Here is a 368,297-nt window from a genome sequence, read left to right on the forward strand (position 1 = left end):
TGACCCGGGCAGGGCAGCTGATCGCCGCCTCGACGTTCCAGAACACCACCGTCTACACCATGGTGGCGCTGATGTACCTGGCGCTCAGCCTGCCGCTGATCTTCGGCGTCAACCGCCTGGAGCGTTTCTTCGCCAAGTCGCGACAGGGAGCCGACCAATGATCGCCATCGACCATATCCACAAGGCCTTCGGCGCGACCCAGGTGCTCAAGGGCGTCAGCCTCGACGTCGCCGCCGGCGAAGTGGTCTGTCTCATCGGCCCTTCCGGCTCGGGCAAGTCCACCGTGCTGCGCTGCATCAACGGTCTGGAGAGTTACGACAGCGGCGCGATCACCATCCATGGCCAGACGGTGGATGTCCGGCGCAGCGATATCCATCGCCTGCGCACCCGGGTCGGCATGGTGTTTCAGCGCTTCAACCTCTTTCCCCACCGCACGGTGCTCGAGAACGTGATGGAGGGCCCCATCTTCGTCAAGGGCGAGCCCCGGACCGATGCGCGACGACACGCCCAGGAGCTGCTGGAGAAAGTCGGCCTGGCCGAGAAGCAAGCGGCCTATCCGACCCAGCTCTCGGGTGGCCAGCAGCAACGGGTGGCGATCGCCCGGGCGCTGGCCATGCGCCCGGAGGCGATTCTGTTCGACGAGCCCACCTCCGCGCTCGACCCGGAACTGGTAGGCGACGTCCTGACCGTGATGCGGGACCTGGCGACGGAGGGCATGACCATGGTCGTGGTCACCCACGAGATGAGCTTCGCCAAGGAGGTGGCCGACCGGGTCTGCTTCCTCTACGGCGGCCAGATCGTCGAGGAGGGGCCGGCGTCGCGCGTCCTCAGCGAGCCGCAGAATGCACGCACGCAGGATTTCCTGCGCCGCGTGCTCAACCACTGAAGAGGAGGCGCGCCGATGCCAACCCCACCGCCGATGCTGCGTTCTCTCTGGGCCGATAGCCATCCCCCCGCAGCGCCGCTACCTGCACTCGAAGGTGCGTGCCGCAGCGATGTCCTGATCGTCGGTGGCGGTTTCACCGGGGTCGCCGCGGCGCTGGCGCTGGCCGAACGCGGCATCTCGACCCGCCTGCTGGAAGCCAGCACGATCGGCTGGGGCGCCTCGGGACGCAACGGCGGCCAGGTCATCCCGGGACTCAAGTACGACCCCGATCAGCTGATCGAACGCTATGGCCAGGAGCGCGGGCAGCGCCTGATCGACACCAGCAGCCGCAATGCCGACGTGGTCTTCGATCTCATCCAGCGCCACGCCATCGAGTGTGACAGCCAGCGTCAGGGCTGGCTGCAGCCCGCGGCCACCCGCGCCGGAGTCCAGCGGATCGAGAAGCGCGCCGCACAGTGGTCGGCGCGCGGCGTCGAGGTCGAGTGGCTGGCGCGGGAGGCCTGCGCCGAGCGCCTCGGTACCACGGCGTATCTGGCCGGCTGGCGCGACCCGCGCGCGGGCAGCCTCAATCCGCTGGCCTTCGTGCGCGGCCTGGCCCGGGCGGCGATCGCCGCGGGGGCGCAACTCCACGAGGGCTCGGCGGTGACCGGGCTGACCCGTCACGCCGAGGGCTGGCGGGCGACCACCGCCCATGGAGAGGTGGTGGCCGAGAGAGTCCTGCTGTGCACCAATGGCTATACCGACGCCTTGCAGCCGGGCCTGGCACGCAGCGTGATCGCCGCCAACAGTTTTCAGATCGCGACCCGGCCGCTGAGCCCGGCAGAGGGCGCCGCCATTCTGCCCCGGGGAGAGGTCGCCTCGGACGCGCGCAAGCTGCTGTTCTATTTTCGCCGCGACACCGCCGGTCGACTGCTGTTCGGCGGGCGTGGACCCTTTCATGATCCCCGTGACCCCACCGATTTCCGTCACCTGATCAGCGGCATGACCAAGCTCTATCCGGCGCTGAAAGGCGTCGAGATCGACTATGCCTGGGGCGGGCGGGTGGCATTGACCCAGGATTCCATGCCGCACGTGCACGAACCCGCCCCCGGCTTGAGCGTGGCACTGGGCTACAACGGCCGTGGCGTGGGGATGGGCACGCATCTGGGCAGCCTGATCGGCCGCCATCTCGGTACCCGGGCGCTCGCCGACGCCCTGCCGTTACCGGTTACCTCCATCGCGCCGATCCCGCTGCACGGCCTTCAGCAGCTCTACGTCGCGGCGGTGATCCAGTACTATCGGACCCAGGATTGGCTGGAGCGATGACAGGAGACCCGATGGCCGACTCAACAAGCGCCGGTGCCCGCTCGGCGCTGTTCAACCAGTCCATCGAGAAGGCGTTCGTGGTGCTGGGTCTGTTCGATGCCCACCACAGCGAACTCAGCCTGTCGGAGATCGCTCGGCTCACCGACATGAGCATGGGCTCGGTACAGCGGATCACCCATACCCTGGAGCAGCTGGGCTATCTGGTACGCGTGGCGCAGAGCCGCAAGTACCGGATCGGCATCGGGGTGCTCGGCGTGGGCGCGCACTATCTCGAGGCCAATCTGCTGATCGATTGCGCCAATCCGTATCTGTCGGATCTCAGCAATCGCTGCCTGGAAACGGTCTCGCTGACCGAACCCTGTGGGCTCGATATGGTCTACGTGGCACGCTTCACCAGCCGCCACTACATCCCGATCCACATGCCGATCGGCAGCCGTGTGCCGATGTTCTGCACCGCCTCCGGGCGCGCCTATCTCTCGGCGCTCGATGACGCCGCCCTGCGCGATCATCTCGAACGCAGCGAGCGCATCGCCCATACCGCCAACACCGTGACCGAGATCGAGGCGCTGGTGGAGATCGTGCAGCAGTGCCGCCAGCGCGGCTTGGCCTGGAACAATGCCGAATACTTCCGGGGCGACATCAATATCGCCGCGCCCGTGATCAACGCCTCGGGCCATCCGGTGGCGGCGGTCCACGTCACCGCCCCTGCCAGCCGCTGGCAGCTGGAGAACGCCATCGACACCCTCGGGCCACCGCTGCTGGAGTGTGCGCGGGCGATCACTCAGGCGGCGCGCACCCGGCGCTAGATGTTGTACGAAAACTGCCTAGGCTCGGCGACTTTTCGTACACAACCGGGGCTCCCCCCGCTTAGCCCTCCAGCGGCGGCAGGCGCCGACGGCGCAGATTGAGTGTCACCAGCGAGACGCCGACGATCACCACCAGCGCGCCGATCACCTGATTGAGGGTGATCGGCGCGCCGAGCATCAGATAGCCGAGCCCCATGGTCACCACCGGCAGCAGGTTGAGCGAGGTCGCGGTGTGGCTGGGGCCGACCAGCAGCAGCGCCCGGTTGTAACAGATTAATGCGATCAGCGAGGGGCCGATCCCCAGGTAGAGAATCGCGGCGAGGGCGTGACCGTCGAGCTGCCAGGCGTCGGCGAAGAACACATTCTCCACCACCATCAGCGGCGTGAGGAACAGCACCGCGATGCCGGTCATCGGCACCAGCGAGGCGTAGAACGGCACCCTGCCCAGCCAGTGGCGCGCCGCCACCGAATAGACCACCCAGGCCAGCACCGCCGCCGCCACCAGCGCATCCCCGGTCTGCAGCCGCGCCAACGTACGCACCAGAGCACCATCCGAGACCACCCAGGCCGCGCCACCGGCGGAGAGCAGGATACCCAACCAGCGTATCCGACCCAGCCGCTCGCGGAAGAAAAGCGCCATCAGCATGGCGGTGGCCGCCGGGGTAAGGCTCTCCAGCACCGCCACCGTGGTCGCATCGCTGACCCGCAGCGCCGAATAGAGCAGCGCGGAGAACATTGCCATGCCGTTGATCGACATGATCGCCAGCGCCTTGATCTCGCGCCCCAGCACCTGGCGCTGACGCCAGGCGGCGGTGCCGAAGATGAGCGTCACCGCCAGGAACACCACCAGCATGCGCGACCACGCCAGCGTCAGCGGCGGCAGGCTCGCGGTGGCGAACTTGCCGACCACCAGATTGCCGGAGAAGAGCAGCACGACGACCGCGAGATAGAGGGGAGCGATGAGAGGCACACAGCACCTGTCGATGAATAGAGAGAGGATCGAGGCATCGCGTTGACGGCCAGCCGCCGACGCCGGAGCACGATAGCAGCGCCGGCGCCTCGAGGACATGCGGCTTCGGTGCAAGAGATCGCCGGCGGCGCGCATGGCGAGGCGACAAGTCGAGGATGTTGGCTACACTCCATTCGAACGCGCTAATTCTTATCCCCGAGCGCCTCGCTGGCCGTCGCAAAAGGACCTTGCCATGAGCACCACTGCCGAATCGCCCCGCATCCGCGTGGTCCGTCGCGGAGTCAATCCGCTGCACGGACTGCTGCTGGCGGGCACCTTCCCGCTCTATCTGACCGCTGCCCTCAGCGATTACGCCTACGCCACCAGCTATCACATCCAGTGGTCGACCTTCGCCTCCTGGTCGATCGCCGGCGGCCTGGTGTTCAACGGCCTCGCCTGGCTGTTCGCCCTGGGCGGTATCGTGATGGCCAGCGGCCAGCGCGGACGCGCCGCACTGGAGTGCCTGCTGCTGCTGGTCACCTTCGTGCTCGGCTTCGTCAATGCGCTGGTGCATGCCCGCGACGCCTGGGCGATGATGCCCACCGGCTTCGTGCTCTCGATCGTGATCGCGCTGCTCTCCCTGGTGGCGGCCCTGATCGGGCTCTCGCGCAACCGCGCCATTGCGCAAGAGATGGCGGGAGGCCGCAGCTGATGACCACTCGCCAGCACCACACCGCCCCGCTTGCCCGCCTGACCCTGCTGCCGCTACTGCTGGTCGCCACCGGCGCCCTCGCCGCCGAGGCCCAGTATGGCGCAGACCCTCAATTGCCCGAACCGCAGCGGGGCCTGCTCCCCAACATGGGTGTACCCGAGCAGACGCCCTGGGACGAGCGCAAGCCCGAGGTCCCGGAGGGCTACACCATCACCGCCATCGCCACCGATCTCCAGGTGCCGCGGCAGACCCTGGTGCTGCCCAACGGCGATATTCTGGTCGCCGAGGGCAAGGGCGGCGGCAACGCGCCCAAGGTCCGGCCCAAGGACTTCATTGCCGGGCTGATCCAGTCCCAGGGCACCACCGCGGTCAAGAGCGGTGATCGTCTCACCCTGCTGCGGGACGCCGATGGCGATGGCAGCTACGAGCAGCAGACGGTGTTCGCCGACGGCCTCAACGCGCCCTACGGCCTGGCGCTGGTGGGCAACGACCTCTACGTCGCCAATCAGGATGCGCTGGTGCGCTTCGACTATCAGCCGGGCCAGACCGCCGCCCGCGGCGCCCCCGAGACGCTGACCCCGCTACCGGCACAGATCAACCACCACTGGACCAAGGCGCTGACCGCGAGCCCCGATGGCCAGTACCTCTACGTGGGGATCGGTTCCAACAGCAACATCACCGAGCGCGGCATGGCGGCGGAGGTCGACCGCGCCGAGATCTGGCAGATCGATACCGCAAGCGGCGCCCATCGCACCTATGCCAGCGGTCTGCGCAATCCCACCGCGCTGACCTTCCAGCCGGGTACCGATACGCTATGGACGGTGGTCAACGAACGTGACGAGCTGGGCCCCGACCTGGTGCCGGACTACCTCACCAGCGTGCAGGAAGGCGGCTTCTACGGCTGGCCCTACAGCTACTGGGGCCAGCACGTCGACCCGCGGGTTCGCCCGCAGGACCCGGCCAAGGTCGCATCCGCCATCGCCCCCGACTACAGCCTCGGCTCCCACCGCGCGCCACTCGGCGTCGCCTTCTCCAACCCCGCGGTCGGCGGCGAGTTCAGCGACGGGGTCTTCGTCAGCGAGCACGGCAGCTGGAACCGCGCCGATCCGGTCGGCTACAAGGTCGTGTTCATTCCGTTCGAGAATGGGAAGCCCGCCGGTGACCCGGTCGATTTCGTCTCCGGCTTCCTGGCCAGCGACGACACCACCCGCGGCCGTCCGGTGGGGGTCAGCGTGGCACCCGACGGTGCGGTGATCATCGCCGACGACCTCACCAACGCGGTCTGGCGGGTGACCCGCGACGCCTCTGCCGCCGCCGAGGCCCCCAGCGATATGGGTGCCGGTAGCAGCGACAGGACTAGCGACGACACCGCCGGTGAAACGGAAAAGGCACCTACCCCAGAGACCGAACCGGCCGGTAGCGGAAGCGACACCAATAACGCCTGACACCCCGTCGACAGCCCACGAACGCCCCGGTGGCACGAGCCATCGGGGCGTCTTTGTGTTCGGTGCCGGCTATGGGCAGTGGGTGGGTGATGACAAAGCTTGCCGATCAGGCCGGGCCCGAACGATGGCCGTTCGCCGCCAAGCCCGGGCGGGTCATTGAGCGATCTCGTCGGCCTCGCCCGAGGCGTGCCCTCGGGCGATGTCGCGATGGCTGATCACGACCACATCCCTGGGCCACCACTCGGGGTGCTCGTCGCGAATGAACGCCAGCAGTTTTTCCCGGACGCTCACCTCTGCGTTCCACCCGGAGAGCGGATCGACCGTCATGAGGTAGCAGGTCACGGTCTGCGCCGGCCCGGCCTGGTCGGTCACGCAGCAGAGCAGCTTGTGATGCTCGATCACGTTCTCCTCGGCCTCGGCGAACTCGAGGAATTTTTCACGCAGGATCGCGATATCGGCGCTCAGGTGCAGCGTCAGCACAATGCTGCGGTACTCCTTGGTACTCTTGGAGGAGAGGTTCTCGAACGCCTTCGAGGCGAAATAGGTCACCGGCACGATCAGGCGCCGCTCGTTCCATAGCCGCAGCCTGATATGCGTATAGAAGATCCCCTCGACATAGGCCCACTGCCCCTCGAACATCACCAGATCGCCGACCCGTATCGGCTTGGCCAGCGACAGCTGAAACGATGACAGGATATTGCCGAGCACCGCCTGCCCCGCCACCCCCACCAGCACCGCCAGCACGCTCGCCGAGGCCAGAATCGACAACCCCAGGGTTTCGAAGAGCCGAACCTGCCCCAGCACATAGATCGTCACCGCCGTCACCAGAATGAGAATGATGATGCGTCGAACCGCATAGAGCGTGGTGAGCAGCTTGCGATCGTCCTGGGGCTTGGAGTCATCGATCTGGCCCGCGAGGCGACGCGTCATCTTCAGCATCATGGTATCGACGAGCCGCAACCCGACGGCCCCGATCCCCCAGGCCAGGATGGCGATCAGCACCACCCGCAGGGTGATCGTCGCCACCGCCGAGAAGGAGACGACGTAATCGAGCAGCGCCTGGGTCAGCAGCGACATCACGATGAGCGCCACCGGGCCGCGAATCTGCTTGGCGAAGATGCTCGGCGAACCGGAGGGCAGCCAGCGCGTCATCACCTCGATCAAGCGATAGACACCCTTGCCGATCAGCGCGACCGCCAGCAGCACCAGCGGGATCGCGATCCACTCCCAGATCCTGAGCGGCCCGAAGGCGCTCTTGAGACTCTCGGGAATGTGGCGCTCGAACGCCGCCGGGCCATACTCGCGATAGAGCGCGGGGATCGCCGCCACGCTCTCCGGCGTGATCAGCCAGACCGGCTCCTCGTTGGCCAGCCGATAGCGCCCCAGCCGGATGTCGTAGGTGTCGCCATCGGCCTCGAGCGTGGCTAGCTCGATATCTCGACGTGGCTCGCCGGCGTGGGGGCTCTTGCCCGTGGGGTCCTCGATGGCAGCGTCCTGACGTCCGGAGAGGCCGGAAAGACGGATCGACTTGCCACGCTGGAAGATGGCGGCGAGCTGTCGCGCCAGCTCGGCACCCTGCTTGCGCTGCGCCGCCGGAGAGAGATCGGCAAGGTTGAGGATATGGGCCGCTGCTGCGAACTCATTGTGTGCCGCCAGATCGCGGAAGGTGCGCATCGCCTCCCGCGGGGTTCTGAGCTTGACCGCGTCCGGTGCCTTCCCCAGGCCACTATTGAGCGAATCGATGGCGTACCACTCCTGGACGCCGTCGGCTTCCTGGGTCTGTGCCAGGCACAGGCCGGAGACCAGACATATCGCTGCCGCCAACAACCACCGCTGCCATGCGCTTGATCGTGTCATCCCTGAGTCACCGCTTTCCTGAATCGTTCGCAGGATCATCCTGCCTTGCATGGGGCGCGTCCATCACGTGGGTCAAGCCCGCGCCCGGGAGCGCCTCGAGGATCGACCCCATCGCTGGGCGAGCACTGGCAGCGCCAGGCACTGCCTGACAGGCACACCGCCCCGCGGATTCTCTCCCGCGAGGCGGTGTCGTGACTCTCCGACGTGATGACCGGGTGTGGCTAACTGATATGACGACCTGATATGACGACCTGTCGGGACGACTTCTCGTGAAGACCTGTCATGCCCCCAGGGCGACTTGCCGGGTTCAGAACTTGGCGGCTTCCGGCGGCGCCACCGCCGGGCCCTGCTCCCGCGCCAACGACTTCGCGACCGATTCCAGATGGCTGGCATTGATATCGGCAGGCGAGTGGGCACCGATCAGCGTCATGGTCACACGCAGGTCCGCGGCGATCAGTTCCAGCAGATGCGAGACGCCTCGCTCGCCATCCGCCGCCAGCGCATAGGCATAGGCCCGGCCGAGCAGCACGCCCTTCGCCCCCAGCGCCAGCATCCTGACCACATCCAGCCCGGAGCGAACGCCGGAGTCCGCCAGCACCGTCAGCTCGTCACCGACAGCATCGGCGATGTGCGGCAACGCCTGTGCGGTGGGGATCGCGCCGTCGAGCTGCCGTCCGCCATGATTGGAGACGATGATGCCGTCGGCCCCCATGCGCACCGCATCCCGGGCATCTTCCTTGTCCAGCAACCCCTTGATGATCAGATTGCCCTTCCAGCTTTCGCGGATCCACTCCAGCTCGCTCCAGCTGATGGAGGGATCGAAGTTCTTGGCCAGAAACCCCATGTAGTCGTCCATGCTCATCTGGCGGCCGGTATAGGCTTCGATATTGCCGAACGATAAAGGCTTGCCCTTGAGCGCGACGTCGAACGCCCACCAGGGGTGGGTCAGCGCCTGAACGGTCTGGCGCAGCTTGGCGTGGGGGCCGGACATGCCGGAGTGGCGATCGCGGTAACGCGAGCCCGGCAGCGGCATGTCGACGGTGAAGACCAGCGTCTTCATACCCGCGGCCCAGGCGCGATCCAACGCGTTCTGCATGAAGCCGCGATCCTTCAGCACATAGAGCTGAGACCACAGTTCCCCGTTGGCGCCCGCCGCCACCTCCTCGATGGAGCAGACCGACACCGTCGACAGCGTGTAGGGAATGCCGGCCTTGTCGGCGGCCCTGGCGGCCTGCACCTCGCCGCGGCGCGCATACATGCCGGTCGCCCCGACCGGCGCCAGCGCCACCGGCAGCTTCCAGCGGCTGCCGAGCACCTCGGTCTCCAGCAGCGGATCACCGCCCCCCTGGAGCACCCGCTGGCGCAGCGGAATGGCCTGCAGGGCCTCGACGTTGCCCCGCAACGTGCTTTCGGTCACCGCCCCGCCATCGAGATAATCGAACAGAAAGCGAGGAATACGCCGCTTGGCAGCTCGGCGGTAATCGGTAGGGCCTGAGATGATCATGGATTCGCCTTAACGCTCGGTACGGAAGCCGTGGAAAGAAAAACTCGCCGCACACGGCGAGGGAAGAGAGAAGCTGCGGCTAGCGTACCAAGTCCCCTCGCAGAAAAGCGGTCTCGGGAATCAGGACTTTAGTCGCAGATCCCGCGCCCTGGCACGTCTATCCTCTCATCCTGCCGGACCGAAGGTCTCGAAGTCGATCTGATTCGCCGCAACACCACGCGACTCCAGCCCGGCGCTGATGGCGGCGAGAAACCCGGCGGGCCCACAGAGCAGATAATGGGCTTCGTCTCCAGCACCCAGCGCCAGCAGTTCCGCGGCAGTGAGGCGGCCTTCAGTGTCGTAGTCCCTGCCGCGGATATCACTGGCCTGCGGCGCGCTGTAGAAGATGCGGCGCTCGATCTGGCGACCGGCAGCACGTGAGCCGGCCTGGATCGCGGCTTCGACCTCCGCCCTGAAGGCATGGGCCGGGCCGTTGCGGGTGGCATGAACGAACCAGATCGGGCGCACGCTGCCGCGCTCCGCATCGGCCACCGCCGCATGCAGCATCGCCAGCATCGGTGTGATGCCCACCCCGGCGCTGATCAGCACCAGCGGACCTTGCCCGGCGGGCAGCACGAAGTCGCCGGCAGGGGCGTGGGCAGCAAGGCGATCGCCGACCGCGACCCGGTCATGCAGAAAGCGCGACGCGATCCCGTGCGTCTCACGCTTGACGCTGATGCGGTAGGTGGCGTCGGCGGGCGATCCCGAGAGCGAATAGCTACGCCGGACCCGCCCCGACTGCCCCGATACCGCAAGTTCGATCGGCAGATGCTGCCCGGCCCGGAAAGGCGGCAGCGCGCTACCATCGGCACTGACCAGCAGGAAGGACGTGATCCGATCGCTCTCGCGGCGCTTCTCGACCACCGCGAGCCGCAGCGCCGGCGTCTCTCGCTGCCACCGCAGCGCCAGCACCGCAGGGCGATCCACCACCCGCTCGATGCTGACCTCGATCCAGCGCCGGGCGTTCGGATCCTCGTCCGGCCGCGGCTCCCACTCGAGGCGGGTACGTCCGGTGATCTGCAGCATGCCGCCGCTCTCGAAATCGACGAACAGCAGCCCCACGCGGGGGTCCTGGAGCAGGTTGCCGAGGGTGTTGAAGAAGTTGTTGCCAGGGTAGTCCGGGAATCGAAGCGTGCCCGCCCCGGTGACCTGGACGAACCCCGGCTCTCCGCCGCGATGGGAGGCGTCGTAACCGCGGTTCGTGCTGGTCTCCCCGCCTGAATCATGGGCCGAATCGGGATCGGCGACGGAGCCGGAAACGGAGCCGATAAAGAAGGTATCCGCCACGGCGATTCGCGCGCGCTGCCCGGCATCGAGCCGCTCGGACACGCTGGCGCCGGGCTCGGGAACGGGCTCGACGCGCCGCCACACCCGCTCGCGGATGTACTGTGGGCAGTTGCCGAAGCTCTGCTTCACCTCGACGACCAGCCCCGCCTGGGCCGACCTAACCACCCCGTTGAGCCGGTTGCGGCGCCGAGTCTCCAGCTCGATCCCCAGCAGGCCAACCTCGTCGCCGGCCTGCAGCGCCGTGGCCAACGGGTCCTCACGCGCCAACGTCGCCGCCATGGCCAGGGTTCGCGCATCCGGCGTGGCGGTGAACCCCGGCTCGCCTTCCAGCAGGGTGACCCAGGGCTGGCCCTGCGCGTCGCCAGCGGCCAGGACGATGAATGGCAACTGGGCGAAGAACTCGCGATGCTGCTCGGGCATATGATCGCGGATGAAGCGACCGGATGGCGCTACGCCGGCGCGGCGCTGCGCCTCTAACTCTCCCGCATGGAAGGGTGTGGTATCGCGTGTCATGACCGACCTCCGTTCGCACGTCTACTATTCAGGCCAGTCGCGGCGATGTCGCCATGGCGACGAAGTGCTGCAGCGCTTCGATTCGCGCCAGCCAGGCGCGCACCTGCGGATAGGGGGCGAGGCTCACACCGCCCTCCGGGGCGTGGGCGATATAGCTGTAGCCGGCGATGTCGGCCAGCGTCGGATGATCGCTCGCCAGCCACTCACGGCCGTCGAGATGAGCTTCCATCATCCCCAGCAGGGTGTGCGAACGCGCCTTGGCGGCATCGTGGTCGAGGGGCGCATCGAAGACCGTGACCAGCCTCGCCGCGCAAGGGCCGTGGGCGATCTCGCCGGCGGCGATGGAGAGCCAGCGCTGCACTTGGGCCTTCTCCAGCGGTTCGCTGCCGGTCCAGCGGGCAGTCTCCCCATAGCGCTCGACCAGATAGATGAGGATGGCGTTGGAGTCCGCCAGAGTGACGCCGTTGTCATCGATCGCCGGCACCTGCCCCAGCGGGCTGATCGCCAGATAGGCGGGCTCGCGGTGGGCACCGTTGGCCATATCCAGATCGATGGTCGTATAGGGCACCTCCAGCAGCGCCAGCATCAGTTCGACACGATGACAGTGGCCCGACTTGGGGTTGCGATAGAGCGTTACGGGAGCATCGGTAAGGGCATTGGCATTCGACATGATCGGGCTCCTTCAGTAGTGACATGAATCATGAGACGAGCCGAACCGCGATCCAGGGCCACTCACCAGACGCGATCGCCGCAGGGCTCGTGCTAGTGGCCACTCTATTCGCTATCGTTAGCTGGAAGAATGAGCCCATTCTGAAAGGAACTGTTTTGGTTTCTGAAATACTGCTGTGATTTCTTAAACCTCACCCTGAATTCTGAAACGCCATCGACGCAGGGAGCCATTCCATCGCCATGGATCGTCTACAGGCACTGACGGTTTTCGTCGCCGTCGCCGAGGCGGAAAGCTTCGCCCAGGGGGCACGCCTCAGCGGGCTCAGCGCGCCCTCTGCGACCCGAGCCATCAACACCCTGGAAAGCCACCTGGGCGCCCGTCTGTTCACCCGCTCGACCCGCCGTGTGCGCCTGACCGAAGCGGGTCGAACCTATCTCGGGGAGGTACGCGATATCCTCGCCCAGCTACAGGCCGCCGACGACGCGGCCTCGGGCGCGGCCAACACCCCGGTGGGCCGGCTGCGAATCACCTGCCCGCAGGAGTTCGGCCGCCTGCATGTCACGCCGCTGCTCACGGATTTTCTCGATCACTATCCCCAGGTCGAAGCGGAACTGATGATGCTCGATCGCATCGTCAATCTGGTCGAGGAGGGCTTCGATATCGCCGTGCGCATCGGCCATCTGCCCGACTCCGAGCTCACGGCCGTGCGCATCGGCCAGGTACGCCGTGTCATCTGCGGCTCACCGGACTATCTCGACCGCTGGGGGCCTCCCCGCACACCGGGAGAGCTTGCCCGGCATCGCCTCGTCACGCTGGCGGCCGGAGTGCCGGCGCGGGAGTGGCACCTCGGCGCGGATGCATCGCGCGGTGTCAGCGTGGCATCGCGGCTCACGGTGAGCAGCGTGGCGGCGGCCATCGATATCGCCCGGCGGGGCTGGGGGCTGTGCCGCGTGCTGTCGTACCAGGTGGGCCCGGATCTCGACGCCGGTGCCCTGCAGACCGTGCTGGAAGAGCACGAGCCCGCCCCACTGCCGGTACATCTGGTCCACGTCGAGGGCCGCCGGGCGGCGGCCAAGGTGCGGGCTTTCATCGACTTCGCAATGCCACGGCTACGGGCGCTGGAGGTCTTGCGGAGCGAAGGCGACGCCGAGCGGGGCGAGTAGAGCGGCTAGCGGGCAGGCCATGTCACCGGCCCAGACCGCTCATCAACACATACTTCACGTCGACGTACTCCTCGATGCCGTAGTAGCTCCCCTCGCGCCCGTAGCCGGACTGCTTGATACCGCCGAACGGCACCGACGCCGTTCCCACCGAACCGCTATTGAGAATGACCATGCCCGCCTCCAGCGCTCGCGACAGGCGGAACCCGCGCCCCAGGTCGCGGGTGTAGGCGTAGGCCACCAGACCATACTCGGTGGCGTTGGCACGTTCGATGACCTCGTCTTCCGTCTCGAAACGATAGATCGGGAACACCGGACCGAAGATTTCGGTCTGCGCCATCTCGGCATCGTCATCGAGGTCGGTCACGATGGTCGGCTCATAGAACAGCCCACCCAATGCGTGGGGCTTGCCACCGAGCACGACGCGGGCGCCATCTCGACGGGCGGCGTCCACCAGCGACGCTACCTTGTCGAAGCCGGCCCGATTGATCATGGGCCCGACAGCGGCATCGTCACGCATGCCATCGCCCACCGCCACGCGCGACACCCGCTCGGCGAGTCGCTCGACGAAGGCATCGTGAATCGAGGCGTGCACATAGAAGCGATTGGGCGAGATACAGACCTGGCCTGAGTTGCGCAGCTTGGCACCGACGGCGCCATCGAGCGCCGCCTGCAGATCGGCATCGTCGAAGACGATGAAGGGCGCATTGCCCCCCAGCTCCAGCGTCATGCGGGTCAACGTCTGCCCGCTGGCACTGGCGAGCAGGCGCCCCACCGCGGTCGATCCGGTGAACGAGAGCTTGCGGATACGGGTATCACTGGTGAAACGCGCGCCGATCGCTTTCGGGTCCCCGGTGACCATCTCGAACACGCCCTCCGGAATACCGACTTCCCGCGCGGCTTCCAACAGTTTGTAGGCAGTCAGCGGCGTCTCCTCGGCGGGTTTGATGATCATCGTGCAGCCCGCCGCCAGGGCGGTAGCGATCTTGCGCGTGATCATCATGAACGGGAAGTTCCAGGGCGTGATGGCCGCCGTCGGGCCGACCGGTTCCTTGACGACCGTGATGGCCGAATCCGCGGCATGGCTGGGGATGGTATCGCCGTAGACGCGCTTGGCCTCCTCAGCGTACCACTCGATGAAACCGAGACCGTAGTCGACCTCGGCGTACGCCTCGGAGAGGCACTTGCCGTTCTCCTTGACGATGAGTTCGGCAAAGGCCGCCTTGTCGTCGCGGATGCGCTCGAACCAGCGGCGCAGCCGTTCACTGCGCGCCTTCGCCAGCTCGCGCGACCAGGCGGGAAAGGCCGCACAGGTACGATCGATCGCAGCGTTCACTTCACTCACGGACATGGCCGGTGCGTCGCCGACTTTCTGACCATTGGCAGGATTCAGGACTTCGATCACAGGAGTACTCCTCACAGGCCGGTGGTGTGCAAAACCCGATGCACAGGACGGCTTGCATGATAGAAATGCCTCCACTGACCAACGATGGCTCCCGCTCTCACATCATTGCCTAAAGCTCTTTCCAGCCCGCTCGATCCGACCAAAACATGCCAGACTCTAGCGGCCGCCACATCGAGCAGCGCATCCTGACCGTCCGTCGACAAAGGCTGCCATCATGCCCCCAGCAAACCAGCGATATCGCACCGAGCCGAACGCCCAGCAGCAGGAGATCATCGCCCTGCTGGAAAAGCTCGCACCTGAGGAAGGGTACAACCTGACCGCCCTGCCGGACGTGAGGTTCCTGCGCTCGAACCGCCCGCTCACATCCACGCCGGTGCTCTACGATCCCGGCATCGTGATCGTCTGCCAGGGCCGCAAGCGGGGCTTCTTCGGTGGGCAGGTCTATCGCTACGACGCCCAGCACTACCTGGCCGTCTCCGTGCCAGTCCCCTTCACCATGGAAACCGACGCCAGTGCGGCAGCGCCGCTGCTGGCGATCTACATGCACCTGGACTTCGAGCTCGCCGCCGCGGTGATGCTGCAGATCGAGACCATCGGCGATCTGCCCCCAGCCACCCCACGCGGCATGGTCTCGACGCCCATGGACGAACGTCTGCAAGCGTCGGTGCTGCGTTTCCTGGATGCCATGAGCCGACCGCTCGACGCCGCGGTACTCGGCCCGGCGCTGGTGCGCGAGATCTATTTTCACGTCCTGACGGGCGATCAGGGCCCCTCGATACGGGCGGCGCTGGCGATGCAGGGCCAGTTCGGCAAGGTGGCGCGGGCGCTGCGCTGCATTCACGCCGCTTATCAGGAGGATCTCGACGTTGGCCAGCTCGCGCGGCACGCCGGCATGAGCATCGCGACCTTCCACGCACACTTCAAGGCGGTGACGCTCACCACGCCGATGCAGTATCTGAAATCCACGCGCCTGCATCAGGCCCGACTGCTGATGGTGAGAAACGGCATGACCGCCGCCGCGGCCAGCGCCCGAGTCGGCTATGAAAGCCCTGCGCAATTCAGCCGCGAGTTCAAGCGCCTGTTCGGCCGCACACCGACCGCGGAAGTCAGGCGGATGAAGGCGGAGTTCGCGATTCCCCCCGCCCAAGCGGCGAGCGAGTTCGTATCGTCACATTGAGGTCTCGACCCGGCGGCCAGCGCGTCACCTGCAGGCACTCGGTCTTCAGACAGCAGCCCACCCATAGCGAACGTGGTCATCAAAGTGCCGCTTTGGGACAGGTGATCTCGCGTTCTCAAGCCCAGATCCGCGCGAGCAAGAGCGCGGATATATAGAGACCGCCACCGAAGATCACATGGGTCGCCAGACTGCGTAGCGCGCTTTTCAGCGGGGTCGGCGTGCGCGACCCTGCGATGCCGGCCCCCATGGCGGGCTGCATCACGAACAGCGGAAACACGAGCGTCGCTACCCCACCCCCCAAGGCGGCTCGCCAAGAGGGGTCATGCAGCCAATCGGCACCGCAACAGATCACCAGCAGTGCGGCGAACGCGATACCTACCGCGTAGTGAACGGCCCAGCCCAATAGCCTCTCACCCTGGATCGGCGCGGCCTTGCCAATACTGGCGTGGACCAGTTGGCCTCCGCGCAGGTGGCCGATCAAGCGGCCGACGAGCGCGTAATTCAGCGTGGGTACACCCAAGGCTTTGAGAAACGCCGTCCACAGATCCATGATCCAGGTTGCCCCGATACCCACCAGCACCACCCGCACTGCCACTTCCACCGTTGTCATGCCGACTCCTTGCCGTTGCTGAAAGCTCGATTCGCAGGCAGCATAAAAGTTGAAGTCAACTTCAAGTCAAGGGGCGTCATGGACATCTCGGAAGTGGCCCGACGCACGGGCGTGCCGGCCTCCACACTGCGGTTTTACGAGAAAAAAGGATTGATCTCGGCGACCCGAAGTGCCGGTCAACGGCGGCAGTTTGCGCCGAGTGTTCTCGACCAACTGGGGTTGATCGCGCTGGGGCAGGCAGGCGGCCTGTCACTGGATGAGATCGGCACCATGCTATCTCCCTCCAGTGCGCCCCAGGTCGATAGAGAGCTGCTCATCGCCAAAGCGAATGAGATCGATGCAACCATCAAGCGCCTGAGGGCCATGAGTGAAGGGCTGCGTCATGCCGCGGAATGCCCCGCCCCCAGCCATGCGCAGTGCCCCACGTTTCAGCGGCTGATCAAGGTCGCCGCGGCGGCCAGATGGAAACAAGGGCGAATGGCAGATCCCGCTACCGGCACGCAGAAATCAAACGCTATGCGCCGTCGATGAAGTGCTCCAGGTCGTGCCCCGCGACGTCGCGAACACCTCGACGGCCGTATCGATAAAGGCCTGCACACCGGGGGCCGGGGTGTCGCTGGTGGACAGTTCCAGCCCGAGACGACGCGGGCAGGGAGTCTCCAGCGCCAGCGCACGCCAGCCCTGGCGTTGCCGGGGTAGATGCAGCGACGGTACCAAGGCAACTCCGAGTCCCTCACCGACCAGCGTCAGGGCGCTGTTCCAGTCGCGCACCTCGAGCTGCAGATCCTGCAACGCAAGCCCTGCCGAGTCGAATAGCGTGCGGGCATTGCTGGAGCAGCCGCCGGTGGCGAGCACGAACGGCTCCTTGGCCACCGCCGCCAGCGCGACTTGAGAGAGGCCCTGACGGACCCAGCGATGAGGCGAAGGAACCACCGCGAGCCATTCATCGTGGCACAGGGTCACGCCGCCACGCAGCGGCGAAGGGTCACAGATCACGCCGATATCCACCCGCCCCGCCGCTAGCCACGCCGCCACTTCATCGTCGGTGCCCTCCATCGCGACGACCCGAATCCCCGGATGCTGCTGGGCGAATACCCTCAGCAGCCCCGGCAGCAGCGTGGCCGAGAACGACGGCAAGCAGCCCAGGCGCAGGCGGCCATGGGCGCAGCCCCGCGCCGCGTTGGCCAGATGACGTATCGAGGTCAGCCCGTCGACCACCTGATGCGCCTGTTCGAGCACCTGCTGACCCAGCCGGGTCAGCACGATGCCGCGCCGCTGCCGTGTGGCCAGACGCACACCGAGATCGGTCTCCAGTGCGGTCAGCGCCTGGCTGGCACCGGACTGGGTCATGCCCAGTCGCTCAGCGGCCCGCGACAAACTACCGGTCTCGCCCAGGGCGACCAGCAGGCGAATCTGATTCAGGTTCATGACATAAGTCCGGCTGATATCTCACTTCTATCCCAGTAACGAGACTTATCTTCACGCCGTGCCACAGACTGGGGCAAGCCCTGACCGAGCGGTGCCGGTGTGGTCCCACGGGACTGGCCGCCCCGTGTTCTTCTGGACAAGGAGATACCCCATGTCGCGCAACGTCTCCCCTCACCTATCCAAGCACACATCTCAGCCCCCATCCCCTCAACAGACCGCTCACTCGAGTGAGGCGAATCCGCACGCCATGCCACCCAGCGCGCCGTGGACACGCGCCGCACCCGTGTTGTTCCTGCTGCTCTGGTCGCTGGGATTTCCGGTCGCCAAGATCGGCATCGAAGCGGTCGATCCGCTGCTGTTCCTGGCCCTGCGCTTTGCGCTGGTGCTGATAGTGCTCCTGCCGGTGGCGCTGTGGCTGCGCCCACCGCTGCCGACCCGGGGCAGCGATTGGGGCCACCAGATCATGGTGGGCGCCCTGATCCAGACACTCTACTTCGGGCTCTGCTATACCGGCTTCGCCCTGGGAGCCTCGGCGGCCACGGTGGCACTGATCATCTCGCTGCAGCCGATCCTGGTCGCGCTGCTGGCACCCCGCCTGCTCGGCGAGCACATCGATGCCCGTCACTGGCTGGGGTTGGCGCTGGGTCTGGCGGGTGCCGCGCTGGTGATCCTGTCAGGCGAGGCGCACGGCGGTGGCTCGCTGGCCGGACTGGTCTGTGCCCTGGGCGCCCTGCTCGGCATCAGCGCGGCCACGCTCTACGAGAAGCGCTTCGGCAGCACCCTGCATCCGGTCACCGCCAATGCCATCCAGTACGCCACCGGGCTGATCACCACGCTGCCGCTGGTACTGCTGTTCGGCCAGTATCGGCTGGTCTGGTCCGTGGAGATGGTAGCCTCGCTGGGCTATCTGGTGATTGGCAACTCGCTGATCGCGCTGACGCTGCTGCTGGCGATGATCCGCCGCGGCGCGGCCTCACAGGTCTCCGCGCTGTTCTATCTGATTCCGCCGACGGCGGCGCTGATGGCGTGGCTGCTGATCGACGAACCCCTGCCCGCCATGGGCTGGGTCGGCATGGCAGTCGCGGCGCTGGGCGTGGTCCTGGCGAGCCGCGGCAAAACCACTCGCTGAGAGACGTGCATCCTGCGCTCAGGTCTACGGCGTCTGCCGCCCGGCCCGGCGGCAGCGTTCGGAGCAGTAGACAACGCTGTCCCAGTCGCGGGCCCACTTCTTGCGCCAGGTGAAGGGGCGCTGGCACACCGGGCAGGTCTTGGTCGGCAGGTGGGGTTTGCGATGCGCCATCGGGGCGGCTCCATTCGCGGCAGGCAAGATGCGTCGAGGTCCTCCATGCTGAGCATAGCAAGTCATCCATAACCTCGACCGCCATGCCGATCAGGATGCCAAGAAGGCGGCGACGAAAGCATCAGGTCAGGCTTCGTTCCTCACTCTCCTCACCACTGCCTTCATCTCGCTGTTCATCGCAGACCACTACCCGATTCCTGCCTTCGCGCTTGCCGACATAAAGCGCCCGATCCGCGCGCGTGATCAGGGCCTGCAGATCGACATCATCGCCATGCGCTACCGCAATACCGATGGTGACGCTCACCTGCAGCTCGCGCATCCTCTCCTCGAAGGGCAGTGCGGCGACGCGTGTCCTCAAGCGCTCCGCCACCATCAGTGCATCGTCCAAGCCGCTGTCGGGCAGCGCTGCCACGAACTCTTCCCCTCCGAAACGACCGATCACGTCCGTAGACCGCATCGACTGCGCACAGACTTCCGCGATCTTGATCAGGACAAGATCCCCCTGACTATGCCCCCAGGTATCGTTGATACTCTTGAAGTGATCCACGTCGATCATGAACAGGCTAAAAGGCATCTTTCCCTGTCGTGAACCCTGCCACAGAACCTCGGCACGTTTCATGAAATGACTGCGACTGTCCAGCCCTGTCAGGGCATCCCGCTCGACGACCCGGCGCAGTTGTTCTTCCAGTAACTCCCGGTGCGCTATCTCATCGAGTAGCTGGCGATTCCGATCACGCTCTTCAAGGAGCAGGGAAAATTGGCCGCGCCGCAATTTCTCCAGACGCAACAAGGCAAAGAAGCCCACGCCATTGGCCATGATCAACAACAGTGCGACACGTATCACCATCCAAGGGGAGGCACCCGCGAACAGGACCGCCAACACCAAAAAACCGATGCCCAAATAGAGACTCGCAGAAGTCACTATCGTCAGTAGATTGGGGATCATCAAATAGAAGGCAAGGGTGGCCACGAGCGTTCCCGTCACCTGTGCATTGATGCTCTCGGGACGCATGGGAATGATCAGGAGAATGCCCGTTGCCAGTATCCATAACGGCATGGCATGCAGCCATGTTTCATAAACATGTCGGCGCCTGCTCACGATGATGACTGCCAGGGTGATGCAGAGACAGACCACCACCGCCCGGGTGATGACCATCAGATAGAACTTTCGGTTCGGGCCCATGATCTGGTAGTCGGCAATCATGAAAATGCCGTAGATCAGCGCCGCGACGACCACGGCAAGCGCTGTCTCCAGACGCACCTGCGAACTGATCGATCGACGATACTCTGCCTCCTGATCAGCGTTACGGAACTGGCCCGTCAGCCAGTGGACGCTGCGTTTCTCGTGTAGTGATGACAAAAGCCCCTAGCCCCTGTTCAAGATCGCGCGCCCGTTTTTCAGGTGAAGCGCCTATACGGCCCAGCGCTCCTTCTTATAAATCAAATTCTTATTCAAGAAACAATTGACAAAAAAAATCTAAATAAGCAAAGATCTCTTAACGAAGATATCCTGTCGGGAGGCAGTCAGAAAAATCGCCGTTCAGGCCGCGTCTTGCTCGAAGGATAATTCAGTTTTTCCACCGATCTCATCGGCAGATGACGGCCTTTCTTGAGTCCCTCCTCGCCGCCGCGTCGTGTCTACGCGGCTTCTCTCCTCCCGCAACGCCTCGGTCGTCGTCAGCCTCACTGCATCGCCATGCTGCCCATCCAGACGTCTTCAGCCCCCGCAGACGCATGAAGGTGAGACAGGGACCGCCACCGGGATATCTTCAGGACAAGCATCGGGCGCGCCGATAGGCAATCTCCCGCGCGCTTGTATCCATGCCAGGCGCCTGGTGAAGCGCTTGCGGTGACGCCATCGATCCGATAGGCCGGCGGAAGCGCCAACACCGAGCTCCCTTCAGCATGCAACCCGCGCCCAAGTCGTCCATGCTGAATGAATCGATGCCCACCGGGCTCCTGCGTGGACGAGACAGGAAGGAAACCATGTCGAAGACTGAGAAACGCACACGCCAGGCCCTCTACGCCGAGGCCCAGCAACGCGGTATCGAGGGTCGCTCCACAATGAGCAAGGCGGAACTGGCGCAGGCGCTGGCTCAGCACGGCGACGCCGCCGCGGAGGCGCCCCAGGTCGCCACCCGCTACGCCACCTTCAAGCGCCTGGCGGAAGCGGTCGCGGCGGGTGAGTTCGTGCTGCGCCCGCGTGCGCTCGGTGGCCACGAGCGGCGCCGCCATGTGCGCCAGACGCTGCGCGAGGATCATCAGACCCGTATCGCCGATGGCTCCGAAGAGGCCGGTGCCAAGTTCGACCAGCTCGCCGACTCCTTCTTCTCGTTCTTCCGCGGAACCGCCCTGCTGTTCTACCGCGACATGGCCGGTGACGACGCCTGGATGCCCACAGTGCTCGCCCTGGGTGACGTCCACCCGGGCAACTTCGGCGTCATGCCCAATGCCGATAACGTGCCTATCTTCTCGGTCAACGACTTCGACGAGGCCTACTACGCCCCCTTCACCTGGGATCTCAAGCGCGGCGCGGTGGGCTTTCTGATCGCCGCCGAGGCCGAGGGCGATCTCAAGCGCAAGCAGGGGCTCAAGGTCGTGCGCCACTTCGTCGAGGGCTATATCGAGGCGATGCAGCGGCTGGCGCGGGAGGGCACCGAACAGGATGAGGAGATGCGCCACGACAATGCACCCAAGCTGATCCGTCAGCTGTTCGAGGACGCCGACGAGCCACGCGACGAGTGGCTGGCCGACGACTATCTCGACGAGAGCCGCCGCGGCTTCCGTCCGACCAAGAAGCTGGTGCCGATCTCCTCCCGGCGCGACGAGTTCCAGACGATCATGGATCGCCTGATCGCCGACAACGACATCGAGATACCGGCCCGAGCCCGCGCGCGTAATGGTCACGGCGTGCGCGTGAAAGATGTCGCGATCCGGCTCGGTCAGGGCACCGCCTCGCTGGGTCTGAACCGCTACTACGTGCTGATCGAGGGCCCCGGCGGCGAGGGCAAGGACGACCTGATCGTCGAACTCAAGCAGGCCCGGCGCTCCGCCCTTTCCGGCCTGGTGCCGCCCTCTGCCTACACCCTGGACAGCCGTGCCGAGCGTGTCAGCCATGCCCAGGCGGTGCACCTGGTACGCGGCGACATCTTCTACGGCCATGTCGAGTTCGAAGGCCACAGCTACCTCTCCCGCGAGCGTGCCCCCTTCCGCGACGACATCGATCTCGACGACCTCTCCAAGAGCGAGTGGAAGACCTATGCCCGCCTCTGCGGTCAGGTGCTCGCCGGCGTGCACGCCCTCTCCGACGACTCCGGCCGGATCGACTACGACATCGAACCCGCGATCGTGAAAGCCGTGGCGCCCGCTGAGCTGTTCACCCGTGACATGGTGGAGTTCGCCGCCGAGGCCGCCGACCGTCTGCGCCGCGATCATGAGATGTTCCGCGAGGACCACGCCCATGGCGCCTTCGAGCATCTCGACTGGGTGCACCGGTGAGCGGATGCATCGGCACCGCTTCGGTCGAAAGACAGCTCAGGAGTCAGACAATGGATCATGGAGGCGGGGCCGTCTTCACGCTGGGCCTCGCTTCGACCGGTTGTCCTCCGCATCGCGCGCCTCCCGAACGGCAGGTCTCGCGCCGATCCGCTCACGGTAACGGCTCAGGGCCGGCCAGCGAGCGAGGTCGATGGCAAAGAACCGGCACCAGTTCATCACCGTATAGAGATAGGCATCCGCGACGCCGAAGCGCTCCCCCATCAAATAATCCTGCCTTTCGAGCACGCCCTCGAGGTAGTCAAAACGCTTGTGGATCTTGGCGCGGAAGCGCTCGCCGGCCGCCGCAGGCAGTGACGCATCGAACAGAGGTGCCAGACCGGCATGAATTTCGCTGTTGAGAAACGCCAGCCACTCCAGCAGCCGGTAGCGCTCCCCACTCCCCATGATTGGCGCGAGTTCCGCCCGGGGATGAAGGTCGGCGAGATACAGCAGAATCGCCGGGCCTTCCGTCAATATCGTGCCGTCGTCGAGTTCCAGCGCTGCGACATACCCTTTGGGGTTGATGGCCATGAAATCACGACCGTCTTCCGTCGTTTTCTTGCGGTTATCGACGAGAACCAGGTCGAATGACAGGCCCAGCTCACGCAGAACGATATGTGGCGAGAGCGAGCAGGTTTCAGGGGCGTAATAGAGCTTCATCGAAAGGTCTCCCAAGGTAGCGACATGCCGTCAATGGCCATCGAGCCACCCAGGGTGCGCCCTGCCCTGGAAGCCGTAAAATTGATATCCGATCATGTAGCTATTAGCTAAGCTACTACCATGATGAATCTGTCCCATTGGCGTTTGATCGTTGCCGTGGCGGACACCGGCACGGTGTCGCAAGGTGCCGCACGCGTCGGCATGACTCAGTCCGCCGCCAGTCAGGCGATCGCCCAAGTGGAGAAAACGCTGGGGTCGCCACTGTTCACGCGCCTGCACCGCGAGGTCATCCTGACTGCCTTTGGCGAGTCGGTGGTCGACCACGCACGTGACATGCTCACGAGTCTGAAAGCCATTCGCGCTCTGGCCGATACGCGCCAGGGTATCGGCAGCGGCCGACTGCGGCTGGGCAGCTTCCCCTCGATCATCTCGCGTTGGCTTCCCACCCTGCTATCGACCTTCCGCCAGCGCCACCCGGGGGTCGAGATCGTGCTGCTGGAAGGCAGCGATGAGGAAGTCGAAACCTGGTTGGCCGACCGTACCATCGATCTTGGCGTGGTATTGAATCCCACACCGGATCGTCGCCCTCTGATACTCGGCCGCGATGCCTGGGTCGCCTTGCTACCCCATTCACATCCGCTTGCCCGGCGCGCCAGTGTGCAGGGGGTCGAGCTGAGTGAACTCGTCACACAGCCATACATCCATGCCAGCGGTGGTTGCCGCGTCAACGGTCAGAGTCTGGCCGAAGCCAGAGGTCTGACGTTCGAGGATGTCCGCGTGAACGTACGAGACTGGGCCAGCGCTTGCGCCCTGGTGCGTGAAGATATGGGTATCGCCATCGTGCCTGAGTCGGTGCTGCCGGAAGACAGGAAGGGCCTGCGCATACAGCCTTTACAGCCCAGGATGGAGCGCTGTTTCGGATTGGTCGCAGCGACCACCGTGGAAAGTGCTCCTGCGCTACATACGTTCTGGCAACACGTGGAAAAGGCGAAAAGTCCGACCTGAGCAGCGTTTCTGCGGCTCGCTGACCCCAATGGGCCCGGTGCACCGGTGAACCCGGCAGCGGCGCGTCGGCGCTGGCGCCGGCTGGAGAGCCAAGCGGGTCAGGCACGCACCGGCGGGATGAGCGGGGCGTACTGCGCCATGAGCTCGACGATCCAGTCGATGAAGACCCGCAGCTTCGCGCTGACATGCCGGTTCGGCGGATAGGCCAGATATAGCGGTAGCGGATCGAGCCGCCACGCCTCGAACAGCGCGACCAGCTCACCCGAGGCGAGAGGTTCCTTGGCCATGTAGTCCGGCAGCCACAGAATGCCGAGACCGGCGATCCCCGCTGCCAGATAGCTGTTGCCGTCGTCCGTCGACAGCACGTAGCGGCCTTGCACGGTGAGGCACTCGCCATGGCGCTGCATCGCGACAGGCTCGCCGAGGCGGGAGTTCAGAAACCCCACGATGCGGTGGTGGCTATTGTCCAACTCGCGGGGATGCGCGGGTACCCCGGCGCGCGCCAGATAGCTGGGCGAGGCATAGACGCCAAGCGGCAGGTCACCGACACGCCGCGCCATCAGCAATTGATCGGTCAGCTCGCCACCGCGCACGACGCAATCCACCCGCTCGTCGATGATATCCACCATGCGGTCGCTGACACCCAGGTCCAGTTGGATCTCCGGATAGCGGGCATGGAAGCCCCCTAGCGCCGGGATGAGTATCAGCCGAGCCAGCGGGCTGGGCACATCTACTCGCAAGCGGCCCCGTGGCTCGGTCGCAGCGCCGGAAAGACTCGTCTCGGCATCGTCCAGGTCAGCCAGCAATCTGATGACACGCACATAGAAGGCAGCACCGTCGGCGGTCACATTGACCTTGCGCGTGGTGCGGTTGAGCAAGCGAACGCGCAAGCGCGCCTCCAATTGCTGCACCAGCTGGGTGACGCTGGTTCTGCTCAGCTGCAGGGTCTCGGCGGCACGAGTGAAGCTCCCCGTCTCCACCACTCGCGCAAACACCCGCATTGCCTCGAAACGATCCATGACTCTCCCGCCAGCAGCTCAGAACAACGCCGGAGCGACGTCATGGGCATCGTGTGATTGTTCGCTCTCCACGAACAGTGATGACCAGACCCGCCCGTTTATCCGCTTCATCACGACGCCTAGATTGTCACCCCTATTCACGGTGGGCGCCACGACCCACCCCAAGAGAGACGGAGATAGCCCATGAACCAACGTGACGTCGTGTTTCCCGCCGGGCGCCAGGCACTCTATGAGCGTAATCACTATTCGCCGGCGGTTAGATCCCAGGACTTCCTGTTCGTGTCGGGCCAGGTGGGCAGCCGAGAAGATGGCTCCCCCGAGCCGGAGCTGGAGGCGCAAGCCAGGCTCGCCTTCGTCAATCTGAACGCGATCCTGACGGCCGCGGGATGCACCTTCGACGACGTGGTCGATGTCACCCTCTTCATCGTCGACCCCGAGTCGACCCTCGACACCCTGTGGAAAGTGCTGCCCGAGTTCTGGGGTGAAGCGCCCCACCCGACGCTGACCGGCATCGGCGTCACCTGGCTCTACGGTTTCCACTTCGAGATCAAGGTCATCGCCAAGTTACCGGCATCACCCGGCAAGTGAAACGGAGCGGTCAGCGCGCCGGCAAGGCGGCCCGCTTGACCGCTTGACTACCCCTGGCAAGGGAGGCCATGGGCCGCCGGTCGCTGCGGCTAAGTCGCTTCGCCCGCCACCCAACGGGCGAAGGCATCGGCCTGGGGCTCCCCTTCGCGCACCGCATAGACCACCAGGCGCAGATGGCGGCTCTCGTCGACGATCAGGCTGGTGTGCTCGAAATCGATCTCGCCGAGATCGGGAAGATCGAGAGCGCGTACGCCCTGGCACGGGGCATCCACCTCATGCCGGCGCCACCACTGGCGAAACTCAGGTGAGTGCGCGGTGAGTTCGCTGACCAGTTGGCCGATGGCGGGGTCGTCGCCCGCCCGCGCATGATCGCGGCGAAAGCTGGAAAGCATGCGCGGTGCCTGGGTCGACCAGTCGGCGATCACCCGGCGCAGGGCGTCGTCGGTGAACAGCATCCAGAGGAGATTGCGATACTCGGCCGGCTGGCGCTCGAAGCCGAATACCCGCGCTGCCGCCGGGTTCCAGGCGAGCACGTCCCAGCGCAGATTCATCACGTAGCTCGGCCGCGTGGTCAGGTCATTCATCAGCCGCGCGACCAGCGGCGGCAGCTGGCACCAGGTGCGCCCGGGCTCGACCGGCGGGCGCTGATGGGTGAGCAGAAACAGATGGCGCCGCTCCGCGGCATCCAACTGCAGCGCCCGTGCCAGGCTGTCGAGAAAGGCTGACGACACCCCGATCTCGCGCCCCTGCTCCAACCAGGTGTACCAGGTCACGCCGACCCCGGCGAGCGCGGCCACCTCCTCGCGCCGCAGCCCCGGCGTACGCCGGCGCGTCCCTGCCGGCAAGCCCACCGTCTCGGGGGCGATGCGCTCACGCCGGGTACGCAGGAATTCCGACAGCGCCGGGCGCGTGCGCGCGAGCTTGCGGGTCTGCGCCATACCTGCTCCCTCTCCGTGATCGGCGCGCCGGCGCCATTGCCTTTAGTAATAGCATAAACGCTTAAATTGTAACCCCTTAAATGGCGCCCCACACTCCGCGAACCCTCTGTACACCCACCGAGCGTTCCTGGAGACAACACATGGCATCCCCCTCCCACAGCACCACCTCTCTGGTGGCCATCGGCGCTTTCGCCCTGGGCATGGCATCCTATGTCACCGCCGGGCTGATCCCGCTGATCCAGACCGACTTCGCGGTCTCGGTATCGGTCGCCGCTCAACTGGTCACCGCCTTCACCCTGGCCTATGGGCTGGGCTCCCCGCTGTGTGTCGCGCTGCTGCCCTCGAGGCACCAGCGTGGCGGGCTGTTCGCGATGCTGGGCCTGTTCGTGATCGCCAACGCCGCCAGCGCGCTGGCCACGAGTCTCACCCTGCTGATGCTCTGGCGGGTCGTGGCAGGACTGGCGGCGGGCACTTATCTGGCCATCGGCATTGCCGCGGCGGTGGGTGTGGCCCCGGCAGGTGCCCGCGGCAAGACCATTTCGATCATCATGGGCGGCATGGCGAGCGGCACCGTGCTGGGCGTGCCGCTGGGCCTGGCGCTGGCCGAGCGCTGGGGCTGGCAGGCGGCACTGTGGACGATCGCCTTGATCGGCCTGGTGGCGCTGGTCGGCCTCGTACTGCGGCTCCCCAAGCTGCCCGAGGCTCGGGCCGTGCCACTGCGTCGGAAACTCTCCATCCTGAACGATCGGCAGGTGCTAGGCCTGCTCGGCATCTCCCTGCTCGCCGCTATCGCCAGTCTGGGGCTCTACACCTATATCGCACCGCTGATCGACGCCCATGGTGAGCACTCGGTGGCGATCTATCTGTGGGTGTGGGGTGTCGGCGGCGTGCTCGGCAGCTTTGTGATCGGCACGCTGGTCGACCGCTTTTCCGGCCCGCGGCTCACCGCTGCGATCATGCTGCTGCTGAGCCTGGCGCTGATCGCGCTGCCACTCTTGCTCGCCGTCTCCCCCTGGCTGGCGCTGCTCCCCATCGCGCTGTGGGGTGCCGTCGGCTGGGCGCTGCAGGTTCCGCAGAACAGCGGGCTGATGAAAGCCCGTGAGGCCCAGGGCGATGGCAATCTGGCCGTGGCCTTGAACGAGTCCGCGCTCTATCTCGGCAGTGCGCTCGGCGCCTCGATCGGCGGATTCGCCCTGGCCCTGCACATGCCCGTCGACGCGCTCTCCTTCGCCGCCGGTCTGGTTGCCCTGCTGGGTCTGGGACTCAGCCTGTGGCGTCAACGACGAGGCCAGGCCCACGCCATCGTGTGACCCGCACCCCACGCCAGCGAACGGAAGCCGCCCGCTTCTGTTCGTTGGCGCCGTCGGGCAGCGCAATGGTCTTATTGACAAGAAAGACCAGGATATTTATGTGAACGCCGAGGCGTTACGACCAACGTCGTATTGAAAAGCGCCCTACCAACATACTGAAAGAAAACTGATTGCGCCGGTAAGAATTATTCGCTTTAGCCATGCCAACAACTGCCTTTAACTGCGCTGACGCCGACCACGCATTCAAGGGCAAAACCATGAGACTTAAAACAATTGCCATCGCTGCTGCCTTCCTGATATCGGGCGGCATGGCCTCCACCGCACTGGCGGACTATCCGGAAAAACGCATCGACATGATCGTCGGCTTTGCCGCAGGCGGCGGCACCGATGTCATGGCCCGCACCATCGCCCCCTATCTGGAAAAATACCTGGGTAATGACGTCTCGGTGGTGGTCAAGAACATGCCGGGGGCCAGTGGCCAGATCGGCGTGACCGCCGTCGCCGAGGCGGATCCCGACGGCTATACCCTGGGCACTTATAATCTGCCCGGCGCGATGGCGAGGACACTCGACCGACATGCCGATTACAACGCCGATAGCTTCACTTATCTCGCCAATATCGTTAACGATCCCAATGTGATCGTGACACCCAAGAACAGCGACATCGACTCCATGGACAAACTGGTCGAGGCGGCCAAGGCACGCGCTGGCGCGGTGACCGTGGCGATGTCCAGCCTGGGCGGTGACGATCATTTCTTCCTGCAGAAGCTGTCCGATGTCACCGATGCCGATTATACCGTGGTGCCCTTCTCGGGCTCTGCACCGGCTCGCAGCGCCCTGATGGGTGGCCATGTCACCATGGGCATCATCAACGTTTCCGAGGTGGTCGCCTTCAGAGACGAGCTGAACGTGCTGGGCATTGCTTCCGAGAAGCGCTCGCCCATGGCCGAGGACATCCCCACCTTCAAGGAGCAGGGGTTCGACCTGGTCAACGGCGCACTGCGCGGCTTCGTTGCCCCCGCCGGGCTACCGGATGATGTCGAGTCGAAACTGCTCGCGGCGTTTCAGAAGACCTACGACGATTCCGATTTCCAGAAGGCAATGCAGCGCTCCGGCAACCCGACCGAGCTGGCTCTGGGTGAGCAATTCAAGGCACTCAATGCCGAGCAGCTGGAACTCGCCAAGCGCATCTGGGAAACCCACCCCTGGAAGTGATGTTCGCCTTCCCACGCTGAAGTCGTCGTCATGACCCGCGGCGTGAGAGACAAACCACCGCGATGACCTCACCGGCATCGCGGTGCACCGAGTGTCACGCCAGGCCATCGCATCTTCCTCGCTACGCCCTGCCAAGAGACATCGCATGAACAACGCGTCTTCTTCCACCCCTCTCGGCGCCGCCCGTGGCATCGACCCGGACTTGATCGCCGGCATCATCATCGTGCTGGGGGCCGGTGCACTGCTGACCCGAACCTCCGACATGCCGGGCATGACCGCGCTGCTGCCGGTCACCATGCTCTCGGCGCTGATCGTGCTGGGCCTGCTGATGATCGGGCGCTGTCTGTTACGCCGTCGACGTCGCGGCGACCCGGAGGCCACTGCGCCGGCACCGCTGAAGGTGTTCGACAACGCACGGCGCTTCTTCGGCATCGTCGTCGCCATTGCCGCTTATGTCGCCGGTGTGGCGCTGCTCGGCTTCTACACCACCACGGCGGTGATGATTCCGGTGGTGGCCTGGTGTTTCGGCTACCGCAGTCTCAAGGGCGTGCTGCTCGCGGACCTGATCTTTACCGGTGGCATCGCGATCATCTTCGTCGTGCTGATGGGGCAAGAGCTGCCCACTGAATTCTTCCTGCGCTAACGAGGACACACCATGTACGGCAACCTCATCGACGCGCTACCGGCAGTGCTCTCCCTGGGCAACCTGGCGGCGGTCGTCATCGGCGTCATTGCCGGTATCTGCGTCGGCGCCCTGCCGGGCCTGAGCGCGACCATGGCGATTTCAGTGCTGATTCCGTTCACCTTCGGGATGGACCCGCTGGTCGCACTGGGCATGATGGCGGGCATCTACAACGGCGCCATGTACGGCGGTTCGATCCCGGCCGTCCTGCTGCGGATTCCGGGCACCCCGGCCGCGGTCGCGACCAGTTTCGACGGCTACCCGATGGCCCAGCAGGGCCGTGGGGGCTACGCCCTGCAGGTCGCCGTGGTCTCCTCGGCGATCGGCGGCATCGTCTCGGCGCTGGTGCTGATGCTGCTGGCACCGCCGCTGGCCAAGGTGACACTGCTGTTCGGCCCCACCGAGATCTTCTGGGTCGCGGTGTTCGGCATGTCGGCGATCGTGTTCCTGCTCGGCGGAGACGTGCTCAAGGGTTTGATCAGTGCCGCCTTCGGGGTCTTCGTGTCGCTGGTCGGTGCCGATACCATCACCGGTGCCGAGCGCTACACCTTCGGCCATCTGGAACTGCTCGACGGCATCAATATCGTGGTTCTGCTGGTGGGTCTCTACGCCCTGCCGCCCGCCATCGGGCTGCTCGAGGAAGTGCGCGATTTCGATACCCAGAACACCGGGCGTCTGAATACCATCAGCATCTGGAAAGCGATACCCGGTATGCTGAAATACTGGAAGACCTGGGTACGCTCTTCGGTGATCGGCGTCTTCGTGGGGATTCTGCCGGGTGCCGGTGGCTCGATGGCCGCCTTCCTCAGCTACAACGAGGCGCGCCGCGCTTCCAAGAACCCGGAGGAGTGGGGCAAGGGCGAGCCGGAGGGCGTCGCCGCCTCGGAAACCTCCAACAATGCCGACACCGCCGCCGCGCTGATCCCGGCGCTGACCCTGGGTATCCCCGGCACGGCCGTGGCCGCGGTCATGCTCGGCGGGCTGCTGATCCACGGGCTGCAGCCGGGGCCGATGCTGTTCCGCGACAATCCGGGAATCGTGTTCGGGTTCATGTGGCAGTTCCTGTTCGCGGCGGTCCTGCTGATCTTCCTCGGCGGTGCCCTGGCGACCAACAGCTTTGCCCAGGTTCTGCGTCTCCCGCGGCCGCTGCTCGGCGCGATCATCATTGCCCTGGTGTTCATCGGCGTCTACTCGATCAACGGACGCATGTTCGACGTCTATCTGATGCTCGGCTTCGGCTTGATCGGCTACTTCATGGACAAGTTGAAGTTCCCGCTACCGCCGGTGGTACTGGGCCTGATACTGGGTGGTTTCGCCGAACAGAACCTGCGTCTGGCGCTGCGTATCGGCGGCGGCGACTGGAGCATTCTCGCCGCCAGCCCGACCGCCAAGATCCTGATCGCGATGATTCTGCTGGTGGTGCTGGCACCACTGTTCTCGCGCTGGCTGCGCGCCCGCAAGACACACCGGGCCAACGCCTGATGACGCCCCACGCGCCGATCCGGGAAGCGTGGCTGGCACTGGCCGATGAGCCGGTGCTGGACCCAGCGCAGCCGATTCTCGACGCCCATCACCACCTGTGGGATCGCGACGAGAGCCGCTACCGCAGCGCCGAGTTCGTCGCCGATGTCGGCACGGGGCACGACGTGCGCGCCAGCCTCTATGTCCAGTGCCGCACCGGCTATCGCCGTTCCGGCCCCGAGTCGCTGCGCCCGCTGGGCGAGGTCGAGACGATCCTCGACTGGAGCGCGCAGACACCGCACTACCCGGCCGGCATCGTCGCCTTTGCCGACCTGATGAGGGGAAGTGAAGTCCGCGACACGCTCGAGGCACTGCTCGCACTGGCACCCGGCCGGGTTCGCGGCATTCGCAATACCACTGCCTTTCATCCCGACCCCGCGGTGCGCTCCAACCCAAACCCGGCGCCGGATGGCCTGCTGCGCTCGGAAGCCTTTCGCCGAGGGGCCGCCGAGGTCGCCCGGGCGGGCCTGGTGCTCGACGTCTGGGCCTATCAGACCCAGCTCCATGAGGTCGAGTCCCTGGCACGCGCCTTACCCGATCTGACAGTGGTGATCGATCACTGCGGCGGCCCCCTTGGCGTCGGCCCGTTCAGCGCCAGAACGCCCGCCGATGTCACGGCCTGGCGCCGGGGGGTGAATGCGCTGGCCCGCCTGCCCAACACCCGCATCAAGATCGGCGGCTTCGGCCTTGCCGTCTTCGGCAACACCTATCACCAGCGGCCGCTGCCACCGCACTCCCGCCAGCTCGCCGCGGACTGGGCGCCCTGGGTCGAGAGTTGCCTGGAAGCCTTCGGGCCGCAGCGTGCGATGTTCGAGAGCAACTTCCCCGTGGACAAGGGGATGTTCTCCTATGTCGCGCTATGGAATGCCTTCAAGCGTCTCACCCGCGGCGCGAGCCAGGCAGAGAGGGACCAGCTGTTCTGGCGCACTGCCGCCGAGACCTACGGCCTGCACTTCCCGGCGTGCCGGGCAGGGACGAGCGACGCCTGAAGCGCCGAACACGCTGCGAGAACCGACGAGAACCGACGAGAAAAACAACGATCACCGCGACACGAGGAGTCACGCCATGTTGAAAACCTTAGATGCCGTCCGCGACGTCAGCACCCAGGCGACCCGGGCCCTGGCCGCCATCGCCCTGTCGACCCTGGCGCTGGCCGCTTCCAGCCTGCCGGCCTTCGCGGCCTACCCCGACAAGCCGATCGAGGTGATCGTCGGCTACTCCGCCGGCGGCGGCACCGACGTCCTCGCCCGGGTGGTGGGCAAGTATCTGGAGCGGGAGCTGGGCGAGGATGCCAGCGTCGTGGTCAAGAACCAGCCCGGCGCCGGCGGCCAGATCGGCTTCACCCGTGTCGCCACCGCCAAGGCCGACGGCTACACCCTGGGCACCTTCAATCTGCCGGCGGCGATGGCCATGACCTACGACCGCAAGGCAGCTTACGACGTCGATAGCTTCGACTATCTCGCCAACGTGGTGCACGACCCCAATACCCTGGTGGTCAGCAAGCAGTCGCCCTATCACACCCTGGATGACCTGATTCAGGCCGCACGGGCCGAGCCGGGCAGCCTCAGCGTGGCACTCTCCGCCCTCGGCGGCAACGACCACTTCAGCGCCCTACTGCTGGCCGCCGCCACCGACACCCAATTCAATCTGATTCCGTTCAACGGCGCCTCGATGGCACGTACCGCCCTGCTCGGCGGCCACGTGGCGGTGGGCACCATGGCCTTGAGCCAGACCATCGGTTTCGACGACGAGCTCCGCGTGCTCGCCGTGCTCGACGACAAACGCTCTCCCTTCGCCCCCGACGTGCCCACCGCCAAGGAGCAGGGTTACGCCATCGAGATGGGCTCCTATCGCGGCTTCGTCGCACCGAAAGGCCTGCCCGACGAGGTCAAGACCCGGCTCAGGGCGGCATTCGCGGCGCTGGCCGACAACACGGCGCTGCGCGACGAACTCGCCGCCCAGGGCAATGCCCTGGATATCCGTGTGGGCGATGACTATCGCGCGCTGGCCAAGGCCCAGTCGGAAACCGCCAAAGCGCTCTGGCAGCAGCATCCGTGGAAATGAGAGCGATCACACCGCCGCCCGCCATGGGGCCATCACAGGAATACGCCGAACTCGCCGGACAGTTCGGCCAGCTTGTTGTGCATCGCTACCAGCAGCTCGGCCTTGGCCGAATTGGCCCGCTGCACGGTGCCGATCTGGCGGTAAACCTGGGGTCGGCCGAATGGCAGCTTGAGCATGTCGCGGCCGTTTTCACGCACCGCGATATCGGGCACCACAGCGGCGCCCAGCCCCGCTGCCACGCACTCGACGATGGCCGGAATGGTGTCGATCTCGGCGATGTGGGTGACCTTGATGCTCTGGTGGGTCAACTCGTTGTTGATCAGCGCCGCCAGCGGCACGTCGCTGGCGAAGTGCACGAACGGCAAGCGCTCCAGCAGCTCGCGCACCGGCAGCGCTGGCGTTCCCGGTGGCGCGATGACCACCAGCGGCTCGCGCAGGAAAGGAGCCCAGGTCAGATTGCGCGACACCCCGGCGTGCTCGGCGACCACGGCCAGATCCAGGCGACCGGCGTTGACGTCGCTCAGAAGCCCCGACGACATGCCCACGCGCAGATCGACGTGGAGCGCAGGAAACTCCTCGCGCAGCGCCACGATGGCACGCGGCAACAGGCCGATGGTGCTGGTGCGCACGGAACCGATGCTGAGCGTGCTGGAGACGCTGCTGCCCTTGATCGAGGCCCGGGTCTCCTCGACCAGCCCGAGGACCTTGCGCGCGGTTTCGAGCAGCTGGAGGCCATGCAGATTGAGGCTGGGGGGGCGCGTCTCACGATTGAAAAGCTGGGTGTCGAGCTCCTGCTCGAGCGCCAGGATCTGCTGGCTGACGGCCGAAGGCGTCAGGCTCACCTCGCGCGCGGCGCCGGCAAAGGTACCGTGCTCGGCAATGGCGATCAGCGTGCGTAACTGGCGAGTGTCCACGGGCACCTCCACGGGTCGGGGTTGAGACGGTGTGGCGCAGTCGGCGTGCGCCCCTATCGTTAAGATTCGCTTCACTTATTGCCAAATATTAATCGCTTTAATACAGCAAAACTAGCTGTATTCTGAGCAAAACATCCACACCGATCAGCACCATCGCTACGACGCGATCACCGCTGCAACGACATCTGGGAGAGACCCGCGTTGGCCAAGCAATCCGCCATACTCGTGACCGGCCCCTATCTCGCGGAAGAGGCCCGACAGCACGCCGAAGCCGCAGGCTACGCCGTATTCCACACCCCGCCCTATCCGACACCCGAGGTGCTCATCGAGCATATCGAGCGCCACGACCCCCAGGGGGTCGTCGCCCGCATGGGCCAGTTCGGAGCCGAGGCGATCGCCGCCGGGCGTTCGCTGCGGGTGATCTCCAAGCACGGTGCCGGGGTCGATAACATCGACGTCGCCGCAGCCACGCGTCATGGAGTACAGGTGATCCGCGCGGCCGGCGGCAACGCCGTCTCCGTGGCGGAACACGCCGTCGCCCTGATGTTCGCCACGGTCAAACGCCTGCTGCCGCTGGACAGCGGCATGCGCGCCGGCCGCTGGGAGAAAGCCGAATTTCTCGGCCGCGAGCTGTGCGGCCTGCGTCTGGGCCTGGTGGGTGGCGGTGCCATCGCCGCCGCGGTGGTCAAGATCGTGCAGGGCTTAGGGCTGGAGGTCGCCATCTACGACCCTTACGCCTCGGACGCCTCGATCGCGGCACTCGGCGCTCAACGTCGCGAGACGCTGGAAGCACTGCTGTCACGCTCCGACATCGTCAGCCTGCACTGCCCGCTGACCGAGACCAACGCCCATCTCCTCAACGCCGAAACGCTGGCCCTCATGCCGGCGAACAGCTATGTCATCAACACCTCGCGCGGCGGGCTGATCGATGAAAAGGCGCTGCTGGCCGCGCTCGACAGCGGTCATATCGCCGGCGCCGGTCTGGACACCTTCGAGCGCGAACCCCCGGAAGGCATCAATCCGCTGGCCGCTTGCGACCGGGTCATTCTCACCCCCCATGTCGCTGGCGTGACCGCCGAGGCCGGCACGCGGGTCGGCGTCCTGGCGGTCAGCGGCATCGTCGACTTTCTCGCCGACAAGTCGCTGCCGCCAGCACGTCTGGTCAACGACATCGCCACCGCGGCCTGCCCCTGAGCCGCGCCTATCCATCACGTCGGCCAGATAGCGCCGGCGCCTCTAGCAGGAGTCCTGTCATGCCCATCGGCAACCGAATTCTCCAACGTCAGCGTCGTATCGATGACGCCTTGATCCAGGCTTTCGCTGCGCTGCCCGTGGCGGTGGTCAGCGACAGCATGTCCCGGGTGTTCGCCGGCGGCGCCGATCTACGTCCGATGCACCGGGAAGGTTCGCTGGCCGGTGTCGCCCTCACCGTGCGCACCCGCCCCGGCGACAACCTGATGCTGCACAAGGCGATCGACATGGCCGAACCCGGCGATGTCATCGTCTGCGATGCCGGCGGCGATACCACCAATGCGCTGATGGGCGAGCTGATGCTGGCCTATGCCGTCAAGAAGGGGGTGGCCGGCTTCGTGCTCAACGGGGCGCTGCGCGACCTGGATGGCTTCCGCGATACCAACCTGCCCACCTTCGCCGCCGGCGTGACCCATCGCGGCCCCTACAAGAATGGCCCCGGTGAGATCAACACGCCGATCAACATCGGCGGCATGGTCATCGAACCCGGTGACCTGATCCTCGGCGATAACGACGGCCTGCTCTGTGTACCGTTCGAGGCGGCCCCTGCGGTACTCGAAGCGGCACAAGCGAAGCAGGCAGCGGAAGAGAAGCAGATGGCCGCGATCCATGCCGGCGACAATGACCGTAGCTGGGTCGACAACGCACTCAAGGCGGCAGGCTGCACGTTCGAATAACGGGATAGCGTTGGCGAAGGCCATTCGGCAGGAGATCATTTGAGAAAAGACTCTCTGACTCTCTGACAAAATAGCATCAGACCAAAGCGCCCACTTCTTTGCATAAACGCTTGACCCGGCCTCCATGGGGCCGGGCCTTTTCGCGTTTTTATCACTCGGGAAATCAGCTTGATTTTCCCAAAAACGATACCCGATTTATCGATCCATTTAGACCAAAGTCCAATGAATAAAAATCACCATAGAACTTAAAATAACCCACGCCATTTTCACTTAATTCTCAGCGTTTCATCTCCAAGACGAGGTGAACCTTTGCCTCACCGGGAGAGCATCGATGTCATCGCTGCGACACCACCTTCTCTGGATACTCGTCGCGCTGCTGCTGGCGGTCTCGACATCGGCCTGGTCGGCCGACTATCCCGCCCGCCCGATCACGCTGGTGGTGCCTTACGGCGCCGGCGGCACCACCGATATCTCGGCACGCCAACTGGCCAAGCTGGCAGAGCCGTTACTGGGTCAGCCGGTGGTGGTCGAGAATCGCCCCGGCGGCGGCGGCGTCAACGCCATGCGTGCGGTTTCCCGGGCCGACGCGGACGGCTATACCCTGATCGCCACCACCTCTTCGCCCACCTTCGTCACGCCCGCACTGCGCCGGGTCGGCTATGATCCGCTGCAGGATTTCCTGCCGCTGCTGAACTACTCCGGGCCTTACCATGGGGTGCTGGTGAGTGCAGACAGCCCCTATCACAGCCTCGATGCACTACTGGCCGCCACTCAGGATGGCAAGCGGCTCAGCTACGCCACCGCCGGCGCCCTGAGTGGTGCGCGCCTGGCGTTCACCCAGCTCGCCCGCGAGACCGGTGCCCAGCTCCAGCACGTCCCGTTCAACGGCGCTTCCGGCGCGACGGCGGCCCTGCTGGGCCAGCATGTCGATATCGCCCTGGTGCCCGCCTATCGCGATCTGGTCAAGGATGGGCGGCTACGCCTGCTGGCGGTACTCGACGACCAACCCGATCCCGACTTCCCTGAGGTGCCGACGCTCGAGCAGGCGGGCTACGACATTCAATTTCCGTCGATCGTGGCCTTGATGCTGCCGCGTGGGGTGGCGGAGGAGCGCGTCGAGACACTACGCAGGGCCTTCACCGAGGCAGCGGCCTCGCCCGCCTTCGCCAAGGTGATGAAGAAGCTCAATCAGCCGGTACGGGTGCTGCCTGGTCCGGCGCTCGCGGCGGTGATCGAGAAGAATCTGCACGCTTACCAACAACTGGCCGAGGCATTGAAACGATGAGTGTCGAGCCCCCCTCTCCCACTGCCCACGGTACCTCTCGCCACGGTCTCCAGACCCTGATCTGCAGCGCCATTCTGGGCCTCGCCGCCTGCGGGCTGCTGACGCTCCAGGCGCAGGTCACGGTCTTCGATTTCGGCGACCCCGGCCCCGATGCCCGCTTCTTTCCACGCCTGGTGCTGTGGCTGCTGATCCTGGTCGCAGCGCTGCGCTTATGGCGGCATCGCCGCACGCCCGACAGCGCGCTCGGCGCCGCCGCCGGCTGGGCCCGGGCGCTGGCCGCCATGCTGCTGGTGGCCGCGGCGATCGCGGCGATGAATCCCCTCGGTTTCATCGTCAGCGTGGCCGCGGTCGGCATCGTGCTGGCCTGGCTACTGGGCGAGCGGCGCCTGCGCTTCAGCGTACTCCTGCCACTGGTGGTGGCGCTGGCGATCGCCTGGGTCGCCCGCCACGGGCTGCACCTGCCGCTGCCCTGAAGGGCGCGGCAAGACATCTCTACAGCCCCTGACCGGCAAGCCAACGACCTTTACCCATAGACCCTTTCGAGAGACCCGGCCCATGCTGCTCGACGCTTTCCACGCGCTGCTCGATGTCTGGGTGCTGATCGCCGCCCTGTGTGGCGTCGCCATCGGCATCGTGATCGGGGCCATCCCCGGCCTCGGCCCTACCCTCGCCATCGCGCTGCTGATTCCGGTGACGTTCACCCTGTCGCCCATCCCCGCCATCATCCTGCTGCTGGGCGTCTATCAGGGCGCGATCTTCGGTGGCTCGATCTCGGCGATCCTGCTCAACGTGCCCGGGACCCCGTCCTCCGCCGCCACCGCACTGGATGGCCACCCCATGGCGCGTCAGGGGCGCGCCGGCGAGGCCCTGCGCATCGCCCTCTACGCCAGCGTGTTCGGCAACGTCTTCAGCTGTCTGGTGTTGATTCTGCTGGCCCAGCCGCTGGCGTCGCTGGCGCTGGATTTCGGCCCCGCGCAGATGACCGCACTGATGACCTTCGCCCTCGCCATCATCGTGCTGTTCGGCGGCGGCTCGATTCTCGATGCGGCGCTGATGACGCTGGTCGGCGTCGCCGCCGGTATCGTCGGGCTGGATCCGATCGAGGGCCTGCCGCGCTTCACCTTCGGCAGCTTCGCCGCCGAGGATGGCCTGGCCTTGATTCCGGTCCTGATCGGCCTGTTCGCGATGTCCGAGGTCCTGCTGCAGGCCTTCGCCGGCAGGCAACAGGGCCCGGCCGAGCGCGGGATCGATGCCGTCTCGAGCCAGACCTCATCGCCGCGCGCGGTGGGCTGGCTGAGCCTGTGGAAAATGCGCGTCACCCTGCTGATCTCGTCGGCGATCGGCACCTTCGTCGGCATTCTGCCGGGGATCGGCTCCACCGTGCCGGCCTTTGTCAGCTACGGTTTCGCCCGTTCGCGCTCGCGTCACGGGGCGCGTTTCGGCCACGGCGAACCCGAGGGCGTCGCCGCGCCCGAAGCCGCCAACAACGCCGTGACCGGCGGCGCCCTGGTGCCCATGCTGGCACTCGGCATACCCGGCGACGCAGTGACCGCAGTGATTCTGGGCGCTTTCATGCTGCAGGGCCTGACACCCGGCCCGTTTCTGTTTCAGCAGCATGGCGTCGAGGTCTACGCGATCTTCGAAGCGCTGATCCTGCTGTCGATTCCCTGCATTCTGCTGGGTCTGGCGATGTTCCGTGGCGCGGTCCACGTGATCCGCATTCAGCCGCGCCATCTGTTCCCGATCATTGCCATGCTGGCGATCTTCGGCGCCTTCTCGGTCAACAACAGCCTGTTCGATGTCGCTGTCATGCTCGGTGCCGGCGTCGTCGGCTTCGTGCTGCGCCGGGCCGGCTTCCCGCTGCCACCGCTGCTGATCGGGCTGATCCTGGGGCCACCGCTGGAGCAGAGCCTGCGCCAGGCGCTTTTGACCAGCAGTGGCAGTGCCACCATCTTCGTGCACTCGCCGATCGTCATGGGGCTGGTCGTCGTCACGCTACTGTGTGTGCTGGGGGCTGCGTACCAGCGGTATCGAGCCGCACGCCGGGAGAGAGCGGCATGAACCCACCCGTGAGGCAGGCTCCCTATTGCGATTGCCATATCCATGTCTTTGCTCGTGACGACGCGTCTCGCCACTCGTCTTCTTCCCAGAACGCCTATGCCAAGGCCGCCTATCAGCCGCCGCGCAAGGATATCGCCGACTTCGCCACCGAAGCCGCGGTCGGCGGGATCGGCCGCGCCGTACTCATCCAGGCCTCCATCGACGGCACCGACAACCGCTTCCTGCTCGAGACACTGAAGCGTGCGCGACTCGCGGATAACGGCCTCGCCGCCCCACTCGAGCTGCGCGGCGTGGTCATGATCGACGAGCGCAGCGAGGGACTGGCGGCGATGGCGGACGCTGGCGTGCGCGCCATTCGCGTGCAGGATCGCTCGCGCCTGGGCCACAACGACCTGGCACGCCTGCCGCGACTGGCCGAACGTGCGGCCACGCAGGATTGGCATGTCGAGCTCAACACCGAGCCCGAACGCTACGCCGCACTCGCCGCGCTGCTCCCCACCCTGCCCAGCGGGCAGGCGCTGGTGCTGGATCACCTGGGCCATGTGACGCCCGGTGCCAGCGATGAGCTGAGTGGCCTATATCGGTTGCTCGACACCGGGCGGGTATGGATCAAGCTGGCACCGACCCGGGTCAGCCGCCATGTCGGGCGCTACGACGATCTCGGCGAGCTGGTACGCCAGATCGCCGAGCGCTACCCGGAACGCTGCGTCTGGGGCAGCGACTGGCCCCATGTCATGACGCCGCCACCGCTCCCCGCTTCCCGCGACATGCTCGACTTTCTCGAGCGCGTTCTCACCCCCGCCCAGCGCGACGCCTGTCTCACGCACAACCCCGCCAAGCTCTATCGCTTTTGAGTGTCTGCCAGCGCGACGGCAGCGCGCTGGCCACGCTCCCTGTTGTCGCTACGACTACGGCTCTAGAGCTCATTTCCAAACCCTCTGATGATGGGCGCCAAGTAGTGAGCACCTGATAGACCAAAGCCGAATGGACACAGCGCTTTTTCCGGGAATTCAAGGTGAAGCTTTTCTGCATCTATTCATCAGAATTACACGCTTTAGCCAGCACTTATTTTCATGTTCACTTTCGCTACGAGCACGCGCCATTGATCAGCATAGACAGACCATAAAACCGTAAAAATTCCGACGAAAGTCGAAACCATTCAACACCTGTCAATGACATCACACGATCGATATCGAGCATGACGTGGCGATGAGTGGTGGGGCGATCAATGGCACTTTTTCTCCCGATGATTCACGAGGAACATGAGATGCCTTCTCTCAAGCATTACCTGCTTTCCGGCCTGATCATTCTCGGCAGCGCCGTCGCGGGCGGCGCGCAGGCCACCAACTGGACCGGATATACCTATTCGTCGGTCTCCACTACCGCGGCGGTGAAAGGCATGGAGCGGATTGCCGACCGGGTCGACAAGGAAACGGACGGCGATCTGTCGATCACCCTGCACCTGGGCAAGACGCTGCAGATCGCTTCCAGCGACATCACCCAGGCAACCGGCGATGGCATCGTCGACTTCGCTGCGGACCTCTATTTTTCCGGCAATGTCCCCATCGCGCGCATTCTCAACCTGCCACTGCTGATCAACAACGACGAGGAGTGGAACAAGGCCTACGCGGTCATGGAGCCCTATCTACAAAAGGGCTTCGACGCTCAGGGGGTCACCTACCTGGGTAGCTATCGCTATCCCCAGCAGGTCATCTTCACCACCTTCAAGATGGCTAGCCTGGACGACCTGGCGGATCACAAGATTCGCGTCACCTCGCCGGAACAGGGTGCGTTCGTCGAGGCCTTCGGCGGCTCGCCGATCACGCTCTCCGGCTCCGAAGTGCCCACCGCCTTGGAACGCGGGGTCATCGACGGCGTGCTGACCGCCAGCGCCGGTGGTGCCAAGAACTGGCACGAGTTCCTGCCATACAACTACCGCCTGCCGGTCAACTACGCCTACAGCGCCGTCATCGCCAATACCTCGGCCCATGCCGCGCTGGACGACGCCACCCGCCAGACGCTGGACCGCATCGTCAGCCAGGAGACGCAGCAGATCACGCAGGACTTCATCGTCGACGAGAAGACCCAGAAACAGCAGCAGGCGGATGCCGGCATGACGATCATCGAAGCCGATCCGGCCGATATCGAACGCGCCGAGAAAAAGATGGCGCCGTGGTGGCGCGAGTGGGCCAAGCAGGCGGGGCCGGAGCATGGAAAGGCGCTCGCCGCGGTCCTGCAGGCCCTTGGCAAATAATCCGGAGCCGATCATGAGCGCCATCCCCTCGCCCACCTCCACTGAACCGGCCTCGGCCGGTTCGCTGTTCGATGTCATCGCCACCGGCGTGCGCTGTCTCGCCGGGCTGGGCCTGGTCGCGCTGGTCATTCTGGTCAGCGCCGAGATCGTGTCGCGCTTCTTCTTCGCTTACTCGCTGCGCGTGGTCGAGGAGCTTGCGGGATATATCGTCGTCGGTCTGACGCTGTTCGGCGCCAGTCTGGCGGTGAGAAAGAACTCGCTATTCCAGGTAGGTTTTCTCTTCGATGCCCTGCCCCAGGGGGTGAAACGCCTCCTCAACCTGGTCTATCTGATGCTCTCTCTGGCGGTGTGCGGCGTCCTGATCTGGTACGCACTGCAGCTGGTCGAAAGCTCCTACACCCGCGGCAATGTCGCGCCGACCTTCCTGATGACACCGCTGTGGATGCCCCAACTGCTGATACCGCTGGGGCTGACCTTTATCGCTGTGTTCCTCGTCGAACGCATGATCCTCACGCTACGTCAGGGAGGTACGGCGTGATGGATGCCTTGATCGCATTCGGCGTACTGTTGCTGTTGATCGTCGGTGGGCTGTGGGTACAGTTCGCCGTGGGTGCCGCGGCCCTCGTCTACCTGTGGCTGATGAAGGGCCTCGCCGGCTGGAAGGCACTGGGGCTGGTGAGCTGGGGCGCAGCCAATAGCTTCACACTGGCGGCGATTCCCCTGTTCATCCTGATGGCCGAGATTCTGCTGGCGAGTGGGCTCAGTGCGCGGCTCTACAACGGCATCGCGCCCTTCATGCGCCGCCTGCCCGGCGGCCTGCTGCACACCAATATCGTCGGTAGCGGCGTCTTCGCGGCGGTGGCCGGCGGCAGTGCACCCACCGCCGCGGCAATGTCCACCGTGGCGTTACCGGCGCTCTCGGCGCGCGGCTACAACCGCCGTTTCGTGGCGGGTTCTCTGGCGGCCGGCGGCACCCTGGGCATCCTGATTCCGCCCTCGATCACCATGATCATCTACGCCACCTTCACCGAAACCTCCATCGCCCAGCTATTTGCCGCCGGCCTGGTGCCCGGCATCCTGCTCGGCGCCTGCTACAGCCTGTTCATCATCGCGCGGGCGCTGGCCAAGCCTTCGCTGGTGCCCAAGGATACCCAGCGCCGCACCCTCTCCGATTACTTGCACGCCGCCGCGGATGTGCTGCCCTTCACGATCTTGATCGTCTTCATTCTGGGCAGCATCTACGCCGGCATCGCCACGCCGACCGAAGCCGGTGCGTTGGGCGTCGTCGGCGCCGTACTGATCTCGGCGCTGTATCGCCGACTCAATCTATCGATGCTCAAGACGGCGCTGTCGCGCACCCTGACCATGAGCGGCAACGTGCTGTTCATCGTCTTCATTTCGATGATCTTCGCCTACGCCACTGCGCTCTCCGGCATCGGCCAATCGCTGGTCGATCGCGTCGCCGACGCCGGCCTGTCGCAAGTCTCGCTACTGCTGATCCTGATGGTGGTGTTCGCCATTCTCGGCTGTTTCATGGAAGGGCTCGGCATGATCGCGATCATCGTTCCGGTGATCTTCCCGACCCTGATGGCGATGGGCGTCGATCCGGTCTGGTTCGGCGTCTTCGTGGTCATCCTGGTCGAGCTCGGCCAGTTGACCCCGCCGCTCGGGGTGATCCTGTTCGTGGTCGCCAGTTCCGATGCGCAGACCAAGGTCGAGGACGTGATCCTGGGCGTGCTGCCGTTCTTCGCCATCATCCTGGCATTTCTCGTGCTGCTGATCGCGCTGCCCGACATCGCGCTGTGGCTTCCCCATCTGACCGCCGGAGGTTGACCCGTGGCCTTTCCTCATCCCGACCCCGTGCTGATCGAGGCACAGGTCTTCACCACCCTGCCAGCGTCACTGCGGCGTACCGGAGAGCCCTCGGACTGGGCGACCAAGAACCGCCGCGGCGCCGCCGTCGACAGTTTCATCGAAGGCCCCTCCTTCGATCGGGCAGGCAATCTGTGGTTCGTCGACATCCCCTTCGGGCGCATTCTGCGCGCCTCGCCCGCGGGAGAGGTGGAACAGATCGTCGCCTATGATGGCCAGCCCAACGGGCTCAAGATCGATGCCCAGGGACGTATCTTCATCGCCGATTTCAAGAACGGCATCATGCAGCTCGACCCGGACACGGGCCGCATCAGCACGGCCCTGGGCGACGCCGACTCGGAAAGCTTCAAGGGCTGCAACGATCTGCATATCGGCCCCGACGGGGCGATCTACTTCACCGATCAGGGGCAGACCGGACTGCACGACCCCAGCGGGCGCGTCTACCGATGGACACCCACTGAGCAGCGTCTGGAGTGCCTGATCGACAACGTGCCCAGCCCCAACGGGCTGGTGCTGGACAGCAGCGGCCACACCCTCTATCTCGCGGTGACACGCGCCAATGCGGTGTGGCGGCTGCCGCTGTCGCCGAGCCAGCGGGTGGTCAAGGCGGGGCTCTTCCTGCAGTTCTCCGGCGGCCGCGCCGGCCCGGATGGTCTGGCCCTGACACGCGACAATGGGGTCGTGGTCTGCCAGACCGGCATGGGGCTGGTGTGGGTCCACGACGCGCTCGGCGTGCCCATCGCCGTGGTCAAGTCGCCGACCGGGCTGGGGACCACCAACTGCGCCTTCGGGGGCCCGGAGGGCCGCACCCTCTATATCACCGAATCGGATTCCGGCTCGATCCTGCGCGCGGAGCTACCGGTGGCCGGACACCCGATGGCCTCGGGCTGGGGAGAGTAGGATGAGAGTGGATCATCCCAGCAGCAGATCGCCCTCGATGGGAATGAACTCGCTCGACGCGTTGATGAGCGAGTGCGCGGTCAGCTTGGGCACGCCGTAGACCTCGACCCGCTTGCCGTGGACCTCGCGAATCTTGCGCGCCAGCAGGTCGAAGTCACCGTCGCCGGAGACCAGCACCACCACGTCCGCCAGCGCCGCGAATTCGATGGCATCGAGGGTGATGCCCACATCCCAGTCGCCCTTGGCGGAGCCATCCGCGCGCTGGATGAACGGCTTCAACTTCACTTCGAAGCCGATGGTTCGCAGCGTATTTTGGAAGCCGCGCTGCTTGGCGTCGCCTTTGTCGGTGGCGTAGCAGCGCGCGGTCAGCACCTCCCGGCCCACCGTCGCTTTCGCCCAGAACCGGCGATAGTCGAACTGCTTGGCGTAGGCATCGCGCACGGTGTAGTAGACGTTCTGCGTGTCGACGAAGATGGCAACGGTGGTCATGGCAAGTTATCCCGGCAGGCAGTGAGGCGCCGTCTCGGCAGGCGGGCGTCGGCTTACGTGCATGGTACCGTGCCGGGCGCCTGATGCGATCAGAAGGAGAGGCTGACGTGCAACGCTTCACCCCCGGATTGGCGAGAGGAGCGAGGGTCACTGGCGAACGCACCCCGTCCCATGGGACCTGCGCAGCCAGACACGCGGATACCGATCCGCCAACGCAAGGAGACGACGCCTGATCTTGAGGCTCCGTGGATCGCGCCACCATCCCGCGACGCGCTCGAGCCGTGGTGTCGTCAGACACCGTATGAGCAAGCTGGCTTCATGGACCCGCGCTCCACCGCACCGATCTCAGTCGCCAGGCACGTCGATCACGATCTTGCCAAACGGCCTGCGCTCCAGATGATCCAGCGCCTGAGGCAGCTCGGCGAAGGTATAGCGCGCCTCGATGACCGGCTCGAGCCGGGCCTGATCCACCGCCCGCACGAAGCGCTCGAGCGCTCGCCGGCTACCGGTGCCGATACCGTGGATCGTGACGTCCTTGAGCATCAGCGGCATGGCTGGGGAGGCGATATCGAATCCTGCCAACGCCCCGATCTGGCATACGTGCCCACCCACGGCAGCCAGTTGGACGGAGACGCCGAGATTCTCGCCACCCACCACGTCGAGCACATGATCCACGCCCTCGTCATCGGTCAGCGCGTATACCGCTTCCCTCCAGTCATCGCGGGAACGATCCACCCAGTGATCGGCTCCCAGCGCCAACGCCCGTTCACCTTTCTCCGGTTGGGTGGCAACGATCACCTCTGCCCCGCTCATCTTCGCGATGAGCAGACCGAATAGCGCCACGCCGCCGGTACCCGGAATCAGCACCCGATCGCCAGCCTTGACGCCGGCTCTCTCGACGAGCGCAAACCAGGCCGTCAGCCCGGCGCAGGGCAAGGTACTGGCCTGGGCATCATCCAGAGTGCGCGGCGCATGAACCAGCCAGGCGGCAGGCATGGCCACGTATTCGCTCAGAACGCCGGGGTAGAAACCGCCCAAAGTACGATAGGCCGGTGTTCGCGCATTGCCCGGTCGACGCCCATCGATCCAGTCGGGCGTGAACACGGAGATGACCCGATCTCCCTCGGCAAACCCCTTCACTTGCTCCCCCCGTTCGACGATGGTGCCAGCCATGTCGGAACCGGGTGTGAAGGGGTAAGCCAGCGAGAGTCCCCGGCCACTCTCGATCACCATCTTGTCGCGGTGGTTGAGCGAGACGCCCCCCACCCTGACCAGCACCTCATCCGCCGCGGGGCGTGGCTTCTCACGGGTGGCCAGTGTCAGTCTTTCACGACCGATCGCGTCCATCTCCCAACGCCGTATCGCTCTCATCATGTTGGCTCCATCGAAGGGTGCCGACGGTCGTCGACAGCGTGGCGAGACTATCCCACGACGGCGAGCGCACTATAATACGCATCAATCGACACGCAGTGATGAATGAGAGACAGCAATATGCGCCGAAACAGGATATGAGCGGAAACAGGATATGAACGGGAAGGAGATCGCCGAACTCATCGCGTTCATGGAGGTTGCCAGATCGCAGAGTTTCCGCCGTGCCGCGTCACGCTTGGGAATGTCACCCTCGGCGGTGAGTCACACCATTCGCTCACTGGAGACGCGGCTGGGCGTCAGAGTCTTGAGTCGCACCACCCGCAGCGTATCGCTCACCCAGGCAGGCGAACGGCTACTACAGCGTGTGGAACCGGCGATCAGCGACATCCGGCAAGCCGTGCGTGAATCGGCAGCGTTTCAGACGTCACCGCAGGGCACGATCAAGATCAACTTGCCGCGCATCGCGGCCCAGCTGGTGCTGATACCGCGACTTCAAGCCTTCCTGGAGCGCTACCCTCATATCGAGGTGGATCTCGTCATCGACGACACGCTGACCGATATCGTCTCGCAGGGCTTCGATGCGGGCATTCGCTCGGGCGAGCGCTTGCAGCAGGAGATGGTCGCCAGACAATTGACGCCGGCACTGAACATGGCCGTGGTGGGCGCACCAAGCTACTTTGCTCGACGCTCGCCACCGGGGGTCCCGGCAGATCTTCACGAGCACATCTGCATCAACTACCGTTGGAGCGACTCGAACGCCTTGTACGCCTGGACGTTTCAGGAGGGCGATAGACGTTTCGATCTACAGGTTCGCCACGCCTTGACCCTCAATGACACCAGCCTGATCGTCTCGGCGGTTCTGGAAGGCACCGGACTCGCCTATCTGCCAGAGAATCATCTGCAAACCCATCTCGACAGCGGTGAGCTGGTGCGAGTCCTCTCCTCATGGACGCCGTCGATCCCGGGGTTCTACCTCTACTATCCGCACCGCGAACACATGCCCAGCGCGTTGAGAGCCTTCGTCGATTTCATGACCGAGCCGCCAATCAAAGACTCTCACCGCTAAAATAACAGAAGCGCGAGCGTGGATTATGGCGGAAATACCTGTGGGAACGTGCCCTTCCAACTTCCCTGCTCAGAGAATGAATCCTGGAGAATTTCATGTCTGTGACAATCAGCTCGCTCATTGATCGCCCGGACTTTATCGATGCTTGCGCGGCCTGGACCTACGGCCAGTGGGGTGTCGGTTCGACGCGCACACTCGAAAGCACCTTGGAGCGCTTCAGGCGATCGGCCCATGACCAAACAATCCCGCTCACTTTCGTGGCACACATCGCTGACAGGCCAATCGGTATGGCGAGCCTGTTCGAAGACGACTGCGAGCTTCGACCTGACCTCAGGCCCTGGCTTGCCGCCGTCTTCGTTCATCCCGATCATCGCGGCAATGGCGTCGCCGGTCTCTTGATCCAGGCGGTGGAACACGCGGCACTGCAATTAGGCGAACACACGCTCTATTTGACGACGAAAGACAGCCAAAACCTCTACACCAGACACGGATGGCAGCACACTGGCATCGTTCAGTATCCGAACGACGATCTTTACCTCATGCACAAGCCGCTGATCTGACCATCGGGGCGATCATGCTTCGCCCAATGCTGGGCCACAAGCGATGATCGAGGGCATCCCATCGGCACGTTATCCGAGTCACAGGCCGAATTCGCCGTCGCCGCACAGGGCGCAGCTATCGAGCCAGAAGCTCTTGCCGGACGATCTCTGCACCAGCGCTCAACGCCTTCAGCTTGCCCTGCGCCACCTCACGGGACAACGGCGTCATGCCGCAGTTGGTGCAGGGGTAGAGCTTATCGGCATCGACGAACTGCAACGCCTTGCGCAGCGTCTCGGCGACCTCTTCCGGTGTCTCGATGGTATTGGTGGCCACGTCGATGGCCCCGACCATCACCTTCTTGCCGCGGATCAGTTCGATCAGCTCCATCGGCACATGGGAGTTCTGGCACTCCAGCGAGACGATATCGATGTTCGACGCCTGCAGCTTGGGGAAGATCTCTTCGTACTGGCGCCACTCCGACCCCAGGGTCTTCTTCCAGTCGGTGTTGGCCTTGATGCCGTAGCCGTAGCAGATATGCACCGCGGTCTCGCACTCGACCCCTTCGATGGCTTTTTCCAGGGCGGCGATGCCCCAGTCGTTCACCTCGTCGAAGAAGACGTTGAAGGCGGGCTCGTCGAACTGAATGATGTCCACACCCGCAGCGGCCAGGTCGCGGGCTTCCTGGTTGAGGATCTTGGCGAACTCCCAGGCCAGCTTTTCACGGCTCTTGTAGTGGCCGTCGAAGAGCGTGTCGACCATGGTCATGGGGCCCGGTAGCGCCCACTTGATCGGCTGGTCGGTCTGCTGGCGCAGGAACTTGGCATCCTCCACGAAGACCGGCTTATTACGCGCCACCGGGCCGACCACCGAGGGCACACTGGCATCGTAGCGGTCGCGGATCTTGACGATCTCGCGCTGCTCGAAATCGACGCCGCTCAAGTGCTCGATGAAGGTGGTGACGAAGTGCTGACGAGTCTGCTCGCCGTCGCTGACGATATCGATCCCGGCCCGCTGCTGATCGTGGAGCGACACCCGTAGTGCATCCTGCTTGCCTTGGGCCAGCTCATCGCCCTGCAGTTTCCAGGGAGACCATAGCGTCTCGGGCTCGGCCAGCCAGGCGGGCTTGGGCAGGCTACCGGCCGTCGACGTGGGTAACAGAGTCTTCATGCAAAAGTGACCTTCATAACGGATTGATCAAAGAATGTCGTTGGAACGGGCTGATCCAAAAGCGTCGTTGGAACGGATCGATCAAAGGGAATAGTTGGCCGACCACTGCTCGAGCACATGGCGGTAGGGCCTGATGAAGTGCCGCTCGGTGAACTTGCCCTGCTCGACGGCCAGCTGGCTGCGCTCTGCGCGGTCGTAGACGATGCGCGTCAGCGAGTAATCTTCATGCTTCAGGCTGGGCTGGTAGATCTTGCCCGCCACCGAGTTGGCGTTGTAGATCTCGGGGCGATAGATCTTCTGGAACGTCTCCATGGTGCTGATGGCGCTGATCAGTTCGAGATCGCTGTAGTCGGAGAGCAGATCGCCGGAGAAGTAGAACGCCAGCGGCGCGACGCCCTGGGGCGGCATGAAGTAGCGCACCTGCAGGCCCATCTTGCCGAAGTAGAAATCCGTCAGCGATGACTCGTCGTTTTCGTACTCCACGCCCAGCACCGGGTGGCGATTGTCGGTCTGGCGATAGACCTTGCTGCTGGAGACGCTGAGGCAGATCACCGGCGCCTTGCCGAAGGAGGCCCGGTAGGCGTCGGACTCGACGAAGCGCTTGAACAGCTTGCCGTGCAGATCGCCAAAGCCCTCGGGGATGCCGAATTCGGCGCGGTCCCGGTTGTGCTCCGACAGCCACACGCTGAAATCGTAGTCGCGCACGTAGGAGGAGAAGTTGTTCCCCACCATGCCCGGAATGCGCTTGCCGGTGTGCTTGTCGATGATCGTCGTCTTCAGCATCTCGATCGCGGGGAAGGTGTCATCCTCGTCCTCGGCACCCACGCTCAGCTCACCGGTGATGATGTCGAGCTCGACGGCATAGCGATCCGCCCTGGGGTTATCCCAATGCGCCAGGGCATTGAAGCGGTTGTCGATCATCGTCAGGGCATTGCGCAGGTTCTCCTCGCGACACTCCCCTCTTGCCAGGTTGGCGAAGTTGGTCGTGGTGCGCGTGTTCTCGGCCGGGCGATAGTTTTCGTCGAACCGAACGCTCTTGATATCGAATGTGAAGTCGTGATTCATCGCGAACAAGCACCCTGTTTGTCGAGAGAGGCGCCGGGCCGTCGGCAGGCCCAGCGTCCGTCAATGCCATATTGGTCAGTACGTGTTTGCCAACGTGTTGACCAGTACCGTGTCTGACGTATCGATCGACAGGCGCCAGGGCGGCTGTCGTCGAAGCGGATGCGCTATTTATGCCAGAGCGGCTGGATGCATGAAAAGCGATAAGATTTCAGCCCAAGATGAATCACACTCATGATGCGCCAAAACCCTTGCCGGGAGCCCCAAGCCGATCGACCAAGCGAACCCGCCATCAATCGGTCAGGCAGAACTGGTCGGTAAAGAGATGGGCGACGAGGAAATCGACCACGACACGCACCTTGGGTGATAGGTGGCGGTTGGATGGCCAGATCAAGTTGAACTGCCCGGGGGCATCGAGATGATCCATCAGCAGTGGCACCAGCCGTTGCTGGCCGAGTGCCTCGGCGGCCAAAAAATCCGGCAGGCAGCCAATCCCTAGCCCACGCAGCACGGCGCCCTGCAGCGCCTCCATATTGTTACAGGTCAGGCTATGGCGGACGTGCAGATCCGGCTCGTCCGGTGGCACCACGAGCGGCCAGGCCTGGAGTCGGCCGCTGTTGGGGTAGCGAAAGCCGATACCGACATGCTCGATGAGGTCACGTGGACAGCGTGGTACGCCATGGCGCTCAAGATAGGCTGGCGACGCGCATAGCAGCAGTTGGAAAGGGCGCAGTCTGCGCATTTTCAGGCGACTATCCGGCAACTCGCCGCTGCGAATGGCGATATCCACCCCTTCGTCGATCAAGTTGACGATGCGATCGGTGAAGTCCAGATCGAGCTCGAGCTCGGGATAGCGCGCTAGCAGTGCCGGCAAAATCGGCAGCAGCAAATGGTAGGCGATGACAGGAGCACTCAACCGTACCCGCCCGCGTGGCGTCTCACGCGTCTTCAGCAGGGCGTCGCGGGCGTCGTCGAGTTCATCGAGGATACTGCGGCAACGCTCGTAAAACACGCGCCCTTCCTCGGTCAGCCGCAGGCTGCGGGTCGAGCGCTGCAGCAGACGCACGCCCAGTTCGTTCTCCAGCCGCGTGACGGCCTTGCCGACCGCAGAGGGTGAAATACCCAAGCGAGGTGCGGCAGCGACGAAGCTGCCCAGGTCAGCGGTGCGCACAAAGGCCAGCAGGCCGGGCAGGTTGTTCATAGGCCTTCCTATTCGAGCGTTTTATTCCGGAAAATATGGAATTAAAGCCAGATTATCGCTCACTCTGGAAAAAATATACTGACGGTCTCTCGCATGGGCTCTCCCATGTGCCATCACTGTCAGGAGCGCTCACCATGTCCGAACCCACCGCCTTGCGTACTTCTCACAGGCGGCGCGCCTTGATCGCCGTCTGCCTTACGGCGGCCGCCATGCCACTGACCTTTACCGGTACCGCGATGATCCTGCCCGTCATTGGGCGCGAGCTGGGAGCCAGCGCGATCGAGATCGCCTGGGTCACCAACGCCTTCATGCTCACCTTCGGTTCGACGCTCATGGCGATGGGCGCCATCGCCGATGGCAGTGGTCGCAGGCGCCTGTTTCTGATCGGCAGCGTGGCCTTTGCGCTCGTCTCGCTGATGCTGATGTTTACGTCCGATATGGTCATCTTCGATTGGCTGCGTGCTGCCCAAGGGCTGGCGGCAGCGGCCACGCTTTCCGGCGGTATGGCGGCACTGGCGCAACTGTTCGACGGGCCGGCGCGTCTGCGTGCTTTCAGCTTGATCGGTACCAGTTTCGGTGCCGGACTGTCGCTCGGCCCGATGATCTCCGGAGTGATGGCCGAGGCCTTCGGCTGGCATAGCGTCTTTATGCCGGTGGTGGCGCTCGCGGGTATGGCCTGGCTGATCGGCGCCCATGCGATGGGCGAGAGTCGTAACCCCAAGGCGGCCGGGCTCGACTGGCCAGGCGCACTCAGTTTTACAGCCGCGCTGGCGCTTTTTACCTACGCGATATTGAGCGTCCCCGAGCATGGCTGGAGCAGTGCCACGGCCGTCATGCCGCTACTCGCCGCCGCCCTACTGGGTGCGGGGTTCGTCTGGATCGAACACAGCGTCCGCCAGCCGATACTCGACCTGTCGCTGTTTCGCTACCCGCGCTTTGTCGGCGTCCAGCTGCTCGCGGCAGCGCCAGCTTATGGCTTCGTGGTGCTGCTGATCCTGCTACCGATGCGCTTCGTGGGTATCGAGCGTATGCCGGAGGTCACCACCGGTCTGATGATGATGGCGCTTTCGGCACCACTGCTGATACTGCCCGTGCTATCCGGACAGCTGACACGCTGGTGGCCGCCGGCGACACTCTGCGCGAGTGGGCTTGGCCTCACCGCGGTGGGCCTGGCCGGGCTGGCGATGCTGCCGCTGAACGCTCCCGCCTGGGCCACAGCGCTGACCATGCTGGTGATTGGCACGGGCATCAGCCTGCCCTGGGGGCTCATGGACGGTTTGGCAGTCAGCGTGGTACCGCGTGAACGGGCCGGCATGGCCGCAGGGATCTTCTCGACCATGCGTGTCGCCGGTGAAGGTGTCGCGCTGGCGGTGGTCGGTGCCATGCTGTCGACGCTGATCGTCGTCTCGATGCCCGATAGCGAAGGGGTGACCACGGCGGCAAACCTGCTCGCCGTAGGCAACCTCGAGGCAGCGCGGAGCGCCCTGCCGGACGTCGATACGGCGGAACTGGTGGCTCACTATGGCTACGCTTTTTCCAGGCTGCTGTGGATACTCGCAGCCATCACGCTGACCACCGCCGTGGTGCTTTTGCTAACCCTCGGCCGCGGAGAATCCGGTGAGTCTCTTGACCGAGCTTGACACGTGATTGCAAGCATCCGCCGCTGGCTAGCCGCGCGACTACACGCATGCGGCCTCGAAGCGATCCAGCAGCATTCGCCGACGCGATCAACTCGCCATGTCGAGCACCACCCGCCCTTCGATCTGACCGGCGATCATGCGGTCGAAGATGGCGTTGATGTTCTCCAGCTTGTCAGCATGCACGGTGGCCTTCACCTTGCCCTCGCCGGCGAAGTCCAGCGCTTCCTGCAGATCGAGCCGAGTGCCCACGATCGATCCGCGTACCGTGGTGCCGTTGAGCACCATATCGAAGATCGACAGCGGGAAGTCCCCCGGGGGCAGGCCGTTGAGCGCCACCGTGCCGCCGCGGCGCACCATGCCCAGCGCCTGCTCGAAGGCCTTGGGCGAGACCGCGGTGACCAGCGCACCGTGGGCGCCCCCGATCGCCTGCTTGAGATAGGTGGCTGGGTCATGCTGCTTGGCGTTGACGGTGACCGTGGCGCCGAGGCGCTCGGCCAGGGCCAGCTTGGTATCGTCGATATCCACCGCGGCCACGTTGAGCCCCATCGCCTTGGCGTACTGCACCGCCATATGGCCAAGACCGCCGATACCCGAGATCGCCACCCACTGCCCCGGGCGGGTATCGGTCATCTTGAGCCCCTTGTAGACCGTCACGCCAGCGCACAGCACCGGGGCGATCTCGAGGAAATCGACGTTGTCGGGAATGCGGCCGACATAATCGGCCTGGGCCAGGGTGTAACCGGCGAAACCGCCATTGACCGAGTAGCCGGTATTCTGCTGCGACTCGCACAGCGTCTCCCAGCCGCCCAGGCAGTGCTCGCAGTGGCCACAGGCGGAGTAGAGCCAGGGAATACCGACCCGGTCCCCCTCCTTGACGTGCTTGACCCCAGCGCCCACCGCCACCACATGGCCGACGCCTTCGTGGCCGGGGATGAACGGCGGCTCAGGCTTCACCGGCCAGTCGCCGTGGGCGGCGTGCAGATCGGTATGGCAGACACCGGAGGCGGCGATCTTGACCAGCAGTTCACCGGGGCCCGGACGCGGCACCGGCGCTTCTTCGATGACCAGGGGTTCGCCGAAGGCGCGAACCACCGCGGCCTGCATCGTGGAATCCATACATGCTCCTTTGCTTTTCTTATTGAAGAGCGGCGCCGGCTAGAGCCCGGCGCCGCGCCAGAGGTGAGCGGATCGCGGCAGGCGGCCTAGAAGAAGCCCATCGGATTGATGTCGTAGCTCACCAGCAGGTTCTTGGTCTGTTGGTAGTGCTCCAGCGCCATCTTGTGGGTCTCGCGGCCGATACCGGACTTCTTGTAGCCACCGAAGGCGGCATGCGCCGGATACTGGTGGTAGCAGTTGGTCCACACGCGCCCGGCCTGAATGCCACGCCCCATGCGGAAGGCCACGTTCATGTCGCGGGTCCACACCCCAGCGCCGAGACCGAACTCGGTGTCGTTGGCGATCGCCAGCGCCTCGGCCTCGTCCTTGAAGGTGGTCACGCCGACCACCGGGCCGAAGATCTCCTCCTGGAAGACGCGCATCTTGTTGTTGCCCTTGAGCAGGGTCGGCTGGATGTAGAACCCCTTGCCGAAGTCCCCCTCCAGGCTCTCCTTGCCGCCGCCGGTGAGGAACTCGGCGCCATCCTCGCGGGCCACATCCATGTAGGAGAGGATCTTGTCGTACTGCTCCTCGCTGGCCTGGGCGCCCACCTGGACGTCGGTATCCAGCGGATTGCCGCGCTTGATCGCCTTGGTGCGCTCGATCACCTTGGCCATGAAGGCGTCGTACATCGACTCCTGGATCAGCGCCCGCGAGGGGCAGGTGCAGACTTCGCCCTGGTTGAGGAAGGCCAGCACCAGGCCCTCGACCGCCTTGTCGATGAATTCCGGCTCGGCGTTCATGATGTCGGCGAAGTAGACGTTGGGCGACTTGCCACCGAGTTCGACGGTGGAGGGGATGATGTTCTCGGCGGCGCACTTGAGGATGTGCGAGCCGACCGGGGTCGAGCCGGTGAAGGCGATCTTGGCGATGCGCTTGCTGGTCGCCAGCGCCTGGCCGACCTCCTCGCCGTAACCGTTGACGATGTTGACCACGCCGGGCGGCAGCAGGTCACCGATCAGCTCCATCACCTTGAGGATCGAGGCCGGGGTCTGCTCGGCGGGCTTGAGCACCACGCAGTTGCCCGCCGCCAGCGCCGGCGCGAGCTTCCAGGTGGCCATCAGGATGGGGAAGTTCCAGGGGATGATCTGCCCCACCACGCCCAGTGGCTCGTGGAAGTGATAGGCCACGGTGTTGGCGTCGATATCGGCGGCGGTGCCCTCCTGGGCGCGAATGCAGCCGGCGAAGTAGCGGAAGTGATCCACCGCCAGCGGCAGGTCGGCGTTGAGCGTCTCGCGCACCGCCTTGCCGTTGTCCCAGGTCTCGGCGACGGCGAGCATTTCCAGATTCTGCTCGATACGGTCGGCGATCTTGAGCAGCAGATTGCTGCGCTCGGCGGCGGAGGTCTTGCCCCAGTCCGGGGCGGCCGCGTGGGCGGCATCCAGCGCCTTCTCGATGTCTTCCGCCGTGGAGCGCGGGATCTCGCAGAACACCTTGCCGTTGACGGGGCTGACATTGTCGAAGTATTGGCCCTTCACCGGTGCGACGAATTCGCCGCCGATGTAGTTGCCGTAGCGTTTGTCGAAGCTGACGAGGGCGCCGTCGCTTCCGGGGTTGGCGTAAATCATGGCTGTGCTCCTGACGTTATCGTTATGCATCACACAGATCGATTCTTGGTCACGAAGCCCGGCTGCGACATACTCCCCAAGCAGGAAATCGTCTCCTCCCTTGGGAGGAGACGCCACCCCGGAGCCGACACCATGTACACCTTGCTGGTCGCCGACGATCACCCGATGTTCCGTGAGGCCATGGTCGGCGCGATCGCCGCCGCCCTCCCCGACAGCCGCGTACTCGAGGCCGCGAGCCTCGCCGAGGCGATCATTCAGGCCGAAGCGCAGGAGGAGCTCGATCTGCTGCTGCTCGACCTGGCACTGCCCGACAGCGAGGGCCTGGCCGGCCTGCGCCGGCTGCGCGAGACGCTGCCCTGGCTGCCGGTGGCGATCCTCTCCGCCGAGCAGAGCCGCGATATCGTGCTCGAAGCCCTGGGCCTGGGCGCGGTGGGCTATCTGCCCAAGTCGACGCCGCGCGACGACCTGCTGGCGGCGCTGCGCCAGATTCTCGAAGGCCAGGTCTACCTGCCGGCGGATATCCTGCGCCGCCCCACCGCCCGCCACGCCGCCACGGGCGCCTTGGCCTCTTCGGCCGCATCCACGACCTCCCCATCGGCATATACGACCTCGCCCACACACACGGCGACCCACGGCGACGCCCTCGCGGACGGTATCTCGCAGCTCACCGCCAAGCAGTTGCAGGTGCTGGCGTGTCTCAGCCGTGGGGAGTCCAACAAGGCGATCGCCCGCGACCTGGCGATCGCCGAGACCACGGTCAAGAGCCATGTCTCGGCGATCCTGCGTAAGCTGGGCGTGAACAGTCGGGTGCAGGCGATTCTCACCGCCCAGACGCTGGATCTCGACGACCATCCGCCACGCTAATTGGAAAGGCTAAGAAGCGAGACCAATAACATCTTCAAGCGCAGCGGTTTGACCGGCTTCAACAGATAGGCGTAGCCGCGCTCGCGAATCCGCGCCTTGAGCACCGCATCATGGTTGGCAGTGACCATCAGCACCGGCAGGTCGGGGTGCTCGCGCCGGAGCTGCTCGGCGACCGCCAGCCCATCGTCGTCCACCGCCTCGAGGTGGTAATCGATCACCAGCACGTCGGCGCTGGGCAGATCAGCGGCGGCCTCGCGCAGTGCCGCCAGCGACAGCCCGCCCGCGATACGGCAGCCCCAACCGGTGAGCAGCGCGCGCATGCCATCGAGCACCGCCGGGTCGTCGTCGATGATCCACACCTTCGCCCCCGCGAGCTGGTCGTTGCCCGGCATGACCTCCGCCGGCGCCACGGGCAGCGGTGCGCAGCGCCCGTAGGGCACACGGACCGAGAAGGCCGAGCCCTGCCCCGGCCGCGAGTGCAGCGTGACCGGATGGCCCAGCATTGCGGCGATGCGATCGACGATCGCCAGGCCCAGCCCCAGGCCACGCTGCTCGCGGTCGTAACCGGCCGCCGCACGCCGGAACTCGAGGAAGATCGCCTCGCGCTGATCGGCGGCGATCCCTGGCCCGGTATCGCCGACCACGATCTCCAATCCGTCGTGGCGCCGCCGGCAGCCCAGCAGCACATGCCCGGTGGAGGTATAGCGAATGGCATTGGTGAGAAAGTTGCGCACCACCCGCGCCAGCAGTTGCAGGTCGGAGTCGACCACCGCCGTGCTGCGCACATAGTGCAGGGTCAGCCCCTGGGCGTGGGCCACCTGCTGGTACTCCTCGGCCAGGGTATCGAGCAGCTCATCGGCCCCGAAGGCGGCAATATCCGGCTTGAGCACACCGGCATCGAGTCGCGAGATATCCACCAGCGTGCCCAGCAGCGCCTCGACATCCTTGAGCGAGCGGCCGATCTGGCCGACCAGCGGCTTGGACGCCGCCGGCACCTCGTGCTCATCGAGCGCGCTGGTGAACAGCCGCGCCGCATTCAGCGGCTGCAGCAGGTCGTGGCTGACCGCCGCCAGAAAGCGGGTCTTCGACAGGTTGGCCGCCTCGGCCTCGCGCTTGGCCTCGCGCAGGCGCTCCTCGGCGGCCACGCGGGTGGCGATCTCGTCGCGCAGCTGGTCGTTGACCTGACCCAGCTCGTCGAGGGTGCGGTGCAGCGCCTCGGTGCGCTCGCGTACCTGCTCGGCCAGCAGCACGGCGTGTTCGAAGGCGGCATAGGGCGCCCCGCCGGCGACCCCGCTCGACTCCACGCGCTCGATGAGCGCCGCGCAGGTGCGGCGCAGCCGAGCGTTCTCCTCGACGAGGGTGCGCTCCCGCTCGCTCGCCGGTTCCGCCGTCTCGGCCGTCGGGGCATCCAGTAGCCACCCCGGTGAGGGTCCGGTTGATGTGCCTCCCATGGTGCTGCTCTCCCTAGTCTGCTCAACGGAAGTGTCGGCTGTGCTCGATCAGGGCGCGTAGCTTGGGCGTGACCGAGCGACGGCTGGGATAGTAGAGAAAGAAGCCGGAGAAAGGCGGCAGCCACTCATCGAGCAGCGAGACCAGCTCGCCACGGTCGAGATAGGGCTTGAAGGTCTCTTCCATGCCGAAGGTGATGCCGCCACCCGCCAGTGCGGTGCGCAGCATCAGCTGCATGTCGTTGGTGGTGATCTGCGGTTCGACCGCGACGTCGAACGCCTGCCCGTCGCGTTCGAACTCCCAGCGATACGCTGCGGTCTCCGGCAGTGGCCGCCAGCCGATGCAGCGATGGCGGGTCAGCTCCCGCGGGTGTTGCGGCGTGCCGTGGCGGGCCAGATAGCCAGGTGTGGCCACCGCCAACTGGCGCTGATCACCGGTCAGCGCCACCGCGACCATATCCTTTTCGATCACTTCCCCCAGCCGCACGCCCGCATCGAAGCCGGCAGCGACGATATCGAACTCCTCGTCGCTCACCGTCACGTCCAGGGTGATGTCCGGATAGGCCTCGGCGAAGCGGGCGATCAGCGGGCCGGAGAGAAAGCGCTCGGCGATCGAGGTCGCGGTGATACGCAGCTGGCCGCGGGGCGACGCTTCCCGGTCGCGTGCCGATTCGATGGCCGCGCCGAGCTCGTCGAACGGCGCCGAGATCGCTGCCAGGAACTGCTCGCCCTCCTGGGTCAGGCGCACGCTGCGCGTGGTGCGCTGGAACAGCGGCCGGCCCAGGTGGCGTTCGAGCCGCTGCACACCTTGGCTCACCGCCGAGCGGGTCACCCCCAGACGGTCGGCGGCGGCACGGAAGTTACCCGTCTGGGCGACGGTGACGAAGAGCGTCAAGAGATTGAGGTCCATGCCTATTGATAAATCATGCTAACCACCAGGTCCAGTCCGGAGCCAGTTCTCTTGGACGATGCCGCCGCTTACCGTAGGCAGCATGCAAGAAGCACTGGGCTTCTTCTTCATCCCCGGAGCACACATCATGCAAACCCTCGACAAGGTCGTCCTCATCACCGGCGCGAGTGGCGGTATCGGCGAGAGTATCGCCCGCGAGCTGGCCGCCGCCGGCGCCAAAGTCATGCTCGGTGCGCGCCGTCTCGACGCGCTGGAACGTATCGCCACCGAGATCCGTGCCGACGGTGGCAGCGTCGAGATTCACGCCCTGGACGTCACCGACCGCGACGCCATGGCTACCTTCGCCCAGGCCGCGCTGACGCGCTGGGGGCGTATCGACGTGCTGGTGAACAATGCCGGCATCATGCCGCTTTCCCCGCTCGCCGCCTGCAAGCTGGACGAGTGGGAGCGCATGGTAGACGTCAACATCAAGGGCGTGCTGTGGGGCATCGGCGCGGTACTGCCGACCATGGAGCGCCAACAGGCTGGGCAGATCATCAATATCGCCTCCATCGGCGCCCTGCAGGTGGTGCCCACCTCGGCGGTCTACTCCGCCACCAAGTTCGCGGTGCGCGCGATTTCCGACGGGCTGCGCCAGGAGAGCGCCCACCTGCGGGTGACCTGCGTCAACCCTGGCGTGGTCGAGAGCGATCTGGCCTCGACCATCACCCACGAAGACACCGCTGATCTCATTGCCCACTATCGTGAAGTCGCACTCAAGCCTGTCGATATCGCACGCGCAGTGCGCCAGGTGATCGAGGCCCCGGAGAGCGTCGATACCACGGAGATCACCATCCGCCCGACCGCCTCGGCCAACTGAGCCCATCCCGGAGCGAACCCGCCGTGACGCGCTGGGAACCCGGCGAGAATGACGCCATATCGATTCGGCGAGTGGGCGCTCACGCTCGCTCGCCGGTCCCGCCGTCTCGGCCCTCGGGGCGCCCAATCGCCACCCCGGTGAAGGTCTGGTTGATGTGCATCCCATGGTGTTGCTCCCCATAGGTGTTGAAGCCGACCGTTCGATGACGCCGCAATAACCCTTCCGCCGCCGTGACCGTCTCCAGCGCCTCGATCTCCAGCCGGCGCAGGAAGCAGTCGCAGCCGATCACCAGCGCCGGCGACCCCAGCCGCGCTTCCAGCCCTGCAAACACCGACTCGAGATCGTCGAGTATCGGTGCTGGGGTCATCGCGGTGAGCACGATGCCGTTCTCCACTGCGCAGTAGAACGTCAGGCTGCCATCGGGATTGACGCGCTGGATCGAACGCACGTAGTGCGCCTCGCCGATGCGCACCGCCAGCGGATGGCGGGCGAAGTCGGTCTCGTCGAGCGCGTCGACCGGGCGCCCCACCAGCCGCGCATACTCCTCGGCGGCGGGGGCGGCATTGAGCTCGAACACGGTCCGCCGCTGGCGATCGGCGGCAGTGACCACCAGCTTCTCGCGCCGGGGCCGCAGATGGTGGGTGCTGAACACCTCGAACGGCAGCGGCGTATTGACCATCACCACCACCGCCGCCTGATCGTGAAAGCGCCCCTGATGGAAGACGTGGGTATGCGCCAGGCGGTTATCGTCACCGGCGGAGCCGCCGAAGCTGGGGATGCTGCCCAGCGCCGCATCCAGCGTGGCCAGCACCTGCTCCTCACTGCTCGACAAGCCATCGAGCAGGGTCAGCGCGAAGCTGTGCCCAGCCACCGGCGCCACCGCCTGATGGCGGCACTCGTTGAGCAAGGTATCGGTGAGGCGCTGGGCGCGAATCAAATCGAAGTGCGCCAGATCGTCGATCAGTGCGGTCGACACGGCAAAATGCGCCCGGGGGAAACCAATCGCCACGATGCCGCCGCGGGCGTAACCGTTCGGCGTGATCTCCCCGGCGGTGGTGCAGCCGCTGACCGGCACGCCCTCAAAAGCGGCGGTCAACGCCTCGCCGAGGGCCGCCAGCGGGTACTCGGCGCTACAGAAGAACAGCACCGCCCCCAGCCGCGGCCCGGCCAGCGGCTCAGCCAACACCAGCGCCAGTTCACGCGCGGCGCGCGTAGGATCGGGATCATGGCTACAGGCGGTGGGCAGCACCGCGGCGGGCGAGGAGTCGCCTACCGGATGGGCCACCGAGGGCGGCGTCGGCGCATCGAGCATGACAGCGGACCTGCGCAGGGAGTGGTCTCGGCAGTGTAGGCCGCACCAGCGAGGGCCCACAATGGGGCTACACCACTCCCTCGAAAGCCCTTGCGCTCGGCGATGTGCCGGAATGCTCTTCAGCCCACGAACGGCGGAGAGCCTTCTTGCCAAGGAGGACATCATCGATTAACGTAACGACGTTACATCGAATATTGGAATGTCACATGACGTCCTGCAACCATGAGCCTGCATCGTCCACTTCCCCCACGCTGCCCTCCGCCGATCAGCTGACGCGCAGTGCGGCGCTGTTCAAGGCGCTGGGAGATCCCGCCAGGCTGGATCTGCTCTACCGCTTGAAGGATGGCGAGCGGTGCGTCGGCGAGCTGGTGGGCGAAGATGCCAAGCTCTCGACGGTTTCCGCCCGGTTGCAGACACTGCTGAACGCTCAACTGGTCAAGCGGCGCCGAGATGCTCGGCACCTCTACTACAGCCTGGCCGACCAGCATGTCGTTCAACTGATGGACAACGCGCTCGCGCATGCCGACGAGGACGCCCAGTCGTCATAGACACGGGGATGCCTCGCCCAGGCCGAAGCGCCACCCACTGCCCTTCTCATACAAGCGTTCTCACGCAGAAACAGGAGTCGACGATGAGCTGCAACACGCACGACAACCACCCCCACGAGCACGGCCCGAACTGCGGTCACACCCAGATCGAGCACAACGGTCATGTGGACTATCTCCACGATGGTCATCTGCATCATCCGCACGGTGATCATGTCGACGAGCACGTGATCGAGGTCTCCGATCAGAACCCGGACGCCTGCACCCCGAATCATCAGTGCGGCGACCATGCTGCCGATCACGTGCACGGCCCGGACTGCGGCCATGAAGCCGTGCCGCATGGCGACCATGTCGACTATCTGGTCAATGGCCACCTGCACCATCCGCATGGCGACCACTGCGACGACCACGGCCCGGTCAGCGTCGTTCGCTGATCTTGCCCGGCATCGCTCATGATGCAAAACGGCCAGGCATCGATATGCCTGGCCGTTTTCGTTGATACGTCTTGCCCCTGACCCTAAGCAGCGCCCACTCAGAGGTGATCCCTGAGTCTTCGCATGGCCCTGGCATCAGGGCACCGCTCACCCCGCCAGATGGCGATCGAAGAAGTCGAGCAGTCGGGTGTGGTGGGTATTTTCCGCCTCACTGCGCGGTATATGGTCTTCGCCTTCGTAGTAGTGAACCTCCGGGGACCGGCCATGGGCCTGCAAGCGGGCTTCGAGCCGGCGAGTCATCGCCACCGACCAGACGCGATCCGCCGTGCCGTGGCTGAGGAGCAGCGGGCCGGCATAGCGCTCGATCTCGATGGGTTGGGTGGGCAGCAACGCTTCGGACGAACCGCGCCAGTTCCAGGCGCGGTTGGCGCCATCCCACGCCTGCCAGCCGGGGTCACCCACATCGCGGAAGGTGCGCCCATCGAACGCGCCGCAGATACAGTCCGGCGGGCTGTGCGCAGCCACGGCATCAGCGATGCCCGGTACGCCGTCTCGCGCCATCAACGACGTCAGCAGCAGGGCGTGCTCCGCCCCGCGGGAAACGCCGTAGAGCCCAACGCGGCCGGAAGAAATATCGAAGCCACGCAAGGCTTCCAGCGCGGCGGCGCTCCGGTCCAACGACACCTCATGAATGCTGCCAGCATTCCAGACGTTGCCACCCTGGGAGTAACCGAAGGGAAAGGCCAGGAAGCCGTGCGCGGCGAGGAGCACCGCATTGCGGTGGCTCCAGCCCGACCAGGCGCCCTCCGAACCATGCAGGATCATCACGGTAGGAAAAGGGCCGTCACCCGGCGGGCCATAGGTCGTGCCCCACTCGGGGAGCAAACGGCGGACGATCTTGAGTGGCACGGCTACGCTCTCGTGTGGCTTCCAAGTCTGAAGAACTTACCCGAGTCGACGCATGCTAACCATGATGGATCAAGGCCGGGCTGCTGAGCAGTGGTATTGCCCAGAGTCATCAACATGCTTAGTCGAGATAGGGCTTCAGCACCTCTTCGATCCAACTCATGAAGGCGCGGACACGGCGGGACAGATTTCGTCGATGGGCCACGACCAGGGAAACATCCAGTGGTTCGGGGCGAAAATCCGGTAGAACCTCTACCAGCGCTCCACTCTCCAGGTGGCGGCCTATTCCCGTTAGCGCAGCCTGGATCAGGCCGATGCCGGCCAGGCCAGCCGCTTCGTAGGCCTGGACGCTGTTCACTTGCAGAGCGCCGGGCAGCGGCAGCGTGGCGTAGTCGTCGCCGTCCGGATATTCCCAGCCATAGGGCCGGGCGCCGAGCGCCCGGCTGTAGTGGATCGTGCGATGGCCTTGGCGGTGCAGATCCTCCAACGCCCTGGGTGTGCCGTGCCGCGCGAGATAGACCGGGCTGGCGGCATTCACCATACGTAGCCGGCCCAGAGGGCGGGCGATCAGCGTTTCGTCACCGACCGGCCCCAGCCGCAGAACGCAGTCGAAGCCCTCCTCGACCAGATCCACCTGCCGATCCGTGCTCGATACCTGCAACTCCAGATCGGGATAGGCTGCCATGAAATCCGGCAGCGCCGGTACGAGCGTCGTGCGCGCCAGTTCGGTCGGTAGATCGACCCGGAGGCGCCCCTGCAGCGCGACGCTCTCCTTGGCAAACATCGACTGTAGCTCATCGAAATCGGTCAGCAGTTCCCGCGCGCGCTCCTGAAAGCGCCGCCCGTCCTCGGTCAATTGCACGCTGCGCGTCGTCCGATGCAACAGCCTGGTACCCATGCCCTCCTCCAGTTGTCGCACGACGGTCGAGGCGCGGCCCTTCTGGATACCCATGCTTTCCGCCGCGCGGCTGAAGCTGCGCATCTCGGCGACCCGAATGAAGATGTGGAGATGTTCGAGGTTGTGCATCCACAGGCCCTCATCTGTTCTCCCTCAAGAGAACAATCCGTTCTATTTAGCATACTCAATGAGAACAGAATTGCAGGATACAGTGCGTCTGGAAAGCCACTCCATATGGGAAACATCATGGCGAAGCGCGCAAAACCAGACCGCCTGTCCTGGATCGGACGTTCAGCAAGTGCCTTGGTCATCGCGGCGCTGCTCATGGATGCAGCGGTGCAATTCTTCGTCCCGAGCCTGGCCTCGGGCATGCTGCGGGAAATGGGATTCGCACCGGCCATTGCCCCGGTACTGGGCACGATCATGGCCATCTGCGCCCTCCTCTATGCCATTCCGGCCACCGCCTTTCTCGGCGCGATCCTCGTCACGGGATTTCTCGGCGGAGCGATCTGCGCGCATGTGAGGCTCGGCGAGATCGGATCGCCACCGGAACTCCTCTCGCTGCTACTCGGCCTGCTGGCCTGGGGCGGCCTGTACCTGCGCGACCGGCGCCTTCACTCCCTGCTGCCGATCCGCCAGTAAGCCGACCGGGCGGGCATCCCATGGCTGCGCGCCAACTCGCTCCAAGCCAACCTCGAACATCAGGACACCGACATGACCCAGAAAGCCATCACCACCGCCGTCGTCTACCACTCGGGCTATGGCCACACCCAGCGCGTCGCCGAGGCGGTCGCGGACGGGGCATCGGGAACGCTCATCGCCATCGACGCCGAAGGCGGCATCCCAGAGAGCGCGTGGCAAACGCTCCACGCCGCGGATGCCATCGTCTTCGGCTCGCCAACCTACATGGGCGGCCCGAGCTGGCAGTTCAAGAAGTTTGCCGACGACAGCTCGAAGCCCTGGTTCGCCGAGCAGTGGAAGGACAAGATCTTCGGCGGCTTCACCAACAGCGCCACGCTCAACGGCGACAAGCTCAACACGCTGCAATACTTTGTCCTGCTCGCCGGGCAGCATGGCGGTATCTGGGTGAGCCTCGCGATCAAGCCATCGAACGTGAAGGCCTCGAAGCGCGACGATCCCAACCGGATCGGCTCCTATATCGGCTCCATGGCGCAGTCGGACGCCGACGCCGCCCCCGAGGAGATGTCGCTGGGCGATCTTGAAACCGCCCGGCGCTATGGCGCGCGCATCGCAGAAGTCGCCGGCCGTTTCGCCGCGACGCGCACTGTCTGACCCGCGTCACTGCAAAGCACACTCGGCGCCATCCCGAGCAAGCCAGTCTCGGGATCGCCCACTTCACGGCCACCGACGAACTACTCGTCCAGATGATGGATGGTGAAACGACGGCGGTGGATATGAATCCGCTCCGCGCTGATCGTTTCTGAAAGTAAAACAACACGAAAACGGGCGCCTCAAGGGCGCCCGCTTTGCGCAGATTCACGTACAGATTGAAATTGGCTTAGAGGTACTCCCCCCCTGATCCTTGGCGCCCTTCGTCGCAGTAAAGCGCTCAACAAGATGTTACGGTGGCAAGCGAAGTAACGCGTTACGACACCTTTGGCTTATCCTACTTTAGGTCAGCTAACGGCCAAAAGCGGACGTTCAGCCAAAAGTAGATATAACGCCGCGCTCTGCGGCAAATTTGGAGCGTAGCGGAAAATTTGTCCGACAGCAGCGCCTTGTTAGTGCTAACCTAGAGAGCGAAATATAATTCATACTTGAGTGGCTGCACGATAGCTAGATGAAGCTTTAATCATATTGATAGTTATATGTATTCAGCATGTTAGAGGTTTCATAAGGCTTTCCACCTTGAGTTCTACGGCCATACTCAGCAAATAAGAACAACCTCTCTTTTGCTCTTGAAGCTATTACATAAAGCATTTTTGACTCAGCATCTCTTCCTACCTGAGCAGGTTGATTAATTATGTCATTCCAATGGGGGATATAACCTTTCAATAAACCGAATGCTATTACAGCCTTATACTCCTCTCCCTTTATCCCATGACATGAGTTTACAACCACCCCAGAAGACTCCTTAAAGAAACTCTTAAGGGCAACTACCGTATCTTCATATTGATCGTTGTTGTTTTCTATATTTGAAGCGGCCTTCTCAAAGAACAGTTCAAATTGTTCTTTAAGCAACAAATCATGTGATAAATCTATATTCAATTCATCCAGCAAAAACTCAAAGCACTCTTTAAGATACTCAGTACCTAAAACAGTATCGCTGTGAAAAGAATTAATTACTTTAAGCAGTTTTTTTGCGGTTAAATCACGGGCTTGATGATGACTTTCTACAAGTCTACTTAACAACTGATTTGCCCATCTAACGCGAGCACTTAGCAATCTTCCTGACGGCTCAGTCAATACTAATTTGGAAACTATCAACCAAAAATTATCTTGTTGGCCGTAAAATGGTGACAAAGCTGGTGCGTCAAACTTCACCTGCGGTAGTAAAGTTATGAGCTTCTTTGTCATTGACCTTATCGGTGCCCACTGAGGAGCAATAACACATATATCATTTTCATTTGTGCCTTTATTGAGCTCATCTTGGATTAACCCTGATATAGTTCCGGCCAAATAATCTTTGCCCACTGATTGATTAAAAAAGCTTATGGTTCCTTGCTCATTTCTATGCGCTGCTTTTGATAGCCCTCCTTGAACACCTCTAAAGACAGAGAAGTAGTCAACTAGTCTTTGCGTAGAGCGGTAATTGTCACTAAACGTAAATTGAGTGATGTTACTGCCCATAAACTCTGCGTTTAATTCTGCCAAGGAAAGAGATTTTCCGCCAATGCCTCCATAAATCGCTTGATTCTCGTCTCCCACAATAAACAAAGAAGGCTTTTTATGTGACTCATTAAATATCTTAGCTAGAATCGCATACTGTAGATCTTGAGTATCTTGAACTTCATCAACGCATATGTGAGCAAATACATTACTTAACGTTTGGGCAATTTCTGGTAGCATTTCCATTAACTGAAACGCAAAATAGAGCGACTGGTCAAAATCGATTTTCTTTCTTAAAGATAATATCTGACGGTATTCTTGCTCTACTTCCTTTGCTCGGACATTAAGATTCTCAACCACACCCTGCCTATTAAAGGCTGTATTTACGTCATCGAAAATCCTTAAACCTTTATCGACTTTTAATTTGTTAAGAATTTTTCTTGTTTCGAAATCATCCGCAATAGAGCAACCAGAATTAAGCATTTCAGAGTATGAGGCATAAGGCTTTATTAACCACTCAAGTACAAATGAATGAATCGTCCCAGCCCAAACTCGGCCACTTTCGATGGTGTAATTTTCTTCTAGTCTTGTCTTTATTTCATCGGCAGCTCTATTTGTAAAAGTTACAGCTAGCACTTTATTGTTTTTATGTGTTAACTCCTCAACACATTTTGCTATACGTGCCGTAAGAGCTCTAGTTTTTCCACTTCCTGGGCAGGCTGTAACGTACGCATTTCCGTTGCAATATACAGCGGCGTGCTGTTCAACACTTAATTTCATACATATCTATCCAGAAGTCGAATCAGGTAAGACAAGTCATCATCAGGACATTGTTTTTCAAACTCATCAATACAGGCATTAATATCCATATGGTTGTCAGTGAAAAACTGTATTGGTTTATATTTATCTTCCAATACTGGCATGGGGTTAGAAAGCCTATAACAGCACATTTTGTAAATAATTTTAGGCGCAAGTTTATGGCCACATGAAAATGCAATTGCATCTAGTATGTAATTGGGGACGTAAGTTAGAGAAGTTACTTTTTCAGAAGTCAGTAGAGACAGCCATCCTTTACCAACCTTGTCGGCAAGACGAAGTATTTCTTTTCCGTAGATTCTAACTTCGCGATCTTTAAGCAAGCCTATTGATTTATCTATACTGCCTTGCTGTTGGTAAATAGAGGGGAGCACTTCTTTTAGTTCAAATGAATTATCAGCACTCACGAAGTCAACTTCAAAAGTATGGTTGGCGTAAAAAACGCTGATATAATCATTATCCTTAGCATGTTCGTCTAGCTTGCCCTTTCTAATCACCCCTGATTTTTGAGAATTTCGACATGACTTTTGATACTTGTTGTCATCAGCCTCATCATCTGGAAGGGGTTCGATGGATGCATCTAAATCAGTAATAATTGCACAGTGTTTTCGTATTCTGTCCGGGTGAAATAAGTTTGAAACGTGCTCAAAAAAAGCGCTGTCCATACTTACTAGGCTAATACCAAGCTCGTCCAGTGATACACCAAGAACCTTTTTAACTAAAGCAGGAATTAAAATAAGCTCCGCGTCGCCCTCAACTAATATTACTCCTTTAGCAAAAAGGAGTGTTGAGCGGGTGGCGTTCAGGTATCTTTCTATGCGGCCACATTCTGTGGAATTTAGATTGTTTGAAGGTTGGAAAACATCAACGATATTTTCATTTAACCCAAGTATGTTCACCTCGGAAATTTTTGCTACAGATGAAATTTGAGTTGAGTGCGTTGACAGGAACACTTGAGTCTTATTGACAGCGTGGTTTTCAAATAATGTTTTTTGAATATGAGTATGAATGTGAGCTTCTGGTTCTTCTATGACTAAAAACTGTGCCGCTTTATCGGCCTCCTGTTTTCGCTCATATTCTAGTAGTTTTAGCGCGACATAAATTAAATTAGCCCCACCAAGACTAAGCTCATTAAGGTCACCGCTATAACCGTCAACATAGTTGTCACCAACAGTTAGCGAAAGTTTTTGTAACAGTTTATCTAATTCACTAGGTAAAGACGACTCAATATCAATGATTGGAGAAAACGTATAGCCAACCGTTTTATGCAGCGTATCTTGAATTCCGCTGGAAACTTGCCTGATTTCATCCAACTCTGAAATTGCATTGTTTATATCAGAAACGAGGGTGGTTATTTTTTCGGAATTTTTGTCGGATATGTCTGATTCCAGTCCCTTCAATAAAGCTATTAATGGACTGTTTCTGTAGCTCTTTAAGTCTGAGACTACATCTCTCAATGCTTTCACAAATGTAAAGGATACTTCTTCATGCAGCGGTGAAAGCTTTACTCCATAAGCCTTAAAATCTTTGTTATCCGGATCTGGAAACACGAAGTTTTGAAAGTCACCGACTAGATCTCGATATGTATCATCGCATAAGAAATCAGCGTTTGCTCTACCAGAAAACACGGGCTCATAGTCTTCTATACTAATTTCATCAACTATTTGCTGGGCTAATGCTGCGTTACCATTTGCTTCAAATAGAGCTTGTCTTACTTTGAGGCAGGGTCTGAAATAATAGGTTAGAGTGCCTTTTTCGCTGCCGTCCATATGACCTGCATTGTGTTTTAGCATCTGGCAGCCTTCATGAGGTGACAGCTCATCAAAGTCTATAGAAATCACAATCCAGTGGCCTTTCCAGGCTCCGAGGTTACGGCAGAAGTCGCTATCTCGTAAATTTATTATGTTTCTAGGTAATGACTCGTCAAGAAGAAGTCTTAATGCGAAAAGCGCATTGGTTTTGCCTGAACCATTTTCACCGAGAATAGTGTTAACGCCTTTTTTAAATTCGAAGTTTGCGCTTAAGAAATTTCTGAAATTTCGTATTCTTAATGAGTTTATATACATCACTTATCCTTAAGTTCTTTAAGACTCCCACAAGAGCACTAACGCTTGGCTTTGCGGCGCACCGGAGCGCCAGCCCAGGTGCGTCCGAAAACAGCCATTTGTTAGAGCCTTAAGGGTTCAGCCATTCCTTATCAGGTGCACATATGATGCGAGCATCGATATATGCCATTTCCATTGTTAGGACAGTTCTGACCATATACTTCCTTCTACCGGCATCTCTCTCAACAACAAGAGCAACATCAGCAGACTGGTCGTCAGTAATAGAGAGAGGCAGTAGAAGCTGAACTTTTCCGTTGTACCAATGAGGAACTGCGAGCTTGTAGTTCCTTCTCAGCCTAGCTCTCAACTGCGCAATAGCGCCTTCAATCGCATTACGGGCAAGCTGCGGATTACCCTGTAAAACATCAGGTAAGCGATCCTCATTGTCATTGATGATGTGCTCGTACTGCACTTCAAAGTCATACCGGTGATCATAAATAAGGTCAGCGGGGTCATCGGTGAAAGTGGCAATATCAGGTAGTGGCTCAAAATCCCTAACTTTATCAGAGTAAGCATCAAAGTAGCCAAACAATGTCCAGTCAGGCTGTTGCTTTTGCTCGGCTTGGCCGTTTCGATAGAAAGTTGCGAAAACATCCTTGCCTTCTGGTGTCTGAAGCCCTGTGTTTAAGCAGGCTCGACTACCATCATCGGAATATCGAATCTTATCCTGTTCCTGAAGCCGCAAGAATGTGTAGTTCAAGAAGTTCTTGAGTATTGGGTAATACTCATTTTGCTTTTTGAACTCCAGTCTTTGAAAGTCCCACTGCTCAGGCCGTGCCTTTTCCGCTAGCTTTTTCATGGGAGTCTCCCAATTTTCCCCGGCGTCTCCGCGGTATGGAAAATGGGCGAATACAGTTCGAGGATTTTGGTCCCGATAGCGCTTCATCAAACTTTCGTATGGCAAACTTTCTCTCCTATTCTCTTCTCTAACAGGTATTAGACAGCGCGCTCGTTTATTGACTTGAAGGCGCACGCAAGTTCAACAATATTATGCTGCGCACTGTTTTCTCCATAACATACTGAAACATCGACATATTAAATATAGCTTGGCCACATAACACCAATCATAGTGCCAGCTGCATAACACCGATGAGCGTGCAGGCAGCCTTTCCACCATGGCTCCTTTGGGTCGAAAGCAGGCATCATAGTTTCAATCTATTTCCGTTTGCTAACTATCGACTTTTCTAGCGTCGTTAATTCCGTGAATCCAGCCATCCTACCGCCCGGAGATGACATCATTCCCCTGCGACTCCCTGCAATTCTCTTCACCAGCCCTACTATCGGCTACAGTTTCTGAACGTTTATCTAAAATTAACCTCGCCTTGGTATAGTTTTGCAACAAAAAAGCCTGCCGGTAAAGGCAGGCTTTCGTATGAGGCTGGTGATGCGGTGGGACTAGACGGCTCTCGCCTGACCTAGTTAGGGCTCACTCCCACTCGATCGTCGCGGGCGGCTTGCTGCTGACGTCGTAAGTCACGCGGGAGACGCCGCTGATCTCGTTGATGATGCGGTTAGAAACCTTTTCGAGCAACTCGTACGGCAGGTGGGCCCAGCGGGCGGTCATGAAGTCGATGGTTTCCACGGCGCGCAGGGCGATGACCCATTCATAGCGGCGGCCGTCGCCGACCACGCCGACCGATTTCACCGGCAGGAAGACGGCAAAGGCCTGGCTGGTCTTGTGGTACCAGTCGGCGTTGTGCAGCTCTTCGATGAAGATGGCGTCGGCTTCACGCAGGATGTCGGCGTACTCTTTTTTGACTTCGCCGAGAATCCGCACGCCCAGACCCGGCCCCGGGAAGGGGTGACGGTAGACCATATCGTAGGGCAGGCCGAGTTCGAGGCCGAGCTTGCGCACTTCGTCCTTGAACAGTTCACGCAGCGGTTCGACCAGTTTGAGCTTCATGGTCTCGGGCAGGCCGCCGACGTTGTGGTGCGACTTGATCACGTGGGCCTTGCCGGTCTTGCTGGCGGCGGATTCGATCACGTCCGGGTAGATGGTGCCCTGGGCGAGGAAGTCGACACCGTCGATCTTGGCCGCTTCGCGGTCGAACACGTCGATGAAGGTGTTGCCGATGATCTTACGCTTGGCTTCAGGGTCGTTTTCACCGCCGAGCTTGGTCAGGAACTCGTCTTCGGCGTCGACCCGGATCACCTTGACCCCCATGTGCTGGGAGAAGGTCTCCATCACCTGGTCACCTTCTTGCTTGCGCAGCAGGCCGTTGTCGACGAACACACAGGTGAGCTGATCGCCGATCGCCTTGTGCAGGAGTGCGGCGACCACGGAGGAGTCGACCCCGCCGGAGAGGCCGAGCAGTACGTGGCGGTCGCCGACCTGGGCGCGGACGCGCTCGGTCAGATCTTCGATGATCTGGGCCGGGGTCCACAGCCGCTCGGCCTGGCAGATCTCGAGCACGAAGCGTTCGAGGATGCGCTGGCCCTGCAGGGTGTGGGTCACTTCCGGGTGGAACTGTACGCCGTAGAAGCGCTTTTCCGCCCAGCTCATGGCGGCGATCGGGCAGCTCTGCGTCGAGGCGGTGACGGTGAACTCAGCCGGGGCGCGGGCGACCTTGTCGCCGTGGCTCATCCAGACATCGAGCAACGCGCCGCCGTCGTGGCCGACGTGATCCTTGATGCCGCCGAGCAGGTCGTCTTCGCTGGAGACGTTGATCTGGGCGTAGCCGAACTCACGCTTGTCGGAGCCTTCGGTGGCGCCGCCGAGCTGTTCCGCCATGGTCTGCATGCCGTAGCAGATGCCGAACACCGGCAGGCCCAGTTCGAACACGCACTCGGGGGCACGCGGGGAGCCCAGCTCGGAGACCGACTCCGGCCCGCCGGAGAGGATGATGCCGTTGGGGTTGTATTCGCGGATCTCTTCTTCGGTGATATCGAAGGCGCGGATCTCCGAGTAGACCCCGATCTCGCGCACGCGGCGGGCGATCAGCTGGGTGTACTGGGAGCCGAAGTCGAGAATCAGGATCTTGTGCGAATGGATGTCGGTCATCGAATGAGCCCTGGGTGTGAGTCTTAAACGAGCAGCGGCGCTGTTAGGCGCCGCTGACAAAGCCGGAAATGGCTGGAAACTGTGTCGATGGCCGAGTCCCTGGTGGGGGCACTCGGCCATGACGGGAAACCTTTCGAGCGATGCTCAAGGGGTTCCAGAATCACTAACGATCAGGCGCCGCGATAGTTCGGCGCTTCCTTGGTGATCTGCACGTCGTGCACATGGGACTCGACCACGCCGGCGCCGGTGATCTTGACGAATTCCGGCAGCGTGCGCATCTCGTCGATGTTGTGGCAGCCGGTGTAGCCCATGGAGGCGCGCAGGCCGCCCATCATCTGGTGCACGATGGCGCTCATCTGGCCCTTGTAGGCGACTCGGCCTTCGATCCCTTCCGGCACCAGCTTCTCGACGCCCTCTTCCTTGCTCTGGAAGTAGCGGTCGGAGGAGCCCTGGCTCTGGGACATCGCGCCCATCGAGCCCATGCCACGGTAGGCCTTGTAGGTACGGCCCTGGAACAGCTCGACCTCGCCCGGGGACTCTTCGGTACCGGCGAGCATGCTGCCCAGCATCACGGTGCTGGCACCGGCGACGATCGCCTTGGCGATATCGCCGGAGTAGCGGATGCCGCCATCGGCGATCAGCGGGATGTCGTAGGGGGCAAGCGCCTCGGCGACGTTGGACACCGCGGTGATCTGCAGCACGCCGACACCGGTAACCACGCGGGTGGTACAGATAGAGCCGGGGCCGATGCCCACCTTGACCGCGTCTGCGCCGGCTTCGGCCAGCGCCACGGCGGCGTCACCGGTGGCGATGTTGCCGCCGATCACCTGCAGCTCCGGGTAGTGCTCCTTGACCCAGCGCACGCGGTCGATCACGCCCTTGGAGTGACCATGGGCAGTGTCGACCACCAGCGCGTCGACGCCGGCTTCGACCAGCGCCGCGACCCGCTCCGGGGTCTCCGGGCCGGTGCCCACGGCGGCACCCACCAGCAGGCGGCCGTCGGAGTCCTTGGCGGCGTTGGGATAGGTGCGCGCCTTTTCGATATCACGCACGGTGACCAGGCCGCGCAGGTGGAAGTCCTTGTCGACGACCAGGATCTTCTCGATGCGGTTTTCCTGCAGCTTCGACTTGATGGTGTCGAGATCGGTGCCTTCGAGCACGGTGACCAGCTTGTCGCGCGGGGTCATGATCGCTTCGACGGTGTCGCTGTGGTCCGGCTGGAAGCGCATGTCACGCCCGGTGACGATGCCCACCAGCGTCTCGCCCTCGACCACCGGGAAGCCCGAGTAGCCGTACTCGTCGGCCATCGAGAGCAGGTCCTGAAGCTTGGCGTTCGGACCCACGGTGACCGGGTCCTTGACGATGACGCTCTCGTGCTTCTTGACCTTGCGCACTTCCGACGCCTGCTGGGCGATGGTCATGTTCTTGTGGATGATGCCGATGCCACCTTCCTGGGCCATGGCGATGGCCAGGCGCGCTTCGGTGACGGTGTCCATGGCGGAAGAGAGCAGCGGGATGTTGAGGGTCAGCTTGCGGGTCAGGCGGGATCTGAGGTCGACGTCTCTGGGCAGGACATCCGAGTAGCGGGGTACGAGTAATACGTCATCGAACGTAAGAGCTTCTTGCGCCATACGTAGCATAGTCGGAAACCCAATTTGGCAGGTGGTGGGGGCCGGTGGCAACGCCCGTCCGGCGCCGGGTCTGGGGACTGACGACTCGGCGGGTGCTGCGAAAAGTTAATCGCGCATTATAGTCATTTGGTCGATGACGCTCAATGCCGATAGAGAAGTCACACGCGGCCGAAGTGGCCCGACGGGTCGCGCTGCCGCCCATGGCGGCCTTCGTGTTACGCTGCCGGGCCACCCCCGAGCGCTGGAAACCCGCATGCCCGCCCCGACGCCCCAGGCCCTTTCTGTCAGCGATCTCAACCGCCAGGCGCGCCAGATGCTGGAGCGCGGCTTCGGCGACTGCTGGGTCGAGGGCGAGATATCGGGGCTGGCGCGCCCCGCTTCCGGGCATATCTACTTCAGCCTGAAAGACGCTAAGGCCCAGCTCAAGTGCGCGTTCTTCCGCAACCGGGCAAGCCTGTCGCGCACGCCGCTGAAGGATGGCGACCGCATCAAGGTTCGCGGCCGGGTGTCGATCTTCGAGCCGCGCGGCGACTATCAGTTGATCGTCGATGCCGTGCAGCCGAGCGGCGAAGGCGAACTGATGGCGGCCTACGAGCGGCTCAAGCGCCAGCTGGAGGCCGAGGGCGTGTTCGCCAATGCGCGCCCCCTGCCCTATCCGCCGCGTCATCTGGCGCTGATCACCTCCCCCAGCGGCGCGGCGATCCGCGATGTGCTGGCGGTGCTCGCGGCGCGCTGGCCGTTGACCAAGGTGAGCCTGTTCCCGACGCCGGTACAGGGGCGCGAGGCGCCGCCGGCGCTGATCCGTGCGCTCGCGCTGATCAACCGCCAGGCACGGCGAGACGCCGAGATGCCGGTCGCGGAGCGGGCACCGGGCGCCCCTGAGCCGTTCGATGCCGTGCTGATCACCCGCGGCGGCGGTAGCCTGGAAGATCTGTGGGCATTCAATGACGAACATCTGGCGCGGGCGATCTTTCATTCGCGCCTGCCGGTACTGGCCGCCATCGGCCACGAGGTGGATTTCACCCTGGCCGAGTTCGCCGCCGATCTGCGCGCGCCGACCCCCTCGGCGGCGGCGGAGCGGCTGGCGCCGGACCGCCGCGAGCTGAGCGCCGGGCTGGCCCAGCAGCGCGGTCGGCTGGTGCGCGCCTGGCAGCAGCGTGCGGATGCCGAGGCGCAGCGCCTGGATCATCTGCGCGCGCGCCTGCGCCACCCCGGCGAGCGTCTGGCCCAGCAGCGCCAGCACCTGAATGGGCTGGAACGGCGTCTGCGTCTGGCGATGCGCCAGCGCCTGCAGCAGGAGCGCCAGCGTTACGATGCCACCCAGCGCCGCTTTGCCCTGCTCGACCCCAGCCGCACCCTGGGCCAGGCCCGCGAGCGGGTCGAGCGCCTGGGCACGCGCCTCGAGGCCGCCCAGCAGATGCGGCTGCGCCAGGAGCGCCAGCGGCTCGAAGGGGTGGCGCGGGGGCTCAATGCGGTCAGCCCGCTGGCGGTACTCGGACGCGGCTACGCCATCCTGCAGGATGACAGCGGCCAGGTGATCCGCGCCGCCAGCCAGACCCAGCCGGGGCAGACGCTCACCGCCCGCCTCGGCGAGGGGCGTCTGAAGCTGGAAGTGAAGCGCCGCCTGAAGGGCTAAAAACCACAGCGGTGATACAACCCTCAGGGACCCGTTTCAGCGTTGATGCGCTTCAGCTCTGCCCCACCCTTCGCGCCGGACGCTGCTCCGGGTCACCCGGCTGCACGAGATGAATCCGCGTACCACCCTCACCCTTCCCTAGCCCCGGCTTGAGCCGCTGCTCGCCGTCGTAATGGCCGCCGTTCTGGCGCCGATAGGCGATCGGCGTATCGTTGAACAGCCCCGCCAGGCGCTGCTCGAGATCCGCCGCGACCTGCTGCCAGCCGGCTTCGTCCAGGCGGTCGCTCGAATAGACCGGAAACGGCGGCATGACCGTCAGCCCCGGATAGAACAGCGTGCCGTGATGAATCGGCCACAGAATCTCCTCCAGGCTGCCGTTGACGCCGCGCTCGCTGTAGTGCGGCGCGCGCCCGCCGATCGGCACCATCAGCATGGCGCGGCGCCCGGCCAGCATGCCTTCGCCGTAGCGGTCGCCCCAGCGCTCGCCGCCATGCTCCCCCACGCCATAGGCGAAGCCGAAGGCGAACACCCGGTCGACCCAGCCCTTGAGGATCGCCGGCATGCCGAACCACCACAGCGGAAAGCTGAACAGCACCGCATCGGCCCACAACAGCTTCTGCTGCTCGGCGGCGATATCCGCGGTCTGGGTATCGGCGGCGTAGGCGTGGCGGGACTCGGCGATATAGCGCAGCCGCTCGGCATCGAACGTCTCGGTGAAATCCTCGCGGTCGGCGAGTGTCTTCCAGCGCATGGCGTAGAGGTCGGAGACCTGCACCTCGTGCCCTTGCGCTTCAAGGGTGGCCACCGCCATATCTTTCAGCGCGCTGGTCAGCGACTGCGGTTCGGGGTGGGCGTGGACGATCAGGATATGGGACATGCCGGCTCCTTGTCGGTGGTCGTTCCGCGGGTGTGCGGGGTCGATCACGATCTTGCCGCCGGCTCTGGTATCTTTGAAATCGGATATTTTATTGCCAGGTATAAACTGAATGGATATCGAGCGGCTGGACCTCAATCTGCTGGTGACCCTCGACACCCTGCTGGCGGAGCGCAACGTCAGCCGTGCCGCCGAGCGCCTGCATCTCAGCCAGCCGGCGATCTCCACCCGCCTGACCCGGCTGCGTGAGCTGCTGGGTGACCCGCTGCTGCTGCCCGCCCAGCGCGGCATGATCCCGACCCAGCGCGCACTGGAGCTGCAGGCGCCGCTGCACGCGGCCCTCGAGAGCGTGCGCCAGGTGGTGGCGAGCACCAGCCCCTTCGACCCGGCCACCGCCAGTGCCACGGTGACCCTCGCCGCCAGCGATTACGTACAGTACGCGGTGCTGCTGCCACTGGCCCTGGCGCTGAGACGCGAGGCCCCGGGGCTGGCGATCGCCTGGCGCACGCTGGACCACGCCGCACTAGCGGCGCAGATGGCCCGGGGTGAGGTCGATCTGGCACTGACAATGCCGGAGATGGCGCCGGACACTCTGCGCATGCGCAGGCTCTACCACGAGCACTACGTGGCCATCGCCCGCGCCGGGCACCCCGAGGTGAGCGACCCGCTCGATCTGGATACTTTCTGCGCGCTGGAGCACGTCATCGTCTCACCCCAGGGCGGCGGCTTTCACGGGCCGGTGGACGACGCCCTGGCGGCGGTCGGCCGGCGCCGCCGTGTCGCGCTCTCGGCACCGGGGTTCCTGGTCGTGCCGGAGATCGTGGCGCGCAGCGAGCTGCTCGCCCTGGTGCCCTCACGGGTCGCCGCGGGGCGTGGCGAACGGCTACAGCGGCTGGTGCCGCCGCTGATCGTGCCCGGCTTCGATATGGCCCTGCTGTGGCACGAGCGCACCACCACCCATCCGCTGCAGCGCTGGCTACGTCAGCGCCTCGCGGATTTGGTTCAGGCTGGCTCGGGGCAGCCGGCAGCGTCGGCTGGGCCGGAGAGAGGTGTTTAGAGCGAGAGGCGTAGAGCGAGACATAGCGTGCATCAAGAGACCCCGACGGCTAACACCGCCGGCGCCGAATGCGCTCAGCTCGTGGTATCAGGCATCGCGGTGGGCTTGAAGGCGCCGGGATCGAGGTCGTGGCGGGCCAATAGCTTGTAGAAGTCGGTGCGGTTGCGCCCGGCGATACGCGCCGCCTGGGTGACGTTGCCCTCGGTGATCTTGAGGACCTTGATCAGGTAGCTGCGCTCGAAGCCGGCGCGCGCTTCGCTGAACGAGGGCAGCGCGTTCTCCTCCGCCGCCAGCGCCTGGGAGACCAGCGCTTCGGGGATCATCGGCGTGCTGGTCAGCGCCACGCACTGCTCGACCACGTTGACCAGCTGGCGCACGTTGCCGGGCCAGGCGCTGGAGGCGAGCAGGTTGAGCGCCTCCGGCGAGAAGCCTTTGACGAAGGGCTTATGCCGGGCGGCGACCTGGGCCACCATGTGCTTGGCCAGCAGCGGAATGTCCTCGGCGCGCTCCTTGAGCGGCGGCAGCTTGAGATTGACCACGTTGAGGCGGTAGTAGAGATCCTCGCGGAAGTCGCCTTCGTGCATGGCGCGGTCGAGGTCGCGGTGGGTCGCCGAGATGATGCGCACGTCGATCGGCACCGACTTGGTGCTCCCCAGCGGGCGGATCTGGCGCTCCTGCAGCGCGCGCAGCAGCTTGACCTGCAGGGTCAGCGGCATGTCGCCGATCTCGTCGAGGAACAGGGTGCCGCCGTCCGCGGCCAGGAACAGCCCCTCGTGCTGGCTGACCGCGCCGGTGAAGGCGCCGCGGGCGTGGCCGAACAGCTCGCTCTCCAGAAGCTGCTCCGGCAGCGCGCCGCAGTTGATCGCCACGAACGGCTTGTCCGCACGCGGGCTGGCCTGGTGCATGGCGTTGGCCAGCAGCTCCTTGCCGGTGCCGCTGGGGCCGGTCACCAGCACGCTGACATCGGAGGCAGCGACCATGTAGGCCTGCTCCAGAATGCGCTCCATCTGCGGGCTGCGGGTGATGATCTTGGAACGCCACATCTCGCCACCCTCGCCGCGGGTGGTCGGCGTCTGCGCCAGCGCTTCGTCGATGGCGGCGAACAGCTCGTCGCGGTCGACCGGCTTGGTCAGGAAGCTGAACACCCCCTGCTGGGTGGCACTCACCGCATCCGGGATCGAGCCGTGGGCGGTGAGAATGATCACCGGCATGCCGGGCACCCGGCGCTGCAGTTCGTGGAACAACGCCAGCCCATCCATCTCGTCCATGCGCAGATCGGAGAGCACCAGGTCCGGGGTGTCGTCGGCCAGGTGGCTGAGCGCGGCGCGGCCGCTCTCCGCGGTGGTGACACGAAAGCCACGGCTCTCCAGGCGCATGCCCAACAGCTTGAGCAGGCTGGGATCGTCGTCGACCAGCAGAATGTGCGCGGTGTTGGCCGAGCGCCCCGGCTGCATGGCGGGGGTGCGCGTCGGGCGGCGCTTGGTGACGTCGGTTTGCAAAGACATGAATGGACTCCTCCTGCCATCGCGCGGCCTGTCATCGGACAGACCGGTCACGTTCGGTGTGACAGGCTCGCGCAGGGCCAAAGCCGCCGCACGAGCCGATGGCTCAGTCGCGTGAGTTGATCGTTCTTTCGATGTCGGTGAGCGCGTCGAGCTTGTCCGACATCTCCTTGAGCTGCTGTTTCAGCGCCTGGTTCTCGCGCTTGAGCGCCTGATCACCGCCCTCGCCCGCGCTGCTGGCGCGCTGGGCATAGAGTTGGCGGCGCTTCTCCAGGCCATTGAGCCACTGCTGCAGAAGCGGCTGCAGGCGCGTCGGTGCGCTGTTGATACTCGCCTTGTAGAGCTCGGAGGCCCGACGCCAGTCCTGGGGGGCATCCCACCCCAGGACCACCGCGCGGGCGGCCTTCTGGTTCGGGCGCGAGCCGGCCAGCCGGTCGAGCATCATCTCGCGCCACTCCTTGTCGGCGCGCTGGGCGTCGAGCCCGAAGGCGACCCAGGAGTCGAGCAGACAGACGTTGTCGGCAAACGTCGGCACCTCGCCGCACCCCTGGGGCGATGCGGCCGTGCCGGTCAGCGACTGGCAGCCGCTGAGAAGCACCAGCGCGGTCAGCGCCAGCACGCCCTTCATTCGCGTGATCATGTCATCGTCCTTGCGTCATGGGTCAGCGTGCCCGTGGGGCCGCTGGCCTCGTTATCGTCGGCCGCCGCCGGCTCGACCCAGGGCAGGGTGAGACGGAAGCAGACCGGCAGTTCGGTATCCGCAGCCAGGGTCAGATCGCCCTGCTGCAGGCGCGCGCAGTCGGCGGCGATCGAGAGTCCGATCCCCGAGCCCTTGAGTGGCCCCTTGCGCCGTGCGCTGCCCTGGTAGAACGCCTTAAACAGATGCTCGCGGTCGGCCTCGGCGATCGGCTCGCCGCTGTTGGCCACATCCAGTGTCAGTTCGTCGCGCTGCTGGGCCAGACGGATGGTCAGACGGCCGCCATCCTCGCCATAGGCGATGGCGTTGGAGATCAGGTTGTCGAGAATGCGCGCGGTACGCTCGCGGTCGGCCTGCCAGATCATCGGATGGTGCGGGCTGGTCACCTGCATCCCCTTGCTGTCGAGCGCCAGGCGGTGCTTGGCCAGCACCTCCTGAATCACCGTGGCGAGGTCGAAGCGGGTCACCGTCACGCAGCGGCTGTTCTGCAGCAGGTTGTAGTCGAGCAGTTGCTCGATCAAGCGCTGCAGCTCCTGGCCGTTGTCGTCGATCAGCCCGACGATCTCGTCCTGGCGCTCGTTGAGCTCGCCGGCGACGCCATCGGAGAGCAGCGCGGTGCCTTCACGGATGCTCGCCAGCGGGGTCTTGAGTTCGTGGGACATGTGGCGCAGGAACTGCTGCTTCTGGGCCTCCAGCTCGGAGAGACGCTGCGCCAGCCAGGTCAGGCGATCGCCCAGCTGAACCAGCTCTGCCGGGCCCTGGATACGCACCGGCGTGGTCTCCGGTTCACCGCTGCCGAGCCCGAAGATGCGCTGCTCCAGCTGGCGGATGGGGCGCGTGATCAGCCAGGTGAAGAACAGCATCAACATGAGGCTGGCGGAGACCAGCGCCGCCGACTGCATCCACAGCCGCGCCTTCACCGCATTGGCCTGCTTGCGGATGTTGGCGATGCGCTCGTCGATCAGGGTATTGGTCGCCTCGCGCACGGCGTCGGACTCATTGGCGAAGCCGGAGAAGCGATCGAGGAAGGCGTCCATGTCATCGCTGGGCATCTGCGGCAGCACCGCGAGCTTGGCATAGCGCTTAGCCAGCGACTGGAAGTCGGGGTTGTCACCCATCAGCGTCCGGTGCTGGGCCAGCAGCTCGCCGAACTGACGCGACTTCTCGTTGTAGATGTCGCGCAGCCCCTCCTCTTCGATCACCGCGTACTGGCGCGCACTACGCTCCATCTGCAGCGCCAGCGAGCTGAGCATGCGCGCGCGGCGGGTCTCCTCCACTGCCTGGCGCGCGCTCTGGTCGGCCAGCGAGGAGAGCTGGGAGAGTGCCTGGCCGGCCTGGAACATGAGAATCGCGATCGGCAGCATGACGAAGAGGAACGCCAGCAGTACCAGTTGCATCAGTGAGCGCGGGCGCCAGCGCCGGGAGAGCTCGGAAGTCATAAGCGTGGCTCTGTGCAGGAGGCCCATTTGAGTCATGGATCGTTCCGCAAGGATAACATTTTTATTGAATGCCCATGCGCTGACACAGGCGCCCCGGCGCAGCTGCAGAAGCCGCAAAAAAAGAGGGCCGGCAGAGCCGGCCCAAGGTACGCAGGGAACTGAAGGGTTACTGGAACGCCCTTGAAAAACTGCCTGAATCAGCTGTTCGAAGGCGTACCGCGGGCCGCGAGGCCCCTGGAACCGCGATGACGACATCTGCCAATCAGGGGCTGTCGTAACACGTGGCGGCGAACCGCCTGTCCCAGTCCTGAACCGGTCGCCGCAGCGGCCGGTCATAAAATGGTCCCCTCGCAGGAGGGGGAAGGCATCCTTGCCGGGGCGTCCTTGCCCTAATGGTGCATCTCCTTGCCCGCAGGCCGCACCCGTCTCATCGCAACCTAAGTCACACATCGCGTGGAGCGGACGCTCTCGAGTTCACCGGGCCCGGCACAGGGTGATGATGGGCCGCGGCGAGACTCGATGAGACGAACTCGGAAGATTCGTCTCGTCGCTCTCGGAGAATGATAGTGCCAAGGGTGTGCCACTTTTTTATTTTTATTTTAAAAACAAAAGCTTATATATGGCAAAAACAGCGACGATCATCGACGGGAGGGAGACACGGTGGCAACGGAAGGAATTGGCGCGCCAAAGCGTCGGCAATGAGCGACGCTTTATCGGCGATTTTCAATAAATGCTTATTGATCAGAAGCTTGACGTGTATCCATAAAGAGACACCCCGACCCGAAACCCGGGCCAAAAGGTGTCGCTTCAGAGCGACTTCAACAGCACCTTGGAGCGCCGAGCCTGGTTGTAGGCCTCGCGCTTGAGCCCGGGCAGCGCCTCGGTACTGGACAGCTCGAAGCCACGCTCGAAGAACCAGTGCGTGGTGTGGGTGGTCAGGGCGAAGAGCTGGGCGAACCCCTGGCGCCGGGCGCGGCGCTCGACTTCGCTGAGCAGCGTATCGCCGCGGCTGCCACGGCGGTAATCGGTGTGCACGGCGAGACACGCCAGCTCCCCCATCGCCGCTTCGGGGAAACGGTGCAGCGCGGCACAGCCGATGATCATGCCGTCGCGCTCGATCACCACGTAGTCGTCGATCTCGTGCTCGAGACGCTCGCGGGTCCGCGCTACCAGCATGCCGCGCGCCTCCAGCGGCTTGAGCAGCGCCAGCAGACCGCCAACGTCGTCCAGCACCGCCTGGCGCAGCTGTTCGTAGCGGTTCTGGGTGATCATGGTGCCCACCCCGTCGCGGGTGAAGAGCTCACCCAGCAGGGCGTCGTGGTCGTGCCACGAGAGCAGGTGGGTACGCGCCACGCCGTGGCGGGCCGCCTCGCAGGCGGCGCCGAGATGGCGCCACAGCTCGCTGCCGGGGTCGGCCTGCTGACGCAGGCTCTCCCCCTGGGCCGGGCCGAGCTGGCGCTGCAGCTGGCCGTCGTCATCGTGCAGCCCCGCCGATTCACCGAGCAGAATCAGCTTGTCGGCCTTCAGCGCCACGGCGACATGCTGGGCGATATCGGCGGCGTCGAGGTCGAACACCTCGCCGGTGCGCGAGTAGCCCAGCGGCGGCAGGATCACCAGATTGCCGCCGGCGAGCAGGCTCTCGATCGCCTGACTGCGCACCCGGCGCACCTCGCCACTGTGATCGAAGTCGACCCCGCCACGCACGCCCAGCGGCTTGGCGGTGACCAGGTTACCCGAGACCGCGGTGAGTTCGATCCCGTGCAGCGGCGTGTTGGGCAGCCCCAGCGAGAGTTGCGCCTCGATATCCAGACGCTGGCGCGAGGCGATGCGCTCGACGTGATCCATGATCGCGCGGTGGGCTACCCAGCGCCCTTCGACCCGCTCCACTTCGATGCCCTCGGCCTCCAGCGCCGCGCTCACCTGCGGGCGAATGCCATAGACCAGCACCAGACGCACGCCGAGCGTGTGCAGCAGCGCCAGATCCTGCAGCAGCTGGTCCCAGCGCGACGACGCCATCGCCGCCCCTTCGATCAGGATGACGAATGTCTTGCCGCGGTGGGCATTGATATAGGGGGACGAGTTACGGAACCAGTCGACGAAGGGAAAACGCGAATCCAATGGAGGGATGCTCCGGCAAGTGGGTTGGCTCGGGGGGCGAGCCATCACTATACCAGAGCGCCCCGCCCGCGCGTCGGCGCGGGCAAGGCCAGTTTTCGTGCCAGCGCTAGCCGAACATGCCCTTGAACATGAAGAAGAACATGATCGACAGCAGCGCCCCGGCGGGCAGCGTGATCAGCCACGAAAGGACGATCGAGCCGAGCACGCGCAGGTTGAGTGCGGCCATGCCGCGGGCCAGGCCGACACCCAGCACCGCGCCGACCAGGGTATGGGTGGTCGAGATCGGCAGCCCGGTACCCGACGCCAGCACCACCGTGGAGGCGGCGGAGAGCGTGGCGGCGAAACCGCGGCTCGGGGTGAGTTCGGTGATCCCGGTGCCCACCGTGGCGATCACCTTGTGGCCATAGGTGACCAGGCCGACCACGATACCGCCGCCACCCAGCACCAGCACCCACCACGGCATCGCCGCCGAGCCACCGACGTTGCCGGCACTCTCGACCACGCTGATCACCGCAGCCAGCGGACCGACCGCGTTGGCGACGTCGTTGGAGCCGTGGGCGAAGGCCATGGCACAGGCGGTGAACATCATCAGCACGCCGAAGATGCGCTCGACGCTGGAAAAATCGTACTGCCCACGCGAACGACGTTCGCCGCGGTTGATGCGGTTCTCGAGCAGTACCCCGAAGAGCATGATCACCACGCCGAAGGCGGTCGCCAGCAGCAGGCTCTCGCCGAAGCTCAGCGCGAGCCCGACGTGGGAGAGCCCCTTGACCAGGGTCACCATCGAGACGATGAAGCCGACCAGAAAGATGTAGCCGGGGACGTAGCGCTTGGCCGCCGCGAAGGGATCGGGGTTGTCGAAGATCAGCACCTGCACCGAGCGGAACAGCACATAGGCGAAGACCCCGGCGATCAGCGGCGACGTGATCCAGCTCAGGGCGATGGTGCCGACCGCCCCCCAGTGCACCGAGTCCACGCCCAGCCCGGCGATGGCGAAGCCGACGATGGCGCCGACGATCGAGTGGGTAGTAGAGACCGGCCACCCCTTCAACGACGCGATCATCAGCCAGGCCCCGGCCGCCAGCAGCGAGGCGAGCATGCCGTAGACCAGCATCTGCGGGTCCTGCTGCAGCAGGCTGGCGTCGATGATGCCCTTGCGAATCGTCTCGGTGACCTGGCCCCCGGCAAGCCAGGCGCCCAGGAACTCGAAGATCACCGCAATGATGATGGCCTGCCGGATCGTGATCGCCTTGGAGCCGACCGATGTTCCCATGGCATTGGCGACATCGTTGGCACCGACCCCCCAAGCCATGAAGAAGCCGAAAACACAGGCGAGAATGATGAAGACATCACCGTATTGCGCAATGATGGACATAGGCTCAGTTCGCTATGAGTGGCGTGACGAAGGCGTAAACAGAAGGCCCGCGATCAGCGGGCCGTCAGAATTTGCAAGCGGCTACCCACACGCTCGGCGCGGTCGGACAGCTCGCCGATCCATTCGATGATCTTGTAGAGGAAGATGACGTCGACCGGCGGCAGCTCGGCTTCGAGCTGGAACAGCTGGCGACGGATCGCGATCTGCTGGTCGTCGGCCTGGTGCTCGAGTTCGTGCAGTTCGCGGATGAGGTTCTGCATCACGTCGGCGACGTTGCGGCCGAACCCGGATTCGAGCAGGTCTTCGAGCTCTTCCAGCGCCTTGCGCGCCTGATCCACCGTGGCCACCGCCGTGCGCAGGTAATCGCGCATCGGCTCGGCCAGCGGGTCGGGGATATTCATGTTGCGGCCGAGCATGATGCCGGTGATATCGCGAGCCTTGTTGGCGATCTTGTCCTGCACGCTGATCAGTTCCAGCAGGTCGGAACGCGACACCGGCAGAAACATGGTATTGGGCAGGTTGAGGCGCAGCTGGGTCTTGAGCTCGTCCGCCTCGTGTTCGAGCTGGGTGATCGCCTCGCGGTAACCGCGCGCTGCATCCCAATCACCGCTCAGCGCCGCATCGAAGAACGGCAGGAGCTGACCGGCGCACTCGCTGGTCTTGACGATGTGGGCCAACAGCGGCTGGAACGGCGAACGTCCAAACAGTGCCGAGAACGGATTGGTACTCACCATAGCGTGGCCTGGATGCGTTGGAAGTGGCGGCGCCAGTATAATGATTGCACCTCGGGGCGTCATGAAAAATTCATGAACGCGACACGAAGGCTTACAGTTTCCCATTCAAGCCAACGCGGGAGCGCACATGAGCGACGAAATCGAACTCAAACTGGCGCTCGCCGAGTCCGCGCCGGCACGGCTGGCCGAGCATCCCCTGCTGCAGGGGCTGAGCGCCGCCGTCCACTCGCTGGGCAATCTCTACTACGACACCCCGGACGGCGAGCTGGAAGCGGCGCGGGTCGCCCTGCGCGTGCGCCGGATCGGTGAGCAGCGCGTGCAGACGCTCAAGAGCGCCGCCGTCAGCCGCGGCGGCCTGTCGAGCCGCGGCGAGTGGGAGTGGTCGCTCGACGACCGCCCGTGCAATGCCGCCGGGCTCGACGAAGCCGGGCTGCGCGAACTCGACCATCCGGCCCTGGCCGGCATCGATCTGACCCGCCTGCGCCCAGCCTTCACCACCGACTTCGAACGCCACACCTGGCGCTACCGCGAGGGCGAAGACGAGATCGAGATCGCCCTGGATCAGGGCGAGATCCGCGCCGACGGCGCGACCCTGCCGATCCGCGAACTGGAGCTGGAGCTGAAGGCAGGGGCACCGGAAGCGCTGTGGCAGCTGGCAGCCAGGCTGTGCCAGCCGGCCGACGAGCACGAGAGCGTGCACGAGAATGCCAGCGCGGCGGCGTCCACGCGCGGGACGCCGCTGGCAGCGCGCCCGGCCAACCACAGCAAGGCAAGCCGCGCCGGCGCCCTGCGCCAAGGCTGGCCGCGGCCGCCGGCGCATGAGCCGGAGGCGACCCTGGATACGCTGATCGAGGCGCTGGACACCTGGCAGGACAGCGGCGACCCCGCCTGGCTGCGCTGCGCCCAGACACGCCTGGCGGCCCTGGCCACGCGGGACGCCCACCCGGCACTGGCGACCCTCTCGGCCCCCCTGAGCGGCGGTGAGATGCCGTGGGCGAGTACGGCGTGGCTGGCACTGCGTCGGCTCGGCTGAAGGCTGAAGCGTGGGAGTAGAGGCGTGGGAGTAGAGGCTTGAGAGTAGCGGCGTGGAACCCTAGCCGGCGGCATCGTTGGCCGACGCGCCGGCCGCCGCCAGCGGTAGCGGCAGCTCGAACTGCTTGATCAGTTGCGCCATCGGCATCGGCCGAGCGTAGAAGAAACCCTGGATCTCGCGCACCCCCCACTCGCGCAGCATCGTCACCGTCTCCCAGTCCTCGACCCCTTCGACCACCACGCCGTGCTCGAGGCGCTGGCACAGCGCGACCACCGCTGCCAGGACGTGCTGCTTGCGCGGCAAGGTGTCCACATCCAGCACCAGGCTTCGGTCGATCTTGACCGTGTCCAGCGGCAGCGAGGTGAGCTGCGCCAGCGACGAGTAGCCGCTGCCGAAGTCATCCATCGCCACCTGGATGCCCGCGGCACGCATGCGCTCGAGTATGCGTGAGGCACGCACCGGATCGCTCAGCACCGCACTCTCGGTCACTTCGACCTGCAGCCGCGACTGCGGCACCGCGTGGCGCTCGCAGGCCGCCAGCATCAGATCGAGCAGACGCGAATCCATCAGCTGACGCGACGACAGATTGACGCTGATCAGAAAGTCATCGCCGAAGCGTGCGAGCATGCCCGGGTCGTTGAGGACCGGCAGTGCCTGATCCATCAGCATCTCCCAGAGCGGGGAGATCAGGCCGGTGCGCTCAGCCACCTCGATGAAGGTGCCCGGATTGACCAGTCCCTCGTCCGGGTCCTCCAGGCGCATCAGCGCCTCGAAACCCCGCGCCGTGCCGCTGACGATATCGACGATCGGTTGCAGGAAACAGCGCACACCGGCGTTGGCCAGCGCAGCGCGGATCAACTGCTCCGCATGCCCCTGCTGCCGCTCCCACTGGCGCAGCGACTCGCTGTAGTAGCAACGTGTGCCGACATCCGACTGGCGCGCGCTGGCCAGGGCCAGACGCGACTGATGGCGCCACTCTTCGGCGCTGGTGGCCTCTTGGGGGTTGACGATCGCCACCCCACTGACATGCGACATCCACACCAGACGCCCGCCGATCGCCACCGGTTCGGCGAACAGCGCCTCGACCGGCTCGAGCAGACGGTCGAGCTCGGCCACGGCATCGAGCTCCAGCACCATGGCGAAGGTGTGCTCGGGCAGCGCCATCAACGCGACCCGGGCGGGCAGGCGCTGGCGCAGCTTCTGCAACAGCGTACGCAGCGCGGCAATGGCGTGTTCGACCGCGGCGCCATCGAACAGCTGGGCGACGTTGAGCAGCTGGAACTTGACCAGCGATAACGGCGAGCGCGGCACACTGGCCAGTTTTTCCTGCAGCAACAGGTCGAGATAGGCGCCGTTGGGCAGGCCGGTGAGTGGGTCACCCAGGCGCTGTTCGGTGGTATCGCGCAGGGTGCCGGCCATGCGCAGCGCGCGGCCATGCCCATCACGCTGGCACAGCCCGCGGCACAGCATCATGCGCCAGGCACCGCGCGCGTTGCGCACGCGGTATTCGATATCGACCGCGTCGCTGAGTCCATCGAGATGCTGGTAGAGCGCACGCTCCACCGCCGGACGATCCGCGGCATGAATCAGTGCCAGCCAGCTCTCCAGGGATTGGCGAGTCTCGGCGGCGTGCTGCCCCAACATGCTGGCCCAGCGCGGCGACAGGGTGACTTGGCCCGAATCGATCTCCCACTCCCAGATGCCATCGTTGGAGGCACTCAGAATCAGGTTGAGGCGCTGGCTGCGCTCCTCGACCCGCGCTTCGAGCTCACGCCGGGCCTGCTCCAACTCGCCGATGGTGCGCCGCGCCGCATCGAGGGTGACGTTGTTGAGCCGGGCCAGCTCCTGGATCGCGATTTCGTCGCTGTCGGTATGGACGTCAAAGTCGAAGGAGCCGTCGACGGCCTGGTACAGCTGGTCGCCGATGGCGCCGATCTGGGCGATCAGACGTTCGTCGCGCGCCTCGGACGCGGCTTTCGATGATCCACTCATCACTGCGGGTCCTCGCGGTGCCTCATGTCACGATGCCTCATATCACGGTAGCTCATGTTCCGGCGTCGCATGTCGCGGCGCACTGCCGCACCACCCGGCGTGGATTCGCGATGGTCGATCCATAGTCTTTGATTGAATCCCCTCATGACCAAGGCTGCCTGAAAGAAGGTACACGGTTACACTGATTCGAGCGTGGCGGGCACCGCGGTGGCTCGTATCCAGCACAACGCGGTTGCCCGCTTGCGCAAGCCGTGCTTTCTCGGATTATCGGCCACGGCCGGCAGACGTTTAACGCCATCCGGGGCGCACGCGCTGGTGCTACCCCTTTGTCTCACCGTTTCACATACAGGGCATGCCCATCATGCAGTCCGGGGAATCCAACTTTCGCAAGCAGCTGTTCCAGATCATCTTCGAATCGGATACCCGCGCGGGCAAAACTTTCGACATCGTGCTGATCACGCTGATTCTGCTCAGTGTGATGGTGGTCTTCGTCGACAGCGTGCCCCACCTGCATCAGCGCTACGGTGAGTGGTTTCTCCTGAGCGAGTGGGTATTCACGCTGATCTTCACGTTCGAACTGGCGCTCCGGCTCTACTGCCTGGAACGCCCGCTGCGCTATCTGAAGAGCTTCTATGGCGTGCTCGACCTGCTCGCCATCCTCCCCACCTGGCTCAGCCTGTTTCTGCCCGGCGCCCAGTCACTGCTGGTCCTGCGTGTCCTGCGCGTCCTGCGGGTGTTCCGGGTCCTGCGCCTGATGGAGTTCGTCGGCGAGGGCCGCCTGCTACTGCAGGCGCTGCGCCGCAGCCAGCGCAAGATCCTGCTGTTTCTGATCACGGTGCTGCTGATCATCACCATCTTCGGCGCGCTGATCTACATGATCGAACCGCCGGAAGCCGGCTTCACCAGCATGCCGCGCTCGATGTACTGGGCGATCGTCACCCTGACCACCGTGGGCTATGGCGACATCGCCCCGGTCACCCCGGTCGGCCAGTTCATCTCCGCCTTCATGATGATACTCGGCTACTCGATCCTGGCGGTCCCCACCGGCGTGTTTTCGGCCGAGGTGATCCGCTCGATCCGCGATGAGCGCTACTCCGACGAAGCCTGCCCCGGCTGCGGCCACGAGGGCCATGAACGCGACTCGCGCTACTGCCGCCTGTGCGGCACCTGGCTCGACGAAGAGAGCGAGGACCCCAACGCACCCGAGGAGTCCGTGGAACAGGACAAGGCACCCGGGGACGACTGAACTTCGCCAGCATTGTAACTGTTTGTCATCATATTGTGATACTCGCCGTACAGACTCCCGAAGGCATTGACGTCTGCCCCCAGGAGCCTGCCATGAAACCGTTTCGCCTGACCCTTCGCAGCGGGCTGATCGCCCTGCTCGCCATCTTCGCCGTGCTCATCGGGCTGATCGGTGGCGGCAGCTATATCGCCATGAAACAGGCGCAAGCCGCCTTCTCCTCCGTCTACCACCTCAACGTCGAACGCCTGGGTACGGCACGCGCCATCTACGCCGACCTGATGCAGACCCGGGTCCTGCTCGACAGCTACCAGACCGACTACAACCGACTCAAGGTCAAGGCCGCCAAGGTGACCTGGGCCAAGGCCGAAACCACCTTCGCCCGTGCCCGCGAGACCCTCGACACGCTCGCGCCGGGACACAACGACGTGGATCTCAAGGCACGCTTCCAGGCGCTGGTCGATGACGGTATCCAGCCCGGCTTCAAGGCGCTCAAGGCCTGGAACCTGTCGGCCTACCAGGAGAGCGTCAAGCACACCAACACGCTCACCGACGAACTCGACCAGGCGCTCGATGCGCTGAATCAGGCCGGCGCCACCAATGCCAGTCAAAGCCTCACGGCCATGCAGCGCAACGTCGATGCGCTGGAGCTGGGCCTGGGCGTGGCGGCAATCATCACCCTGGCGCTGCTCGCGCTGGCCTTCTACAGCGTCAATCGTCACCTGCTGCATCCGCTGAGCCGGGTGCGCTCGCACCTGACCGGCATCGCTGCCGGCGATCTGGCCCAGCGCCTGGCCACCAGCGGCATGCGCGAGATGAGCCAGCTCAAGCAGGGGGTGGCGAAGATGCAGGCCTCGCTGACGGCGCTGGTCGCTCAGCTACAGCAGGAGAGCCACGCGCTGAGCGCCGACGCCCGCCGCCTGTCCCAGGCCAGTCACGCGCTCAACGACGAGAGCCAGCAGCAGGCCCAGGCGCTGCAGGAGACCTCGTCGAGCATGGAGCAGATCACTGCCGCCATCGGGCACACCGCCGAGCACTCAGAGCGCGGCCGCAATCTGGCCGACGAGAGCCGCCGACATCTCGACCATAGCGGCCAGCAGATGGCCACCGCGGTGAACGAGATGGAAGCCGCCCAGGCACGTTCCCAGGCCTCCCTCGAAGTGATCGCCATGATCGACTCGCTCGCCTACCAGACCAGTATGCTGGCGCTCAATGCCTCGGTGGAGGCCGCCCGGGCCGGTAACCACGGCCGCGGCTTTGCGGTGGTCGCCGCCGAGGTGAAGAATCTCGCGTCGCGCTCCTCGGAAGCGGCAAAGACCATCCGCGAGCAGATCGAGGGCACCCATCAGCAGGTCCAGCAAGGCGCCGATGTCCTCACCCAGGCCGGCCAGTCGCTGCATACCGCGGTCGACTCCAGCCGTCAGCTGAGCGAGCTGCTCGACAGTATCACCACCGCCTGCCAGCAGCAGCACGAGGGCATTGCGCAGATCGACCAGGCCATCGCCTCGATCGATTCGGCGACCCAGCGCAACGTCGAGCTGGCGGCGCAGACCCTGGATGCCACCCGTGACCTCGAGGCCCGGGCCCAGCGTCAGCGCGACAGCGTCGAGGCATTCCGGCTCGGCGCCGGGGAGACGCCGGACGCCGGCCCCGAACGGGAGACCGCCGTGGAATTCGATGGCGAAGCCGAGATGTCGCAGCGGACACCGGCCAACGACCCCAGCGCCGACGCGCACGCTGCCCGGCCGGCGGCCCGCCAGGCGCACGAACACCATCTGGAAGCGCTCTCGGTATAGCACGCCAGCCTGTCAGGCCGGCCACCTCAGCCGGCCACCTCAGCCGGCCAATATGACCGGATAATATGAACAACAGCCGTGGCCGGAACAGCGCGGCACGCCGGAAAGCGCCGCATGGTGCGGTTTGAAGCGCCGCCGGCGCTTCTCTATGGTAGCCGGGTCGCCCGCGACACGCGGGCATCGCCAATGTCAGGAGAGAACAAGATGACAATCAACGCCCATCTCAGCCGCGGTGTCGCCAGCGCCCTGCTGCTCGGAGGCCTGCTGTTCGCCGCCAATGCCAGTGCCGAGACGTCGAATACCGCAAGCGCCAGCGAGTGTGCGCCCAAGGAGTACGCCATGGCGCTGCGCTACCAGCAGCAATCCGCGGAGATCCAGGCACTGCAGCGTCAGAACTACGCCCTGGCCACGATGCGCCTGGCGCAGAAGATCGCCGCCCACCCCGATGCCACCAATCTGGCGATCATGACCGATCTCGACGAGACGGTGATCGACAACAGCGCGCTGCTGGTGCGCGACATGCAGGCATGTCACGACTTCACCACCTGGGATACCTGGAAGGTGTGGGAGCGCGAGGGGCATCCGCGTCTGATCCCCGGGGCACGGGCCTTCCTCGACTACGCCAACGCTCACGGTGTGACGATCTTCTACGTCTCCGACCGCTATCAGCAGAACAAGGCCGCCACGCTGGCGACGCTGAAGGCGCTGCGACTGCCTCAGGTCAACGACGCCCAGGTGCGCCTGCTGGGGCCCTCCAAGGCCAAGCGCCGCGCCGCCATCGAGCGCGACTATCAGCTGGTGCTGCAGCTCGGCGACTCCCTGGCCGACTTCTCCGGCGACTTCCACCACGCTGACCTGGCAACCCAGAAGCGTCTGGTGGCCGAGCAGGCGGCGCACTTCGGCGACGACTGGATCATGTTCCCCAATGCCAGCTACGGCAGCTGGAGCGACGCGACGCTGGAGGGCTGGGCGGCTCCGCTCAAGACGGATTGATCACGATAGGGCGGCCACGCCGGCCGCCAGGCGGGATGATCAAAACGCAGCGCCCCCGCCGGNNCCGGCGGGGGCGCTGGCTTTACAGGCACCGACTGTCGCTCGTGAATTGCCGCAGTGACGTATCGCGGCACGCGCCTCAGCGGAACGGCGCGGGGTCGCCGCGGCCCTCGCGGACCAGCGTCGGCGGAATGTCGCGCAGATCGACCACCGTGGTCGGCTCCAGATGGCAGGCGCCGCCATCGATGATCAGATCGATGTGCGCTCCGTAACGCTCGCGGATCTCCTCGGCGTCGGTCATCGGCAGCTCCTCGTCGACCGGGATCAGGGTCACGCTCATCAGCGGTTCACCGAGGGCCTCGAGCAGCGCATGGGTGATGCGGTGGTCGGGTACGCGTACACCGATCGAGCGCCGCTTGGGGTGCAGCAGCAGACGCGGCACTTCAGTGGTGGCGTTGAGAATGAAGGTATAGGGCCCGGGGGTGTGCGACTTGAGCAGGCGGAAGACGCTGTTGTCGACCTTGGCGTAGGTGCCGATCTCGGAAAGATCGGAGCAGACCAGGGTGAAGTTGTGGCGGTCGTCGAGCTGGCGCAGCCACTTGATCTTCTCGATCGCCTTCTTCTCGCCCAGGCAGCAGCCCAGCGCATAGCCGGAGTCGGTCGGATAGGCGACCACGCCACCCTGGCGCAGGATACCGATCGCCTGATCGATCAGGCGCTTCTGCGGATTCTGCGCGTGGATCTGGAAAAACTGGGTCATGTCGTGCCCTCCTTGGGGTCGGATCCCGCCACGGCCGCCGCGCGCTGGCGGCGCACCGGAATGACGCAAGGCGCCGCGAGCGGCGCCATTCACCGTCAGCGTAACAGATGGCGCGCCTGGCGCCTGCCGCTAAGACTCAGGTTGAAGAGGGTTCCGCCAGAGACGGCTCGGTGGGAGACGGCTCGATAGGCGTGACGAAATCGGCCAGGGCGGGATGCGCCCACACCGGACGCACATGCGAGCGCGGCGCCGGGCTCAGGGTGCCTGGCGCCAGCGCACCGCCAGGGAAGTGAAAGTCGCTGCCGAGCGAGCCGTAGAGCTCATGGTGCGCGAGCTGGCGCGAGAGGTCGAAGGTGGTATCGCGATTCTGGTAACCACTCACTAACTCCGCAGCCTGCCCACCAGCGCCGATAAAGGCCTCGAACAGCAGGTCGCGCTTGCGCCGGGTCATGCCGTAGCGCAGCGGATGCGCGACCACGGCGACACCGCCAGCCTCGACGATCCAGCCGACCACCGTCTCGAGCGCCGGCCAGTGGGTCTTGACGTCACCGCGCTTGCCGGCCCCCAGGTAGCGCTTGAACGCCGCCTGGCGGTCCGCCGCCAGCCCGGCATCGACCAGCGCCTGGGCGAAATCGGGCCGCCCCAGTGGGCGCTCACTTCCGGCGATCGCCCGCGCCCGCGCCAGGGCGTCGTCGAGTCCCAGCTTCTCCAGCCGCCGGGCGATCTCCTCGGCACGCCGCACCCGCGCCTCGGCCAGCCCCACGAGGCTGACGTCGAATGCCGCACTCGGCCCCTGGGGCAGCAGCGCCACGACATGAATCGTCATGCCGCGCCACTGACACGACAGCTCGCTGGCGCAGAGCAGGCGCATGCCGTGGTGGGCGCAGCGCTCGCGCGCCTCCGCGACCCCGGCCAGGGTGTCGTGGTCGGTCAACGCGATATGCGAAAGCCCCTTGGCATGGCATAGATCCACCAGCTCGGTGGGCGTGAGCCGGCCATCGGAGGCGCTGGAGTGCAGGTGCAGATCGATGCCGCGAGCCTCGTCCAGCGAGGTGGCGGCGGTCAACGGCGCTCGTTCGGACGGCGCGGCAGTCTTCTCGGAATCGCTGGCAGCAACGGACATGGGCATGACGCCGGGGGGCGTCTTTGTCAGAATAGGCCGCACATGGTGAGGGCCGCCGCCGTCGCGGTCAATCCGCGCCCCGCCCTCTCGGAGCCCTGCGCATGAAACTGCTGTTCGACTTCCTACCCATCGCGATCTTCTTCGCCGTCTACCATCTGACCGGCGATATCATCACGGCCACCGCCATCCTGATCCCCGCCACCGTGATCCAGCTCGGCGTGGTGTGGTGGCGCCAGCGGCGCATCGAGAAGATGCTGCTGATCACCTCGATCATCGTGATCGCCTCCGCCGGGGCCACCATCGCCTTCCGCGATCCGGCGTTCATCCAGTGGAAGCCGACCGTGATCAACGCCCTGTTCGGCGTCGCCTTCCTGTTCTCGCCGCTGTTCGGCGGCCAGACCCTGGCGCAGCGCATGATGGGCAAGGCGGTGTCACTGCCGGCGGCGGTCTGGCGGCGTCTCAATCTCGCCTGGGTGCTGTTCTTCTTCGCCATGGCGATCCTCAACGTCTTCGTCTTCACCCACTACGACGAAGCGACCTGGGTCGACTTCAAGCTGTTCGGCATGCTCGGACTGACGCTGCTGTTCGTGGTCGGACAAGCGCTGTTCCTGGCACGTCACATGTCCCGTTCCACCCCTGAGGAGCCCTCCTGATGCGCTACGCCATCATCGGTCACGACAACGATTCGAGCCTTGCACAGCGCCGCGAAGCGCGCCCGGCGCACCTGGCGCGGCTGGAAGCGCTGCGCGACGACGGCCGCCTGATCCTGGCCGGCCCCTTCCCCGCCATCGACGGCGAGGACCCGGGCGAAGCCGGCTTCAGCGGCAGTCTGATCGTGGCCGAGTTCGAGTCGCTGGAAGCCGCCCGGGCCTGGGCCGACGCCGACCCCTACGTCGCCGCCGGCGTCTACGCCAAGGTCGAGGTCAAACCGTTCAAGCACGTGCTGCCCTGAACCGCCGAGCGTTATCCACAAGTCTTCGGTGAGGGCTTTTTCACAGCTGCTGTGGATAACGTTGTGAAGATCCCGCGGACGCCTTTCGCTGCCCCGGAAACGACGTCCGCTGGCGCGAGTCGATCATTTTTTGATCACCTCCGCGCAAAAACCCGGCCACTGCGAGACCTTCTCCCCCATGACCGACGATCGACTCGCCGTCTTCGGCGAGCGCCTGGAGCCAGCGGAACTCGACTGGCGCCAGGATGCCGCGCAGCAGGAAGCGCCCTTCTCGACCCGCTACGACGACGTCTACTTCTCCCGCGACAACGGCCGCGCGGAGACGCAGTTCGTGTTCCTCGACAACAACGAGCTGCCGCGCCGCTTCCGCACCTGGGACACCGCACGCCCCTTCGTGATCGGCGAGACCGGCTGCGGCACCGGGCTCAATCTGCTGTGCGCCTGGGCGTGCTTCGAACAGCACGCCCCTGCCGCGGCGCGGCTGCATCTGATCTCTACCGAGAAGCACCCGCTCTCGCGCGAGGCGTTGCAGCGGGTGTGGCAGAGCTGGCCGGACTTCGCCACCCGTGCCCAGGCCCTGATCGCGCAGTGGCCGCAGCCGGTACCGGGCGTCCACCGCCTGCGCCTCTCGCCGCGGGTGACCCTGGATCTGCACTTCGGCGATGCCGCCGCCTGCCTGGCGCGGCTCGACGGCCAGGTGGATGCCTGGTTCCTGGATGGCTTCGCCCCGGCCAAGAACCCCGACATGTGGCAGCCGGCGCTGTTCGCCGCGCTGGCCTCGGCCAGCCGTCCGGGCGCCACCTTCGCCACCTTCACCTGTGCCGGGCTGGTCCGACGCGGCCTCGCCGCCGAGGGCTTCCGCTGGCGCAAGGTGCCCGGGTTCGGCCGCAAGCGCGAGATGCTGCGCGGTGAATGGCAGCCCGATGGGCTGACAGCCCCGCACGCTTCACAGTGCCCGACACGGCGCTCCGAGCCGCGCGCGGCCACGCCCTGGTTCATCCCGCCGCCGCCGCGCCCCGCCCAGCATGTGGCAGTGATCGGCGCCGGTATCGCCGGCACCAGCGTGGCCGAGGCGCTGGCGCGCCGCGGTAGCCGGGTCAGCCTGATCGACCGCGGGGGTATCGCCAGCGGCGCCTCGGGCAATCCACAGGCGGCGCTCTACGTGAAACTGGCGGCGGAGACCAACCGGCAGAGCCGCTTCTACCTGGCTGCCCTGCTCTACGTGCAGCGCTGGCTGGCGACCCTCGACCCGGAACGCAGCCTGTGGCGCGATAGCGGCCTGCTGCAGCTCGCCATCGGCGAACGCGAGCAGCGCCGCCAGCAGCGCTTCCTGGACAACTACGTTCTACCCGAGACGCTGGTCAGCGGCTGCGATGCGGCCCGCGCCAGCGAGCTGGCAGGCACGCCGCTGGCGCATTCGGCGCTGGCCTACCCGCTGGCGGGCTGGGTCGACCCGGCGGCGCTGTGCCAGCGGCTGGCGGCGACACCGGGGGTCGAGTACCGCCGTGCGACGCTAGACTCGCTCGAAGCCATCGACGCGGGCTGGCAGCTCGCGCTTTCCGATGGCCAGCTGCAGGTGGATCAAGTGGTGTTCGCCAGCGGCCATGCCAGTGGTGCCTGGCTCGACGGCCTGCCGCTGCAGCAGGTACGCGGCCAGATCGCGAGCCTGCCGTGGACGGCACCGGACGCCCCGGCGCAGGTGCTGTGCGGCGAGGGCTATGTGCTGCCGCCCTACGCGGGCAGGCTCACCTTCGGCGCCACCTTCACCCCCAACGATGGCGATACGCGCCTGCGCGAGGCCGACCAGCAGCGCAACCTGGATGAGCTTTCGCGCACCGCCCCGGCGCTGCACGCCACGCTCTGCGCCGACGGCGAGGCGGCGGCCCTGGCCGCGCTCGACGGTCGCGCCAGCGTGCGCGCCGCCAGCCCCGACAAGACACCCTACGCCGGGCCGCTGCCAGACAGCGCCGGATGGCGGCAGGAGTACGCCGCGCTGGCCAAGGATGCGCGGCAGCGCTTCACCACCCCCGGTCGTCACCACCCGGGGCTCTGGGTCAGCACCGCCCACGGTTCCCGCGGGCTGGTCAGCGCACCGCTGTGCGCCGAGCTGATCGCCTCTCGCCTTCACGACGAGCCGCTGCCGCTGGAGCGCGAGCTGGTGGACCATCTGCACCCGGGGCGGCGGCTGATCGCCGAGCTGATCCGGCAGACGTGAGTGGCGGCCCGCCATCGCGGGCCCCGCTATCGGTCACCTGAAGCTGTCGGTCGCCTTGCGCCATCGATAGCCTGGGCCGGTCGAGGGGTCTTGAAAAGAAGTCGCTCAGGGGGCCGGCGTACCGCCCAGCCGCGCCAGCGTCTCGGCGTCGAGGCAGCGGTAGGTGAAGGAGGGGCGGCCGATATGGCCGTAGTGGAAGGACTCTTCGAGCACGCCCTGGTCCACCAGATGCTTGAGGTACTTGCGCACCGACACCCGCGACATCCCGGTATCCTCGCTCAGCGCCTCGGTGGTGAAGGTCGCTTCGTGGTGCTCGGCGGCGGCTCGCGCCACCTGTGACAGCGAATTGAGGGTGAGCCCCTTGGGCAGGTCGCCCGGGCGCTGGGGCGGCGCCGCGACGGCGCCATCGCGGCGGAACAGCGCGTCGACGTCGCGCTGGTGAGCGCGCGCCGGCAGTCCGGCCAGCCGCCGATGGGTATCCAGACAGTGGCTCAGCGCCTCCTGGAAGCGCTGGAACTCGAACGGCTTGACCAGGTAGTCGTCGACGCCCAGGTGCTTGGCCTCACGCACCGTCTCCATCTCCGAGGCCGCGGTGATCAGGATGATCTGGATATCACGGGCCTGGCGGCGCAGCTCGCGCACCAGTGCCAGGCCGTTGTGCTCACGCAGATAGACATCGAGCAGCAGCAGATCGACGGGCTCGCGTTGCAGCACGTCCCGCGCGGCGGGCAGATCCTCGCACTGGGCGACCAGGCTGGCCCCCTCGATACGATTGAGAAACTCGACGTTGAGCCGCATGACCATCGGGTCGTCTTCTACCACCAGTACACGCATGCTCATGTCACTCCGTCGGTAATCCAGGATGGGGCTACCGCGTAGGGTAATGTCACCTCGACCAGGGTGCCACGTCCGGGGGTGGAATAGATCGCCAGATGGCCGCCGCGGGAGTCGACGTGGGCCCGCACCATCGCCAGACCGTAGCCGCGCCCCTCGCCCTTGGTCGACACCCCCTGCTCCAGCACCTCGCCGCGCTGGGCCGCGTCCATGCCGCAACCGCTGTCGGCTACGTGCAGCGACAGCGCCCCGGCATCCAGCCCCAGGGTCAGGGTGACATGGCGCTCGTCGCGCCCGGCGACCGCTTCGAAGGCGTTCTCCAGCAGATTGCCGATGATCGTCACCAGCAGGTGGCACACCTCCTCCTCGGCCGCCGCCGGGATATCGCTCTCCAGCTCGACCTCAAGTTCGATGCGCCGCTCCCGCGCCTCGCTGCCCTTGGCCAGCAGAAAGCCCGCCAGCACCGGGTCCTTGACACCCGAAACGCGCGCCGCAGCGGGGGCGATCAGAGTATCGTCGAGTTCGTGCAGGTAGCGTTCGAGGCGCCCCAGGTCGCGCAGCTGGACCAGCCCCAGGATCACGTGCAGGCGGTTCTTGAACTCATGGGTGGAAGCCCGCAGCGCCTGGGCGTAGCGGCTGACTCCGGTCAGCTCCTCGGCCAGGCGGTTGACCTCGCTGCGATCGCGCAGGGTCACCACGCTGCCGCCGCCGCGGGTCTCGTCACCCTGCACCGCGCCGCGCTCGGTGGCCGCCTCACGCCCACGGCGGCGGGGGCGGGCCCCCTCACGGATCAGCACCCGGTTGACGATCAGCGCGCGCCCGTTGAGGGTCAGCCGCTGGTTGAGCGCCGGGGTGCCGTCGCCGAACAGCTGGGCCAGGGTGGTGGCGGGCACGTCGGCGGCGGGTGCCGCCCCTACCGGCGCCAGGAGCTCGCGGGCCGCCGGATTGATCAGGCTCAGTTCACCGCCGGCATCGATCGCCAGCACCCCCTCGTGGAGCGATGCCAGCAGCGCCTGGCGCTCCTGCACCCACTGCGAGATCTGATGCGGCTCGAAGCCGAGCAGGATGCGCTTGATGTAGCGCGCCAGCCACCAGGCGCCGAGACCGCCGACGAGCATCAGCAGCAGGGTGCCCAGCAGCACCACCTGGCGCTTCTCGGCCAGCAGCAGCCCGACCCGGGAGAGGGTGACACCGGTGGCCACCGCACCGATCACCCGGCCGTCGTCGGCACGCACCGGGGCGAAGCCGCGGATGCTCACCCCGAGCGTGCCCTCGGAGCGCGATACATAGGATTCGCCCGCCAGCGCCGGCCCCTCGTCACCGCCGCGGAAGTGGCGCCCCACCTCACGGGGATCGGGGTGGGTGAGACGCAGATGGTCGCGATCCATCACGGTGATGAAGTCGACCCCCAGGCGCTCGCGCAGACGTTCGATGTGCTGGCGCAGGGCCGAGTCGGCATCATGAACGACCGGCGTGGCTTCGAGCGCCCGGCGGATGTCGCTGCGGTCGGCGAGTACCGCCGCCAGCCCCATCACCCGCTCACCCTGGGCGCGCTCGAGGTTCGCCTTGAGCTGGTAGTCGAACAGCAGGAAAGCCACCCCCAGGGTCAGCACGATCATGCTGGCGACGAGGATGAAGATCTGGGCACTGAGACGCAGTCGTTTCACGATGGCTATCCGAGGGTGGCACGGGCAAATCGGGGGGTGTGATGTCGGATCACGGCTCGAGGCTGACGTTTTAGCCCCCTCGTTCTCGATGCCGTGGTTTTAGACCAAGGGGGTATTCCCCGGCCAGGCGCTTTGTGCCGGCACCGCGCCGCTCCCTTTCAATATTTTATTAAGGCTTAGTTAACTTCAGAAAGTTTGGCCGCCGCCGCCTCGCTTCTTATCCTGCTGCCTACCCGCCCGGCAGGGCGCGCAATTCTGGGAGTGAACCATGACCGCAACCGTGACGCAAAACGCTCACGCCGAGTCGGCCCGACCGCGCCACTGGCTGTCGACGCCGATCTTCGGCATTCCGCTACCGCTGTTCGCCATCGCCACGCTGGTGCTGATCGCCGCCATCGCCACGGATACGATTCCCACCGGCATGATCGGCGCGCTGCTGGTGATGATGATCTTCGGCGAGCTGCTCGGCTTCCTCGGCGACCGCCTGCCGATCATCAAGAGCTATCTCGGCGGTGGCGCGATTCTCGCCATCTTCGGTGCCGCGGCGCTGGCCTACGTCAACTGGCTGCCCACCGATGTCACCGACAACGTCACCCAGTTCATGAAGAGCGGCGGCTTTCTCAACTTCTACATCGCCGCGCTGATCACCGGCAGCATCCTGGGCATGGACTCCAAGGTGCTGGTCAAGGTCGGCTCGCGCTACGCCCTGCCGCTGACCTGCGCGGTGCTGTTCGCGGCGCTGTTCGCGGTGGCAGTGGGCTGGCTGCTGGGCTTCTCGCCGCAGGATGCGGTGGTGGTGATCACGTTGCCGATCATGGGCGGCGGCATGGGCGCCGGCGCGGTGCCGATGAGCCAGATCTACGAGCAGCTCCTGGGTCAGCCGGCGAGCTACTACATCTCGATCCTGGTCCCGGCACTGGCGCTGGGCAACGTCTTCGCCATCATCATTGCCGGCCTGCTCAACGGTCTGGGCAACCGGATGCCGAGCCTGACCGGCAACGGGCAGATGATGCCGGGGGTGGAGATCGAAGAGCGCGAGAGCAATCCCGACCTCTCCAAGCTGGGCATCGGCCTGGTCGCGGCGCTGACCTTCTTCGTCGCCGGCGAGATCCTGGGTGACTTCATTCCGCTGCACCCCTACGCGCTGATGATCGTGCTGGTTGCCGTGCTCAAGATCGTCAACGTGGTGCCGGAGTCGGTCAACGAAGCCGCGGCGCAGTGGTTCAAGTTCGTCGCCAAGAACTGGACCTTTGCCCTGCTGTTCGGTATCGGCATCGCCTACACCGATCTCGGCCAGGTCATCGACGCCATCTCGGTCACCTACGTCCTGATCGTCTTCGCGGTGGTCGCCGGTGCGGCCTTCGGCGCCGGGCTGGTGGGCAAGCTGGTCGGTTTCTATCCGATCGAATCGGCCATCACCGCCGGCCTGTGCATGGCCAACATGGGCGGCACCGGCGACGTCGCCGTGCTCTCCGCGGCCAAGCGCATGCAGCTGATGCCGTTCGCGCAGATCTCCTCACGCCTCGGCGGCGCCTTGATCCTGCTGATCTCGAGCATTGTGGTGCCGCTGTTCTTCACCTAGGTTCGTACGAAAACTGCCTGCGCTCGGCAATACGGCGTTAAAAATCGGCTCAAAATGCTCATTTACACCCCGTAAACTCCGCGTTTTCGCCGATTTCTGCCTTGTCTTGCCTTCGCTCGCCGACTTTTCGTACGAGCCCTAGACTTCGGGTGAATGCAGTGAAAAACGGCGCCTGCGGGCGCCGTTGTCATTTGTGGCGTTCATTCACGCGCCAGACGACCTAACAGTCGCCCTCCTCCTCGTCGTCGGCCACGGCGCGACCGAAGCTTTGCCACTGGGCCAGCGTCATCACTTCGGTCGACTCGGTCTGCAGATCGTGGACGATCAGCAGCTCGCCGCGTTCGAGCTGGCGCCGAAGCTCGCGCACCCAGTCGTGCATGTCGCTGGCGACGTCGGTGGTGTCGTATCCCTGACGGGTAACGAAGGTCTCGAGCAGCGCATCCAGCGTCTGTGCCGGCAGCATGCGGTGGGGGACTTCGACGAAACGGCTCATCTCAACCCTCCCACTCGGCCAGACGCTGGATGAAGGTGGCCTCGTCGATCACTTCGACCCCGAGCTGCATGGCCTTCTCCAGCTTGCTCCCCGCCGCTTCGCCGGCGACCACCGCGGAGGTCTTCTTGGAGACGGAGCCTGCAACCTTGGCCCCCAGCGCCTGCAGCCGCGCCTTGCCGTCATCGCGGGTCATGCTCTCCAGGCTGCCGGTGAGCACCCAGGTCTGGCCCGACAGCGGTTGCGGACGCTCGCCGGCCTCCTCCTCCTTCCAGGTAACGCCGACGGCGATTAGGTCGTCCAGCGTCTGCTGGTTATGGCTCTGGCGGAAGAAGGTGTGAACGTGGTGGGCGACCACCGGGCCGACGTCGGCGACCGCTTCCAGCGCCTCCAGCTCGGCGTGGCGCAGCGCCTCGAGGGTGCCGAAATGGCGCGCCAGATTGGCCGCGGTGGTCTCCCCCACCTCGCGGATGCCGATGGCATAAATGAAGCGCGCAAGCGTGGTGTGCTTGGCCGTCTCCAGGGCGTTGACCAGGTTGTTGGCGGACTTCTCCGCCAGCCGCGGCAGCTCGGCGAGGCGCGCAGCCTCGAGTCGGAACAGGTCGGCGGGGGTCTCGACCCACTCGCGCTCGACCAGCAGATCGATCAGCTTCTCGCCCAGGCCATCGATATCCAGCGCGCGGCGGCTGGCGAAGTGCTTGAGCGCCTCCTTGCGCTGCGCCGGGCAGTAGAGTCCGCCGGAGCAGCGCGCATCGACCTCGCCGTCGAGCTTCTCGACCCGCGAGCCGCATACCGGGCAGCTCTCCGGCAGCACGATCTCGCGGCCATCCGTCGGGCGCTGCTCGCGCACCACCTCGACCACCTTGGGGATCACGTCGCCGGCACGGTAGATTCTCACGCTGTCGCCGATGCGCAGATCCAGCCGCGCGATCTGATCCATGTTGTGCAGGGTGGCGTTGGAGACAGTGACCCCGGCCACCTGCACCGGTTCGAGCTTGGCCACAGGGGTCAGCTTGCCGGTCCGTCCGACCTGAAACTCGACGTCGAGCAGCTGCGTCACCTGCTCCTGGGCGGGATACTTGAAGGCGATCGCCCAGCGCGGCGCGCGTGAGACGAAGCCCAGCACGTTGTGATCGCTCAGCGCATCGAGCTTGATCACCGCACCATCGATGTCGTAGTCGAGCGACTCACGTTTCTCCCCCAGGCGGCGGCAGAAGTCGACCACACCGTCGATCCCCTCCACCACCGCCAGTTCGGGATTGGTCGGCAGGCCCCAGTCGCGCAGCAGGGCCATGCGCCCGGAGTGGGTGGCGGCCAGCTCGGCATCGCTCTCGATGCGCGCCACTTGATAGGCGCAGAACTCCAGCGGGCGCTGGTTGGTGATCGCGGGGTCGAGCTGGCGCAGGCTGCCGGCCGCGGCGTTGCGCGGGTTGGCGAAAACCTTGTCGCCGTTCTCCAGGGCGCGGGCATTGAGCGCCTCGAACCCGGAGTGACGCATGTAGACCTCGCCGCGCACCTCGAGCAGCGCCGGCCACTGATCGCCACGCAGCTTGAGCGGGATGGAGCGCAGGGTGCGCAGGTTGTTGGTGATCTCCTCGCCGGTGCGACCATCGCCGCGGGTCGCGCCATAGCGTAGATAGCCATTTTCGTAGACCAGCGATACCGCCAGGCCATCGAGCTTGGGCTCGCAGCAGAACACCAGCGCCGAGGCGTCGCGCTCCAGCCCCTTGGCCACCCGCTTGCCGAACGCCAGCAGCTCCTCTTCGTCGAGGGCGTTGTCGAGCGACAGCATCGGCACCACGTGCTCGATCTCGGGGAAGCCGCTATCGGGCTTGGCACCGACGCGCATGGTCGGCGAGTCCGGCGTCGCCAGCTCAGGGTACTCGGCTTCCAGCGCCTGCAGCTCGCGCAGGCGCTGATCGTACTCGGCATCGGTGAGCTGCGGCTCATCCTCGACGTAGTAGTGGTAGTTGGCGTTTTCGAGCTGCTGACGCAGGGTCGCGGCGCGTTCCTGCGCCGCTTGTGGGGTCTGGCTCATGGCGTCCGGTTCGATCGCTGACAGGGTGGGGGCATTGTAGCGGAAGGCGGCAGGCAGGCCGAACGCCATCGATGACACCACTGCCGGTACAGGCAGGGGCCATCACGCAGGCGGGAGCCATCGCGCAGGCGGGAGCCATCGCGCAGGCGGGAGCCATCGCGCAGGCTGGGCCCATCAACGACGACGGGGCCCGAAGGCCCCGTCATCAATACCGCTACCGCGTGTCGTATCGGGCTGTGTCAGTTGGCCTGATAGCGATGCAGCCGGTGGCGACGCTCGAACTCCTGCACCCGCTGGCGCGCGAACTCGATCGTCTGTGCGGTCATCACGCTGTGGTTCTCGTCCTTGAGCTCGCCACCCAGATGGCGCACCAGCACCATCGCAGTCTCGAGCATGGCTTCGAACGCCGCGGCGGTGTCATTGGCGCCGGGCAGCGGCATCAGGAAGGTGACCCCAGGGGTGACGATCTCATCCATCTTGTCCAGATCGAACACGCCCGGCTTGAGCACGTTGACCATCGAGAACTGCAGCTCGCTGTCGCTCGCCTCGGTCTCGTAGCGATGGAAGATACCCATTTCACTGAAGCGCAGGCCGCAGGCCAGCATCAGGTTGAGCAGCGTAGTGCCGTCGAAGCCCTCTTCCGTCCGCGCCAGCACGCTGATGACGATGACTTCCTCGGCATTCGACAGGGTTTCGCGGGCCCGCGCCGCACTGACGTGATGGCGCTTGGCGCGCTCCACCGCCGGATGCGTGGTGACCACGTCGCGCCGCGGCGCTTCCTCGTCCTGGGTCGCCCGATCGAAAGCTGCCTGATCGAAAGTCGTCGCATCGGCAGTTTCGCGTACCTCGACTGCCTCCGCGGCGGCCGCGGGCGTTTCACTCGCAGCCGGCATCTCGCCGGCCGGTGTCAGCGCGGTGATCTGCAGACGCGAGGCATCCAGGTGCGGTGTGTCAGCGCGCGCTTGCCGGCCATCACTCGCCTCGGCGGGTTCGGCGGTGGACAGACGCGGCTCTTCATGCAGCCGTTCCTGCGCGCGGGCGTGGGCAGCCTCGTCGCGCGCGGCCGCGGCCTCGTCGCGTTTCTGACCCAGGCGATGGGCGGAGTCGCTGACCCGCTTGGCCCCGGCCTTCATCGCGCTCCTGACATTCTCCTGCATGTCGGCGAACGAGGTGCGCGACTTGTAGCGGCCGAACACACCGCCCTTGATCTGATCGTCGGGAATCCGCTCCTGACGCTTGGGTTCGGCCGGGCGGATGGGTTCGGCGCCATCACTGCTGCGCTCGAACGTCGCCGGCCGGACGACACGTGCCCCTCCATTGGGCAATTCCCAGTTGATCTCGGCCGCACGGGCCTCCTCTTCCGGATCCACGTGGGATTCGGCGTCGCTTCCGCTGGATTCCATCGCCTGGTCAAGGCGCGGAACACGACGTTGGCGCTGTAGACGACGAAAGCCATCGATCACGATGGTCGCCACCAAAACCAGCCCCAGGATGATCAGCCACTCTCTTAGTTCCATGGGTCGTCTTGCCTGTTCGCGGTGCCACTATGCGGGTAGAGGACAACATGCTTGCGGCATGTGGGCTCTAGCATAGCGTGATTTTCCTAAAATGGGCGACTTTTTTTCGTTGTCAAGTAAAGTTTTTGCCCGCCAGCAACCGCCCTTCAATTTTCCCTAATGCTCGACATCCTATTACGCCGATAGCCGCTTTGGCTATTTCGGGCAAGCTCAGGACGCCTCCGCCATCGATGCCGCCTCGTCGACCCCGACCGCGACCAGGCGTGAGACGCCCGGCTCCTGCATGGTCACTCCCATCAATCGTTCGGCGGCTTCCATGGCAATCTTGTTGTGGGTGATGAAGATGAACTGCACGCTCTCGGACATCTCCTTCACCAGTTTCGCATAGCGCCCCACATTGGCATCGTCCAGCGGCGCGTCGACCTCGTCGAGCATGCAAAAAGGCGCCGGATTGAGCTGGAAGATGGCAAACACCAGCGACAGTGCGGTGAGTGCCTTTTCCCCCCCGGAGAGCAGATGAATGGTGCTGTTTTTCTTGCCCGGGGGGCGCGCCATGATGGCCACCCCGGTCTCCAGCAAATCCTCCCCGGTCAGGGTCAACCACGCGGCCCCGCCGCCGAAGACTCGGGGGAAAAGCGTCATCAGGCCCTGATTGACTTGCTCGAAAGTCTGCTTGAAACGGGTCCGGGTCTCTTGATCGATGCGGCGGATCGCACGCTCCAGGGTCTCGATCGCCTCGCTGAGCTCGGCGTGCTGGGCCTCGAGGTAGTCGCGGCGCTCGGCCTGCTGGTCGTACTCCTCGATCGCCGCCAGGTTGATCGCGCCCAGGCGACGGATGCGCTCACCGGTCTCCTCGAGCCGGGTCTGCCAAGCCGACTCGGTGGCGTTGGGATCGAGCGCGGCGCCCAGGGCCTCGGCGTCATGCTGCTGCTCGGCGAGCTGTTCGGCCTGGGCATCGGCCTTGAGCGCGAGCGCCTGGAGCTGCATGCGCCCCTCCTGCAGACGGGTGCGCAGCCCTTCCAGATCGCGCTCGTGCTGCTGGCGCTCGAGCTCGCTCTGGCGCAGCATCTCGCCGAGCTGGTTGGCGCGGTCGCGACATTGGTTGAGGGCGGTCTCCTGCTGGCTGCGCTGTTCGAGCAGCTCGGCCAGACGCGCCTGCTGGTCGTCATCGGGCTGGTTGAGGCGCTCGCGCTCGGCCGCCAGCCCGGCGCAGCGCTCTTCCAGCGCGGCCAGTTGGCTGCGGCTGCGCTGCGCCTGCTGCGCCAGCTCGCCGCGCTGGGTCTCGAGACGCTGGCGCTCCAGCGCCAGCTGCTGCTGGCGCTGCCCTGCCTGCTGCTGCTGGCGACGCAGCTCGGCCAGGCGCTCACGCGCCTGCTGGCGGGTGGCGTCCATGCCGGCGCGCTGGCTGGCCCCCGTCTCGACCTCGGCCAGCGCCTGCTGCCAGCGTTCGCGGGTCTCTTCCAGCGTCTCGCGGGTCTCTTCCAGGCGCCCCTGGCGCGCTTCACACTCGGCGGCGAGTTCGTCGGCGCGCGCGCTGCTGTGCTCGAGCCGGCTCTCCAGGGTGGCCAGCCGCGTGGCCTGCTGCTGGCGCTCGCGGGAGAGGTCGATCTCCGCCTGGCGCAGCGCTTCGAGTCCGCGCTCACTCTCTTCGATCGCCGCCTCGCCCGCGTCTAGGGTCTGCACCAGCGCTGCCAGGCGCTGGTCGATCTCCGCCACCTGCAGCACCAGTGACTCCCGCCGCTGACGCTGCAGCAGCACGCTGTCGCCCTGGGCATCCTGCTCGCCCAGCCGGCGCACCCAGCCGTGGCCGAGCCACAGCCCGTCGGCGGTGATCACGCTGTCACCGGGGGCGAGTTCGGGGTGTGCGGCCCAGGCGCTGGCGCGATCGTCGACACAGCGCACGGCCCCGAGCAGCGCACCCAACGCCGCGCTGCCGCGGGCCTTGGCGGCGAGCGAGTCGGCAGGCACCGGCGCTGTCGACGCCCCCGGGGCGACCAGCGGCAGTTCGCCACTCGCCAACTGCTCCAACGCCTCCCGTGCCGGGGCCAGGTCGGCGACCCGCGCCTTGAGCCAGGGCGCCAGCACCCAGCTCACGCAGCGCTCCCAGCCCGGCTCGACCTCGAGGCACTCGGCCAGCCGGGGGGCGGTGTCCAGTGAGTGCGCGGCCAGCTGCTCGGTCAGGGCGCTGTCGTCATCCGCCAGCGCGGCCTCGATCAGCGCCTCCAGCGAGGCGATCTCGCCCTGGGCGCGGTGGTGCGTCTCGCGCAGGGCATCGCGCTCGCGCTGGGCCGCAGCGAGCCCTTCGCGGGCCTGTTCGCGCTCCTCCTGACGCGCCTCGCGGCGGATCGTCAGGGTCTCCTGGCGCTCGTCGAGAATCGCCAGCGCCGCCTGCAGTTCGCTCCGCTCGGCCTCGAGTTCGCTGACGTCGGGAAGTGCCGCGCGCTGCTGCTGGCGGCGTTCGATCTCTGCCGCCAGCTCCTCGCTCTGGCGCTCCAGACGCTGGATCGCCTCCTGCTCACGCTCGGCCCGGTGGCGGCTGTCCCGCGTCTGCTGATCGATGCGCTCCCACTCCGCCTGGTGGGCATCGGCTTCGGCTTCGGCCTCCTCCAGGCTCTGCGCCAGCGTCAGCAGCGTCTCGTCGGCCAGCTCGGCCTCGGGCGCCAGCGCTTCGAGGCGTTCGGCCAGGGCTTCGCCGCGGGCGTCGTCCTCGCCGGCCAGCGCCGAGAGCGCGTCGCGCTCGCGGCGGGCGGCGTCGAGATCGGCGGCGAGCTGCTGGTCGCGCTGACGCACATGCTCGAGCGACTGTTCCAGCCGCGCGATATCGGCTCCGGTCTGGTAGAAAGCCGCCTGGTGCTGCTCCAGCTCGGCGGCGATCTCGTCATGCCGCTCGCGCCCCTCGGCCAGGCGGTTCTCGCACTGACGCAGACCGAGCACCTCGCGCTCGACCTGATTCTCGTACTCACCGACCCGCGCCGCCTCTTCACGCTGCTGGCTACGCAGCGCGCGCTCGCGCAGCAGCGCCAGCTCGCCGCGCAGGCGATGCTCTTCTTCTTTCAGGGTGCGGTAGCGGCGTGCGGCGTCGGCCTGGCGCTTGAGCCGTTCGAGCTGCTTGTCGAGCTCCTCGCGGATATCGTCGAGTCGTTCGATGTTCTCCTGGGTACGCCGCAGCCGGTTCTCGGTCTCGCGCCGGCGCTCCTTGTACTTGGAGATGCCGGCCGCCTCTTCGAGGGTGGTGCGCAACTCTTCCGGACGCGCCTCGACCAGGCGCGAGATCATGCCCTGGCCGATGATGGCGTAAGAGCGCGGCCCTAGACCGGTGCCCAGGAAGATGTCGGCGATATCGCGGCGGCGGCACTTCTGGCCGTTGAGGAAGTAGCTGGACTGGGCGTCGCGGGTGACCTGGCGCTTGACCGCGATCTCGGCGTAGCCGGCGTAGGCGCCACCGAGGCTGCCGTCGCGATTGTCGAAAAGCAGCTCGATGGAGGCCTGGCCCACCGGTGCGCGGCCGCTGGAGCCGTTGAAGATGACGTCGGTCATCGACTCGCCGCGCAGGGTCTTGGCCGAGGACTCCCCCATGACCCAGCGCACCGCATCGATGACATTGGACTTGCCGCAGCCGTTGGGGCCGACGATCGCGGTCATGTTGCCGTCGAACGGTACCGTGACCGGATCGACGAACGATTTGAAACCCGCCAGTTTGATCGACTTGAGGCGCATGCCGACTGCACGACTCCTTGAATAAGCGCACCGCGAAACGAATCGGCAGAGCCTAAGGCACCGCGGGGGCGATATCCAGCCCGCGCGCGCCGGCCGTCGTCGTCGGCGCGCCTTGCCGCCCACCGCCGGCTTGCTATGATGAAGCCGTTTCCTCGGGAGAAGACGATGACAAATTCCGCACCGAGCTTTCTGCAGCGCCAGCCCCACCTGCCCCTGATCGACGGCCACTGGGAGTCGGTGGACGCCACCGATCTGGTCGAGATCCCACTGCTGGGCCAGGTCGCCGCCGGCCTGCCGATGGAGGCGTGCCTGGACGATGCCACCGTCCACGTGCCCGCCCAGCTGGTGCGACGCAACACCTATGCCCTGCGCGTGCGCGGCGACTCGATGATCGACTGCAATATCTTCGATGGCGACATCATCATCATCGAGCGCTACGAATCCGCCGAGAACGGCGAGACCGCAGTGGTACTGATCAACAACCAGGAAGTGACCTTGAAGAAGCTGTTCATCGAGAAATCCGGCGTGCGCCTGCAGCCGGCCAACGACACCATGGCCCCGATCTTTCTCAAGAACGAGGACGTGCAGGTGCTCGGACTGGTGATGGGCGTCATGCGCAATCCGCCCCAGGCGGCCTGATGCGCTATGCGATTCCCGCACTGGCGCCGGGGGCGATCCACACCCACAGTCTCGAGATCGACAAGAGTCGCTTCGTCACCTGGGTCGCCCACGCCCCGGACGCCGCCGCCTTCGACCGCCTGCTGAGCGAGGCACGCGCCACCTACCCCGATGCCAGCCACCACTGCTCCGCCTTCATCGCCGGCGCCCCCGGCGAGCAAGTGGCGATCGGTTTCTCCGATGACGGCGAGCCCGGCGGAACCGCCGGCCGGCCGATGTTCCAGGCGCTGGAGGGCAGCGGCCTGGGCCAGATCGCGGTGGTCGTCACACGCTACTTCGGTGGCATCAAGCTGGGTACCGGCGGCCTGGTACGCGCCTATACCCAGGCGGTGACCCAGGCGCTGGAGAGCCTGCCACGGCGCGAATTCACCGAGCGCCGCGCGCGGCGGGTACGCGTCGGCTTCGCCCTCGAGGCCCAGGCGCGCCACTGGCTGCAGGCCAACGACGTGCCGGTGGAAGCCGCCGACTACGACGGCCAGGGCGTCGCCCTGACGCTGGCCTGGCCCGCGGATGACAGTCTCGATCTGGCGCTGCTGGAGCAGCGTCTGCGTGGCGAGCTGGAACGCCTCGACGAGTAGGCAACGCGCACCGGCTCACTGCAGGCGCCCCCTCACTCGCTGCAGGCGCTTTTGGCCACATCGTAGGAGAGCTGGATATGGGCGTGGATCAGCTCCCTCGCCGCAGCGATCCCCCGCGCCAGCGCCAGCTCCACCAGCTCGGCGTGCTGCACGTCGAGCTGGGCGCGAATATCCTGATGCGCCGGCGCCATGCGCCGGTAGCGATCGAACTGGTCGTGTAGCTGCTCGATGAAGCGCAAAAGCCACGCTGAGCCGCAGGGTTCGAGCAGGCGGCGGTGGAACTGCAGATGCATCTGCTCCCAGTGTTCGAGCGCATCGGGCTGCTCGTCGGCGCGCTTGAGCCGATGAAAGGCCGCCAGTAGCTCCGCCTCCCATTGCGCGTCACCCTGGCGCAGCGCCGCCTCCAGTGCCTGGACCTCGAACTGCTGGCGTAGCCCGGCGATATCGTCGAGCTCGCGCCGCTTCAGCGCCGGCACGCGAAAGCCGCGCTGGTTCTCCTGCGCCAGCAGCCCGTAGGCGGCGAGGCGGTTGAGCGCCTCGCGCAGCGGACTCAGGCCCACCGCGTAGGTCTCCTTGAGATGGTTGATCGCGAGCTTCTCGCCGGCGACGAAGCGCCCGCGAATCAGATCGCGCTTGAGCGCGGCGTAGACCTGACTCGCCGCCGTGGTGGCATCCAGCGCCGTCGCCGGCGCCTGTCTCACACTCATGCGTTACCTCGCCCTCTGTTCCATGGCGTGCGCCTCGATCTGGCTGTCTGTGTGATAGGCAGACCCAGCGCCATCCGCTTACGTATCCGCCGCCGTCCGCGCCCCGATTTCCCGCTGCCCGCAGGCAACATCCCCCCTCTCGGCCGGGTAGCGCTTGACCCTCGTGTAAAATCGACGTCATAGTAAAAAATCGATTTTTCTAGCATAACCGATCGTACCCTAGGGCGACCACGTCTTCGCCCGGCCCCAGGACACCGCACGGTGCCGCGGCCCGGAGTACGAATTTCAACAACAAGCGCACTCGGGATCGCCGCCATGAGCCTCGCCTTCGACCACAACAACCCCTACCCCTCGCGTCGCAGCGCGACCTATTCGCAGCGTGGCATGGTTGCCGCCTCTCAGCCCCAGGCCAGCCAGGCGGGGCGCGACATGCTGGCCCAGGGCGGCAACGCGGTCGACGCCGCGATCGCCACCGCCGCGGTGCTGAGCGTGGTCGAGCCCAGCGGCAACGGCATCGGCGGCGACGCCTTCGCCCTGGTGTGGATGGCCGAGGCGGATGGCCGCGGCCAGCTCCACGGCCTCAACGCCAGCGGCCATGCGCCGGCCGCGCTGACCCCGGAGGCGGTACGCGCGGCCGGCCACAGCGAGATGCCGCTGCACGGCTGGACGCCGGTGACGGTGCCGGGCACGCCGGCGGCCTGGGCCACCCTGTCGCAGCGCTTCGGCAAGCTCGACTTCGCCACCCTGCTGGCACCGGCGATCCGTATCGCGCGGGAGGGCTTTCCGGTGTCGCCGGTGATCAGCGCACTGTGGCAGCGCGCCGAGGGTGAGTTCCGTGCCCGCGCCGACGACCCCGCGGTGGCCCCGTGGCTCGACGCCTTCGCCCCCCTCGGCCGTGCGCCCAGGCCCGGTGAGCTGCACCGCAACGAGGCCCAGGCACGTACCCTGGAGGCGCTGGCCGAGAGCCGCTGCGAGAGCTTCTATCGCGGCGCGCTGGCGCAGACCATCGACGCCTTCTCGCGCCAGACCGGCGGCTATCTGCGCGCCGAGGATCTGGCCGGCTATACCCCGGAGTGGGTCGAGCCGATCGCCGCCGACTACCGCGGTTATCAGGTCTGGGAAATTCCGCCCAACGGCCAGGGCATGGTGGCGCTGATGGCGCTGCGGCTGATGGAGGGCTTCGACCCCAGCGTGCGCGACGACCCCGAGCTGCTGCATCGCCAGCTCGAGGCGATGAAACTCGCCTATACCGATGGCCACCACCACATCACCGACAGCGGCCATATGCGCACCAGCGTGGCGGCGCTGCTCAGCGACGCCTACGCCGACACCCGCCGGCGGCTGATCGGCGCCACTGCCATCGACCCCGAGCCGGGCAAGCCCCAGGCCGGCGGCACGGTCTACCTGGCCACCGCGGACGCCGACGGCAACATGGTCTCGTATATCCAGAGCAACTATCACGGCTTCGGCTCCGGTGTGGTGGTCCCCGACACCGGTATCTCGCTGCAGAACCGCGGCCACGGCTTCAGCCTCGATGCCGACCACGTCAACGTGCTCGCCCCCGGCAAGCGCACCTTCCACACCATCATCCCGGGCTTTCTCAGCCGTGACGGTATCGGCCTGGGGCCGTTCGGGGTGATGGGCGGCTTCATGCAGCCACAGGGACATATGCAGGTGGTGATGAATCTGATCGATTACGGGCTCAACCCGCAGGCAGCGCTGGACGCCCCGCGCTGGCAGTGGATGGGCGGGCGCCAGATCGGCATCGAGCCCGGCTATCCGCTGCATCTGGTACGCGACATGGCCGCGCGCGGCCATCAGGTCTCGCTGGCGATCGACAGCACCAGCTACGGCCGCGGCCAGATCATCCTGCGTCACCCTGACACCGGGGTCTACTGCGGCGGCACCGAGCCGCGCACCGACTCCAGCATCGCGGTGCTCTGACCATGCGGACCCAGGGTATGCGAACCCAGTGGCAACTGTTTCTCGCCTTCCTGCGCGTCGGCCTGCTCGGCTTCGGCGGTGGCCCCTCGATGATTCCGCTGGTGCGGGCCGAAGTGGTCACGCGCCATGGGTGGATGGATGACACCGAATTCGGCGATGTGCTCGCCATCGGCAATACCCTGCCGGGGCCGATCGCGACCAAGATGGCCGGCTATATCGGCTACCGGGTCGGCGGCCTCGGCGGCTGCCTGATCGCCGTACTGGCCCAGATCCTGCCCTGCATCGTGGCCATGGTGGCACTGCTGGGGCTGTTCACCCGCTACCGCGACCAGCGCTGGATCGAGGGCATGAGCCAGGGTGTGGTGCCGGTGGTGATGGTGATGATGGCGCAGCTGACCTGGGACTTCTGGCAGAAGTCCCGGGCTGCGCTGGGCTGGATCGCCAGCCTGATCATGGGTGTCGTGGCCGGCGGGCTGATCTACGGACTCGATATCCATCCGGGCCTGGTGATCGGCGCCATCCTGGTCGCGGCTCTGCTGCGGCCGGAGCGCAACCGGCGGCGCAAGGAGGCCAGCTCATGATCTATTGGGAGCTGTTCCTGGCGTTCTTCATTCCCAACATCGTCGGCTATGGCGGCGGCCCGGCCATCATCCCGCTGATCGAGAACGAGGTGGTCGGCCGCTACGGCTGGATGACCTCGCAGCAGTTCGCCGAGACCCTGGCGCTGGGCAACACCCTGCCCAGCCCGATCGCCACCAAGATGGCCGGCTACATCGGCTATGACGTGGCCGGCATCGGCGGCAGTGCGGTCGCCACCTTCGCCACCGTGGCGCCGTCGCTGCTGCTGATGCTGGTGGCACTGGGCACCCTCTATCGCTACCGCGACTCGATCAAGGTGAAGTCGATGAGCCAGTGGGTGCGCCCGGTGATCATGGTGCTGATGGCCTACCTGACCTGGTCGTTCGCCGCCGAGGGCGTGGACAACGCCGGCTGGCTACACGTGGCGATCATCGGCGCCGCGGCCACGCTGCTGCTGTGGCGCTTCAAGCTCCACCCGATCTGGGCAGTCCTGCTCGGACTCATCTATGGAGGGCTGCTGCTCGGCTGAGCTGGCCGATCCCCGGTGATCGCGGCAAGCATCCCGGGCCATAACGACAATCTGCGACAGACGACATCCGACGCCATATCCAATGCCAATAAAGGACGATTCGATGTTTCCTCGACTGATCAAGACCACCGGTGGCGCGCGCCGCCGACTCGGCGCCAGCGCCGCCATCGCCTCCCTCGCCACCGGCCTGGGTCTGGGCTCGCTGGGGCTGGGCGTGCTCGGCCTGAGCAGCGCCGCCCAGGCCGACGACTACCCCGACCACGCCATCGAGTTCATCGTGCCCTGGTCGCCGGGTGGCGGCAGCGACTCCCTGATGCGAGTGATCTCCAACGCCGCCGAGCAGTACCTCGGCCAGCCACTGCCGGTGATCAACATGCCCGGGGTCAGCGGCACCCTGGGCCTCAAGGCCCTCGCCCAGAAAGATCCCGACGGCTACACCCTGGGCCAGGTCCACGAGGGGCTGATGGCGGCCCACGCCACCGGTCTCACCCCGCTCGACTGGGATGATTTCCAGCCGATCGCCTCGCTGGCCTCGTCGCCGCAGTATCTGGTGGTCAACGCCGACAGCGGCTGGGAGACCTTCGCCGACTTCGCCGCCTACGCCAAGGCGAACCCCGGCAAGGTGCGCTTCGGTGCCACCCTCGGCGGGATTCCGCATGTCCACGGGGCAATGATCGAGGACGCCATCGGCGCCTCCTTCCGCTACGTCGGCTACGAGGGGACCGGCGCGCGCATTCGCGGTCTGGTGGGCGGGCACATCGACGCCGCGATCGGTGACATCTCCTCCTCGCTGGGCTTCGTCGACAACGGCGATCTGCGCTTCCTCGCCGTGGGCACCCCGCAGCGGCCGGCGCAGACCCCGGACGTGCCGACCTTCAAGGAGCTCGGCTACGACACCCTCAAGCTGAGCATCAACCGCGGCATCGTCGCGCCCAAGGGGATCGACCCGGCCAAGGTGCAGACGCTGGCAGCGGACTTCGAGGCGATGTCCAAGGACCCCGCCTTCGTCGACAAGATGCACGCGCTCGGCGCCGAGGTCGACTTCATGGGCCCCACGGCCTATGCCGACTATCTGGCCGAGGTCGACGCCACCGTCCAGCGCCTCTCCGGCAAGCTGGCCCGATGAGCGCCGACAGCGTCCCGGCCGCCGCCCCCACGGGGCCGGCGGCCGACGGCACCCGTGGTGCGGTGCTGGCCAACCTGCTGTTCAATCTCGCCCTGGGCGCCCTGTTCGCGGCGCTGTTCGTCGACGCCGGCGACCTGCCCTCCTCGATGTGGGAGCCGCTGGGCGCGGGCGCCTTTCCACGCCTGGTCCTGGGCACCCTGATCCTGTTCAACCTGGCACTCGCGCTGCAGGCGGCCATGTCGCTGGGCCAGGCCAGGCGCGGCGCAGGCACCCTCGCCTGGCTCTACCAGCGGCGGCTGGCCTTCGCCACCCTGGCGGCATTCTCGCTCTATGCGCTGGCGATGCCGTGGCTCGGTTTCCCGCTCGCCTCGCTGAGCTTCCTGCTGACGGTGCAGTGGCTGCTCGGCGCCCGCCGCGGGCGGCGTCTGCTGGTGGCGGCGATCGTCGCCGTGGCGTTCGGCCTGGGCCTCTATCTGCTGTTCGGCCAGGTATTCCAGATCCCGCTGCCCACAGGGCGGCTGTGGTAGCCCGACGACGAGGGACCTCTGCATGCCAATGACCGATGCTCTGCTGTCGAGCGTGGAACAGCTATTTTCGCTGGCGACCCTGATCAGCATGCTGATCGGCGTCGTCGCCGGGGTGATCGCCGCCGCCATCCCCGGCTTCACCGTGACCATGGCGATCGTGCTGACGCTGCCGGTGACCTTCAGCATGCCACCGCTGCAGGGCGTGGCGACGATGCTGGCGGTATATGTCGGCGGCGGCTCCGGCGGGCTGATCAGCGCCGCCCTGCTGGGTATCCCCGGCACCCCCTCGTCGGTGGCGACCACCTTCGACGCCTACCCCATGGCACGCGGCGGCGAGCCCGGGCGCGCCCTGGGCCTGGGCATCTGGGCTTCGTTCTTCGGCGCCCTGATCAGCGCGCTGGTGCTGATCGTGGCGGCGCCACCGCTGGCGCTGATCGCGGTCAAGCTGGGGCCGTGGGAGTACTTCTCGCTGATCCTGTTCGCCATCACCGTGGTCGCCAGTCTGGTCGGACACTCGATCCTCAAGGGGCTGATGATGAGCCTGCTGGGGCTGTTCGTGGCGACCGTGGGGCCCGACCCGATGATGGGCGTGGCACGCTTCACCTTCGATCTCGACCTGCTCGCCGCGGGCCTGCCGTTCCTGGTGGTGCTGATCGGGATCTTTGCGGTCAGCCAGCTCGCCGGCGAGGTGGAGAACCCCGACGAGCTGCGCCAGGGGCAGGCGCTGATCGAGGGCCGCATCGCCGTCCGCCCGCTGGCGGTGATGCGCGAGGTGCTCTCGCGCCCGCTCAACCTGCTACGTTCGTCGCTGGTGGGAGTGGTGATCGGCGCGGTACCCGGCGCCGGCGGCAGCATCGCCAATCTGATCGCCTACGATCAGGCCAAGCGCGCCTCGAAGACGCCGCAGCGCTTCGGCACCGGGATCGCCGATGGCGTGGTCGCCTCCGAGTCGGGCAACTCCGCCACCGCCGGCGGCGGGCTGATCCCGATGATCGCGCTGGGCATCCCCGGCAGCGCGGTGGACGCGGTGCTGATGGCGGCACTGATGGTACAGGGAATCAGCGTCGGGCCGCGGCTGATCATGGACAATCCCGACCTGGTCTACGGCATGTTCCTGGCGATGTTCCTCGCCGCCGGCATGGTGCTGGTGTTCTGCCTGCTCAGCCTGCGCTGGTTCCTGCGCATCACCGAGATTCCCAAGTCGATCATCGTGCCGGTGGTACTGGTGTGCTGCGCGGTGGGTGCACTGGCGCTCAACAACCGGGTGACCGACCTCTACCTGCTGATCGGGGTGGGGCTGGTCGGCTATCTGCTGGCCAAGCTCGACTATCCGCTGGCGCCACTGGTGCTGGGGGTGATCCTGGGGCCGATCGCCGAGACCAACCTGCGCCGCGCGCTGATGGCCGACGAGAGCTGGACGCTGTTCTTCACCCGTCCGATCTCGCTGGCGCTCTTGGTACTGGCAGCGCTGTCGGTCGCCTTCAGCATTCGGCGCCTGCTCAAGCAGCGCAGGCCAGGCTGATCGGGTCTCATCGGCGCGCCCCGCGCCGGTGAGACCGACGAAAGTGCACGCCAAGCGTTACGCGCAGGGACGGCTGTGCTAGCTTAGCGACCGAATTTTCCAGGCCGGATGATCCGTATCGCGATGGCACAGCCCTCTTCGCTCTTCCACCTCGAGCCCTCCCCCGTCGGCCGTCTCGGCCTGGCACCCATGGAGGGCGTGATCGACGCCGACACCCGGGCACTGCTCAGCGCCGATGGCGCGCTGGACTGGTGCGTCACCGAGTTCGTGCGCGTGGTCGATGCGCGCCTGCCGCCGCGGGTCTTCCTGCGCCACTGCCCGGAACTGGCCGAGGCCGGCACGGCAGGGCCGCTGACCCCGACCGCGACCCCGGTGACACTGCAGCTGCTCGGCTCCGACCCCGCGGCGCTGGCAGCCAATGCCGAGCAGGCGATCACCCTGGGCGCCACCCGGCTCGATCTCAACTTCGGCTGCCCTGCCAAGATGGTCAATCGCCACGATGGCGGCGCCTCGCTTTTGCGCACGCCGGTGCGGGTGGGGCGCGCAGTGGCGGCGGTCGCCGAGGTGGCCGCCGCCCGCGGCGCCACGGTGAGCGCCAAGCTGCGCCTGGGCTTCGACGACCGCCGGGTGGCGCTGGCCTGCGCGCTGGCCGCCGAGGCTGGCGGTGCCCACGAGCTGGTGGTGCACGCGCGCACCCGGCGCGAGGGTTACCGCCCGCCGGCGCACTGGGAGTGGGTCGCCAAGATTCGCGCCGCTGTCAGCGCGCCGGTGGTGGTCAACGGTGATATCTGGACGCTCGAAGCGTACTGGAAGGCGCGCACGCTCTCCGGCTGCGACGATGTCATGCTCGGCCGCGGCATGCTCGCCGACCCGTGGCTGGCGCGCCGCATCCGCCACTGGCAGGCGAGCGGCGGCGAGCGCCTGGCAGCGACACCGTGGTCTGCCCGCGCCGAGGTGCTGTGCCACTACGCCGCGCGCAAGCAGGCCGCAGGGATGGCGGAGAAGTTCATCGTCTCGCTGCTCAAGCAGTGGCTCAACATCATGCGCGGACGCGATGCCGAGGCCGCCGCACGTTTCACCGCGCTGCGCCGGGAGACCGCGCTGGCGCCGCTGCTGGCGGGGCTGGCGCATCCGGCCACGGAACCCGCGACCTCCCCGGCACCGACACCGGCCTGAGGCGCCAGCGGGCCGGCCAGGGCGCGACAGCCGGCCACCATGGCCATCACGCTCTGGCGCCACGCTCTCCTGAGCCCCTGCCCTGCCTGATCCGGTCGCGACGCGCTAGCGGACGCTGTCCGGCGTCCGGCAGTGCCCATACCGGCGCTGCGCCTCGACACCGCCTGCGCCCAAACGAAAACACCCGCATGCCGAAGCATGCGGGTGTCATCTGTATGGCGCGCCCGGGAGGATTCGAACCTCCGACCACCTGATTCGTAGTCAGGTACTCTATCCAGCTGAGCTACGGGCGCTAAAATCGGTCGAGACGCTAAGTCCCTGGTACTGCTGTGCGATGCTGCTTTCAGTGAGTGGCGCGCCCGGGAGGATTCGAACCTCCGACCACCTGATTCGTAGTCAGGTACTCTATCCAGCTGAGCTACGGGCGCTTGTCACTGATGCTTGTCGCGAGTCGCAGTCGACGTCTTGGCTGTCACTGCGGTTGTCGATCTGTGCCACGACTCGAAGGTCAAACCTCACGATCAATGGCGGAGAGGGAGGGATTCGAACCCTCGATGAGGCTATAAACCCCATACTCCCTTAGCAGGGGAGCGCCTTCAGCCACTCGGCCACCTCTCCCTGATCGACGGCGCGTAGATTACCCATTTCGCCGGGGCTTGTCCAGTCGAAGCCCAAAATTTTTTCAAAAAAACCTCAAAGGATGAATGGTTTACCGCGAGAGGCGAGGCAGGGCGTGGGATAGAGAGCGTAAGAGGAGGATTCCGAGACGAGCCCGAGCCGATAAAGGGGACGACTTCACCAGCCCAGACGGTTCCAGTATGCGCGCTGCGCTATACGCCGGGACCGCCATCTTCGTCTTCGGATTTCTCACGCTGGATGCGCTGATAGATCTCTTCGCGATGAACGGCCACATCCTTAGGCGCATTGACGCCGATGCGCACCTGATTCCCTTTCACTCCCAGGACGGTGACGGTGATGTCGTCGCCGATCATGAGAGTCTCTCCCACTCGACGGGTCAGGATGAGCATTGTCTGATCTCCTTCTCAGGGCCTTCTTCCATTCTCGGGTCACGCTCTCGGGCCGCTTGCGGCGGTCGCTCACCGCCCGAGGAGCGATTATGCGTCATAAGGCCAACCAGGCCAATGACGCCGTTCCATGACAACCCTCGGCTACGTTGAAGAAGCGCTCTCTTCCTTTCACTTCGTCCAACTCACCCTAAGCGTAGAACGCCTGAGACATTCTTGAAGGTTTATTCGGTTATTCGCTTTGGATGCTGTCTTTGTCGAGGCCGAAGGCGGTGTGGAGCGCGCGCACGGCGAGTTCCATCGTCTTCTCGTCGATGACCACGGAGATCTTGATTTCGGAGGTCGAGACCATGCGAATGTTGATGTTCTCTTCGGCCAGCACGCGGAACATCTTGGACGCCACACCGGCGTGCGAACGCATGCCCACGCCGACCAGAGAGACCTTGGCGATGTTGTCGTCGCCGCGCAGCTCACCGCCGCCGAGCGCCGGAATCACGTCATCCTGGAGGATGCGCATGGTCTGCTTGTAGTCGCCCTTGCCCACGGTGAAGGTGAAGTCGGTGTAGTCGCCGGTCGGCGCCACGTTCTGCACGATCATGTCGACTTCGATGTTGGCGTCGGCGATCGGGCCGAGAATGCGCGACGCGACCCCGGGAACGTCAGGGGTGTTGAGCAGCGTCAGCTTGGCTTCGTTGGCGGTGAAGGCGATACCGGAGATCAGCGGTTCTTCCATCGATTCGATTTCCTCGTCTGCCACGATCAGCGTGCCGGGCCCTTCCTCGAAGCTCGACAGCACGCGAAGCGGTACATTGTATTTGCCGGCGAACTCCACCGAGCGGATCTGCAGCACCTTGGAGCCGAGACTGGCCAGCTCGATCATCTCCTCGACGGTGATGCGCTCCAGGCGCTGCGCCTTGGAGCAGACCCGTGGGTCGGTGGTGTAGACCCCGTCCACGTCGGTGTAGATCTGGCACTCGTCGGCGCCCAGGGCCGCGGCCAGCGCCACGCCGGTGGTGTCGGAGCCGCCACGCCCGAGGGTGGTAATGTTGCCCTCTTCGTCCACCCCCTGGAAACCGGCGACCACCACGACCTGACCCTCGTCCAGATCGTCCTTGAGGTCATCGGTCTCGATACGCTGGATACGCGCCTTGGTGTGCGCGCTATCGGTACGAATACCCACCTGCGCCCCGGTGTAGGAAGTGGCCGGTACGCCCAGCTGATGCAGGGCCATGGCCAGCAGCGAGATGGTGACCTGCTCGCCGGTGGAGACCAGCATGTCCATTTCGCGCGGGGTGGGGTCCTCGTTGATCTGGCTGGCGAGGTCGATTAGACGATTGGTCTCGCCGCTCATCGCGGAGACCACGACCACGATCTGGTGACCGTTGTCGCGGAAGCGCTTGACCTTCTCCGCGACCGCCTTGATCCGCTCGACGGTTCCCACCGAGGTCCCACCAAACTTTTGTACGTATAGCGCCATGAGTCTGTTCGTCACTCCCTAGCGTTGTGGGCCGCCCTGGGGTGGCGGCCGCCGTGTATGTCGGTTCAGCCCAACTGATCGGCCACCCACGCATGCACGCTGTCGAGCGCCTGCGGCAGCTGGCTCGGGTCGCTGCCGCCGGCCTGCGCCATGTCGGCACGCCCGCCGCCCTTGCCACCGACCTGGGCTGCCACGTGGTTGACCAGTTCCCCCGCCTTCAGACGCCCGGTGAGGTCGTCGGTGACCCCGGCGATGAGGCTGACCTTGCCCTCCTGCGCCGCGCCGAGCACCAGCACGCCAGAGCCCAGTTTCTGCTTGAGCTGGTCGTGCAGGCCGCGCAGCTCCTTGCCCCCGACCCCTTCGATACGGGTGGCGAGCACGCGCACGCCGGCGACGTCGCGTACGGCGTCGAGCAGCTCGTTGCCGGCCGCGCTGGCCAGCTTGGCCTTGAGCCGCTCGAGCTCCTTCTCCAGCGTGCGCTGACGTTCGAGCACGCTGTCCAGCCGCTCGACCACCTGCTCCGGGCGCGCCTTGAGCCGCGCGCCCACGGCGTTCAGCTCGCGCTCCTGGGCGGCGAACCACGCCAGCGCCTGGTGCCCGGTGACCGCTTCGATACGGCGCACACCAGCGGCGGTGCCGGACTCCGCGACGATATGGAACGGCCCGATATCACCGGTACGCGCCACGTGGGTACCACCGCACAGCTCGATCGAGAAGTCGTCGCTGCCGATGGTCAGCACGCGCACGGAATCGGCGTACTTGGCTTCGAACAGCGCCTGCGCGCCCTTGGCCTTGGCCTGGTCGAGGGTCATCTGCTCGGTGTGGGTCGGCGCGTTGGCCAGGATCTCAGCGTTGACGATGCGGGTGATTTCCGCCAGTTGATTCGGCGTCACCGGCTCGAAGTGGCTGAAGTCGAAGCGCAGGCGCTCGGCGCTCACCAGCGACCCTTTCTGCTGGACATGATCGCCCAGGGTCCGCCGCAGCGCCTCGTGCAGCAGGTGGGTGGCGGAGTGATTGCGCATCGTGGCCTGGCGCAGCGAGGCGTCGACCTGCGGGGTCAGCGTCTGCCCCACGCTCAGCTCACCCTCGAGCAGCACGCCCTCGTGCAGGTGATGGCCCGACTGCTTGCGCGTGTCGGTGACCTGGAAGCGCGCGCCATCGCCGCGCAGATAGCCGGTGTCGCCGACCTGACCGCCGGACTCGGCGTAGAACGGCGTGCGGTCGAGCACCACCACCCCTTTCTGCCCCGCTTCGAGGGTCACGCGCTCGTTGCCTTCGGCGTCGACGATCGCAGTGACCCGGGAGTGATCCTCCAGCCGGTCGTAGCCTGTGAACTCGGTGCTGCCCTCGAGGTTCAACGCGGCCTCGTAGTCGCCACCGAACTGGCTGGCGGCGCGGGCACGCTGGCGCTGCGCTTCCAGTTCGCGCTCGAAGCCGGCCTCGTCGAGGGTCACGCCGCGCTCGCGGCAGACATCGGCGGTCAGGTCATAGGGGAAGCCGTAGGTGTCATAGAGCTTGAACACCGTCTCGCCCGACAGTACCTCACCGTCGAGGGAGGCGAGCGCCGCTTCGAGCAGCCCCATGCCGTGGTCGAGAGTCCGTGCGAACTGCTCCTCCTCCTTGAGCAGCACGCGTTCGATCTGCTCCCGCGCCTGGCGCAGTTCGGGATAGGCCTCACCCATCTCGGCGTCGAGCGCCGCCACCAGCTTGTGGAAGAAGGTGCCGCTGGCGCCGAGCTTGTGACCGTGGCGGATGGCGCGGCGGATGATCCGCCGCAGCACGTAGCCGCGCCCCTCGTTGGAGGGCAGCACGCCATCGACGATCAAGAAGGCGCAGGAGCGAATGTGGTCGGCGATCACGCGCAGTGACGGCGTGGTGGTATCGGCGTGACCGGTGAGCTCGGCGGCCGCCGCCAGCAGCGCCTGGAACAGATCGATCTCGTAGTTGGAGTGCACGCCCTGCATCACCGCCGCCATGCGCTCCAGGCCCATGCCGGTATCGATCGACGGCTTGGGCAGCGGGTGCAGCTCGCCGTTGGCATCCCGGTCGAACTGCATGAAGACCAGGTTCCACACCTCGATGTAGCGGTCGCCGTCCTCTTCCGGGCTTCCCGGCGGGCCACCCCACACCTCGGGGCCGTGGTCGTAGAAGATCTCAGAGCACGGGCCGCACGGGCCGGTGTCGCCCATCTGCCAGAAGTTGTCCTCGTCGAGCCGCGACACCCGCGCCGGATCGACGCCGATCTCGTCGACCCAGATGGTCGCCGCCTCTTCGTCGCTGTGGTGCACGGTGACCCACAGACGCTCCTTGGGCAGCCCCAGCACCTCGGTGATGAAGGTCCAGGCAAAGCGGATCGCATCGGGCTTGAAGTAGTCGCCGAAGCTGAAGTTGCCCATCATCTCGAAGAAGGTGTGGTGGCGCGCGGTGTAGCCGACATTATCGAGGTCGTTGTGCTTGCCGCCGGCGCGCACGCAGCGCTGGGCCGAGGTGGCGCGCACGTAAGGCCGTGGGTCGCGCCCCAGGAAGACATCCTTGAACGGCACCATGCCGGCGTTGGTGAAGAGTAGCGTCGGGTCGTTTTCCGGCACCAGAGAGGCAGAAGGCACGATGGTGTGTCCGCGCTCCTCGAAGTAGTTCAGGAAAGCCTGTCTGATAGCTGCGCTTTTCATAAACAATCCGTAGCGAGAGTCCGTGGCAGAGTCCATGGCGAGAGTCCGTGACAAGAGACCCCGGCGAAGGACCTTGGCGAAAGTCCGTGACGATAGGCGTGCCCACGGCGGCAAACGGACCACGTGGCGACGCGCAGACGGCCGTCTCAGCGGGCAAGGCGCTGCCCCCTGCGGCCATCGCAAGGCGCGTTAGTATAACGTGGTCGACTGTGAGTCTGTCGAGTGCGACACCCATGTCGCCGCCATTCGCCACTGCCGGGCGGGTCGGATCCCCCTCTCCGGCGTGCACCATGCCCCTGATGGGCAGGCGTCCTGTCACCCGTGAGGAGGAGAACGCAGACAGCGGCGCGCACAACAGCTGCGATGAAGGAGCGTGGCGCTGGGGGCGAGGTGAAGAGACTCTGCGAAAGGATCGCGGCGAGAGGGGCACGGTGCGAGGGTCGAGAAGAAACGATGCGAGAGCAGCGCACCAAGGGTGCGCTGCCAGGTGAGGCTGAGAATGAAGCGCCAAGGCAAGGCGCGTGAGACGAAGAGCGCACGCGCGGGGCAAGAAAGAGCGCGCAAGCCAGTGAAAGAGCGGCGCCACGCCAACCAGCCCGGAGGCTCAATCCTCCCAGGCGTGGCGCATGGCGTGGCGCACCTGATCGAAGCCGAATCCGCGACCGGCCAGGAAGCGTTCGCGCTTGGCCCGTTCCCGGGGCGTGCTACCGGGCCCCGTGAAGCGCTTGGCCAGGGCCTGACACGCCAGGTCCTGCCAGTCCGGCGCCTCCGCCTCGAACGCCAGCGCCGCCAGGGCGTCGTCGATCCCGCGCTGGGCCAGGTCACCGCGGATCCGCACCGGGCCGTGACCGAGCTGCACCCGGGAGCGCACGAAGATCTCGGCGAAGCGCGTGTCGGACTGCAACCCCTCCGCGGCCAGCGCATCCAGGGTGACGGCGATCTCATCACGCTCGACGCCCTTGGCCGCCAGACGCTGCTCGAGCTCGGCGCGGCTGTACTCGCGGCGCGCCAGCAGCGCGATCGCCCGCTCCCGGGGTGGGATGTCAGCAGCATCAGCCATGGCGTGCCGCCCTCCTCGGCGCCGACCTGAACACCAATCTTTCCCTCGACCCAACCTTCGCCGACTTCAATCCAACCTTCGCCTACATTTCGATCTACAGCAGCGAGTCGTTGGCGTCGTCGGCCGCAGCCTCGGCTTCCTTCTCTTTTTCCTTCTCCTTGGGCGCGGCGACAGCCAGCAGCTGGGCGCGAATCTGATCCTCGATCTCGGTCATGATCGCCGGATTCTCCTCCAGGTACTGGGCCGCGTTGGCCTTGCCCTGACCGATCTTGCTGCCCTTGTAGCTGTACCAGGCACCGGCCTTGTCGACCAGGCTGCACTGCACGCCCAGATCGATCACTTCGCCGGCATGGTAGATGCCCTTGCCGTAGAGAATCTGGAACTCGGACTGGCGGAACGGCGGCGCCACCTTGTTCTTGACCACCTTGACCCGGGTTTCGTTACCGGTGACCTCGTCACCCTGCTTGACCGAGCCGATGCGGCGAATGTCGAGACGCACGCTGGAGTAGAACTTCAGCGCGTTGCCGCCGGTGGTGGTCTCGGGGCTGCCGAACATCACGCCGATCTTCATGCGGATCTGGTTGATGAACACCACCATGCAGTTGGCGTTCTTGATGTTGCCGGTGATCTTGCGCAGTGCCTGCGACATCAGACGCGCCTGCAGGCCGACGTGGGAGTCGCCCATCTCGCCCTCGATCTCGGCGCGCGGGGTGAGCGCTGCCACCGAGTCGATGATGATGACGTCGACGCCGCCGGAGCGCACCAGCATGTCGCAGATCTCCAGCGCCTGCTCGCCGGTGTCCGGCTGCGACACCAGCAGCTGGTCGAGGTCGACCCCCAGCTTCTCGGCGTAGCTCGGATCGAGCGCGTGCTCGGCGTCGATGAAGGCGCAGGTCTTGCCCTGCTTCTGAGCCTGGGCGATCACCGACAGGGTCAGGGTGGTCTTGCCCGAGGATTCGGGGCCGAAGATCTCGACCACGCGGCCATAGGGCAGACCACCCACACCGAGAGCGATGTCCAGTCCCAGCGAACCGGTCGAAACCACCGGGATGGCGGTGCGTGGCGTGTCGCCCAGACGCATCACGGTGCCTTTGCCGAATTGGCGGTCGATCTGCGACAAAGCCGCGCTGAGTGCCTTGCTGCGGTTTTCGTCCTGTGCCATGAAAGTCTCCTGTGAGTGCGTCGAAGACGAGCCTTGGAAAGCTGGCGTCGTGGAGTGGCGGCCGGAAAAGTGAGCCCGCCGCCTCTGGACACTCCGTCAGCCGGCTCGGCTCGGGAATCCGCGGCGACGGGCGAGACGGCCAGGCCGCCCGATCACTGTATGATTAGCCAGTAGTATGGCGAAAAAAATCGCTCGCGCCTATATCCTCGCGTCGATTTTCCGCATGCGTCGCTGCATTTTCCGGGATCGCGCCCGGCGAGGCCAGCGCCAAGTGCCGCTCAGGCCTCGGCGACGAGGGATTCGAGCAACCCCGCCAGGGCGATCGCTACCGCCTGCGCGCGCACCGTGGCACGCTCCCCCGGCAGCCGGAAGCACGCCACCCGCTGGGCCTCGGCGTCGCCCCAGGCGAACCACACCGTGCCCACCGGCTTCTCGGCGCCGCCGCCGCCAGGGCCGGCCACACCGCTGATCGCCACACCGAGCTCGGCGCCGCTGTCGCGGCAGGCGCCGGCGACCATCTCGCGCACCGTGGCTGCGCTGACCGCGCCGTGCGCCGCGAGCGTCTGCTCGGACACCCCCAGCATGCGCTGCTTGGCGGCATTGGCGTAGGTGACGTAGCCGCTGGCGAAGTAGCCCGAACTGCCGGCGATCGCGGTGATCGCCTCGGCCACGCCGCCGCCGGTACACGACTCCGCCGTGGTGACGAAGCAGCCGGCGGCCAGGCACGCCTCACCCAGGCGTCGGGCAAGCACCTGCGGGTCCTGATCACTGCCGGGAGGCAGCGGATGGTCGGTGGGCAAGCTCATGGCGTCTCCTGCGGCTCGGGCGCTGCACCGGTCTCGTCTGCCGGGCAGGCGCGTCGTGTCATGCCAGTGATGGTATGCGAGTAATCTCAGGTGAGTAGTATGCGAGCTTTGCGCGCCGACGCAACGCGCTCAATCAACGAACGCACCCACGCGGGCGGCTATTCGGCGTCGCGCGGGTAGGTGGGCGGCAGCGGCTGCGCGTGCCCCCCGGCACACAGATCGGCGACCGCGATCTCGAGCAGGATGACCGCCAGTTCGCTGACGTTGACGTTGCGCCGGTTGGCCTCGATCGAGAGCAGCCTGAACGTGGAGTCACTGAGGTGATTGAGCACCAGACGGGCCATGAGGGGGTCCTCGATGCTGATTTCACCCACTGTAACGATTCGCTCGCCGCCAGCGAGACTGAAAACACTACACCTCGGGCATGAACCGGCGTCACCCCCGCCCGGCGATCGGCGATGCAGCGACGCTGACCCCCGTGATAACCTTCAGCCTTTCTCCATGCTTCGCCGGCGCCGCCGGCCCGGGCCCTGCCTCGCGCCTCGCCGCGGACCGGCCCGAGGCCGCGGCGCCCCCGGCGAGGCTCGTGCCCCATTGATGCCCCACGATACCGAGAGAGCCTCCTAAAGCCATGCAGGATACGGCCGCCAGCAAAGCCCAGCAGCACACGCCGATGATGGCGCAGTACCTCAAGATCAAGCGCGAGCACCCCGAGGTGCTGCTCTTCTACCGCATGGGCGATTTCTACGAACTGTTCTACGACGATGCCAAGCGTGCCGCCAAGCTGCTCGACATCACCCTGACCGCGCGCGGCCAGTCCGCCGGCTCCCCGATTCCCATGGCCGGCGTACCCTATCACAGCGCCGAATCCTACCTGGCACGGCTGGTGCGCTCGGGCGAGTCGGTGGCGATCTGCGAGCAGATCGGCGACCCCGCCACCAGCAAGGGCCCGGTCGAGCGCCGGGTGGTGCGTATCGTCACCCCCGGCACACTGCACGACGAGGCGCTGCTGGACGAGCGCCGCGACAATCTGCTGGTGGCCCTGCACCGCCACGGCGAGCGCTGGGGCATCGCCTGGCTGGAACTCTCCAGCGGCCGCTTCGCGGTGCTCGAGGTCGACGGCGAGGCCGACATGCAGGCCGAGATCCATCGCCTGCAGCCAGCCGAGCTGCTCGCCGCCGAAACCCAGGACCTGCCGCCGGCGCTGACCGAGCGCACCGGTCTGCGCCGTCAGAACGACTGGCACTTCGATCTGGAGACCGCCAACCGCCTGCTGTGCGACCAGTTCCAGGTGGCCGATCTGCGCGGCTTCGGCTGCACCCATCTGGAGGTCGCGCTGGTCGCCGCCGGGGTGCTGATCGACTACGCCCGCGACACCCAGCGTTCACGCCTGCCCCACGTCAATGCGCTGAACATCGAGAGCCGCGACGACGCGGTGGTGATCGACGCCGCCAGCCGCCGCAACCTGGAGATCGACATCAATCTCGGCGGCAGCGGCGACAACACCCTGGCCAGCGTGCTCGACACCACTACCACGCCGATGGGGTCGCGCCTGCTCAAGCGCTGGCTCAACCGGCCGCTGCGCGATCGCGCCCAGGTGAGCGCGCGCCAGGCGGCGGTGCAGCTGCTGCTGGAACAGGACGACCATCTGGCTCTGCGCGAGATCCTGAGCGAGGTCGGCGACGTCGAGCGCATCCTCGCCCGGGTCGCCCTGCGCAGCGCCCGCCCGCGGGATCTGGCCCGCCTGCGCGACGCACTCAATGCACTGCCCCAGCTGCAGAGCGCGCTGGGCGCGATCGAGGGCGACAGCGCTCTCGACGACCTGGCCCGGCACATTCGCCCCTACCCGGAGACGGCGGCGACCCTCAGCCAGGCGCTGATCGACAACCCGCCGGTGGTGATACGCGACGGCGGCGTGATCCGCGAAGGCTTCGACGCCGAGCTCGACGAGTACCGCGGCCTGGCCGAACACGCCGGCGACTACCTGGTGAAGCTCGAACTGCGCGAGCGCGAGCGCACCGGCCTGGCCGGGCTCAAGGTCGGCTACAACCGGGTCCACGGCTACTATATCGAGATCCCCCGGGCCCAGGCCCGCGAGGTGCCGGTGGACTATATCCGGCGGCAGACACTGAAGAACGCCGAGCGCTTCATCATTCCCGAACTCAAGGAGTTCGAGGACAAGGCGCTGTCGGCCAAGTCGCGGGCCCTGGCGCGCGAAAAGCTGCTCTACGAGGGGCTGATCGAGACCCTCAACGCCGAGCTCGACGCTCTACAGGCCACCGCCCGGGCGCTGGCCGCGCTGGATGTGCTCTGCACCTTCGCCGAGCGCGCACGGAGTCTCGACTTCGTCCGCCCGCAGCTCGGCGAGACGCCCGGCTTCGAGATCATCGGCGGCCGCCACCCGGTGGTCGAGCACGTCAGCCAGCACCCCTTCGTGCCCAACGACTTGGCGCTCGACGACGCCCGCCGCATGCTGGTGATCACCGGCCCCAACATGGGCGGCAAGTCGACCTACATGCGCCAGGCCGCGCTGATCGCCCTGCTCGCACATACCGGCAGCTTCGTGCCCGCCGAGCGCGCCGAGATCGGTCCGGTGGATCGCATCTTCACCCGTATCGGCTCCAGCGACGACCTCGCCGGCGGCCGCTCGACCTTCATGGTCGAGATGACCGAGACCGCCAGCATCCTCCATAACGCCACCGCCGAGAGCCTGGTACTGATGGACGAGATCGGCCGCGGCACCAGCACCTTCGATGGCCTCTCGCTGGCCTGGGCCAGCGCCGAGCATCTGGCCCGGGCGCGTGCCTTCACCCTGTTCGCCACCCACTACTTCGAGATGACCGCCCTGGCCGAGCAGCAGGAGACGGTGGCCAATGTCCACCTCACCGCCGCCGAGCACAAGGAGGGCATCGTCTTCATGCACCGGGTCGAGGAGGGGCCGGCGAGCCAGAGCTACGGTCTCCAGGTGGCCCAGCTGGCCGGCGTGCCACAGCCGGTGATCGCCCGCGCGCGGGAGAAGCTGGCCAGCCTCGAGCAGCCCCCGGTCGCCCCCGCCGAGCGCGGCGTGGCCGCCCACGCCGCCGCCCCGCAGCAGGCGGACCTGTTCGCGGCACCGCCGCATCCGCTGGTCGAGGCGCTGGAGTCCCTCGACGTCGATGCGCTCACCCCGCGTGCGGCGCTGGAACTGCTCTACGAGTGGAAGGCCCGACAGTAACCCCGCGGCGGGCCGGGCAGGCCCGCCGCGGTATAACACCATTCCCAGACGTTCCCAGCCTCAACTTGCCGCTTCCGGCAGGCGACGCCTAGAATATGGCGCCATTCGAACGTGGCATCCGCGTGCGCATGGCAGATACCCCGCTACGAACAGAACGGGGAGTCGTGAGCGGGTAGCAAGTGTAATAAAAGTGGCCGGTAGAGGCCGCGACCCAGGGACCGTGACCGAGAAAAAGCGGGGCCAGCCGCGTATCCGCCCCGGCAATAGGAGAGATCACCCATGACGTTCGTCGTCACCGAGAACTGCATCAAGTGCAAATACACCGACTGCGTCGAAGTCTGCCCGGTGGACTGCTTCTATGAGGGCCCGAACTTCCTCGTCATCCACCCCGACGAGTGCATCGACTGCGCCCTGTGCGAGCCGGAGTGCCCCGCCGAGGCGATCTTCTCGGAAGACGAGCTGCCGGCGGGTCAGGAGAAGTTCATCGAACTCAATGCGGAGCTTTCCGAAGTGTGGCCCAATATCACCGAGCAGAAGGCGCCGCCGGAAGATGCCAAGGAGTGGGATGGCAAGTCCAACAAGATCGAGCTGCTCGAACGCTGATTTGCTATTACGCAAATCGGACGCAATCGGACGCCCGCTGCCGAAGAACGCAAGAAGGCCGCTCATCGAGCGGCCTTCTTGCGTCGGGCGAACACAGCCCGATCGCCGGTGCTGCCGCAAGCCGGGCACCCTCTCAACAGTGCCCGACTCGACGATCCGTGACTGGCCCTTGCGTTACTGGCCCTTGATCGCCTTCAGCCCCGGGTAGGATACCTTGCCTTCGAGCTCCTGCTCGATCACCAGCAGGCGGTTGTACTTGGCCACGCGATCGGAGCGGCACAGCGAGCCGGTCTTGATCTGGCCGGCGGCGGTGCCCACGGCGAGGTCGGCGATGGTGGTGTCTTCGGTCTCGCCGGAGCGGTGCGAGATCACCGCGGTAAAGCCGGCGTCCTGGGCCATCTTGATCGCGTCCAGCGTTTCGGAGAGCGAGCCGATCTGGTTGAACTTGATCAGGATCGAGTTGCCGATCTGCTCGTCGATACCGCGCTTGAGGATGCGGGTATTGGTGACGAAGAGATCGTCGCCGACCAGCTGCACGCGATCACCGAGCTTCTCGGTGAGGGCCTTCCAGCCATCCCAGTCGGACTCGTCCATGCCATCCTCGACCGAGACGATCGGGTAGGCGTCGCAGAGTTCGGCAAGGTAGTCGGCGAAGCCGGCGGCGTCATAGGACTTGCCTTCGCCGGAGAGATCGTAGGTGCCGTCCTTGTAGAACTCGCTGGAAGCACAGTCGAGGGCCAGGGTGACGTCCTTGCCCAGGGTGTAACCGGCGTCGGAGACCGCCTGCTTGATCACCGCCAGCGCCTCGGCGTTGGAGGCCAGATTGGGAGCGAAGCCGCCCTCGTCACCCACCGAGGTGGAGAGCCCCTTGGCCGACAGCACTTTCTTCAGCGCGTGGAAGATCTCGGCCCCCATGCGCAGCGCCTCGCGGAAGTTGGGCGCGCCCACCGGCTGGACCATGAACTCCTGGATGTCGACGTTGTTGTCGGCATGCTCGCCGCCGTTGAGGATGTTCATCATCGGCACCGGCATCAGGTAGTGACCCGGCTGACCATAGAGCTCGGCGATATGGGCGTAGAGCGGCACGCCCTTGGCGATCGCCGCGGCCTTGGCCGCCGCCAGCGACACCGCGAGGATGGCGTTGGCGCCCAGGTTGGCCTTGTTGTCGCTGCCGTCGAGATCGAGCATGGCCTGGTCCAGCGCGCGCTGATCGCATGAATCCATCCCCACCAGGCGCTCGCGGATCTGACCGTTGACGGCCTCCACCGCCTTGAGCACGCCCTTGCCCAGGTAGCGGCTCTTGTCGCCGTCGCGCAGCTCGAGGGCTTCACGCGAGCCGGTGGAGGCGCCGCTCGGCGCACAGGCGCTGGCGCTGATGCCACCGCTCAGAACGACCTGAGCCTGAACGGTCGGGTTACCTCGGGAATCGAGCACTTCGAGGGCGCGGATATCAACGATCTCAGCCATGTTACGTCGTCCTGTCGGTTGAAAAACTCAAGCAGTGAGCGTGAAGCGTCCGGCACAGCCGCGCGCCGGATGCGGAAAAGCGGACTCATGTTACCAGCTTTCGGCGGTGCGACGAGACGCCGAGCGGAGTTTCGCGGCCATCTGTGCACACCGAGAAGCGCGCACGAATCCCGAAAAGGCAGTACGGGCCCGAAGAGAGTATGCCCCCCCACAAAGAGAGCGGGGGATGAATCGCTTCATCCCCCGCCGTGGTCACTCCTGGTGGCTCGCGCCCTGCTGCCGCTGGCGGTTCGCCTTGTGCTCCAGCGCCGCATTGACGAAGCCGGTGAACAGCGGGTGGCCGTCGCGCGGCGTGGAGGTGAACTCCGGGTGGAACTGGCACGCCACGTACCAGGGGTGATCGGGCAGCTCGATCATCTCCACCAGTGACTGATCGCCGCTCTTGCCGGAGATCACCAGACCGGCCTTCTCCAGCTCGCCGATGAACTGGTTGTTGACCTCGAAGCGGTGGCGATGGCGCTCGGTGATGGCATCCAGGCCGTAGATCGTGTGCGCCCGGGAGCCGGAGGTGAGCTGGCACTCCTGACCGCCCAGACGCATGGTGCCGCCCAGGTCGGAGGCTTCGTCACGCAGCTCGATCTGACCCTCTGCGTTGATCCACTCGGTGATCAGGCCGACCACCGGGTGCTGGGTGTCGCGGGTGAACTCGGTGGAGTTGGCATCGGCCCAGCCGGCCACATGGCGGGCGAACTCGATCACCGCCACCTGCATGCCGAGACAGATGCCCAGATACGGAATGCCGTTCTCGCGGGCGAAGCGGGCGGTGGCGATCTTGCCCTCGACACCACGCTCGCCGAAGCCGCCGGGCACCAGAATGGCATCCTTGCCGGCCAGGCGCTCGGTGCCGTGGCGCTCGATCAGCTCGGAGTCGATGTACTCGACGTTGACCTTCACCCGGGTCTGGATACCGGCATGGGTCAGCGCTTCGTTGAGCGACTTGTAGGCGTCGAGCAGCTCCATGTACTTGCCGACCATGGCGATATTGATCGACTTGAGCGGGTTGAGCTTGGCGTCGAGCACATGGACCCATTCGCCCAGGTCGGCGGCCGGCGCATCCAGGCGCAGCTTGTCGCAGACGATGTCGTCGAGGCCGTGCTCGTGCAGCATCAGCGGAATGCGATAGATGGTGTCGGCATCCTGCAGCGGGATGACCGCGCGCTCCTCGACGTTGGTGAACAGCGCGATCTTGCGCCGCTCGCTCTCCTCCAGCTCGACTTCGCTGCGGCAGATCAGGATGTCCGGCTGGATACCGATCGAGCGCAGCTCCTTGACGCTGTGCTGGGTCGGCTTGGTCTTGGTCTCACCGGCGGTCTTGATGTAGGGCACCAGGGTCAGGTGCATGAACAGCGCACGGCTGGCCCCGACTTCGCTGCGCAGCTGGCGGATCGACTCCAGGAACGGCAGCGACTCGATGTCCCCGACGGTGCCGCCGATCTCCACCAGCGCCACGTCGTACCCTTCTCCCCCTTTGATCACGCGGTGCTTGATCTCGTCGGTGATGTGCGGGATCACCTGCACCGTACCGCCGAGATAGTCACCCCGGCGCTCCTTGCGCAGCACGTGCTCGTAGACGCGGCCGGTGGTGAAGTTGTTGCTCTGGGTCATCTTGGTGCGGATGAAGCGCTCGTAGTGGCCCAGGTCGAGGTCGGTTTCCGCGCCATCCTCGGTGACGAACACCTCGCCATGCTGGAACGGACTCATGGTGCCCGGATCGACGTTGATGTACGGATCCAGTTTGAGAATGGTCACCTTGAGGCCGCGGGCCTCGAGAATGGCCGCCAGCGAGGCCGCAGCAATGCCCTTGCCCAAAGAGGACACAACGCCGCCGGTCACGAAGATATATCGTGTCATGGAAAACCTGTCGAATCGTGGTCGTAAAGCCGTGAGAAAGACCCGGGGGAGAAAGTCGGGCCAGGATGGGACGCCAGACTACCAGAGAGCGGCCGCCGGCTCAATTTGCGCAGCGCGAAAGCGCCGCTCAGCCGTGCACCGCCCGCTGCAGCCGCTCCAGGCGATGGTCGCGGATACCCAGAGCGTGGAGATCACTGACCGTGTTGTCGAGATACTCGCGGCACGAGCCGAGCACGCCGCGGCCGGTGCGCAGCAGCTGGATCACCGTCTCGTCGGACTGACGCCCGATGTAACGGTCATGGGCCGGATTGATCACGAAGGCGATGCCCCACAGAGTGCCGATATCGCTGGCCAGCCGCACCCAGCGCGGCTGATAGGCGCCGGTGAGCATCTCGCGGCGCCAGACCAGGGTCAGCTCACGCTCCAGGTTGGCCGCCGGCACCCGCAGCGCCACCCCACGGCACGAGCCCCCCGGCGCCAGCGCCAGCATCAGCCCCGGGGACTCGGGCGTACCACGGCCGTGCTCGAGCTTGAGGCAGAAGTCGCGATGATAGCCGTAGAGCCGGCAGGTGTGGCGCTCGGCGACCTCGACGCAGGGGTTCCAGATCAGCGAGCCGTAGGCGAACAGATAGACGCCATCGAGCCCGCGGGCGGGCTCGGGCACGCTCGCCAGCATCTCGCGGATGGAGGCGGTCAGCGCCGCCGGCGAGGTCAGCGGCACGTCGGGATAGGTGCGCTCGAAGTAACTGCGCAGGCGGTCCTGTTCGAGCACCTCGCGGGTCATCGCGAGCGACTGCTCGCCCGACTGCGGGTCACTGGCTTGGGAGTCTCTCATGCGGGTTACCCATGGCATTGATCGAGCGGCCGCCGATACGGCGACCTCGGCGGGCCGGCTTGGCGTACCTATTCTAGGACTGGGCGTCGGGCTGGCGTCTGCCCACGCCATAACGCAGCAGCGCATGCAGGCCAATGGCACCGAAGGTGGCGGTACCGATGCCATCCAGAGTAAAGCCCCCGAGGGCCAGCGAGAAGTTGCCCGCGCCCAGCACCAGCGTCACCGCCACCACGATCAGGTTGGTGGTGTCACCCAGATCGACCGCGTTCTGCACCCAGATGCGCGCGCCGGCCACCGCGATCAGCCCGAACACCACGATCGAAGCCCCCGCCAGCACCGGGCCGGGGATAGTCTGGATCAGCGCGCCGAAACGCGGCGAGAAGCCCAGCAGGATGGCGAAACCGGCGGCGGCAACGAAGATCAGCGTCGAATAGACCTTGGTCACCGCCATCACGCCGATGTTCTCGGCATAGGTGGTGACGCCGGTGCCGCCGGCACTGCCCGAGACCACGGTGGCCACGCCGTCGGCGAAGAAGGCGCGCCCGATGTAGGGGTCGAGATCGCGCCCGGTCATCGCGCCCACCGCCTTGATGTGCCCCAGGTTCTCGGCCACCAGGATCACCGCCACCGGGGCGATCAGGACCATGGCATGGGGATCGACATGCGGCGCACTGAAGGTAGGCATCCCCAGCCAGGGGGCGGCGCTGATCACCGAGAAGTCGATCGGCGTGCCCCAGCCGAAGCCGTTGGTGACCAGCGCGTAGATCGCATAGGCGGCAATCAGCCCGATCAGGATCAGCAGCCGCTGCAGCATGCCCCGGGTGAGTACCGCCGCCAGTCCGATGCAGAGCACGGTCACCAGCGCCATGAGCGAATCGAAGGTGGAGCCGGCGACATTAGCCACCGCCACCGGGGCCAGGTTGAGGCCGATGGTCATGACGATGGCGCCGGTCACCACCGGCGGGATCAGCACGTCGATCCAGCGCGTGCCCAGCGCCATCACCACCAGTCCGACCAGGGCGTAGAGCACCCCGCAGGCGATGATGCCGCCCAGTGCCACGCCGATATTGGGGTTGGCGCCGCTACCGGCATAGCCGGTGACCGCGATCACCACACCAATGAAGGCGAAGCTGGAGCCCAGATAGCTGGGCACCCGACCGCCGACGACGACAAAGAACAGCAGCGTACCGATCCCCGACATCAGGATCGCCAGATTGGGGTCGAAACCCATCAGCAGCGGCGCCAGCACGGTGGAGCCGAACATCGCCACGGCGTGCTGGATCCCCATCAATAGGGTCTGCGGGGCGGGGAGCGTCTCGTCGGGGGCGACCAGGGCGACACGCTTGGCGTCGACGCGGCGCCAGTGCGGAAACCAGGATGACATCGGGTGCGTTCTCCAGGGCGTCAGGCCGGCCAGCGCCGGCGCTCTGCCCCCGTCGGGGGCAATCGTTCGGACTCAGGCTTTGCACGAAAACTGCCTACGCTCGCCGGGTTTTCGTGCAAATCCTGGAAGGACAGGCGCGCGACGCCTGGCGCCGCGGACCGCCGCGCATTCTACCGCAGTCGTAGGCCGCTGCCTCTCCCCGTGGTTTCGCGCCACGTCGGCGCAGGGGTGAACTACGCTGAGGCTATCGGTGCCGTCACGCGGCCCGAACGCGAGTTCCCGGCGTCGCCATCGGGGAGGGATGGGGCGCCCGCCACCAGCCAACCAGGGAGTGGATATGCAACGCTATGACTATCTCATCGTCGGCGCCGGCATGGTCGCCGCCAACGCCGTCGACGGCATCCGCGAGCGCGACAGCGAGGGCAGCATCGGCATTCTGGGCGCCGAGTCCCGCGGGCCAGTGACCCGCCCGGCGCTCTCCAAGAAGCTCTGGACCGATCCCGATTTCGGCTACGACAAGATCTGGATGCAGCCGGAGCAGGACCCCGGCACCACGCTCCACGTCGACACCCGGGTCAGCGCCATCGACCGCCAGGCGCGAAAAGTCACCACCCGCACCGGCGAGACCTTCGGCTATGGCCAGCTGCTGCTCGCCACCGGCTGCGAACCGATCCGCCTGGATCTGGCCGAGAGCGAACGGGTGCGCTACTTCCGCAGCGTCGATGACTACGACCATCTGCGCCGGCTGGCGGGCGCAGGCCGCCATATCGCAGTGGTCGGCGGCAGCTATATCGGCAGCGAGCTGGCCGCGGCGCTGATCCAGAACGACTGCCGCGTCACCCTGATCTGCCCGGAACCGGTACTGGGCGGCGGCATGCTGCCGGCCGAGGTCGCCGACCGCCTGCACCAGACTTACCTCGACCGCGGCGTGGCACTGCTCAGCGGGCGCACGGTGAAGACGGGGCGCGAGGTCGACGGCACGGTCACGCTCGAACTCGACGACGGCAGCGAACTCGCCGCCGACGGCGTGATGTTGGGACTCGGGGTCGAGCCGTGCACCGAGCTGGCGCAGGCGGCCGGGCTCGAGGTCGACGGGGGCATCCTGGTCGACGAGCGGCTGCGCACCGCCGACGCCGCGATCTACGCCGCCGGCGACGTCGCCACCTACCCCGACCGCATCCTCGGGCGCTGGCACGCCGAACACGTCGACAACGCCAACTGCCAGGGCGCCGCGGTCGGGCGCATCATGGCCGGCAGCGACGAAGCCTACACCCACACGCCCTACTTCTACTCCAACGTCTTCGATATCGCCTGGAAGGCGCTGGGGCGGCTCGACGCCACGCTGGAGATCGTCGCCGACAGCGCCGACGACAAGGGAATCTACTACTACCTGGAGGCGGGCCGGGTGGTGGGGGTACTGCTGCTCGGCTTCGACGAGGCGCCGCTCGACGCCGCGCGTGAGGTGCTCGCCGAGCCCGGGCCGCAGGATGCCGCCACGCTCACCGGACGCATTCCGCTGGCGTGAGCGGCACGCGAGATGCGTCCGCCGGTTGCCGACGGCTCAGGCCGTCGGCAGGCGGGCGGCCATCACCCGGGAGCGACGCTCGATCTCTTCGAGCATGCCGGCACACTCGTCGGACATGCCACTGTCACGGGTCTTGCCCAGTGCCAGCAGCGCTTCCAGCTGGCGGCACACCGCGCTCGCCTGATCGGCGTCGGCGACATCGCTGTCGAGCACGTGATCTTCCAGCGTGCGCATCAGCGTATTGGCCTGGTCGAGAATATTGCGTTCGAGTCGGATCATGCGGTCACCTTTGGCGTTTGCGATGCAGGGAAAGCGCGCCACTCTAGCGATTCGGCGCCGCCGACACCACCCCGAGTGGCCATCTGCCGCGTCGCCGAGTCGCGCGCTCTCGCGATGATACCCTGAGCGCTCGCTGTCACGGCTTGAGCGCTCGTTGTCACACCTTGAGCTCTCGCTATCATACCTTGAGATAGTCAAGGATCCCCTCGGCGGCCTGACGCCCTTCGTAGATCGCCGTGACCACCAGGTCGGAGCCGCGCACCATGTCACCGCCGGCGAACACCTTTTCGTTGCTGGTCTGGTAGGCGAAGCGCTCCATCTGCGCCGGAATCTCCGGCGCCAGCACCCGGCCGCGATCGTCGACCTCGATCTGGTGAGTCTCGAACCACTCGATCTCGCTGGGCTGGAAACCGAAGGCGATGATCACCGCGTCGCAGGCCAGGATCTCCTCGGAGCCCGGCACCACCTCGGCGCTGCGGCGGCCGTTGGCGTCGGGTTCGCCCATGCGCGTGCGCACCAGCTTGACGCCCTCGACCTTGCCCTCGCCGACCACCGCCACCGGCTGGCGGTTAAACAGGAAGTCGACCCCCTCCTCGCGGGCGTTGGCTACCTCGCGCTTGGAGCCGGGCATGTTCTCCTCGTCGCGGCGATAGGCACAGGTGACGCTGGCCGCGCCCTGGCGGATCGAGGTGCGGTTGCAGTCCATGGCGGTATCGCCGCCACCCAGCACGACCACCCGCTTGCCGGCCATGGAGACGTGGTCCGCGGGGTCCTTCTCGAAGCCGAGGTAGTGGTTGGCGTTGGCGATCAGGAAGTCGAGCGCCTTGTAGACCCCTTCCATCTCCTCGCCGGGGAAGCCGCCGACCATGTACTTGTAGGTGCCCATGCCGAGGAACACCGCATCGTACTCGTCGTGCAGCTGCTCGAAGGTGACGTCGCGACCGATCTCGGTGCCGAGCCGGAACTCCACGCCCATCTCTTCGAACACCGCGCGACGGCGCTCCATCACGTGCTTCTCGAGCTTGAACTCGGGGATACCGAAGGTCAAAAGGCCACCGATCTCGGGGTAGCGGTCATAGACCACCGCCTTGACCCCGTTGCGCACCAGGATGTCGGCACAGCCGAGACCGGCCGGCCCGGCACCGACGATGGCGACACGCTTGTCGGTCCAGCTCACCTTGGACAGGTCCGGGCGCCAGCCCATGGCGAAGGCGGTATCGGTGATGTACTTCTCCACCGAGCCGATGGTGACCGCGCCGAAGCCGTCGTTGAGGGTACAGTCGCCCTCGCACAGCCGATCCTGGGGGCACACCCGACCGCACACCTCGGGCAGCGAGTTGGTGCGGTGGGAGAGCTCCGCCGCCTCCAGAATGTTGCCCTCGCTGACCAGCTTGAGCCAGTTGGGAATGTAGTTGTGGACCGGACACTTCCACTCGCAGTAAGGATTGCCGCAGTGCAGACAGCGGTGCGCCTGGCTGGCCGCTTCGCTGGGGCGGAACGGCTCGTAGATCTCCGCGAACTCCTTGGCGCGGCTGCGGGCGTCCTTCTTCTGCGGATCGCGTCGGCCGACGTCGATGAACTGAAAATCGTTGCTCAAACGGTTTGCCATGATCTCTCTCCTCACTCGCGCCGGCTCCGCCAGCGCTTTGCGCGGCGCTCGAGCCGCGACTTAATCCGGGTAGCCGATCGAGGCTGACTCGATCGGCGAGCAGGTCGAACCGGGGCGGTTCAGTGCCCCGAGGCGCCCGGCGCCCCGGGGCCACCGCCGATCGGGTCCTGGCGGGGCTCCGGGCACCATGCAACGCCGTGATTCGCCTACCCAAGCATTGATGCCGTGCGCTGCATCACTCGGGCTGACGCCGCTTCTTATTTATTCCGGCTGGCGCCTGGATTGGGCCAGCAGGCCGTTGAGGCTCGCAGCCTTGGGCTTGACCAGCCAGAAGTGGCGGATGAAGTCGGAGAAGTCCTCGAGGATCTCGCGCCCCCGTTGGGAACCGGTCTCCGCCACGTACTCGGTGATCACCTCGCGCAGATGGCGGCGGTAGGCCTCCATCGACTCGGTGTTGATGCGGTGGATCTCCACCAGCTCATGGTTGTAACGATCGACGAAGCCGCGATCCTCGTCGAGCACATAGGCGAAGCCACCGGTCATGCCCGCACCGAAGTTGATGCCGGTCTTGCCCAGCACGCAGACCAGGCCCCCGGTCATGTACTCGCAGCAGTGATCGCCCGCGCCCTCGATCACCGCGTGGGTGCCGGAGTTGCGCACACCGAAGCGCTCGCCGGCCATGCCCGCGGCGAACAGCTTGCCGCCGGTGGCGCCGTAGAGGCAGGTGTTGCCGATGATCGCCGTCTCGTGGCTCTTGAAGCGGCTGGCCCGCGGCGGCGTGATCACCACCTTGCCGCCGTTCATGCCCTTGCCGACGTAGTCGTTGGCGTCACCCTCCAGGTAGAGATACAGACCGCGGGCGTTCCACACCCCGAAGCTCTGCCCCGCCACCCCGGTGAAGCGCACCGTGATCGGCGCATCCTCGAGCCCCGCCTCGCCGTAGCGCTTGGCGATCTCGCCGGAGACCCGTGCCGCCACCGAGCGGTCGCAGTTGGTGATCTGGAAGGTGAACTCGCCGCCGGACTTGGCCTCGATCGCGCCGATCAGGGCGTCGTAGAGCTCCTGGTTCTTGGCGCCGGGGTCGTGCGGCACGTTGCGGCTGACCTGGCAGAACTGCGGCGCGTCCGCGGGGACGAAATCGTTGGCCAGCAGCGGGGTCAGGTCGAGCTTGCGCTGTGCCGGTGTCTCGCCCTCGAGACGTTCGAGCAGATCGGTGCGTCCGATCAGGTCGGTGAGCTTGCGCACTCCGAGCAGCGCCATCAGCTCGCGCACCTCTTCGGCGATGAAGCGGAAGTAGTGCTTGACCATATCGACGGTGCCGCGGAAGTGCTCGTCACGCAGCTCCTGGTGCTGGGTGGCGACACCGGTGGCGCAGTTGTTCAAATGGCAGATCTTGAGGTACTTGCAGCCCAGCGCGACCATTGGCGCGGTGCCGAAGCCGAAGCTCTCGGCGCCGAGGATCGCCGCCTTGACCACGTCGAGGCCCGTCTTGAGCCCACCGTCGGTCTGCAGCCGGATCTTGTCGCGCAGGCCATTGATGCGCAGCGCCTGGTGCACCTCGGGCAGGCCCAGCTCCCACGGGCTGCCGGCGTGGCGGATCGAGGTGATCGGGCTCGCCGCGGTGCCGCCGTCATAGCCGGAGACGGTGATCAGGTCGGCGTAGGCCTTGGCCACCCCGGTGGCGATGGTGCCGATGCCCGGCTCGGAGACCAGCTTGACCGAGACCTGGGCCGCCGGGTTGACCTGTTTGAGGTCGAAGATCAGCTGCGCCAGATCCTCGATCGAATAGATGTCGTGGTGCGGCGGCGGCGAGATCAGGGTCACGCCGGGCACCGCGTAGCGCAGCCGCGCGATCATCTCGTTGACCTTGCCACCGGGCAGCTGACCGCCCTCGCCGGGCTTGGCGCCCTGGGCGACCTTGATCTGCAGCACCTCGGCATTGACCAGATAGGCCGGGGTGACGCCGAAGCGCCCTGAGGCGATCTGCTTGATCTTGGAGGAGCGGATGGTGCCGTAGCGCGCCGGATCCTCGCCACCTTCACCCGAGTTGGAGCGCCCGCCGGTCTCGTTCATCGCCTGGGCCAGCGCCTCGTGGGCCTCCGGCGAGAGTGCCCCGAGCGACATGCCGGCGCTGTCGAAGCGCGGCAGCAGCGCCTCGACCGGCTCCACCTCGTCGAGGGGCAGCGGTTCAGGGGCCGGCTTGAGCGCGAGCAGATCGCGCACCGTAGCCACCGGGCGCTCGTTGACCAGCCGTGCAAACGCCTTCCACTGGGTGTAATCCCCCTGCTGCACCGCCTGCTGCAGCTTCATCACCACATCCGGGTTGTAGGCGTGGTACTCGTGACCATGCACGAACTTGACCAACCCACCCTGCTTGAGCCCCTTGCGCGGAATCCAGGCGTCGCGGGCGGAGAGCTCCTGCTGCATCTGCAGCTCGCTGAAGCCGGTGCCCTCGATCCGCGACATCATCCCGGCGAAGCAGGTCTGCATCACCTCGCTGCCCAGGCCCACCGCCTCGAACAGCTGCGAGCCGCGGTAGGAGGAGATCTGCGAAATGCCCATCTTCGACAGAATCTTGTAGAGCCCCTTCTGCATACCCTTGCGATAGTTCTCGCGGGCATCCGCCGGGTTGCCCACCAGCTCACCGGTGCGGTGCATGTCCGCCATCACCTGATAGGCCAGGTAGGGGTAGATCGCGGTGGCGCCGACACCGAAGAACACCGCCATCTGATGGGCATCACGGGCGTAGCCGGTCTCGACCACCAGATTGACCCGCGGACGCAGCGCCAGCCGGGCCAGATGGTGGTGCACCGCACCGGTGGCGAGCAGCGACTGAATCGGCAGCTTGCCCTGTTCCAGCTCGGCATCCGACAGCACCAGCAGCACCTTGCCATCGCGGGCGGCCTGCTCCGCACGCTGGCACAGCGTGTGCAGCGCCTGACGCAGCGTGGTGGTCTCGGGATCGTAGTGCAGCGGCAGACGCACCGGCGCGAACGCCGGGTCATCCTGCTCGACGAGCGCGGTGAACTTGCGCGGCGACAGGATCGGCGTGGTCAGGATCAGCCGGTTGGCGTGCTCCGGGGTCGCCTCGAAGACATTGAGCTCGGCCCCGCAGCAAGTCTCCAGCGACATCACGATCGCCTCGCGCAGCGGGTCGATCGGCGGATTGGTGACCTGGGCGAACTTCTGGCGGAAGAAGTCGGTGAGCAGGCGATTATGACGCGACAGCACCGCCATCGGCGTGTCGTCGCCCATCGACCCCACCGCCTCCTGGCCGCTTTCGGCCAGCGGACGCAGCAGCTGGTCGCGCTCCTCGTTGGTGACCGAGAACATCTTCTGATAGACGTTGAGCTCGTCGAGGGGCATCGGCTGGAAGCGCGCCAGCTCGGTCAGCGCCGACTCGAGATAGTGGGCGTGCTCCTTGAGCCAGCGCTTGTAGGGATAGGCCGACTTGAGCCGCTGGTCGATATCGTCGGTGTGCAGCACCTCACCGGTCTCGGTATCGACCGCCAGGATCTGCCCCGGGCCCACGCGCCCCTTGGCCACCACCGATTCGGGCGCGTAGTTCCATACCCCGATCTCGGAGGAAAGAGTGATATAGCCGTTGTCGGTGATCACCCAGCGCGCCGGACGCAGACCGTTGCGGTCGAGCATGCACACCGCATGGCGGCCCTCGGTCATGACGATGCCGGCAGGACCGTCCCACGCCTCCATGTGCATGGAGTTGTACTCGTAGAAGGCGCGCAGGTCGCCATCCATGGTCTCCACGTTCTGCCACGCCGGCGGCACCATCATGCGCACCGCGTTGTAGAGGTCCATGCCGCCGGTGAGCAGCACCTCGAGCATGTTGTCCATGCTCGACGAGTCGGAACCGGTGGTGTTGACGATCTCGTCGAGGCCCTCGATATCCGGCAACAGGGGGCTGACGAAGTTGGCCTTGCGCGCATTGGCCCAGCTGCGGTTGGCCTCGATGGTGTTGATCTCGCCGTTGTGCGCCATGAAGCGGAACGGCTGCGCCAGCGGCCAGCGCGGGGCGGTATTGGTGGAGAAGCGCTGGTGGAAGACGCAGATCGCCGTCTCCAGCCGCGGATCGCCCAGATCCTGGAAGAAGGTGGGCAGATCGGCGGGCATCATCAGGCCCTTGTAGGAGACCACCTTGGACGACAGCGAGCAGACGTAGAACTCCTCGTCGCCGCGCAGCGCCTGCTCGGCCAGACGCCGCGCCATGAACAGCTCGACGTTGAAGGCGGCATCCGACTGCGAAGGGTCGCCCTCGACGAACACCTGGCGGATGCGCGGCAGGCAGTCGAGTGCCATCGGACCGCACACGCTGGGATCGGTGGGCACGTCGCGCCAGCCCTTGACCGCCAGGCCGCGGGCCTCGAGTTCGCGCTCGAGCACCTGGCGTGCCTCGGCTTCGCGGGCATCGTCATCGGCGAAGAACACGCAACCGACGGCGAAGCGCTCGCCCAGCGCCACGCCCAGCGCCTCCTGCGCCACTTCGCGCATGAAGCCGACCGGCATCTTGAGCAACAGTCCGCAGCCGTCGCCGGTCTTGCCGTCGGCGGCGATACCGCCACGGTGGGTCATGCACGTCAACGACTCGATCGCCGTCTCGAGCAGATCGTGACTGGCCTGCCCCTCCATGTGCGCAATCAGTCCGAAGCCGCAGTTGTCGCGGAATTCGCCGGGCTGGTGAAGACCTCTCATCATGGGCGTGCCTCACAGAACAAGGGAACTTGCGTTCGGTAAAATACAGGGAGATAATATAAGGTTTGTTGTTATTTCCGACTGCTCTAACTGTCGGCTTTCAGCGCCACCTCGCTGCGACGCTGGCGCCGTGGAACGGCGTCAAAAGGCCGCCCAGAATAGCCACTCCCCCGCCGCAACGCAATCGCGCGCCGCCCCACCCTCTGCGATAAAACCATTGAAAATCGAGGACTTATATTTATAACTAAAAAAATTACCTGACAGCTCAACGGCTTAGAGAGGCATCTTCGACTAAAGTCTAAATACTAGCCTCGACACGCATCGACACACACGAATCACCCCCTCACCCCATGCCGATACGACATACTTCATGCCAATTGCATGCATGACCCCACCCTGAGACTGCCGTCGCGATGCTACCCACCAGATCGCGGGTACGCAGCAGGGCGAACACGCCCGTCAGGGAGAGGGCCGGTCAGCGCGGTGACAGCGATAAGGATAGCGCAGCGAAGAAGACAGCCTGGCGGAAGCGCGCGCCGGCGGGGCCACAGGCACACCCTGGGCGCGACGTCTTGGGAATGATGTCTTGGGAGCGACGCCGCGGCGTGAGGCGCGCCACGGCGTCGCTCTCCGGCACGGCAGATGGGCCTACGCCCGCCCCAGTCGGAAAGACGCCGATGGCACCGCCACGGCGGGCATGGCGACCACCGCACGGGCGGGATATTCGGCGGCGTGGCGCCCGCTCAGGCGCGGGGGAAACGCTCGATCAGGCGTTCGAGCATGGCCGGATCGGTGTCGTCATGGATCGCGGCGCGCCCCAGCGCCTCGAGCAGGATCAGCCGCAGGCGGCTGTCGAGATTCTTCTTGTCCAGACGCATGCGCTCGAGGAAGTCATCGACACCCATGGCGGCGGGCGCCACCCGCGGCAGCCCCGCCGCCGCCAGCACCGCTCCGATACGCTCGACCTCGGCGCCGGTGAGCCAGCCGCGCTCGGCCGACAGTGCCGCGGCCATGGCCATGCCGGCACCCACTGCCTCGCCATGCAGCCAGTTGCCGTAACCCTGGTGCGCCTCGATGGCGTGACCGAAGGTGTGGCCGAGATTGAGCAGCGCACGCACGCCCTGCTCGGTCTCGTCCTCGGCGACGATCTCCGCCTTGATCTCGCAGCTGCGGCGAATGGCGTGGCGGATCGCGGCGGCGTCCAGCGCGCGCAGGGCTGGCATTTCGCGCTCGAGCCAGTCGAGAAAGGCAGCATCCCAGATCAGGCCGTACTTGATCACCTCGGCCAGCCCCGCCGAAAGCTCGCGCTCGGGCAGCGTCGCCAGGGTCTGGGTATCGATCAGCACCGCACGCGGCTGCCAGAAGGCGCCGATCATGTTCTTGCCGCGCGGATGGTTGACCCCGGTCTTGCCCCCCACCGAGGAGTCGACCTGGGCCAGCAGCGTGGTCGGCACCTGGATGAAGGCGACCCCGCGCTGGTAGCTCGCCGCGGCGTAGCCGGCCATGTCGCCGATGACCCCACCGCCGAGGGCGACGAGGGTGCAGCGGCGGTTGAAGCCGGCCGCCAGCAGCGCATCCCAGATGCGCTCCACCGAGGCCAGGGTCTTGGTCGCCTCGCCGTCGGGCAGGATCACCTCGCACACCTCGAGATCGGCCCCGCTCAGGGTGTGACGAAGCCGGTCGAGATAGTGCGGGGCGACGGTCGCGTTGGTGACGATCATCACCTGGCGCCCGGCCAGATAGGGCAGCAGGCAGCCCGGATCGTCGAGCAGCCCGGCGCCGATATGGATGGGGTAGGTGCGCTCGCCGAGCGCGACACTCAGTGACTCCATGGCGGCGGAAGGAGACTGCGTCATGACGGGTGACCCTTGTACGAGTGAGCGAAGTGGCGCGCCTGCCGTGGTACGACTAGCGCGGCGGCGAGGCCCCGGCCTGAAGCGGCTGGTTGAGCCGCGTGACCCGACGCACGATATCCGCCACCACGCTTTTGGGGCTGCGGCGGTCGGTGCGCACGACGAGATCGGCGGTGGCACGATAGAGCGGATCGCGCAGCGCGAAAAGGTCGCGCAGCACCTGCTCGGGGTTGGCGCTGCGCAGCAGCGGGCGGTTGCGGTCGCGCGCGGTGCGCCGGATCTGCTGCTCGACCGTGGTCGCCAGATAGATCACGGTACCGCGCTCGCGCAGGTACTGGCGATTGAGCTCGCGCATCACCGCGCCGCCGCCGGTGGCCATCACCACCTCGCTGCGCTGGGTCAGCTCGTCGATCATCGCCGTCTCGCGGTCACGGAACCCCTGCTCGCCCTCGACATCGAAAATCCACGGGATATTCGCCCCGCATCGCGCCTCGATCTGATGGTCGCTATCCAGGAATTCGCGCTGCAATTCGGCCGCCAGAAGGCGGCCGATAGTGCTTTTGCCGGCCCCCATGGGGCCGATGAGAAAAAGATTGGGAAGCGACCGCATCAGCGAATGGCCAGTCTGTCCTCGATGATCTTGGGCGTAATGAAGATCAGCAATTCTACCTTTTCATTGCTCTCCTGGGTATAGCGGAACAGCTGCCCGAGCACCGGGATGTCACCAAGGAAGGGCGTCTTGAACAGCGTATGCAGCTGCTCCGAGGTGAGGATACCGCCAAGCACCACGGTTTCGCCGTTGTCGACCAGCACCTGGGTCTGGATCTCGTTGGTGTCGATCGCCGGCGCGCCATCGAAGCGGGTGTTCGAGATATTGTCGTTGTTGACCCGCAGATCCATGATGATGCGGTCATCCGGGGTGATCTGCGGGGTCACCTCCAGCGACAGCACCGCCTCCTTGAACTCGGTGGTGGTGGCGCCGCTGGAGGACGCCTCCTGGTAGGGCACCTCCTGCCCCTGCTTGATCACCGCGGTGCGCTGGTTGGCGGTGATCACCTTGGGCTGGGAGATGGTCTGGCTCTTGCCCTCGCTCTCCAGCGCGCGCAGCTCCAGATCGATCAGCACGTCACCGGAGAGATAGCCGAAGCTGAAGGCGCTGGCGGGTTGGGTGGCGTTGCCCAGATCGACCGCCAGGCCGCCGCCGTAGGACTGAGGATCATTGCTGGTGGAGGGCACGCTGGAGGGGTCGCCATCGGCGGCACCGCTCAGATTGAGGCGCCCCCCGGCCGGCGACGACATGCCCCAGTTGACGCCCAGCTCACGGGTGGCGCTGTCACGGGCGATGACGATACGCGCCTCGATCTGGACCTGACGCACAGGAATGTCGAGCTGATCGATGGTACGCCGGATCGCCTCCAGTTGATCGCGGGTGTCCTGCAGGATCAGAGTGTTGGTGCGCACATCGACGGTCACCCGGCCGCGATCCGACATCAGTCCCACGCCCTCGCCGCCGCGCAGCAGTCCGGCCAGGGTGTCCGCCTTGGCGTAGCGGATCGGCACGAACTCGGTGACCAGCGGCGCCAGCTGCTGCGACTGCTCACGGCTCTCCAGAGTCTGGCGCTGCAGGCTGGCCAGCTCGCCGGCCGGCGCCACCACCATCACGTCGCCGGTACGCCGCGCCGCCAGGCCGCGGCTCTGCAACACCAGGTCGAGCGCCTGATCCCAGGGCACGTCGACCAGATTGAGAGTGACGTTGCCCTGGACGCTATCGCTGGCGACGACATTGAGCCCGGAGACCTGGGCGATGATCGAGAGCACGTCGCGTACCGGGATGTCCTGGAAGTCGAGGGTCACCGGCTTGCCGCTGTAGCTCGGTGCCGCAGCGCCGGCACTGACGCTGGACGTACCGCCCCCCTCCTCCTTTTGCGGCGCGAGCTCCAGACGCAGCTCGCGCCCCTGCTGGGTCACCAGCGGCTCCATCGCCCGCGTCGCGCTGATCTCGAAGCGCACGCCGTCGGCATCGCGCCGCGGCACGATGCGCGTCACCGCGGTGCCGAAGTCGCTCACGTCCAGGGTCTGGTACTGGGCATCCGGCAGCACCACCCCGGGTAGCGTCAGGGTGATCCGGCGCCCACCCCCGGAGACCGAGGCTGCCACCCCGGGCCGGTCGAGGGTCACCAGCAGCTCACCGTGGTCGGTGTCGCTGCGGCGAAAGTCGAGCGCCGCCACCCGCGGCTGGCGGCTGGCGGCAGCGGCGGTGCGGCCCACGCCCGGTGCTTCGCGCCCGGCTTCGGCGACGAATCCCGGTGTCGCCGCCTCGGCGCTCGCCGCCGGCGCAGCCCCCAGATGCACCAGCAGACGACCCGACTGGCGCTCCAGTCGATAGTCGCTCGCCCCGTCGAGGGCGAACACCAGCCGCGTGCGCCCTTCGCCGGCCAGCACGCGCAGCGACTCGACCCCGCCACTGCCGACCGCGAAGCGACGCTTCGCCAGCGCGCTGGTGGTGTCGAGCAGATCCAGTGCCAGCCGCGGCGGCGCGGCGGTACGGTAGCCGCGCACCTCCGGCACCCCACCGGCGAAGCGTAGCTCGACGTCGAGACGTCCGGGGCCACGCTCGGTGAAGTTCACCGCCGTCAGGCTCGACCCCGCCCAGGCCGGCGCGGCCAGCCCCAGCAGCAGCCAGGCCAGCAGCCCGCTCACCCACCTGAATCGACATGCCATGCTCGTTCTCCTGCTGATCTGCTTGGGGCCATCGCCGCGGCGGTTGGCGCTGGTCGACTTTTCAGACAGCACCCGGGCCCTCATCCCGAATTCTGCGGCGAGGCGGCGGCCTGTTCGCTGGTCGCGGCCAGGCTCAATTGGCGAGTACGCTCGCGCCACGCCCCCTGGGTGTCGCGCACGCGCTCCACCAGGCTCAGGCTGCGCCGCGTGATCTTCACGATGTGCCCCTGATCGCGTCCCAGATAGTCGCCGACGAAGACCCGGTAGAGGCGCCCGTCCGGCGCCCGGATCAGGCCCGACGGGGTCACGCCGACGCTGAGCGTGCCCACCAGTGCGAGATTCTCCAGCGCAAACGCCTCGAGCGGCTGACGCTCGCGCTGCACCCGGGGCTCGGCCGGCGGCACCAGCGCCTCGAGAGTTTTCCCGGCGGGGGCGAAGGGGCTACGCATGGTGCTGCCGTGATAGGCCGCCACCGCATAGCGGGGCATCTCCGGCAGCGCCGCGATCTTGCCCTCCGGCTTGTGGCGCAGCGCCTGCAGCCGCTGCTCGAGCGTGTCCAGGTGGGCATCGCTGCAGCCGGCCAGCAGGGCAGCACAGGCCAGCGCCAGCCCCAGGCGTGCGTGTCCACGCCCCCGTCCACCCCACGTCATGAGCCGGCCCCCGTGTCGGTAGCGTCATCCGCCTCGCGATAGCGGTAGGTCTTGGCCAGCATCTTCAGGCGCAGCGTGGGTGAGTCCGCCACCGGGGCCAGCGTGAAGTCGTGCAGGGTGACGATACGCGGCATGCTGGCGACCTCGGCCAGGAAAGCGGCGATCTGGTGATAGCCGCCACGCACCTGAATATCGAACGGCTGCTCGAAGACGAACTCGCTCGCCACCGCCGGCTGGAGCTTGATGCTGTCGATGTTCAACTGCTGTTCGCGGGCGGCATCGCTGATCGCATCCAGCAGCGCAGGCACCTCGGCGTCACTCGGCAGCTGCTCGAGCACGCGCTGCATGCGCGCCTTCAGCTCGCTCATCTGCTGGCGCATCATCGGCAGATTGACCGCCTGGTAGGAGAGCGTCTCGAAGCGCGAGAGCGCCTGTGTCTCCTGCGCCACCAGACGCGCGTGCTGGGCCCGCGGCGATGACGCCAGCAGCCACTGCATGAGCAGCAAAGCCAGCGTGAATGCCGTCAGCGCGATCAGCGCCTGCAGGCTGGTGGGCCAGGTTCCCGCTTCCTTGAGGTCGAGCTCACGCCAGGGCAGCTCACGCAGCTGACGCGCCTGATCCTGCACCCAGCCCCGCAGACGCTCGCGGCACCGCCGAAGCGACCTCATGGCGTCGACTCCGCGGGTTCGCCGGAGGCATCCACCGCCGGCTGCTCCTCGACGCTCATCTGGAAGCGCCGCGGTGCATCGGCACCGTTGCCGGCGCTGACATCGGAGAGCAGCGGTACGCCCAGCGCCGGGCTCGCCGCGAGACGCCGCATCTGCTCGGAGACCTGGCGGTTGGAGGCGGCCACACCGTCGAGCTCGAGCGTATGGTCGTGGCGCACCAGCTGGGTGTAGTGGACGCCATCGACCAGGGTGGCGGTGAGCTGATCGAACACCTCGACGGTGAGCGGCCGGCTCGCCTGCAGCGTGCCGATCAGGTCGATCTGCTCGAGCATGCGCTCGCGCAGGTGGCGAAAGTCGCGCACCGACTCGATGTCCCGGGTCAACTGCTGGGTATGGCGCTCGATCATCCCCAGCCGAGCCTGCTCCGCACGCACCAGCGCCTGCTCGTGCAGGTCGATCAGCCAGCCGGCGAGCAGCCCCAGCAGCAGCGCCAGCAGCACGCCCCGCTGAAAGCGCCGGGTGCGCTGCTGGCGCTGGCGCTCACGCCATGGCAGCAGATTGATCTCGACACTCATGCACGCACCCGCATGGCCAGGCCGCAGGCGGTGAGCATTGCCGGCGCATCGGCGGCCAGGGCATCGACATCGAGGCGCGGATGCACGCGCATGCCGCCGAACGGGTTGGCCAGCGTCGCCTCCAGCCCGCTCTGGGCGCGCAGCCGATCGACGAAGCCCGGCAGCACGCAGGAACCGCCGGCGAGCACCAGTTGGCGGATCTCCTGCTGGCCGGCGGCGGTATAGTAGAGCTGCAGCGAACGCCCGATGTGCTGGATCAGGGTATCGATGAAGGGGGTCAGCACCTGCTGGCGATAGTCATCCGGAAGGCCCCCGCGCTTCTTGGCCCGCCCCGCCTCCTCGAAGCTGATGCGGTAGCGGCGACTGATGGCGTCGGTGAGTTGGCGCCCGCCGCACAGGTTGTCGCGGCTGTAGACGATGCGGCCGCCCTTGAGCACATGGAAGGCGCACAGGTTGGCGCCGATATCGACCAGCGCCACGGCGTCGGCGTCGGGCGTGTCGAACTGGCTCGCCATATCGCCCCACATGCGCTCCAGTGCGAACCCCTCGACATCCACCGCCACCGCTTCGAGACCCGCCTCGGACAAGGTCGCGGTGAGCAGTTCGATATCCTGCACCCGACAGGCCACCAGCATCACCTCCTGCTGGTCGTCGTAGCGCCGATGGCGTCCCAGTCGCTGGAAGTCGAAGGCGACCTCGTTGAGCGGAAAGGGGACGTACTTCTCCGACTCCATCTGGATGCGCGCCTCGATATCCTCGTCGCTGAGCGAGGCGGGCAGCGTCAGCTTGCGCGTGATCGCCGCCGAGTTGGGCACCGCCACCACCGCCCGGCGCGACTTGAGCCGGCCGTGCTCGACCGCCCGCTTGAGGGTATCGACGACCTCGCGCTGATCGCGGATACGCCGCTCCACCACCGCCCCCTCGCGTAGCGGGCGCACGGCATAGCTATCGATGCGCAGGCGCCCGGCGTGGCGTTCCAGCTCGAGCAGCTTGACCGTGGCGGAGGTGATATCGACCCCGACCAGACCTCTCTGGGATCGTTTCAGGCGTAACACTTCAGGGACCTTTTCGGGCGCAACACTGTCCTACCTCGCCATGAAACCCATTAGCGGGACGCGAAAATGGGGGACGCGATCATCCTAATCCCGTTTAACGGCGGGCCGGCGGCCGACTTGAGACATTTCGTTACACAGATTGCGCGCTGCTTGCAGGAACAGAGGGGGTGGAAACTGGCCCCGATTCGGTCGCGTCCATATAATGCCCGCTGGTTCGACATCCTCAAGGCCAGGGATGGCTGACGCGCGACCGGCCGCACCGACCTCCGTCAAGGAATTGCACTCTGCCCATGAAGCTCTTTACCCGCCTACTGTCCACGGCCTTCTGGCTGCTGCTCTCGCTCGGTGCCGGCGCCCTGCTGGCAGTGGTCGGTGCCGCGCTCTACTTCGCCCCGGGCCTGCCGGATGTCCACCAGCTGCAGAACTACGAACTGCAGACACCGCTGCGCATCTATACCGAGGATGGCAAGCTGATCGGCGAGTACGGCGAGGAGCGCCGTATGCCGGTGAGCTTCGACCAGATTCCCAAGCCGCTGATCGACGCCCTGCTGGCGGCCGAGGATGCCAGCTTCTTCACCCACCCCGGGGTCGATCCCAAGGGGCTGGCGCGCGCCGCCCTGGAGCTCGCCTCCAGCGGCGGCATCCAGTCCGGGGGCAGCACCATCACCATGCAGGTGGCGCGTAACTATCTGCTGACGCTCGATCAGACCTTCACCCGCAAGATTCGCGAGATCCTGCTGGCGCTGCAGATGGAGCAGATCCTGAGCAAGGACGATATCCTCGAGCTCTACGTCAACAAGATCTATCTGGGCAACCGCTCCTACGGCGTCGCCGCCGCCGCCAACACCTACTACGGCAAGCCTCTGAACGAGCTGACCCTGCCGCAGTACGCGATGATCGCCGGCCTGCCCAAGGCGCCCTCCAGCTTCAACCCGCTGGCCAACCCGGAGCGCGCGCTGATCCGCCGCAACTGGATCCTCTACCGCATGCGCGATCTCGGCTATATCGATCAGGCCGCCTACGACAAGGCGGTCAAGGCGCCGATCACCGCCAGCCGGCACATCGCCCAGACCGAGGTCGACGCCCCCTACGTCGCCGAGATGGCGCGCAGCTATGCGGTCGAGCGCTTTGGCGACAAGGCCTATACCGACAACATCCGCATCACCACCACCCTCGACAGCCGGCTGCAGACCGACGCCCGCGACGCCCTGGTACAAGGGCTGATCGACTACGACACCCGCCACGGCTGGCGCGGGCCGGAGGAGAAGGACGTCCCGCCGAGTCTGGTCGAGGCCCAGGACCGCACCGAACGCAAGGGCCTGGAGGAGGAGCTGTCGGAGTCCCCCGAGGTGATCCAGACCGCGCGCCAGGCGGCCCAGAGCAGCCAGGCCACGATCCAGGGCGTCGAGGGTGACGTCAGCAACTGGCTCAAGGTCCTCGAGCGCACGCCGGCCTATGGCCCGCTGCAGCCGGCCATCGTGGTCTCCACCGAAGGCAAGCAGATGCGCGTGCTCGATGCCGACGGCAAGGTGATCACCCTCGACTGGGATGGCCTCAAGTGGGCGCGGGAGTACCACAGTGCCAAGTGGCGCGGCGGCGTGCCGGCCAATGCCGCGGCGATCGCCAGCCGCGGGGATCTGGTGCGTATCCTGCGCGATGGCGATCACTGGCGTCTGGGCCAGCGCCCGGGCGCCGAGGGCGCGATCGTGGTGCTCGACCCCAAGACCGGCGCGATCGAGGCACTCCAGGGCGGTTTCAGCTTCTCCGCCAGCAAGTTCAACCGCGCCATCCAGGCCCAGCGCCAGGTCGGCTCCAACTTCAAGCCGTTCGTCTATCTGGCCGCGCTGGAAGAGGGCGGCATGACCGCGGCGACCATCATCAACGATGCCCCCATCGTGATGGAGCAGTTCGGCGCCGACGACTGGCGCCCAGAGAACGCCGAGCAGCGCTTCCTCGGCCCCACCCGGCTGCGCGTGGGCCTCTACACCTCGCGCAACCTGGTGACGATTCGCGTGCTGCAGTCGCTGGGGCTCGACAATGCGCTCAACTTCCTCGAGCGCTTCGGCTTCTCCCGCGACCGCCTGCCCCACGGCCTGTCGCTGGCGCTGGGTAGCGCCTCGCTGACGCCGCTGGAGATCGCCAACGCCTACGCGGTCCTGGCCAACGGCGGCTTCCAGGTGTCGCCCTGGTACATCGACAAGATCACCCAGGGCAGCCACAACACCGTGGTCGAGGAGGCCAACCCGCTGGTCGCCTGCCGCGACTGCGCCGCCGATGCCACCCAGACCGAGGTCGACGGCGAGCCGCGCCGCATCGCACCCCGGGTGGTCGAGCCGGATGCGCTCTATATCCTGCGCAGCATCCTGCGCGACGTGATCGAGAAAGGCACCGGACGCGGCGCCCTGTCACTCAACCGCGCCGACATCGTGGGCAAGACCGGCACCACCAACGATCAGCGTGACGCCTGGTTCTCCGGCTTCAACAACTCGCTGGTGACCACCGTCTGGGTGGGCAAGGATGACAACTCGACCACCGCCGAGTATGGCGCCCAGGCCGCGCTGCCGATCTGGAAAGCGTTCATGGGCCCGGCGCTCAAGGGCACGCCGCAGGTGATTCCCGAAGCACCGGCGGACATCGTCACCGTGCGCATCGACCCCGACACCGGCAAGCGCCTGCACGACGACCAGCCCGGCGGCATCAACGAGATCTTCCGCAAGCAGAACGTGCCCGACTACCAGCCCCGCGGCATCAAGCCGGAGCTGGAAGACCAGAGTGGCTCCCAGGGCACCGGCACCTATGAGGCGATCTTCTGAAGCGCCTCGGGCGGCGCTCCCGCCGCCCCGCCGTCTGCCCCGCCACGCTCGCCGTGGCGGCCCTCGGGCCGGGACCGGGGTTCCGTTCCGGCGCCATCGTTCGTCGCCCCCACGCGGAGAGAGATGCCATGCCCTTGCCCCGCTGCCGCTGGCTGCTGCTCGCCACCTGCCTGCTGGCCTCGAGCGCACCCGCCGATCTGTTCTACGCGCCGCCGGCACCCGACGACGACACGCCCAACTTCAGCGGTAGTGCGGAACTCGGCTATACCCGCCTGACCGGCAACAGCAACACCCAGACGCTGCTGGCCAAGGGGCGCCTGACCTGGCTGACCGGGCGTTTCACCCACACCTTCCGCGCCGAAACGCGCAGCGTGCAGGACAACGAGAACACCACCAGCGAGCAGTATCTGGTTGCCGGACGCGAGCGCTACGAGCTGAGCGACGACAACTATCTGTTCGGCTTCGCCCGCTGGGAACGCGACCGCTTCAGCGGCTACGACTGGCAGTTCACCACCATCGGCGGCTACGGACGTCAACTGCTCAACGGCCCCACCCACACCCTCTCCGCCGAAGTCGGCCCCGGCTATCGCCACGACGACTACGCCGACAAGAGCAAGGGCAGCGACGACCTGCCGCTGGCCTACTCGGCACTCGACTACACCTACAACTTCAGCGAGGACATCTCCTTCGATCAGGAGATGTCGGTGGAAGCGACCCATATCAGCGTGACCACGCGTTCGCTTTCGACCATCACCTCGCAGCTCAACTCGCACCTGGCGCTGCGTGTCGCTTACGACGTCAAGAGCAACACCCATCCACCGCCGGATGCCGACGCCCGCACCGACACCACCACCTCGGTCTCGCTGCTGTATAGCTGGTGAGTGTATGGCTGGTGAGCACGGCGGACGCCGCAACCACACCACGCTGACATACCCGGCGACCGCCGGTTCTCACGGATACCCCAAACGCAACTGCCGCCCCGAAGGGCGGCAGTCGTGTCATTCAGAACGCCACGGCGATCGCGCTCAATCGCTCAACCGTAGATCTCCTTGACGCTCTTCAGCGGATAGTGCGCCGGATAGGGCTTGCACGCCACGCCACTGTCGATGGCGGCCTGGGCCACGGCCGCCGGGATGCGCTCGAGCAGGCGCGAGTCCACCGGCGTGGGGATGATGTAGCCGCGACCGAAGGAGAGCGCATCGAGCTCGTAGGCGTCGAGCACCTCCTGGGTCACCGGCTCCCGTGCCAGATCCTTGAGCGCATGCACCGCGGCGATCTTCATCGCTTCGTTGATCGTGGTGGCGCGCACGTCGAGTGCGCCACGGAAGATGAACGGAAAGCCGAGGACGTTGTTGACCTGGTTGGGGTAGTCGGAGCGTCCCGTTCCCATGATCACGTCGCTGCGGGTCTGGCGAGCCAGATCCGGGTGGATCTCCGGGTCCGGGTTGGAGCAGGCGAACACCACCGGGTCGGCGGCCATCCGGCTGAGCTGCTCGGCACTGAACAGGTTGGGGCCGGAGAGGCCGACGAAGACATCCGCCCCTTCGATGGCGTCATCCAGGGTGCGGCACTCGGTCGGGGTGGCGAACTGCGCCTTGTATTCATTGAGGTCGTCACGCCCGGCATGGATCACGCCCTTGCGGTCGAGCATGTAGATGTTCTCGGCGCGGGCACCGCACTCCAGCAGCAGCTTCATGCAGGCGATCGCCGCGGACCCGGCGCCGAGACACACGATGCGCGCCGCATCCAGGGTCTTGCCGGCGATGTCGAGGGCGTTGAGCAGCCCCGCCGCCGTGACGATGGCGGTACCGTGCTGGTCGTCGTGAAATACCGGAATGTTGCAGCGCGCCTTGAGCGCGGCTTCGATCTCGAAGCACTCCGGGGCCTTGATGTCCTCGAGATTGATCCCGCCCCAGCTCAGCGCGATGTTGGCGACGGTATCGATGAACTCCTGCGGCGAATCCGCCTCGACCTCGATATCCACCGAGTTGATGCCGGCAAAGCGCTTGAACAGCACGCCCTTGCCCTCCATCACCGGCTTGCTCGCCAACGGCCCCAGATTGCCCAGCCCCAGAATGGCACTACCGTCGGACACCACGGCGACCAGGTTGCCCTTGCCGGTGTAGAGATAGGCATCCTCGGGGTTGGCGGCGATCTCGCGACACGGCTCGGCGACCCCCGGGCTGTAGGCCAGCGCCAGATGCTTGGCGGTCTGCGTCGGCTTGGTCAGCTCGACCGAGAGCTTCCCCGGAAAAGGCTTGGCGTGGTAGTCGAGCGCAGCCTGGCGCTTGTCGTCACTCATGGGCTTTTTCTCGTCTTCAGATCATTGGGTGGCGCCAGACTAACGGAAAACCCCGCCCCGGACAACGCGAACACGTTGATGGAGCTTGGCGACCATTGAATACTTTTTTGCCTCATATCGCAGCCATTTGCTGCAACTTATACCTGAGCGACCAACCATAGAGCATCCCTTATTACGACGTGTACACGCTATCCGCTTGCCATGCAGGAGAGTCGGCTCCGGGAAGGACGCGGTCCCAGCTGGGGGAAGAAAGATAAGAAACAGAAAGAAGATAAGAGGGAGAAGCGCGCGTGGCACCTGAAGAGACGCGGGCGCGATAGTGCAGTAGAAACGCTGATGACCGGCACCGTGACGCCAGGATCAGGATCGGCACGGCGGCAGCGGAGACGGCGAGCGGTCGGCTCAGAGCGGCCAGAGGGGTGAAGGCAGGGTTCGCAAGGGCCAGAACGACAATGCCCCGGCCAGGGCCGGGGCATTGTTTTCGGTCAGCGACGTTTTCGGTCAGCAACCGGGCCGAGCGCGAACGCCCGGCGGGACGTCGTTCAGCCGCGACGTACGGCAGCACCGAAGCGCTTGTTGAAGCGCTCGACGCGACCACCGGTGGTCGCCTGCTTCTGCTTGCCGGTGTAGAACGGGTGGCACTGGGAGCAGACGTCGATATGGAAATCTTCGCTCGCCGTGGTACCGACGCTATGGGTCGCACCGCAGGAACACGTCGCGGTGACCTTCTTGTATTCGGGGTGAATAGCCTGTTTCATCGTGAAGCCTCGCTGGCAGTGTACCGCCACCTGATCGTTTGCCAGGCACCGTACACGGATAGGGATTAGCGGTTGACTCCCGCGCGACCGGAACGCCTGGAATCCCGAAGTCTCGCGGCACCGGACTTGCCCGGCGGCGCCACCTCGGATAAAAGACGCACCCTACGTCGGAAGGCGCAGCATTCTAGCACTGTTCTGAATGGAGGCCAATTGGCAGATTTCAAGCCCGACGCCGCAGCGCCGGCCACGCAGGCGCGCGTGCTGCGGGTCGCCGTACCTACCCCGCTGCGACGACTGTTCGACTACCGCCCCGCTGGTGCCCCACCGGCCGGTGGCTGGCGCGCGGGCATCCGGGTCAAGGTCCCCTTCGGGCGCCGCGAGCTGGTGGGCATCGTCATCGCCTGCGCCGCCGAGAGCGACTTGCCACTGGCCCAGCTCAAGCCGATCGTCGCCTGCCTCGACGCCGAACCGCTGCCGGCGGACTGGCTGTGGCTGTGCGAGTTCACCGCGCGCTACTACCAGCATGCGCTGGGCGACACCCTGCACAACGCCCTGCCGGTACCGCTGCGCCAGGGTCGCCCGCTGGAAGCGCGCACCCGCGAACGCTGGCGTCTGGAGACCGCGGAGACGACGGCGCTGGAAAAGCTCGGCCGCGCGCCGCGCCAGCGCGAGCTGGTCACCCTGCTCGCCCAGCATCGCCACGGCCTGGTCACCAGCGCGGTCAGCGCCCAGGGCTTCACCCGGGCCCAGCTGCAGGGCCTCACCCGGCGCGGTCTGGTCAGCTGCCACGAAGAGCCACTGACCGCGGCGGCGGCACTGTCGGGGCCGCTGCTGGCGACCCCGGCGCTGACCCTCAACCGCGAGCAGGCAGCGGCGCTGGCGGCACTGCACGAAGGGCTCGATCGCTACCACCCCTGCCTGCTCCACGGCGTCACCGGCAGCGGCAAGACCGAGGTCTATCTGCAGTTGATCGAAGCCGTGCTCGGCCAGGGCAAGCAGGCGCTGGTGCTGGTACCGGAGATCGGTCTCACCCCGCAGACCCTGGCGCGCTTTCGCAAGCGCTTCCGGGTGCCGGTGGTGGCACTGCACTCCGGGCTCACCGACCTCGAGCGCCTGGACGCCTGGGAGGCCGCGCGCAGCGGCCGCGCGCCGGTGGTCATCGGCACCCGCTCGGCGATCTTCACGCCGCTGGCAAGGCCCGGGGCGATCATCGTCGACGAGGAGCACGACGGCTCGTTCAAGCAGCAGGATGGCCTGCGCTACCACGCCCGCGATCTCGCCATCGCCCGCGCCCACCGCGAGGGCATCCCGATCCTGCTGGGCAGCGCCACACCATCGCTGGAGAGCCTGGCCCAGGCGCGCAGCGGGCGCTACCGCCATCTGCGTCTGACCACCCGCGCCAGCCGCCACGCCTCGGCGCGGCTGGAGCTGACCGACCTGCGCGGGCGCGTGCGCCAGGGCGGGCTGATCCCGCCGGTGATCGAGGCGATCCGTCAGGCCCTCGCGGCGGAGGGGCAGGTGCTGGTGTTCATCAATCGGCGCGGCTTCTCACCCTCGCTGGCCTGCCATCAGTGCGGCTGGATCGCCGAGTGCCGTCACTGCGACTCGCGCCTCACCCTGCACCGCCAGCCGCCGCGCCTGGTGTGCCACCACTGCGAGCACCAGCAGCCGCAGCCGGACGCCTGCCCCAGCTGCGGCAGCGCCGATCTGCGCCCCCTCGGCGCCGGCACCGAGCGCACCGAGGAGACGCTGGCGACACTGTTTCCCCAGACCCCGATCTATCGCATCGATCGCGACAGCACCCGGCGCAAGGAGGCGCTCGACCAGGTGCTCGGCGAAATCCGCCGCGGCGAGCCGAGCCTGCTGGTCGGCACCCAGATGCTGGCCAAGGGCCACCATCTACCCCACGTCACGCTGGTGGTGGTGGTCAATGCCGACGCCGGGCTCTATGCCAGCGATTTCCGCGCTCTGGAGCAGAGCGCCCAGTTGCTGATCCAGGTCGCCGGGCGCGCCGGCCGCGCCGAGCGCCCCGGCCGCGTACTGGTGCAGACGCTGCACCCGGACGACCCCAACCTGCGCCTGCTGGCGGACAGCGGCTACGATGCCCTTGCCTACCAGCTACTGGAGGAGCGCCGCCTGGCCGCGCTGCCGCCCTACCGCCACCTGGCACTGGCGCGCTTCGAGGCGGTCAAGGAGGACGATGCCCAGGCCACGGCCGATGCCGCCGGCGAGGCGCTGCGCGAGTGGCTGGCCGCGCGCGGCTCGCCGGTGCACGCCCTGGGCCCGGTGCCGGCGCCCATGGAGCGGCGCCAGAACCGCTACCATGTGCAGCTGATGCTCAGCGCCGAGCGCCGCAGTGCGCTGCACGAGGCCGCCGCCTGGCTAGTCACGCGGCTGGAGCAGGAGAGCTCGCGCCGGGTGCGCTGGTCGCTGGACGTCGACCCGATGACGCTGAGTTGAGGGCGGACCGCGCCAGGGTTTAAAGCCTGTGCGCAATCATCGATAATGGCGGCCCTTTTTCCGCGTCGCGACGGCCAGGGAAACACGGCATGAATGCCTGCGCGAGCGAACCGCTCGCCGATTCATTCAGCGCTTCCCCAACGTCGCGGTGTATTCCGCAGCCGAATTCCCGCGCCAGCCCGGGTGACGATGCCCCGGGCGACAGGCCCCACGACTACGAAGCAGGCCATGAAAGAGACGATTATCCAACTGCTCGACGACGCCGTCGCGACACTCAAACAGCGCGGCGAGCTGCCGGCCGACGCCAATCCGGCGATCAAGGTCGACCCGGCCCGTGACAAGGCCCACGGTGACTACGCCACCAACCTCGCGCTGGTGCTGGCCAAGCCGGCCGGCCTCAAGCCGCGCGAGCTGGCCGACAAGCTGGTCGCGGCGCTGCCGGCGAGCGACGCCGTGCGTCAGGTGGAGATCGCCGGGCCCGGATTCATCAACTTCTTCGCCGCCACCGACGCCATCGCCGGTGTGGTCAGTGCCATCCTCGACGCCGGCGACACCTTCGGTCGCAGCCTCAAGGGTGCCGGCGAGAAGGTGCAGGTGGAGTTCGTCTCGGCCAACCCCACCGGCCCGCTGCACGTCGGCCACGGCCGCGGTGCGGCGATCGGCGACTGCTTGAGCCGCCTGCTCGAGGCCACCGGTTTTGATGTCACCTCGGAGTTCTACTACAACGACGCCGGGGCTCAGATCGACAACCTGATGCGCTCGGTCAAGGCGCGCGTCCACGGGTTCACCCCGGAGGATGCCGAGTGGCCGGAGGACGGCTACCGCGGTGACTATATCGCCGACGTCGCCACGGCCTACCTGGCCGGCGAGACGGTGACCGCCGACGACCGCGAGGTGACCGCTGCCGCCGACCCCGAGGACGAGGCGGCGATCCGCGCCTTTGCCGTGGCCTACCTGCGCCGCGAGCAGGATCTCGACCTCAAGGCGTTCGAGGTCGAGTTCGACGTCTACTTCCTCGAGTCCTCGCTCTACGCCGAGGGTCGCGTGGAGGAGACGGTCGAACAACTGATCGCCAACGGCCACACCTACGAGGCCGACGGCGCCCTGTGGCTGCGCACCACCGCTTTCGGTGACGACAAGGACCGGGTGATGCGCAAGTCCGACGGCAGCTACACCTACTTCGTGCCCGACGTCGCCTACCACCACAACAAGTGGCAGCGCGGCTTCACCCGGGTGATCGACGAACAGGGCGCCGATCACCACTCCACGGTGACCCGGGTGCGCGCCGGGCTACAGGCGCTCGAGGTCGGCATCCCCCAGGGCTGGCCCGACTACGTGCTGCACCAGATGGTGCTGGTGACGCGCTCCGGGGTCGAGGTCAAGCTCTCCAAGCGTGCCGGCAGCTATGTCACCCTGCGCGACCTGATCGACGAGGTCGGCCGTGATGCCACGCGCTATTTCCTCGCCGCACGCCGCGCCGATTCGCAGCTCACCTTCGATATCGACCTGGCCCGTTCGCAGACCAACGACAACCCGGTCTACTACATCCAGTATGCCCACGCCCGGGTGTGCAGCGTGCTGCGCAAGGCCGAGCGTGACGGCCAGGCGTTCGACCACGCCACGGCCATGGCCAACCTGGAGCGCCTCGACGCCGAGCAGGAGAAGGCGCTGATGAACCGCCTGGCACGCTACCCCGATACCGTGGAGCGCGCTGCCGAGGCCCGTGAGCCGCACCAGATCGCCCAGTATCTGATCGATCTGGCGAGCGATTTCCACACCTGCTACAACGCCCAGAAAGTCATGGTCGACGATGCCGGACTGCGCAACGCCCGTCTGGCTCTGGGTCTGGCCGCGCGCCAGGTGATCAGCAATGGATTGGCGCTGCTCGGTGTCAGCGCTCCCGAGGAGATGTAGAGGATGGCCAGACGCCCCGCGCAGAACTCACGTGCCGCGCCCAAGGGCGCGACCACCCGCGCCCGCGCGCGCAACGCCGGCAAAAGCCAGGGGGTCGGCGGTATCCCCGGCTGGCTGTGGGCGATCGCCGGTCTGATCGGCGGTTTCGCGCTGTCGCAGTATCTCGACCACAGCTCGCCGGAACCGGTGGCCGCAGTGGTGCCCAAGCCGGCCAGCCAGTCGAGCAGCAGCGCGGCCAACAGCGGCGCCAGCAGCAGCGAGGGCGGCAAGGCGGGTACCAGCAGCGCCCAGCCGGCCACGCCGACCTTCGAGTTCTACACGCTGCTGCCGGAAACCGAGGTGATCGCGCCGAACAGCAGCAATGGCAGCTCCCCCGAGGTCACCGCCAAGGCCAGCCAGGAGGCGGCCGCCGACGACGCCGCCAACCAGACCAAGCAGCCCGCCGCGACCGGCAGCTACATGCTGCAGGCAGCGTCGTTTCGCGATATCGCCGACGCCGAACGGCTCGCCAACCGGCTCAAGGATTTCGGCCTGCTGGCCAAGATCACCGACGTGCGCGCCAACGGCAACCAGATCTGGCACCGGGTCCAGGTCGGCCCCTATCGCGACACCCGTGAGCTCAATCGGGCCCAGGATCTGATGGTGACTCAGGGTATCGAGCCGCTGATGATCCGGCTGCAGAACTAAGAGGGTGTTTACAAACTGCCTGCGCTCGCCAATACGGCGTTAAAATCGGCCTCAAAATGCTCATTTACCCCGTGTAAACTCCGCTTTTTCGATCGATTTTGCCTTGTCTTGCCTTCGCTCGCCGAATTTGTAAACACCCTCTAAGCACTGCCTGAAAAACAGTGAGCTCGCCTGCCCGGATCGGTCACTCACACCGATCCGGGGTGGCGGGCTCGCTTTCGCCCACCCTTCACTGCGTTGCCCCGCGTTTCCTGCATAGCCGCGTGTTCCCTGCACTGCCTCGATCGACTGCCTGTCGCCTTCGATGGCCCGCTTCGCTTGATTTCCGCCCGCACCGCCCACACCTCTGCCAGCACGGCGCATCGCGATATTGCGATGCCGCGCGTCTTTTTCGGCGCCGTCGGGTGGTTGCCGGCCGCCCGGCCCCCAGCGGTCGCGGCGGATCGTTTCAGATCGGCTCCCGACGGCGCGCCACAAGGAGTAGCTTGATGACCACAATCGTATCCGTGCGCCGTGGCGACCAGGTCGCGCTGGCGGGAGATGGCCAGGTATCGCTGGGCAACACGGTGATGAAAGGCAACGCCAGCAAGGTCCGCCGGCTCTATCGTGGCCAGGTGCTGGCCGGTTTCGCCGGCGGCACCGCCGACGCCTTCACCCTGTTCGAGCGCTTCGAGGCCCAGCTCGAGAAGTACCAGGGCCACCTGACCAAGGCGGCGGTGGAGCTGGCCAAGGAGTGGCGTACCGACCGCGCCCTGCGCCGCCTCGAGGCGATGCTGGCGGTGGCCGACAAGAGCGCTTCACTGATCATCACCGGCAACGGCGACGTGGTCGAGCCGGAGCGCGGCATCATCGCCATCGGCTCCGGCGGGCACTTCGCCCAGGCCTCGGCCCGCGCGCTGCTCGAGAATACCGAGCTCAGCGCCCGCGACATCACCGAGAAGTCGCTCAACATCGCCGCCGACATCTGCGTCTTCACCAATCACCAGATCACGCTCGAAGAGCTGTGATGAGAGCGAATGCCATGACCCAGGATACTTCCAACGCCCAGGCCGCCCTGCCGGCGCCGACCCATACGCAGTCGGCCATGACCCCGCGTGAGATCGTCCATTCGCTGGACCAGTACATCATCGGCCAGCACGACGCCAAGCGCGCGGTGGCGATCGCCCTGCGCAACCGCTGGCGCCGTATGCATCTGGACGAAGACATGCGCGGCGAGATCGTGCCCAAGAACATTCTGATGATCGGCCCCACCGGGGTGGGCAAGACCGAGATCGCGCGGCGTCTGGCCAAGCTCTCCGGCGCGCCCTTCCTCAAGGTCGAGGCGACCAAGTTCACCGAGGTCGGCTATGTCGGCCGCGACGTCGAGTCGATCGTGCGCGATCTGATGGAGATGTCGATCAAGATGGTGCGCGAGCAGGCCAAGACCGAGGTGCGCAACAAGGCCGAGGACGCCGCCGAGGAGCGCATTCTCGACGCCCTGCTGCCGCGCCCCCGGGGCAGCGAGTACGACAGCGGCCGCGACGACTCCGGCACGCGTCAGGTATTCCGCAAGAAACTGCGCGAAGGCCAGCTCGACGACAAGGAGATCGATATCGAGGTCACCCCGGCGAGCCAGGGCATCGATATCATGACCCCGCCGGGCATGGAGGAGATGACCAACCAGCTGCAGAGCCTGTTCGCCAACATGGGCAAGCAGAAGACCGAGAGCCGTCGGGTCACGGTCAAGGAGGCGTGGAAGCTGTTGCAGGACGAGGAAGCCGCCAAGCTGGTCAACGAGGAGGAGATCAAGCAGCGCGCGCTGGAAGCGGTGGAGCAGAACGGCATCGTATTCCTCGACGAGATCGACAAGGTCGCCAAGCGCGGCGAGTCCGGCGGCAGCGGCGGCGACGTCTCCCGCGAGGGCGTGCAGCGCGACCTGCTGCCGCTGATCGAGGGCTCCACCGTCTCCACCAAGCACGGCATGGTGCGCACCGATCATATCCTGTTCATCGCCTCCGGCGCCTTCCACCTCTCCAAGCCCTCGGATCTGATCCCCGAGCTGCAGGGGCGCCTGCCGATCCGGGTCGAGCTCACCGCCCTGACCCCGGATGACTTCAAGCGCATCCTGACCGAGCCCTCGGCGGCGCTGACCAAGCAGTATCAGGCGCTGCTCGGCACCGAAGGGCTGGAGGTGCAGTTCACCGAAGACGGCATCGCCCGGATCGCCGAGATCGCCTGGCAGGTCAACGACGGCACCGAGAACATCGGCGCACGCCGCCTGCACACAGTGATGGAGCGGCTGCTCGAGGAGGCCTCCTATCAGGGCGGCGACTTCGACAGCCCCTTGGTGGTGGATGGCGCCTACGTCGACGCACAGCTCGGCGAGCTGGCGGTGGACGAAGATCTGTCGCGCTATATTCTGTAACCTCAAGCACCGCAGGCATGCCAATCGCGTGCCTGCGGCCATATCGCCACGGCGGCCTCGACGCCCGCAGGACTCGACACACCGAGGTCTTACTCATGGCCTGCAGGGGTCTCGGGGCCTGCGGGCGTCTTGCGTCGCCGCTCTCGTTGGCTTCACATGGGCGCCTGCACCGCACCAGGAGATTTCGCCATGTCCGCCCCAGTCCCTACCCGCGTGCACTACCACAAGCGCGACCGCGAACTCGAACTCGGCTATGCCGACGGCACCCACTACCGCCTGGCGATCGAGCTGCTGAGGGTCTACTCGCCCTCGGCCGAGGTCCAGGGGCACCACCCCAGCGAAGCGGTGCTGCAGACCGGCAAGCGCCACGTCGGACTGCTCGACGTCACCCAGGCCGGGCGCTATGCGCTCAAGCTGCACTTCGACGATGGCCACGACAGCGGCCTCTACACCTGGGACTACCTCCATGCGTTGGCGACCGAGCAGGAGGCGCGCTGGGCCGACTATCTGGCGAGGCTGGCGCGTGCCGGGGCCTCGCGGGAGCCGAGCACGATCCAGATCCATCAGGTGTGATGGCGGAGGAGACGCCGAGTCAGTGTCAGCGCGGACTCGGCGTTCGCCGCGAATCGCCGCGAATCGCCGCGTGACGCGACGCTTGCACGCTAGCCCGGCCGGTGCTCACCAGACTCCATCTCATGTGCCCTCTTGCGTGCGTCGGCAGCCTGTCCACCGAGCGCCCTTGTACCCCTTTTCGCTCATTGATCGACTCCGTAGCGCCGGGATCGAACCCGACAGTACAACCGAATTTGTAACAGTATGTTAAAGGATCAGACATTCTCCTCGCCGACAATGCCGCTTCAGCGTCGGGCTCGGATGATGCTCGAGCCCGCTCGACCTCGTCCCGACAGGAGAACCCAGCAATGGACAGTAGAGATTGTCACCCCTTTCACTGGCACTGGCTGATCACGCTGTCCTGGCTGATCATGTCGCTGTTGGTTACCGGTTGCAGCAGCAGCGATGACAACGAGACCGCCAGCGACGACACTTCTCGATCATCGATGAACACGTCCGAGCCACCCAAATCCGGCGTTTCGGAGAGCCGAAACGCTTTTACCCTCGCCGTCCTGCCGGACACCCAGAAATATGCGGAGAACTCGCCCGAGCGATACATGGCGCAGACACGCTGGATCGCCGATCACTACGCCGAGGAGAAGATCGCCTTCACAGTGCACTTGGGCGATGTGGTGGAGAACACCAGGTTCAACTGTGACGACCCTGCGGCCTGGACCCAGGAGTGGGAGCGCGCACGGGAAGCGATGGCCCTGCTAGAGGCCAACCCCGCAACGCCCTACAGCATTCTGGCCGGTAATCACGACGTGTGCGACCCACGACAGTGGGAGTCCGATCGCGACTTCTCTCGGGAGCCTTTCCTGCAGAACTTCTCGCCCCAGCGGCAAGCCGCCAACTTCGCTACCTACCAGGGGCAGGCGCAACTCGACAATGGCACACCGGCGCCTTGGGGCGGCTTCGACAGCTACCATATCTTTACCGTCAACGACTTCTGGGAAGACGGCTCTCCCCAGTCTTTCATCGTACTGGCGCTCGACTGGCGCCCCTCGGAGACCACCCTGCGGTGGGCGAGTCGCGTGCTCAAGGAGCATCCCGATCTACCCGCCATCTTGACCACCCACCAGTTGATGAATATCGGTGAAGACGGTGAGAGCGCGATCTTCAGCGAGGTCGGCCCCTATTTCTGGGACAACCTGGTAAGAGACAACGATCAGATTTTTCTCACCATCAATGGTCACCATCATGGCGAGGCCACGCTGGAAGCGCGCAACGCCTACGGACGCAAGGTGGTCATGGAGGTGGTCGACTACCAGTCAGGCTACTGGGGCGGCAACGGCATGCTGCAATTGATCACGTTCGACCCTGAGGGCCAGGCGCTACATTTTCGTTCCTTCTCTCCCTGGGTAGCGCAGATCCCCGAGGCCGAGCGCTCTTCGGTAGATGAGCTCGAACGCTGGAAATACAGCATCGATATGGATTTCCGCGAACGTTTTGCCAACTTCAACCAGAACAGTCTGGTGGAAAACGCACCCGGCAACGTCGAAGGCACGCTGGCGCACTGGATTTTCGATGACCGATATCGCATCACCTCGCCAGGCAGTGGCGCAGGTTTCATCGATGTGTCCGGCAACGGCAATTCTCTGAGTACCGCTACACTCGGCGACCCCGAAGCATCGCTTTTCGAGGTGCGAGATATCGATCCCCCTTATGGCTATGCCAAGGGCACCGCGACCTTCCGTGGCGACAACAGCAAAGGCGGTTTCTATCTCGAGACCACGGCACCCGGCCTGGCCTTCGAAAAGAGTGCTGCCGGCAAACAGGGTTACCTGCCGCAGTACACCATCGAGGCGGTGTTGCGGCTGCCAGCAGACTGGACACCCGGTGAGAACGCCTGGTCGGGTGTGCTGACACACCAACCTTCGGCCACCCAAGTCTGCCAGCTGCATCAGCTATCTTGCGCCAGCGGCGACCCCTCACTGGGCCTGGCCATCTCCAGCCTGAGAGAACTGCAGTGGCTCAGCGTGCCGCAAAACGGCAACACGCGGAGCAACTGGTCCTGGGAGATCGATCGCGACCGCTGGTATCACGTGGCCGTGGTCAACGACGGGAAGCGCACGCAGATGTATGTCAACGGCGCGCTGGTGATGCGTACGGGTTACGAGCAATCCGGCTTGCTGGTTCAGCCCGGCAGCGAGTGGCTAGTCGGTGCCAGCTCCTGGGAGGGCAAGCCGGACACCCCCTTCGCCGGCGATATCGCCGAGATTCGCATCAATAACCGCCCACTGGACAGCTCGGAGTGGCTCTACAGGCCTCAGGGCTTGTAAGCAAAACCGGTTAGCAACCAGGCAGGGCAAAAGCCGAACCGGGCTGGTGTACCCGTTCACAGGGGCTCGAGGCGCCTGTAAATAGGTACGCCAGCTCTTCAGACGTTCCTAACGTTGTCCAGTGAACCGGCTGTCAAGGCGGCATGGTCGGGCACACGCCAGCGATGGCGCTCCGGCCGTGCGCTCGTTTACGCTCCGGATGCGCCGGTATCAGACGCCCCCATGCCGATCGTCGGGAGCCCCCCCTCCACCAGACAGTGTGCAAAGACAAGGCCCAGGCCAGACGCTACAATGCACCATCGACAGAGTCAGCGAAGACTCGTCCCGCCTGCCCTCGCCGCGGCCGCCGTCGTTGGCGTTCGTGCGGCGATCTACAGCGTCTTTTCGGGGAGAAGCACATGGACAAGCGCACGACCGACTTCGGCTACGAGCAGGTCGCGGTCGAGGAGAAGGCCGCCCGGGTGGCGGACGTCTTCCACTCGGTGGCCGCGCGCTACGACGTGATGAACGACCTGATGTCGTTCGGTATCCATCGGCTGTGGAAACATCTCACCCTGGAGCGCAGCGGCGTCCGCGCCGGCCACCGGGTGCTCGATATCGCCGGCGGCACCGGCGACCTGACGCGGCAGTTCGCCAAGCGTGTCGGCCCCAGCGGCCGGGTGGTGCTGGCCGATATCAACGCCTCGATGCTGCGGGTCGGGCGTGACAAGCTGATCGACGGCGGCGTCGGCGACAACGTCGAGTACGTGCAGGCCAACGCCGAGAGCCTGCCGTTCCCCGACAACAGCTTCCACTGCATCACCATCGCCTTCGGCCTGCGCAACGTCACCGACAAGGACGCGGCGCTGCGCTCGATGACCCGCGTGCTCAAGCCCGGCGGGCGTCTGCTGGTGCTGGAGTTCTCCAAACCGGCCAATGGTCTGCTCTCCAAGGCCTACGACCAGTACTCGTTCCGGGTGCTGCCGCAGGTCGGGCGGCTGGTCGCCAACGACGCCGACAGCTACCGCTACCTGGCGGAGTCGATCCGCATGCATCCGGATCAGGAGACGCTCAAGGGCATGATGCAGGCCGCCGGACTCGAACGGGTCGAGTACACCAACATGACCGGGGGCATCGTCGCCCTGCACCGCGGCATCAAGCTCTGAGCATGTCTGGCGTGGTCGATAACTTCACGCTGGTGGCCGCGGAGCGGGCCCTCGCACGCCTGCTGGCACGGGATCCGGCGACGCCCGCCCGCCTGCGCGCCCTCGAAGGCCGCAGCCTGCGCCTGGTCAGCGCCACCCCGCCGCTGGCGCTGCGGGTCAGCTTCGCTGACGCCGGCATGCGTCTCTCCCGGGTCAGCGACTGGCAGCAGCACGACGATCTGGTGATCGGCGTCGACCGTCATGTACTCGAGCGCTGGGTCGCCGGCGATTCGCTGGAGCGGCTGCTGTTCAATGGCGATCTTGACGTCAGCGGCGATACCGGCATGCTGGCCCCGCTGCAGGCGCTGCTGCTCGATCTCGATCTCGACTGGGAGGGCGCCCTGGCCCAGACCCTCGGCGCCACCCCGGCCCATGGCCTGGCGCAGGCGCTCGGCTATCTGACCCGCCAAGCGCGCACCAGTGCCGGCGAGTGGCAACGCGACTGGCGCGAGTATCTGTTCGAGGAGGCGCGATTGGTGGCCGGACACGATCAGCTCGAGGTCGCCCGCGACGCCCTGAGCGCACTGCGCCTGCGCGTCGACCGACTCTCGGCGCGGGTCACGCGGCTGCAGCGCGAACACACGGCCAGCGCCGCACAGGAGCCGCATCCATGAGTCTGCGGCTTTTGCGTATCGCCTGGACCGTCTCCCGCTACCGTCTCGATACTCTGGTGCCCCAGGAGCGCCTGCCACCAGTACTGCGCTGGCTGTGGCGCTTCGCCCCGGCCAGGCTCATCCCTACTGGCAGCCACTCCCGCGGCGAGCGGCTGCGGCTGGCGCTGGAGTCGCTGGGGCCGATCTTCGTCAAGTTCGGCCAGATGCTCTCGACCCGGCGTGACCTGCTGCCGCCGGACATCGCCGACGAGCTCAAGCGACTGCAGGATCAGGTGCCGCCGTTCCCCGGCGAGACCGCCCGCGCCATGGTCGAGAAAGAGCTGGGCCAGCCGGTCGCCGAGGCCTTCGCCAACTTCGAGACCGAGCCCATGGCCTCGGCCTCGATCGCTCAGGTGCATGCTGCCGAGCTGCATACCGGCGAGCGGGTGGTGGTCAAGATCATCCGACCCGGCATCGAGCGCACCATGCGCGAGGACATCGGCCTGCTCTACACCTTCGCGCGCCTGCTGCGGCGGGTGCCGGAGGCGCGCCGGCTGAGGCCGGTGGAGGTGGTTCAGGACTATGAGGCGACGCTGTTCGATGAGCTCGACCTCAACAAGGAAGCCGCCAACACTTCGCAGCTCAAGCGCAATTTCCAGGGCTCGCCGCTGCTCTACGTGCCCAGCATCTACTGGTCGCTGACCCACCGTCAGGTGATGGTGCAGGAGCGCATCGAGGGCATTCCGGTGGCCGACGTGGCGGCGTTGAAGGCCCAGGGCACCGACCTCAAGAAGCTCGCCGAGCATGGCGTGGAGATCTTCTTCACCCAGGTGTTCCGCGACAACTTCTTCCACGCCGACATGCACCCCGGCAATATCTTCGTCTCCCGCGAGAACCCCACCGAGCCACGCTATATCGCCATCGACTGCGGCATCGTCGGCAGTCTCACGCGGGAGGACCAGGACTACCTGGCACGCAACCTGCTGGCCTTCTTCCGTCAGGACTACTACGAGGTGGCGGTGCTGCACATCGAGTCCGGCTGGGTCGGCGAAGGCACCCGGGCCAACGAGTTCGCCTCCGCGATCCGCGCGGTGTGCGAGCCGATCCTGGAGAAACCGCTCAAGGACATCTCCTTCGGCCAGGTGCTGCTGGGCCTGTTCCAGACCGCCCGGCGCTTCCAGATGGAGGTGCAGCCGCAGCTGGTGCTGCTGCAGAAGACCCTGCTCAATATCGAGGGGCTGGGACGTCAGCTCTATCCGGATCTCGATCTGTGGAGCACCGCGCGGCCCTACCTCGAGCGCTGGATGCGCGAGCGCGCCGGTCCCAAGGGCTTCTGGCAAACGCTCAAGAAGCACGCCCCGGAGCTGGCCCACCAGTTGCCGGAGCTCCCGGTGCTGGCCCACCAGGCGCTCTCCGAGCGCGATGAGCAGCGCCGTCAGCGACGCCAGCAGACCGCCGCCCTGAGCGGCCTGCAGCAGCGCTTCGAACGCGCCGGTGCGCGCGCCCGACGGCTGCGCCTGGGGCTGCTGCTGCTGGCACTGGCGCTGGGCTGGCAGCCGATGCTCGGCTGGGCCGAGCAGCAGCCGTGGCCGGTGGTGGCCGCGGCGGCGCTGGGGGTGGCGCTGCTCGCCTGGCGCTGAGCGCGGGCCGCCCAAAGCGGCCCGGCTCGCGAACCGCTTATTTAGACTCAGGATTGTCATCTCATGAGTGATACTCTCGAACGATTGGCCGCCGTGCTCGCCGAGCGCCGCGATGCCGACCCGCAAAGCTCCTACGTCGCACAGCTTCATCACCGGGGTCTCAACAAGATTCTGGAGAAGGTGGGCGAAGAAGCGACCGAGACGCTGCTTGCCGCCAAGGACGTCAAGGCCGATGATGAGCAGAGTCGGCAGGCACTCGTCGGCGAAGTCGCCGATCTGTGGTTCCATAGTCTGGTCATGCTCTCGCATCTGGAGGTCGACCATCGCGCCGTGCTCGACGAGCTGGCCCGGCGGTTCGGCGTCTCCGGCCTGGACGAGAAGGCCGCGCGGCAGCCAAGCCCGTAAGCGCTACCTAGGATCAATTCAGCGTCAATCGTGTCAGCGCCTCGGCGCATGCCTCAAGGAGTAAGGTTATGTTGGGTGGTATCAGTATCTGGCAGTTGCTGATCGTGCTCGGGATCATCATCTTGATCTTCGGCACCAAGAAACTGCGCAACGTCGGCAGCGATCTGGGCGGCGCGGTGAAAGGGTTCAAGAAGGCGATGCACGACGAGGACGGCAAGGAGAAGTCGGAGAGCACCTCCCAGCAGCGCATCGACCACTCCCAGCAAGCGTCCCAGGACAGCCGCTTCGATAGCGACGACATCAAGTCGAGCGCCGACGACAAGGCCGAGCGCAAGTAAGCGGCGATGTTCGATATCGGCTTTTTCGAACTGCTGCTGATCGGCATCGTCGGCCTGCTGGTGCTGGGGCCGGAGCGCCTGCCTATCGCCGCCCGCACCGCAGGGCTTTGGATCGGCCGTATTCGCCGCAGCGTCGCCAACATGCAGCGCGAGATCACCTCCCAGCTGGAGGCGGAAGAGCTGCGCCAGAAACTCGCCGAGCAGCAGCGCAAGCTCGACGAGGGGGTCGGGCGGGTCAGACAGGAGGTCGAGCAGGGTCAGCGCCAGCTCGACGAGGGCGTGGGCCGGGCTCGGCACGAGGTCGAGAAGACCCTCGGCAGCGACGAGGCCCGCCGCGGCACGGCACGCGCCACATCGGACGACTCGACGCCGACCGACGCCGTTTCGCCCGATGCCGCCTCGTCCGAACAGGCATCGGTGCCACACTCGCCGCAACCGGATGACCCGGCCCCGGCGAAGCACTTCGACGCCGTATCGCCCCCCGCCGATCCGCCGCCACGACCCGCGGATGATCTGCCCGCACCGGCGAGCGGTACCGAGGACAAGGATTCGAATACCCGATGAGTGACGCCTCACGCCCACCGGAGGAAGAGCAACCGCAGGCCCCGCTGATCGAGCACCTCATCGAACTGCGCTCGCGCCTGATGAAGGCGGTGATCGTGGTGATCGCCATCTTCGCCGTGCTCTACGCCTTCTCCAACGATATCTACCGCTTCGTCGCCGAACCGCTGATCGCGCTGCTGCCAGCAGGCTCGCGCATGATCGCCACCGAGGTGACCTCGCCATTCCTGGCCCCGTTCAAGCTCACCATGGTGGTCTCGATCTTCGCCGCCGTGCCGGTGATCCTGTATCAGGCCTGGGCCTTCATCGCCCCGGGGCTCTACCGTCACGAGAAGGCGATCGCCTTTCCGCTGCTGGCGTCGAGCATCGTGCTGTTCTACTGCGGCGCGGCCTTCGCCTACTACGTGGTGTTTCCGCTGCTGTTCAGCTTCTTCGTCCACACCGGCCCGCAGGACGTGCAGGTGATGACGGACATCAACGCCTATCTCAATTTCGTGCTGAAGATGTTCTTCGCCTTCGGCGTGGCGTTCGAGATCCCCATCGCCACTTTCCTGGTGATCTGGACCGGGATCACCGACGTCAAGAGCCTGACCAGGAAGCGTCCCTATGTGATCCTGATCTGCTTCGTCGTCGGCATGCTGCTAACCCCACCCGACATCATCTCGCAGAGCCTGCTGGCGGTGCCGATGTGGCTGCTGTTCGAGGTCGGCATCCTGTTCGCGCGCCTGGTACGCCGCCGACGCGAAGACGCCGATACCGATACCGATACCGACACGTCGCGCTGATCCCGGCGGCCGCCGGTGCTCGCCGGCCTCGGCTCGGCGATGACGCCGCGGCCGCTGACCTCTCTCCGCCCTGTCCGGTACAGGGTTGTTATACTGGGCAGGCACCCTGATGCCCATGTCATCGTTTTGTCATTCGGCGCTGATAGCGTTGCCTTCGGCGTCGCGGGGCGGTGTCACACCCGTCTCGTCGCTTCTGTGGAGATTCCCATGCGTCATTCCCTGTCCCGTCAGTACCCCGCCACCCGGATGCGTCGACTGCGCAAGCGTGAGTTCTCCCGCCGCCTGGCGCGGGAGTCGGCACTGACCACGGACGATCTGATCCTGCCGGTATTCGTGCTCGACGGCGAACACCGCCGCGAGGCGGTCCCCTCGATGCCCGGCGTCGAGCGGCTGTCGATCGACGAGCTGCTGCGTGAAACCGAGGAACTGGTAGCGCTGGGGATTCCGGCGATCGACCTGTTTCCGTTCACCCCGCCGGAGAAGAAGAGTGCCGACGGCGCCGAGGCGTGGAATCCGGATGGAGTGATCCAGCGCGCCATCCGCGCGCTGCGCGAACGCTTCCCCGAACTCGGCATCATCACCGACGTGGCGCTCGACCCCTACACCACCCATGGCCAGGACGGCATTCCCGACGAGCACGGCTACCTGCAGAACGATCGCACCATCGAGGCGCTGATCAAGCAGGCGCTGTCGCATGCCGAGGCCGGCGCCGACGTGATCTCGCCGTCCGACATGATGGATGGTCGCATCGGTGAGATTCGCGCCACCTTCGAGCGTGAAGGGCTCCACGAGACCCAGATCATGGCCTACTCGGCCAAGTACGCCTCGAAGTACTACGGCCCCTTCCGCGACGCCATCGGCTCCAGCGGCAATCTGGGCCAGGCTGACAAGTTCAGCTACCAGATGGACCCGGCCAACACCAACGAGGCGCTCCACGAGACCGCCCTCGACATCCAGGAGGGTGCCGACATGGTGATGGTCAAGCCGGGCATGCCCTACCTGGACGTGGTCCAGCGGGTCAAGGAATCCTTCGGCGTGCCGACATTCGTGTATCAGGTGAGCGGCGAGTACGCGATGCACATGGCCGCCTTCGAGAAGGGCTGGCTCGACGCCGACAGCGTGATTCTGGAATCACTCACCTGCTTCAAGCGCGCCGGTGCCGACGGCATTCTGACCTATTTCGCCAAGCGCGCCGCACAACTACTCAACGCCTGATCACCGCGGGCGCGTCTGCCCGGGTGCGGGACATCATTGTGGAGAACAGTCGATGACAGACACCCAGGACACGCCCGGCCCCGCTCGAGAACTCGCCAGCAGCAGCCTGCCGGTCGACGATGGCAGCTCGCCGCCCCTGCGGGTCAACCGCACCCGCAAGGGCATCCATGCCAAGGCGACCCCCTCGCCGCAGGCGGACCTGAGTGACCCCACGCTCTACTTCAACCGCGAGTTGTCACACCTGCAGTTCAATATCCGCGTGCTCGAGCAGTCTCTGGATCCCTCGCATCCGCTGCTCAACCGGCTGATGTTCCTGCTGATCTTCTCCTCCAACCTGGACGAGTTCTTCGAGATTCGAGTCGCCGGACTCAAGCACCAGCTGGCCCTGGCCAACGAGGAGGTGGGCGCCGACGGTCTGCCCCCGGCGCGCACGCTGGAGGAGATCTCGCGCATCGCCCACGAGCAGGTCGACCGCCAGTACCACATTCTCAACGACGCGCTGGTGCCGGCACTGGAGGAGCAGAAGATCCGTTTCCGCCGTCGCTCGCAGTGGACCCCGGCTCAGGCAGCCTGGGTCGCCGACTACTTCGAGGAGGAGATCGCGCCGGTGATCAGTCCGATCGGGCTGGACCCCTCGCACCCCTTCCCACGGCTGGTCAACAAGAGCCTCAACTTCATCGTCGAGCTCGACGGCACCGATGCCTTCGGCCGCGAGGGAGGCCTGGCGATCCTGCCCGCGCCGCGCTCGCTGCCACGCTTGATCCGCCTGCCAGAAGCGCTGTGCGAGGCGGGCTTCACCGACTATGTGTTCCTGTCGTCGATGATCCACGCCCACGCCCACGAGGTGTTCCCCGGCATGGAGGTCGAGGGCTGCTACCAGTTTCGCCTGACCCGTAACGCCGATCTCTCGGTCGACCCGGAGGAGGTCTCGGATCTGGCCTCGGCGCTGCGTGGCGAGCTGCTGGCACGGCGCTACGGCAGCGGCGTGCGCCTGGAGGTGGCCGACAACTGCCCCGACAACCTGATCGACTTCCTGCTCCACCAGTTCGAGCTCGGCGAGGCGGACCTCTATCGGGTCAACGGCCCGGTCAACCTGACCCGGTTGATGTCGGTACTCGACGACGTCCAGCGCCCCGACCTGCGCTACCGCTCCTTCACCCCGGGGCTGCCCAAGCAGGTCCGCGGCGACGTCAACCTGTTCTCGATGATCAGCCAGGGCGATATCCTACTGCACCACCCGTTCCAGTCGTTCACCCCGGTCGAGGAGCTACTGCGCCAGGCCGCCCGCGACAGCGACGTGATGGCGATCAAGCAGACCCTCTACCGTACCGGCGCTGACTCCTCGATCGTCAGCGCTCTGGTCGAGGCAGCGCGCGGCGGCAAGGAGGTGACCGTGGTGATCGAGCTGCGGGCACGCTTCGACGAGGCCGACAACCTGGCGCTGGCCTCGCGCCTGCAGGAAGCCGGGGCCATCGTCATCTACGGGGTGATGGCCTACAAGACCCACGCCAAGATGATGCACATCGTGCGCCGCGAGAAGGGCGAACTGCGCCACTATGCCCATCTGGGTACCGGCAACTACCACGCCAAGACCGCCAAGCTCTATACCGACTACAGCCTGATGACCGCCAACGAGGCGATCTGCGAGGATGTCCACCGGGTCTTCCAGCAGCTCTCCGGCATGGGCAAGCCGCGCAAGATCAACACCCTGCTGCATGCGCCCTTCACCCTCCACGACACCCTGGTGGCGATGATCGAGCGCGAGGCCAAGTTGGCCGAGAGCGGCAAGAAGGCGCGCCTGGTGATCAAGTGCAACGCGATCACCGAACCCAAGCTGATCCGCGCGCTCTATCGCGCTTCTCGGGCCGGCGTGCGCTGCGATCTGATCATCCGCGGCATGTGCTGCCTGCGCCCCGGCGTGCCGGGTATCTCCGAGAACATCAACGTGCGCTCGATCATCGGCCGCTTCCTCGAGCACACCCGGGTCTACTACTTCAGCAACGACGGTGCCCATGAAGTGTGGTGCTCCAGCGCCGACGCCATGGAGCGCAACATGTTCCACCGCGTCGAGACCTGCTTCCCGCTGCTCGACAAGAAGGTCGCCCAGCAGGTGCGCAAGGACCTCGACACCTACCTGCTCGACAACTGCCAGAGCTGGGTGCTCGACAGCGAAGGCCAGTACCACCTGCAGGAGAGCGGTGACGCCGAACCGATCAGCGCTCAGGAGACCCTGCTCTACGCCTACGCCAGCCAGGCCTGAGAGAGCAGTCGCCGCGCCCGGCCAGGGCGCGGCGCCTTCCCTTTCCCGCTCCTCTCAGCGACTCCCCTCGCCCGTTGAGGCGGCACTCCCTGCGCCTGGACAGCGATTTCCGACGCCAGCCCTATCGCTTGTCCTTATCCCTGACACGATCAATATCGCCGTCTATCACCGCCCTCCCGACCCGCACGCCACTGTCCTCACCTTCTGGGTTCTCCGAACCCGTGAGCTCACGCCCTGGATGCTCACCTCACCGGTACAGGGCTCGCGCTGACAGCGGCTGCGGATGCCTCGCGCCTCTGGGTATCACACGCCTAAGCGCCCTTCCCTCGGCCCCTGCCGCTGACGTACGCCCCGCATGCGCTCCCGGTGCAGGCCCCAGATGCAAAAGGGCCGCGCAGTGCGCGGCCCAGAGCTTGTGTGACGACTTGCTTGGTGTGACGAGATAGCCGTGGGTCAGACCGCGATCTCACCGCCATCACGCTTGCGGATCACCACGGTGGAGGCCCGCGGACGGATCTCGCCCGAGGTGGCGACCGTCGCATCCTGCACGCTGGCATCAGGATTGGCCGGCCAGTTGCCCGGGTGCTGGATGTTGATGAACAGCGAGGTCTTGTCCGGCGTAGCGAAGATACCGGTCACCTCACAGCCGTTGGGGCCGACGGCGAAGCGCTTGAGCTGGGCCTGGTCGGCAGCATCGATCACCGCCTTGTCGCCCGGACCGCGGCTGACACTGCCCGGCACCACCGCCAGCACCTGGTCGTTGGTGTAGTCGGTAACCTTGTCGTAGCCGTTGTCGGTCTCGATCCACAGGATACCCTTACCGTCGCCGCGGTCGTCGTACCACAGGCCGTCGGGGCTGGCGAACTGGTTGAGCTCGGTGAGCCCCGAGTAGTTGTCGGCATCGCTCTCGGCGGCGCCGAACACGAAGATCTCCCACTCGAAGCTGGTGCCCGCCGGGGACGGCTCATGCCAGCGGATGACCTGACCACCCTCGTTATCCGGGCGCGGGTTGGGGCCGTTGACCGGGGCAGTGGCATAGCCCACGCCCAGCTCTTCGACGTCGCTGCCGCCATTGGTATAGGTGGCGGCGGTGCCTTCGGCAGTACGCTTGGAGTTGTTGGTCAAGGTCATGTAGACCTCACCCGACGAGGGATCGACGGTGCCCCACTCGGGGCGGTCCATCGGTGTCGCACCCATGAAGTCGGCGGCGTCGCAGGTGTTGATGATCACCCCGGCGAGGTCACGCTCGTTGGCCAGCTCGAGCGCCTGCCACAGCGGACGGCCGTCACGGGTGGTGGCATCCGGCGTCAGCGGCAGCCAATCACCGCTGCCATCATCGTTGAAACGCGCCACATAGAGGGTGCCCTCGTCGAGATACTTGGCACCGATCGCCAGACGGTCGTAGTCCTGACCGGGGCGGTTGGCGTCCTGGGGGTCCCACTTGGCCTTGGAGACGAACTTGTAGATGTACTCGTTGCGCGAGTCGTGACCGGTGTAGAACACCACCGGCTCGCCTTCGATCACCTTGCCCGGCCAGCACCCTTCGTGGCGGAAACGGCCGATATGGGTGCGCTTGAGCGCGGCAGTCTCGGTGCTCACGCTGGCGGTATTGCCGTAGGGGTCGATCTCCACCACATAGCCGAAGGTGCGCGGTTCGTTACGGTAGTCGCCGGATGCAGAAGCCGCGCTCGGCGTGGCGTCGAAGCGCGCGAACTCGCCGTTGGTGCCCCCCTGGGCGGTCTCCCAACCGTAGCGGCTACGGCCCGTGGGCACCCCCAGGCGATCGTCATCTTTGTAGCGGCCGCTGGCCTTGGTGAAGACATTGGGCCAGTTCTCCTCACAGGTGAGGTAGGTGCCCCAGGGGGTGAAGCCGTTGGCGCAGTTGTTGTTGGTGCCGCGGGTGCGCGTCCCGTTGGTGGAGTAGGCGGTCACCACGTAGTCGCTACCGCGCACCGGGCCGGCGAGTTCGATCGGCGTAGCCGAGGTGAGGCGGCGGTTGTAGCGCGAGCCGCGCTCATCGTTCCACTGGCCATCGCTGCCGAGCTTCAGCTTGACCAGGGTCACGCCGTGGGCGTTGATCTCGGTGCGCGCCTCGTCGGCCGGACGCGCGCCCTCTTTGGCGTTGGTCGGGCCGCCCTGCGGTGCCCATAGCGCGCTCTGGTCGATGTACTCGTTGTTGAGCGCCATGATGAACTCGCGCGAAGCGCTCTCTTCGCTCAGCGCGAAGTTGTGCATGCCGTCGTGGTTCATGCCCACGCTGGCCGCCTGATATTCGGGGGTGACGCGGCGGTCCGCGGACCAGGCGCCGACACTGTTGTCGAGCGGGGTGCCCCAGGGGATCAGCACCTGGGCGACATAGCCTTCCGGCACCACAACCGCATCGGTGCGCGAACCGCGAATCGAAGCGAATGCCAGCGCCAGCGGCGTGGCTTCCGACGAGCCGCCGCCGGAGCTGCCGTTGTCGTTACTGTCGTCGCTGCTGCAACCGGCCAGACCGAAGCCGCCGAGCAGGCCCATCGCGGCCAGGCCAGCGCCACCCTGCATGATGCCGCGACGCGAGATGCGACGCGACAGCACTGACGAGAACGGCTCGTTGCCGCTCTGGTTGAGAACGCGATGATCCTCGATTTCCTTGCTCATGGGGTGTCCCCTCTCTTTGGAGTCATTCACTAATGACGGTCTTCTGATCCACGGCGCCCGGACCGGCGATACGCGCCGCCGGCCACTTGGCGATCCAGTGCGTGCGGCCACCGGAATGCGTTACCCGGAGGCAACTTAGAGCAGCAAAGTGACAACACCATGACGACTTGACGGCAGCGCCACAGCGGTCGCGCCGTCATAAAACCGTCATCCCCCAGTCATTAGGATGCCGAGTCCGGCGGCGGCGAAGACCGTACGCCGCGTTGGATCATTCGCGGGAGCCTCATGACTGACCCCCTTTCCACCGCCGCCCAGGCCGCCACCGGCCGGGGCTGCGACTCGACCCGTCGGCGCCTGATCGGCACCCTGCTGGGCGCCGGACTAGGCGCTGGCCTGAGTGCCGGAATGAGCGGCTGCGCCGCGCCGCTGACAGCCAGCGCGCGCGCACCGACCCCAGGGCGCCAGGTCGAGATCTTCTATCTGGCCGATACCCTGGAGTGCCTCGGCCCCACACGGATCGTCGCGCCCGCCACCTATCTCGGCCCGGCCGAGATGCTCGGCGCCGCCCCCTGGGCCACGGCGGCCGGCGTCACCACGCTGGCGGGCAGCGCTGCCGCCGAGTGGGCCGCACTCTATACGCCGCGCAGCGCCGCCCGGCGCCACACCGCAGGCTATGGCGGTCTGGCCGCGCAGCTCGATCGGCTGCGCCGGGAACTCGGTACCGAACGCACCCTGACACTGGAGAACGGCCAGTGCTGGAGTGGCAGCGGCCTGGGCCATCTCGCCAACGGTAGTGCCGGTGTCGCCGCCAGCCGCCTGCTGGCCAGCGACGCCCGGGTCAGCAGCGACGAGCGCACGCTGTGGCCACAGCGTGCCGCAGCGCTCTACCGCGACTACGCACGCCCGGTGCTGGGCAATCTGGCCGCGCCACCCGCCGGCGTCAGCGCGGCGACCCGCTTCGAACGCGATGGCGTCCAGGTGGCGGTGGTCGGCGCCAGCGACCCCAACGCCCTGGACGAGACCCGCTCCCTCGATCAGTGGTACCAGACCCTGGCCGAGAGCGTGGCAAAGGCCGCCGCGGAGGCCGAGCTGGTGGTTCTGCTGGCCGATACCGGCAGCGCCACCGCGCGCTGGCTGGCGGCGCGGCTGCCACAGGTCGATCTGGTGCTGGCCGCCCGTGGCCAGGATTTCTGGCCCCGTCTGATCGCAGTCGACAATGCCCACGGCGCCCCGGTACCGCTGTGTCTCCCCGGCAGCCACGCCAGCGGCTTCTTTCATCTCAGCTGCCGCAGCACCCGCGACGGCTGGCAGATCCACGCCGAGTTCCAGCGCAACGACATCGCCGCGGACGCTGCGGCCGCCGATCACCAGGCGCGCTTCGACGCCCTGCGCGCACCCTACGCCGGCTGGCTCGACCGCCCGCTGGGCAGCGCCCCCGACTGGCTGTGGCGCCGCGACAGCGTCGGTGGCACCTGGGATGGCCTGATCGCCGCCGCCCTCACCGGGGATAGCGACACCACCCGCGCGCTGCTGCCGGGGCTGCGCCATGACACCCTGCTGGCCCCTGGCGAGACGATCACCCGCGACCACCTGTGGCGCCTGAGCGGCGGCCATCCGGCCCGGGTCGTCGAGCTGGCACCGCACGCCGAAGCGCTGGCGCGCCTGCTCGAACGGGCGCTGGACAACAGCCTGGGTACGCCGCTGATCCTCAATGACAGCCGCGACCTGCCGCGTCTCTCGGCGACCCACTGGACGCTCGACTACGGTGCTGCCACCGGCGCGCGCGCCCATCTCGACGCGCTGCCCGAAGGGCTCACCTGGCGCAGCTTCAGCGCCCGCCCCCAGGCCGGCGGCGAACCGCTGTGGCAGCGCCTGGAGCGCTATCTCGGCGACCACGGCGGCACGCCGCCGGCCCCCACCCCGCCGAGCCTCGAGGCGCGCTACGTCGACGGGCATCCCGGTTGGCATCCGCAGGCGCGTCTGAGCACATGACCCTCCCGGCCTGGCTGAGCGCCCCGGCACAGTGGCTGGCGCTGTGTCTACTGGCGTGGCTGGCGGCCCAGGCGCTGACCGGCACGGCGCGGCTGCTGGCGCCGGCCGCCCCCGTCTTGGCGCCGACGACGGTCACCCTCGACCCCGCCGCGCTGCCGCCGGTACCCACAGCCTGGCAGCAGCAGGCCGCCGAGACGGACACGCGCATTCCGCTCACCGACCTGCCCTACCGCGTGGTCGGCCGGGCACTGAGCGAAAGTGACGCTAACTCGCTGGTGGTGCTGGCGACGCCCGACGGCCAGCGCGCGCTGATGCCGGGCGACCGCATCGCCGCCGACATCACCCTGGCACGCATCGACGACGAGGGTGTGGTGCTGTCCCGCGCCGGGCGGCTGGAGCGGCTGCCCTGGCCCGAACCGACCGCCGCGCCGAGCGGGGGCGTCTCGCTCGCCGCCCCGACCACCGCCGCCACCGTTTCTTCATCCACGCTTTCGGAGTCATCCCCATGAGCTCCCTGCCATCTCGATCGGCGCTCACGCTGCTGCTGGCCCTGCTACCAGCGCTGCTGCTGGCGACCCCGGCGCTGGCCCAGTCACAGCCCCAGACGCCCACGGGCAAAACGGCCGGTGCCACCACGGATGCCACCCCGCGCTATGACGTCGACTTCCAGGAGACCAGCCTGCGCGAATTCATCGACAGCGTGGGGCGGATCACCGGCCATGAGTTCCTCGTCGACCCGCGGGTCCAGGGCACCATCTCATTGACCAGCCAGCGGCAGTTGAGCGCCGACGAGCTCTACCGCCTGTTCCAGAGCGAGCTGCAGATCAACGGCTACGCCACGGTCCCGCTCGGCGGCGGACAGGTACGTATCGTGCCGGCCCAGGCCTCGCGCACTCAACCGCTGCCGCTGGGCGACGCCGCCCAGGGTGCCAGCGTCGCCACCGGCGTGATCGAGACGCGCAATCTGGACGCCGCCACCCTGGCCAACGTGCTGCAGCCGCTGGTCGACAGCCAGGTGGGCACGGTCACGCCATGGCCGGAGAGCCATCTGGTGGTGGTCACCGACTGGCGCGACAACCTCCAGCGACTGACCCAACTGGCCCAACGCCTCGACCGCCAGCGCGATCTCCAGGCCGCGGTGCTGCCGCTGGCGCACGCCTCTGCCGACGAGCTCGCCGACACTCTGGACACGCTGATGCAACGCGAGGGCGGCGGTCAGGTGAAGGTGGTGGCCAACCCGCGTGCCAACGCCCTGGTGGCCTACGGCGACCCCGCCGGGCTGGCCCGGGTGCGCCAGCTCGTCGCCTCGCTGGATGCGCCCCAGGCCCAGGCCCAGGCCCAGCAGCGCAACACCCGGGTGATCTATCTCAACAACGTCAGCGCCGAATCGGTGGTCGCGGTGCTCGGCGGGCTGACCGGCGAGCGCTCCCAGAGCGCGGGGGGCACCGACTCCAGAAACCAGGTGCAGCAGCTGCTCCAGCGCGCCAGCGGCGGCGATAGCGCGCTGCAGGGCGGCCGCCTCGGCGCCATGGGTGACACCGGCGGCAGCGGTCTGCCCGCGCTGCCGGATGCCACCAGCCGCAACGCCGCCGTCGCCGGTACCCTCGGCGCCGGCGACGAAGCGGTCGGCTTCGCCGTCCACCCTTCGACCAACGCCCTGGTGCTGATCGGTCCGCCGGCGCGGCTCGACGCCTACGCCAGCATCATCAAGCAGCTCGACATCCGCCGCGCCCAGGTGGCGGTGGAAGCGATCATCGCCGAGATCACCGAGTCCCGCGCCAAGCGCCTCGGCGTGCAGTGGCTGTTCGGCGATCTCTCCGGCAGCGGCACCGTGCCGGTGGGCGGTTTCAACTACGCCGCCAACGGCCAGCCGGGGATCAATGCCATCGCCGGTGCCGCCGCACGCAACGACACCAGTCAGCTGGCGCGGCTGCTCGGCAGCATCACCGGGGCCAGCGCCGGGGTCGGCCGAATCAGCGACAGCGGGGTGAGCTTCGCCGCCCTGCTCGGTGCGCTGCAGAGCGACAGCGAGACCAACCTGCTGTCGACCCCCTCGCTGACCACCCTCGACAACGCCCAGGCCTATATCCTGGTGGGCCAGGAGGTCCCTTTCGTCACCGGCTCCACCACCTTCAACGAGAACCCCTACCAGATCATCCAGCGCGAGGATATCGGGGTCAGCCTGCGCATCCGCCCCTCGATCAGCTCCGACAACACCATCCGCATGGACATCGTCCAGGAGGTGTCGTCGATCGACCCCAACGTCCAGGCCTCCGACGTGGTCACCAACAAGCGCGAGATCGAGACCTCGGTGATCACCCGCGACGGCGGCATCGTGGTGCTCGGCGGGCTGATCAGCAACGCCGGCAACTCGAGTTCGGCGCGGGTGCCGCTGCTGGGCGATATTCCGCTGCTCGGCAAGCTGTTCCAGTACAACCGCGACGATCGCGAAAAGCGCAACCTGATGGTGTTCATCCGCGCCCGGGTGCTGCGTGATGCCGCCCAGATGGACAGTGCCACGGCTGAAAAGTACCGCTACATGCGCGCCCAGCAGCTGCTCGCCGGATTCGACGATGACCAGGCGCTGGCGCCCTGGACGGCGGCGAACACGGCCGTCGGCGGCATGTCTTCGGCTGCCGCGGGAATGGAGGGTGCGAGAAGGGATGGCGCGGCGCCGAGCGCGCCGGGGCAGCCGCGCTGGAGCGCACTGTTCCCCGATCAGCGCAGCCGCCTGGGGAGCCTGGCGCCATGACCGCGACACCGAGCCTCTCCGCCAACGACGATAGCGTCGCACCGCTGCCCTATCGGCTGGCCAAGCGTGCCGGGGTGGCGCTGGCCCCGGGCGCCCACGGCTACCGCCTGCTGTGCCGTGACACCACCTCGCCGCTGCAGCTCGAGGTGCTGCAGGATATTCAGCGCCGCCTGGGCCGCGCCGAGGGCTGCGAGTGGCTCGACGGCGACACCTTCGAGGCCCGTCTGGCCGCGCTGCACGATGGTGAGCGCGCCGACAACGCAGCGCTGCTGGAGGGCCTGGCCGAGCACGTCGACCTCGACAGCCTGATGCAGGAGCTGCCACGCGCCGAGGATCTGCTCGAGAGCGAGAACGAGGCGCCGGTGATCCGACTGATCAACGGCGTCTTCTCCGAAGCCCTGCGCCTGGCCGCCTCGGACATCCACGTCGAGCCGTTCGAGCGCGAGCTGGTGATCCGGCTGCGGGTGGATGGCGCCATGCGCGAGGCGCTGCGTCCGCCACGGGTGCTGGCGCCGGTGCTGATTTCGCGGATCAAGGTGATGGCGCGGCTCGACATCGCCGAGAAGCGCCAGCCCCAGGATGGCCGCATCACCGTGCGCGCCGCCGGCCGCGACGTCGATATCCGCGTCTCTACCCTGCCCGGCATCCACGGCGAGCGGGTGGTGATGCGTCTGCTCGACAAGCACGCCGCGCTGCTCGACCTCGACCGCCTGGGCATGCCGCCGGCCGTGCTCGAGCGCTACCGCCGGGTACTCGAGCAGCCCAATGGCATCCTGCTCAACACCGGGCCCACCGGCTCGGGCAAGACCACCACCCTCTACGCCAGCCTCAATGCGCTCAACGACCGCAGCCGCAACATTCTCACCGTCGAGGACCCGGTGGAGTACGCCATTCCGGGTATCGGCCAGACCCCGGTCAATCCCCATGCCGGGCTGACCTTCGCCCGCGGCCTGCGCGCCATCCTGCGCCAGGACCCGGATGTGATCATGATCGGCGAGATCCGCGATCTGGAGACCGCCGCCACCGCGGTGCAGTCGAGTCTCACCGGCCACCTGGTGCTCTCGACCCTGCACACCAACAGTGCGCTGGGAGCGATCGCGCGCCTGCGCGACATGGGCATCGAGCCGTTTCTGCTGGCAACCAGCCTCAAGGGAGTGATGGCGCAGCGCCTGGTGCGTCGGCTGTGCCCGGCGTGCTGCGAGTGGCGCCCGCGCCGGGCCGATGACGCCCAGTGGCTGTCCGGCATCGAGACGCTGTCGCGGCTGGCCGAACCCCAGGGCTGCGACCACTGCGACCACAGCGGCTACCGCGGCCGTCTGGGGCTTTACGAGTTCATCCCCATCGACGCCCGACTGGCCGGCCTGATCCATGAGCGCGCCCCCGAGGCGGCGCTGGCCGAGTACGCCTTCGGCCAGGCCGGCGCCCAGAGTCTGGCGCAGGCGGCGCTGGCGCGGCTGGCGGCGGGCGAGACCGCCCTCGACGAGGTGCTGCGTGCGATCCACCGCTGAGCTTGCCCCCCGCGCTGACCTCAAACTGCCATCGTCCGTGGGTCAGACTACGGCGCCATCTACGCCCGTCATGACCGTCGCGATGCGTGACGGGTGCCATATCGACATCGCTACTGGGGAGAGTCGATGCCCACCTATCGCTATCTGGCCCTGAGCCCCGACGGCCGCCGCCAGCGCGACGTGCTGCAGGCCGAGAGCGAGCGCCAGGCGCGCCAACTGCTGCACGAGCGTGGCCTGTTCCCGCGCCGGCTGGCGCTGGTGCGCGATGCCGGCGCCCCGGGGCGACCGGGCCGCGGGCGCCTCGATCCCACCAGCCTGGCGCTGCTCACGCGCCAGTTGGCGACCCTGGTGGAGGCGGGCATTCCGCTCAGCGACGCCCTCGACGCCCTCACCCGCCAGGCCGAGCGCCAGCGCGAACGCGCGCTGCTGCTGGCGGTGGGCAACCGGGTGCGCGAGGGCCACTCGCTGGCCGACAGCCTGCGCCCCCACTCGAGCTTCGACCTGCTCTACCGCTCGCTGGTCGCCGCCGGCGAGCGTGCCGGGCGCCTGGCGCTGGTGCTCGAACGCCTGGCCGACCATCTGGAACGGGTCCAGGCGCAGCGTCAGAAGGCGCGCACCGCGCTGGTCTATCCGCTGGTGCTGGCGGGGGTGTCGCTGGCGGTGGTGAGCGGGCTGATGACCTGGGTGGTGCCACGCCTGGCGCAGCAGTTCGAGCGCTCCGACATGGCGCTGCCGTGGCTGACCCGGCTGATGATCGGTCTCTCCCAACTGACGCTGAGTCTGGGGCCGTGGCTGCTCGCCCTCCTGCTGCTGGGCCTGCCGCTGGCGCTACGCGTGCTGCGCCGTCCGGCGCCGCGGGCACGGCTCGATGCCCTGCTGCTGCGCCTGCCACGCCTGGGCGAGCTGATCCGGCTGCTCGACACCGGGCGCCTGACCCGCACCCTGGCGATCCTCACCCGCAGCGGCATCGCCCTGCTGGAGGCGCTGCGGGTGAGCCGCGACACCCTGGGCAACCATGGCATGCGCGAGGCGGTGGCGCTGATCGAACAGCGGGTCGAGAGCGGGGTCAGCCTGCACCGGGCGATGCAGGAGTCGGGACGCTTCTCGCCCTCGCTTCTGCACATGGTCGCCAGTGGCGAGGCCAGCGGCACCCTGGACAGCATGCTCGAGCGCATCGCCGATGCCCAGGAGAGCACCTTCAACCGCCGTGTCGACATGGCCCTGGCGCTGTTCGAGCCGCTGATGATCCTGGTCATGGGCGCGGTGGTGCTGACCGTGGTGCTCGCCATCCTGCTGCCGATCATGCAGCTCAACAGCAGCGTGGCGCTGTGACGCCCAGCGCGCCGCGCCGACGCCATCAGCGCCCATCCGCCATTAGTCCATCGGCAATCATTAGCCCGCATGCCATAAGAGAGGAAACGCCATGACACGCCCTCCCCGCCCCGGCCACCAGTCCGGCTTCACCCTGCTCGAGATCATGGTGGTGATCTTCATCATCGGTCTGCTGGTGGCGATCGTCGCCCCCAATGTGCTGAGCAATCAGGACGATGCCATGCAGCAGAAGGCGCGCGCCGATATCTCGACCCTCGAGCAGGCCCTCGACATGTATCGTCTCGACAACTACCGCTACCCCACCACCGAACAGGGCCTGGCGGCGCTGATCACTCCGCCCCAGGTCGCACCGCTGGCCGAGAACTACCGCGAAGACGGCTATATCCGTCGGCTGCCGGAGGACCCCTGGGGCCACCCCTATCACTACGCCAGCCCCGGCCAGCATGGCCGGGTCGACCTCTACAGCCTGGGCGCCGACAACCAGCCCGGTGGTGAGGGCATCGATGCCGACATCGGCAACTGGATGCTGTGAGGTCTCGTGGCGCCCGGGGCTTCTCGCTGATCGAACTGCTGGTGGTGATCGTGATCATCGCCCTGGGCTCGAGCCTCGCCGTGGCCTGGCTGGCGGGAACGCACCCCGGCGAGCGGCTCGACCGCGAGGCCCGCGAACTGGCCGGCGCATTCCGCCTGGCCGCGGATGTCGCCCGGGCGCGCCAGCGGGTGATCGGCTGGCAGCCGCTGGCCGAGGGCTACCGCTTCGTCAGCTGGCAGCCCGGCCACGGCTGGCAACCCTTCGGCGAACGCCTGGGGCTAGAACCACAGCGCTGGGACCCGCCGCTGCAGCCCAGCCGTCAGCCGCCGGCCGCCGACACCACCACGCCCTGGCTGGTGTGGCTGCCCGACGGCGAGGTGGTGGGCGCGCATATCCGCCTGGCGGGCGATGGCGCCAGCCGTACCCTGGCGGTGGATGCGCTCGGGGTCAGCGTGACAGGCAGTGGGCGATGAGTGTCAGGCACGCCCAGCGCGGCTTCACTCTGCTCGAGGTGGTGGTGGCGCTGTTCATCCTGGCGCTGATCGCGGTGATCGTCGCCCAGGGCGTGCAGCAGCGCGTGCGCATCGCCGAGAGTGCGGCGCGTCGTGCGCCGCTGCTGCTGTGCGCGCGGGAGTTCGAGAGCCGCGCGGCGCTCGACCACTACTGGCCGGGCCTGGGCACCCAGCAGGGCGAACTGAGCCAGGCGGGACACACCTGCTGGTGGCGCCTGACGGTGAGCGCCACGCCGATCCAACGCCTGCGTCAGGGGCGCCTGGCGCTCTACGACGACCCGGCCCGTGCGCACCCGGTACTCACCTTCACCCTTTATCTGGCACCGCCATGAGACCGCCAGCCGAGTCGTCGCCGCGCCAGCGCGGCTTCACCCTGCTCGAAGTGATGATCGCCATCGCCCTGACCGCGCTGGTCGGCATCGGCGTGGCGGCACTGGTCAACCAGCTGGTGACGGTCCGCGAGCGCTTCGCCGAGCCGCCGCCGCTGGCAACGGAGATCGACTTCAGCCGTCTGCTCACGCGGCGCCTGAAGGCGCTGGTACAGCGCCCGGTGCACGAACGCGGCCTGGTGCTGTTCAACCTGCCGCTCGCCTATCGCGCCGACCTGTCACGGCTGGAGTGGGTCTCGCTGGGCGCGGCAGCGCTGCCGGTGGGCGACTTCTACACCCGCCTGCGCCGCCAGCGCCTGCAGTGGGATCGCGACGGCGCCACCCTGACGCTCGACTCCAGCGGGCTGCTCGACGCCGCCGGTGAGCCCGAGTGGCAGCGGGTGGCGGCACTCGACGACGTCACTGCGCTGACGCTGGAATTCTTCGCTGCCGGGCGCTGGCTCGCTGCCCCGCCGCCGAACGGGATCGCCCAGGGCGTGCGCGTGCAGTGGCAGCGCCACGGCCGGCCGGTGACCACCACCGCGATACTGCCGGAGCTGCTGCCATGATCCCGCCGTCGAGCGCCCGCCGCGGCTCCTCGGGTGCACCGCGCCAGACCGGGGCCGCGCTGCTGATGGTGCTGCTGGCGCTGGCGCTGGTGAGCGTCACCCTGAGCGCACTGACCCTGCAGGGCCGGCGCGAGCTGACCCGTCTCGAGCTGCTGCAGCAGGAGACCCAGGCCGAGTTCTACGCCCGCGGCGCGGAGATCATCGCCCGCCGCGCGCTCACCGACGCTGCGGTGCGTCACGCCGATCTGTGGTGGCAGACCCTGGCCGGGCGCCCGCTGCGCTACCCCACCGACGCCGGCGAGCTGCACCTGGTGGTGCACGACCTGCGCACCTGCTTCAACCTCAACGCCCTCGGCGGCAGCCAGGCCGCACTGGCCCAGCGCCAGCTGCTCTACTGGGTGGCCAACTACGCCGGCGAGCGCCTCACCGACATGAACCCGGGCGAGTTCGTTGCCCGTCTCGCCGACTGGATCGATGCCGACAACCTCTCCCGCGTCGGCGGCATGGATGGCGCCGACTATGCGCGCCTCGACCCACCCCGGACGAGCGCCGACACCTGGCTCCGCGATCCCAGCGAGATCAACTGGCTGGCGCCTCTGGACAGTCGCCGCGTCGGCCGCTTCGGCGAGCTCTGCACCCTGCCCGACGACGGCCCCTGGCGGCTCGATCTCAATGCCCTCGGGCCCGGCGACCTGCCGCTGCTGGATGCGCTGTTCGAGGGCCAGGTCGATCGCGGCGCCCTGGCCACGCTGCTGCGCGACCGCCCGCCGGGGGGCTACACCAGTCTCGACGCGATGCGCCAGGTGCTCGGCGGCGATGCGCCCTGGCTCGACCGCTACGGCGGCCGCCTGCGGCTGACCCCGGACTATGTGGCGCTGGATATCCGCATCCGCCTGGCGGGTCAGCACTATGACTTCCAGCGCCTGCTGCTGGCCGAGGGCACCAGCGCCTTCTACCCGCTGCAGCCGGCCGCGCGGGTGCGGGTGCTGAGCCGCCGCAGCGGCTACCCCAGCGACCGGCTCACCGCCACATCCCCGGACGCCGCCGATCCGGCGGCGGATAATCTCTTCACCCAGGAGCAGCCCTGATGCGCCGACCCGGACGCCCGGCGCGCGCCGCCGCCCGCCTGCTCGTCGCCCCACGCGAGCGCCTCGCCCCCGGCGACGACACCCTGGCCTGTATCGACTGGTGCCTCGAAGGCGCCACCCCACAGACGCTGAGCGCCGCCAGCCCCCCCGAAGCCTGGCAGGCACTGACGCGGCTGGCCGTCACCCACCCGGTCACCCTGCTGCTGCCGGCGGACGCGGTCAGCCACTTCCATCTCGCCGCCCCGCGCGGGCTCAAGCGCCGCGAGTGGCCGCTGCTGCTGGAGACGGTAACCAGCGATGCGGTGGATCAGCTCCATCTGCATCCGCTGCAGCGCGGCCGCGGCCACCTGGAGTTGATCGCCCTGCCGAGCGCCGAGCTCGCCGCCTGGCACGCCTGGGCGCAGCGCCTCGGCCTGGCCCCGGCGGGCTGGAGCTGCGCCTTCCTGGCGCTGCCGCGGCCGGCAACACCGGATCAAGTCACCCTCCTCGATGACGGCAGCCACCGGCTGTGCCAGAGATTGGCCCCACCCGCGGCGCCGGGCGCCCCGGAGACCGTCCAGTGGCTGGCGTGGCCACGCGACTGGCCGCTGCCGCCGGCCTGGCGCGAGCGCGACTGCCAGGTGGTCGATGGCGCCATCGAGCCCCCTGGCGACACCGGCCAGCCACGACAGTGCGACGACCACCGAGGCGATGGCGAAAGAGACGACGACAGGAACGCTGGCGGCGAAGCGGCCGCCGAGCAGGCCCGGCGCCGCAGCCTCACCTGGTTGGCGGCGAGCCCCCCCGCCGCACTGCCCTTTGCAGACACCAGCGGTCCGCGCTGGCCCGGGGCTACCTGGCGGCCGCCACGGCGCACGCGCTGGCTGGCGGGGTCCATCGCACTGCTGGCACTGCTCGACGCCTCCCTGTGGCTGGCCACGACCTGGCGCGCAGAGGCCGCGGCCGGGCAGCAACAGGCGGCAGCGCTGGCCGCCCGCTTCACCATGGCCCCGCCGGCCGATGCCCAGGCCGCCTTGGCCCGGCGTGAAGCGGCCATCGAGGCCCTGGCGCAGCGCAACCGCCAACTCAGCGAGGCGCTGGCACAGGCCACGGCACAGCTCGCCGCCACGCCCTGGCAGCTATCCCGGCTGGCAGTCAACGGGAACCAGGCAACGCTTTCCTGGCGCTACCCCGAGCCGCCGGCGCCGGTGGTGGTAACCCGCGCCCGTCAGCGGCTGGCTGCCCTGGGCGAGCCGCAATGGCAGCCAGGGCCAGGCGAGCTGAGCCTGGCCCTGACCCTGTCCGCCAACGCCCTGGAGCCTAGCCCATGAGCCGATTCACCTTGCGCCTGCCCGCCCGACTGGCGCCGCTGTGGATGGCGCGCTCGGGGCGGGAGAAGGGTCTGCTGATACTGGCGCTGGTCGGTGTGCTGGCCTACGCCGGCCACGCCGTGCTGACACATCTGCCCGCCGGGGGCGAGCCATTCACCGCAGCGAGACCGGACCCGAGCCTGCTGCGGCTGCCGCCGATCGAAGCGGTGAACGTCGAGCACTGGCGCAGCGCCGCGGTGGAACATGGCCTGGCACTGACCCGTATCGAAACGCATGACGACAGCGTCGTGACCCGCGGTGAGGCGACCTCGCCCGAGGCGCTCAGCGAGTTCGCACGCTGGGCGGCGCAGCGCGGCTGGTGGGCGGTGGCGTGGCAGCTCGAACGCCGCGATGGGCGCAGCCTGGCGCTGGAGGCGCGCTGGCGTAGTCAGCTCGAAAGACCGGGTTCGGGGCCAGAGTCAGGGCCGGAATCAGGGCCGGGTTCGGGGCCGGAATCAGAGCCGGGGCCGGGAAAGGCGGCGCTGGACACCACAGCGACGGGGAGCCCCTGATGAGACGCGGTATCGCTATGCTGGGCACGCTCGGCGCTGGGCTGACCATCGCCCTCACCTTCGTCCTGACGCTGGCTTTGGACTGGCCGCTGACGACCTTCGGCCCGCGGGCAGCGATAGCGCGTGACGTCACCCTGATCGCCCCCTCGGGGACGCTGGCGGCGGGCCGCGTGGCGCGCGTCGCCTGGCGCGCCGATGGCTGGCCGCTGGCCCTTGGGCCCCTCGACTGGACACTGGCCTGGCCCGGGCAACTCGCGCTGACCCTCGGTGAAGGCGACGGTGCCTGGCACGCCCGCGGCGCCTGGCATGGTCTCGACACCCGCTGGACGATCACCGGTGGCGACCTCGATGCGCTCGATCTCTCGCGTCTGCCACTGGCGCTGGCGGCGCGCTGGGAGGGGCAGCTCGATATCACCCTGCGCGGCACGCGCTGTCTCGCCAGTCACGGCGCGCTGACGGCATCGGATGTCGTGTTGCTCACCCCGACCCGGGTCGCGCTGGGCCATGCCCGGCTGCAGTTCGCGTGCCGTGGCGGTGCGCCCCAGCTGCGGTTGAACCTGGAACAGGGTCAGGATCTGGCACTCTCGCTGACGCTGACGCCTGGCGCCAACGGCGGCCAGGGCGAGCTGCGCGGCCGCATCGCCGACAGCCATCCGCTGGCCGAGTGGCGTCGACGCCTGGACCCCAGCGCCAGCGGCGAACGCCTGGAGCGCCATTTCCGCTGGTAGCGGTCTCTGGATAACGCCTGCGTGAACCGCAGGCTCGTCAGCCGCGTAGCCGTTCGGCAGCCCGGATGAGCTGCTGCTCAGTGGTCTCCCAGCCCAGGCAGGCATCGGTGATCGAGACACCGTAGCGCAGCACCGGCGGATTGAGCGGCTGCTTGCCCTCGAAGAGGTGACTTTCGAGCATCACCCCCATCAGCGAATGCTCACCGGCCAGACGCTGGTCGACCACGCTGTGCAGCACCTCGGTCTGGCGGCGGTGATCCTTGCGCGAATTGGCGTGGCTGCAGTCGACCATCAGCCGCGGCGTCAGCCCGGCCTGCTCCAGCGCACGGCGACTGGCGGCGATACTGGCGGCATCGTGATTGGGTCCGGCCTGGCCGCCGCGCAGCACCAGATGGGTGAAGGGGTTGCCGGGGGTCTCGATCATCGCCGGCGTGCCCTCGGCGGTGACTCCGAAGTGGCGATGCGCATGCGCCGCCGACTGCATCGCCGCCACCGCCACGTCGACATTGCCCTGGGTGCCGTTCTTGAAGCCGACACAGGCGTCGAGCCCACTGGCCAGCTCGCGGTGGATCTGCGACTCGGTGGTGCGCGCGCCGATCGCGACCCAGCTCAGCAGATCATCGAAGTAGGCCGCGGCCATCGGCTGCAGCAGCTCGGTGGCCACCGGCAGGCCCAGCGCGGAGATATCGCGCATCAGCCGGCGCGCGCTGGCCAGGCCCGCCGCCATATCGTCGCTGCCATCCAGGTGCGGGTCGTAGGCCAGCCCTTTCCAACCCACCGTGGTGCGCGGCTTCTCGACGTAGACGCGCATCACCAGCAGCAGGCGGTCGTCCACGCTGGCCTGCAGCGCGGCCAGACGCTCGGCGTACTCCAGCGCGGCGTCGGGGTCGTGGATCGAGCACGGGCCGACCACCACCAGCAGGCGCTCGTCGCGGCCGTCGAGCACCGCGCGGATGGCCTCGCGCTGACGCGCGACGCGGGCAGCCAGCATGGGTTCCAGGGGGATCGCTGCGCGCAGCTCGGCGGCGCTGGGCAGGGTCAGTTCACGTCGGCGCGGGGCGCTCTCGGCGGCGGGCTTCAGGGCAGATGTCACGGCGTTCATCATCATCTCATTCCAGGGTTGGGGCCTGAAACGCGAGAACCCCCGGAGGGCTGCTCCGGGGGTTCTCGATACGCGGAAGGCAGCCCTGGTGGGGCGTGCCTCGCGGGTTCAGGTCATGTCGACCGACCGACGGGCACGCCAGTCCTAAACCAATAGCCATAACCGAAACCAAAACCCGCATACGCGACGACACTGCCGAAGAGATCGGCAACAGCGGCAGCGTGGATGGCGGGGTTGGGGGTCATGGGCTCTCTCGCGTAGATCGTGCCTCTATCCTAACGTCTCGCTGACATTTGACAAGCACCGCGTGTGAGCGAGTCCCGCACCGCGCTGCGGACGGGCCTCGGGCGGAGCGGGCAAGACACCGTGCGTGAATCTGTGGTAAACCCCGGGCAGGGATCGCACGCGCCAGAAAAATCAAAGGATAACGATGACCTACCCGCCCCCCGACACGCTGGCCAGCCAGCTCGCCGCGTGCGCCCGCGGCGACGACCGCGCCTTCGCCAAGCTCTATCGTGCCACCAGCCCGCATCTCTATGCGCAGCTGCTGCGTATCGTTCGTCAGGAGGCAGCAGCGCAGGACTGCCTGCAGCAGGTCTATCTGCGCGTGTGGCAGGCCGCTGGCCGTTATGACGCGAGCCGCGCCCAGCCGATGACCTGGCTGTCGACGCTGGCACGCAACGCCGGCATCGACTGGCTACGCCGCCAGCGACCGCAGGCGCCGGACAGCGAGGCCCTGATCGAAGCGCTGCCCAGCGAGGATGACATCGAGCACGCCAGCGATATCGCGGGCCAGGCAGACTCGCTCAATGCCTGCCTCGACGAGCTCACGCCGCAGCAGCGCCAGGCGCTGGAGCTGGCCTATTTCGAAGGCATGACGCATCACGAGCTCGCCCAGCAGCTGACGGCACCGCTGGGCACGGTCAAGAGCTGGGTCCGCCGCGGGCTGGAGAGGTTGAAGTCATGCATGACACGCTTCGCTTGAGCGATCCCGAGGCCCGCGAGCTGGCGGCCGGTGAGTACGTGCTGGGGACCCTGACACGGCGCCAACAGGCCGAGTTCGAGGCGCTGCTCGCGGTCAGCCCCGACCTGCAGCAGAGTGTCGCGGCGTGGCGCGAGCGGCTGCAGTCGTTCAACGCCCGGCTGACACCGGTCGAGCCACCCGCCGCGCTATGGCCGCAGATCGCCGCCCGGGCCGGGCTGGAGCGCCGCTGGTGGCGGCGTCTGGGGCTGTGGCAGGGGATCAGCGCCCTCTCCACCCTGGCCGCCCTGGCATTGGCGGCACTGCTGATCGCCGCCCCCGCGCCGCCAATGATGGATGGCGACTATGTGTTCGTCGCCAACGCCGAGGGTGGCCGTCCGGGCTGGCTGGTCAGCGCTTCCGACAGCGGCGAGATGCGCATCCAGACCCTGGCCCCGGGCCCGATGCCGGCGGGCATGGCGTGCGAGCTGTGGATGATGGACAACGGCAAGCCGGTATCGCTGGGCATGCTGCCGAGCAGCGGGCAGAAAAGCATGCGCTTGCCCGAACCGATGCGCGCCCAGTTGCGCAGCGCCGACCTGGCGGTCAGCCTGGAGCCGCGCAGCGGCGCTCCGGCGGGCAAGCCCAGCGGGACCATGCTCGATCACGGCAAGCTGGTGCCGATGCGCAGCGAGCCATTCTCGCTCTAGGGGCGGTCCGAACGGCACAGCAGAAATGCGCGGCGGCGCGCCGGGAGTCACGACACGCCGCCGGGCGACGATCGTGCGTACGCTTAGTCCGCGCCCAGGGACTCCCCGCCATCCACCACCATCACGGTACCGGTGACATAGTCGTTGTCGAGCAGATAGCGCAGGGTCTGATAGATCACCCCGGGGCCCGGCACCCGTCGGTTGGGGTGCGTGGCCTCGCCGAGCATCACCAGTCCCGGGGCGATGGCGTTGACCTGGATATGCGGGGCGAAACGCGCGGCGAAGGAGAGTGTCAGACTCTCCAGCCCGGCCTTGCTGGCGGCGTAGGCGGCCTGCTCGGCGGCTCCGCGGCGCACCACGCTGTCGGTGATATGGACGATGTCGCGCTGCGGCTCCTGACACGCCTCGAGCAGCTCGCGCACCGCCAGGTTGATCAGATACGGCGCCTGCATGTGCACCTGAAACAGCCGCTCGAAGGTCTCCCCCGCGGCCTCGGGGCCGGGGTCTGCCAGCCATTCGCTGGCGTTGTGCACCACCGCGCGCAGGCTGCTCACCTGCGCCTTGAGCCTGGCGATGAAATCTTCGGTCCCGGCGCGGGTAGCGAAGTCTGCCTGCAGGGTGAGCACGCCGCGGGCACGCAGCGCCGCCACCGCCTCGCGCTCGCGGCGGTAAGTGACGATCACCGGATGGCCATCGTCGAGCAGGCGCTCGGCGCAGTGCAGGCCCAGGCGCTGGGCGCCGCCGGTGATCAGGATCGGCGACTGGCTCACGGGCGCTCGTTCTCCTCGCCGGGGCTGAGCGGCGCCGCCTCCGGGTCGGCTTCCGGCAGTGGCAGGAAGGGCACGCGGGGGGCGTAGCTGAAGACGTCGGAGTGGACCTGCTCGGCCACCAGCCCCAGCGGCGCCAGGGTGTCGACGCAGGCGTACACCATGCCGGGAGAGCCGGCCAGATAGATCTCGACGCCGTCGAGGGTCTGGATCTCGGCGGCCAGCACCGCATCGATACGCCCGGCGTGCCAGGTCACCCCGCTGAGCGTCTCGGGCGCGTTATCGAGATTCTCCACCACGGCGTGGAAATTGACGTTGGGATGGTCGCTGGCCCAGGCCCGGGCAAGGCTCTCGGCGTAGAGATCGCGGCGCTCGCGCACCGCCCACCACAGCGACAGCGCACGCGTGGGATTCTCCGCCAGCGCGGCCTCGGCGATCGCCTTCAACTGGGCAAAGCCGGTACCGGCACCGATCAGCAGCAGCGGCGCGCTGCTCTGCGCCGGCAGCGTGCACTCACCATGGGGCAGCCGTACCGAGAGCCGCGCACGGTGGGTCAGCATCTCGCGCAGGCGCGAGGAGTGCGTACGCTCGGGCCAGTGCTGGATATGCAGTTCCAGGCGCCCTTCGCCGTTCTCGGCACAGGCGATCGAGAACGGCACCCAGGTGTCGTCGTCCACCGCCAGCTCCAGATACTGGCCCGGGGCGTGGGCGATCGCCTCGGCCCGCCCCTCGAGCATCACCCGGAACACGTCGGGAGTCAGATCCTCGACCGATTCCACCTGGCAGGTCAGGGTTCTGACCGTCATGTTCACCTCTCTGTTCGCATGCCCACTGTTCGAATGCCGATTGTTCGACTGCCCACTGCTTGCCTGCAGGCCCTGTGCCTTGGTCGGGGCGCCGCCTCGGCGTCGACGCCGAACCCCGACCTCAGGCGTCGGGCGTCTTGCCCGCACGCGCCGCGGGTGGCGCGATATCGATCCCGTACTCGTCCCAGCGCGCGTCGACCCGCGTCTTGACTGCCGGATCCATGACGATCGGCTCGCCCCACTCGCGGGTGGTCTCTCCGGGCCACTTGTTGGTGGCATCCAGGCCCATCTTGGACCCCAGCCCTGCGGTCGGCGAGGCGAAATCGAGATAGTCGATCGGGGTGTTCTCCACCATCACCGTATCCCGCGCCGGGTCCATGCGCGTGGTGATGGCCCAGATCACGTCCTCCCAGTTGCGCGCGTCGACGTCGTCGTCGAGGACGATCACGAACTTGGTGTACATGAACTGACGCAGGAAGCTCCACACCCCCATCATCACCCGCTTGGCGTGCCCCGGATACTGCTTCTTCATGGTCACCACCGCCATGCGGTAGGAGCACCCCTCCGGCGGCAGATAGAAGTCGACGATCTCCGGGAACTGCTTGCGCAGGATCGGCACGAACACCTCGTTGAGTGCCAGCCCCAGAATCGCCGGCTCGTCCGGCGGACGCCCGGTATAGGTCGAATGATAGATCGGATCGCGGCGATGGGTCAGCCGCTCGACGGTGAAGACCGGGAACTGCTCGACCTCGTTGTAGTAGCCGGTGTGGTCACCAAACGGCCCCTCCGGCGCCATGTCGTCGGGGTAGATGTAGCCCTCGAGCACGATCTCGCTGGAGGCCGGCACCTCCAGATCGGCGTGACCGCACTTGACCAGCTCGGTGCGCGAGCCTCTGAGCAGCCCGGCGAAGGCGTACTCGGAGAGGGTGTCGGGCACCGGGGTCACCGCGCCGAGAATGGTCGCCGGATCGGCGCCCAGGGCCACCGCCACCGGGAACGGCTCACCGGGATGCGCCTGCTGCCATTCGCGGAAATCGAGCGCCCCGCCGCGGTGGGAGAGCCAGCGCATGATCAGCCGGTTGCGCCCCAGCTTCTGCTGGCGGTAGATCCCCAGGTTCTGGCGCGACTTGTGCGGCCCCTTGGTCACCACCAGCGCCCAGGTCACCAGCGGCGCCACGTCCCCCGGCCAGCAGTGCTGAATCGGCAGCTGATCGAGATCCACCGCATCGCCCTCGAGCACCACCTCCTGGCACGGCGCCGAGCGCCGCGTCTTCGGCCCCATGCTCATGACCTGCTTGAAGATCGGCAGTTTGTCCCAGGCGTCACGCAGCCCCTTGGGCGGGTCCGGCTCCTTGAGGAAGGCGAGCAGCTTGCCCACCTCGCGCAGCGCCTCGACGCTCTCCTGGCCCATGCCGAAGGCGACCCGCTGCGGGGTGCCGAACAGATTGCCCAGCACCGGCATGCGGCTGCCCTTGACGTTCTCGAACAACAGCGCCGGCCCGCCGGCGCGCAGGGTGCGGTCGCAGATCTCGGTGATCTCGAGGTAGGGATCCACCTCGACGCTGACGCGCTTGAGCTCGCCGCGCGCTTCCAGCGCCGCGATGAAGTCGCGCAAATCGTGATATTTCATGCTGTTGCCCGCATCCTGCTGGTCAAGAACGCAAAAAGGGCAGCATAACATGCTGCCCTTTCATTGCATCTCTGCTCAATGTCCCAATACCGACCCCTCGCGGCCTGGTATCGGATCGAGCGATGGCAAGGCGGACGACGAGCCAACGGCGTGTACTTGCGTCATGAGCATGGCGAGTCGGCGTTCAACACCGTAATGCCGAGCGCAGACCGATGTTATCTGCGCTTCATGGCCTCGAAGAATTCCAGATTGGTCTTGGTATCTTTCAACCGATCGATCAGGAACTCGGTGGCCGCCACGTCGTCCATCGGATTGAGCAGCTTGCGCAGGATCCACATGCGCTGCATCTCATCCTCGGAGGCGATCAGATCCTCGCGCCGGGTACCGGAGCGGCGGATATTGAGGGCCGGGTAGACGCGGCGCTCGGCCAGCTTGCGGTCGAGGTGCGCCTCCATGTTGCCGGTCCCCTTGAACTCCTCGAAGATCACCTCGTCCATCTTGGAGCCGGTGTCCACCAGCGCCGTGGCGATGATGGTCAGGCTGCCGCCCTCTTCGATGTTACGCGCAGCCCCGAAGAAGCGCTTGGGCTTCTCCAGCGCGTGGGCGTCGACACCACCGGTGAGCACCTTGCCGGAGGAGGGCACCACGGTGTTGTAGGCGCGCGCCAGGCGGGTGATGGAGTCGAGCAGAATGACCACGTCCTTCTTGTGCTCGACCAGGCGCTTGGCCTTCTCGATCACCATCTCGGCGACCTGCACGTGGCGTGCCGGAGGCTCGTCGAAGGTAGACGCCACCACCTCGCCGCGCACGGTGCGCGACATCTCGGTCACCTCTTCCGGGCGCTCGTCGATCAGCAGCACGATCATGTGGCACTCGGGGTTGTTGCGCGTGATCGAGGTGGCGATGTTCTGCAGCATCAGTGTCTTACCCGCCTTGGGCGGCGACACGATCAGACCACGCTGGCCCTTGCCGATCGGTGCGGTGAGGTCGATCACACGGGCGGTGATGTCCTCGGTGGAGCCGTTGCCGATCTCCATCACCAGCCGCTCCTGCGGGAACAGCGGCGTCAGGTTCTCGAACAGGATCTTGTGCTTGGCGTTTTCCGGCTTGTCGAAATTGATCTCGTTGACCTTGAGCAGCGCGAAATAGCGCTCACCCTCTTTCGGCGGCCGGATCTTGCCGGAGATGGAGTCGCCCTTGCGCAGGTTGAAGCGCCGGATCTGCGACGGCGAGACGTAGATATCGTCCGGGCCGGCGAGATACGAAGAGTCGGCGCTGCGCAGGAAACCGAAACCGTCCTGGAGAATCTCCAGAACCCCATCTCCATAGATATCTTCACCGCTCTTGGCGTGCTTCTTCAGGATCGCGAAGATGATGTCCTGCTTGCGCGAACGGGCAAGATTATCGATGCCCATTTCCCGGGCGATATCCAGCAGCTCAGGAACGGATTTTTGCTTGAGTTCGGTTAGATTCATGAGTTCGGTCAGAAATGGCTCGTGTCGCAGGCAATGGCGGTTGCCGGATGAAGAAAGAAAGGACAAGAGGCGGTCAATGCATACGCCGCGCGGCGCGTTCAGTCGTCCCAGAAGCCGGGCTGTTCGTCTGGATGGCCGGTCACCGTGACGTTGATAGACCGGTTGGCCAAAGATGCCGGGAGAGCGGTTCGATTCGCCTGTGATCTCTCGGACGGTCGTCCGAAAGACGCAATGTCGATCCGGTGATCGGAACTGGGGTGACTGACGACTTGGGGGACCGCGAGGCGGTCGAGAAGCATTCGGAACAGGCGAACGTCCCGATGGTAGACAAGCTGTCCGGCGAACGCAAGTCATTCGATGGTGGCAGATGCCGCACGGCGTTCAGCTCCGCGCAGCCTCGTCGCAAAGCTGCGCGAGCTGGCTCCGGGAGAGCGCCCCCACCCGCGAAGTGCGCGCCTCGCCGTTGACGAACAGCGTCAGCGTGGGCGTGCCACGTACCCCGTAGCGCTCGGCCAGGACTGGCTCACGGTCGACGTCGACCACCCCCACCGGCTGGTCGAGCGGCAACCCGTCGCCGCTCGTCGCGAGCGTTGCCAGCAGGCTTTCGCAGGGTTCACACCAGGCGGCCACGAACACCGCCAGCCGCGCCCCGCCGGGACGCTCGCGCCAGGCGTCGAAGGTGTCGCCGTCGAGCTTGAGTCTCTGCGTCATGACTGCCTGCCTGAAGGGGGTCTCTGAACGCAGCATGCAGAGCGGCGCGCCGATTGACAAGCCCGAGAGGGCAACGCAACCTTGCACTCACCTTTTTCCGCCGCGGGACGCCGGCGGCCGGCCCCGAGGGCGCCGACAGCGACGTCCCGCGCCTTGTTCAGTTCGCCGTCGAGGACGCCACGCCATGAGCGGGAAGCCGACCGCCCCCGAGACCACCCGTCGCCTGGCAGCCATCGATCTCGGCTCCAACAGTTTCCACCTGCTGGTCGCCAACTATCAGGATGGCCGTCTGCAGGTGGTCGCCAAGATGGGCGAGAAGGTGCAGCTCGCCGCCGGCCTGGATGCCGACGAGAACTTTACCCCGGCAGCGATGGAGCGCGCCCTGGGCTGTCTCGAGCGCTTTGCCCCCTTCCTCGCCGAGGTCGCGCCGGGCGACCTGCGTATCGTGGGTACCAACGCCCTGCGCGCCGCCCACAATGCCCACGCCCTGATCGAACGCGCCGAGGCGCTGATCGGCCATCCGATAGAGATCATCGGCGGCCGCGAGGAGGCGCGCCTGATCTATCTGGGTGCCGCCCACGCTTTGGCCGAAGTGCACGGCCGGCGGCTGATCGTCGACATCGGCGGCGGCTCCACCGAGTTCATCATCGGCGAGGATTTCGAGCCCCAGGCGCTGGAGAGCCTGCACATGGGCTGCGTCGCCTATACCGGCGCCTTCTTCGCCAACGGCGACATCAGCGAGAAACGCTTCCGCCGCGCCGAGATGGCGGCGCTTTCCGAGCTCGCCAACATCCAGAATGGCTACCGCCGTCTGGGCTGGCAGGACCCGATCGGCTCCAGCGGCACGATCAAGGCCGCGGCCGCGGTCATCGCCGCCAACGGCGAGGGCGATGCCGGGGTCATCGAGCGGGACGCGCTGCTGGCACTGCGCAAGCGGCTGATCAATTGCGGCCACCTGGACAAGGTCGCCATGGAGGGGCTCAAGGAGGATCGGGCGCGGGTGTTCCCGGCCGGGATCGCGATTCTCTGCGCGGTGTTCGAGGCCTTCGATCTCGAACGCATGCGCTACTCCGACGGCGCCCTGCGCGAAGGGGTGCTCTATGATCTGGTCGGGCGCAACACGCCGGAGGATTCGCGCCGCCACAGCGTCGAACAGATGATGCGCCGCTACAGCGTCGATCTGACTCACGCCGACAACGTCGAACGCAGCGCGCTGCACGCCTTCGATCAGGTGCGCAAGGCGTGGGGACTCAACGCCGAGCAGCGCCTGTTCCTGGCCTGGGCGGCACGCCTGTGCGAGATCGGCCTGGCCATCTCGCACAGCCAGTTCCATCGCCACGGCGCCTATCTGCTGGAGTACTCCGACATGCCCGGTTTCTCGCGTCCGGAGCAGCAGGCGCTGGCGTTCCTGGTACGCGCCCACCGGCGCAAGTTTCCGCACAAGGAGCTCGAGGCACTGCCCGAGGCGACGCGCCCGGCCTACGCCCGGCTGGCCCGACTGCTGCGCCTGGCGGTACTGCTCAACCACTCGCGACCGGAGCAGGCAGTCGACGACTTCCAGCTCGACGCCCAGGGCGAGACCCTGACGCTGACGCTACCGGCGGCGCGCCTGCACCCACTTGTGCTCAACGACCTCGAAGAGGAAGCCAGCTATCAGCGCAGCGTCGGGCTGACGCTGCGCTACAACGAGTAGCGCCGCGCGCTCGCGAGATCGCGTTCGCTCATGCGGTCGCGGGCAGCGGCATCTGCTGCCAGCCCGTGGCGCTCGCCACCCCAAGCACCGCCACCAACGTCTCGCCGTGCCACACCAGCGGCACCCGTTCCCGCACCCACGGCGGCAGGCCCGCCTCCTGCAGCAGCCGCTTGACGTCGCGATGACCGCGCGAGGCCAGGCACAGGCGCTCGCCGCCGCGGCGCAGGGTCACCCGCAGCGCAACCGCGGTGCTATCTGCCGCCCCGGCGCGATCTGTCTCACCCACGCTGCCGCCGGCGGCGTCGGCAGTGGGCATTAACTGGTAGCGGTAGGTTCCCCAGGGCGTGGCCAGCGCCCCGCGGCCATCCCAGTTGGCGCACCACTGTGGGTCCACCGGTGTCAGCATCGCCAGCAGATAGAGCGACCCGCGCCATACCCGCGCCTCAGCCCCTGGCCAGACGACCCTGACCGCGCGATCGTGGCCGGCCTGCCACTGTCGCCGCAGTTCGGCCAGGCGCGCCGCGGGCGGTGTCGGCAGCGCCAGGCGGGCCAGGGCGTGACGCACCAGCAGACGCTGGCGCGCGGGGCTCAGCGTCATCAGCGATACCAGCGGTAGACACCCCGGGTCGCCACCGGCGCGGGCGAGATCGCTCTCGGCCAGCTCGGCGAGCAGTTCATCCGCCTCCGCCAGCCAGGCGGTACTGCGCCCCACCGCCGCGGCCGCCCCAGGCCAGCGCTCGGCCAGCGACGGCGCGACCCGATGGCGCAGGAAGTTGCGATCTTGCTGGAGTGCTTGATTGGTGGGGTCTTCGCACCAGGCGAGATCACACTGCTCGGCAGCGGCACGCAGCGTCGTCCGCGCCTCGCCGAGCCAGGGACGCACGATCTCGAGGCCTCGCCAGTGCCGCCGCAACGGCATCCCGGCGAGCCCGGTCACGCCGCTGCCGCGCAGCGCGGCGAGCAGGAAGGTTTCGAGCTGATCGTCAGCATGCTGGGCCAGCCACAGCACGTCGCCCGGCGCCAGGGTGGCGGCGAACGCGGCATAGCGTGCCTCCCGCGCAGCCGCTTCGAGCCCCTGCCCTGCCGGCGTCACCGTGACCGGCACCACGCTCAGCGGCACCTCGAGTGCCGCACACAGTGCCCGGCAGTGATCCACGAAGGTCGTCGCCGCGGGCTGCAGGCCGTGGTCGACATGGATCGCCTGCAGCGCCATACCGCGCGCGCGCGCCGCCGGCGCCGCCCGGTTCAGCAGCAGTGACGAATCGAGACCGCCGGAGAGCGCCACCCACAGCCGTCGCCCCGGGGCCAGTGGCGCCAGGGCTTCAGTGATGAGGGCATCGAGAACGTCGACAGAGGAGAGAGAGTCGGCCACCGGTGGACCTCCTGAGCGCGTCTCGGCAAAGGAGAGCGTGACGCGGCCAGGCGTGATCTTACTGCGGGGCGCCGTAGGACATCAGGCGCTCATAGCGGCGCGCCAGCAGCGCGTCGGTGTCCATCCCCTGCAGCCGGTCGAGGCTGCCGAGCAGCGCCTCGCGCACGCTCTCCGCGGTCTTCTGGGGCTGACGGTGGGCGCCGCCCAGCGGCTCGTCGATCAGGGTATCGACGAAGCCCAGCTCCTTCAGCCGCTCGGCGGTGATCCCCATCGCATGGGCCGCTTCGGAGGCTTTCTCGGCGCTCTTCCACAGAATCGAGGCGCAGCCTTCGGGGGAGATGACCGAGTAGGTGGAGTACTGCAGCATCTGCAGCTCGTCGCAGACGCCGATGGCCAGCGCCCCGCCGGAACCGCCCTCACCGATCACGGTGGCGATGATCGGCGTCTTGAGCCGCGACATCACTGCCAGGTTGTAGGCGATCGCTTCCGACTGGCCGCGCTCCTCGGCGTCGATCCCCGGATAGGCACCCGGGGTGTCGATGAAGGTCAGCACCGGCATCTTGAAGCGCTCGGCCATCTCCATCAGACGGCACGCCTTGCGGTAGCCTTCCGGGCGCGGCATGCCGAAGTTGCGGCGCACCTTCTCCTTGACGTCGCGCCCCTTCTGATGACCGATCACCATCACCGGCTTGCCATCGAGCCGCGCCACGCCGCCGACCAGGGCGGCGTCGTCGGCGAAGTTGCGGTCACCGTGCAGCTCGTCGAACTCGGTGAAGATGCTGTCGAGATAGTCCAGCGTATAGGGGCGCTGCGGATGCCGCGACAGCTGCGTCACCTGCCAGGCGGTCAGGTCACGGAAGATCTGCTCGGTGAGCTTGCGGCTCTTCTCTTCGAGCTTGCCGATCTCGTCGCTCAGGCTGATGCGGCTGTCGTTCCCGACCAGGCGCAGTTCTTCGATCTTGGCCTGAAGTTCGGCAATCGGCTGTTCAAAGTCCAGATAGTTGGGATTCATAGGGCGTCTACTGTGATGTCCTGGCAACCTGAAGCGTGCGGCGTACGCTGCGGCGAAAACGCGTCATTATCGCACCCTCACGAGTGTTAGCAACCGCCGTCAACCGCCGCGGTAGCGCAGGGCGACCGATTCGTGGCCCTCGACGTCGCGCAGCGCGGTGATCAGCTCATCGCTGGGCGATACCCGCCACGCCTCGGCGAGCTCGAAGCAGCCGCTGGCACTGGCGTTGCGATAGCGCACCCGCACCGGCAGCCCGCGCTCACTCAGCCACGGCGTCAGGCTGTCGTGGAGCGAGCGCGAGAAGCGGCCGTTGAGACGCGCGCCGTCGACGCTGAGCTCGATCGCTTCGCCGAAGCGGGCGCGGGCGTCCGCCATCAGCGTGACCTCCTTGCTGCGCAGACGCAGACCGCCGGAGTAGTCGTCGCTGGAGACTTCGCCCTCGATGATCAGCACCTGGTCGGCGTTGAGCTGGCCGCGCACCTGATCGAACAGTTCGCCGAACAGCGACGCCTCGATGCGCCCGGTGCGGTCGTCGAGGGTGACGAAGGCCATGGTGTCGCCGCGCTTGGATTTCATGGTACGCATCGCCACCACCAGCCCGGCCACGCGCTGCGGCTCCCGCGACGGCTTGAGATCGACGATCCGGGTGGCCACGAAGCGCTTGAGCTCGTGCTCGTACTCGTCGATCGGGTGGCCGGTGAGATAGAGCCCGAGGGTATCCTTCTCACCGGCCAGGCGCTCCTTGTCGCTCCAGTCGCGGGCGTGACGATAGTCGGCATAGACGTCGCCATCGGCGGTATCGACGAAGGCCTCGCCGAACATGTCGATCATGCCCAGATTCTGGTTGGTCTGGTTCTGCGACGCGGCCTTGAGTGCGGCGTCCAGCGAGGCCGCCATCACCGCCCGCGACGGCCCCAGGTTGTCGAGCGCGCCGGAGCGGATCAGCGCCTCGAGGGTGCGCTTGTTCATGCGCTTGCCGTCGATGCGGCGGCAGAAGTCGAACAGATCGGTGAACGGCCCTTCGGCCTGACGAGCCTCGACGATCGCCGCGATCGGGCCCTCGCCCACGCCGCGGATCGCCCCCAGGCCATAGACCACCCGGGCGTTGTCATCGACGGTGAACTTGTAGGCGCCGACATTGACGTCCGGCGGGGTCACCGTCAGTCCGATATGGCGACACTCCTCGATCAGCGGCACCACCTTGTCGAGGTTGTCCATCTCAGTGGAGAGCACCGCGGCCATGAACGGCCCCGGGTAGTGCGCCTTGAGCCAGGCGGTCTGATAGGAGACCAGCCCGTAAGCCGCCGAGTGTGACTTGTTGAAGCCGTAGCCGGCGAACTTCTCCACCAGGTCGAACAGGTTGCCGGCGAGGTCGGCATCGATGCCGTTGTTGGCACACCCCTCCATGAAGCCGGCGCGCTGCTTGGCCATCTCCTCCGGCTTCTTCTTGCCCATGGCGCGGCGCAGCATGTCCGCCTGCCCCAGGGTGTAGCCGGCCAGGACCTGGGCGATCTGCATCACCTGCTCCTGGTAGAGGATGATGCCGTAGGTGGGTTCGAGAACCGGCTTCAATAACTCGTGCTGGTAGTCCGGGTGGGGATAGGCCAGCTCGGCACGGCCGTGCTTACGGTTGATGAAGTCATCCACCATGCCCGACTGCAGCGGCCCCGGGCGGAACAGTGCGACGAGGGCGATCATGTCCTCCAGCGAGTCGGGCTGCAGGCGCTTGATCAGCTCCTTCATGCCGCGGGATTCGAGCTGGAACACCGCCGTGGTCTCGGCCTTCTTGAGCATGTCGAAGGTCGGCTTGTCGTCGAGCGGGATGGTGCCGATATCCAGCGGCCCCTGGCCCTCGCGGCCGCGCACCACATCGACCATCTCCAGCGCCCAGTCGATGATGGTGAGCGTGCGCAGGCCGAGGAAGTCGAACTTGACCAGCCCAGCGTCCTCGACATCGTTCTTGTCGAACTGCACCACCAGCCCGGAGCCGTCCGGCTCGCACAGCAGCGGCGAGAAGTCGGTGAGCTTGGTCGGCGCGATCACCACCCCGCCGGCGTGCTTGCCGGTACCGCGGGTGATGCCCTCGAGCTTGAGCGCCATCTCCCAGATCTCGGCGGCCTCCTCGTCGAACTCGAGGTACTCCTTGAGCTGCGGCTCCTGCTCGATCGCCTTGGCCAGGGTCATGCCGACCTCGAACGGGATCAGCTTGGAGAGCTTGTCGCCCATCGAGTAGGGCTTGCCCTGGGCGCGTGCCACGTCGCGCACCACCGCCTTGGCCGCCATGGTGCCGAAGGTGACGATCTGCGATACCGCGTTGCGGCCGTAGCGGTCGGCCACGTAGTCGATCACCCGGTCGCGCTTCTCCATGCAGAAGTCGACATCGAAGTCGGGCATCGAGACACGCTCGGGGTTGAGGAAGCGCTCGAACAGCAGGTCGTACTCCAGCGGATCGAGATCGGTGATCTTGAGCGCGTAGGCGACCAGCGAGCCGGCCCCGGAACCACGCCCCGGCCCCACCGGGATGTCGTTGTCCTTGGCCCACTGAATGAAGTCCATCACGATCAGGAAGTAGCCGGGGAAGCCCATCTTGAGAATGATGTCGAGTTCGAAGTCGAGGCGCTTGCGGTACTCGGGCTCGTACTCGGCGAGCACGCGGCCGGGATAGATCGGGTTGTCGCCCTCGAACAGCTGCTGCAGGCGCTGGCTGAGACCGTCATGGGAGATCTTGCGGAAGAAGGTGTCCTGGGTCATGCCCTCGGGAATCGGATACTCCGGCAGGAAGATCTCCCCCAGGCGCACCGTGGCGTTGCAGCGCGCCGCGATCAGCACACTGTTCTCCAGCGCCTCGGGGATATCGGCGAACAGCGCCGCCATCTCCTCCGGGGTCTTGAGATACTGCTCCTCGGTGTACTTGCGCTCGCGCCGCGGATCCTCCAGCGCCTTGCCCTCGCCGATCGAGACTCGGGTCTCGTGGGCCCAGAAGTCCTCGCGGGCGAGGAAGCGCACGTCGTTGGTGGCCACCACCGGGGTACCGGTCTCGCTGGCCAGGCGCACGGAGTGGTAGACGCACTCCTCGTCGTACTGCCGCCCGGTGCGCTGCAGCTCGAGATAGAAGCGCCCGGGGAAGTGCTGGTTCCACTCCGCCAGCAGGGTGCGCGCGGTATCGACGTGCTCGGCGATCAGAAAGCGCCCGATCTCGCCCTCGCGCGCCCCGGAGAGCGCGATCAGCCCTTCGCTCTGTTCGAACACCCACTGCTTGTCGAGGATCGCCTGGTTCTGGCGCTGGCCGTCGGTCCAGGCGCGCGAGATCAGCTCGGTCAGATTGCGGTAGCCGGTGTCGTTCATCGCCAGCAGCGTGAGCCGGTAGGGGTGGCTCTCGTCGTGGGCGTTGTGGAGCCAGAAGTCGGCGCCGATGACCGGCTTCAGGCCGGCCCCCTGGGCCGCCTTGTAGACCTTCACCAGGCCAAACAGGTTGGTGTCGTCGGTGACCGCCACGGCCGGCATGCCGGCCTCCACGCTGGCATTGATCAGCGGCTTGAGGCGAACCAGGCCGTCGACCAGGGAGTACTCGCTGTGAACACGGAGATGAACGAAAGGTGTAGTCATGACGAACTCGAGATCGGGCGGCGAATGAGTGACCGCGACAGGATACCAGCTTGGCCCCGGGCAAGCAGAGACTCCCGGGAATAGGACCGGCCAAGGGTCAGGAGAACAGTGCCAGCTGCTCGCGTACCGGGGCGAACGAGCGCCGATGCGCCGCGAGCGGCCCCCAGCGGACGAGCGCATCCAGGTGCTCGCGGGTGGGGTAGCCCTTGTGGCGGGCGAAGCCATACTCGGGATGACGCGCATCCAGCTCGGTCATCTGGGCGTCGCGTGCCACCTTGGCCAGAATCGACGCGGCGCTGATCGCGGGGTGGCGCAGATCGCCCTTGACCACCGCCTGCCCCGGACAGACGTGGCCCGGCAGGCGGTTGCCGTCGACCAGCAGATACTCCGCCGCCAGCGGCAGCGCATCGATGGCGCGGCGCATCGCCAGATGCGTGGCGTGATAGATATTGAGCTGGTCGATCTCCTCCGGCGAGGCCTCGGCCACCGCGAACGCCAGCGCCTGCTCGCGGATGCGTAGATCCAGCGCCTCGCGACGGGCCGCACTCAACCGCTTGGAGTCGGTCAGCCCATCGATGGGGCGCGCCGGATCGAGGATCACCGCGGCCGCCACCACCGCGCCCACCAGCGGGCCGCGACCGACTTCGTCGACGCCGGCGAGACGCTCGCCATGGTAGTCGATCACCAGTTCGGGATAGGTCCGGGGGGCGCGCTTGGCGGGCATGGCTGGTCTCTCAGGCGGAGGTGGCGGTGACGCTGAGCGCACCCTGCTCGACCAGTTCGAGCACCGCACTGGCGGCGCGCTCGCTGGCACCGCGTTGCAGTCCGGCATGCAGCTCGGCGAAGCGCGTCTCCAGCGCCTCACGCCGGGCACTCTCCTCGAACCAGGGCGTCAGTGTCTCGACCAGGCGCTCGGCATCGACCGCGTCCTGAATCAGCTCCGGCACCAGCCCCTCCTGGGCGATCAGATTGGGCAGCGAGATCCAGCGTGTCTTGACCAACCGCTGAGCCAGCCAGTAAGTGGCCGGCGCCATGCGATAGGCGACCACCATGGCACGGTGACACAGCATGGTCTCCAGCGCCGCGGTGCCCGACGTCAGCAGCACCGCGTCGGCGGCGGTCATCGCCTCGCGCGAGCGGCCATCGCAGAGCGTGACCCGGTCGGCCAGCGGCGGAAAACGTTCGAGCAGTGCCTCGAGCTCGCGCCGACGCTGCGGCGAGGCCGCGGGGATCACCACCTGCAACTCACCCAAGCGCTCGCGCAACGCGGCGGCGGCGCGCAGGAAGATCTCGCCCTGGAAGCGCACCTCGTTGCTGCGCGAACCAGGCAGCAGCGCCAGGGTCGGCGTGACCGGGTCGAGCCCCAGCGCCTCGCGCGCGGCGCCGCGATCGTTGACCAGCGGCAGCTCGTCGGCCAGCGGATGGCCGACATAGGCCACCGGCACCCGATGCTCGGCGTAGAACGCGGCCTCGAACGGCAGAAAGGTGAGCATGGCATCGACCGCCCGCGCGATCTTCTTGACCCGGCCCTGACGCCAGGCCCAGACCGAGGGGCTGACATAGTGGGCGGTGCGGATGCCGCGTTGGCGCAGCTGAAGCTCGAGGCCGAGATTGAAGTCCGGGGCGTCGATGCCGATCATCACGTCGGGCCGCCAGGCGAGTGCATCGCGCTTCAGATGGCGGCGCACCTTGATCAGCCCCGGCAGGTGCTTGAGCACCTCGACCAGCCCCATCACCGACAGAGTCTCCAGCGGATAGAGGGACTCGAGCCCCTGGGCCTGCATGCGCGGGCCGCCGATGCCGCGGAACTCGACGTCGGGGCGGCGCTGACGCAGCGCCTGCATCAGCCCGGCACCGAGGATGTCGCCGGAGAGTTCGCCGGCCACCAGATAGACACGCATCCTGCCCCCGGACCGGCTAGCGGATGATGCCGCGCTGGGAGACCTTGAGCGAATCGACGAAGCGCTGGGTCTCCTCGAGCGCGAAGCGGCTCTCGATCTCGGCGATCGCCTGCTCCAGGGTCAGCCCCTTGCGGTAGACCAGCCGGTACCCCTCACCGAGGGCCTTGATCGCCTCGGCGGAGAAGCCACGGCGCTTGAGTCCGATCGAATTGAGCCCGTGGGGCGCGGCCGGGTTGCCGCTGACCATGATGAAGGCCGGGATATCCTTGGTGATCGCCGAGCAACCGCCGACCATGGCGTGCTCGCCCATGTGGCAGAACTGGTGGATCGCCGACAGCCCGCCCAGGATGGAGTGGTTCCCCAGGGTGACGTGGCCGGCCAGGGTGGCCTGGTTGGCCAGGATGCAGTCGTCGCCGATCAGGCAGTCGTGGCCGACGTGGGAGTAGGCCATGAACAGATTGCGGCTGCCGATGGTGGTGACGCCACGATCCTGCATCGTGCCACGGTGGATGGTCACGCTCTCGCGGATGACGTTGTCGTCACCCACCTCCAGGCGGGTGGGTTCACCGGCGTACTTCTTGTCCTGGCACTCCTCGCCCACGGAGGCGAACTGGAAGATGCGATTGCGCTGGCCCAGGCGTGTCGGCCCCTTGATCACCACGTGCGGGCCGATCACGCAGCCCGCATCGATCTCGACATCGGGACCGATCACACTGTACGGGCCGACCTCGACGTCAGCGGCCAGACGCGCAGAGGGATCGACGATGGCGGTGGGATGAATCAAGCGATTTTCCTCTCGGCACAGATGATTTCGCCCTCGCAGGCCAGCTCGCCGTCGACGCTGGCGCGACAGGCGAACTTCCAGATGCCGCGCTTGCCCTTGATCACGTCGGCTTCGAGCTTGAGCTGGTCGCCCGGCATCACCGGGCGCTTGAAGCGCATGTTGTCGCTGCCCACGAGGTAGTAGACGTAACCGTCGGCGGGCAACTTGTTGACCGTCTTGAAGCCGAGGATACCGCAGGCCTGGGCCAGTGCCTCGATGATCAGCACACCCGGCATGATCGGATGATGGGGGAAGTGGCCGTTGAAGAAGGGTTCGTTGATGCTGACGTTCTTGTACGCCACGATCGATTCGCCCAGCGTGATCTCCATCACGCGATCTACCAGCAGAAACGGATAACGATGCGGTAGATACTCACGAATCTGGTTGATGTCCATTATCATCAATACGACCTCTGAAATAACGAAATGCCTGCCATAAAGGCAGGCACACGGAGGTAAAGCGGCGTTCACCCATGTGGGCGGGCATTATACAGGCGCACTACATGGCTGCCAGTCTTTCACCCCCGCGCCGGTTGCCGTTCTGCCCCCGTTCACGCATCGCGTCGGCCACGCTCGAGTCGTGTCAGACGCTTGGCGATCTCGTCCAACTGCTTGAAGCGTACCGCGTTCTTGCGCCACTGACTATTCGACATCGAGCCCGTGCCGGAGGAGTAGACACCCGGCTCGAGAATCGAATTGGTGACCAGACTCATGCCCGTCACCTGGACCCCGTCGGCCAGGGTCAGATGGCCCGAGAGCCCCACCCCGCCGCCCAGCAGACAGTGACGGCCGACCTTGGTCGAGCCGGCGATGCCGACACAACCGGCCAGCGCGCTGTGATCGCCGATCTGCACGTTGTGGGCGATCTGCACCTGGGAGTCGATCTTGACCCCGTTACCGATCAGGGTGTCACCCAGCGCGCCGCGGTCGATGCTCGAACAGCTGCCCACCTCGACGTCGTCCCCCAGACACACTCCACCGAGCTGAGCGATCTTCTCCCAGTGGGCGCCGTCGTGGGCGAAGCCGAAGCCATCGCCGCCGATCACGCAGCCGCTGTGGAGAATCGCCCGCTGTCCCACGCTGACGCCGTGATAGAGGGTGACATTGGCGTGCAGACGCGAGCCCTGGCCCAGGGTAGTGTCGGCACCGATGAAGCTGCCGGCACCGATCACGCAGTCATCGGCGATCTCGACCCCGGCCTCGATCACGCAGTGCGCGCCGATCTCGACCCGCGCCCCGATCACCGCATCGGGGGAGACCACCGCGCTGGGGTGGACGCCCTGCGGGTCGCGGTTGGTCAGCGGGTCGAACAGCCGCGACAGCTTCGCGTAGCCCAGATAGGGATTGTCGAGCTCCAGGCGCGGGCACGGGCAGGTCTCGCCGTGGGCCGGGTGCACCAGCACCGCACTGGCCCGGGTATCGGCCAGATACTTGAGATAGGCGCGATTGGCGAGAAACGCCAGATCGCCCGGAGCGGCATCGGTCAGGGTCGCCAGGCCGCTGACGCGGAGGTCGGGATCACCGACCAGACGAGCCTCGATGCGCTCGGCGAGTTCGCCGAGCGTGTAGGAAGCGGGGGCAGCACTCTTCATGAACGGGGGCCGTTCTCGATCGTCAGTTGAGTGAGTTGAAGATCTTGGTCACTTCGTTGGTGATGTCCAGGCTGTCGCCGGAGTAGACCACCGCGTCGCGATCCACGACCATGTCGAGCCCACGCTGCTTGACCACACGCTGGATTGCCTGGTCGAGCTTGGGCTTGGCGCTCTTCAGATACTGCTGTTCGGCCTGCTGCTGAGCCTGGGCGATCTGGCCGCGCAGCTGCTGGAACTGGCTGCCCTTCTGACGCAGCTGCTGCGTCACCGAGTTGCGCTCGGACTCGGACATCACGTCACCGTTCTTCTGCAGCTTCTCCTGCAGCTGCTGCAGCTGCTGACCGAGCGCCTCGGCCTGCTTCTGCTGCGGCCCGATGCGATTCTTCAGCTGGTTCATCGATGCCTGTGCCGACTGTGAGGACATCAGCGCCTGGCGCCAGTCGAGCACGCCAACGTCGGTGGCCATCGCCGGCAGGGAAACCATCGTCATGAGCCCTAGCCCGAGGGCACCTATTACCTTGCGCATCCGCGCCTCCTTGAGCCTACGCTCTCGATGAATGGAGCTTGATGAGTGGAGCTTGGTACATCTCGCCCCGGCAGAGACTGCCGTGGCGCTTCGCGGGAGTCGCCCTGCCCCCTGGCGGCGCCCGTTACGGGGCGCCACCGGGGGCGTCGATCGGCGAAAGCCTCCCGTCAGAAGGTCTGACCCAGCGAGAACTGGAATACCTGCGGGTCGTCGCCATCCTTCTCGTTGAGCGGCTTGGCCACGCTGAAGGTCAGCGGCCCCACCGGCGTCAGCCAGGAGAGCCCCAGGCCGACGCTGTAGCGCAGATCGCCCAGGTCGACGCCGCTCTTGCAGCTGGAGGTCATGCCCTCGGGCACGTCGTAGCAGTCGGTCAGGAAGGTGTTGCCCCCGTCCAGGAAGATACTGGTCTGCAGCGAGCGCCGATCTTCGACCCACGGGAACGGGTAGATCAGCTCCGCCGAGCCCTCGACCAGCACGTTGCCGCCCAGGGTATCGTCATCGCCATTGCCGCGCTTGGTGGTCTTCGGTCCCAGCGTGTTGCCGGTGTAACCGCGCACCGAGCCCAAGCCGCCGGCGTAGAAGTTCTCGTAGAACGGATAGGGGTCGTTGGAGCCCAGAGTGTCGGCGTAGCCCAGGTTGCTGCTGAACTTGAGCGACCAGTCCGGGTTGAGCTCGAACAGTTTCTGGCCACGATAGCGCAGCTTGTAGTACTCGGCGTCGGAGCCGGGCACCGCGGTCTCCAGCGAGACGCGCTGATAGCTGCCCGCGGTGGGCATGATGCCCCGGTTCAGGTTGTTGCGGGTCCAGCTCGCGGTCAGCTTGTAGTTGAGGAAGTCCGAACCCTGGTCATCGACGTACTGCACGATCTCGGCCGGGGTGTCGTCGTAGGTATCGATCGACAGACTTTCGAGGCCGACACCGAAGTTCAACCGCGACAGATCGTTGATCGGATAGCCGAAGTTGATGTTGCCGCCGTAGGAGTCGGTGGAGTAGGTCGAGATGTCGGAGTCTTCGTAGTTGGTCTCGCGGTAGAAGACGTTGTAGCCGCGCGAGATACCATCCAGCGTCCAGTACGGATCGGTATAGCCGAAGTTGATATTGGTGAAGGTGTCACTGCGCTGGGCGCCGATGTTGACGCGGTTGCCGGTCCCCAGGAAGTTGTTCTGGGCCAGTGCCGCGCCATAGATCACCCCGGCGCTCTGGGAGAAGCCGACGCTGGCCGAAATCGACCCGGAGGGCTGCTCTTGGACGTTGTAGGTGACATCGAGCTGGTCCGGCTCGCCGGCGACCGGACGGGTGTCGACGTCGACCTGCTTGAAGAAACCGAGCCGCTCGAGCCGCTGACGCGACTGCGAGATCTGGTCGGTGGAGGCCGGCGCCCCTTCCATCTGCACCATCTCGCGGCGCAGCACCTCGTCCTGGGTGGTGGTGTTGCCCTCGAAGTTGATCCGACGCACGTAGGCGCGACGGCCCGGATCGACGCGGAAGGTCACGTCGACGGTGTCGCTGCTCTCGTGCACCGTGGGCACCGCCTTGATGTCGGCGAAGGCGAAGCCCTCGGCGCCGAGCTTCTGGCGCAGCGCCTCGGAGGAGGCGGTGAGCTTGCTCTGGGAGAAATACTCGCCGGGCTTGGCGGTCACCAGCGAGCGCGCCACCGACTCGTCCATCTTGAGATCGCCGTCGAAACGGATCTGGTCGAGCTTGTAGCGCTTGCCCTCGTCGACGTTGATGGTAACGAAGATGCGCGACTTGTCGGGGCTGATCGAGACCTGGGTCGAGGTGATGCGGAAGTTGACGTAGCCGCGATCGAGATACCAGGAGCGCAGCGTCTCCAGGTCACCGGAGAGCGCCTCGCGGGAGTACTTGTCGTCGGAGAACCAGCCGAAGAACCAGCCCGGCTTGTCCTCCAGCTTGAACAGATCGCGCAGGGTATCGTCGTCGTAGGCCTGATTGCCGACCACGTTGATCTGGCGAATCTTGGCGACTTCACCCTCGTTGATATTGATATTGACGCGTACGCGGTTGCGCTCGAGCTGCTCGACCGAGGTCTCGATGTTGGAGCTGTAACGGCCCTGAGACTGATAGAGGCGCTCGAGTTCGCGCTGCATCTCCTCGAGAGTGGAGCGCTGCAGCACCTGCCCTTCGGCGATGCCGGCGTCACGCAGCCCCTTGCGCAGGTCGTCGTCGGATATCTGCGAGTTGCCCTCGATGTTGATCTCGGCGATCGAGGGACGCTCGACCACGTTGATGATCAGGACGTCGCCGTCGCGCGAGAGACGGATGTCGTCGAAAAGCCCGGTCTGGAACAGTTTCTGCGCGGCGTCGCCCAGTTGCTGATCGTCGACCCGCTGGTCGGCGCTGACGGGAAAGGCGTTGAATACCGATGCCGCCGAAACGCGCTGCAGCCCCTCCACGCGAATATCCGAAATCTCGAATGGTGCAGCCAGCGCCACAGGCGAGCTGGCCAGCAACAGTCCTGCCAATCCGATGGTCTTGAGTTTCATGCAATCAGTCGCTTCTCTGGGGTCCGCCCGCGTATCGAACAGGCACCTTATACATTTCCCCCAGTGACTGACAAGGCCAGGCCCGCCGATCACCGAGGTCTTTCCTTCGCCGCCCGTCGTCATCCCTCGGCGGGCACAGCCCTGCCTGCTAGAGCCGCATCAGATCGAAATAGAGGGCCATTACCATCAGACAGCCGACCAGCGCCACGCCGATCTTGAGCCCCATGGCCTGGGCATTCTCCGACACCGGCCGCCCGCGCACCAGCTCGATCAGGTAGTAGACCAGATGACCGCCATCGAGCACCGGGATCGGCAGCAGGTTGAGCACCCCCAGGCTGATCGACAGGTAGGCGAGGAAGCCGACGAAGGTCTCGACCCCGCTGCGCGCCGAGTCGCCGGCGATACGCGCGATGGTGATCGGCCCGGAGAGATTCGAGGGCGAAATCCAGCCCACTACCATCTTGCGGATCGAATCGGCAGTGAGCCAGGTCATCTCGCCGGTCTTCTCGAGCGCCTGACCGACCGCGGCCAGTGGCCCGTAACGAATCTCACGGCGATACTCCGCCGGCCAGGTGACGCGCTCGGAAGCCGCGCCGACATAGCCGATGCGCTCGCCATCCTCACCCTCGCGAACCGCCGGGGTGAGGGTCAGGGTGCGCGTCTCGCCACCCCGCGACAGGGTCACCTGCAGCGGCCGGCCCGGGTGTGCGCGCACCGCGTCGACGAAGCCCGTCCAGTCGTCGAGCTCATGCCCGTCGACGCGCAGCAGGCGGTCGCCGGCCTGGAGCCCGGCCTTGGCCGCCGGGCCGTTCTCGAGCACCTGCCCCAGCACCGCCGGCGCGGTGGGCCGGAACGGCACCACGCCGAGGGTGGCCAGCGGCTGCGGCGGATCCTGGCGCACCAGCCAGCCGCTGACCGGCACGCGATGGACATGGGTCGGGCCTTCGGCGCGTTCACGGGTGGTCACGCTCAGCACCCCATCGGCGCCGATCGCCGCAATCAGCTGCAGATTGACGTCGTTCCAGGAGGGCGTCGACTCGCCCTGCACGCTGACGATCTCCTGGCCCTGACGCAGCCCGCCCTCGGCCGCCGGCGACCCGGGCACCACCTCGCCCACCACCGGTGCCACCGTGGTCGTGCCGTAGACGAACAGCGCCCAGTAGGCGACCACCGCCAGCAGCAGATTGGCGATCGGGCCGGCGGCGACGATAGCGATCCGCGCCCACACGCTCTTGCGATTGAAGGCGTGCTCGCGCTCGGCCGGGTCCACCGGCCCCTCGCGCTCGTCGAGCATCTTGACGTAGCCGCCGAGCGGAATCGCGGCCAGCGCGAACTCGGTGCCATGGCGATCGCGGCGCGACCACAGCGGCTTGCCGAAACCGACCGAAAAGCGCAGCACCTTGACCCCGCAGCGACGCGCGACCCAGAAGTGGCCGAACTCGTGAAAGGTGATCAACAGGCCGAGCACGACGATGACGGCCAGCACATTCTGGAGCGCATCCATCACGCCCGCCCCCTCTAGAAGGATCCGGTCAGCCGGATCGTTGTTGCAGCAGCGCCTCGGCGGTACGCCGGGCGCGTGCATCCTCGCACATTATCACGTCGAGCGAATCGGCCGCGTGCACCTCGAGCGCCTCGAGGGTCGCCGCTACCACCCTGGCGATCCCCGGAAACGACAGCCGGCCGGCGAGAAACGCCTGCACTGCGACCTCGTTGGCGGCGTTGAGCACCGCCGGCGCGGTGCCGCCCGCCGCCATCGCCTGGCGCGCCAGGCGCAGGCAGGGAAAGCGCTGCTCGTCGGGCGGCTCGAAGTCGAGCCGCCCGACCGTGAACAGATCGAGCGCTGCGACCCCGGCATCGATACGCTCGGGCCAGGCCAGTCCGTAGGCGATCGGCGTACGCATGTCGGGATTCCCCAACTGCGCCAACACCGAGCCGTCGCTGTAGCCCACCATCGAATGGACGATGCTCTGGGGGTGCACCACCACCTCGACCTGGGCCGGGGTGGCATCGAACAACCAGCACGCCTCGATCAGCTCCAGCCCCTTGTTCATCAGGGTGGCGCTGTCGACCGAAATCTTCTGCCCCATCGACCAGTTGGGGTGAGCGCAAGCCTGGGCCGGCGTCACCTCGGCCAGGTCGGCACTGGCCCACTCGCGGAACGGGCCACCGGAGGCGGTCAGCAGCAGGCGCGAGACGCCAAGGCGCTCGAGCCCGCCGCGATGCTGCATAGGAAGACACTGATAGATCGCATTATGTTCCGAATCGATCGGTAAAAGTGTCGCCCCGGCGCGCGCCACCGCCTGCATGAACAGACTGCCGGACATCACCAGCGCTTCCTTGTTGGCGAGCAGCACGCGCTTGCCCGCCTCCACCGCCGCCAGCGTCGGCAGCAGTCCCGCGGCGCCGACGATCGCCGCCATTACCACGTCGGCATCGGGATCACCGGCGACCTCGATCAGCGCCTGCTCGCCGCTGCTCACCTCGGTGGCGACATGGCCGGCAGCGCCCAGTTCGGCGCGCAGCCACTCGGCGTCCGCGGCGCTGCCGATCACCGCACGCGCCGGCGACCACGCCAGACACAGGTCGCGCAGCGCCTCGCGGGAGCGCTGAGCAGTCACCGCGTGCAGCCGGTAGCGCTCGGGATGACGCGCCAGCACGTCCAGGGTGCTGCGCCCGATGGAGCCGGTCGCGCCGAGCACGCTGACCTTCAGGGGGGAGGATACGGTCATGCGGGGTTATCCCAGCCAGGGGCTAATCAGCGCGAACAGCGGCACTGCCGCTGTCAGGCTGTCGATGCGATCGAGGATACCGCCATGCCCGGGGAGCAGATGGCTGGAGTCCTTGAGGCCACTGAAGCGCTTGAGCATGCTCTCGAACAGATCGCCCACCACCGAGACCATTGCCACCAGCAGTGCCAGTAACAAAAGCCCCAGGGCCTGCCCCAGATCGAAGGGCAGCCACAGCGCGTAGGCGAGCGCCAGCAGCGCCACCGCCACCCAGCCGCCGTAGACCCCTTCCCAGGATTTGCCGGGGCTGACGTGCCGGGCCAACTTGCGACGACCGAAGCGGCGTCCGGAGAAGTAGGCGCCGATATCCGCCAGCCACACCAGCAGCAGCACGAACAGCAGCCACTCACTGCCCTCCTGGCGCAGCTGATAGAAACCGACCCAGCACGGGAACAGTACCCACACTCCCATCGCCAGACGCACGCCGGGGCGCTGCCACTCCTGGGTGGCATCGGGATAGCGGATGACCCAGCGGGCATTGGCCAACCAGCCGAGCACGCCCAGCCAGAGTGGCCAGTGGGCGGATGCCCAGCCGGCAAACCACGCCAGCAGCAGCAGCAGCGCCAGCGCGGCCGTGTAGGCCAGGCGCGGAGCGGTAGCGGCGAAGCCAGCGAGACGTGCCCACTCCCAGGCGCCGAGCAGCAGCACCAGGGCGGTGAACAGCGCGAAGGCGCCGCCGTCGAGTCCGAACAGGCCAGCCAGCGCCAGCGGCGCCAGTATCAGTGCGGTGAGAATCCGTTGCCTAAGCACCATTCGCCTCGACTTGCTGTTGGCTCATGCCGAAGCGGCGCTGGCGCTGGCGAAAATCACCCAGCGCGGCATCGAACGCGGCGGCGTCGAAATCGGGCCATAGCTGCGGCGAAAACACCAGTTCGGCGTAGGCCAGCTGCCACAGCAGGAAGTTGGAGATGCGCTGCTCGCCGCTGGTACGGATGCACAGATCCACCGCCGGCTCGCCAGCCAGGCAGATTTCGCTATCGAGCAGCGTCTCGTCGATCTCTTCCGGGGCCAGCTCGCCGTCGGCCACCCGCCGGGCCAGCCGGCGCGAGGCCTCGGCGATGTCCCAGCGGCCGCCGTAGTTGGCCGCCACCACCAGGTGCAGGCCCGGATTGTCACGGGTCTGCGCCTCGGCACGCGCCATCTGCTTCTGCAGCGAACTGGAGAAGCGCCGGCGGTCGCCGATGATCGACAGCCGGATGCCGTTGTCGTCGAGCTTCTTGACCTCGCGCTTGAGCACGAGCATGAAGAGCTCCATCAAGGCACTGACTTCGGCCGAGGGCCGGCGCCAGTTCTCGCTGGAGAAGGCGAACAGTGTGAGGGTGCCGATGCCGAGCTCCGCCGCCCGGCGGATCACACTGCGCAACGACTCGACCCCAGCGCGATGTCCCTGCGCACTGGAGAGCCCCCGGGCGCGCGCCCAGCGATTGTTGCCGTCCATGATGATCGCCACATGGCGAGGCACCGACGACGTCGCTAAAGCGTCACGCGACTGCATGTCTGTCATGATATCTCGCAAGCCGGATGGGCGGCGGCGACACGCGCCTCATGCCCGTGCCGCCGTCGAACCTTACACCTGCATCAGGTCGTGTTCCTTGGTTTCCAGAAGCTTGTCGATCTCGCTGACGTACTTGTCTGTCAGCTTCTGGACCTCCTCTTCACCGCGACGCTCGTCGTCCTCGGTGATCTCCTTGTCCTTGAGCAGGGACTTGAGGTCGCTGTTGGCGTCGCGGCGCACGTTACGCACCGCCACGCGGGCGTTCTCGGCCTCGGCGCGGGCCTGCTTGATGTAGTTGCGGCGCGTCTCTTCGGTCAGCGGCGGCATCGGCACGCGGATGACGGTACCCGCGGTGGCCGGATTCAAGCCCAGATCGGAAGTCATGATCGCCTTCTCGATCTTCTGCACCATGGTGCGTTCCCACGGCGTGACGGCGAGCGTGCGCGCATCCTCGACGTTGACGTTGGCGACCTGGTTGAGCGGCACGTCGCTGCCGTAGTACTCGACCATCACCGCATCCAGAATGCTGGGGTGGGCGCGCCCGGTACGAATCTTGTGGAAGTTGGTCTGGAGCGACTCCAGGCTCTTCTTCATGCGCCCTTCGGCGTCTTTCTTGATGTCGTCGATCATGTCCTAAACCTCAATCAATCAGCGTGCCTTCTCGTCCACCGACCACCAGATTCAACAGCGCGCCAGGCTTGGTCATGTCGAAGACGCGAACCGGCATGTCATGGTCACGCACCAGACAGATGGCGGTCAAATCCATCACACCGAGCTTCTGGTCGAGGACGTCATCATACCCCAGGCGCTCGTACTTGATGGCATCCGGGTGCTTGACCGGATCCTTGTCGTAGACGCCGTCGACCTTGGTGGCCTTGACCACCACGTTGGCATCGATCTCGATGCCACGCAGACAGGCAGCTGAGTCGGTGGTGAAGAAGGGGTTACCGGTGCCCGCGGAGAAGATCACCACGTCGCCGGAGGTGAGATAGCGAATCGCGGTGCGGCGATCGTAGTGCTCGACCACGCCGCTCATGGGAATCGCCGACATCACCCGCGAGCGGATGTTGGAGCGCTCCAGCGCATCACGCATCGCCAGCGCGTTCATCACCGTCGCCAGCATCCCCATATGGTCGCCGGTGACCCGCTCCATGCCGGCGGCATGCAGTGCCGCGCCGCGGAACAGGTTGCCGCCGCCGATCACCATGCCTACCTGTACGCCGATCCCCACCAGCTGGCCGATCTCCAGTGCCATGCGGTCGAGCACCTTGGGATCGATACCGAATTCCTGCTCTCCGGTCAGCGCCTCGCCGGAAAGCTTGAGCAGGATGCGCTTGTACTTCGACTTTTCGGTGGGCTTGTTCGAGCGATCGACGACGTCGGACATGGGGTCTCTCCTGGTGATTGCGGGGCGTGTCGGCAGGACCGATGGAGGAGCGCGATTCTCATCCAGCGGATACGCGAAGGCGTGCGCTCTCGCGCACGCCATCACAGGGAGCATGAGCGGACGCCTGGCGACCACCGCTCCCGACAGAAAGCATGGGGCTCAGCGGCGAGCCTGTTCCATGACTTCCTTGGCGAAATCGACCTCTTCCTTCTCGATGCCCTCGCCGACCTCGAAGCGCGTGAAGCCGACGACTTCGCCGCCAGCAGTCTTGGCGTATTCGGCCACGGACTGGTTCGGGTCCTTGACGAACGGCTGCTCGGTCAGGCTGTTCTCGGCCAGGTACTTCTTCAGACGGCCCTGGACCATCTTCTCGGCGATTTCGCTCGGCTTGCCGGCCATGTCCGGCTGCGCCAGGATGATCGCTTTTTCCTGGTCGAGCTGCTCCTGCGGCATCTCTTCCGGACGGGCGACGACCGGGTTGATCGCGGCCACGTGCATGGCGATGTCCTTGGCCACCTCGGCGTTGCCACCCTTGAGCACGGTCAGCACACCGATACGGTCGCCGTGGACGTAGGCACCGACCACGCCACCTTCAGGCGCATCGACGATCACCGCGCGGCGCACGGAGATGTTCTCGCCGATCTTCTGCACCAGCTGGTTGCGGGCGTCTTCCAGCTCACCGTCCATGACCGCGGCGATGTCTTCGGACTTGGCCTCGAACACCTTGGCCAGCACCTTGTCGGCGAAGCTCTTGAAGTTATCGTCGCGGGACACGAAGTCGGTCTCGGAGTTGACTTCGAGCATCGCCCCGTAGCTGCCGTCGGCGGCCACACGGGTGAGGATGGCGCCTTCGGCGGCGGTACGGCCGGCCTTCTTGGCTGCCTTGAGGCCAGAGTTCTTGCGCAGATCTTCGATCGCACGCTCGATGTCGCCCTCGGCTTCGGTGAGTGCCTTCTTGCACTCCATCATGCCGAGACCGGTACGCTCACGCAGTTCCTTGACTAGAGAAGCGCTGATAGCTGCCATGTGAGTCCCTCTGAGAATCGCTGTTTCGTCTGACGAACGGCGCCCGCGGGGCACCGCTGCGGGTGTAAAAAGGGGGCTCGATAGCCCCCTGTGTCTGCGCTGATGTCGGCGATCCGGTGACCGCCCTGCGGGAGCACGCTCAACGCAGACGCGATGCCTGCGGCGTTACTCGGCCGCGGCGTCGCTGGTCTCGCTGACTTCGACGAACTCGTCCGGACGACCTTCCTTCGCCTTGGCGCAGGCATCGGCGATCGCCTGCACGTAGATCTGGATCGCGCGGATGGAGTCGTCGTTACCCGGGATGACGTAGTCGACGCCGTCCGGGTTGGAGTTGGTGTCGACCACACCGATGACCGGGATGCCCAGCTTGTTGGCTTCGTTGATCGCGATGCGCTCGTGGTCGACATCGATCACGAACAGCGCGTCGGGCAGGCCACCCATCTCCTTGATACCGCCGATGGAACGCTCGAGCTTCTCCTGCTCGCGGGTCGCCATCAGGACCTCTTTCTTGGTCAGCTTCTCGAAGGTGCCATCTTCACGCATGGTCTCGAGTTCACGCAGACGCTTGATCGACTGACGGATGGTCTTGTAGTTCGTCAGCATGCCGCCCAGCCAGCGGTGGTTGACGAACGGCTGACCGACACGATTCGCCTCTTCCTTGATGATCTTGCTGGCGGAACGCTTGGTACCGACGAACAGGATCTTGTTGTTGGAAGCGGCCATCTTCTCGACCACGCCAGTGGCTTCGAGCAGCGCCGGCAGGGTATGTTCGAGGTTGATGATGTGAATCTTGTTACGCGCGCCAAAGATGTACTGACCCATCTTCGGGTTCCAGTAACGGGTCTGGTGACCGAAGTGTGCACCTGCCTTGAGCAGGTCGCGCATGTTGACTTGTGCCATGGTGACTCCTGAAGAATCGGGTTGGGCCTCCACACACCCCATGGATCCGACCGTTCGGCGTTGCCGTCACGGCACCCGGGACCATGTGTCGGTGCGTGTGTGTTTTTTCCGGTGACGCCCCCAGACGAGTGCGTTCACCGCCACTGTCGCGTCGACCGCACGTACCGCACTCGCCTTATAGGCAGTGGGGTCGCTTCGCGTCCCTGGGGCATGAGGCATCTTCTATCTCGTGCCGCGTCAGGACGGGAATTGCAGTCGAGCGCGCGGCTTTATACCATAGAACCCACGCAAGATGAAGTCGCCGGTCGTCGAAGCCACTGCCTCGACGCCGTCTCCGTCGTCTCTTCACCACGGCCTGCGACACCCACCGAACTCCGCTGCGAGAGCGCATGAACATTCCACGCAAGACACCCGACGAAATCGAAAAAATGCGCGAAGCCGGCCGTCAGGCCGCCGCCGTGTTCGACATGATCACCCCACACGTCGTCGCCGGCGTCTCCACCGGCGAGCTCGACCGCCTGTGCCACGACTTCATCGTCAAGGAACTCGGCTCGACCCCGGCACCGCTTAACTACCACGGCTTCCCCAAGTCGATCTGCACCTCTCTCAACCACGTCGTCTGCCATGGCATCCCCGATTTCGACAAGAAGCTAAAGCATGGCGACATCATGAACATCGACATCACCGTGAAGACCGCCGACGGCTATCACGGCGACAGCAGCATGATGTTCGTGATCGGCGAGACGATCCAGGGCGAGCGCCTCTGCCGAGTGACCCAGGAGTGCCTCTACAAGGCCATGGCCGAGGTGCGCCCGGGTGTGCGCCTCTCCACCATCGCCCGGGTGATCCAGGCCCACGCCGAAGGCTTCGGCTATTCGGTGGTGCGTGACTTCTGCGGCCACGGCATCGGCGCCGGCTTCCACGAGGAGCCTCAGGTGCTGCACTATGACGGCTATGCGCCCGAGGCCGACGCCGAGCTGGCGCCCGGCATGTGCCTGACCATCGAGCCGATGCTCAACGCTGGTGGCTATCGCACCAAGGTGCTGCGTGACGGCTGGACCGCAGTGACCAAGGACAAGAGCCTGTCGGCACAGTGGGAGCACACCCTGCTGGTCACCGACACGGGCGTCGAGGTGCTCACCGCCCGCGCCGACGAAGACCTGAGTTTCCTCTCCGCCTGACCGGCCCCTGCCCGCCCGGGGGTCGCCTGGCGCCCCCCTTCATTGATCGGGAGCGCTCGCGTTCATGCTGCTGCATCACTACCGGTTCCAGCCCGACGAGTCCCTGTTCGACGTCGCCGCATTCCGTGCCGAGCTCGCCCGTGAGCGCCAGCCCATCCCGGCGTTCAAGCAGGCCCTGGCGACTCTCCACCAACGTCTCGATGCGCGCTTCCGCCAGGGCAGCGATATCCGCGACCTGGTTCACGGCCGCGCCTGGTGCCTGGATCGGCTGCTCGAGGTGGCCTGGGAACGCTTCGACTGGCCCGACGACGGCATCGCCCTGCTCGCGGTGGGCGGCTATGGCCGCGGCGAGCTGCACCCCTACTCCGACATCGACCTGCTGCTGCTGCTCGAGCACGACGACGACACCCCCTATCGCGAGTCGCTGACCGGCTTCATCACCTTTCTATGGGACATCGGCCTGGAGATCGGCCAGAGCGTGCGCTCGCTCAACGACTGCGAGCGCGAGGCCCGCGCCGATATCACGGTCATCACCAACCTGCTCGAGACCCGCACCCTGGCCGGCCCCGAGCGGCTGCGCGGGGCCATGCGCGAGCGTCTGTCGGCGCGCCACATGTGGTCGTCGGCGGCGTTCTTCGAGGGCAAGTGGCAGGAGCAGATCAGCCGCCACTACAAGCACAACAACTCCGAGTATCACCTCGAGCCCAATATCAAGAGCGCCCCGGGCGGGCTGCGCGACATCCAGATGATCGGCTGGGTCGCCAAGCGCCACTTCGGCCCGCTGCGCTACGAGGACGTGGTCGCCCAGGGCTTCATGAACGATGCCGAGCTGCGCATCCTGAGCCAGGGTCAGGCCTTCCTGTGGCAGGTGCGCTACGCCCTGCACATGCTCACCGGGCGCGCCGAGGATCGCCTGCTGTTCGACCACCAGCGCGCCCTGGCAGCGCTGTTCGGCTATGTCGACACCCGCGAGCGGCTGGCGGTGGAGCAGTTCATGAAGGCTTACTACCGCCACGTCACCGCCCTGGCCGGCCTCAACGACATGCTGCTGCAGCACTTCGACGAAGTGATCCTGCGCGCCGGTGAAGCGCTCGAGGTGAAGCCGATCAACCCGCGCTTCGAGACCAAGGGCGGCTATATCCAGCTGCGCCACCCCAACGTTTTCGTACGCCGCCCGGGGGCGCTGCTCGAGCTGTTCCTGGTGATGGCCCAGCACCCCGAGATCGAGGGCGTGCGTGCCGACACCATCCGCCAGATCCGCGACCACCGCCATCTGATCGACGACGCCTTCCGTCAGGACCTGCGCCACCAGAGCCTGTTCATGGAGCTGCTGCGCAGCGGCGGCGACGTCCCCACCCAATTGACGCGGATGAACCGTTACGGCGTGCTGGGCAAATATCTGCCCGAGTTCGGCGAGGCGGTGGGGCTGATGCAGCACGACCTGTTCCACATCTATACCGTCGATGCCCATACCCTGCGCCTGCTGAGCTTTCTGCAGCGCTTCCGCGAGGCCCGCGACAGTGACGAGTACAGCGTCGCCATCGAGGTGATCCAGAAGCTGCCCAAGCTCGAGCTGCTGTGGATCGCCGGGCTCTATCACGACATCGGCAAGGGGCGCGGCGGTGACCACTCCCAGCTGGGCGCGGTGGATGCCGCCGACTTCGCCACCCGCCATGACCTGTCGCCCTGGGACACGCGCCTGGTGGCGTGGCTGGTAGAGCACCATCTGCTGATGTCGAAGACCGCGCAGAAGCGTGACATCTCCGACCCCGACGTGATCCACGCCTTCGCCCGCACCGTGCGCGACGAAGTTCATCTCGACTATCTCTACGTGCTCACCGTGGCCGACATCAGCGCCACCAACCCCTCGCTGTGGAACGGCTGGCGTGCCTCGCTGATGCGCCAGCTCTACACCGAGACCCGGCGGGTGCTGCGGCGCGGGCTCGACAACACGATCGACCGCCAGGGCTGGGTCAGCGAAACCCGCGAGGAGGCGCTCGGCCTGCTGCGCGCCATCGGCGCCGACAGCGAGCGGGTCGAGGCGCTGTGGCAGACCTTCGGCGAGGACTACTTCCTGCAGTACACCGCCAGCGAGATCGCCTGGCAGACCCAGGGCATCCTCGCCCATCAGGAAGCGCTGCCGCTGATCCTGGTCAGCGCCCCCAGCGCCGACATGACGGAAGGCGGCACCAAGATCTTCATTCACACACGCTCGGTGGACGACCTGTTCGCCGCCACCGCCGCGGCGATGGAGCAGCTGGGGCTGTCGATCCACGACGCACGCATCGCCACCTCCAGCGACGACTGGACGCTCAACACCTTCATTCTGCTCGACGACGACGGCGATGCGATCCGCGATCCGGCGCGACTCGAGGAGGTGCGCCGCTATCTGGTGGAGGAGCTCGACGACCCCGACGACTACCCGCAGATCGTCAGCCGTCACACGCCGCGCCAGCTCAAGCACTTCAAGGTGCCGATCGAGGTGATCATCGAGCAGGACCCGGCCAACGAGCGCACCTCGCTGGAGCTGATCGCCCCCGACCGACCAGGCCTGCTGGCGCGGGTCGGGCGCATCTTCATGGAGCAGAACATCGCGCTGTCGGCGGCCAAGATCGCCACCCTGGGCGAACGCGTCGAGGACGTCTTCTTCATTACCGACAAGCAGGGCCGCCAGCTGACCGACCCCGAGGCCCAGCGCCGCCTGCGCGAGCGCCTGTGCGAGGCGCTCGACGTCTGACCCGGGGCATGACGACCCGGTTTGAGCCGTGGTGCCGGGGCGCCTATAATCGGCGGCTTTGCGACACTGCGAGCGGCCGGCGACCATGACCACCACCCTGTATGGCATCAAGACCTGCGATACCTGCCGCAAGGCGCGGCGCCAGCTCGCCGACCAGGGCATCGAATACCGCTATCACGACCTGCGCGAGGATGGCCTGGATGCCGAGCTGCTCGATCGCCTGCTCACCGCGGCCGACTGGCAGACGCTGCTCAACACCCGCAGCACCACCTGGCGCGGGCTCGACGATAGCGACAAGCAGAACGTCGACGCGGTGCGAGCACGCGAGCTGATGCTGGCCCACCCCACGCTGATCAAGCGTCCGCTGCTGGCCCAGGGCGAGGGGCTGATCGTCGGCTTCGACTCGGCACGCTACGCCGCCCTGGGGTCGTGACAGCCGCCATACCACCCGATATCGCCACTCTCACAACCCCATTCACCGCCTTCATGATCAAGAGGATTTCGCGATGCTGAGCTTCGCACTAGGAACCGGCACCCAGAACACCCAGGGCGACTGGCTCGAGGTCTACTACCCGGCACCGCTCTACCAGCCTGCCGAGGCCGTGGTCAGCGCCGCGCGTCAGGCACTGAAGGGCGGCGAGGATGAAGTGGTGAGCTTCCTGCCCGAGCATTGCGCCGAACTGGCCCAGGCACTGCGGGATGCCGGCGCCCCCGAGCAGGCGGAGGCCGCCGAGGCGTTCGCCACGGCCCAGCGGCCGCTGGTCGCGGTGTTCCTGGCAGAGGACCACGCGCCGGCGAGCGTGCCTGAGGTCTATCTCAAGCTGCATCTGCTCTCGCACCGCCTGGTCAAGCCGCACGGGATCCAGCTCGACGGCATGTTCGGCCTGCTCAAGAACGTCGCCTGGACCAGCGAAGGCGCCATCGATGTCGAGGAGCTGCCCGCCCGCCGTCTCCAGGCACGCCTGGCCGGCCGCCCGCTCTCGGTCGACTGCGTCGACAAGTTCCCCAAGATGACCGACTACGTGGTGCCCAAGGGCATCCGCATCGGCGACACGGCGAGGGTGCGCCTGGGCGCCTATCTGGGCGAGGGTGTCACGGTGATGCATGAAGGCTTCTGCAACTTCAACGCCGGGGCCGAAGGGCCGGGCATGATCGAAGGCCGCATCTCCGCCGGCGTATTCGTCGGCAAGGGGTCCGACCTGGGTGCCGGCTGCTCCACCATGGGCACCCTCTCCGGCGGCGGCAACGTGGTCATCAGCATCGGCGAGAACTGCCTGATCGGCGCCAATGCCGGCCTCGGCATCCCGCTCGGCGACCGCTGCACCATCGAGGCCGGGCTCTACGTCACCGCCGGCGCCAAGGTGACCGTGCTCGACGACCAAGGCGAGGAGGTAGAGACCGTGGCCGCACGCGAACTCGCCGGTCAGAGCGATCTGCTGTTCGTACGCCACTCGGTGAGCGGGCGCCTGGAGTGCCGGACCAACAAGAGTGCCGTGGCACTCAACGACGCCCTGCACGCCCATAACTGATCCGGCCGGAGCCACCATGTCTGACGCGCCATCGACGACCGCGCCCTCTGCCACCCAGGCCCTGGCCCTCGAGCTGCTCGCGCGGCCGTCGGTCACGCCGGACGACCACGGCTGCCAGGCGCTGATGATCGAGCGCCTGGCGCGGCTCGGCTTCAACGTCGAGCGCATGACCATCGGCGGTATCGACAACTTCTGGGCTACCCGCGGCCAGCACGGCCCGGTGCTGGCCTTCGCCGGCCACACCGACGTGGTGCCCAGCGGTCCGGAGAGCGCCTGGCAGTATCCGCCGTTCGCTCCGCGCATCGATGCCGAGGGCTTCCTGTGCGGCCGCGGTGCCGCCGACATGAAGGGCAGCCTGGCGGCGATGGTCACCGCGGTGGAGCGCTTCGTCGCCGAACACCCCGACCACGCCGGACGTATCGCCTTTCTGATCACCGCCGACGAGGAGGGTCCGGCGATCCACGGCACGCGGGCCGTGGTCGAGCGTCTGCGCGAACGCGCCGAACCGCTCGACTACTGCATCGTCGGCGAGCCCTCCTCGACCCGCACCCTGGGTGACGTGATCAAGAACGGCCGGCGCGGCTCCCTCGGTGGCGTACTGCGGGTGCACGGCATTCAAGGCCATGTGGCCTACCCGCACCTGGCGCGTAACCCGATCCATCAGGCGCTGGCGGCACTGCAGGCGCTGGTCGACGAGCACTGGGACGCGGGCAACGAGTTCTTCCCCGCCACCAGTTTCCAGATCTCCAATCTGCATGCCGGCACCGGCGCGACCAACGTGGTGCCCGGGGAGCTGGAGGTGACCTTCAACTTCCGCTACTCCACCGAGGTCACCCAGGCCGGACTGCGCGAGCGCGTCGCCGCCCTGCTCGACGCCCACGGCCTCGACTACCAGCTGGAGTGGACGCTCAACGGCGAGCCCTTCCTCACCCCGGGCGGCCTGCTGCTCGAAGCCGCACGGGCGGCCTGCGAACAGGAAGCCGGCATCACCCCGACGCTCTCCACCTCGGGGGGCACTTCCGACGGGCGCTTCATCGCCACCCTGGGCACCCAGGTGATCGAACTGGGCCCGGTCAACGCCACCATCCACCAGGTCAACGAACGCATCCGTGCCGAAGACCTCGATATCCTGAGCCGCGTCTATGAAGCGACGCTGGTGCGGCTGTTCACCTGAGGAAGCCATGCAGCGTTTTCCCGACATCGAGATCTACCTGGCCCAGGCCGACGTCGACGCCATCACCGCCTGGCTGCGCGAGGCGCTGGACGACGACGCCCTGACGCTTGCACGCAGCGGCAAGGGCATCTGGCGCGGCAAGGCGACACGCGAGGCGCGCCCGATCAATATCATGCTGGTGGAGCGCGCCGCCGATCACTTCGCCAGCCTGTGGTTCGACTGCGACGCCACGCCCTGGCCCCGCGACACCGATTGCGCCCGGGACGCCGCGGCCCAGCTCGGCTGCGAAGCGCGCTGTTCGCTCGGCGGCTGGCAGCCGGGCGACGACCCTGACCGTTTCTGGCAGGTGCTGCCCGAAGGCCAGGAAGGCACCATCGACTGGCCCGACCCCGGCCAGTGAGCCCAAGGCCCGTCCCGGGCCGCGGGCATCCTCTATACTGCGCACACTGCGCTGTCGCCATGGCGCCGCACGGGCCCGCCCGTGGCGGTGACCTCGGCGACGGCGCCCCATTCGCGTTCAGGCCCATCAATAACCGGGCCACATCAGGACAAGGAGGTCCCGCGTGGCAGAATCCAAAGCGGTCATCTTCGCGGCCATGGGCGGCAACCTCGCCATCGCCGTGACCAAGTTCGTCGCCGCCGCCATCACCGGCAGCTCGGCCATGCTCTCCGAAGGCATTCACTCGGTGGTCGACACCGGCAATCAGATCCTGCTGCTGCTCGGCATGCAGAGGGCCAAGCGGCCACCCAGCGAGCAGTTCCCGTTCGGCCATGGCAAGGAGGTCTACTTCTGGAGCTTCGTGGTCGCGCTGCTGATCTTTGCGGTGGGCTCCGGGGTCTCGCTCTACGAAGGGGTGGTGCACATTCTTCACCCCGAGCCGATCGAATCCCCGCTGATCAACTACATCGTCCTGGGCCTCGGCATTCTCTTCGAGGGCGCCTCCTGGGCCTTCGCGCTCCACGCCTTTCGCAAGACCAAGGGCAAGTGGGGCTATCTCGAAGCGGTCCACCGCGGCAAGGATCCGTCGATGTTCGTGGTGGTGTTCGAGGACTCCGCCGCCCTGCTCGGCCTGCTGGTCGCCATGGCCGGGATCGGCCTCAGTCAGTGGACCGGGCTGGCCATCTTCGATGGCATCGCCTCGGTGGTCATCGGGTTGATTCTCGGCGGCACCGCGATCTGGCTGGCGATGGAGACCAAGGGGCTACTGATCGGCGAAGCGGCCAACCGCCATGTGGTCGACGACATTCGCCAGCTTTCGCGTGACGCCGAAGGGATCGAGCAGGTCAACGAGGTGCTGACCATGCACATGGGCCCGGACTTCGTCCTGGTCAATCTGAGCGTGCGTTTCGCGCGTAACGCCCGGGCGGAGCAGATCGAACGCACCATTGTCGAGCTCGACCGCAAGATCAAGCAGCGCCATGACGCGGTCAAGCGCATCTTCGTCGAGGCCGAGGCGCGCGCCGGGGTGGACAACAGAGAGCAAGAGAACAAGCCCGGCGGCAGCGGTGGCGAGATGCCCGCCCCTGCCGGCTGATACCGCGGCGTCACGCCGGGCCGTGCCCCTCCGCCGGACATAAAAAAACCGCCCCCGACGTCAGGCGCCGGGGGCGGTTGGGGTCGTTGAGATGGTGGCTGGTGCTCAGGTGATGACGGTGACGTCGTCGGCCTGCAGCCCGCGATCGTTCTCGATCACGTGATAGCGCACCTTCTGCCCCTCGGCGAGGGTACGGTGGCCCTTGCCGCGAATGGCGCGGAAGTGGACGAAGACGTCTTCGCCGCTGGCGCGGGTAATGAAGCCGTAGCCCTTGTTGACGTTGAACCACTTCACTTCGCCCAGCTCGCGGTCGTCGTTCTCGACGTCTGCCAGCATGGCGGCAGTCACCGCCTTGGGTGTTGCCGGCGACAACAGCGAGACCGTCAGCGTCGCCAGCAGCAGGACAATGAAGACCGCCAGGACCGTGGCCGCATACATCGCCGAGACACCCTCGACGTTCAGAAACCAGGTGAGATCGGTGGCCAGGACGCTACTGATCAGGGTGATCAGCAGACCGATCAGCAGTGGCGAGGGAATGGAGAGGAGTAGACTGATCAACGTACAGCGTAGAAAGACCTTGCTATTCATGGATTCTCATATCTCTAGACGTCGGGATAGCGGAACGCGCACCGCCCAGGGGCGGGCAGGTAAGGGAAGCGCTGAATAAATCGCCGAGCGAGATGAAAGACAACGCGCACGGAGCTCAGAAGGCGAGACATAACATGGGGTTAGGCGAGCCTTCGAGTACCGCGCAACGCAGCCATTCGCTCGTGCAGGCATTTATGCAGTGGTTCCTAAGGTTGTGATACTGACTACTTGTATTACCAATGACCGGCCTCATATAGCGCCGGCTGACGATCCTCGAACAGACATGCCAAAGGTGCCGTGAATGAATGATGAGACACAGCCTTCGAAGTCTAACACGGCAAATCCCGCCTCGCTCAGGTCGGCCGAGGCGCGCCTGGAGGCGCTGGAGAGTCGCCTGACCTATCAGGAGGATTGGCTGGAAACGCTGGATGCACGGGTGCGTGAGCAGTCCGCCGAGATCGAGCGGCTGACCCGGATCAACGCCCTGATGCAGCAGCGCCTGCGGGAACAGCGCAGCGCCCTGGATGCCCTCGACGGCGGCAGCGAGAGCGCCCACGAGCGCCCACCCCACTACTGAGCGCAGCGGCTAGGCGGGCGCCTCTCGGCGCTCGCAGCGGTCGTCCCCCGACGGGGTGCCCTATCTAACGCAAGCGGCCCGGCATCTGCCGGGCCGCTTGTCGTTTACCGCCGCGCCATGCGCAGCGGCGCCATCACTCCAGGCCGTCGAGATAGCGCTCGGCATCGAGCGCTGCCATGCAGCCGCTGCCGGCGGAGGTGATCGCCTGGCGATAGACGTGATCCATGACGTCACCGGCGGCGAAGACACCGGGCACGCTGGTGGCGGTGGCATTGCCCTCGAGCCCCGAGTGGACACGGATATAGCCGTTGGCCATCTCGAGCTGGCCCTCGAAGATACCGGTGTTGGGGGTGTGGCCGATGGCGATGAACACGCCCATGACATCGAGCTGCTTGGTCTCGCCATCCAGCGTCGAGCGCAGACGCACACCGGTGACACCGCTGCCGTCACCCAGCACCTCGTCGAGGGTGTGGTTCCACTCGACGGCCATGTTGCCGTTCTCGACCTTCTCGAACAGCCGATCCTGAAGGATCTTCTCGCCGCGCAGGCCGTCACGGCGGTGCACCAGGGTGACCTTGGAGGCGATGTTGGAGAGATAGAGCGCCTCCTCCATCGCGGTGTTGCCACCGCCCACGACCACCACTTCCTGGTTGCGATAGAAGAAACCGTCGCAGGTGGCACAGGCCGAGACGCCCTGCCCCATGAACTGCTGTTCGGAGGGCAGGCCCAGGTAGCGGGCGCTGGCTCCGGTGGCGATGATCAGCGCGTCGCAGGTATAGGTGCCGTTGTCGCCCTTGAGCGTGAACGGGCGCTGGCGCAGCTCGACCTCGTGGATATGGTCGAACAGCACCTCGGTCTGGAAACGCTCGGCATGCTTGCGCATGCGCTCCATCAGCTCCGGCCCCTGCACCCCGGCATCATCGCCGGGCCAGTTGTCGACGTCGGTGGTGGTGGTCAACTGACCACCCGCCTGCATGCCGGTGATCAGCAGCGGCTTGAGATTGGCGCGTGCCGCATAGACGGCCGCGGTGTAGCCCGCCGGGCCGGATCCCAGGATGATCAGACGTTCGTGACGCGCGTCGCTCATGGCTACCTCGGTTGAATGAAACGGTTGAACGGTGGGTACGCTATACAGTCGGCGTGATAAGGCAAAACGCCCTGTGGGATGATCCGCTGACCGAATCATGCCACAGGACGCCAATCGAGGACTCGCCGCGGCGAGCCCAGACGCCGGAGGCGACCCGCTGGGTCGCCTCCGGCGTGTGACTGCTTACAGATGGTCGGCGTGGGCGCCGAGGTACTTGGCCACGCCTTCGGCGGTGTCCTTCATACCTTCCTGGCCCTCTTCCCAGCCCGCCGGGCACACTTCGCCGTGGGTCTGGTGATACTTGAGCGCCTTGACCATGCGCAGCATCTCGTCGACGTTGCGGCCCAGCGGCAGGTTGTTGACCGTCTGGTGCTGTACCACACCCTCTTCGTCGATCAGGAAGGAGGCGCGCAGGGCAACGCCGGCTTCCGGATGCTCGATGCCGTAGGCCTGGCAGATCTCGTGCTTGACGTCAGCCACCACCGGGAAGCCGACTTCGCCGATGCCACCGGCGTCCGGAGAGGTCTTGCGCCAGGCGTAGTGGGTGAACTGGGAGTCGATCGAGGCCCCGATCACTTCCACGCCGAGCTCCTTGAACTGCGCCAGACGGTTGTCGTGCGCGATGATCTCGGACGGGCAGACAAAAGTGAAGTCCAGCGGCCAGAAGAACAGCACGCGCAGCTTGCCGTTGGTCTCGGAGAACCGGAAATCGTCCTTGATGGCACCGTCGGGCATGACCGCAGCGGCTTCGAAATCCGGGGCTTGGCGTCCTACGAGTACACTCATGGGCTTCTCCTGTCGTAGCATGGGTGGGGAGTAGAGAAATCGAAGCCGATTAGACTAACGACTGACTCCTTGATACTTCAATTTAATTGCCACAATCAAGGATATAGGCAATCACTATCGATCATGTGACGTCGGCGTCCGTGTCGCCGACCGCCGTCACCTATAGCACGTCATCGTCGGTGGCCAGGGTGACTGTCTCCAGCTCCCCCTCGGCATCCACGTCGACGCGCAGTTGAATCGGCTGGCAGCACACCGCGCAATCTTCCCAGGTCACGTGGCCGCCAGCACTCACGTCGAGCAGCAGCGTGAATGGCGCATCGCAGTAGGGGCAGTGCACCGGCCATTCGCGTAGCGCTTCATATGCCATCACGCCTCCTCATCCATGCCATCACGACACTTTCGCGTCGTCACCGACGCCATCGTCGCGGGCTGCATCGTCGCTGAGCTGAGCTAAGCTTGAATTGGTGTCGGCAGGCGCGACTTTCAAGGCCCCACTGCCATCGGTGTGCAGACGATCGAGAGGCGCGCGGGATTGAAAAGACATGCTATGGTGCCCATGCTTATTGTCGACAACTTTATATCGACCGCGTCATGTCGCAGAAACGACCCCACGCAAAGATTGGAAAATGTATAGAGCGCGCCGCCAAGACGGCCGCCAGCCAGGAGCCCCCGACGGCCACGATGCCGTCGGACCGTCGCTAAGGAACCGGACCGGCAGCCATCGAAAGATCCATGGCCGCGCCGCCCAATGAGGAGGATGATCCATGTCTAACGCCCCCGGCCAGACGCTGACGTCCCTCGACGTCAACGGCAAGACCTTCCACTACTACAGTTTGCCCAAGGCGGCGGAGAGCCTCGGCAACATCGACAAGCTGCCGATGACGCTCAAGGTGCTGCTCGAGAACCAGCTGCGCTATGCCGACGACGAGAGCGTCGCCGCGGAGGATATCGTCGCCCTCGCCGAGTGGCTGAAAGCGGGCAAGTCGACCCGCGAGATCGGCTATCGCCCCGCCCGCGTGCTGATGCAGGACTTCACCGGTGTGCCCGGCGTTGTCGATCTCGCCGCCATGCGCGACGCGGTGAAGAAGCTCGGCGCCAAGGCCGAACGCATCAATCCGCTGTCGCCGGTGGATCTGGTCATCGACCACTCGGTGATGGTCGACCACTTCGGCGACAAGTCCGCGTTCAAGGACAACGTCGCCATCGAGATGGAGCGTAACCAGGAGCGCTACGAGTTCCTGCGCTGGGGCCAGAACGCCTTCGACAACTTCCGCGTGGTGCCGCCGGGCACGGGTATCTGTCACCAGGTCAACCTGGAGTACCTGGGCAAGACGGTGTGGACCAAGGAGGTCGACGGCAAGACCTACGCCTTCCCCGACACCCTGGTGGGCACCGACTCCCACACCACCATGATCAACGGTCTCGGCGTGCTCGGCTGGGGCGTCGGCGGCATCGAAGCCGAGGCGGCGATGCTCGGCCAGCCGGTATCGATGCTGATCCCCGAGGTGGTCGGCTTCAAGCTGACCGGCAAGCTCAATGAGGGCATCACCGCCACCGACCTGGTGCTGACGGTAACCCAGATGCTGCGCAAGAAGGGTGTGGTGGGCAAGTTCGTCGAGTTCTACGGCGACGGCCTCAAGGATCTGCCGCTGGCCGACCGCGCCACCATCGCCAACATGGCCCCCGAGTACGGCGCCACCTGTGGCTTCTTCCCGGTCGACGAGGAGACCCTCAACTACCTGCGCCTGACCGGCCGCGACGAAGATCAGATCGAACTGGTGAAGGCCTATACCCAGGCTCAGGGGCTGTGGCGTGAAGCCGGTGCCGAGCCCACCTTCACCGACACCCTGCACCTGGACATGGGCGAGGTCGAAGCCTCGCTGGCCGGACCCAAGCGCCCGCAGGACCGGGTCGCGCTCTCCGACATGAAGGCGACCTTCGAATCCCTGATGGCCGGCGAGCAGCCGGATGCCTCCCACGAAGAGAAAGCCAAGTGGACCGGCGAAGGCGGCGATACCGCCATCGGCGCGCCGCCCGCCGACGGCGAGGCCTACAACAGCGGTGCCGATTACCGTACCGGTGACAGCCAGGAGGTGACCTACGACGACGAAACCTTCTCGCTCAATCACGGCGCCGTGGTGATCGCCGCGATCACCTCCTGCACCAACACGTCCAACCCCAGCGTGATGATGGCCGCCGGCCTGCTGGCGCGGAAGGCCAAGGAGAAGGGGCTGACCACCAAGCCATGGGTCAAGACCTCGCTCGCCCCCGGCTCCAAGGTGGTCACCGACTACCTGGCCGCAGGCGGCGTGCAGGACGATCTCAATGCGCTCGGCTTCAACCTGGTGGGCTACGGCTGCACCACCTGTATCGGCAACTCCGGGCCGCTGCCCGAGCCGATCGAGAAAGCGGTCAACGATGGCGATCTCACCGTGGCCTCGGTGCTGTCGGGCAACCGCAACTTCGAGGGCCGCGTGCATCCGCTGGTCAAGACCAACTGGCTCGCCTCGCCGCCCCTGGTCGTTGCCTACGCCCTGGCCGGCAACGTGCGCAAGGATCTGTCGAAGGAGCCGCTGGGCAAGGATCAGGACGGCAATGACGTCTACCTCAAGGATATCTGGCCCTCCCAGGCCGAGATCGCCGAGGCGGTAGAAAAGGTCAAGACCGAGATGTACCGCAAGGAGTACGCCGAGGTCTTCGACGGCGACGAGATCTGGCAGTCGATCGAGGTACCGGAGAGCGAGGTCTACGCCTGGTCGAAGGACTCCACCTACATCCAGCATCCGCCGTTCTTCGAGGACATGGGCAAGGAGCCCAAGCCGGTCGAGGACATCCAGGGTGCGCGCGTTCTGGCCAAGCTGGGTGACTCGGTGACCACCGACCACATCTCGCCGGCCGGTTCGATCAAGCCCGACAGCCCCGCCGGCAAGTACCTGCAGGAGCACGGGGTGGCGGTGAAGGACTTCAACTCCTACGGTTCGCGCCGGGGCAATCACGAAGTCATGATGCGCGGCACCTTCGCCAACGTGCGTATCCGCAACGAGATGCTCGACGACGTCGAGGGCGGCTATACCCGCCACGTGCCCAGCGGCGAACAGATGTCGATCTACGACGCGGCGATGAAGTATGCCGAGGACGACACCCCGCTGGTGGTGATCGCCGGCAAGGAGTACGGCACCGGCTCCTCCCGCGACTGGGCCGCCAAGGGCACCCGCCTGCTCGGCGTGCGTGCGGTCATCACCGAGTCCTACGAGCGCATCCACCGCTCCAACCTGATCGGCATGGGCGTGCTGCCGCTGCAGTTCCCCGAGGGCGAAAGCCGCGAATCCCTGGGCATGACCGGTGACGAGATCGTCTCCGTCGAGGGCCTGGCGGATCTGAGCCCGGGTGGCAGCGTCAAGGTGACCATCGAAAGCGACAAGGGCACCAAGAAGATCGACGCCCTGTGCCGTATCGATACCGCCAACGAGCTGGAGTACTACCGCCACGGCGGCATCCTCCACTACGTGCTGCGCAGCATGCTGTGAGGCGTTGACGCCTCGCTGCTACAGAGCCCCGTCGGCCCCCTGGGTCGGCGGGGCTTTTTCATCGGCAGGCCGTGCGGCCAGCCAGCACTCGAGATCGTGCTGCGCGGTCTCCAGCCTCTCCAGGTTGAGCGTACGCGTGGAGATCGCCCGCGACAGCGCGCGCACGCGCTTGTTGAGCCCCGGCAGCGCCTGCTCCTCGCCGTTGACCCCGAGCTTGTCGTAGAGCGTCAGCAGTCGATTCTGCACCGTGCGCAGCGACAACCCCTGACGCTCGGCGATCAGCCGGTCCTGCAGCCCCAGGGCGAGATCCAGCAGGACCGCATACTCGCTCTGGCTGAGCGAGTGTCGCGGCGAGGCGCTGCGCCGGCGCAGGCGCTGGATCTCGCGATCCATCATCACCTGCCCTTCCAGCAGCACTGCCCGCAGCACCAGCTTGAGACGCTCGCGGCTGGCGGTCTTGAGCACGTAGCCATAGGCGCTGTGGGCCGGCACGATGTCGGCGACCCCGCGCAGATAGGCCTCGTCGGAGTAGTTGGACCAGAACAGGATGCGGGTGCGCGGGCGTTCGTGCCAGATGGTGCGTGCGGCCTCGATGCCGTTGCGCCGCGCCATCTGCAGGTCCATCACCACCGCCTCGAAGCGCCCGGCGCGCGCCGCCGCTTCGCCCTGCAGCCCGTCCTGGACGTGCAGCGTCTCGGTCACCTCCGGCAGCGCCTCGGCGATCACCCCCTGCAGGAAGGAGGCGTGGAACTGATCATCCTCCACCACCAGGATCTTCATGCGGCGATCTCCCCCGGCGGCAGCGCCAGACGCACCGCGACCCGGGTGCCGACGTGCTCGAAGATATCCAGGGTGGCACCGATCAGCCGCGCCCGGGTGCGCATGTGGACCAGCCCGGACTGACGCGTGCCGGCATTGGCGAGCCCCTGGCCATCGTCATCCACGCTGACGCACAGGGTGTTCTCGGCCGCCAGCGTCACATGCACCTCGATGCGCTCGGCGCGGGCATGTCTCGCGGCATTGTTGATCGCCTCCTGGACGATGCGATAGAGCGCGGTGCGGGTCTCCCCGGGCAACCGGTCAGGGGCGCCCGCGGTGAGATCCTCGACCAGGATCTGGATGCGCTCGCCCTCGGTGGCTCGCTCCAGATGATCGCGTACCGCATGGTGGAAGCCGAACAGATCGAGCAGCTTGGGCGCGGTGCGATCGATGATGCAGCGCAGGTCGTCGATGCTCTGGGCCAGCGCCTGCGCCAGTGCCTCGCGGCTGGGCGGTGGCCCCGCGCCCTCGAGCTCGCGCAGCAGGCGGGTCAGATCGGCCAGGGTCTGGTCGTGCAGGTCCATGCCGATGCGCTGCCGCGCCTGCTCCAGCGCCTGGGTCAACTGCAGCGATCCCTGGCGCAGCCACTCCTCGCTGGCCTGGGTCTGACTGCGACCGTGGGCCTGCTGGCGCAGCTCGGCGGCGCCGTGCAGGGCGTGGAACACCGGCGCCAGCGGTGCCGCCAGACGCTGGATCAGGGCCACGTCGGCGGCCTCGAAGTGGTCGGCCTCGCGATGCGAGACGCTCAACGCACCGATCACCTGGCCACCGCTGCGCAGCGCCACGTGCACCCGGCTGCGTAGTTGATGAGCGAAGATCGGCTCGCAGCAGGCGCCGGCGAAGATCTGTCGCGGATCGAGCAGCGCGTTGGCGCTGACCATCAGCGGCACAGAGCCGTCGAGCACCGAGCGGATCGGCGAGCAGTCGAGCCGCGTACGTCGCGCCGACCAGTGGGTGCTGATGCCCACTTCATAGCTCACCGACCACTCGGGCCCGTCGTGGAGGCAGACATCGGCATGGGTGAATGGCAGCAGCGGCGTCAGCGCCTCGGCGACCCGATCGAGCGCGCCCTGGATATCGCTCGCCGCACCCAGCAGTGCGGGAAGCCGCAGCAGCAGCGCGGTGACCGCGGCCTCACGCGCCGCCGAGGTCTCGCCGGGCGACGTCGCTGCCAGGGGCTGGGGGGTGGTCGTCTCGCTCACGCCGAACTCCTCTCTCTCATGTCCTGCTTGGCCCGAACGGCCTGCAGGGCCCAGGAGACCTGCAGGGCCATGGGACGTGCACGCACCCGGACGCGTGAATCTCGGGCACGAACCGGACGCCGGGGCGACCAGCATAGCGGTATCGCCGGCGCCTTCCCCTCATCCTTAAGTTGAGGACCAAACTGCGGGAACCCGCAGCATTTGTGCGGGGGGCCGCCTTTACACCTCAGGCCGCCACGCCCAACCATGGATCCACCTGGACACGCGTCCAATACCACGCCCCGCCCGGGGCGATTTCCGCACCGCCAGCGCGACCCGATCGCGACGGCGGGCGGCAGGAGAGATGGGAGCCGAGCATGACCCCGGATAACGACAAACGGCGCTGGCGGGCCGGCCTGCTGGGGCTGGCCTTGAGTGCCGCGGCGCTGAGCGCGCACGCCGACACCCGTGGTGAGGCAGCAGCCTCGCCGCAGAGCCCAGCCCGGACTCAGGTCGAAGGCCAAACCCAGGCCCCACCTCAGGAGAGTGCGACCGCGGACAAGCGCATCGCACTGTCCAACAACTACGCCGGCAACGCCTGGCGCCAGCAGATGCTCGCCGCCTGGCAGGCGCAGACCGCGCCGGCGGTCAAGACGGGTGTGGTCGCCGCCGCCGATGCCTTCACCATCGGCGAGAACCAGCCCACCGATCAGGCCGCCCAGATCCAGAACCTGATCCTGCAGGGCTACGACGCCATCGTGATCGACGCCGCCTCGACCACCGCCCTCAATGGCGCGGTGCAGGAGGCCTGCGACGCCGGCGTGGTAGTGGTCTCGTTCGACGGCATCGTCACCGCCCCCTGCGCCTGGAAGATCGTCAACGACTTCCACGCCTGGGGCCGCGAGCAGGTCGACTACATGGCCAAGCGCTTCCCCGACGGCGCCAACCTGCTCGAGGTGCGCGGGCTGCCGGGCACCTTCGTCGACGACGATCTGCATCAGGGCATCGTCGACGAGCTCAAGCACTACCCCAAGCTGCATATCGTCTCCTCGGTGGAGGGTGACTGGGCCCAGGACGTGACCCAGCAGGCAGTGGCCGGTGTACTCCCCTCGCTGCCGCACATCGACGGCGTGCTCAACCAGGGCGGCGAGGCCTACGGCGTGGCCCAGGCATTCCGCGCCTCGCAGCGCGAGATGCCGGTGATCATCTTCTCCAACGCCCAGGACGAGCTGGCGTGGTGGGCCGAGCAGCACCGCAAAAACGGCTACCAGAGCATCGCCATCTCCAATGCCCCCGGCATCGCCGTGGTCGCCTTCTGGGTGGCACAACGTATTCTCGCCGGCGAAGACGTACCCAAACAGCTGACGGTGCCGCTCTATCACATCCGCCAGGACCAGCTCTCCGAGGTGCTGGCGCATACGCCCAAGGGATCGGTCGCCGACCAGATCTTCACCCGTGCCGACGTCGAAAAGCTGATCCAGCAAACCCGAAAGGCGGCGGCACCGGGTACCGAAGCGGCCGCTGCACCCGCGAAGGCCAGCGCCGCGACCCCGGCCCCCGCTCAGGAGCCCAAACCATGAATACCCCCCAGCCAGTGGAAGCGGTGGTGGCCCTGCGCGGCGTGCACAAGCAGTTCGGCGCGGTCAGGGCAATCGATGGCATCGACCTCACCCTGGCCCCCGGCGAGTGCGTGGGCCTGGTGGGCCACAACGGCGCCGGCAAGTCGACCCTGGTCAATCTGATCAACGGCACGCTCAAGCCGAGCCAGGGCGAGATCGACAGCCACGTGACCCGCGGCGGCCGCGGCAGCGCCATCCGCTCGGTGTTCCAGGAGCTCTCGCTGTGCCCCAACCTGAGCGCGGCCGAGAACCTGCGTATCGCTCACCCCACGCTCAAGGGGCTCGGCTGGCGCCGCCGCGCCGGGGCAGAGATCCGTACCAGCCTGGACCAGGTGTTTCCCGGCCACGGTATCGATACCGACGCCCGGGTCGACACCCTCTCCATCGCCCAGCGCCAGATGATCGAGATCGCCATCGGCTTCGCCCCGCGCGGCGGCCAGGCGCGATTGGTGATCCTCGACGAGCCCACCTCGTCACTCGATGCGGGTATCGCCGAGCAGATGCTGGCCCACGTCGAGCGCTTCTGCGCCGAGGGCGGCACGGTGGTGTTCATCTCGCACATGCTGGGCGAGATCTTCCGCGTTGCCAGCCGCATCGTGGTGATGCAGGACGGCCGCGTGGTGGCCGAGCGTGAAAGTGCCGGGTTCGACCGCGACTCGCTGGTCGACGCCATGGGCCACGTGGCGCAGCACGCGCCGAGCGGTGAACAGCGCCGGCATGCCGAGGGCAGCGCGCCGGCCGGGGCGGCGAGCGAGACAGTGATCGAGGATGCCGCCGGGCTGAGCGCGCGGCGTGGCGAGATCGTCGGCCTCGCCGGGCTCGCCGGCCACGGCCAGGCCGAGGCCCTGGCCAAGCTCTACTTCGCCGGCACTTCCGGCTGGCGCGCACCGCGAAAGCCCCGGATGGCCTTCGTCGCCGGCGACCGCGGTCGCGACGGGGTGCTGCCGCTGTGGTCGATCCTGCGCAACCTGAGCCTCTCGGTGCTGCCGGCCGGGGCCCGTCGTGGCGCGGTGGATCGCCGCGCCGAGGCGACGCTGGGCCGCGAGTGGCAGCAGCGCATCGGCATCCGCAGCGACGACCTGGGCAACCCCATTACCTCACTCTCCGGCGGCAACCAGCAGAAGGTGCTGTTCGCCCGGGCGCTGGCGTCGAGCGCCCCCATCGTGGTGATGGACGACCCCATGCGCGGGGTCGATGTCGGCACCAAGCAGGAGGTCTACGCACTGATCCGCGCCGAGGCCGACGCCGGCCGGACTTTCCTGTGGTACTCCACCGAAACCGAGGAGGTGTGTCAGTGCGATCGTGTCTTTGTCTTCCGCGACGGCAAGATCTCGGCCGAACTGAGCGGCGCCGAGATCAGCGAAGAGCGCATCCTGGCCGCCTCGTTCGAGATGCAGGAGAACTGAGATGACCCGTCATTCGATCTCACCGCGCAAGCTGCTGCCGCTCATCTCGTTCAGCGTCCTGCTGATCGCGACCTTCGCCCTGCAGGAGCGGGCGATGAGCTATCTGGGCCTGAACCTGCTGTTCAATCTGACCATCCCCATCGCCCTGGCGACCATCGGCCAGCTGCTGATCATCATGGTCAACGACATCGACCTCTCGGTGGGTGCATTCGTCAGCCTGGTGGCGTGCATCGTCTCCACCCTGCTGGTGCAGCACCCCTGGCTCGGCTGGCTGGCGCTGGCCGGCCTGGTGCTCGCCTACGCCGCCCTGGGGGCGCTGATCCACCGCTTCGACCTGCCGGCGATCGTGGTCACCCTGGGCATGTCGTTCATCTGGGGTGGGCTGGCGCTGGTGATCATGCCCGCCCCCGGCGGCACCTCGCCGGAGTGGCTGCGCGCAATGATGACGGTCAAGCCGCCGCTGGCGCCCATGGCGGTGGTGGCGGCGCTGTTGATCGCCGCCGCGGCGCATCTGCTGATCATGCGCTCGGGGATCGGCACGGTACTGCGTGGTCTGGGCGGCAACTCACGCTCGGTGGCCCGCGCCGGCTGGCGCCTGAGCGGGCTCTATGCCCTGACCTACGGCCTCGCCGGGGTCTTCGGGGTGCTTGCCGGCCTCACCCTGGTGGGGCTCTACACCTCATCCGGGGCCAGCGTGGCCTCCAGCTATACCCTACTCAGCATCGCCGGGGTGATCCTCGGCGGCGGCGAGTTCATCGGCGGCCGGGTATCGCCGATCGGTGCGGTACTAGGGGCATTGACGCTGTCGCTGGCGGGGTCGCTGCTGGCCTTCATGCACATCTCGCCGGACTGGCAGATCGGCGCCCAGGGTGCGGTGCTGATCCTGGTACTCGCCGCGCGCCTGCTGTTCACACGCCGCGAAGCGCTGCTCTGAGGCTCATCTCCACGCGACTCCTCTACTAACTGCAAGGATCGACGCCATGCAAAGCCTGATCTCGCGGCCCTGGCTCTGGGCCTGGCTTGCCGCCATCGCGGTCTTCGCCCTCTCCATCGCCCTCTCCGGTGCGGCCCAGGCGGGCGGGCTACTCTACGCCGCACTCTCTTTCGGCGCCTTCGCCGCCATCGTCGGCATCGGCCAGATGCTGGTGATCACCCTGGGGCCGGGCAATATCGATCTCTCGATCCCCGCGGTCATGACCCTGGCCGGCACTCTCGCCCTCAAGGCGATGGACGGCGCTCCCGGCACCGCGCTGCTGGGGCTGGGCGTCGCCCTGCTGGTGGGCCTGGGCGCCGGCGCGGCCAACTTCGCGCTGATCCGGCTGCTGCGCCTGCCACCGATCATCGCTACCCTCGCCGCCTCGCTGCTCTATCAGTCGCTGGCGATCTGGTCCAACCGCGGCCTGCGCATCAAGCCACCGGCGGCGCTGGCCGACTTCGCCACCGGGCGAACCCTGGGGGTGCCCAACGTGGCGCTGATCGGCGTGCTGCTGGCGCTGGTCGTATGGTGGCTGCTGGAGCGCGGGCTGTGGGGGCGCTGGCTGCTCGCCACCGGCCAGAATCCACGCGCAGCGAGGCTCGCCGGGGTCCCGGTGGAGCGCGTGCGCGCCAGCGCCTACCTCAGCGTGGCACTGCTGGCAGGACTTGCCGGCTATCTGCTGGCAAGCTTCTCCGGCGGCGCCGCACTCAACATGGGACAGCAGTATCTGCTGCTGTCGATCGCCGTGGTGGTGATCGGCGGCACCTCGATCGCCGGCGGCTTCTCCAATGTGCCCGGGGTATGGGGTGCGGCCCTGTTCATGTTCCTGGTGGTGTCGATGCTCAATGCCTATGGCTTCGATGCCGGCGCACGCATGATGCTGACCGGGGTGATCATCATCGCGATCGTGGTCGCCGCCAACGCCCGGAGACGCCGCGCATGATTCCTACCCCGGACCATCTCAACACTCGCGATCCGCGCTTCGCGCGGCTGGTTCACCCCATGGCGCCGCTGACCCGGCTGGCCACCGGCTTCACCTGGACCGAGGGGCCGGTGTGGTTCGGTGATCACCAGTGTCTGCTGTTCTCCGATATCCCGACCCAGCGCCTGCTGCGCTGGTCGGCGCACGACGGCGTCACCACTTTCCGCGAGCACACCGAATTCAACAACGGCAATACCCGTGACAACCAGGGACGCCTGGTGAGCTGCCGCCACGGCCGCCGCGACGTTATTCGCACCGAGCCCGATGGACGTCTCAGCGTGCTCGCCTCGCACTATGCCGGCGGGCGGCTCAACTCGCCCAATGACGTGGTGGTGAGCCGTGACGGCGCGATCTGGTTCACCGACCCCACCTATGGGCTGATCTCCAATTTCGAGGGTTACCGCACCGAGCCCGAGCAGCCCGCCCGCCACGTCTTCCGTCTCGACCCCGAGACGGGTGCTCTGGCCGCGGTGGCGAGCGACTTCGTCCAGCCCAACGGGCTCTGTTTCTCTCCCGACGAGCGCCTGCTCTACGTGGCCGAGAGCGGTGCCACCCACGACCCCACGGTGGCACCGGTGATCCGCCGCTTCCGGGTCAGCGGCGAGACGCTCGAGGACGACGGCATCTTCGCCGAGATCGGCGCCGGCGTGCCCGACGGCATGCGCGTGGACCGCGAGGGCAACCTGTGGTCGTCGGCGGCCGACGGGGTGCACTGCTTCGCCCCCGACGGCACCCTGCTGGGGCGCATCCTGATCCCCGAGACGGTCTCCAACCTGTGCTTCGGCGGCAGCGACGGGCAGCGCCTCTACATCACCGCCACCACCTCGATCTACAGCCTGTTCGTCGATGTCCAGGGCGCCGAGTGGTGGACCCAGTGCCAACGCGAGGCGTGACCCGCGAGCCGCGACGCACCCGCGGCGGCGAGGCGCTGTCGGGCCCGCCGCCGATCCCTTAGACTTGGCGGCTTGGCGACCGGACATCGCGGCAAAGACCGCGCCGGCTCAGGAAACGCTGAATAAATCGACGAGCGAGATGAAGCGCAAGGCGCATGGAACACAGACTCGAAGCAACGCGTAGAGAACGCCCGTAGGGCGGCCCGCCAGGGCAAGTTGCCGAAGGCAACGCGTCACACGAGACATAACATGGGGTTAGGCGAGTGTTCGACCGGGCTGGCGCACCAGTACCACGCAACGCAGCGATTCGCTCGCGCAGGTATTTATGCAGCGTTTCCCTCAAGTTCATCCATAGGGAACCCCGCATGACCCAAAACGTCGATACCCGGCCGCAGCCGCTCTCCGCCGGCATGATCTACTGCCACGGCTGTGGCAAGCCGATCCACGAGAGCGCCAGGAGCTGCCCGCACTGCGGCGCCGTCGCGCGCAGCGCCAGGAGTGGCCGCAGCAAGTGGAGTGCAGCGATCCTCGCCTTTTTCCTGGGCGGTTTCGGCGTGCACCGTTTCTACCTGGGCCAGCCGATCGTCGGCCTGATCTATCTGCTGTTCTGCTGGACCCTGGTGCCGGCGCTGATCGCCCTCTTCGAGTTCATCTACTTCCTGGTGATCAGCGAAGAGAAGTTCGACCAACAGTACAACCGCTGACGGCAGCAACAGACCGGCAAGAAGCCGCGGGGACGGGACTTGGAAGCCTTTCAGTAGATAACCATTAGATGAAGAGGGCTTCTCCGGCGACAGGGCGTCGCAAGGGCGCTGTGAACCCTTGCCTGGGCGCTACCTTTGCCATCCGTGGCAAAGGACCCTCGCTTTGCCCTGCCTCCGGCGCCCATCGTCAGAAGGTTTGGCAATGAGCGCTTAGCAGGTGATGCAAAACGAACGGCGCGCCCCCGAGGGGACGCGCCGAATATCGCTTTGAGGGACGTGCCAAAGACCGCTTCGACGGACACCCCATATTGCCGCGCTCAGATCGAGCGGCGACGGTACTGACGGTAGCGCGGATACCAGAAGTGGCCGTGGATCGCATCCCACAGCACTTCGTCACTGGAGGTCAGCGCGACGCCATCCTGCTGCGCCTGCTTGCCCACGGCGAAAGCGATCTCCTGGCTGATCTCGCGGATATCGCCGAGCGACGGCAGCAGCGCCCCTTCGCCGGTCTTGACGATCGGCGCGCTCTCGGCCAGCGCATTGGAGGCGGCCATCAGCATGTTGTCGGTGACGCGATTGGCGTTGGCCGCAATCACACCGAGCCCGATGCCCGGGAAGATGTAGGAGTTGTTGCACTGGGCGATGGGAATCTGACGCCCATCGATCTCCACCGGCGCGAACGGGCTGCCGGTGGCGACCATGGCCTGACCGTGGGTCCAGTCGAGCACGTCCTGCGGCGTTGCCTCGACCTTGGAGGTCGGGTTGGAGAGCGGCATCACCAGCGGATTCTCGCAGTGACTGTTGAGCGTGGTGATCACCTCTTCGGTGAACAGCCCGCGCTGCCCCGAGACGCCGATCAGAATGGTCGGCTTGGCATTGCGCACCACGTCGATCAGCCCACGGGCATCACCATCGAAGTCGAGCGCGTCGGGGTCGTGGGCCAGACGCCGCTGGAAGTCGTGCAGGCCATCCATGTCGGTGGTCAACAGACCGTTCTTGTCGACCATGAAGACGCGCTTGCGCGCCTCGGCGTCGGAGAGACCCTCGCGGGTCATCGCCACCACGATCTGCTCGGCGATACCGCAGCCGGCGGAACCGGCGCCGGCGAAGGTGATCACCTGATCGCTGAGCTTGGCGTTCTTGGCCTTGCACGAGGCCAGCAGGGTCGCCACGCACACCGAGGCGGTGCCCTGGATGTCATCGTTGAAGCAGCACAGCTCGTCGCGGTAACGCGCCAGCAGCGGCATGGCGTTAGTCAGCGCGAAGTCTTCGAACTGCAGCAGCACGTTGGGCCAGCGGCGCTTGAGCGCTTCCATGAACAGGGTGATGAACTCGGCGTACTCCTCCGCCGAGACGCGCTCGTGGCGCCAGCCCATGTACATCGGATCGTCGAGCAGCTTCTGGTTGTTGGTGCCCACGTCGAGGGTGATCGGCAGGGTGTAAGCCGGGCTGATACCGCCGCAGGCGGTGTAGAGCGAAAGCTTGCCGATGGGGATGCCCATGCCGCCGATGCCCTGGTCGCCGAGACCGAGAATACGTTCACCATCGGTGACCACGATCACCCGCACCTTGTCCTTGGTCGCACTGCGCAGGATGTCGTCCATGCGATGGCGGTCGGGATAGGAGATGAACAGTCCGCGGTGGTTGCGATAGATCTTGGAGAACTCCTCGCACGCCTCGCCCACCGTCGGGGTGTAGATGATCGGCATCATCTCCTCGAGGTGCTCCTCGAGCAGGCGGAAGAACAGCGTCTCGTTGTCGTCCTGGATACCGCGCAGATAGATGTGCTTGTCGAGGTTGTTCTGGCACATCGTGTACTGGCGATAGGCGCGCTCGACCTGCTCCTCGATGCTTTCGACGTTCTGCGGCAAGAGCCCCAGCAGATTGAACTCGACCCGCTCTTCGCTGGTGAAGGCACTGCCCTTGTTGAGCAGCGGCATCTCCAGCAGCGTCGGGCCGGCGTAGGGAATATAGAGGGGGCGCTTGGCGTGATCGGACATGAATCGGCTCTCGCGATGACCTACGGATGAAAAGCGCCAGCCGGACCGAGCATGACGCCCCGCAACGGGGCCAGACCGGGAAGTGGCGCGCTATCGTTATCGCCCCACCGGCGGCGCCTGGCGGGCGGGCGACCGGCTACCGCCGGTCGAGGGTCGCCCAGTATGCCACTTGGCGGCGCCAAAGACATGTACCGGCGCGGTCACGGAACCGGGCGCGCGCCGTACGGGCACGAAAAAGCCCCGCCGTGGCGGGGCTTGGCACGCCGTGGCTCGCCGCTTCAGCAGCTGGCAGCGACCGGCCTGGCCGGACCGGAGAAGAACAGCGGACGCAGCCGTACACCCAGCATGTTGCCGGCGAAGGCGGCCACCAGCCACAGCCAGCCGTGCAGACTGCCCGAGGCGATACCGCTGAAGTAGGCGCCGATGTTGCAGCCGAAGGCGAGCCGCGCGCCGTAGCCCAGCAGCAGCCCGCCGATGACCGCGGCGGCGACCGAACGCAGCGGAATGCGCAGGCTCGGTGCGAAACGACCAGCCAGCGATGCCGCCAGTCCCGCCCCCAGGATGATGCCGAGATTCATCACCGTGGTGATGTCGCTGAAGATGCTGCTGTCGAGCGAGGCGGCACGTCCGGGGTTCTGCCAGTAGCCCCAGGCGGTGACATCGCCGCCCACCGCCTGGAACGCCTTGGCGCCCCACAACGCGAACGCCGAGGTGATCCCCCAGGGGCGCCCGGCCAGCGCCAGGGTCAGGTAGTTGAGCAGCGCCAGACCGATGGCCCCGGCCAGGATCGGCCACGGACCGGTAAGCCAGCGCGCACCACCATGGGGCACCCGTGGCGCCTGCTCCAATTGCCCGTGGCGGCGTTTCTCCATCACCACCGTGAAGGCGGCAATACCCGCAAACAACACCAGACTGGCGGCGATACCGCCCCCGGTGCCGAACAGATCGATCATCGAGGTGGGCTGGAACGCCGGCAGGCTCTGCCACCAGGCGAAGTGCGCCGTGCCGATCACCGAGCCGACGATGAAGAAGGCGAGCGTGATCAGCATGCGCGCATTACCGCCGCCGACGGTGAACAGCGTGCCCGAGGCGCAGCCGCCACCGAGCTGCATGCCGACGCCGAAGAGGAAAGCGCCGACGATCACCGAGACGCCGATCGGCGAGACGAATCCCCGCACCGGCTCCCCGAATAGTGAGCCCGCGCCCAGCGCGGGGAGAAACAGCACCACCGCCAGCGCCAGCATCACCATCTGCGCGCGCAGACCGCTGCCGCGGCGCTCGGTGATGAATACCCGCCATGCCGAGGTGAAGCCGAAGGAGGCGTGGTAGAGCACCATGCCCAGGGCACCGCCGATCAGCATCAGCCAGCCCTGACGGCCGCCGACGAAGAGCCCCACGGCGAGCGCACCGAGTACCAGAAGCAGCGCGGCGAACCACGCCTTGGGCGAGAGCCGCCCCAGCCCGGGCGGCGCGGTTTGTGTCAATGTCGTCATAAGCGATATCCCTTTTTAGACCGGAATCGAATGGGCGATACCTTAGTCTTTTGGTCAGGAATTCGAAAACGACTAGATATTCTTTATATAGACGAAAGTGTTATATGCCCCGATCGATGCCGTCGCCTGCCGGATGCCCAGACGGCAACGAGCCGGCGCAGGGCCGGCTCGTCGGGTTAGCGGGGTGTGGCGCCACGAAGTGACGGGCAGCCGAGCTACTGGAAGCGCCCCAGCCCCACGGCCACCCGCAGCCGTTCCATCAGCGTATTGGCTTCGGCGCGGGCGCGCTCGGCGCCACGCTGCAGGACCTGTTCGATATGCCCGGGATCGTTCATCAGCGCCTCATAGCGCTCGCGCGGTCCACTCAGGTGCGCATCGAGGTACTCGAACACCTCGTTCTTGGCCTCGCCCCAGCCGATCCCTTCGGCATAGCGGCGACGCATGTCGGCGCTCTCCTCGGCCGTGGCGAAGGCGCTGTAGATCTGGAACAGGGTGCAGGTTTCCGGGTCCTTGGGTTCCCCGGGCTCCAGCGAGTTGGTCTTGATCTTGCGTACCAGCTTCTGGAGTTTCTTGGCCGAGACGAACAGTGGGATGGTGTTGTCGTAGCTCTTGGACATCTTGCGCCCGTCGAGCCCGCGCAGCACCTCGACCTTCTCGTCGACGATCGCCTCGGGCAGGGAGAAGTAGTCACCCTTGTAGATATGATTGAAGCGCCCCGCCATGTCGCGGGCCATCTCGATATGCTGGATCTGGTCACGCCCAACCGGCACCTTGTGGGCGTTGAACATCAGGATATCGGCGGCCATCAGCACCGGATAGCCGAACAGCCCCATGGTGACGCCCCGATCCGGGTCGGGGACACCGCCCTCTTCGTTCTCCGCGACCGCCGCCTTGTAGGCGTGGGAGCGGTTCATCAGCCCCTTGGCGCAGACGCAGGAGAGCAGCCAGGCGAGTTCCGGGATCTCGTGGATGTCGGACTGGCGATAGAAGATCGCGTTGTCGGTATCCAGCCCCAGCGCCAGCCAGGTGGCGGCGATCTCGAGCCGCGACTGCTGCACCCGCTGCGGGTCCTGCGCCTTGATCAGCGCATGCAGGTCGGCGAGGAAGTAGTAGGACTGCACATCGGGATTCTGGCTCTCGGCGATCGCCGGCTTGATCGCGCCGACATAGTTGCCCAGATGCGGCGTACCCGTGGTGGTGATGCCGGTAAGAACGCGTCGCTGGCTCATGAACTCTTCGATCGATGGGAGAGTGGACGGGAAATGGCGAATGGCGGCAGTTTACCTTGCCGCCCGTGCCTTAGCGAACCCACCCTGGTGCAGCCACCCTCGACATGGCGGGGACGCCGGGGCTCAACCGATATCGACCAGGGTCACGCCCACCAGCAGATAGATCGCCAGTGACACCAGCGCCACCGCCAGCGCGTAGGGAATCTGGGTGCGCACGTGGTCCATGTGGTCGCAGGCGGAGCCGGTCGAGGCAAGCACCGTGGTATCCGACAGCGGCGAGCAGTGATCGCCGAATACCCCCCCGCCGGCCACCGCGGCGATGGTGGCGTAGACCAGCGGCGTCAGCGTATCGCCGGTGAAGACAAAGGCCACCGGTACCGAGATCGGCATCATGATCGCGAAGGTGCCCCAGGAGGAGCCGGTGGCGAAGGCGATCAGCGCCGCCAGCAGGAAGGTGATCGCCGGCAGTAGCGTCGGCGAGAGCCAGTCGCGGCTGATCTCGACGATATAGTCGGCGGTGCCCATCTCCTTGGAGAGCTGATTGAGCGAGTAGGCCAGGGCCAGGATCAGAATCGCCGGCATCACCCCTTTCATGCCGGCGGTGGCGGTCTTCATGATGTCGTTGAGCGGGATGCCCTGCAGCCGCATGATCACCCCCAGCACCACCGCCGCGGCCAGGAAAGCTTCCATCGTCTTGGCCGAGCCCATGACCACGAAGGTGCTCACGCCGACGCCGATCACGATCAGCACCGGCAGCACGAAGTTGAGAAACAGGTGAGTGCGCACGCCCTCGAACGGCTGCAGGTCGGTCAGCTCCTCGCCGAGCAGCGGATCGGCGCCGTCACGAAACACCTTGCCCTCGTTCTGGGCACGCGCCTCGGCGTGCTTGAGCGGGCCGAACAGCGGTACTACGCCCACGATCACCAGCCCCACCACCAGCACCGAGAGCCAGGCGTAGAGATTGAACGGCACCGCGTAGACGAACGCCTGCATGGCCTCACCCGCGGTGTCGATCGGGCCCATGCCGATCAAGAGCCCCGAGATGAATACCGCCCAGCCGGTGATCGGTACCAGTACGCTGACCGGCGCCGAGGTGGAGTCGGCGATATAGGCCAGCTTCTCCCGCGAGACACGGTAGCGGTCGGTGAGTCCGCGCAGGGTGGAGCCGACGAACAGCGGGCTGAAGTAGTCGCTGAAGAACACGAACATGCCCATGAACCAGCCCACCAGCTGGACCCGCACCCGCGACAGCGCCCGCGCCTCGACCCAGGCGGTGAAGTTGCGGATCGCCCCGGTGCGCTGGAAGAAGGCGATGACGGTACCGATGAACAGCTCCAGCAGCAGGATCCACGAGAAGTCCGTGGTCCCCAGCGAGCGCTTCAACAGGGTGGGAAAACCCAGCGGCCCCTGCCCCATGATCGATACCCCCACCACGCAGGCCACGGCCAGCGAGAACACGGTATTGCGGGTGGCGAAGGCCAGGACGATGGCGAGACAGGCGGGCAGCAGCGAGAGCAGCCCATAGTGCATTTGCGGATCCATGCTGACTCCTTGGGTGTTGTTGATGTTGTTATCGAACCGGGATCGTCGTCTTGCGCTTGCTGGCGCCATCACTCGTGGCGCCTAGGCCTCGTCGCGGCCCCGGCGCTGCTCCACGCGGCGGATCGCTTCGAACGCCAGGCGCCGAATCGGCGCCGGTGGCATCCAGCTGGCGCGGCCGAACAGCGCCGGGATGTCCTCCGCCGACCGCCCCAGCGCCAGCCGTGCCAGCGCCTCGCCCAGCACGCTGCCCTTGACGATGCCGCCGCCGTTGCAGCCCGCCGAGACGTAGAGCCCCGGGCCGATCTCGCCCCATAGCGGCGCACCGTTGTGGGTCAGCCCGGTGGTGCCGCCCCAGACCTGCTCGAAGCCGACATCGGCCAGTTCCGGATAACGCGCCGCCAGGCTCGCGGCCAGCCCGACGGCCACCTTGGCCGGGTCGCGCTCGCGCTCGTAGTCGTACTGGGCGCGGATCATCAAGCGCCGGTCGGCGGTGGTGCGCAGGGTGCAGCCGAGCCGGTGCGCCGGCAGCAGCCCCCAGGGCGTTCCGGCCACCGCGGCGGTATGGGCAGGCGTCAGCGGCGCAGTCAACGCGGCGTAGGTATAGATGGCGGTGAGGCGTGACCGGTCGGCACCCAGGGCGCGGGCAAAAGCGTTGTTGGCCAGCATCACCTGGCGCGTGCGGATCTCGCCCTCGGGGGTGGTCACGCGCCAGCCATCGCCGTCCCGGGTCAGTGACAGCGCCGGGCTCTGCTCGTAGCAGGTGACCGCCGGCGGCAGCGCCGCCACCAGCCCGCGAATCAGCGCCGCCGGCTGCACCAGATAGCAGTCCGGCGAGTAGAGCCCCTCGGCGTAGTAGTCGGTGCCCAGGCGCTCGGCCAGGGCCGCGCGATCGAGACGGCGGTAATCGAGCCCCGCGGCGTGCAGAAACTCGGCGTAGCTGGCCAGCGCCACGCGCCCGGCGGCGCCCCGAGCGGCACGGAAGGTGCCGCTGCGGGTCAGTTGGCAGTCGATGGCGTGGGTATCGACCTGCGCCTTGAGTGACGCCATCGCCTCGCGGCTGAGGCGGTTGAGGGTCGCCATGCGCGACAGCGCCCCACTGCTGGCATCGTTGGCCAGCGCGATCTCCAGCATGAAGCCGGAGTTGCGCCCCGGGCTGCCGTCGCCGAGGGTCTCCGCCTCGAGCATCACCACCCGTCGGTCGGGCGCCAACGCCTGATAGGTACGCGCGGCGGCGACCCCGGTGTAGCCGGCACCGACGATCACCAGCTCGGCGCGCTCGTCGCCGCGCTGGCTCGGCCCGGGCGTGCGCGCCGGCAGCAACGCCTGCCAGCCACAGGGGCTGCGATGACTGGGGTGAGTGGCGAGGTGCGGCGCCAGGTGGGGAGCTCGCGTCATGTTCAGGACTCCGGCTGCAGCAGACCGTGGAGATCGGCTTTCAGGTCGGCGACCTCGCTGGCCATGGCGGTGATCAGCGTGGCGCGGTGCGCCTCGCTCAGACGCGACTTGAGCAGCGAGCAGCTGAAGGCGCCGAGACAGCGCTCGCCCGGACCGAGTAGCGGCATCGCCAGACCGGTGAACTCGGGCAGGCTCGAACCCTCGACGCCACGTGCATGCCCATGGGCATGGCAGTAGTCGATCTCGCGGCGTACCGCAGCGACATCGATGGCGTAGTCGCGCATCAAGCACTCGCGATTGGCCTCCAGAATCCAGGCCCGCTCGCGTTCCTCCAGCGACGCCAGCAGTGCGATCGAGGCCTGGCCCACGCCCAGCGGCACACGTCCGCCGATGGACGCCACAAAGCCCCCCACCGGGTAGGCCCCGTTCTGGATCTCCAGGCAGACTGCATGCAGGCCATCGTGGGCGAAGAGATAGAAGCTGCCGCCCAGGCGCTGGGCCAGCGCCAGCAGCCGCGGCCGCGCCAGATCGCGCAGCTGGGCGCCATTGCCCGCCTCGGCCCCCAGTACCAGCAGCTCGTAGCCGAGCAGATAGCGGTGACGCAGCGGCGAGGGGCGCAGAAAGCCCTCCTCGCGCAGCCCCTTGAGCAGGCGGTAGATGGTCGGTCGGCTCAGCTCGGTGGCGTCGAGATAGTCATCGATACCCGCCCCTCGGGCGCCACAGGCGGCGGTCACGCGCAGCAGCGCCATCACGTGGCGCAGGGTCGAGGGCGTGTGTGAGGCGTCACGGCTGGCAGGCACGGTCATGGCTCGGCGGCGAATGTCGTTCGAGCATACCGAGACGCGCGGGCGAATTCGTCTCGCTATGCGAGACTCGACATCCGCGCTCGGCGGGTCTGGCGGGCTACTGGCTCAGCGTCTCCCGGCGCGGTCAGGGACAAGCCCCGCCGCACCTACGGCCTCCACGGCGCCGCCACGAATGACGGCGCAGAGGTCAGGGTCACGCTCAGCGCAGGCAGCTGTCGGCAGCGACCGCGTCGATGCCGAACGCCTCGCCGACCGCGGCGTAGGTCAACTGGCCGGCGTGGACGTTGAGCCCGGCGAGGAAATGGGCGTCATCAGCCAGCGCCTGCTGCCAGCCCTTGTCGGCCAGGGCGATGACGAACGGCAGGGTGGCATTGGTCAACGCCTGGGTGGAGGTACGCGCCACCGCGCCCGGCATGTTGGCCACGCAGTAGTGGACGATGCCATCGACAATGTAGCTCGGCTCGGCATGGGTGGTGGGACGGCTGGTCTCGAAGCAGCCGCCCTGGTCGATCGCCACGTCGACCAGCACGCTGCCGGGCTTCATCTCGGCGAGCATGGCGCGGGTGATCAGCTTGGGCGCCGCCGCGCCGGGCACCAGCACCGCGCCGACGATCAGATCGGATTCACGAATCGCCTGCTCCAGGGTCTCGGCGGTGGAGTAGACGGTGCGGATGGCACCCTGATAACGGTGATCGAGCACCTCGAGGCGCGCCAGCGACTTGTCGAGGATGGTCACCTCGGCGCCCAGCCCGAGCGCCATGCGCGCAGCGTTCTCGCCCACCACGCCGCCGCCGATCACGCTGACCTTGGCCGGCGCCACGCCGGGCACCCCCGGCAGCAGGATGCCGGCACCGCCCTGAGCCTTCTCCAGGCTGTGCGCGCCGGCCTGAACCGCCATGCGCCCGGCGACTCGGCTCATCGGTGCCAGCAGCGGCAGCCCGCCCTGGGCGTCGGTGATGGTCTCGTAGGCGATGCAGGTGGCACCGCTGTCGAGCAGCCCGCGGGTAAGCGTCTCCTCCGCGGCCAGATGCAGATAGGTGAACAGGATCTGGCCCGGGCGCAGCCGCGCCACCTCCGCCGCCTGGGGCTCCTTGACCTTGAGGATCGCCTCGGCCTCGCGCCACAGCACCTCGACGTCATCGACGATCTCCGCCCCGGCCTCACGATAGGCGTCGTCGGGGTAGCCGGCACCGCCACCGGCGCTCGCCTCGACCGACACCCGATGGCCACGGGCGAGAAGTTCACGCGCGCCGCCCGGGGTCAGGGCGACGCGATACTCATGGTTCTTGATTTCCTTGGGGACACCGATATGCATGGCGGATTCCTCGATCGTGATTTGTCGTTGGGGGGATCGAGCGGATTACAGCACAGCAGCCATATCGACGGGATACCTGATAAAAAAAGACGAAAAAATCGCGCATCGACCCAATCTTGCCACGAAAATTCTCGTCAATAGACGCGAAACAGCAGAAAAGACTAACAAACTGCCGGAGAGATCACCGCACCGCCGTAGACCTCGACGAAGCGTGCCGGCATGCGTCGCGGCCGGCCGCTGGAGAGTTCGATGCAGGCGAAGCGGGTGTGCGCCCGCAGCAGCGTGGCGCCGGTGGTGTCATTGCGCAGCTGGAAGCGTCGCTCCAGCGTCAGGCGGCCATCGCAGGCGACGATCCAGGTGGCGATCTGCAAGCGATCGCCCTCGAACGCCGGGGCGAGATAGTCGAGCTCGTGGCGGTGCACGACCATGCCGCGGTCGAGCGCGCGGTAGTCCTCGAGCCCCAGCCCCAGCGCCCGCGAGTGGGCCCAGCTGGCACGCTCGACCCAGCGCAGATACTCGGCGTTGTTGACGTGTCCGTAGTGGTCGATATGGCTCGCCTCGACCGCGATGTCGAGGGTGAAGGGGTGGGGTAGATCCCAGCTCATGCCGTCCTCCTGCAGTGGCTGTCAGGCCGGCGCCGAACCAGCGGGCGGGCGCGGGGCAGCGCACTGCCAGCAGGTGTCGAAGGCACCTGCGAGGCGCTCGCCGCAGCCGGGGCAGACCCAGTCGGCGGGCACGTCCGCCGGCCCCTCCAGCGCCTCGTGCAACAGCACCCAGGCACGCTCGTATTCGGCCCGGGCCACCCATACCTGTGGCTCGCACTGGTCCATTGGCAACTCGCCGGCGGCGCCGGCCAGGGTCATGTTACGCAACTCGACGACGATACCCGCGCTGTCGATGACATTGCGAACATGACACACCAGCAAGACATTGGGATGACGAAAGAGGCAGACTAGCGCCGTCATCGCCCCCCCCCTCTTAATTGCGGAAGACACGCACACCGAGCGCCTTGAGATAGGCAGTCTCGGGGATCGCCGGGTGGATCGGATGGTCGCCGGCCTGGCCGCCGCGATAGAGGATCTGACCATGGCGGTCCTGATGGCGCACGGCACCGCGCACGCACTCGACCAGACGCTCCTCGGCCAGATGCATCGAGCAAGACGCCGACAACAGCAGGCCATCGCGACCGAGCAGGCGCATCGCCTCGCGATTCAGACGCGCGTAGGCGCGCTCACCGTTGGTGATGTCCTTGCGCTTCTTGATGAAGGCCGGCGGGTCGAGCACCACCACGTCGAAGCGCTCGCCCTCGGCGCGCAGCGCGGTCAGTGCCTCGAACACGTCGCCGTGGCCCACCGCCACCTGCTCGTGCAGGCCGTTGAGCGCCGCGTTCTCGGCCACCCGCTCGAGCGCCGACTCGGAGGCGTCGATGCAGAGCACTTCGCTGGCACCGTGGGCCGCCGCCTGCACGCCCCAGCCACCGACATAGCTGAACAGATCGAGCACCCGCTTGCCGGCGACCAGGCCGTTGAGCCAGGCACGGTTGGCGCGGTGGTCGTAGAACCAGCCGGTCTTCTGGCCATCCAGCACCGGCGCGACGAAGCGCACGCCGTTCTCCTCCAGCAGCACCTGCTCGGGGAGCTCGCCGTGCACCACCGCCACTTCCGACTCGAGCTGCTCGAGCCGGCGGCCGCTGGAGTCGTTCTTGAACACGATCGCCCGCGGCGACAGCACCTTGTCCAGCGCCGCGATCACCTCGTCGCGCACCCGCTCCATGCCCAGGGTATTGAGCTGCACCACCAGCACGTCGTCGAAACGGTCGACGATCAGCCCCGGCAGCAGGTCCCCCTCGCCGTGGACCAGACGGTAGAACGGCTTGGCGAAGAGCCGCTCACGCAGGCCGAGGGCCTGATTGAAACGGTGCACCAGCAGCGAGCGGTCCAGGCGCACATCGGCATCCCGCGAGACCACCCGGGCACAGATCAGCGAGTGTGGATTGACGTAGGCCACCCCCAGCGGCTTGCCGTTGGCGGCCTCGATCACCGCCTGGGCGCCGGGTTCGAGCTCCTTCAGCGGCGTGGCCTGGATATCGATCTCGTTGGAGTAGAGCCACAGATGGCCCGCCTTCAGGCGGCGGTCGGCGTTCTTCTTGAGGCGCAGGGTCTGGGGCACGGAGGACTCCATGGGCAGATTGGGAGGATCGGGGCGCATTCTAACAGTATCGGAGCCAGGCGCTCAGCGCTGACAGAGCGGACAGTAGACGCTGGCGCGCTGCCCCAGGGTCACCTGGCGCAGCAGGTGGCCGCACTCGCGGCACGGCTCATTGGCGCGGCCGTAGACGTTGAGGCGCTGGGCGAAGTAACCGGGCTCGCCTGTGCCGCTGACGAAATCGCGTAAGGTCGTGCCACCCTGGGTGATCGCCGCTGCCAGCACCGTCTTGATCGCCTCGGCCAGGCGTGCGTAGCGCTCGCGCGAGACGCGTCCGGCGGCGCGGCGCGGATCGATCCCGGCCATGAACAGCGCCTCGCTGGCGTAGATGTTACCTACCCCCACCACCACGGCGTTGTCCATGATGAACGGCTTGATCGCCGCCCGGCGCCCCCGCGACAGGGTGTAGAGACGCTCGCCGTCGAAATCGGGCGACAGCGGCTCCGGCCCCAGCCGCGCGAGCCTCGGGTCGGCGCCGGCCTCCGTCGCCAGCCAGTCGACGAAGCCGAAACGGCGCGGATCGTGGTAGCGCAGGATGGCGCCACCCTCGACCACCACGTCGACATGGTCGTGCTTTCTGGGCAGATCGCCCACCTGGGCCAGGCGCAGGCTGCCGGACATGCCCAGATGCCACAGCAGCGAACGGCTGCCCACCGGCAGCAGCAGGTACTTGGCGCGGCGCGTGAGCTCGCCGAAGCGCGCGCCGATCAGCGCCGACTCCAGATCCGCCGGCACCGGCACGCGCAGGCTGCGGCTACGCACGATCACCTCGACGATCTCGCGGCCCTCGACGTGGGGCGCGATACCGCGGCGGGTGGTCTCGACTTCGGGGAGTTCCGGCATGGCAGATCCTCGGGAATCACGATCGATGACGACGAACGCGGGCACGGCCGACTGCGCTCACCCGCGGCAGGCCACAGGGCCAGGCGCGCTCAGGTGCCGCCGGCGCGACAGGTACAGACGCGCCCGGGACGGATGCGCCGGGCCTAAACGCGAAGACCCGGCCGAGGCCGGGTCTTCGTGCTACGCAAAAGCCGGATCACTTGATCTTGGCTTCCTTGTAGATGACGTGCTTGCGAACGACCGGATCGTACTTCTTGAATTCAAGCTTGTCCGGGGTGTTACGCTTGTTCTTGGCGGTGGTGTAGAAGTGACCGGTACCGGCACTGGACACCAACTTGATCTTGTCACGCATCTCTCAGACTCCTTAAATGCTGGCGCCGCGCTTGCGGATGTCGCTGAGCACCGCTTCGATGCCTTTCTTGTCGATGATGCGCATGCCCTTGGAGGAGATGCGCAGCTTGACGAACCGCTTCTCGGACTCGACCCAGAAACGATGGGTGTGCAGGTTCGGCACGAAACGACGACGCGTCTTGCGCTGTGAGTGCGAGACGTTATTACCAGTCACCGGACGCTTACCGGTAACCTGACAAACTTGGGACATGGAAGCCTCCGACCACTGGCGGGTTATGCAGATTTAGCTCGGGCAAACCACGAAAAATGGCTGGCGTCCGCCTTCTGCCCTGTTTCAAAGGGCGTACTTTATACCAGACCCCCCACCCTGCCGCAAGCGCACGGGCGCTTTTTAACGCCAAGCGCAGCGCCCGGCATCGACTCCGCCGCGCTCACAGCCAGCCACGTTCGACGAACGAAATCACCTCGCCGTCGCCCACCACGAAGTGGTCGAGCACGCGGATATCGAAAAGCCCCAGCGCCTCGCTCAGGCGCTCGGTGACACGGCGATCCGACTGGCTCGGTTCAGCCAGGCCGGATGGGTGATTATGGGCGAAGATCAGCGCGCCCGCGTTGTGGGCCAGCGCCCGGCGCGCCACTTCCCGCGGATAGATCGAAGCACCATCCAGCGTCCCTTCGGCGAGAATCTCGAAGCGAATCACCCGGTGCTGGTTGTCCAGGAACAGCGCCGCGAACGCCTCGTGGGGAAGATGACGCAGCTGGGCGCTGAGAAAGCGGCGCACCAGGGTCGGCGAGGTGAGCGCGGCGTCGCGCTCGAGCAGACTGCCGAGATGGCGCCGCGAGAGTTCCAGCGTTGCCTGCAACTGAACGTACTTGGCCTCGCCTAGCCCATGCTCGGCGCAGAAGCGCTGGCGATCCGCCTCCAGCAGCGGCCGCAGACCGCCGAAGCTGGCGAGCAGGTCCCGCGCCAGGTCCACCGCCGAGCGCCCCTTGACCCCGACGCGCAGGAAGATCGCCAACAGCTCGGCATCGGAGAGCGCCGAGGCACCCAGCGTCAGCAGCTTCTCGCGCGGGCGCTCGCCCGCTGGCCAGTCGTTGATGCCCATATCCGCCTCTCCTCTTCTCTGACCGGTCTCCTCTTTACCCGGTCCCTCTCACCTGCGCTTCTCTGCCTGCACGTCTCTGCCGGGCCCCTGCGCTACCCGACCTGCACCGCGGGCGGCGCGACCGCCAGGGCGTTGGCGCCACGCGGACTTCCCTCGCCCTGAAAAGAGATCGGCCACCACGGCAAAAACTGTGGGCCGCGACGTGGCGTACAAGGACGTGGCGTACAAGGACGTGGCGGCCTCACGCAATCGATGTGGGGCCACCAAAGTCGAATCGCCAAGCCTCGCAGGCAACTACCATACTAGATAGACAAGGAAGACAAAGACGCCACCAGGGCGCCTGTCCACGCCATTCAGCCCCGCTCCAGACGAGGATCGCCGTGAGCCAATCGCTCTACAGCCTATGGGACGCCAGCGCGACCGGCCCCGTGCGCCAGCGCCTCTACGACACCCTGCGCCAGGCGATCATCCGGCTGGCGCTGGCCCCCGGCCAGGCGCTCTCGGAGAAGGAGATCGCCGACACCTTCGCGGTCAGCCGCCAGCCGGTGCGCGAGGCGTTCATTCGTCTTTCCGAGGCGGGGCTGGTCGAGGTGCGCCCCCAGCGCGGCACCTTCGTGGTCAAGATTTCGCCCAGAGCGGTCTACAGCGCGCGCTTCGTGCGCGAGGCGATCGAGGTCGCGGTGGCCAAGTCGGCAGCGGAGTCGGGGCTCTCCCGGCGCGGTCTCGACGAGCTCTACGAACTGGTCGAGCGCCAGCGGCGCACCCTGGGCAGCGACGACTACGAGCGTTTCTACCTGCTCGACGAAGCCTTCCACCAGACGCTGTCGCGGGAAGCCGGCCACGCCTCGGCGTGGCGTTTCACCGAAGAGGTCAAGGCGCACTTCGACCGCGTGCGCTACATCAGCGTGCCCGACGGTACGCCGCTGGAGACCCTGGTCGCCCAGCACGAGCGCATCGTCGGTGCCATCGCCGAACGCGACCCGGCCGCCGCCGAGCGCGCGGTCCAGGCGCACCTGCGCGAGCTGCTGACCTCGCTGCCGCGTCTGATCGAACGCCACCCCGAGCTGTTCGCCGAGTGCTGAACAGACCGCCACCGCCGCCGGAGAGCGCATGAAAATCATCGACGCCCGCGTCATCGTCACCTGCCCGGGACGCAACTTCGTCACCCTGAAGCTCGTCACCGAATCCGGCATCCATGGCATCGGCGACGCCACCTTGAACGGCCGCGAGATGGCCGTGGTCGCCTATCTGCAAGAGCATGTGGTGCCGGCACTGATCGGCCGCGACGCCAGCCGCATCGAGGATACCTGGCAGTACCTCTATCGCGGCGCCTACTGGCGTCGCGGCCCGGTCACCATGAGTGCGATCAGCGCGGTGGACATGGCGCTGTGGGACATCAAGGGCAAGGCGGCCAATCTGCCGCTCTACCAGCTCCTGGGCGGCAAGAGCCGCGAGCGGGTGATGACCTACGCCCACTGCACCGGCAAGGAGATCGACAGCTGCCTCGAGGAGGTCGCCCGTCACGTCGAACTGGGCTACAAGGCCGTGCGCGTCCAGGCCGGCGTACCCGGGATCGACACGATCTATGGCGTGGCCAAGCGCGAAGGCGAGCGCTACGAGCCGGCGGACGCCGAACTGCCCGCCGAGCACGTCTGGAGCACGGAGAAGTATCTCAACCACGTGCCCAAGCTGTTCGCCGCCGTACGCGAGCACTTCGGCCACGAGCTGCATCTGCTCCACGACGTCCACCACCGGCTGACGCCGATCGAAGCGGCACGGCTGGGCAAGGCGGTAGAGCCCTATCATCTCTTCTGGCTGGAGGATTGCGTGCCCGCCGAGAACCAGGAGAGCCTGCGCCTGATCCGCGAGCACACCACCACGCCGCTGGCCATCGGCGAGGTGTTCAACTCGATCCACGACTGCCGCGAGATGATCCAGAACCAGTGGATCGACTATATCCGCACCCCGCTGACCCACGGCGGCGGCATCACCCACGTGCGCCGGATCGCCGATTTCGCCTCGCTCTATCACGTGCGTACCGGCTTCCACGGGCCGACGGACCTGTCGCCGGTGTGCCTCGGCGCAGCGGTTCACTTCGACACCTGGGTGCCCAACTTCGGCATTCAGGAGCACATGCCCCACGACCCGCTGACCGATAGCGTCTTCCCCCACGACTACCGCTTCGAGGCGGGGCACTTCGTGGTCGGCGAGGCACCGGGCCACGGTGTCGACATCGACGAAGACGCCGCTGCCCGCCACCCCTACAAACCCGCCAGCCTGCCGGTCAACCGGCTCGAGGACGGCACCCTGTGGCACTGGTGATGTGACACGCAGCGCCACCGCCGGCGCGTGGCGAATCGCCCCGGCGCAGGCCGCACCATTTTTCAGGAGAGTTCGATGCCAGCCTTTCACATCAGCGCCCCGCACGCCTTCAGGGTCGCCGAGCAGCCCGCCGGACGCCTCGGCCGGCTCGGTTTCCACCTGATACCAATCGATCTGCTCGCCAACCCTCCAGAACGGGCACACCAGGTGCGGGGGCGAATCGCGCCCTGACGCCCTGCCAGGCGGGTCGCGGCGTCACTCGCTCCGGCCCGTCGTCCCCGCGGCACAACAGTGACAACGCCGCGTCACCTCACCCAAGGAGTTTCACGCCATGTTCTCCACCCCGACCCTCAAGCAGCTACTCGCCGGCGTCGCGCTCGGCGCCACTCTGGTCGCCAGCCAGGCCACCTTCGCCGCCGACTACACGCTCAAGTTCGGCCACCTGGCCAACGCGCAGAACATCTGGAACAAGGCCGCCCTCAAGTTCAAGGAACTGGTGGAAACCCACTCCGATGGCCGGATCGAGGTCCAGGTCTTTCCCAACGAGCAGCTCGGCAACGAGATGGATGTGATCAACAGCATCCAGCTCGGCACCGCCGACATGACCATCACCGGCGAGAGCCTGCAGAACTGGGCGCCCAAGGCGGCGATGATGGCGGTGCCTTACCTGTTCAAGGATGCCGACCAGCTGCGCCGTGCCGTGGAGGGCGATGTCGGCAAGCAGATCGAAGCGCAGATCACCGAGCGCACCGGCCTGGTGCCGCTGGCCTGGTTCGAGCGCGGCCCGCGCGAGCTGACCTCCAACCGCCCGATCAAGAGCCCCGACGATCTCGACGGCCTGCGCCTTCGCGTACCCAACGTGCCGCTGTTCGTCGATACCTGGAAGGCACTCGGCGCACGGCCGACGCCGATGGCGTTCAGCGAAGTGTTCACCGCACTGCAGCAGAACACCATCGAGGCCCAGGAGAACCCGCTCAGCCTGATCGAGAGCGCCAGCTTCAACGAGGTGCAGAAGTACGTCGACATGACCGACCACGTGCGCAGCTGGATCTACGTGGTGATCGGCAAGCAGAAGCTCGAATCGATGCCCGCTGACCTGCAACAGGTGGTGCGCGATGCCGCCAGCCAGATGCAGACCTATGAAGAGACGCTGTTCGCCGCCGACCAGAAGCGGCTCGAACAGGCGCTCAAGGACAAGGGCATGACCTTCGTCGAGGTGGACCAGGCGGCCTTCGCCAAGAAGGCCAAGCCGGCGGTGCTCGACGCCCTGAACGACGAGCAGCGCGCGCTCTATAAAGAGATCCAGGCGCTCTGAATTAGGCACTGTCTGAAAAGGACTGCGCTCGCCCATGCGGCGTTAAAAATCGGCTCAAAATGCTCATTTACAACCCGTAAACTCCGCGTTTTCGCCGATTTTTGCCTTGCCTGGCCTTCGCTCGTCGACTTTTCAGACAGCACCTAGGCGTTCTGAACCAGACGTCGCCCGCCGGTGACGCCTCGCCGCAGGGCAAGCGCCACCGGCAGGCGTCTGCGCGTGCACCTTCTCTTATTCGGAGACTCCCATGACGCACCCCATCCCGGAACCCCCTTCGGTCGACGTCCAGGAAGGCCTCGAGGTGCTGAACCGCGTGCCTCGCCTGGGCGGGCCGCTGGGCAGGCTCGCGGCGCTGCTCGACCGCGTGCTGCTGACGCTGGCGGTAATCGCGCTGATCGGCCTGTCGCTGACCGTGCTACTGCAGGTGGCTTCGCGCCTGTTCCTGCCGATCACCCTGGCCTGGACCGAGGAGCTCACCCGCTACCTCTTCATCTACATGGTCTCGCTCGGCGCCGGGGTGGTGCTGCATCGCCACCGTAACGTCAATGTCGAGCTGTTCCACGCACGCCTCACGCCACGCGGGCGCGCCCTCTATCTCATCGTGATCTCGCTGATCACCCTCGGCTTCGTGGTGATGGTGCTGCCCGGCGCCTGGCAGTTCGCCCAGATCGGCGCCTTCCAGACCTCGCCGACGCTGCGAATCCCGATGATCTACATCTTCTTCTCCTCGGTGCTGCTGTTCGCCTCGCTCGCGTTCTACGCGGCGATCTGCACCCTCGAGGGGATCATGGCCCTGATCCGCCCGGCGCCCGACGCCCGGAGTGAGTGCTGATGGATATCGCCGTTCTCTTCATCACCTTTCTGGCACTACTGCTGCTCGGCCTGCCGATCGCCTTCTGCCTGGGCGTCTCCTCGGTCGCCTATCTGCTGCTCGGCGGCATCTCGCTGACCATCGTGCCGCAGCGCATGTTCTCGGGGATCGACGCCTTCGTGCTGCTGTGCATCCCCGGCTTCGTCATGGCCGGCAACCTGATGAACGTGGGCAATATCACCCAGCACATCGTGCGCTTCTCCAACGCCCTGGTCGGCCATGTCCGCGGCGGCCTGGGGCTGGCCAACGTCGGCGGCTCGATGATCTTCAGCGGTATCTCCGGCACCGCGGTGGCCGATGCCGCCAGCATCGGCTCGGTGATGATTCCGGGGATGGCCAAGAGTGGCTACGACAAGCCGTTCGCGGCCGCGGTCACCGCGGCCTCCTCGACCATCGGCCCGATCATCCCGCCCAGTGTGCCGATGATCATCGTCGGCTCACTCTCCGGCATTTCGGTCGGGCGCATGTTCCTGGCCGGCGCCGTGCCCGGCCTGCTGCTCGGCGTGGCGATGATGATCACCGTTTACTGGCTGGCGGTGAAGCGCGGTTACCCCAAGGAGCCGCGCGCCTCCTTCGGCACCCTGCTCAGGGAGGGGCGCAGCGCTTTCTGGGCGCTGCTGATGACCTTCATCATCCTCTACGGGATCATCGGCGGGCTGTTCACCCCGACCGAGGCGTCGATCGTCGCCAGTCTCTACGCGCTGCTGGTGGGCGCCTTCGTCTACAAGGGCATCAACTGGCGCAATCTCGGCGGCATCCTGACGGACACCGTGATCACCTCGGCCTCGCTGATGCTGCTGGTGGGGCTGGCCAATCTGTTCGGCTGGATTCTCACCAGCCAGCAGATCCCGCAGCTGATCGCCAGCGCGATTCTGGGCTTCAGCGACAACCCCATCGTGGTGATCCTGATCCTCAACCTGATCCTGCTCTTCGTCGGCGCCTTCATGGAGACCATCGCCGCACTGATCATCCTGTTTCCGGCGCTGCTCGGCGTCGCCACCGGTATCGGCATGGATCCGATCCATTTCGGCGTGATGGCGGTACTCAACCTGATGATCGGGCTGACCACGCCGCCGGTGGGGGTGTGCCTGTTCGTGGTCTCGAGCATCGGCAAGCTGCCGATGCTGCGCGTGGCGCGGGCGATCGTGCCGTTTCTGATCTGCAATCTTCTGGTACTGCTGCTGGTCTCCTTCGTGCCGGCGCTGTCGCTGTGGTTGCCCAACCTGCTGATGGGAGCGCCCTGAAATGTCACCCAGCGAGATCCATGTCGAACGTCACCCGGCCGCGCGGCTGCCCCGCCAGATCGGTATCGTCCATCTCGGTCTGGGCGCCTTTCACCGCGCCCACCAGGCGGTCTACCTGCAGCAGTGCCTCGAACGCACCGGTGACGAGACATGGGGCGTCTGCAGCGCCAACATCCGCGCCAATCGCACCCTGGTCGAGCAGCTGCGCGCCGGCGGCCTGCGCTACCACGTGGCCGAATACCGCGACAGCGAGCACCTCGACCTGCGCCAGATCGGGGTCATCCGCGAGGCGCTCTACGCCGGCCCCGACGGACCGGACCGGGAGGCGCTGCTGGCGCGGATGAGCGACCCTGCCGTTCGCATCGTCACACTGACGGTCACCGAGAAGGGCTACTTTCTCAATCCGGCGAGCGGCGAGCTGCTCACCCAGGCCGAGCCGATCGCCCACGACATCGCCAATCCAACGACGCCGCACACCGCACCCGGCCTGCTGGTGGCGGCGCTGGCCCGGCGCCGCGCCGCCGGCACCCCGCCCTTCACGGTGCTCTGCTGCGACAACATGCCGGCCAATGGCCAGCGCACCCGCCGCGCGGTGGTAGCACTGGCGCGCCGGCAGGACAGCGCACTGGCCGCCTGGATCGAGGCCAACGTCGCCTTCCCCTCGAGCATGGTGGATCGCATCGTGCCGGCGATGACCGACGCGGACCGGACGCGCCTGGCAGACCTGGGTGTCGACGACCCGGCGGCGGTGGTGTGCGAAGCGTTCCGCCAGTGGGTGATCGAGGAGAGGTTCCCCCAGGGCCGGCCCGACTGGGCGGGCGATGGGGTGGAGATGGTCACCGACGTGACGCCGTTCGAGACCATGAAACTGCGCCTGCTCAACGCCGCCCACTCGCTGCTCGCCTATCTGGGTGCGCTGGCCGGCATCGAGACGGTGGATGTCGCCGTCGCACGCCCGGCGCTTTGCGGGCTGCTGCGGCACTACTGGCAGCGCGAGGCAGCGCCCACCCTCGACCTGCCGGCGGGCAGCGACGCTGCGGCCTATACCGAGCGGCTGCTGGCGCGCTTCGGCAATGACAGCCTGCGTCATCGGCTACAGCAGATCGCCATGGATGGCTCGCAGAAGCTGCCCCAGCGCTGGCTGGCCGGCGCGCTCGAGAATCGGCAGAAGGGCCGGTCGCAGGCGGCGACGGCGCTCGGCGTCGCCGGCTGGATTCGCTACACCGCCGGCACCGATCTCAGCGGCCAGCCGCACGCGGTGGACGACCCCCTGGCAGAGACGTTCGCCACGCTCCATCGCCGCCACGGCGACGACCCCGCCGCACTGATCGACGCCTTTCTCGCCCTCGATGCCCTCTTCCCCACGGCACTGCGCGACGATAGGCCATTCGCCCAGCAGCTCCTCGACGCGCTGAGGCGACTGCAAAACGACGGCGTGGAGTCTGCCATTGCCGCCTTGATACCCACCGCTTCTGATCGGGACGCTTGATCATGGAACATACCTGGCGCTGGTTCGGCCCCAAAGACCCCATCGGCCTCGGCGAGATTCGTCAGGCCGGGGCGACCGGCATCGTCACCGCGCTGCACGAGATCCCCATCGGCGAGATCTGGTCGCGCGCCGCCATCCTCGAACGCAAGCAGCAGATCGAGGCGGCGGGGCTCACCTGGTCGGTGGTGGAGAGCGTGCCGGTTCATGAAGCGATCAAGCAGGGGCTGCCGGAAGCCGAACGCTATCTCGACAACTTCCGCCATACCCTGGCCAATCTCGGCGACTGCGGAATCGATGTGGTCTGCTACAACTTCATGCCGGTGCTCGACTGGACCCGCACCGATCTCGCCTGGCCCCTGCCCGCCGGCGGCACCGCCCTGCGCTTCGACCACACCGCCTTCGCCGCCTTCGACCTCTACCTGCTCGCACGCCCCGGCGCCGAAGCCGATTACGCCAGCGCCGAGCGCGACGCCGCCCGTGCCTACCTCGACCAGCTCGATGCCGCCGCCCGCCAGCGGTTGATCGAGACCATCATCGCCGGGCTACCCGGCGCAGAGGCGCACTACACCCTCGAAGACTTTCGCCACGCCCTGGCCGCCTACCGGGATATCGATGCCGAGCGCTTGCGCGTCAATCTGGCCACCTTCCTGCGCGCCGTGGTTCCCGCGGCAGAGGCAGCCGGGATACGCCTGGCGATCCACCCCGACGACCCGCCGCGCCCGCTGCTGGGGCTGCCACGGGTGGTCTCCACCGCCGCCGATGCGGCCTACGTGCTCGACAGCGCGCCCAGCCCGGCCAACGGTCTCACCTTCTGCACCGGCTCCTACGGCGTGCGCGCCGACAACGACCTGGTGGCGATGGTCGAGCGCTTCGCCCCACGCATCCACTTCGTCCATCTACGCGCGACCCGCCGCGAGGCGGACGCCTCGAGCTTCCACGAAGCCGGCCATCTGGAGGGTGACGTCGATATGGTCGGGGTGATTGCCGCGCTGGTGCGCGAAACGCGCCGGCGCCAGCGCGATGGCGGTGCGCGCCTGCCGCTGCGCCCCGATCACGGCCACCACCTGCTCGACGATCTGCAGCGCGACACTCGCCCCGGCTATCCGCTGATCGGCCGCCTCAAGGGGCTCGCCGAGCTGCGCGGGGTGGAAGCGGCGGTGAACGCGCTGCTCCGCTGAGCCCAGCGGGTGCCGGAGGGACGGTCTTGGCGGCGAGATACGCTGACTAGGCTATGGTGAAGTCACACCCTCATCCCTCGGGAGCCTCACCATGCAACGATCCTTTGCGTTCGCCCCCAGCCAGCGCCTGGCTACCCTGGCCATCGCCGCCACTCTCGCCGCCACCCTCAGCGGCGGCGTCTCCAGCGCCCTCGCCGCCGATGCCGGTGCCGCACAGGCACAGCCGGAGAGCGACCGGGTACTCAGCGGCGACGAGATCCAGCAGCGGGTGTGGGGGCACCGCGTCCACGGCGCCATGGCCAATGGCCAGTCCTACGACGAGACCTATGCCGCCGACGGCAAGATCCAGGGCGACGGCTACACCGGCCAGGCCAAGATCGTCGACGACCGCATGTGCTTCGACTACGGCAGCGACAGCGTCGAGTGCTATGGCGTGCGCGCCGCGGGCGATGACCGCATCGAGTGGCTAAAGCAGGGCGAGGTCGCCGGTGAAGGGGTGATCGAGGCGCCGGCCCAGTAGGCCAACGAGCCTGCCGGGGTGGGAGCGCGCGTTCCGCCCCGGCGCCCTGCGGTGGTAAGGTAGCGCCAATGTTTCAGGACACGTATCCCATGTCGCTACCCCTCGGGCCGGGACTCGCCGGCACCCGCATCCTGCTCGGCATCAGTGCCGGTATCGCCGCCTACAAGAGCGCCCATCTCGCCCGCCTGCTGAAGAAGAGCGGCGCCGAAGTGCGCGTGGTGATGACCGACGGCGCTCAGGCTTTCATCACCCCGCTGACGCTGCAGGCGCTCACCGGTGAGCCGGTGCGCACCTCGTTGCTCGACCCCGAGGCCGAAGCCGGCATGGGCCACATCGAGCTGGCGAAATGGGCGGATATCATCCTGATCGCCCCGGCCACCGCCGACCTGATGGCCCGCCTGGCCCACGGTCACGCCGACGACCTGCTGACCACGCTGTGCCTCGCCACGGAAGCCCGCTGCCTGATGGCACCGGCCATGAACCAGGCGATGTGGCGTCACCCGGCGACCCTGGCCAATGCCGATCGGCTGCAAGAACTGGGCTGGACCCTGCTGGGGCCGGATGCCGGCGATCAGGCCTGCGGCGATGTCGGCCTCGGGCGCATGCTCGAGCCGGAGACGATCTTCACCCGGCTGCAGCAGGCGCTCGACCCCGCAGCGGCCATCTCGACCCAGGATCTCGCCGGCCGCCGGGTGGTGATCACCGCCGGACCGACCCGCGAGGCGCTCGACCCGGTGCGCTACCTCTCCAATCACAGCTCCGGCAAGATGGGCTACGCCCTGGCCGCCGCCTGCGCCGCGCGGGGCGCCCAGGTGACGCTGGTGAGCGGTCCGGTGGCGCTGGCGACGCCGCCCGGCGTGGCGCGTGTCGACGTACTCTCGGCGTGTGAGATGCTCGCGGCCGTGGAAGCCGCACTCCCCTGCGAGCTGTTCATCGGCTGCGCCGCGGTGGCCGACTACCGCGCCGCCAGCGTTGCCGAGCACAAGCTGAAGAAGGGCGACGACACCAGCGGCATGACGCTCGAACTGGTGCGCAATCCGGATATCGTGGCCACGGTGGCTGCGCGTTCCGAGCGCCCCTTCTGCGTCGGCTTCGCCGCCGAGACCCAGGCGCTGGAAACCCATGCCGGCGACAAGCTTTCGCGCAAGCGCCTCGATCTGATCGTGGCCAACGACGTCTCCCAGGCAGGACTCGGCTTCGGTAGCGACGACAACGCCGCCACCCTGCTGTGGCGGGAAGCGGACGAGGTGCGCCGCCAGGCGCTGCCGCCCCAACCCAAGACGGCGCTGGCCACGGCGATTCTCGACCACCTGATAACGCGCCTGCCCTGACGTCCCCCCGTGCCGGCACACACCCATCAATGGACGCCGCCCTGCACGGCGGCGTTCGCCGGCCACCAAGCGATGGTAAGCTAGTGCCGACTTCTGCTGCCGCCCGCCGTCGCGGTGGCGATATTCTATTCATCACGTTTTTGCAGGAATCACGTTTCGTCATGACCAGCCCCGCCTCGCCCGCGCCCAAGCTCGCGGTCAAGATTCTCGATCCGCGCGTGCACGACTATCCGCTGCCCCACTACGCCACCGAGGGCAGTGCCGGCATGGACCTGCGCGCCCTGCTCGACGCCCCGCTGACGCTGGCCCCCGGCGACAGCGCGCTGGTGCGTACCGGCCTGGCGATCCATATCGGCAATCCGCAGCTCGCCGGCGTGGTGCTGCCGCGCTCCGGGCTGGGCCACAAGCACGGCATCGTACTGGGCAACCTGGTCGGCCTGATCGACTCCGACTACCAGGGCGAGCTGATGATCTCGGTCTGGAACCGCGGCCGCGACACCTTCACGCTGGAACCCGGCGAGCGTCTGGCCCAGTACGTGCTGGTTCCGGTCATGCAGGCCGAGCTCGAGATCGTCGAAGACTTCGTCGCCACCGAGCGTGCTGCCGGCGGCTTCGGCCATTCCGGCCGGCAGTGACCAGCGCCCAGGATAGAAATCCTGAGGCGACAACCGTGAAGCGAGCAAGGAGAGTCGCGTGGCGCTAGGCGCAACCATCTACAAGGCCAGGCTCAATCTGAGTGACCTGGACCACCACTACTACGCCACCCACGCCCTGACCGTGGCATGCCACCCCTCCGAGACCGCCACCCGCCTGATGGTGCGGCTGCTCGCGTTCATCGACAACGCCCACACGCTCAACGCGCCGGCCAATCAGGCGCCGGGCGAACTGAGCATGACCCGAGGCCTGAGCAGCGACGACGAACCGGATCTGTGGCTCACCGCCGCCGACGGGCGCATCCTGGCCTGGATCGAACTGGGCGAGCCGTCGCTCAAGCGTATCAAGCAGGGGCTCTCCCGCGCCGAGACGGTGCTCGTCTACCCCTACTCGCCGCGCAGTGCCGAGCAGTGGTGGAGAAAACTCGGCGACGACATTCGTGCCCTGCCCCGGGTCCGCGTGCTGAGCGTGCCGGCGGCTCCGCTGGAGGCGCTGACCGGCTGGGTAGAGCGCAACATCACTCTGGACGCCACGCGCATGGAGGGGCAGTGGCTGCTGACCGATGGCCAGGCCACGGTATCGCTGGAGTTCGAGCGCTGGAGCGGCCCCGCCGAGGAGACCCCATGAACCGAGACCCACAGACACCCGCCAACGCAGTGCCCGCCTCGATCTTTCGCGCCTATGACATTCGCGGCGTGGTCGGAGAGACCCTCACCGAAGAGGGCGTCGAGTGGATTGGCCGCGCCATCGGCAGCGAAGCCGAGGCCCGCGGCCAGCAGTGCGTGATCGTCGCCCGCGACGGGCGCCACTCCGGGCCCGCCCTGGCGGCGGCGCTGATCCGCGGCCTGCGCGCCGCCGGCATTGATGTGATCGACATCGGCCGGGTGCCGACCCCGGTGCTCTACTTCGCCACCGCCACCCTGGCCGAGAGCGCCAGCGGGGTGATGGTCACCGGCAGTCACAATCCGCCCGACTACAACGGCCTGAAGATCGTGCTCGATGGTGTGGCACTCTCCAACGAGGCGATCACCGCGCTGCATACGCGTATCCGCCAGGGTGACCTGAGCCACGGCGAGGGCCGCCTGGAAAGCCGCGATCTGAGCCAGGCCTATCTCGACCGCATCCTCGGCGACGTGCACCTGGCGCGGCCGCTCAAGGCGGTGGTGGATTGCGGCAACGGCGTCGCCGGCGAGCTCGGCCCCAGGCTGATCGCAGCACTGGGTGCGGATACCGTACCGCTCTATGCCGAGATCGACGGTGACTTCCCCCATCACCACCCGGACCCCGGCAAGCCCGAGAATCTGACCGATCTGATCGCCGCCGTAGCCGCCCACGACGCCGACATCGGGCTGGCGTTCGACGGCGACGGCGACCGTCTGGGCGTGGTCACCCCAGCGGGAGAGATCATCTACCCTGATCGCTTGCTGATGGCCTTCGCCGAGGACATGCTCGAACGCAACCCGGGCGCCAGGGTGATCTTCGACATCAAGTGCACCGGCCATCTGCCCCGGCGCATCGAGCGCGCCGGCGGCGAGCCGGAGATGTGGCGCACCGGCCACTCGCTGATCAAGGCCCGCATGCGCGAGACCGGAGCCCAGCTCGGCGGCGAGATGAGCGGACACATCTTCATCAAAGAGCGCTGGTACGGTTTCGACGATGGTCTCTACGCCGCCGCCCGGCTGCTCGAGATCCTGGCGGGCCAGTCGCGGGACGCGAACGCCTTCTTCGCCGACTATCCGCAGGACCCGAGCACGCCGGAGCTCAACGTCGCGGTCAGCGACGAGACCAAGTTCGCCATCGTCGCGCGCCTGGCGGAGAATGGCGATTTCGGCCCGGACGGCGTCAAGACCTCGCTGGACGGCATTCGCGTCGACTACCCCGACGGCTGGGGGTTGTGCCGCGCCTCCAACACCACACCGATGCTGGTGCTGCGCTTCGAGGGCCAGGATCAGGCCGCGCTCGAACGCATCCAGGGATATTTCCGCCACGCCCTCGAGGCCGTGGTGCCCGACGCGACGCTGCCGTTCTGAGCGCGCCGGGGCAGGCAGGAACAGGCATCAAGGGACATTCATTTCAACCTGGGAGCAGTGACGACTCATGAGCGTTAGCCCACGCGACCCGCGCCACGTGGTCGAGATCCTTTCCGAGGCGCTGCCATACATCCAGCGCTACTCGGGCAAGACGATCGTGGTCAAGTATGGCGGCAACGCCATGACCGAGGACACGCTGATCGACTCCTTCGCCCGCGACATGGTGCTGATGAAGGAGGTCGGCATCAATCCGGTGGTGGTCCACGGCGGCGGCCCGCAGATCGGCCAGCTCCTGGCCCGGCTCAACATCGAATCGCGCTTCGTCGACGGCATGCGCGTCACCGATGCCGAGACCATGGACGTGGTCGAGATGGTACTCGGCGGCCTGGTCAACAAGAGCATCGTCAACCAGATCAACCAGTGCGGTGGCAAGGCGATCGGCCTGACCGGCAAGGACAGTGCCCAGATCCGTGCGCGCCAGCTCAAGGTCGAGCGGCGCACCCCGGAGATGACCGCCTCGGAGATCATCGATATCGGCCATGTGGGCGAGGTCGAGCACATCTCCACCGATCTGATCGAGATGCTCTCGAAGGCCGACTACATTCCGGTGATCGCGCCGATCGGGGTCGACGCCGAGGGCCACAGCTACAATATCAATGCCGACCTGGTCGCCGGCAAGGTGGCCGAGGCGCTGAAGGCGGAGAAGCTGATGCTGCTGACCAACGTCGCCGGCCTGCAGGACGCCGACGGCAATGTCATGACCGGGCTCTCCACCGAACAGGTCGACGCGCTGATCGCTGACGGCACCATCTACGGCGGCATGCTGCCCAAGATCCGCTGCGCCCTGGAGGCGGTCAAGGGCGGTGTGGGCAGTGCGGTGATCGTCGACGGCCGGGTGGTCCACTCCACCCTGCTGGAGATCTTCACCGACGCCGGCGTCGGTACCCAGATCGTCGCACGCTAGCGCACTTTCGACGCGGGCCAGGAAGGCCCGCTCCGCTCTGCCTCGTCCGGGTCGTCATCGCCCCGGCAGCGCAGGGGGCGGAGTCACTCCAGGCAGGAGCCAAGACACCACTACCGACAAGAACGCTCATGACGCAGGCAACTTCAACGCTCTCCCGCCGCGAGCAGATCCTCCAGGCACTCGCACTGATGCTGGAAGAGGACAGCGGCAAACGTATCACCACCGCCGCCCTGGCGCGCCAGGTCGGTGTCAGTGAAGCGGCGCTCTATCGCCACTTCCCCAGCAAGGCGCGCATGTTCGAGGGGCTGATCGAGTTCATCGAGACGAGCCTGTTCGAACGCATCCGGCGGATTCTCGAAGAGACGCCGGAGGCCCTGGGGCGCTGCGAAAAGATCGTGCAACTGGTGCTGATGTTCGCCGAGAAGAACCCCGGGCTCAGCCGACTGATGGATGGCGACGTGCTCACCGGCGAGACGGCGCGGCTGCGCACGCGCATGTCTCAGCTGTTCGAGCGCCTGGAGACCCAGTTCAAGCAGATCCTGCGCGAAGCCGAACTGCGCGAGGGGCTGCGTCCACGGGTCGCCGTCTCGGCCAGCGCCAATCTGCTGGCTGCCTTCGTCGAGGGTCGCATCAGTCAGTACGTGCGCAGCGATTTCCGCCACCTGCCGAGCGCCCACTGGGAAGACCAGTGGACCCTGCTCGGCGCGCAGTTGCTGATCGGGCGCGCCACCACCAGCGCCTGACCCGACACCAGCCGGCGTGACACCGGGGAACTAAAAAGCCCGGCCATGCATCAGCATGGCCGGGCTTTGTATGTCTTGGCAGCGTCTACAAACGCCTAGGCCTGAGTTGACGCGCCAAGTCTGGGATGACACGCCAACAGCATGAACCGGCAACGCCTGACGGCGCGCCGGTCCTCGATCAGGCAGCGAGAGCGTCGCCCAGTTGCTGCTTGATCTTCTTCATGGCGTTCTTCTCCAGCTGACGGATACGCTCCGCGGAGACGCCGTAGACGTCGGCGAGCTCGTGCAGCGTCGACTTCTCCTCGGAGAGCCAGCGCCGCTGCAGGATATCCCGCGAGCGGTCGTCGAGCAGCGCCAGCGCATCACGCAGGCGGCGGGTGTAGTCCGCCTCCCAGTCGTCGGCTTCGAGCTGCGCCGCCGGGTCGAAGCTGCTGTCCTCGAGATACTGGGCCGGGGCCTGGTAGCTCTGCTCGTCGTCTTCGCCGGGGCTGGCGTCGAAACCGGCGTCATAGGCCGAGAGCCGACCTTCCATCTCGCGCACCACCTTGGGCTTGACGTCGAGATCCTTGGCGATGGCGTCGACTTCGTCGTTGTTCAGCCACGCCAGGCGCTTCTTGGCGCTGCGCAGGTTGAAGAACAGCTTGCGCTGCGCCTTGGTGGTGGCGATCTTGACGATCCGCCAGTTGCGCAGCACGTATTCGTGGATTTCGGCCTTGATCCAGTGCACCGCGAAGGAGACCAGGCGCACCCCCTGATAGGGGTCGAAGCGCTTGACCGCCTTCATCAGGCCGACGTTGCCCTCCTGGATCAGATCGGCCTGGGGCAGACCGTAGCCCGAGTAGCTGCGCGCGATGTGCACCACGAAACGCAGGTGCGACATGATCAGCCGGCGCGCCGACTCCAGGTCGTCCTCTTCGTGCAGGCGCACCGCCAGGGCGTGCTCCTCTTCGGCCGTCAGCACGGCGATGCCGTTGACCGCCTGGATATAACCGTTGAGGTCGTGGCCCGGCGAAAGGTTTCCGATGGGTTGAAGACTGGTGCTCATATGCCGTGTCTCCATGCTAGGCGGTGCCCGGTTGCCGAGCGCACTATCGCTCGGGCGTCGCATCGCACCGCCGCAGGTTGTTAGGCCTGTCTATGATCGAGGAATGCTTCTATGACCCCGAGTGTAGACAAAAGTTCAATCGTTGAGCCAGCGCGACCCGGCGTTGGGACGGCTATCGACATCATGCCTCGAGACTATGACTACCCCGAGTGAAACGATGACCATGCCAGCCGCTACTGCCATTCCAAGCTGACGTGAAGATGACGCAGACGTCGCGTGCCGTCTCGATCGGTACGCGCTAGCGCGGCTTGGTCTCCGCCAGATGACGACCGACGGCGAGCCACGCGCCCAACCAGCCCAATAGTGTACTAAAAAGCAGCAGAAAAACCGAGTTGGACACGCCTAAAGTCGGTAGTGCGAAGCGCGCGCCGTAGCTCTCGGCCAGCGCGTTCACCGGCGCGGCCAGCCAGTTGCCCCCCAGGGCCAGTATGCCCAGCGCCAGCAGGCCGCCGCCGAGCCCGTACCAGGCGCCGCTGTAGAGAAACGGCCGCCGTACGAAGGCGTGGGTGGCACCGATCAGGGTCACCACTTCGATCTCCTGACGCCGACTCTCCACCGCCAGGCGGATGGTATTGCCCACCACCAGCAGTACCCCGAGCCCGAACAGCAGGCCCAGCGCCAGCGCCACCCGCTGGCCCAGCGCCGCCAACTGCTGCAGGCGGTCGAGCCAGGCCAGATCGAGGCGCACTTCATCCACCCCCGGCAGCTGGCCGAGACGCTGGCTCAACGCCTGCACCGCGGCCGGGGAGGGGTCATCCGGTGTCACCACCACGCTGGCCGGCAGCGGGTTGCGCTCGAGCTGGCTGAGCGCGTCGTCCACCCCCAGCGCGCGCTGGAACTCGTCCAGCCCCTCGGCGGCAGTCACCAGCCGCGTCCCGGCCACGCCGGGCTCGGCACCCAGCGTCTCGGAGAGCGCCAGGGCACGGCTCTCGTCGATATCGTGATCGAAGTAGACGGTCAGCGTGGCGCTCTCGTCGAGCTGGGCATCGAGCAGCTGGGCGCTGTCCAGCACCAGCCACAGTCCGGCGGGCAGGATCAGCGCAATGGCGATCGCCAGCATCGTCAGCAGCGTGGCCAGCGGACGCCGTACCAGGCGCAGGGCACTGTCGCCGAGCATGGCGCGATGGTGACGCAGCCAGGCCCGCCCGCCCCCGGCGGGCCCCGGTCGGGCGCGCTGGGCGCCGCGCGGCGCCGGCTGACGTTCGCTCATGCCGCCTCCCCGTCGCGGACCAGGCGCCCCTCGCGCAGCTTGAGCACGCGATGGCGCAGACGCGCGATCAGGGCCAGGTCGTGGCTGGCGATCAGCACCGTGGTGCCGATGCGATTGAAGTCCTCGAACAGCCGCATGATATCGGCCGAGAGCTGGGGGTCGAGGTTGCCGGTGGGCTCATCGGCGAGCAGCAGCGCCGGTTTGTTGACCACCGCACGGGCGATGCCGACCCGCTGCTGTTCGCCGGTGGAGAGTTCGATCGGCAGCGCGCGCTCGCGGTGCAAGAGGCCGACCTTGTCGAGCGCCGCGCGCACCCGGCGCGCCGCCTCGTGGGGCTCGATCCCCTGGATGGTCAGCGGCAGGGCCACATTGGCGAAGATATCGCGGTCGAACAGCAGCTGGTGATCCTGGAACACCACCCCGATCTGGCGCCGGTAATAGGGCACCTGGCTGAGGTGCAGGCGGTCGAGATCGTGCCCGGCGACCAGCACGCGCCCGCGGGAAGGACGCTCGAGGCGCATGATCAGCCGCAGCAGCGAGCTCTTGCCGGCGCCGGAGTGGCCGGTGAGGAACAGCATCTCACCGCGCTCGACCCGGAAATTGATATCGGCGAGCGCCTCGAAACGCCCGCCGTAGCGCTTGCCGACATGCTCGAACGCGATCATGAAGCGGCGTCACCGTCCCGGTCGAACAGCGCCTTGACGAAGGTGTCGGCATCGAACGGACGCAGATCGTCGAGCGTCTCGCCGACCCCAATGAAACGGATCGGCGTGCCCATCTTCTTGGCCAGGGCGAAGATGATGCCGCCCTTGGCGGTGCCGTCGAGCTTGGTCAGGGTGATGCCGGTGACCGGAATCGCCTCGTCGAAGGTGGTGGCCTGGGAGATGGCGTTCTGGCCGGTACCGGCGTCGAGCACCAGCATCACCTCGTGGGGCGCGGAGGCGTCGAGCTTGGCCATGACCCGCTGCACCTTCTTGAGCTCCTCCATCAGGTGGCTCTTGTTGTGCAGCCGCCCGGCGGTGTCGGCGATCAGCACATCGACCTTGCGCGCCCGCGCCGCCGCCACCGCGTCATAGATCACCGAGGCGCTGTCGGCACCGGTGTGCTGGGCGATCACCGGCACCCGGTTACGCTCGCCCCATACCTTGAGCTGCTCCACCGCCGCGGCGCGGAAGGTGTCACCGGCCGCCAGCATCACGCTGCGGCCCTCGTTCTGGAAGCGCTGGGTCAGCTTGCCGATGGTGGTGGTCTTACCCACCCCATTGACCCCGACCATCAGGATCACGAACGGCCCTTCGCCCTTGGGCGGCAGCGTCAGCGGCTGGGTCACCGGTTCGAGCAGCGCCGCCAGCTCCTCCTGCAGGGCGCGGTAGAGCGCATCGGCATCGGCGAGCTCCTTGCGCGAGACGCGCTCGGTCAGCCGCGCGATGATCTCGCTGGTGGCCTCGATGCCCACGTCCGCCAACAGCAGCTGGGTTTCGAGATCCTCCATCAGCTCGTCGTCGATCTGCTTCTTGCCCAGCAGCAGATCGGCGATGCCATCGGTCAGATTGGCGCGGGTACGCCCGAGACCGGCGCGTACCCGCGCCAGCCAGCCGCCCTTGGGCTTCTCGCGCGGGGCCGGGGGCGCCTGCGCCGGCAGACTCTCGGACGCGCCGCTCTCGGCCGGCAGCGGCTCACTGGCGGCGACCTCGGCGGGGGCCGCCTCGGCCGCTGCCGCCGGCGCCATGTCGGTAGCGGGCTCATCCTCGGCCAGCGCCTTGGTATCGCTTTCGTTCAGCGCCGTGGCATCGCTCTCGCTCGGCGCCGTGGCATCGTGGGCCAGTGCCGTCTCGCGGCTCGGCTCGGCCGGGGTTTCGCCGAGGGCGGAGGTCGCGGCCTCGTCGGCCAGCGGGGCATCCAGCGCCGCACGGGCGGCGGTCGTCTCGACCGGCTCGGGGGCGTAGTCGACCGCAGCGCCGCGCTCGGGGTCGGCGGCCTGCACCACCTCGTCTGCGGCGGACGCCTCAGGCTCGGGGTGCACCTCCTGCACCGCGGCGTCCGCTGTCGGCGCCTCGGTCTCGGCGGCGCGGGCCTCCTCGGCGGCGCGCGCTTCGGCCGCCTCCGCTTCCCGGCGGGCGGCTTCCTGCTCCTGCTGCTGTTTCTTGCGGCTCTTGAATAGTCCGAACATGGATGACTTCGCTGCTGATGGCCGTGGCGACGACGCCTTCCCGGCGGGCGTAGACACGGCCTCGGAAAAGGTCGATATCGAGCGTCAATCCTATCACCGCGAGGGTGGCGGGGGTACAATTGCGCGCCATGAATCGACGTCGATCCCAGCGTGGCGCCCCGGGCGGGCGGGCCACCTCCCCTGCCGCCGACAGCGGCCGTCGCGGCCAGCGTGCCTCACACGGTGGGCGCGGCGAACTGCGCCTGATCGGTGGCGAATTTCGCCGCCGCCGGCTGCCGATTCTCGACAGCCCCGGGCTGCGTCCGACACCGGACCGGGTGCGCGAGACGCTGTTCAACTGGCTCGCCAGTGAGCGCTACACCGCACGGGTACTGGACCTGTTCGCCGGTACCGGCGCGCTGGGGCTGGAGGCGCTCTCCCGCGGCGCCGGCGAGGTACACTTCGTCGAAGCGGCGGCCCCGGTAGCCGCCGCGCTGACGCGTAACCTGGCCACGCTGGGGGCTGAGGCCACGGTGCATCGCAGCGATGTCGCCGCCTATCTGACCGGACCCGCGGCCCCCTGCGGGCTGGTGTTCCTCGACCCCCCGTTCCGCCAGGGGCTGGCGGCGGCCACCTGCGAACGGCTGGAGCAAGGGGGCTGGCTCGAACCGCACGCCTGGATCTATGTCGAGACCGAGCACGAGCTGGCGTGGCAGTCGCCGCCCGGGTGGCAACTGCACCGGGAACTGCGCGCCGGCGACAGCCACGCCCGGCTGTTCCGGCGCACTCCGCCGGAGGCCTGACGCCGCCCGTGCTGCCGTCTCCACATCGAGACGCTTGTCGCCGCCGGCCACGCCACGTAGGCTGGCGGCCAGCCGAGTCATCGGCAGTCGCGGGCGTCACTCACCCGCATGACCGCAGGCTGGCGGTCACGCTTGTGTCACCTGCAGCCGTCGTCAACCCCAAGGAGAGCGTCATGAACGGAGAGATCTTCGCCCAGCTCGAACAGAAGATTCAGAATGCCGTCGACAGCATCGAAATGCTGAAGATGGAAAACGAAGAGCTGAAGGCCGAGAACGCCCAGCTGCGCCAGGAGCGCGACGAGTGGGAACGCCGCCTGGGCGGCCTGCTCGACAAGCTGCGCGCCCTCGACGAGACACCCAGCGACGCCGGAGCCTGAGGCCCCGCTCAGCCCGTCTCGCGGCACCGGCGACCGCCCCGGTCGTCGGTGCCACCGCCTACTCCGCTGAGGCGCCTGCCGCCAACCCCCGCGACATCAACACCGCCTCTTCACTGCCGCCGTCATCACAGCGGTAGTACCCCCGCCGCCGGCCATCCTCGGCGAAGCCCAGCTTGTGGTAGAGCCGCTGCGCGGCCTGGTTCGACGCCCTCACCTCCAGCAGCATGCGCTCGGCCCCACGCCGCGCCGTCCGCGCCAGCAGCCACGCCAACAGCGCCGCGGCAAGACCGCGCCGGCGCGCAGCGGGGTGCACGCTGATCGACTGCAGCTCGGCATCGAACGGCAGATAGGCCACCACCGCCACCGCGCGCAGCTCGGCGGCCTCGAACACGCCCCACACTTCCAGGGTGTCGTCACTCAGCGCGCTGCCGAGCAGTGTGGCCGACCAGGCATCATCGTTAGCGAGCGCTTCGAAGCGGGCCCAGGGCGTCAGATCGTCCGCGCCCAGCAGACGCGGCGATGCCGGGAGAGAGGGGATGGCACTCATGCTGACGCCTCGGCTCAGGCGGTGCCGGCAGTCGCCTGCCGCCACGCCTCGCCAGTGGCATGCAGCTGCGGCCAGCAGGCACGCTTGGCCGCCGTGTCGCCGAGCAGGGTGCCCGGGTGCGGCCAGCGGTGGCAGTCGACCTCGAACGGCGTGTCGTCGTCCGCGAACAGCGCCTCGGCATCAGCGCCGGGAATCACGATGGCGCCGGAGATACTCAGGCCGTTGCGCATCGCCTGACCGCGACAGAACACCGCCAGGCCGTCGCGGGCCTCATTGACGGGATCGTCCACCGGCGCCTCCATCAGCGGCCAGTCGAGGCTCGAAAGCGCACGCCAGTCGCCGGGCAGCCCGGCGGCCACGAGCATCTGCTTGAGCAGCGCCTGGGCCGCCGACGACAGCCCCTCGCGCCCCCCCGGCAGCAGCAGCCACCAGCGCTGGTCGAGCACCGCCAGCGTCAGCGAAAAGCGCAGCGGCGCCGCCCGCTCGGCGGCCGCCGCCACCGGAGCCGGGGGGGCGGCGGTCGTATCGTCAGCGGGCGCAGGCGCTTCGGCGGGTGCCTGATCTTCGCCCAGCAGGGCGCGGGCACGCGCCACCGGAGCACTGCCCTCAACACGCTCGACGGGCTCGGGAGGCGCCACAGCGGGTGCGGGCGCTGCGGGTTCGGAATGGGCGGGGGGCGTCTCCAGCAGCGCGTGAAGACGCTGGCCCGGCGCGGGCTTCTCCGCCGCCGGCACCGCCCACTCACACTGTTCGGTGGGTCGGGCGTTGATCAAGCGGTAGCGCGAGACCCAGGCCGGAACGCCCATCGCCTCGAGGTACTGCAGCCGTTGGGGGTCGGCGATCACCGCCCGCCTCCCCCGCGACAGTTGGGCGAGTCGGGTCGACTGCCGCCACGCGCTTCCCACTGCTGCGGCGTGTAGAGGTGCAGCGCCAGGGCGTGCACCGGCCCGGCCAGCTCATCGGCCAGCACCGAATAGATCAACTGGTGGCGCTTGACCGGCATCAGCCCGGCGAAGCGCTCGGAGACCAGGGTCACCTTGAAGTGGGTTTCCGAGTCGGGCGGCACATGGTGCATGTGGCTCTCGTTCTCGACCGTCAGATACTGCGGCTCGAGCGCGGCCAACTTCTCTTCGATGCGGGTTTGAACACTCATGCAACACCTCCTGTGCCAGTCGGTTCATTGTAACGTCTGGCGGCCGCCGCGGCGACGGCACCCGCTGCCTCAGCCGCGTCGATCGCGGGCCGCCAGCGGTATCCGGTAGAGGCTCAGCGCCAGCGCCACCACCACCGAGACGCAGCCCAGCCACAGCGACAGCGTCAGCGAGCCGAACGACAGCCCCAGGATCAGACCCACCAGCGCAGTCCCCAGGGACTGGCCGAAGGTGCGCACCGAGGCGAGCACACCGGAGGCGTTGGCACTCAGCGCCAGCGGCACGCTGCCGATCATCTCGCGGTTGTTGGGCGCCTGGAACAGGCCGTAGCCGACGCCGCACAGCGCCGTGCGCCAGATCACGTCGAGATGGCTGGAGTCGGCGTCGAGCCCGGTCAGCGCCAGCATGCCGAGCAGGAACAGACCCAGACCCAGCGAACTGATCAGCGCCGGATTGCCCTTGTCGGCAAGGCGCCCGGCCACCGGGCCGATCACCATGATCACCAGCGGCCAGGGCGTGAACAGCAAAGCCGAGGCGATCGGCGAGACGCCCATCACCCGCTGGTAGAGAAACGGCAGCCCGACGAAGGCGATGCCCTGGGCCAGGAAGGCGAACATCGAGGTGATCGCGGCGAACGAGAAGCGCGGCTCCTCGAACAGCGCCAGCGGCACCAGCGGGCTGGCGACGTGGCGCTGACGATAGACGAAGCCGACCAGGCAGGCCAGCGCCAGGGCCAGGGTGGCCAGCGCCATCGCTCCGCCGCCGCCGTGGCCGAATTGATCCAGGGCGAAGACACTGCCGCTCAGCATCACGATCGACAGCAGCGCGCCCCAGACATCGAAGCGCACCCGCTGTGCCGGCTCACGCGGCAACGAGCGCAGCGCCAGGAACAGCGCCAGCAGCCCCACCGGCACGTTGATCGCGAACAGCCACGGCCAGCTCGCCAGATGCAGGATCAGACCGCCGATCGAGGGCCCGGCGGCGATCCCGAAAGCCACGGTAAGCGCACTGAGCCCGATCGCCGAGCCCAGCAGACGGGTGGGAAAGATGATGCGATAGAGTGACGGCCCGATACTCAGCATCGCCGCCGCGCCGATCCCCTGCAGCATGCGCGACACCAGCAGCAGCTCGAACGAGCGCGATAGCGCGCAGGCCAGCGATGCCAGGGTGAACACCGCCAGGCCGCCGATATAGAGCCGATGCCGGCCGATGACCCGGCTCAGCGCGGCGAAGGTGAGCAACAGCGCCGCGGTGACCAGCTGGTAGACGTTGGCGATCCAGATCGACGCCGCGCCACTGATGCCGAGCTCGTCGGCCAGGGTCGGCAGCGCGATATTGACGATGCCGCTGTCGAGCACCGCCATCTGTGTGCCGGTGACCAGCGCCAGCAGCGCCAGCTTGCGCTCGCGCCCGGGCAGCCCGTCGTCGCCGTCACGTACCTCGAACAACCGTTTCAGCATGCCGCCACGCCCACCTCCGGCAGCAGGCGGCGTCCAACCAGGCCCAGGATCTCGCTCACTCCTCGTCGGTCTCCATCAGCAGCTCGTCATCGACCTCGGCGGTCTCCAGCTCGACCTCGTCATCCAGGTCGATCGCCAGATAGCTGTGCTCGACGATCAGGAACTGCTCGAACAGCGCCAGATCGACCACCTCCGGCCACTGCCGCGAATCCTCTTCCCAGGCGCGCAGCTCGCTCTCGAGAATATCCACGCAGCGCTCCTCGACGTAGGCCGCCAGCGCTTCCGGCGTATCCATCTCGGGAATCAGATAGACGGTGGTCTCCGCCGCGATGTCGTCGAGGGTAAGATCGTCCTCGCCCATGGTGGGTTCGAGCGAATTGACCCAGTCGACGAAGGCCTGAGTGGGCTTCACGCTGAGTGCGGAACGGTTGAGCAGCTTCATGGTGTCACCCCTTTGCATCGAAACCGACGGCGTCGAATTTGCCAGCCCTGAGGCCGGCGATCTCGAAGCCGCACTGGTGCGGCGCTGCGCGCAGCGCCGACAGTATGAGCGTTCGTCGCGCCCATGACCAACACCGGATTGCCGCGCCCGCCGCAGGCTCGCACGGCGGCGGGCAGACGGATGCAATCGGCGCGGCGGCAGCCTACACTGGCGCCCCCTCCATCTGCCGATTGCCGTCATCGCCATGCCCGCCTCGTTCGACCCCAGCGCCCTCGACGACCTGCTCACGCGTATCGCCCGCGACGCCCCGCGCCACTTCGGAGAAGGTAACGTCGCCAGCTACATCCCGGCGCTGGCGGAAGTGGTCCCGGATCAGTTCGGCATCGCGGTATGCGACGTCGCCGGCCGCGTCTACCGCGCCGGGGCCGCGGATACGCCGTTCTCGATCCAGTCGATCTCCAAGCTGCTCAACCTGATCATCGCGATCCAGCACCTGGACGAAGCCGATATCTGGCAGCGGGTCGGCCGCGAGCCCTCGGGGCAGGCGTTCAACTCGATCGTGCAGCTGGAGGTGGAGCGCGGCATCCCGCGCAACCCCTTCATCAACGCCGGCGCGCTGCTGGTCACCGATCTGCTGGTATCGCGGATCATGTCGATCCACTGGGTGATGCGCGAACTGGCGCGGCGTCTGGCGGGCAACCCGGCGCTCGCCTTCGACACCCGGGTCGCCAGCTCGGAGATGGCGCACAAGGCGCGCAACGCCGCCCTCGCCTATCTGATGAAGGCCTACGGCAATCTTCACGGCGAGGTCGACGAGGTGCTCGACGTCTACTTCCACGGCTGCGCGCTGTCGATGAGCTGCGTCGACGTGGCACGGGCGTTCGCCTTCCTGGCCAATCGCGGCGTGCATCCGGACGACGGCAGCGTCATCGTCACCCCGCAGCAGAACCGTCAGCTCAACGCCCTGCTGCTCACCTGCGGCCTCTACGACGCCGCCGGCGACTTCGCCTGGCGTGTCGGCCTGCCCGGCAAGAGTGGCGTGGGCGGCGGCATCGTGGCGATCGTGCCGGGGCAGATGAGCCTCTGCGTGTGGTCACCAAGGCTCGACAGCTACGGCAACTCGGTCGCCGGCCTGCGCGCCCTGGAAACCCTGGTCGAGGGCCTCGGCGTCGCCCCGCTGGGCTAGACGCCGACGCCCTGCCGGCCGATATCGAAGGGCCTGGGCGGCGTGATCACTCCGGGCGCATCGCCGGGAACAGCAGCACGTCGCGGATCGAGGGACTGTCGGTCAGCAGCATCACCAGGCGGTCGATGCCGATGCCCTCGCCCGCGGTGGGCGGCATGCCGTACTCCAGCGCACGCACGTAGTCGGCGTCAAAGTACATCGCCTCGAGGTCGCCGGCATCCTTCTCCGCGGCCTGGGCGGCGAAGCGCTCGGCCTGATCCTCGGCGTCGTTGAGCTCGGAGAAGCCGTTGGCGATCTCGCGCCCGCCGACGAAGAACTCGAAGCGGTCGGTGACGTGGGGGTTGGTGTCGTTGCGCCGCGCCAGCGGGCTCACCTCGGCCGGATACTCGGTGATGAAGGTGGGCTGATCGAGGCGATGCTCGGCCACCGCCTCGAAGATCTCGGTCTGCAGCTTGCCCAGCCCCCAGCTCGCCTTGACCTCGATGCCCAGGCGCCGGCAGGTGGCAGTGGCGCCATCGAGCGTATCGATGTCCGCCTCGCCGATGCCATCGCCGTGCTCGAGGATCGACTGGCGCAGGGTCAGGCGCCGGAACGGCTGGCCCAGGTCGTACTCGGTGCCCTGATAGACCACCACGCTGGAGCCAAGCACGCGCTCGGCGACATCCCGGATCATCGCCTCGGTGAAGTCGAGCAGGTCCTGGTAATCGGCGTAGGCCCAGTAGAACTCGAGCATGGTGAACTCGGGGTTGTGACGCGTCGACAGCCCCTCGTTGCGGAAGTTGCGGTTGATCTCGAACACCCGCTCGAAGCCGCCCACCACCAGCCGCTTGAGATAGAGCTCCGGGGCGATGCGCAGATACATGTCGATATCCAGCGCATTGTGGTGGGTCACGAAGGGACGCGCGGTGGCGCCGCCGGGGATCGGCTGCAGCATCGGCGTCTCGACCTCCATGAAGCCGCGCTCGACCATGAAGCGCCGGATCGCCGCGATCACCCCGGAGCGTACCTCGAAAACCCGCCGCGACTGCGGGTTCATGATCAGGTCGACGTAGCGCTGCCGGTAGCGCGCCTCGAGATCGGTGAGCCCGTGGAACTTGTCGGGCAGCGGGCGCAGGCTCTTGGTCAGCAGCTCGGCCTGACGCAGCATGACGTAGAGATCGCCCTTGCCGGATTTGTGCACCGGGCCGCTGCCGGCGACGATATCGCCGATGTCCCAGCTCTGGATATCCGCCAGCAGCTCGGCCGGCAGGCCCTTCTTGTCGACGTAGAGCTGGATCTGCCCGGAGACGTCCTGAATCACGATGAACGGGCCGCGCTTGCGCATCACCCGCCCGGCGACCGCGGCCTGACGATCCAGCGCCTCCAGCGCCGCCTTGTCGTGCTCACCCAGCTCGGTCTGCAGCTCAGCCGCCAGGCTGTCGCGGCGGAAGGCGTTGGGGAAGGCGCTGCCGCCCTGCTCCGCCGCGCGCTCGCGGCGTTCCGCCAGCTTGCCGCGACGCTCCGCGATCAGCCGATTTTCTTCCTGCACGTCGCTCGGTGCAGCGGAGGGAGATTGCGGGTTGTCCTGGTTCGCCATGTCGTCGCCTGTGGAAATTCGTATCTATGAAGTCTTCGAATCGATAACGCCGTCGAATCTGTGAAACCGTCGGCCCGCTGCTGCGCGCCTTGCCCTGGCCCAGCGCCAGAGGGTCTGGCAATGTTGCGCGCAGGGAATCAACCGGCCAACGCTCGCAGCGCGGGGGTCGAATTCCCGAACCGTTCTAGGGTATCAACCCGGCCAACGCTAGCAGCGCGGGGGTCGAGCGACGACGAGTCTAGGCGCGCCGGCGCGAATCCGCGCCGGCGCAACACCGCCTCGTCGAGCGCAGACACGCGCTTTAAAGCCCCTGTTTCAGGCTCGCCTCGATAAACTGATCCAACTCCCCGTCGAGCACCTTCTCGCAGTTGCTCGTCTGCACCCCGGTGCGCAGATCCTTGATCCGCTGGTCGTCGAGCACGTAGGAGCGGATCTGGCTGCCCCAGCCGATGTCGGCCTTGCTGTCCTCGGCCTGCTGCTTGGCGGCATTGCGCTTCTGCATCTCGTGCTCCCACAGCTTCGCCTTGAGCTGTTTCATGGCGAAGTCGCGGTTGGCATGCTGGCTACGCTGGCTCTGGCACGCCACCACGATACCGGTGGGCTCGTGGGTGATACGTACCGCCGAGTCGGTGGTGTTGACGTGCTGACCGCCGGCCCCGGAAGAGCGGTAGGTGTCGACGCGCAGATCGGACGGGTTGATCTCCACCTCGAAGTTGTCATCGACCTCGGGGGAGAGAAACACCGAAGCGAACGAGGTATGCCGGCGCCCGCCGGAGTCGAACGGACTCTTGCGCACCAGACGGTGCACCCCGGTCTCGGTGCGCAGCCAGCCGAAGGCGTAATCGCCCTGAACATGCACGGTGGCCGACTTGATGCCCGCGACCTCGCCGGCGGAGACTTCGGTCAGCTCCGCCTTGAAGCCGTGGTGCTCGGCCCAGCGCAGGTACATGCGCAGCAGCATGTTGGCCCAGTCCTGGGCCTCGGTACCGCCGGAACCGGCCTGGATGTCGAGATAGGCGTTGTTCTCGTCCATCTCCCCGGCAAACATGCGCCGGAACTCCAGCTTGTCCAGCTGCCCCTCGAGGTAGGAGAGCTCCTTGCACACCTCGTCGACGGTGGCATCGTCCTCCTCCATCACCGCCAGTTCGAGCAGCTCGCGGTTGTCGGCCAGGCCGCTGTCCAGGGTATCGATGGTCTCGACCACGGCTTCCAGCGACGCCCGCTCCTTGCCCAGCTTCTGGGCGTAGTCGGGGTCGTTCCAGACCTCGGGGTTCTCCAGTTCGCGCGAGACTTCTTCTAGCCGATCTTTCTTCTCGGCATAGTCAAAGATACCCCCTCAGGACGTCTGTCCGTTCGGACAGGTCCTTGATGAGGTTGTTGATCGGATTGATCTCTTGCATGGGACTCCTGCCATCATGAGCGTGGGCACCCGCCAGGCCGCGCCAACCGCAGGGGTGGCACCCGGCGCCGGGCTGCGCCAAAAGGTCGACTATTGTAGCCAAACGCCGGCAGAGCGTCATCCCGGGCGGCGCCAGGGGCAGCGTCAGAGACAAGGGGTGCGTGACAGGCACGTGCGATAGGCACCAGGTGGTAGATAGTTATAACGGTTTCACTATTATTCATTTACGCCGGCCGTGAAGGCCCTGCTACCGTCGACGCCCAGTTCGTCGCCCATCGGGTGCGCGATCCCCCGACGGCCATTACCGGACAGCCGCTACCCTATCGCCATGATCAACGACACATCGCCATGACCAACAACAGCTACAAGGACCTCCTGCCGATGCGCTCCCATCCGCTCGCCCTCGCCATCGGTCTGGCCGCCGGCCTGACCTCGCTTTCACTCCCGGCCGCCACGCTGCACATGGGCATCTCGGGGGATCCCGCCTCGCTCAGCCCGGCCAAGATCACCGGCGGGGTGTGGGAGGAGGACGTGCTGCGGGACCTGTTCGAGGGCCCGATCGCCATCGATGCCGAGGGCCAGATCATCCCCGGCGCCGCCGAAAGCTGGGAGATCTCCGACGACGGCAAGACCTACACCTTCCATCTGCGCGATGGCCTCGAGTGGTCCGACAGCCAGCCGTTGACCGCCGACGACTTCGTCTTCGCCTATCGTCACCAGGTCGACCCCAAGACCGCCTCCAACTACGCCCACCGTCTCTATCCGGTGGTCAACGCTCAGGCGATCAATGCCGGCAAGAAACCCCTCGAGGCGCTCGGCGTGGCCTCCCTCGATGACGGCAAGACGCTGCAGATCACCTTGAACGAGCCGACGGTCTACTTCCTCAAGACCCTGGTGCTGCCGTTCGCCTACCCGATTCCCCAGCACCTCTACGCCAAGTACGGTGACGACTGGAGCGACCCGTCACACATCGCGGTCAACGGCGCCTTCAAACCGGTCAAGTGGATCTCCAACACCGAGCTGGAGACACGCAAGAACCCACACTTCCACGACGCCGACGCGGTGACCCTGGATGGCGTCGACTACTACCCGCTAGAGGACAAGGTGGCCGGTATCCAGCGATTCCGCGCCGGCGAGCTGGATATCCTGCGCGACTACCCCGCGGCCCAGTATCCGCGCCTCTCCAAGACGCTGCCCAAGGCGACCCACCGCTTCCCCTCGCTGGGCACCTACTACTACGTCTACAACCTGCGCGACGGCTCACCGGTGGCCGACAAGCGAGTGCGCGAGGCGCTGAGCCTGGCCATCCGCCGCGATGTGATCGCCGATCAACTGCTCAAGGGCGCGGTCACCGCCGCCACCTCGCTGGTGCCGCCAGGGACCAGCGACTATCAGGCGCAGTCGCAGCCGGGGCTCGATGAGCCCATCGACACCCGCATGGCCAAGGCCAAGGCGCTGATGCAGGAGGCCGGCTACGGCCCGGACAAACCGCTCAAGCTGACCCTGCGCTTCAACAGCGGCGACGAGCACCGCCAGATCGCGGTGGCCGTGGCCGCCATGTGGAAGCCGCTGGGGGTCGATGTCGAACTGCGTAACACCGAGGCCAACATCCACTATGCCGACCTGATGCAGGGGGACTTCCAGGTCGCCCGCGCGGCCTGGATCTCGAGCTACGACGACGCCCAGAACTTCCTCCAGCTGCTCTCCGCCGAGACCAACAACTACGGCGACTACCACGACGCGCGCTACGACCAATTGCTGAGTGAATCGGATGGCGAACAGGACCCGGCCAAGCGGGCCCAGCTGATGCAGCAGGCCGAGGCGCTGGGACTTGCCGACTATCCGCTGACGCCGATCTACACCTACAGCTCGCGCAACCTGGTCGCACCGACGCTCACCGGCTGGGACGACAACGCCCTCGACATGCACGCCTCGCGCTGGGTGCACAAACCGGAGTAATGCCGCTCGCGACGGCCGTGGCGCTCAAGCGCGCTGCGCCGCCGCCGATAAAGTAGCGAGCGGCGGCAGGGCGCTACGGTGCCGGCGTGACCGGCCCCGACCTTCTATCGCCCCCGGGAGAGCGCGTCATGCGGCACCTCGCATCACTTGTCGTCCAGCCCCACGCGCCCTCCCGAAGCCAAGTCGTGCTTTTCTGCCTGCTCCTGCTCACCGTCCTGACACCGACCGCACCGGCCGGCGCCAATGCCCTGCACCAAGGCGACTGGCTGCTGCGTGGCATGGTGATCGGTAGCCAAGCCGCCCAGGTGCACTCGACGATCTCGACCATCGGCGGCGCGGTGGAGATCGACTCCCGCATCCAGCCGGGTGCCGACATCAGCTATTTCCTGAGTGAGCGCTGGGCGCTCGAATTCACCGGCGGTATCTCGCGTGCGTACTACCGGGTGCGCGACTCGCTGATCGGTGACTTCGACGTGGGCCGCGTCGACAGCGACAGCGTGATGCTGTCACTGCAGTATCACTTCCTCCCCTGGGGGGCGCTGACGCCCTACCTGGGCGCGGGTCTCTATCATGCCCGCGAGCACAGCGTCGAGCCCGCCGCCGGCATTCCCGACTTCACGGTCGAGCCGGTCACCGGCCCGCTCGTCGTGGCCGGCGCCGATTACCACTTGGGCGGCGCCTGGTTCGCCAGCGCCAACCTGCGCTACCTGAAGGTGCCCACCTACCGTTTCGAAGGCGACGGCTTCAGCAGCGAGCTTCGGGCCAGCATCTGGACACTGGGCGCCGGGCTAGGCTACCGCTTCTGATCCGACGAGGGCGGCCCAACCCGGTAAGGAGGGCGACACCATGCACATGATCGACAATGCCCTGCTCACAGCGACGCTGAGTCGCGCCGCCTTCCTGCTGGTGTTTCTGACCGTGGTCCTGAGCCAGCCCAAGGAGCGCTATCTGTGGCACTGGCTAGCAGCGCTGGTCGGCTCCTCCCTGGGAGCGGCGCTGATGATGCAGTTCCCGGCCAACGGCGAGCCCGCGATGGCGGTCAGCCTGGCGACCTACTTCCTGTTCATGATCAGTCTGGCCGGCTCCTGGAGCGGCATGCGGCTGTTCTATCACCGGCGTATCGATCGGCGCCTGCTGGGCGCCCTGTTACTGCTGCCGCTGCTGACCTTCGCCTTGCTCGATCTATGCCACGTGGCACTGCACTACCGCCGCCTGGTCATCACCGCGGCCTGCGTCATACCCGCCGCGCTGACGGTGTTCGAGATCGTCAGGCCGGCGTCGGAACGACTCTTCTCGTCGATCGTCGTGGCCCTGGCGTTCGCCGCCTACACCGTGGTACTGGCAGGCACCAGCGCGGCCTTGCTGCTGGATCTCGCCCCAGCGACGCTGGAAGGCCTCAACTACCCCTCGTTTGCCGTCGACCGGGTCGCCAGTATCCTGGTCTATTTCGGCTATATCGCCATGGCCGGTGAGCGCGCCAACCGCGCCCTGCGCCAGCAGGCCGAGACCGATCAGCTCACCGGGCTGGCCAACCGCCACGGCGCCCAGCGCGCGCTGAGCCGGCTGGAGACGGCGCGCACGGCGGACCCCGAGAGCCCCAGGGCCGGCGTGCTGCTCGCGGATATCGACCACTTCAAGCGTATCAACGATACCCACGGCCACGAGGTCGGCGACAGCGTGATCGTCGCGGTCGCCGCGCGCCTGCGCGGGACCGTGCGCAACGGGGACGTCGTGGTACGCTGGGGCGGCGAAGAGTTTCTGATACTGCTGCCCGGGGCCGACAGCGCAGCGGCCCGGGCGATCGCCGAGCGCCTGCGCGACGCGATGATACGCACCCCGGTGCACGCCGCCGGTCACGATATCCCGGTGACGCTCTCGATCGGCATCGCCGAGGCGGCGCCGGAGGGCGAGACACTGTCCGCAACCATCGTCAGCGCCGACCGCGCGCTCTACCGCGCCAAGCGCCAGGGCCGCGATCGTATCTGCATCGACGACGCCGAGCAGGGCGACAGCGCCACGATGATTCGCCCCCTGTCCTGATGCGCACACGCCTGGCACCGCTTCCCCAGCCGCGCCGATCCACGGCAGTCGCCGCAGGCCGCTCGACCTGCTATGCATGAGATGAAACGCCCCATCGAGCATTTGAATTAGACGCGTCACGTCGATCGCGCGATGGTGTGACATCGGCCGCTCGCTGACTTTTCTTGCAAACCCTAGGCACTGACTGACTCTTACAAACCCTAGGCACTGTCTGAAAAGCCCCCTGAAGCGCGCCATAACAACAAACTCGGAGACATCTGCAATGCCCCTCCCCGCTCTTCCCCGCGGTCTTTACGCCATCAGCGCCCTGACCCTCGCCATGGGCAGCCTCGCCGCCCCGGCCCAGGCCGACACGCTCAATATCGGTGTCCAGGGCGAGCTCGCCTCCTTCGATACCTCACAGGTCTCCGGTGGGGTGTGGGAATCCCAGGTACTAATGGATGTCTTCGAAGGTCTGGTCGTGCAATCGCCGACAGGCGAGCTGCTGCCAGGCATGGCAACGAGCTGGCAGGTCTCTGACGATGGCAGAACCTACACCTTCCATCTGCGCGACGACGCCAAGTGGTCGGACGGCGAGCCGGTCACCGCCGAGGACTTCGTGTTCGGCTGGCAGCATCTGCTGGCACCGAAGAACGCCTCCAAGTACGCCTACATGCTCTACCCCATCGCCAACGCCGAGGCGATCAACACCGGCAAACAGCCGACCGATAGCCTGGGGGCCAAGTCGCTGGATGGCGGCAAGACGCTCGAGGTGACCCTCGATCATCCGACGCCCTACTTTCTGCAGCTGCTGACCCACTACACCGCCTACCCGGTGCCCAAGCATCTGGTCGACGAGTATGGCCGCGACTGGGTCGATCTCGACCATATCGCCACCAATGGCGCCTTTCACCCGGTGCAGTGGGTGTCGCAGTCGCGCATCAGCGTCGAGAAGAGCCCGACCTACTACGCCGCTGACGAGGTCGCCCTGGATGGCGTCAACTACTACACCGTCGAGGATCGCAACGCGGGCATCTCACGCTTCCGTGCCGGTGAGCTCGATGTGCTGGCGGACTACCCCTCCAGCCGCTACCAGTGGCTCAAGGAGAACCTGCCCAAGGCCACCCACATGAGCCCGATGCTCGGCTCCTACTACTACGTGCTCAATCATCGCGACGGACATCCGACAACCGACAAGCGGGTCCGCGAAGCGCTCAATCTGGCCATCCGACGTAACGTCATCTCGCAACAGATCATGGCAGGCTCGTTCAAGGCATCAACAGGGCTGGTGCCGCCGGGCACCAACCACTACCAGGCCCAGCATATGGATCTGGGCAGCGACGATATGAACGCACGCATGGCCAAGGCCAAGGCGCTGCTCGAGGAGGCCGGCTATGGCCCCGACCATCCGCTGACGCTGCGCCTGCGCTACAACACCAGCGACGAACACAAGAAGATCGCCATCGCCGTGGCCGCGATGTGGAAGCCACTCGGGGTCGATGTGCAGATGATCAACTCCGAAGCCACCGTCCACTATCAGACGATTGCCCAAGGCGATTTCGACGTCGCCCGGGCCGGCTGGATCGCCGACTACAACGACGCCGAGAACTTCCTGGCCCTGCTGCATACCGGGGTGGGCAACAACTACGGCGCCTACTCCAACCCGGCCTACGACAAGTTGATGGATCAGGCGGCACAGACGCTGGATCTGGATGCGCGCGAAAAACTGCTCGAACAGGCCGAGGATCTGGCGCTAAACGACTACGCACTGGTGCCACTACTCACTTACGTTACGCGCAATCTGGTCAACCCTGACCTCCAGGGCTGGGAAGACAACGTCGAGGATGACCATCCGTCACGCTGGGTGAGCTTCAAGGACTGAGCGCGCTCGCGCCGCACCGGGGGAACCGACCATGCCGCGTATCGCCGTTTCCGTTGCCGGTCTGTGGCGCTCGCCGCAGGCAGCGCGCCCCATCGACGCTCCGGCGCTGTCAGCGCCGGTCCAGCTCGAGGCCTGGCTCGCGGCGCTGGACGACACCACACGGCTGGCGCTGTGTCGCGACAAGCTGCTGGTCAGCCAGGTGCTGTTCGATACCCCGGTGACGGTGCTCGAACGCACCACCGATGAGACCGGCCGCGACTGGTGCCGGGTGGTGGTGCCGAGCCAGGCGAGCGCCCTCGATCCGCGTGGCTATCCCGGCTGGCTGCCGGCCGTGCAGCTTGCCGAGGAGCGCCCGGCGGAGACCGCGGGAGACGTCGGTGGCCTCGCCGATGGTGTCGGCGAAGATGATCTCGAGGGCGAGGTGGTGGTCACAGCCAGCCGCGCTGAGCTGGTGCTGACCTCTCCGCGTCAGGGTGGGTCAGCAGCCGGAGACGGCCCGCTGGCGCTGAGCTTTCTGACCCGGCTGCGTCGGCTGGCGATGACACCGACGCGGGTCGAAGTGATCTCGCCGCTGGGTCGCGGCTGGCTGGCCCGGGACAGCGTACAGCCGGCGGAGACGCCGCTGCCCGCGGATGCCGCCACCCTGACCCAGTTGGGGCAACGTTTCGAGGGACTGCGCTATCTGTGGGCGGGCAACTCGAGCTTCGGCTATGACTGCTCGGGGCTGGTGCACAGCCTGTTCGCGGCGATCGGGATCGCGCTGCCGCGGGACGCCGGCGATCAGCTCGCCACCGGCACGCCGGTGGCTCTGGAGGCGCGCCGCGCCGGCGACCTGCTCTACTTCGAGAAGCCGGATGCCAGCGGGCGCCCGGTGGTCGACCACGTGGGGCTCTATCTGGGTGAAGACACCCTGCTCCACGCGCCGACCAACAACGCCCGCGTCGAACGCCGCCGGCTCAGCGGCAGCCACTACGCCGAGCAGTTGTGTGCGGTACGCCGCCACCTCGGCTGAGTGCGTCACCGTCGGCACAGGCCCCGGAGCGCCGCTCGATAGAGAGCCCTCAGCGCTATCGAGTGCCGGTCTCCCCGGGATGACATAGGATCGAGACAGGTAAGACGTCCAGACGTCTTGCCCCCGACCGGCGAGCCAAGCCGGCAGCGACCATAACAACACAAGGACTCGATCATGTTCGATTCACGCACACGCCGTCTCACGGCCTGCTGTATCCCGCTGCTGCTGGGGGCGCTGTCGCTCTCCGCCCCGCTGTCGGCGGCGACGCTCGCCATCGGCATCCAGGGTGAGCCCGCCTCGCTGGACAGCGCGCGCATCGGCGGTACCACCTGGGAGAACGACGTGCTGGGCGATCTGTTCGAGGGGCTGGTCACCCTCGACCCGGCCGGCCACTATGTCCCCGGCGTCGCCCGCGGCTGGGAAGTCAGCGACGATGGCAAGACCTACACCTTTCATCTGCGCGACGACGCCGACTGGTCCGACGGTCAGCCGGTGGTGGCGGCGGACTTCGTGCTTGCCTTCCAGCGCCTGTTCGACCCTGCCAACGGTGCCGTCTACGCCAATCTGTTCTATCCCATCCGCGGGGCCGAGGCGCGCACCAAGGGCGCCGCCGACGCACCACCGCTGGGCGTCGTCGCGGTCGACGCCAAGACCCTCGAGATCACCCTCGAGCGCCCTACGCCCTACTTCACGACACTGCTGGCACATATCGCCGCCTCACCGGTGCCGGCCCACGTGGTCAAGCGCTACGGCGATGCCTGGACCCAGATGGACCACATCGTCACCAACGGCGCCTTCACGCCCACCTCGTGGATCTCCCACGACCATATCGCGGCGCGCAAGAACCCCGAGTTCCATGCCGCCGACGAGGTCGCCCTCGACGGCGTCGACTACTACCCAGTGGAGGATCGCAGCGCCTCGCTGCAACGCTTCCGCGCCGGGGGCCTGGATATCGTCCGCGACTTCTCGCCGGATCGCTATCAGTGGCTGCAAGACAATCTGCCCGACGCCGTCCATCTGGCGCCGCAACTGGCCAACTACTATTTCGCGCTCAACCAGCGCGATGGCCATCCGACGGCCGACAAGCGCGTGCGCGAAGCGCTCAACCTGGCCATCCGCCGCGACGTGATCGCCGACAAGATCATGGGCGGTGTCGTCTCCCCGGCCAGTGGCTTCGTCCCCGGCGGCGTCAGCCATTACGACGCCCAGCGCATGCCCGGCCTGGATCGGCCGAGGGATGAACGGATTGCCCAGGCCAGGCGCCTGCTCGAGGATGCCGGCTACGGCCCGGACCACCCGCTCGAACTGAACCTGCGCTACTCCACCACCGAGGCCAACAAGCGCATCGCCGTGGCTCTGGCGGCGATGTGGCAGCCGCTGGGGGTGAAGACGCAGCTGATCAACGCCGAGGGCGCGGTCCACTATGCCGAGCTGGCCAACGGCAACTTCGACGTCGGCCGTGCCAGCTGGGTCGCCGATTTCGACGACGCCAGCAACTTCCTCGGCATCCTGCAGAGTGGCGCGCCCAAGAACTACGGCGGCTATCGCAGCCCGGCGTTCGACGCGCTGATGCGCGCGGCCAGCCAGGAGACCGACGCCGATGCCCGCCAACAGCTGCTCGAGCAGGCCGAGCGCCAGGCCCTGGGCGACTACGCCATGGCGCCGATCTACATCGACGTCTCGCGCAACCTGGTCGCCCCCGACCTTTCGGGCTGGCAGGACAACGCGCTCAATCGCCATCTCTCGCGCTGGATCTCCCGCGGCGACTGACATTCACCCCGCCGCCGGAGATCGACGATCCGCGCGGCGGCCCGACAAGAACGCCAAGACGATGCTTTCACGACAGCTCATTGCCGCCCTCGGCGGACTCGCGCTCGGCGCCCTGGCCAGCTCGGCCCAGGCCTTCAGCGTCAATATCGCCAACGGTGCCGAGCCGGGCACCCTCGACCCGCAGAAGACCAGCGGCAACTGGGAGACGCGCATCACCCGCGCGCTGTTCGAGGGGCTGGTCACCTATGCCGCCGACGGCAGCCTGGTGCCGGGGCTGGCCGAGCGCTGGGAGATCAGCGCCGACGGCAAGACCTACACCTTTCACCTGCGCGATGCCGAGTGGTCCGATGGCGAACCGATCACCGCCGAGGACGCGGCGTTCGCCCTGCGCCGGGTGCTCGAGCCGGCGATCGCCAATCATAACGCCAACCTCTATTACCCCATCGTCGGCGCGCGGGCGATCAACGCCGGCGAGGCCGCCGCGGAAAGTCTGGGCGTGGAGACGCCGGACGCCCACACCCTGAAGATCCACCTGACCCAGCCCACCGCCTGGTTCCTGCAGGCGCTGGCGATGACCGAGGCGGCACCGCTGCCGGAGCACGCCATCGACACCGCCGGTGAGCACTGGGTCGAGCCGGGCAAGACAGTCTCCAGCGGCGCCTTCACCCTGAGCGAGTGGCAGCCCCAGGCGCGCATCGTGGTCGAGAAGAACCCTCACTTCCACGCCGCCCAGGACGTTGCCCTGGATCGGGCCACTTTCTATCCGATCGACGATGCCGGCTCGGCGCTCAACCGCTTTCGCACCGGCGAGATGGATATCGCCTACTCCAGCGTACCGTCGTCGCGCTTCGCCTGGGCCCAGCAGCATCTCTCGGACGCCCTGCAGGTTGGGCCGCTGACCGCGGAGTACTTCTACATGTTCAACCTGCGCGAGGGTCAGCCGCTGGCCGACCGTCGCGTGCGCGAAGCGCTCAACCTGGCGGTGCGCCGCGAGGTGATCACCGGCCAGATCCTGGGCCAGGGGCAGACCCCCTCGACCTGGTACGTCCCGCACGGCACCGCCAACGCGCCGAGCGGCCAGATGGCCTTCGCCGACATGCCGATGGAAGCCCGCCTGAAGCGCGCCCAGGAACTGATGCAGCAAGCGGGCTACGGCCCCGACCATCCGCTGCGGCTGACGCTCAACTACAACACTCTCGAGGATCACAAGAAGATCGCGGTGGCCGTGGCGGCGATGTGGAAGCCGCTGGGCGTCGAGGTCGCGCTGGTCAACTCGGAGGCGGCGGTGCACTACGCCACCATCCGCCAGGGCAAGTTCGAGGTCGCCCGCTACGGCATGGTGGCAACGATCAACGACCCGTTCGATTTCCTCGGCGCCTATGCCAAGGATGGCTCGGCCAGCCGCGCCAGCGGCTATCACGACGCCGACTATGACGCCCTGGTGGCCCGCAGCACCCGCGAGCTCGACCCGCAGACGCGCCAGCGCACCCTGACCCAGGCGCAGCAGCGGCTACTCGACGACTACGCCCTGCTGCCGCTCTACGACTACGTTTCCGTGCATCTGGTCTCGCCGCGACTCGGCGGCTGGGAGAGCAACCCGATGGACGTCCACCCGCTGCGTTATCTCGAGGAGCGCGACTGATGATCGATGCCCAGACCCCGCCCCGCGCGCTGCGAGGTGCGCCGGCATGTTGAGTTACACCCTGAAGCGACTGCTGATGGCGATCCCCACACTGCTGATCGTGATCACTATCTCGTTCTTCCTGATGCGGGTGGCCCCCGGCGGTCCGTTCGACGGCGAGCGACAGCTGCCACCGGAGATCGAGGCCAACCTCAAGGCGGCCTACCATCTCGACGAACCGCTGCCGATGCAGTACCTGCGCTACATGGGCAATCTGCTCGAAGGCGATTTCGGGCCTTCGTTCAAGTACAAGGACTTCAGCGTCACCGAGCTGATCATGCAGGGCTTCCCGGTGAGCCTGGAGATCGGCGGACTGGCGATCCTGCTGGCCCTGCTGGTGGGGCTGCCACTGGGGATCGCCGCCGCGATCCGACGCAACTCCACCGTCGACTACCTGGTCATGGGCACGGCGCTGACCGGCATCGCAGTACCCAACTTCGTCATCGCGCCGATCTTCGCTCTGGTCTTCGGCGTGCTGCTGGCGTGGCTGCCGGCCGGCGGCTGGAACGGTGGCGCCTGGCCCAACCTGGTACTGCCGGTGGTGGCGCTGTCGATCCAGCAGATCGCCTATATCGCACGCATGATGCGCGCCAGCATGATCGAGACCCTGGGCAGCCACTTCATCCGCACCGCCCGCGCCAAGGGGCTCTCCGAGACCGAGGTGATCTGGCGCCACGCCATCCGCCCGGCGATGCTGCCGGTGGTCTCCTACCTGGGCCCGGCGATCGCCGGGATCATCACCGGCTCGGTGGTGATCGAGCAGATCTTCGGCATCCCCGGCATCGGCCGCTACTTCGTGCAGGGGGCGCTCAACCGCGACTACACCCTGGTGATGGGAACCGTGGTCTTCTACGGCGTGCTGATCGTGCTGATGAACCTGATCGTCGATCTGCTCTACTCCGCGCTCGACCCGCAAATTCGTTACGACGACTGACTCATGAACAGTGACCGACTCATGAACAACGACCGAGCCTCAACGCCATTCATTCGTGCCACCGGGGAGGCCGCCAATGACGTCTGATTCCAAGCCCTACAGCGGCGAACAGCGGGATGGCGCCCCGCTGCCCGCGGGCGGCCCCAACCCGCCGCCGGGCCCGGACCCCACGCCCGACCCGCGCGCCGCGGACGCGCCGGTGGGGGAAAGCCTGGCCAAGGATGCCTGGCGCCGGCTGACCCAGAACCGGGCAGCCATGGCCAGCCTGGGCCTGTTGATCGCCATCGTTGTGGTCTGCATCGCCGGCCCCTGGTTCCTGCCCTGGGGTCTGGCAGAAGTCGACTGGAACGCCTTCGGCACCGGCCCGACCCTGGAGAACGCCCACTACCTGGGTACCGACGCCAACGGCCGCGATCTATTGACCCGGGTGCTCTACGGCGGCCGCGTGTCGCTCTCGGTGGCGCTGGTGGCCTCGTTCGTCAGCCTGGTGATCGGCGTGCTCTACGGCGCCATCTCCGGCTATGTCGGCGGGCGCGTCGATAGCCTGATGATGCGTTTCGTCGACATCATGTACTCGCTGCCGTTCATGTTCCTGGTGATCCTGCTGATGGTGGTGTTCGGGCGCAATATCTTCCTGATCTACGCCGCCATCGGCGCGGTGGAGTGGCTCGACATGGCGCGTATCGTGCGCGGCCAGACCCTGGCCCTGAAGCGCCGCGAGTTCATCGAAGCAGCCCATGCCCTGGGCGTGCGCGACAGCAAGATCGTCACCCGCCACCTGATCCCCAACGCCATCGGCCCGGTGATTGTCTACGTCACCCTGACCGTGCCCAAGGTGATTCTGCTCGAAAGCTTTCTGTCGTTCCTGGGCCTCGGCGTGCAGGAGCCACTGACCAGTTGGGGCGTGCTGATCTCCGAGGGCGTCGACATGATGGAGAGTGCCCCCTGGATGCTGCTGGTGCCGTCGTTCTTCCTCGCGGCCACGCTGTTCTGTCTCAACTTCCTGGGCGATGGGCTGCGTGACGCCCTCGATCCCAAGACCCGCTGAGGATGACTCGATGACGCAATCACTACTGGAAATCGACAAGCTCAGCGTGACCTTCCAGCTCCCTACCGGCGCGGTGACGGCGGTCAAGGAGGTCAGCCTCAGCATCGCCGAGGGCGAGACCCTGGCGCTGGTGGGCGAGTCCGGCTCGGGCAAGTCGGTCACCTCGACCGCCACCCTGCGCCTGCTGCCGGAGCTGGCCCAGACCCAGGGCGCGATCCGCTTCGACGGCGAAGACCTGCTCGCGGTCACGCCCCGGCGCATGCGCCGCATCCGCGGCAACGACATCTCGATGATCTTTCAGGAGCCGATGACCTCGCTCAACCCGCTGCACCGGGTCGGGCGCCAGATCGGCGAGGTGCTGACCAAGCACAAGGGGCTCCACGGCAGCGCCAAGCGCAGCCGGGTGCTCGATCTGCTGCAACAGGTCGGCATCCCCGAGCCCGAGCGACGCATCGACAGCTACCCCTACGAGCTCTCCGGCGGTCAGCGCCAGCGGGTGATGATCGCCATGGCGCTGGCCTGCGAACCGCGCCTGCTGATCGCCGACGAGCCGACCACGGCACTCGACGTGACCGTCCAGGCGCAGATCCTGGACCTGCTCAAGTCGCTGCAGGCCAAGTACGGCATGGCGATCCTGTTCATCACCCACGACCTCAGCATCGTGCGCCACTTCGCCGACAAGGTGTGCGTGATGCGCTACGGCGAAGTGGTGGAGAGCGGCCCCACCCACGAGGTGTTCGACGCCCCGCGCCACGACTACACGCGCATGCTGCTCGATGCCATCCCACGCGGGCGCAAGATCCCCGCCCCGGCGGATTCACCAGTGCTGCTGAGCGCGCGTGACGTCAAGGTGCGCTTCGCACTCAAGAAGCGTCTGTTCGGCAAGAGCGACTACTTCGACGCGGTGCGCGGCATCGACCTCAGCGTCCGACGCGGCGAGACCCTGGGCATCGTCGGCGAATCGGGCTCGGGCAAGTCGACCCTGGGCCGGGCGCTGCTGCGGCTGCTCAAGTCCGAGGGCGATATCCGTCTCGGGGAGACCGATCTCTCGGCGCTGGACAAGTCCGGCATGCGCCCGCTGCGCGCGCGACTCCAGGTGGTGTTCCAGGACCCCTTCGGCTCGCTGTCGCCGCGCATGACCGTCGGCGACATCATCAGCGAAGGGCTCAAGGTTCACCACCCGGAGCTGAACCGGCGCCAGCGCGAGGCCGAAGTGATCGCTGCCCTCGAGGAGGTCGCCCTTGACCCTGGGATGCGCAACCGCTACCCCCACGAGTTCTCCGGCGGCCAGCGCCAGCGCATCGCCATCGCCCGCGCGCTGATCCTCAAACCGGAACTGCTGCTGCTGGACGAGCCGACTTCGGCACTGGACCGCTCGGTACAGGTACGGGTGATCGATCTGCTACGCAATCTGCAGCAGAAGTACGGCCTCACCTACCTGTTCATCAGCCACGACCTCTCGGTGGTGCGCGCGCTCTCCGACGATGTGCTGGTGATGAAGGAGGGGCAGGTGATCGAGCAGGGCCCGACGGAGCAGCTCTTCTCCGCCCCCCGCGAGACCTACACCCAGGCGCTGATCAAGGCTGCATTCCTCGACGACGACGCGGCCTGAGAGGGTGTTTACAAATTCGACGAGCGAAGGCCAGACCGGGGCGCGTAGCTAAGGAGAAATCGGCCGAAACGACGGAGTTTGCGCGGTGTAAATGAGTACTTTGAGGTCGATTTCAACGCCGTATCGTCGAGCGCAGGCATTTTGTAAACACTCTCTGATAAGCCGCTGAGCGTGAGCGGCGGCGCCACGCAATAGGCGCCGCCGTTCGCCCTGGAAGAGACACGATGACAATAAACGACGGTCCGCACCGGATCTAAAAACCGCTTCCTTTCATTCATCCAGAATTTGGCCGCGCTTGCCCTGTGGCAGGCGCCACGGACAACTGCGGCCAAAAAACGGGGCTCAGCCCCCACTATCCACGTCTTCAAGGGAGACAACCATGACCACGACACAAGGTCTTTTGAGCGCCGCCATCCTGGTGGCACTGGCGGGCTGCCAGAACACCCTGCCCTTCGGCGACGGCGCCGGCAGCTTCGAGCGCGCCAAGCGGGAGGGTAGCGCACCGCCGGCGCTGGTGGCGCGCTTCCATCAGCTCGACAAGAACGGTGACGGCGTCATCGATCCCACCGAAGCGCGCTCGGACGCCGACCTGATGGGCGCCTTCGGCACCGCCGACCGCGACGGTGACCGCCAGCTATCGCTCGAAGAGTTCCTCGACAGCCAGGCCACCGAGGCGCCCTGATACTCCGACCCACTTGGGAACCCATTTTTTCCTTCAATAATAAACAGGTAATGCTTCACCATGGATAACAAGACCCTCATGGCGAGTCTCGTCGCCACCGGCACGCTGCTGGCCAGCCACTCGGCCCTCGCTCTGACGCTCTATGAAACCGCGCAGGACAAGCTCACCTTCAGCGGGCGTATCGCCGCCGGCAGCAGCTTCGTCGACGATACCCACGACGACCACGACCCGACCAATGCCGGCTCCCGCGTACGCCTGATCCACGAACACAACTTCGCCGACGGCTGGTCGTCGATCGCCCGCGCCGAGTGGGCCTTCGACCCCTTCTTCGAGGATGGCACCGACAACCACTACAAACGCCTGCTCTACGCCGGTGTCAGCAACGATGACTACGGCACCATCCTGATCGGCAAGCAGTATTCGCTGTGGTACAACATGGTCGCCTACTGGACCGACTGGTTCTGGTACAACGGCGCCACCGCCCAGGGCAGCTTCAACGGCGCCTCCAGCGACGGCGGCTTCGACGGCAACGGCCGCCCCGACAACGCCATCTCCTATCAGAATCGCTTTGGCGACTGGACCCTGGGCGTGCTCTACCAGACCTCGCGCAACGACGTGCCCCGCTCGGTGGGCTACAGCGGCAATCTCGTCGACCTCGAGCGCAAGTACACCGCCCAGGGCGCCGCGGTCTATCAGCCGAGCGACGACTGGGCGTTCGGCCTGACCTACACCCACAGCGAGATCGATGGCGAGCTCAAGAGCGGCAGCGACCGCGACGAGAACGTCGACGCTGGCCTGCTCGCGGCGCGCTGGACCCCGGGCAACTGGTACTTTGCGCTGACCGCCGGCGAGTATCACAACCTGGTCCGCGACGGTGAGTTCGAGGGCGTCGCCAACAGCGACGGGATCGTCGACAAGGCCCGCGGCTACGAGGGCGTGGCGCTCTACAACGTCAAGCAGCAGGTCCCCGGTACGGTGCAGCTCTACACCGGCTTCAACCGCCTCGAGGATCGCGACTCCGATGCACGCAGCGCCTTCTATCTCGCCGGCGCGGCCTGGCTGCTGTTCGACGACAACCTGATCCTGGCGGTGGAGCGCAAGTTCGACGACTCCCGCCAGGCCGACGACAGCCACACCGGACACGACGAGACCGACCTGCTGGTGCGCTACGACTTCTGAGTACTGCCGGTTCCGGGGCCGCATGCCCCACTGCACGATCGTTTGCCGCTGCCCCGCGCAGCGGCTTTTTCGTGTCAGCGGCTCAGGCCTGTCGCCCGCGCGTCATGACACAGCGCAGCGCCAACACAAAAAAACCCCGGCAGCGCTGGGCTGCCGGGGTCGTCGAGGGGGCACGCAGCCCGGGAATTACTCGTCGAGGAACGAGCGCAGCGGCTCGGAGCGCGACGGATGACGCAGCTTGCGCAGCGCCTTGGCTTCGATCTGGCGGATACGCTCACGGGTGACGTCGAACTGCTTGCCGACCTCTTCCAGGGTATGGTCGGTGTTCATGTCGATGCCGAAACGCATGCGCAGCACCTTGGCTTCGCGCGCGGTCAGGCCGCCGAGCACGTTGCGGGTGGCTTCGATCAGGCCCTCGCCGGTGGCGGAATCGATCGGCAGCACCATGGTGCTGTCCTCGATGAAGTCACCCAGGTGCGAGTCCTCGTCGTCGCCGATCGGCGTCTCCATGGAGATCGGCTCCTTGGCGATCTTGAGCACCTTGCGCACCTTGTCTTCCGGCATTTCCAGGCGCTCGCCGAGCTCTTCCGGGGTCGGCTCGCGGCCCATCTCCTGCAGCATCTGGCGCGAGACCCGGTTGAGCTTGTTGATCGTCTCGATCATGTGCACCGGAATACGGATGGTCCGCGCCTGGTCGGCGATCGAGCGGGTGATCGCCTGGCGAATCCACCAGGTGGCATAGGTCGAGAACTTGTAGCCGCGGCGATATTCGAACTTGTCCACCGCCTTCATCAGGCCGATGTTGCCCTCCTGGATCAGATCCAGGAACTGCAGCCCGCGGTTGGTGTACTTCTTGGCGATCGAGATGACCAGACGCAGGTTGGCCTCGACCATCTCCTTCTTGGCCCGGCGCGCCTTGGCTTCGCCGATCGAGAGGCGACGGTTGACCTCCTTGAGCTGGCTCACCTGGAGCTGGACCATCTCCTCCTCGAAGCCGATCTTGCGCTGGGCACGCTGGACGTCGCCACGGAACGGACGGAGCCGATCGGCATACTTGGCGTGCTTGGCCACGAAGTCGTCGAACCAGGCGTCATGGGCTTCATGCCCGAGGAAGGCGCTGATGAAGGTCTTGCGCGGCACCTTACCCTGCTTGACGAACACCTGCATGATCGCCTTTTCCTGCTCGCGCACCTGCTCGACGCTGATGCGCACCTGACCCACCAGGCGCTCGAAATGCTTGGGCGAAAGCTTGATCGGCGAGAACAGCTCGGCCAGACGTGCAAGCTCTGCCCGGGCCGCGTCGGCGTCGAAGCCGTGCTTGGCCACGGCCGCCTTGGCCGATTCGTTCTGCTGGCGGATCTGCTCGAAGCGTACGCGGGCCTCTTCGGGATCGGGGCCGCCTTCGCTGGAGTTGTCGTCGCTGTCTTCTTCGTCTTCTTTGTCTTCTTCATCCTCGTCGTCGTCGTCACCCGCGGCGAGGCTGCTCTCTTCCACTTCCGGCAACTCGACCTCGGCGACGCCGGGGATTCCCTCATCGGGGTCGATGAAGCCGGAGAAGAGATCGGAGAGGCGGCCCGGGGCCTCCTCGTCCTGGGTCTGATCGTAGGCGGCAAGGATGGAGTCGACCGCGCCCGGCAGATAGGCCAGCGACGACATCACTTCGCGCAGGCCCTCCTCGATGCGCTTGGCGATCTCGATCTCGCCTTCCCGCGTCAGCAGTTCCACCGTCCCCATCTCGCGCATGTACATGCGCACCGGGTCGGTGGTCCGTCCGACATCGCTCTCCACCGCGGCCAGGGCCGCGACCGCTTCCTCCGCCGCCGACTCGTCGGTGGAGTTGTCGGACATCATGAGGGTATCTTCGTCAGGCGCTTCCTCGACGACGTTGATCCCCATGTCATTGATCATGGAGATGATGTCTTCCACCTGATCGGGATCGGCGATATCTTCGGGGAGGTGATCGTTGACCTCGGCATAGGTCAGGAAGCCCTGCTCCTTGCCGCGTGCGATCAGCTCCTTCAAACGTGACTGCTGTGCGTGTCCAGCCATAGAAACCCTACTCGACGAAGAAGAATGAAGCACCTGGGGTGACAGCGCGACGCCCCAAAAGCCTGCTAGTATAGCGCGTACCGGCATTTTGCTGCCAGTATCTGTTTGCCTTGTCTGCCAGGTGTGCTAGTGTGTTTGGTTACCCTATTTGGAGGCTTTCGCCACCATTTCAACCGCTTCGACGCTCCTGCCGCGGTTCTTCACGCTTCCCTGTCGTACTCTGTGTGCTTTTTGTTGCCATTCGGCCTGCCGAATGCGCGGCCTGCCTTCAATATCGACCTGTCTATCTCAATATATAGCCATCGCGACGTCACCCGTCTCATGCCGATCCGCCGCCGGTGGCGAGCATGCCGATCAGCTCGCGCAGGCGCTGCTTCTCCTCGGCACTCAGCGCGCCGGGCTGGCGACTCTTCGCCAGTAGCTGCTGATACTCCTGGGCCGGCGTCAGGCGCTCGCTCTGGCGCTCGAGATGGCGCACCCAGTTGGCCAACTCGCTGGCCCTGACCTCGCGCGGAATCGCCATCTCGCGCCGCGCCAGTTGATCCAGTCGCTCGCCCTCGGGCGTGCCGTGGAAGTGGGCCAGCAGCACCTGCGGGCTGCGGTAGCGCCCGGCCCGCAGCAGCTTGACCACCTCGCGACACAGGCGCCCGTCGGGCTGCGCCTCGGGGCACCAGTCGAGGCTCTCCGGCAGCGTCTCGGCCAGCCCCGGCTCGTGCAGCAGCAACTGCACGATACGCGCCGGCCAGCTCAAGGAAAGCGTAGCAGTTCCGCCACGCGCCGCCGTCAGCCCGCGTCGGGGCGCGTGCGTGCCGCCACGGCTTTCTCCATATCCGGCCCCATCGCCATACTCGGCCATCGGCGCCGGTTCCGACTCGGCCTCGCCGGAGATCGCCATCATCGCCTCGAAGCCGTCGTCACCGGCCGGTGCCGTCGGCCGCGGCGCGGGCGGGGCATGGGTCGCGAACCAGTCACTGAACTGCGAGGTTTCGATGCCGCTACGCGACGAGAGTTCCTTGAGCAGCAGCGACTTCAACACCCCTTCTGGCAGCCGCTTCAGCGCCTCCAGCACGGCGGTGACGAAACGCTCGCGCCCCTCGACCTGCTTGAGATCGTGCCCTTCAGCGGCCTGCTCGAACAAAAACTCGGACAGCGGACTGGCGCAGGTGACTCGATTCTCGAATGCCTCGCGCCCCTCCTGGCGTACCAGGGTATCCGGGTCCTCGCCCTCGGGCAGGAACAGAAAGCGTACCTGGCGGCCGTCGATCATCGACGGCAAGGCCGTGGTCAACGAGCGCCGCGCCGCCTGACGCCCGGCATTGTCACCGTCGAAGCAGAACACCACCTCATCGACCAGCCGGAACAGCCGTTGCAGGTGATCCGCGGTGAGCGCGGTGCCCAGGGTGGCGCAGGCGTTGCGAATGCCGAACTGGGCCAGCGCCACCACGTCCATGTAGCCTTCGACCACCAGCACTCGGGAGAGCTGGCGATTGGCCTGGCGCGCTTCGAAGAGCCCGTAGAGCTCGCGCCCCTTGTGGAAGACCGGCGTCTCCGGCGAGTTGAGATACTTGGGCTTGGCGTCGCCCAGAACACGCCCGCCGAAGGCGATGGTGCGCCCCTTCCAGTCGCGGATCGGGAACATCACCCGATCACGGAAGCGGTCATAGGTGCGCCCGGTCTCCTCGCGATGGACCAGCAGCCCGTACTCGACCTGCACCGCCTCGCTGATGCCCTGGGCGCTCAGGTAGCGCTTGAGCGCCTCCCACTCGTCCTCGGCGTAGCCGATGCCGAAGTCGCGGATCACCTCCTGGCTCAGGCCGCGCCGCTCGAGATAGGCGCGCGCCGTCTTGCCCTGACCCAGCGCCAGCCGCTCGCGGAAGAAGCGTGAAGCGAGCTCGAGCAGATTGACACCCTCTTCACGCTTCTGCTGCCGCTTGGCCGCCCCCGGGTCCTCGCCGCCCTCGCGCTCCACCTGCATGCCGGCACGGCCGGCCAGCTGCTCCACCGCCTCGGGGAAGCGCAGGTTGTCGAACTCCATCAGAAAACGCAGGGCGTTACCGTGCGCCCCGCAGCCGAAGCAGTGATAGAACTGCTTGTCATGGCTGACCGTGAAGGAGGGCGAGTTCTCCTGATGGAAAGGGCAGAGACCGCTGTGGTTGCGCCCGCTCTTCTTGAGCTGCACGCGCTCGGAAACGACGTCGACGATATCGGTCCGCGCCAACAGGTCATCGATGAAGCGCTGTGAAATCTGTCCGGCCATGGCGTCAAACGCTCTCGTTGCGCCGGCCGCAGGCGTCTGGCGCCGACGGCCACTGTCTCGAGAATGGGACAGTCGAGGAGAGAGGGCTTACCCAGTGACGGCACACGAGCCGCATCTCGCGGCCGGGCCCGCCGGCTGGGTAAACACCCTCCGGGGGCGAGGAACAAAAACAAACGGCCACCGAGACGGCGGCCGTTTGGGCTATCCCTCTGGAGTGACTTGCATCACCCCCAGTACGGATCAATACAAGCGTTCGAAGCGCTTACGCTCACGCTGGAGCTTCTTGGCGTGACGCTTCACGGCCGCGGCAGCTTTACGCTTGCGCACGGAAGTGGGCTTTTCGTAAGTTTCGCGACGGCGGACTTCAGACAGGATCCCTGCTTTTTCGCAGGAACGTTTGAAGCGACGCAGCGCGACGTCGAACGGCTCGTTATCACGTACTTTGACAGAAGGCATTAAGCACTCACCTACCTTGGGAATTGAGTTCGGTTTGAACGCACGCCCATGATGATCCGAGGGGATTCAGACGGCGCTACGGCTCACCCTGAGGGTGTGCCGCGTCGCAATCCCGGATCCGCCTCTTGCGGAGTCTCCCACCGGAAAACCCGTTTGGAGACCGCTCAAGGGGCGTTAGAGCGCACGACCCAGTCCTGCAGAGCAGCGTATTCTAGTGTCCGTCTTCACGCTTTGCAAATGACTTTTCCAGACCGACGCCGGGCGGTTCGAGTGGCTGCCGCCCCACCTCTCTCTACGCCTGTGGCTCCACGCCCGGCCACGTGCGGATACCCGTGTGGCTGCGCTGACACGCTCGCGGGACCATGCAAAGCCCACCGCCAGCGCGTAGAATAGCGCGCCTTGGCATCCCCCCTTTTGATTAGCGACGGAACCCTCGACCATGCGCGTGCTGGGCATCGAAACCTCCTGTGACGAAACCGGCGTGGCCCTCTACGACAGCGAGCAGGGTCTGCTGGCGGATGCACTCTACAGCCAGATCGCGCTGCACGCGGAGTTCGGCGGCGTGGTGCCGGAGCTCGCCTCCCGCGACCACACCCGCAAGCTGTTGCCGCTGATCGATCAGGTGCTGGCGGATGCCGGCCTGATCAAGGGCGACATCGACGCCATCGCCTATACCGCCGGCCCGGGGCTGGTCGGTGCGCTGATGGTCGGCGCCTGCACCGCCCACGGCATGGCCCGGGCGCTCGCGGTGCCGATCCTCGGCGTGCACCATATGGAGGGGCACCTGCTGGCGCCGATGCTGGAGCCGGAGGCGCCGGACTTTCCGTTCGTGGCGCTGCTGGTCTCCGGCGGCCATACCCAGCTGGTCGATGTGCGCGGGCTAGGCGACTACCGCCTGCTCGGCGAGTCGTTCGACGACGCCGCCGGCGAAGCCTTCGACAAGGTCGCCAAGATGCTCGAGCTGCCCTACCCCGGCGGCCCCCAGGTGGCGGCCCTGGCCGAACAGGGCGACAGCAGCCGTTTCCGCTTCCCGCGCCCGATGACCGACCGCCCGGGTCTCGATTTCAGCTTCTCCGGTCTCAAGACCCACACCCTGACCGCGCTGCGCACCCTGGAGCAGCAAGCGGCGCTGGACGCCCAGGCACGTACCGATGTCGCCCGCGCCTTCGAGGATGCGGTGGTCGATACCCTGGTGATCAAGTGCCGCCGCGCGCTCGAGGCGAGCGGACGCCAGCGCCTGGTGGTGGCCGGTGGGGTCAGTGCCAACCGCCGGCTGCGCGCGACCCTGGATGCGGCGCTGGCCAAGCGCGGCGCCCGCGCCTATTACCCGCGTGGGCGCTTCTGCACCGACAACGGCGCGATGATCGCCTACGCCGGCGCCCAGCGCCTGCTCGCCGGGCAGCGCAGCGATACCCCCCAGCCGCGGCCGCGCTGGCCACTGGCCGAACTCACCCCGCCGCAGCCCTGATTCCCCGCGTCGCCGCAGGGCCTGGCTAGGTTTTGTACGAAAACTACCTGCACTCGCTGACTTTTCGTACAGAACCTAGTCGCCGCCGGCCCGCTGGCGGCCCGGGCGGGCGTCACGCCGATCCTCGAGCGCGTCCTCCTCGTCGAGCGGGTCGGCCAGCGCCGGCGCGACGGTCTCGCGACGGCGCTCGCGCCAGGTACGGATATTGAAGGCGTGGCGGATGAGCACCAGGGTCGAGAAGACGCAGATCACCCCGCTCATCGGCGGTACCAGCCAGTAGCTCAGCAGTGGTGCGATCAGCGCCGTGGCCAGCGAGGCTACCGCCGCGGTACGCACCCGCCAGGCAAGCAGGAACCAGCAGCCAGCGCAGATCAGCGCCACCGGGGTCGCCAGCATCAGCAGCACGCCGAAGGCGCTGGCCACCGCCTTGCCGCCGTGGCCGCGATGCCAGACCGGGCAGCTGTGACCGAGCAGCACGCCCAGCCCCACCAGCCCTTGCGCCCACACCGACAGCGACGCGCTGCCAGCCAGCCACAGCACCGGCATGCCCTTGCCTGCGTCGATCACCAGTGTCGCCAGCGCCGGGCGCCAGCCGAACGCGCGCAGCACGTTGGAGAAGCCGGGGTTGCCGGAGCCGGCCCGGCGCGGGTCGCCCAGGCCCCACAGCCGGCAGACCCAGATCGCCCCCAGCAGCGAGCCGCTGAGATAGCCGGCTGAGGCCAGCGCGATGGTGATGAGCGTGGATGACGGCATCCGCCCTCCGGCAGTGGACGATCGGCTTGGGTCGCGGACGACGCGAGCCCTGATTCTGCCACTCTCATGACGTACAATCGACGCTCGCGAGCCCATCACGTGGCATCCCGGCTCGTCGTAGAGGCCGCCGATGTGTCCCCACCGGCGGCGCGTGGACCGAATCAACCGGATGTGGACCGAACCAGGATGGATGAAGTACTGATCGAAGGGCTGCGCGTCGAGACCGTCATCGGCGTCTACGAGTGGGAGCGCCACGTGCAGCAGCGGCTGGAGCTCGACCTCGAACTCACCACCGACATCCGTGCCGCGGCACGCGACGACGATCTCACCCACACCCTCGACTACGCCGCCATCTGCGAGCGTCTAACCACTTATGCCGCCGACAACGCCCATGGCCTGGTCGAGACCTTTGCCGAGCGCGTGGCCCAACTGGTGATCGCCGAATTCGGCGTGCGCCGCCTGCGCCTGACCGTGCGCAAGCCCGGCGCCGTCGCCAGCGCCCGCGCGGTGGGCGTGCGCATCGAGCGCGAGGCCGGCTGATGCCGCTGGCGGTACTCGGACTCGGCAGCAGCATCGAGCGTCAGCGCCATCTGGTCGGCGCCCTGGACGCCTTGGCAGCACTCGCAGATCCGGCGACACTGCGCGTCTCGCGGGTGTTCGAGAGCCCGCCGGTGGGCTTCAGCGACCCGCGCGACTTCTACAATCTGGTGGTGGCGTTCGACACCCCGCTCGCGCCCGATGCGCTCAACGCCCGCTGCAAGACGATCGAACAGGACCACGGCCGCCCCGCCGGGCCCACCAAGCAGATCGCGCGCACCCTAGACATCGACCTGCTGCTGTGGGGCGAGGCGTGCGGGCGCTACGGCGACACTGCCCTGCCGCGGGCGGATGTCGCGCGCTACGCCTTCGTGCTGCATCCGCTGGCAGAGCTGCTGCCCGAGCAGCGCCATCCCACCCTGGGCCTCACCTTCGCCGAGCTGTGGGCGCGCTTCGATGCCAGCACGCAGCCGCACTGGGCGGTCGCCTTCACCTGGCACGGCCGCGAGATATCGGCGCCTGACTGACGCTGGCGTCCGCCCAGATGCACGCCAGCGCCGGACACGTCACAATCGTCCCGATCGCCACACCCGCCGGCGACGGTGATCTCCACGATCTTTACCCATTGGCTGGATCATCGCTGCATCGCGCAGCGGCATACTGACGAGGTCTCCCCGGTTCGTGAAAAAAACCGACCCCATGGCGCTAACCCTCAAAAGCCCGCGCGACTGGCCGCGCCTGTCACGACTCAGCCTCAAGCTCTTCGTCATCATCCTGTTGACCAACGTGCTGATCAGCGGCCTCGTCTTCGTGTTCGTCTCGCGCAGCCTCGACCAGGGCTTCGTCAGCTATCTCGAGCGCAGCCAGGCCTCCCGCGCGGAGACCCTGGCCAACGCCCTCGGTGAGCAGTGGGCGAGCCGCGGCAGCTGGCGCTGGCTGCGCGACAATCCGCGCGCCTGGCAGAGCCTGGTGCGCAGCCAGCTGTGGTCGAGCGAGCGCCGCCCGCCCAGCGGCATCGATCGCGAGCTGAGCGATGCCCGCGGCTATGTGCTGCTCGACGAGCTGAGCAATCCGGTGATCGGCGAGCCGCTGCTCGACCCGCCGCCGCAGCGCGATCCCAACCTGCCGCCGCCGCCGGAGCCGCACTTCGTGCCCATCCGCAGCGGCGACAAGACCGTCGGCCAGCTCGGCTACCTGCCGCCGGAGCGGCTGATGGCGCGCATGGACCAGATCTTTCTCGACCGCCAGCAGCGCAACCTGATGATCATCGTCGGCTCGCTGTTCCTGGCCTCGCTGCTGCTCGCCAGCGGGCTGGCCTGGTGGCTGGGGCGCCGCGCCCGCCACATGACCCTGGCTACCCGCCGGCTGACCCTGGGCGACTACAGCGTGCGCCTCTCCGAGCGCGGCCGCGACGAGCTCTCCAGCCTCTCCGCCGACTTCAACCAGCTGGCCGAAACGCTGGAGGCCAACCGCCGCGCGCGCCAGCGCTGGGTGGCCGATATCGCGCATGAGCTGCGCACTCCGCTGGCGGTGCTGCGCGGCGAGATCGAAGCGATGCAGGACGGCGTGCGCGAGCTGAGCGTGGACAACCTGGGCTCGCTGCAGCAGGAGGTGGACCAGCTCGGCCATCTGGTCGAGGACCTGCGCCTGCTGGCCCAGAGCGATGCCGGGGCGCTCGACATGCATCTGATCCCGCTGGACCTCGAGGATTCACTGGTTCAGCGTCTCGACGACAGCCGCCTGCGCCTGGAGAGTCGCGGCCTGACGCTGACCCTGGAGACCGAGCCTGCCCTGGTGCGCGCCGATAGCCAGCGCCTGCGCCAGCTGTGGGACAACCTGCTCTCCAACACCATCGCCTACACCGACAGCCCCGGCTCGCTGCGGGTCAGCCTGAGGTGCCGGGCCCGCCACGCCGAAGTGATCTGGGAGGACACCGCCCCCGGCGTGGCCGAGAGCGACCTGCCGCGGCTCACCGAGCGTCTCTACCGGGTGGAGGGGTCGCGCAACCGCCGCAGCGGTGGCAGCGGCCTGGGACTGTCGATCGCCAGCGCCCTGATCGAGGCCCAGGGCGGCACCCTGGTACCCTCGCGCTCGCCCCTCGGCGGGCTGCGCTGGACCCTATCCTTTCCGCTGGAGATGGCAACGACGCCATCCGACAAGGAGCCGGCTTGATGAACGACACCATTCTGATCGTCGAGGACGAACCCAAGATCGCGCGGCTGATCGCCGACTACCTCTCCAAGAGCGGCTACGCCTCGGATCATATCGACCACGGCAACGCGGTGATGGAGTGGCTCGCCGAGCAGACGCCGATGCTGGTCCTGCTCGATCTGATGCTGCCGGGCACCGACGGCCTCACCCTGTGCCGTCAGATTCGCGAGCGCTACCCGTCGCTGCCGGTGATCATGCTCACCGCCCGGGTCGAGGAGGTCGACCGCCTGCTGGGGCTGGAGCTGGGCGCGGACGACTATATCTGCAAGCCGTTCAGCCCGCGCGAGGTGGTCGCCCGAGTCAAGGCGGTGCTGCGCCGCACCCACGGCGCGGCAGGTGCCGAGACGGAGCTGGCCGAGGAGGAGCGCCTGGTGCTCGACGAGGATGGCTGGCGCGCCCTGGCCGGCGGCCAGGATCTGGGCCTGACCGCGGTCGAATTCCAGCTGCTCAAGGTGATGATGCAGAGCCCCGGGCGGATCTTCTCCCGCGATCAGCTGATGGATCACATGTACCGCGACCACCGCATCGTCTCCGAGCGCACCGTCGACAGCCACGTCAAGAAGCTGCGGCGCAAGATCGCCGACATCTGGCCCGAACGCGACATCATCCGCTCGGTCTACGGCGTCGGCTACAAGTACCAGCCGGAGGAGTGAGGGCGGCGCGGTGACGACACGCTCAACTGGCCGCCTGCACGAAGGTCTCGGCGTCCGCCGCGGAGAAGAACATCAAGGTGACCTCGAGGGCCGGCAGTTGGGGGAGACGCTCGCGCATCACGTCGGCGACCACCCTCGCCGCCTCGGCGCTCGGGTAGCCGTAGACCCCGGTGGAGATGGCGGGAAAGGCCAGCCGCGTGAAGCCCTGATCGGCGGCCAGCGCCAGGGCGTTGCGGTAGCAGGCGGCGAGCTGCCCGCGCGGCTCCTCGGACTCGGCATACACCGGCCCGACGGTATGGACGACGTACTCTGCCGGCAGCCGAAAGCCGGGGGTCAGCGCCACCTGGCCCACCGGCAACCCGTCCGGCCAGATCGTGCGTCGCAGCTCTCGACACGCCTCGAGCAGCTGCGGCCCGGCCGCACGGTGAATCGCACCATCGACGCCACCGCCCCCCAGCAGGCTGCGGTTGGCCGCGTTGACGATGGCATCGCCGTCGAAACGGGTGATATCGCCCTCGGCGACCGAGAGGCGCCCCTGGCGGTGGTGAATCTGCATCGCGACCTCCTCTGAAGGCTGTCGTCCTCACTCTAGCCCCGACCTCGCCCCACGACCAACACGGCACCAGCGCCCGACGCCAGGCCGGCTATCGGCCCTGAGGCTGTTTGCTCTCCTGCGACTGCTTGTCGAACGCCATGACCAGGATCGGCGGACGCCTGAGATGTTCGGCCAGCCGTGGCTGCGCCGCGAGGGCCTCCGCCGTGGGCTGAGGCTCGAGAACCCGGGCGATCGACAGTCCGGCCGCCAGCGCCGTGCCCAGATAGGTCTCTAGCGTCCTGTGATATTTGATCACGCCATCGACGAACCAGGTGGTCGCGCGCCGTCCCTCGAGGAAATAGTCGTCTACCGGCCAGTGCAGTCGTGGTCTTTGCGCCGAGTCGTGCCAGCCAGCGAGCAGCGCGGTGCAAACCGGATGCTCCACCGAGAGTACGAAACGCCCGCCGGGCCGCAAGGCGGCGGCGACTTTATCCATGACACGCCCGAGGTCTTCGACGTAGTGCAGACACATCGAAGCTACCGCCACATCATAGGCCTCGGCGTCGAACTCGGCGTCCTCCAGGGCGCTCACCTGGAAACGAATGCGCTCGTCCCGATAGTGCCGTCTCGCCTCGGCGATCATCTTTTCCGAGATATCGACGCCAACGTAGCGCCGCGCGCCCTGTCCCAGGCAGTAGCCGGAGAACTTGCCGAAACCGCAGCCAAGATCGAGGACATCCAGGCCGTTCAGCGTGGGCAGCAGACGCCGGACGGCGGGCTCTTCGAGGGCAGCATTGAGACCGCCTTCGCGCTCGCGAAGCGCCATGTAGCCACTGAAGAAATCGGGATTGTCGTAGATATTCTGCTTCATCGGATGGGCCCGGGTTCGGGATTGGCAGGGTGGCGTCAGGCATACAGCCACCCACGCACCGCTATGTCGCCCCTATGGCAGATAGCCTCTTCGCCTGAGCGCAAGGCTATAGGGTAGCGCATGGCAGTAGTGACAGCGCCCCCCCTGAAACGCAAGACGCCGGCGCAGGGCGCCGGCGTCGATAGCGCGAACCGCGCTCGGCCTCAGCCGGCGCGCTGGCCGCTGCCGAGGGCGCCAGTGCCCTCGTCGGCGACCGCCGGCAGCTCGCTCTCGCCGCGCTTGAGCAGCGCATAGCCGATCCCGGTGACCAGCGACCCGGCGGCGATGGCGACCAGATAGAGCAGCGCCATGTTGACCGCGTTGGGGATCAGCAGCACGAACAGGCCGCCGTGGGGCGCCATCAGCTTGATCCCGAACCACATCGACAGCGCACCAGTGACCGCGCCGCCGATCATCGCCAGCGGAATCACCCGCAGCGGGTCCTTGGCGGCGAACGGGATCGCCCCCTCGGTGATGAAGCACAGCCCCAGCACGAAGGAGGCCTTGCCCGCTTCGCGTTCCGGCTGCGAGAACTTGCCCCGTGCCAGCAGGGTGGCGATGCCCATGGCGATCGGCGGCACCATGCCGGCGGCCATGATCGCCGCCATCGGCATGTAGGTCTCGGTGGAGAGCAGGCCGACCCCGAAGGTGTAGGCCGCCTTGTTGACCGGGCCGCCCATGTCGAAGCACATCATCGCGCCCAGCAGCATCCCCAGCAGCACCGCATTGGTGGAGCCCATGTTGTTGAGGAACTGGGTCAGCCCGGCGAGGATCGCCGCCACCGGCGTGCCCACCACGTAGATCATCACCAGGCCGGTGAACAGGCTCGCCAGCAGCGGGATGATCAAGATCGGCTTGAGCGACTCGACGCTCGCCGGCAGCTTGACGTAGCGAGTCACCGCCGACGCCGAGTAACCGGCCAGGAAACCGGCGAGAATCCCGCCGATGAAGCCGGCGCCCAGGGTCGAGGCCAGCATGCCGCCGATCATGCCCGGGGCGATGCCGGGGCGGTCGGCGATCGAGTAGGCGATATAGCCGGCCAGCACCGGCACCATCAGTTTGAACGCCGTGCCGCCGCCGATCTGCATCAGCGCCGCGGCCAGGGTGCCCTCCTGCTCGAAGGCCTTGATCCCGAACACGAACGAGAGCGCGATACACAAACCGCCCGCCACCACCATCGGCAGCATGAACGACACCCCGGTCAGCAGGTGCTTGTAGAGGCCGCGCTCCTTGGCGCTCTTGCGCGCACCGCCGCCGGCCCCTGCGCTGCCGCTCTTGGGCGCGCCGCTCGACTCGACCTGGGCCTCGGCCAGCGCCGTCTCCAGAGTCTGCTTGGGCTGCTTGAGTGCGGCACCGGTGGAGGTGCGGTAGATCGGCTTGCCGGCGAAGCGGGTGTCGTCGACCTCGATATCGCAGGCCAGCACCACCACGTCGGCGGCGTCGATATCGTCGGCGGTCAGCGCGTTCTGCGCCCCCACCGAGCCCTGGGTCTCGACATGGATCGCATGCCCCATCGCCTTGCCCGCCTGGGCCAGGGCCTCCGCCGCCATGAAGGTGTGCGCCACCCCGGTGGGGCAGGCGGTCACCGCGACGATGCGCCGCTGGCCGGCGCTGGCCGCGGCCTGGGGCGAGGTCGCGGCCACCACGCTGTCACCAGCGGTGGCGGCCTCGAAGGTCGCCGCCTCGCGCGCGGCGCGCTCGAGGAAGGCATCCGGATCGGGCAGCGCCTGATGGATCGGCGCGCGGAACAGCCGCTTGCCGTCGAAGCGCTGTGGCTGAGGCACGCTCTCGGCCGCGACCACCACCAGCTCGGCCGCCGCGATGGCCTCGGCGGAGACCGGGGTCACCGCCTCCAGCTCGCCGTGCATCTCCACCGACACCTGCCAGCCCAGCCGCTTGGCGGCCTGTTCGAGCCGCCGCGCACCCAGGAAGGTCGTCGCCATGCCGCTGGGGCAGGCGGTAATCAGAATGACATTCATGCGCTCTCCCCCGCGTGCGTCGTCTCGTCGAGCCGCTGCACGCGCGTTTTTTGAAGTAGTTCGGAAAAATCTGCGGCCTCGGGCCGACCCACACCGACATGCCTTACTGCGTCCGCGGCCAGCGCGGTGGCGAAGCGCAGCACCTGTGCCGGCGGCTGGCCGTCGAGGATGCCGTGGAGCATGCCGGCGACCAGGGTGTCGCCGGCACCCACGGTGTTGACCACGGTCACCCGAGGCGGCTCGGCCAGCCACTCGCCGCGTCGGCTGACCCAGATCAGGCCCTCGCCGCCGAGCGACAGCAGCGCCTCCTCGACGCCTGCCCGATACAGCCGCCGCGCCGCCTCGCACTGCGCCTCGCGGGTGTCGAGCTTGGCGCCGGCCCAGGCTGCCAGCTCATGCTCGTTGGGCTTCACCGCGCTGGGCGGCACCGCCAGCGCAGCCTCCAGCGCCGGCCCGCTGGTATCCACCCAGACCGCCACGCCGGTGGCCTTGAGCATGGCCACCAGCGCGGCTAAATCCGCCGCGGTGACGCCCGGCGGCAGGCTACCGGTGAGAACCACCGCTCCTGGTGCCCGCTCGCGGCAGTGTGCCGCGAGACGCTGGTACAGCGCCTGGAGCGCCTCGGAAGACACGTGCAGCCCAGGGCCGTTGATATCGGTCACGCGGCCGTCATCTTCGGCGATCTTGGCGTTGATGCGCGTCTCGCCCGGCAGGCGCAGGCTGGCATCTTCGATCCCCGCCTGGGCGCAGGCGGCCACGAAGGGAGCGTCGTTGTCGCCCCCCAGCAGCCCGGAGAGCGTCACCCGATGGCCCAGCGCCGCCAGCACCCGGGCCACGTTGAGCCCCTTGCCGGCGGCCGCCAGTTGGCTCGACTGGGTGCGGTTGACCGCCCCCAGGGTCAGCGCCGGCAGCCCGATCGACAGATCCAGTGCCGGATTGAGGGTCACCACCAGAATCTCGTGTGCACTCGCCATCAGAGCGCCTCCAGGGCATCGCGCACGGCCTGGCTGGTAGCCTGGGCCAGGGCGGTGCGCGCATGGTGTTGGGCGCTCTCCTGGGTGATGCCGCGCAGGCGCGCCTTGACCATCGGCACCTGGCGCACCGAGACCGACAGCTCGTCGACGCCCAGCCCCACCAGTACCGGCACCGCGGCGGCATCCGAGCCCAGCTCGCCGCACACCCCGACCCACTTGCCCTCGGCATGGGCGGCATCCACCGTCATCTGGATCAGTCGCAGTACCGCCGGGTGCAGGCCGTCGGCCTGGGCCGAGAGGGTCGCGTGGCCGCGGTCGATCGCCAGGGTGTACTGGATCAGGTCATTGGTGCCGATGGAGAAGAAGTCGACCTCGGCGGCCAGGCTAGGCGCCAGCAGCGCCGCCGAGGGAATCTCGATCATCACCCCGACCTGGACGTCGCCGGCGCCGATCTCCGCCTGCAGGCGGTCGACGATGGCACGCGCCTGGCGGTACTCGTCGACGTCCTTGACCATCGGGAACATGATCCGCAGCGGGCGTTCGCCAGCGGCGGTCAACAACGCCCGCAGCTGGGTCTCGAGCACTTCGGGCCGGGTCAGCGCCAGGCGCAGCCCGCGCAGGCCGAGGAAGGGATTGTCCTCGGCCGGCACAGGCCAGTAGGGCAGCGGCTTGTCACCGCCCACGTCCAGAGTACGCGCCACCAGCGGGCGTCCGTCGAGGGCGTCGAAGGCGCGCCGGTACTCGCCGATCTGGGTCTCCAGATCGGGGGCTTCCGGATGCGCCATGAAGATGAACTCGGTTCGCAGCAGCCCCACGCCCTCGGCGCCCTGCTCCACCGCGTCGGCGGCGTGGGCGGTATTGCCCAGGTTGGCGGCGACCTCGATCCGCTTGCCGTCGGCGGTGCGCCCCTCTTCGAAGCGTGCCCCGTGGGCCTCACGGCGCAAGCGTTCGAGCTCCTTGAGCCGCAGTTCGGCACGGTCGCGGCGCTCGGCGGAGGGACGCACGATGACACGCCCGAGATCGCCGTCGAGGATCAGGTCGTCGTCGTTGTTCAGGGTCAGCGCACGCTCGCCGGCGCCGACCACCGCGGGGATGCCCAGCGCCCGCGCCAGGATGGCGCTGTGCGAGGTGGCGCCGCCACGCGCGGTGAGCAGCCCGCGCACCTGGGCGGTATCCAGCCGCGCCACGTCGGAGGGGCCGATATCGTCGGTGACCAGGATATAGGGGCGTTGCGGCGGCGTCGGCAGCTCCACCCCGCACAGCACGCCGAGCACCCGGCGGCCAACATCGCGCAGGTCGGCGGCCCGCTCGGCCAGCAGGCGGTCGGCCAGCACTTCCTGGGCGCGGGCCGCGGTATCGATCGCCTGCCACCAGGCCGCCTCGGCGCTGAGGCCATCACGCATGCCCTCGAACGCCGCCTCGTGCAGCTCCGGGTCGTCGAGCATCTCGGCGTGCATGGAGAGAATCTCGGCCACGTCACCGCCCTTGGCGGTGCCGATCAGCGCCTGCAGCTGGCGCCGCGCTTCGTCGAGCGCTGCCCGCAGGCGTTCACGCTGGCGCTCGGCAGGGCCCTGCTTGTCGGCGGCCAGGTCGCGGGCGCGCTCGGGGTAGTCGAAGTCCGGCGCGCGCATCACGTAGGCCGGGGCGATCGCCAGGCCCGGCGAGGCGGCGGTGGCCGGCAGCACGCCATCATCCTCGAGCGGTTCGAGCGGCGCCTCGACCTCGCGCCGGGCGGCGCGGCTGGCACCAGCGGCGGCGGCCTCGGCGAGCGGCCTCACCGCCTCGCCCAGCCCGCTCTCCACCGCCGCGACCATCGCAGCCAACGCCGTCTCGGCGCCCTCGCCTTCGGCGGAGAAGATCAGCGTCTGGCCGCGCCGCGCGCCGAGCCCGATCACCTTGGTCAGACTCGCCGCCGAGACCGACTCGGCGCTGCCCTCGAGCAGGCGCACACGCACCGGCAACGCCTGTTCGCGCGCCGTCTGCACCAGCAGCTTGGCCGGCCGCGCGTGCAGGCCATGGGCGTTGAGCAGGGTGACCCGGGCGGTCTGGGCGCTGCTCGACTCACCGGAGAGGCGCATCAGCACCCCGTCGGCGTCGGCATCCACCAGCGCCTCGCCCTGCCCGCTGTCGAGCAGATCGGCCAGGCGCGCCAGCAGATCACGGTGGGCGTCATCGAGGGCCGCCACGCAGAACACGCCGTTGACCGGCCCGCGCGGGCCGCTGAAGGCGCGCTCCGGCGTCGCCAGCGAGAGCGCCGGCTGCTTGACGCCGCGGTCGGCGCTGACCAGCCACAGGCCCTGCCCCAGGGCGACCGGCTCCTGGGTGTTGATCGCCGCGACGAAGCTGGCATCGACACACTCCGCCTGGCGCAGCCGTGCCGCCGCCGCCAGCGCCAGCTCGAAGCGGTCGCGGGCGGGGAAGTTGAGACACAGGGTGTCGGCATCCAGGCGCGCCTTGGGCCGCGGACGCGACAGCAGCGCGATCATCTCCTCGGCACTGTCGGCGGCGGCCAGGCGCTCGGCGACCCCTTCGGCGTCGAGCACATGGGTCAGCTGACGCAGCACGTCGAGGTGCTCGTCGCTGGAGGCAGCAATGGTCACCAGCAGATAGACGCGATTGCCATCGTGCCACTCGACCCCTTGCGGGAACTGCAGCAGCCGCACGCCGGTGTGGTGGATCTGGCTGCGGCTCTCCGGCGTGCCGTGGGGAATCGCGATGCCGCTGCCCAGATAGGTCGAGCCCTGGGCCTCACGGGCGTGCAGTGCATCGCGATAGGCGGGTTCGACCAGCCCGGCCTGATGGAGCGACGCCGCGGCCTGGTCGAGGGCGTCCTGCCAGCCGTCGGCGCGGCAGTCGAGGGCCGCATCTTGCGGCGTGAGGGTCAGCATGTCGGTCTCTCCCGGAAGCGGTGTTGGCGACGCTCAGAGCCCACTCTACTCAGTCGCGGTCGGCGGCGTCACCGCTGTCGCTCTGGACGCGACGATCACCGCCGGCAAGCGCGGGGCCGACGCCGCGATCTCGAGCCCGGCCGCGGCGTCGATCAGAATGAGCTGAATCGTGTCACCTAATGGCGTTATGCTCGTCGTTACGCCGGCGTTTGACAAGCTAGACCTTCGCAGGACGCCGCCGTCCACGACACCGACCGTATGTCCGGGGCTGGGCCGCCCCGCCGCGACGGGTTATGGTGCCAAGCGTTCGCACGACCCGGAGACCCCGTGATGAAGCTCGCCGATATCGCCCGCCTGGCAGGCGTATCCCGCACCACTGCCAGCTATGTCCTCAACGGACAGGCGCGCGCGCGGCGCATCAGCGAGGCCACGGTGGAGCGGGTGCTGACGGTCGCCCGCGACCACGACTACCGTATCGATGCCCAGGCCGCGGCGCTGCGCGGCGGCGATAGCCGTACCCTGGGGTTGATCGTGCCCGACCTGGAGAACGGCAGCTATGCGCGCCTGGCCAAGCGCCTGGAGCACGGTGCGCGCAGCCAGGGCTACCAGCTCTTGATCGTCGGCTCCGACGACGACCCCGAGCGCGAGCGCACCCTGGCCCGCTCGCTGCGCGCCCAGCGCTGTGACGCCCTGATCGTCGCCAGCAGCCTGGCCCCGGACGACGACTTCTACGCTGAGCTGCTCGCCGCCGGGCTGCCGGTGATCGCGGTCGACCGGCCGCTCGATCCGCGCTACTTCATCAGCGTGGTGACCAACGGCCGCAGCGCCGGCGAGGCGTTGACGCGCTCGGTACTGGTCCCCGAGGTGCGCGAGATCGTCTGGTTCGACGCCGTGCCCCAGCTGTCGATCAGCACCGAGCGCCGCCAGGGCTTTCTCGACGCCTGCAGTGACTTCACCGGCGACTACCGCTGCGTCAGCGCCGAGCGCTACGATCGTGCCAGCGGCGCCGCGGCCATGCGCCAGCTGCTGCACGAATCGGGGCTACCCGATGCTATCGTCACCGCCTCCTATACCCTGCTGGACGGGCTGCTCGATGCCCTGCTCGAGCGCGGCGAACTGCCCGCAGACCTGGGCCTGGCGACCTTCGGCGACGATCGCCTGCTCGACTTCCTGCCGTGCCGGGTCAACTCGCTGCCGCAGGACCACGACCGCGTCGCGGCCCAGGCGCTGGCACGCGCGCTGCAGGCGGTGCGCGGCGACTACCGCCCCGGGCTCGAAGTGATCGAGCGAACCCTCAAACGCCGCCGCTGATCGCGGTCATCCGCGCAAGCCATGTCCCGCCACCCCGTGCTGGAAGCGTTCATGCAAGAGACCCTGCCCGATATCCTGGTCGGCCCGCTGCTGCGACGCTGCGAACCCCAGCGCCTGGTGCTGTGGCTGGTGGCTTCACGTCCGCTCGCCCTGCAGCTGACCCTGAGCGTCGACGGCGCGTCGCCCACGCACGACCTCGCGGAGGCCACCACCTGTCTGGCCGTCGGCGACCACGCCCACTGTCACCTGATCGACCTGGTGCTGGAGAGGCCGCTGCCCCAGGAGACGCGGATCGCCTACGACCTGGCCTATCGCGATCGCCACGGCGCCTGGTGTTCATTGCGCGAGTGGGGCCCGGCGCTCGCCTACCCCGGCGAGACGCTGCCCACCCTGGTGCTGCGAACACGCCATGACGCCCTGCTCCACGGCTCCTGCCGCAAGCCCCACCACGCCGGCCCGGATGGTCTGGCCCGCGGCGATCGCTGGCTGAGCGAACGCCACCAGGACGCCGCCGCCCGCCCGGCAGCACTGATCCTGAGCGGTGACCAGATCTACGCCGACGACGTCGCCGGCCCCATGCTCGCCGCCATCCATGCGCTGATCGCGCGGCTGGGGCTCTACGACGAGTGCCTCGAAGGTACCGAAATCGCCACCGGCGAGGCGCTCTACGCCCGCGACGACACCTACTACCACCGCGACGAGCTGCTCCCTGCGGCGACGTCGAACGCCGCCCTGCGCGAGAAGTTCTTCGGCGGCAAGCGCAAGCCGATCTTCACCACGGCCAGCGCCGAGAACCACCTGATCACCTTTGCCGAGGTGATGGCGATGTATCTGCTGGTGTGGTCGCCGACACCCTGGCAACTGATCCCGCGCGAGATGCCCACCCTCGACGCCCCGGCGCAGGCGCGCTACCGCCGCGAACAGCGCCACATCGATGACTTCGTCGCCACGCTGCCGCAGGTCGCGCGCCTGCTGGCGCATCTGCCGACGCTGATGATCTTCGACGACCATGACATCACCGACGACTGGAACCTGACCGCGGCCTGGGAAGCCGCCGTCTACGGCCACCCCTTCTCGCGGCGGATCGTCGGCAACGCACTGCTCGCCTACCTGCTGTGCCAGGGCTGGGGCAACGACCCCGACGGCCTGGCCGCACCGCTGGCGGCGACCCGCGACTGGCTCGCCCAGCGCGACGCCGAGGGCCGGCTCGACTGCGCCCGCCACGGCGAGCTGATCACGCAGCTGTTGCGCTTCACCGGCTGGGGCTACACCCTGGATACCCAGCCGCGCCTGGTGGTGCTGGATACCCGCACCCGGCGCTGGCGCAGCGAGCGCAAGCGCCACCGCCCCTCGGGGCTGATGGACTGGGAAGCGTTGAGCGAGTTTCAGCAGGATCTGCTCGAACAGTCGGCGGTGATCATCGTCTCGCCGGCGCCGATCTTCGGGGTCAAGCTGATCGAAGGGGTGCAGCGGCTCTTCACCGCCCTGGGCAAGCCGCTGATGGTGGATGCCGAGAACTGGATGGCGCACCCGGGCGCCGCCCACACCATGCTCAACATCCTGCGCCACAGCCGCACGCCGCAGCGCTACGTGATCCTCTCCGGCGACGTCCACTACTCCTTCGTCTACGCCATCACCCTGCGCCAGCGGCGCCACAGCCCCCGGATGTGGCAGGTGACCAGCAGCGGCCTCAAGAACACCTTCCCCGCCACCCTGCTCGACGGGTTCGACCGTCTCAACCGCTGGCTCTACGCGCCCTGGTCGCCGCTCAACTGGCTGACCAAGCGCCGGCGCATGCTGATCGAACCCTACCGCCCGGCACACGCCAGCCACGGGGAGCGGCTGTGGAATCGCGCCGGTATCGGCTACGTGCGGCTCGACGCCGAGGGCGCGCCGAGCGAGGTCAGGCAACTGGGCGCCGATGACGTCGATACCCCTTTCGAGCGCGACACTCGCTGAGACCACGGCCTCCTCAGGGGCGCCCGGCGCACAACGTCATCGCCGCCGGCTGGCGAGCCGGCGGCGATGGTGGTGCGGATAGGATGGCTGTCGCGGCGCGACCGTGGCGGTGTGGCGGTCGCCACTCAGGCCGGGCGCAGCAGCGCGGCGTCGCGATCGAGATCGCCATAGGTGCCGCTGGTGCCCTCGACGTCGCGCAGTTCGACCACGATGCCGCGGCTCGGCGCGCTGTCGATGAAGCGGGCGATATCCTCGCGGATATCCGGGTCGACGTAGTTGGCACCGGTGGCATCGACGATCAGCTCGCCGCCGTCGGGCACGGCGTCCAGGTGCTGGCGCATCTCCTCGCGATTGAGAAACGACACATCCTGCTGGAACTTGAGCAGCACATGGTCACCGCGCCGGGTGTGGGCGATCGCCGAGCGGTAGCCGGACTGCAGCAGGAAGTAGAGGCTGCATACCAGCCCCACCAGCACGCCCATCAGCAGATCGGTGGCGAGGATCGTCACCACCGTCACGGTGAACGGCACGAAGCGGCGCATGCCCTCGCGGTAGTGGGCCATGAACAGCGACGGCTTGGCCAGCTTGTAGCCGGTGTGCAGCAGGATCGCCGCCAGGGTCGCCAGCGGGATCAGCTCCAGCCATACCGCCAGGAAGGCGACGCTCACCAGCAGCAGCCCACCGTGGATCAGGCTCGCCATCCGCGTGCGCCCGCCGGCATTGGCATTGGCCGAGCTGCGCACGATCACCGCGGTGACCGGCAGCGCGCCGAGCAGGCCGCACACCATGTTGCCGATCCCCTGGGCCTTGAGCTCGCGATGCGGCGGCGAGTGGCGCTTGAGCGGATCGAGCTTATCGACCGCCTCCAGGCTGAGCAGGGTTTCCAGGCTGGCGATGATGGCGATGGTGATGGCCACGGTGTAGACCGCCGGGTTGGCCAGCGCCCCCAGGGTCGGGCGGGTCATCTCGGCGAGCAGATCCCCGGGGCCACTGAGCCCACCGAGCTGCACGTGGTGCGCCGCATCCAGCGCCAGCGCCGGCATCGCCCCGCCCACCAGGCGCTCGATCAGGATACTACCGAGCACCGCCAGCAGCGGCCCGGGCACCAGGCTCAGCCAACGCTGGCGCTTGATCAGCGGCTGCTCCCAAAGCACCAGCACGGCGAGACTGAACAGCGCGATCACCACCGCCAGTGGCGCGACGTCGCTGAACAGTGCCACCGGATCGGTGATCGCCGGCATGTCGTCCAGGGGGTGGCCCAGCGCCATGGGGAACTGGCCGAGGACCAGGATCAAGCCGATCCCCGCCAGCATGCCCTTGATCACCGCGGTCGGCACGAAGGCGCCGATCCGCCCGAGCCGAAAGATCCCCATCGCCAGCTGCAGCACCCCGGCCAGGATCACCGCGGTGAGAAAGGCCGAGAAGCTGCCGAGCGTGTCGATCGCGTCGAGCACGATCACCGTGAGCCCGGCGGCGGGGCCGCTGACCGAGAGCGCCGAGCCGCTGAACAGTGTCACCACCAGCCCGCCGACCATGCCCGCCACCAGCCCCGCCAGCGGCGGCGCGCCGGAGGCCAGCGCAATCCCCAGGCACAGCGGGATCGCCACCAGGAAGACCACGATGCCCGCGGGCAGATCGCGCCCCAGGTGGCGCAGAGAGAGGGTATCGGCACGCTCCACGTGAGCGTCGGTAGAAGTCTGAGTCGTCATTGTCTTGTCCTTGACCTTGAGTGTCCGTCGTCGGCGTCAGCCTCAGCTCGCCGCGCGGCGCCAGCCGTCGGCATCGGCGTCCGTCGCGGCGCGGCTCACCACGTCGTCGATCTGGCCGCTGGCCAGGTCGTAGACCCAGCCATGCAGGGTCGGCGCACGTCGGGCCGCCCAGCTCTCGCGCACCAGCGACAGCCCGGCCAGGCGCTCGACCTGGGCGGCAACGTTGAGCTCGACCACGTGATCGACCTTGTCACCGAGCCGGGTGAAGCGGTTCAGTTCATTCGCGTGGGCTGCCACCAGTTGCCTGAGCTGGCCGACATGGGCCTCGACCCGGGGCAGCGCGTTCAACGCCTCGTCGCCGCTGATCGCAGCCTGGATACCGCCGCAGCCGCGGTGACCGCAGACGATGATGTGCTCGACCTCGAGGGCGTTGAGGGCGTACTCGATCACGCTCATCACGTTGGCGTCGTGCTCGTTGACCAGATTGGCGATGTTGCGATGGATGAACAGCTCGCCGGGGCTGGCGTTGCAGATCTGCTCGGCGGGTACCCGGCTATCGCAGCAGCTGATCCAGAGGGCACCCGGTGCCTGGCCCTGATGCAGGCGCGTGAAGATCTCCGGATCGGCGGCTTGCATGCCAGCGGCCCAGGCGCGGTTCTCGAGTAGCAGACGGTCGGTGAATTGCATGGGAACTCCTCGGCAGCGATTGAATGGCGATGACAGGAGCCGTCCGCGGCGATGCTTGAAATGGCGGCGTCGGCTACATCTAAAGTCGTAACGGGAGAGCCAGGCCGACGGCAACCATTAACCGATTTGCACACCGAAAATTTTGTAAGGTGAGGTGAATGATTGTGCACTCGACGCCAACGATGACGACAGAAAGAGAAGCGACAATCAGCGCCGAATTGGCCTCGAAAAACGGAATAGCGGGATTATTTCGAGACTTTTCGATTCGAAAATATCATCAAGATGAATACCGCATGAATCGGGCACTCATGCAGGCAGCAGGGAGAGAAGAACGTTTAAAATTTAATAAAAAATAATGTAACAGAAGTCGCGATTAGCTGACGCCAACATGAACAATACGACACCCCCATTATGACGCCGATTTTCGAGGGGAAACATGAATGTAGAGTAGACACGTCGATTCATCTCGCGTTCATCGAAACAGGCCATTCGACCTTCATGTCAGCTCGTCCATCGGCGTGCATCCGGGTGAAGGGGCACCGTTGAAGGCACCCCTGAGCCGGTGGTGTCCTCTACCCTACTCGAGTACCACCAGCGCATCGTCGAGAGTCACGCTACCGGCATTCTCGGCCACCAGGTTCTGACCGAAATAGACCTTGCCGCGCTCACCTCGGCGATAGCCCGCCAGCGCCTTGAGCGGCTCACGGTCGGCACGCTTTTCGCCACGCGCCGGATCCACCGTGACCATGGCACAGCGCGAGCAGGGGGCATCGACACGGAACGTCACCTCGCCGATACGCACACGCCGCCAGCCATCCTCGGCGTAGGGCTCGGTGCCCGTCACCACCAGATTGGGACGGAACTGGGCCATCACGTGGGTGCCATCGGTGCGCTGGTTAAGGTCGTCCAGCGACGCCTGCGAGATCAGCAACAGCGGGTAGCCGTCGGCGAAGCTCACGCGTACCCCGATGTTGTCGCGGTAGCGCGGCGAGCGCTCGCCCAGCCACAGCAGACGGGCCGGCTCGCCGGCCACCTCGCTGAACCAGGCGTCGAGCGAGGCGTGGGTGGCCAGCGCGGAAAACTCATCGCCCCACACCTGAGTGGTCACCGCCTCGCCGCTGAACGCCTCGCAGGCGACATCGAGCGGCGACAGGCTATCGTGGGTCAGCGTCAGGCGAGCACCGTCGAAGCTCGCGCGCACCCGTTGCAGCTGTGGGTGGGTGCGCGCGGTGAGAAAGGTGCCGTCGGGCTTGATCGCCATGAAGCGGCGATCGAGTACCAGCCCCTCCTCCTCGACCCGGGCCTGTGTCAGCGACTCGCCGGCGGTGGACTTGATCGGGTAGCGGTAGATCGCGGAGAGCGTAGGCATGGTTGGGCTCCTGGCAGGAAATCAGCTCATCAAGAGGTCAAGATGCATCAGCGGCGGCGCTGCTGATGTGCGCGCTTGGCGCGCTTGTAGGTGGTGTCGTCGCGCACCGCATCGAGTGCACGCTGGTAGTGTTCGGCGATGCGTGCCTTCTCGGCATCGGCGTCGCGCGGGGCGAGCGCGCGCCCCTGGGCGTCGCGCTTGCGTCCACCGGGGTAGCGGGCATAGCGGCGCGCCCGGGTGTAGCCCATCTGCAGATACTTGCGTGCCATGTCCATGCCGACGAAATCGCCATCGTTGCGGTAGTCGCGAAAGCGCGCCGAGAGCGCCGTCACCGCTGCGCGGGCGTCGGCCTCGTTGCGGATCGCCCACAGCGGCAGCAGTTCGTCCTTGTAGGGCTGGACGTGGAATACTCCCCGCTCGCCGCGACCGATGCGGTAGGCCTCGGGATGGCGGCGGTAATCGATGCGGCTGTCGGGAAACGCCATCTTCGCTCTCCTTCAAAACAGGACGACCGCCTCTGGCGAGGCGGTCGTCTGCATCACATCGACAGGCTGTGCGTCGACAGGTCGTGGCGTGTCCTCAGGCAAGCGACTCGCGCGCTTTCCCGGAGCCGCGGCGGCGTCGCTGCAGCAGCACGATCAGCGCGAACAGCAGCAGCCCGGGTATCCACATCAACTCCTTGGGCAGTTGATCGCGCGGCACCCGTACCGAGACGATCTGCTGATCGAAATCGAAGCCGAGCTTCTCCGCCTGGCTACCGAAGTCGGTGGTATCGACCAGCACCTTGCCATCTTCCTGCATCAGGTGCAGCCCCAGGCTATCGAGACGTTCGCTGCCGCTGGCACCCTCGGTCGCCGGCACCTGCACCACGAAGCTGGTGGGCGCACCGTAGGCATCCAGCCCGTCGACCCGCACCATCAGGTGGTCGCGCGGGCCGATCTCGCCCAACGCCTGCTCGAACTGGGCCGGCGGCACCTCACGGTAGGGCGCATCGGCCATGTCCATCCAGAAGCCGGGGCGGAACAGGGTGAAGGCCACCAGCAGCAGCAGCGCACTCTCGTACCAGCGGCTCTTGACCAGCATGAAGCCCTGAGTCGCGGCGGCGAAGATCAGCATCGCCGCGGTGGCGACGATAAAGATCACGATGCCGTGCCACAAATCGACATTGATCAGCAGCAGGTCGGTGTTGAAGATGAACAGAAACGGCAGCGCGGCGGTACGCAGGCTGTAGTAGAACGCCTGGAAGCCGGTGCGGATCGGGTCGGCGCCGGAGATCGCCGCCGCCGCGAACGAGGCCAGCCCCACCGGCGGCGTGACATCGGCCATGATGCCGAAGTAGAACACGAACAGGTGCACCGCGATCAGCGGCACGATCAGGCCGTTCTGCTCGCCCAGCTGCACGATCACCGGCGCCAGCAGCGCCGATACCACGATATAGTTGGCGGTGGTCGGCAGTCCCATGCCGAGGATCAGGCTGAGCACCCCGGTGAGCAGCAGCATCAGCAGCAGATTGCCCATCGACAGCGTCTCGACCAGATCCGCTAGCACCAGGCCGACCCCGGTCTGCGCCACCGCACCGACGATGATGCCGGCGGTGGCGGTGGCAATACCGATCCCGATCATGTTGCGCGCGCCGTCGACCAAGCCTTCCCACAGGTCGCGCCCGCCGCGCTTGAGATCGTCGGCGAAGTCGCTGCGCCCGCGGAACAGCGCATCGATCGGCCGCTGGGTGAGAATGATGAAGATCATGAAGGCGGTGGCCCAGAACGCCGACAGCCCCGGCGACAGGCGCTCCACCATCAGGCACCACACCAGCACGATCACCGGCAGCAGATAGTGCAGACCCACGAGCACCGTCGGCCGCGTGCGCGGTAGCTGAGTGATCTCCTGGTTGGGATCGTCGACCTCCAGCTCGGGGTAGTTCGAGCCGAGCTTGAGCAGCAGCACGTAGACCGCGATGACCCCGGCGCCGATCACCCAGGAGGCGGACTCGCCGAGGGCCGGCTTGAGCCAGCCGATACCGTAGTAGACCAGCGCCGCCAGCAGCATCACCCCGATCAGCCCGGTCAGAAAACCGAAGATCTTGGTCAGCAGCGGACGCGGCGGATTACCGCTCGGCAGCCCCTGCATGCCCGCCTTGAGGGCCTCCAGGTGAACGATATAGAGCAGCGCGATATAGGAGATGACCGCCGGCAGGAAGGCGTGCTTGATCACCTCGATATAGGGGATGCCGACGTACTCGACCATCAGGAAGGCCGCAGCGCCCATCACCGGCGGCATGATCTGGCCGTTGACCGAAGAAGAGACTTCCACCGCGCCGGCCTTGGTGGCGCTGAAGCCGACCCGCTTCATCATCGGGATGGTGAAGGTACCGGTGGTCACGGTATTGGCGATGGAGGAGCCGGAGATCAGTCCGGTGAGCCCCGAGGAGACCACCGCCGCCTTGGCCGGGCCGCCACGGTAGTGGCCCAGCAGCGAGAACGCGACCTTGATGAAGTAGTTGCCGGCACCGGCCTTGTCGAGCAGCGCGCCGAACAGCACGAACAGGAACACGAAACTGGTCGAGACGCCGAGGGCGATACCGAACACACCCTGGGTGGTCAGCCACTGGTGGTTGACCAGCCCCGAGAAGCTCACCCCGCGATGGGCCAGGATGCCCGGCATGTAGGGCCCGGCCAGCGAGTAGATCAGAAAGATCAGGGCAATGATCGTCAGCGGCGGCCCCAGCGAGCGGCGGCACGCCTCGAGCAGCAGTAGGATGCCGGTCACGCCGACGATCACATCCTGCAGGATCGGCGCACCGGGGCGCTGTGACAGCTGGCCGTAGAAGAAGTAGAGATAGGAAGCGCAGAACGCGCCCACCAGGGCCATGGCCCAATCGGGCAACGGCATGCGCTCGCGCGGCGAGCGCTTGAACGCCGGATAGGCCATGAAGGCGAGGAATATGGCGAACGCCAGATGGATCGAGCGCGCCTCGGTGGCGCTGAATACGCCGAAGCCGAACAAGAACGGCAGCGGCGAGGCGATCCACAGCTGGAACAGCGACCAGGCTGCAGCAACGCCAAGTAGCAATCGGTTGGGGAAGCCGGTCAGCTTGCGGCCACCGGTGTCGGTAGCGGCCAGCTCATCCAGCTTGGCCTGATCGGGGCCGGAAGTCTTGGTATCGGTCATGGTGAGATCCTGACAGGGAAACACGCAGGCGCCGAGGAAGTGGCCCGCTCACGGCAGGGAAGAAGCATCTGCTTGCGGCAACGCTTCGCGGTCGGGGCCGGACATCAGCGTCCGCCCCCTTCCAAGGCGCGGCGGCGGGCGTCTCGGCGAGACGCCCGCCCACGCGTGCTTAGGAAAACGCTGAACAAATCGGCGAGCGGGATGAAGCGCAAGGCGCCCGGAGCACAAGAACCGCAGCATATGGGGTATATGTGAGGATTCTGAGCACCGCGCAACGCAGCGATTCACCCGCGCAGGCATTTGTGCAGTGTTTCCTCAGAGCCAGCCCTGCTCTTGGTAATATCGCTTGGCACCGTCATGCAGCGGCGCGGAGAGACCGGCGCTGATCATGTCTTCCGGCTTGAGGTTGGCGAATGCCGGGTGCAGACGCTTGAAGCGGTCGAAGTTGTCGAACACCGCCTTCACGGTCTGGTAGACGACTTCATCCGGCACCTCGGCCGAGGTCACGAAGGTCGCGCGCACACCGAAGGTCTGGACGTCGTCCGGGTTGCCCTCGTACATCCCGCCGGGGATGGTGGACATGCTGTAGTAGGGGTACTTGTCGACCAAGCCCTTGACCGCGTCATCGTTCAGCGGCACCAGGTTGGCGGCGACGGTGGTGGTCGCTTCCTGGATCGCACCGTTGGGGTGACCGACCACGTAGGCCATGGCGTCGATGTTGTTGTCGGCCAGCGCCGAGGCCATCTCGGCGGCACCCAGCTCGGAAGCCAGCGAGAACACGCTGGTGTCCCAGCCTTCGGCGTTCATCAGGACTTCCATGGTGGCACGCTGGCCGGAGCCCGGGTTGCCGATGTTGACGCGCTTGCCCTTGAGATCCTGGATCGAGTGGATGTCGGCATCCTTGCGCGCCAGGATGGTCAGCGGTTCACCGTGCAGCGAGAACACCGAGCGCAGATCCTTCATCGGCTTGTCGAACTGACCGTCACCGTTGTAGGCGTTGTACTGCACGTCGGACTGGGCGACGCCCATGTTCAGCTCACCGGACTTGATGCCGTTGATGTTGGCCACCGAGCCGCCGGTGGAGGGCGCGTTGCAGCGGATGCCGCTCTCTTCGGCGCTGCGGTTGACCATCCGGCAGACGGACTGGCCGACCACATAGTAGACGCCGGTCTGGCCGCCGGTACCGATGGTGATGTACTGGGTATCCTGCGCCATGGCAGGGGCGGACAGCGTGGCCGCACCCATCAGGGCAGAAGAGAGTAAGGCTGCAGTCAAAGCGTGGCGTTTCATGCGCATACCTCGAGTTTCCCGTTTATTGTGTGAGGCCGATCTGGCGACCCCGAACGTCGAGCGGTGACATGGACCGGGCTTGTGCTGATTCTATCCCGGTTCGTCATGCCTGCCGCGCCCTCCCTTGGTGGAGCGTGGCGGGCTCGCTATGCCTCCCGCTGCCCTCGCCTGACGGCCTGGAGCGCGTCATGCAGAGCGGTCTGGAGCATGTGCCGACGACCGTTTCGGCCCTCGGAACGGGGACCCGGCTCGACAGCACTGCCTGTAACATAGCTTATCCTGACGGCGAGCCATCTTATAGAGAGTTTCGTGCTGGCAAAACCCGCAACCTGCCGCTTCTATCACCGGGTCTGCGCAGGGCGCGCCAAGGAAATAGCACCAGAGACGCCGGAAGAAGAGGATTTCTTTGCCGCCAGCCGCGACGGGCGCTGCGGGTCGAGCACAACCGCTATGGGGCATGCGCGACCGGCATGACGTCAGGGCGCCGCGAGCCAGGGGCCGAGGTCGACCCGGTCACCGACACCGAGCCCCCGCTGCGCGAAGTAGCCGGCGTTGGTCTCCAGCGCAGCACGAAACGCCACACCCGCCGCATAGGCCGGGCAGCGGCTGGGCATCTCGGCACGGCACGGCGGCATCGTTCTCAGCGCGCGGATGGTGCCATCCGCGCCGAGAAAGGCGATGTCCAGCGGAATCCGCGTGCGGTACATCCAGTAGGCACTGCTGCCGGGCTGCTCGGCACGGTAGAGGAACAGCATGCCGGCATCCTCGGGCAGGGAGTCGCGCGCCATCAGCCCCCGCGCCCGCTGATCGGCGGTGGCCGCCACTTCGATTCGCAACGTGTAGTCACCGCCCGCCCCACTCAGGCCCAGATGCCCCCGCTCCGCGGCGCCCGCCAGCCCAGCCCATGTCAGCAGCGCCAGCGTGGCGCACAGCTGCAGCGCTTGCACCGGCCGCCAACGCCCCGCCGGCGCGGCGCGCCGCCGGGCGGCCTCAACCGAGCGCGGCATCGTCATCGTCATCCTCGCGCGCACGCGGCGGCGCCTGGACGCTGGTGACCTGGCGCTGGGCAGACTCACTGCCGCCCAGGCGGTGGTCGATCCAGGAGAGCATGGTCAGCTGAGCCACCAGCAAGCAGAGACAGATCGCGATTCCCTTCCACATCTTCGTATCCTCGATGGTCGACGGCGGCAAGCGCCGGGCTCAAGATACCGTGTTGGTCGGATTTGCCATAGCCCCCGTCATCGCCTCCGCCGCCCTCACCCGGCCCGGTGCGCCGGACGCCCCTTGACGGCCACGCCCGCGGCGTTGAAAGTCTGGGCCTACGAGCCCACTAGGGTTTTACGAAAAGTCAGCGAGCGAAGGCAAGACAAGGCAAAAATCGGCGAAAACGCGGAGTTTACGGGGTGTAAATGAGCATTTTTAGCCGATTTTTAACGCCGTATTGCCGAGCGCAGGTAGTTTTCTTGCAAAGCCTAGCCCAGCCATATCAAAGGAACTCATCGCGTGCCCCTCAAGGATTTGTCGATCGGTCTGGGCGTGATTGCCATCTGGGCACTCAACATCATCGTGATCAAGCTCGGGGTCGCGGAGATGCCGCCGCTGCTGGTGATGATGCTACGCTTCATGCTGGTCGCCGCGCTGGTGGTACCGTTCACGCGTATCACCCGCGCGCAGCTGCGCTGGGTCCTGCTGCTCTCGGTCACCTTCGGCGGGCTCCACTTCCCGCTGCTGTTCGTCGGTCTCGAGCACGCCGAGGCGGGCACCGGGGCGCTGCTGGTACAGATGGGCACGCCCTTCGCGACCCTGCTGGCGGCGCTCTTCCTCAAGGAGAAGCTGGGGCCACGACGGCTCGCCGGCCTGGTGCTGGCGTTCGGCGGCGTGGTGGTCCTGGCCGGCGGGCCCTCGCTGCCGCCGCCGCTCTCCACCGCGCTGCTGCTGGCAAGTGCGCTGGCCTGGGCGGTCTCGACACTGATCATCAAGCTGGCCCCGCCGATTCCGCCACTGACCCTGACCGGCTGGATCGCGCTGTTTGCCACGCCGCTGGTGGCACTCGGCAGCGCCCTGTTCGAATCCGATCAGTGGCAAGCCATTCAGCATGCCGGCTGGGCCGGCTGGGGCGCAGTGGTCTACACCGCAGTGATGTCCTCGATCGCCGCCTACGGACTCTGGTATCACCTGTTGCAGAAGCATCCGGTCAACCGCGTGGTACCGTTGACGCTGCTGATGCCGGTATTCGCGGTAGCGCTGGGGGTGTGGTTGCTGGACGATCCGCTGGGCGTGCACAAGGTGTTCGGCGGGCTGCTGGTGATCGCGGGTCTCGCCGTGATCAATCTGCCCCTGCGGCGGCTGACGCTCGCCCGCCGGACGCCGTGACGCCGTGACGCCGTGACGCCGACCACCGCAAGCCTCGCCCAGCGCTGAGATTCCGCGACAGCCATTCCGGGATCGACGCCCCGAGAATCGGCGTCGCGGGACAGGCGCCCGGAGCGTGTCGCCGCCCGCCCCCTTTCATCATCGAGGAGCCCGCATGCACCAAGCCGTCGACCCCGGCGTGACGATCGCCACCATGAGCCTGGACGACCACCCCGATTTCGTCGCCATGATGCAGCGCACCCCGGGTGTGGTGCTGCGCCAGGCCGATGGCCGTGAGGCCACCGCGCGCTATCTGGCGCGCAACCCGGGCATGAGCTTCGTCGCCCGCTGGCCCGGCCGAGCGGGGATCGTCGGCTGCGCCATGTCAGGGCACGACGGCCGCCGCGGCTATCTGCAGCACGTCATGGTCGACCCAGAGTGCCGCGGGCTGGGCCTGGGGCGCCGGCTGACCGAGCGCTGCCTGCAGGCGCTACTGGCGGCCGGCATAGAAAAGGTGCACCTGGATACGCTGGCCGACAACGCCGATGCCCACCGTTTTTGGACACATCTGGGGTGGTCCAACCGCAACGCCGAGATCGTCCGGTTCTCGCGGCTGCTGGTCGACGATCCCAACGCCTGAGCAAGGCGCCCACCCGATAGCCAGGAGCCGACCCCAAGATGTCGATACTCTCTGCTTGCTCGACCTACCGCGCGCCACGCCGGCGACTGCCGTGCGCCTGGCTGCTGCTGGCGCTGGCGGCTTTCGCGGCCCTGCCGACGTTCGCGGATTCGCCCGATATCGCGTCCGATGCTACGCGCGACGCCACACCCTATCCACGCGACATGCAGCTGCTGCGGCTGACCGACGCCGCCGGCAAGCCGCTCGCCGCACTGACGCTCGGCGATCTCGAAGCGCTGCCCGGCCGCGAGGTGGTCGGGCCGATTCCGGACAGTGGCCTGGGCTCGTCCCACTGGTATGGTGTCTCCCTGCGCACGCTGCTGGCCAAGTATCATCTGCCCCTGCCGGAGAGCCTGCACGCCTACGCCCTCAACGACTACGATGCGATCATTCCCGCGAGCGATCTCACCCGCTACGACCCGATCGTCGCCTACCGGCGTGACGGCCACTATCTCCCGGTGGACGCCTACGGCCCGCTGATCGTGATGTACCCCTACGATAGCTATCCCGAGCTCTATACCCGTACCTACTACAACCGCACCGTATGGCAACTCGACGAACTGCGGCTGCGCTGAAGGCGGCGGTACCGGACGGCGGCCGCCACTGGCACGCGCTGGCGCTGATGCTGCTGGCCGGCATCATGATGGGGGTCGCGCTGGCAGGGCTGCGCACGGTGGCCGACCGTGGCCAGGAGTTCTCCTCGCCCGGCCGCTACAACGAGGTGTGGCAGAGCTACAGTCTCAGCCGCCAGGTGATGAATCTGGCCGCGACCGCCGACGCCGTGGCCAGCGGTGTCGAGCCCCCCATACGGCTCAAGCTGCGCCTGGGGGTGATGCGCACCGCCCTGCTGCCGCTGTTGAAGACGCAAATCTTCGAGGAACTGAACGCGCAGCGTCCGCAGATCCAGGCCACTCTAGCCCATCTCGACCAGACGACTCGGCGCTGGGATCGTGAGCTGAGCTGGCAGGATGTGGCAGCCTCACGCCGGTTGGCCGCCACGATAGCCGCAGACCTCTCCGACGAAGAACCGGACCTGCATGCGCTGATCGTGGCCGCCAATATCGCCGTCGCCACTCACTCCGACCGCCAGCGCCAGGCGTTGCAACGCACCTTCCACTGGCTCTCGCTGGCACTGCTGCTGCTCGCCGCGGGCTGTGCGCTGCTGGCGCTGAAGATCATCCTGGACCAGCGACGTGCGCGCCGCCTGGCCAACGATCTGCACCAGCTCAACCTCTCGCTGGAACGCCGCATTCAGGAGCGGACCCAGGCCCTGCGCGACCGCGAGGCGCTGCTGCAGACCATCCTCGACTCCTCGCCCAGCGATGTCACTCTGATCGGCGCCGATCAGCAGCAGGTGTTCTATGTCAGCGATAGCCTGCTCATCCAGAGCGGCGCCGAACACGCCAGTCGCTTCAGCCTGGCGGCGCTGTTCGTGGACCCCGCCGAGCACGCGCGCTTCGTCGCACGGCTGGAACGCGGCGAGCTGATCTATCAGATGGAGGCCAGGCTGTGCCCCAAGGCGCCCTACTGGGCGCTGCTCAACGCGCGCCAGCTGCAGGTGGGCGAACAGCCAGCCTGGCTGGTGTGGTGTTTCGACATCACCCAGCGCCGGCGCCAGCAGGAGCGCCTGACCCGGCGCGCCGATACCGATGACCTGACCGGATTGAGCAACCGCCGTGCGCTGCTGAAGGCGACCGTGAAACACCTGCGCCGGCGCCGCGACATGGCGCTGAGCGTGCTGCTGATCGATATCGACCACTTCAAGCGGGTCAACGACGCCCATGGCCACGATGTCGGCGATGAGGCGCTGCGCGTCGTCGCCAACCAGCTGCGCAGCGCGGTGCGCGATCCCCTTCTGGTCGGACGCGTGGGTGGCGAGGAGTTCGCGGTGGTGCTGCCGGAGACCCCGCTGGCCGAGGCGGTGACGGTCGCCGAACGCCTGTGCCGGTTGGTGGCCACGACCCCGCTGGCGCTGGCGTCGGGGCCGGTCCTGGCGCTCACCCTCAGCATCGGTGCGGCCGAGCGTCGCCCGCGGGAGTCGCTCAAGCAGATGATGCGCCGTGCCGATCGTCATCTGTATCAGGCCAAGCACAGCGGCCGCGATCGCGTGGTCCAGAGCGAGGGCTGAGACGGACGCGCCGATTTCGGTCTAAACTCTCTCTTCTCGCCGGGGATCGACACGCGCAGTGACGCTACCACAGCGACACCTTCGAAGAGACGCCAGCGCAGAGAGGCGCCACGCGCGGCCTGTCATGGCGCCTGTCGGCGATTTATTAAGCATGCTAACATTATCGCCGCTTCGACGGACGGGCTAAGGAGTGCCATGGGTCTTCAGGAAATTGCGCTAGGTGGCATCTATCTCAGCCCCCTACTGATCTATGCCGTGCTGGGTCTCATCGCGACCCTGGTCACGCGCACCCTGCTGCACTGGCTCGTGGGACACCGCGCGCTGTGGTACGAAGCCTGGTTCGACGTCTCGCTGTTCGTGATCTTCACCGCCGCGATCACCTTTCTGTTTACCGTCCTGCTCGAGAGCTCTTGATGCGCAACTCGCTACGTATCCTCTTGACCCTGATCATCGTCGCCATCGCCATCGCTGCCGGTGTCTGGTTGTGGAACTACTATCTGTTCACGCCCTGGACCCGGGATGCCCGCGTGCGCGCCGAAGTGATCACCATCGCCCCGGACGTCTCCGGCTGGGTGCGCTCGCTCAATGTCAGCGACACCGGCTACGTCTCCCAGGGCGATACCCTGTTCGAGATCGACCCCTCACGCTATCAGGCCGCCCTCGACAAGGCCGAGGCCAGCGTCGCCAACAATCAGGCCACGCTCGACCTGAAGCGCGCCGAGGAGCGTCGCCGCAACCAGCTCAGCAATCGTTCGATCAGCGCCGAGGATCGCCAGATCGCGCAGATCAACACGCGCATCGCCCAGGCCAATCTGGCACAGGCCCAGGCCACCCTCGACAGCGCCAAGCTCGATCTTCAGCGCACCCAGGTGGTGGCGCCGGTGAGCGGCCACGTGCTCAACCTGCAGCTGGCGGCGGGCAACTACGTCACCCGCGGCACCCCGGTGATGGCGCTGGTGCAGGCGCGCTCCTACTACGTGATGGGGTACTTCGAGGAGACCAAGCTGTCATCGATCGCCATCGGCGATCCGGCGGACATCATCCTGATGAACGGGGACACCCATCTGCACGGCCATGTCGCCGGCATCGGGCGCGGCATCGCCGACAGCAACACCAATCTCAATAGTCAACTGCTGCCGCAGGTCCAGCCCACCTTCAACTGGGTGCGTCTGGCCCAGCGGATCCCGGTACTGGTGACCTTCGACAAGATGCCCGACCAGACCCTGCTGAGCGCCGGCATGACCGCGACGATCCGCATCCAGCATGATGCCGATGCCGAGCGCAACGACGCCGGGCAGGCACCGGCCAAGCCCGCCAGTACCGCAACCCCGGCCGGCAGCGGCGTGGATCGCCGCCCCACGCCGCAGTCGCAGTCGCAGTCGCAGTCGCAGCTACCCGACGCGATCCCCACCGAGCGCGCCACCGACGACGTGCACTGACCCCATGCCGACGCTGCTCAAGCACTACCTGATGCCGGATGCCACGGCGGTCAAGTTCGCGATCAAGACCACCCTGGCGATGATGATCGCGCTCTATCTGGCGCTCTGGTTCAACCTCGATCGCCCCTACTGGGCGCTGATCTCGGCGGCGTTTCTGCAGATCCGGCCGATGAGCGGCATGGTGATCGAAAAGGGGATCTGCCAGATCGGCGGTACCCTGATCGGCGCCCTGGTCGGGATCGGGATCATGGCGCTGTTCGCCCAGGCGCGGATACCGGCGCTGACCGCGCTGACGCTGTGGATCATGCTGTGCACCTATGTCGGCTCGCTATGGCGCAACAACTACACCTATGGCTGCATCATGGGCGCGGTCACCGCGATGCTGATCGTGGTGATCTCCAACGGCAGCTCCCCCGGCGGGATTTTCGACATCGCCGTGGCGCGGCTTTCGGAGCTGGGCCTGGGCGCGGTATGCGCCACTCTGGTGAGCTCGCTGCTGTGGCCCTCGAGGGTCGGCGAGCACCTCGCCACCCAGGCCGACAGCGTCATCAACCAGGCCTTCGAACACGCCGCCCTACGCCTGGCAGCGAGTGACGACATCCCCGCCATGCAGCAGGCCCTGCGCGGCAGCCTGGGGCCGCTCATCATGCTCGAGACCGACAGCCAGGCGGCCCGCTTCGAAGGCCCCGAAGGCCCCGGGCGCATGCGCGCCACCCATGTGCTGACACGCCGCACGCTGCGCTTCATGGCCACGCTGCACGCACTGCACCAGCTGCTGCACGACCACGCCGACAAGCTCGACCCGGGCAGCGTCGATATCGCGCGCCAGGTCTCCGACGGTTTCCGCGAGGCGGAGCACGGCAAGGGTGTGCCCCAGGCGCGGCAAGAGCTGCGCGCGCTGCGCCGGCTGGTCCACGAGAGCAACGAGTCCGGCCTGGCGCCGCTCGACCGCCGCGTGCGCCTGGGCATCCGCGAAGCGATCGGCCACGCCATGGTGATGCTGGACGCGCGCGAGGCGATCGCCGACCCGGGCCGCCACCGTTTGCGCTCGGCGCCGCTGGCGTGGCACCGCGACCATCTGGCGGCCGGCATCAACGCCGTGCGTGCCGGGCTGGTGTTCACCATCCTGGCCGCATTCTGGATCCTCACCGCCTGGAACAGTGCCCTGGTGGCGATGCTGCTGGGCACGCTGTTCTCGGCGTTCTTCGCCAGCCGCGACAATCCGGTGACGATCACCCTGATGTTCTACAAGGGCATGCTCGCGGCGATCCCCAGCGCCTTCCTGTTCGGCCATGTGCTGCTGTCGCAGGCTCACGGCTTCCCGATGCTGGCGATGCTCTTTGGTACGCCGCTGTTCCTCGGGCTGATGGGCGCAACCAACCCCAAGATCATGGGTTACTGCCTCGCCTTCACCATCTTCAACATCCTGTTGACCATGCCCGGCAACAACATGAACTTCTCCTTCGACAGCTTCGCCAACCGCGCGCTGGCGGTGATCCTCGGTCTGAGCTGCGTGGTGATGGGATTCCGTCTGCTGCCGGGTCTGGGCACGCGGCTGCGCCGCCGCCGCCTGATCAAGGCCATCTCCCAGGATATCCACCAGCTGCGGCGACGCTCGATCCGCGATGCCGAGACCCGCTTCAGCGGCCACATGGCGGATCGCATGCTGCAGCTGGCGCAGCACGACGACATGCTGCCGGAGGACCAGCGCCACCTGTTCATCCTCGGCCTCACCGGCCTGGATATCGGCAGCGCCACCCTGCGCCTGCGCGACCGCCTCGATGAGGCGCCGCATCCGCTGATTCGGCGCGCTCACCAGCAGCTGCTGAGGGCCCTGGCGAGCGGCTTCGAGGAGGCCGCCAACGGCCGCCCGCCGCAGGGCGTGCATGAGGCCGGCCAGCGCCTGGATGCGATGATCGCCGAGCACGGCGACGTCCCCGCGGATCGACGCGTGCTGCTGGAGGGGCTGATCGAACGCCTCGAACTGGCGCTGGAGCGCCTGGCCAGGATCATGGTCGAGCGCCCGCATATCAAGGCCGCCGACGCCGATCGCCGTCAGCCGGGCAGTGCCTGAAAAAGGAGTGCGCGCGTCGAGTCTTCAGACGACGCCCCGGGCGCTGAACCGCGCACTGGCGCAAGCTCAGGAGAGGCGCCGCGGCCAGGTATCGGCGATCCGATAGCCGGCCGGCCACGGGTCGCGGGGATCGAGGGTGTGCTGATGGGTGCCGGTGATGAAGGCGCGGCCGCTGATCGAGGGCACGATCGCCGGCTGCCCACCCATATCGGTGGTCGCCTCGATACGGCAGTGGAAGCGCGAGCCCAGAATCGACTCGCCGATGAAACGCTCCCCGGGCGCCAGCCGGCCTTGGGCGTGGAGCAGCGCCATGCGCGCCGAACAGCCGGTACCGGTGGGCGAACGGTCGAGCTTGCCCGGCTGGATCGCCACCGTGTTGCGTCCCACCCAGGCACCCTGCTCGCGCACCAGCGGCGCCGCGATCTGGCAGAACGAGACGTGGCGCCACTCCGGATTGAGGGGATGGAAGAAACCGACCTGCTCGTTCACCGCCCGGGTGATGCGCATGCCGACATCGACCAGCTCGGGGGCTTCGTCCGGGGTCACCTGGAAGCCCAGATCCTCGGCGTCGACGATCACGAAGCTGTCACCACCGAAGGCGGTATCCACCCGCAGGGTGCCCAGCCCGGCGACCTCCAGAGCGAGGTCGCGGCGGGCGACGAAGGCCGGCAGATTGCGCACCTTGACCTCCTCCACCTGCCCCTGGGCACAGCGCGCCGTGATCTCGATCAGCCCGCCCGGCGCCTCGAGCACCAGGTGGGTGTAGGGCTCCTGCATCGGCAGGATGCCGGTCTCCAGCACCACCGTGGCGACGCACAGGCTGTTGGAGCCGGACATCGGCGGCGTATCCTCCGGCTCCATGATGATGAAGCCCATCTGCGCGCGCGGGTCCTTGGCCGGCACCAGCAGATTGACGTGGCGAAACACCCCGCCGCGGGGTTCGTTGAGCATGAAGTCGCGCAGCGTGGCGTCGGCAGCGATCCAGCGCGACTGCGCCCATAGGGTCTCCCCCGGGGGCGGCGCCACGCCGCCGACGATGACGTCACCCACCTCGCCCTCGGCGTGGCAGCTGACGCTGTGGATCACACGTCTGCTCTGCATCGTGTCACTCCGTCAGGTCCCTCTGCGCCACGGGATCAGTCGCCCAGGCCGAGGTAAGCCTTGACCACCGAGGCGTCCTCGCGCATCGCCGCGGCATCGCCCTGCATGCGGATCTCGCCGTTCTCGATCACATAGGCGTAGTGCGCCAGGCGCAGCGCCAGACGCGCGTTCTGCTCGACCAGCAGGATGGTGGTACCGGCCTCGTTGAGGCGTTTGATGATGCGCATGATCTCGGTCACCAGTTTGGGCGCCAGCCCCATCGACGGCTCGTCGAGCAGCATCACATTGGGGCCGTGCATCAGCGCCCGCCCCATCGCCAGCATCTGCTGCTGTCCCCCCGAGAGCAGCGAGCCATCCTGATGCCGCCGCTCGTGGAGGATCGGGAAGAGCGCATACACCTCCTCCAGCCGCTGCCGGCGTAGCGCATTGTCCTTGAGGGTGAAGGCGCCCAGCTCGAGATTCTCCTTCACCGTCAGCCCGCGCAGCACGCGCCGGCCTTCGGGCACATGCACCACCCCGCGTCGGGCGATCTGATGCGCCGGCAGCCTGGCGATCGACTCGCCCTCGAGGCAGACATCGCCCTGGCGCGCCCGCACCAGCCCGGAGATGGTCTTCAGCGTGGTCGACTTGCCCGCGCCGTTACTGCCCAGCAGGGTCACGATCTCGCCCTGGCGAACCTCCAGCGAGACGCCGCGCAGCGCCTGGATCTGACCATAGAACGCATCCACCCCCTGTAGACTCAGACGCACGTCGCCCTGGCGTTCCGCGGACGCCCGCGGGCCCGCCGCCACGTCGTCGTCTCTCGTCGCCGTCTGTGTCATAGCGCCAACTCCTCGTCGTCCTGACCCAGGTAGGCCTCGATCACTCTAGGGTCGTTGGCCACCGCCTGGGGCGTGCCTTCGGTGATCAGGCTGCCGTGGTCGAGCACACTGATGTGTTCGGAGACGCTCATCACCAGGCTCATGTCATGCTCGATCAGCAGTACCGCGATGCCACGCTCGTCGCGAATGCGCCGGATCAGCTCGACCAGCGCCTCCTTCTCGCTGCCGTTGAGTCCCGCCGCCGGCTCGTCGAGCAGCAACAGCTTGGGCTCGGTGGCCAGCGCACGGGCGATCTCCACCCGGCGCTGGTGGCCATAGGCGAGGTTGGTCGCCAGCCGCTCCTGACTGTCGGCGAGGCCGACGAAGTCGAGACACTCGAGGCTGGTCTCGCGAATCCGCCGCTCCTCGGCGCGCTGGCTGGGCAGCCGGAGCACCGCCGCCAGCGCCCCGGCGCGGGAGCGGCAGTGCTGGCCGGCCATCACGTTCTCGAGCACCGACATCTCGCGAAACAGACGCACGTTCTGGAAGGTGCGCGCGATGCCCAGGCGGGTCACGCTGTGCGGCTTGCGCTTGACCAGGCGCTCGCCGTCGAAGGTGATCTCGCCACGCTGGGGCCGATAGAAGCCGGTGATGACATTGAACAGGGAGGTCTTGCCGGCGCCGTTGGGGCCGATCAGGCTCTGGATGCGCCCCGCGGCGACCCCGAAGGCGACCTCGTCGAGCACGCTGTTGCCGGCGAAGCTCAGCGAGACCTGGTTGAGTTGCAGTAGCATCGGCACCTCCTCAGGAGCGTTTCTCGGGCCAGATACCACTGGGCCGGAACAGCATGATCAGCAGCAGCAGCACGGCGAAGATCAGCAGCCGCAGGGTGTCGAACTCGCGCAGCAGCTCCGGCCCCAGCACCACGATGAAGGCGCCCAGGATCACCCCGGGGATCTTGCCCATGCCGCCCAGCACCACCGCCATCAGGATCAGCACCGACTGCTGGAAACTGAAGCTCTCCGGCGAGATCGCGCCCAGATTGACCGAGAAGAAGATGCCGCCGACGGCGCCGAAGATCGCGCCGATCACATAGGCCGCCAGCTTGACCGCGACACGGTTGATGCCCATCGCCTCGGCGGCATCCTCGTCGTGGCGCACGTAGAGCCAGGCGCGCCCCAGGCGCGAGTCGAACAGCCGCTGGCTGGCGATGTAGGCGAGCACCGCCAGCGCCGCGAAGACGTAGTAGAAGTCGATCGAGCTATCGATGTACCAGCCGAACAGCGACGGCTCGGGGATGTGCGACAGCCCGCTGGCGCCACCGGTGATCTCCAGATTGCGCGCGGTGAAGCGCACGATCTCGCCGAAGCCCAGGGTGACGATGGCCAGGTAGTCGCTGCGCAGGCGCAGCGTCGGCCCGCCGATGATCACCCCGGCCAGCGCCGCCGCCAGCAGCGCGAACGGGATCGCGGCCCAGAAGTTGAAGCCGAACTGCTGGGTCAGGATGCCGATGGTATAGGCGCCCACGGCAAAGAAGGCGGCATAGCCGAGATCGAGCAGCCCGGCATAGCCCACCACCACGTTGAGCCCCAGACACAGCACCACGTAGAGCAGTGCGTTGGTCAGGATCACGGTGACGTACTGACTCGATAGCCACGGCGTGACGATCAGGATGGCGAGCAGCACCAGGTGCAGCGCGCGCCGCCGGCCGGGGGAGTCGAAGGCGGCATACAGGCGCTGGGCCAGGTTGCCACGGGGGCGCCCTTCCGGCGCCACGGGGGTCGGATTGGCCATGTCACATCCTCTCCACTTCGGATTTGCCGAGCAGCCCCGTGGGCTTGAACACCAGCACCAGGATCAGGATCGCGAAGGTGAAGACATCCTTCCATTCGCTGCCGATGAACGGGATATGGGTGCCGAACGACTCCAGCAGCCCCAGGATCAGGCCGCCGAGCATGGCCCCGGTGATACTCCCGATGCCGCCGATCACCGCCGCGGTGAACGCCTTCAGCCCGATCAGGAAGCCCATGAAGTACCAGATGCTGCCGTAGTAGGCGCCGGCCATGGTGCCGGCGGCGGCGGCCAGCCCCGAGCCGATGAAGAAAGTGATCGCGATCACCGCCGAGACGTTGATGCCGAGCATGCGGCACATGTCCTTGTCGATCGCCACCGCACGCATGGCGCGGCCGTAGAGCGTCTTCGACACGAACAGCTCCAGCGCGATCATCAATACCGCCGCCGTGGCCACCAGCACGATCTGGTTATAGGAGATGAACAGATTGCCGAGGCTGAGCCCGCCGAAGCCGAGGTCGGTGCGAAAGGCGGTGTACTGGCCGCCGGTCAGCGACAGCGCCGCGTTCTGCAGCACCAGCGACACCGCCAGCGCGGTGATCAGGATCGACAGCCGCGGCGCCGCGAGCATCGGGTGGTAGGCGATACGCTCGATCACCACCCCCAGGCAGCCCACCGCCAGCATCGCCAGCAGCATGGCCACGAAGATGCCCAGCCAGCCGGCGCCGAGCACCCCGGAGACCAGTGACAGACCGCCGAAGCCGGCGAAGGCACCGGTCATGTAGAGATCGCCATGGGCGAAGTTGAGCAGCTTGATGACCCCGAACACCATGGTGTAACCGAGTGCCACCAGCGCATAGAAAGAGCCCAGCACCAGCCCGTCGGCGAGCTGCTGGAGCAGAGAGTCGTACCAGGTCATGGGCATGCGTCCCTGGGCAGCGAAGGAGGAGGCAACCGTGGCAGCGCCGCCCGCAGCGCTTTACGCGCGCGGCGGGCGGGTCACCACGGTCGGCCGTGGATCAGGGCTGGTAGCGGGTCCACTTGCCGTCCTGCCCCTCGAGCACCACGAAGTTGCTGCGTGCCAGGGTGTGCTGCGGGGTGAAGCTGATCGGACCGGCCAGCCACTCCTTGCCGTCGGCGCTGCCCAGCGCCTTGATGATGGCGTCGGCGTCGGTCGAACCCGCCTTGTCGATGGCCCAGGCCATCAGCTGCATGCCGTCATAGGCCAGCGGTGCGTAGGGGCCGGGCGCGGTGTCGAACTTGGCCTGATAGTCGCTGATGAACTGCTTGGCCGCCGGCAGGAAGTCGGCGGTGGGGTTGGAGAAGGCGTAGACGCCCTCCGCGGCCCGTCCGGCGATATCGAACAGCTTGGGCGAGTTGGAGCCGTCGCCCACCGCGATGGTGCCCTGGAAGCCGCGCTGACGCAGCTGCCGGATCAGCAGGCCGCCATCGGCGTAGTAGGCGGTCCAGAACACCGCCTGGGCGCCGGAGCCGCGGATCTTGTTGACCAACGCCGAGAAGTCCTGCTCACCCTTGTTGACGTACTCGAAGGCCGACACCTCGTGGCCGGCCGCCTTCCAGGCGTCGCGGGTCAGGTTGGCCAGATCCTGGGAGTAGGCATCGCCCTGGTTGACGATCGCCAGCTTGTCGATGCCCTTGCCCGCGAAGAAGTCGACCGCGGTCTTGGCCTGGTCGGCCCCGGTCGAATTGATCATGAAGGCGTTGCCGGGGTTGGCCGGGATCAGCTGGGTGGAGTTGGCGGCGACGATCACGAACGGAATATTGGCGTCACCATAGATCTTCAGCGTCGGTTGGGTGGCGCCGGAGCAATAACCGCCGACCACGCCGACCACCTCCTGCGAGGCCAGCCGGCTGGCCGCGTTGACCGACTGCTGCGGGTCACAGGCGGTATCGCCGCTGACCAGGGTGATCTGACGTCCGCCGAGCAGGCCGCCCTTGGCGTTGATCTCGTCGGCGGCCAGGCCGATGGCGTTGAGCATGTCCTTGCCGTAGGTCGCTTCGGAGCCGGTGGTGGGCGCCTGGACACCGATGGTGATCGGTTCGTCCTGGGCCAGTACCGGGCCGCTCGCGGCCAGATGGAGGGCCGCCGTGGAGGCGATGAGCTTGAGGATTGTTCTCATGGTCATGATTGCCACTACTCCCTTCGACGCTTTGCGCTTTATGGTTGTTGGTACGACGCTGATCAGGAGGCCACTCGTGCATGACGGTGGGCACCCGCGCGGCCAGAGCGATCCGGCCATCCACCGATCCACCCTGACACGGCGCATGAGGCACTGATAGCACACCTTTTGTATAAAATATACGCTCAATATGCACCAGGGCTTACATAGAGAAATAGAAAAATCGCTGCCAGTGAAGCAGGAGAAAGAGTTCATTCTTTGCCATGACGGCAGGGAAATCCTCGAATACCCGGCCAGCACCGCAGAAAAAGAACCGAAGATCATCCGCCGCGCGCTGCCCGCTCTTCCCTGGCCTCGACAATCCCCGGCGCCAGAGACGCGAATGCCCCGCCGAGCGAACTCGACGGGGCATCGGTAGCCCGGCGACGCCTTGGCTGATTCAGTAGGTCAGGCCGAAATGGCTCTGCACGCTGGTGTGCCAGCCATCGTCCACCGGCGAGCCGAAGTAGTTCAGCCCGTTCTTGTTGGTGACGATATCGAACCAGGCGTAGTAGCGTCCGGCAGTGACCTTCACCCCCAGGTCGTTGAGCATGGGGTCGTCCATGTCGCCGAAGCCGCCGTTGACCGGTGAGTAGTCACCCGACGCCGCGATATAGCTGAAGTCGTTGTAGAAGTAGAGGTTCTCCACCACGCCCCAGTCGACATCCATGCTGTAGGCGAGGCTCGCCGAGTACATCTGCCCTTCTGCCGGAATCAGATAGTTGAAGCCGAAGGCACCGACCTGCAACGCATTGTCCGAGACACCCGATACCGCTTCGTCGGGGTTCTTGGCGTTGTACTGGTAGCTGGTCGCCTGCAACAGCGTGGTCCAGTTGCCGTAGTTGCCGTTCATGCCCAGCGCCACGGCCCAGTTGTCACCACTCTTCTGGGTATTGTGGTTGTAGAGCTGCCCCCCCTTGGCCGAGAGGTTGAGCTCGGTGGTGTAGTCCGAGCCCTTGCCGAAGGTATAGGCGGCGCGTGCGGCCAGCTGATTCTCTTCGCTGTTGCCCTGGGGGCTGTCGCCGATCGCGTTGGCGCCGTAGTGCTCGTTGCCGTCGCCGAGCTGGTCGCTCTTGAAGAATGCAAGCGTGGTGTCCCAGGCGCCCTGAGAGTGATCCCACTTGATGCCGGCGTTCTGATTGTCGTTGAAGCCCGCCAGATACGGCAGGTTGCCGTACCAGCCGAGATAGCCGTAATCCATGTTGCCGAACGGGGTCTGCACCAGGCCGAGCTTGACCGTGTCGGCGTCACTGAAGGCGTAGCCCGCCCAGGCGTGCTGCAGAAAGCGATAGCCGTCGTAGAAACGGTACTGGAAGGAGTAGGAGAGCGGCCCCTCACCGCCTTCCATGCCGAGGATGAACTTGCCGAAGTCCATGTCGCCGACGGTGTCCTTGCTCGACTCGCTCCAGTCGTTGAAGGTGTACCCGAGCTCGATCGCCCCGCTGAACTGCGGCTTGCCGACGTTATCCAGCAGCGAGCTGTTCTTCTCCGCCAGCTGGCGTGTCTGCGTGTTCTCGCGCTGCTGGCTCGCCTTCTGGGCGGCGAGTTCGCGCTGTAGCTCCTGCACCTGCTGCTGGAGCGCATCGAGCCGGCGCTGGATCGCTTCGCTATCCTGGTGGGTCTGGGCAAAGACAGCAGGGGCGCAGGCCATCAGGCCCACGGCCAGGCCGAGGGTTGAGTAGGTCTTGAGAGTCACGTTGTTATTCCCTTGTCGTTGTTGATACAGCCTCTGTCGGGCCGTCGAGAGATCGCGCCGCGCTCACGCAACAAGACGCGTCCCAGGAAGGATAGGCAATTTCTCGGATTTTCCGTAACGAATCCGTTACGCGTCTGACATCTGGCGAAAGGCCCGCGGGGCGCGGGATTCGTCAGCTCGGCGTAGGCTGACTACGCTGAAAGCAGGCGGCCCGACGTGACACGGACGGCATGCCACCAAGACCAACAAACCAGCCACGCGCCACAGCACGCGGGCGGTTAAAAGAATACGGACATTCAAGGGAGAGAACAGTGGCCAAATCCACCTCGTCTCGCGGTGCGAGCAGGTTGTTCTCCTGCATCGTGGGTCTCATCGTCGCGCTCGCCGGCCTCGCTCTGGGCGGCGGCGGGCTCTATCTGGCACTACTCGGAGGGTCCTGGTACTACCTGTTGGCGGGTATCGTGATGCTGCTCGCCGGCATCCAGCTGTGGCGCGGCCGGATCTCGGGGGCCTGGCTCTACGCCCTGGTCTTCGTCGGCTCCTTCCTGTGGGCTGCCTGGGAGTCGGGGCTCAACTACTGGCGCTGGATTCCGCGCTTCGACCTGGTCCTGATCCTGGCGATCCTGGTCGCCCTGGTCTCACCCGCCCTGCGTGGCGGGCCACGTCCGCGGGTCGGCTTCGCCCTGGCCGGCGTGCTCTGTGTGGGGCTGATCGTCGCCGGTGCGCTGGCCTTCCTGCCCGGGCGCGGCTACCAGAACCTGGCGCCGGTACCGGCGGTCGCCGATGGCTCGCTGGCCACCGACGTCGGCAATGCCCAACCGGCGGACGTCCCCGCCCCGGGCGACTGGACCGCCTACGGCCGCGACTCGGCGGCGACCCGCTACTCGCCGCTGGAGCAGATCACCCCGGACAACGTCGACCAGCTCCAGGTCGCCTGGCAGTACCGCACCGGCGACCTGCTGGATCATCGCTGGGGCGCCGAGACCACCCCGCTCAAGGTGGGCGATGACGTCTTCCTGTGCACCTCGCGCAATATCCTGATCTCCCTCGATGCCGCCACCGGCGAGGAGAACTGGCGCTATGACCCTGTGGTCTCCAAGGACGCCATTCCCTATACCGCCGCCTGCCGCGGCGTGACCTACTACGAGGTGCCTGCGGATCGCCTGCCCACCGCGGACAGCGCCGATGACCCCCAACAGGCGGCGGCCAGCGGCAACCAGGCAGACGACGCCCAGGGCAGTGACGCTCAGAACGGCGGCGATCCGAACAGTGACGCCGCGATGGCCGCCAACGACGCCATCGCCTGCCGCACCCGGATCATCTCCGGCACCCTCGACGGGCGCATCATCGAAGTCGACGCCGCCACCGGCAAGCCGTGCACCGACTTCGGCGACAACGGCCAGGTCGATATCAAGCGCAACATGGGCGAGACCCCGCCGGGCTACGTCTCGATCAACTCCGCCCCGGTGGTGGTGCGCGATGTCATCGTCACCGGCCACCAGGTGCTCGACGGCCAGCGCCGCTATCCGCCCTCCGGCGTGATCAAGGGTTTCGACGTCATGACCGGCGAGCTGCAGTGGGCCTGGGATGCCGCCCGCCCCGACCGCAGTGAACCGCTGACCGGCGACGAGACCTACGTGCGCGGCTCGCCCAACATGTGGACCACCGCCGCCGGCGACAGCAAGCTGGGGCTGGTCTACCTGCCCATGGCCAACAGCGCCGCCGACTACTGGAGCAGCTCGCGCACCCCGGAAGAGAACGCGTGGGCCAGCTCGATGGTCGCACTCGACGTCGAGACCGGCCTGCCCAAGTGGCACTTCCAGACCGCGCACAAGGACGTCTGGGACTACGACCCCGGCTCGCAGCCGACGCTGATCGACTTCCCCACCGACAACGGCGAAGTGCCGGCGCTGATCATGCCCACCAAGCAGGGCGAGATCTACGTGTTCAACCGCGAGACCGGCGAACTGCTCGGCGGCGGCGCCGAGGAGCGTCCGGTCCCCCAGGGCGGCGCCGAGCCGGAGCAGCGCAGCAAGACCCAACCCTTCTCGCGCTATGCCACCCTGCGCCAGCCCGATATCACCGAGAAGGACATGTGGGGCATGTCACCGTTCGACCAGCTCTTCTGTCGAATCCAGTACCACCAGGCCAGCTGGAAGGGCATGTATACGCCGCCCACCGCCGAGCAGCCGTGGGTCGAGTACACCGGCTACAACGGCGGCTCCGACTGGGGCAGCGTGGCGGTCGACCCGCAGCGCGGGGTGATCATCGCCAACTACAATGACATGCCCAACTACAACGAGCTGGTGCCGCGCGACGTCGCCAACAAGCTGGGCTGGGTCCCGCGTGAGGAGCTGAAATCCGACCGCGGCGGTGCCGAAGGCGCGGGGGATCCGCAGGCCAACACCCCCTACGCGATCAACGTCAACGCCGGCTGGCGGGTGCCCTATACCGGCCTGCTGTGCAAGCAGCCGCCCTATGGCCATATCCGCGCCATCGCGCTCTCCAGCGGCAAGACGCTGTGGGACCGCCCGCTGGGCACCGCCCGCGCCAACGGCCCCTGGGGCATCCGCTCGGGCCTGCCGATCGACATCGGCACGCCCAACAACGGCGGCTCGGTGGTCACCGCCGGTGGCCTGATCTTCATCGCCGCGGCGACCGACGATCTGATCCGCGCGATCGACATCGAGAGCGGCGAGACCGTGTGGCAGGCCGCCCTGCCCGCCGGCGGCCAGGCCAACCCGATGGTCTACGAAGCCGACGGCCGCCAGTATCTGGTGATCGTCGCCACCGGCCACCACTTCATGCAGACCCCCACCGGCGACTACGTGATCGCCTACGCCCTGCCCAAGCAGAGCGATAGCTGAGCGACGCTTTACGCTCACCGCAAGACCGCATCGCCCCGGCCAACTGGCCGGGGCGATGCGTTTCAGCCAGACGCCAGGGCGCCTTACCTTTTCAATCGCGATCGACCGCGAACGCCGACCACGCCTGACGGGTCGGCATCACCTCCAGCCGGTTGATGTTGATATGCGCCGGCAGTGTGGCCAGATAGAACATCTGCTCGGCGATATCCTCCGCGCTGAGCGCGGTGGTGCCGCGGTAGAGCGCATCCGATGCCGCTTGATCGCCGCCGGTGCGCACCAGAGTGAATTCGGTCTCGGCCAGGCCCGGGGCCAGATCGGTGACGCGCACGCCACTCCCCTGCAGATCGCAGCGCAGGTTGTAGCTGAACTGCTGCACGAAGGCTTTCGACGCCCCGTAGACGTGGCTCCCCGGGTAGGGCCACTGACCGGCGATGGAGCCGACATTGACGATACTCGCCCCTTCGCCGGTCGCAATCAGGGTCGGCAGCAGCGCATGGGTCACGTTGACCAGACCGGTGATATTGGTGTCGATCATGGTGTGCCAGTCCGCGAGCTTGACCTGCTGGGCCGGCTCCGGCGCCAGCGCCAGGCCGGCGTTGTTGATCAGCGCGCGCACCCGTTTGAACGGCTCGGGCAGCGCCTCGATCGCCTGACTCACGGCCTGGTCATCGCGCACGTCGAGCGCCAGCGTGTGCACCTCGACCTGGCTCGACAGCGCCTGGGCCAGCGCCTCGAGCCGCTCCTGGCGGCGCCCGGCGAGAACCAGCGCCCAGCCGGCCTCGGCAAAGCGGCGGGCGGCGGCGCGGCCGAACCCGGAGGTGGCACCGGTAATGAAAACGACGTCTTGCATGCTTGTCTCCTCGGCTTGATTGTCGATCGTTGCGTCCGTGTCGCGGTGCGCTCAGCGCAACAGGGTCTCCCGCGCCAGCACCCACAGCGAGAGCGCGATCAGCAGCGGCGCCACGCTCCAGCGCATCGAGCGCGGCGGCGAGCGCTCGAAGGCCCACTGCCCCAGCGCGTTGCCGAGCAGTGCCGGCAGCAGCAGCCAGGCGCCGCGCGTCAGCGTCTGGGCGTGCAGCGCACCGGCCAGCCACAGGCCACTCAGGGCCGCACTGCTGCTGATGGCGAAGAACAGGATCGCGGTGGCGCGCAGCACCGCCGGCGGCAGCCGCTGCTGCAGCAGATAGAGCATCAGCGGCGGGCCGCCCGACGAGGCGAGCGTCTGGCACAGCCCCGAGGCCGCCCCGGCCAACCAGGCAGTGCCAGCGCGCAGCTCGCGCGCCGCGTTCGGTACCGCTGCGCGCCCCAGCAGCAGCGCCAGCGCCCCGGCCAGGGCCAGTAGTGCGACGATGACGCGCAGCGGCGTGGGCGGAATGCTCGCCATCAGCCACACGCCGAGCGGGGTCGCCAACGCCATGCCGCCGATCAGACGGCGCAGCCGGTCGCGGTCGGCCAGGCGCCAGGCGCGCCGCCACAGCCCCGCGCTGGTGATCAGATCGAGCAGCAGGGCCAGCGGCACGGCTTCGAGCGGTGGCAGCACGAGCGTCAGCCCGAGCGCCAGCAGCATGGCGAAGCCGAAGCCGCAGTAGCCGCGCACCGCACCCGCCAGACACGCCAGTGCCAGCACTCCACCCAGCGACGGCAGCGACGGCATCATCGCCGCGACGTTCACTGCCGCACACTCCCCGGCCCAGTCCGCATCAACGTCACCATCGTCGCCCTCTCATCGTGACAACCGGGCTGGGAAAACCGGGCTGTCATAGGCGAGCACCTTAAGCGCCGCGGCCCCAGGGGCTGTAGAGCCAGTTGCGACGACTCCTCGGGACATGGTGCCGGCTGTCACGAGCGCGACGAGGTTCTGGCTCTAAGACGATCCCGCGGCGCCGCTTAGTCTGAACCTGAGCCAGACGCGTCTGGGCGCGAGCACAGCGCCCGAGGCGCAATCCGCCTTTCCCCCTGGTGCCGATGGCGCCGGGCGACACAGGATGCAGACCATGACCCAAGCCTCGACCGCCACCCTCGGCAACGACGCCATCAGCAGCGACTCGATCAACCACGACGCGATCAACAATGACTATGTGCGCCAGCTCGACCGTCGGCACGTGTTCCACTCCTGGTCCGCCCAGGCCACCCTCGACCCACTGGTGATCGCCGGCGGCAGCGGCTGCCGGGTGTGGGACTATGCGGGCAAGGAGTATCTCGATTTCAGTAGCCAGCTGGTCAACACCAACATCGGCCACCAGCATCCCAAGGTGATCGCCGCCATCCAGGCCCAGGCCGGCGCGCTCGCCACTGTGGCGCCGGCGCATGCCAACCTGGCCCGCGGCGAAGCGGCCAAGCGCATCCTGGCGCGGGCGCCCCAGGGCTTCGAGAAGGTCTTCTTCACCAACGCCGGCGCCGATGCCAACGAGAACGCCATCCGCATGGCGCGGGCCTACACCGGCCGCGACAAGATCCTTTCCGCCTACCGCTCCTACCACGGCAATACCGGCGCGGCCATTGCCGCGACCGGCGACCCGCGGCGCATCCCCAACGAGTTCGCCCGTGGGCATGCCCACTTCTTCAACCCCTACCTCTACCGCAGCGACTTCTGGGCCGGCGACGAGCAGCAGGAGTGCGAACGCGCCCTGCAGCATCTGCAGCGGGTGATCGAGTGCGAGGGGCCGGGGGCGATCGCCGCCATTCTGCTCGAGTCCGTGCCCGGTACCGCCGGCGTGCTGATCCCACCCAAGGGCTATCTCGAGGGCGTGCGCCGGCTGGCCGATCACTACGGCATTCTGCTGATCTTCGATGAGGTGATGGCGGGTTTCGGCCGCACCGGGCGCTGGTTCGCCTTCGAGCACTTCGGTGTCAGCCCCGACCTGATCGTGTTCGCCAAGGGCGTCAACTCAGGCTATGTGCCGGCGGGCGGCGTGATCGTCTCCGCGCCGATCTGCCGCCACTTCGACGACCAGATGTTCTACGGTGGGCTCACCTATTCCGGCCATCCGCTGGCCATGGCGGCGATCGTCGCCTCTCTGGATGCGATGGCCGAAGAGGGGATCGTCGATAACGCCGACCGGGTCGGCAACGGCGCGCTCGCCAAGGGGCTTTCGCAGCTCGCCAGCGATCACGCCATCATCGGCGAGACGCGCGGTGTCGGCGTGTTCCATGCCCTGGAGCTGGTCAGCGATCGCACCTCCCGCGCGCCGCTGCCGGGGGCCGAGATGGCCAAGATCAAGCGCGCCCTGATCGACAAGGGGCTGCTGCCGTTCGTGGTCGAGAACCGCATCCACGTCACCCCGCCCTGTATCGTCAACGAGGCCGAGGTGGCGCAGGGGCTGGCGATTCTCGACGAGGTGCTGGGCGCCGCCAGCTGAACCACTCCCGGAGTAGCGACACCGCTGACACACAGACGCCGGCCTGCAGCCGGCGTTGTGCTTGATAAGAAGCGGACCCGGGTTCGGCGCTCAAGACGGATGCCGGGGGAGCCAGGCTCTCTAGGCAGGCATCCCAGGCAGGCACCCCAGGCAGGCTTACCAGGTATGCCCCCCAGACAGGCCCTCCGCCGGCATCACCCCATGGCCCGTGCCAGGCGCTCGACCCCCGGGCCGATACGCGCCACATCGATGGCACCGAATCCCAGCCGCATGAAGTGTCGCGGTGGCACCCGGTCGAAGAAGTGCTGGAAGCCGGGCTCGATCAGCACCCCGTACTGGGCCGCCCGCCACGCCAGGCGCTGGGTATCGATCTCGGCCGGCGCCTGCAGCCAGAAGACGCTGGCGTGGTCGCCGCCCACCCGTCGGCAGCTCGGCAGATCGCGCTGGAGGCAGGCATCGAGGGTCTCCCAGCGGCGGTACATCTCCTCGGCGAAGACACGCAGATAGCGGTCGTAGTGGCCCTGGGACAGGAACTGCGCCAGCTGCTGCTGCAGGCTCGAGGGCGGGTGCCGGTACATCAGCCGGCGCAGCGCGCGCAGCTCCTCGATCAGCTCGGCATCGGCGACCAGATAGCCCAGCCGCAGCCCCGGCGATAGCGGCTTGGAGAGGCTGCTCATGTAGATGACACGGGCACCCGCCCGGCTCGCCTTCAGCGCCGGCAGCGCATGGTGGTCGAAATTCACCTCGGCGTCGTAGTCATCCTCCAGCACGATCTGATCGCGACGCTGGATCTGCTCGATCAGCGCCTCCCGCCTTGCCCGGCTCATGGTCACCCCGGTGGGGCCCTGATGGCTCGGGGTGACATAGAGGTAGTCGCAGTCGGCCGCCGCCGCATCCAGGCACATGCCCTCGTCGTCCAGCGGCTGATAGCTGAGCCGGGCCCCCTGACGCAGGAAGACGTTGGCCGCCTCGCGGTAGCCGGGGTTCTCGACCGCGACCCGGGTGCGCGCATCGAACAGCAACTGGGCGATCAGAAAGAGCGCATTCTGCGACCCCAGCGTGATCAGAATCTCGTCACTGCGGGCGTGGATGCCACGCTTGGGCAGCACCCGGGTGCGCAACTGCTCGATCAGCATCGGATCGTCCTGATCGTAGCGGTCGCTCAGCCAGTGGCGCTCGCGCTGCCCGCCGAGCAGCCGGCGGGAGGCCTCGCGCCACTGCTCCAGCGGAAACAGCCGGGTATCGAGCTGGCCATACACGAACGGATAGTCGTAGTGCATCCAGTTACTGGGGCGCAGCACGCCCTGGAAATGGCTGGGCCGATGGGTGAAGCGCGCGTCCCATCCTGGTGCATCCTGCGCCTGCGCTGCACTCGGCTGGCTCGCTGGCTCCCCCGCTGCCATGTGATAGGCGGTGTGCAGGTAGTAGCCACTGCGCGGCCGGCTGACCAGATAGCCATCCTCCACCAGCCCTTCGTAGACCAGCGCCACGGTGTTGCGCGAGATCCCCAGCTGGCTCGACAACCGGCGGCAGGAGGGGAGCGCCTCCGCGGCGGGAATGGTACCGGTATGGATGGCATCGAGCAGCGCCTCGCGCAGCTGCTCCTGCAGCCCCCGCGGGGCGTCGAAATCGAGCGCAAAGTAGTGATCGAGCATGGTGCACCTCGCTGGCCAGCCGTGACGTCGCGCTAGGGGTTGTTACGCTGCAAGAACCACGCCACCGAACGTCGGCCTGCGCCTGTCATCGCTTGCCCCCGCACTACCCAGGCTGCCCCCTCCAGGCTCTCCCCCCCCTGGGCCCGCCGCTGTCTCGACCATCCCCGGCATCTGTCCTGTGGCATCGCCACGGCCCGACCTTACCATCGCCGATAGCGCCCAGAGCGCGGCGCCCGCCCCGCGGGACGCGCCAACAACAATATCAACCGTGAGGATCGCAACATGGGCAGTACCTTTCATGGCATCATCGCCTTCGCGCTGATGGCGGCGCTACTGGTCGCCGGAAGCCTACTGCGCAGTCGCCTCGCCTGGCTGCGCGCCAGCCTGGTGCCGGGTAGCATCGTCGCCGGCGTGCTCGGTTTCCTCCTGCTCTCGTGCGGGCTGATCCCCGGCTACGGACCCGGGGACTTCACCGCCCTCGCCTTTCACTTCTTCACCCTGAGCTTCATGTCGCTGTGTCTGACCGGCAGCCCCAAATCGGCGGCCCGGGAGGGCCGACAGAGCGTGGTCGGCGGCGGGCTCTGGCTCACCCTGATCTGGACCGCCAGCCTGGGGGGGCAGGCGGTGCTCGGCTTCGCCCTGATGGCGGGCTACGACGGAATCAGTGGCGCCAACCTCGACCCGCTGCTGGGGGCGATCGTCACCCATGGTTTCACCCAGGGGCCGGGCCAGGCACTGACCTACGGCACCCTCTGGGAGACCCGCTACGGTATCGCCGATGCCGCCCAGGTCGGCGTCATCTTCGCCTCGCTGGGCTTCATCGCCGCGTTCGCGGTGGGGGTGCCGGTGGCGCGCCACTTCCTCAAGCGCGGCCTCAACAGCAACCGCGAGTCGACCCTGGATGACGACTTCATCGCCGGCTTCCACGCCCCCGAACGTCAGCCCGCCAGCGGTCGGCAGGTCACCCACCCGGGCAACGTCGACTCCCTCGCCTGGCATCTCGGTCTGCTCGGGGTCGCCTACGTCATCACCTACGCCTGGCTGTCGTTCATGCAGCCGCTGGTCGCCGGCAACCAGGTGCTGTCGGTCTTCTTCAGCTTCAATCTCTTCTTCATCCACGGCCTCACGATCTGCGTGTTGATGCGCCTGCTGATCGACCGCTGCGGCTGGTCGAGCAAGGTCGACGACGACACCCTCAAGCGCATCACCAGCGGTTCGGTCGACTTCATGGTGGTGGCCACGCTGATGAGCGTTCAGGTGGCGGTACTCACCGCGCTGCTGGTCCCGATCCTGATCGTCGCTGCCGGCGTCACCCTCGTCACTCTGCTGGGCGCGGTGGCGATCGGCCGCTTGAGTGGGCGACTCGGCCCGGAACGCACGGTGACCGCCTTCGGCTGCTGCTGTGGCTCCACCGGTACCGGCCTGCTGCTGCTGCGCATGCTCGATGCGGACTTCAGCACCTCGGTGCCCAAGGAGCTGGCGTTCTTCAACATCGCGATCATCGTGGTCAACATTCCGACCCTGTTCTTCTTCGCGCCGATCGCCCCCTCCCTGGGCACCTGGACCTACCTGGCGATCTTCGGTGGCTATGCCGTGGCCGCCCTCGCCTGTATCCCGCTGCTGCGGGGCTGGCAACGCCGACTTGAGGCTCGCGCGCCGGCCCATCAGGAGCCGACCCCGACATGAGCCTTCGTATCTATGCCGCGCGCCGCATCCTGACCATGAATCCGAGCCTGCCGGAGGCGACCCATATCGCCGTGCGCGATGGGCGCGTGCTCGGAGTCGGCACGCGGGAGGCGTTGGCCGACCTGGGCGCCCACGAGGTCGATCAGCGCTTCGCCGACAAGGTGATCCTGCCCGGGTTCGTGGAGGGGCATAGCCATGCGCTGGAGGGGGCGCTGTGGGAGTACGTCTATGCCGGGTTCTTCGCCCGCCAGGACCCCGAAGGTAACTCCTGGCCGGGGCTGACCGACATCGCGTCGCTGCAGGCGCGCCTGCGTCAGCAGGCTGACACCCTCCCCGCCGGGACCGCGCTGATCGCCTGGGGCTTCGATCCGATCTACTTCCCCGACCGGCGCCTGGACCGCCACGATCTGGATGCGGTCGACGCCGAACGCCCCATGGTGGTGATCCATGCCAACCTGCACATGATGACGGTGAACGGGGCCATGCTGCGCCACGCCGGTCTCGACCGGCACGCCGGAATCGAGGGGGTGATGACGGACGCGGATGGCCATCCCAACGGCGAGCTGCGGGAGATGGCGGCGATGTTCGCCATCTTCGATACGCTGTCGCTGGATCTCTTCGACCGTGGCAGCGAGCCGCAGACGCTGGCCCGCTATGCCCGGATCGCGCAGCGCCACGGCGTCACCACCCTGACCGATCTCTACAATCCGCTCAGCGAGCACGGCGTCGAGAGCATGCTCGCCACCTGTGCCCGTGACGACGTGCCGATGCGCCTGGTGCCGGCGATGAGCGCACTGACCTACCCCACCGATGTCGGCATCGAGCGGGTACTGGCGTGCCGCCAGCTCAGCACCGACAAGCTGCACTTCGGGCCGGTCAAGCTGATGACCGATGGCTCGATCCAGGGCTACAGCGCCCGACTCAACTGGCCGGGCTACCACGACGGCATGCCCAACGGGCTGTGGAACGCGGAGCCGGAGCGGCTCATCGAGGTGGTCCAGCGCTACCATCAGGCCGGGCTGCAGCTGCATATCCACACCAACGGCGACGAAGCCGTGGATCTGATGCTGGATGCGATCGAGTCCGCCCTGGAGCTGTGGCCACGCCCCGATCATCGCCACACCCTGCAGCACTGCCAGATCATCAATCAGGCGCAGATGAGGCGCGCGGCCCGCCTCGGGGTCTGCCTCAACATGTTCGCCAACCACCTCTACTACTGGGGCGATATTCACCGCGCGCGGACGCTGGGTTTCGAGCGCAGCCAGCGCCTGGAGCCGCTGGCCTCGGCCGAACGTATCGGCATCCCCATCGCTGCGCACTGCGACGCTCCGGTCACACCGTTGTCGCCACTCTTCACCGCCTGGTGCACGGTGGCGCGTCAGACCGCCAGCGGGGCGGTACTGGGCGCCCACGAAGCGCTCAGCGTGACGCGGGCGCTCAAGCTCATCACCCTGGATGCCGCCTATACGCTCAGGCTCGATGATCGCATCGGCAGCCTCGAGGTGGGCAAGTTCGCCGACATGGCGGTGCTGGACGAGGACCCACGCGAGGTAGCGCTGGCGCAGCTGCCGACGCTGCGCGTCGCGGCGACCGTGGTTGGCGGCATCGTCTATCCCAATCCGCCGACCGAGCCCTGATGACGGACGCCGACGCCGCCGCCGGCACCACCGCGGTCACGCTGGTCGCCGGCTATCTCGGCGCCGGCAAGACCACCTGGCTCAACGCGCACCTGCGAAAGGAAGGCGGCGCCGATACGCTGGTACTGGTCAATGACTTCGGCACTCTCAACGTCGACGCCGAGCTGATCGAGCACCAGGGCGAGCGCCTGCTCGCGCTGAGCAGCGGCTGCCTGTGCTGCTCGCTGAGTGACGAGCTCGGTGCCCAGCTCTCACGCCTGGCGCGCTGGCCGCAACCGCCCTCGACGCTGATCATCGAGACCAGCGGCGTGGCCCGCCCCGGACGGATCGCCGATCTCATCCGGGTGGCGCGGCGCTACCACCTGGAACGCACCGTCACCCTGGTGGATCTCTCCACCTTGAGCGCTCGACTCGACGACCGCCGGGTCGGCGATCTGGTCGCCGAGCAGATCATCAGCGCCACCGAACTCGCGGTGAACCGGGAGTCGTTGCTGCCCCCGGCATCGCGGCAGGCCGCCTGGCAGCGGCTGAGGGCACTCGCCCCTGCCCCTGACGCCCGCCAAGCCACTATGACGCCGCTGGCCGCGGCAGCCGGGCCGGGGGGCACACCGACGCCGGCGTTCCGCCCTGCGACGGCCGTCTCCGGCGCTGCCCCCGCTCCTGGCCCCGGCCGCCCAGACTGGCAGCGTTTCCGCGTCACGCTGCCGGCGACGCTGCGCCGCGAGACCCTCGAGGCGCTGCTCGCCGCGCATCGGGACGCCCTCGCGCGGGCCAAAGGGTTCGTCGACTGCGCGGGGCATCGCTACGTCTTCCAGTGGAGCGGCGGGCGCCCCTCGTGGACACCCACGGCGCCGGGTCGCGGCGGGCCGAGCCAGCTCACCGGGATCGGCTTTCGCGGCGTCGCGCTGACGCAGCTGATCGCCGCGCTCGAAGCACTGGCGTGACCCCTGCCCAGCCACATCTGGCACGGAACCTGCATAAATCTTTTGCATCAGTCATTGATGAGACATGCGCGGGTCATGGATCCGTCACGTGACTGCCCGCGGCTACGCCTCGACGCCGGAGCCTCGGCTGGCCAGCCTCAGGCCACGCGCGTGGCGTCTGGCCAGCCGCCGCCGGCCAACTGGCTCTACGAGACGGGGCAGCGAGTTCTTTAGGGTGAAACCACCGCCACACGGGCCGCGCCGTCGCCGACGGCCGCCCCGGCGGGGCAATCCATGACAACGACCGCCATGGCAGCGATGTAATAGCAGCGACGCCATAACAACGACGCAATAACAACAATCACGACAACGACATCACTCGATAGCGGCGTCACGCGACCAAGACGTCACGCCATAACAACACCTCGAGAGGGTTCTTCATGATGCGCTTCCCGATCCGTTCCACGACACCGACCCCGCACCGTTCCGGCGCACGCCTCGCCACCCTGGTGGGCGGCGCCCTGCTGGCCCTGGCCATGGCCACGCCGCCCTGGGCCATGGCAGCCGATCTGCCCGAGATCGAGAGCCGCGGCAGCATGAGCGTGGCCACCGAGGACAACTACGCCCCGTTCAACTACATCGAGAACGGCCAGCCGGTCGGCTTCAATGCCGACGTGCTGGTGGCGCTGCGCGAGTACGCCGACTTCGACGTCAAGCAGGACATCCTGCCCTGGACCGGCCTGCTGGCAGCGGTCTCCACCGGCCAGTACGACATGGCACTGACCGGCGCCTCGGTCTCCGACGAGCGCCTGCGCGTCTTCAACTACACCGCGCCCTACGCCTCCGCCCAGCACTTCGCGATCACCCGTGCCGGCGATGACAGCATCAAGAGCGTGGCCGATCTGAGCGGCAAGACGCTGGGGGTCCAGGCCGGCAGCGTGCTGCTGTCACGCCTGCCCGAACTCGAGAAGATGCTCAAGGAGAGCGGCGGTGAGCTGGGCAAGGTGGTGCAGTACGAATCCTACCCGGAAGCCTTCGCCGACCTGGCCAACGGCCGGCTCGACTTCGTGATCGACTCGGCGGTACCGGTCAACACCCTGGTGGCCTCCAAGCCGAACGTCTTCGCCAAGGGGCCGGCGGTATCCGGCCCGGGCTATGTCTCCTGGCCGATCCCCAAGTCGAGCCCCGAGCTGCTGGCCTACATGAATGGCTTCCTCGACCATCTGCGCGACAGCGGCCAGCTGGCAGCGCTGCAGGAGAAGTGGTTCGGCGAGAGCTTCCCGAACCTGCCCACGGTGCCGCTGACCAGCGTCGAGCAGTTCCACGAGCTGCAGGCCAGCAGCCAGTAGCAGATCACCGCGGCGGCGCCGCGAGCACCTCTCGTCGACCCGAGCGCGCCGCGGCCTGCCCGCGGTGCGCTGCCAGCGACCACTCTGTGGAGAGATCATCATGAACGCCAGTGCCTGGCACATGCTGCTGGAGGGAGCCTGGACCACGCTCTGGATCTCCGGCGCGTCCATCGCCATGGGGGTCACCGCCGGGCTGATCCTGGCGCTGATCCGACTCGCCAGGGTCCCGGTCATCGATCAGCTGCTGGTGCTCTACATCAGCCTGGCCCGTGCCACGCCCCTGGTCACGCTGGCGCTGTTCATCTTCCTCAGCGCCCCGACCTTCGGCCTTCAACTGGACCGCAACGTGGCGGGGATTCTGGCCCTCACCCTCAATACCACCGCGTTCAACGCCGAGATCTGGCGCAGCGCCTTTCGCAACTTCTCACGCGAGCAGCGCGAGGCGGCGATGGCCACGGGCATGACGCCCTGGATCACCTTCCGCCGCATCATGCTGCCGCAGATGGTGATCACCAGCCTGCCCGGGCTGATCAACGAGATGTCGTTTCTGATCAAGGGCAGCCCGGCGATCGCGGTGATCGGCATCGTCGACCTGACCCGCGTCACCAACCGCATCTCCGCGGTCACCTATGAGCCGCTGCCACCGATTCTGGTCGCCTGCGTGCTCTACATGGCGATCATCGGCGGCCTGGTATGGGCCCAGCGCGTTGCCGAACGCCGCGCCAACCGGCTCGCCGTCTAGGGCATCGCGAGGAGAGAGTGTCATGAGCAACTGGCAAATTCTGTGGCAGGCGCGGGATCAGTTCTGGTCCGGCTTTCTCAGCACCATGACGATCTTCGGCTGTGCGATCAGCGCCGCGTTCGTGATCGGCTGCGTCCTGCTCTATCTACTCGAGGGCAGCCGCCCTCGCCTGGCGGTACCGCTGCGGGTGTTCATCGACGGCATGCGCATGCTGCCGTTTCTGATCCTGGCCTACCTGCTCTACTACGGCCTGCCCAGCTTCGGCATCCGGCTCGACGCCTGGTGGTCGGGCGTCGGCGCCCTGGCGGTCTACCACGGCTGCTATATCGCCGAGATCTTCCGCGGCAGCCGGCTGACCTTCCCGCCCGGCCAGATCGAGGCGGCGCAGGCCCACGGCTTCACCCGCAGCAAGATGTTCCTGCGCCTGATCCTGCCGCAGATCGTCATGCAGACCCGCCCGCTGCTGGGCAATCAACTGATCTACGCGCTCAAGGACACGGCCTTTCTGGTCATCATCACCGTGCAGGAGCTGACGGCCGCGGCCAACAGCCTCTCCGGTACCTATTTCATTCCCACCGAAGCCTTCATCGTGGTGATCGGCTTTTACTGGGCGGTCAGCATCGTGATGGAAGTCATCGTCAAGCAGTGTGGGCGCTTCGGTAGCAGACGGGGGTTCGACAATGTCTGATCTTCACGCCACGGCCGGCCGTCAGGCGACGCCCGAGCCGCCAGCGGCGGGTGATTCCCACGCGACTACGGCCGCGGTCTCGATCCGCAATCTATCCAAGAGCTTCGACGACGTCGAGGTGCTGCGCGACGTCAATCTGGAGGTCAAGCAGGGCGACGTCGTCACCATCCTGGGCTCCTCCGGTTCGGGCAAGTCGACGCTTCTGCGCTGCATCAACTGGCTGGAACAGCCGGAGCGCGGCACCATTCACATCGCCGGGGAGCGTATCGGCATGAACGCCGACGGGCGCCCGATGTCGGTGAAGGCGCTGGCGCGGGTGCGCGCCAGGACCGGCATGGTGTTCCAGAGCTTCAACCTGTGGCCGCACCTCAACGTGCTGCACAACGTCACCGAGGCGCCGATCCACGTGCTCGGCCAGCCGCGCCAGGAAGCCGAGGCACGTGCCCGCGAGCTGCTCGACAAGGTCGGCATGTCGCACAAGCAGGATGCCTACCCCAACACCCTCTCCGGTGGCCAGAAGCAGCGCGTGGCGATCGCCCGTGCGCTGGCCATGCAGCCGGAGGTGATGCTGTTCGACGAGCCCACCTCGGCGCTCGACCCGGAGCTGGTAGGCGAGGTGCTGGGGGTGATCAAGGCGCTGTCGGCCGAGGGCTACACCATGGTCATCGTGACCCATGAAATGGCCTTCTCCCGCGCCGTCTCCGATCAGGTGGTGTTTCTCGAGAAGGGGCTGATCATCGAGCAGGCCGATCCCGAAACCTTCTTCACCCGGCCCCGCACCGAGCGCGTTCAGCGCTTTCTCGAACGCCACCAGTGACTGCTCGACAGCCACCCCTCGACGTGCCAACAATGGCAGGCAGTGCGACTGCCGGGGAGGCGCTGCCATGGCAATGACGGTAACGGTGCTGGACGACTATCAGGGCTGCTGCGGCTTTCTCGATGCCGTACGCGAACTCGACGGCTGCGACGTGCGCCTGGATATCGAGCACGCGCGGGTTGCGCCGTCGGCGCTGGCGGCGCGGCTGGCCGAGAGCGATGCGGTGATCCTGATCCGCGAACGCAGCGTGCTCACCCGCGAGGTGCTGGCGCAGCTGCCGCGGCTCAAGCTGGTGGTGCAGACCGGCCGCCTGGCGTCGGCGATCGACCTGGAGGCGTGCCGCGAGCTGGGGATCGCGGTGCGCGAGGGCTCCGGCTCGCCCATCGCCCCGGCCGAGCTGACCTGGCTGCTGATCATGGCCGGCTGCCGCCGGCTCGGCGGCTATCTGGCGCGCCAGGCCCAGGGCGAGTGGCAGCGCACCACCGAGCGCCTGGAGACGGAGTCGCTGGGACATGCGCTCCACGGGCGTACCCTGGGCATCTGGGGGCTGGGCAAGATCGGTGGTCTGGTGGCCGGCTACGCCGCTGCCTTCGGCATGCAGGTGGTGGCCCATGGGCGCGAATCGAGCGCCGGCCGCGCCTTCGAACTGGGTATCGCGTTCGAGCCCGATCGCCACGCCTTTCTCGCCCGCTGCGACGTGGTCACACTGCATCTCAGGCTCAACGATGACACCCGCGGCATGATCACCGCACGCGAGCTGGCCGCCATGCGCGCCGACGCGCTGCTGGTCAACACCAGCCGCGCCGAACTGATCCGCGACGGTGCCCTGCTCGACGCCCTCGATGCCGGACGCCCGGGGAGCGCGGCACTGGACGTGTTCGAGCAGGAGCCGGAGGGCGCCCGCGCCTATCAGGCGCATCCACGGGTACTGGCGACGCCACATATCGGCTTCGTCGAGAAGGATACCTACGAGCGCTACTTCGCCACTGCCTTCCAGCAGGTCAAGACGTTCTTCGACGCCGAGCGCTGAGCGCTGAGCTAGAAACGCGAAGGGCCCGGTGAATACCGGGCCTCTCTCTTAGTTTTCCTGGACTCCCTGGTTCTCCTGGCGGCACCCAGAGGGTGTTTACAAATTCGGCGAGCGAAGGCCAGACCGGGGCGCGTAGCTAAGGCAAAATCGGTCGAGAAAGCGGAGTTTACACGGGGTAAATGAGCATTTTGACCGGGCTCGCGTACGAGGCCGATTTTAAGGTTCTTCACGGAAG

General features: G+C 66.7%; 319 protein-coding genes and 3 tRNA genes (1 of these 322 running past the window's edge). 164 read left to right on the forward strand and 158 right to left on the reverse strand.

Annotation, left to right across the window (positions count from 1 at the left end; all coding sequences use genetic code 11):
• The 4 genes in view from DOM67_RS07480 to DOM67_RS07495 are tightly spaced (at most 15 nt apart) and all read left to right on the forward strand, a layout consistent with a single transcriptional unit that may run on beyond the window.
• Window positions 1-161: the 3' portion of an amino acid ABC transporter permease gene (locus DOM67_RS07480; protein ID WP_110675004.1), read on the forward strand. Its footprint begins 505 nt before the window's first position; only the last 161 of its 666 coding nucleotides appear in the window; its start codon lies beyond the left edge, outside the window; the stop codon is at window positions 159-161.
• Window positions 158-886, forward strand: coding sequence for an amino acid ABC transporter ATP-binding protein (locus tag DOM67_RS07485; RefSeq protein WP_110675005.1), 729 nt, complete (start codon window positions 158-160; stop codon window positions 884-886). Before DOM67_RS07480 ends, DOM67_RS07485 begins: the two co-directional genes overlap by 4 nt.
• Window positions 887-901: 15 nt before the next feature.
• The gene (locus tag DOM67_RS07490; protein ID WP_110675006.1) at window positions 902-2,191 is read left to right on the forward strand and encodes an FAD-binding oxidoreductase; all 1,290 of its coding nucleotides are present in this window, start codon (window positions 902-904) and stop codon (window positions 2,189-2,191) included.
• 11 nt (window positions 2,192-2,202) lie between these two features.
• Window positions 2,203-2,997 (forward strand): IclR family transcriptional regulator, encoded by a 795-nt coding sequence (locus tag DOM67_RS07495; protein WP_110675007.1) that lies wholly within the window; start codon window positions 2,203-2,205, stop codon window positions 2,995-2,997.
• A 61-nt stretch (window positions 2,998-3,058) separates the two neighbouring features.
• Here the strand turns inward: DOM67_RS07495 and DOM67_RS07500 are convergent, their stop codons facing one another.
• Window positions 3,059-3,967, reverse strand: coding sequence for a DMT family transporter (locus tag DOM67_RS07500; protein WP_198651754.1), 909 nt, complete (start codon window positions 3,965-3,967; stop codon window positions 3,059-3,061).
• Between the two features lie 232 nt (window positions 3,968-4,199).
• On the opposite strand from DOM67_RS07500, the gene DOM67_RS07505 reads away from it, so the two are divergent.
• Window positions 4,200-4,658, forward strand: a complete 459-nt coding sequence (locus DOM67_RS07505; protein ID WP_110675009.1) for a DUF2231 domain-containing protein — start codon at window positions 4,200-4,202, stop codon at window positions 4,656-4,658.
• Window positions 4,658-6,103, forward strand: coding sequence for a sorbosone dehydrogenase family protein (locus DOM67_RS07510; RefSeq protein ID WP_110675010.1), 1,446 nt, complete (start codon window positions 4,658-4,660; stop codon window positions 6,101-6,103). The genes DOM67_RS07505 and DOM67_RS07510 overlap by 1 nt, the downstream gene beginning before the upstream one ends.
• Before the next feature lie 153 nt (window positions 6,104-6,256).
• Here DOM67_RS07510 and DOM67_RS07515 read toward each other — a convergent pair whose 3' ends face one another.
• The 4 genes from DOM67_RS07515 to DOM67_RS07530 all read right to left on the reverse strand — a co-directional run bounded on the left by DOM67_RS07515 (window position 6,257) and on the right by DOM67_RS07530 (window position 11,973).
• Window positions 6,257-7,960 carry a mechanosensitive ion channel domain-containing protein gene (locus DOM67_RS07515; RefSeq protein WP_110675011.1) on the reverse strand — a complete coding sequence of 568 codons (1,704 nt, stop codon included), beginning with the start codon at window positions 7,958-7,960 and terminating at the stop codon, window positions 6,257-6,259.
• 307 nt (window positions 7,961-8,267) lie between these two features.
• Window positions 8,268-9,464 (reverse strand): FMN-dependent L-lactate dehydrogenase LldD, encoded by a 1,197-nt coding sequence (gene lldD / locus DOM67_RS07520; protein WP_110675012.1) that lies wholly within the window; start codon window positions 9,462-9,464, stop codon window positions 8,268-8,270.
• 165 nt (window positions 9,465-9,629) lie between these two features.
• Window positions 9,630-11,303 (reverse strand): pyridoxamine 5'-phosphate oxidase family protein, encoded by a 1,674-nt coding sequence (locus DOM67_RS07525; protein WP_110675013.1) that lies wholly within the window; start codon window positions 11,301-11,303, stop codon window positions 9,630-9,632.
• Window positions 11,304-11,331: 28 nt separating this feature from the next.
• A complete protein-coding gene (locus tag DOM67_RS07530; RefSeq protein ID WP_110675014.1) occupies window positions 11,332-11,973 on the reverse strand; it encodes a glutathione S-transferase in 642 nt (213 codons plus the stop codon).
• 239 nt (window positions 11,974-12,212) lie between these two features.
• Here DOM67_RS07530 and DOM67_RS07535 point away from each other — a divergent pair, with 239 nt between their 5' ends.
• The gene (locus DOM67_RS07535) at window positions 12,213-13,136 is read left to right on the forward strand and encodes a LysR family transcriptional regulator (protein ID WP_110675015.1); all 924 of its coding nucleotides are present in this window, start codon (window positions 12,213-12,215) and stop codon (window positions 13,134-13,136) included.
• A 22-nt stretch (window positions 13,137-13,158) separates the two neighbouring features.
• On the opposite strand, the gene DOM67_RS07540 is transcribed toward DOM67_RS07535, so the two are convergent.
• Window positions 13,159-14,538, reverse strand: a complete 1,380-nt coding sequence (locus DOM67_RS07540; protein WP_110675016.1) for an NAD-dependent succinate-semialdehyde dehydrogenase — start codon at window positions 14,536-14,538, stop codon at window positions 13,159-13,161.
• 214 nt (window positions 14,539-14,752) lie between these two features.
• On the opposite strand from DOM67_RS07540, the gene DOM67_RS07545 reads away from it, so the two are divergent.
• Entirely contained in the window at window positions 14,753-15,715 is a 963-nt protein-coding gene (locus DOM67_RS07545) for an AraC family transcriptional regulator (RefSeq protein ID WP_110675017.1), read from the forward strand.
• Between the two features lie 115 nt (window positions 15,716-15,830).
• Here the strand turns inward: DOM67_RS07545 and DOM67_RS07550 are convergent, their stop codons facing one another.
• On the reverse strand, window positions 15,831-16,325 hold the full coding sequence (locus tag DOM67_RS07550) for a DUF2938 family protein (protein WP_110675018.1): 495 nt from the start codon (window positions 16,323-16,325) through the stop codon (window positions 15,831-15,833).
• A gap of 15 nt (window positions 16,326-16,340) precedes the next feature.
• Here DOM67_RS07550 and DOM67_RS07555 point away from each other — a divergent pair, with 15 nt between their 5' ends.
• Window positions 16,341-16,856 carry a helix-turn-helix domain-containing protein gene (locus tag DOM67_RS07555; protein ID WP_232825170.1) on the forward strand — a complete coding sequence of 172 codons (516 nt, stop codon included), beginning with the start codon at window positions 16,341-16,343 and terminating at the stop codon, window positions 16,854-16,856.
• Here the strand turns inward: DOM67_RS07555 and DOM67_RS07560 are convergent.
• Complete coding sequence (locus DOM67_RS07560) at window positions 16,833-17,753, reverse strand: LysR family transcriptional regulator (protein WP_110675020.1); 921 nt, start codon at window positions 17,751-17,753, stop codon at window positions 16,833-16,835. The two genes, DOM67_RS07555 and DOM67_RS07560, sit on opposite strands and share 24 nt — an antisense overlap.
• A 247-nt stretch (window positions 17,754-18,000) precedes the next feature.
• Here DOM67_RS07560 and DOM67_RS07565 point away from each other — a divergent pair, with 247 nt between their 5' ends.
• Window positions 18,001-18,882, forward strand: coding sequence for a DMT family transporter (locus DOM67_RS07565; RefSeq protein ID WP_110675021.1), 882 nt, complete (start codon window positions 18,001-18,003; stop codon window positions 18,880-18,882).
• Window positions 18,883-18,906: 24 nt separating this feature from the next.
• Here the strand turns inward: DOM67_RS07565 and DOM67_RS07570 are convergent, their stop codons facing one another.
• Both DOM67_RS07570 and DOM67_RS07575 read right to left on the reverse strand, forming a co-directional pair.
• Entirely contained in the window at window positions 18,907-19,053 is a 147-nt protein-coding gene (locus DOM67_RS07570; RefSeq protein ID WP_110675022.1) for a DUF2256 domain-containing protein, read from the reverse strand.
• A 121-nt stretch (window positions 19,054-19,174) separates the two neighbouring features.
• Complete coding sequence (locus tag DOM67_RS07575; protein WP_110675023.1) at window positions 19,175-20,413, reverse strand: GGDEF domain-containing protein; 1,239 nt, start codon at window positions 20,411-20,413, stop codon at window positions 19,175-19,177.
• Between the two features lie 626 nt (window positions 20,414-21,039).
• Here DOM67_RS07575 and DOM67_RS07580 point away from each other — a divergent pair.
• The gene (locus DOM67_RS07580) at window positions 21,040-22,551 is read left to right on the forward strand and encodes a DUF2252 family protein (protein WP_110675024.1); all 1,512 of its coding nucleotides are present in this window, start codon (window positions 21,040-21,042) and stop codon (window positions 22,549-22,551) included.
• 75 nt (window positions 22,552-22,626) lie between these two features.
• On the opposite strand, the gene gstA is transcribed toward DOM67_RS07580, so the two are convergent.
• On the reverse strand, window positions 22,627-23,250 hold the full coding sequence (gstA, locus tag DOM67_RS07585; protein WP_110675025.1) for a glutathione transferase GstA: 624 nt from the start codon (window positions 23,248-23,250) through the stop codon (window positions 22,627-22,629).
• Between the two features lie 120 nt (window positions 23,251-23,370).
• On the opposite strand from gstA, the gene DOM67_RS07590 reads away from it, so the two are divergent.
• Entirely contained in the window at window positions 23,371-24,255 is an 885-nt protein-coding gene (locus DOM67_RS07590; protein WP_110675026.1) for a LysR family transcriptional regulator, read from the forward strand.
• 98 nt (window positions 24,256-24,353) lie between these two features.
• Here the strand turns inward: DOM67_RS07590 and DOM67_RS07595 are convergent, their stop codons facing one another.
• Entirely contained in the window at window positions 24,354-25,274 is a 921-nt protein-coding gene (locus DOM67_RS07595) for a LysR family transcriptional regulator (protein WP_110675027.1), read from the reverse strand.
• A 183-nt stretch (window positions 25,275-25,457) separates the two neighbouring features.
• Here DOM67_RS07595 and DOM67_RS07600 point away from each other — a divergent pair, with 183 nt between their 5' ends.
• Window positions 25,458-25,862, forward strand: a complete 405-nt coding sequence (locus tag DOM67_RS07600) for a RidA family protein (RefSeq protein WP_110675028.1) — start codon at window positions 25,458-25,460, stop codon at window positions 25,860-25,862.
• A gap of 89 nt (window positions 25,863-25,951) precedes the next feature.
• On the opposite strand, the gene DOM67_RS07605 is transcribed toward DOM67_RS07600, so the two are convergent.
• Complete coding sequence (locus tag DOM67_RS07605; protein ID WP_110675029.1) at window positions 25,952-26,800, reverse strand: helix-turn-helix transcriptional regulator; 849 nt, start codon at window positions 26,798-26,800, stop codon at window positions 25,952-25,954.
• Window positions 26,801-26,940: 140 nt separating this feature from the next.
• Between DOM67_RS07605 and DOM67_RS07610 the strand changes: the two genes are divergently transcribed.
• From DOM67_RS07610 to DOM67_RS07635, 6 genes are all read left to right on the forward strand, one after another.
• Window positions 26,941-28,110: an MFS transporter gene (locus tag DOM67_RS07610; RefSeq protein ID WP_110675030.1), complete on the forward strand. Its 1,170-nt coding sequence runs from the start codon at window positions 26,941-26,943 to the stop codon at window positions 28,108-28,110.
• 200 nt (window positions 28,111-28,310) lie between these two features.
• Complete coding sequence (locus DOM67_RS07615; RefSeq protein WP_232825171.1) at window positions 28,311-29,324, forward strand: tripartite tricarboxylate transporter substrate binding protein; 1,014 nt, start codon at window positions 28,311-28,313, stop codon at window positions 29,322-29,324.
• A gap of 145 nt (window positions 29,325-29,469) precedes the next feature.
• Window positions 29,470-29,967, forward strand: coding sequence for a tripartite tricarboxylate transporter TctB family protein (locus tag DOM67_RS07620; RefSeq protein WP_110675032.1), 498 nt, complete (start codon window positions 29,470-29,472; stop codon window positions 29,965-29,967).
• A gap of 12 nt (window positions 29,968-29,979) precedes the next feature.
• Window positions 29,980-31,488, forward strand: coding sequence for a tripartite tricarboxylate transporter permease (locus tag DOM67_RS07625; protein ID WP_110675033.1), 1,509 nt, complete (start codon window positions 29,980-29,982; stop codon window positions 31,486-31,488).
• On the forward strand, window positions 31,488-32,516 hold the full coding sequence (locus DOM67_RS07630; RefSeq protein ID WP_110675034.1) for an amidohydrolase family protein: 1,029 nt from the start codon (window positions 31,488-31,490) through the stop codon (window positions 32,514-32,516). The genes DOM67_RS07625 and DOM67_RS07630 overlap by 1 nt, the downstream gene beginning before the upstream one ends.
• Window positions 32,517-32,592: 76 nt before the next feature.
• Entirely contained in the window at window positions 32,593-33,591 is a 999-nt protein-coding gene (locus tag DOM67_RS07635; protein ID WP_110675035.1) for a tripartite tricarboxylate transporter substrate binding protein, read from the forward strand.
• Between the two features lie 32 nt (window positions 33,592-33,623).
• Here the strand turns inward: DOM67_RS07635 and DOM67_RS07640 are convergent, their stop codons facing one another.
• Entirely contained in the window at window positions 33,624-34,505 is an 882-nt protein-coding gene (locus tag DOM67_RS07640; RefSeq protein ID WP_110675036.1) for a LysR substrate-binding domain-containing protein, read from the reverse strand.
• 201 nt (window positions 34,506-34,706) lie between these two features.
• On the opposite strand from DOM67_RS07640, the gene DOM67_RS07645 reads away from it, so the two are divergent.
• The 10 genes from DOM67_RS07645 (at window position 34,707) to DOM67_RS07690 (ending at window position 44,805) form a co-directional block, all read left to right on the forward strand.
• Window positions 34,707-35,699: a hydroxyacid dehydrogenase gene (locus DOM67_RS07645; protein ID WP_110675037.1), complete on the forward strand. Its 993-nt coding sequence runs from the start codon at window positions 34,707-34,709 to the stop codon at window positions 35,697-35,699.
• 59 nt (window positions 35,700-35,758) lie between these two features.
• Window positions 35,759-36,433: an RraA family protein gene (locus tag DOM67_RS07650; RefSeq protein WP_110675038.1), complete on the forward strand. Its 675-nt coding sequence runs from the start codon at window positions 35,759-35,761 to the stop codon at window positions 36,431-36,433.
• Between the two features lie 331 nt (window positions 36,434-36,764).
• Window positions 36,765-37,718 carry a tripartite tricarboxylate transporter substrate binding protein gene (locus DOM67_RS07655; RefSeq protein WP_110675039.1) on the forward strand — a complete coding sequence of 318 codons (954 nt, stop codon included), beginning with the start codon at window positions 36,765-36,767 and terminating at the stop codon, window positions 37,716-37,718.
• Window positions 37,715-38,191, forward strand: coding sequence for a tripartite tricarboxylate transporter TctB family protein (locus DOM67_RS07660; RefSeq protein WP_110675040.1), 477 nt, complete (start codon window positions 37,715-37,717; stop codon window positions 38,189-38,191). The genes DOM67_RS07655 and DOM67_RS07660 overlap by 4 nt, the downstream gene beginning before the upstream one ends.
• 82 nt (window positions 38,192-38,273) lie before the next feature.
• A complete protein-coding gene (locus DOM67_RS07665) occupies window positions 38,274-39,779 on the forward strand; it encodes a tripartite tricarboxylate transporter permease (protein ID WP_110675041.1) in 1,506 nt (501 codons plus the stop codon).
• Window positions 39,776-40,633: an amidohydrolase family protein gene (locus tag DOM67_RS07670; RefSeq protein WP_110675042.1), complete on the forward strand. Its 858-nt coding sequence runs from the start codon at window positions 39,776-39,778 to the stop codon at window positions 40,631-40,633. The genes DOM67_RS07665 and DOM67_RS07670 overlap by 4 nt, the downstream gene beginning before the upstream one ends.
• A gap of 413 nt (window positions 40,634-41,046) precedes the next feature.
• Window positions 41,047-42,033: a TRAP transporter substrate-binding protein DctP gene (dctP, locus tag DOM67_RS07675; protein WP_110675309.1), complete on the forward strand. Its 987-nt coding sequence runs from the start codon at window positions 41,047-41,049 to the stop codon at window positions 42,031-42,033.
• 13 nt (window positions 42,034-42,046) lie between these two features.
• On the forward strand, window positions 42,047-42,571 hold the full coding sequence (locus DOM67_RS07680; RefSeq protein WP_157958810.1) for a TRAP transporter small permease: 525 nt from the start codon (window positions 42,047-42,049) through the stop codon (window positions 42,569-42,571).
• Window positions 42,571-43,866: a TRAP transporter large permease gene (locus DOM67_RS07685; RefSeq protein WP_110675044.1), complete on the forward strand. Its 1,296-nt coding sequence runs from the start codon at window positions 42,571-42,573 to the stop codon at window positions 43,864-43,866. Before DOM67_RS07680 ends, DOM67_RS07685 begins: the two co-directional genes overlap by 1 nt.
• Window positions 43,867-43,869: 3 nt before the next feature.
• The gene (locus DOM67_RS07690) at window positions 43,870-44,805 is read left to right on the forward strand and encodes an SMP-30/gluconolactonase/LRE family protein (protein WP_110675045.1); all 936 of its coding nucleotides are present in this window, start codon (window positions 43,870-43,872) and stop codon (window positions 44,803-44,805) included.
• Window positions 44,806-44,817: 12 nt separating this feature from the next.
• Here the strand turns inward: DOM67_RS07690 and DOM67_RS07695 are convergent, their stop codons facing one another.
• Window positions 44,818-45,294 carry an NYN domain-containing protein gene (locus tag DOM67_RS07695; protein ID WP_110675046.1) on the reverse strand — a complete coding sequence of 159 codons (477 nt, stop codon included), beginning with the start codon at window positions 45,292-45,294 and terminating at the stop codon, window positions 44,818-44,820.
• Between the two features lie 345 nt (window positions 45,295-45,639).
• Entirely contained in the window at window positions 45,640-46,668 is a 1,029-nt protein-coding gene (locus DOM67_RS07700) for an NAD(P)-dependent alcohol dehydrogenase (protein ID WP_232825172.1), read from the reverse strand.
• 151 nt (window positions 46,669-46,819) lie between these two features.
• Here DOM67_RS07700 and DOM67_RS07705 point away from each other — a divergent pair, with 151 nt between their 5' ends.
• Window positions 46,820-47,731: a LysR family transcriptional regulator gene (locus tag DOM67_RS07705; RefSeq protein ID WP_110675048.1), complete on the forward strand. Its 912-nt coding sequence runs from the start codon at window positions 46,820-46,822 to the stop codon at window positions 47,729-47,731.
• A gap of 95 nt (window positions 47,732-47,826) precedes the next feature.
• Window positions 47,827-48,291, forward strand: a complete 465-nt coding sequence (locus DOM67_RS07710; RefSeq protein ID WP_110675049.1) for a GNAT family N-acetyltransferase — start codon at window positions 47,827-47,829, stop codon at window positions 48,289-48,291.
• Window positions 48,292-48,406: 115 nt separating this feature from the next.
• Here the strand turns inward: DOM67_RS07710 and DOM67_RS07715 are convergent, their stop codons facing one another.
• The 3 genes from DOM67_RS07715 to DOM67_RS07725 all read right to left on the reverse strand — a co-directional run bounded on the left by DOM67_RS07715 (window position 48,407) and on the right by DOM67_RS07725 (window position 51,701).
• A complete protein-coding gene (locus DOM67_RS07715) occupies window positions 48,407-49,438 on the reverse strand; it encodes a methionine synthase (RefSeq protein WP_110675050.1) in 1,032 nt (343 codons plus the stop codon).
• An 81-nt stretch (window positions 49,439-49,519) separates the two neighbouring features.
• A complete protein-coding gene (locus tag DOM67_RS07720; RefSeq protein WP_110675051.1) occupies window positions 49,520-50,503 on the reverse strand; it encodes a DUF1852 domain-containing protein in 984 nt (327 codons plus the stop codon).
• Between the two features lie 289 nt (window positions 50,504-50,792).
• Window positions 50,793-51,701, reverse strand: a complete 909-nt coding sequence (locus DOM67_RS07725; protein ID WP_110675052.1) for a LysR substrate-binding domain-containing protein — start codon at window positions 51,699-51,701, stop codon at window positions 50,793-50,795.
• Between the two features lie 134 nt (window positions 51,702-51,835).
• On the opposite strand from DOM67_RS07725, the gene DOM67_RS07730 reads away from it, so the two are divergent.
• Window positions 51,836-53,341 (forward strand): MFS transporter, encoded by a 1,506-nt coding sequence (locus DOM67_RS07730; protein WP_110675053.1) that lies wholly within the window; start codon window positions 51,836-51,838, stop codon window positions 53,339-53,341.
• A gap of 87 nt (window positions 53,342-53,428) precedes the next feature.
• Here the strand turns inward: DOM67_RS07730 and adhP are convergent, their stop codons facing one another.
• On the reverse strand, window positions 53,429-54,457 hold the full coding sequence (gene adhP, locus DOM67_RS07735; protein WP_110675054.1) for an alcohol dehydrogenase AdhP: 1,029 nt from the start codon (window positions 54,455-54,457) through the stop codon (window positions 53,429-53,431).
• An 86-nt stretch (window positions 54,458-54,543) separates the two neighbouring features.
• Complete coding sequence (locus DOM67_RS07740; protein WP_110675055.1) at window positions 54,544-56,064, reverse strand: aldehyde dehydrogenase family protein; 1,521 nt, start codon at window positions 56,062-56,064, stop codon at window positions 54,544-54,546.
• A 132-nt stretch (window positions 56,065-56,196) separates the two neighbouring features.
• Between DOM67_RS07740 and DOM67_RS07745 the strand changes: the two genes are divergently transcribed.
• The gene (locus tag DOM67_RS07745) at window positions 56,197-56,928 is read left to right on the forward strand and encodes a response regulator transcription factor (RefSeq protein ID WP_110675056.1); all 732 of its coding nucleotides are present in this window, start codon (window positions 56,197-56,199) and stop codon (window positions 56,926-56,928) included.
• On the opposite strand, the gene DOM67_RS07750 is transcribed toward DOM67_RS07745, so the two are convergent.
• Window positions 56,925-58,379 carry a hybrid sensor histidine kinase/response regulator gene (locus DOM67_RS07750; RefSeq protein ID WP_110675057.1) on the reverse strand — a complete coding sequence of 485 codons (1,455 nt, stop codon included), beginning with the start codon at window positions 58,377-58,379 and terminating at the stop codon, window positions 56,925-56,927. The genes DOM67_RS07745 and DOM67_RS07750 overlap by 4 nt on opposite strands.
• Window positions 58,380-58,401: 22 nt before the next feature.
• Window positions 58,402-59,286: a LysR family transcriptional regulator gene (locus DOM67_RS07755; protein WP_198651755.1), complete on the reverse strand. Its 885-nt coding sequence runs from the start codon at window positions 59,284-59,286 to the stop codon at window positions 58,402-58,404.
• An 82-nt stretch (window positions 59,287-59,368) separates the two neighbouring features.
• Here DOM67_RS07755 and DOM67_RS07760 point away from each other — a divergent pair, with 82 nt between their 5' ends.
• Window positions 59,369-60,145, forward strand: coding sequence for an SDR family oxidoreductase (locus DOM67_RS07760; RefSeq protein ID WP_232825174.1), 777 nt, complete (start codon window positions 59,369-59,371; stop codon window positions 60,143-60,145).
• A 79-nt stretch (window positions 60,146-60,224) separates the two neighbouring features.
• Here the strand turns inward: DOM67_RS07760 and nosP are convergent, their stop codons facing one another.
• On the reverse strand, window positions 60,225-61,457 hold the full coding sequence (nosP, locus tag DOM67_RS07765) for a nitric oxide-sensing protein NosP (RefSeq protein ID WP_110675059.1): 1,233 nt from the start codon (window positions 61,455-61,457) through the stop codon (window positions 60,225-60,227).
• 206 nt (window positions 61,458-61,663) lie between these two features.
• Between nosP and DOM67_RS19975 the strand changes: the two genes are divergently transcribed.
• On the forward strand, window positions 61,664-62,005 hold the full coding sequence (locus DOM67_RS19975; RefSeq protein WP_198651756.1) for a metalloregulator ArsR/SmtB family transcription factor: 342 nt from the start codon (window positions 61,664-61,666) through the stop codon (window positions 62,003-62,005).
• Window positions 62,006-62,088: 83 nt separating this feature from the next.
• Window positions 62,089-62,436: a hypothetical protein gene (locus DOM67_RS19980; RefSeq protein WP_198651757.1), complete on the forward strand. Its 348-nt coding sequence runs from the start codon at window positions 62,089-62,091 to the stop codon at window positions 62,434-62,436.
• A 147-nt stretch (window positions 62,437-62,583) separates the two neighbouring features.
• Here the strand turns inward: DOM67_RS19980 and DOM67_RS07775 are convergent, their stop codons facing one another.
• Together DOM67_RS07775 and DOM67_RS07780 are read right to left on the reverse strand one after the other, a co-directional pair.
• Window positions 62,584-63,345 carry an acyl-CoA thioester hydrolase/BAAT C-terminal domain-containing protein gene (locus tag DOM67_RS07775; protein ID WP_110675060.1) on the reverse strand — a complete coding sequence of 254 codons (762 nt, stop codon included), beginning with the start codon at window positions 63,343-63,345 and terminating at the stop codon, window positions 62,584-62,586.
• A gap of 118 nt (window positions 63,346-63,463) precedes the next feature.
• A complete protein-coding gene (locus DOM67_RS07780; RefSeq protein WP_110675061.1) occupies window positions 63,464-64,369 on the reverse strand; it encodes a LysR family transcriptional regulator in 906 nt (301 codons plus the stop codon).
• Window positions 64,370-64,486: 117 nt separating this feature from the next.
• On the opposite strand from DOM67_RS07780, the gene DOM67_RS07785 reads away from it, so the two are divergent.
• Both DOM67_RS07785 and DOM67_RS07790 read left to right on the forward strand, forming a co-directional pair.
• Window positions 64,487-64,882 carry a DoxX family protein gene (locus DOM67_RS07785; protein ID WP_110675311.1) on the forward strand — a complete coding sequence of 132 codons (396 nt, stop codon included), beginning with the start codon at window positions 64,487-64,489 and terminating at the stop codon, window positions 64,880-64,882.
• A 72-nt stretch (window positions 64,883-64,954) separates the two neighbouring features.
• Window positions 64,955-65,533, forward strand: coding sequence for a flavodoxin family protein (locus DOM67_RS07790; RefSeq protein ID WP_110675062.1), 579 nt, complete (start codon window positions 64,955-64,957; stop codon window positions 65,531-65,533).
• A 516-nt stretch (window positions 65,534-66,049) separates the two neighbouring features.
• Here DOM67_RS07790 and DOM67_RS07795 read toward each other — a convergent pair.
• From DOM67_RS07795 to guaB, 5 genes are all read right to left on the reverse strand, one after another.
• Window positions 66,050-67,810, reverse strand: a complete 1,761-nt coding sequence (locus DOM67_RS07795; protein WP_110675063.1) for an ATP-dependent helicase — start codon at window positions 67,808-67,810, stop codon at window positions 66,050-66,052.
• Window positions 67,807-69,912: an AAA family ATPase gene (locus DOM67_RS07800; RefSeq protein WP_110675064.1), complete on the reverse strand. Its 2,106-nt coding sequence runs from the start codon at window positions 69,910-69,912 to the stop codon at window positions 67,807-67,809. The genes DOM67_RS07795 and DOM67_RS07800 overlap by 4 nt, the downstream gene beginning before the upstream one ends.
• Before the next feature lie 109 nt (window positions 69,913-70,021).
• Window positions 70,022-70,750, reverse strand: coding sequence for a DUF3825 domain-containing protein (locus tag DOM67_RS07805; protein ID WP_198651758.1), 729 nt, complete (start codon window positions 70,748-70,750; stop codon window positions 70,022-70,024).
• 627 nt (window positions 70,751-71,377) lie between these two features.
• A complete protein-coding gene (gene guaA / locus DOM67_RS07810) occupies window positions 71,378-72,952 on the reverse strand; it encodes a glutamine-hydrolyzing GMP synthase (protein WP_110675066.1) in 1,575 nt (524 codons plus the stop codon).
• A 170-nt stretch (window positions 72,953-73,122) separates the two neighbouring features.
• A complete protein-coding gene (guaB, locus tag DOM67_RS07815; protein ID WP_110675067.1) occupies window positions 73,123-74,592 on the reverse strand; it encodes an IMP dehydrogenase in 1,470 nt (489 codons plus the stop codon).
• Between the two features lie 244 nt (window positions 74,593-74,836).
• Here guaB and xseA point away from each other — a divergent pair, with 244 nt between their 5' ends.
• Window positions 74,837-76,219, forward strand: a complete 1,383-nt coding sequence (xseA, locus tag DOM67_RS07820) for an exodeoxyribonuclease VII large subunit (RefSeq protein ID WP_110675068.1) — start codon at window positions 74,837-74,839, stop codon at window positions 76,217-76,219.
• A gap of 52 nt (window positions 76,220-76,271) precedes the next feature.
• Here the strand turns inward: xseA and DOM67_RS07825 are convergent, their stop codons facing one another.
• A complete protein-coding gene (locus tag DOM67_RS07825; protein WP_110675069.1) occupies window positions 76,272-77,096 on the reverse strand; it encodes an NAD(P)H-dependent oxidoreductase in 825 nt (274 codons plus the stop codon).
• A gap of 109 nt (window positions 77,097-77,205) precedes the next feature.
• Here DOM67_RS07825 and DOM67_RS07830 point away from each other — a divergent pair, with 109 nt between their 5' ends.
• On the forward strand, window positions 77,206-78,150 hold the full coding sequence (locus DOM67_RS07830; protein WP_110675070.1) for a LysR substrate-binding domain-containing protein: 945 nt from the start codon (window positions 77,206-77,208) through the stop codon (window positions 78,148-78,150).
• 74 nt (window positions 78,151-78,224) lie between these two features.
• On the opposite strand, the gene glrR is transcribed toward DOM67_RS07830, so the two are convergent.
• The 6 genes from glrR to DOM67_RS07860 all read right to left on the reverse strand — a co-directional run bounded on the left by glrR (window position 78,225) and on the right by DOM67_RS07860 (window position 86,015).
• Window positions 78,225-79,604, reverse strand: coding sequence for a two-component system response regulator GlrR (glrR, locus tag DOM67_RS07835; protein ID WP_110675312.1), 1,380 nt, complete (start codon window positions 79,602-79,604; stop codon window positions 78,225-78,227).
• A 154-nt stretch (window positions 79,605-79,758) separates the two neighbouring features.
• Window positions 79,759-80,292 carry a hypothetical protein gene (locus DOM67_RS07840; RefSeq protein WP_110675071.1) on the reverse strand — a complete coding sequence of 178 codons (534 nt, stop codon included), beginning with the start codon at window positions 80,290-80,292 and terminating at the stop codon, window positions 79,759-79,761.
• Entirely contained in the window at window positions 80,289-81,788 is a 1,500-nt protein-coding gene (locus DOM67_RS07845; RefSeq protein ID WP_110675072.1) for an ATP-binding protein, read from the reverse strand. The genes DOM67_RS07840 and DOM67_RS07845 overlap by 4 nt, the downstream gene beginning before the upstream one ends.
• A gap of 807 nt (window positions 81,789-82,595) precedes the next feature.
• A complete protein-coding gene (gene argA, locus DOM67_RS07850) occupies window positions 82,596-83,906 on the reverse strand; it encodes an amino-acid N-acetyltransferase (RefSeq protein ID WP_110675073.1) in 1,311 nt (436 codons plus the stop codon).
• A gap of 106 nt (window positions 83,907-84,012) precedes the next feature.
• Entirely contained in the window at window positions 84,013-85,281 is a 1,269-nt protein-coding gene (locus DOM67_RS07855; RefSeq protein ID WP_110675074.1) for an inorganic phosphate transporter, read from the reverse strand.
• Between the two features lie 53 nt (window positions 85,282-85,334).
• Window positions 85,335-86,015 (reverse strand): TIGR00153 family protein, encoded by a 681-nt coding sequence (locus DOM67_RS07860; RefSeq protein WP_110675075.1) that lies wholly within the window; start codon window positions 86,013-86,015, stop codon window positions 85,335-85,337.
• Window positions 86,016-86,142: 127 nt separating this feature from the next.
• On the opposite strand from DOM67_RS07860, the gene DOM67_RS07865 reads away from it, so the two are divergent.
• On the forward strand, window positions 86,143-87,048 hold the full coding sequence (locus DOM67_RS07865; RefSeq protein ID WP_110675076.1) for a CYTH domain-containing protein: 906 nt from the start codon (window positions 86,143-86,145) through the stop codon (window positions 87,046-87,048).
• 60 nt (window positions 87,049-87,108) lie between these two features.
• On the opposite strand, the gene DOM67_RS07870 is transcribed toward DOM67_RS07865, so the two are convergent.
• Window positions 87,109-89,040, reverse strand: coding sequence for an EAL domain-containing protein (locus tag DOM67_RS07870; RefSeq protein WP_110675077.1), 1,932 nt, complete (start codon window positions 89,038-89,040; stop codon window positions 87,109-87,111).
• 361 nt (window positions 89,041-89,401) lie between these two features.
• Here DOM67_RS07870 and DOM67_RS07875 point away from each other — a divergent pair, with 361 nt between their 5' ends.
• The 3 genes from DOM67_RS07875 (at window position 89,402) to DOM67_RS07885 (ending at window position 93,072) form a co-directional block, all read left to right on the forward strand.
• Window positions 89,402-90,286 (forward strand): ion transporter, encoded by an 885-nt coding sequence (locus DOM67_RS07875; protein ID WP_232825175.1) that lies wholly within the window; start codon window positions 89,402-89,404, stop codon window positions 90,284-90,286.
• A gap of 92 nt (window positions 90,287-90,378) precedes the next feature.
• Window positions 90,379-92,079: a methyl-accepting chemotaxis protein gene (locus DOM67_RS07880; RefSeq protein ID WP_110675079.1), complete on the forward strand. Its 1,701-nt coding sequence runs from the start codon at window positions 90,379-90,381 to the stop codon at window positions 92,077-92,079.
• A gap of 204 nt (window positions 92,080-92,283) precedes the next feature.
• A complete protein-coding gene (locus DOM67_RS07885; RefSeq protein ID WP_110675080.1) occupies window positions 92,284-93,072 on the forward strand; it encodes an HAD family acid phosphatase in 789 nt (262 codons plus the stop codon).
• Window positions 93,073-93,211: 139 nt separating this feature from the next.
• Here DOM67_RS07885 and DOM67_RS07890 read toward each other — a convergent pair whose 3' ends face one another.
• Both DOM67_RS07890 and DOM67_RS07895 read right to left on the reverse strand, forming a co-directional pair.
• On the reverse strand, window positions 93,212-93,832 hold the full coding sequence (locus tag DOM67_RS07890) for an L-threonylcarbamoyladenylate synthase (RefSeq protein ID WP_110675081.1): 621 nt from the start codon (window positions 93,830-93,832) through the stop codon (window positions 93,212-93,214).
• Between the two features lie 136 nt (window positions 93,833-93,968).
• On the reverse strand, window positions 93,969-94,898 hold the full coding sequence (locus DOM67_RS07895; RefSeq protein WP_232825176.1) for a PHP domain-containing protein: 930 nt from the start codon (window positions 94,896-94,898) through the stop codon (window positions 93,969-93,971).
• 158 nt (window positions 94,899-95,056) lie between these two features.
• Between DOM67_RS07895 and DOM67_RS07900 the strand changes: the two genes are divergently transcribed.
• The 3 genes from DOM67_RS07900 to mnmC all read left to right on the forward strand — a co-directional run bounded on the left by DOM67_RS07900 (window position 95,057) and on the right by mnmC (window position 98,122).
• Entirely contained in the window at window positions 95,057-95,608 is a 552-nt protein-coding gene (locus tag DOM67_RS07900) for a septation protein A (protein ID WP_110675083.1), read from the forward strand.
• Window positions 95,608-95,907 (forward strand): YciI family protein, encoded by a 300-nt coding sequence (locus DOM67_RS07905; RefSeq protein WP_110675084.1) that lies wholly within the window; start codon window positions 95,608-95,610, stop codon window positions 95,905-95,907. Before DOM67_RS07900 ends, DOM67_RS07905 begins: the two co-directional genes overlap by 1 nt.
• 178 nt (window positions 95,908-96,085) lie before the next feature.
• Window positions 96,086-98,122 (forward strand): bifunctional tRNA (5-methylaminomethyl-2-thiouridine)(34)-methyltransferase MnmD/FAD-dependent 5-carboxymethylaminomethyl-2-thiouridine(34) oxidoreductase MnmC, encoded by a 2,037-nt coding sequence (mnmC, locus tag DOM67_RS07910; RefSeq protein ID WP_110675085.1) that lies wholly within the window; start codon window positions 96,086-96,088, stop codon window positions 98,120-98,122.
• Between the two features lie 105 nt (window positions 98,123-98,227).
• On the opposite strand, the gene DOM67_RS07915 is transcribed toward mnmC, so the two are convergent.
• The gene (locus tag DOM67_RS07915; RefSeq protein ID WP_232825177.1) at window positions 98,228-98,962 is read right to left on the reverse strand and encodes a response regulator; all 735 of its coding nucleotides are present in this window, start codon (window positions 98,960-98,962) and stop codon (window positions 98,228-98,230) included.
• Window positions 98,959-100,623, reverse strand: coding sequence for an ATP-binding protein (locus DOM67_RS07920; RefSeq protein WP_232825178.1), 1,665 nt, complete (start codon window positions 100,621-100,623; stop codon window positions 98,959-98,961). Before DOM67_RS07920 ends, DOM67_RS07915 begins: the two co-directional genes overlap by 4 nt.
• Window positions 100,624-100,891: 268 nt before the next feature.
• Between DOM67_RS07920 and DOM67_RS07925 the strand changes: the two genes are divergently transcribed.
• Window positions 100,892-102,205 (forward strand): 2-hydroxycarboxylate transporter family protein, encoded by a 1,314-nt coding sequence (locus tag DOM67_RS07925; RefSeq protein ID WP_110675087.1) that lies wholly within the window; start codon window positions 100,892-100,894, stop codon window positions 102,203-102,205.
• 220 nt (window positions 102,206-102,425) lie between these two features.
• Here DOM67_RS07925 and DOM67_RS07930 read toward each other — a convergent pair whose 3' ends face one another.
• The 4 genes from DOM67_RS07930 to smc all read right to left on the reverse strand — a co-directional run bounded on the left by DOM67_RS07930 (window position 102,426) and on the right by smc (window position 109,967).
• Window positions 102,426-102,698 carry a YheU family protein gene (locus DOM67_RS07930; RefSeq protein WP_110675088.1) on the reverse strand — a complete coding sequence of 91 codons (273 nt, stop codon included), beginning with the start codon at window positions 102,696-102,698 and terminating at the stop codon, window positions 102,426-102,428.
• A gap of 1 nt (window position 102,699) precedes the next feature.
• Entirely contained in the window at window positions 102,700-104,733 is a 2,034-nt protein-coding gene (ligA, locus tag DOM67_RS07935; RefSeq protein ID WP_110675314.1) for an NAD-dependent DNA ligase LigA, read from the reverse strand.
• Window positions 104,734-104,972: 239 nt separating this feature from the next.
• Window positions 104,973-106,250 (reverse strand): cell division protein ZipA, encoded by a 1,278-nt coding sequence (zipA, locus tag DOM67_RS07940; protein WP_110675089.1) that lies wholly within the window; start codon window positions 106,248-106,250, stop codon window positions 104,973-104,975.
• 210 nt (window positions 106,251-106,460) lie between these two features.
• On the reverse strand, window positions 106,461-109,967 hold the full coding sequence (gene smc / locus DOM67_RS07945; RefSeq protein WP_110675090.1) for a chromosome segregation protein SMC: 3,507 nt from the start codon (window positions 109,965-109,967) through the stop codon (window positions 106,461-106,463).
• Window positions 109,968-110,132: 165 nt separating this feature from the next.
• Here smc and DOM67_RS07950 point away from each other — a divergent pair, with 165 nt between their 5' ends.
• On the forward strand, window positions 110,133-110,606 hold the full coding sequence (locus tag DOM67_RS07950; protein WP_035472589.1) for a LexA family transcriptional regulator: 474 nt from the start codon (window positions 110,133-110,135) through the stop codon (window positions 110,604-110,606).
• Window positions 110,606-111,223 (forward strand): YigZ family protein, encoded by a 618-nt coding sequence (locus DOM67_RS07955; protein ID WP_110675091.1) that lies wholly within the window; start codon window positions 110,606-110,608, stop codon window positions 111,221-111,223. Before DOM67_RS07950 ends, DOM67_RS07955 begins: the two co-directional genes overlap by 1 nt.
• Window positions 111,224-111,255: 32 nt before the next feature.
• Here DOM67_RS07955 and DOM67_RS07960 read toward each other — a convergent pair whose 3' ends face one another.
• The gene (locus tag DOM67_RS07960) at window positions 111,256-111,930 is read right to left on the reverse strand and encodes an FCD domain-containing protein (protein ID WP_110675092.1); all 675 of its coding nucleotides are present in this window, start codon (window positions 111,928-111,930) and stop codon (window positions 111,256-111,258) included.
• A gap of 315 nt (window positions 111,931-112,245) precedes the next feature.
• On the opposite strand from DOM67_RS07960, the gene DOM67_RS07965 reads away from it, so the two are divergent.
• The 7 genes from DOM67_RS07965 (at window position 112,246) to DOM67_RS07995 (ending at window position 119,333) form a co-directional block, all read left to right on the forward strand.
• Entirely contained in the window at window positions 112,246-113,874 is a 1,629-nt protein-coding gene (locus tag DOM67_RS07965) for a gamma-glutamyltransferase family protein (RefSeq protein ID WP_110675093.1), read from the forward strand.
• A gap of 17 nt (window positions 113,875-113,891) precedes the next feature.
• Window positions 113,892-114,455, forward strand: a complete 564-nt coding sequence (locus DOM67_RS07970) for a chromate transporter (protein WP_232825179.1) — start codon at window positions 113,892-113,894, stop codon at window positions 114,453-114,455.
• Window positions 114,452-114,982, forward strand: a complete 531-nt coding sequence (locus DOM67_RS07975; RefSeq protein WP_110675095.1) for a chromate transporter — start codon at window positions 114,452-114,454, stop codon at window positions 114,980-114,982. Before DOM67_RS07970 ends, DOM67_RS07975 begins: the two co-directional genes overlap by 4 nt.
• Window positions 114,983-115,085: 103 nt before the next feature.
• Window positions 115,086-116,108 (forward strand): tripartite tricarboxylate transporter substrate binding protein, encoded by a 1,023-nt coding sequence (locus tag DOM67_RS07980; RefSeq protein ID WP_110675096.1) that lies wholly within the window; start codon window positions 115,086-115,088, stop codon window positions 116,106-116,108.
• On the forward strand, window positions 116,105-116,635 hold the full coding sequence (locus tag DOM67_RS07985; RefSeq protein WP_110675097.1) for a tripartite tricarboxylate transporter TctB family protein: 531 nt from the start codon (window positions 116,105-116,107) through the stop codon (window positions 116,633-116,635). Before DOM67_RS07980 ends, DOM67_RS07985 begins: the two co-directional genes overlap by 4 nt.
• A 22-nt stretch (window positions 116,636-116,657) precedes the next feature.
• Window positions 116,658-118,157 carry a tripartite tricarboxylate transporter permease gene (locus DOM67_RS07990; RefSeq protein WP_232825180.1) on the forward strand — a complete coding sequence of 500 codons (1,500 nt, stop codon included), beginning with the start codon at window positions 116,658-116,660 and terminating at the stop codon, window positions 118,155-118,157.
• Window positions 118,158-118,346: 189 nt separating this feature from the next.
• Window positions 118,347-119,333: a tRNA-dihydrouridine synthase gene (locus DOM67_RS07995; protein ID WP_110675315.1), complete on the forward strand. Its 987-nt coding sequence runs from the start codon at window positions 118,347-118,349 to the stop codon at window positions 119,331-119,333.
• Between the two features lie 216 nt (window positions 119,334-119,549).
• Here the strand turns inward: DOM67_RS07995 and DOM67_RS08000 are convergent.
• From DOM67_RS08000 to DOM67_RS08045, 10 genes are all read right to left on the reverse strand, one after another.
• Window positions 119,550-119,626: transfer RNA gene (locus DOM67_RS08000), tRNA-Arg, on the reverse strand.
• A 58-nt stretch (window positions 119,627-119,684) separates the two neighbouring features.
• Window positions 119,685-119,761, reverse strand: a tRNA-Arg gene (locus DOM67_RS08005).
• 97 nt (window positions 119,762-119,858) lie between these two features.
• Window positions 119,859-119,951, reverse strand: a tRNA-Ser gene (locus DOM67_RS08010).
• A gap of 212 nt (window positions 119,952-120,163) precedes the next feature.
• The gene (gene csrA / locus DOM67_RS08015) at window positions 120,164-120,361 is read right to left on the reverse strand and encodes a carbon storage regulator CsrA (protein WP_035475538.1); all 198 of its coding nucleotides are present in this window, start codon (window positions 120,359-120,361) and stop codon (window positions 120,164-120,166) included.
• Between the two features lie 229 nt (window positions 120,362-120,590).
• A complete protein-coding gene (locus DOM67_RS08020; RefSeq protein ID WP_110675099.1) occupies window positions 120,591-121,835 on the reverse strand; it encodes an aspartate kinase in 1,245 nt (414 codons plus the stop codon).
• 65 nt (window positions 121,836-121,900) lie between these two features.
• The gene (gene alaS / locus DOM67_RS08025) at window positions 121,901-124,504 is read right to left on the reverse strand and encodes an alanine--tRNA ligase (RefSeq protein ID WP_110675100.1); all 2,604 of its coding nucleotides are present in this window, start codon (window positions 124,502-124,504) and stop codon (window positions 121,901-121,903) included.
• A gap of 604 nt (window positions 124,505-125,108) precedes the next feature.
• Complete coding sequence (locus tag DOM67_RS08030; protein ID WP_110675101.1) at window positions 125,109-125,564, reverse strand: regulatory protein RecX; 456 nt, start codon at window positions 125,562-125,564, stop codon at window positions 125,109-125,111.
• 94 nt (window positions 125,565-125,658) lie between these two features.
• Window positions 125,659-126,726: a recombinase RecA gene (gene recA / locus DOM67_RS08035; RefSeq protein ID WP_035475546.1), complete on the reverse strand. Its 1,068-nt coding sequence runs from the start codon at window positions 126,724-126,726 to the stop codon at window positions 125,659-125,661.
• A 278-nt stretch (window positions 126,727-127,004) separates the two neighbouring features.
• Window positions 127,005-127,532: a nicotinamide-nucleotide amidohydrolase family protein gene (locus DOM67_RS08040; RefSeq protein ID WP_110675102.1), complete on the reverse strand. Its 528-nt coding sequence runs from the start codon at window positions 127,530-127,532 to the stop codon at window positions 127,005-127,007.
• 158 nt (window positions 127,533-127,690) lie between these two features.
• Complete coding sequence (locus tag DOM67_RS08045; protein WP_110675103.1) at window positions 127,691-127,876, reverse strand: hypothetical protein; 186 nt, start codon at window positions 127,874-127,876, stop codon at window positions 127,691-127,693.
• A 287-nt stretch (window positions 127,877-128,163) separates the two neighbouring features.
• On the opposite strand from DOM67_RS08045, the gene mutS reads away from it, so the two are divergent.
• A complete protein-coding gene (mutS, locus tag DOM67_RS08050; protein ID WP_110675104.1) occupies window positions 128,164-130,746 on the forward strand; it encodes a DNA mismatch repair protein MutS in 2,583 nt (860 codons plus the stop codon).
• A 279-nt stretch (window positions 130,747-131,025) separates the two neighbouring features.
• Window positions 131,026-131,349, forward strand: coding sequence for a ferredoxin FdxA (gene fdxA / locus DOM67_RS08055; protein WP_110675105.1), 324 nt, complete (start codon window positions 131,026-131,028; stop codon window positions 131,347-131,349).
• A gap of 174 nt (window positions 131,350-131,523) precedes the next feature.
• Here the strand turns inward: fdxA and eno are convergent, their stop codons facing one another.
• The 4 genes from eno to DOM67_RS08075 form a co-directional block, all read right to left on the reverse strand.
• Window positions 131,524-132,816: a phosphopyruvate hydratase gene (eno, locus tag DOM67_RS08060; protein WP_110675106.1), complete on the reverse strand. Its 1,293-nt coding sequence runs from the start codon at window positions 132,814-132,816 to the stop codon at window positions 131,524-131,526.
• A 252-nt stretch (window positions 132,817-133,068) separates the two neighbouring features.
• Complete coding sequence (locus tag DOM67_RS08065) at window positions 133,069-134,727, reverse strand: CTP synthase (protein WP_110675107.1); 1,659 nt, start codon at window positions 134,725-134,727, stop codon at window positions 133,069-133,071.
• 127 nt (window positions 134,728-134,854) lie between these two features.
• Window positions 134,855-135,562: a gamma-glutamylcyclotransferase gene (locus tag DOM67_RS08070; RefSeq protein ID WP_157958811.1), complete on the reverse strand. Its 708-nt coding sequence runs from the start codon at window positions 135,560-135,562 to the stop codon at window positions 134,855-134,857.
• Window positions 135,563-135,635: 73 nt separating this feature from the next.
• Window positions 135,636-136,946 (reverse strand): solute carrier family 23 protein, encoded by a 1,311-nt coding sequence (locus DOM67_RS08075; RefSeq protein WP_110675109.1) that lies wholly within the window; start codon window positions 136,944-136,946, stop codon window positions 135,636-135,638.
• Between the two features lie 337 nt (window positions 136,947-137,283).
• Between DOM67_RS08075 and DOM67_RS08080 the strand changes: the two genes are divergently transcribed.
• A complete protein-coding gene (locus tag DOM67_RS08080) occupies window positions 137,284-138,471 on the forward strand; it encodes an NAD(P)/FAD-dependent oxidoreductase (protein WP_110675110.1) in 1,188 nt (395 codons plus the stop codon).
• Between the two features lie 36 nt (window positions 138,472-138,507).
• Here the strand turns inward: DOM67_RS08080 and DOM67_RS08085 are convergent, their stop codons facing one another.
• The 10 genes from DOM67_RS08085 to pilM form a co-directional block, all read right to left on the reverse strand.
• Complete coding sequence (locus DOM67_RS08085) at window positions 138,508-138,750, reverse strand: hypothetical protein (RefSeq protein WP_110675111.1); 243 nt, start codon at window positions 138,748-138,750, stop codon at window positions 138,508-138,510.
• Between the two features lie 178 nt (window positions 138,751-138,928).
• Entirely contained in the window at window positions 138,929-140,359 is a 1,431-nt protein-coding gene (locus tag DOM67_RS08090) for an FAD-dependent oxidoreductase (RefSeq protein ID WP_110675112.1), read from the reverse strand.
• Between the two features lie 261 nt (window positions 140,360-140,620).
• Window positions 140,621-145,072 carry a glutamate synthase large subunit gene (gene gltB / locus DOM67_RS08095; protein ID WP_110675113.1) on the reverse strand — a complete coding sequence of 1,484 codons (4,452 nt, stop codon included), beginning with the start codon at window positions 145,070-145,072 and terminating at the stop codon, window positions 140,621-140,623.
• A gap of 740 nt (window positions 145,073-145,812) precedes the next feature.
• Entirely contained in the window at window positions 145,813-146,925 is a 1,113-nt protein-coding gene (gene aroB, locus DOM67_RS08100; RefSeq protein WP_110675114.1) for a 3-dehydroquinate synthase, read from the reverse strand.
• A gap of 52 nt (window positions 146,926-146,977) precedes the next feature.
• Window positions 146,978-147,532 (reverse strand): shikimate kinase AroK, encoded by a 555-nt coding sequence (gene aroK / locus DOM67_RS08105; protein WP_110675115.1) that lies wholly within the window; start codon window positions 147,530-147,532, stop codon window positions 146,978-146,980.
• Window positions 147,532-149,643, reverse strand: a complete 2,112-nt coding sequence (gene pilQ, locus DOM67_RS08110; RefSeq protein ID WP_110675116.1) for a type IV pilus secretin PilQ — start codon at window positions 149,641-149,643, stop codon at window positions 147,532-147,534. The genes aroK and pilQ overlap by 1 nt, the downstream gene beginning before the upstream one ends.
• 80 nt (window positions 149,644-149,723) lie before the next feature.
• Entirely contained in the window at window positions 149,724-150,293 is a 570-nt protein-coding gene (locus tag DOM67_RS08115) for a pilus assembly protein PilP (RefSeq protein ID WP_110675117.1), read from the reverse strand.
• Window positions 150,290-150,961, reverse strand: coding sequence for a type 4a pilus biogenesis protein PilO (locus tag DOM67_RS08120; RefSeq protein WP_110675118.1), 672 nt, complete (start codon window positions 150,959-150,961; stop codon window positions 150,290-150,292). Before DOM67_RS08120 ends, DOM67_RS08115 begins: the two co-directional genes overlap by 4 nt.
• Complete coding sequence (locus tag DOM67_RS08125; RefSeq protein WP_110675119.1) at window positions 150,958-151,536, reverse strand: PilN domain-containing protein; 579 nt, start codon at window positions 151,534-151,536, stop codon at window positions 150,958-150,960. Before DOM67_RS08125 ends, DOM67_RS08120 begins: the two co-directional genes overlap by 4 nt.
• Window positions 151,533-152,591 (reverse strand): type IV pilus assembly protein PilM, encoded by a 1,059-nt coding sequence (gene pilM, locus DOM67_RS08130; protein WP_110675120.1) that lies wholly within the window; start codon window positions 152,589-152,591, stop codon window positions 151,533-151,535. Before pilM ends, DOM67_RS08125 begins: the two co-directional genes overlap by 4 nt.
• A 290-nt stretch (window positions 152,592-152,881) precedes the next feature.
• Between pilM and DOM67_RS08135 the strand changes: the two genes are divergently transcribed.
• Entirely contained in the window at window positions 152,882-155,404 is a 2,523-nt protein-coding gene (locus tag DOM67_RS08135; protein WP_110675121.1) for a penicillin-binding protein 1A, read from the forward strand.
• Between the two features lie 128 nt (window positions 155,405-155,532).
• Window positions 155,533-156,285 (forward strand): DUF481 domain-containing protein, encoded by a 753-nt coding sequence (locus DOM67_RS08140; protein WP_110675122.1) that lies wholly within the window; start codon window positions 155,533-155,535, stop codon window positions 156,283-156,285.
• A gap of 152 nt (window positions 156,286-156,437) precedes the next feature.
• On the opposite strand, the gene DOM67_RS08145 is transcribed toward DOM67_RS08140, so the two are convergent.
• The gene (locus DOM67_RS08145; protein WP_110675123.1) at window positions 156,438-157,706 is read right to left on the reverse strand and encodes a malic enzyme-like NAD(P)-binding protein; all 1,269 of its coding nucleotides are present in this window, start codon (window positions 157,704-157,706) and stop codon (window positions 156,438-156,440) included.
• Window positions 157,707-158,248: 542 nt separating this feature from the next.
• Window positions 158,249-158,464: a 50S ribosomal protein L31 gene (gene rpmE / locus DOM67_RS08150; RefSeq protein WP_035475666.1), complete on the reverse strand. Its 216-nt coding sequence runs from the start codon at window positions 158,462-158,464 to the stop codon at window positions 158,249-158,251.
• A gap of 210 nt (window positions 158,465-158,674) precedes the next feature.
• Here rpmE and DOM67_RS08155 point away from each other — a divergent pair, with 210 nt between their 5' ends.
• The 6 genes from DOM67_RS08155 to DOM67_RS08185 all read left to right on the forward strand — a co-directional run bounded on the left by DOM67_RS08155 (window position 158,675) and on the right by DOM67_RS08185 (window position 166,502).
• Window positions 158,675-160,924, forward strand: coding sequence for a primosomal protein N' (locus DOM67_RS08155; RefSeq protein ID WP_198651759.1), 2,250 nt, complete (start codon window positions 158,675-158,677; stop codon window positions 160,922-160,924).
• Between the two features lie 228 nt (window positions 160,925-161,152).
• Window positions 161,153-162,838, forward strand: a complete 1,686-nt coding sequence (argS, locus tag DOM67_RS08160) for an arginine--tRNA ligase (protein ID WP_110675124.1) — start codon at window positions 161,153-161,155, stop codon at window positions 162,836-162,838.
• Between the two features lie 3 nt (window positions 162,839-162,841).
• Window positions 162,842-163,525, forward strand: coding sequence for an SPOR domain-containing protein (locus tag DOM67_RS08165; protein WP_110675125.1), 684 nt, complete (start codon window positions 162,842-162,844; stop codon window positions 163,523-163,525).
• A 488-nt stretch (window positions 163,526-164,013) separates the two neighbouring features.
• On the forward strand, window positions 164,014-164,532 hold the full coding sequence (gene hslV, locus DOM67_RS08175; RefSeq protein WP_110675126.1) for an ATP-dependent protease subunit HslV: 519 nt from the start codon (window positions 164,014-164,016) through the stop codon (window positions 164,530-164,532).
• A gap of 77 nt (window positions 164,533-164,609) precedes the next feature.
• On the forward strand, window positions 164,610-165,929 hold the full coding sequence (hslU, locus tag DOM67_RS08180; protein ID WP_110675317.1) for an ATP-dependent protease ATPase subunit HslU: 1,320 nt from the start codon (window positions 164,610-164,612) through the stop codon (window positions 165,927-165,929).
• A gap of 189 nt (window positions 165,930-166,118) precedes the next feature.
• Complete coding sequence (locus tag DOM67_RS08185; RefSeq protein WP_110675127.1) at window positions 166,119-166,502, forward strand: DUF971 domain-containing protein; 384 nt, start codon at window positions 166,119-166,121, stop codon at window positions 166,500-166,502.
• Between the two features lie 373 nt (window positions 166,503-166,875).
• Here DOM67_RS08185 and DOM67_RS20070 read toward each other — a convergent pair whose 3' ends face one another.
• Entirely contained in the window at window positions 166,876-167,100 is a 225-nt protein-coding gene (locus DOM67_RS20070) for a hypothetical protein (protein ID WP_232825181.1), read from the reverse strand.
• On the opposite strand from DOM67_RS20070, the gene DOM67_RS08190 reads away from it, so the two are divergent.
• The 10 genes from DOM67_RS08190 to ppk1 all read left to right on the forward strand — a co-directional run bounded on the left by DOM67_RS08190 (window position 167,099) and on the right by ppk1 (window position 177,804).
• Window positions 167,099-168,823 carry a LamG-like jellyroll fold domain-containing protein gene (locus tag DOM67_RS08190; RefSeq protein WP_232825182.1) on the forward strand — a complete coding sequence of 575 codons (1,725 nt, stop codon included), beginning with the start codon at window positions 167,099-167,101 and terminating at the stop codon, window positions 168,821-168,823. The genes DOM67_RS20070 and DOM67_RS08190 overlap by 2 nt on opposite strands.
• Before the next feature lie 398 nt (window positions 168,824-169,221).
• Window positions 169,222-169,968: a bifunctional demethylmenaquinone methyltransferase/2-methoxy-6-polyprenyl-1,4-benzoquinol methylase UbiE gene (ubiE, locus tag DOM67_RS08195; RefSeq protein ID WP_110675128.1), complete on the forward strand. Its 747-nt coding sequence runs from the start codon at window positions 169,222-169,224 to the stop codon at window positions 169,966-169,968.
• Between the two features lie 2 nt (window positions 169,969-169,970).
• The gene (locus tag DOM67_RS08200) at window positions 169,971-170,621 is read left to right on the forward strand and encodes an SCP2 sterol-binding domain-containing protein (RefSeq protein ID WP_110675129.1); all 651 of its coding nucleotides are present in this window, start codon (window positions 169,971-169,973) and stop codon (window positions 170,619-170,621) included.
• Window positions 170,618-172,240, forward strand: a complete 1,623-nt coding sequence (ubiB, locus tag DOM67_RS08205; protein WP_110675130.1) for a ubiquinone biosynthesis regulatory protein kinase UbiB — start codon at window positions 170,618-170,620, stop codon at window positions 172,238-172,240. Before DOM67_RS08200 ends, ubiB begins: the two co-directional genes overlap by 4 nt.
• A 63-nt stretch (window positions 172,241-172,303) precedes the next feature.
• Window positions 172,304-172,645, forward strand: coding sequence for a phosphoribosyl-ATP diphosphatase (locus tag DOM67_RS08210; RefSeq protein ID WP_110675131.1), 342 nt, complete (start codon window positions 172,304-172,306; stop codon window positions 172,643-172,645).
• A 68-nt stretch (window positions 172,646-172,713) separates the two neighbouring features.
• Complete coding sequence (gene tatA / locus DOM67_RS08215) at window positions 172,714-172,983, forward strand: Sec-independent protein translocase subunit TatA (RefSeq protein WP_110675132.1); 270 nt, start codon at window positions 172,714-172,716, stop codon at window positions 172,981-172,983.
• Between the two features lie 6 nt (window positions 172,984-172,989).
• Window positions 172,990-173,547: a Sec-independent protein translocase protein TatB gene (gene tatB / locus DOM67_RS08220; RefSeq protein ID WP_110675133.1), complete on the forward strand. Its 558-nt coding sequence runs from the start codon at window positions 172,990-172,992 to the stop codon at window positions 173,545-173,547.
• A complete protein-coding gene (gene tatC, locus DOM67_RS08225; protein ID WP_110675134.1) occupies window positions 173,544-174,329 on the forward strand; it encodes a twin-arginine translocase subunit TatC in 786 nt (261 codons plus the stop codon). The genes tatB and tatC overlap by 4 nt, the downstream gene beginning before the upstream one ends.
• Before the next feature lie 207 nt (window positions 174,330-174,536).
• Entirely contained in the window at window positions 174,537-175,544 is a 1,008-nt protein-coding gene (gene hemB, locus DOM67_RS08230; protein WP_110675135.1) for a porphobilinogen synthase, read from the forward strand.
• Window positions 175,545-175,596: 52 nt separating this feature from the next.
• The gene (gene ppk1, locus DOM67_RS08235; RefSeq protein WP_110675136.1) at window positions 175,597-177,804 is read left to right on the forward strand and encodes a polyphosphate kinase 1; all 2,208 of its coding nucleotides are present in this window, start codon (window positions 175,597-175,599) and stop codon (window positions 177,802-177,804) included.
• Window positions 177,805-178,257: 453 nt separating this feature from the next.
• Here the strand turns inward: ppk1 and DOM67_RS08240 are convergent, their stop codons facing one another.
• Window positions 178,258-180,444 carry an alkaline phosphatase PhoX gene (locus tag DOM67_RS08240; RefSeq protein ID WP_110675137.1) on the reverse strand — a complete coding sequence of 729 codons (2,187 nt, stop codon included), beginning with the start codon at window positions 180,442-180,444 and terminating at the stop codon, window positions 178,258-178,260.
• 285 nt (window positions 180,445-180,729) lie between these two features.
• Here DOM67_RS08240 and DOM67_RS08245 point away from each other — a divergent pair, with 285 nt between their 5' ends.
• The 13 genes from DOM67_RS08245 (at window position 180,730) to DOM67_RS08305 (ending at window position 193,686) form a co-directional block, all read left to right on the forward strand.
• Entirely contained in the window at window positions 180,730-182,436 is a 1,707-nt protein-coding gene (locus tag DOM67_RS08245) for a lipoprotein UxpA (protein WP_110675138.1), read from the forward strand.
• On the forward strand, window positions 182,433-182,945 hold the full coding sequence (locus DOM67_RS08250) for a hypothetical protein (RefSeq protein ID WP_110675139.1): 513 nt from the start codon (window positions 182,433-182,435) through the stop codon (window positions 182,943-182,945). Before DOM67_RS08245 ends, DOM67_RS08250 begins: the two co-directional genes overlap by 4 nt.
• Window positions 182,942-185,188: a type II secretion system secretin GspD gene (gene gspD / locus DOM67_RS08255; RefSeq protein ID WP_110675140.1), complete on the forward strand. Its 2,247-nt coding sequence runs from the start codon at window positions 182,942-182,944 to the stop codon at window positions 185,186-185,188. The genes DOM67_RS08250 and gspD overlap by 4 nt, the downstream gene beginning before the upstream one ends.
• Window positions 185,185-186,696 carry an ATPase, T2SS/T4P/T4SS family gene (locus tag DOM67_RS08260; protein ID WP_110675141.1) on the forward strand — a complete coding sequence of 504 codons (1,512 nt, stop codon included), beginning with the start codon at window positions 185,185-185,187 and terminating at the stop codon, window positions 186,694-186,696. The genes gspD and DOM67_RS08260 overlap by 4 nt, the downstream gene beginning before the upstream one ends.
• 126 nt (window positions 186,697-186,822) lie before the next feature.
• Window positions 186,823-188,028, forward strand: coding sequence for a type II secretion system inner membrane protein GspF (gene gspF, locus DOM67_RS08265; protein ID WP_110675142.1), 1,206 nt, complete (start codon window positions 186,823-186,825; stop codon window positions 188,026-188,028).
• Window positions 188,029-188,119: 91 nt separating this feature from the next.
• The gene (gene gspG, locus DOM67_RS08270) at window positions 188,120-188,560 is read left to right on the forward strand and encodes a type II secretion system major pseudopilin GspG (RefSeq protein WP_110675143.1); all 441 of its coding nucleotides are present in this window, start codon (window positions 188,120-188,122) and stop codon (window positions 188,558-188,560) included.
• A complete protein-coding gene (locus tag DOM67_RS08275; RefSeq protein ID WP_157958812.1) occupies window positions 188,557-189,033 on the forward strand; it encodes a GspH/FimT family pseudopilin in 477 nt (158 codons plus the stop codon). Before gspG ends, DOM67_RS08275 begins: the two co-directional genes overlap by 4 nt.
• On the forward strand, window positions 189,030-189,404 hold the full coding sequence (locus DOM67_RS08280; RefSeq protein ID WP_110675145.1) for a type II secretion system protein: 375 nt from the start codon (window positions 189,030-189,032) through the stop codon (window positions 189,402-189,404). The genes DOM67_RS08275 and DOM67_RS08280 overlap by 4 nt, the downstream gene beginning before the upstream one ends.
• Window positions 189,401-190,009 carry a prepilin-type N-terminal cleavage/methylation domain-containing protein gene (locus DOM67_RS08285; protein ID WP_110675146.1) on the forward strand — a complete coding sequence of 203 codons (609 nt, stop codon included), beginning with the start codon at window positions 189,401-189,403 and terminating at the stop codon, window positions 190,007-190,009. The genes DOM67_RS08280 and DOM67_RS08285 overlap by 4 nt, the downstream gene beginning before the upstream one ends.
• Entirely contained in the window at window positions 190,006-191,097 is a 1,092-nt protein-coding gene (gspK, locus tag DOM67_RS08290; protein WP_110675147.1) for a type II secretion system minor pseudopilin GspK, read from the forward strand. Before DOM67_RS08285 ends, gspK begins: the two co-directional genes overlap by 4 nt.
• Complete coding sequence (locus DOM67_RS08295; RefSeq protein WP_110675148.1) at window positions 191,097-192,407, forward strand: type II secretion system protein GspL; 1,311 nt, start codon at window positions 191,097-191,099, stop codon at window positions 192,405-192,407. The genes gspK and DOM67_RS08295 overlap by 1 nt, the downstream gene beginning before the upstream one ends.
• A complete protein-coding gene (locus DOM67_RS08300) occupies window positions 192,404-192,958 on the forward strand; it encodes a hypothetical protein (protein ID WP_110675149.1) in 555 nt (184 codons plus the stop codon). Before DOM67_RS08295 ends, DOM67_RS08300 begins: the two co-directional genes overlap by 4 nt.
• A complete protein-coding gene (locus DOM67_RS08305; protein WP_157958813.1) occupies window positions 192,958-193,686 on the forward strand; it encodes a hypothetical protein in 729 nt (242 codons plus the stop codon). Before DOM67_RS08300 ends, DOM67_RS08305 begins: the two co-directional genes overlap by 1 nt.
• 37 nt (window positions 193,687-193,723) lie before the next feature.
• Here the strand turns inward: DOM67_RS08305 and DOM67_RS08310 are convergent, their stop codons facing one another.
• Window positions 193,724-194,794, reverse strand: a complete 1,071-nt coding sequence (locus tag DOM67_RS08310; RefSeq protein WP_348627297.1) for a 3-deoxy-7-phosphoheptulonate synthase — start codon at window positions 194,792-194,794, stop codon at window positions 193,724-193,726.
• A gap of 424 nt (window positions 194,795-195,218) precedes the next feature.
• Between DOM67_RS08310 and DOM67_RS08315 the strand changes: the two genes are divergently transcribed.
• Together DOM67_RS08315 and DOM67_RS08320 are read left to right on the forward strand one after the other, a co-directional pair.
• A complete protein-coding gene (locus DOM67_RS08315; protein ID WP_110675152.1) occupies window positions 195,219-195,773 on the forward strand; it encodes a sigma-70 family RNA polymerase sigma factor in 555 nt (184 codons plus the stop codon).
• A complete protein-coding gene (locus DOM67_RS08320) occupies window positions 195,752-196,459 on the forward strand; it encodes an anti-sigma factor (protein WP_110675153.1) in 708 nt (235 codons plus the stop codon). Before DOM67_RS08315 ends, DOM67_RS08320 begins: the two co-directional genes overlap by 22 nt.
• Before the next feature lie 83 nt (window positions 196,460-196,542).
• Here the strand turns inward: DOM67_RS08320 and folM are convergent, their stop codons facing one another.
• The 5 genes from folM to DOM67_RS08345 form a co-directional block, all read right to left on the reverse strand.
• Window positions 196,543-197,229, reverse strand: a complete 687-nt coding sequence (gene folM / locus DOM67_RS08325; RefSeq protein ID WP_110675154.1) for a dihydromonapterin reductase — start codon at window positions 197,227-197,229, stop codon at window positions 196,543-196,545.
• A complete protein-coding gene (locus DOM67_RS08330; RefSeq protein ID WP_110675155.1) occupies window positions 197,226-198,032 on the reverse strand; it encodes an FAD-binding oxidoreductase in 807 nt (268 codons plus the stop codon). The genes folM and DOM67_RS08330 overlap by 4 nt, the downstream gene beginning before the upstream one ends.
• Before the next feature lie 121 nt (window positions 198,033-198,153).
• Window positions 198,154-199,662, reverse strand: a complete 1,509-nt coding sequence (gene ubiD, locus DOM67_RS08335; protein ID WP_110675156.1) for a 4-hydroxy-3-polyprenylbenzoate decarboxylase — start codon at window positions 199,660-199,662, stop codon at window positions 198,154-198,156.
• Between the two features lie 215 nt (window positions 199,663-199,877).
• A complete protein-coding gene (gene rho, locus DOM67_RS08340) occupies window positions 199,878-201,137 on the reverse strand; it encodes a transcription termination factor Rho (protein ID WP_035472528.1) in 1,260 nt (419 codons plus the stop codon).
• Between the two features lie 381 nt (window positions 201,138-201,518).
• Entirely contained in the window at window positions 201,519-201,848 is a 330-nt protein-coding gene (locus DOM67_RS08345; protein WP_157958814.1) for a thioredoxin domain-containing protein, read from the reverse strand.
• A 184-nt stretch (window positions 201,849-202,032) separates the two neighbouring features.
• On the opposite strand from DOM67_RS08345, the gene DOM67_RS08350 reads away from it, so the two are divergent.
• Window positions 202,033-203,541: a Ppx/GppA phosphatase family protein gene (locus DOM67_RS08350; RefSeq protein WP_110675158.1), complete on the forward strand. Its 1,509-nt coding sequence runs from the start codon at window positions 202,033-202,035 to the stop codon at window positions 203,539-203,541.
• 28 nt (window positions 203,542-203,569) lie between these two features.
• Here DOM67_RS08350 and tilS read toward each other — a convergent pair whose 3' ends face one another.
• The 18 genes from tilS to rpsB form a co-directional block, all read right to left on the reverse strand.
• Entirely contained in the window at window positions 203,570-204,913 is a 1,344-nt protein-coding gene (gene tilS, locus DOM67_RS08355) for a tRNA lysidine(34) synthetase TilS (protein WP_110675159.1), read from the reverse strand.
• 58 nt (window positions 204,914-204,971) lie between these two features.
• Entirely contained in the window at window positions 204,972-205,925 is a 954-nt protein-coding gene (locus DOM67_RS08360) for an acetyl-CoA carboxylase carboxyltransferase subunit alpha (RefSeq protein WP_110675160.1), read from the reverse strand.
• 99 nt (window positions 205,926-206,024) lie between these two features.
• Window positions 206,025-209,531, reverse strand: a complete 3,507-nt coding sequence (dnaE, locus tag DOM67_RS08365; RefSeq protein WP_110675161.1) for a DNA polymerase III subunit alpha — start codon at window positions 209,529-209,531, stop codon at window positions 206,025-206,027.
• A 97-nt stretch (window positions 209,532-209,628) separates the two neighbouring features.
• A complete protein-coding gene (gene rnhB / locus DOM67_RS08370) occupies window positions 209,629-210,255 on the reverse strand; it encodes a ribonuclease HII (protein ID WP_110675162.1) in 627 nt (208 codons plus the stop codon).
• 10 nt (window positions 210,256-210,265) lie between these two features.
• Window positions 210,266-211,432 carry a lipid-A-disaccharide synthase gene (gene lpxB / locus DOM67_RS08375; protein WP_110675163.1) on the reverse strand — a complete coding sequence of 389 codons (1,167 nt, stop codon included), beginning with the start codon at window positions 211,430-211,432 and terminating at the stop codon, window positions 210,266-210,268.
• A 16-nt stretch (window positions 211,433-211,448) separates the two neighbouring features.
• On the reverse strand, window positions 211,449-212,216 hold the full coding sequence (gene lpxA / locus DOM67_RS08380) for an acyl-ACP--UDP-N-acetylglucosamine O-acyltransferase (RefSeq protein WP_110675164.1): 768 nt from the start codon (window positions 212,214-212,216) through the stop codon (window positions 211,449-211,451).
• Window positions 212,213-212,656, reverse strand: coding sequence for a 3-hydroxyacyl-ACP dehydratase FabZ (gene fabZ, locus DOM67_RS08385; protein WP_110675165.1), 444 nt, complete (start codon window positions 212,654-212,656; stop codon window positions 212,213-212,215). The genes lpxA and fabZ overlap by 4 nt, the downstream gene beginning before the upstream one ends.
• A gap of 149 nt (window positions 212,657-212,805) precedes the next feature.
• A complete protein-coding gene (lpxD, locus tag DOM67_RS08390) occupies window positions 212,806-213,846 on the reverse strand; it encodes a UDP-3-O-(3-hydroxymyristoyl)glucosamine N-acyltransferase (RefSeq protein ID WP_110675166.1) in 1,041 nt (346 codons plus the stop codon).
• 22 nt (window positions 213,847-213,868) lie between these two features.
• Entirely contained in the window at window positions 213,869-214,336 is a 468-nt protein-coding gene (locus tag DOM67_RS08395) for an OmpH family outer membrane protein (RefSeq protein ID WP_232825183.1), read from the reverse strand.
• A gap of 203 nt (window positions 214,337-214,539) precedes the next feature.
• Window positions 214,540-216,876, reverse strand: coding sequence for an outer membrane protein assembly factor BamA (gene bamA, locus DOM67_RS08400; protein ID WP_232825184.1), 2,337 nt, complete (start codon window positions 216,874-216,876; stop codon window positions 214,540-214,542).
• A 148-nt stretch (window positions 216,877-217,024) separates the two neighbouring features.
• Window positions 217,025-218,380: a sigma E protease regulator RseP gene (gene rseP, locus DOM67_RS08405; protein ID WP_110675168.1), complete on the reverse strand. Its 1,356-nt coding sequence runs from the start codon at window positions 218,378-218,380 to the stop codon at window positions 217,025-217,027.
• A 28-nt stretch (window positions 218,381-218,408) separates the two neighbouring features.
• Window positions 218,409-219,608 (reverse strand): 1-deoxy-D-xylulose-5-phosphate reductoisomerase, encoded by a 1,200-nt coding sequence (gene ispC / locus DOM67_RS08410; protein ID WP_110675169.1) that lies wholly within the window; start codon window positions 219,606-219,608, stop codon window positions 218,409-218,411.
• Between the two features lie 6 nt (window positions 219,609-219,614).
• Window positions 219,615-220,415, reverse strand: coding sequence for a phosphatidate cytidylyltransferase (locus tag DOM67_RS08415; RefSeq protein WP_110675320.1), 801 nt, complete (start codon window positions 220,413-220,415; stop codon window positions 219,615-219,617).
• Window positions 220,408-221,169 carry a polyprenyl diphosphate synthase gene (gene uppS / locus DOM67_RS08420; protein ID WP_110675170.1) on the reverse strand — a complete coding sequence of 254 codons (762 nt, stop codon included), beginning with the start codon at window positions 221,167-221,169 and terminating at the stop codon, window positions 220,408-220,410. The genes DOM67_RS08415 and uppS overlap by 8 nt, the downstream gene beginning before the upstream one ends.
• A gap of 63 nt (window positions 221,170-221,232) precedes the next feature.
• A complete protein-coding gene (gene frr, locus DOM67_RS08425; protein WP_106419449.1) occupies window positions 221,233-221,790 on the reverse strand; it encodes a ribosome recycling factor in 558 nt (185 codons plus the stop codon).
• A gap of 10 nt (window positions 221,791-221,800) precedes the next feature.
• Window positions 221,801-222,547: a UMP kinase gene (gene pyrH, locus DOM67_RS08430; RefSeq protein ID WP_110675171.1), complete on the reverse strand. Its 747-nt coding sequence runs from the start codon at window positions 222,545-222,547 to the stop codon at window positions 221,801-221,803.
• Window positions 222,548-222,706: 159 nt separating this feature from the next.
• The gene (gene tsf, locus DOM67_RS08435; protein WP_110675172.1) at window positions 222,707-223,573 is read right to left on the reverse strand and encodes a translation elongation factor Ts; all 867 of its coding nucleotides are present in this window, start codon (window positions 223,571-223,573) and stop codon (window positions 222,707-222,709) included.
• A gap of 165 nt (window positions 223,574-223,738) precedes the next feature.
• Entirely contained in the window at window positions 223,739-224,473 is a 735-nt protein-coding gene (gene rpsB / locus DOM67_RS08440; protein ID WP_035472496.1) for a 30S ribosomal protein S2, read from the reverse strand.
• Window positions 224,474-224,862: 389 nt separating this feature from the next.
• Between rpsB and map the strand changes: the two genes are divergently transcribed.
• The 7 genes from map to DOM67_RS08475 all read left to right on the forward strand — a co-directional run bounded on the left by map (window position 224,863) and on the right by DOM67_RS08475 (window position 232,629).
• Entirely contained in the window at window positions 224,863-225,654 is a 792-nt protein-coding gene (map, locus tag DOM67_RS08445) for a type I methionyl aminopeptidase (RefSeq protein WP_110675173.1), read from the forward strand.
• 64 nt (window positions 225,655-225,718) lie between these two features.
• Window positions 225,719-228,391 (forward strand): [protein-PII] uridylyltransferase, encoded by a 2,673-nt coding sequence (locus DOM67_RS08450; RefSeq protein WP_110675174.1) that lies wholly within the window; start codon window positions 225,719-225,721, stop codon window positions 228,389-228,391.
• 85 nt (window positions 228,392-228,476) lie between these two features.
• Entirely contained in the window at window positions 228,477-228,824 is a 348-nt protein-coding gene (locus DOM67_RS08455; protein WP_110675175.1) for an ArsC family reductase, read from the forward strand.
• A 73-nt stretch (window positions 228,825-228,897) separates the two neighbouring features.
• The gene (dapD, locus tag DOM67_RS08460; protein WP_110675176.1) at window positions 228,898-229,920 is read left to right on the forward strand and encodes a 2,3,4,5-tetrahydropyridine-2,6-dicarboxylate N-succinyltransferase; all 1,023 of its coding nucleotides are present in this window, start codon (window positions 228,898-228,900) and stop codon (window positions 229,918-229,920) included.
• Between the two features lie 16 nt (window positions 229,921-229,936).
• Complete coding sequence (dapE, locus tag DOM67_RS08465) at window positions 229,937-231,094, forward strand: succinyl-diaminopimelate desuccinylase (protein WP_110675177.1); 1,158 nt, start codon at window positions 229,937-229,939, stop codon at window positions 231,092-231,094.
• 7 nt (window positions 231,095-231,101) lie between these two features.
• Window positions 231,102-231,494, forward strand: coding sequence for a hypothetical protein (locus DOM67_RS08470; protein WP_110675178.1), 393 nt, complete (start codon window positions 231,102-231,104; stop codon window positions 231,492-231,494).
• Between the two features lie 163 nt (window positions 231,495-231,657).
• Complete coding sequence (locus tag DOM67_RS08475) at window positions 231,658-232,629, forward strand: cation diffusion facilitator family transporter (RefSeq protein ID WP_232825185.1); 972 nt, start codon at window positions 231,658-231,660, stop codon at window positions 232,627-232,629.
• A gap of 105 nt (window positions 232,630-232,734) precedes the next feature.
• Here DOM67_RS08475 and DOM67_RS20205 read toward each other — a convergent pair whose 3' ends face one another.
• Window positions 232,735-233,217, reverse strand: coding sequence for a cold shock domain-containing protein (locus tag DOM67_RS20205; RefSeq protein ID WP_035472481.1), 483 nt, complete (start codon window positions 233,215-233,217; stop codon window positions 232,735-232,737).
• 301 nt (window positions 233,218-233,518) lie between these two features.
• On the opposite strand from DOM67_RS20205, the gene DOM67_RS08490 reads away from it, so the two are divergent.
• Window positions 233,519-233,794 (forward strand): SlyX family protein, encoded by a 276-nt coding sequence (locus tag DOM67_RS08490; RefSeq protein WP_110675179.1) that lies wholly within the window; start codon window positions 233,519-233,521, stop codon window positions 233,792-233,794.
• 133 nt (window positions 233,795-233,927) lie between these two features.
• On the opposite strand, the gene trxB is transcribed toward DOM67_RS08490, so the two are convergent.
• From trxB to DOM67_RS08505, 3 genes are all read right to left on the reverse strand, one after another.
• Entirely contained in the window at window positions 233,928-234,881 is a 954-nt protein-coding gene (trxB, locus tag DOM67_RS08495) for a thioredoxin-disulfide reductase (protein WP_110675180.1), read from the reverse strand.
• A 183-nt stretch (window positions 234,882-235,064) separates the two neighbouring features.
• Entirely contained in the window at window positions 235,065-235,667 is a 603-nt protein-coding gene (locus DOM67_RS08500; RefSeq protein ID WP_110675181.1) for a peroxiredoxin, read from the reverse strand.
• A 160-nt stretch (window positions 235,668-235,827) separates the two neighbouring features.
• A complete protein-coding gene (locus DOM67_RS08505) occupies window positions 235,828-236,034 on the reverse strand; it encodes a CPXCG motif-containing cysteine-rich protein (RefSeq protein WP_106419440.1) in 207 nt (68 codons plus the stop codon).
• A gap of 397 nt (window positions 236,035-236,431) precedes the next feature.
• Between DOM67_RS08505 and acnA the strand changes: the two genes are divergently transcribed.
• A complete protein-coding gene (gene acnA / locus DOM67_RS08510) occupies window positions 236,432-239,194 on the forward strand; it encodes an aconitate hydratase AcnA (RefSeq protein WP_110675182.1) in 2,763 nt (920 codons plus the stop codon).
• A gap of 18 nt (window positions 239,195-239,212) precedes the next feature.
• Here acnA and DOM67_RS08515 read toward each other — a convergent pair whose 3' ends face one another.
• Both DOM67_RS08515 and DOM67_RS08520 read right to left on the reverse strand, forming a co-directional pair.
• The gene (locus DOM67_RS08515) at window positions 239,213-239,974 is read right to left on the reverse strand and encodes a response regulator transcription factor (protein ID WP_110675183.1); all 762 of its coding nucleotides are present in this window, start codon (window positions 239,972-239,974) and stop codon (window positions 239,213-239,215) included.
• Window positions 239,971-241,215 (reverse strand): ATP-binding protein, encoded by a 1,245-nt coding sequence (locus DOM67_RS08520; RefSeq protein ID WP_198651761.1) that lies wholly within the window; start codon window positions 241,213-241,215, stop codon window positions 239,971-239,973. Before DOM67_RS08520 ends, DOM67_RS08515 begins: the two co-directional genes overlap by 4 nt.
• Window positions 241,216-241,571: 356 nt before the next feature.
• Between DOM67_RS08520 and DOM67_RS08525 the strand changes: the two genes are divergently transcribed.
• The 6 genes from DOM67_RS08525 to DOM67_RS08550 all read left to right on the forward strand — a co-directional run bounded on the left by DOM67_RS08525 (window position 241,572) and on the right by DOM67_RS08550 (window position 247,774).
• Window positions 241,572-242,774, forward strand: coding sequence for an ABC transporter substrate-binding protein (locus tag DOM67_RS08525; RefSeq protein ID WP_110675185.1), 1,203 nt, complete (start codon window positions 241,572-241,574; stop codon window positions 242,772-242,774).
• A complete protein-coding gene (locus tag DOM67_RS08530; protein WP_110675186.1) occupies window positions 242,771-244,219 on the forward strand; it encodes a sugar ABC transporter ATP-binding protein in 1,449 nt (482 codons plus the stop codon). The genes DOM67_RS08525 and DOM67_RS08530 overlap by 4 nt, the downstream gene beginning before the upstream one ends.
• Before the next feature lies 1 nt (window position 244,220).
• Window positions 244,221-245,153, forward strand: a complete 933-nt coding sequence (locus DOM67_RS08535) for an ABC transporter permease (protein WP_110675187.1) — start codon at window positions 244,221-244,223, stop codon at window positions 245,151-245,153.
• A gap of 46 nt (window positions 245,154-245,199) precedes the next feature.
• Window positions 245,200-246,138, forward strand: a complete 939-nt coding sequence (locus tag DOM67_RS08540; protein ID WP_110675188.1) for an ABC transporter permease — start codon at window positions 245,200-245,202, stop codon at window positions 246,136-246,138.
• Entirely contained in the window at window positions 246,135-247,070 is a 936-nt protein-coding gene (locus DOM67_RS08545) for an SMP-30/gluconolactonase/LRE family protein (RefSeq protein WP_110675189.1), read from the forward strand. Before DOM67_RS08540 ends, DOM67_RS08545 begins: the two co-directional genes overlap by 4 nt.
• A 365-nt stretch (window positions 247,071-247,435) precedes the next feature.
• Window positions 247,436-247,774: a TM2 domain-containing protein gene (locus DOM67_RS08550; protein WP_110675190.1), complete on the forward strand. Its 339-nt coding sequence runs from the start codon at window positions 247,436-247,438 to the stop codon at window positions 247,772-247,774.
• A gap of 317 nt (window positions 247,775-248,091) precedes the next feature.
• Here DOM67_RS08550 and DOM67_RS08555 read toward each other — a convergent pair whose 3' ends face one another.
• The 14 genes from DOM67_RS08555 to radC all read right to left on the reverse strand — a co-directional run bounded on the left by DOM67_RS08555 (window position 248,092) and on the right by radC (window position 262,059).
• Window positions 248,092-249,774 carry an NAD-dependent malic enzyme gene (locus DOM67_RS08555; protein WP_110675191.1) on the reverse strand — a complete coding sequence of 561 codons (1,683 nt, stop codon included), beginning with the start codon at window positions 249,772-249,774 and terminating at the stop codon, window positions 248,092-248,094.
• A gap of 278 nt (window positions 249,775-250,052) precedes the next feature.
• Window positions 250,053-251,267 (reverse strand): YeeE/YedE family protein, encoded by a 1,215-nt coding sequence (locus DOM67_RS08560; protein ID WP_110675192.1) that lies wholly within the window; start codon window positions 251,265-251,267, stop codon window positions 250,053-250,055.
• A 215-nt stretch (window positions 251,268-251,482) separates the two neighbouring features.
• Window positions 251,483-252,496 carry a tryptophan--tRNA ligase gene (locus tag DOM67_RS08565; RefSeq protein ID WP_110675193.1) on the reverse strand — a complete coding sequence of 338 codons (1,014 nt, stop codon included), beginning with the start codon at window positions 252,494-252,496 and terminating at the stop codon, window positions 251,483-251,485.
• 123 nt (window positions 252,497-252,619) lie between these two features.
• Window positions 252,620-254,038, reverse strand: coding sequence for a Na+/H+ antiporter NhaC family protein (locus tag DOM67_RS08570; RefSeq protein ID WP_110675194.1), 1,419 nt, complete (start codon window positions 254,036-254,038; stop codon window positions 252,620-252,622).
• A gap of 81 nt (window positions 254,039-254,119) precedes the next feature.
• Entirely contained in the window at window positions 254,120-255,433 is a 1,314-nt protein-coding gene (locus DOM67_RS08575; protein WP_110675195.1) for an FAD-binding oxidoreductase, read from the reverse strand.
• 2 nt (window positions 255,434-255,435) lie between these two features.
• Complete coding sequence (locus DOM67_RS08580; RefSeq protein WP_110675196.1) at window positions 255,436-256,239, reverse strand: helix-turn-helix domain-containing protein; 804 nt, start codon at window positions 256,237-256,239, stop codon at window positions 255,436-255,438.
• Between the two features lie 199 nt (window positions 256,240-256,438).
• The gene (gene ald, locus DOM67_RS08585; RefSeq protein WP_110675197.1) at window positions 256,439-257,554 is read right to left on the reverse strand and encodes an alanine dehydrogenase; all 1,116 of its coding nucleotides are present in this window, start codon (window positions 257,552-257,554) and stop codon (window positions 256,439-256,441) included.
• Window positions 257,555-257,715: 161 nt separating this feature from the next.
• Window positions 257,716-258,159, reverse strand: coding sequence for a thioesterase family protein (locus tag DOM67_RS08590; protein WP_110675198.1), 444 nt, complete (start codon window positions 258,157-258,159; stop codon window positions 257,716-257,718).
• Between the two features lie 21 nt (window positions 258,160-258,180).
• Window positions 258,181-258,519 (reverse strand): DUF2007 domain-containing protein, encoded by a 339-nt coding sequence (locus DOM67_RS08595; RefSeq protein ID WP_110675199.1) that lies wholly within the window; start codon window positions 258,517-258,519, stop codon window positions 258,181-258,183.
• A 13-nt stretch (window positions 258,520-258,532) separates the two neighbouring features.
• Window positions 258,533-259,735, reverse strand: coding sequence for a class I SAM-dependent rRNA methyltransferase (locus DOM67_RS08600; RefSeq protein ID WP_348627298.1), 1,203 nt, complete (start codon window positions 259,733-259,735; stop codon window positions 258,533-258,535).
• Between the two features lie 51 nt (window positions 259,736-259,786).
• Entirely contained in the window at window positions 259,787-260,602 is an 816-nt protein-coding gene (gene mutM / locus DOM67_RS08605) for a bifunctional DNA-formamidopyrimidine glycosylase/DNA-(apurinic or apyrimidinic site) lyase (protein ID WP_110675200.1), read from the reverse strand.
• Window positions 260,603-260,798: 196 nt separating this feature from the next.
• Window positions 260,799-260,954 (reverse strand): 50S ribosomal protein L33, encoded by a 156-nt coding sequence (gene rpmG, locus DOM67_RS08610; RefSeq protein ID WP_035472447.1) that lies wholly within the window; start codon window positions 260,952-260,954, stop codon window positions 260,799-260,801.
• Window positions 260,955-260,966: 12 nt separating this feature from the next.
• Window positions 260,967-261,203, reverse strand: a complete 237-nt coding sequence (gene rpmB / locus DOM67_RS08615) for a 50S ribosomal protein L28 (RefSeq protein ID WP_106419421.1) — start codon at window positions 261,201-261,203, stop codon at window positions 260,967-260,969.
• Between the two features lie 181 nt (window positions 261,204-261,384).
• Window positions 261,385-262,059, reverse strand: coding sequence for a DNA repair protein RadC (gene radC, locus DOM67_RS08620; protein WP_110675201.1), 675 nt, complete (start codon window positions 262,057-262,059; stop codon window positions 261,385-261,387).
• A gap of 380 nt (window positions 262,060-262,439) precedes the next feature.
• Between radC and DOM67_RS08625 the strand changes: the two genes are divergently transcribed.
• From DOM67_RS08625 to slmA, 15 genes are all read left to right on the forward strand, one after another.
• Window positions 262,440-263,141 (forward strand): GntR family transcriptional regulator, encoded by a 702-nt coding sequence (locus DOM67_RS08625; protein ID WP_110675202.1) that lies wholly within the window; start codon window positions 262,440-262,442, stop codon window positions 263,139-263,141.
• Between the two features lie 28 nt (window positions 263,142-263,169).
• The gene (manD, locus tag DOM67_RS08630) at window positions 263,170-264,381 is read left to right on the forward strand and encodes a D-mannonate dehydratase ManD (protein WP_110675203.1); all 1,212 of its coding nucleotides are present in this window, start codon (window positions 263,170-263,172) and stop codon (window positions 264,379-264,381) included.
• Window positions 264,382-264,456: 75 nt separating this feature from the next.
• Window positions 264,457-264,612 carry a hypothetical protein gene (locus DOM67_RS19780; protein ID WP_157958815.1) on the forward strand — a complete coding sequence of 52 codons (156 nt, stop codon included), beginning with the start codon at window positions 264,457-264,459 and terminating at the stop codon, window positions 264,610-264,612.
• Window positions 264,613-264,712: 100 nt separating this feature from the next.
• Window positions 264,713-265,696, forward strand: coding sequence for a TRAP transporter substrate-binding protein (locus DOM67_RS08635; protein WP_110675204.1), 984 nt, complete (start codon window positions 264,713-264,715; stop codon window positions 265,694-265,696).
• Window positions 265,697-265,943: 247 nt separating this feature from the next.
• Window positions 265,944-266,528, forward strand: a complete 585-nt coding sequence (locus DOM67_RS08640) for a TRAP transporter small permease (protein WP_110675205.1) — start codon at window positions 265,944-265,946, stop codon at window positions 266,526-266,528.
• Complete coding sequence (locus DOM67_RS08645; protein WP_110675206.1) at window positions 266,528-267,811, forward strand: TRAP transporter large permease; 1,284 nt, start codon at window positions 266,528-266,530, stop codon at window positions 267,809-267,811. Before DOM67_RS08640 ends, DOM67_RS08645 begins: the two co-directional genes overlap by 1 nt.
• A gap of 1 nt (window position 267,812) precedes the next feature.
• A complete protein-coding gene (locus DOM67_RS08650; RefSeq protein ID WP_110675207.1) occupies window positions 267,813-269,300 on the forward strand; it encodes a mannitol dehydrogenase family protein in 1,488 nt (495 codons plus the stop codon).
• 2 nt (window positions 269,301-269,302) lie between these two features.
• Entirely contained in the window at window positions 269,303-270,478 is a 1,176-nt protein-coding gene (uxuA, locus tag DOM67_RS08655; RefSeq protein WP_110675208.1) for a mannonate dehydratase, read from the forward strand.
• Between the two features lie 91 nt (window positions 270,479-270,569).
• A complete protein-coding gene (locus DOM67_RS08660; protein ID WP_110675209.1) occupies window positions 270,570-270,998 on the forward strand; it encodes a hypothetical protein in 429 nt (142 codons plus the stop codon).
• 89 nt (window positions 270,999-271,087) lie between these two features.
• Window positions 271,088-272,329 carry a bifunctional phosphopantothenoylcysteine decarboxylase/phosphopantothenate--cysteine ligase CoaBC gene (gene coaBC / locus DOM67_RS08665; protein WP_110675210.1) on the forward strand — a complete coding sequence of 414 codons (1,242 nt, stop codon included), beginning with the start codon at window positions 271,088-271,090 and terminating at the stop codon, window positions 272,327-272,329.
• Window positions 272,330-272,490: 161 nt separating this feature from the next.
• Window positions 272,491-272,964 carry a dUTP diphosphatase gene (dut, locus tag DOM67_RS08670; RefSeq protein WP_110675211.1) on the forward strand — a complete coding sequence of 158 codons (474 nt, stop codon included), beginning with the start codon at window positions 272,491-272,493 and terminating at the stop codon, window positions 272,962-272,964.
• Between the two features lie 58 nt (window positions 272,965-273,022).
• On the forward strand, window positions 273,023-273,610 hold the full coding sequence (locus DOM67_RS08675) for a YaeQ family protein (protein WP_110675212.1): 588 nt from the start codon (window positions 273,023-273,025) through the stop codon (window positions 273,608-273,610).
• Window positions 273,607-275,013 (forward strand): phosphomannomutase/phosphoglucomutase, encoded by a 1,407-nt coding sequence (locus DOM67_RS08680; protein WP_110675213.1) that lies wholly within the window; start codon window positions 273,607-273,609, stop codon window positions 275,011-275,013. The genes DOM67_RS08675 and DOM67_RS08680 overlap by 4 nt, the downstream gene beginning before the upstream one ends.
• Before the next feature lie 67 nt (window positions 275,014-275,080).
• Window positions 275,081-275,977, forward strand: coding sequence for an acetylglutamate kinase (gene argB / locus DOM67_RS08685; protein WP_110675214.1), 897 nt, complete (start codon window positions 275,081-275,083; stop codon window positions 275,975-275,977).
• Window positions 275,978-276,105: 128 nt separating this feature from the next.
• Entirely contained in the window at window positions 276,106-276,720 is a 615-nt protein-coding gene (gene slmA, locus DOM67_RS08690; RefSeq protein ID WP_110675215.1) for a nucleoid occlusion factor SlmA, read from the forward strand.
• Between the two features lie 178 nt (window positions 276,721-276,898).
• Here slmA and rpoH read toward each other — a convergent pair whose 3' ends face one another.
• From rpoH to ftsY, 4 genes are all read right to left on the reverse strand, one after another.
• A complete protein-coding gene (gene rpoH, locus DOM67_RS08695) occupies window positions 276,899-277,765 on the reverse strand; it encodes an RNA polymerase sigma factor RpoH (protein WP_110675216.1) in 867 nt (288 codons plus the stop codon).
• 298 nt (window positions 277,766-278,063) lie between these two features.
• The gene (gene ftsX, locus DOM67_RS08700; RefSeq protein WP_110675217.1) at window positions 278,064-279,035 is read right to left on the reverse strand and encodes a permease-like cell division protein FtsX; all 972 of its coding nucleotides are present in this window, start codon (window positions 279,033-279,035) and stop codon (window positions 278,064-278,066) included.
• Complete coding sequence (ftsE, locus tag DOM67_RS08705; protein ID WP_106419408.1) at window positions 279,032-279,700, reverse strand: cell division ATP-binding protein FtsE; 669 nt, start codon at window positions 279,698-279,700, stop codon at window positions 279,032-279,034. The genes ftsX and ftsE overlap by 4 nt, the downstream gene beginning before the upstream one ends.
• Entirely contained in the window at window positions 279,697-281,205 is a 1,509-nt protein-coding gene (gene ftsY, locus DOM67_RS08710; RefSeq protein ID WP_110675218.1) for a signal recognition particle-docking protein FtsY, read from the reverse strand. The genes ftsE and ftsY overlap by 4 nt, the downstream gene beginning before the upstream one ends.
• 128 nt (window positions 281,206-281,333) lie before the next feature.
• On the opposite strand from ftsY, the gene rsmD reads away from it, so the two are divergent.
• Both rsmD and DOM67_RS08720 read left to right on the forward strand, forming a co-directional pair.
• Complete coding sequence (gene rsmD, locus DOM67_RS08715) at window positions 281,334-281,987, forward strand: 16S rRNA (guanine(966)-N(2))-methyltransferase RsmD (RefSeq protein WP_110675219.1); 654 nt, start codon at window positions 281,334-281,336, stop codon at window positions 281,985-281,987.
• Between the two features lie 173 nt (window positions 281,988-282,160).
• Window positions 282,161-282,364, forward strand: a complete 204-nt coding sequence (locus tag DOM67_RS08720) for a cell division protein ZapB (protein WP_110675220.1) — start codon at window positions 282,161-282,163, stop codon at window positions 282,362-282,364.
• 58 nt (window positions 282,365-282,422) lie between these two features.
• Here DOM67_RS08720 and rimI read toward each other — a convergent pair whose 3' ends face one another.
• From rimI to DOM67_RS08745, 5 genes are all read right to left on the reverse strand, one after another.
• Window positions 282,423-282,911, reverse strand: coding sequence for a ribosomal protein S18-alanine N-acetyltransferase (gene rimI, locus DOM67_RS08725; protein ID WP_110675221.1), 489 nt, complete (start codon window positions 282,909-282,911; stop codon window positions 282,423-282,425).
• Window positions 282,912-282,925: 14 nt separating this feature from the next.
• On the reverse strand, window positions 282,926-283,756 hold the full coding sequence (locus DOM67_RS08730) for a hypothetical protein (protein WP_110675222.1): 831 nt from the start codon (window positions 283,754-283,756) through the stop codon (window positions 282,926-282,928).
• Window positions 283,753-284,064: a BolA/IbaG family iron-sulfur metabolism protein gene (locus DOM67_RS08735; RefSeq protein WP_110675223.1), complete on the reverse strand. Its 312-nt coding sequence runs from the start codon at window positions 284,062-284,064 to the stop codon at window positions 283,753-283,755. Before DOM67_RS08735 ends, DOM67_RS08730 begins: the two co-directional genes overlap by 4 nt.
• Before the next feature lie 69 nt (window positions 284,065-284,133).
• A complete protein-coding gene (locus tag DOM67_RS08740) occupies window positions 284,134-285,522 on the reverse strand; it encodes an MFS transporter (protein ID WP_110675224.1) in 1,389 nt (462 codons plus the stop codon).
• A gap of 55 nt (window positions 285,523-285,577) precedes the next feature.
• On the reverse strand, window positions 285,578-285,964 hold the full coding sequence (locus tag DOM67_RS08745; RefSeq protein ID WP_110675225.1) for a hypothetical protein: 387 nt from the start codon (window positions 285,962-285,964) through the stop codon (window positions 285,578-285,580).
• A 244-nt stretch (window positions 285,965-286,208) separates the two neighbouring features.
• On the opposite strand from DOM67_RS08745, the gene glsB reads away from it, so the two are divergent.
• Window positions 286,209-287,150 (forward strand): glutaminase B, encoded by a 942-nt coding sequence (glsB, locus tag DOM67_RS08750; RefSeq protein ID WP_110675226.1) that lies wholly within the window; start codon window positions 286,209-286,211, stop codon window positions 287,148-287,150.
• Between the two features lie 46 nt (window positions 287,151-287,196).
• Here glsB and lysS read toward each other — a convergent pair whose 3' ends face one another.
• Window positions 287,197-288,726 (reverse strand): lysine--tRNA ligase, encoded by a 1,530-nt coding sequence (gene lysS / locus DOM67_RS08755; RefSeq protein ID WP_110675227.1) that lies wholly within the window; start codon window positions 288,724-288,726, stop codon window positions 287,197-287,199.
• Window positions 288,727-289,027: 301 nt separating this feature from the next.
• Window positions 289,028-290,126 (reverse strand): peptide chain release factor 2 gene (prfB, locus tag DOM67_RS08760; RefSeq protein ID WP_110675228.1). Its coding sequence is split into 2 segments (ribosomal slippage): window positions 289,028-290,050 and window positions 290,052-290,126, totalling 1,098 coding nucleotides; the frame shifts between segments, so codons are not numbered across the junction.
• A 347-nt stretch (window positions 290,127-290,473) separates the two neighbouring features.
• Between prfB and DOM67_RS08765 the strand changes: the two genes are divergently transcribed.
• The 12 genes from DOM67_RS08765 (at window position 290,474) to DOM67_RS08820 (ending at window position 305,903) form a co-directional block, all read left to right on the forward strand.
• The gene (locus DOM67_RS08765) at window positions 290,474-292,084 is read left to right on the forward strand and encodes a peptide ABC transporter substrate-binding protein (RefSeq protein WP_232825186.1); all 1,611 of its coding nucleotides are present in this window, start codon (window positions 290,474-290,476) and stop codon (window positions 292,082-292,084) included.
• 185 nt (window positions 292,085-292,269) lie between these two features.
• Window positions 292,270-292,890 carry an OmpW family outer membrane protein gene (locus tag DOM67_RS08770; RefSeq protein ID WP_157958816.1) on the forward strand — a complete coding sequence of 207 codons (621 nt, stop codon included), beginning with the start codon at window positions 292,270-292,272 and terminating at the stop codon, window positions 292,888-292,890.
• A 40-nt stretch (window positions 292,891-292,930) separates the two neighbouring features.
• Complete coding sequence (locus DOM67_RS08775) at window positions 292,931-294,124, forward strand: GGDEF domain-containing protein (RefSeq protein ID WP_110675230.1); 1,194 nt, start codon at window positions 292,931-292,933, stop codon at window positions 294,122-294,124.
• Between the two features lie 262 nt (window positions 294,125-294,386).
• Window positions 294,387-295,985: a peptide ABC transporter substrate-binding protein gene (locus tag DOM67_RS08780; protein WP_110675231.1), complete on the forward strand. Its 1,599-nt coding sequence runs from the start codon at window positions 294,387-294,389 to the stop codon at window positions 295,983-295,985.
• Between the two features lie 31 nt (window positions 295,986-296,016).
• Window positions 296,017-296,997, forward strand: coding sequence for a C40 family peptidase (locus DOM67_RS08785; RefSeq protein ID WP_110675232.1), 981 nt, complete (start codon window positions 296,017-296,019; stop codon window positions 296,995-296,997).
• Between the two features lie 174 nt (window positions 296,998-297,171).
• Window positions 297,172-298,767 carry a peptide ABC transporter substrate-binding protein gene (locus DOM67_RS08790; RefSeq protein ID WP_110675233.1) on the forward strand — a complete coding sequence of 532 codons (1,596 nt, stop codon included), beginning with the start codon at window positions 297,172-297,174 and terminating at the stop codon, window positions 298,765-298,767.
• A 61-nt stretch (window positions 298,768-298,828) separates the two neighbouring features.
• The gene (locus DOM67_RS08795; RefSeq protein WP_110675234.1) at window positions 298,829-300,409 is read left to right on the forward strand and encodes a peptide ABC transporter substrate-binding protein; all 1,581 of its coding nucleotides are present in this window, start codon (window positions 298,829-298,831) and stop codon (window positions 300,407-300,409) included.
• 46 nt (window positions 300,410-300,455) lie between these two features.
• A complete protein-coding gene (oppB, locus tag DOM67_RS08800; RefSeq protein WP_110675235.1) occupies window positions 300,456-301,382 on the forward strand; it encodes an oligopeptide ABC transporter permease OppB in 927 nt (308 codons plus the stop codon).
• 76 nt (window positions 301,383-301,458) lie between these two features.
• Window positions 301,459-302,430 carry an ABC transporter permease subunit gene (locus DOM67_RS08805; protein WP_110675236.1) on the forward strand — a complete coding sequence of 324 codons (972 nt, stop codon included), beginning with the start codon at window positions 301,459-301,461 and terminating at the stop codon, window positions 302,428-302,430.
• A 10-nt stretch (window positions 302,431-302,440) separates the two neighbouring features.
• Complete coding sequence (locus DOM67_RS08810) at window positions 302,441-304,042, forward strand: ABC transporter ATP-binding protein (RefSeq protein ID WP_110675237.1); 1,602 nt, start codon at window positions 302,441-302,443, stop codon at window positions 304,040-304,042.
• A 379-nt stretch (window positions 304,043-304,421) separates the two neighbouring features.
• The gene (locus DOM67_RS08815; RefSeq protein WP_110675238.1) at window positions 304,422-304,724 is read left to right on the forward strand and encodes a hypothetical protein; all 303 of its coding nucleotides are present in this window, start codon (window positions 304,422-304,424) and stop codon (window positions 304,722-304,724) included.
• Between the two features lie 60 nt (window positions 304,725-304,784).
• On the forward strand, window positions 304,785-305,903 hold the full coding sequence (locus tag DOM67_RS08820) for a porin (RefSeq protein WP_110675239.1): 1,119 nt from the start codon (window positions 304,785-304,787) through the stop codon (window positions 305,901-305,903).
• A 186-nt stretch (window positions 305,904-306,089) separates the two neighbouring features.
• On the opposite strand, the gene rpoD is transcribed toward DOM67_RS08820, so the two are convergent.
• The 3 genes from rpoD to rpsU all read right to left on the reverse strand — a co-directional run bounded on the left by rpoD (window position 306,090) and on the right by rpsU (window position 310,665).
• Entirely contained in the window at window positions 306,090-308,039 is a 1,950-nt protein-coding gene (rpoD, locus tag DOM67_RS08825) for an RNA polymerase sigma factor RpoD (RefSeq protein ID WP_280951050.1), read from the reverse strand.
• Window positions 308,040-308,271: 232 nt separating this feature from the next.
• On the reverse strand, window positions 308,272-310,209 hold the full coding sequence (dnaG, locus tag DOM67_RS08830) for a DNA primase (RefSeq protein WP_110675241.1): 1,938 nt from the start codon (window positions 310,207-310,209) through the stop codon (window positions 308,272-308,274).
• Between the two features lie 240 nt (window positions 310,210-310,449).
• Window positions 310,450-310,665: a 30S ribosomal protein S21 gene (gene rpsU / locus DOM67_RS08835; protein WP_081919436.1), complete on the reverse strand. Its 216-nt coding sequence runs from the start codon at window positions 310,663-310,665 to the stop codon at window positions 310,450-310,452.
• A 439-nt stretch (window positions 310,666-311,104) separates the two neighbouring features.
• On the opposite strand from rpsU, the gene tsaD reads away from it, so the two are divergent.
• Window positions 311,105-312,133 carry a tRNA (adenosine(37)-N6)-threonylcarbamoyltransferase complex transferase subunit TsaD gene (tsaD, locus tag DOM67_RS08840; RefSeq protein ID WP_110675242.1) on the forward strand — a complete coding sequence of 343 codons (1,029 nt, stop codon included), beginning with the start codon at window positions 311,105-311,107 and terminating at the stop codon, window positions 312,131-312,133.
• Window positions 312,134-312,208: 75 nt separating this feature from the next.
• Here tsaD and DOM67_RS08845 read toward each other — a convergent pair whose 3' ends face one another.
• Complete coding sequence (locus tag DOM67_RS08845) at window positions 312,209-312,886, reverse strand: glycerol-3-phosphate acyltransferase (protein ID WP_110675243.1); 678 nt, start codon at window positions 312,884-312,886, stop codon at window positions 312,209-312,211.
• A 186-nt stretch (window positions 312,887-313,072) separates the two neighbouring features.
• Here DOM67_RS08845 and folB point away from each other — a divergent pair, with 186 nt between their 5' ends.
• The 4 genes from folB (at window position 313,073) to DOM67_RS08865 (ending at window position 316,287) form a co-directional block, all read left to right on the forward strand.
• Window positions 313,073-313,426: a dihydroneopterin aldolase gene (gene folB / locus DOM67_RS08850; RefSeq protein ID WP_110675244.1), complete on the forward strand. Its 354-nt coding sequence runs from the start codon at window positions 313,073-313,075 to the stop codon at window positions 313,424-313,426.
• Window positions 313,426-313,950, forward strand: coding sequence for a 2-amino-4-hydroxy-6-hydroxymethyldihydropteridine diphosphokinase (gene folK, locus DOM67_RS08855; RefSeq protein ID WP_110675245.1), 525 nt, complete (start codon window positions 313,426-313,428; stop codon window positions 313,948-313,950). The genes folB and folK overlap by 1 nt, the downstream gene beginning before the upstream one ends.
• Before the next feature lie 172 nt (window positions 313,951-314,122).
• Window positions 314,123-315,595 (forward strand): ATP-binding protein, encoded by a 1,473-nt coding sequence (locus tag DOM67_RS08860; protein WP_110675246.1) that lies wholly within the window; start codon window positions 314,123-314,125, stop codon window positions 315,593-315,595.
• The gene (locus DOM67_RS08865; RefSeq protein WP_110675247.1) at window positions 315,595-316,287 is read left to right on the forward strand and encodes a response regulator; all 693 of its coding nucleotides are present in this window, start codon (window positions 315,595-315,597) and stop codon (window positions 316,285-316,287) included. The genes DOM67_RS08860 and DOM67_RS08865 overlap by 1 nt, the downstream gene beginning before the upstream one ends.
• 22 nt (window positions 316,288-316,309) lie before the next feature.
• Here DOM67_RS08865 and DOM67_RS08870 read toward each other — a convergent pair whose 3' ends face one another.
• The 5 genes from DOM67_RS08870 to ptsP form a co-directional block, all read right to left on the reverse strand.
• The gene (locus DOM67_RS08870) at window positions 316,310-316,843 is read right to left on the reverse strand and encodes an O-acetyl-ADP-ribose deacetylase (RefSeq protein WP_110675248.1); all 534 of its coding nucleotides are present in this window, start codon (window positions 316,841-316,843) and stop codon (window positions 316,310-316,312) included.
• A gap of 88 nt (window positions 316,844-316,931) precedes the next feature.
• Window positions 316,932-317,693: a class I SAM-dependent methyltransferase gene (locus DOM67_RS08875; protein ID WP_110675249.1), complete on the reverse strand. Its 762-nt coding sequence runs from the start codon at window positions 317,691-317,693 to the stop codon at window positions 316,932-316,934.
• Window positions 317,694-317,896: 203 nt separating this feature from the next.
• Window positions 317,897-319,711, reverse strand: coding sequence for a PTS fructose-like transporter subunit IIB (locus DOM67_RS08880; protein ID WP_110675250.1), 1,815 nt, complete (start codon window positions 319,709-319,711; stop codon window positions 317,897-317,899).
• The gene (gene pfkB, locus DOM67_RS08885) at window positions 319,708-320,685 is read right to left on the reverse strand and encodes a 1-phosphofructokinase (RefSeq protein ID WP_110675251.1); all 978 of its coding nucleotides are present in this window, start codon (window positions 320,683-320,685) and stop codon (window positions 319,708-319,710) included. Before pfkB ends, DOM67_RS08880 begins: the two co-directional genes overlap by 4 nt.
• The gene (gene ptsP, locus DOM67_RS08890; protein ID WP_110675252.1) at window positions 320,685-323,573 is read right to left on the reverse strand and encodes a phosphoenolpyruvate--protein phosphotransferase; all 2,889 of its coding nucleotides are present in this window, start codon (window positions 323,571-323,573) and stop codon (window positions 320,685-320,687) included. Before ptsP ends, pfkB begins: the two co-directional genes overlap by 1 nt.
• A 330-nt stretch (window positions 323,574-323,903) precedes the next feature.
• Here ptsP and cra point away from each other — a divergent pair, with 330 nt between their 5' ends.
• Both cra and DOM67_RS08900 read left to right on the forward strand, forming a co-directional pair.
• Complete coding sequence (gene cra, locus DOM67_RS08895; RefSeq protein WP_110675253.1) at window positions 323,904-324,884, forward strand: catabolite repressor/activator; 981 nt, start codon at window positions 323,904-323,906, stop codon at window positions 324,882-324,884.
• Window positions 324,885-324,905: 21 nt separating this feature from the next.
• Entirely contained in the window at window positions 324,906-326,843 is a 1,938-nt protein-coding gene (locus DOM67_RS08900) for an alkaline phosphatase D family protein (RefSeq protein ID WP_232825187.1), read from the forward strand.
• A gap of 125 nt (window positions 326,844-326,968) precedes the next feature.
• Here DOM67_RS08900 and DOM67_RS08905 read toward each other — a convergent pair whose 3' ends face one another.
• Window positions 326,969-328,552 (reverse strand): SulP family inorganic anion transporter, encoded by a 1,584-nt coding sequence (locus tag DOM67_RS08905; RefSeq protein ID WP_110675255.1) that lies wholly within the window; start codon window positions 328,550-328,552, stop codon window positions 326,969-326,971.
• Between the two features lie 42 nt (window positions 328,553-328,594).
• Complete coding sequence (locus DOM67_RS08910; protein ID WP_110675256.1) at window positions 328,595-329,239, reverse strand: carbonic anhydrase; 645 nt, start codon at window positions 329,237-329,239, stop codon at window positions 328,595-328,597.
• 158 nt (window positions 329,240-329,397) lie between these two features.
• Here DOM67_RS08910 and DOM67_RS19785 point away from each other — a divergent pair, with 158 nt between their 5' ends.
• On the forward strand, window positions 329,398-329,595 hold the full coding sequence (locus tag DOM67_RS19785; protein WP_157958817.1) for a hypothetical protein: 198 nt from the start codon (window positions 329,398-329,400) through the stop codon (window positions 329,593-329,595).
• 221 nt (window positions 329,596-329,816) lie between these two features.
• Here the strand turns inward: DOM67_RS19785 and DOM67_RS08915 are convergent, their stop codons facing one another.
• The 6 genes from DOM67_RS08915 to DOM67_RS19790 all read right to left on the reverse strand — a co-directional run bounded on the left by DOM67_RS08915 (window position 329,817) and on the right by DOM67_RS19790 (window position 336,230).
• Window positions 329,817-330,608, reverse strand: coding sequence for an MOSC N-terminal beta barrel domain-containing protein (locus tag DOM67_RS08915; RefSeq protein ID WP_110675257.1), 792 nt, complete (start codon window positions 330,606-330,608; stop codon window positions 329,817-329,819).
• A gap of 47 nt (window positions 330,609-330,655) precedes the next feature.
• A complete protein-coding gene (locus tag DOM67_RS08920) occupies window positions 330,656-331,093 on the reverse strand; it encodes a DUF4385 family protein (RefSeq protein WP_110675258.1) in 438 nt (145 codons plus the stop codon).
• Window positions 331,094-331,187: 94 nt separating this feature from the next.
• A complete protein-coding gene (locus tag DOM67_RS08925) occupies window positions 331,188-333,779 on the reverse strand; it encodes a TRAP transporter permease (RefSeq protein ID WP_110675259.1) in 2,592 nt (863 codons plus the stop codon).
• Window positions 333,780-334,094: 315 nt separating this feature from the next.
• Window positions 334,095-335,069 carry a TAXI family TRAP transporter solute-binding subunit gene (locus DOM67_RS08930; RefSeq protein ID WP_110675324.1) on the reverse strand — a complete coding sequence of 325 codons (975 nt, stop codon included), beginning with the start codon at window positions 335,067-335,069 and terminating at the stop codon, window positions 334,095-334,097.
• 476 nt (window positions 335,070-335,545) lie between these two features.
• Window positions 335,546-336,076, reverse strand: a complete 531-nt coding sequence (locus DOM67_RS08935) for a DUF192 domain-containing protein (RefSeq protein WP_232825188.1) — start codon at window positions 336,074-336,076, stop codon at window positions 335,546-335,548.
• Window positions 336,060-336,230 (reverse strand): hypothetical protein, encoded by a 171-nt coding sequence (locus DOM67_RS19790; RefSeq protein WP_157958818.1) that lies wholly within the window; start codon window positions 336,228-336,230, stop codon window positions 336,060-336,062. Before DOM67_RS19790 ends, DOM67_RS08935 begins: the two co-directional genes overlap by 17 nt.
• Before the next feature lie 342 nt (window positions 336,231-336,572).
• Between DOM67_RS19790 and DOM67_RS08940 the strand changes: the two genes are divergently transcribed.
• The 7 genes from DOM67_RS08940 to DOM67_RS08970 all read left to right on the forward strand — a co-directional run bounded on the left by DOM67_RS08940 (window position 336,573) and on the right by DOM67_RS08970 (window position 343,741).
• Window positions 336,573-337,442, forward strand: a complete 870-nt coding sequence (locus DOM67_RS08940) for an EamA family transporter (protein ID WP_110675261.1) — start codon at window positions 336,573-336,575, stop codon at window positions 337,440-337,442.
• 154 nt (window positions 337,443-337,596) lie between these two features.
• A complete protein-coding gene (locus tag DOM67_RS08945; RefSeq protein ID WP_110675262.1) occupies window positions 337,597-338,061 on the forward strand; it encodes a GNAT family N-acetyltransferase in 465 nt (154 codons plus the stop codon).
• Between the two features lie 38 nt (window positions 338,062-338,099).
• On the forward strand, window positions 338,100-338,675 hold the full coding sequence (locus DOM67_RS08950) for a molybdopterin-dependent oxidoreductase (RefSeq protein WP_198651762.1): 576 nt from the start codon (window positions 338,100-338,102) through the stop codon (window positions 338,673-338,675).
• Window positions 338,645-340,228, forward strand: a complete 1,584-nt coding sequence (locus DOM67_RS08955) for a GGDEF domain-containing protein (RefSeq protein WP_110675263.1) — start codon at window positions 338,645-338,647, stop codon at window positions 340,226-340,228. Before DOM67_RS08950 ends, DOM67_RS08955 begins: the two co-directional genes overlap by 31 nt.
• Before the next feature lie 195 nt (window positions 340,229-340,423).
• Window positions 340,424-340,642 carry a DUF1656 domain-containing protein gene (locus DOM67_RS08960; protein WP_110675264.1) on the forward strand — a complete coding sequence of 73 codons (219 nt, stop codon included), beginning with the start codon at window positions 340,424-340,426 and terminating at the stop codon, window positions 340,640-340,642.
• Window positions 340,642-341,667, forward strand: a complete 1,026-nt coding sequence (locus DOM67_RS08965) for an HlyD family secretion protein (RefSeq protein ID WP_110675265.1) — start codon at window positions 340,642-340,644, stop codon at window positions 341,665-341,667. Before DOM67_RS08960 ends, DOM67_RS08965 begins: the two co-directional genes overlap by 1 nt.
• A gap of 4 nt (window positions 341,668-341,671) precedes the next feature.
• Entirely contained in the window at window positions 341,672-343,741 is a 2,070-nt protein-coding gene (locus tag DOM67_RS08970) for an FUSC family protein (protein WP_110675266.1), read from the forward strand.
• Between the two features lie 66 nt (window positions 343,742-343,807).
• Here DOM67_RS08970 and DOM67_RS08975 read toward each other — a convergent pair whose 3' ends face one another.
• The 7 genes from DOM67_RS08975 to DOM67_RS09005 form a co-directional block, all read right to left on the reverse strand.
• Window positions 343,808-344,842, reverse strand: a complete 1,035-nt coding sequence (locus DOM67_RS08975) for a proline racemase family protein (RefSeq protein WP_110675267.1) — start codon at window positions 344,840-344,842, stop codon at window positions 343,808-343,810.
• Between the two features lie 35 nt (window positions 344,843-344,877).
• Entirely contained in the window at window positions 344,878-345,663 is a 786-nt protein-coding gene (locus DOM67_RS08980) for an ABC transporter ATP-binding protein (RefSeq protein WP_110675268.1), read from the reverse strand.
• Window positions 345,660-346,436 (reverse strand): ABC transporter ATP-binding protein, encoded by a 777-nt coding sequence (locus DOM67_RS08985; RefSeq protein WP_110675269.1) that lies wholly within the window; start codon window positions 346,434-346,436, stop codon window positions 345,660-345,662. The genes DOM67_RS08980 and DOM67_RS08985 overlap by 4 nt, the downstream gene beginning before the upstream one ends.
• Window positions 346,437-346,446: 10 nt before the next feature.
• Window positions 346,447-347,436, reverse strand: coding sequence for a branched-chain amino acid ABC transporter permease (locus DOM67_RS08990; RefSeq protein ID WP_110675270.1), 990 nt, complete (start codon window positions 347,434-347,436; stop codon window positions 346,447-346,449).
• Between the two features lies 1 nt (window position 347,437).
• The gene (locus DOM67_RS08995) at window positions 347,438-348,352 is read right to left on the reverse strand and encodes a branched-chain amino acid ABC transporter permease (RefSeq protein ID WP_035471257.1); all 915 of its coding nucleotides are present in this window, start codon (window positions 348,350-348,352) and stop codon (window positions 347,438-347,440) included.
• A gap of 100 nt (window positions 348,353-348,452) precedes the next feature.
• Entirely contained in the window at window positions 348,453-349,580 is a 1,128-nt protein-coding gene (locus DOM67_RS09000) for a branched-chain amino acid ABC transporter substrate-binding protein (RefSeq protein ID WP_232825189.1), read from the reverse strand.
• Between the two features lie 433 nt (window positions 349,581-350,013).
• Complete coding sequence (locus DOM67_RS09005) at window positions 350,014-351,309, reverse strand: hypothetical protein (protein ID WP_110675272.1); 1,296 nt, start codon at window positions 351,307-351,309, stop codon at window positions 350,014-350,016.
• Window positions 351,310-351,539: 230 nt separating this feature from the next.
• Here DOM67_RS09005 and DOM67_RS09010 point away from each other — a divergent pair, with 230 nt between their 5' ends.
• A complete protein-coding gene (locus tag DOM67_RS09010) occupies window positions 351,540-354,176 on the forward strand; it encodes a membrane-bound PQQ-dependent dehydrogenase, glucose/quinate/shikimate family (protein ID WP_232825190.1) in 2,637 nt (878 codons plus the stop codon).
• A 91-nt stretch (window positions 354,177-354,267) separates the two neighbouring features.
• On the opposite strand, the gene DOM67_RS09015 is transcribed toward DOM67_RS09010, so the two are convergent.
• Complete coding sequence (locus DOM67_RS09015; protein WP_110675274.1) at window positions 354,268-355,026, reverse strand: SDR family NAD(P)-dependent oxidoreductase; 759 nt, start codon at window positions 355,024-355,026, stop codon at window positions 354,268-354,270.
• 51 nt (window positions 355,027-355,077) lie between these two features.
• Window positions 355,078-355,848, reverse strand: a complete 771-nt coding sequence (locus tag DOM67_RS09020) for a sulfite exporter TauE/SafE family protein (RefSeq protein WP_198651763.1) — start codon at window positions 355,846-355,848, stop codon at window positions 355,078-355,080.
• A gap of 322 nt (window positions 355,849-356,170) precedes the next feature.
• Between DOM67_RS09020 and DOM67_RS09025 the strand changes: the two genes are divergently transcribed.
• Window positions 356,171-357,535 carry an aspartate aminotransferase family protein gene (locus tag DOM67_RS09025; RefSeq protein WP_110675275.1) on the forward strand — a complete coding sequence of 455 codons (1,365 nt, stop codon included), beginning with the start codon at window positions 356,171-356,173 and terminating at the stop codon, window positions 357,533-357,535.
• A gap of 194 nt (window positions 357,536-357,729) precedes the next feature.
• On the opposite strand, the gene DOM67_RS09030 is transcribed toward DOM67_RS09025, so the two are convergent.
• Entirely contained in the window at window positions 357,730-359,190 is a 1,461-nt protein-coding gene (locus DOM67_RS09030; protein WP_110675276.1) for a PLP-dependent aminotransferase family protein, read from the reverse strand.
• A 282-nt stretch (window positions 359,191-359,472) separates the two neighbouring features.
• Here DOM67_RS09030 and DOM67_RS09035 point away from each other — a divergent pair, with 282 nt between their 5' ends.
• The 8 genes from DOM67_RS09035 (at window position 359,473) to DOM67_RS09070 (ending at window position 368,062) form a co-directional block, all read left to right on the forward strand.
• On the forward strand, window positions 359,473-360,876 hold the full coding sequence (locus tag DOM67_RS09035; RefSeq protein ID WP_110675277.1) for a sodium/glutamate symporter: 1,404 nt from the start codon (window positions 359,473-359,475) through the stop codon (window positions 360,874-360,876).
• Window positions 360,873-362,513: an amidohydrolase gene (locus DOM67_RS09040; protein ID WP_110675278.1), complete on the forward strand. Its 1,641-nt coding sequence runs from the start codon at window positions 360,873-360,875 to the stop codon at window positions 362,511-362,513. The genes DOM67_RS09035 and DOM67_RS09040 overlap by 4 nt, the downstream gene beginning before the upstream one ends.
• Window positions 362,513-363,457, forward strand: a complete 945-nt coding sequence (locus DOM67_RS09045) for a GTP-binding protein (protein ID WP_110675279.1) — start codon at window positions 362,513-362,515, stop codon at window positions 363,455-363,457. The genes DOM67_RS09040 and DOM67_RS09045 overlap by 1 nt, the downstream gene beginning before the upstream one ends.
• Before the next feature lie 419 nt (window positions 363,458-363,876).
• Window positions 363,877-364,785, forward strand: a complete 909-nt coding sequence (locus tag DOM67_RS09050) for a transporter substrate-binding domain-containing protein (protein ID WP_232825191.1) — start codon at window positions 363,877-363,879, stop codon at window positions 364,783-364,785.
• Between the two features lie 100 nt (window positions 364,786-364,885).
• A complete protein-coding gene (locus DOM67_RS09055) occupies window positions 364,886-365,527 on the forward strand; it encodes an amino acid ABC transporter permease (protein WP_110675280.1) in 642 nt (213 codons plus the stop codon).
• Between the two features lie 22 nt (window positions 365,528-365,549).
• Window positions 365,550-366,215, forward strand: coding sequence for an amino acid ABC transporter permease (locus DOM67_RS09060; protein ID WP_110675281.1), 666 nt, complete (start codon window positions 365,550-365,552; stop codon window positions 366,213-366,215).
• Window positions 366,208-367,032, forward strand: a complete 825-nt coding sequence (locus DOM67_RS09065) for an amino acid ABC transporter ATP-binding protein (RefSeq protein ID WP_110675282.1) — start codon at window positions 366,208-366,210, stop codon at window positions 367,030-367,032. Before DOM67_RS09060 ends, DOM67_RS09065 begins: the two co-directional genes overlap by 8 nt.
• Before the next feature lie 67 nt (window positions 367,033-367,099).
• Window positions 367,100-368,062 carry a D-2-hydroxyacid dehydrogenase family protein gene (locus tag DOM67_RS09070; RefSeq protein ID WP_232825192.1) on the forward strand — a complete coding sequence of 321 codons (963 nt, stop codon included), beginning with the start codon at window positions 367,100-367,102 and terminating at the stop codon, window positions 368,060-368,062.
• Window positions 368,063-368,297: the final 235 nt, after the last annotated feature.

Origin of the sequence: Salinicola sp. RZ23 (assembly GCF_003206675.1) — a bacterium.
GTDB classification, from domain to species: Bacteria; Pseudomonadota; Gammaproteobacteria; order Pseudomonadales; family Halomonadaceae; genus Salinicola; species Salinicola endophyticus.

Excerpts from the sequence above, each read along its gene's own strand:
- DOM67_RS08660 (WP_110675209.1), top strand. The coding sequence starts at position 270,570 with ATGCAACGATCCTTTGCGTTCGCCCCCAGCCAGCGCCTGGCTACCCTG.
- DOM67_RS07620 (WP_110675032.1), top strand. The coding sequence starts at position 29,470 with ATGAACAACGCGTCTTCTTCCACCCCTCTCGGCGCCGCCCGTGGCATC.
- DOM67_RS08985 (WP_110675269.1), bottom strand. The coding sequence starts at position 346,436 with ATGCTACTGCAACTCAACCAGGTCTCGCTGAGCTTCGCCGGCAACAGC.
- DOM67_RS08820 (WP_110675239.1), top strand. The coding sequence starts at position 304,785 with ATGGATAACAAGACCCTCATGGCGAGTCTCGTCGCCACCGGCACGCTG.
- rimI (WP_110675221.1), bottom strand. The coding sequence starts at position 282,911 with ATGAGTGCCATCCCCTCTCTCCCGGCATCGCCGCGTCTGCTGGGCGCG.
- DOM67_RS08285 (WP_110675146.1), top strand. The coding sequence starts at position 189,401 with ATGAGACCGCCAGCCGAGTCGTCGCCGCGCCAGCGCGGCTTCACCCTG.
- DOM67_RS08845 (WP_110675243.1), bottom strand. The coding sequence starts at position 312,886 with ATGCCGTCATCCACGCTCATCACCATCGCGCTGGCCTCAGCCGGCTAT.
- DOM67_RS09000 (WP_232825189.1), bottom strand. The coding sequence starts at position 349,580 with ATGACCATGAGAACAATCCTCAAGCTCATCGCCTCCACGGCGGCCCTC.
- DOM67_RS08030 (WP_110675101.1), bottom strand. The coding sequence starts at position 125,564 with ATGGCTGATGCTGCTGACATCCCACCCCGGGAGCGGGCGATCGCGCTG.
- DOM67_RS08295 (WP_110675148.1), top strand. The coding sequence starts at position 191,097 with ATGCGCCGACCCGGACGCCCGGCGCGCGCCGCCGCCCGCCTGCTCGTC.
- trxB (WP_110675180.1), bottom strand. The coding sequence starts at position 234,881 with ATGAGCGACGCGCGTCACGAACGTCTGATCATCCTGGGATCCGGCCCG.
- DOM67_RS07990 (WP_232825180.1), top strand. The coding sequence starts at position 116,658 with ATGCCAATGACCGATGCTCTGCTGTCGAGCGTGGAACAGCTATTTTCG.
- DOM67_RS07825 (WP_110675069.1), bottom strand. The coding sequence starts at position 77,096 with ATGTCCCATATCCTGATCGTCCACGCCCACCCCGAACCGCAGTCGCTG.
- DOM67_RS09070 (WP_232825192.1), top strand. The coding sequence starts at position 367,100 with ATGGCAATGACGGTAACGGTGCTGGACGACTATCAGGGCTGCTGCGGC.
- DOM67_RS07605 (WP_110675029.1), bottom strand. The coding sequence starts at position 26,800 with ATGGCGCAGACCCGCAAGCTCGCGCGCACGCGCCCGGCGCTGTCGGAA.
- DOM67_RS07730 (WP_110675053.1), top strand. The coding sequence starts at position 51,836 with ATGTCCGAACCCACCGCCTTGCGTACTTCTCACAGGCGGCGCGCCTTG.
- DOM67_RS07625 (WP_110675033.1), top strand. The coding sequence starts at position 29,980 with ATGTACGGCAACCTCATCGACGCGCTACCGGCAGTGCTCTCCCTGGGC.
- DOM67_RS08525 (WP_110675185.1), top strand. The coding sequence starts at position 241,572 with ATGACCCCGGATAACGACAAACGGCGCTGGCGGGCCGGCCTGCTGGGG.
- tatA (WP_110675132.1), top strand. The coding sequence starts at position 172,714 with ATGTTGGGTGGTATCAGTATCTGGCAGTTGCTGATCGTGCTCGGGATC.
- DOM67_RS08790 (WP_110675233.1), top strand. The coding sequence starts at position 297,172 with ATGTTCGATTCACGCACACGCCGTCTCACGGCCTGCTGTATCCCGCTG.
- uxuA (WP_110675208.1), top strand. The coding sequence starts at position 269,303 with ATGGAACATACCTGGCGCTGGTTCGGCCCCAAAGACCCCATCGGCCTC.
- DOM67_RS08500 (WP_110675181.1), bottom strand. The coding sequence starts at position 235,667 with ATGAGTGTACTCGTAGGACGCCAAGCCCCGGATTTCGAAGCCGCTGCG.
- gspK (WP_110675147.1), top strand. The coding sequence starts at position 190,006 with ATGATCCCGCCGTCGAGCGCCCGCCGCGGCTCCTCGGGTGCACCGCGC.
- tsaD (WP_110675242.1), top strand. The coding sequence starts at position 311,105 with ATGCGCGTGCTGGGCATCGAAACCTCCTGTGACGAAACCGGCGTGGCC.
- mnmC (WP_110675085.1), top strand. The coding sequence starts at position 96,086 with ATGACCGACGATCGACTCGCCGTCTTCGGCGAGCGCCTGGAGCCAGCG.
- DOM67_RS07745 (WP_110675056.1), top strand. The coding sequence starts at position 56,197 with ATGTACACCTTGCTGGTCGCCGACGATCACCCGATGTTCCGTGAGGCC.
- csrA (WP_035475538.1), bottom strand. The coding sequence starts at position 120,361 with ATGCTCATCCTGACCCGTCGAGTGGGAGAGACTCTCATGATCGGCGAC.
- DOM67_RS08970 (WP_110675266.1), top strand. The coding sequence starts at position 341,672 with ATGCCGACGCTGCTCAAGCACTACCTGATGCCGGATGCCACGGCGGTC.
- DOM67_RS08075 (WP_110675109.1), bottom strand. The coding sequence starts at position 136,946 with ATGTCATCCTGGTTTCCGCACTGGCGCCGCGTCGACGCCAAGCGTGTC.
- DOM67_RS08580 (WP_110675196.1), bottom strand. The coding sequence starts at position 256,239 with ATGACCGTGCCTGCCAGCCGTGACGCCTCACACACGCCCTCGACCCTG.
- DOM67_RS08070 (WP_157958811.1), bottom strand. The coding sequence starts at position 135,562 with ATGAGAGACTCCCAAGCCAGTGACCCGCAGTCGGGCGAGCAGTCGCTC.
- DOM67_RS08120 (WP_110675118.1), bottom strand. The coding sequence starts at position 150,961 with ATGAGGTCGCTTCGGCGGTGCCGCGAGCGTCTGCGGGGCTGGGTGCAG.
- DOM67_RS08250 (WP_110675139.1), top strand. The coding sequence starts at position 182,433 with ATGACCCTCCCGGCCTGGCTGAGCGCCCCGGCACAGTGGCTGGCGCTG.
- DOM67_RS20205 (WP_035472481.1), bottom strand. The coding sequence starts at position 233,217 with ATGAATAGCAAGGTCTTTCTACGCTGTACGTTGATCAGTCTACTCCTC.
- DOM67_RS08455 (WP_110675175.1), top strand. The coding sequence starts at position 228,477 with ATGACCACCACCCTGTATGGCATCAAGACCTGCGATACCTGCCGCAAG.
- mutS (WP_110675104.1), top strand. The coding sequence starts at position 128,164 with ATGCAGGATACGGCCGCCAGCAAAGCCCAGCAGCACACGCCGATGATG.
- glrR (WP_110675312.1), bottom strand. The coding sequence starts at position 79,604 with ATGCAGCCGGGGCGCTCGGCCAACACCGCGCACATTCTGCTGGTCGAC.
- DOM67_RS07760 (WP_232825174.1), top strand. The coding sequence starts at position 59,369 with ATGCAAGAAGCACTGGGCTTCTTCTTCATCCCCGGAGCACACATCATG.
- DOM67_RS08540 (WP_110675188.1), top strand. The coding sequence starts at position 245,200 with ATGCAAAGCCTGATCTCGCGGCCCTGGCTCTGGGCCTGGCTTGCCGCC.
- DOM67_RS07995 (WP_110675315.1), top strand. The coding sequence starts at position 118,347 with ATGGAGGGCGTGATCGACGCCGACACCCGGGCACTGCTCAGCGCCGAT.
- fdxA (WP_110675105.1), top strand. The coding sequence starts at position 131,026 with ATGACGTTCGTCGTCACCGAGAACTGCATCAAGTGCAAATACACCGAC.
- DOM67_RS08185 (WP_110675127.1), top strand. The coding sequence starts at position 166,119 with ATGTCCGCCCCAGTCCCTACCCGCGTGCACTACCACAAGCGCGACCGC.
- DOM67_RS07900 (WP_110675083.1), top strand. The coding sequence starts at position 95,057 with ATGAAACTGCTGTTCGACTTCCTACCCATCGCGATCTTCTTCGCCGTC.
- ppk1 (WP_110675136.1), top strand. The coding sequence starts at position 175,597 with ATGACAGACACCCAGGACACGCCCGGCCCCGCTCGAGAACTCGCCAGC.
- DOM67_RS08775 (WP_110675230.1), top strand. The coding sequence starts at position 292,931 with ATGCACATGATCGACAATGCCCTGCTCACAGCGACGCTGAGTCGCGCC.
- DOM67_RS07705 (WP_110675048.1), top strand. The coding sequence starts at position 46,820 with ATGAACGGGAAGGAGATCGCCGAACTCATCGCGTTCATGGAGGTTGCC.
- pilQ (WP_110675116.1), bottom strand. The coding sequence starts at position 149,643 with ATGGCATGTCGATTCAGGTGGGTGAGCGGGCTGCTGGCCTGGCTGCTG.
- DOM67_RS07715 (WP_110675050.1), bottom strand. The coding sequence starts at position 49,438 with ATGAAGACTCTGTTACCCACGTCGACGGCCGGTAGCCTGCCCAAGCCC.
- DOM67_RS08990 (WP_110675270.1), bottom strand. The coding sequence starts at position 347,436 with ATGGCCAATCCGACCCCCGTGGCGCCGGAAGGGCGCCCCCGTGGCAAC.
- ubiB (WP_110675130.1), top strand. The coding sequence starts at position 170,618 with ATGAGTCTGCGGCTTTTGCGTATCGCCTGGACCGTCTCCCGCTACCGT.
- gspG (WP_110675143.1), top strand. The coding sequence starts at position 188,120 with ATGACACGCCCTCCCCGCCCCGGCCACCAGTCCGGCTTCACCCTGCTC.
- lpxD (WP_110675166.1), bottom strand. The coding sequence starts at position 213,846 with ATGAAGAGTGCTGCCCCCGCTTCCTACACGCTCGGCGAACTCGCCGAG.
- rnhB (WP_110675162.1), bottom strand. The coding sequence starts at position 210,255 with ATGCCCGCCAAGCGCGCCCCCCGGACCTATCCCGAACTGGTGATCGAC.
- ftsE (WP_106419408.1), bottom strand. The coding sequence starts at position 279,700 with ATGATCGCGTTCGAGCATGTCGGCAAGCGCTACGGCGGGCGTTTCGAG.
- mutM (WP_110675200.1), bottom strand. The coding sequence starts at position 260,602 with ATGCCGGAACTCCCCGAAGTCGAGACCACCCGCCGCGGTATCGCGCCC.
- rpmB (WP_106419421.1), bottom strand. The coding sequence starts at position 261,203 with ATGTCCCAAGTTTGTCAGGTTACCGGTAAGCGTCCGGTGACTGGTAAT.
- DOM67_RS07980 (WP_110675096.1), top strand. The coding sequence starts at position 115,086 with ATGTTTCCTCGACTGATCAAGACCACCGGTGGCGCGCGCCGCCGACTC.
- DOM67_RS07635 (WP_110675035.1), top strand. The coding sequence starts at position 32,593 with ATGTTGAAAACCTTAGATGCCGTCCGCGACGTCAGCACCCAGGCGACC.
- DOM67_RS08135 (WP_110675121.1), top strand. The coding sequence starts at position 152,882 with ATGAAGCTCTTTACCCGCCTACTGTCCACGGCCTTCTGGCTGCTGCTC.
- DOM67_RS08780 (WP_110675231.1), top strand. The coding sequence starts at position 294,387 with ATGCCCCTCCCCGCTCTTCCCCGCGGTCTTTACGCCATCAGCGCCCTG.
- adhP (WP_110675054.1), bottom strand. The coding sequence starts at position 54,457 with ATGGATTCCACGATGCAGGCCGCGGTGGTTCGCGCCTTCGGCGAACCC.
- zipA (WP_110675089.1), bottom strand. The coding sequence starts at position 106,250 with ATGGAACTAAGAGAGTGGCTGATCATCCTGGGGCTGGTTTTGGTGGCG.
- map (WP_110675173.1), top strand. The coding sequence starts at position 224,863 with ATGAACATTCCACGCAAGACACCCGACGAAATCGAAAAAATGCGCGAA.
- DOM67_RS09035 (WP_110675277.1), top strand. The coding sequence starts at position 359,473 with ATGGGCAGTACCTTTCATGGCATCATCGCCTTCGCGCTGATGGCGGCG.
- DOM67_RS09010 (WP_232825190.1), top strand. The coding sequence starts at position 351,540 with ATGCCACCAAGACCAACAAACCAGCCACGCGCCACAGCACGCGGGCGG.
- DOM67_RS08935 (WP_232825188.1), bottom strand. The coding sequence starts at position 336,076 with ATGCCGCGCTCGGTTGAGGCCGCCCGGCGGCGCGCCGCGCCGGCGGGG.
- DOM67_RS07720 (WP_110675051.1), bottom strand. The coding sequence starts at position 50,503 with ATGAATCACGACTTCACATTCGATATCAAGAGCGTTCGGTTCGACGAA.
- DOM67_RS08310 (WP_348627297.1), bottom strand. The coding sequence starts at position 194,794 with ATGATGATGAACGCCGTGACATCTGCCCTGAAGCCCGCCGCCGAGAGC.
- dctP (WP_110675309.1), top strand. The coding sequence starts at position 41,047 with ATGCCTTCTCTCAAGCATTACCTGCTTTCCGGCCTGATCATTCTCGGC.
- manD (WP_110675203.1), top strand. The coding sequence starts at position 263,170 with ATGAAAATCATCGACGCCCGCGTCATCGTCACCTGCCCGGGACGCAAC.
- eno (WP_110675106.1), bottom strand. The coding sequence starts at position 132,816 with ATGGCTGAGATCGTTGATATCCGCGCCCTCGAAGTGCTCGATTCCCGA.
- DOM67_RS08145 (WP_110675123.1), bottom strand. The coding sequence starts at position 157,706 with ATGAGTGACGACAAGCGCCAGGCTGCGCTCGACTACCACGCCAAGCCT.
- DOM67_RS08535 (WP_110675187.1), top strand. The coding sequence starts at position 244,221 with ATGACCCGTCATTCGATCTCACCGCGCAAGCTGCTGCCGCTCATCTCG.
- DOM67_RS07565 (WP_110675021.1), top strand. The coding sequence starts at position 18,001 with ATGCCACCCAGCGCGCCGTGGACACGCGCCGCACCCGTGTTGTTCCTG.
- rpoD (WP_280951050.1), bottom strand. The coding sequence starts at position 308,039 with ATGCCGGTACGCGCTATACTAGCAGGCTTTTGGGGCGTCGCGCTGTCA.
- ligA (WP_110675314.1), bottom strand. The coding sequence starts at position 104,733 with ATGAGCCAGACCCCACAAGCGGCGCAGGAACGCGCCGCGACCCTGCGT.
- DOM67_RS07885 (WP_110675080.1), top strand. The coding sequence starts at position 92,284 with ATGACAATCAACGCCCATCTCAGCCGCGGTGTCGCCAGCGCCCTGCTG.
- DOM67_RS07890 (WP_110675081.1), bottom strand. The coding sequence starts at position 93,832 with ATGACCCAGTTTTTCCAGATCCACGCGCAGAATCCGCAGAAGCGCCTG.
- DOM67_RS08805 (WP_110675236.1), top strand. The coding sequence starts at position 301,459 with ATGACGTCTGATTCCAAGCCCTACAGCGGCGAACAGCGGGATGGCGCC.
- DOM67_RS07655 (WP_110675039.1), top strand. The coding sequence starts at position 36,765 with ATGTCATCGCTGCGACACCACCTTCTCTGGATACTCGTCGCGCTGCTG.
- DOM67_RS07530 (WP_110675014.1), bottom strand. The coding sequence starts at position 11,973 with ATGTCGAATGCCAATGCCCTTACCGATGCTCCCGTAACGCTCTATCGC.
- folB (WP_110675244.1), top strand. The coding sequence starts at position 313,073 with ATGGATGAAGTACTGATCGAAGGGCTGCGCGTCGAGACCGTCATCGGC.
- coaBC (WP_110675210.1), top strand. The coding sequence starts at position 271,088 with ATGTCGCTACCCCTCGGGCCGGGACTCGCCGGCACCCGCATCCTGCTC.
- DOM67_RS08740 (WP_110675224.1), bottom strand. The coding sequence starts at position 285,522 with ATGCTGAAACGGTTGTTCGAGGTACGTGACGGCGACGACGGGCTGCCC.
- DOM67_RS08260 (WP_110675141.1), top strand. The coding sequence starts at position 185,185 with ATGACCGCGACACCGAGCCTCTCCGCCAACGACGATAGCGTCGCACCG.
- DOM67_RS07665 (WP_110675041.1), top strand. The coding sequence starts at position 38,274 with ATGCTGCTCGACGCTTTCCACGCGCTGCTCGATGTCTGGGTGCTGATC.
- DOM67_RS07685 (WP_110675044.1), top strand. The coding sequence starts at position 42,571 with ATGGATGCCTTGATCGCATTCGGCGTACTGTTGCTGTTGATCGTCGGT.
- DOM67_RS08395 (WP_232825183.1), bottom strand. The coding sequence starts at position 214,336 with ATGACGATGGTTTCCCTGCCGGCGATGGCCACCGACGTTGGCGTGCTC.
- DOM67_RS08880 (WP_110675250.1), bottom strand. The coding sequence starts at position 319,711 with ATGAATGTCATTCTGATTACCGCCTGCCCCAGCGGCATGGCGACGACC.
- DOM67_RS08300 (WP_110675149.1), top strand. The coding sequence starts at position 192,404 with ATGAGCCGATTCACCTTGCGCCTGCCCGCCCGACTGGCGCCGCTGTGG.
- smc (WP_110675090.1), bottom strand. The coding sequence starts at position 109,967 with ATGCGCCTCAAGTCGATCAAACTGGCGGGTTTCAAATCGTTCGTCGAT.
- gspF (WP_110675142.1), top strand. The coding sequence starts at position 186,823 with ATGCCCACCTATCGCTATCTGGCCCTGAGCCCCGACGGCCGCCGCCAG.
- DOM67_RS08745 (WP_110675225.1), bottom strand. The coding sequence starts at position 285,964 with ATGAAGCTGCTCAACCGTTCCGCACTCAGCGTGAAGCCCACTCAGGCC.
- dnaG (WP_110675241.1), bottom strand. The coding sequence starts at position 310,209 with ATGGCCGGACAGATTTCACAGCGCTTCATCGATGACCTGTTGGCGCGG.
- frr (WP_106419449.1), bottom strand. The coding sequence starts at position 221,790 with ATGATCGACGACATCAAGAAAGACGCCGAAGGGCGCATGAAGAAGAGC.
- tatC (WP_110675134.1), top strand. The coding sequence starts at position 173,544 with ATGAGTGACGCCTCACGCCCACCGGAGGAAGAGCAACCGCAGGCCCCG.
- DOM67_RS07615 (WP_232825171.1), top strand. The coding sequence starts at position 28,311 with ATGCCAACAACTGCCTTTAACTGCGCTGACGCCGACCACGCATTCAAG.
- DOM67_RS07870 (WP_110675077.1), bottom strand. The coding sequence starts at position 89,040 with ATGAGTGGATCATCGAAAGCCGCGTCCGAGGCGCGCGACGAACGTCTG.
- DOM67_RS09060 (WP_110675281.1), top strand. The coding sequence starts at position 365,550 with ATGAGCAACTGGCAAATTCTGTGGCAGGCGCGGGATCAGTTCTGGTCC.
- DOM67_RS08330 (WP_110675155.1), bottom strand. The coding sequence starts at position 198,032 with ATGACGGTCAGAACCCTGACCTGCCAGGTGGAATCGGTCGAGGATCTG.
- rpmG (WP_035472447.1), bottom strand. The coding sequence starts at position 260,954 with ATGCGTGACAAGATCAAGTTGGTGTCCAGTGCCGGTACCGGTCACTTC.
- DOM67_RS08210 (WP_110675131.1), top strand. The coding sequence starts at position 172,304 with ATGAGTGATACTCTCGAACGATTGGCCGCCGTGCTCGCCGAGCGCCGC.
- DOM67_RS08165 (WP_110675125.1), top strand. The coding sequence starts at position 162,842 with ATGGCCAGACGCCCCGCGCAGAACTCACGTGCCGCGCCCAAGGGCGCG.
- DOM67_RS07975 (WP_110675095.1), top strand. The coding sequence starts at position 114,452 with ATGATCTATTGGGAGCTGTTCCTGGCGTTCTTCATTCCCAACATCGTC.
- DOM67_RS08570 (WP_110675194.1), bottom strand. The coding sequence starts at position 254,038 with ATGGATCCGCAAATGCACTATGGGCTGCTCTCGCTGCTGCCCGCCTGT.
- DOM67_RS08860 (WP_110675246.1), top strand. The coding sequence starts at position 314,123 with ATGGCGCTAACCCTCAAAAGCCCGCGCGACTGGCCGCGCCTGTCACGA.
- DOM67_RS07800 (WP_110675064.1), bottom strand. The coding sequence starts at position 69,912 with ATGTATATAAACTCATTAAGAATACGAAATTTCAGAAATTTCTTAAGC.
- DOM67_RS07805 (WP_198651758.1), bottom strand. The coding sequence starts at position 70,750 with ATGAAAAAGCTAGCGGAAAAGGCACGGCCTGAGCAGTGGGACTTTCAA.
- DOM67_RS08190 (WP_232825182.1), top strand. The coding sequence starts at position 167,099 with ATGGCGCAGACACGCTGGATCGCCGATCACTACGCCGAGGAGAAGATC.
- DOM67_RS07855 (WP_110675074.1), bottom strand. The coding sequence starts at position 85,281 with ATGTCCATCATTGCGCAATACGGTGATGTCTTCATCATTCTCGCCTGT.
- slmA (WP_110675215.1), top strand. The coding sequence starts at position 276,106 with ATGACGCAGGCAACTTCAACGCTCTCCCGCCGCGAGCAGATCCTCCAG.
- DOM67_RS08090 (WP_110675112.1), bottom strand. The coding sequence starts at position 140,359 with ATGGCAAACCGTTTGAGCAACGATTTTCAGTTCATCGACGTCGGCCGA.
- DOM67_RS07755 (WP_198651755.1), bottom strand. The coding sequence starts at position 59,286 with ATGGACCTCAATCTCTTGACGCTCTTCGTCACCGTCGCCCAGACGGGT.
- rsmD (WP_110675219.1), top strand. The coding sequence starts at position 281,334 with ATGAATCGACGTCGATCCCAGCGTGGCGCCCCGGGCGGGCGGGCCACC.
- DOM67_RS08470 (WP_110675178.1), top strand. The coding sequence starts at position 231,102 with ATGCAGCGTTTTCCCGACATCGAGATCTACCTGGCCCAGGCCGACGTC.
- DOM67_RS19785 (WP_157958817.1), top strand. The coding sequence starts at position 329,398 with ATGATTGTGCACTCGACGCCAACGATGACGACAGAAAGAGAAGCGACA.
- DOM67_RS07535 (WP_110675015.1), top strand. The coding sequence starts at position 12,213 with ATGGATCGTCTACAGGCACTGACGGTTTTCGTCGCCGTCGCCGAGGCG.
- DOM67_RS08280 (WP_110675145.1), top strand. The coding sequence starts at position 189,030 with ATGAGTGTCAGGCACGCCCAGCGCGGCTTCACTCTGCTCGAGGTGGTG.
- DOM67_RS09030 (WP_110675276.1), bottom strand. The coding sequence starts at position 359,190 with ATGCTCGATCACTACTTTGCGCTCGATTTCGACGCCCCGCGGGGGCTG.
- DOM67_RS08735 (WP_110675223.1), bottom strand. The coding sequence starts at position 284,064 with ATGAGTGTTCAAACCCGCATCGAAGAGAAGTTGGCCGCGCTCGAGCCG.
- DOM67_RS08925 (WP_110675259.1), bottom strand. The coding sequence starts at position 333,779 with ATGACCGATACCAAGACTTCCGGCCCCGATCAGGCCAAGCTGGATGAG.
- DOM67_RS07670 (WP_110675042.1), top strand. The coding sequence starts at position 39,776 with ATGAACCCACCCGTGAGGCAGGCTCCCTATTGCGATTGCCATATCCAT.
- DOM67_RS08795 (WP_110675234.1), top strand. The coding sequence starts at position 298,829 with ATGCTTTCACGACAGCTCATTGCCGCCCTCGGCGGACTCGCGCTCGGC.
- DOM67_RS08965 (WP_110675265.1), top strand. The coding sequence starts at position 340,642 with ATGCGCAACTCGCTACGTATCCTCTTGACCCTGATCATCGTCGCCATC.
- ptsP (WP_110675252.1), bottom strand. The coding sequence starts at position 323,573 with ATGCTGACCCTCACGCCGCAAGATGCGGCCCTCGACTGCCGCGCCGAC.
- DOM67_RS08305 (WP_157958813.1), top strand. The coding sequence starts at position 192,958 with ATGAGACGCGGTATCGCTATGCTGGGCACGCTCGGCGCTGGGCTGACC.
- DOM67_RS07700 (WP_232825172.1), bottom strand. The coding sequence starts at position 46,668 with ATGATGAGAGCGATACGGCGTTGGGAGATGGACGCGATCGGTCGTGAA.
- DOM67_RS08045 (WP_110675103.1), bottom strand. The coding sequence starts at position 127,876 with ATGGCCCGTCTGGTGCTCAATCACCTCAGTGACTCCACGTTCAGGCTG.
- DOM67_RS08955 (WP_110675263.1), top strand. The coding sequence starts at position 338,645 with ATGGCAACTCGACGAACTGCGGCTGCGCTGAAGGCGGCGGTACCGGAC.
- DOM67_RS08720 (WP_110675220.1), top strand. The coding sequence starts at position 282,161 with ATGAACGGAGAGATCTTCGCCCAGCTCGAACAGAAGATTCAGAATGCC.
- DOM67_RS07545 (WP_110675017.1), top strand. The coding sequence starts at position 14,753 with ATGCCCCCAGCAAACCAGCGATATCGCACCGAGCCGAACGCCCAGCAG.
- DOM67_RS08900 (WP_232825187.1), top strand. The coding sequence starts at position 324,906 with ATGTCCCGCCACCCCGTGCTGGAAGCGTTCATGCAAGAGACCCTGCCC.
- DOM67_RS08815 (WP_110675238.1), top strand. The coding sequence starts at position 304,422 with ATGACCACGACACAAGGTCTTTTGAGCGCCGCCATCCTGGTGGCACTG.
- DOM67_RS08960 (WP_110675264.1), top strand. The coding sequence starts at position 340,424 with ATGGGTCTTCAGGAAATTGCGCTAGGTGGCATCTATCTCAGCCCCCTA.
- dapD (WP_110675176.1), top strand. The coding sequence starts at position 228,898 with ATGCTGAGCTTCGCACTAGGAACCGGCACCCAGAACACCCAGGGCGAC.
- DOM67_RS07925 (WP_110675087.1), top strand. The coding sequence starts at position 100,892 with ATGACCGCAACCGTGACGCAAAACGCTCACGCCGAGTCGGCCCGACCG.
- ald (WP_110675197.1), bottom strand. The coding sequence starts at position 257,554 with ATGCATATCGGTGTCCCCAAGGAAATCAAGAACCATGAGTATCGCGTC.
- DOM67_RS08600 (WP_348627298.1), bottom strand. The coding sequence starts at position 259,735 with ATGGAGTCCTCCGTGCCCCAGACCCTGCGCCTCAAGAAGAACGCCGAC.
- dapE (WP_110675177.1), top strand. The coding sequence starts at position 229,937 with ATGTCTGACGCGCCATCGACGACCGCGCCCTCTGCCACCCAGGCCCTG.
- DOM67_RS08040 (WP_110675102.1), bottom strand. The coding sequence starts at position 127,532 with ATGAGCTTGCCCACCGACCATCCGCTGCCTCCCGGCAGTGATCAGGAC.
- DOM67_RS07795 (WP_110675063.1), bottom strand. The coding sequence starts at position 67,810 with ATGAAATTAAGTGTTGAACAGCACGCCGCTGTATATTGCAACGGAAAT.
- DOM67_RS08930 (WP_110675324.1), bottom strand. The coding sequence starts at position 335,069 with ATGAAACGCCACGCTTTGACTGCAGCCTTACTCTCTTCTGCCCTGATG.
- DOM67_RS20070 (WP_232825181.1), bottom strand. The coding sequence starts at position 167,100 with ATGTATCGCTCGGGCGAGTTCTCCGCATATTTCTGGGTGTCCGGCAGG.
- DOM67_RS08975 (WP_110675267.1), bottom strand. The coding sequence starts at position 344,842 with ATGCAGAGCAGACGTGTGATCCACAGCGTCAGCTGCCACGCCGAGGGC.
- DOM67_RS08020 (WP_110675099.1), bottom strand. The coding sequence starts at position 121,835 with ATGGCGCTATACGTACAAAAGTTTGGTGGGACCTCGGTGGGAACCGTC.
- DOM67_RS08505 (WP_106419440.1), bottom strand. The coding sequence starts at position 236,034 with ATGGCATATGAAGCGCTACGCGAATGGCCGGTGCACTGCCCCTACTGC.
- uppS (WP_110675170.1), bottom strand. The coding sequence starts at position 221,169 with ATGACAGACATGCAGTCGCGTGACGCTTTAGCGACGTCGTCGGTGCCT.
- DOM67_RS07930 (WP_110675088.1), bottom strand. The coding sequence starts at position 102,698 with ATGAGCCGTTTCGTCGAAGTCCCCCACCGCATGCTGCCGGCACAGACG.
- DOM67_RS07725 (WP_110675052.1), bottom strand. The coding sequence starts at position 51,701 with ATGAACAACCTGCCCGGCCTGCTGGCCTTTGTGCGCACCGCTGACCTG.
- lpxB (WP_110675163.1), bottom strand. The coding sequence starts at position 211,432 with ATGCGTGTCTATCTGGTGGCCGGCGAACTCTCCGGCGACATCCTCGGT.
- DOM67_RS08635 (WP_110675204.1), top strand. The coding sequence starts at position 264,713 with ATGTTCTCCACCCCGACCCTCAAGCAGCTACTCGCCGGCGTCGCGCTC.
- DOM67_RS08350 (WP_110675158.1), top strand. The coding sequence starts at position 202,033 with ATGAGCGGGAAGCCGACCGCCCCCGAGACCACCCGTCGCCTGGCAGCC.
- argB (WP_110675214.1), top strand. The coding sequence starts at position 275,081 with ATGAGCGTTAGCCCACGCGACCCGCGCCACGTGGTCGAGATCCTTTCC.
- DOM67_RS07580 (WP_110675024.1), top strand. The coding sequence starts at position 21,040 with ATGTCGAAGACTGAGAAACGCACACGCCAGGCCCTCTACGCCGAGGCC.
- DOM67_RS08640 (WP_110675205.1), top strand. The coding sequence starts at position 265,944 with ATGACGCACCCCATCCCGGAACCCCCTTCGGTCGACGTCCAGGAAGGC.
- oppB (WP_110675235.1), top strand. The coding sequence starts at position 300,456 with ATGTTGAGTTACACCCTGAAGCGACTGCTGATGGCGATCCCCACACTG.
- nosP (WP_110675059.1), bottom strand. The coding sequence starts at position 61,457 with ATGCTCGATGCGCCGACGCCGCCCTCGGTGGCCCATCCGGTAGGCGAC.
- DOM67_RS07590 (WP_110675026.1), top strand. The coding sequence starts at position 23,371 with ATGATGAATCTGTCCCATTGGCGTTTGATCGTTGCCGTGGCGGACACC.
- tatB (WP_110675133.1), top strand. The coding sequence starts at position 172,990 with ATGTTCGATATCGGCTTTTTCGAACTGCTGCTGATCGGCATCGTCGGC.
- DOM67_RS07965 (WP_110675093.1), top strand. The coding sequence starts at position 112,246 with ATGAGCCTCGCCTTCGACCACAACAACCCCTACCCCTCGCGTCGCAGC.
- DOM67_RS07955 (WP_110675091.1), top strand. The coding sequence starts at position 110,606 with ATGCGCTATGCGATTCCCGCACTGGCGCCGGGGGCGATCCACACCCAC.
- fabZ (WP_110675165.1), bottom strand. The coding sequence starts at position 212,656 with ATGATAATGGACATCAACCAGATTCGTGAGTATCTACCGCATCGTTAT.
- guaA (WP_110675066.1), bottom strand. The coding sequence starts at position 72,952 with ATGACCGACATCCATTCGCACAAGATCCTGATTCTCGACTTCGGCTCC.
- rpsB (WP_035472496.1), bottom strand. The coding sequence starts at position 224,473 with ATGGCACAAGTCAACATGCGCGACCTGCTCAAGGCAGGTGCACACTTC.
- xseA (WP_110675068.1), top strand. The coding sequence starts at position 74,837 with ATGCCCGCCCCGACGCCCCAGGCCCTTTCTGTCAGCGATCTCAACCGC.
- ftsY (WP_110675218.1), bottom strand. The coding sequence starts at position 281,205 with ATGTTCGGACTATTCAAGAGCCGCAAGAAACAGCAGCAGGAGCAGGAA.
- lldD (WP_110675012.1), bottom strand. The coding sequence starts at position 9,464 with ATGATCATCTCAGGCCCTACCGATTACCGCCGAGCTGCCAAGCGGCGT.
- DOM67_RS07680 (WP_157958810.1), top strand. The coding sequence starts at position 42,047 with ATGAGCGCCATCCCCTCGCCCACCTCCACTGAACCGGCCTCGGCCGGT.
- DOM67_RS07875 (WP_232825175.1), top strand. The coding sequence starts at position 89,402 with ATGCAGTCCGGGGAATCCAACTTTCGCAAGCAGCTGTTCCAGATCATC.
- DOM67_RS08315 (WP_110675152.1), top strand. The coding sequence starts at position 195,219 with ATGACCTACCCGCCCCCCGACACGCTGGCCAGCCAGCTCGCCGCGTGC.
- aroB (WP_110675114.1), bottom strand. The coding sequence starts at position 146,925 with ATGACGCAGTCTCCTTCCGCCGCCATGGAGTCACTGAGTGTCGCGCTC.
- DOM67_RS07510 (WP_110675010.1), top strand. The coding sequence starts at position 4,658 with ATGACCACTCGCCAGCACCACACCGCCCCGCTTGCCCGCCTGACCCTG.
- DOM67_RS07780 (WP_110675061.1), bottom strand. The coding sequence starts at position 64,369 with ATGCACAACCTCGAACATCTCCACATCTTCATTCGGGTCGCCGAGATG.
- DOM67_RS08200 (WP_110675129.1), top strand. The coding sequence starts at position 169,971 with ATGTCTGGCGTGGTCGATAACTTCACGCTGGTGGCCGCGGAGCGGGCC.
- DOM67_RS07750 (WP_110675057.1), bottom strand. The coding sequence starts at position 58,379 with ATGGGAGGCACATCAACCGGACCCTCACCGGGGTGGCTACTGGATGCC.
- DOM67_RS07485 (WP_110675005.1), top strand. The coding sequence starts at position 158 with ATGATCGCCATCGACCATATCCACAAGGCCTTCGGCGCGACCCAGGTG.
- DOM67_RS07865 (WP_110675076.1), top strand. The coding sequence starts at position 86,143 with ATGAGCGACGAAATCGAACTCAAACTGGCGCTCGCCGAGTCCGCGCCG.
- DOM67_RS08765 (WP_232825186.1), top strand. The coding sequence starts at position 290,474 with ATGACCAACAACAGCTACAAGGACCTCCTGCCGATGCGCTCCCATCCG.
- DOM67_RS08125 (WP_110675119.1), bottom strand. The coding sequence starts at position 151,536 with ATGAGTGTCGAGATCAATCTGCTGCCATGGCGTGAGCGCCAGCGCCAG.
- DOM67_RS19975 (WP_198651756.1), top strand. The coding sequence starts at position 61,664 with ATGACGTCCTGCAACCATGAGCCTGCATCGTCCACTTCCCCCACGCTG.
- DOM67_RS07860 (WP_110675075.1), bottom strand. The coding sequence starts at position 86,015 with ATGGTGAGTACCAATCCGTTCTCGGCACTGTTTGGACGTTCGCCGTTC.
- DOM67_RS07660 (WP_110675040.1), top strand. The coding sequence starts at position 37,715 with ATGAGTGTCGAGCCCCCCTCTCCCACTGCCCACGGTACCTCTCGCCAC.
- DOM67_RS08590 (WP_110675198.1), bottom strand. The coding sequence starts at position 258,159 with ATGAGCTGGGATCTACCCCACCCCTTCACCCTCGACATCGCGGTCGAG.
- DOM67_RS07880 (WP_110675079.1), top strand. The coding sequence starts at position 90,379 with ATGAAACCGTTTCGCCTGACCCTTCGCAGCGGGCTGATCGCCCTGCTC.
- DOM67_RS08320 (WP_110675153.1), top strand. The coding sequence starts at position 195,752 with ATGCATGACACGCTTCGCTTGAGCGATCCCGAGGCCCGCGAGCTGGCG.
- DOM67_RS08550 (WP_110675190.1), top strand. The coding sequence starts at position 247,436 with ATGACCCAAAACGTCGATACCCGGCCGCAGCCGCTCTCCGCCGGCATG.
- DOM67_RS08950 (WP_198651762.1), top strand. The coding sequence starts at position 338,100 with ATGTCGATACTCTCTGCTTGCTCGACCTACCGCGCGCCACGCCGGCGA.
- DOM67_RS09065 (WP_110675282.1), top strand. The coding sequence starts at position 366,208 with ATGTCTGATCTTCACGCCACGGCCGGCCGTCAGGCGACGCCCGAGCCG.
- DOM67_RS07840 (WP_110675071.1), bottom strand. The coding sequence starts at position 80,292 with ATGATCACGCGAATGAAGGGCGTGCTGGCGCTGACCGCGCTGGTGCTT.
- pyrH (WP_110675171.1), bottom strand. The coding sequence starts at position 222,547 with ATGTCCGACGTCGTCGATCGCTCGAACAAGCCCACCGAAAAGTCGAAG.
- DOM67_RS07695 (WP_110675046.1), bottom strand. The coding sequence starts at position 45,294 with ATGACCACCGTTGCCATCTTCGTCGACACGCAGAACGTCTACTACACC.
- DOM67_RS08245 (WP_110675138.1), top strand. The coding sequence starts at position 180,730 with ATGACTGACCCCCTTTCCACCGCCGCCCAGGCCGCCACCGGCCGGGGC.
- DOM67_RS07600 (WP_110675028.1), top strand. The coding sequence starts at position 25,458 with ATGAACCAACGTGACGTCGTGTTTCCCGCCGGGCGCCAGGCACTCTAT.
- DOM67_RS08915 (WP_110675257.1), bottom strand. The coding sequence starts at position 330,608 with ATGCCTACGCTCTCCGCGATCTACCGCTACCCGATCAAGTCCACCGCC.
- DOM67_RS07830 (WP_110675070.1), top strand. The coding sequence starts at position 77,206 with ATGGATATCGAGCGGCTGGACCTCAATCTGCTGGTGACCCTCGACACC.
- DOM67_RS07845 (WP_110675072.1), bottom strand. The coding sequence starts at position 81,788 with ATGACTTCCGAGCTCTCCCGGCGCTGGCGCCCGCGCTCACTGATGCAA.
- DOM67_RS08995 (WP_035471257.1), bottom strand. The coding sequence starts at position 348,352 with ATGACCTGGTACGACTCTCTGCTCCAGCAGCTCGCCGACGGGCTGGTG.
- DOM67_RS07740 (WP_110675055.1), bottom strand. The coding sequence starts at position 56,064 with ATGATTTACGCCAACCCCGGAAGCGACGGCGCCCTCGTCAGCTTCGAC.
- DOM67_RS07515 (WP_110675011.1), bottom strand. The coding sequence starts at position 7,960 with ATGACACGATCAAGCGCATGGCAGCGGTGGTTGTTGGCGGCAGCGATA.
- DOM67_RS09015 (WP_110675274.1), bottom strand. The coding sequence starts at position 355,026 with ATGCAAGACGTCGTTTTCATTACCGGTGCCACCTCCGGGTTCGGCCGC.
- gstA (WP_110675025.1), bottom strand. The coding sequence starts at position 23,250 with ATGAAGCTCTATTACGCCCCTGAAACCTGCTCGCTCTCGCCACATATC.
- rpsU (WP_081919436.1), bottom strand. The coding sequence starts at position 310,665 with ATGCCTTCTGTCAAAGTACGTGATAACGAGCCGTTCGACGTCGCGCTG.
- hslU (WP_110675317.1), top strand. The coding sequence starts at position 164,610 with ATGACCCCGCGTGAGATCGTCCATTCGCTGGACCAGTACATCATCGGC.
- DOM67_RS19980 (WP_198651757.1), top strand. The coding sequence starts at position 62,089 with ATGAGCTGCAACACGCACGACAACCACCCCCACGAGCACGGCCCGAAC.
- hemB (WP_110675135.1), top strand. The coding sequence starts at position 174,537 with ATGCGTCATTCCCTGTCCCGTCAGTACCCCGCCACCCGGATGCGTCGA.
- DOM67_RS19790 (WP_157958818.1), bottom strand. The coding sequence starts at position 336,230 with ATGTGGAAGGGAATCGCGATCTGTCTCTGCTTGCTGGTGGCTCAGCTG.
- DOM67_RS08490 (WP_110675179.1), top strand. The coding sequence starts at position 233,519 with ATGAATGATGAGACACAGCCTTCGAAGTCTAACACGGCAAATCCCGCC.
- DOM67_RS08870 (WP_110675248.1), bottom strand. The coding sequence starts at position 316,843 with ATGCAGATTCACCACCGCCAGGGGCGCCTCTCGGTCGCCGAGGGCGAT.
- gltB (WP_110675113.1), bottom strand. The coding sequence starts at position 145,072 with ATGATGAGAGGTCTTCACCAGCCCGGCGAATTCCGCGACAACTGCGGC.
- DOM67_RS07505 (WP_110675009.1), top strand. The coding sequence starts at position 4,200 with ATGAGCACCACTGCCGAATCGCCCCGCATCCGCGTGGTCCGTCGCGGA.
- DOM67_RS07785 (WP_110675311.1), top strand. The coding sequence starts at position 64,487 with ATGGCGAAGCGCGCAAAACCAGACCGCCTGTCCTGGATCGGACGTTCA.
- DOM67_RS08080 (WP_110675110.1), top strand. The coding sequence starts at position 137,284 with ATGCAACGCTATGACTATCTCATCGTCGGCGCCGGCATGGTCGCCGCC.
- DOM67_RS09025 (WP_110675275.1), top strand. The coding sequence starts at position 356,171 with ATGACCCAAGCCTCGACCGCCACCCTCGGCAACGACGCCATCAGCAGC.
- cra (WP_110675253.1), top strand. The coding sequence starts at position 323,904 with ATGAAGCTCGCCGATATCGCCCGCCTGGCAGGCGTATCCCGCACCACT.
- folK (WP_110675245.1), top strand. The coding sequence starts at position 313,426 with ATGCCGCTGGCGGTACTCGGACTCGGCAGCAGCATCGAGCGTCAGCGC.
- DOM67_RS19780 (WP_157958815.1), top strand. The coding sequence starts at position 264,457 with ATGCCAGCCTTTCACATCAGCGCCCCGCACGCCTTCAGGGTCGCCGAG.
- DOM67_RS07595 (WP_110675027.1), bottom strand. The coding sequence starts at position 25,274 with ATGGATCGTTTCGAGGCAATGCGGGTGTTTGCGCGAGTGGTGGAGACG.
- DOM67_RS07710 (WP_110675049.1), top strand. The coding sequence starts at position 47,827 with ATGTCTGTGACAATCAGCTCGCTCATTGATCGCCCGGACTTTATCGAT.
- DOM67_RS08345 (WP_157958814.1), bottom strand. The coding sequence starts at position 201,848 with ATGACGCAGAGACTCAAGCTCGACGGCGACACCTTCGACGCCTGGCGC.
- pfkB (WP_110675251.1), bottom strand. The coding sequence starts at position 320,685 with ATGGCGAGTGCACACGAGATTCTGGTGGTGACCCTCAATCCGGCACTG.
- radC (WP_110675201.1), bottom strand. The coding sequence starts at position 262,059 with ATGGGCATCAACGACTGGCCAGCGGGCGAGCGCCCGCGCGAGAAGCTG.
- DOM67_RS08450 (WP_110675174.1), top strand. The coding sequence starts at position 225,719 with ATGCTGCTGCATCACTACCGGTTCCAGCCCGACGAGTCCCTGTTCGAC.
- DOM67_RS08115 (WP_110675117.1), bottom strand. The coding sequence starts at position 150,293 with ATGACGTGGGGTGGACGGGGGCGTGGACACGCACGCCTGGGGCTGGCG.
- DOM67_RS08810 (WP_110675237.1), top strand. The coding sequence starts at position 302,441 with ATGACGCAATCACTACTGGAAATCGACAAGCTCAGCGTGACCTTCCAG.
- DOM67_RS08140 (WP_110675122.1), top strand. The coding sequence starts at position 155,533 with ATGCCCTTGCCCCGCTGCCGCTGGCTGCTGCTCGCCACCTGCCTGCTG.
- DOM67_RS09045 (WP_110675279.1), top strand. The coding sequence starts at position 362,513 with ATGACGGACGCCGACGCCGCCGCCGGCACCACCGCGGTCACGCTGGTC.
- DOM67_RS07570 (WP_110675022.1), bottom strand. The coding sequence starts at position 19,053 with ATGGCGCATCGCAAACCCCACCTGCCGACCAAGACCTGCCCGGTGTGC.
- DOM67_RS07950 (WP_035472589.1), top strand. The coding sequence starts at position 110,133 with ATGACAAATTCCGCACCGAGCTTTCTGCAGCGCCAGCCCCACCTGCCC.
- DOM67_RS08920 (WP_110675258.1), bottom strand. The coding sequence starts at position 331,093 with ATGGCGTTTCCCGACAGCCGCATCGATTACCGCCGCCATCCCGAGGCC.
- DOM67_RS07495 (WP_110675007.1), top strand. The coding sequence starts at position 2,203 with ATGGCCGACTCAACAAGCGCCGGTGCCCGCTCGGCGCTGTTCAACCAG.
- DOM67_RS08910 (WP_110675256.1), bottom strand. The coding sequence starts at position 329,239 with ATGCAATTCACCGACCGTCTGCTACTCGAGAACCGCGCCTGGGCCGCT.
- hslV (WP_110675126.1), top strand. The coding sequence starts at position 164,014 with ATGACCACAATCGTATCCGTGCGCCGTGGCGACCAGGTCGCGCTGGCG.
- acnA (WP_110675182.1), top strand. The coding sequence starts at position 236,432 with ATGTCTAACGCCCCCGGCCAGACGCTGACGTCCCTCGACGTCAACGGC.
- rpoH (WP_110675216.1), bottom strand. The coding sequence starts at position 277,765 with ATGAGCACCAGTCTTCAACCCATCGGAAACCTTTCGCCGGGCCACGAC.
- ubiD (WP_110675156.1), bottom strand. The coding sequence starts at position 199,662 with ATGAAATATCACGATTTGCGCGACTTCATCGCGGCGCTGGAAGCGCGC.
- gspD (WP_110675140.1), top strand. The coding sequence starts at position 182,942 with ATGAGCTCCCTGCCATCTCGATCGGCGCTCACGCTGCTGCTGGCCCTG.
- DOM67_RS07985 (WP_110675097.1), top strand. The coding sequence starts at position 116,105 with ATGAGCGCCGACAGCGTCCCGGCCGCCGCCCCCACGGGGCCGGCGGCC.
- DOM67_RS08980 (WP_110675268.1), bottom strand. The coding sequence starts at position 345,663 with ATGACACAGACGGCGACGAGAGACGACGACGTGGCGGCGGGCCCGCGG.
- DOM67_RS07550 (WP_110675018.1), bottom strand. The coding sequence starts at position 16,325 with ATGACAACGGTGGAAGTGGCAGTGCGGGTGGTGCTGGTGGGTATCGGG.
- DOM67_RS08575 (WP_110675195.1), bottom strand. The coding sequence starts at position 255,433 with ATGACGCGAGCTCCCCACCTGGCGCCGCACCTCGCCACTCACCCCAGT.
- DOM67_RS08565 (WP_110675193.1), bottom strand. The coding sequence starts at position 252,496 with ATGAGCCAGCGACGCGTTCTTACCGGCATCACCACCACGGGTACGCCG.
- ubiE (WP_110675128.1), top strand. The coding sequence starts at position 169,222 with ATGGACAAGCGCACGACCGACTTCGGCTACGAGCAGGTCGCGGTCGAG.
- DOM67_RS08515 (WP_110675183.1), bottom strand. The coding sequence starts at position 239,974 with ATGAAGATCCTGGTGGTGGAGGATGATCAGTTCCACGCCTCCTTCCTG.
- DOM67_RS09040 (WP_110675278.1), top strand. The coding sequence starts at position 360,873 with ATGAGCCTTCGTATCTATGCCGCGCGCCGCATCCTGACCATGAATCCG.
- rseP (WP_110675168.1), bottom strand. The coding sequence starts at position 218,380 with ATGGATGCGCTCCAGAATGTGCTGGCCGTCATCGTCGTGCTCGGCCTG.
- bamA (WP_232825184.1), bottom strand. The coding sequence starts at position 216,876 with ATGAAACTCAAGACCATCGGATTGGCAGGACTGTTGCTGGCCAGCTCG.
- DOM67_RS08545 (WP_110675189.1), top strand. The coding sequence starts at position 246,135 with ATGATTCCTACCCCGGACCATCTCAACACTCGCGATCCGCGCTTCGCG.
- lysS (WP_110675227.1), bottom strand. The coding sequence starts at position 288,726 with ATGGCGAACCAGGACAACCCGCAATCTCCCTCCGCTGCACCGAGCGAC.
- aroK (WP_110675115.1), bottom strand. The coding sequence starts at position 147,532 with ATGCGGTCGCTTCCCAATCTTTTTCTCATCGGCCCCATGGGGGCCGGC.
- DOM67_RS08085 (WP_110675111.1), bottom strand. The coding sequence starts at position 138,750 with ATGATCCGACTCGAACGCAATATTCTCGACCAGGCCAATACGCTGATG.
- DOM67_RS08645 (WP_110675206.1), top strand. The coding sequence starts at position 266,528 with ATGGATATCGCCGTTCTCTTCATCACCTTTCTGGCACTACTGCTGCTC.
- ftsX (WP_110675217.1), bottom strand. The coding sequence starts at position 279,035 with ATGAGCGAACGTCAGCCGGCGCCGCGCGGCGCCCAGCGCGCCCGACCG.
- tsf (WP_110675172.1), bottom strand. The coding sequence starts at position 223,573 with ATGGCAGCTATCAGCGCTTCTCTAGTCAAGGAACTGCGTGAGCGTACC.
- DOM67_RS07650 (WP_110675038.1), top strand. The coding sequence starts at position 35,759 with ATGCCCATCGGCAACCGAATTCTCCAACGTCAGCGTCGTATCGATGAC.
- DOM67_RS08945 (WP_110675262.1), top strand. The coding sequence starts at position 337,597 with ATGCACCAAGCCGTCGACCCCGGCGTGACGATCGCCACCATGAGCCTG.
- DOM67_RS07970 (WP_232825179.1), top strand. The coding sequence starts at position 113,892 with ATGCGAACCCAGTGGCAACTGTTTCTCGCCTTCCTGCGCGTCGGCCTG.
- DOM67_RS08530 (WP_110675186.1), top strand. The coding sequence starts at position 242,771 with ATGAATACCCCCCAGCCAGTGGAAGCGGTGGTGGCCCTGCGCGGCGTG.
- DOM67_RS07630 (WP_110675034.1), top strand. The coding sequence starts at position 31,488 with ATGACGCCCCACGCGCCGATCCGGGAAGCGTGGCTGGCACTGGCCGAT.
- DOM67_RS09055 (WP_110675280.1), top strand. The coding sequence starts at position 364,886 with ATGAACGCCAGTGCCTGGCACATGCTGCTGGAGGGAGCCTGGACCACG.
- DOM67_RS07560 (WP_110675020.1), bottom strand. The coding sequence starts at position 17,753 with ATGAACCTGAATCAGATTCGCCTGCTGGTCGCCCTGGGCGAGACCGGT.
- alaS (WP_110675100.1), bottom strand. The coding sequence starts at position 124,504 with ATGAAAAGCGCAGCTATCAGACAGGCTTTCCTGAACTACTTCGAGGAG.
- DOM67_RS08065 (WP_110675107.1), bottom strand. The coding sequence starts at position 134,727 with ATGACACGATATATCTTCGTGACCGGCGGCGTTGTGTCCTCTTTGGGC.
- DOM67_RS08865 (WP_110675247.1), top strand. The coding sequence starts at position 315,595 with ATGAACGACACCATTCTGATCGTCGAGGACGAACCCAAGATCGCGCGG.
- DOM67_RS08240 (WP_110675137.1), bottom strand. The coding sequence starts at position 180,444 with ATGAGCAAGGAAATCGAGGATCATCGCGTTCTCAACCAGAGCGGCAAC.
- argS (WP_110675124.1), top strand. The coding sequence starts at position 161,153 with ATGAAAGAGACGATTATCCAACTGCTCGACGACGCCGTCGCGACACTC.
- DOM67_RS09050 (WP_232825191.1), top strand. The coding sequence starts at position 363,877 with ATGATGCGCTTCCCGATCCGTTCCACGACACCGACCCCGCACCGTTCC.
- DOM67_RS07490 (WP_110675006.1), top strand. The coding sequence starts at position 902 with ATGCCAACCCCACCGCCGATGCTGCGTTCTCTCTGGGCCGATAGCCAT.
- DOM67_RS08360 (WP_110675160.1), bottom strand. The coding sequence starts at position 205,925 with ATGAATCCCAACTATCTGGACTTTGAACAGCCGATTGCCGAACTTCAG.
- DOM67_RS08785 (WP_110675232.1), top strand. The coding sequence starts at position 296,017 with ATGCCGCGTATCGCCGTTTCCGTTGCCGGTCTGTGGCGCTCGCCGCAG.
- guaB (WP_110675067.1), bottom strand. The coding sequence starts at position 74,592 with ATGCTACGTATGGCGCAAGAAGCTCTTACGTTCGATGACGTATTACTC.
- DOM67_RS08595 (WP_110675199.1), bottom strand. The coding sequence starts at position 258,519 with ATGACGGCGCTAGTCTGCCTCTTTCGTCATCCCAATGTCTTGCTGGTG.
- DOM67_RS08650 (WP_110675207.1), top strand. The coding sequence starts at position 267,813 with ATGTCACCCAGCGAGATCCATGTCGAACGTCACCCGGCCGCGCGGCTG.
- DOM67_RS07525 (WP_110675013.1), bottom strand. The coding sequence starts at position 11,303 with ATGACACGCGATACCACACCCTTCCATGCGGGAGAGTTAGAGGCGCAG.
- glsB (WP_110675226.1), top strand. The coding sequence starts at position 286,209 with ATGCCCGCCTCGTTCGACCCCAGCGCCCTCGACGACCTGCTCACGCGT.
- ispC (WP_110675169.1), bottom strand. The coding sequence starts at position 219,608 with ATGACCGTATCCTCCCCCCTGAAGGTCAGCGTGCTCGGCGCGACCGGC.
- rpmE (WP_035475666.1), bottom strand. The coding sequence starts at position 158,464 with ATGAAACAGGCTATTCACCCCGAATACAAGAAGGTCACCGCGACGTGT.
- DOM67_RS08555 (WP_110675191.1), bottom strand. The coding sequence starts at position 249,774 with ATGTCCGATCACGCCAAGCGCCCCCTCTATATTCCCTACGCCGGCCCG.
- DOM67_RS07790 (WP_110675062.1), top strand. The coding sequence starts at position 64,955 with ATGACCCAGAAAGCCATCACCACCGCCGTCGTCTACCACTCGGGCTAT.
- dut (WP_110675211.1), top strand. The coding sequence starts at position 272,491 with ATGACCAGCCCCGCCTCGCCCGCGCCCAAGCTCGCGGTCAAGATTCTC.
- DOM67_RS08875 (WP_110675249.1), bottom strand. The coding sequence starts at position 317,693 with ATGAAGCAGAATATCTACGACAATCCCGATTTCTTCAGTGGCTACATG.
- DOM67_RS07905 (WP_110675084.1), top strand. The coding sequence starts at position 95,608 with ATGCGCTACGCCATCATCGGTCACGACAACGATTCGAGCCTTGCACAG.
- dnaE (WP_110675161.1), bottom strand. The coding sequence starts at position 209,531 with ATGACTACACCTTTCGTTCATCTCCGTGTTCACAGCGAGTACTCCCTG.
- DOM67_RS08560 (WP_110675192.1), bottom strand. The coding sequence starts at position 251,267 with ATGACGACATTGACACAAACCGCGCCGCCCGGGCTGGGGCGGCTCTCG.
- DOM67_RS07960 (WP_110675092.1), bottom strand. The coding sequence starts at position 111,930 with ATGAGTGTGAGACAGGCGCCGGCGACGGCGCTGGATGCCACCACGGCG.
- DOM67_RS08905 (WP_110675255.1), bottom strand. The coding sequence starts at position 328,552 with ATGACGACTCAGACTTCTACCGACGCTCACGTGGAGCGTGCCGATACC.
- recA (WP_035475546.1), bottom strand. The coding sequence starts at position 126,726 with ATGGCACAGGACGAAAACCGCAGCAAGGCACTCAGCGCGGCTTTGTCG.
- rho (WP_035472528.1), bottom strand. The coding sequence starts at position 201,137 with ATGAATCTAACCGAACTCAAGCAAAAATCCGTTCCTGAGCTGCTGGAT.
- DOM67_RS08680 (WP_110675213.1), top strand. The coding sequence starts at position 273,607 with ATGAACCGAGACCCACAGACACCCGCCAACGCAGTGCCCGCCTCGATC.
- DOM67_RS07610 (WP_110675030.1), top strand. The coding sequence starts at position 26,941 with ATGGCATCCCCCTCCCACAGCACCACCTCTCTGGTGGCCATCGGCGCT.
- DOM67_RS07915 (WP_232825177.1), bottom strand. The coding sequence starts at position 98,962 with ATGAGCATGCGTGTACTGGTGGTAGAAGACGACCCGATGGTCATGCGG.